This is a genomic window from Hymenobacter cellulosivorans, from assembly GCF_022919135.1.
GTDB classification, from domain to species: domain Bacteria; phylum Bacteroidota; class Bacteroidia; order Cytophagales; family Hymenobacteraceae; genus Hymenobacter; species Hymenobacter cellulosivorans.
In genome coordinates this window covers 4,963,257-5,424,629 of sequence record NZ_CP095049.1, presented here as the reverse complement: position 1 = coordinate 5,424,629, position 461,373 = coordinate 4,963,257, and the positions used below count along the sequence as shown (strand labels likewise).

General features: G+C 59.4%; 388 protein-coding genes, 1 tRNA gene and 6 pseudogenes (1 of these 395 cut by a window edge). 188 read left to right on the top strand and 207 right to left on the bottom strand.

Annotated elements, in window-relative coordinates:
- Window positions 1–1,346, top strand: partial view of a DUF5686 and carboxypeptidase-like regulatory domain-containing protein gene (locus tag MUN80_RS22955; RefSeq protein ID WP_244716720.1) — the 3' portion only. It extends 1,177 nt beyond the left edge of the window; 1,346 of the gene's 2,523 nt are visible here — the last part of the coding sequence; its start codon lies beyond the left edge, outside the window; the stop codon is at window positions 1,344–1,346.
- 65 nt (window positions 1,347–1,411) lie between these two features.
- Here the strand turns inward: MUN80_RS22955 and MUN80_RS22950 are convergent, their stop codons facing one another.
- Complete coding sequence (locus MUN80_RS22950) at window positions 1,412–2,995, bottom strand: DEAD/DEAH box helicase (RefSeq protein WP_244724951.1); 1,584 nt, start codon at window positions 2,993–2,995, stop codon at window positions 1,412–1,414.
- Window positions 2,996–3,281: 286 nt separating this feature from the next.
- Between MUN80_RS22950 and MUN80_RS22945 the strand changes: the two genes are divergently transcribed.
- Both MUN80_RS22945 and MUN80_RS22940 read left to right on the top strand, forming a co-directional pair.
- Window positions 3,282–4,451 carry a CaiB/BaiF CoA transferase family protein gene (locus MUN80_RS22945; RefSeq protein ID WP_244716718.1) on the top strand — a complete coding sequence of 390 codons (1,170 nt, stop codon included), beginning with the start codon at window positions 3,282–3,284 and terminating at the stop codon, window positions 4,449–4,451.
- Between the two features lie 422 nt (window positions 4,452–4,873).
- Window positions 4,874–5,473 carry a hypothetical protein gene (locus tag MUN80_RS22940; protein ID WP_244716716.1) on the top strand — a complete coding sequence of 200 codons (600 nt, stop codon included), beginning with the start codon at window positions 4,874–4,876 and terminating at the stop codon, window positions 5,471–5,473.
- A gap of 232 nt (window positions 5,474–5,705) precedes the next feature.
- Here MUN80_RS22940 and trpS read toward each other — a convergent pair whose 3' ends face one another.
- The 8 genes from trpS to MUN80_RS22900 all read right to left on the bottom strand — a co-directional run bounded on the left by trpS (window position 5,706) and on the right by MUN80_RS22900 (window position 14,652).
- Entirely contained in the window at window positions 5,706–6,683 is a 978-nt protein-coding gene (gene trpS / locus MUN80_RS22935; RefSeq protein ID WP_244716713.1) for a tryptophan--tRNA ligase, read from the bottom strand.
- A 151-nt stretch (window positions 6,684–6,834) separates the two neighbouring features.
- On the bottom strand, window positions 6,835–7,446 hold the full coding sequence (locus MUN80_RS22930) for a hypothetical protein (protein ID WP_244716711.1): 612 nt from the start codon (window positions 7,444–7,446) through the stop codon (window positions 6,835–6,837).
- A gap of 35 nt (window positions 7,447–7,481) precedes the next feature.
- Window positions 7,482–8,228, bottom strand: coding sequence for a queuosine precursor transporter (locus MUN80_RS22925; RefSeq protein ID WP_244716709.1), 747 nt, complete (start codon window positions 8,226–8,228; stop codon window positions 7,482–7,484).
- Between the two features lie 125 nt (window positions 8,229–8,353).
- Window positions 8,354–9,271 carry a ribonuclease Z gene (locus MUN80_RS22920; protein WP_244716707.1) on the bottom strand — a complete coding sequence of 306 codons (918 nt, stop codon included), beginning with the start codon at window positions 9,269–9,271 and terminating at the stop codon, window positions 8,354–8,356.
- A gap of 131 nt (window positions 9,272–9,402) precedes the next feature.
- Complete coding sequence (locus tag MUN80_RS22915) at window positions 9,403–9,777, bottom strand: STAS domain-containing protein (RefSeq protein WP_044002696.1); 375 nt, start codon at window positions 9,775–9,777, stop codon at window positions 9,403–9,405.
- A 99-nt stretch (window positions 9,778–9,876) separates the two neighbouring features.
- Window positions 9,877–10,728 carry a DUF4198 domain-containing protein gene (locus tag MUN80_RS22910; RefSeq protein ID WP_244716705.1) on the bottom strand — a complete coding sequence of 284 codons (852 nt, stop codon included), beginning with the start codon at window positions 10,726–10,728 and terminating at the stop codon, window positions 9,877–9,879.
- 110 nt (window positions 10,729–10,838) lie between these two features.
- On the bottom strand, window positions 10,839–12,683 hold the full coding sequence (locus tag MUN80_RS22905; protein WP_244716703.1) for a glycosyltransferase: 1,845 nt from the start codon (window positions 12,681–12,683) through the stop codon (window positions 10,839–10,841).
- Between the two features lie 151 nt (window positions 12,684–12,834).
- The gene (locus tag MUN80_RS22900; protein WP_244716701.1) at window positions 12,835–14,652 is read right to left on the bottom strand and encodes an alpha-amylase family glycosyl hydrolase; all 1,818 of its coding nucleotides are present in this window, start codon (window positions 14,650–14,652) and stop codon (window positions 12,835–12,837) included.
- Between the two features lie 172 nt (window positions 14,653–14,824).
- On the opposite strand from MUN80_RS22900, the gene MUN80_RS22895 reads away from it, so the two are divergent.
- Window positions 14,825–15,517: a hypothetical protein gene (locus tag MUN80_RS22895; protein WP_244716699.1), complete on the top strand. Its 693-nt coding sequence runs from the start codon at window positions 14,825–14,827 to the stop codon at window positions 15,515–15,517.
- Window positions 15,518–15,571: 54 nt separating this feature from the next.
- Here the strand turns inward: MUN80_RS22895 and MUN80_RS22890 are convergent, their stop codons facing one another.
- The gene (locus MUN80_RS22890; protein ID WP_244716697.1) at window positions 15,572–16,267 is read right to left on the bottom strand and encodes a DUF421 domain-containing protein; all 696 of its coding nucleotides are present in this window, start codon (window positions 16,265–16,267) and stop codon (window positions 15,572–15,574) included.
- A 62-nt stretch (window positions 16,268–16,329) separates the two neighbouring features.
- Complete coding sequence (locus MUN80_RS22885) at window positions 16,330–17,052, bottom strand: DUF421 domain-containing protein (RefSeq protein ID WP_244716695.1); 723 nt, start codon at window positions 17,050–17,052, stop codon at window positions 16,330–16,332.
- A gap of 300 nt (window positions 17,053–17,352) precedes the next feature.
- On the opposite strand from MUN80_RS22885, the gene MUN80_RS22880 reads away from it, so the two are divergent.
- Window positions 17,353–17,754, top strand: coding sequence for a DUF6960 family protein (locus MUN80_RS22880; RefSeq protein ID WP_244716693.1), 402 nt, complete (start codon window positions 17,353–17,355; stop codon window positions 17,752–17,754).
- Window positions 17,755–17,942: 188 nt separating this feature from the next.
- Here the strand turns inward: MUN80_RS22880 and MUN80_RS22875 are convergent, their stop codons facing one another.
- Both MUN80_RS22875 and MUN80_RS22870 read right to left on the bottom strand, forming a co-directional pair.
- The gene (locus MUN80_RS22875; RefSeq protein WP_244716690.1) at window positions 17,943–18,800 is read right to left on the bottom strand and encodes a hypothetical protein; all 858 of its coding nucleotides are present in this window, start codon (window positions 18,798–18,800) and stop codon (window positions 17,943–17,945) included.
- Between the two features lie 35 nt (window positions 18,801–18,835).
- Complete coding sequence (locus MUN80_RS22870; RefSeq protein WP_244716688.1) at window positions 18,836–20,182, bottom strand: YfcC family protein; 1,347 nt, start codon at window positions 20,180–20,182, stop codon at window positions 18,836–18,838.
- Between the two features lie 133 nt (window positions 20,183–20,315).
- On the opposite strand from MUN80_RS22870, the gene MUN80_RS22865 reads away from it, so the two are divergent.
- Window positions 20,316–20,558: a hypothetical protein gene (locus MUN80_RS22865; RefSeq protein WP_244716686.1), complete on the top strand. Its 243-nt coding sequence runs from the start codon at window positions 20,316–20,318 to the stop codon at window positions 20,556–20,558.
- Between the two features lie 299 nt (window positions 20,559–20,857).
- On the opposite strand, the gene MUN80_RS22860 is transcribed toward MUN80_RS22865, so the two are convergent.
- Window positions 20,858–22,516 carry a M28 family peptidase gene (locus MUN80_RS22860; protein ID WP_244716684.1) on the bottom strand — a complete coding sequence of 553 codons (1,659 nt, stop codon included), beginning with the start codon at window positions 22,514–22,516 and terminating at the stop codon, window positions 20,858–20,860.
- A 311-nt stretch (window positions 22,517–22,827) separates the two neighbouring features.
- Here MUN80_RS22860 and MUN80_RS22855 point away from each other — a divergent pair, with 311 nt between their 5' ends.
- Window positions 22,828–23,397, top strand: coding sequence for a GNAT family N-acetyltransferase (locus MUN80_RS22855; protein ID WP_244716682.1), 570 nt, complete (start codon window positions 22,828–22,830; stop codon window positions 23,395–23,397).
- 6 nt (window positions 23,398–23,403) lie between these two features.
- On the opposite strand, the gene MUN80_RS22850 is transcribed toward MUN80_RS22855, so the two are convergent.
- From MUN80_RS22850 to MUN80_RS22830, 5 genes are all read right to left on the bottom strand, one after another.
- Entirely contained in the window at window positions 23,404–24,219 is an 816-nt protein-coding gene (locus MUN80_RS22850) for a hypothetical protein (RefSeq protein WP_244716680.1), read from the bottom strand.
- A gap of 113 nt (window positions 24,220–24,332) precedes the next feature.
- Entirely contained in the window at window positions 24,333–24,782 is a 450-nt protein-coding gene (locus MUN80_RS22845) for a GNAT family N-acetyltransferase (RefSeq protein ID WP_244716678.1), read from the bottom strand.
- 38 nt (window positions 24,783–24,820) lie between these two features.
- A complete protein-coding gene (locus MUN80_RS22840) occupies window positions 24,821–25,852 on the bottom strand; it encodes a S41 family peptidase (protein ID WP_244716677.1) in 1,032 nt (343 codons plus the stop codon).
- 160 nt (window positions 25,853–26,012) lie between these two features.
- The gene (locus MUN80_RS22835) at window positions 26,013–26,375 is read right to left on the bottom strand and encodes a hypothetical protein (protein ID WP_244716676.1); all 363 of its coding nucleotides are present in this window, start codon (window positions 26,373–26,375) and stop codon (window positions 26,013–26,015) included.
- Window positions 26,376–26,423: 48 nt separating this feature from the next.
- Window positions 26,424–27,731, bottom strand: coding sequence for a PAS domain-containing protein (locus MUN80_RS22830; RefSeq protein ID WP_244716675.1), 1,308 nt, complete (start codon window positions 27,729–27,731; stop codon window positions 26,424–26,426).
- A 337-nt stretch (window positions 27,732–28,068) separates the two neighbouring features.
- Here MUN80_RS22830 and MUN80_RS22825 point away from each other — a divergent pair, with 337 nt between their 5' ends.
- From MUN80_RS22825 to MUN80_RS22795, 7 genes are all read left to right on the top strand, one after another.
- On the top strand, window positions 28,069–29,880 hold the full coding sequence (locus tag MUN80_RS22825; protein WP_244716674.1) for a DUF885 domain-containing protein: 1,812 nt from the start codon (window positions 28,069–28,071) through the stop codon (window positions 29,878–29,880).
- A 220-nt stretch (window positions 29,881–30,100) separates the two neighbouring features.
- Window positions 30,101–32,068, top strand: coding sequence for a tetratricopeptide repeat-containing sensor histidine kinase (locus MUN80_RS22820; RefSeq protein ID WP_244716673.1), 1,968 nt, complete (start codon window positions 30,101–30,103; stop codon window positions 32,066–32,068).
- A gap of 256 nt (window positions 32,069–32,324) precedes the next feature.
- On the top strand, window positions 32,325–33,305 hold the full coding sequence (locus MUN80_RS22815; RefSeq protein WP_244716672.1) for an aldo/keto reductase: 981 nt from the start codon (window positions 32,325–32,327) through the stop codon (window positions 33,303–33,305).
- 37 nt (window positions 33,306–33,342) lie between these two features.
- Window positions 33,343–33,882, top strand: a complete 540-nt coding sequence (locus MUN80_RS22810) for a DUF4136 domain-containing protein (protein WP_244716671.1) — start codon at window positions 33,343–33,345, stop codon at window positions 33,880–33,882.
- A gap of 123 nt (window positions 33,883–34,005) precedes the next feature.
- A complete protein-coding gene (locus MUN80_RS22805; RefSeq protein WP_244716670.1) occupies window positions 34,006–34,287 on the top strand; it encodes a hypothetical protein in 282 nt (93 codons plus the stop codon).
- Window positions 34,288–34,381: 94 nt separating this feature from the next.
- Window positions 34,382–34,831: a hypothetical protein gene (locus MUN80_RS22800; RefSeq protein WP_244716669.1), complete on the top strand. Its 450-nt coding sequence runs from the start codon at window positions 34,382–34,384 to the stop codon at window positions 34,829–34,831.
- A 290-nt stretch (window positions 34,832–35,121) separates the two neighbouring features.
- Window positions 35,122–36,243 carry a glycoside hydrolase family 43 protein gene (locus MUN80_RS22795; protein WP_244716668.1) on the top strand — a complete coding sequence of 374 codons (1,122 nt, stop codon included), beginning with the start codon at window positions 35,122–35,124 and terminating at the stop codon, window positions 36,241–36,243.
- 299 nt (window positions 36,244–36,542) lie between these two features.
- Here the strand turns inward: MUN80_RS22795 and MUN80_RS22790 are convergent, their stop codons facing one another.
- From MUN80_RS22790 to MUN80_RS22750, 9 genes and pseudogenes are all read right to left on the bottom strand, one after another.
- Window positions 36,543–37,745: a Gfo/Idh/MocA family protein gene (locus MUN80_RS22790; RefSeq protein WP_244716667.1), complete on the bottom strand. Its 1,203-nt coding sequence runs from the start codon at window positions 37,743–37,745 to the stop codon at window positions 36,543–36,545.
- A gap of 270 nt (window positions 37,746–38,015) precedes the next feature.
- Complete coding sequence (locus MUN80_RS22785; protein ID WP_244716666.1) at window positions 38,016–38,195, bottom strand: hypothetical protein; 180 nt, start codon at window positions 38,193–38,195, stop codon at window positions 38,016–38,018.
- Window positions 38,165–38,679, bottom strand: a pseudogene (locus MUN80_RS22780) (SDR family NAD(P)-dependent oxidoreductase). Before MUN80_RS22780 ends, MUN80_RS22785 begins: the two are co-directional and overlap by 31 nt.
- Window positions 38,680–38,802: 123 nt before the next feature.
- On the bottom strand, window positions 38,803–39,624 hold the full coding sequence (locus MUN80_RS22775; protein ID WP_244716665.1) for an aldo/keto reductase: 822 nt from the start codon (window positions 39,622–39,624) through the stop codon (window positions 38,803–38,805).
- A 54-nt stretch (window positions 39,625–39,678) separates the two neighbouring features.
- Window positions 39,679–41,412, bottom strand: a complete 1,734-nt coding sequence (locus tag MUN80_RS22770) for a PQQ-dependent sugar dehydrogenase (RefSeq protein ID WP_244716664.1) — start codon at window positions 41,410–41,412, stop codon at window positions 39,679–39,681.
- A gap of 143 nt (window positions 41,413–41,555) precedes the next feature.
- On the bottom strand, window positions 41,556–42,434 hold the full coding sequence (locus tag MUN80_RS22765) for a pirin family protein (RefSeq protein WP_244716663.1): 879 nt from the start codon (window positions 42,432–42,434) through the stop codon (window positions 41,556–41,558).
- A 288-nt stretch (window positions 42,435–42,722) separates the two neighbouring features.
- Window positions 42,723–43,088, bottom strand: a complete 366-nt coding sequence (locus MUN80_RS22760; RefSeq protein WP_244716662.1) for a hypothetical protein — start codon at window positions 43,086–43,088, stop codon at window positions 42,723–42,725.
- Between the two features lie 44 nt (window positions 43,089–43,132).
- Window positions 43,133–43,456, bottom strand: coding sequence for a hypothetical protein (locus tag MUN80_RS22755; RefSeq protein ID WP_244716661.1), 324 nt, complete (start codon window positions 43,454–43,456; stop codon window positions 43,133–43,135).
- 173 nt (window positions 43,457–43,629) lie between these two features.
- Complete coding sequence (locus tag MUN80_RS22750) at window positions 43,630–44,739, bottom strand: acyltransferase family protein (RefSeq protein WP_244716659.1); 1,110 nt, start codon at window positions 44,737–44,739, stop codon at window positions 43,630–43,632.
- A 180-nt stretch (window positions 44,740–44,919) separates the two neighbouring features.
- Here MUN80_RS22750 and MUN80_RS22745 point away from each other — a divergent pair, with 180 nt between their 5' ends.
- From MUN80_RS22745 to MUN80_RS22720, 6 genes are all read left to right on the top strand, one after another.
- Window positions 44,920–47,118, top strand: coding sequence for a TonB-dependent receptor (locus tag MUN80_RS22745; RefSeq protein ID WP_244716657.1), 2,199 nt, complete (start codon window positions 44,920–44,922; stop codon window positions 47,116–47,118).
- Between the two features lie 191 nt (window positions 47,119–47,309).
- Complete coding sequence (locus MUN80_RS22740) at window positions 47,310–48,029, top strand: hypothetical protein (protein WP_244716655.1); 720 nt, start codon at window positions 47,310–47,312, stop codon at window positions 48,027–48,029.
- A gap of 155 nt (window positions 48,030–48,184) precedes the next feature.
- Window positions 48,185–49,249, top strand: a complete 1,065-nt coding sequence (locus MUN80_RS22735) for a sensor histidine kinase (protein ID WP_244716653.1) — start codon at window positions 48,185–48,187, stop codon at window positions 49,247–49,249.
- Between the two features lie 54 nt (window positions 49,250–49,303).
- Window positions 49,304–49,705, top strand: coding sequence for a protein kinase family protein (locus MUN80_RS22730; protein WP_244716651.1), 402 nt, complete (start codon window positions 49,304–49,306; stop codon window positions 49,703–49,705).
- A 97-nt stretch (window positions 49,706–49,802) separates the two neighbouring features.
- Window positions 49,803–50,174 (top strand): DUF6463 family protein, encoded by a 372-nt coding sequence (locus tag MUN80_RS22725; RefSeq protein WP_244716649.1) that lies wholly within the window; start codon window positions 49,803–49,805, stop codon window positions 50,172–50,174.
- Window positions 50,175–50,340: 166 nt separating this feature from the next.
- Complete coding sequence (locus MUN80_RS22720; protein WP_244716647.1) at window positions 50,341–51,120, top strand: LytR/AlgR family response regulator transcription factor; 780 nt, start codon at window positions 50,341–50,343, stop codon at window positions 51,118–51,120.
- A 228-nt stretch (window positions 51,121–51,348) separates the two neighbouring features.
- Here MUN80_RS22720 and MUN80_RS22715 read toward each other — a convergent pair whose 3' ends face one another.
- The 6 genes from MUN80_RS22715 to MUN80_RS22690 are packed head-to-tail and all read right to left on the bottom strand — an operon-like array spanning window position 51,349 to window position 55,618.
- On the bottom strand, window positions 51,349–52,107 hold the full coding sequence (locus tag MUN80_RS22715; protein ID WP_244716646.1) for a LytR/AlgR family response regulator transcription factor: 759 nt from the start codon (window positions 52,105–52,107) through the stop codon (window positions 51,349–51,351).
- 54 nt (window positions 52,108–52,161) lie between these two features.
- The gene (locus MUN80_RS22710) at window positions 52,162–52,617 is read right to left on the bottom strand and encodes a DoxX family protein (protein ID WP_244716644.1); all 456 of its coding nucleotides are present in this window, start codon (window positions 52,615–52,617) and stop codon (window positions 52,162–52,164) included.
- 32 nt (window positions 52,618–52,649) lie between these two features.
- Entirely contained in the window at window positions 52,650–53,675 is a 1,026-nt protein-coding gene (locus MUN80_RS22705) for a sensor histidine kinase (protein WP_244716642.1), read from the bottom strand.
- Between the two features lie 43 nt (window positions 53,676–53,718).
- Window positions 53,719–54,228 carry a DUF2867 domain-containing protein gene (locus MUN80_RS22700; protein WP_244716640.1) on the bottom strand — a complete coding sequence of 170 codons (510 nt, stop codon included), beginning with the start codon at window positions 54,226–54,228 and terminating at the stop codon, window positions 53,719–53,721.
- A gap of 21 nt (window positions 54,229–54,249) precedes the next feature.
- On the bottom strand, window positions 54,250–55,116 hold the full coding sequence (locus MUN80_RS22695; RefSeq protein WP_244716638.1) for a hypothetical protein: 867 nt from the start codon (window positions 55,114–55,116) through the stop codon (window positions 54,250–54,252).
- A 46-nt stretch (window positions 55,117–55,162) separates the two neighbouring features.
- Window positions 55,163–55,618, bottom strand: coding sequence for an ABA4-like family protein (locus tag MUN80_RS22690; protein WP_244716636.1), 456 nt, complete (start codon window positions 55,616–55,618; stop codon window positions 55,163–55,165).
- Window positions 55,619–55,794: 176 nt separating this feature from the next.
- Here MUN80_RS22690 and MUN80_RS22685 point away from each other — a divergent pair, with 176 nt between their 5' ends.
- Window positions 55,795–56,475, top strand: coding sequence for a hypothetical protein (locus MUN80_RS22685; protein WP_244716634.1), 681 nt, complete (start codon window positions 55,795–55,797; stop codon window positions 56,473–56,475).
- 126 nt (window positions 56,476–56,601) lie between these two features.
- On the opposite strand, the gene MUN80_RS22680 is transcribed toward MUN80_RS22685, so the two are convergent.
- The 5 genes from MUN80_RS22680 to MUN80_RS22660 form a co-directional block, all read right to left on the bottom strand.
- On the bottom strand, window positions 56,602–56,988 hold the full coding sequence (locus MUN80_RS22680; protein WP_244716632.1) for a hypothetical protein: 387 nt from the start codon (window positions 56,986–56,988) through the stop codon (window positions 56,602–56,604).
- A gap of 24 nt (window positions 56,989–57,012) precedes the next feature.
- Window positions 57,013–59,202, bottom strand: a complete 2,190-nt coding sequence (locus MUN80_RS22675; RefSeq protein WP_244716630.1) for a dipeptidyl-peptidase 3 family protein — start codon at window positions 59,200–59,202, stop codon at window positions 57,013–57,015.
- A gap of 207 nt (window positions 59,203–59,409) precedes the next feature.
- Window positions 59,410–60,549, bottom strand: a complete 1,140-nt coding sequence (locus MUN80_RS22670) for an AMP-binding protein (RefSeq protein ID WP_244716628.1) — start codon at window positions 60,547–60,549, stop codon at window positions 59,410–59,412.
- 135 nt (window positions 60,550–60,684) lie between these two features.
- Window positions 60,685–61,392: a M949_RS01915 family surface polysaccharide biosynthesis protein gene (locus tag MUN80_RS22665; protein WP_244716626.1), complete on the bottom strand. Its 708-nt coding sequence runs from the start codon at window positions 61,390–61,392 to the stop codon at window positions 60,685–60,687.
- 75 nt (window positions 61,393–61,467) lie between these two features.
- Window positions 61,468–62,184: a DUF1266 domain-containing protein gene (locus MUN80_RS22660; protein WP_244716624.1), complete on the bottom strand. Its 717-nt coding sequence runs from the start codon at window positions 62,182–62,184 to the stop codon at window positions 61,468–61,470.
- A gap of 195 nt (window positions 62,185–62,379) precedes the next feature.
- Between MUN80_RS22660 and MUN80_RS22655 the strand changes: the two genes are divergently transcribed.
- Window positions 62,380–62,595 carry a hypothetical protein gene (locus MUN80_RS22655; RefSeq protein ID WP_244716622.1) on the top strand — a complete coding sequence of 72 codons (216 nt, stop codon included), beginning with the start codon at window positions 62,380–62,382 and terminating at the stop codon, window positions 62,593–62,595.
- Window positions 62,596–62,817: 222 nt separating this feature from the next.
- Here the strand turns inward: MUN80_RS22655 and MUN80_RS22650 are convergent, their stop codons facing one another.
- From MUN80_RS22650 to MUN80_RS22615, 8 genes are all read right to left on the bottom strand, one after another.
- A complete protein-coding gene (locus MUN80_RS22650; protein ID WP_244716620.1) occupies window positions 62,818–64,236 on the bottom strand; it encodes an eCIS core domain-containing protein in 1,419 nt (472 codons plus the stop codon).
- 151 nt (window positions 64,237–64,387) lie between these two features.
- Window positions 64,388–65,443: a hypothetical protein gene (locus tag MUN80_RS22645; protein ID WP_244716618.1), complete on the bottom strand. Its 1,056-nt coding sequence runs from the start codon at window positions 65,441–65,443 to the stop codon at window positions 64,388–64,390.
- A gap of 5 nt (window positions 65,444–65,448) precedes the next feature.
- Window positions 65,449–65,961, bottom strand: coding sequence for a hypothetical protein (locus tag MUN80_RS22640; protein ID WP_244716616.1), 513 nt, complete (start codon window positions 65,959–65,961; stop codon window positions 65,449–65,451).
- A 79-nt stretch (window positions 65,962–66,040) separates the two neighbouring features.
- Window positions 66,041–66,406 (bottom strand): DUF6370 family protein, encoded by a 366-nt coding sequence (locus MUN80_RS22635; RefSeq protein ID WP_244716614.1) that lies wholly within the window; start codon window positions 66,404–66,406, stop codon window positions 66,041–66,043.
- Between the two features lie 124 nt (window positions 66,407–66,530).
- Window positions 66,531–67,355 (bottom strand): 1,4-dihydroxy-2-naphthoyl-CoA synthase, encoded by an 825-nt coding sequence (menB, locus tag MUN80_RS22630; RefSeq protein WP_244716612.1) that lies wholly within the window; start codon window positions 67,353–67,355, stop codon window positions 66,531–66,533.
- Between the two features lie 119 nt (window positions 67,356–67,474).
- Window positions 67,475–69,373: a 2-succinyl-5-enolpyruvyl-6-hydroxy-3-cyclohexene-1-carboxylic-acid synthase gene (menD, locus tag MUN80_RS22625; protein ID WP_244716610.1), complete on the bottom strand. Its 1,899-nt coding sequence runs from the start codon at window positions 69,371–69,373 to the stop codon at window positions 67,475–67,477.
- Window positions 69,374–69,488: 115 nt separating this feature from the next.
- A complete protein-coding gene (locus MUN80_RS22620) occupies window positions 69,489–70,721 on the bottom strand; it encodes a chorismate-binding protein (protein ID WP_244716608.1) in 1,233 nt (410 codons plus the stop codon).
- Window positions 70,718–71,161, bottom strand: a complete 444-nt coding sequence (locus MUN80_RS22615) for a hotdog fold thioesterase (protein WP_244716606.1) — start codon at window positions 71,159–71,161, stop codon at window positions 70,718–70,720. The genes MUN80_RS22620 and MUN80_RS22615 overlap by 4 nt, the downstream gene beginning before the upstream one ends.
- 77 nt (window positions 71,162–71,238) lie before the next feature.
- On the opposite strand from MUN80_RS22615, the gene MUN80_RS22610 reads away from it, so the two are divergent.
- Window positions 71,239–71,865: a histidine phosphatase family protein gene (locus tag MUN80_RS22610; RefSeq protein ID WP_244716604.1), complete on the top strand. Its 627-nt coding sequence runs from the start codon at window positions 71,239–71,241 to the stop codon at window positions 71,863–71,865.
- A gap of 243 nt (window positions 71,866–72,108) precedes the next feature.
- A complete protein-coding gene (locus tag MUN80_RS22605) occupies window positions 72,109–73,839 on the top strand; it encodes a pyruvate dehydrogenase complex dihydrolipoamide acetyltransferase (RefSeq protein WP_244716602.1) in 1,731 nt (576 codons plus the stop codon).
- Window positions 73,840–74,007: 168 nt separating this feature from the next.
- Here the strand turns inward: MUN80_RS22605 and MUN80_RS22600 are convergent, their stop codons facing one another.
- A complete protein-coding gene (locus tag MUN80_RS22600) occupies window positions 74,008–76,359 on the bottom strand; it encodes a T9SS type A sorting domain-containing protein (RefSeq protein WP_244716600.1) in 2,352 nt (783 codons plus the stop codon).
- 227 nt (window positions 76,360–76,586) lie between these two features.
- Window positions 76,587–77,246, bottom strand: coding sequence for a hypothetical protein (locus MUN80_RS22595; RefSeq protein ID WP_244716598.1), 660 nt, complete (start codon window positions 77,244–77,246; stop codon window positions 76,587–76,589).
- A 678-nt stretch (window positions 77,247–77,924) separates the two neighbouring features.
- Between MUN80_RS22595 and MUN80_RS22590 the strand changes: the two genes are divergently transcribed.
- The 4 genes from MUN80_RS22590 (at window position 77,925) to MUN80_RS22575 (ending at window position 82,906) form a co-directional block, all read left to right on the top strand.
- On the top strand, window positions 77,925–80,564 hold the full coding sequence (locus MUN80_RS22590) for a TonB-dependent receptor (RefSeq protein ID WP_244716596.1): 2,640 nt from the start codon (window positions 77,925–77,927) through the stop codon (window positions 80,562–80,564).
- Window positions 80,565–80,716: 152 nt separating this feature from the next.
- Window positions 80,717–81,253 (top strand): ATP-dependent protease subunit HslV, encoded by a 537-nt coding sequence (gene hslV, locus MUN80_RS22585; RefSeq protein ID WP_100336811.1) that lies wholly within the window; start codon window positions 80,717–80,719, stop codon window positions 81,251–81,253.
- Window positions 81,254–81,291: 38 nt separating this feature from the next.
- The gene (locus tag MUN80_RS22580; RefSeq protein ID WP_244716594.1) at window positions 81,292–81,786 is read left to right on the top strand and encodes a hypothetical protein; all 495 of its coding nucleotides are present in this window, start codon (window positions 81,292–81,294) and stop codon (window positions 81,784–81,786) included.
- A 148-nt stretch (window positions 81,787–81,934) separates the two neighbouring features.
- Complete coding sequence (locus tag MUN80_RS22575; protein WP_171589638.1) at window positions 81,935–82,906, top strand: deoxyhypusine synthase family protein; 972 nt, start codon at window positions 81,935–81,937, stop codon at window positions 82,904–82,906.
- Window positions 82,907–82,988: 82 nt separating this feature from the next.
- Here MUN80_RS22575 and MUN80_RS22570 read toward each other — a convergent pair whose 3' ends face one another.
- The 14 genes from MUN80_RS22570 to MUN80_RS26145 all read right to left on the bottom strand — a co-directional run bounded on the left by MUN80_RS22570 (window position 82,989) and on the right by MUN80_RS26145 (window position 94,274).
- Window positions 82,989–83,753: a hypothetical protein gene (locus MUN80_RS22570; protein WP_244716592.1), complete on the bottom strand. Its 765-nt coding sequence runs from the start codon at window positions 83,751–83,753 to the stop codon at window positions 82,989–82,991.
- Between the two features lie 157 nt (window positions 83,754–83,910).
- Window positions 83,911–84,336 (bottom strand): DUF7878 domain-containing protein, encoded by a 426-nt coding sequence (locus tag MUN80_RS22565; RefSeq protein ID WP_244716590.1) that lies wholly within the window; start codon window positions 84,334–84,336, stop codon window positions 83,911–83,913.
- A 70-nt stretch (window positions 84,337–84,406) separates the two neighbouring features.
- Entirely contained in the window at window positions 84,407–84,964 is a 558-nt protein-coding gene (locus MUN80_RS22560) for a hypothetical protein (RefSeq protein ID WP_244716588.1), read from the bottom strand.
- Window positions 84,965–85,178: 214 nt separating this feature from the next.
- Window positions 85,179–86,105 (bottom strand): DUF3667 domain-containing protein, encoded by a 927-nt coding sequence (locus MUN80_RS22555; protein ID WP_244716586.1) that lies wholly within the window; start codon window positions 86,103–86,105, stop codon window positions 85,179–85,181.
- 115 nt (window positions 86,106–86,220) lie between these two features.
- Entirely contained in the window at window positions 86,221–86,934 is a 714-nt protein-coding gene (locus MUN80_RS22550; RefSeq protein ID WP_244716584.1) for a DUF6843 domain-containing protein, read from the bottom strand.
- Between the two features lie 114 nt (window positions 86,935–87,048).
- Window positions 87,049–88,359 (bottom strand): cystathionine gamma-synthase family protein, encoded by a 1,311-nt coding sequence (locus MUN80_RS22545; protein WP_244716582.1) that lies wholly within the window; start codon window positions 88,357–88,359, stop codon window positions 87,049–87,051.
- Window positions 88,360–88,487: 128 nt separating this feature from the next.
- Window positions 88,488–89,066 carry a hypothetical protein gene (locus MUN80_RS22540; RefSeq protein ID WP_244716580.1) on the bottom strand — a complete coding sequence of 193 codons (579 nt, stop codon included), beginning with the start codon at window positions 89,064–89,066 and terminating at the stop codon, window positions 88,488–88,490.
- 20 nt (window positions 89,067–89,086) lie between these two features.
- Window positions 89,087–89,821 carry an ATP-grasp domain-containing protein gene (locus MUN80_RS22535; RefSeq protein ID WP_244716578.1) on the bottom strand — a complete coding sequence of 245 codons (735 nt, stop codon included), beginning with the start codon at window positions 89,819–89,821 and terminating at the stop codon, window positions 89,087–89,089.
- 74 nt (window positions 89,822–89,895) lie between these two features.
- The gene (locus tag MUN80_RS22530; protein ID WP_244716576.1) at window positions 89,896–90,345 is read right to left on the bottom strand and encodes a hypothetical protein; all 450 of its coding nucleotides are present in this window, start codon (window positions 90,343–90,345) and stop codon (window positions 89,896–89,898) included.
- A 329-nt stretch (window positions 90,346–90,674) separates the two neighbouring features.
- Entirely contained in the window at window positions 90,675–91,685 is a 1,011-nt protein-coding gene (locus tag MUN80_RS22525; RefSeq protein ID WP_244716574.1) for an N-acetylmuramoyl-L-alanine amidase family protein, read from the bottom strand.
- Window positions 91,686–92,135: 450 nt separating this feature from the next.
- On the bottom strand, window positions 92,136–92,978 hold the full coding sequence (locus MUN80_RS22520) for an SDR family oxidoreductase (protein WP_244716572.1): 843 nt from the start codon (window positions 92,976–92,978) through the stop codon (window positions 92,136–92,138).
- 169 nt (window positions 92,979–93,147) lie between these two features.
- The gene (locus MUN80_RS22515) at window positions 93,148–93,288 is read right to left on the bottom strand and encodes a hypothetical protein (RefSeq protein WP_244716570.1); all 141 of its coding nucleotides are present in this window, start codon (window positions 93,286–93,288) and stop codon (window positions 93,148–93,150) included.
- An 81-nt stretch (window positions 93,289–93,369) separates the two neighbouring features.
- Window positions 93,370–93,834 carry a helix-turn-helix domain-containing protein gene (locus MUN80_RS26150; RefSeq protein ID WP_311136254.1) on the bottom strand — a complete coding sequence of 155 codons (465 nt, stop codon included), beginning with the start codon at window positions 93,832–93,834 and terminating at the stop codon, window positions 93,370–93,372.
- Between the two features lie 41 nt (window positions 93,835–93,875).
- Entirely contained in the window at window positions 93,876–94,274 is a 399-nt protein-coding gene (locus MUN80_RS26145) for a hypothetical protein (protein ID WP_311136253.1), read from the bottom strand.
- Between the two features lie 169 nt (window positions 94,275–94,443).
- Between MUN80_RS26145 and MUN80_RS22505 the strand changes: the two genes are divergently transcribed.
- Complete coding sequence (locus MUN80_RS22505) at window positions 94,444–94,863, top strand: helix-turn-helix domain-containing protein (RefSeq protein ID WP_244716568.1); 420 nt, start codon at window positions 94,444–94,446, stop codon at window positions 94,861–94,863.
- A 77-nt stretch (window positions 94,864–94,940) separates the two neighbouring features.
- A complete protein-coding gene (locus MUN80_RS22500) occupies window positions 94,941–95,765 on the top strand; it encodes an SDR family NAD(P)-dependent oxidoreductase (RefSeq protein WP_244716566.1) in 825 nt (274 codons plus the stop codon).
- A gap of 77 nt (window positions 95,766–95,842) precedes the next feature.
- Here the strand turns inward: MUN80_RS22500 and MUN80_RS22495 are convergent, their stop codons facing one another.
- From MUN80_RS22495 to MUN80_RS22475, 5 genes are all read right to left on the bottom strand, one after another.
- Complete coding sequence (locus MUN80_RS22495) at window positions 95,843–96,019, bottom strand: hypothetical protein (protein WP_244716564.1); 177 nt, start codon at window positions 96,017–96,019, stop codon at window positions 95,843–95,845.
- Window positions 96,020–96,235: 216 nt separating this feature from the next.
- A complete protein-coding gene (locus MUN80_RS22490; protein ID WP_244716562.1) occupies window positions 96,236–96,700 on the bottom strand; it encodes a hypothetical protein in 465 nt (154 codons plus the stop codon).
- A gap of 93 nt (window positions 96,701–96,793) precedes the next feature.
- Window positions 96,794–97,408, bottom strand: coding sequence for a 2'-5' RNA ligase family protein (locus MUN80_RS22485; RefSeq protein WP_244716560.1), 615 nt, complete (start codon window positions 97,406–97,408; stop codon window positions 96,794–96,796).
- Window positions 97,409–97,414: 6 nt separating this feature from the next.
- Window positions 97,415–97,990, bottom strand: a complete 576-nt coding sequence (locus MUN80_RS22480; protein WP_244716558.1) for a DUF1572 family protein — start codon at window positions 97,988–97,990, stop codon at window positions 97,415–97,417.
- Between the two features lie 193 nt (window positions 97,991–98,183).
- Window positions 98,184–100,778 (bottom strand): TonB-dependent receptor, encoded by a 2,595-nt coding sequence (locus tag MUN80_RS22475; protein WP_244716556.1) that lies wholly within the window; start codon window positions 100,776–100,778, stop codon window positions 98,184–98,186.
- Window positions 100,779–101,356: 578 nt separating this feature from the next.
- Between MUN80_RS22475 and MUN80_RS22470 the strand changes: the two genes are divergently transcribed.
- From MUN80_RS22470 to MUN80_RS22460, 3 genes are all read left to right on the top strand, one after another.
- On the top strand, window positions 101,357–101,719 hold the full coding sequence (locus MUN80_RS22470) for a hypothetical protein (RefSeq protein WP_244716554.1): 363 nt from the start codon (window positions 101,357–101,359) through the stop codon (window positions 101,717–101,719).
- A 9-nt stretch (window positions 101,720–101,728) separates the two neighbouring features.
- On the top strand, window positions 101,729–102,274 hold the full coding sequence (locus tag MUN80_RS22465; RefSeq protein WP_244716552.1) for a PAS domain-containing protein: 546 nt from the start codon (window positions 101,729–101,731) through the stop codon (window positions 102,272–102,274).
- A gap of 170 nt (window positions 102,275–102,444) precedes the next feature.
- Entirely contained in the window at window positions 102,445–104,634 is a 2,190-nt protein-coding gene (locus MUN80_RS22460; protein ID WP_244716550.1) for a hypothetical protein, read from the top strand.
- Window positions 104,635–104,686: 52 nt separating this feature from the next.
- Here MUN80_RS22460 and MUN80_RS22455 read toward each other — a convergent pair whose 3' ends face one another.
- Window positions 104,687–105,706 carry a hypothetical protein gene (locus tag MUN80_RS22455; RefSeq protein ID WP_244716548.1) on the bottom strand — a complete coding sequence of 340 codons (1,020 nt, stop codon included), beginning with the start codon at window positions 105,704–105,706 and terminating at the stop codon, window positions 104,687–104,689.
- 115 nt (window positions 105,707–105,821) lie between these two features.
- Between MUN80_RS22455 and MUN80_RS22450 the strand changes: the two genes are divergently transcribed.
- Entirely contained in the window at window positions 105,822–106,001 is a 180-nt protein-coding gene (locus MUN80_RS22450; RefSeq protein WP_244716546.1) for a DUF2256 domain-containing protein, read from the top strand.
- 95 nt (window positions 106,002–106,096) lie between these two features.
- Entirely contained in the window at window positions 106,097–107,734 is a 1,638-nt protein-coding gene (locus MUN80_RS22445; protein WP_244716544.1) for an amidase, read from the top strand.
- Window positions 107,735–107,905: 171 nt separating this feature from the next.
- Here MUN80_RS22445 and MUN80_RS22440 read toward each other — a convergent pair whose 3' ends face one another.
- The 4 genes from MUN80_RS22440 to MUN80_RS22425 all read right to left on the bottom strand — a co-directional run bounded on the left by MUN80_RS22440 (window position 107,906) and on the right by MUN80_RS22425 (window position 110,639).
- Window positions 107,906–108,613, bottom strand: coding sequence for a GAF domain-containing protein (locus MUN80_RS22440; protein WP_244716542.1), 708 nt, complete (start codon window positions 108,611–108,613; stop codon window positions 107,906–107,908).
- A gap of 264 nt (window positions 108,614–108,877) precedes the next feature.
- Window positions 108,878–109,225 (bottom strand): hypothetical protein, encoded by a 348-nt coding sequence (locus MUN80_RS22435; RefSeq protein ID WP_244716540.1) that lies wholly within the window; start codon window positions 109,223–109,225, stop codon window positions 108,878–108,880.
- 15 nt (window positions 109,226–109,240) lie between these two features.
- Entirely contained in the window at window positions 109,241–109,897 is a 657-nt protein-coding gene (locus MUN80_RS22430; protein ID WP_244716538.1) for a DUF4279 domain-containing protein, read from the bottom strand.
- A 148-nt stretch (window positions 109,898–110,045) separates the two neighbouring features.
- The gene (locus MUN80_RS22425; protein WP_244716536.1) at window positions 110,046–110,639 is read right to left on the bottom strand and encodes a UvrB/UvrC motif-containing protein; all 594 of its coding nucleotides are present in this window, start codon (window positions 110,637–110,639) and stop codon (window positions 110,046–110,048) included.
- Window positions 110,640–110,766: 127 nt separating this feature from the next.
- On the opposite strand from MUN80_RS22425, the gene MUN80_RS22420 reads away from it, so the two are divergent.
- A complete protein-coding gene (locus MUN80_RS22420) occupies window positions 110,767–112,698 on the top strand; it encodes an ABC-F family ATP-binding cassette domain-containing protein (RefSeq protein WP_244716534.1) in 1,932 nt (643 codons plus the stop codon).
- 135 nt (window positions 112,699–112,833) lie between these two features.
- Here MUN80_RS22420 and MUN80_RS22415 read toward each other — a convergent pair whose 3' ends face one another.
- The 9 genes from MUN80_RS22415 to arr all read right to left on the bottom strand — a co-directional run bounded on the left by MUN80_RS22415 (window position 112,834) and on the right by arr (window position 121,135).
- Window positions 112,834–113,781 carry an SRPBCC family protein gene (locus MUN80_RS22415; protein WP_244716532.1) on the bottom strand — a complete coding sequence of 316 codons (948 nt, stop codon included), beginning with the start codon at window positions 113,779–113,781 and terminating at the stop codon, window positions 112,834–112,836.
- A gap of 69 nt (window positions 113,782–113,850) precedes the next feature.
- Window positions 113,851–114,558, bottom strand: a complete 708-nt coding sequence (locus MUN80_RS22410; RefSeq protein WP_244716530.1) for a metallophosphoesterase — start codon at window positions 114,556–114,558, stop codon at window positions 113,851–113,853.
- Entirely contained in the window at window positions 114,530–115,066 is a 537-nt protein-coding gene (locus MUN80_RS22405) for a hypothetical protein (protein ID WP_244716528.1), read from the bottom strand. Before MUN80_RS22405 ends, MUN80_RS22410 begins: the two co-directional genes overlap by 29 nt.
- A complete protein-coding gene (locus MUN80_RS22400; RefSeq protein ID WP_244716526.1) occupies window positions 115,063–115,572 on the bottom strand; it encodes a hypothetical protein in 510 nt (169 codons plus the stop codon). Before MUN80_RS22400 ends, MUN80_RS22405 begins: the two co-directional genes overlap by 4 nt.
- A 448-nt stretch (window positions 115,573–116,020) precedes the next feature.
- Window positions 116,021–117,838, bottom strand: coding sequence for a cytochrome c peroxidase (locus MUN80_RS22395; protein WP_244716524.1), 1,818 nt, complete (start codon window positions 117,836–117,838; stop codon window positions 116,021–116,023).
- On the bottom strand, window positions 117,835–118,764 hold the full coding sequence (locus MUN80_RS22390; protein WP_244716522.1) for a leucine-rich repeat domain-containing protein: 930 nt from the start codon (window positions 118,762–118,764) through the stop codon (window positions 117,835–117,837). The genes MUN80_RS22395 and MUN80_RS22390 overlap by 4 nt, the downstream gene beginning before the upstream one ends.
- Window positions 118,764–119,345, bottom strand: a complete 582-nt coding sequence (locus MUN80_RS22385) for a T9SS type A sorting domain-containing protein (RefSeq protein WP_244724949.1) — start codon at window positions 119,343–119,345, stop codon at window positions 118,764–118,766. Before MUN80_RS22385 ends, MUN80_RS22390 begins: the two co-directional genes overlap by 1 nt.
- A 29-nt stretch (window positions 119,346–119,374) precedes the next feature.
- Window positions 119,375–120,433, bottom strand: a complete 1,059-nt coding sequence (locus MUN80_RS22380; RefSeq protein ID WP_244716520.1) for an alkaline phosphatase PhoX — start codon at window positions 120,431–120,433, stop codon at window positions 119,375–119,377.
- A 291-nt stretch (window positions 120,434–120,724) separates the two neighbouring features.
- On the bottom strand, window positions 120,725–121,135 hold the full coding sequence (gene arr / locus MUN80_RS22375) for an NAD(+)--rifampin ADP-ribosyltransferase (RefSeq protein WP_244716518.1): 411 nt from the start codon (window positions 121,133–121,135) through the stop codon (window positions 120,725–120,727).
- Between the two features lie 205 nt (window positions 121,136–121,340).
- Between arr and MUN80_RS22370 the strand changes: the two genes are divergently transcribed.
- Window positions 121,341–122,681: a type IX secretion system plug protein gene (locus tag MUN80_RS22370; protein ID WP_244716516.1), complete on the top strand. Its 1,341-nt coding sequence runs from the start codon at window positions 121,341–121,343 to the stop codon at window positions 122,679–122,681.
- 235 nt (window positions 122,682–122,916) lie between these two features.
- Here MUN80_RS22370 and MUN80_RS22365 read toward each other — a convergent pair whose 3' ends face one another.
- Window positions 122,917–124,143 (bottom strand): hypothetical protein, encoded by a 1,227-nt coding sequence (locus tag MUN80_RS22365; protein ID WP_244716514.1) that lies wholly within the window; start codon window positions 124,141–124,143, stop codon window positions 122,917–122,919.
- Complete coding sequence (locus MUN80_RS22360) at window positions 124,124–125,125, bottom strand: DUF2157 domain-containing protein (protein WP_244716512.1); 1,002 nt, start codon at window positions 125,123–125,125, stop codon at window positions 124,124–124,126. Before MUN80_RS22360 ends, MUN80_RS22365 begins: the two co-directional genes overlap by 20 nt.
- 259 nt (window positions 125,126–125,384) lie before the next feature.
- On the opposite strand from MUN80_RS22360, the gene MUN80_RS22355 reads away from it, so the two are divergent.
- From MUN80_RS22355 to MUN80_RS22330, 6 genes are all read left to right on the top strand, one after another.
- Window positions 125,385–126,839 carry a M48 family metalloprotease gene (locus MUN80_RS22355; RefSeq protein ID WP_244716510.1) on the top strand — a complete coding sequence of 485 codons (1,455 nt, stop codon included), beginning with the start codon at window positions 125,385–125,387 and terminating at the stop codon, window positions 126,837–126,839.
- Between the two features lie 285 nt (window positions 126,840–127,124).
- Window positions 127,125–128,582 carry a M48 family metalloprotease gene (locus MUN80_RS22350; protein WP_244716508.1) on the top strand — a complete coding sequence of 486 codons (1,458 nt, stop codon included), beginning with the start codon at window positions 127,125–127,127 and terminating at the stop codon, window positions 128,580–128,582.
- A 283-nt stretch (window positions 128,583–128,865) separates the two neighbouring features.
- Entirely contained in the window at window positions 128,866–130,104 is a 1,239-nt protein-coding gene (locus MUN80_RS22345; protein WP_244716506.1) for a sensor histidine kinase, read from the top strand.
- Between the two features lie 116 nt (window positions 130,105–130,220).
- Entirely contained in the window at window positions 130,221–131,000 is a 780-nt protein-coding gene (locus MUN80_RS22340; RefSeq protein ID WP_244716504.1) for a LytR/AlgR family response regulator transcription factor, read from the top strand.
- 618 nt (window positions 131,001–131,618) lie between these two features.
- Window positions 131,619–132,515, top strand: coding sequence for an ABC transporter ATP-binding protein (locus MUN80_RS22335; protein ID WP_244716502.1), 897 nt, complete (start codon window positions 131,619–131,621; stop codon window positions 132,513–132,515).
- 10 nt (window positions 132,516–132,525) lie between these two features.
- Window positions 132,526–136,089, top strand: coding sequence for an ABC transporter permease/M1 family aminopeptidase (locus tag MUN80_RS22330; RefSeq protein ID WP_244716500.1), 3,564 nt, complete (start codon window positions 132,526–132,528; stop codon window positions 136,087–136,089).
- Window positions 136,090–136,187: 98 nt separating this feature from the next.
- Here the strand turns inward: MUN80_RS22330 and MUN80_RS22325 are convergent, their stop codons facing one another.
- From MUN80_RS22325 to MUN80_RS22315, 3 genes are all read right to left on the bottom strand, one after another.
- A complete protein-coding gene (locus MUN80_RS22325; RefSeq protein WP_019947089.1) occupies window positions 136,188–136,397 on the bottom strand; it encodes a zinc ribbon domain-containing protein YjdM in 210 nt (69 codons plus the stop codon).
- A 75-nt stretch (window positions 136,398–136,472) separates the two neighbouring features.
- Window positions 136,473–137,573, bottom strand: coding sequence for a redox-regulated ATPase YchF (ychF, locus tag MUN80_RS22320; RefSeq protein ID WP_244716498.1), 1,101 nt, complete (start codon window positions 137,571–137,573; stop codon window positions 136,473–136,475).
- A gap of 516 nt (window positions 137,574–138,089) precedes the next feature.
- Window positions 138,090–138,443: a DUF3276 family protein gene (locus MUN80_RS22315; RefSeq protein WP_135391383.1), complete on the bottom strand. Its 354-nt coding sequence runs from the start codon at window positions 138,441–138,443 to the stop codon at window positions 138,090–138,092.
- Window positions 138,444–138,714: 271 nt separating this feature from the next.
- Here MUN80_RS22315 and MUN80_RS22310 point away from each other — a divergent pair, with 271 nt between their 5' ends.
- The 3 genes from MUN80_RS22310 to MUN80_RS22300 are packed head-to-tail and all read left to right on the top strand — an operon-like array spanning window position 138,715 to window position 140,134.
- Window positions 138,715–139,632 carry a DUF58 domain-containing protein gene (locus tag MUN80_RS22310; protein ID WP_244716496.1) on the top strand — a complete coding sequence of 306 codons (918 nt, stop codon included), beginning with the start codon at window positions 138,715–138,717 and terminating at the stop codon, window positions 139,630–139,632.
- On the top strand, window positions 139,632–139,889 hold the full coding sequence (locus MUN80_RS22305; RefSeq protein WP_244716494.1) for a hypothetical protein: 258 nt from the start codon (window positions 139,632–139,634) through the stop codon (window positions 139,887–139,889). Before MUN80_RS22310 ends, MUN80_RS22305 begins: the two co-directional genes overlap by 1 nt.
- Window positions 139,890–139,918: 29 nt before the next feature.
- Entirely contained in the window at window positions 139,919–140,134 is a 216-nt protein-coding gene (locus tag MUN80_RS22300; RefSeq protein WP_244716492.1) for a hypothetical protein, read from the top strand.
- A gap of 1 nt (window position 140,135) precedes the next feature.
- Here the strand turns inward: MUN80_RS22300 and MUN80_RS22295 are convergent, their stop codons facing one another.
- Complete coding sequence (locus MUN80_RS22295; RefSeq protein WP_244716490.1) at window positions 140,136–140,732, bottom strand: DNA-3-methyladenine glycosylase family protein; 597 nt, start codon at window positions 140,730–140,732, stop codon at window positions 140,136–140,138.
- A gap of 46 nt (window positions 140,733–140,778) precedes the next feature.
- A complete protein-coding gene (locus MUN80_RS22290; protein ID WP_244716488.1) occupies window positions 140,779–141,435 on the bottom strand; it encodes a metallophosphoesterase in 657 nt (218 codons plus the stop codon).
- A 185-nt stretch (window positions 141,436–141,620) separates the two neighbouring features.
- Here MUN80_RS22290 and nhaA point away from each other — a divergent pair, with 185 nt between their 5' ends.
- Window positions 141,621–142,808 (top strand): Na+/H+ antiporter NhaA, encoded by a 1,188-nt coding sequence (nhaA, locus tag MUN80_RS22285; protein ID WP_244716486.1) that lies wholly within the window; start codon window positions 141,621–141,623, stop codon window positions 142,806–142,808.
- Here the strand turns inward: nhaA and MUN80_RS22280 are convergent.
- Window positions 142,805–143,845: a threonine aldolase family protein gene (locus tag MUN80_RS22280; protein WP_244716484.1), complete on the bottom strand. Its 1,041-nt coding sequence runs from the start codon at window positions 143,843–143,845 to the stop codon at window positions 142,805–142,807. The genes nhaA and MUN80_RS22280 overlap by 4 nt on opposite strands.
- Before the next feature lie 115 nt (window positions 143,846–143,960).
- On the opposite strand from MUN80_RS22280, the gene MUN80_RS22275 reads away from it, so the two are divergent.
- Window positions 143,961–144,143 carry a hypothetical protein gene (locus tag MUN80_RS22275; RefSeq protein WP_244675122.1) on the top strand — a complete coding sequence of 61 codons (183 nt, stop codon included), beginning with the start codon at window positions 143,961–143,963 and terminating at the stop codon, window positions 144,141–144,143.
- A gap of 240 nt (window positions 144,144–144,383) precedes the next feature.
- Here the strand turns inward: MUN80_RS22275 and MUN80_RS22270 are convergent, their stop codons facing one another.
- Window positions 144,384–144,902, bottom strand: a complete 519-nt coding sequence (locus MUN80_RS22270; RefSeq protein ID WP_244716482.1) for a metallophosphoesterase family protein — start codon at window positions 144,900–144,902, stop codon at window positions 144,384–144,386.
- Between the two features lie 205 nt (window positions 144,903–145,107).
- Here MUN80_RS22270 and MUN80_RS22265 point away from each other — a divergent pair, with 205 nt between their 5' ends.
- Window positions 145,108–145,812 (top strand): NUDIX hydrolase, encoded by a 705-nt coding sequence (locus MUN80_RS22265; RefSeq protein ID WP_244716481.1) that lies wholly within the window; start codon window positions 145,108–145,110, stop codon window positions 145,810–145,812.
- 20 nt (window positions 145,813–145,832) lie between these two features.
- Window positions 145,833–146,315, top strand: a complete 483-nt coding sequence (locus MUN80_RS22260; RefSeq protein ID WP_244716479.1) for a hypothetical protein — start codon at window positions 145,833–145,835, stop codon at window positions 146,313–146,315.
- On the opposite strand, the gene coaD is transcribed toward MUN80_RS22260, so the two are convergent.
- The 4 genes from coaD to MUN80_RS22240 all read right to left on the bottom strand — a co-directional run bounded on the left by coaD (window position 146,312) and on the right by MUN80_RS22240 (window position 149,168).
- Entirely contained in the window at window positions 146,312–146,791 is a 480-nt protein-coding gene (coaD, locus tag MUN80_RS22255) for a pantetheine-phosphate adenylyltransferase (protein WP_244716477.1), read from the bottom strand. The genes MUN80_RS22260 and coaD overlap by 4 nt on opposite strands.
- Window positions 146,792–147,054: 263 nt before the next feature.
- Complete coding sequence (locus tag MUN80_RS22250) at window positions 147,055–147,954, bottom strand: DUF3822 family protein (RefSeq protein WP_244716475.1); 900 nt, start codon at window positions 147,952–147,954, stop codon at window positions 147,055–147,057.
- Window positions 147,955–148,047: 93 nt separating this feature from the next.
- On the bottom strand, window positions 148,048–148,563 hold the full coding sequence (locus MUN80_RS22245; protein ID WP_244716473.1) for an NUDIX domain-containing protein: 516 nt from the start codon (window positions 148,561–148,563) through the stop codon (window positions 148,048–148,050).
- A gap of 20 nt (window positions 148,564–148,583) precedes the next feature.
- Entirely contained in the window at window positions 148,584–149,168 is a 585-nt protein-coding gene (locus MUN80_RS22240) for a DUF4126 domain-containing protein (protein WP_244716471.1), read from the bottom strand.
- A 201-nt stretch (window positions 149,169–149,369) separates the two neighbouring features.
- On the opposite strand from MUN80_RS22240, the gene MUN80_RS22235 reads away from it, so the two are divergent.
- The 7 genes from MUN80_RS22235 (at window position 149,370) to MUN80_RS22205 (ending at window position 153,822) form a co-directional block, all read left to right on the top strand.
- Window positions 149,370–149,768: a spore germination protein GerW family protein gene (locus MUN80_RS22235; RefSeq protein WP_244716469.1), complete on the top strand. Its 399-nt coding sequence runs from the start codon at window positions 149,370–149,372 to the stop codon at window positions 149,766–149,768.
- Window positions 149,769–149,802: 34 nt separating this feature from the next.
- Window positions 149,803–150,243: a PaaI family thioesterase gene (locus tag MUN80_RS22230; protein WP_244716467.1), complete on the top strand. Its 441-nt coding sequence runs from the start codon at window positions 149,803–149,805 to the stop codon at window positions 150,241–150,243.
- A gap of 123 nt (window positions 150,244–150,366) precedes the next feature.
- Window positions 150,367–150,522, top strand: a complete 156-nt coding sequence (locus MUN80_RS22225; protein WP_244716465.1) for a hypothetical protein — start codon at window positions 150,367–150,369, stop codon at window positions 150,520–150,522.
- A 57-nt stretch (window positions 150,523–150,579) separates the two neighbouring features.
- Window positions 150,580–150,870: a hypothetical protein gene (locus MUN80_RS22220; RefSeq protein WP_244716463.1), complete on the top strand. Its 291-nt coding sequence runs from the start codon at window positions 150,580–150,582 to the stop codon at window positions 150,868–150,870.
- A gap of 36 nt (window positions 150,871–150,906) precedes the next feature.
- Window positions 150,907–152,337, top strand: a complete 1,431-nt coding sequence (locus tag MUN80_RS22215; RefSeq protein WP_244716461.1) for an ATP-dependent DNA helicase — start codon at window positions 150,907–150,909, stop codon at window positions 152,335–152,337.
- Between the two features lie 112 nt (window positions 152,338–152,449).
- A complete protein-coding gene (locus MUN80_RS22210) occupies window positions 152,450–153,112 on the top strand; it encodes a hypothetical protein (RefSeq protein WP_244716459.1) in 663 nt (220 codons plus the stop codon).
- A gap of 164 nt (window positions 153,113–153,276) precedes the next feature.
- Window positions 153,277–153,822 (top strand): DUF1573 domain-containing protein, encoded by a 546-nt coding sequence (locus tag MUN80_RS22205; RefSeq protein WP_311136252.1) that lies wholly within the window; start codon window positions 153,277–153,279, stop codon window positions 153,820–153,822.
- 255 nt (window positions 153,823–154,077) lie between these two features.
- Here MUN80_RS22205 and MUN80_RS22200 read toward each other — a convergent pair whose 3' ends face one another.
- The 5 genes from MUN80_RS22200 to MUN80_RS22180 form a co-directional block, all read right to left on the bottom strand.
- Entirely contained in the window at window positions 154,078–154,455 is a 378-nt protein-coding gene (locus MUN80_RS22200) for a DUF423 domain-containing protein (RefSeq protein WP_244716457.1), read from the bottom strand.
- 99 nt (window positions 154,456–154,554) lie between these two features.
- Window positions 154,555–155,235 carry a YggS family pyridoxal phosphate-dependent enzyme gene (locus tag MUN80_RS22195; RefSeq protein ID WP_244716455.1) on the bottom strand — a complete coding sequence of 227 codons (681 nt, stop codon included), beginning with the start codon at window positions 155,233–155,235 and terminating at the stop codon, window positions 154,555–154,557.
- A 263-nt stretch (window positions 155,236–155,498) separates the two neighbouring features.
- Window positions 155,499–156,548, bottom strand: a complete 1,050-nt coding sequence (locus MUN80_RS22190) for a vWA domain-containing protein (protein ID WP_244716453.1) — start codon at window positions 156,546–156,548, stop codon at window positions 155,499–155,501.
- Between the two features lie 33 nt (window positions 156,549–156,581).
- A complete protein-coding gene (locus tag MUN80_RS22185; RefSeq protein ID WP_244716451.1) occupies window positions 156,582–157,502 on the bottom strand; it encodes a hypothetical protein in 921 nt (306 codons plus the stop codon).
- Between the two features lies 1 nt (window position 157,503).
- On the bottom strand, window positions 157,504–158,406 hold the full coding sequence (locus tag MUN80_RS22180; protein ID WP_244716449.1) for a DUF58 domain-containing protein: 903 nt from the start codon (window positions 158,404–158,406) through the stop codon (window positions 157,504–157,506).
- Window positions 158,407–158,443: 37 nt separating this feature from the next.
- Between MUN80_RS22180 and MUN80_RS22175 the strand changes: the two genes are divergently transcribed.
- Window positions 158,444–158,800 carry a DUF4296 domain-containing protein gene (locus MUN80_RS22175; protein WP_244716447.1) on the top strand — a complete coding sequence of 119 codons (357 nt, stop codon included), beginning with the start codon at window positions 158,444–158,446 and terminating at the stop codon, window positions 158,798–158,800.
- 6 nt (window positions 158,801–158,806) lie between these two features.
- On the opposite strand, the gene MUN80_RS22170 is transcribed toward MUN80_RS22175, so the two are convergent.
- The 6 genes from MUN80_RS22170 to egtB all read right to left on the bottom strand — a co-directional run bounded on the left by MUN80_RS22170 (window position 158,807) and on the right by egtB (window position 164,802).
- Entirely contained in the window at window positions 158,807–159,154 is a 348-nt protein-coding gene (locus MUN80_RS22170; protein ID WP_244716445.1) for a tRNA-binding protein, read from the bottom strand.
- 24 nt (window positions 159,155–159,178) lie between these two features.
- Window positions 159,179–159,745: a DUF922 domain-containing protein gene (locus tag MUN80_RS22165; RefSeq protein WP_244716443.1), complete on the bottom strand. Its 567-nt coding sequence runs from the start codon at window positions 159,743–159,745 to the stop codon at window positions 159,179–159,181.
- Window positions 159,746–159,860: 115 nt separating this feature from the next.
- A complete protein-coding gene (locus tag MUN80_RS22160) occupies window positions 159,861–161,228 on the bottom strand; it encodes an MATE family efflux transporter (RefSeq protein ID WP_244716441.1) in 1,368 nt (455 codons plus the stop codon).
- A 75-nt stretch (window positions 161,229–161,303) separates the two neighbouring features.
- The gene (locus MUN80_RS22155; RefSeq protein ID WP_244716439.1) at window positions 161,304–162,404 is read right to left on the bottom strand and encodes a pyridoxal phosphate-dependent aminotransferase; all 1,101 of its coding nucleotides are present in this window, start codon (window positions 162,402–162,404) and stop codon (window positions 161,304–161,306) included.
- 50 nt (window positions 162,405–162,454) lie between these two features.
- Entirely contained in the window at window positions 162,455–163,444 is a 990-nt protein-coding gene (gene egtD / locus MUN80_RS22150) for an L-histidine N(alpha)-methyltransferase (protein ID WP_244716437.1), read from the bottom strand.
- A gap of 50 nt (window positions 163,445–163,494) precedes the next feature.
- Entirely contained in the window at window positions 163,495–164,802 is a 1,308-nt protein-coding gene (gene egtB / locus MUN80_RS22145) for an ergothioneine biosynthesis protein EgtB (RefSeq protein WP_244716435.1), read from the bottom strand.
- Window positions 164,803–165,100: 298 nt separating this feature from the next.
- Here egtB and MUN80_RS22140 point away from each other — a divergent pair, with 298 nt between their 5' ends.
- The 8 genes from MUN80_RS22140 (at window position 165,101) to MUN80_RS22105 (ending at window position 174,285) form a co-directional block, all read left to right on the top strand.
- Window positions 165,101–165,385, top strand: coding sequence for a KGG domain-containing protein (locus MUN80_RS22140; RefSeq protein WP_244716433.1), 285 nt, complete (start codon window positions 165,101–165,103; stop codon window positions 165,383–165,385).
- A gap of 164 nt (window positions 165,386–165,549) precedes the next feature.
- A complete protein-coding gene (gene menC / locus MUN80_RS22135) occupies window positions 165,550–166,620 on the top strand; it encodes an o-succinylbenzoate synthase (protein WP_244716432.1) in 1,071 nt (356 codons plus the stop codon).
- Between the two features lie 66 nt (window positions 166,621–166,686).
- Entirely contained in the window at window positions 166,687–167,976 is a 1,290-nt protein-coding gene (locus MUN80_RS22130) for an aspartyl protease family protein (RefSeq protein ID WP_244716430.1), read from the top strand.
- Window positions 167,977–168,118: 142 nt separating this feature from the next.
- Window positions 168,119–169,279: a lysophospholipid acyltransferase family protein gene (locus MUN80_RS22125; protein ID WP_244716428.1), complete on the top strand. Its 1,161-nt coding sequence runs from the start codon at window positions 168,119–168,121 to the stop codon at window positions 169,277–169,279.
- 203 nt (window positions 169,280–169,482) lie between these two features.
- Window positions 169,483–170,457, top strand: coding sequence for an alpha/beta hydrolase (locus MUN80_RS22120; RefSeq protein ID WP_244716426.1), 975 nt, complete (start codon window positions 169,483–169,485; stop codon window positions 170,455–170,457).
- Between the two features lie 204 nt (window positions 170,458–170,661).
- Window positions 170,662–171,198 (top strand): phasin family protein, encoded by a 537-nt coding sequence (locus tag MUN80_RS22115; RefSeq protein ID WP_244716424.1) that lies wholly within the window; start codon window positions 170,662–170,664, stop codon window positions 171,196–171,198.
- A gap of 149 nt (window positions 171,199–171,347) precedes the next feature.
- Complete coding sequence (locus MUN80_RS22110) at window positions 171,348–173,030, top strand: ABC1 kinase family protein (RefSeq protein ID WP_244716422.1); 1,683 nt, start codon at window positions 171,348–171,350, stop codon at window positions 173,028–173,030.
- 190 nt (window positions 173,031–173,220) lie between these two features.
- Window positions 173,221–174,285 (top strand): DUF4349 domain-containing protein, encoded by a 1,065-nt coding sequence (locus tag MUN80_RS22105; RefSeq protein WP_244716420.1) that lies wholly within the window; start codon window positions 173,221–173,223, stop codon window positions 174,283–174,285.
- Window positions 174,286–174,430: 145 nt separating this feature from the next.
- On the opposite strand, the gene MUN80_RS22100 is transcribed toward MUN80_RS22105, so the two are convergent.
- Window positions 174,431–176,167, bottom strand: coding sequence for a phospho-sugar mutase (locus tag MUN80_RS22100; RefSeq protein WP_244716418.1), 1,737 nt, complete (start codon window positions 176,165–176,167; stop codon window positions 174,431–174,433).
- 268 nt (window positions 176,168–176,435) lie between these two features.
- Window positions 176,436–177,569 carry a 4-hydroxyphenylpyruvate dioxygenase gene (gene hppD / locus MUN80_RS22095; protein ID WP_244716416.1) on the bottom strand — a complete coding sequence of 378 codons (1,134 nt, stop codon included), beginning with the start codon at window positions 177,567–177,569 and terminating at the stop codon, window positions 176,436–176,438.
- Window positions 177,570–177,781: 212 nt separating this feature from the next.
- Between hppD and MUN80_RS22090 the strand changes: the two genes are divergently transcribed.
- The 3 genes from MUN80_RS22090 to MUN80_RS22080 all read left to right on the top strand — a co-directional run bounded on the left by MUN80_RS22090 (window position 177,782) and on the right by MUN80_RS22080 (window position 179,765).
- On the top strand, window positions 177,782–178,180 hold the full coding sequence (locus MUN80_RS22090; RefSeq protein WP_244716414.1) for a hypothetical protein: 399 nt from the start codon (window positions 177,782–177,784) through the stop codon (window positions 178,178–178,180).
- A 171-nt stretch (window positions 178,181–178,351) separates the two neighbouring features.
- Complete coding sequence (locus MUN80_RS22085) at window positions 178,352–178,726, top strand: DUF952 domain-containing protein (RefSeq protein WP_244716412.1); 375 nt, start codon at window positions 178,352–178,354, stop codon at window positions 178,724–178,726.
- A gap of 142 nt (window positions 178,727–178,868) precedes the next feature.
- Window positions 178,869–179,765 carry a hypothetical protein gene (locus MUN80_RS22080; RefSeq protein ID WP_244716410.1) on the top strand — a complete coding sequence of 299 codons (897 nt, stop codon included), beginning with the start codon at window positions 178,869–178,871 and terminating at the stop codon, window positions 179,763–179,765.
- Between the two features lie 62 nt (window positions 179,766–179,827).
- Here MUN80_RS22080 and MUN80_RS22075 read toward each other — a convergent pair.
- Together MUN80_RS22075 and MUN80_RS22070 are read right to left on the bottom strand one after the other, a co-directional pair.
- Window positions 179,828–181,746, bottom strand: a pseudogene (locus MUN80_RS22075) (ABC-F family ATP-binding cassette domain-containing protein).
- 68 nt (window positions 181,747–181,814) lie between these two features.
- Window positions 181,815–182,048, bottom strand: coding sequence for a hypothetical protein (locus MUN80_RS22070; protein WP_135391428.1), 234 nt, complete (start codon window positions 182,046–182,048; stop codon window positions 181,815–181,817).
- A gap of 120 nt (window positions 182,049–182,168) precedes the next feature.
- Between MUN80_RS22070 and murI the strand changes: the two genes are divergently transcribed.
- The 8 genes from murI to MUN80_RS22030 all read left to right on the top strand — a co-directional run bounded on the left by murI (window position 182,169) and on the right by MUN80_RS22030 (window position 198,188).
- Complete coding sequence (gene murI / locus MUN80_RS22065) at window positions 182,169–183,005, top strand: glutamate racemase (protein ID WP_244716408.1); 837 nt, start codon at window positions 182,169–182,171, stop codon at window positions 183,003–183,005.
- 84 nt (window positions 183,006–183,089) lie between these two features.
- A complete protein-coding gene (locus MUN80_RS22060) occupies window positions 183,090–183,737 on the top strand; it encodes a hypothetical protein (protein ID WP_244716406.1) in 648 nt (215 codons plus the stop codon).
- A gap of 86 nt (window positions 183,738–183,823) precedes the next feature.
- Window positions 183,824–184,486: a deoxyribonuclease V gene (gene nfi, locus MUN80_RS22055; RefSeq protein WP_244716404.1), complete on the top strand. Its 663-nt coding sequence runs from the start codon at window positions 183,824–183,826 to the stop codon at window positions 184,484–184,486.
- Window positions 184,487–184,635: 149 nt separating this feature from the next.
- Complete coding sequence (locus MUN80_RS22050; RefSeq protein WP_244716402.1) at window positions 184,636–185,313, top strand: Cj0371 family chemotaxis-regulating polar lipoprotein; 678 nt, start codon at window positions 184,636–184,638, stop codon at window positions 185,311–185,313.
- Between the two features lie 18 nt (window positions 185,314–185,331).
- Window positions 185,332–186,510, top strand: coding sequence for a glutathionylspermidine synthase family protein (locus tag MUN80_RS22045; RefSeq protein WP_244716400.1), 1,179 nt, complete (start codon window positions 185,332–185,334; stop codon window positions 186,508–186,510).
- A gap of 1,264 nt (window positions 186,511–187,774) precedes the next feature.
- The gene (locus MUN80_RS22040; protein ID WP_244716398.1) at window positions 187,775–190,921 is read left to right on the top strand and encodes a T9SS type A sorting domain-containing protein; all 3,147 of its coding nucleotides are present in this window, start codon (window positions 187,775–187,777) and stop codon (window positions 190,919–190,921) included.
- Window positions 190,922–191,474: 553 nt separating this feature from the next.
- Window positions 191,475–196,697, top strand: coding sequence for a choice-of-anchor Z repeating domain-containing protein (locus MUN80_RS22035; RefSeq protein ID WP_244716396.1), 5,223 nt, complete (start codon window positions 191,475–191,477; stop codon window positions 196,695–196,697).
- Between the two features lie 243 nt (window positions 196,698–196,940).
- A complete protein-coding gene (locus MUN80_RS22030) occupies window positions 196,941–198,188 on the top strand; it encodes a T9SS type A sorting domain-containing protein (protein ID WP_244716394.1) in 1,248 nt (415 codons plus the stop codon).
- A 101-nt stretch (window positions 198,189–198,289) separates the two neighbouring features.
- Here the strand turns inward: MUN80_RS22030 and MUN80_RS22025 are convergent, their stop codons facing one another.
- The 4 genes from MUN80_RS22025 to MUN80_RS22010 all read right to left on the bottom strand — a co-directional run bounded on the left by MUN80_RS22025 (window position 198,290) and on the right by MUN80_RS22010 (window position 200,932).
- Window positions 198,290–198,616 (bottom strand): HesB/IscA family protein, encoded by a 327-nt coding sequence (locus tag MUN80_RS22025; protein ID WP_100336708.1) that lies wholly within the window; start codon window positions 198,614–198,616, stop codon window positions 198,290–198,292.
- A gap of 85 nt (window positions 198,617–198,701) precedes the next feature.
- Window positions 198,702–199,109: a hypothetical protein gene (locus MUN80_RS22020; RefSeq protein WP_244675061.1), complete on the bottom strand. Its 408-nt coding sequence runs from the start codon at window positions 199,107–199,109 to the stop codon at window positions 198,702–198,704.
- Between the two features lie 89 nt (window positions 199,110–199,198).
- The gene (gene iscU / locus MUN80_RS22015) at window positions 199,199–199,615 is read right to left on the bottom strand and encodes a Fe-S cluster assembly scaffold IscU (protein ID WP_100336707.1); all 417 of its coding nucleotides are present in this window, start codon (window positions 199,613–199,615) and stop codon (window positions 199,199–199,201) included.
- A 102-nt stretch (window positions 199,616–199,717) separates the two neighbouring features.
- A complete protein-coding gene (locus tag MUN80_RS22010) occupies window positions 199,718–200,932 on the bottom strand; it encodes an IscS subfamily cysteine desulfurase (RefSeq protein ID WP_244716392.1) in 1,215 nt (404 codons plus the stop codon).
- A gap of 163 nt (window positions 200,933–201,095) precedes the next feature.
- Between MUN80_RS22010 and mce the strand changes: the two genes are divergently transcribed.
- Both mce and MUN80_RS22000 read left to right on the top strand, forming a co-directional pair.
- Window positions 201,096–201,515, top strand: a complete 420-nt coding sequence (gene mce, locus MUN80_RS22005) for a methylmalonyl-CoA epimerase (RefSeq protein ID WP_244716390.1) — start codon at window positions 201,096–201,098, stop codon at window positions 201,513–201,515.
- Window positions 201,508–202,101 carry an L-threonylcarbamoyladenylate synthase gene (locus MUN80_RS22000; RefSeq protein WP_244716388.1) on the top strand — a complete coding sequence of 198 codons (594 nt, stop codon included), beginning with the start codon at window positions 201,508–201,510 and terminating at the stop codon, window positions 202,099–202,101. The genes mce and MUN80_RS22000 overlap by 8 nt, the downstream gene beginning before the upstream one ends.
- An 84-nt stretch (window positions 202,102–202,185) precedes the next feature.
- On the opposite strand, the gene MUN80_RS21995 is transcribed toward MUN80_RS22000, so the two are convergent.
- A complete protein-coding gene (locus MUN80_RS21995) occupies window positions 202,186–202,905 on the bottom strand; it encodes a DUF2306 domain-containing protein (RefSeq protein WP_244716386.1) in 720 nt (239 codons plus the stop codon).
- Window positions 202,906–203,093: 188 nt separating this feature from the next.
- Between MUN80_RS21995 and MUN80_RS21990 the strand changes: the two genes are divergently transcribed.
- The gene (locus MUN80_RS21990) at window positions 203,094–204,524 is read left to right on the top strand and encodes a CCA tRNA nucleotidyltransferase (protein WP_244716384.1); all 1,431 of its coding nucleotides are present in this window, start codon (window positions 203,094–203,096) and stop codon (window positions 204,522–204,524) included.
- A 171-nt stretch (window positions 204,525–204,695) separates the two neighbouring features.
- On the opposite strand, the gene MUN80_RS21985 is transcribed toward MUN80_RS21990, so the two are convergent.
- Together MUN80_RS21985 and MUN80_RS21980 are read right to left on the bottom strand one after the other, a co-directional pair.
- On the bottom strand, window positions 204,696–207,374 hold the full coding sequence (locus MUN80_RS21985) for a PspC domain-containing protein (protein WP_244716382.1): 2,679 nt from the start codon (window positions 207,372–207,374) through the stop codon (window positions 204,696–204,698).
- Between the two features lie 58 nt (window positions 207,375–207,432).
- Entirely contained in the window at window positions 207,433–207,792 is a 360-nt protein-coding gene (locus MUN80_RS21980; protein WP_135391453.1) for a PadR family transcriptional regulator, read from the bottom strand.
- Window positions 207,793–208,109: 317 nt separating this feature from the next.
- Here MUN80_RS21980 and MUN80_RS21975 point away from each other — a divergent pair, with 317 nt between their 5' ends.
- The 3 genes from MUN80_RS21975 (at window position 208,110) to porU2 (ending at window position 214,457) form a co-directional block, all read left to right on the top strand.
- On the top strand, window positions 208,110–209,222 hold the full coding sequence (locus tag MUN80_RS21975) for a putative type IX sorting system protein PorV2 (protein ID WP_244716380.1): 1,113 nt from the start codon (window positions 208,110–208,112) through the stop codon (window positions 209,220–209,222).
- A 67-nt stretch (window positions 209,223–209,289) separates the two neighbouring features.
- Window positions 209,290–210,090: a hypothetical protein gene (locus MUN80_RS21970; RefSeq protein WP_244716378.1), complete on the top strand. Its 801-nt coding sequence runs from the start codon at window positions 209,290–209,292 to the stop codon at window positions 210,088–210,090.
- Between the two features lie 35 nt (window positions 210,091–210,125).
- Window positions 210,126–214,457 (top strand): putative type IX secretion system sortase PorU2, encoded by a 4,332-nt coding sequence (gene porU2, locus MUN80_RS21965; protein ID WP_445991636.1) that lies wholly within the window; start codon window positions 210,126–210,128, stop codon window positions 214,455–214,457.
- A gap of 228 nt (window positions 214,458–214,685) precedes the next feature.
- Here the strand turns inward: porU2 and MUN80_RS21960 are convergent, their stop codons facing one another.
- From MUN80_RS21960 to MUN80_RS21950, 3 genes are all read right to left on the bottom strand, one after another.
- On the bottom strand, window positions 214,686–215,171 hold the full coding sequence (locus tag MUN80_RS21960; protein WP_244716374.1) for a dihydrofolate reductase: 486 nt from the start codon (window positions 215,169–215,171) through the stop codon (window positions 214,686–214,688).
- Window positions 215,168–216,106: a methionyl-tRNA formyltransferase gene (gene fmt / locus MUN80_RS21955; RefSeq protein ID WP_244716372.1), complete on the bottom strand. Its 939-nt coding sequence runs from the start codon at window positions 216,104–216,106 to the stop codon at window positions 215,168–215,170. The genes MUN80_RS21960 and fmt overlap by 4 nt, the downstream gene beginning before the upstream one ends.
- Window positions 216,107–216,207: 101 nt before the next feature.
- Window positions 216,208–217,443 (bottom strand): exo-beta-N-acetylmuramidase NamZ family protein, encoded by a 1,236-nt coding sequence (locus MUN80_RS21950; RefSeq protein WP_244716370.1) that lies wholly within the window; start codon window positions 217,441–217,443, stop codon window positions 216,208–216,210.
- A gap of 48 nt (window positions 217,444–217,491) precedes the next feature.
- On the opposite strand from MUN80_RS21950, the gene MUN80_RS21945 reads away from it, so the two are divergent.
- From MUN80_RS21945 to MUN80_RS21930, 4 genes are all read left to right on the top strand, one after another.
- Window positions 217,492–218,706 carry an ABC transporter permease gene (locus tag MUN80_RS21945; RefSeq protein WP_244716368.1) on the top strand — a complete coding sequence of 405 codons (1,215 nt, stop codon included), beginning with the start codon at window positions 217,492–217,494 and terminating at the stop codon, window positions 218,704–218,706.
- Window positions 218,707–218,981: 275 nt separating this feature from the next.
- Window positions 218,982–219,608: a (2Fe-2S)-binding protein gene (locus MUN80_RS21940; protein WP_375373969.1), complete on the top strand. Its 627-nt coding sequence runs from the start codon at window positions 218,982–218,984 to the stop codon at window positions 219,606–219,608.
- Window positions 219,605–220,588, top strand: a complete 984-nt coding sequence (locus MUN80_RS21935) for an FAD binding domain-containing protein (RefSeq protein ID WP_244716364.1) — start codon at window positions 219,605–219,607, stop codon at window positions 220,586–220,588. The genes MUN80_RS21940 and MUN80_RS21935 overlap by 4 nt, the downstream gene beginning before the upstream one ends.
- Window positions 220,589–220,601: 13 nt before the next feature.
- The gene (locus tag MUN80_RS21930) at window positions 220,602–222,836 is read left to right on the top strand and encodes a xanthine dehydrogenase family protein molybdopterin-binding subunit (RefSeq protein ID WP_244716362.1); all 2,235 of its coding nucleotides are present in this window, start codon (window positions 220,602–220,604) and stop codon (window positions 222,834–222,836) included.
- A 232-nt stretch (window positions 222,837–223,068) separates the two neighbouring features.
- Here the strand turns inward: MUN80_RS21930 and MUN80_RS21925 are convergent, their stop codons facing one another.
- Window positions 223,069–223,845, bottom strand: a complete 777-nt coding sequence (locus MUN80_RS21925) for an SDR family NAD(P)-dependent oxidoreductase (RefSeq protein WP_244716360.1) — start codon at window positions 223,843–223,845, stop codon at window positions 223,069–223,071.
- 211 nt (window positions 223,846–224,056) lie between these two features.
- On the opposite strand from MUN80_RS21925, the gene MUN80_RS21920 reads away from it, so the two are divergent.
- Together MUN80_RS21920 and MUN80_RS21915 are read left to right on the top strand one after the other, a co-directional pair.
- Window positions 224,057–225,148: a PAS domain-containing sensor histidine kinase gene (locus tag MUN80_RS21920; RefSeq protein WP_244716358.1), complete on the top strand. Its 1,092-nt coding sequence runs from the start codon at window positions 224,057–224,059 to the stop codon at window positions 225,146–225,148.
- Between the two features lie 136 nt (window positions 225,149–225,284).
- The gene (locus tag MUN80_RS21915) at window positions 225,285–226,988 is read left to right on the top strand and encodes a carboxylesterase/lipase family protein (RefSeq protein WP_244716356.1); all 1,704 of its coding nucleotides are present in this window, start codon (window positions 225,285–225,287) and stop codon (window positions 226,986–226,988) included.
- Window positions 226,989–227,345: 357 nt separating this feature from the next.
- Here MUN80_RS21915 and MUN80_RS21910 read toward each other — a convergent pair whose 3' ends face one another.
- A complete protein-coding gene (locus tag MUN80_RS21910) occupies window positions 227,346–228,065 on the bottom strand; it encodes a DUF92 domain-containing protein (protein WP_244716354.1) in 720 nt (239 codons plus the stop codon).
- Between the two features lie 354 nt (window positions 228,066–228,419).
- On the opposite strand from MUN80_RS21910, the gene MUN80_RS21905 reads away from it, so the two are divergent.
- On the top strand, window positions 228,420–229,751 hold the full coding sequence (locus MUN80_RS21905; RefSeq protein ID WP_244716352.1) for a Gfo/Idh/MocA family protein: 1,332 nt from the start codon (window positions 228,420–228,422) through the stop codon (window positions 229,749–229,751).
- Window positions 229,752–229,841: 90 nt separating this feature from the next.
- On the opposite strand, the gene MUN80_RS21900 is transcribed toward MUN80_RS21905, so the two are convergent.
- Together MUN80_RS21900 and MUN80_RS21895 are read right to left on the bottom strand one after the other, a co-directional pair.
- Window positions 229,842–230,324, bottom strand: a complete 483-nt coding sequence (locus MUN80_RS21900) for a hypothetical protein (protein WP_244716350.1) — start codon at window positions 230,322–230,324, stop codon at window positions 229,842–229,844.
- A gap of 68 nt (window positions 230,325–230,392) precedes the next feature.
- Window positions 230,393–231,094, bottom strand: a complete 702-nt coding sequence (locus MUN80_RS21895) for a peptidoglycan DD-metalloendopeptidase family protein (RefSeq protein ID WP_244716348.1) — start codon at window positions 231,092–231,094, stop codon at window positions 230,393–230,395.
- Window positions 231,095–231,275: 181 nt separating this feature from the next.
- Here MUN80_RS21895 and MUN80_RS21890 point away from each other — a divergent pair, with 181 nt between their 5' ends.
- Both MUN80_RS21890 and MUN80_RS21885 read left to right on the top strand, forming a co-directional pair.
- Complete coding sequence (locus tag MUN80_RS21890; protein WP_375373968.1) at window positions 231,276–232,364, top strand: 2Fe-2S iron-sulfur cluster-binding protein; 1,089 nt, start codon at window positions 231,276–231,278, stop codon at window positions 232,362–232,364.
- Window positions 232,365–232,824: 460 nt separating this feature from the next.
- Window positions 232,825–234,501 (top strand): M3 family oligoendopeptidase, encoded by a 1,677-nt coding sequence (locus tag MUN80_RS21885; RefSeq protein ID WP_244716344.1) that lies wholly within the window; start codon window positions 232,825–232,827, stop codon window positions 234,499–234,501.
- Window positions 234,502–234,730: 229 nt separating this feature from the next.
- Here MUN80_RS21885 and MUN80_RS21880 read toward each other — a convergent pair whose 3' ends face one another.
- Window positions 234,731–235,324 (bottom strand): hypothetical protein, encoded by a 594-nt coding sequence (locus MUN80_RS21880; RefSeq protein ID WP_244716342.1) that lies wholly within the window; start codon window positions 235,322–235,324, stop codon window positions 234,731–234,733.
- A 300-nt stretch (window positions 235,325–235,624) separates the two neighbouring features.
- Between MUN80_RS21880 and thiL the strand changes: the two genes are divergently transcribed.
- Both thiL and MUN80_RS21870 read left to right on the top strand, forming a co-directional pair.
- Window positions 235,625–236,653, top strand: coding sequence for a thiamine-phosphate kinase (thiL, locus tag MUN80_RS21875; RefSeq protein WP_244716340.1), 1,029 nt, complete (start codon window positions 235,625–235,627; stop codon window positions 236,651–236,653).
- 9 nt (window positions 236,654–236,662) lie between these two features.
- Window positions 236,663–237,055 carry a hypothetical protein gene (locus MUN80_RS21870; protein WP_244716338.1) on the top strand — a complete coding sequence of 131 codons (393 nt, stop codon included), beginning with the start codon at window positions 236,663–236,665 and terminating at the stop codon, window positions 237,053–237,055.
- A 63-nt stretch (window positions 237,056–237,118) separates the two neighbouring features.
- Here the strand turns inward: MUN80_RS21870 and MUN80_RS21865 are convergent, their stop codons facing one another.
- Both MUN80_RS21865 and MUN80_RS21860 read right to left on the bottom strand, forming a co-directional pair.
- Complete coding sequence (locus MUN80_RS21865; RefSeq protein WP_244716336.1) at window positions 237,119–238,057, bottom strand: hypothetical protein; 939 nt, start codon at window positions 238,055–238,057, stop codon at window positions 237,119–237,121.
- A 115-nt stretch (window positions 238,058–238,172) separates the two neighbouring features.
- A complete protein-coding gene (locus tag MUN80_RS21860; protein ID WP_244716334.1) occupies window positions 238,173–239,048 on the bottom strand; it encodes a LysR family transcriptional regulator in 876 nt (291 codons plus the stop codon).
- Window positions 239,049–239,244: 196 nt separating this feature from the next.
- Here MUN80_RS21860 and MUN80_RS21855 point away from each other — a divergent pair, with 196 nt between their 5' ends.
- The gene (locus MUN80_RS21855; protein ID WP_244716332.1) at window positions 239,245–240,237 is read left to right on the top strand and encodes a ketopantoate reductase family protein; all 993 of its coding nucleotides are present in this window, start codon (window positions 239,245–239,247) and stop codon (window positions 240,235–240,237) included.
- 56 nt (window positions 240,238–240,293) lie between these two features.
- On the opposite strand, the gene MUN80_RS21850 is transcribed toward MUN80_RS21855, so the two are convergent.
- From MUN80_RS21850 to MUN80_RS26140, 5 genes are all read right to left on the bottom strand, one after another.
- On the bottom strand, window positions 240,294–240,674 hold the full coding sequence (locus MUN80_RS21850) for a hypothetical protein (RefSeq protein ID WP_244716330.1): 381 nt from the start codon (window positions 240,672–240,674) through the stop codon (window positions 240,294–240,296).
- Window positions 240,675–240,696: 22 nt separating this feature from the next.
- Entirely contained in the window at window positions 240,697–241,077 is a 381-nt protein-coding gene (locus MUN80_RS21845) for a hypothetical protein (protein ID WP_244716328.1), read from the bottom strand.
- 22 nt (window positions 241,078–241,099) lie between these two features.
- Complete coding sequence (gene rlmD / locus MUN80_RS21840; RefSeq protein WP_262922025.1) at window positions 241,100–242,506, bottom strand: 23S rRNA (uracil(1939)-C(5))-methyltransferase RlmD; 1,407 nt, start codon at window positions 242,504–242,506, stop codon at window positions 241,100–241,102.
- A gap of 443 nt (window positions 242,507–242,949) precedes the next feature.
- Window positions 242,950–248,208, bottom strand: coding sequence for a PKD-like domain-containing protein (locus tag MUN80_RS21835; protein ID WP_244716326.1), 5,259 nt, complete (start codon window positions 248,206–248,208; stop codon window positions 242,950–242,952).
- A gap of 79 nt (window positions 248,209–248,287) precedes the next feature.
- A complete protein-coding gene (locus tag MUN80_RS26140) occupies window positions 248,288–250,516 on the bottom strand; it encodes a GEVED domain-containing protein (RefSeq protein WP_311136251.1) in 2,229 nt (742 codons plus the stop codon).
- A gap of 192 nt (window positions 250,517–250,708) precedes the next feature.
- Between MUN80_RS26140 and MUN80_RS21815 the strand changes: the two genes are divergently transcribed.
- A complete protein-coding gene (locus tag MUN80_RS21815; protein WP_244716324.1) occupies window positions 250,709–251,515 on the top strand; it encodes an SDR family oxidoreductase in 807 nt (268 codons plus the stop codon).
- Window positions 251,516–251,591: 76 nt separating this feature from the next.
- Here MUN80_RS21815 and MUN80_RS21810 read toward each other — a convergent pair whose 3' ends face one another.
- A complete protein-coding gene (locus tag MUN80_RS21810) occupies window positions 251,592–252,167 on the bottom strand; it encodes a hypothetical protein (protein ID WP_244716322.1) in 576 nt (191 codons plus the stop codon).
- Window positions 252,168–252,379: 212 nt separating this feature from the next.
- Here MUN80_RS21810 and MUN80_RS21805 point away from each other — a divergent pair.
- Window positions 252,380–252,455 (top strand) — tRNA-Lys (locus MUN80_RS21805).
- A gap of 852 nt (window positions 252,456–253,307) precedes the next feature.
- A complete protein-coding gene (locus MUN80_RS21800; RefSeq protein ID WP_244716320.1) occupies window positions 253,308–253,454 on the top strand; it encodes a hypothetical protein in 147 nt (48 codons plus the stop codon).
- A 112-nt stretch (window positions 253,455–253,566) separates the two neighbouring features.
- Here MUN80_RS21800 and MUN80_RS26055 read toward each other — a convergent pair whose 3' ends face one another.
- The gene (locus MUN80_RS26055) at window positions 253,567–253,701 is read right to left on the bottom strand and encodes a Tn3 family transposase (protein ID WP_262922087.1); all 135 of its coding nucleotides are present in this window, start codon (window positions 253,699–253,701) and stop codon (window positions 253,567–253,569) included.
- A gap of 34 nt (window positions 253,702–253,735) precedes the next feature.
- A pseudogene (locus tag MUN80_RS21795) lies at window positions 253,736–254,215 on the bottom strand (Tn3 family transposase); the annotation flags it as partial.
- A gap of 1,112 nt (window positions 254,216–255,327) precedes the next feature.
- Here MUN80_RS21795 and MUN80_RS21790 point away from each other — a divergent pair.
- The 10 genes and pseudogenes from MUN80_RS21790 to MUN80_RS21750 all read left to right on the top strand — a co-directional run.
- Complete coding sequence (locus tag MUN80_RS21790) at window positions 255,328–256,647, top strand: alpha/beta fold hydrolase (protein WP_244716318.1); 1,320 nt, start codon at window positions 255,328–255,330, stop codon at window positions 256,645–256,647.
- 12 nt (window positions 256,648–256,659) lie between these two features.
- Window positions 256,660–258,804: a lantibiotic dehydratase family protein gene (locus MUN80_RS21785; RefSeq protein WP_244716316.1), complete on the top strand. Its 2,145-nt coding sequence runs from the start codon at window positions 256,660–256,662 to the stop codon at window positions 258,802–258,804.
- A 6-nt stretch (window positions 258,805–258,810) separates the two neighbouring features.
- Window positions 258,811–259,719 (top strand): thiopeptide-type bacteriocin biosynthesis protein, encoded by a 909-nt coding sequence (locus MUN80_RS21780; RefSeq protein ID WP_244716314.1) that lies wholly within the window; start codon window positions 258,811–258,813, stop codon window positions 259,717–259,719.
- On the top strand, window positions 259,703–260,611 hold the full coding sequence (locus MUN80_RS21775; RefSeq protein ID WP_244716312.1) for an LLM class flavin-dependent oxidoreductase: 909 nt from the start codon (window positions 259,703–259,705) through the stop codon (window positions 260,609–260,611). The genes MUN80_RS21780 and MUN80_RS21775 overlap by 17 nt, the downstream gene beginning before the upstream one ends.
- A gap of 151 nt (window positions 260,612–260,762) precedes the next feature.
- The gene (locus tag MUN80_RS21770; protein WP_244716310.1) at window positions 260,763–260,942 is read left to right on the top strand and encodes a class I lanthipeptide; all 180 of its coding nucleotides are present in this window, start codon (window positions 260,763–260,765) and stop codon (window positions 260,940–260,942) included.
- A 48-nt stretch (window positions 260,943–260,990) separates the two neighbouring features.
- Window positions 260,991–261,170, top strand: a complete 180-nt coding sequence (locus MUN80_RS21765) for a class I lanthipeptide (RefSeq protein ID WP_244716310.1) — start codon at window positions 260,991–260,993, stop codon at window positions 261,168–261,170.
- Window positions 261,171–261,218: 48 nt separating this feature from the next.
- A complete protein-coding gene (locus MUN80_RS21760; protein WP_244716308.1) occupies window positions 261,219–261,404 on the top strand; it encodes a class I lanthipeptide in 186 nt (61 codons plus the stop codon).
- A 42-nt stretch (window positions 261,405–261,446) separates the two neighbouring features.
- Window positions 261,447–261,599 (top strand): annotated as a pseudogene (locus MUN80_RS26250) (class I lanthipeptide); the annotation flags it as partial.
- A gap of 184 nt (window positions 261,600–261,783) precedes the next feature.
- The gene (locus MUN80_RS21755) at window positions 261,784–262,941 is read left to right on the top strand and encodes a lanthionine synthetase LanC family protein (protein WP_244716306.1); all 1,158 of its coding nucleotides are present in this window, start codon (window positions 261,784–261,786) and stop codon (window positions 262,939–262,941) included.
- Between the two features lie 1,051 nt (window positions 262,942–263,992).
- A pseudogene (locus MUN80_RS21750) lies at window positions 263,993–264,881 on the top strand (integrase core domain-containing protein); the annotation flags it as partial.
- Window positions 264,882–265,128: 247 nt separating this feature from the next.
- On the opposite strand, the gene MUN80_RS26245 reads toward MUN80_RS21750, so the two are convergent.
- Complete coding sequence (locus MUN80_RS26245; protein WP_375373995.1) at window positions 265,129–265,671, bottom strand: transposase; 543 nt, start codon at window positions 265,669–265,671, stop codon at window positions 265,129–265,131.
- A 1,695-nt stretch (window positions 265,672–267,366) separates the two neighbouring features.
- Here MUN80_RS26245 and MUN80_RS21745 point away from each other — a divergent pair.
- The gene (locus MUN80_RS21745) at window positions 267,367–269,559 is read left to right on the top strand and encodes a peptidase domain-containing ABC transporter (RefSeq protein ID WP_244716304.1); all 2,193 of its coding nucleotides are present in this window, start codon (window positions 267,367–267,369) and stop codon (window positions 269,557–269,559) included.
- 200 nt (window positions 269,560–269,759) lie between these two features.
- Window positions 269,760–271,091, top strand: a complete 1,332-nt coding sequence (locus MUN80_RS21740; RefSeq protein ID WP_244716302.1) for an HlyD family secretion protein — start codon at window positions 269,760–269,762, stop codon at window positions 271,089–271,091.
- A gap of 722 nt (window positions 271,092–271,813) precedes the next feature.
- Here the strand turns inward: MUN80_RS21740 and MUN80_RS21730 are convergent.
- Window positions 271,814–272,065, bottom strand: a complete 252-nt coding sequence (locus MUN80_RS21730; protein WP_244716300.1) for a hypothetical protein — start codon at window positions 272,063–272,065, stop codon at window positions 271,814–271,816.
- Between the two features lie 687 nt (window positions 272,066–272,752).
- Here MUN80_RS21730 and MUN80_RS21725 point away from each other — a divergent pair.
- The 12 genes from MUN80_RS21725 (at window position 272,753) to MUN80_RS21670 (ending at window position 294,213) form a co-directional block, all read left to right on the top strand.
- Complete coding sequence (locus MUN80_RS21725; RefSeq protein WP_244716298.1) at window positions 272,753–275,458, top strand: right-handed parallel beta-helix repeat-containing protein; 2,706 nt, start codon at window positions 272,753–272,755, stop codon at window positions 275,456–275,458.
- A 508-nt stretch (window positions 275,459–275,966) separates the two neighbouring features.
- On the top strand, window positions 275,967–276,566 hold the full coding sequence (locus MUN80_RS21720; RefSeq protein ID WP_244716296.1) for an RNA polymerase sigma factor: 600 nt from the start codon (window positions 275,967–275,969) through the stop codon (window positions 276,564–276,566).
- 142 nt (window positions 276,567–276,708) lie between these two features.
- Complete coding sequence (locus MUN80_RS21715; protein ID WP_244716294.1) at window positions 276,709–277,749, top strand: FecR family protein; 1,041 nt, start codon at window positions 276,709–276,711, stop codon at window positions 277,747–277,749.
- A 279-nt stretch (window positions 277,750–278,028) separates the two neighbouring features.
- Window positions 278,029–281,322, top strand: coding sequence for a TonB-dependent receptor (locus MUN80_RS21710; RefSeq protein ID WP_244716292.1), 3,294 nt, complete (start codon window positions 278,029–278,031; stop codon window positions 281,320–281,322).
- Between the two features lie 24 nt (window positions 281,323–281,346).
- Complete coding sequence (locus tag MUN80_RS21705) at window positions 281,347–282,960, top strand: RagB/SusD family nutrient uptake outer membrane protein (RefSeq protein ID WP_244716290.1); 1,614 nt, start codon at window positions 281,347–281,349, stop codon at window positions 282,958–282,960.
- A 253-nt stretch (window positions 282,961–283,213) separates the two neighbouring features.
- Window positions 283,214–284,884 (top strand): glycoside hydrolase family 43 protein, encoded by a 1,671-nt coding sequence (locus MUN80_RS21700; RefSeq protein ID WP_244716288.1) that lies wholly within the window; start codon window positions 283,214–283,216, stop codon window positions 284,882–284,884.
- Between the two features lie 66 nt (window positions 284,885–284,950).
- Complete coding sequence (locus MUN80_RS21695) at window positions 284,951–286,849, top strand: glycoside hydrolase family 97 protein (RefSeq protein ID WP_244716285.1); 1,899 nt, start codon at window positions 284,951–284,953, stop codon at window positions 286,847–286,849.
- 48 nt (window positions 286,850–286,897) lie between these two features.
- On the top strand, window positions 286,898–288,205 hold the full coding sequence (locus tag MUN80_RS21690) for a family 8 glycosyl hydrolase (RefSeq protein ID WP_244716283.1): 1,308 nt from the start codon (window positions 286,898–286,900) through the stop codon (window positions 288,203–288,205).
- Between the two features lie 25 nt (window positions 288,206–288,230).
- Window positions 288,231–289,823 (top strand): glycoside hydrolase family 43 protein, encoded by a 1,593-nt coding sequence (locus MUN80_RS21685; protein ID WP_375373967.1) that lies wholly within the window; start codon window positions 288,231–288,233, stop codon window positions 289,821–289,823.
- Between the two features lie 12 nt (window positions 289,824–289,835).
- On the top strand, window positions 289,836–291,182 hold the full coding sequence (locus tag MUN80_RS21680) for a family 43 glycosylhydrolase (RefSeq protein WP_244716279.1): 1,347 nt from the start codon (window positions 289,836–289,838) through the stop codon (window positions 291,180–291,182).
- Window positions 291,183–291,260: 78 nt separating this feature from the next.
- On the top strand, window positions 291,261–293,189 hold the full coding sequence (locus tag MUN80_RS21675) for an alpha/beta hydrolase-fold protein (RefSeq protein WP_244716277.1): 1,929 nt from the start codon (window positions 291,261–291,263) through the stop codon (window positions 293,187–293,189).
- A gap of 67 nt (window positions 293,190–293,256) precedes the next feature.
- Complete coding sequence (locus MUN80_RS21670; protein ID WP_244716275.1) at window positions 293,257–294,213, top strand: glycoside hydrolase family 43 protein; 957 nt, start codon at window positions 293,257–293,259, stop codon at window positions 294,211–294,213.
- Between the two features lie 312 nt (window positions 294,214–294,525).
- Here MUN80_RS21670 and MUN80_RS21665 read toward each other — a convergent pair whose 3' ends face one another.
- The 3 genes from MUN80_RS21665 to MUN80_RS21655 form a co-directional block, all read right to left on the bottom strand.
- A complete protein-coding gene (locus MUN80_RS21665; protein ID WP_244716273.1) occupies window positions 294,526–294,888 on the bottom strand; it encodes a hypothetical protein in 363 nt (120 codons plus the stop codon).
- A 126-nt stretch (window positions 294,889–295,014) separates the two neighbouring features.
- Window positions 295,015–295,716 (bottom strand): carboxypeptidase-like regulatory domain-containing protein, encoded by a 702-nt coding sequence (locus MUN80_RS21660; RefSeq protein ID WP_244716271.1) that lies wholly within the window; start codon window positions 295,714–295,716, stop codon window positions 295,015–295,017.
- 217 nt (window positions 295,717–295,933) lie between these two features.
- Window positions 295,934–296,311, bottom strand: coding sequence for a LytTR family transcriptional regulator DNA-binding domain-containing protein (locus tag MUN80_RS21655; RefSeq protein WP_244716269.1), 378 nt, complete (start codon window positions 296,309–296,311; stop codon window positions 295,934–295,936).
- A 137-nt stretch (window positions 296,312–296,448) separates the two neighbouring features.
- On the opposite strand from MUN80_RS21655, the pseudogene MUN80_RS21650 reads away from it, so the two are divergent.
- Window positions 296,449–297,024 (top strand): annotated as a pseudogene (locus MUN80_RS21650) (M1 family aminopeptidase); the annotation flags it as partial.
- Window positions 297,025–297,485: 461 nt separating this feature from the next.
- Here the strand turns inward: MUN80_RS21650 and MUN80_RS21645 are convergent.
- On the bottom strand, window positions 297,486–298,121 hold the full coding sequence (locus tag MUN80_RS21645; protein ID WP_244716267.1) for an FMN-dependent NADH-azoreductase: 636 nt from the start codon (window positions 298,119–298,121) through the stop codon (window positions 297,486–297,488).
- A gap of 237 nt (window positions 298,122–298,358) precedes the next feature.
- On the opposite strand from MUN80_RS21645, the gene MUN80_RS21640 reads away from it, so the two are divergent.
- The 3 genes from MUN80_RS21640 (at window position 298,359) to MUN80_RS21630 (ending at window position 299,891) form a co-directional block, all read left to right on the top strand.
- On the top strand, window positions 298,359–298,745 hold the full coding sequence (locus MUN80_RS21640; RefSeq protein ID WP_244716265.1) for a winged helix-turn-helix transcriptional regulator: 387 nt from the start codon (window positions 298,359–298,361) through the stop codon (window positions 298,743–298,745).
- Between the two features lie 25 nt (window positions 298,746–298,770).
- Window positions 298,771–299,367, top strand: a complete 597-nt coding sequence (locus tag MUN80_RS21635; protein ID WP_244716263.1) for a Crp/Fnr family transcriptional regulator — start codon at window positions 298,771–298,773, stop codon at window positions 299,365–299,367.
- Between the two features lie 122 nt (window positions 299,368–299,489).
- The gene (locus MUN80_RS21630) at window positions 299,490–299,891 is read left to right on the top strand and encodes a DUF4260 domain-containing protein (protein ID WP_244716261.1); all 402 of its coding nucleotides are present in this window, start codon (window positions 299,490–299,492) and stop codon (window positions 299,889–299,891) included.
- 67 nt (window positions 299,892–299,958) lie between these two features.
- Here the strand turns inward: MUN80_RS21630 and MUN80_RS21625 are convergent, their stop codons facing one another.
- The 4 genes from MUN80_RS21625 to MUN80_RS21610 form a co-directional block, all read right to left on the bottom strand.
- Entirely contained in the window at window positions 299,959–300,900 is a 942-nt protein-coding gene (locus tag MUN80_RS21625; protein ID WP_244716259.1) for an alpha/beta fold hydrolase, read from the bottom strand.
- Window positions 300,901–300,904: 4 nt separating this feature from the next.
- Entirely contained in the window at window positions 300,905–301,789 is an 885-nt protein-coding gene (locus tag MUN80_RS21620) for an NmrA family NAD(P)-binding protein (RefSeq protein ID WP_244716257.1), read from the bottom strand.
- 141 nt (window positions 301,790–301,930) lie between these two features.
- On the bottom strand, window positions 301,931–302,806 hold the full coding sequence (locus MUN80_RS21615; RefSeq protein ID WP_244716255.1) for a helix-turn-helix transcriptional regulator: 876 nt from the start codon (window positions 302,804–302,806) through the stop codon (window positions 301,931–301,933).
- A 142-nt stretch (window positions 302,807–302,948) separates the two neighbouring features.
- Window positions 302,949–303,485, bottom strand: coding sequence for a GNAT family N-acetyltransferase (locus MUN80_RS21610; protein WP_244716253.1), 537 nt, complete (start codon window positions 303,483–303,485; stop codon window positions 302,949–302,951).
- A gap of 170 nt (window positions 303,486–303,655) precedes the next feature.
- Here MUN80_RS21610 and MUN80_RS21605 point away from each other — a divergent pair, with 170 nt between their 5' ends.
- From MUN80_RS21605 to asnA, 9 genes are all read left to right on the top strand, one after another.
- Window positions 303,656–304,186 (top strand): GAF domain-containing protein, encoded by a 531-nt coding sequence (locus MUN80_RS21605; RefSeq protein WP_244716251.1) that lies wholly within the window; start codon window positions 303,656–303,658, stop codon window positions 304,184–304,186.
- 172 nt (window positions 304,187–304,358) lie between these two features.
- The gene (locus MUN80_RS21600; protein WP_244716249.1) at window positions 304,359–304,670 is read left to right on the top strand and encodes a hypothetical protein; all 312 of its coding nucleotides are present in this window, start codon (window positions 304,359–304,361) and stop codon (window positions 304,668–304,670) included.
- A 27-nt stretch (window positions 304,671–304,697) separates the two neighbouring features.
- Window positions 304,698–304,832: a hypothetical protein gene (locus MUN80_RS26050; RefSeq protein WP_262922024.1), complete on the top strand. Its 135-nt coding sequence runs from the start codon at window positions 304,698–304,700 to the stop codon at window positions 304,830–304,832.
- Between the two features lie 116 nt (window positions 304,833–304,948).
- On the top strand, window positions 304,949–307,378 hold the full coding sequence (locus MUN80_RS21595) for a TonB-dependent receptor (protein ID WP_244716247.1): 2,430 nt from the start codon (window positions 304,949–304,951) through the stop codon (window positions 307,376–307,378).
- A 32-nt stretch (window positions 307,379–307,410) separates the two neighbouring features.
- Window positions 307,411–308,118: an ABC transporter ATP-binding protein gene (locus MUN80_RS21590; protein WP_311136250.1), complete on the top strand. Its 708-nt coding sequence runs from the start codon at window positions 307,411–307,413 to the stop codon at window positions 308,116–308,118.
- Window positions 308,119–308,121: 3 nt separating this feature from the next.
- Window positions 308,122–309,540, top strand: coding sequence for an ABC transporter permease (locus MUN80_RS21585; RefSeq protein ID WP_244716246.1), 1,419 nt, complete (start codon window positions 308,122–308,124; stop codon window positions 309,538–309,540).
- A 4-nt stretch (window positions 309,541–309,544) separates the two neighbouring features.
- A complete protein-coding gene (locus MUN80_RS21580) occupies window positions 309,545–310,927 on the top strand; it encodes an ABC transporter permease (protein WP_244716244.1) in 1,383 nt (460 codons plus the stop codon).
- A 126-nt stretch (window positions 310,928–311,053) separates the two neighbouring features.
- Window positions 311,054–311,764 carry a PD-(D/E)XK nuclease-like domain-containing protein gene (locus tag MUN80_RS21575; RefSeq protein ID WP_244716242.1) on the top strand — a complete coding sequence of 237 codons (711 nt, stop codon included), beginning with the start codon at window positions 311,054–311,056 and terminating at the stop codon, window positions 311,762–311,764.
- Window positions 311,765–312,159: 395 nt separating this feature from the next.
- A complete protein-coding gene (gene asnA / locus MUN80_RS21570) occupies window positions 312,160–313,200 on the top strand; it encodes an aspartate--ammonia ligase (protein WP_244716240.1) in 1,041 nt (346 codons plus the stop codon).
- A gap of 145 nt (window positions 313,201–313,345) precedes the next feature.
- Here asnA and MUN80_RS21565 read toward each other — a convergent pair whose 3' ends face one another.
- From MUN80_RS21565 to MUN80_RS21535, 7 genes are all read right to left on the bottom strand, one after another.
- Window positions 313,346–315,190 carry an endo-1,4-beta-xylanase gene (locus tag MUN80_RS21565; RefSeq protein ID WP_244716238.1) on the bottom strand — a complete coding sequence of 615 codons (1,845 nt, stop codon included), beginning with the start codon at window positions 315,188–315,190 and terminating at the stop codon, window positions 313,346–313,348.
- Between the two features lie 510 nt (window positions 315,191–315,700).
- Complete coding sequence (locus MUN80_RS21560) at window positions 315,701–316,711, bottom strand: zinc dependent phospholipase C family protein (RefSeq protein ID WP_244716236.1); 1,011 nt, start codon at window positions 316,709–316,711, stop codon at window positions 315,701–315,703.
- Window positions 316,712–316,868: 157 nt separating this feature from the next.
- Entirely contained in the window at window positions 316,869–317,864 is a 996-nt protein-coding gene (lgt, locus tag MUN80_RS21555) for a prolipoprotein diacylglyceryl transferase (protein ID WP_244716234.1), read from the bottom strand.
- Window positions 317,865–318,016: 152 nt separating this feature from the next.
- Entirely contained in the window at window positions 318,017–318,211 is a 195-nt protein-coding gene (locus MUN80_RS21550) for a hypothetical protein (protein WP_244716232.1), read from the bottom strand.
- Window positions 318,208–318,714 carry an RNA polymerase sigma factor gene (locus MUN80_RS21545; protein WP_244716231.1) on the bottom strand — a complete coding sequence of 169 codons (507 nt, stop codon included), beginning with the start codon at window positions 318,712–318,714 and terminating at the stop codon, window positions 318,208–318,210. The genes MUN80_RS21550 and MUN80_RS21545 overlap by 4 nt, the downstream gene beginning before the upstream one ends.
- Window positions 318,715–318,941: 227 nt before the next feature.
- Window positions 318,942–320,252, bottom strand: a complete 1,311-nt coding sequence (locus MUN80_RS21540; RefSeq protein WP_244716229.1) for a flavin monoamine oxidase family protein — start codon at window positions 320,250–320,252, stop codon at window positions 318,942–318,944.
- A gap of 20 nt (window positions 320,253–320,272) precedes the next feature.
- Complete coding sequence (locus tag MUN80_RS21535) at window positions 320,273–323,518, bottom strand: AsmA-like C-terminal region-containing protein (RefSeq protein WP_244716227.1); 3,246 nt, start codon at window positions 323,516–323,518, stop codon at window positions 320,273–320,275.
- A gap of 352 nt (window positions 323,519–323,870) precedes the next feature.
- On the opposite strand from MUN80_RS21535, the gene MUN80_RS21530 reads away from it, so the two are divergent.
- From MUN80_RS21530 to MUN80_RS21510, 5 genes are all read left to right on the top strand, one after another.
- On the top strand, window positions 323,871–324,086 hold the full coding sequence (locus MUN80_RS21530) for a hypothetical protein (protein WP_244724970.1): 216 nt from the start codon (window positions 323,871–323,873) through the stop codon (window positions 324,084–324,086).
- Between the two features lie 158 nt (window positions 324,087–324,244).
- The gene (locus MUN80_RS21525) at window positions 324,245–324,835 is read left to right on the top strand and encodes a hypothetical protein (protein ID WP_244716223.1); all 591 of its coding nucleotides are present in this window, start codon (window positions 324,245–324,247) and stop codon (window positions 324,833–324,835) included.
- 212 nt (window positions 324,836–325,047) lie between these two features.
- Complete coding sequence (locus MUN80_RS21520) at window positions 325,048–325,851, top strand: SDR family NAD(P)-dependent oxidoreductase (protein ID WP_244716221.1); 804 nt, start codon at window positions 325,048–325,050, stop codon at window positions 325,849–325,851.
- 134 nt (window positions 325,852–325,985) lie between these two features.
- Complete coding sequence (locus MUN80_RS21515; protein ID WP_244716191.1) at window positions 325,986–326,414, top strand: molybdopterin-binding domain-containing protein; 429 nt, start codon at window positions 325,986–325,988, stop codon at window positions 326,412–326,414.
- 160 nt (window positions 326,415–326,574) lie between these two features.
- Complete coding sequence (locus MUN80_RS21510; RefSeq protein ID WP_244716189.1) at window positions 326,575–326,973, top strand: cupin domain-containing protein; 399 nt, start codon at window positions 326,575–326,577, stop codon at window positions 326,971–326,973.
- Between the two features lie 93 nt (window positions 326,974–327,066).
- On the opposite strand, the gene MUN80_RS21505 is transcribed toward MUN80_RS21510, so the two are convergent.
- Entirely contained in the window at window positions 327,067–327,594 is a 528-nt protein-coding gene (locus tag MUN80_RS21505) for a DinB family protein (protein ID WP_244716187.1), read from the bottom strand.
- 64 nt (window positions 327,595–327,658) lie between these two features.
- Window positions 327,659–328,630, bottom strand: coding sequence for a helix-turn-helix transcriptional regulator (locus tag MUN80_RS21500; RefSeq protein ID WP_244716185.1), 972 nt, complete (start codon window positions 328,628–328,630; stop codon window positions 327,659–327,661).
- Between the two features lie 300 nt (window positions 328,631–328,930).
- On the opposite strand from MUN80_RS21500, the gene MUN80_RS21495 reads away from it, so the two are divergent.
- The 3 genes from MUN80_RS21495 to MUN80_RS21485 all read left to right on the top strand — a co-directional run bounded on the left by MUN80_RS21495 (window position 328,931) and on the right by MUN80_RS21485 (window position 335,703).
- Window positions 328,931–330,535 (top strand): protein adenylyltransferase SelO, encoded by a 1,605-nt coding sequence (locus MUN80_RS21495; protein ID WP_244716183.1) that lies wholly within the window; start codon window positions 328,931–328,933, stop codon window positions 330,533–330,535.
- A gap of 546 nt (window positions 330,536–331,081) precedes the next feature.
- Window positions 331,082–335,140: a glycosyl hydrolase gene (locus tag MUN80_RS21490; protein ID WP_244716181.1), complete on the top strand. Its 4,059-nt coding sequence runs from the start codon at window positions 331,082–331,084 to the stop codon at window positions 335,138–335,140.
- Window positions 335,137–335,703 (top strand): T9SS type A sorting domain-containing protein, encoded by a 567-nt coding sequence (locus MUN80_RS21485; protein ID WP_244716179.1) that lies wholly within the window; start codon window positions 335,137–335,139, stop codon window positions 335,701–335,703. Before MUN80_RS21490 ends, MUN80_RS21485 begins: the two co-directional genes overlap by 4 nt.
- 207 nt (window positions 335,704–335,910) lie before the next feature.
- Here MUN80_RS21485 and MUN80_RS21480 read toward each other — a convergent pair whose 3' ends face one another.
- The 3 genes from MUN80_RS21480 to MUN80_RS21470 form a co-directional block, all read right to left on the bottom strand.
- Window positions 335,911–336,645, bottom strand: coding sequence for a ThuA domain-containing protein (locus MUN80_RS21480; protein ID WP_244716177.1), 735 nt, complete (start codon window positions 336,643–336,645; stop codon window positions 335,911–335,913).
- A gap of 163 nt (window positions 336,646–336,808) precedes the next feature.
- A complete protein-coding gene (locus MUN80_RS21475; protein WP_244716175.1) occupies window positions 336,809–341,845 on the bottom strand; it encodes an FG-GAP-like repeat-containing protein in 5,037 nt (1,678 codons plus the stop codon).
- A gap of 214 nt (window positions 341,846–342,059) precedes the next feature.
- Window positions 342,060–342,545: a DinB family protein gene (locus tag MUN80_RS21470; RefSeq protein ID WP_244716173.1), complete on the bottom strand. Its 486-nt coding sequence runs from the start codon at window positions 342,543–342,545 to the stop codon at window positions 342,060–342,062.
- Window positions 342,546–342,794: 249 nt separating this feature from the next.
- Between MUN80_RS21470 and MUN80_RS21465 the strand changes: the two genes are divergently transcribed.
- A complete protein-coding gene (locus tag MUN80_RS21465) occupies window positions 342,795–343,520 on the top strand; it encodes a hypothetical protein (protein ID WP_244716171.1) in 726 nt (241 codons plus the stop codon).
- A gap of 422 nt (window positions 343,521–343,942) precedes the next feature.
- On the opposite strand, the gene MUN80_RS21460 is transcribed toward MUN80_RS21465, so the two are convergent.
- The gene (locus MUN80_RS21460) at window positions 343,943–345,163 is read right to left on the bottom strand and encodes a Kelch repeat-containing protein (protein WP_244716169.1); all 1,221 of its coding nucleotides are present in this window, start codon (window positions 345,161–345,163) and stop codon (window positions 343,943–343,945) included.
- A 267-nt stretch (window positions 345,164–345,430) separates the two neighbouring features.
- On the opposite strand from MUN80_RS21460, the gene MUN80_RS21455 reads away from it, so the two are divergent.
- A complete protein-coding gene (locus MUN80_RS21455) occupies window positions 345,431–346,951 on the top strand; it encodes a serine hydrolase domain-containing protein (RefSeq protein WP_244716167.1) in 1,521 nt (506 codons plus the stop codon).
- A 247-nt stretch (window positions 346,952–347,198) separates the two neighbouring features.
- On the opposite strand, the gene MUN80_RS21450 is transcribed toward MUN80_RS21455, so the two are convergent.
- Window positions 347,199–348,179 carry an SDR family oxidoreductase gene (locus tag MUN80_RS21450; protein ID WP_244716165.1) on the bottom strand — a complete coding sequence of 327 codons (981 nt, stop codon included), beginning with the start codon at window positions 348,177–348,179 and terminating at the stop codon, window positions 347,199–347,201.
- 402 nt (window positions 348,180–348,581) lie between these two features.
- Between MUN80_RS21450 and MUN80_RS21445 the strand changes: the two genes are divergently transcribed.
- Window positions 348,582–351,512: an endo-beta-N-acetylglucosaminidase gene (locus MUN80_RS21445; protein ID WP_244724942.1), complete on the top strand. Its 2,931-nt coding sequence runs from the start codon at window positions 348,582–348,584 to the stop codon at window positions 351,510–351,512.
- Window positions 351,513–351,613: 101 nt separating this feature from the next.
- On the opposite strand, the gene MUN80_RS21440 is transcribed toward MUN80_RS21445, so the two are convergent.
- The 3 genes from MUN80_RS21440 to MUN80_RS21430 form a co-directional block, all read right to left on the bottom strand.
- Window positions 351,614–354,157: an alpha-amylase family glycosyl hydrolase gene (locus MUN80_RS21440; protein ID WP_244716163.1), complete on the bottom strand. Its 2,544-nt coding sequence runs from the start codon at window positions 354,155–354,157 to the stop codon at window positions 351,614–351,616.
- Window positions 354,158–354,515: 358 nt separating this feature from the next.
- Complete coding sequence (locus MUN80_RS21435; protein WP_244716161.1) at window positions 354,516–356,345, bottom strand: T9SS type B sorting domain-containing protein; 1,830 nt, start codon at window positions 356,343–356,345, stop codon at window positions 354,516–354,518.
- 68 nt (window positions 356,346–356,413) lie between these two features.
- The gene (locus MUN80_RS21430; RefSeq protein ID WP_244716159.1) at window positions 356,414–357,256 is read right to left on the bottom strand and encodes an NHL repeat-containing protein; all 843 of its coding nucleotides are present in this window, start codon (window positions 357,254–357,256) and stop codon (window positions 356,414–356,416) included.
- A gap of 294 nt (window positions 357,257–357,550) precedes the next feature.
- On the opposite strand from MUN80_RS21430, the gene MUN80_RS21425 reads away from it, so the two are divergent.
- Entirely contained in the window at window positions 357,551–358,558 is a 1,008-nt protein-coding gene (locus MUN80_RS21425; RefSeq protein ID WP_244716157.1) for an SDR family oxidoreductase, read from the top strand.
- A 111-nt stretch (window positions 358,559–358,669) separates the two neighbouring features.
- On the opposite strand, the gene MUN80_RS21420 is transcribed toward MUN80_RS21425, so the two are convergent.
- Window positions 358,670–360,433 carry an FG-GAP-like repeat-containing protein gene (locus tag MUN80_RS21420; protein WP_244716155.1) on the bottom strand — a complete coding sequence of 588 codons (1,764 nt, stop codon included), beginning with the start codon at window positions 360,431–360,433 and terminating at the stop codon, window positions 358,670–358,672.
- Window positions 360,434–360,714: 281 nt separating this feature from the next.
- On the opposite strand from MUN80_RS21420, the gene MUN80_RS21415 reads away from it, so the two are divergent.
- Window positions 360,715–360,918: an ATP-binding protein gene (locus MUN80_RS21415; RefSeq protein ID WP_244716153.1), complete on the top strand. Its 204-nt coding sequence runs from the start codon at window positions 360,715–360,717 to the stop codon at window positions 360,916–360,918.
- 41 nt (window positions 360,919–360,959) lie between these two features.
- Here MUN80_RS21415 and MUN80_RS21410 read toward each other — a convergent pair whose 3' ends face one another.
- Window positions 360,960–361,766 carry an alpha/beta fold hydrolase gene (locus tag MUN80_RS21410; RefSeq protein WP_244716151.1) on the bottom strand — a complete coding sequence of 269 codons (807 nt, stop codon included), beginning with the start codon at window positions 361,764–361,766 and terminating at the stop codon, window positions 360,960–360,962.
- A gap of 270 nt (window positions 361,767–362,036) precedes the next feature.
- Between MUN80_RS21410 and map the strand changes: the two genes are divergently transcribed.
- Window positions 362,037–362,801, top strand: a complete 765-nt coding sequence (gene map / locus MUN80_RS21405; protein ID WP_244716149.1) for a type I methionyl aminopeptidase — start codon at window positions 362,037–362,039, stop codon at window positions 362,799–362,801.
- Window positions 362,802–363,021: 220 nt separating this feature from the next.
- On the opposite strand, the gene MUN80_RS21400 is transcribed toward map, so the two are convergent.
- From MUN80_RS21400 to MUN80_RS21390, 3 genes are all read right to left on the bottom strand, one after another.
- Window positions 363,022–364,569, bottom strand: a complete 1,548-nt coding sequence (locus tag MUN80_RS21400; protein WP_244716147.1) for a T9SS type A sorting domain-containing protein — start codon at window positions 364,567–364,569, stop codon at window positions 363,022–363,024.
- Window positions 364,570–364,809: 240 nt separating this feature from the next.
- Complete coding sequence (locus MUN80_RS21395; RefSeq protein ID WP_244716145.1) at window positions 364,810–364,962, bottom strand: hypothetical protein; 153 nt, start codon at window positions 364,960–364,962, stop codon at window positions 364,810–364,812.
- Window positions 364,963–365,141: 179 nt separating this feature from the next.
- Window positions 365,142–365,450, bottom strand: coding sequence for a hypothetical protein (locus MUN80_RS21390; RefSeq protein ID WP_244716143.1), 309 nt, complete (start codon window positions 365,448–365,450; stop codon window positions 365,142–365,144).
- Between the two features lie 158 nt (window positions 365,451–365,608).
- Between MUN80_RS21390 and MUN80_RS21385 the strand changes: the two genes are divergently transcribed.
- Complete coding sequence (locus MUN80_RS21385) at window positions 365,609–365,824, top strand: hypothetical protein (RefSeq protein ID WP_244716141.1); 216 nt, start codon at window positions 365,609–365,611, stop codon at window positions 365,822–365,824.
- Between the two features lie 77 nt (window positions 365,825–365,901).
- Here the strand turns inward: MUN80_RS21385 and MUN80_RS21380 are convergent, their stop codons facing one another.
- Window positions 365,902–366,324: a DUF3592 domain-containing protein gene (locus MUN80_RS21380; RefSeq protein ID WP_244716139.1), complete on the bottom strand. Its 423-nt coding sequence runs from the start codon at window positions 366,322–366,324 to the stop codon at window positions 365,902–365,904.
- Between the two features lie 325 nt (window positions 366,325–366,649).
- On the opposite strand from MUN80_RS21380, the gene MUN80_RS21375 reads away from it, so the two are divergent.
- Window positions 366,650–367,870: an alpha/beta hydrolase-fold protein gene (locus MUN80_RS21375; protein ID WP_244716137.1), complete on the top strand. Its 1,221-nt coding sequence runs from the start codon at window positions 366,650–366,652 to the stop codon at window positions 367,868–367,870.
- A 360-nt stretch (window positions 367,871–368,230) separates the two neighbouring features.
- Here MUN80_RS21375 and MUN80_RS21370 read toward each other — a convergent pair whose 3' ends face one another.
- The 6 genes from MUN80_RS21370 to MUN80_RS21345 form a co-directional block, all read right to left on the bottom strand.
- On the bottom strand, window positions 368,231–368,857 hold the full coding sequence (locus MUN80_RS21370; protein WP_244716135.1) for a DUF4241 domain-containing protein: 627 nt from the start codon (window positions 368,855–368,857) through the stop codon (window positions 368,231–368,233).
- A gap of 133 nt (window positions 368,858–368,990) precedes the next feature.
- The gene (locus tag MUN80_RS21365) at window positions 368,991–369,527 is read right to left on the bottom strand and encodes a pyridoxamine 5'-phosphate oxidase family protein (protein WP_244716133.1); all 537 of its coding nucleotides are present in this window, start codon (window positions 369,525–369,527) and stop codon (window positions 368,991–368,993) included.
- Between the two features lie 260 nt (window positions 369,528–369,787).
- Window positions 369,788–370,603 carry a T9SS type A sorting domain-containing protein gene (locus MUN80_RS21360; protein WP_244716131.1) on the bottom strand — a complete coding sequence of 272 codons (816 nt, stop codon included), beginning with the start codon at window positions 370,601–370,603 and terminating at the stop codon, window positions 369,788–369,790.
- A gap of 105 nt (window positions 370,604–370,708) precedes the next feature.
- Window positions 370,709–371,131 carry a hypothetical protein gene (locus MUN80_RS21355; RefSeq protein WP_244716129.1) on the bottom strand — a complete coding sequence of 141 codons (423 nt, stop codon included), beginning with the start codon at window positions 371,129–371,131 and terminating at the stop codon, window positions 370,709–370,711.
- Between the two features lie 79 nt (window positions 371,132–371,210).
- Window positions 371,211–371,630 (bottom strand): hypothetical protein, encoded by a 420-nt coding sequence (locus MUN80_RS21350; protein ID WP_244716127.1) that lies wholly within the window; start codon window positions 371,628–371,630, stop codon window positions 371,211–371,213.
- An 85-nt stretch (window positions 371,631–371,715) separates the two neighbouring features.
- Window positions 371,716–372,366, bottom strand: a complete 651-nt coding sequence (locus tag MUN80_RS21345) for a hypothetical protein (RefSeq protein ID WP_244716125.1) — start codon at window positions 372,364–372,366, stop codon at window positions 371,716–371,718.
- A 251-nt stretch (window positions 372,367–372,617) separates the two neighbouring features.
- Between MUN80_RS21345 and MUN80_RS21340 the strand changes: the two genes are divergently transcribed.
- Entirely contained in the window at window positions 372,618–376,304 is a 3,687-nt protein-coding gene (locus tag MUN80_RS21340; protein WP_244716123.1) for an SIR2 family protein, read from the top strand.
- An 812-nt stretch (window positions 376,305–377,116) separates the two neighbouring features.
- Here MUN80_RS21340 and MUN80_RS21335 read toward each other — a convergent pair.
- The 7 genes from MUN80_RS21335 to MUN80_RS21305 all read right to left on the bottom strand — a co-directional run bounded on the left by MUN80_RS21335 (window position 377,117) and on the right by MUN80_RS21305 (window position 387,131).
- Complete coding sequence (locus tag MUN80_RS21335; RefSeq protein ID WP_244716121.1) at window positions 377,117–377,488, bottom strand: DUF3592 domain-containing protein; 372 nt, start codon at window positions 377,486–377,488, stop codon at window positions 377,117–377,119.
- Window positions 377,489–377,532: 44 nt separating this feature from the next.
- Complete coding sequence (locus tag MUN80_RS21330; RefSeq protein ID WP_244716119.1) at window positions 377,533–382,440, bottom strand: DNA repair ATPase; 4,908 nt, start codon at window positions 382,438–382,440, stop codon at window positions 377,533–377,535.
- Window positions 382,441–382,485: 45 nt separating this feature from the next.
- Entirely contained in the window at window positions 382,486–382,860 is a 375-nt protein-coding gene (locus MUN80_RS21325; RefSeq protein WP_244716117.1) for a hypothetical protein, read from the bottom strand.
- 82 nt (window positions 382,861–382,942) lie between these two features.
- Window positions 382,943–385,111 (bottom strand): flotillin family protein, encoded by a 2,169-nt coding sequence (locus MUN80_RS21320; RefSeq protein WP_244716115.1) that lies wholly within the window; start codon window positions 385,109–385,111, stop codon window positions 382,943–382,945.
- Window positions 385,112–385,257: 146 nt separating this feature from the next.
- Window positions 385,258–385,902 (bottom strand): hypothetical protein, encoded by a 645-nt coding sequence (locus MUN80_RS21315; RefSeq protein WP_244716113.1) that lies wholly within the window; start codon window positions 385,900–385,902, stop codon window positions 385,258–385,260.
- 93 nt (window positions 385,903–385,995) lie between these two features.
- A complete protein-coding gene (locus tag MUN80_RS21310; protein ID WP_244716111.1) occupies window positions 385,996–386,712 on the bottom strand; it encodes a PspA/IM30 family protein in 717 nt (238 codons plus the stop codon).
- A gap of 20 nt (window positions 386,713–386,732) precedes the next feature.
- Window positions 386,733–387,131: a type III secretion system chaperone family protein gene (locus MUN80_RS21305; RefSeq protein ID WP_244716109.1), complete on the bottom strand. Its 399-nt coding sequence runs from the start codon at window positions 387,129–387,131 to the stop codon at window positions 386,733–386,735.
- 203 nt (window positions 387,132–387,334) lie between these two features.
- On the opposite strand from MUN80_RS21305, the gene MUN80_RS21300 reads away from it, so the two are divergent.
- Together MUN80_RS21300 and MUN80_RS21295 are read left to right on the top strand one after the other, a co-directional pair.
- Window positions 387,335–388,126: an XRE family transcriptional regulator gene (locus tag MUN80_RS21300; RefSeq protein WP_244716107.1), complete on the top strand. Its 792-nt coding sequence runs from the start codon at window positions 387,335–387,337 to the stop codon at window positions 388,124–388,126.
- 45 nt (window positions 388,127–388,171) lie between these two features.
- Window positions 388,172–389,053 (top strand): alpha/beta fold hydrolase, encoded by an 882-nt coding sequence (locus tag MUN80_RS21295; RefSeq protein ID WP_244716105.1) that lies wholly within the window; start codon window positions 388,172–388,174, stop codon window positions 389,051–389,053.
- Window positions 389,054–389,300: 247 nt separating this feature from the next.
- Here MUN80_RS21295 and MUN80_RS21290 read toward each other — a convergent pair whose 3' ends face one another.
- Together MUN80_RS21290 and MUN80_RS21285 are read right to left on the bottom strand one after the other, a co-directional pair.
- The gene (locus MUN80_RS21290; RefSeq protein ID WP_244716103.1) at window positions 389,301–390,278 is read right to left on the bottom strand and encodes a J domain-containing protein; all 978 of its coding nucleotides are present in this window, start codon (window positions 390,276–390,278) and stop codon (window positions 389,301–389,303) included.
- A gap of 82 nt (window positions 390,279–390,360) precedes the next feature.
- Window positions 390,361–391,263 (bottom strand): histone deacetylase family protein, encoded by a 903-nt coding sequence (locus MUN80_RS21285; protein WP_244716101.1) that lies wholly within the window; start codon window positions 391,261–391,263, stop codon window positions 390,361–390,363.
- Between the two features lie 306 nt (window positions 391,264–391,569).
- Here MUN80_RS21285 and MUN80_RS21280 point away from each other — a divergent pair, with 306 nt between their 5' ends.
- Window positions 391,570–391,833 (top strand): hypothetical protein, encoded by a 264-nt coding sequence (locus MUN80_RS21280; protein WP_244716099.1) that lies wholly within the window; start codon window positions 391,570–391,572, stop codon window positions 391,831–391,833.
- Window positions 391,834–391,919: 86 nt separating this feature from the next.
- Here MUN80_RS21280 and MUN80_RS21275 read toward each other — a convergent pair whose 3' ends face one another.
- From MUN80_RS21275 to MUN80_RS21250, 6 genes are all read right to left on the bottom strand, one after another.
- Window positions 391,920–392,936 (bottom strand): hypothetical protein, encoded by a 1,017-nt coding sequence (locus tag MUN80_RS21275; protein WP_244716097.1) that lies wholly within the window; start codon window positions 392,934–392,936, stop codon window positions 391,920–391,922.
- A gap of 32 nt (window positions 392,937–392,968) precedes the next feature.
- A complete protein-coding gene (locus MUN80_RS21270; protein WP_244716095.1) occupies window positions 392,969–394,570 on the bottom strand; it encodes a RagB/SusD family nutrient uptake outer membrane protein in 1,602 nt (533 codons plus the stop codon).
- Between the two features lie 106 nt (window positions 394,571–394,676).
- The gene (locus MUN80_RS21265; protein ID WP_244716093.1) at window positions 394,677–397,976 is read right to left on the bottom strand and encodes a SusC/RagA family TonB-linked outer membrane protein; all 3,300 of its coding nucleotides are present in this window, start codon (window positions 397,974–397,976) and stop codon (window positions 394,677–394,679) included.
- An 86-nt stretch (window positions 397,977–398,062) separates the two neighbouring features.
- Window positions 398,063–399,022, bottom strand: a complete 960-nt coding sequence (locus MUN80_RS21260) for a FecR family protein (RefSeq protein ID WP_244716091.1) — start codon at window positions 399,020–399,022, stop codon at window positions 398,063–398,065.
- A gap of 77 nt (window positions 399,023–399,099) precedes the next feature.
- The gene (locus MUN80_RS21255; protein WP_244716089.1) at window positions 399,100–400,758 is read right to left on the bottom strand and encodes an alkaline phosphatase family protein; all 1,659 of its coding nucleotides are present in this window, start codon (window positions 400,756–400,758) and stop codon (window positions 399,100–399,102) included.
- Window positions 400,759–400,971: 213 nt separating this feature from the next.
- On the bottom strand, window positions 400,972–401,520 hold the full coding sequence (locus MUN80_RS21250) for an RNA polymerase sigma factor (RefSeq protein WP_244716087.1): 549 nt from the start codon (window positions 401,518–401,520) through the stop codon (window positions 400,972–400,974).
- Between the two features lie 968 nt (window positions 401,521–402,488).
- On the opposite strand from MUN80_RS21250, the gene MUN80_RS21245 reads away from it, so the two are divergent.
- From MUN80_RS21245 to MUN80_RS21235, 3 genes are all read left to right on the top strand, one after another.
- Window positions 402,489–403,769, top strand: coding sequence for a PcfJ domain-containing protein (locus tag MUN80_RS21245; RefSeq protein ID WP_244716085.1), 1,281 nt, complete (start codon window positions 402,489–402,491; stop codon window positions 403,767–403,769).
- Window positions 403,770–403,830: 61 nt separating this feature from the next.
- Window positions 403,831–405,354 (top strand): TROVE domain-containing protein, encoded by a 1,524-nt coding sequence (locus MUN80_RS21240; RefSeq protein WP_244716083.1) that lies wholly within the window; start codon window positions 403,831–403,833, stop codon window positions 405,352–405,354.
- A 193-nt stretch (window positions 405,355–405,547) separates the two neighbouring features.
- Window positions 405,548–406,387, top strand: coding sequence for a TIGR02452 family protein (locus tag MUN80_RS21235; protein ID WP_244716081.1), 840 nt, complete (start codon window positions 405,548–405,550; stop codon window positions 406,385–406,387).
- 91 nt (window positions 406,388–406,478) lie between these two features.
- On the opposite strand, the gene MUN80_RS21230 is transcribed toward MUN80_RS21235, so the two are convergent.
- Entirely contained in the window at window positions 406,479–406,766 is a 288-nt protein-coding gene (locus MUN80_RS21230; protein ID WP_244716079.1) for a hypothetical protein, read from the bottom strand.
- Window positions 406,767–407,656: 890 nt separating this feature from the next.
- Here MUN80_RS21230 and MUN80_RS21225 point away from each other — a divergent pair.
- From MUN80_RS21225 to MUN80_RS21185, 9 genes are all read left to right on the top strand, one after another.
- Window positions 407,657–409,057 (top strand): RtcB family protein, encoded by a 1,401-nt coding sequence (locus MUN80_RS21225; protein ID WP_244716077.1) that lies wholly within the window; start codon window positions 407,657–407,659, stop codon window positions 409,055–409,057.
- Between the two features lie 9 nt (window positions 409,058–409,066).
- Complete coding sequence (locus MUN80_RS21220) at window positions 409,067–409,465, top strand: 2OG-Fe(II) oxygenase (RefSeq protein ID WP_311136297.1); 399 nt, start codon at window positions 409,067–409,069, stop codon at window positions 409,463–409,465.
- Window positions 409,466–409,574: 109 nt separating this feature from the next.
- Window positions 409,575–409,904 (top strand): ArsR/SmtB family transcription factor, encoded by a 330-nt coding sequence (locus MUN80_RS21215; RefSeq protein ID WP_244716075.1) that lies wholly within the window; start codon window positions 409,575–409,577, stop codon window positions 409,902–409,904.
- Between the two features lie 2 nt (window positions 409,905–409,906).
- Window positions 409,907–410,374 carry an SRPBCC family protein gene (locus MUN80_RS21210; RefSeq protein WP_244724940.1) on the top strand — a complete coding sequence of 156 codons (468 nt, stop codon included), beginning with the start codon at window positions 409,907–409,909 and terminating at the stop codon, window positions 410,372–410,374.
- 7 nt (window positions 410,375–410,381) lie between these two features.
- Window positions 410,382–410,765 (top strand): DoxX family protein, encoded by a 384-nt coding sequence (locus MUN80_RS21205; protein ID WP_244716073.1) that lies wholly within the window; start codon window positions 410,382–410,384, stop codon window positions 410,763–410,765.
- A gap of 5 nt (window positions 410,766–410,770) precedes the next feature.
- Window positions 410,771–411,391, top strand: coding sequence for a YdeI/OmpD-associated family protein (locus MUN80_RS21200; protein ID WP_244716071.1), 621 nt, complete (start codon window positions 410,771–410,773; stop codon window positions 411,389–411,391).
- 129 nt (window positions 411,392–411,520) lie between these two features.
- Window positions 411,521–412,417 carry a carbohydrate kinase family protein gene (locus MUN80_RS21195; protein ID WP_244716069.1) on the top strand — a complete coding sequence of 299 codons (897 nt, stop codon included), beginning with the start codon at window positions 411,521–411,523 and terminating at the stop codon, window positions 412,415–412,417.
- Between the two features lie 112 nt (window positions 412,418–412,529).
- Window positions 412,530–413,180, top strand: coding sequence for a zinc ribbon domain-containing protein (locus MUN80_RS21190; RefSeq protein ID WP_244716067.1), 651 nt, complete (start codon window positions 412,530–412,532; stop codon window positions 413,178–413,180).
- A gap of 327 nt (window positions 413,181–413,507) precedes the next feature.
- Entirely contained in the window at window positions 413,508–414,935 is a 1,428-nt protein-coding gene (locus MUN80_RS21185; RefSeq protein WP_311136249.1) for an RtcB family protein, read from the top strand.
- An 11-nt stretch (window positions 414,936–414,946) separates the two neighbouring features.
- Here MUN80_RS21185 and MUN80_RS21180 read toward each other — a convergent pair whose 3' ends face one another.
- The 3 genes from MUN80_RS21180 to MUN80_RS21170 form a co-directional block, all read right to left on the bottom strand.
- The gene (locus MUN80_RS21180; protein ID WP_244716065.1) at window positions 414,947–416,107 is read right to left on the bottom strand and encodes an efflux RND transporter periplasmic adaptor subunit; all 1,161 of its coding nucleotides are present in this window, start codon (window positions 416,105–416,107) and stop codon (window positions 414,947–414,949) included.
- 27 nt (window positions 416,108–416,134) lie between these two features.
- Window positions 416,135–420,562: a CusA/CzcA family heavy metal efflux RND transporter gene (locus MUN80_RS21175; protein WP_244716063.1), complete on the bottom strand. Its 4,428-nt coding sequence runs from the start codon at window positions 420,560–420,562 to the stop codon at window positions 416,135–416,137.
- 116 nt (window positions 420,563–420,678) lie between these two features.
- Entirely contained in the window at window positions 420,679–421,128 is a 450-nt protein-coding gene (locus tag MUN80_RS21170) for a hypothetical protein (RefSeq protein ID WP_244716061.1), read from the bottom strand.
- A 217-nt stretch (window positions 421,129–421,345) separates the two neighbouring features.
- On the opposite strand from MUN80_RS21170, the gene MUN80_RS21165 reads away from it, so the two are divergent.
- The 3 genes from MUN80_RS21165 (at window position 421,346) to MUN80_RS21155 (ending at window position 423,210) form a co-directional block, all read left to right on the top strand.
- Window positions 421,346–422,011: a DUF2461 domain-containing protein gene (locus MUN80_RS21165; protein WP_244716059.1), complete on the top strand. Its 666-nt coding sequence runs from the start codon at window positions 421,346–421,348 to the stop codon at window positions 422,009–422,011.
- A gap of 85 nt (window positions 422,012–422,096) precedes the next feature.
- Window positions 422,097–422,630, top strand: a complete 534-nt coding sequence (locus MUN80_RS21160; protein ID WP_244716057.1) for a GNAT family N-acetyltransferase — start codon at window positions 422,097–422,099, stop codon at window positions 422,628–422,630.
- Between the two features lie 103 nt (window positions 422,631–422,733).
- Window positions 422,734–423,210: an META domain-containing protein gene (locus MUN80_RS21155; protein ID WP_244716055.1), complete on the top strand. Its 477-nt coding sequence runs from the start codon at window positions 422,734–422,736 to the stop codon at window positions 423,208–423,210.
- A 120-nt stretch (window positions 423,211–423,330) separates the two neighbouring features.
- Here MUN80_RS21155 and MUN80_RS21150 read toward each other — a convergent pair whose 3' ends face one another.
- The 3 genes from MUN80_RS21150 to MUN80_RS21140 all read right to left on the bottom strand — a co-directional run bounded on the left by MUN80_RS21150 (window position 423,331) and on the right by MUN80_RS21140 (window position 425,501).
- Window positions 423,331–423,837 carry a Dps family protein gene (locus MUN80_RS21150; RefSeq protein ID WP_244716053.1) on the bottom strand — a complete coding sequence of 169 codons (507 nt, stop codon included), beginning with the start codon at window positions 423,835–423,837 and terminating at the stop codon, window positions 423,331–423,333.
- 35 nt (window positions 423,838–423,872) lie between these two features.
- Window positions 423,873–424,808 (bottom strand): ring-cleaving dioxygenase, encoded by a 936-nt coding sequence (locus MUN80_RS21145; protein ID WP_244716051.1) that lies wholly within the window; start codon window positions 424,806–424,808, stop codon window positions 423,873–423,875.
- A 66-nt stretch (window positions 424,809–424,874) separates the two neighbouring features.
- Window positions 424,875–425,501: an alpha/beta hydrolase gene (locus tag MUN80_RS21140; protein WP_244716049.1), complete on the bottom strand. Its 627-nt coding sequence runs from the start codon at window positions 425,499–425,501 to the stop codon at window positions 424,875–424,877.
- 421 nt (window positions 425,502–425,922) lie between these two features.
- Between MUN80_RS21140 and MUN80_RS21135 the strand changes: the two genes are divergently transcribed.
- The 8 genes from MUN80_RS21135 (at window position 425,923) to MUN80_RS21100 (ending at window position 433,411) form a co-directional block, all read left to right on the top strand.
- Window positions 425,923–426,573, top strand: a complete 651-nt coding sequence (locus tag MUN80_RS21135) for a hydrolase (RefSeq protein WP_244716047.1) — start codon at window positions 425,923–425,925, stop codon at window positions 426,571–426,573.
- A 2-nt stretch (window positions 426,574–426,575) separates the two neighbouring features.
- Window positions 426,576–428,486 (top strand): amidohydrolase, encoded by a 1,911-nt coding sequence (locus MUN80_RS21130; protein WP_244716045.1) that lies wholly within the window; start codon window positions 426,576–426,578, stop codon window positions 428,484–428,486.
- A 21-nt stretch (window positions 428,487–428,507) separates the two neighbouring features.
- A complete protein-coding gene (locus MUN80_RS21125; protein WP_244716043.1) occupies window positions 428,508–428,945 on the top strand; it encodes a DoxX family protein in 438 nt (145 codons plus the stop codon).
- Between the two features lie 9 nt (window positions 428,946–428,954).
- Window positions 428,955–429,635: a YoaK family protein gene (locus MUN80_RS21120; RefSeq protein WP_244716041.1), complete on the top strand. Its 681-nt coding sequence runs from the start codon at window positions 428,955–428,957 to the stop codon at window positions 429,633–429,635.
- Between the two features lie 39 nt (window positions 429,636–429,674).
- Window positions 429,675–430,760, top strand: coding sequence for an NADH:flavin oxidoreductase/NADH oxidase (locus MUN80_RS21115; RefSeq protein WP_244716039.1), 1,086 nt, complete (start codon window positions 429,675–429,677; stop codon window positions 430,758–430,760).
- 146 nt (window positions 430,761–430,906) lie between these two features.
- Complete coding sequence (locus tag MUN80_RS21110; protein ID WP_244716037.1) at window positions 430,907–431,221, top strand: phosphoribosylpyrophosphate synthetase; 315 nt, start codon at window positions 430,907–430,909, stop codon at window positions 431,219–431,221.
- 18 nt (window positions 431,222–431,239) lie between these two features.
- Complete coding sequence (locus MUN80_RS21105) at window positions 431,240–432,652, top strand: alginate export family protein (RefSeq protein WP_244716035.1); 1,413 nt, start codon at window positions 431,240–431,242, stop codon at window positions 432,650–432,652.
- A gap of 45 nt (window positions 432,653–432,697) precedes the next feature.
- On the top strand, window positions 432,698–433,411 hold the full coding sequence (locus tag MUN80_RS21100) for an alpha/beta fold hydrolase (protein ID WP_244716033.1): 714 nt from the start codon (window positions 432,698–432,700) through the stop codon (window positions 433,409–433,411).
- Between the two features lie 243 nt (window positions 433,412–433,654).
- Here the strand turns inward: MUN80_RS21100 and MUN80_RS21095 are convergent, their stop codons facing one another.
- Complete coding sequence (locus tag MUN80_RS21095; protein ID WP_244716031.1) at window positions 433,655–434,536, bottom strand: helix-turn-helix domain-containing protein; 882 nt, start codon at window positions 434,534–434,536, stop codon at window positions 433,655–433,657.
- A complete protein-coding gene (locus tag MUN80_RS21090) occupies window positions 434,533–435,411 on the bottom strand; it encodes an AraC family transcriptional regulator (RefSeq protein ID WP_244716029.1) in 879 nt (292 codons plus the stop codon). The genes MUN80_RS21095 and MUN80_RS21090 overlap by 4 nt, the downstream gene beginning before the upstream one ends.
- 271 nt (window positions 435,412–435,682) lie before the next feature.
- Between MUN80_RS21090 and MUN80_RS21085 the strand changes: the two genes are divergently transcribed.
- Window positions 435,683–438,211 (top strand): sigma 54-interacting transcriptional regulator, encoded by a 2,529-nt coding sequence (locus MUN80_RS21085; RefSeq protein WP_244716027.1) that lies wholly within the window; start codon window positions 435,683–435,685, stop codon window positions 438,209–438,211.
- A gap of 12 nt (window positions 438,212–438,223) precedes the next feature.
- On the opposite strand, the gene MUN80_RS21080 is transcribed toward MUN80_RS21085, so the two are convergent.
- Complete coding sequence (locus tag MUN80_RS21080) at window positions 438,224–440,521, bottom strand: histidine kinase dimerization/phosphoacceptor domain -containing protein (RefSeq protein WP_244716025.1); 2,298 nt, start codon at window positions 440,519–440,521, stop codon at window positions 438,224–438,226.
- A gap of 194 nt (window positions 440,522–440,715) precedes the next feature.
- On the opposite strand from MUN80_RS21080, the gene MUN80_RS21075 reads away from it, so the two are divergent.
- Complete coding sequence (locus tag MUN80_RS21075) at window positions 440,716–441,711, top strand: alpha/beta hydrolase (protein WP_244716023.1); 996 nt, start codon at window positions 440,716–440,718, stop codon at window positions 441,709–441,711.
- Between the two features lie 63 nt (window positions 441,712–441,774).
- Window positions 441,775–442,503: an alpha/beta fold hydrolase gene (locus tag MUN80_RS21070; RefSeq protein WP_244716022.1), complete on the top strand. Its 729-nt coding sequence runs from the start codon at window positions 441,775–441,777 to the stop codon at window positions 442,501–442,503.
- 263 nt (window positions 442,504–442,766) lie between these two features.
- Here the strand turns inward: MUN80_RS21070 and MUN80_RS21065 are convergent, their stop codons facing one another.
- From MUN80_RS21065 to MUN80_RS21060, 3 genes are all read right to left on the bottom strand, one after another.
- Window positions 442,767–443,921, bottom strand: a complete 1,155-nt coding sequence (locus MUN80_RS21065; protein WP_244716020.1) for a sterol desaturase family protein — start codon at window positions 443,919–443,921, stop codon at window positions 442,767–442,769.
- A gap of 217 nt (window positions 443,922–444,138) precedes the next feature.
- Window positions 444,139–444,393: a T9SS type A sorting domain-containing protein gene (locus MUN80_RS26235; protein ID WP_375373994.1), complete on the bottom strand. Its 255-nt coding sequence runs from the start codon at window positions 444,391–444,393 to the stop codon at window positions 444,139–444,141.
- A 503-nt stretch (window positions 444,394–444,896) separates the two neighbouring features.
- Window positions 444,897–445,796, bottom strand: coding sequence for an NHL repeat-containing protein (locus MUN80_RS21060; RefSeq protein ID WP_244716018.1), 900 nt, complete (start codon window positions 445,794–445,796; stop codon window positions 444,897–444,899).
- Between the two features lie 217 nt (window positions 445,797–446,013).
- Between MUN80_RS21060 and MUN80_RS21055 the strand changes: the two genes are divergently transcribed.
- The 3 genes from MUN80_RS21055 to MUN80_RS21045 all read left to right on the top strand — a co-directional run bounded on the left by MUN80_RS21055 (window position 446,014) and on the right by MUN80_RS21045 (window position 448,682).
- On the top strand, window positions 446,014–446,778 hold the full coding sequence (locus MUN80_RS21055) for a hypothetical protein (RefSeq protein ID WP_244716016.1): 765 nt from the start codon (window positions 446,014–446,016) through the stop codon (window positions 446,776–446,778).
- A gap of 150 nt (window positions 446,779–446,928) precedes the next feature.
- On the top strand, window positions 446,929–447,744 hold the full coding sequence (locus MUN80_RS21050) for a helix-turn-helix transcriptional regulator (RefSeq protein ID WP_244716014.1): 816 nt from the start codon (window positions 446,929–446,931) through the stop codon (window positions 447,742–447,744).
- Between the two features lie 227 nt (window positions 447,745–447,971).
- Window positions 447,972–448,682 (top strand): SDR family oxidoreductase, encoded by a 711-nt coding sequence (locus MUN80_RS21045; protein WP_244716012.1) that lies wholly within the window; start codon window positions 447,972–447,974, stop codon window positions 448,680–448,682.
- Between the two features lie 130 nt (window positions 448,683–448,812).
- Here MUN80_RS21045 and MUN80_RS21040 read toward each other — a convergent pair whose 3' ends face one another.
- Window positions 448,813–449,952 (bottom strand): hypothetical protein, encoded by a 1,140-nt coding sequence (locus tag MUN80_RS21040; protein WP_244716010.1) that lies wholly within the window; start codon window positions 449,950–449,952, stop codon window positions 448,813–448,815.
- Window positions 449,953–450,120: 168 nt separating this feature from the next.
- Between MUN80_RS21040 and MUN80_RS21035 the strand changes: the two genes are divergently transcribed.
- A complete protein-coding gene (locus MUN80_RS21035) occupies window positions 450,121–450,405 on the top strand; it encodes a hypothetical protein (protein WP_244716008.1) in 285 nt (94 codons plus the stop codon).
- A gap of 247 nt (window positions 450,406–450,652) precedes the next feature.
- Window positions 450,653–451,090, top strand: a complete 438-nt coding sequence (locus tag MUN80_RS21030; protein ID WP_244716006.1) for a VOC family protein — start codon at window positions 450,653–450,655, stop codon at window positions 451,088–451,090.
- Window positions 451,091–451,372: 282 nt separating this feature from the next.
- On the opposite strand, the gene MUN80_RS21025 is transcribed toward MUN80_RS21030, so the two are convergent.
- From MUN80_RS21025 to MUN80_RS21015, 3 genes are all read right to left on the bottom strand, one after another.
- Window positions 451,373–453,061, bottom strand: coding sequence for a T9SS type A sorting domain-containing protein (locus MUN80_RS21025; RefSeq protein ID WP_244716004.1), 1,689 nt, complete (start codon window positions 453,059–453,061; stop codon window positions 451,373–451,375).
- Window positions 453,062–453,244: 183 nt separating this feature from the next.
- Window positions 453,245–454,450, bottom strand: a complete 1,206-nt coding sequence (locus MUN80_RS21020; RefSeq protein ID WP_244716002.1) for a tail fiber domain-containing protein — start codon at window positions 454,448–454,450, stop codon at window positions 453,245–453,247.
- A 235-nt stretch (window positions 454,451–454,685) separates the two neighbouring features.
- Window positions 454,686–456,374, bottom strand: coding sequence for a T9SS type A sorting domain-containing protein (locus MUN80_RS21015; protein WP_244716000.1), 1,689 nt, complete (start codon window positions 456,372–456,374; stop codon window positions 454,686–454,688).
- 264 nt (window positions 456,375–456,638) lie between these two features.
- Between MUN80_RS21015 and MUN80_RS21010 the strand changes: the two genes are divergently transcribed.
- Together MUN80_RS21010 and MUN80_RS21005 are read left to right on the top strand one after the other, a co-directional pair.
- Window positions 456,639–459,224, top strand: coding sequence for a zinc-dependent metalloprotease (locus MUN80_RS21010; RefSeq protein WP_244715998.1), 2,586 nt, complete (start codon window positions 456,639–456,641; stop codon window positions 459,222–459,224).
- 425 nt (window positions 459,225–459,649) lie between these two features.
- Window positions 459,650–460,219 carry a hypothetical protein gene (locus tag MUN80_RS21005; RefSeq protein WP_244715996.1) on the top strand — a complete coding sequence of 190 codons (570 nt, stop codon included), beginning with the start codon at window positions 459,650–459,652 and terminating at the stop codon, window positions 460,217–460,219.
- Between the two features lie 131 nt (window positions 460,220–460,350).
- Here the strand turns inward: MUN80_RS21005 and MUN80_RS21000 are convergent, their stop codons facing one another.
- Window positions 460,351–460,992 (bottom strand): hypothetical protein, encoded by a 642-nt coding sequence (locus MUN80_RS21000; protein ID WP_244715994.1) that lies wholly within the window; start codon window positions 460,990–460,992, stop codon window positions 460,351–460,353.
- Window positions 460,993–461,373 lie beyond the last annotated feature (381 nt).

Sequence of the window (461,373 nt, the reverse complement as noted above, 5' to 3'; positions counted from 1 at the left end):
ACGCGCTGAAGGTACCAGTTGGTTTCTGGGAGCAGCACCGCCCCGATACGCTTTCGGCCCAGGAGGCCCGTACCCTCACCGTGCTCGACTCGGTCGGCAAGCTGCCCTCGGTCCGCACCTTCCTGGAAATAGCCGACCTGGTCGTGAACGGCTACCAGCCCCTGGGCAAGCGGGAATTGGTAGAGTTTGGGCCCGTGGCTTACAGCTACAACTGGAACAACGTGGAAGGTAACCGTCTGCGCGCCGGCCTGCGCACTACACCCAACCTGAGCCCCAACTGGTTGGCCCAGGGCTACCTGGCCTACGGTACCCGCGACGGGGAATTCAAGTACGGCCTCTCCGCTGACCGCATCGTGAACCGGCCCAACTGGACCGTGCTCAGCCTCAAGCACAGCCGCGACGTGGACTTGGTGGCCCTGCTCGACAACGATATTGCCCTGGAAAGTCCCCTGTTTGAGGTGGCCGCCCGCTTCGGCAACATCAAGCCCCTTCTGCCCTTATGGCGGGAAGTCACCAGCGTAGGGGCCCAAACTGACCTGTTTCACAACTTCACCCAGAAGGTAACGCTACGCCACCAGCGCTTCGACCCGCTCTACAGCTTCGCCTACTATACCAGCCCGGCCCAAACGCCGGATGCGCCCACGGCTCACCGCTTCGAGCTCTCGGAGGTGATTATGGAGTCGCGCTACGCCCCGGGTGAAGTGCTGGTGCAAAACCAGAACCACCGCACAGCCGTGGGGCTGATGAAGTGGCCGGTCTTCACCTTCCGCTATACTGCCGGGCTGAACAACGTGCTGGGCAGCGACTTTGCCTACCACAAGTTTAATCTGGCCGTGACCCAGAGCCTGCCCCTGGGCCAGCTCGGCCGCACCGAATACGTGGTAGATGCGGGCTATATCCCCAGCACGGTGCCTTACCCGGTACTCAAAGCCCACCTCGGCAACGAGTCGCCTATCTACACCTCCAATGCCTACAACCTGATGGGCTACTTCGAATTCGTCAGTGACCGGTACGTGTCTTTACACGCCGAGCACTACTTCGAAGGGTTGCTCATCAACACCGTGCCTTTGCTTAAAAAGCTGGACTGGCGCCTCGTGGCCACTGGCAACGTGCTGCAAGGCGGACTGCGCGAAGCTAACCGCAACACTACGCCCCTGACCGACGCCAGCGGCATTCCTACGCCCACCTTCCGGGCCCTGGGTGCCACGCCCTATGTGGAGGTCGGTTACGGCGTCGAAAACGTCCTCAAGTTCATCCGCGTCGACTTCCTGCACCGCCTCACCTACCGCGACCTGCCCGACGTGCGCACCTTCGGCGTGAAAGTCTGCGCCCAGTTCAAGCTGTAGTGACTGAATTACAAAAGAAAAAGCTCCTGATAAGTCAGGAGCTTTTTCTTTTGTAATTCAGTCAGCTATTCGGCGCTGGGAGTGGTCTGTGGAGCCGTTTCGGTCGAGCCTTCCGGGCGCGGGCCCCGGCCGCTGCGGTTGCGGCCGCCACGCTTGCGGCGCTTGGGCTTGTCACCAGCTTCGCCTTCTGCGCGGGGAGGCCGAGCTTCACCTTCCGGCCGTGGAGCACGCGGCTCCCGTGGTGGGCGGGCTTCGCCTTCGGGCCGGGGCGCGCGGGGCTCCCGCGGCGGCCGAGCTTCACCCTCCGGGCGCGGCGGGCGCTGATAAGGAACGGCCGGAGCACCACCAGCATCAATAGCAGCCAGGGCCGCTTGGGCGTTGGCTATGCGCTCCTTGTGGCGCGGATCTTTCGAATCGGCGTCGCGGCGGGGTGGGCGGCCACCTTCGCCCCGAGGTGCGCCTTCGGGGCGCGAGCCGCGGCTACCACCGCCGGAGCGGCCACCCCGCTCGGGCCGCCCCCCGACTTTGCCACCCAGGCCGCTGAAGCGCTTAGGGTCAAATTCAGGGGCTGGGCCCAGACCCAGTTCCTCGGTAATGCTTTGCTTGTCGACTTCCCGCTCAATGAGCTTTTCGATCTTGAGCACGCGGTCCTGGTCTTGGTCGGCAATGAAGGTGATGGCCGTTCCCTTGGTGGCAGCGCGGGCCGTGCGCCCAATGCGGTGTACGTAGTCTTCGGCGGCACGCGGGATGTCGTAGTTCACCACGTGGCTCAGCGAGTCTATGTCGATGCCGCGGCTGAGCACGTCGGTAGCCACCAGAATCGGGAACTGCTTGTTTTTGAACTCGCGCATGATCTGCTCCCGCTCTTCCTGGGTGCGGTCCGAGCTGATGCCCTGGGCCACGTAGCCCAGCTTGTTGATGGCCCGCACGATGCCGGCCACGGCCGCTTTCTGGCTTGTAAAGAGCACCATGCTCTGCACTTCCTGGGTTTTGAGCAGGTGTTCGAGCAGGTAAATCTTCTGCCGGTCGAAAGCCATGTAGAACTGCTGGTCGATACCGGCGGCAGGCTTGGATACGGCCAGGCGGATTTCTTCGGGCTCGTTGAGAATCTGCTTTGAGAAGTCCCGGATTTTATTGGGCATCGTGGCCGAGAACAGCAGGGTCTGCCGGTCCTTGGGCAGCTGGCGTACGATGTTCAGAATATCGTCCGAGAAGCCCATGTCCATCATCTTGTCGGCCTCGTCGAGCACTAGGTACTTGATCTGGTCAAACTTGACATAGCCCATCTGCAAGTGAGCAATTAGGCGGCCGGGCGTGGCAATGATGATGTCGGCCCCGCTGGTCAGGGCGCGCTTTTGCTGCTCCCAGTTCTCGCTTTTGCCGCCGCCGTAGATGGCGATGCTGCTGGCCTCGACGAAGTAGCCGAAGCCCGTTACCTGCTCGTCAATCTGGGTGGCCAGCTCGCGCGTGGGCACCAGAATCAGGGTGGAGGTAGTGCCGTGCTTGGCGTGGGAAATCTTATCAAGCAGGGGCAACAGGTAGGCGGCAGTTTTGCCAGTGCCCGTTTGGGCGCAGGCAATCAGGTCTTTACCGTCAATAATTTTGGGAATGGCCTGCTCCTGGATGGGCGTGGCATTCTCGTAGTTCATGGCGTCGACGCCGGCCAATAGGTCGTCGTGGAGGTTAAAATCGGAAAACTTCAAGGTTCAGCTAAGTAATTGTGAGAAAAGGCTGACCCTGTTTTTCGGCCAGCGAACCGCTTGATTTGGGAGTAAATATACAGGATTTCCTAGGCCTGCTGCTGAGTTCAGCCGCCGGGGCCTCCAACGGACAAAACCCGGTAGATTTGCCATTGGGCCGTCGTAAGGCCGGCAGTAAGAAGCTGCCGCCCGCGGCCAAAGTCCACCCAGTCAGTTATACCTAGCCCAACACCCAATGTCGTTTTCCAGTTCGGCCGCTCCCGCTGCTACTCCATTACCCTTTGCCGACCTACTGGTGCTGGAACTGGCCTCTGTATTGGCTGGGCCGCAGGTGGGGCAGTTTTTCGCCGAGCTGGGCGCCACCGTGCTCAAAGTAGAAGCCCCAGCCGGCGACGTGACCCGCACCTGGAAAACCCGCGCCGAGGCCGCCAACACCGACGTGTCGGCCTATTTCAGCTGCGCCAACTGGGGTAAACACTCGGTAATAGTAGATCTGACCACCGAAGCTGGCAAAGCGCAGGTGCAGCAGCTGGCCGTCCGCGCCGACGTAGTGCTGGCCAGCTACAAACCCGGCGACGCCGAGAAGCTGGGCGTCGACTACGACACGCTCCGGGCCCTGAACCCCCGGCTGATTTACGCCCACCTCACCGGCTACGGCCCCACGGTGGCGCGGGCCGGCTACGATGCCGTGCTGCAGGCCGAGGCGGGCTTTATGTTCCTCAACGCCCAGCCCGGGCAGGAACCCCAGAAAATGCCCGTCGCCATGATTGACCTGCTGGCCGCCCACCAGCTCAAGGAAGGTTTGCTCACGGCCCTCTACCACCGCTGCCGCACCGGCGAGGGCAGCCGGGTGCAGGTGGCCTTGCTCGACAGCGCCCTGGCTTCGTTGGCCAACCAGGCTGCCACCTGGCTCGTCACGGGCCACGACCCGCAGCCCATGGGCTCAGGCCACCCCAGCATCGTGCCCTACGGCACGGTGTACCGGGCCGGCAACGGCCGTAGCCTGGTGCTGGCTGTGGGTGCCGACCGGCAGTTTCGTCACCTCTGCCAGGCCCTTAACCGGCCAGAGTGGGCCCAGGAGGCTCGGTTTCAGACCAATGAGGCCCGGGTAGCTAACCGCGCGGCGCTGGAAACTATGCTGCAGACCCGAATAGCGGAAGTAGATGGCGACCAGCTGCTGGCGGCGCTGGAACAGCTCGGGGTGCCGGCCGGGGCGGTGCGCACGGTGGGGGAGGCTCTGGCCCTGGAGTCGGGGCAGGCGATGCTGCTGCCCGTGGGGGAAGCGGATTTTCAGGGGCTGCGCACGGTGGCTTTTCAGAGCAGCAGCTGGCCGCGGGCTGCCGCTTTGGCTTCGCCGCCGCGTCTGGGCCAACATACCGCCGGGGTAATTGCAGAGCAGGAATAAGAAGTTGGATACAACTGCGAAACCGTCTATTTGCGTAGGTAAAAGCAGCCAATAGCCTTGCAACTACGGGTTGCGGGTTGTTAAATTCCCATTTGGACGCCTCAGAATCAGGCTGCTGCCGGTATTCTGGGTGGTCTTTTTGTTCATCGTACTGCTCTGCCCATGCCCCATACGACCCCGCCAACTGTAACGTCCCTGGTTGAAAATCCGGCCGCTGCGCCCGCCACGCCCGCCCCGAGCCCACCATCGAGAAAGCGCCGGAGGCATCGGCTGGGGCCACGGCCACCAATAATCTGCCTACCTCAGCGCCTGGCTCGCCCGCGGAAGCCCCCGCCGACCGCCTCGACCAAATTTTCGAAGGCCTGCAACAGAAGTCCATTGCTAAGCAGGCCATTTTCCGCAATACCCGCGCCGCCTTCGATATGCTCCGCCTCGTGTCGCAGGAGCTGGTGGTGGAGCTGAGCCGCAAGATTACGCCCGTCGACTCGAACGTACTGATTGAGTACCGGCCCGTGAATGACATGGAGTTCCACATCAAGTTCTCGGGCGACCTGCTCATCTTCGTGATGCACTCCAACATCGTCACTTTCCCCGAAGACTACGGCCCGATGGCCTCCAAATACGTGGAAGAAGACTTCCGGCGGCGGTTTTTCGGCCACATCATGGCGTATAACTTCATGGCTGACAGCATCAAGTACCAGCGCATGAACGACCCAGGCTACTTGGTAGGCCGCCTGCTGATCAACATCGAAAACCACTACTTCCTCGAAGGCGTGCAGCAGCTGGAATTGCCCGACAACGACATGGCCGACAACCTAGTCACGCCCGACATGATGCGCCTGTTCGTGGAAAGCGCCATGATTGCCGCCGTTAACAACGACCTGATTGCCCCGCCCATGCAGGACATCCAGAAAATCACCGTTAAGCAGAAAGTGGAAAACCAGCAGGTCAGCCGCGGCAGCAAAGTCGGCTTCAGCTTCTCCAGCGAGCAGCACCAGTCCGTGGATGGGCTGGTGTATTAATGTGTCAATTGTGAATGTGCTGCTGTGAGGGAATGTGAGAAGTGTGTCCTTGCGAGCAGCGTGAAACCATCCGTCTTCTGAAATGGACTGATTGTCCTTAACTGAAAAGCCCCTTACTACATGCGGTAGTAAGGGGCTTTTGGGTAAAAGACAGTGACTACTTCTGCAGAGGACGGACTGCTTCGGATCCGCCTCGCAAGGATACACTTCTCACATTCTCCCCATCAGCACATTATCGCTTGCTGTAGCCTACTTTTTCCCGGACTTTATTCAGCACCTCGCTGCCGTAGGCCTGGGCTTTGCGGGCACCTTCGGCCAGGCGCTTGTCGACCTCGGGCAGGTTGTTGATGTAGAAGTTGAACTGCTCCCGCTCGGTGGCGAAACGCGTGCGGATAACTTCGTAAAGGGCTGTTTTGGCGTGGCCGTAGCCATAGCCGCCACCCAGGTAGTTCTGGCGCATTTCCTCAACTTCGGCCGGGGAGGCCAACAGGGAAAACAGCTTGAACGTGATGTCGGTATCGGGGTTTTTGGGGGCTTCCAGCGGGGTACTGTCCGAAATGATGCTGCGGATAGTCTTGAGCAGGGCTTTGTCGTCCTGGAAGATGTCGATGATGTTGCCGTAGCTCTTGCTCATCTTCTGCCCATCGAGGCCGGGAACGGTCATCAGCTGCTCATCGGTGCGGGCCTGGGGCAGCACAAAGGTTTCGCCGTAGCGGTTGTTGAACGTGCTGGCAATGTCGCGGGTGATTTCCAGGTGCTGAATCTGGTCCTTACCCACGGGCACGATGTCGGCGTCGTAGAGCAGGATGTCAGCCGCCATGAGCACGGGGTAGGTAAACAAGCCCGCATTCACGTCGGAAAGCCGGTCCGACTTATCCTTGAACGAGTGGGCATTAGCCAGCATCGGGTAGGGCGTGAAACACGACAGATACCAGGTCAGCTCCGTCACCTGCGGCACATCGGACTGGCGGTAGAACAGGTTTTTCTCCGTGTCGAAGCCGCAGGCCAGCCAGGCGGCGGCCACCGCGTAGGTGTTCTGGCGCAGCAGCTCGGCGTCGCGCACGGTGGTCAGGGAGTGCAGGTCGGCAATGAAGTACAGCGACTCATTGGCCGAGTTCTTCGACAGCTCAATGGCGGGCAGGATGGCGCCGAGCAGGTTGCCCAGGTGGGGGCGGCCAGTGCTCTGAATGCCGGTCAGGATACGGGACATAGTAGTAAAGTTGCTTTTCGCCGCGGTAATGAGCCTGGGGCGTAGGCCTGAAGATTCTCAAAGGTAATGCTGCCGCTCAGAAAGCGCCGCTGTAATTCAGGGCGGCGGGCGAAACAAAGCGCGCTGCCAGCCCTGCCCGGTTTCTGCGCTTTTACTGAGTCGGTGCCCCGGCGTTGAGGGCATGAATGAGCTTGGGCAGGTTTTCGGTGGTAATCAGCTTATCGGCGACCAGCTTAGCCAAGTCGGGGCGGGCCGTAAGGTAGGGGAGCAGGGCTTCCCGAAACCGTTTACTGCTGGCCGGCAGCGGCGTAATCGTGTCTTCACCGGCCCGGCGTAGCAGGTACAGCACGTACGACTTACTACTGCCCATGGGCAAGCCGCTGGTCCCGACCAGCGTAGGGCCGGCCGTAATAAAGTGCAGCCGCATCAGCACTACCCGTCCACTATCGACCTGCTCCACAAACGCTTGATCGATAGTGTCGCCGTCGAGGCCTTGCTCTACGGGGAAGCCGCCGGCCTTGATAAACTGCTGCTGGCCCAGGCGAAACGATTGGACATCAGCCAGTCCCAGCGTGGCGCTGTATCCCCCAGGGTTTTTCACCAGCAGCTCGGTGCAGCCCCGCAGCTTCAGGTTGCCCTGTACGCGCTGTGTGGGGTTGTTGACCAGCACGTAGGAGCCCGGCTCGAAGGTGTTGAACAAGGATTGGGCCCGTAACAGCTGCGGCATTAGCAGGCTGATCAGGCATAAAACAACGAAGCGCATCGGTCGCCAGATTAAGACAATAAGAGGGAATGAAATCAGACGCTCACGTCGGCGGCGGCTTCCTGCTGCAGCTCCACAGTTTCCTCCACGCCCAGATACCGGTCAATCAGGAAGTGGGCCAGATACAGCACCGGGGTAAGCAAGATGGCCGCAGCGAATTTGTACCAGTAGTTCGTATTGGCTACATCCAGTACCTGGTCGAAGCTCCAGTTGCCGAACACGTAAAAGGCCACGAACAAGACCACGAAGCTGTCGACGAGCTGGGACACGAGCGTGGAGCCAGTGGCGCGCAGCCACACGTAGCGGCCCTTGGTAGCCCGGCGAAGAGCCTGAAACACAGTGGCGTCCAGCACCTGTCCAATGGCAAAGGCCGTCAGGGAGCCGGCAATAATGCCCAGACCCTGACGGAAAATCATCTGGTAGGCAAAGTCGATGTTGATGGGCTGGCCCTGCGGGTCCTTGCTGTTTACATCGAGCCAGAAAGCGGCTGGTGGCAGCTTGGTGGTAGCGTAGATAACCAGGAAGGCAAACAGAATTAGGGCGGCCGTGAGGTAGCTCACCCGCAGCACGCCTTCCTTGCCGAAGTACTCATTGATGATGTCCGTCGTGACGAACACCACGGGCCAGATCAGCACGCCCGCCGTCAGGTTGTCGGGCCGGCCGATAAGAGGCTCCAGGGAAAAAATCTTGACGCCAATAATTTCGGCCAGTAGGGCATTGACAATGAAAATGCCACTGAGCACCAGGTACAGTTGGTTTTTCTTGTGGGCGAATGTTTTCAAGGGAAGGACTTTGGAAGTAGAACTTGGAGTTGAGAACTCAGCGCTGAGCAGAAAATAAGCCGATTAGCGAAGGGTACAAAACGAATTCAAACGCTGGGTTCCCGGCTCTGAGCTCTACCAGTCAATTACTCCGGAATGCTGACCGTTTTGCCTTCGGTGGCCAGCTCGACGGGCTCAAAAACGGCTTCGGCTTCGCGCAGCAAGGGTTCTAGGTCGCGGTAGCGCGACGAGAAGTGGCCGATAAGCAACTGGCGTACCTGGGCTTTCTTGGCCAGCAAAGCGGCCTGCCGGGCCGTGGAGTGGTGGGTGGTAGCAGCCCGGTCACGCATTTCTTCCAAAAAGGTGGCCTCGTGATACAGCAGATCGACGCCGCGCACCAGGTCAGCAGTGCTTTCGGTGTAGAGCGTATCGGAGCAGTAGGCGTAGCTGCGCGAATGATTGGGCGCCGTCGTTACAGCGTCGTTACTGATCAGCAGAGTGCCGGCTTCATCGTGTAGGTCTTCGCCCTGGGCCAGCCGGCTGAGCTGGGCGGCCGTCAGGCCTTCGGGCAGGCGGCCTTTATCGAGGTGGCGGCGCTTGGGCTTTTCCCGGAACAGGTAGCCGCAGCACGGAATTCGGTGGCGCATGGGCAGCGTGTGCACCGTCAGGTGGCGGTCCTCATACACCAGGGCGTGTTGGTCGGGCTCGACGGCGGTAAACTGCAGGTCGAACGAGAGCTGGGTATGGGAGTAGCGAAACTGAGTGGTCAGAATCTCATCCAGGCCGGCGGGGCCAAAGAGCTGTACCGGCTCGGTGCGGCCCTGCAGGTGCATGGTAGAAAGCAGCCCGAACAGCCCGAAGAAATGGTCGCCGTGCAGGTGGGAAATAAAAATGGTGCGCAGGCGCTGGTGCCGCACTTTATACTCCACCAGGCGGCGCTGGGTGCCTTCCCCACAATCAATCAGGTAGGACTGGTTGCCCACCGTGAGCACCTGGGCCGTGTGGTGCCGATTCAGAAAGGGTGTGGCCGAGGCACTACCCAGGATTTTCAACTCAAACTCCAAAATAAGCTGGTAGCTAGTAGCGGAGGGCCATTCGCTTTTTTAAAGATGAGAAAAAGAAAAAGCTGCTGGCCGTTAGTCGCTAGTCTGAACAACTAACAGCTAACCGCCAACAGCTTACAGCTTCTAATAAACTATTCTTTGCTGGTCAGGTCGCGCTCGATGGCGTGCAGGAAGATGCGGTCAATGCCTTCTTCCACGGTGGGCAGAATGTGCAGTACCGACTCCAGCTTGGAGATGGTGATGAGCTTCATAACGTGGTCCTGCAGGCCGGTGAGCACGAGCAGGCCGCCGGTCGAGTTGCACAGGCGGTTGGCAATAAGGATAGAGCTGAGGCCCGACGAGTCCGTGTACTTCACGTTGCTCAAGTCCAGAATCAGGTTGTTGATGCCTTCAGCATTCAGCTTCACGAATTCCGATTTCAGGTCGGGAGCTACGGTAGTGTCGAGCTTCTTCTCGTCAATGGTGATAATCGTGTAAGTTTCCTTTTTATCAATCGAGTACTTCATGCCGTCGGTGGTTCGAGTTTAATAGAGTTGCGAAGGTAAGAAAAAAATGTTCCAGTACAGAAGGCCTCCGGGGCATTCAAGGTAGACAAAAAATAGAAATTATTTAGTGTTCCGTCCGGCCATTCCAAACGTCAGCGTGGCCCAGGTACTTTGCCAGTCGGCCGCTTTCCGGTCGGTGGCTGTTTCCATGTACACAGAACTAACCATGTAGTTGCCTGGGCTGTTAAGGCGAAACAGCACGCGGCCGTTTTTGTTGGTGTACAATTTAATTACTTGGGATTGGCCACCGGTGCGCTGCCACACCTGCACCAGCGTGGCGGGCAGGGGCTGACCCTTGTACAGCACCAGGCAGGTCAGGGAGGCACCAGGCCTGAGGGCATAAGGGTTTTGCTCGGGAATAATTTCCAGAGGCTGGCCCGTTACCCAGCGATGCACGCGGCTAGTGTCGAGGCCGGCCGGGCCCACCTGTACCAGGCTTTTGGCGCAGCGCCGGTACAGCTCCCGGCCGGGCTTAGTGGTTTCGCCGCGCTGCTGGCGCAGGTAGCTAACTCGCTCTAAGCCATTCTCTTTCAGGTATGCGTTAAACTGCTCCGCGTCGAGCTCGGTGAAGGCACTGTTGGTACTGAAAGCCAGCAGGTGCACGCCCAACTGAATGACTTCGACCGAGGTGCTGAGTGTGTCTTGCTCGGTGGCAGTTTTGGTCAGGTCCACTGTATCGGTGGGAGCGTAGTGCACGAAGCTGGTAAGCCGGCTGGATTTACCAGGCCAGCGGCTGCCAATAAAATTGTCTCCCACAAATACATGCAGATTAATTCGGGTGCCGGGCACCACAAAAAAATGTGGCGGTAGCAGCCAGAATTCACGGGCCAGGGTGGTGGTAGCACCTACCAGAAAAAGCAGCGCGGTAATTCGCAGACGGCCCAGCACTGGGTAAAGGGAAAAGGTAAACATTAAGAAATAACGAAGCCCCACTAATTGAATTAAAGGAATTTTCCTCAAATTAATTAGCGGGGCTTCCGGTAGTTAATACGGAGGCATAAATCCGTATTAGTTGGTCATATTTACTGTCTTTCCAGGGCCAGCGTGTAGGCGCGGTCATAGTGCACGCGCAGGTTTTTCCAGTCGTAGAGCTCAGCGGAGCTTTCCACGTTGTTGCGCTGCATGATTCGTTCCCGGCGGTTGAGCTGCACGAAGTTCCAGAGCATGTCGGTCAGCTCCTCAGCCGATTCGTCGAAACTTTTCTCCTGCCGCTTCACCACATAGATGCCCTTGGCCTCGTGGTCGGGCACGGTTTCCATGACGTAGTCGCCGAAGCCCGACAAGTCGGAAGTAATGGCTGGTACGCCGCGGGCCACGCACTCAAGCGGGGTGTAGCCCCAGGGTTCATAGTAGCTGGGGAAAATACCCAGGTGGCAGCCGCGCACAAACTGCCCGTACTCCATGCCAAACAGGGGTGAGGTGGGCGACACGAAATCGGGGTGGTACACGATTTTAACCCGGTCGTGCTGGTTGTTGACCAAGTTGGCCCGACGCAGAAAGTTCAGGATGTCGTCGCCCGCATCGTCCACGAGATTGTGGGTGATAACCGGGGGCAAGTTGGTGGTTTTCCAGCTTTGCAGGGTGCGGCGGTAGCGCAGCTTCCAGTAGTCGTCGACCATGCTACTCAAATCGGGCAGGCGGTGGTCGGTGCTGGCGGCGGCGGCGTAGAAGAGCCGCTCGCCCACCTGCCGCTCAATGGCTTCGCAGGTTTCGTGTACTTCTTCCAGGATGGCCCGGCTTTGCAGCACCTGCGGGTTGATGCTATGGAAGGGCCTTTTGGTAATGAAGAACATAACCACCTGGCCTTCCAGTCCGCTTTGCTGGATACGGTAGTTGAGCCGGGCCAGGGCTTCCAGGGTCAAATCAAAACCCTTGTTGTGGTACTCGTAGCGGCCCGAGGTGAAGAGGTAGAGCGTGTTGTCCAGATCAAACGAGTAGCTCTGGAAAAAATGCGCCATCACGAACTCGTGAATCTTGGACTTGTAGAGCTGGTGCAGGTTCTGAAACTCGTGCAGGGCTACAAACCGCTCAATATTGAGGCCATTGGGCAGCACCGCGTCCGGAATCCGGTCGAGCAGGTAGATGCACTCGCGCACAGTCAGCTCACTGACGGTCGTGAAGACGTGGGACCCGTGGGCGGCGGCCCGCTCGATGCGCACGGCGGTTTCGATGTTGAAATGCACGGCTTCCGCGGCCCAGTTCACCTGCATCAGGTGGTCGTAGAAGTTGGGGTCGTTCATGGCCAGGTAGCGGCCCAGCAGCGTGGCGTGCGTGGTAAAGACGATGTGCAGCGGCACCTGCTCGCGCCGCAGATCGGGAATGGCCACGCCGGTCATCCACTCGTGGAAGTGGGCAATGACGCGCTTGGGCGGCACTACGGCTTCCGCCAGCAGTTTTAGAAAGTGCTTGGCCTGGTTGCCGAAAGCTTCGACCTGGTGGAGTAAATCGTCGTTATCGGGCGTCGGAATGCCATGGTGGTTCCACAGGTCAGCCTTGATCTGACCGAGCCGGTCGTAGGCCTGGTAGGGGTTGATGAGCACCACGCGGGGTTTGCCGGTTACGAGCCAGTGGCCGTAGTGCACCTCGTAGCCCTGGGCGCGCATCTGGCGCACGGCCGCGGCAAATGGGTCGTCGGCGGGCAATTTTTCGAAAGCGTAATCTTCCAGGGGCTCAAACTCGCTCTGGGCCTGGCTGGCGAAGTAAGGGCCGAGCAGGCAGTACCGGTCCTCCCAACCGAGCACCGTCGCCGGCACTTTCGAGCGAATCACGGTGTAGATGCCACCGACCTGATTACAGACTTCCCAGGCAACTTCCACGAGCAGAGCGTCGGGCGAAATGGCTTCGGGGGTGGGGAGCGGGACTTGCATGCGGTGGGGTTTGGCGTGGACTGGCAAGATAGGTTTCTAACGGAGTTTTGACGTGAAAAAAACGCAGGGTTTGGCGGAAACCGGGCTTTTTACCGCCGGTTTTCGCCAAACCCTGCGCTAAGGTGGTACGCAGCGGGGCGTAAAAGTGTCGTTAAAAAGCCTCCTGCGAAATAATCAGCACCGAATACGGCGCCAACCCGAAGCTCGCTTGGAAGGGCAGCCCGTCGTATTCGCCTTCCGTAGCCTCGGAGTCCACGCTTTCGAAGTTGCCGAACTCCTCATCGTAGCCTTCCCAGTCGCTGTTGAAGCGCACCCGCCACTGGCCCCCGGCCGGCAAACCAATGGTATAGGCCGGGTGAGTCTGGTCGGCGAAGTTGGCCAGGATGATGGTTTCGTCGCCGGGCCCGCCCTGGTCCCAGCGGCGGAACGCCAGGATTTTGTCCGCGTCGTTGAGGTGGGTTATGGCGGTGTGCTGGCCCAGCAGGCCGCGGGTTTGGCCGTCGAGGTTGCGCCGCAGCCGGATCAGGTCCCGGTACAAGTGCACCAGGCCGGCGTGCTGGTCGGCATGCTGCCACTCCAGGGGCTGGTCGTCGGAAAAGTAGCCGTCGGCCAGCATTTCCTGCCCCTGAAACATCATCGGGATGCCGGGCGCGGTAAACACCAGGGCCGCTCCGAGCGTGGCGCGCTTCTTCGGGAACCAGCTGTGGGCATCACCGGGCATGATTTCCTCCGTTACCCGCGACTTGCCGTTGGCCACCTCATCGTGCGACTCGGTGTAGGCAATGCGCTGAAAGGCGTCACCGTTGTAGGTATGGCCGATAATTTCGGCTACGGCCGTCAGGTTGCGGTCCGCGTCGTGGGGCGTGGTCAGGGCCTCGCGCAGGATGTTGACAAAGGCGGCATCCCACTGGGCTGAAAAGCCCTGACCCTCGTCGGTAGTGGCCCGGGTGATATAGGGGTTGCCCTGCAAATCCTCGGCAATGGTGATTTTCCAGGGCATTTTGGCCTGAATCTCCTCATTGATCCACTTCATCAGGCTCCAGCCCTCGGGCAGGTCGCGGGTGGGGTCGTTGGAGCCGTCCACGTTGCGGATGTGAGAAATAGAGTCGCAGCGCAGGCCATCCACGCGGTAATCTTCGAGCCACATCAAGGCATTGTCGCGGATGTAGCGGCGCACTTCGGGCCGGCCGTAGTCGGGGCGGTTGTGGCCCCAGGGCGTTTCGGCCCGCCAGTCGTTGTAGAAGTAGATGCCGCCGCCCTCGTTTTCATGCCAGCCGTCGAACTGCCACAAATCCAGGTCGCCGGGCCCAAAATGGTTGTAGACCACGTCCAGAATCACGGCAATGCCGTGGCGGTGGGCTTGCTTTACCAACTCCTTGAACGCCAACGGCCCGCCGTAGTCGGTTTCCAACGCAAACGGGTGCGCCGGGTTATAGCCCCAGCTCCGGCCCCCGGGAAACTCGGTGGGCGGCATAATCTCAATAGCGTTGATGCCCAGCTCGCGCAGGTAATCCAGTTTCTCAACCACGTCGAGAAAGGTACCGGGGCGGGCAGGGTCGGGGGCGTGGAAGGTGCCCACGTGCAGCTCGTAGATAACCAGCTCATTCCAGGCTGGCATCTGAAACTTGTCGTCTTCCCAGTCGAACTCGTGGGTGGGCACCACCGAGTTGCCGGCCGAGTGAGTCACTTCGCGGGCGTAGGGGTCGTTGCGGGTCAGCTCGGCGTCGCCGCTTCGCAGCCAGAACTTGTACTCGGTACCGGGCCCAAGGTCGGCTATGTCGGCGGCCCAGTAGCCGTCGGCTTCGTGGGCGAGGGGATGGGCAGTGGAGTCCCAGTCGTTAAAAGGACCGACGACGGAAACGGCGTCGGCATTGGGGGCCCACACGCGGAAGGTGGTACCCAGGGCATGCGGCAAAGCACCCATGCCGGCTTGCAGCGTGGGAGTGGGGGATATGGCAGAAACAGGCATCGGAAGCAGCAGTAAGGCGGCCCGTACAGCTGGGCGCTACCGGCTTCTAACTGATTATCTAGTGTCGAGGTTGTAGAGCAGCAGCAAACTGCTTGAAGCTGAGCTATAAAACCCAATGGGGCGGCTTGTGCTTCTGGTTGCGGGACTGAGGAAAAATTCCGTGCTTGGCCGTATGAATGCTGCTCCCTCTGCTGGTTCTGACCGGGTTACTCTCTACACGCACCGCCACGCCCGGCAGCAGCGGGGCAAAGCCCTGTCGCACATCGTGCCGGCGTTGATTCTGCTCAGCACGGCCACGGCGACCATCATGGGGCAGGAGCCGCTGACCGGGGTGACGATTCTGGAGTTTGTGGTAGGCGCGGCCTACCTGATTCTGATGGTCCGGGAGCTGCTTCACCTCAGGCGCCACGCCCACCACCACGAGCGGGTGGCATGGCTGGAACTGGCCGCAGCCGGTATTCTGGCCCTGGAAGGCTACCACATCCTGCACCGCCACCACGCCGCCGACCTGGCCCGCGGTACTCACAGCTTCCACGTCTTGCCCTACCTGTATTTCGCGCTGGCCGTGGTTTTTGTGGTCATGGCTTTCAACCTGTACCGGGCTATTGAGCGCCGCCACCTGCATCTGCACGCTGCGGGCTTTGGCGGCCGGGTAGGTTTGTTGCAGCCGGCGTTTCAGTTTAACTGGGCCGACGTAACCTCAGTCGAAGCCGTGGGTGCGGCCGACGTGCTGGTGCGCGGCACCGACGGTCGGGAGCAGCAGATTTCCTTTGCCCACCTGCACGACGGCTCCGCCCACCGTGACCGGCTCATTGCTCATGCCCAGCAGCTGCCCCGGCAGCAAGCAGAAGGCCAGCAAGCCTAGAATTTCCTAGACTCGCCGGCCTTGCACAGGTTTTACGTTCGATTGTAAGTCGACCTACGCGGCTACTACCGCCGGCGACCATTCCTGGTGCTGGCAGTTGGAGCAAGTCCCGGGCTGCTGTTGGTGCGAATGCTGTACGTTGCCGCAGTGACAGCAGGCGTAGGTGTCGGGGGCTTTGTGCTGGTCGCGCAGAAAGTCTTCGTCCCAGCTCGGAATCAGCGTCAGGCCGGGGCGGGGCGGGCTCTGGGGTACAATGGTGAAGGCCCCGCTAGCTTCCATGTACATGCGCCGGACCTTGCCCAGGTTGTCGTAGCCCTTCTGGCGCAGTTCGGCAAACACCCGCTCCTGCGACAAGACCGATTCCCGCATGGCATCGTACTGCAGGCAGCCATCCTCGACCATCGCCGATACCTGGCCTTGAGTGACCGTCTCGAATTTTCTGTTCCGATACGACTCCCAGAAAACCAGGCGCTGCACGGCTATAATAACTGCCGCAATAAGCAAGGCCGGCAGCAGACCCCGGTCGGGGGCCTGAATGGGAACCCCGATGGCGGCGGCAATGGACGAAATGGCGGCCAACTCGTGCCGGCTCAGCTGCGACGACATCCGCTTGCCCATCAGGCGCATCGACACCACAATCAGGGCGTAGAGAAAGATGGCGCGAATGGCTACTTCCAGCAAAAAGCTCCAGGGCACCTGCCCCAGAAGTATGCGCATATAGTCGGTGAGGTGAATTTCTTCGGGTTTCATGCAAAAGAAGATAAGCCCCGCCCAGTGAGCGGGGGCGTTTTCAATAGAATAGAATACTTGCTTTAGCGGGCTTCGGCTTCTTGCTCCACCAGGCTCTGGGGCTGCACGGCGTAGGTCCACTGCTGGTGGCCGCAGTTGGTGCACTGGGTTTTGGCCGACACCTGGTGCTGCACGTTGCCGCAGTAGAGGCAAGCGCTCAGGCCGGACTCCTGCTGCTGCTCGTCGCGCAGGCGCTCATCCCAATCGGGCAGCACGCTCAGGCCGGGCTGCGGCTCCGGGTAGCGAAATACGCTGAAGTGCCCACCCGATTCGAGGTACACCCGGCAAAGCTGGCCTAAGTGCAGCACGTCTTTGGAGCGCAGGTGGGCAAATACCTGCTCGTGGGAAATGTCCATCTTCTTCATTTCAGCAGTATTCAGCACCCCGTTTTTCAGCAGCAAACTCACGTCGCTCTGCACCACCACTTCCACTTTGCGGTTTTTCAGGGCCAGCCAGTTTACCCCTCGCTGCAGCAGCAGTACGGTGCCCAGCAGCACGAAGGCCGGCAGCAGGCCCCGGTCGGGTATCTGGGCCGGCACGGCGATAATAGCCCCCAGCGTGAGCATCACGGCCATTTCGGTAATGGTAAGCTGGGCCCCCATGCGCTTGCCTAGCAGCCGGATGAATACCAGTAGCACGACGTAGATAATCAGCGTCCGCAGGACCACTTCGAGCATGTACTCGCCCGGGGCATTGCCCAGGACAATGCGTTGCCAGTCACCTAAGTGAATTTCCTCTTTTTTCATTGTTTCCCCGCTCTGTTTATATGGTGTAGTCTGCTGGGACCCCTCCCTGGGCCAAAGCAGAAATACTTGAACGGCAAGGGTATGGCGGGGAGTTATAGGGAAAAAGGCGGATTTTCCTCCGTAGAAAAACGGGTTGTACTCCGGCGGGAATCTGGGAAAAAACCGGCTGAAGTATTAGTCATAAAATTGCCGGGCGGGAATAAATAGCGGAGTTTTGCTGTTATAATCAGCTGCTGGCTGCCCCGGCCAAATCGGCCACTCGGGGCCCGGTACGCTGTTTTTTATCTTTACTCCGCACTCATGGCTCGTCCTAAACCAGTCACCTACGGCCTTTATTCCTGGACGCCCGATTTCGGCTTCCGCTACATTCACCCCGCCAACCGCCGCACCTTCGAGTGGCTGGAGCCCATGGGCAAGCTGTTCGAGAAAATCGATGAAACCGAAGACTGGATTCTGCTGCGCTACGACGAGCAGCAGTTCAAAGTCAGCGGGGAGCTGTTCCAGGAGCTCCACGACAAGCCCCCGTTCAGCTTCGGCGACCTGGTGGAAGAAGCCAACCCGGAGCCCGGCCGCCCGGCCCACCGCGGCCTAATTTCGGACGTGTACTGGAACGAAGCCCAGCACCGGGCCAGCTTTCAGCTCGTGGAAAAAAAGCGTAAGGTGAAGCGTGTATTCGAGGCCGACGAGCTGCGGCTGAGCTGATTTTAGTGTGCTGCTGTACCTTGACGTGCTAATGCTCAGCTCATGTCCTTGCGAGCGAAGCAATCCGCCTATGAAATGTGCTGCGCTTCCTGATGTGAAAAGTCTTTTCTCGTTGTTACGGGAAAGGGCTTTCTAGTAAAATAATCAAAGGCTATATAACGGTTATTGAAAAAAACTGACTAATAAGTCTACATGGGAGGACGGAATTCCATTAAATAGCAAGTAGCAGGTAAGTAACTTTCCAGCTCTTTCATTCTGTCCCTGTTTTTAAGTATGGGCGTTTCAAACATGCCAAAATTCTCCAACTTGGTCAGCTTGCGTACACGCTTGTCCGGATACGAATAATTAGACCATTGTAAAGAAAGTACTTTTAGATTTTTGAATTTGTAGAGATTGGGATTCAGGGTGGAATCCGAATAGCGCGTTAACGACATTACTTCGAGATGTCTGTTAATAGGGATGTCCTGGTAGAAGGTAAAGGAACTGTCTTCAATTATTTCAAATTCCTTGAGTTTTGCGTTTTCAAAAAATGTCAAAGGAACTCTGGTAAACTGGTTTCTCTCTAATGATACTTTGTTGAGGCCGTTTATACTATAGAGAAATTTGAAATCACTGACAGTGCATTCGTTAATAGCAATATCTTTTATTGTTGTACTGTCCCTTATGTACTGCAAATCATTTTTGAAATCGAGCTGCTGTTGATCAGATATAATCAAGCCCTGTAGATTCTTATGATTTCTTAGCAGAGGAATTATTGATTTGAACTGGACGGAACCACCTATCATCAAATGATCTGCTGCAATGAAGGCATAGCCAGTTGGTAAGGCTTCTGCTATGGTTAGCGTTGTATTAAACTGGTTATAACTTTCTTGTTTGTCTGCTGAACAGCCCCACGCCGAAGCACCCAGTAGTAAGATGAGGTATTTATTCATTGATCCGCGTGAAATAGTAGCATGAGATTTTGAGAGCATCTTCTTTTCTGAGTGCTTTGCGTATTTATCTGGTAAAATAACTATTCGGCGGCAGCAATGATGCTTTGTCTTCACATGGCTTAACATTACTCCCAGTATTAAAGAAGATTCTACGTCAACCCAATAGCTACACCAATAACGACGGCAGTAGCGGCTAGCGCCAGCAACGCCAGATACAGCGGCAGCACGAATTTCCACCACTGGTCGAAGCGGACTCCGCAGGCCGCGACGATAGCGACCAGCGCGCCGTTGGTGGGGGTGATGAGCTCACAAAGCCCGGCCCCGTACTGGTAGGCCAGCACCGTGACCTGGCGTGGGAGGCCCAGCAAATCGGAGAGGGGTGTGAGGATGGGCATGGTCAGCACGGCCTGCCCGCTCACGCTGGGCACGGGCAGGTGCAGGGCCGTATGCACCCCAATCATGCTCAGGGCCGAGAGCGTGACGGGCAGCTGAGCCAGCGGCGCCGACAAGCCGTTGACGATGGTATCCACAATATGGCCTTGCTCCAGCACCACGAAAATAGCCCGGGCAAAACCGATGAGCAGGGCGGAAAAAGCCAGGTCGCGGAATCCCACGATAAAGGCATCGGCCGTGCCGTTGAGTCCCAGGCCGCCGATGAGGCCGGCCAGCACGCCCAGCACGAAAAACAATGCGCCCATCTGCTCAAACTCCCAGCCCAGGTTCAGCACGCCGTAGGTAAACACGGCGAAAGTCAGCAACAGGAGCAGCAGCACGATGCCGTGCCGGCCGGCCCCGGCGGCAGTACCTTCGTCTTCAGTGCCCAGCTCGGGAATTACCCGGTTTTTAGCCGCGTAGCGCATCGTGCCCCCAATCCAAACCACCAACGCCAGGCCCAGAAATACCAGCCGGAACCCTGCGCCGGAGAGCAGCGGCAACTGGGCCAGCTTCTGGGCAATGCCAACCTGAAAGGGGTTCAGGGGGCTAAATGAAGCGCCCACAGCAGCGGCCCCGATGCTGACGGCCGCAGCCGTAATAACCGGGTAACCCAGCCGGCGCATCAGTACCAGCAGCACCGGCACCAGCGGAATAATCTCTTCCTGCATGTTTTCCAACGCCCCCATCGTGGCAAAGAGTAGGGAGATAATGGGGATGACCAGCATTTCCTGGCCCCGCAGCCGACCCAGCAGCCAGTCGACGCCCCGGCGCAGGGCCCCGGTCTGGTCGATGACGGTGAAGGCCCCACCAGTCAGGAATACGAAGAAGATGACGGCGGCGGCATCGGCCATGCCCTTGGGGATGTCGACCATGGCATCCAGCGGGGAAACCGGCGTGGCGGGCACGTGGTGGTAGGAGCCGGGCACCACCACGTCGCGGCCGGTAGCGGCGTCGGCGTGGCGGGCAAACTCGCCGGCGGGCAGCACGTAGCTCAGCAGCGTGGCCAGCAAGATAAATCCAACCAGCAGCACGAGCGGGTGGGGAAAGCGGAGGGTCTTCATCAAGGAAGCTAAGGGTGAGAAAGGAGCAATTACTGGCGAAAAATAGAAGTTATCCGCGAGCTGCTGCCGAACTTTCCGGGGAAGTGCCCCGGCCCGGAACCCACGCCGGGGCCGGCCGGTTGTGTCTGCTCGTATGCGTTTAGTTTCCTTCAAACAGTTGCCCATGGGCCAGCAAGCCGACGTTCTGCGCCGGAGCGGGCACTTCTTGTCCGACCGGCGGCAGGACAGCTTCGAGCTGCAGCTCTACGCCCTGGGCGACTTTTACGCCGAGGTCTGGCGGGGCAAGGGCGAGGAGCACATCCTGTTTATTCACCTCTTCCAGGATTCGCACAACCTGATGCCCTACCTGGAAAGCATCCGCCTGCCGGAGGTGTGAAAATGCTGGAGCGGGGTCGCTTGCCCCCGCTGGGTGGTGGCGTGGGCTGTGGTAGACGACCCAGGTAAATGTTGGAGGGTCATCTACGTACTCTGATAGACGACCTGGATAATTTTTGGAGGGTCGTATACGTACCTTGGTAGACGACCCGGGCAATTCTTGGTGGGTCGTCTACTAAGGCATGGAAGGAAGTGCTGGCGGGTTTGTGTGAGTCGGAGGCAAGGCGCGGTGGGGCGCAAGGTTCCTGGCAGGCTCACGATGAGAGCGTAAACCACGAAGCAGGCAACCCGACAACCTGGCTATTTGCGCCCGAACCGAGTGCCGAAAAAGTCGCCGGGGTTCCAAGTGGGGCGCTGTTCGGCCTGGGCTACCTGGTAGCCGATGAGAAAGTTGAGCTGCACGTACTTTTTGCCCGCCTCGAAGTCGAAGGTGCCGTTGAGGTCGTCCTGGGGCTTGTGGTAGGTGGCGGCGCGCCAGGCTTGCACGGTTTGATTCAGGTTGTTTTTGCCGTCGGCAGTTTTGTTGCCGTACTTGATGTGCAAGGCCGGAATGCCCTGGAGCACGAAGCTGTACTGGTCGGAGCGGATAAAGCGGTTCTGTTCGGGCTCGGGGTCAGCTTCTACCGTCAGCTTGAGGTACTCCGCCGCCTTATTGACGGGCTCGGCCAGCGTCGAGTGCTGGGCGCCCAGCGGCACTACCGACAGCAGCGGGGCAATGATGGTCGGCATATCGGTGTTAATGTCGGCCACGATTTGCTCCCGGGGCACCGTGGGCCGGGCCGCGAAATAGGCCGAGCCCAGCAGGCCCAGTTCCTCCCCGGTTTGGAGCACCAGCAGCACCGAGCGTTTGGGCTTCTCTTTCTCAGGTAGGTGGGAATAAATCCGGGCAATTTCCAGCACGCTGGCCACACCCGAGGCGTTGTCGTGGGCCCCGTTGTAAATAGAGTCACCCTTCACCGGCACGCCCACGCCCAGGTGGTCGAGGTGGGCACTGTGTACCACGTACTCGTCGCGCAGCCGGGCGTCGGAGCCGGTTATTTTGCCCACTACGTTGTAGCTGTCCAGGTCCTGGTACGTGGAAATATTGGTGGCTTTCATCGAGCTGCGCAACGCCACGGACGCGGGCCGGCCGGCCCGCAGGGCCGCGTAAGCGGCGCTGGTATCGGAGGCGGCCGTGCGCAGCAGGGTTTGCAGCGTGCCGGCACTCACGGCTCCGAGCAGCTGCACGCCCGGCACAAAGGAGCGGGAGGCCGCCACTTTCCCTTCGGCATCGAGCACGCTGAACACGCCTTGCTTAAAGTTGGGCAAGGCTGCCTTCGGGCTTTGCGAAGCTACCAGCACCCCTACCGCGCCGTGCCGCACGGCATTCTGCAGAATCGCCAGCACATCCTGACTGGCGGCGGCCACCGTGGACGGAAACGCCTTGGGGGCCCCGCGCAACACGACCACCACCTTACCGCGCGCGTCGAGGCCGGCGTAGTCGTCGTAGCCTAGTTCGGGGGCGCTGATGCCGTAGCCGGCAAAGGCCAGCGGGGCATTTACCGATACGCTCGGTGCGTCGGGGTTGGGGTAGAGCACAAATTCCTGGGCCGGGGCCAGGGGCATGGGGGCATCGGGGCCGTTGCTGAGAAGCAGCTTGGTCTGGGCCGGGTTGCTGAAGGCCTTGCGCAGCCGCACCCGCTGCACGAAGGTACCCGCGTCGCCGGCGGGCTGCACGCCCAGGCTTTGCAGCTGCTGGGTCACGTAGTCGACGGCCATCTGGTAGCCGGGCGTGCCGGGGCGCCGGCCCAGCAGCTTATCATCGGCCAGGTACTGAATGTGGGCCTTCAGGTCGCCGGGCTGCACTTTCTGCAACGCCTTGGCTACTTTTTTATCGGGGTGCAGGGCCTGAGCGGCGGCCGAAACGGACATCAAGCTGCTGAAGGCCAGCAACAGAAGACGGGAAGAGGTGGAAAGCATAAGCGGGTAAACCGGGCGAAAAGCAGGAGTGCCGCAGCCCCACGACTGCCGGCCACGCCCGCAAAAGGTGTATTAAACGGCAAAAAACGGCCCGCGTCGGAAATTTTATCGGCCAGCCCGGAGTTAGCTAAATATAGGTGGTCGTTACGCTTCAGCTTCGGCTCGGATTTGTGTAACTTGCTGCCGCGTGGGCCCGGCCCGGATTACGCTCCCGATTCTTCTGTTTTCACAGCTTCTGTACGGCTACCGTCGTGCTGGCCGGGCCGAGCTTGCTTCGAGTTTTTTTAACCATTTCAAGAAAAGTACTATTTATGATTAGACTGGAACAGTTCACCCAAGCCGATTTCAAACAGCTAATTGAGTGGATTACCGACGAGGAATTGTTGATGAATTGGTCCGGGTCGCTGTTCTCATTTCCTTTGACTGAGGAAAGCCTGGCCTGGTACATCGAGGATACCAACGACCCGCACACTTCCGACGCCTTCGTCTATAAGGCCGTTGATACCGAAACCAACGAGGTGGTGGGGCATATTTCCCTGGGCGGTATCAGCCGCAAAAACCGTTCGGGCCGCATCAGCCGGGTGCTGGTCGGCAACACCGGGCAGCGGGGGCGCGGCGTGTGCCAGGAGATGATACGGGCGGTGCTCAAAGTTGGCTTCGAGCAGCTCGGCCTGCACCGCATTGCCCTGGGCGTGTACGATTTCAACCAGGGCGCCATCGGCTGCTACACCAAGGCCGGCATGGTACTCGAGGGCACTTCCCGCGACAGTCTCTACTTCAACGGCTCGTACTGGAGCCTAACGGAAATGAGCATGCTGGAAGCCGAATGGGAGCAGCGCTTCGGCCAGCGCAAGGCCGTGCCGGCTCAGGTTACGACCTAAGCCACTTTACGTCGTTTTGAACAGGTACCAGCCGTGGCCCAGGGGCTTGACTACAATCAAAGACCCAGGGTGCATGGCTGGTACTTTGCTTTCGTCGGGCTCGTAGAGCAGGCCCACGGTGTTGTCAATCAGCCCCCCGATGACAAAGGCAAAGCAGGCGTCGCAGTCGGTGCTTTTGCGCGTAACGCGGCTGATATATAATGATTTGAGTAGCGCATCAATGGCCGGATCGGCGTTGGCGGCGGCTTCGTCGGCCGGCTCGGAGCGGAAGTAGGAGCCCGCCTGGAGCAGGCGCACAGTTTTCTCAAAATCGGCCTGGTGCTGAGTAAAATGGGCTTCGATGTCGGCATCGGAGCCAATCCAGAGGCGAATGTTGCCTACTGTGAAATCGTACTCAGCTTTGGGATGGGTCTGGTTGTAGCGGGCCCGCTCATCGGCCGGCAGGCCTTCGAGCACGGTGAGCATCTGCCGGCCAAAGTTGGTCATGCCCAGCCCGCGCACGGCCTGCAGCTTCCAGGTGTTCTGCCGCACAAAATGCAGGTAGAAGTCGTTGCCGCCGGTGGAGTCGCGCAGCTCTACGGCCACCACGGCGGTGCTGTCGGTTTGCTGCACTACCTCGCAGGTGCGCTGCAGGTGGGCCGGAATCTGCTGCCCCAGGGTTTGGCGCCGGGCCTGCTGCTGCACTTCGCAGCACACGTAGCGCGCAAAACCGGACCAGCCTTCCCGGGCCACAAAGTGCTGGGCAATGCTAAGCGGGGCCAACTGCTGGGCGCGGCCGCAAAGGGCCGAAAGCAGCAGCACAAACAGGTACAGATATTTCATTAGGAAGGAGCCAAACCTACGTGCCGCCAGCTTGCGTAGCGCCCCGTGTACCTCCTAAACTTACCGGAAACCAGAAACATTCCGGGTAGCGGCGGCCCGGAAAAATATGGGAGTTAGGCCCGCTCCATATAAATGTGCGGAATGCCGTCTTCCAGGTACATTTCCCCGCGCTGCTCGAAGCCGAAGCCCTGGTAAAACTTAGTCAGGTACTGCTGGGCCCCGATTTTAATGGGCTGGGGACCAAACAGCTGTGCGCAGTGCGCAATGGCCTGGCGCATCAGCTCCTGGCCCAGGCCGTAGCGCCGGAAGGCCGGCGCCACCACCACCCGCCCGATGCTGACCTGCGCGTAGCACTGGCCCGCGTCGAAGAGGCGGGCGTAGGCGGCCAGCTGGCCCTCGGGCGTGTAACCCAGCAGGTGGTAAGCCACCTGGTCCTGACCGTCGATATCCTGAAACGGACAGTTTTGCTCCACAATAAAAACCTCGGTGCGCAGCTGCAGCACGGCGTAGAGCTCGGGCAGGGTTAGGTCGGCGAATGGTTTGCTGGTCCAGGTCAGGGTCATGATGGCAGGAGGGAAGAAGGCAGCAGCTGAAAAAGCGATTAGCGCACTTTCTTCAGCCATTTCAGGGCCGCCTGAATTTTTTGGTCGGCCGCAAAAGTAGCAAAGTTGTCCCCACCGATAATCTCCACGTCGGGCCGGAGCTGGTCGGTGTACGCTTTGCCGTTGCGGTCTACCTCGTACGATTCGGCGATGGTGAGGCCTGCGCCGCCGGGCAGCTTGTGGCCGTCGTTGGCGGTGGTATAGCCGGCCGAGGGCTCCCCGAAGCTGCGGGTGTTGGGCCGGCCTACCAGGCTGATGGCCACCACTTCGCCGGCACTGGCCGTGCGCCCGCTCAGCAGCACCGCAATGGGCACGTTCGGGCGCGGGCTGCGGCACTTATCCTGGACCTTGGATACTCGGGTGGTATCCAGAAACAGATTGCCCTGGCGGATAATCCACATCGGGCCGGGGGCGGCACTGCCTTCCACGAAGCCGCCCAGCGTACCATCGCCGAGCAGGGTGCCCAGCCCGGCCAGCATCGGGTACATATTGCCGCCGGTGTTCAGGCGCAGATCAATAATCCAGCTTTTGACGGGCTTGCCCGGCAGGGCGCAAATGGAGTCCCGGATAGCCTGGGCGTTTTCATTGAGGCGGCTCATGCCGAAGTCTGAATTGCCCGGTAGCAGGATATAGCCCACGTTTTTGCCGACGCGCCGCACCCGCACCCCGGGTTTCTTCTTGAGCTCGTCGAGCACGGCCGTGTTGGTGTAGGCCGCGGCCGGTTTCTGCCAGCCGTACTTTTTGCCCTTGAAGCTGTACCAGCCGTGGTGGTCGTCAATTTGCTCGAACAGAAAGGGGTACACCGGCGTCAGGGCCTCGTAGGTAGTGGCCCCGGCCGCGCGGGTGTACGCCGCCTCGCGCAGCTTGGGCCAGTCGACTCGGGCCCGGTGCAGGGCGTGCTGCTGCAGCAAGTCCAGACTCTTATCGAGGTAGACCTTCACGCTGTCGGTGATGTTATAGGAATTGTGCTGAGCCGCGGCGGAGTGGCCCGCCAACAAAAAAAAGAGGCCGGCTAGTACGTTACGCTGCATAAATACAAGGAATACGAAAACTGTTAGGGGGCGCAAGCTACACGAATATCTTCGCTTAAAAACCGGTAGGTGGGCCGTTGTGCCAGCCCGAACCGCAGTAAAAAAGCCCGGCGCTCAGTTAGAGCCCCGGGCTTTTTCAAAACCGAGCCAACAGGCGTACCTATGCCGCCGTAGCCGACGACCGTTCAATTTTCTGCAGCAGCTTCTCGATTTGGTCGGCGTAGATGTCGACTTGCTCCAGGCCGGCGCGCGACTCTTCGATGTGGCCGCGCTGGTACTGGGTTACGAGTTTCTGGCTGGCGTTGAGCATGTTCTGAATGGCGCGCTCAATCTCCAGCACCTCGGGCCGGGTGCTGTACTTGGGCTTTACCACGGCCGTCAGCCACTGGGCCAGCGGATTGTCGCGCAGGGAGAAAAGGGACGGGTCGGCTTCGCGCACCCCGTAGAGCACGGAGCGCAGCCGCGACTTAAACAGGACCTGCTTGATACGGGCCTGTTGGAAATCCAGAGCGGTTATATCCATGGCTGTGGGGAAATGGGGCCCGAGGGCAGAGAAACTAGAGCCATGGAATTAGGAAGCATGCGTCGCACCCCCCTCACTTCTTTCAATCGACTTGCGGGCCTGCACCAGGTCGGTAACGTCGTAGGCAAACACGGTGATGCCGGCTTTTTGGCCGTGCTCGGAGAACTGCTGGTAGGTAAAGTTCAGGAACAGCTGCCGGGCCGCGGTGCCCTCGGGGCCTTCTACCATGATGGAAATTTCGTCGCCATAGAAAGTTTCGCCGGTAGTATATACGTTGTTGAGCAGGTCTACGAAACCTTGCTCTACTACCTCTGGCAGGGCCTCCACCACGGTTTTGCCCACCAGCTGCCGACCCCGGAACAGCTCCTGATAGCGCGGATTTACAAACTCGAACAGGTGCTCGGGGCCACGCAGGATGCAGATTAGCGCCGGAGCCTGCTCAAACAGGTTGTGGAACGTTTCCTTCTGGCTCTGGGCCAGCTGATATGCCTGGTACGCCTGGTCTGACAGCGCCGACTGCTGCTCATTGGCCTCCAGGAGCTCCTGCACCAGCTGTTTCTGGTCGTGAATGTCGGTGCCGCAGCCCACCCACATAGTGATGTTGCCTTCGGCGTTGCGGCGGGGCGTGGCCCGCACCAGCACCCAGCGGTACTGTCCGTCGTGGCGGCGCAGGCGGTATTCCACCTGGTACACGGTACCCTTGATAACCGACTCGTGCCAGGTACGGGCCACGGTGGGACGGTCCTCGGGGTGCACCGAGTCGAGCCACTGCTCGCCCAGGGCTTCGGCGCTCTCCTTGCCTGTAAACGTGAGCCAGCGCTGGTTGAAAAAGTCGCGCAGGCCATCAGGGGTTGCCGTCCAGATCAGCACCGGCAAGGACTCCAGGATAAAGCGGGTGCGGTCCTGAGCTTCGGCCAGCTCTTTCTGGGCCGCCAGCCGCAGCTGCTCGGCCCGGTACTGCTCGGTTACGTTTTGGGTGCGCTGCAGAATGTAGAGCAGCTCCCCGCTCTCGTCCAGAATCGGGTAGTGCGTGGCCTGCCAGTATAGTTCCTCAAAGCCGCCGCCGCGCTCGGCCGGTACCGCCAGATCGTAGCGAATCACGGGCATGGCATGCGGCTCGCGGAAACGGCGCACGTGGTCCTGCGACTGAAAGATAATGTCGCCCTGGTTCTGGTCGACCGACGGAAAGGCGTCAAAGAAGTCGCGCCCGATAATCTCCTCCCGCTTTTTGAGCGACACCTGCTCGTGGCCGTCGGTATTGTCGATGATGGTGACGTCGGGCGTCATCAGCATCAGGTTTTCGGGCAACGACCGGAACAGCTTTTGGTAGTCGACAGCGGGGGTAGGGGCAGGCATACTGAAAGGTCGGTAGAAATGAATAACAGCCGGGAGCTTGGGCAAAGTTACGACCCAGCCGTGGAACAACCGGCCCAAACGGCAAATAATGTAGCAACATTATTTGCCGTTCGTCAGCAACTTCGCCTAGTGCTTTTCGTAGCCGGGCGGAGGCTTGCTGCGAATTGATGCTCAATTATTTGTAAATGTGGGCTTGGGCACCCGGGCAGGCTGAAAGCTCGGCAGTAGGCAAAGGCTAAGGCTCTTGCAGCGCTTGCGTAAGCTCAACTGTACCCTGGCGCGTCAGTAGCCGGGGTGAGGCGGTTGTAAACCTGTCGGCGGATGCCTTTCTTTAGGCATGAAGAAAATTATACTGGGCTTCCTGGGGGCCGTGCTACTGGTCGTGGCCGCGCTAGCCATTAATACCATCTGGTTTAAGCCTGTGTTTATCCGGCTGTTTTATGAAAAAGTGTTTGCCCAGGTCGCCTTCGACTCCCCCGAGCTGCTTTCTAGCCTGCGCCTAGTGGAAGGACTGGGAATTCAGGGTCACAACCGCAAGCTCAACGACGCCTCCGAGGCCGAGGCGACCCGCGTCCAGGAACGGCTGCGCACCGACTTGGCCACCCTGCACCGCTACGACACCACTGGCATGCGCGGCCAGGACCGGCTCAACTACCAAGTACTCGACTGGTTTATGACCAACGCGGCGGCGGCCTCGTCCTTCCGCTACCACAATTACCCGGTCAATCAGCTGTTTGGGGTGCAAAACGATTTTCCCGCTTTCATGGCCAACGTGCACCAGGTGCACAACCGCCGCGACGCGGAATACTACAACGAGCGGCTGGCGGCCGTGGGCCGTAAGTTTGGGCAGGTGCTCGAAGGCCTCCGGGTGCGGGAGCAGCGCGGCGTGGTGCCGCCCACTTTCGTTATCGACAAAGTACTGGCCGAAATGCAGGCCCTGGTGGCGCAAGAGCCCGAGCAGAACATTCTGTACACGTCGTTGGCCGAAAAGCTCAAAAAGGCCGACGGCGTCGATGCCACAGCCCAGGCCGAATTGCTGGCCGAGGCCAAGCGCCAGATCAAAACCTCGGTGTATCCGGCCTACCAGCAGCTGATTACCTACTTTACCGGGCTGCGCCCGCGCTCCACGAACGACGCGGGCGTGTGGAAATTCCCCAACGGGGCCGCTTACTACGCCCACTGCCTGCGCTCCAGTACTACCACCAACCTGAGTGCCGCCCAGATTCACGCCCTGGGGTTGCGCGAGGTGGCCCGCATTACGGCCGAAATGCAGAAGATTCTGCGGGCTCAGCAGGTGCCCGGCGCCGACAGCGTGGGCCCCACCCTGGCCCGCCTCGGCGAGGAGCCCCGCTTCCTGTACGCCGACTCCGACAGCGGCCGGGCCCAGATTCTGGCTGACTACCGCCGCATTCTGACCGAAGTCGACAAGGGCCTGGATAACGCCTTCCGCATCCGGCCCAAGGCCTCGCTGGAAGTGCGCCGGGTGCCGGTGTTCAAGGAGAAAACTTCGGCCGGCGCCTACTACGAGCGGGGCGCCCTCGACGGTTCCCGACCCGGCGTGTTCTATGCCAGTCTCTACGACGTAAAGGCCACGCCCAAGTTTGGCATGCACACGCTGGCCTACCACGAAGGAATTCCGGGCCACCACTTTCAGATTGGCATTCAGCAGGAGCTCCAGGGCTTGCCTACCTTTCGGAAGCTGGTGCCCTTTACGGCCTACACCGAAGGCTGGGCCCTGTACGCCGAGCGGGTAGCCTCGGAGCTGGGCTTTGAGCAGGACCCCTACGACAACCTGGGCCGCCTGCGCGCCGAGCTCTTCCGGGCCGCCCGTCTCGTAGTGGACACGGGCCTGCACGACCAGCGCTGGACCCGGGAGCAGGCCATCAAGTACATGCGCCAGACCACGGGCATGGCCGAGTCGGATGTGGTGGCCGAAGTGGAGCGCTACATCGTGATGCCCGGGCAGGCCTGCGCTTACAAGATTGGCATGCTCAAGATTCTGGAGCTGCGCGAACTGGCCAAAGAGCAGCTCGGCCCCCGCTTCGACCTGCGCGACTTCCACGACGTGGTGCTGCAAAACGGGGCCCTGCCGTTGGAAATCCTTGAACAGGTGGTGCAGGACTACATTCGCAGCAAAAAAGCGGCTTAGCCAGCCCAGCGGTAGAGCTAATTCTTATCAGCTCTACCGCTGCTTAATACTGCTGGGCTGGCTGGCGTGGCGCTTCCTGCCAGAAGCCATTGTTACCATATAGTGTGCATAGCGAGTATTACGCTATTTAACCAGATATTCGCCGGCGCAACCGTGGCGCTTAGCCGTCGGTGGCTGGCTTGCCGCGCTATATTGCCTGGTCTCTGTTTTTACCCGTTACATGCTTTCTTGCTTCCGCAGCCTGCGGACCCTTTGCCTCTTTTTCTTCTTGTGTGCGGCGAGCAGCCATTCGGCCCTGGGCCAAAGCCCGGCCCTGGACAGCCTGCGCCGCTTAGTCCGGCAGCCCCAGCCCGATACGAGCCGGGTGCTGCTGTTCTGTGCCATCAGTGACCAATATTGGGTGCAGCGCACCGATTCGGCTGAGGCGTATGCCCACCGGGCCCTGGCCCTGGCCCGCCGCGCCCGCTACGTACACGGGGAAGGCGAGGCGCTGAACCGCCTGGGCGCTGCCCTGCGCGAACGAAACCTGGCCCGGGCTCTGGAGTTGTTTCAGGCTTCGCTGCGCCTGGCCGAAACCCACCACGACCTGCGCCTGCAGGCCCAGAACCTGCGCAGTATCGGCATTATCTACGTGTATCTGCGCGACCGGCAGCAGGGTCTCTCGTACTATTTCCAGGCCTTGCGTATTGGAGAAAAGCTCCGCGACGAGCGGCGCATGGTCATCGAACTCAGCAACATTGGCCTGGCCTACGACCTGTATAATCAGCTCGACTCGGCCAGCTACTATCAGGAGCAAGCTTACGCCCTGGCCCGGCGCCTGCACTCGTCCACCAACTACATCCTCTACGGCCTGGGCCAAGTGGCGCGCAAGCAGGGCCGGTGGGCCCAGGCCCGCGACTATTACCAGCGCAGCATTGTAGAGTCGGCGGCCCTGGGGCACCAGCGCAGCAGCAACTTTGCCTACGTGGGGCTGGCCACGCTCTATCAGCAGCAGGGCCGCCTCGATTCCAGCATTTACTACGCCCGTCTGGGCTGCCAGGCGGCCCAGCGCAACGGCTTTCTGCGGGGTGTGCTCAATGCCAGTACCCTGCTGACCCAGGACTTCAAAACCCGCGGTTCGGCCGACAGTGCGCTAAAATACCAGACCTTGCTGCTGGCCATGAAAGACACGCTCTTCGGGCAGGAGAAGGTGATGCGCCTGCAAAATATCAACTACCAGGCCCGGCAACGGGAACAGAAGGCTGCCGCCGAACAGACTGCCCTTAAAGCTCACTACCGCACCTATGGGTTGGTGGGGCTGCTGGTGGGGCTGTTGGTGCTGGTGGCCCTGCTGGTGCGGCACTACCGGGTGCAGCAACGGGCCAACGCGGCGCTGCAGGCGTCGTTGGCGGAGCTCAAAACCGCGCAGTTTCAGCTGGTGCAGCGCGAAAAAATGGCTTTTCTGGGCGAGCTGACGGCCGGGGTGGCCCACGAGCTCCAGAATCCGCTGAGCTTCGTCAAGAAGTTTGCCGAGGTCAGTACCGATTTGGTAGACGAAATCAACGGGGCCCAGCGCCTGGCCCGCGACGGGAAGCTGGAGCGCGAAATTCTGGATGGGCTCAAGCAGAACATCATGAACATCAGCACCCATGGGCAGCGGGCCACGGCTATCATTAAGGGCATGCTGGAACACGCCCGCACCGGCAGCGCCCCACGCGAGGCCACCGACCTGAATCAGCTCATCGAGGAACAGCTGCTGTTGGCTTACCAGTCGGCCCAACACCAGCACCCCGGCTTTGCGGCCACGCTCACCCGGCAGCTCGACCCAGCTTTGCCCCCCGTGGCCGTAGTAGCTCCCGATTTGGGCCGGGTGCTGCTTAATCTGTGCACCAATGCCCTTTACGCCGTGCGTCAGCGCCAGCAGCAGCTGCCCGTCGGCCAGTACCAGCCCGCCGTGACCGTGAGCAGCCGCCAGCTGGCCGGAAGCGTGGAAATCTGCGTCAGCGACAATGGGACGGGGATTTCCGCTGAGGTACGGGCCAAGATTTTTCAGCCGTTTTTCACGACCAAGCCCGTGGGCGAAGGCACTGGCCTGGGCTTGTCGTTGAGTCATGATATTATCAGCACGGGCCACGGCGGCACGCTGGCCGTGGAGTCAGAAGAGGGCCGGGGCACCACATTCCGCATCACCTTACCGGTACGAGCATAGCAAGCTAAGCCCCAGCCTGTAACGCATGATGCCCACCTCAGTCCGAGGCGGACATCATGCGTTACAAGCGGTGTGGTAGCCCCTGTTCAAGGCTGAGTCAGCCGTTCAGCTAACTAGGTTAAAAGTTTGGCTGAGAGGCAGGTTTAGCGTTCAGCTAGCAGGGTAGGGAGTTGGCTTTAGGGTCGCCAAAGGCGTATACCCCGAGGCGTTAGCGCTATAACGCCACTCCTGCAACCATTCTACCTCTACACTACCTATGGACTACGTGCGCTTAGGGGCCTCAGGCCTTACGGTTTCCAGAATCTGCCTCGGCACCATGACCTACGGGCGCCCTACCGACCGGTGGCCCTGGGCCCTGGACGAGGAGCAAAGCCGGCCCTTTATCCAGAAAGCTTTGGAGTTGGGTATCAATTTTTTCGACACGGCCGACGTGTATTCCAACGGGGCCAGCGAGGAAGTCGTGGGCCGGGCCCTGCGCGACTTTGCCCGGCGCGACGAGGTGGTGCTGGCTACCAAAGTGTACAACCCAATGGGCCCGGGGCCCAACCAGAAAGGCCTTTCGCGCAAGCATATCATGAGCGCCATTGATGCCAGCCTGCAGCGCCTGGGCACCGATTACGTGGATCTGTACCAGATTCACCGCTGGGACTACGACACGCCCATCGAAGAAACCCTGGAAGCGCTGCACGACGTGGTAAAGGCCGGCAAGGCCCGCTACATCGGGGCTTCGTCGATGTTTGCCTGGCAGTTTGCCCAGGCGCTCTACCTGGCCGACAAGCACAACTGGACCCGCTTTATCAGCATGCAGCCGCATTACAACCTGGTGTACCGGGAGGAAGAGCGCGAAATGCTGCCCTTGTGCCAGGACCAGAACATCGGCGTGATTCCCTGGTCGCCGCTGGCGCGGGGGCTGCTCACGGGCGGGCGCAGCAAGGAGCGCAACGAAACCGAGCGGGCCCGTACCGATGCCTTCGGCAAAAGCCTCTACGGCCGTGACGACGACTTCACGGTGGCCGACCGGGTAACGGAAATAGCGCAGGAGCGGGGCTTGCCCAACGCTCAGGTGGCCCTGGCCTGGATGCTGGCCAAGCCCGTCATTACGGCTCCCATCGTGGGGGCCAGCAAGCCCGGGCACCTGGAAGATGCCGTGGCGGCTGTAGATGTAAAGCTCACGGCCGAGGAAATTCAGCGCCTGGAAGAGCCGTATCAGCCCCACCCGGTGCTGGGCTTCTCGTAAATGCACTTTCGCCCGGTCCCTTCTTCACTTTCTAGCTATGAAAACGCTTCTTATTCTTTTGCTGCTCAGTGTAGTGGCGTGTTCCCCGGTGCGGGTCGAGTCGACCAGCCAGAAGTCGGGCGTAGACTTTACGGCCTACAAAACCTACAATTTTATGGATGTGACGGCCCGCAATGAAGCGGCCTTCAGCGGTGGTAGCGGCCTGAGCATCGACCACCTCAAGCAGGCTGTAGCGCGCGAAATGGAGCGCCGTGGCTACCAGCGCGCCGATTCCCCCGACCTGTGGGTAAACATCGGGGTGATGAGTGAGCAGAAGATGCAAACCCGGGAAACTACCGTTCGGGATGCGCCCCGCTACATCGGGCAGCGCCGCTACCACTGGGAAAGTGAGCAGATACCCGTCCGGGAGTACACCGAAGGCACGGCGACGGTCGACGTCGTGGATGCGGCCCGCAACGAGCGAATCTGGCAGGGAGTGGCCGCCAGCGCCATTGGCAAGGATGCCGAAAAACTGGCGCAGCGCATCAATGAAGGAATTACGGCCATGTTTGCCGAATACCCCGTGCAGCCCCAGTAAACCGGGAAAATGGTAGGGCCGAGTCACCAAAGGCCCCGGAGCTCCGTACTACTGCTGGCGGCTGCTAGCCCGTGGCCGCCCTGCACGCTAACATTTCTACTGCCCTTTAAACTACCTCTGACGATGACCAAGAAAAAGAAATCCAACAACGCCGTTCTGATCGGGACGTCCATTGCCGCCGTGGCGGGTGCAGCGGCTTACCTGAGCTACTCCCAGGGCAGCTGGCCGTTCAAAGGCCGGGCGGCTGGCTCTGGTAGCACGCCGGGCGGCAAAATCAGCAACTCCGGTAAGGGCCAGGCCAACGTCGATGTGGCTCTGACCAACGAGGTAGCCAGCTACACCGAGCACAACCCTAACAACGCCACCGACTTCACCGACGACGGTGCTACCGGTAACGCCGACTAGGGCCCTTGCCACAAGTAGGTTCTGTTGTGCACGGCGGAAGTGAACTGAGCTAACGGGACTTTTGTATCATTGCAGACACTTTTTGCTGGCTTCTATGACTACAAGATTCTTTGCTACCTTTTTACTGGCGGCCGCCCTGCTGAGCAGCTGCGAGGACGAAACCGTAACGCCCACCACTACTACGACGGACACCGAATCTTCTATAACCGTGAACGTTTCGGAGAATGGAGCCGCTCCGTATCTGCTCAAATCAGCGCAGGTTGTTAGTGCCAACTACAAGTCGGCCGCTACTTCCCTGACGCTAAGCGGCAAGCTCAGCAACGGGCAGAGTATCCGGCTCGAATTCAGCCGGACGCCAAGCAGTACTGCTCCGGCCAATTCGACCAACGAGCTGAGAGCTGTGCTGGGTTCAACGGTAGGTACCGACGCAACGGGCACGACCTCCTATGACGCCCAAAAGAAACAAGCTTCCGGTTCTTTCTCGGCTACCTTCCCCACTATCGGCCCAATTACGGGTTCGTTTGCCGGAGTGCCGGTTCCATAAGCTGGTCTGGCAACCAGATAATCTTATAAAAAAAGCCCTGGCGCATGCGCCAGGGCTTTTTTTATGATCTGCCCCAGGCCTTACTCCAGCTTGTTCGCTGGTTTACTATCACAAACGATTACGGTAGATTATTTAGCTCAAAATGGCTTTTGACCTGCTTTAGCTGGTCCGGTGGCACTCTATATTTGAGAAATGGGTCAGCCCGTTGCCGCCACGTTCCAGAGTCCGGAAAGGCCCTGTGACCCGGTAAGCAGCCCACTCCTTAACCGCCAACAACCCCCGCTCAGCGTATGCCTGCCCACCCCCCGAAAAACCTGGCTTCCCTAGTCCTGCTAGCTTCCTGCACCTTGCTGGGTGCCTGCCAGAGCGAAACAGCCAAAACCGACGCCGCCAGCACCGAAGCAGCCCCCACGGCTGCCGCCCAGCCCGATTCCGCAGGCAAAAAGTACCTGGCCCAGCCCTTAGTAAAAGACATCTATACGGCTGACCCCTCGGCCCACGTTTTCAACGGCCGGATCTACATCTACCCGTCGCACGACATTGAAACCGGCATGCCGGAGAATGACAACGGTGACCATTTCGCCATGCGCGACTACCACATTCTGTCCATGGACAGCATTGGCGGTAAAGTCACCGACCACGGCGTAGCCCTCGATATCAAAGACATTCCCTGGGCCGGCCGTCAGCTCTGGGCCCCGGATGCCGCCTTCAAAGACGGTACGTATTATTTGTACTTCCCCGTGAAGGACAAGCAGGATATCTTCCGCATCGGGGTGGCCACCAGCAAGTCGCCCACGGGCCCGTTTAAGGCCGAGCCCAAGCCCATGGAAAACAGCCTGAGCATCGACCCAGCCGTATTCACCGACACCGATGGGCAAACCTACATGTACATGGGCGGCATCTGGGGCGGTCAGCTGCAGCGCTGGCGCACCGGCAAATACGACGGCAGCAAGCCCAAAGAGCAGGAGCCAGCCGCCAGTGAGCCTTCCGTGGGCCCGCGCGTAGCCCGCCTCGGCGCCGATATGAAGCAGTTTGCCGAGCCCGTGCGCGAAGTCAAAATTCTGGACAAGGAAGGCAAGGTGCTGCTTTCGGGCGACAACAACCGCCGCTTTTTCGAAGGCGCCTGGATGCACAAGTACCAGGACAAGTACTACCTCACGTATTCCACCGGCGACACGCACTTCCTGGCCTACGCCACGGGCACTTCGCCCTATGGCCCCTTCACCTACCAGGGTACCTTCATGAATCCCGTGCAAGGCTGGACCACCCACCACTCCATCGTGGAAGTAAAGGGTAAGTGGTACATTTTCTACCACGACACCCAGCTCTCGGACAAAACCTGGCTGCGCAACGTGAAAGTCACCGAACTCAAGCGCGGCACCGACGGCAGCATAGCCTTGCTTAACCCGTAATCATTGCTCTACTACCCCGGAAAAAGCCGCCTGGACGTTGATTCAGGCAGCTTTTTCCTGTGGTAATAAGTTATACTCCCCCGTGTCCTTGCGAGGAACGAAGCCATCCGGCCTGGGCGCAGGTAGTCATGCTCTTTTAGCAGAAAGCCCCTTACTCCACGTGGTAGTAAGGGGCTTTTCACGTTAGAGCACTCGGCCCATTTCAGAGGGCGGATGCCTGCCGCTTGATGTGTGGAATGCCCTCCGTCCTCGCAAGGACATACAGAAATGAGTGCAGTACTGTGCTAGGTCAGCTTGCGCTACCGGCTGTTGGTTTTATCCAGAACCTGCTGCACGTCTTTGGTGGAAACTTTTTGGCCGGTTTCGGCGGCGCGGTAAATGGCTTGCAGTAGCTGGATGTCGCGCAGGCCCATTTCGCCGGGCACCCGGGTGGGTTTGTTGTTGAGGATGCAGTCGGCGAAGTCGTCCATTTGGCGAGCTTGCTGGGGCACATTCTGGATATTCATCGGGCCCTGGCTGGTGCGGCCCTCGATGCCCCCATAGCCGAAGGCGGGCTGCAGCTCCAGAAAGCCCTTGGCCGTTTCGGCCCGCAGGCGGCTGTTCATGTTTTCGGCGTACGAAGTGCGGCAGTCGGCCACCGAGCCGTCGGCAAACTGCATTTGCCAATTCACGCCCGCCTCTACTTCCTTGAACAGGCCTTTGGGGTCGGGGTTCGGCGCCAGCTTGGCCGTGACGGACACCGGAATTTCGCCCTTGGTATATATCACGCCCTGCAGGCAGTAAATACCCATATCCATCAGCGGTCCGCCGCCCGAAAGCTCCTTGTCCACGCGCCAGGGCGTGTCATTGTTGAAGCGGAAGCCGTTGTCGGCTACCAGGCCTTTGATGGGCCCCAGCACCTGTTTCTGGCCCAGGCGCATCATTTCCTGGTGGTGGGGTTCGAAGTGCAGGCGGTAGCCGATGCTGAATTTTTTGCCCGCTTTCTGCATGGCCGAAATCATCCGGCGGCAGTCTTCGGCCGTGGGTGCCATCGGCTTTTCGCAGATAACGTGCTTGCCAGCCTTGGCGGCCCGCTCCACGTACTCGGCGTGCAAAGCCACGGGTAGCACCACATACACAATATCGATGTCAGGGTTGTCGACGATTCGGTCGAAGGTCTTGTAGTCGTAAACGTTCTTATCCGGAAGGCTGTACTGCTTTTTCCACTGCGCAGCCTTGGCTGGCGTGCCCGTCACGATGCCGGCCAGTTTGCAGAGCTTGGTTTGCTGCAAGGCCGGGGCCAGCTGGCCAGTACTGTATTTGCCCAGGCCCACCAGGGCCACGCCCAGCTGCCGCCCGGTTTGCAGGGCTTCCAGGCTGGCCGGGCCGTAGCTTATTTCCTCCAGCCAGCTCAGGGGCCCGCCCAGGGCCGAGGAGCCCACCAGCGTAGCGCCCAGGCCCAGGGACAAGGTGCGGACAAACTCGCGGCGGGAAGAGGACGATACAGAATCAAGGGGTTTCATAGCGCAGTAGCTTAGTTCCCAGATACGTACCCCGGGAAGCTGCGGCAGGTTACGAAAACCCTGACTCTGCTCCGCCTCGGCCTACTGGTTAGCGCCGCCAGCACCATGTTATTCGGGTTGCTCAAGCTGTCGGGCACCAGAGTTATATTCTTCGGTCCGGGCCGCCTTGCGCTGCCCCAACTGGCTCAGCAGCCAGGCCGCGGCCCCAAGCCCGGCTATGGCTGTGGCGGCCAGCACCGGGTTTTTCTCGGCCTTCACGTAGAGGCTGCCCTAGCGGAACCAGCCCTCGTCGGAGCTTCGCTCGTGCAGGTCCGAGGTTTCGGGGTTGCGCGAGGGACGCTTGGGGTCTAGCTGGCTGGGGTAAATCAGCTTTTCCATCACCTTGTCTATAATCCGTGGGGCGAGGTGGCCGGCCACAGTCAGGGCCTTGGCCTGGAAACCCACGCACATGTCGCGCTTGGAGTGGGCAGTAAACAGGATGGCTTCGGGCGGGTATACCATGCCGCCTGCTGGGGAAAGTAGTTCTCAGCGTGCTCGTTGGAGGGCATGCCGATGCGGCCGGGGTGAATCAGCATCACCGAAACGGGGGCTTTTCCCACTTCCAGCTCCATGCGCAGGGCGTTGATCCAGCCGTGCAGGGCGTGCTTGGAAGCGCAGTACGTCGACTGTACCGGCGTGGCCCGGTCGCCGAAGAAGCTGCCGATGTTGATGAGGGAGCCGGGTACGCCGCGCTGCTTGTAGTGCGCCACAGCCCGGCGCGAGCCATACATCTGCCCCAAAAGTTGGTGTCGAACATGCGCTTCAGGTCCGGAATGCTCCCCTCGTCGCAGTGCCCAAATATCGAAACGCCAGCATTATTCACCCGGGTATCGAAGCCGCCAAACTCCACCAGCGCCGCTTCGGCCAGGCGCTGCGTATCTTCCTCGCTGCCCACGTCGGTGGGCACGGCCAGCACCTGGCCGTAACTCGGCCAATGCCGCTGGAAGCCCCTGTGATAACGATAACCTGTTGGTCGAGAGGGTTGAGTTTGAGCGCCTTCTTGGGCAGTTGGTTTTAGCTACAGATTTCGTACAAAAGCCGCCATTTTCTCCCGTAGGGCGGTATCTGGCAGGGGGCCGGTGGCGGCAGCCAGGTTGTCGGTGAGGTGCTCGGGGCTGCTCGTGCCGGGAATGACGCAGGTGACGGCCGGGTGGGAAATTATAAACTTCAGAAAATAACTGGCCCAGCTGGTGATGCCCAGCTCCGTGGCCCAGGGCGGCAGGGCCTTGCTGCGCACGTGGGCCAGCAAACTGCCTTCCGTAAAGGGGCGGTTAATCAGCGTCGCCACGCCCAGGTCCGCGGCGGCGGGCAGCAGGCGCTGCTCGGCGTGCCGGTCGAGGATGGAGTAGTTGAACTGCACGAAGTCGAATGACTCGCGCCGCAGCACCCGTTCCAGCTCTTCGTGTCGGGAGTCGGTGTAGTGCGTGATGCCCAGGTAGCGCACTTTGCCGCTGGCTTTCCAGGCACGCAGCAGGGGCAAGTGAGTTTGCCAGTCGAGTAGGTTGTGAATCTGCATCAGGTCAACCTGCTGGCGGCCCAGCTTGCGCAGCGAATCCTGCATCTGCCGCCGCCCCGCTTCCTGGCCCTGGGTCCAGACTTTCGTCGCGTAGAAGAAGGCATTCGGGTCGGGCAGCCGGGTTGTAATAGCACCCACTACTTCCTCGGCCCGCCCGTACATCGGCGACGAGTCGATGACCGTAGCACCGGCGGCCTGCAGCGTTTTCAGGGTCTGCACCAGGCGGGGCGGTGGAGTTTCATCGGCCACGTCGAAGGTTTGCCAGGTGCCCAGCCCTATCACGGGCAAGGCTTCCTGACTGGACGGAATAAGGCGGGTCAGCATACAGCAGGGGCTTAAGGACAAAAGACGAAATGCAGGTTGCTGCAAGTGCGGCGGTTACCGCTGGCGCAGCGCCGAGAGCAGCTCGGGAGCGTAGCGCTGGGCCTGGGTTTGCTCCTGACTTGTGCGCCTGGGCTTCAGCAGCAAATCGAAGATGGACCGTTGCTCGGCGGGTAGGCTTGCGCGCTTTGCCCGTCGGTCCTGAGGGGTAAGCTGCTGCACCAGGGCGGTGGCTTCCTGTAGGGCCCGAGCTGGCGTCGGAGCTGGCGCAGCAGCCCCGGTTGATTTGCCGCTGGAGCCGCCATCGAGGTAGGTTAGCTCCAGCAGGCAGCCTTTGCAAGCCGTACCCTGGGGCGACTCCTGCGACGGGCCCGAGGTGACTGACGTGCTGTCGGTGGCCAGGTACAGCTGCCGGCCGTTGGGGGCCAGGGCCAGGTCGCGGTAGCGCACCGGAGCCCGGAAGTACATCAGCGTGTCCGAAACGATGCTGGCCCCGTTGTCGGCGAGCTTGAGGCGAATGAGGCGGCCTTTTTTGAGGCCGGGTAGCAACAGGGAGTTTTGCCAGCCGGGAATGGCCGAGCTGGTATACACGGCCAGGCTGCTGGGCGCCTCCGAGTTCCAGGCGGGTGCCTCGGTGCCGGCGCGGGTGCGGCTGAGTACCAAAGTTAGGAATTGGTTGCTCAAGGGGTAGAGCGAGAAAATGGGGCCCCGGTAGCTGAGCCCAATCAAAGCCGCATTGGCCTTTTCACTGCTGATGGTAGGATACGTGGTGTGCCAGCGGCCAGGCAGCTCGGCGTGGTCGGAGGCGGCGGCCGCCAAGCCGTTATAGTTGCCGTCGGCCGGCCCGATTACCAGCGGGTGCCCGTAGTTTTTGCCTTTGTCGAGCACGTTGATTTCGTCATCCGAAAATGGGCCGTGTTCCGACGAATACAGCCGGCCGGTGCCACCCACCACGGCGTAGGCCAGGCCCTGGGGGTTGCGGTGGCCCAGCGTCCAGACGGCGTTTTGCTGCTTTTTGCGGTTGAAGGGGTTGTCGTTTGGAATCCACTGCTCGTACTCCTTGCCATCCGTGTCGGGCTCCAGGTTGAAGCGCAGTATTTTGCCTTCGTAGGCGTCATTTTGCTGGGCGTGGTTGGCCCGGCCCCCGTTCTCGAATTGCCCCGCGCCCAGGTCGCCGGCGGCGTAAAAGAGGTAGTCGCCGCCCCCAACGGGCGCAATGAGCAGCCGGCCCCCGTTATGGTCGTTGCTGCCCGGAATCGTGTCGCACAAAACCTGGGGCCGGGTTAGGGTTTGGGCCGCGGCGTCGTACTCGTAGCGGACCAGGCGGGTCGTGAAAAAGTGGCCACCGTAGTGCGGGAGTCCGCCTTTGCCCGGCTGCTGGGCCCCGGCGTAGCGGTAGAGGTAGGCCAGGTACACGTAGGGCTTGCCGCTGAGCAGCTGCGGGTGCAAAGCCAGGCCCATCAACCCACCCTGGGGCCAGGGCTTGCCGCCGTCTACGGCATCGGGTACCTTGTCGTAGCGCGGGAACTGCCGTTCCCGGCTCAGATCCAGCAACTGTTGCTTTTCCCCGGTAGCGGGATTAATACGGCTGACGCGGTAGCCCCGGGCCTCGGTCACCCACAGAAAATTATCGGGCCCGTAGGTTACTTCCCACGGGTCGCTGAGCTGCCGGGACACCACGCGCAGGGCAAACCGCTCGCCCAATGGGCCCGTGACTACCGTTTGGGCCGCAACCCGTAAACTAAGCAGCAGAGCACCCAGGCTCCAGAGCAGCAAAAAACGGTAGCGCATCGGCGTAGAAGTTCAGGGGTGAGGATTCGGGTGAAACCCGCGCCCTAGGTACTGCTTCCCGCCAGCTTATGTTATGCTTGACCTTGGCTTACCGGCCCGACAACCCGGCTAGTGCCGACCGGTGCCGGCGCCGCGTGCCGCCGTTATTCGTCTTCGGGGAAAGTGCCCATGCCGCCGCTTTCGAAGTCGGCAATGGCTTGGATTAGCTCTTGGTTGGTGTTCATCACAAAGGGACCGTAAGTGGCCAGCGGCTCCTCAATCGGCTCCCCGGCCAGCACCAGCAGCACCGTATCTTCGGTGGCGGTGAGGCGCAGAGCAGGCGAGTCCCAGCCAAACACGACGAGCTGCTTGGTGCTGGCTGGGCGGTTATCGTGCAGCCGTACGCTGCCGCGCACCACGTAAATGCCCACGTTAAAGTCGGCGGGCAGGCGCAGCTCGGTTTCGGCCCCGGCTGCCAGGTGTACGTCGAGCAGGGTGATGGGCGAAAAGGTTTCGGCGGGCCCTACGGCGTCGGCGTAGCTACCGGCAATAACCCGAATCTGGCCCTGGCCTTCGCCCACCGGCACGCTGGGAATGGCGGCGGCCCGGATGTTCTGGTAGCGGGGCGGGGCCATTTTGTCGCGCTTGGGCACATTTACCCACAATTGCAGCAGCTCCAGGGTGCCGCCCTGGCGGGCAAACTCGGGCTCGTGGCGCTCCTCGTGCAGCAGGCCCGCGCCGGCCGTCATCCACTGCACGTCGCCGGCCCCGAGCGTGCCGCTGTGCCCGGCTGTGTCGCGGTGGGCCAGGGCGCCTTCGTAGACCACTGTCACGGTTTCGAAGCCGCGGTGGGGGTGGGGCGGTGTGCCCAGGGGCTGCTCGGTAGGTGCCACGGGCATTGGCCCGGTGTGGTCGAGGAGCAGGTAGGGGCTGAGCTGGCGGATGCGCGGCCCGGGCATGGGGCTGGTCACGTCGAAGCCGTCGCCGACCTGCTTCTTGTTGCCGTCAATGATCTGAAAGATTCTGCGAAAAGTAGTTTGCATAGGAAGGCCGGAGCGGAGCTAGGGGGTAAGCGGATACGTGTCTTACGAAGAAATTGGGAACAGGAAATGTTTTTCAATGTGCTGACGTGCTAATGCCCGCGTGTCCTTACGAGGCAGAGCCGAAGCCATCCGTCCTGCGAGCTGTGCGGAGCACTCTAATATGAAAAGCCCCTTCCTACAGCGTGTAGCAAGGGGCTTTCTGGCAAAAGGTCAGGGCGTACTGCGTAGAAGGCGGCTTAATGCGCGGAATGTCGCGCCTTCTCACAAGGACAGGCCGCGAGGGGGAACTTAGGCGGCAACCCGGGCCGGACTGTGGGCCAGCTTGTTGAGCAGGTCCGTAATCTGGTCGGAGTAGTGGTTGATTTGCTCCAGGCCGGTGCGGGCTTCCTCAATGTGGCCGCGCTGGTACTGGCGCACGAGGTCCTGGCCGGCGCTGAGCATGCGTTGCAAGACCCGCTCAATCTCGAATACCTCGGCTGAAGTGCCGTACTTGGGCCGCACCACAGTGTGTAGCCACTGGGCCAGCGGGTTGAGCAGGGGCGAAAACAGGTCGGCGTCAGCCTCGCGCACCCCGTAGAGCACGGAGCGCAGGCGCGACTTGAACAACACCTGCTTGATGCTGGCTTGTTGGAAATCCAGGTTGGTAATATCCATAGAAGAGGGCGAAGCGGGGAACTCGGCGGGGTACAGCCGGCCGATTAGCGAGTGGCGGGTTCCTCGTTGTCGCGTGGGACTTCCAGCCCATTGCGGGCCAGAACCAGGTCAGTTACGTCGAAAGCAAATACGGTGATGCCGGCTTTCTGGTCACCTTCCTCGAAAAGTTGGTAGGTGAAGTTGAAGTGCGCATCGGTTAGCTCGCCGTTACCGTGCGGGTCAAGACGAACGAACAATTTCTTGCCCCGAAAGGGTTCCCCGGTGGCGTATACCCGGTCGAGCAACTCAACAAAACCCTGGTCGGCCACTTCGGGCAAGGACTCGGCCACGGCGTGGCCCACCAGACCTTGCCCAGGGGCAGCCGGCACCGGTAAGGTCTGGCGTGGGGCTTGGGCGAAGGCGCGCTAGATCCACGCCGAGTTTGCGCCGTATGCCATCGACGACGCCGAGTTTGAATGGGTATGGGCTACCGCCGAGCACTACACGGCTTAGAATTTACTGGCTGACGCTGTAGTGGGACAGCTAGACCTGGTATGAGAGCTCAGGCGCCCCGTCGGAGCAACCGGTTCAGGGGCGCTTCCACGTACTGATAAAGCGCCCCTGAGAGGCCGAGCAACAATCCAAAGCGCAGGCCCTGATGGGTAGTGACGTAGCGCTCCAGGGCCAGGTTAAAGATGCCCAGATGCACCAGGTAAAAGGCATACGAGGCTTTGCCCAGCAACTGGACGGCCGGGGTAGCCAGCAGGCGGGCCAGCCCGGTACGCTCGGTCAGTAAGCCATAGAATAAACCCACGATGCCCAGAGGTAGCACCAGGTTGTTGAGGGCAATACCGTACCACCGGTTCCAGCTAAAGGTCTGCTCCGACGATAAAAAGCTCAACCCCAGCATACTGGCGCCGATCCACAACAGGCCGGCGCTGGTAAAGCGCGCCCCCGGCCGGGCCGCTCCGTGCTGCCGCCAAAAAATGGCCAGCGCGGTGCCCGCCATAAACTCGAAGGCCCGCCCAAAAAACGTGCGGTAGGCCATAAAACGATACGTGTCGAGGAAGCCGTAGGGGCCGGCCGGGGCGAGGTACACCAAGGCAGCGCCCAGCGCGGCTAAGGTGCCCGCCGTGAGCAAGAGCAGGCGGTAGGGGCCCCGGCTGCGCGCCAGGGCCAACAGTAGCAGCGGGGCCAGGATGTAAAACGACTCTTCCACCGTTAGCGTCCAGCCTTGCATGATGCCCGAGCTAAACAGCTGGGCGAAAAAGCCGCGCAGCAGCGTCACGTTGGCCAGCACCGCTACGGCCTTGTCGCACCCCGAGTACACCGCCCAGGCCCCCGTTACGTCGAAGGAAGGGTCGAGCTGGAACACCAGAAACGTGAGAACCGTCAGGAGCAGATACAGCGGGTAGATGCGGGCCAGCCGGTTACGGAAATAGCGCCCGGCCCAGGCCCGGGTGATAGTAGGTAGGCCGAAATTGCGGGTCGTAATCAGAAAGCCGCTCAGCACGAAGAAAATGGTAACGCCGATGTGACCCTCGTTGGCGAGCCGCCACAGCCCACTCCAGGGGCGGAAGGGGTTGACGTGATGGAGATACACCAAATAAGCCGCCAGGGCCCGGATTCCGGTAAGGGCCGGGTAGTACTCAGAATCTTGACGCTGGGGCATGGATGGAAAGAAGAGGCTAGGGGGAAGGCAACGTAGCGAAACCAGCGGATAAGTTGGGCCGGCCCGGCGGTTCGGGCCGGTATTCGACACTTCATCCCCCTGATCCGACGCTTCAGTAACCTTTAGTTTCAGCCGAGCCGGCCGCCGCTCACCTTTGAGCATCACTTCGCCGCTAGCCCCATGAAACGTTTGTTCCCCCTGCTACTGCTATTCCTGACTACCGCCTTTACCACGCTAGGCCAAACCACTTCTACCACGCTTAGCGGTACCGTCCGCGACGCCAGCGGCCAGCCCTTGCCCGGCGCCAACGTCTTTCTGAAAACCACCTTCGACGGGGCCAGCACCGATTCGCTGGGCCGCTTCACGTTCAGCACCCGCAGCACCGGTACCCTGCCGCTGGTCATCACGCTGCTTGGCTACCAGCTCCAGGAGCAGCCCGTAGCCCTGAGCGGCACGGCCCAGCGCTTTACCATCACCCTCAAGGCCGTACGCAACCAGCTCGGCGACGTGGTCATTACCTCCGGCACCTTCGAGGCCAGCGACACCAAGCGCAACACCACCTTCTCGGCCCGCGACGTAGTCACCACCGCTGGGGCCTCGGCCGACGTGGCCGGCGCCCTCAATACCATGCCCGGCACTACCCGCAACGGGGAAGAAGGCAAGCTGTTTGTGCGCGGCGGCGGGGCCGGCGAAACCCGGCAGTACCTGGATGGGGTGCCCCTGCAAAGCCCCTACAATGCGGCCGTATCGGGGATGCCGGCCCGGGGGCGCTTCTCGCCCATGCTCTTCAAGGGCATGGCCTTCAGCACCGGCGGCTACTCGGCCGAGTACGGACAGGCCCTGTCGGCAGTAGTTGCCCTGACCTCGGAAGATCTGGCCCCGGAAACTCAGACCGGCATTTCCTTGCTGTCGTTGGGCAGCCTGAGCCTCTCGCACCAGCACCGCTTCGAGCGGGCCTCGGTGGCCGTCACGGGGGATTATATGAACATGCGGCCCTACTTCGGCCTGGTGCCCCAGCGCATGCTCACGGCCTATGAGTCGGGGGGCGGCTCGGTGGCTTTGCGGCAGAAAACCGGCGAAATGGGCATGCTTAAACTGTACGGGGCCTACAACCAGCAGCGCATCGGGGCCCGGCAGCCCAACGCCGAGTGGGAAGGCGGTCAGCCGGTCAACCTGAGCTCGAACAACACCTACCTGAATACCACGTTCCGCAGCCCGCTGGTGCGGGGCTGGTCGGTGCAAACCGGCGTGGCTGCCACCCGCGACAACCAAACTTCGGCCATCACCACCCGCGACGCCGCCTCGCAGCAACACCGGGAGCAGAGCATGCAGGAGCTGGAGCAGAGCCTGGTGGGCCGGCTGATGCTCACCAACGACTCGGCCAGCGCCTACTGGAACCTGAAAGTGGGTTTGGAAGGCCTGGTGCAGCGCAACGAGCAGCGCTTCGTGGCCGAGCCCTATAGCAAAACCCTGGGCCAGAGCGAGCAGCGCCTGGCCGGCTTTGCCGAGTCCGACATTGCCCTCAGCAACAAGATCGTGGGCCGTGTGGGTGGTCGGGGCGAGTACTCGGCCGTGCTGGGCCGCTGGAACGCTGCGCCCCGCCTGGCCTTGGCCTACCAGCTCAACGAGAAAAGCCAGCTTTCCGGTGCCTGGGGCTACTTCTTCCAGAACCCCGGATCTGATTTGCTGCTGCGCGCCGCCGACCCCGCGGCCCTGCGCTTTGAGCGGGCCCAGCACCTGCAAATGACTTACCTGCGCAGCCACGACAACCGTACCCTGCGCCTGGAAGCCTACTCCAAAACCTACGCCCACCTTGTGCGCTACGACCTGCAGGGCGTGTATAACCCTCAGCAGGTGACCTACGCCGACCCGGCCAGTTACCGCAGCACCGGCACCGGCTACGCCCGTGGCCTAGACCTGCTCTGGCGCGACAAAAAGACCGTGAAAAATGCCGATTACTGGATCAGCTACGGCTTTATCGACACCCGCCGGCAGCAGCGCTTCGACCCGGTGCTGGCCGTGCCCACCTTTGCCGCCCGCCACAACCTGGCCGTGGTCGGCAAGTACTGGGTCGGTAAGATGCACACGCAGTTTGGGGCCACCTACAGCTACAGCAGTCCCCGGGCCTACTACAACCCCAACCGCCTCGACGGCTACAACCAGGACCGCCTGCCCAGCTTCCAGGACCTGAGCCTCAGCGCCAGCTACCTGACCAAGCTCTGGAACAACTTCACCATCGTGCACGTGAGCTGCACCAACGTGCTGGGCCGGCAGAACGTGTTTGGCTACCGCTACAGCTCCACCAAGGACGCCAGCGGGCAGTACGCCAGCACCGCCGTGCTGCCCTCGGCCCCCGCATGCTGTTCGTGGCCCTGCTGATTTCCATCAACAAGAAAAACCCCGGCGACACTACCGTGGCCCCCGACTAACTCAGTCCCGTCCCACGCCGCTTCATCCGCCTGATTTGACGCTTCGGCAACCTTTAGTTTCAGTCCCGCTCGCCACCGGCCACCTTTGGACCATACTCCTTCACCTCACCAGAAATCCTTCATCCTTATCCCTCTTTCGCCATGAAAAACACGCTCCTCATCCTCGCCCTCACCGCCGCTTGCTTCTCTGCCGCCGCCCAGCAGCCCGCCGCCAAAACGGCCGCCACTGCCGCTACTGCCGCTCCGGCCGGCTACGCCGACATGATGGCCGCCACCATTACGGAGCTGCACAGCACCGGCGACCCAGCCCAACTCCAGCAAATCGTCAGCAAGTTTGAGCGGGCCGCCGCCGCCGTGCCCACCGACTGGCTGCCCCAGTACTACCAGGCCTACGGCCGCCTGATTATCAGCTTCCAGAGCAAGGAAGACGGCGACGTGAAAGACAAATACCTCGACCAGGCCGAAGCCGCCCTAGCCCAGGCCCGCAAGCTCGGCGGCGACGAATCGGAGCTGCTGGTACTGCAGGCCTACATTCATCAGTCGCGCCTGGGAATCTCGCCCATGGCCCGCTCCATGAAGTACTCGGGAATGGTGCGTGACGCGCTGGCCCAGGCCAAAAAGCTGAATCCGGCTAACCCCCGCATCTACCTGGTGGAAGGCAACAACCTATACTTCACGCCCAAGATGTTCGGCGGCGGGCCCGATGTGGCCAAGCCCGTGTTTGAGGAAGCCCAGGCCCGCTACGCCGCCTTCAAGCCCGCTACGCCGCTGATGCCCAACTGGGGCGAGCGGCAGCTGCAGGGCCGCCTGAAGTCCTATGCTGCCCAGCCGGCTGGCACTCCTGCGCAGGCCGCTAAGTAAGGCGCTGCCACCCGTTACCCTGCCCCGCCTGGCTTAGCAGTTAGCCGGCGGGGCAGTGCCTTGCCTGGCCCACCCGTATTCCTGCTGCTTGCTTCGCCGTCAGCCCGTATCTTGCCATGCTTTCTTCGTTGTTTCCGCTTGCTGCCGCTTTTCGTATGTCCGACCACGCCCCGACTATGCCGCCGCTGCGGGCCCCGCGCCCCTGGCTGCGCCTCCTGCTACGGCTGCTGGCCATATCGATTATCATCAGCTTTTTCACGAGCCTGGAGCACCTGCATAGCCCCCAGGATCTGCTGGTCAACTTCGGGTTCACCTCCATGTATACCCTGGGGCTGTGGCTGACCAATGGCTATGCCGTCGACTGGCTGGATAAGTACGTGGGCTGGAAACAGGCGCCCGGCAAGCGCCTGACCTATACCGTTCTGGTGTCATTGGGTGGTTCGTTCGTGGTGATTGTGCTGGTCCAGACGCTGATTCTGCTTTATCAGCACCGTAGTCTGACTGAGCTATGGGCACTGCGGCGGGCCGGGGCTTACTTTTTTCCGCTGGCCACTACGGCCATGATTTCGCTGTTTTTGCACAGCCGCTCGTTTTTGCTGGGGTGGCGCGAGGCCCTGGTGCGCAACGAGCGGCTGCAGAAGGAAATGGCCCAGGCCGAAGCTGAGTCCCTGCGCCAGCAGCTCGACCCGCACTTCATGTTCAACGCCCTGAACGCCTTGACGTCTCTGGTAGAGGAGGAGCCCAAACTGGCCGTGCGCTTTATCCGCCAACTCTCGCAAGTATACCGCTACGTACTCGATGCCCGGCAGCGTGAAGTAGTGCCCCTGGCCGACGAGCTGGATTTTGCCAAGTCCTACCTGTTCCTGCAAAACATCCGCTACGGCGAGGCCCTGCACGTGGAGCTGCCCGAGCTGCGCGAAGTGCCTAGCAACGTCGTAGTGCCGCCCCTGAGCCTGCAGTTGCTGCTGGAAAATGCCCTCAAGCACAATGCCGCCAGCGTCAGTCAGCCCCTGTACCTGCGCATCACCCTGGACGAGGCCGGCAAGCACCTGACGGTTAGCAACACGCTGCGCCCGCGCCGCCTCGCGCCCGGCGAGTCAATGGGCATCGGCCTGCCCAACCTGACAGCCCGCTACGCCCACCTGACCGCCGAACCCGTGCGCATAGAGCGCACCGAGCAGGAGTTTGTTGTAACCTTGCCAGTGCTGAGTTTGATGTGATTATTGATGTGCTGATGAGCTACTTATAGCTTCCGTTTGATAAAGTGTCGCAATATGAAAGAATACGTGTGGGTAGCTGTACTGCTGGTTTTTCTTAGCTGCAGCCGTGCTTTTGGGCAAACGCCAGATTCCAAGGAGCAAGAGGTTGTGCGTGCCTGGTACGCGCTACTGACTCAGATGGAAACCGGACCGCTGTCGGCGACAAAGGCGCTGATGAGCGAAACCGCCTTTGCTTCCTTGGTGGGCGAAGCCAAGACAACAGAGCACGCTGAGAAGCTTCGATGTTGGGCGGAAATAACAAGGCATTCCCCATTGACTCTACATCTTACCGGCCCGACGGAGGCATACCTGGAAGTGGGCCGGCTCGATCCTGAAGCCGGATGTTACCCATCGGGCTTTGAGCTTCACTACCAGGAAGGAAAGTGGCGGCTGGAGGGCTTCTACCCCTCTAAATAAAATACATACTCTTGTTTTGATTTCCTGATGGCTATAGGGAACAAGAACAGAGGAATAGGCGAGTATATTTGACCGAATATTCCAAATTTCAGATACTATGAAGCGTTGGATTGGTCGGACCCTGATAGGCATCGGGCTGCTGCATACGGTTTTTGCAATAATGGTTTTTAGCCCGATTTGGGCGGCGCTTGTTCGGGAAGGCCTGTTGAATACCGTAAATCGACAGCTTCAGCGCGAAGCCGCTTACTGGTTTCTTTTCTTTGGATTTGTGGTCTTGTTGTTGGGCGCCTTGATTGACTGGTGCGAGGCGCAGGGGAGCCGGCTACCAGCATTTTTAGGCTGGGGGCTATTGGCCATGACCGTGGTCGGGGTGGCCGTGATGCCCGTCAGTGGCATGTGGCTAGCTCTTATTCCTGCTATCGGACTTATCCGCCAGCAGACGGCACCGGCACTGAAAGAGTTAGCATAAGCGCTGGAGTGCTGGCGCTAATATAGTCCACCACTTACCATGCTGTGATGTTTGTTGGCTGCGTTGTAACCAGAATAGAGCCGATAGCAGTGCAGTGAGCCCTGCTGTGTATGCCTGCACTGTTCCCCTGTCAGTTCATCTGCTTCTCATTAGCACATTAAAAAGTATGAATGCCTTCGTCATTGAAGATGAGCCGCTGGCAGCCAAGCGCCTGACGGACCTGCTGCGCCGCCAGAACCCGCCGGTGGAGGTGCGCGCCACTGCCGACTCGGTGGAAGCCGCCGTGGTGCTGCTCCAAACGGCCGCCACGCCGCCCGACGTGTTGTTTCTGGACATTCACCTCTCCGATGGCCTGAGCTTCGAGCTGTTTGAAAAAGCCGAGGTACGCTGCCCGGTTATCTTCACCACGGCCTACGATGCCTACGCCCTGCGCGCTTTCAAGGTCAACAGCATCGACTACCTGCTCAAGCCCATTGACGAGGACGAGCTGCAGGCCGCTTTGCACAAGCTTCAGAGTCTGCAGCGGGCAACGGCTGCGCCGGCTCCAACGTTCGACGCGGGCCTGCTGAACCAGGTACTGCAGCAGCTACAGCCTCAGAATCAGTACAAAAAGCAGTTCGTGGTCAAAGTTGGGGAGCACCTGAAGGTGATTCCGGTAGAAAGCATCAGCTACTTTTTCAGCCTGGAAAAGGCCACCTTCCTGCAAACCCGCGAAAACCGCCGCTTCGTGGTGGACCAGACCCTGGAGCAGCTGGAAAAACTCCTGGACCCGCGGCAGTTTTTCCGCCTCAACCGGGCCTACTACGTGCAGCACGACGCTATCCAGGACATTATTCACTACACCAACAGCCGCCTGAAAACCGTGCTCACCCCCGCTGCCCCCGAAGGCGACGTACTTATCAGCCGGGAAAGAGTTCCTGCCTTTCGCGCCTGGCTGGAGCGGTAAGGGTAGTGGGCTGAGGTGCTCATGTGAGGAATGTGTCCTTGCCAGGAGGCACGACTTTCCGCACATCAAGCGTCGTTCATCCGTCCTCTGCGCAGTACAAAATGAGCTTTGACTAGAAAGCCCCTTGCTACCGGGTGTAGGAAGGGGTTTTTCACATTAGAACCCTCCGTACAGCTCACAGGACGGATGGCTTCGCTACGCTCGTAAGGCCACAGGGAGCATTACCCCTCATCCCTCCAGCCAATTTTTAAACGCGCCGGCCTTCTCCTTGCTGACCATAACTTCCTCACTGGGAGCGGGGGAGAGGTCGAGCTTGAGCTTGCCGTTGAAGTGGGGGTGAAGGCGCTGCACGGCTTGCAAATGCGCAAGGTATTGGCGGTTGAGGCGGAAAAAGTGGCTAGGGTCGAGCAGGCTTTCCAACTGCTCCAGCGTGTAATCAACCACGTAGCGGCGGCCGTCAGTTGCTACCAGCGTCGTGACTTCGTGGCGGCTTTGGAACCAGGCCACCGCCCCAGCGGGCAGGGGCAGAAGCTGTTCGCCGCTGCGCACCAGAAAGCGGGTTTTGTACTGCCGCTCAGCCCGGGGCAAACTGTCGCGCAGGCTTTCCAGCTGCCGGGCCGGGGCGGCGGGCTGCTGCCAGTCGCGCAGCTTGTCCAGGGCCGCCCGCAGCTCGGTTAGCTTAATGGGCTTGAGCAGGTAATCAATGCTGTTGGCCTTGAAAGCGCGCAGGGCATACGCGTCATAGGCCGTGGCAAAAATGACCGGGCTGCGCACCACCAGCTGGTCGAACACGTCGAGACTGAGGCCGTCGGCTAGCTGAATATCGGAGATGATAAGCTCGGGGGCAGGGTTGGCAGTGAGCCAGGCTACGGCCCCGGCTACGGTGTCGAGTACGGCCGCTACCTGGGCTTCGGGTGCGGCCTGGAGCAGCAGGCGCTGGAGCCGCTCGGCGGCCGGGTACTCGTCTTCGAGCAGCAGAACAGTCATATGGAAAGCAAAAAAGAGGGCCCGGCCAGCAAGCTAGGCTAATTGTCGCTGGGCTCAGCGAAGGTAGATGGCAAAGTACCAGACCCAGTCAATAAAGAGCAGCTGCAGCGGAATGCGGAACCACAGATACGCCGGGCCCGGACCGTCTTGCGTTCCGGTTTGGTAGTTGAGCCGGTGCCGGGCCGCGTGAATATTAGCTGGCAAAATCAACACGAAAAACCCGATGAGCAGCCAGCCCGTGGTAGGGCGCAAAGCCGGCACCAGCAAAGCAATGGCTGCCACCATTTCCAGAACTCCGGTGAGCCAAACTACCGCTTTGCGGGCCGGAACAAAACTCGGCAGCATCTGCATCATGCCCTGGGTAAAGGCAAAGTGCCCGGCCCCGGTGAAGAGCAGCATGGCGGCCATGGCCCCGTTGCCGGCCAGGGCGGCGTGTCCGCGGCCGGTAAGCAGATACGCGCCCAGCACCAAGACGCCGAAAACGGTCAGCAGGACAACTAAGGGTTTCATAGCGGAACAGGCAAAGCGAATGACGGAAAAGGCTAAGCCGACAGCAGAGGCAGATACACCGTAAAGGCCGCGTCGGTGGCTTCGATGCGCACCGGCCGCGGGGCTTGCAGCAGCTCGTAGCGGTGCCGGGTGTTTTGCAACCCCAGGCCGGTACTGGGGCCCAGCCCGGCGGCGCGGGGCCGGAACGTGTTCTGCACCACAAGATAGCCGCTGGCTTCGTCGGCCGAAATATGGATGTCTAGCGGGTGCTCCCGACTCACGACGTTGTGCTTCAGCGCGTTTTCGACCAGCAGCTGCACGCTGAGCGGGGCTACCTGCCGGGCCAGCAGCGGGGCCGGAATCTGCTGGTTGACCTGTAGATTGTCGCGGAAGCGGGTTTTTTGCAGGGCCACGTAGGTTTCCACAAAGGCCAGCTCCTCGCCGAGCGGGACGGTGGCTTTTTCCCGGCTCAGCAGCACGTAGCGGTACACGTCGGCCAGCTGCTCCACAAACTCCTGAGCGGGCCGGTTGGCTTCGTCGATGAGGGCGGCCAGGGTGTTGAGGCTGTTGAAGAGAAAGTGCGGGTCGAGCTGGTTTTGCAGGGCTTCGAGCTGGCTTTGCACCCCGGCCTGGGTGAGCTGCTCGGCCCGGCGCACGTTGTGTTCCCACTGCTCAAAGAAGTGGATGCTTTCGTAGAGCATCATCACTAGCACCGTCGGAATCAGGTTGAAGGTAATCTGGGTGAACAGGTCCGGGACCGTCAGGAAAAAGTAAGCCGGTAGCAGCAGGTGCAGAAAGGACATCAGCGCCGCGCTGGCTGCGGCCGTGTAGAGCACGCCCAGAAGGGTGAGCAGCCAGAGCCGCCGCCGCGTCTGGTCGACGTGGGGAAAGCGGCGTAGCAGCCGGTTCCAGATGGTGCTGGTGCCTAGCCAAAGCGTAGCCGTAAAGAGCAGAGACACGGCCAGGTGCACCAGCACCATAACCAAGTTCGGCCGGGTGGGCAGTTCGCGCAGGTTGAGCAGGGCAATAAGCACGGCCAGCACCGGAATGCCCAGCAGCCGCAGACGACGGTCGTTCATAGGCGTAAAGATGCCACGGCGGCTGGTAAACCAAATCAAGCCGTTATGGGCGGGGCGAATAACGCAGGGCGTAGCGCAGTAAAGCTGGGACCACCAGATGGTGGAACGGCCGGATCAGGGTGAAATAGGCCCGGCCAAACCCGTTGTGAAACCACACCACCGTGGTGACGACAACCGCCGGCCCGGTTACCAACACCGATACCCGGAAGTCGAGGTGCGCGTCGTCCTGGCCCAGGATGACTTCCTGCGCAGTTACGCCAAACACCCGGAAAGGTCCGACATGGGCGCCAACGGTCAGCGGGATGGGCGGATCTGCAGGAGCGGGGGCGGGCAAAGTGGCCAGGCCGAAAGGGCGCACGAGCCAGTCGCGCAACTGCATCAGGCGCCGCACCCAGGCCGGTCCCTGGCCGAATAGCAGCTCGGCTATGGCCGAAGCATCCCGGGGCGCGTGGGCGGGCAAGCTCACCCGGTAGGCATCGGTATGGTCGGCCGCCGTAGCCGCCAGGGCGCTGAGGTGAGGCAAAGGCACGAGGTTAACCGCAATTTTGGTCATGGCAGCAGGGGCTAATTCAGACTAGCTGAGTTTCCAGAAAGGCAGGCCCTGCAGGGCGTGCAGGTACAGCCAAACAATGGCAGCGGTGTAAAGCAGCGAGAAGCCCAGCATTCCGAGCAGCTGCCCGCGGTTTTGCAGCTGGGGAAAGTAGCGGGCCAGCAGCCAGCCGAACAGGGGTAGGGCCTGCAAGGCGTGTAAGCCCAGGAAGTGCGCGGCCCGCAGGTCGCCGTGCCGGGTGCTCCAGCCCAGGCCGGGCAAGCCCGGACCACCATCGGTGCCGCCAACTGTGTGGCCCAGGTGGTGAATCATGGCCCCGCCCACGGCGCTGCCCACCAGAAACAGCCCCAGCCCCAGGCGCATTCCCCACACGTAGGCCGTGGGCCCAAACGGCCGGTAGCGTAGCGTGAGTACCAACGCCCAGAGCAGCAGGCCGGTATTGAGCATGATGAAAATGCCCATCAGGCTAAACAGCAGCCCATCCAGCGGAGAAGCCACGTTGAAGTGAGACGTCGTGCCGCGGGCCGCCTGCAGGAAAATTACAACGATTTCGACCAGAATGCTGATGGCCACGCCCCAACTAATGCGGCGCACGGCGCGCTGCGCCCCGGCCGGCAAATCGGCCAGCAGCCAGCCCAGCGTCCAGAGGTAGATGATGTCGGAGAGGGCAAACTTCAGGGGCTTCAGCCACACATTCAGGCCCAGTACCACCCGCTCATCGAAGGGCAGCAGCACCAGGGCCAACACCACCAGCGGCACGTGGAGCCACCCGGCCCCCGACAACACCGGGTTGGAGCGGTGCAGCACTGTGAGCCACTGCCGCACCGGCCCCATGCTTTCGGGACTAGTAGTAGCGGGAGAAAGTTGGGCAGAAAGAGTGAGCATTTTCATAGCCAAAAGGGTTATTGGGAACGGAAAAAGCAGAAAGCGGCAGAAGTCAGGCGAGGGTCGGAGCCGCCGGAGTTGCCCGCGGGTAGAAGCGGCGCAGCAGGTGATACAGCAGAAAGCCGACGGGACCGAGCAGGAACGTCAGCACCAGTGTGGGTACCAGCAGCAGGTGGGGCACGCCCCGGCGCTGGGCGTCGCGGCTGACCCAGGCACCCACGACCAAATCGAAGCAGAGGTAGTGTACCCAGCCGGCCAGCAGGGCCCACGGGTCCTGAAACAGCGCGGCTACTTCGGGTAAGGAGCTAAAGCCGCCCTGCTGGGCTGCCCCGCTGAAGTAGTGCCAGCCGATGCAGGCGGCATAGATGACAGCCAACACCAGCGGCAGCGCCCCGCTGCCCACCACCCAGCGCGTCACGCGCCAGCGCGGGGCAACAATCAGTAGCAGCCAGCCCGGCAGCACCAGGTTGCTGGCCAGCAGGAACAGGGATTCGGGAGATACGGTCATGGCAGTAGCGGGAAGAGGATGGTCAAACTTCTGGAAAGGGTGGCGGTTATCCAGCCAAAAAATGGGTGAAGCAGCCCGTTGCGGGGGTGAACCGGCGCCAGGGCGCGGGTGAGCAACTCGCCCCAAATTGCCTTGTTGTGCACAATTCCCCCGCTTGCCTTTCGTACTTTGCGCCCGTGAAACACGCGCTGAAGAGTTGGCTGCTCCTGGGAGCCCTAGCCGGGGCCCTGCCTCTGGCAGCCCAGGACGCCGATTCCACCTCCTCGATAAAGAAGCAGGCGCACCGCCGCATTGTGTTCCAGTTCGATAACCGCTATTCCATTATCGACGGTAAGCTAGTGGGCATCAACGGGCTCAAGCTGGCCGTGGAGTGGCGGGGCCGGCTGCGGGCCGGAGCCGGGGGCTACTTGCTCAGTAACGGCATTCCGTCCCAGGAGGAAGTACCGGCCCACTACCCCAGTGGCACCCGCTCCGAGCTGCGGTTTCGTTACGTGGCCGCCTACGCCGAGTACCTGTTTATTCGCTCTAACCGCTGGGAGCTGAGCGCTCCGCTCCAACTGGGTGTAGGCCGCTTTTTTACCAATTTTACGGAGCCTGGCGGGGCCCAGAGCAAGGATGCCAAATCCACGGTGTGGCTGATGGAGCCTTCCGTATCGAGCCACTTCCGGGTGTTTCCCTGGTTCGGCATCGGGGTGGGTGCGGGCTGGCGCGAAACCCTGTTCGTGGAGCGCAACCTCGACGAAACCCTCGATGGACCCATCTTCTATGGCCGGGTCAAGCTGTTTCTGGGGGATTTATACAAAACGGCCCGCTTCAGGCGCAAGCTCTTTTCCCAGCAGCACTTCCGCTACCAGTAGTGAGTTGGTGAACTAGTGAAATGGAGAGCTGTCGTTCCAAGGGCTTCCCGCTTGCTGATAGGCATAAAAAAGCCGGCCTCCCGTACGGAAGGTCGGCTTTTTTAGTGAATCATAGGAAACCGAAATCTACTTCGGGCCCGAGGAGGTAGTCAGGCGGCGGAGCAGAATGTGGGTGGCCTGCTGGTTTTTCTGGCCGTTGGGCAAGGAGTATACCTGCACCACTTCCCAGCCTCGCTTGCCCATGTAGTTGAGCGTGCTCAGCGGGGTCGAAAACACTTCAATGTCGCCTACTTCGCGCTTGGCCATGTCACTGTCGCCGAGCTTTTCGTAGCCAAAGCCGAAGTCCACGAAAATGTCGCCGCCTTTAGTCTTGGTGGGCTCGTTCAGGAACTCAGTTTTGAGCAGCTCGCAGTACTCGTAGCGGGCCGCGTTGATGTTGGTGGTCTGGGCGTGAGCGGCTGGTGCGGCCAGGGCACCGGCCAGCAGCAGGGCTGGAAATAGCAGTTTTTTCATGGAGTCAGGGTTCGGCCCGAAGCCTTAGTTGTAATTAGGTAAAAACTTGTACTTGCGGCTGTACTCCAGCATCTGCTGGGCAAAATCGGTAGGGTATTCGACCTTCACGTCCACGATTTTGCCGCCCTGCTCCACGGGTACCAGTTTGGGCTGGATAAAGCCGGCGTAGGGCGCAATATTGAGCTTGGCGTAGCGGGCCAGCACTTCCTTGTGCAGCACGGGGTCTACTTTCACGCCGTAGGTTTCAATCAGGTTTTTGGCCGCCGCGTAGTCGCCCTCACTGGTCAGGCGCTGCAGCTCGCGCAAGAGCTGCCCAAACAGGCCGCGCAGCTTCTGGTAGTCGTTGACCTTGAAGTAGGTTTTGCCATCCTTGGTTACCTTTTCAATGACGTTAGCCTTCTTGCCTTTCTCGTAGGCCCATTTGGCTACCATCTGGCGGTTGCGCATGTGGGCTTCCTCCACGGTTTCGCCCAGGGGCAGGCGCACGAGCTGGCCCATCAGGCCGTTGCGGATGTAGTTGTCGTACTCGGCCTTGCCCACTTCCAGGCTCGGCACCACGCCCAGCTGCACCAGCTTGGGGTCCATCAGGTAATACAGGGCCACTAGGTCGGCGCGGCCTTCCTCAATGGCCGAGGCGTAGCTTTTCAGGGTCTCCTTGGGCGTGCCCACGCCGGGGTTAATCTGGCCCGAGGCGTGGCCGATTACCTCGTGCATGTCGGTGTGAAGCTTACCGGCCAGGCCGGCGTACTTGCGGGCCCGGGCTTTTTCCTCGTCGTTGTAGGCAAACTCGTCGAGCGAGCCGCCGGCATCGGCCTGCCCGTAGGCGTCCACGATATTGCCCAGGTTTACCGACTTCGAGCCGTGCTCCTTACGAATCCAGGTGGCGTTGGGCAGGTTGATGCCGATGGGCGTGGCCGGGGCCGCGTCGCCGCTTTCTACTACGGTCGTAATTACCTTGGCCGTGATGCCCACCACGTTCTTTTTCTTGTGCTTGGGCAGAATCGGGGAGTTGTCTTCAAACCACTGGGCCTGGTCGCCGATGGCCTTGATGCGCTTGGTGGCCTCCAAATCCTTGAACGATACCACCGACTCGTAGGAGGCGCGGTAGCCCAGCGGGTCGCCGTACACCTCGATAAAGCCGTTCACCACGTCGGTGCGGCTCTTGGTGTCGCGCACCCAGGCAATGTTGTAGTCGTCCCAGGTTTTCAGGTCGCCGGTGGTGTAGTAGTTTACCAGGCGTTGCAGGGCCAGCTTCTGCTCGGGGTTTTCGGCTATTTCGGCCGCCTTGCCCAGCCAGTAGGCTACCTGGGTCAGGGCCTCGCCGTACATGCCGCCCACTTTCCAGGTACGCTCCACAATCTGGCCCTTCTCGTCCTTCATCAGCTTGGAGTTCAGGCCGTAGGAAACGGGGCGCGGGTCTTTCTTGTCAATCTTCCGGGCGTAGAAAGCCTCGGCTTCCTGCTGGGTTACGCCCTCGTAGAAATTGTTGGCCGAAGTAGCCACCAGGTCGGCGTCCTTTTCCTGGTTTACCCGCTTGGCCGACACGTTCGGGTCGAAGATGATGGGCGTCAGGGTAGCCAGATGCTGGTCTACGGATTCGCCTTTTTCCAGCGGCAACGTCGAGGGGTCTACGCTTTTCACCAGCTGGGCAAAATACGCCGGGCTGCACTCGGGCACGAACTTGCGGGTGGAATAGTGGTGGTGCACGCCGTTGCTGAACCACACCCGCTTGGTGTAGATGTTGAGCTTGTTGGCCTCATCTACACGCTGAGTGTTGGAGGTAGCCGAAATCTGCTGCTGGTTGGCGGGCCAGATGGCCTCCAGCGTGCGGCGCACCCGCAGGTTGTGCTTGAAGTTTTGGTCGTAAGAAATGTCGCGCCCGCACAAGGCGGCTTCGTAGAGGTAGTAAAGCAGCTCCTTCTGCTGGGCCGACAACGTTTCGAAACCAGGCACCTGGTAGCGCAGCACGCGCAGGTCGGCAAACTGCTCACTGACCACCTGGAAGGCGGCCGCGTCGGTCATTGTCTCGGGTGCCGTAGTAGTCAGGGCAGCCCCGCCCTGGGGCTGCCGGGTGGCTTTGGCTTCGGTGGCAGGCGCAGCCTCCGTAGCCGCGGGAGCAGTAGAGGCAGTCGTGGTGGCGGTAGTGCTGGCGCAGCCGCCCCCGAACTGGGCGGCCAGCAGCAGCGCGGCTACCGAAATATAGGTACGCTTCATTATAGAAAATGCGGTGGAAAGTTGTACAAATCAACGTCTTTTTTCACATAAGTAAGACGTTGATTTGCGTTAACCGCACCGCTATAGTTCCTCTGGCTGCGTTTCCTGCGGTGCCCGACAGCCAGCTAGGACCCCGGAAAACCGTTTTTTACTTCTGCCAGGTCTCTACCCACCTCGGTTAGCCTTTTTCGCCGCTGCGGGCTGGGCCTACCGGTGGGGCGTGTCGGGGTGGGTGGTGGCGGTGGCCCGGAGCGTATTCAGCCTATCGAGCTTGCCCGAGGCCGTGGTACGAAACTGCGACACGTAGACCAGCTCCCGAGGCCGCTCGTAGCGCTCCAGGCGCTCCGTGAGCAGGGCCATAAGCTGCTGGGCCTGAGTCTCAGAAAGGGGCGCACCTTCCAGAAAGGCTGTTACCTGCTCACCTAGGCGGGCGTCGGGGCGGCCGGCCACGAAGGTGCGGCGGTTGGGCAGGTTCAGCTCCACCAGAGCTACTTCCAGCACTTTTTCCACCTTCTCGGCCTGCACTTTTACCCCACCCGAGTTGATGACGAAGTCAGCGCGACCCAGCCACTCGAAGGTGTGCTCGTCGAGCAGGTTTACCCGGTCATTGGTCGTAATCAGCCGGTCGTCGGTCACGTCGGCGCGCACGGTGAGGCAGCCGCGCGGGTCCTGGTCGATGTGGATGCCGGGCAGGGCGCGGTAAGTAGCTGTGGCATCGGGGCCGTTGAGGCGGCGCAGGGCAATGTGGGAGGCCGTTTCGGTCATGCCATAGGTCAGGTACACTGGCACTTTGAGGGTTTGCAGCGCCTTTTCCAGGCTGCTTTCCACTGTGGCCCCACCCACCAGAATGGCCTTCATCCGGTTCAAACGGGGCAAATTGGCCGACGTGAGCACCTCGCGCATCTGCAGCGGCACGAAGGAGGCAAAGTCGAACTCGGCCGTGGGTGGCACCAACGCCAGCGGGTCGGCCTGGGGCTCCACGATGGTCATATGCAGGTTCAGCTCCAGGCCGCGCACCAGCATCATCATGCCGCCCACAAACTCGCAGTTCAAACACACCAGCATCCGGTCGCCGGGACCCAGGTCGAAGTAGTCGCCGGTGCGGCGGGCCGAAGCCACCAGCTGCCGCCGCCGCATCGTCACCGACTGCGGCTTACCGGTAGAGCCCGAAGTGCGCAGCCCAAATTCCAAGGCCCCATTAAGCCACTGCCGGCAGAAATCCAGCACCTTGGCCTCATAGCCGTTCAGGTCCACGGGGCTGTTGGCGGGATATTGCTTGATGTCGGAGTAGCGGAATTCGCGGCCGTTAAGCAGCAGGGAGTCGGGGAGCAGGGGCGTAGCAGGCATAGGAAAAGCGAAAAGGTCGGCGGCAAAGATTCACGTAATACAACCACAACTGCATACGAAGCTCCCGCCGGAAAGCTTCCCCAATGTGGCACGGGTTGAAAATCAGCAGTCTGGAGTTGCCCGGCGCGCCATCGGCTACTTGCTGCTGTAAAACGAATCGTTGATGAAGGTGGCCTTCTTGGCCATGGCCTGCTGCCAGCCGTTGGGCAGCAGGGTCAGGTTGTTCTTTTCAATCAGGGCCAGCTTCTGCCGCACGGCCGCCTGCAAGGGAGCCGGCAGGCCGTAAAAAGCCTTGTCTACCTGAATGTTGCGTTGAACGTCCAAGTCGCCGTTCTGATGGCGCAAGACTATTTTCTGTCCCCGGTAATAGATGATGATTTTGATGCGGCCGTCGTCGGCTCCCCGGGCCGCGGTGCCATACACCAAAATGGGGTCAATTACCGCATCGTGGTCGTAGTCCTGGAAACTGGCAAACTTGGTCCAGAACCAGATGGACTGCTCCTTTTTCTCGGCCACCAGATAGTCGTTTACTTTCCAGCTTTTACTTAGCTGGCTGCCGTTTTGGCGCAGCGTCACAGCTTTGATGCGGCTGCTGATGGGCTCTTTTTCCTCGTCGAGCCGGTCCCGGCTTTCCATCAGCACGCAGTAGCTTACCCCGGTTTTATCCGTGTTCTTGTACACCCTGAAAATGGGGTAGATCAGGCTCAGCGCCGGCCTACTGGCGTCGGGCAACAGAGCCGCTACTGCGGCTGGCGAGAGGATAACGCTGGTCACGGGCGGGGTTTGGGCGTGGCCCGAGCTCCCGGGCCACATGGCCAGCAGTAACAGAGTACGAAGGTTCATGTGGAGAAAATCGGAAAAAGTGCCGCCTGCCCGGCGGCCGGGCAGGTAGCGGAACAAGAAGCCCAGCTCGGGGGCCTATTCCACCGGGTAAAGTTGCCAGGGAATGTCGCGCCACAAACTCACGTTGGACTCTATCAGGTAGCGCGCTATTTCGGCAATGTCGGCGTGGCTGTCGTTCTGCACGTCCCACATGAGGCGGCCTGCCACGAAGCCGGCAGCAAAACTGTCCCAGGAGTCGTAGTCGCGCAAGGCTAGGCGGGTGCCGGCATCGATAAACGGCCAGGCCTGCTCCCAGCTCAAGTAGCCGTAGTCGTAGCACCAGCGGGCTACGTTTACCATGCGGGCATAGTCCCAGGCGCCCACGTTGGTCACCGTCCGCGACTTCAGAAACGGGTTGGTAGCAAACAGGTTATACCAGTGCAGCGACTCATGTTTGAGCTGATTTTGAAAGTCTTGTCGGTGGCCTCCCTTACGTAGGTTCTGCAGGGCTGTTAAGGCATCCTCGGTGTCGTAAATGCCCCACCATTGGGCCGTGGCGGCCTTGCGCTCTACCAACTCGTCGGGCTTGAGCTGGGGCAGGATTTTGATGGGGTTGTCGCCGTAGAAAAACAGAATGCCGCCAGTAGCCAGCCCCCGGATTTCGGTAGGCGTGGGCTGCCGCACGGGTTTCGTGAGGTCGAAGCCGGCCAGGTCCCGGGCCCCGTAGAGCCGCAGGTTCTCGTTTTCCAGTTTAATGGCGGCAATTTTCTTATTACTCAGAAAAATGGACACGGAGCGGAGCCATTCCCACATAAGCTAGCTGTTGGATAAAGTGGATAAAAGCTATGACAAGCCTGTTTTGCCGCCGCTAAATAGCCAAACTCCCGCAATTACCCCGCACCGTGCTTCTAGAGCCCCCCTGGGCTGGGCCGTGATAAAGGGGGCTTGCGCTTGACAGTGAGCCGGATAAAGTTGTATCTTAGGTAACGTCACCAACTTTCAAACGCCATGCCTGCCACCAGCCCCACCCCGTTTGCCTTGGTTCGTACCTTCGTTTTTCGCCGTTACCTCACGCTGCGCAGTATCGCCGCACCCATCCCGGACCGTGCCGCCGAAGCGGCTCGCAAAGCCCGTAAGCGCCTCAAGAAACAGGCGAAGCATGAGCGGCTACGCAACTTCTTCGGCTGGTGCGAAGGCTGTGCGGCCTACGGGTCGATATTTTAGGGGCGGAATTAGTTTCTAATATACCTGATGAGGCTTGTCCTCACCCAAAACTCAAAAGTGCTGACCCTCCGGTTAGCGCTTTTTTTTATTCACAGAAGGTAGCTTGCGGGCAGGCATGTTTTTAAGAGTTTTGGCGAGGTGTCGCAATGGACGTAAACGCGTTTTGAAGACGTCTGCCTGTTTCAACAAGATCGCCAGTTAGCTGCTGAAAACTAATTGTTCCTACTTCTCCTGAAATGGATATCCCTCAATATGACGGTAATCTGTTACGGGTGGTTGTATTTCGGTTGATTCTACCATGTTATCGTAGTAATTGGCCCCCGTTGCGGTAATCTCCATCGTTGCGGAGTTGCTGTTTACCAGCTTCATGTGGGCCCCGCTCTCGGCTAATATATTCCTCATATTAATTAGTAGATTCTGTTCCTTTAGCTTGGCACTGCGCACAAGTGTTAACTTGTTTTTCGTAGATTCTCTTTCAAAATCACTCCATCTAATTTCTTTCCTCAAATGTTCGCCCAAGGCGTTCAGCATAATAGTAAGCTGGTTTTTAATCTCCGTCTCGTCATCTTCAATGTGACCATTCACATGCGCTACCAGATAGCCTTTATCCGTTTCAGTGTGGCATTCAATCATTACTTCCACGCAGTTAACTAACCCACTTGTCCCCACGAATTGGTAACGGCCATCATTAATGACGATAATAGCTCTGTCAATTGGTGCAAACAGTGTGCGTACGTCAGGATATTCCGTAGTTCTCTTATCTAATTTTATTTCCTCCGTATTGGCTTCGCCTTGCTCGTTTCTTATTTCCTGCTCCGTTTTTACTCGTTCCACGGTAGCTACTTCGAAGCTGTTGTTAGCGTCGTAAACAGTATTCTCGCCAGCCATCCTGTTTATGTCACCCATTCTCAAACTGCCTTTCAGCTCCATGACTTTATCAAATACTTCTTTATTATCCTTGCTGAATAACTCAGGTTTGTTGTATTGTTTTCCGTTATATAAAATAACGCGTTGTAAGGGTTGTGCGCTTCCTAGTGGAGTGCTTTTCAATTGGTGAGCTGGCTCTGCCTGCTGTTCTTTTGGCAGTATGGAAGGAGCTTGGGTTGCCGCTTTGGCGCCCATCACATCGGCTTCCTGCTCCAGCCCCGCGTCATCATTGACTGGCACCCCGGCCTTGAGCTGCATAGTGGGCTGCACGCGGCCCTGCTTCTGCTGCACTACGTGCCAGGCCTCATGGGGCAAGTGCTGCTCCTGGCCCGGCGCCACGTGAATGTCGGTGCCCTGGGCGTAGGCGTGGGCCTGCAGTTGGGCGGGCTTGCTGGAGTTGTAATGCACCCGTACGTCGTCCAGGGAGTGGCCCGAGAGGTTTTCTACTCCGCTTTTGAGCTGGTCGGGTAGGCCCGTCCGGTTTTCCTGGCGCTGCACCGGTGACTCAGTCAGGCTTCCGGTATCGGCCCGGGCTTGGAGTTGGGCCGCGTATTGTACTTGCGGACTGTTATCGGCTTGGGCCTGCAGGCGGCGCTGGGCTACGGCCGCCGGGCGGTTGTCCACGAAGCCTGGCGCCGTACCAGAGGCCTTTAGCGGCTGAGAAGCCGCGTTTACGCTTTTCGGTTCTTTGGTTTTGGCAGAGCGGCTAGCCATACATTCACACTTAAGCAGATAAGATAAAACGGGATAGCCGAGCCGGCTGCTTTTTGGCAAGTAAGCTAGAGAAAAGTACCGGCTCAGGCATTCTACTCGAAAGATAAAGTCCTTCAGGTCAGCTTGGTTGTCAGGGCTGCCAAGCCTAGCTTCAGCGCCGCGCGGGTTGCACAAACAGCAGCGTTGAGCGGTAGGGCTTCTGGGGGGTATACTTGTCGTTGATGACAAAATAGCCCCGCTTGTAGGCCGCAATTCCTTCCCAGTTATAGGTCATATACTCGGCCGGAAACTCGGCCAGGGGCTGCCAGTGGTAGGTGTTGCCACGGTAGCGTAGCTCGATAAGCCGGCAGTAGCTGCGGTAAGCGTCGCCAGGCTTGACGAGGGCGGTATTTGGGTCGGTTTGGGCGGGGCGGTAGGCTTGGTCGTCGTCGCCCCGGAAGAAGTAGTTGAGGGCCGTAAAACGGTTTTTTCGGGTTGCCGTGACGTCCGTAATGCGGAAGGGCAGGGGCTGAATCCCAACCGGCTTGCCCGGACTGATAGAGCCGGCGCGCAGCTTGTCAAAAGGATAAGCAAAATTGCCGGCCGGAAAGGAGTTGTATTCGAAAAGAGCGGTAAGGCTGCGCTTGTTCTGCAACAGGGCCTCAAAGCCGGCGTTGTAAATGCGGCTGCCATCAGCAGCGGTAGGCTTGGCAAGGCTCACCAGAAAGTCGGGGTTCATCACCACGGCCGAGTCTTGCAGCTGGCCTTGCAGCAGGTAGCAGTTGGGCGAGGCCGTGGCCGTTTCCACCGCGAAATACACCATCGAGTCGTCCACCAGCATGGCCTCCAGTCCTTCGTATACCTGTCCGGCGGCCGTAATCTTGTCCTTGAGCAACTCCAGACCGGCCAGGTGGTACTTGCGGTAGGGCAGTACATAGGCCGTATCCGTCAGCTTGCGGTCCAGGTCGGGCAAGCTGATGGTATAGAGCTTGCCCTCCGGCTTGTCCGGGTCTAGCAGGCGGCTTTCCGACAGCAGAAACAGCCTTTTCTGACTGACAAACAGGCCCGAAAACTGATTGTCGGGACTGGCTAATTCCCGGGGCAGAGTCAGGGGCTGCACCCGCAGCTGGGCCGGCTGCTGAGCCTGACTATTCAAGGCCAGCAACGTGAGCAAGGCAGCCGCAATGCTCGATTTCAGCCCACGGCGGTACGAATGGAAAGAAGGCAAAACGGCTAAATAATAGTTGTCGTAATAATGGTGCTTGCCATCGTCATGTAGTAGTTGGCGCAGTGAATGGCCGTCAGCACCAAAGCCTCTTTGGCGGCGTAGGTATCGAACTGCTCGGAGCTGACCACCGCGTAGTCGTGGTTGGCTTTGTTCCACTTGAAATCGGGCTGTATCGTCAGCAGCTCCTGACCTTCCTTATCAAGCAGCACGTAGCCACCTTGCAGGCCCCGGTTTTTGAGCACAACGGCGCGGTTTGTGCCACCCAGCCGGGACTTGAGCACGATGTTGCCGTCCCAGTTCATCTTGAAGCTGAGGTGCACGGTTTGCGCCTCATCCTTTACCTCGATGGTAGTGCCCCAGAATCCTCTGGGCTCGATGCGGAACGAGGTGCCATCGGTCAGGGCCAGGATGGCCTTGAAGGAAAACCACTCGGTGTATTTTAGCTCGCCCAGCACAGCAGCCCCGGCCAGCAGGGTGAACGTGCGCTTGTCAGTGGATTTTATTAAGTAGTCGGCCATTGGTTGAGAGGAATGACAGGGAACGCCGTCGGCGGCAGCCGGCAGCCGTATGCAAGAGCAGCGTGGCAACAGTGCCGCGCTATTTGCCCTTGGGCGCGGCGGGCAGCAGCTGAAAGGAAGTGGCCTTAAACCGGTTATCAACGATTTCGCCCTGCACCTGCGCCTGCCGGATGGTCTGGCAAAAGCCGTCCTTGGCGTGGGCATCGCCGTGGGAATCGATGGTGGTGCCGTCCACGAAATAGGCTTTACCATCGAGGCGGATAGCCAAGTCACAGCTTTTGCCCGGCAGCCCGAGCCGGCATTGTCCGCAGGCGGCCTCCACTACGCGTACTTCCCGGGTTTTGTCGGGCCCGGCCGGAGCCGCCGCTACTGCAGGGGCCGACTGGGCACGCGCCGCCACCGCCGAGAAGCCGAGCAGCAGCAGCAGAAATAGCAATGGTTTCATAAGCCAGGAAGTAAGAAGTAAGACCCAGGCAGCAATATAGCGAAGGCGCGGCCCAGCGTAAAAAGAAAACTGCCGGCCTCTGGTAAGGGCCGGCAGTTTGGGGTAAACAGAAGAAGCCGCTCGGTTACGGGAACTTCGGGAATTTCGAAAAGTCGGGCTTGCGCTTCTCAATAAAGGCGTTTTTGCCTTCCTTGGCTTCCTCCGACAGGTAGTAGAGCAGCGTGGCGTTGCCGGCCAGCTCCTGAATTCCGGCCTGCCCGTCGAGCTCGGCGTTGAACGAGGATTTGAGCATGCGCAAGGCCAGGGGGCTTTTTTCCAGAATTTTCTTGCACCAGGCCACAGTGGTTTCCTCCAGCTGCTCCAGCGGCACCACCTTGTTTACTAGGCCCATATCCAGGGCTTCCTGGGCGTTGTACTGGTCGCAGAGAAACCAGATTTCACGGGCTTTCTTCTGACCAACCACGCGGGCCAGGTAGGAAGCGCCAAAGCCGCCGTCGAACGAACCCACGTTCGGACCGGTCTGGCCGAAGCGGGCATTTTCAGCGGCAATGCTCAGGTCGCAGACCACATGCAGCACGTGCCCGCCGCCGATGGCCCAGCCGGCTACCATGGCTACCACGGGCTTGGGAATTGAGCGGATCATTTTTTGCAGATCCAGCACATTCAGGCGTGGTACGGTGTCTTCGCCCACGTAGCCGCCGTGGCCCCGTACGCTCTGGTCGCCGCCCGAGCAGAAGGCCTTGCCGCCCTCGCCGGTCAGAACCACCACGCCGATGTCGGTGCGGTTGCGGCAGATGTCCATGGCCTCAATCATTTCCTGCACCGTGAGCGGGGTGAAGGCATTGTGGACCTGCGGACGGTTGATGCTGATTTTGGCGATGCCCTCGTGGAAGGTGAAGAGGATTTCGCGGAACTCCTTAATCGGGGTCCAGGTGATTTGTTCGGCCATAGTTGGTCAGGTTTTCTTCAGCGTCTTCAGCGTTTTCTTCTGCGCCTTCTGCGGGCTAAATCGTTGAACGATGGTTCCCGCCGAGGACGCAGAAGAAAACGCTGAAGACGCCGAGTTGTTCAGGAGAAGGAAGTGCGGACTGCTTTGCGGTATTCTTCGAAGAAAGCGGCGTTGGTGGCGCTGTCGGTGGTGATTTCCAGCAGGGCCGCGCCGCTTACCGGTGCAAAGAAAGCGGATAGCGCCAACTTCAGCTCGGCGAAGGTGCTGGCCGTGAAGTAGCGCAGGCCAAAGTCGCGGCAGGTGTTTTCGGCCGTCAGGGGTTGGTGAGTTTCGAAGAACTCCTCCAACTCGGGCTGCTGCCGCGGCCCGTCGATAAGGCGGAAAATGCCCCCGGCGTGGTTGTTAAACAAAATTACCCGCAGGTTGGGCGTGGGGTAATTTTGCCAGAAGGCGTTGCGGTCGTAGAAAAAGGCCACGTCGCCGGTCATCAACACCACGGGTCGCTCGGGCTGGGCCAGGGCCGCGCCCACGGCCGTGCTGGTGCAGCCGTCGATGCCGCTGGTGCCGCGGTTGGCAAATACCTCCACGCTGCGGTTTTCCGGAATTCCCAGAATGTTGGCGTAGCGCACGGCCATGCTGTTGGCCAGGTGCAGGGCCGTACCGTCGGTGAGGTGGCGCAGGGCCTGGTGAAAGGCGGTGAATTCGTTGAAGGGCTGGTCGGGCTGGGCCAGGAACCCGGCCAGAAACTCCTTGGCCCAGCTTTCGGCCTTGTACCAGGGCGTGAGGTAGGCTGTTTTGGCCGCCGCGTCTTTTTCCGTCAAAGCCCAGCCACTCGTCGGCCACGTCAGGCGGGGCGGATTCGCGACGGGAATCGAACCCATATCAGGATTTCCAGAGGCTTGTATCTTATCCGTCCCACTAGCTTCTTTGGCCGCGGCGGTGTCTTCGGCCGAGGTCAGGCCGCCGAACAGGGAGTAGTCGGTAGCAACCAGCAGCTCGAAGAACGTGGTCGGCTCCAGCCGGATGACGTGGGTCAGGGACTTGAACGTGTCGGCCACGGGGCCGGCGGCCTGCACGTGCCAGTGCTGGGCCGGCTGAGACTCGCGCAGGTAGAGCTTCAGGGCCTTGGAAATCAATGACTGCCCGAAGGTAATCAGTAGGTCGGGCCGCAGGGCTTCCTTCAGGCCCCGCTCGGGCACGGCCATAAACACGTCTTGCTTGCTCAGCGGGGCCGTGCGCAAGTCGTAGTTGGCCCCCACGGGCTGGTGCAGGTTGGAAATAACGTCGCCCACGACTGGAATCTGGTAGGCGGCTGTGAACTGGCGCAAGGCCAGCAACAGGGCATCGGTGTGGTGGTGCTGCCCGGCCACGACCAGCACCCGGGGCGTTTGGCGCAGGGCATGGCGCAAGGCCACCAGCTCGGGGCCCGGCAGCATCGGCAGGCTGGCCGTTTCCTGAATCACCCGCACCGTTTCGAACGTCAGTTCCTCGCCGGCTTTGGGGTAAAACGGCTCCCGCAGCGGCACGTTTACCTGCACCGGTCCGGCCGGAAACTCCTGAGCCAGGTTGATGGCCTCCGACACAATCCGGGCCGAGTGCCACTTAGCGTCGGCGTGCGAGGTATCGGCCGGAAACGTGAACGTGCCCTTGGCGTGCGCCCCGTAGAGGTCGGTTTGCCGGATGGTTTGCCCGTCGAGCTGGTCTATCCATTCCGGTGGCCGGTCGGCGGTAAATACCACCAGCGGAATCTGCTGGAAATAGGCTTCGGCCACGGCCGGGGCGTAGTTCAGCCCCGCCGTGCCCGAGGTGCAAACCAGGGCCACCGCCCGCCGCTGACTTTGCGCCAGTCCCAGCCCGATAAAGGCCGCGGCCCGCTCATCAGGCACGGTGCGCACCTTGATGCGGGGGTGGCGGGCAAAGGAAATCGTCAGGGGTGCGCACCGGGAGCCCGGCGACAACACTACGTCGGTAATGCCCATCTGCGCGCAGATTTCCGCAATGTTATAAACAGCCTGCATAGGTGAATTAGTGAAATAGTGAGATGGTGAACTGGTGAACTGGTGAGTTGTCGTTGCGGCGGCGCGGTTCTGCGCGGATTGAACATAAAACTCACCAATTCACTAGTTCACCATCTCACCGCAAGATGGCCCCAATCGTGCTTAGTTTCATTTCGGTTTCCTGCCATTCGCGCTCGGGGTCGGAGTCGGCGGTGAGGCCGGTGCCTGCGTACAGAACCGCTTCGGCGGGGTGAAGTTGCAGGCAGCGCAAGTTTACGAATAGCCGCGAAACACCGGCCTGGGGCACGTTTACCGGGCCCAGAAAGCCGCTGTAGTAGGCTCGGTCGTAGCCTTCGTGGGCCTGCAGAAAGTCCAGGGCTGCCTGCTTGGGCATACCGCCCACAGCCGAAGTCGGGTGGAGCAGGCGCAGCATGTCAGTGCCCAACGTGGGGAAGGGCACCTGGCGCAGGTTCACGGCAAAGTCGGTGCGCAGGTGCAGCAGCTGGCCCGCTACCACCGTGCGCGGACCGGTTTCCTCGTATTCGCGCAGGCGCAGTTGCTTGAAGCAGCTCACGATGTAGCGTGCCACCAGGGCCTGCTCCTCAATTTCCTTTTGTCGCCAGATGGCGTGCTGGGGCAGCGCACCCGGAGCCAACGCTTGGGTGCCGGCTAGCGCCATGGTCCGGAACACGCCCTGCTCATCCACTTCCACCAGCACTTCCGGCGAAGCGCCCAGCCAGGTGCCCGCGCCCGGTGCACTCACCAACGACACAAACGCCCGCGGGTAACGGGAGCACAGCTCCCGAAAGGCCCGCAGCGCGTCGAAGCCCGCCGGTAGGGGCCGCCGCGCCGCCCGCGACGACACCACTTTCACCACCTGCCCGCTTTTAATAGCCTGCACGCCGGTTTCGACGAGTTGATAATACTCGGCTTGACTAGCTGTGTGCGGCACGGGCTGGGTGCTGAGGTGCCAGGGCAGGGGTGTGGGGTCGGGGGCGTGCTCGGTGGCCAGAAAGGCCAGCAGCTGACTGGCTCGGCTGTCGGTGGAGTCGAGCTGAAGCTGGGCGGGTGTTTCGGCGTGCCAGTAGATGTCGGCCGGCAGAAACAAAGCCGGATTGTGGTCGGAGTCGCGGAAGGGGAAAAACGCGAAGCCCGCCGGGGCTTCGGGTGAGAGGGCCGGGGGCAAACCCGTTAGGGCCGCGTCGGCCGACAAGCTCAAGCACAACTGCACGTGCTCGGTGCCGGGCAGGCGCCAGGCCGCCACTGGCAGCTGTTGTTGCAGGGCAAAAGTGAGCAACTGCTGAAGCTGCTCCGGCGGGGTGGGCACCCGGCCTGGCCAGGTTACCGTCCGCGGCTGCGGCTGGCTCATGCCTTGGGCTCGGCGCTGGCCGGCAGGTCGATGACGGCCATGGTGATGCGGCTCACGCAGACCAGCACGCCGGTTTCCTCGTGGGTAATGCGGATCTCCCAGACCTGGGTGCTGCGGCCTACGTGCAAAGCAGTGGCCCGGCCTACCACCCAGCCCGAGTGCACCCCTTTGAGATGATTCGCGTTGATTTCCAGCCCTACGCAGGCTTTTTTGCGTACATCTACCTGCAGGGCCGCGCCGATGCTGCCCAGCGTTTCGGCCAACGCTACCGAGGCCCCGCCGTGCAGCAACCCCATGGGCTGGTGAGTGCGGCGGTCCACCGGCATGCGGCCGACCAGCAGCCGGTCGCCGACTTCAGTGATTTCAATACCAAGGTGTTCGCCCAGCGTATTGCGGCACCAAGCGTTGAGCTGGGCCAGGTCGGCGGTAGGATGTGCCATGCGGTAAGTGCGGAATTAAACGGATTCAGGGCCCAAAAGCAGTACTTTCGGGGCCAAACAACAAAGCTAGCGGGAAAGTGAGCGTCAAAAAAATATACCTCATCCGGCACGGACAGACCGACTTTAACGTGGCCGGCATCGTGCAGGGTTCGGGCGTCGATTCGGACCTGAACGCGGCCGGACGCCAGCAGGCGGCCCGCTTTTTTGCGGCCTACCAGCACCTGCCCTTCGATAAGGTGTATACTTCTACGCTGAAGCGCACTCACCAGTCGGTGCAGGGCTTTCTGGATCTGGGTTTGCCCCACGAACAACACAGCGGCCTGAACGAGATTAGCTGGGGCGTGCGTGAGGGAATGCGCATCACACCCGAGGAAGACGAGGAATACAACGGAGTGCTGCAGCAGTGGCGGCGGGGCGAATCGCACGCCCGCCTACTCGGGGGCGAAAGTCCGGACGAAGTGGCGGCCCGGCAGCGGCCCTTTATTGAGCTCCTACGCAACCGGCCCGAGGAAGAAACCGTGCTGGTATGCATGCACGGCCGGGCCATGCGGGTGCTGCTCTGCCAACTGCTCAACTACCCGCTCAGCGCCATGGACAGCTTCGAACACCGCAACCTGTGCCTATATAAGGTGCACTACACCGGCAGCATGTTTTCGGTGAACAGCTTTCTGGACGTAGCCCATCTGCAGGATTGCCCCAGCTGAGGTAGTATGGCATAGGAAAGCCAGGTTGCAGACTCACTAAGCTGGCGGAAGTCGTTGGGTTAAAAGCTTCTAAAGCAGATCGCCGCCCGGTTGACCAGCAAATAGCAATATGCCAATACTACCGTAGCTGCTGAGAAGGCGAAAATTCGCTGTTGCGCCTATCCAGCCGAACGCTACGTTATTGTTTGCACCCGAAGATTTTCGGGCTAATTTTGACCCTACACAACACACTCGAAGACGCAGATGGCCGAAATCATAAAAATGCCCAAAATGAGCGACACTATGACCGAAGGGGTCATTGCGGCGTGGCTCAAAAAGGTGGGTGATAAAGTCAAATCCGGGGATATCCTGGCCGAAGTAGAAACCGACAAGGCCACGATGGAGCTGGAGAACTACGAAGACGGTACCCTGCTCTATATCGGCCCCAAAGAAACCGAATCGGTACCCGTGGATGGCGTGTTGGCCATTGTAGGCAAAGAGGGTGAGGATATTTCCGCGCTGCTAAGCCAGATTCAGGGTGGCGCTCCGGCTCCCGCGGCGGCAGAAGCACCCGCAACAGCTCCTGCTCCGGTTGCAGAGGCTCCGGCAGCACCCGCCGCTGCTCCGGCTCCGGCTCCAGTAGCTGCTGCCCCGGCCGCTGCTCCCGCCGGCAATGGCAAAAAAGCTACTGTCATCCGGATGCCCAAGATGAGCGACACGATGACGGAAGGCACTATTGCCTCCTGGCAGAAAAAAGTAGGTGACAAAGTGAAGTCCGGCGACGTGCTGGCCGAAGTAGAAACCGACAAGGCCACGATGGAGCTGGAAAACTATGACGATGGTACCCTGCTCTATATTGGCCCCAAAGAAGGCGAAGCCGTAGCCGTGGATGGCATTCTGGCCATCATCGGGGAAGAAGGCGCCGACATTCAGGCCCTGCTCGGTGGTCAGTCGGGTGGTGCAGCTACGCCGGCCGAAACTGCCCCCCAGGATGCTGCTCCCGCCTCGGCCACCGCTCCGGCTGCCGCGGCAGCTCCCCAGGCTGCTACCACAGCTAGTGGCCGCTTGTTTGCCTCCCCGCTGGCCAAAAGCATTGCCCGCGAGAAAGGCATTGACCTGAACACCATCAAAGGCTCGGGCGAAAACGGCCGTATCGTATCGCGCGACCTGGAAAGCGCCCAGCCCAGCGCCACTGCCGCTACGCAGCCTGCTGCTGCCCCGGCTGCCGCTCCCCAAGCCGCTCCAACCCCCGCTGCCGCACCTCAGGCCGCGGCTCCGGCTCCGGCTGCCGCCCCGGCCGCTCAGCCCGCCGAAGGTACCTACACCGACACGCCCGTGTCGCAGATGCGCAAGGTTATTGCCCGTCGCCTCTCGGAAAGCCTCTTCACGGCCCCGCATTTCTATCTGACGATGGAAATCCTGATGGACCGAGCCATGGAAGTGCGTACCCAGCTCAACACCCTGTCGCCAGTGAAGCTCAGCTTCAACGACTTGGTTATCAAGGCTGCCGCTGTAGCCCTGAAGCAGCACCCGGCCGTCAACTCCTCTTGGCTCGGCGACAAAATCCGCCAGAACAAGGTGGTTAACATCGGCGTGGCCGTAGCCGTGGACGAAGGTTTGCTGGTGCCCGTCGTGCGCAACGCCGACGGCAAAGGCCTGGCCGCTATTGCTACCGAAGTGAAAGAGCTGGCCGGCAAAGCCAAGAGCAAGAAGCTGCAGCCCGCCGAGTGGGAGGGCAGCACCTTTACCATCTCCAACCTGGGCATGTTCGGCATCGACGAGTTCACCGCCATTATCAACCCCCCGGATGCCTGCATCCTGGCTGTGGGTGGCATCAAGCAGACGGCCGTGGTAAAAGACGGCGCCCTGGCCATCGGCAACATCATGAAGGTAACGCTTTCGTGCGACCACCGCGTGGTAGACGGCGCTACCGGCGCGGCCTTCCTGCAAACGCTGAAAGCCCTGCTGGAAGACCCGATGAAGATGCTGATCTGATAAAGGCCATTAGCCCAAGGATACAAAAAAACCAGCCTGTGCGGGCTGGTTTTTTTGTATCCTTGGGCTAATGGCTAGGCTAACAAACAAGGAGACTAAAGGAGCCAAACCTTGTAGGTTTGGCTCCTTTAGATCGGAATAAAAAAGCTGTTAGGAACCTGTCGGGGGTTACTGCAGCAGCAGCTTTTGGCTAACCGTAGTTTGTCCGGTACGCATTCTCACAATATACAGCCCGGGAGCGTGGCCGGTTAAATTCACCCGGTAGGTATGCTCACCCAGGAAGGAAAGGTCAATCTTTTCTACTTGCTTGCCTAAGCCATCATAGATAGTCAGCGTGCCGCCTACATAACTCTTGGCAGTGATGGAGAACTCACCCTGGGTCGGGTTAGGATAGATAGCCAGTCCAGTTAATGCTTGCTGTAGCGGGGCGGCAGCCAGGATTCGGTAAGCGTCCGGGTTGTAAGGGCATTGATTCGGCCCGTTGCTTTCTACCAGCGCTTGCCCTCCTTGCTTCCACCCTTGCAGCGGAGTCGTAGCAACGAAGTTGGTGCCAGCCCGCACGGAGAATCCTTCTCCCAGGCTTATACCGGTGTTGGATAGCAAGTATGACGTGCCATTGCCGGGGTGGTCGAACGTGGCGGAACTGCCCGCGGGGTTTGTGCCGGGAAAAAGAATATCCTTCGCCGCTGAGACGACTAAAGGCGAACTGTAAGTACCCGCTGGGAGCGTGTAGTCTGACAAGAACTGCCCCGGAGCATTTTGAGCCAATCCTGACAATAGATTGCTAAAGGCAGGCTCGATGGGGTTACCAGTCCAGAATGGCGTGTTATTTACTCTGGGATTGTAAACTCCGGCACTGGGGCCTTGATCAGTAATGGCATAGTCTTGCACATAATAGATGGGAGCTTCATCCAATGTTGCATTCTTTCTTTGTAGGATGGCTTTAATCCGTACACTTACCTTGTAAGGAGAAGTGTAGTAGTTTGGCTTATAAGACAGCTCGGATAAAGCATAGTTAGAAGCCACAGTTATAGCCTGGTTGCGGAAATTTCCCAGGTCGATAAAAGGCGTTTGATACATCACCGTCGTGTCATTATCAACGTCGATTACGATTTCGCCCGACGCAATCTGCTGACGCATGTAGGGGTCTGCGTATACGTCCTCTCGTTTCTGCTCAACCACAATTGCTGCTTGGGCAGAAACCAGCTTAAGCCCGGCCGCTTCATTGTACGTGGCCACTAGATTGTTCGCCACTTGCAATGACGTGCGGTCATAGAATAGCTCAACGTAGTAATCTTCGTATGGAGCCGTGTCGTAGGTGTAGCGCCAAGTAGCGCTATTTACCCGCGGGGTGTTCTTAATACTGAAAAGGCCAAGGGCACAATTATAGTAAGTCTGGCTTTTTCCATCATTGAAGTGCTGGGCACCCGGCGTCTGGACCGTTATACTGTACAGCGGGTAAGTCGTCGTGATAGAGCCGGTCAGAATGATGGAGCCATTAGAAACAGTGGGCGTAAAGGGCGGGGCAACGGCCGGGGCTTTTTCCTCCGGCCATAGCAACCCCACTACGTTACCAATAATACCAAGTGCTGTACCCGTGGCGCCGAGCACGTTCAGTACTTTCTTAAATACGCTGGGGCTCGTTTTGTCCGCAGTTGCTATTGCCGCAATTTTAGACGCCGCATCACTGGCGCTCGGACTGACGGCCGCCGTGTTTTTTGCCGTCTTGGTGGCCTTGGCCGCAAACTTGTCAACAAACTTGGTGATGTCATCGACGACACCAAAAACCTTCTTGCTGTTGGCCAAGAACTTCCGCTCTGATGCTGTAGGACCGCTACCGGTTTTTTGGGTCTGAGAATCCTTGCCGGCAAAACTTATTCCGTCGTCCTGCGAAGTTTTAAAATTAAATTCTCCCTTCAGGTTTATGTTGTTAGTTACCACGCCCTGCACTTTGAACTGCAAGGCCGTACCGTAGTAAGCAGACGAACCAATGTTAGGATCAAAACCGATAGTAAAGTCGGCAACAATCCACCCTTCCTGGTCCGTCATCTTTGTCACATACGTCACAATTTCATCATTGGCGTCCGTAGCGGCAGTATACGCTTCGGGCGTAAGCAGTGTCTCCCTGGACATGGCCAATACACCCGGATTTCTAGAACCATTGGCACTGCTGTGCCCCATGGTCACGGTGGCCCCGGTAGTATAAGTGCCGCCCTGGTTGTTCAGGTAAAAAAAAGTTCGGAGCGTGCCGGTGTACTTGTTATAGAGAATAAAGTAAGGCATTGGGTTGGCCGTAACACCCCCAAAGTCCATCCGCAATAGCTCCCAGCCTTTGGCTTTGGTGTAATCTTGGTTTCGAGCAATCAGGGCTAAGATGCCGTTTCGTGGGCCTACCCACGGCGACTCAATAACCACCGCATCACTTCTGCCATCGTTTGGTCGTCGAATTGCCCATGTCTTGCAATAGTTAGGATCAGACCGGGGTATTTCCCAATTCCAGTTGGCAAACTGGTAAATCATATCCCTATAGGGAACTGAGGGGCATTGGCTCTGTGCAAAAACGCTTGGACTCCTGCCGGCTAACAAGCAGCAGAGCAACAGTAGTAGCTGTAACTTCTTCATGCTAAGATGGGCTTTTAAAGGAATGATATAGGAGCGACACCCTGGGCTGAAAAAGCCAGGTCCTGCTTCCTGTCAAATAGCTAACGACGCTGAACCGGCCGCCAATGGCGGGCAGCGAGGCACTGTTAGCGGCCCACCTTGGATGCTGATAAGGCCTTTTCCAGCTCGGCCGTGCGGGCTTGGAGCTGCTGGTTCTGCTTATTGAGCTCAATGACGTACAGGGTCAGCTCCTCCACGGACTGCAGCAGCTTTGCGTCCATTTCGCTTACATTGTATCCTTTGCGTTCTACCTCGGCGGCTGCCGGAATAGCTGGCAAGTGCTTATTTTGTAGTAGGTAGGCTTCCAAGTCCGCCAGAGGCATACGCCGGTAAGTTGGCGCAAATACATAGTCGGCCCAGGTGCTGGGGTTTGTGATGTAGAGCGACTGGGCCACGAGCTTGCCATCGACTGCCAAGCGGTAATCATTGTGCGGAGCAGCCGGCTGCCGCTGGCCAATCTGGATTTGGCCGTTCTGCAAAACCCGCATGTGTGAAACCCAACTGCCCCCGGCAGTACGCGAATAAAACGTGTGCGAAATGCCAGCGGGATTCGCCGCGTTAAAACCGGCAATGTAGCCGATGCTGCCAGCCCGTTCCGGGTTAGCCGAGGAGTTGTTAACCATCTCCACATAAGGACCTTCCCCGTTTGCTGGAGCCGCCGTAATATAAAACGGAGAGGTAGTCTGATTCCCAGTAAGGCTGTTGCCGTTTAGGGTAGGGGTTGTCTGGGCAGCAGCAGATTGCATGGCCACCGTGCTGACAAAAAGAATAGAAGCTAGCTTACGCAACATAGGAGGGTATATAAGAAATTAGGTGAAGGATGAAGTGCCCAAAAATTGGATCCAGGTAAAGCTGTTGAGTAAACGACCATCCTCCAAGGACAGAACAGCTCGAATCGGGACGGCGGAGCCAGTTATAATTGATTGTGAATATCATATATATAACATCATTCATTCTACCTCTGCTGCCACTTTATGCTTTCTGGGGAAGAGTATTTGTTGTGTAATTGCTTGAATCAAAGATAATTATAGTCAGCGTGCCATGTGTAGCGGAGAAAGCAGCTGAGCGGCGAAAAAGTGACGTCACCAGCCATGGAGCAGCAGTAAAGTACAGCGGTCGGCGGTGCTTCGTTTTGGCAGCCTCGCTTTCCAGGCTGGTATTAGGATGGCAGCCTGCTCGGAACCGTGGCGCAAAACAGATGGCGAGCTGCTGCTGGTATAAGACAGGGAATGAAACGGTGGCAGTGCAGTGCTTTCGGAACTCAAACAGGTCTTTGTCGTCCTGCATCAGCGGTACTTAGGGCTTATCCAAAGACGAGAATCAACCGCCGCTTCTGGTTTAAATTACTTTATTGCAATTAATCTATGTTCTGCGGGCATAGCCATTTCTCATCCTGCTTAACTCACCTCACCATCTACTCTGCTATGAAACAACTTGTCTTTATGTGCCTGCTCTGGCTGGCGAGTATGGCCGCCTGGGCCCAAAATCAGGAGCTAACCGGCCAAGTTCTGGACGAAAACGGCCGCCCGATTATTGGGGCTACTGTGGTGGAAAAGGGAACCAACAACGGCACCGCCACCGGCAACGATGGCCGGTTTTCGCTACGCGCCCGCACGGCCCAGCCCCGGCTGGCCATTTCCTCTATCGGCTACACGACGCAGGAAGTAACGCCGGGCCAAGGAGCCACGAGTGTGCGCCTGGCCGTGGCTACCACCAGCCTCAACGCCGTGCAGGTGGTCGGCTCGCGCAGCCAGAACCGCTCGGTAACGGATACTCCTTCGCCGGTCGACATCATCGACGTGCGGGAGGTGACGGCCAAAACCGGCCAGCTCGACGTGAACCAGCTGTTGCAGTTTGTGGCGCCTTCGTTTAACTCTAACCGTCAGACCGGGGCCGACGGGGCCGACCACGTAGACCCCGCCTCCCTGCGCGGCCTGGGTCCCGACCAAACCCTGGTGCTGGTAAATGGCAAGCGTTGGCACCAGTCGGCGCTGGTAAACCTGTTTGGCTCGCGCGGCCGCGGCAATACCGGCACCGACCTGAACACGATTCCAGCCGCCTCCATTGAGCGAATTGAGATTCTGCGCGACGGGGCCTCGGCCCAGTACGGCTCCGATGCCATTGCCGGCGTCATTAACATCGTACTCAAAACCAGCACCAAGGAGCTGACGGCCAACCTGAACTACGGCGCGTACGATGCCCGCTACCGCTTCGACGACCAGAAATTCGACGGCGGGAACTTCAATGCCAACCTCAACTACGGCGTGCCCATTGGGGAAGGCGGCTTCGTGAATGCCACTGTCGACTACAACCAGCGCCAGCACACCCAGCGGGCCAACGTGCCCAACACCGAAGGCATCCAGCGCCGGCAATACGGCGACCCCAAAGCCAGCAACACCTCGGCTTACCTGAACAGCAAGCTGCCGCTCAGTGAGCGTGTGTACGCCTACGTGTTTGGGGGCCTGAACTTGCGCAAGGGCGAGGCCTACGCCTATACCCGGTTTCCCTTTTCGGATAGCACCTACATTCAGGGCGACGATACTATCACGGTGAGCGTGCCCAACCCGCGCAGCAACATCCAGATTTACCCCAACGGCTTTGACCCCATCATTACCAGTACCCTCACCGATGGGCACGGCGTGGCCGGGCTACGCGGTACCTTCGGCGGCTGGGATGTGGACCTGAGCAACGGCTTCGGCTCCAACCGCTTTGAATACGGCGTAGAGAATACGCTCAACGCAACGCTGGGGGCCAAGTCGCCGACGAGCTTCGATGCCGGCGGGTTTCAACTACAGCAAAACGTGGTGAACCTGAGCCTGAGCCGCAATTATAAGGGTGTGTTGCAGGGCCTGAACCTGGCACTGGGCAGCGAGTACCGCCGCGAGTGGTACCAGATTTTTGCTGGGGAAGTGGGCGCCTATGAAAACTACAACCGAAACCTCGTTTTGCAGCCCGGGGAGCCGGAGCCAAACCGGCCGGCTGGCTCGCAGGGCTTTCCCGGCTTCCAGCCCCGCAACGAGGTGAAGGCCAGCCGCAGCAACATCGGCGTGTATGCCGATGCCGAACTGGACGTTACCAAGGCGCTGTTGCTGGCCGGCGCCGTGCGCTTTGAGAACTACTCCGATTTCGGCAGCACCGTTACCGGCAAGCTGGCCACGCGCGTGAAAGTGAGCGAAACCTTCTCGCTGCGGGCTACGGCCAGCACGGGCTTCCGGGCCCCATCGCTGGCGCAGATAAACTTCAACACGGTGTTTACCAACGTGGTGAAAGGCCAGGCTATCGACATTCTGCTCGACCGCAACGACGGCCCGGTATCGCGGGCGCTGGGTATCCCGGCCCTGAAGCAGGAACGCTCGCAGTCGGCCAGTGTGGGCTTTACCGGCCGGGCTGGCTCGCTGCTGAGCTTCACCGTGGACGGCTACTTTATCCGCATCAAAGACCGTATCGTGCTTACCGGCACCTTCGACGCGGAGGAAGATACCGTGGTACTGCGCCCGATTTTGCAGCCCCGCGGCGTAGGGCAGGCCCAGTTTTTCGCCAATGCCGTGTCGACCGACACCTGGGGCATCGACGTGGTGCTGGCCAATACGACGGGCGTAGGCGCCGGCCGCCTCACCACCACGCTGGCCGCCAACCTGAACCGACTGCTCGTAGTGGGAGCCGCCAAAACCACTCCGCTGCTGCAAGGCAAGGAGGATATATTCTTCGGTACGCGCGAGCAGGCATTTGTGAAGGCTTCGGCCCCTCCGTATAAAGTTAACCTGACCTTCGACTACAACATCGGCCGCTTCGGAGCCTTGCTACGCTTTGTGCAGTTTGGCGGCGTGCGGCTCTATGACTACGACGACCAGATCAACGACTACTACGCCCGCCTGACCACCGATCTGGCGCTGTCGTATGCGCTGACCAACAAGCTGCGCCTGTCGGTGGGCAGCTCCAATCTGTTTGACGTGTACCCCAAGTTCTTCAATCCGCAGCTCACGGAAAACGGTGGCGCCTGGGACGCAGTGCAGATGGGTTCGAACGGCCGGTTTTTGTTTGCTAAATTGCAGGCCCGTTTCTGATACGAGTTGTCAGTTGTTCGTTGCTAGTTGTCAGCTGATGCCTGGTTGCTAGCGTAGAATTGGGAGTCAGCCGTAGGTGCGTAGCGTGCCAGCGGCTGACTTCTTTGTTATCCACCACTCTGACAACTGACGACCACCAACCGACAACAACAATGAGAATCCGCTCCACTACCGTGCTCGGCATCCGCCACAACGGCGAAATTGCCCTCGGCGCCGACGGCCAGGCTACCATGGATAAGCACGTGGCCAAGAGCAACGTGCGCAAGGTGCGCAAGCTCCAGGACGGCAAAGTGGTAACCGGCTTTGCCGGCTCCACGGCCGATGCCTTCATGCTGCTCGACAAGTTCGAAGAAAAGCTCAACGGCTACGGCGGACAGCTGCGCCGGGCCGCCATTGAGCTGGCCAAGGAGTGGCGCAAAGACCAGTACCTGCGTAAGCTCGAAGCCATGATGGTAGTAGCCGACAAAGACGAACTGCTCATTATTGCCGGCACCGGCGACGTACTGGAGCCCGACTCCGACGTAGCCGCCATCGGCTCGGGGGCTATGTACGCCCAGGCCGCGGCCCTGGCCCTGAAGAAGCACGCCCCCCACCTCACGGCCCGCCAGATGGTGGAAGATGCCCTGCACATTGCCGCCGACATCTGCATCTACACCAACCACAACCTGATGATTGAGCAGCCCAGCTAAGGGGTGATCTTCATTAAGAGCTGCCAAACGCCTTGACCGTGTCGAAAAAGAAAAAGTTTGATTTTCAGGCCTTGGGCGAATCAGTACGGGCCGATACCCAGGCGTTTCTGGATTCGTACGGGACCCAGTACCCCGAGGACGGACCCATTGTGGCGTTTTGCCTGTACTTCGATTCGCAGGGCTCCATCAATAGCCTCGTGCTGCCCCACAAGGGACTGGCTCAGCAAATTGACGTGAATGACCCGGCGGCCTGGTACCAGTATGCCGACCACGTCGAGGCCCCGCAGTCGGAGCGCACCGAAGAGTTGCTGAGCGACTACGAAGAGGTGTTTTGGAACGAAGACGAGGACGACAACGAAGCGGTAATCCAGCAGTTCCACGAGACGATAACCGCCATCATGCCGCGCCTGTCATTCGACAAGCTGCCCCGCACCGACGACTTCGTTTTCTACGCCACTGGCATGGACGAGGACTACGACGCCTGGAATGTCACCATTCCTGCGGCCCTATTGAAAAAGCATTTCGACCAGTAAGCCGCCCTACACTGCCTTTTTTGTGAGCAACCCAGCCGCAATGGTACGCTATTCAGATTCTTCGATATAGCGCCCCGCCATTGAACGATTCCCGGTTGTAATTTGATTGTAAACCGCACACCCACTACATACAGAACCCACGATTTCGATGAACGTAACGAACTTCCTCAAGCACCACTACCGCCACTTCAACGCCGCTGCCCTGATTGATGCCGCCGAAGGCTACAACAAGCACCTGGCCGAAGGCGGCAAGATGATGATTACCCTGGCCGGTGCCATGAGCACCGCCGAAATGGGCATCCAGCTGGCCGAACTGATTCGCCAGGACAAGGTGCAAATCATCAGCTGCACCGGTGCCAACCTGGAAGAGGATATCTTCAACTTGGTAGCCCACGACTTCTACGAGCGGGTGCCCAACTACCGCGACCTGACGGCCGCCGACGAGCAGGCTCTGCTCGAGCGCCACATGAACCGCGTCACCGACACCTGTATTCCCGAAGAGGAAGCCATGCGCCGCCTGGAGCACTCGGTTCTGAAGTTCTGGGAGCAGGCCGACAAAGCCGGGGAGCGGTACTTCCCCCACGAGTTCTTCTACCAGATCCTGAAGTCGGGTGAGCTGGAGCAGTACTACCAGATTGACCCCAAGGACTCCTGGATGCTGGCTGCCGCCGAGAAAAACCTGCCCATCATCTGCCCCGGTTGGGAAGACTCCACGCTGGGTAACATCTTCGCTGGCCACGTTATCAGCGGCGACATCCAGAACGTGCACACCGTGCGCACGGGCATTGAGTACATGATTTACCTGGCCGACTGGTACACCCAGCAGGCTACCGAGGAAAGCAAAGTCGGCTTCTTCCAGATTGGCGGCGGCATTGCCGGCGACTTCCCCATCTGCGTGGTACCGATGCTGCACCAGGACCTGGGCCGCACCAGCGTGCCGCTGTGGGGCTATTTCTGCCAGATTTCGGACTCCACCACCTCGTACGGCTCGTACTCCGGTGCCGTGCCCAACGAGAAAATCACCTGGGGCAAGCTGGGCCAGGACACGCCCAAGTTCATCATCGAGTCGGACGCTACCATCGTCGCGCCGCTGGTGTTTGCCATGGTGCTGGGCCAGTAATTGCCGGCTTAACATAAAACAAGAAAGCCTCCCCACATGGGGAGGCTTTCTTGTTTTAACCCATCGGTGTAGCGCCGGGCGTTTATTGTGCGGAGGTATTCAGGTGCAGGTTTAGGCCCGGAGTGGCGGCATTCCTGCGGCGCACGAAGGCCTGAATGCGTTCCGGAGAGCCTGAGTAAGTTGCCAGGAATAAAAGTGCCCGGTACCCATTCGGTACCACTGGGGGCTGGAGCAGGCCGTTGGCGGCAATGGTGAACCGCGTGTAAGTGCCCGGGGGCAGGGTGGTGGGGGTAGCCCCAAGTTGCTGCAGGGAGTCGCGCAGCACCTCGCCGGAGGCTTGGTCGGCCGGCAGACCCGTGGTAGCGTCGCCCCACACGAGGTTGGGCGGCATCAGCCGTAGTTCGGGCTGAGTGACCTGCACCAGGTTGGGGTTATCGGTCTGCAGGCGGACGTAAGAGCTCTGCAATTCGAGAACCCCGGTGGTGGTGCGGCTGCCTACTTGCAGGCGCAGCGGGTAGGTGCCCTGCGGCAAGTTGGTGATGTCGACCTGGGCGCGGGCCGTGCCAGTGGCCGTCAGGCAGATACCGGTGGGCTCCGCTACGCCGCTAAAAACGAAGCTGAGCTGGGAGCCGGAGCGCTGGTAGTCAGTAATCAGACCGTAGTTGGAACAGGGATATAAGCCTTCATCATGAAAAGTCAGAAACAAGGCGCGGCCTTGTACCCCGCGGCTTTCCAAGGCCTGCACCTGAATGCGCCCAGTGATGGGCAGGCCGGGCTCCGGAGTTGTTTCGGAGTCACAGCTGCTGAGAAGAGTCAGCAAAACAAACGCGGAGTACAGAGTACGCATATACAGGTAGCTTAAAGTGGCGGATAGGGGCACTATTTGCCTCCGAAATAGGAGCTTCTGGCCGCGCCAAAAGTTGCATGTCCGTTTTGCCGGACTGAATACACAAAAGCCCGCCGCTAAATATTAGCGGCGGGCTTTTCTTGTCGAAATACAGTACTTATTGGCCTAGGTACAAACGGGTAGTATATTTCAAATCACTCTCGATTCGATGTATGACGTCATTCCTGTACCGAATAATAAAAGCAATTAGTGCCTCGCGGGTCAAGGCGTTGAACGTGTTGTTCGAAGCCCACTCAGAGAAAAACTGAAAACCAGCCCCCTCATGCCTGAAGGTGAACAAATCTTGTTCTTCCGCATCCATACACTGATAGTGGAAGTCGCCTTGTAGCCCTGACCTATGCCACTCCGCTAGTTGTACCGCCAACTCACCAATATTCCAATGTGGCTCTTGGAAGACCTGTTCAGCATCAATCCAAAACTCAAAATCGGCCTCAATACTACAGAAGGCAGCATATTGATTTTTGCGCTCCAGAAGCCAAGGTGCACCCAAAACCAGGTTCTCTATTTTATGATGCAGTTCCATGCGGGTCAAAAACTGAAAAAACAGCTACTCCTACGAATCACTCGGCCCAGCCACAAGGATGCACGACGCATTAAGAGGCAGAAGCTGTGTCAGGCTCCAGCTCCGCCGCCAACATCTCGGCTTCGCACCGCAACCCCGCCAGGCGGGCTTCCAGCAGCCGTTTGGTCGTAGCCCCGCAGGTGGTGCGCAGCTGCTTGCGGGCTTGCAGTTCAAAGAGGGTAATCCAGTCCTGGTCGTCTTCCACATTGTCGACGGGGCCCGGGTAGGCCCGCAGGGCCGGCACGGCCACCAGCCGCGCCTTGAGTGGGTCGGCCCGGCGGCGTAGGATTTCGAGCTCCAGCTCCAGGCCTTGAATACTGAACTGGCACACGCGCAGGCGGTACCGCAGCTTGTCCTCGTTGGGTTCGGGCTCAGGCAGCGGTGGCGGGGCCGGGAAAGTGCCGCCCTCCCCATCGTACACGAGGCCCTGAGCTGCCAGCTCCAGGCGCACCTGCTGCGCCCCCCGCGACGAGGTAGTGAATTGGTAGCCCCGCTCCGTCAGGGCCAAACTCGACCGGGCCACGCCCAGCCAGTCGGCCAGCATATCCTGGCTAAGCCCAAAGTGGGCGCGTAATGCACGAGTATCCATAGGGGTAGTTTTTAACTGCGGTGAGGAAGCTAAACAATTCTGGCCTAAACATTTTGAAATTGTTTAGGCCAGAATTGTTTAGGGTAATAGCCACCAGATCAGGCAAGGAATACAAGCTGCTTACCAGAGCAAATAACTCACGCTTATTAACACACATCCCGCCGCTGAGCATCAGCGGCGGGATGTGGTGGTTGGTTGATTCGGCGGTATATCCTTAGTGAGCGGGGGCCGCTAGGCGGGCCGGCGCGGGCATTGACTTGGCCTGCTGCTGAAGCCGCTGCTGTTCCTGCATACTCTTTTTGATGGTATCCCAGTTGAGTGCCACCCCAATTGCTACGGCCAGCAGGGACGGGAGGATGATGCCCAGTACGAAGGGAAAGAAGCCTCGCAGCAGCCGGCCAGCCAGGCTAAGGCCGGTGTGAGCCAGCATGGAGCTGTAAGCCCAGGTGGCGTAGCCTATGCTTACGGCCGATACGACGGCGCCCACTTGTTGAATCTGGGGAGTGCCGGAGAAAAAATACGTCAGGGGCAGGGCGAGCAACGTCAGGAAATTGCAAATGGCCGTGATGAAGGCCACGATCACCAGGCACTCGGCGTAGTTGTAGCCGCCGCGGCGCAGAAACAGGCGGGCAAAGGCGGCAATGATGGGCACCAGCGCCACGTAGTACCAGCTCATATATTTGGCCAGAAGGTCGGTGGCCATCTTTTGCGTCTGCCACACGGCCTCGGGCATAGCCGGGTCGCGGGGCGGCATGATGTCGATGTGCAGCACGGCGGAAATAAAGGCGTAGGCCCCGGTTACAATTAGCAGCAAGGACAGGGGCGGGAAGTGGTACTTACGCTGCCCGGCCAGGTAGCTGCGGATAGTAGTGCCGGGGCGGCGCAGAATGTTCCAAAGGGAGTGCTGAATGCCCTTATCCACGTGCCAGATGCTGTGCGGAATCTCGTGCAGCATGTGGGCCAGGTTGAGGCGGTGGGTGTGGTGGGCATCCTGCCCGCAGTGCCCGCAGAACCGCTCGGGCACCAGCGTGCCGCAGTTGAGGCAGGTGGTGGGGCCGTGCCCGGAGGCATGGCCCGCCGCTGTCCCGTGCTCGGGTTGGGCTAGGGCTAGGTCGATAGCGAAGGTAGAGGTGGCTTCCATATAAAGCAGAGTGGATATTTTTGAAAGAAAGCCACTTATTCCAGGAATTGCAAGCAAAAAAGCCCGCCACTGACGGACAGCGGCGAGCTTTTAGCGCAGCCAATAGACGGTTGGCTTAATAAGGCAGGCTAGCAGGCACTTTGCTAGTGCAGGGAATCAGTAAGCTGTCAACTAGGGTATCGGCTAGCTCATTTTCGCGGCGGCGTAAACTATCGTAGCTCATCACGTGTAGCGTCTCAAAGTCGTAGCGGCTGATTTTCGTTGTGCTGCCACTGCCGCTACCGGTCATGAAGAGACCCACTACATGCCGGGGCGGCTCGTGCGGGTTCTTTTCCAGCGTGTAGTCCTCATTAAAATCTTGCTGAATAAAGTGGGGTACCGAGCTGGTTTTACGGCCTTGACTGTCCACAAAATAGTACTCACGGTTGAGGACGCCTTCTTCCATCGGCGCTTGCAGCAGCAGAATTCCACTGGCTGGAATCCGGTAAACAAGCCGGTTGTTTTCGGTGCGGAGTGTTTCGCCGCAGGGCTGGTTGTAGAACAGCGTGATTTGGCCTCGGAAGTCTTGCGGAATCAGAAAAGTGGCTGGCCTAGCCTGAGGGCTGCCAAAGTACAGCAGGCCCCAAACGCCCGGCAGCCAGAGCAGCAGGGGAGCGGCAGTCAGCCAGGATTTAGTTGCCAGCGACTTTGCCGACAGCCAAATGAGCACTAAGCCCAGCACCACCACGGGCGCGGCAAACAGCAGAACGTAGTAGTTCAGCGAAACTATCCAGCCGACCACAAGCAGGGCCAGGCCACTATAAAACCGAAAATCTTTTGGTGAAGCCATGGCTACCCGAGGCCCGGAGTCAAGCTGAAAGTAAAAATAGACTGGTTGAGCACATGGCCGCTGCAACCATCTGCTCAACCAGTCTGCGCCGTTGTGCTCGGCTACGCGGTTGCCCTACGCCAGTTCGGCCACTGCCACTTCCTGCGGCACGCCCACGGCCTCGAAGGCCTGGCTTAGGTCCAGCATCAGGTCCTGCGGGTCTTCCACGCCGATGCTGAGGCGAATCATTTGGGCAGTAATGCCCATTTCGAGCTGGTCGGCGACGGTGATGTCGGAGTGGGTCATGGTGGCCGGGTGCTCGGCCAGGCTTTCGGTACCGCCCAAACTCACGGCCAGCTTGATCAGCTTCAGCGCGTTGAGGAAGCGGAAGGCCTCGGCCTCGCCCCCGCGGATATCGAAGGAAATCATGGAGCCGGGTGAGAGGCAGTGGCGCTGGTAGATGTCCTGCTGCACGGGGCAGTGCTCCAGGTGGGTTAGGTAGTAGGTGCGCGCTACCAGGGGGTGAGCCCGGAGCCAGTCGGCAATTACCTGGGCCGAGGTGGCGGCGCGCTCCATGCGCAGCTTCAGGGTTTCGAGGCTTCGCATCAGCATCCAGCCGGTGTTCGGGTCGCACATAGTACCCATAAACGTGCGCATGGCCTTGATTTCCTTCATCAGGGCCTTGGAGCTGAGCGCGGCACCGGCAATGAGGTCAGAGTGGCCGCCCAGAAACTTAGTGGCTGAGTACAAGACCACGTCGGCGCCGTGCTTCAGGGGGTGCTGAAACACGGGGCCCAGGAAGGTATTATCCACCACGAGGCGCACGGGCTTTTCCGCCGAGCCATACTTGCGGGCCAACGTGGCGCAGGCTTCCAGGTCCACGAGGTGGTTGGTGGGGTTGGCGGGCGTCTCCACGAAAATCATGGCCAGGCGGCCGGGGTCAATAGCCGCGGCCTGGGCTTCGAGCTGCTCGGGCGTAGCAGTAGGCAAAAAGCCCTGGGCCTCAATGCCGAATTTGCGCAGCACGTTTTTGAGGAAGAAGTCGGAGCCGCCGTACACGGGCTCGGAGTGCAGTACCACGTCGCCGGGCTGCAGCAGGGCCAGCAGGGTGGTGCTGATGGCGGCCATGCCCGAGGCGAAACTCGCGGCTTCCTCAGCGCCGTCCCAGAGCGTGAGGCGGTGCTCCAGGATTTCGAGGCTGGGGTTGTTGAGGCGGGAGTAAATCAAACCCATTTCCTCGTCGGGGTTGGCCTGGCGCAGACCATAAGCCAGCTCGAAGAAAGCCTTGCCTTCTTCGGCGCTGGTAAAGACGAAGGTGGAGGTCTGAAAAATGGGTGGTTTGATGGCGCCTTCGCTCCAGGCCGGCGTGTAGCCGTAGCTCATCATCAAACTCTCGGGGCGCAGCTGCTGGCCGCCGATGTGGGCGTGGTCATGGGGGTTAGTCATGAGAAAAAAGTTGGGTGGGAGAGAGGATTGGGTCCCACGAAGGTAACTTTTCTCGGGAAGTAGAGCGGGACAGAGGCGGGTTGACGGCAGCTTAGCCCTACTGCAGATGCCCAGCGGTGACGCGGAAATTATTCAGGGCCGGTTAGCTCATCGACAAAGGACTGAATCAGCAGGGCATCCAGGGCAGTTGCCGCCGTGGCACTGGTTTCGTCGAGGTTGTTCAGGCGGTTCCAGTCCGGCCGGAGGTGTTCCCACTGCTGCCGAATAGCGTGGCGCTGGTCTGGGGAGCAGGTAAAGCGCTGGGTTTCCAACACGGTCAGAATGTGCATCTGCACTTGCCAATTATTGCCCGCGGCGCTGAACAGTACCGTGAATAAGTCGCCCAGGTGCCGGCGGCACTTCAGCTTTTCCAGGGCATAGGCCAAGGTGCCCCGGTGTTGGGCATTGGCGGGGTTTAGCAACGCCCGCAACAGTGACGAAACAGCCCAATGGCCCTTGTTTTTCCGAAAGGCCAGGGCTGCCGCATTGCGTACCAGGGCGTCGTCCTGGGTGAGCAGACCCAGCAGAAACCGGCGACTTTTGCGTTGGGCTGTTGTATTAAATCCGCCCCCAAAGCGCAAAAGCTGGTCGCACGCCCGGGTAGCCTCAGTCCAGTTGCCTGAAAAAACAGCGGCTTGCAGATGTTCGAACCGGGCTTTTTTACGCATGAGTTGGGCGCAGAATAAACTTACAAGTCGCAAGCGTCGACAGTGCCCGTCAGCTCGGCCCAGCGGGCACTCAGAAACTTGGCGTAGCGCAACGGCGGCAGGCCATAGCTCCCCACGGAGTAGCCTTCGTTGACTTCAATAACCAGCGTGGCTCCGGCATTGGTAATCCCAACGTCGAGGGCGTAGGCCTTGGGCGCCTCGGTGTAGGCGGCCACGGCGGCTTCCACTACGCGTGGGTCGAAGTGGGCGCGCCAGTCGCCGCGGTAGGGCTGGGCGGCCAGCACCTGGCCGTAGCGCACGAAGCAGCGCCACTCGGCTACAAAGTGTACCGGCTCGGCGCACCACACGGGCGTATTTTCGGCCTGGTCGCCGCAGCCGGCCAAGTCGCGAAAATGGCGCACCAGCACGCCGGTAAACTTCTTGCGGGCCAGCATAGGCTTTACAAATACCGGCCACTGTGCCGGGTCGGCGGCTACTTCGTTGATAGTGGACTGCCACATCCGCCGCCCCAGAAACGGCTGTAGCTGCTCGGGGTAGTCTAGGGCCGGCGGCACGGTGCAACCCAGGGTCCGCAGGGCGCCTTCCACATGGTCGATGTGGCTGACGACAATATCCTCGGGCTCCGTATTCGGCAGCTCCCGGAAATGGTGGAAGGGGACAATTTCCCAGCCCATCTGCCGGAATCCGTCGGCGGCGGCAAAGCAGTTGGTGTTGGCCCATTCACGGGCGGCGTCCTGGTTGATGTAAGCGCGCATAACAGATGCTGTAATTATATAGTATACAAGGAGTGTGCAGATAAAATAAGTTTAGCGGTCATCTAATTGTGCTTTTATGGAGTTGTATCAATGATAATGACGCCATGCACCATTTTAATTCCCAACATTTTGTATGCGGCGAATCCTCTAAGTATTTCAATTTTGCAATGATCCTTATTAAGGGTTTTTAGCTTTTTTTGCAGAGCATTATTGGCTTTGGGGGTTCTTTTTACTAGGCCATAGCCATCTGTTATTGCTATATGTTGTCGATAAGTCTTGCCGTCAATGATGTAGATAGTGTATGGCTTCTTAGGAAAGTCCTTTGCCCTTATATAAATGATTGACCTATCATCGTCTATGAAGCCTCCGTCAATCTTTGTCAGCGTCAACGTTGACATAAACTCAGGTTGCTGTGCATAAATACCAGCTGGTGGAGTGCCTTGGGGTATAGGTTGATTTACTAGGATTTTAAGTGTGGTGTCGGTTGACTGGTATGTATAAACTGCTTTTGAAGATGGACTCATGTGTCGTGGTATGGTACTCATTTCCACGGTTGTGTCGCTAAGCAATTTGAGCCTGTTAGGCTGGGTATTGTCCATAGTAATAGAAACGTAGTAATCACCCAACTCCTGGCCATGCGAGGCTGTCTGTGAGAAGAATATAAGAAGAGGAAGAAGATATCTCGCCATGGCTTTTAATAGCAGGATGCCGCAGTAACTGTAATTGCATAAGGAATCCAGAAAATTACTGTTAACGGCACGACTTGTCAGCCCACCTGCCAGAATCAGTTGGCTGCAGCTTGGTTGAGATAAGCGCGCATGAGCAAGAGGGAGTTATTGGCGAAAAGCAGAGCTTACTTCTTGCCCCGGTAATCGGCGATGATGCCCTCGGCTATCCAGTTGGCCAGGGCCTGGCGGTTGTCGGCCACCACGAAGCGGCGCTGGTCTTTCTGGTTGCGGATGTTGCCCAGCTCCATGAACACGGCCGGGGCGTGGCTGTTGCGCACCTCATAGAGCGTGCCGCGCTCCGACACGTTACCGGAGTAGGGGCGGTTGGGCTGGGCGCGCTTGTAGCGGCTGGTAAAGACCCGGTGAATATTCTTAGCCAGGCGCAGGCCAGTGGCACTGTTGGGGTGGTGGTAAAAGAACACGTCGATGTTCTGACCCTCGCTGCGGCTATCCACGTGCAGGGCCAGCAGCCGCTGGTAGGCGCCCTTGTGGCGGGCATACAGGGCATTGACCTGGGCAATACGCTGGCGCAGGCGCTGCACCTGGCTCAGTGGAATCGGGCGGTTGGGGTAGTGCACCTCGTCGTAGTCCATGGGCAGCACGTTTTCGTCGCGGATACCGTCGTTGGGGTCCTGCACCATCACGTAGACGGTAGCCCCATTTTCAATCAGCACCCGGGCCAGGCGCACGGTCACGTCGTAGGCGTACTCGTCTTCGGCCAGCTTAAAGGAGCCGTACTTGCCGATGGCGCCGGGGTCGGGGCCGCCGTGACCGGAGGACAGATAGAAGACTGCGCCGCGCAGGGTACCGTTCTGGGCCCGGGGCGTGCCGATGCGGGGGCCAAATAGCTGGGTGCCGGATAGGGGAGCCTTGCTGACCGGCAGGCGGGTAACCACCGCCGCGGTAGTACGCTTGCGGGTAGAGGCCTTGCGCGCCGTGCTTCGGGCCGCATTTCGGGTGGTGGCTTTGCGAGCCGTGGCGGCCTTGGGCAGCACATACGTGCGGCCGGTAATCAGGCCGTTGCCGCGCCGCAGGTTTTTCTGGTTGAGCTGCTTAAACTGCCGGCTATACAAGCGTGGGTTCAAGCCGTAGCGGATGAGCAGGGTTTCCACCCCGTCGCCATTTCGGGCCTTCACACGCCGGTAGGAAGACTGGGCCAGGGCCTGAACCGAGAGCAGGCAGCAAAGAACGAGTAGATAGACTGTGCGCAAAAGCAAAAATTGTAGGAGGGCTCCGCAAAACCCATGGAAAGGCAACCAAAGCAGCATCAGTTGCTGCCGACGACGCGCAAAAGCCTTGCGTACGTGGTTCGGCTGGTTATTGCCTATACGAACCTACAAAAGAGGCGGTAAATCTTCGGAATATTGAATATAAAAAGGTCCGCGCCAAGGCGAAACTCTCCTGTGTCCTTGCGAGGCGGGAGCCGTGGCCATCCGTCCGCTGCGTAATACGACACTGCCTTTTACCAGAAAGCCCTTTACCACCTAGCGCGGTAAAGGGCTTTTTACATAGGGCAACTGAGCACATTTCAGCGGACGGATGGCTTCATCCTTCGTCCTTGCAATGACACGGGCCTGATAGGCTTACTATGCGAAGCCCGTAGCCGTAGCCTGGGCTTGCCACTGCTGCATATCCTGCTGCACGGCTTCGATTTTCAGGGTTGCCATCTGGTAGGCATCTTCGCCCAGAAACAGGTGCAGGGGCTGGGTTTCGGCCTCACTGACCTCAATCAGCAGGGCGGCGGCTTTGGCCGGGTCGCCGGGCTGGTTGCCGTTTAGCTGCTCGGCGTGCAGGGTCTGGGAGTCGCGCACCGATTGGTAGGCTTCGATAGGCGCCTGGGGCTGGCCCATCGAGCCCGCCGACAAAAAGCCGGTGCGGAAGTAGCCGGGCTTTACCGTGGTGGCCTGAATGCCGAAGGGCTGCACCTCGGCCGCATACGACTCGGTGAGACCATCGACGGCGAATTTGGTGGCGCAGTAGATACCCCAGCCGGGAAAGCTGCCGAAAAAGCCACCCACTGAGGAAATATTAAACACCCGGCCCGCGCCCTGGGCCCGCAGGTGGGGCGTGGCGGCCCGCAGCACGTTGAGCAGGCCAAAGACGTTGACCTCAAAATTCTGCCGGGCTTCCTGGTCGCTGAGCTCCTCCAGGGCACCCACCTGCCCGTAGCCCGCATTATTGACGACCACATCGAGGCGGCCGAATGTGTGGATGGTGGCGGCAATGGCCTGCTGCACGCTGGCTTCGTCGCCCAAATCCATGTGCAGAGGCAAAAACTGGGGATTGTTATGCGGCCCGGCTTGCTGAAGCTCGGTCAGGTTGCGGGAAGTGGCTGCTACGCGGTAACCCTGGCTGAGCAGCATCTGTACTAAGATCAGGCCCAGGCCCTTGGAGGCTCCGGTTACAAACCATACGTTGTTGGGATTCATCTTCTGGATAATGGAATTCTGGATCAGAAAAAAGCGGGGTGCTCAGGGCCAGACTGGCGAATAGGTACAGCATAGGAAAAGCGGGTAAGGCTAGGTAGACAATCAACTCAAGAGACGGACAAAGCCGCCAGATATTGTAACCGGCCACCAAATAATCCGACTTGCTCGCCTAGGCGCACGACGTGCCGTTACGGCCCGGAGCCGGCGGAAAGGTCAGGGGTGGGGCCCGGTAGCTGGTTTGCAGGGGTAGCCGCGCCCGGCCCGGCTCCTGAATGGTGCCGGCGCTAAACGCAAGGATAAGAGGGTGCATACTCGCTCAGTTGGTACAGTACAAAAGTAGAGTACCCACTAGGCGAAGAGCTTGCCGGAATCAAACCAATGCTTGCGAAAATCAAACAGCGCGTACGGCAGTAGGTGTGGCCCCGGCCTGTTTCTTGAAAAAGTTGTTGAAGTGGGCCGGCTCCTCGAAGCCCAGGCAGTAGCTGATTTCCGCCACGTTCCAGTTGGTGTGGCGCAGCAGTGCGTGGGCTTCCTGGGTGAGGCGGGCGGCAATGAGCTGGGTGGTGGTTTTGCCCGTCACTTCCTTCAGGGCCCGGTTCAGGTGGTTCACGTGCACGGCCAGTTGCCCGGCAAAGGCGTGGGCGTTGCGCAGGCGCACCTGCTGCCCCGGCGTTTCAATCGGGAACTGCCGCTCCAGCAGCTCCGTAAACAGCGACGCAATACGGGTGGCGGCATTGCTGTCCTTATATAACGTCGTAGCCGGCTGCAGCTTCAGGGCGCTGTGTACGAGTTCAAACACGTAGTTGCGCAGCAGGTCGTACTTATACGCATAGTCCGAGTCGATTTCCACGAACATCTTTTCGAACAGCTGCTTAGCTGCCGCCAGCTGCTCATCGGTCAGGGAGTAGAGCGGCTGCCCCCGGGCCGGAACATGGGCAGCTCCAGGGGGCCGGCGGTTTGCAGGTAGCGCTGCAAAAAGGCCTCGGTGAAGATGCAGAAATAACCCGATTGATGGTCGTCGAGCGGCTCCCAGTCGTAGGGCACCATGGGGTTGGCAAACAGCAGCGCGTTACCACGGATTTCGATGGTCTTATCGGCGAAATGATAGTTGCTGCGGCCCGAAACCAGCGTTATTTTGTAGAAATCCTTGCGGCTGTAGGGCAGGTGACAGGCATTGGGTCCCACGAAGTCGTCGAGGCGGAAGACGTTGAAATGGCCGATGTCCTGCTTGAGGTTGTCGGGCAGCCAATGAATTTTCTGCTGGTAGAAATCTTCGAGGGTCAGGGGCTTGCTCATGGGGTGAAGTTACGTAAATCAAACTATCGGGCTTACCTGCCGGTTGCCGATACACAATCCCGCGGCAGAATAGCATCTTTGGCTTCGCGTCGTATCCACGCGTTTACTTACCCGTCTGGCCGCCCTTCGTCAGGCACGGGTTGTTGCTGTACTACCTTATTTTCCGCTTATGCCTACGACCCCCATCCCGAAGAAGCTGCTGGCCCGGCAGCACGAAATAACCGCCGACTTCCTGCGCGCCCTCGACCGGCACCTGGCCGATATTGCCTCCGGCGAAGCCACCGAAATGCTCGAAATCCGGGATTTTGCCGACCAGCTCCACATTCATCCCACCCACCTGAGCAATACTATTAAACTTACCACCGGACACGCGCCCTGCTACTTTTTCGAGGCCCGCATCCTCGACCTGGCCCGGCTGCTCTTGCTGGACTCCAGCCGCTCGGTGGCCGACGTGGCCCAGAGCCTGACCTACGACCCGTCGAACTTTACCAAGTTCTTCAAGCGCTTCGCCGGTGTCACGCCCAAACAGTACCGGGAGCAGGCCTGGGAAGCGCAGCGGCTGGCAAAATCGGAAACTGTCACCATTTAAACTGAAGCTCTCACCATACCCGGGGTCAGGCAGTGCCGCACCTTTGTCTTGTTCAAACTTCATAACCAAGACAAGCCATGAGCACTCCTAAAATTGCCCTCGTCACGGGCGGCAGCCGCGGGCTGGGCCGCAACAGCGCCCTGCACCTGGCCCAGGCCGGCCACGACCTGATTATAACCTACCGTACCCAGCAGGCCGAAGCCCAGGCCGCCGTAGCTGAGATTGAGGCCCTGGGCCGCAAAGCCGTGGCTCTGCCCCTGGATGTGGGCCTGGTCAGCAGCTTTCCGGCCTTTGTGGCGGCCGTTACCGAGCAGCTGCAGCAGCACTGGCAGCGCCCCTCGTTCGACTTTCTGATTAACAACGCCGGTATCGATGCCCGCTCACTCTTCCTTGAAACCACCGAGGAAGATTTTGATAACCTGCTCAACGTCCACTTCAAAGGCGTCTACTTCCTGACCCAGCAGCTATTGCCGCTGCTGGCTGATGGGGGCGGAATCGTGAACTTCTCCACGGGCTTGGCCCGCTTCACCACGCCCGGTTACGCGGCCTACGCGTCGATGAAGGGCGCCATCGAAACCCTGACCAAGTACATGGCCAAGGAACTAGGCGGGCGCGGCATCCGGGCCAATATTGTGGCTCCGGGCATTATCAAAACTGATTTTACGGCCCCGGTGCGGGATGCCCACCCCGAACTGGAGCAGTACATGAGCAGCAATACGGCCCTGGGCCGCATCGGGGAGCCCGATGATGTTGGGCCCGTAGTGGCCTTCCTCTGCTCCGACGCGGCCCGCTGGGTAAATGCCCAGCGCCTAGAAGCTTCGGGGGCTATTCGCTGTAGTTACTTCAAATTTAACACTGAAAGCCCGGCTGACCTGCAGTCGGGCCTTTGGTGTTGGCGCTAGTTGTGGGTTGATCTTAAAACAAAAACTGCCATTCCTGGCAAGGAGTGGCAGCTACCGGAGGGCATACTGGCTAGGTGCTATGCCTGGCGCAGGCGGGACTTCTGAAAGGCCTCAAAACTGGTGCGCAGGGCGGCCAGTACCGCCGCGTACTGCCGCCGGGCGTCCTGACTGGACTCCAGCTGCTGCAGATGCGTGTCAATCAACTCGCAGAACTCATCCCGCGAAAACCGGGAGCTCGAAGGGTTCTTTTGCACGGGACAAGAGGAGAAAAAATGCGGCAAGTAGGTGGGGTGTAAAGTACAATAATAGCATTTTATTCTACGCAAGATGGCAAGAAGAGTCGGTGTATCTCAAGCTGAACCGTGGCAAAAGGCGCCGGACATGCCCCAGAGCCCGTTAAACAAAAACGGCTCCCGGATAAACCCGGAAGCCGTGGTATGCAGTTTGGTACGCTACGGTTGAGCTACACCCTAAAAGCGGAACAGTGGACGGGCCGGATTCCAGATGCCCCACGGAATCATGAGCAGCACCAGAATCAGGGCTACGGTGAACCATACGAAGGCCCGCTTGTGCTTGAGTACCGGGTCGGTAGCTTTCTTGGACAGGGTGCGGCCGACTTGGGCGGCAATAACAGCCAGAATCATTGTGGCAATGTGCTCGACGCCCCAGAAGCGGCCAATCGGGTCTTTCATCACGGTGCTCCCGGCGGTTTCGAAGGCTTTCACCCCGAACGGACTCAGGCCGAAATACAGAATCAGGCCCAGCAGCAGCTGCAGGTGCATGGAGCCCACGAAGGCAGCGCCCATGCCGTTGTCGGCGCCCAGGTAGGGCTTGCGGCCTTGCCAGCCGCCCAAGGCGCGGAAAATGGCAATCAAACCAAAAATCACCACCAGCCAGCGGCTCCAGGAGTGTAACGTGAGTACGGCGTTGTACATAAGCAGAAAGGAAGAGTGAAGCGGTAAAGGTCGGGTGCAGAAGCCAGAATGCCGCGCCCGGACCGCAAAAAGTGGCCGCCACGCCCGCCGGGCCTATTTCTTGGTTACGGTTACCTGAATCTGCTGCCTTACCACCGTGACGGGGATAGGGGCCGGCGGGGGCGGGAGTGGGGCGCCTTCGAAGGGAAACAGCTCCTCGCACAGAAACAAGTCGCCTTCCTGCCGCAGAATGGCCAGGTTGTCGAGCGTAAGCTTGAGGTTGAAGGTTTGCTGGTTGAGGTATTGCAGCACGGGGCCCAGCAGCTCGGGCGTGGTATCGTGCAGGGCCAGGGAAATATGCGGCAGCCAGCATTCGGGGCCGCTAAACTTATCGGTGCGCAAACACAGCGGCGCCGTGGCCGTGATGATGCGCTGGTGCAGGTGGTTGAGCTCATTGGTGCGCAGCACCGGAATGTAAATCACCGGATTGGGCCCCGGAAATACGCCCAGCCCGGTGGTGTGCACCTCGAAGGGCGTGGTCGTAGCAGCCACGTCGCGCAGCACATCTTTCAGGGCCGAAAGTTTGCGCACGCCGGCCAGCTGGTAGGTGATGTGCGGATCGGGCGTGGCCTGCACGTCATCCAGGCCAAATTCCATTTCCAGCCCCTTGATGATGCGGTTGATGCGGGCCGCGTACTGCGGCGTAAGCAAAGTGGTAATGGCGAGCATACTTCGCTAAACTCCGGAAGGGGCCGTTGGGTTGAGGCGGGCCCGCATTTGTTGGTTGAATTGCTCACTCTGCCCACGGGGCACACTCAGCGTGGTCCAACTCTCGCCGCGCAGCTGCTTGGCCAGCTGCACCACCTGCCCGCAGTGGTAGGCGTAGTGCGTGACTTGCCGCTCCAGGGCCGCCAGGGCCGTGTGTCCCTCGCCCCGAATGGTAACCATCCGCAGCAGATCGGTGGGCTGCAGCGTGTCGAGCAGGGTGAAGAGGATGGGCCAGGCGGTTTCCCAGCGCTGCTGCAGGCCGGGCACCTCGGCCTCGGTGGCGGGCTGGTCAAATTCCTGGTCGCGCTGCCGGTCGGGCTTTTCGCCGTCGGTGGTCAGGAAATCGGTGAAGCGGGAGCGGAGGTTACCCGTCATGTGTTGCACGATGACGGCCACGCTGTTGGCGCCCGGTGCGGGTTCGGCCAGCCACTCGGCGGCTGAAAGCTGGGCCAGGGCCCGGTCGGTGAGGGTTTTGTAGGTTGTGAAGTTGTGGCGCAGGGTGGCCAGCACGGCCTGGCCTAGGGCCTCGTCAGGAGTCGACATAGCAAGCGGTGTTTAGCAAGAAAGCAGAGCGGGAAAGGAAGGCAAAAACCCACAGTTATGCACTCCTGCACCAAATTCTTAACGGCAACTGCACTTCTGCCCGCTCCGCTGCTCCCGAACTGGCATGACGGGGCATAAAAAAGAGCTGTTCCGGAGCAGGAAGCAGCTCTTTTGCTGATTATGAGCTTTAAAATCAACCGTTGCCGCCTTCCTTCTGGTCGTCGTTGCGGATGCTCTTTTTGGGGCGGGCAGGTCGGTTTTCGATCTTGCCAAACTGGTAGTTGAAGCTCAGCCGCAGGTTACGGTTCAGGAAGTAAGAATTGTCGGTGTAGGTGAACCGGTCGGTGGCCAGGTCGTTGCGGAATACCAGTTGGCGGTTGAAGGGGTTGATGATGGCCAGCGTCAGGCTACCCTTTTTTTGGAATAGGTCCTTCTTCACGGCCAGGTTGTAGCTGCGGTAACCCGAGGAGCGGCCCTGCAGCTGAATCCGACGCGAGTTGAACAACCCCGTAAACTGGGCGCTCCAGCCCTTGTCAAACTGCCAGGACGAGGTGAGGTTGGCGTTATGCATTGTGCCGCCGTTTTCCAGGCCCAGCGCCGGACTTTGCACCCGCATGTAGTAGTAGTTCACGTTGCCGCTGATGGTCCACTTGGCCGTGAGCTTGGTCGAGCCCGACACGCTCAGGCCGTAGGTAGCATTGCGGGCCACGTTCTGAAAGGTGGTGAGCAGCAGCTGGGCCGAGTCGGTGGTGGCTATAACGTCGCGGGCCGCCACCGTGCGCGACACGGCTTCAATGGCATTGTTGGTCTGGCGGGAGTAGGCCGAGAAGGTAAACGAGCTTTTGTTGAGGTAGGTGTTGTAGCCCAGCTCGTAGGCGTCGGTCAGTTCGGCGTCGAGGGCAGGGTTGCCTACCAGCACGTTGCGTGGGTTGCTGGTGTTGAGGTAGGGGTTCAGGTAAAAAATGCTGGGCCGCTGAATCCGGCGGGTGTAGCTGAGCTTGAGCTTCTGGTCCTTGGTTACGTCCCAGGCGGCCTGCACGCTGGGCACCAGGTTGGTGTAGCTCGTGCGCAAGGTCGTGTTGTCGCTGCGGAAGTCGCCGTCGATGCGGGTGTGTTCCAGGCGGCCGCCTACCTTGAAGGTCAGAGTTTTGCCCACGGCAAAGCCGTAGCTCAGGTAGCTGGCGTACACATTCTGGTCGTAGCGGAAGTTGTTGGAGCGCGAGGGCACCAGCACGAAGCTACGGCCGTCGAGGCTGTCGGCTTCCACGCGGTAGTCGCTGCTCACGTTGCGCAGAATCGTTTTTACCCCGATTTCCAGGGTTTGGGTGCTGTCCAGGGGCTGTACGTAGTCGGTCTGGAAGGTGGCTTCGCGGTTGCGGCTGGCGTTGTAGCTGTTTTCGAGGTAGTCCACATAGGCGCGCCCATCGGCCCAGCGCTGCTGCTCCAGGTTGTAGTCGGTGTCCCCGGTATTGACGGTGTAGAGGGCCAGAAAGCTCAGCTCCTGCCGGGGCCGGGGCAGGGTCTTGACGTAGCCGAAGTTCAGGTCAAGGTTGCGGCTGTCGTTGTGGGTGTCGATGTCGCGGTTGTACTCGTCCAGCGGGGCCGTGGGCAGACGAAAACGCGTGAACTGGGAGCGGGCGTTGGTATAGCCAAACACGTTGCCCCGCACGCTCAGGTTTAGCGCGTCCTTGGGCGTCAGGTCGTAGTCGAGGCCCAGCTGCCCGTAGCCGCCACCGCCGAGGTTGGTGAAGTCGCCGCGCTGCTCAAGCAGGCTCTGCTGGCCTTCGGGCAGAAAATCGGTGCGCCGGCTGTCGTTGCGGGCAATATTGTAGAAGAGGTTGGCCCCAACGTTGGCGTTGAGGCCCAGCTTGCCCCGGCGGCTGTTCAGCGTCAGGCTGTGAAACGAGCCCCGGGTACCCACGGCCGAATTTTCGGAGCCATTGAGGCCTTCCAGGTTGTTCTTCTTCAGAATGATGTTGACGATGCCCGCCGAGCCTTCCGCGTCGTACTTGGCCGAGGGCGAAGTAATAACCTCTACGCTCTTGATCTGGTCGGCCGGAATCTGGCGCAGGGCGTCGGCCAGGTTGGTGGCCATGATGGCCGAAGGCTTGCCGTTCACCAGTACCCGGATATTGGATGAGCCCCGCAGCTGCAGATTGCCGTTGAGGTCCACTGTGAGCAGGGGCACTTTCTGTAGTACATCGGTGGCCGAGCCGCCCGCGTTGGTGATGTCCTTTTCGGCGTTGTAGACGATACGGTCCACCTTATTCTCGACCAATTCCCGCTCCCCGGTAACCTTCACCTCGCCTAGCTGCTGCACCGTTGGCGTCAGCCTGATCGGGCCCAGGTCCACTACCGCGGCATTTGCTTCCACCACGACGCCCGCCACCGTGCGCGGCTGAAAGCCCACGAAGCTGACCACCACCCGGTAGCGGCCCGCCCCGATTTTGGCGAGGGCAAACCGGCCCTGATCGTCGCAGGCGGCCCCGTCCAGGGTTTTGCCGCTGGCCTCGTCCAGCAGAGCCACAGTGGCAAATTCCACGGGCTGACCGGTTTTCTCGTTCACCACCTGGCCCGTCAGCCGGCCGGCGGCAGCGGCTGCCACGCTGCTGGCCGCGCCGGCTGGCGCCTGGGCCCGCACGGCTGTGTTCGTGACCTGAGCCAGCAATAAGGCCCCGGAGAGCAGCCACAGCCCACGCGCCCAGCCTGAGGGCAGGGGCCGTAGCTGGCGGGGAACACTGAGTAAAGCGGTAGCTACACTGCGGGTGGGGTAGAGGGTTGGGGTCATGGCGCAGTCGGGAAGTGTTTTACGAAATATTTCGTACTGCAAACATATACGAATCAATTCGTATATTGAAAGAATATATACGATATTTTTCGTATGTATATTATTCCAACAAAGGCAGCAGGAGGGAAGGGAGTAAGGTAAAGACTCGAGCTTCTCTATATAGGATGCTTAGAGTAGGCAGATATTTTTAAATATCGATTTCAGGGTCTTCTGGTCATGACCATGGTCCTATTGTATTAAGCAGTTCGGCTAACTCGTAGTCGTACGCCCATCTCAGCTTGAGGCTCGGTATTGCAATTGTAATATGACTATTCCGGTGTAGGTTCCCAGCTGATTCTTCGTAGTAGGTATGATCTGGCCCAGTGGTGGCACTTAGCCGGGTACAAAATATATCCGAGTGAAAATCAATAGGAACTGAATATTCCCTAATAAGCTCGACAGGTAGGTGAACTTTTGCGGTTCCCTGACGTTGGGTCCAGTAGTATATTTGTAAGAATCAACTTCATTCCTGGGTCTGTTACTGTTGGGCTCGTTTGGTGCCCTGGCCAAAGCTGAAGCTGATAGACTCTTGTTTACGCATGGACGAAACCTTATTCGACGTCAATCTGCAGCAGCTTCCCGATGAGTACCTCACTGGGGAGTGGTGCGTGGCTGAACGGGTGCTCAACCGCAATAGCCCGGACAGTGCCCTGGCCCAGGCCACCCGGCTGCTGCTGACGCCCGGCATGGTGCAGGTACACGCTCCCGCCCTGCACGATTCCGGCCAGTGGTCGGTGCAGCGTGACTCGCTGCTCAACCGCCCCTACCTGGAGCTGCAACTGCTACAGGAGGAAACCAAGGCTCTTATTACCCGGCTCCGGCGCTCCGCCGACGGGTTGCAGAGCCAGCTTAACTTATATTTCCAGTCGGGCATGGAGTTGCAGCTCGCCCAGCCTTGTTGATTACGTTTCATGGTCAATTCTGAATTTGTCTCGAACGAGGAGCTTACCCGTCGGCAGGCCGAGGAGCAGTTCCGCCTTTTCGCTGATTTTATCCCCCAGCTGGTCTGGTTCACAGACCCCACCGGTTTTCATACCTATTTCAATCAGCGCTGGATCGACTACACTGGCTACTCGCTCAAGGACAGCGTAGGGCCCGATATGTGGAACAACCTGCTCCACCCCGACGACCAGCAGCGCGCCCGGCAGGTGTGGGGCCATTCGCTAGCCACCGGCGACTTCTACGAAATAGAATACCGCTTCAAAGGAAAAAACGGCGAATTCCGTTGGTTTTTGGGCCAAGCTCAGCCTCAGTATGATGAAGCCGGCAACATCCGGCAGTGGTTTGGCACCTGTACCGATATTCACGACCAGAAGCTTACCGAGCTGGCCCTGCGCCGCCGTGAGCAGGAACTGGAGCGGGCCTACGCCGACCTCGAAGTAAAAGTAACTTTCCGCAACCTGGAGCTAGAGCGGCAGGTCCAGGACTTGCGTCGGCGCTTGGGCGAAGAAGCCTGAGCCCCTGAGTTCGAACACAAAAAAAGGTCTCCCTTGCCGGGAGACCTTTTTTTGTGTTCGAACAAAGCAGCGCGTTAAGCGGTAAGCATTCCCGGACGCTGAGTCCCGAAGCCGAACAACCTCGGCCGTAAGCTTCTGCGGTAAAGTCATCTTCTCATTCTTTCATTCCGGTGAATCCAACTTCCCCTGCCTCTTTCCCGCACGAGTCGTTGGCTTCGGCCGGGCCGCCCAGGCGTCGCTGGCCCTACTGGGTTGGGGGTGTATTCCTGTTGCTGGTGCTGCTAGTGAGTCTGGCCCTGCTGCTGCTCGACCCATGGCTGCGCACTACCCTGGAAAAGCAGGTGGCCACCCAAACCCAGGGGCGCTACCGCCTGCAAATCGGGGAGCTGCATACCAGCCTCTGGTACCGCTCGGTGCAGTTGCGCAACATCCGGCTCCGGCCTGCCCAGGCCGGCTCCCAATGGAGCCAAGCCAAGCTGCCCCGCCTACTGGCCGATGTACCTGTCCTGCGCATCACCGGTATCGGCCTGGGGGCCCTGCTGCGTGGCTCCGTCGTGCCCATCGACTCGGTGGTGCTGGCCGGCGCCCGGCTGCGGGTGCTCGAACTGCCCGGCAAACAGCCGGCCGGGCAGCCCCTGCACGAGCAGCTACCCAAGCATCTGGACGGGCTGCGCATTGGATATTTGGGTTTGCTGGGCTGGCAAGTGGCGTATGGGCCCGAGCGGCTGCCGCTGGCTAGTGTGCGTCAGGCCAGCTTCACGGCCCAGGATATGCTGCTGACGGCCGCCGGTGCGGCCGACTCGCAGCGGGTCGGCTACGCGGCGGCCGTAGCGGGGCAGCTGACCGGCGCCGTCGGTACCGTGGCCGAGCACCGGATACGAGTGGGGCACGCCGCCTATTGTACCCGCCGGCAGCAGGTTGCCCTCGACTCTGTGCGCGTGTGGTCGTTGCAGAATATCCAGCAGCAGGGGGCTGCTATCCGGGTGCAGCTGGTGCTGCCGCGGCTGCTAGTGAGTGGGGTGAGCAGCGCCGAGCTGCGGCGCCGGCACCTGCGCCTCGACTCCGTAACGCTAACCCGGCCTTGGGTAACGGCGGCCCTGCCCTTGCAGCCCCCGCCGCCTCTGCACGAAGTGGTGGCTCCCGTGCTCAACTACCTGGAAATAGCTCACCTGCGGGTAGAGCAAGGCCAGCTCCGGCTAACGGCCATCAAACCCAAGCCCCGGATTCAGGATATTCAACTGCAGGCTGAAAACATATTGCTGACGGCGGCTGGTGCCGGGCAGGCCCGGCGGATATGGTATGCCCGCAGCTGGACGGTGCGTACGGGCCGGGTCCAAAGCATGGTGTCGGCGCCGGTGTACTGGCTGGGTATCCGGAGCACCGAGCTGCGTACCAGTACGGGCCTGCTGCGGGCCAATGGCATCACGATTCGGCCTACAATGAGCCCGGCGGCCCTGGCCCGCTACAAAGGCCACCAGACGCCCCACATAACGGTGCAGGCCCCGGGCGTGCAGATTTCGGGGTTCGACTTCGCCGCTTTTAGTCACCACAATGCCCTGCTGGCCCAGACCGTGGAACTGAGCAAGCTGCGCGTACTGGTAGCCGGCGACGGCCGTTTCCCACTGAACCCGGAGCCTTCGATGGTTACCCAGGAGTCGTTGGCCAAGCTGCCTATGCAGCTTAACCTGCGGCGTATTATGCTTACCAACGGCTACGTGGCTACGTCCTACGTAGGTCCTAAAACCGGTGAAAGCGGCCACGTAACCTTCAACCGCATCGGCCTAACGCTGCGCAACGTGACCAACAACCCGCGCCTGATGACTCGCGCCACGCCCTTGCTAGTAGAGGCCAGCGGCTGGCTGCAAAACAGCTGGTACGCCCGGGCCACCTTCCGCATCCCGGTGCTCGACCCCAGCGGCGCCCACAGCGGGGAAGGGTCGTTTGGCCCCGGTTCCATCACCCTGCTCAACCCCGTAACCGAGCCCAGCCGCCTGGTGCGCTTCGCCAGCGGCGACGTGCGCCGGGCCACGGTGCAGCTGCGCGGCAACCGCCAGGGTATTACCGGCACCATGCGGGCCGAGTATTCCAACCTGAAACTGACGCTGCTCAGCCAGCAGGGCGGCGCCGATCAAAAAACGCTGACAACCAAAATCGGCTCCAAGCTGCTCAACGGCATCCTCATCCGCGACGAGAACCCGCGGGGGCTGGGACCCGACCGGCTCAAGGTTGGCTCGATGCAAAGCCGCCGCGACCTGCGGGTGTCGGTGTTGTCACTGTGGCGGCAAGGGCTGGTCAGTGGTTTGCTCAATAGTATCGGGGTGCCCAAAAAACTAGCGCAAAGCATTAGTGAAAAGCCTTAACGGCCTGACACGGCGGCTTTGCGCTAGTGGCTTGAGACGGACGAAGGTACTGTTAGAATTTCAGCTTGACGATGCTGTAATTCGCTGTCGGCGGGGTCGTCTGGGCCTGCAGCGCGTTGAGGTTGGAGTAAAGCACGTAGGTTTCCTTCTCGTTGCGGCGAGCCAGTGTGGTTGGGTACTGCGGCAGGGTTTCAAAGGTGCCCGTCACGGCCGCATCGGCGAAGGCGTTGGTGGTAGCCAGCCGGTATACTTTGGCCTGCGAATTAGTTACGGCATAAACCGTGGAAACATCCTGAAAGGCCAAGCCATCGAGGCCGACCAGGTTTTGGCTGACGGTGACCTTGGTGAAGGTCGTGGGGGCGTCGAGGGGCACTTTGAACAAACTGCCGTCGTCGGATTTGGCGACTAGCAAATAGCCGTCGGGGTGCAACTCGATGCCGTTCAGACCAAACTTGCCGGCGGGAGCCCGCAGGCGCTCATCTTCCAGAAAGACGGAAGCTACGCCCGTTTCATCGACTTTGTAGATGATAGGCGCGAAACTGTCGGTGATGTAGGCGTTGCCATTCTGGTCAACAGCTACGTCGTTGGCGAAATGATTTTCGTCGGGGCGTAGTCTACCCAGATCTACGAAGCTGAGCGTACGGCCGAAGCTGTCGAAGCTGGCCAGGGCGGCGAGCTTGTTCTTGGTGGCCGCGCTGGTACGGGTTGTATTGTAGCCCGGGTCGGAGACGGCTACCAGCAGGCGGTTGCGTAGCTCATCGATTTGCAGCCCTACCGTCGAAATCAGCCGGGGGTCGGTGGCAAAGACGCTGTAAGTGTTGTTGCGGACCTGGCCCACGGTGCCATTGGTTTGGGAGCTTACCAGAAACCGGCCGTTGTTGGTATCCAGCTCCACGCCCTCGGGATAGAGGTTGTTTTGGGTGAAAGGCACCACGTCGGGGCCGTCCGGCACCACTACGGTGTCCGGGTCCACGGGGTCGTTCAGGCAGGCCGACAGGCTCAGGGTACTGATCAGCAGGGCAGCCCGGGTGAGCGAGCTGCGCTGCCGGAGAAGGGAAGGAATAGAACTCATGCTAACTAGCGGGTGGGTTGAAGTTACAAGTAGGAGCGGTGGCCGGGAAATGACGGTCGAGGTCAAAACCTTCTGCCCCTGCTTAAAGTTGCCAGGGCAGCTACTCTTGGTTTGTATGGCCCCGTCATCATCGTCTCTGCCCCGTAAGCTGGTCAAAGGTAATCTGCCGACCAAAATATGCCTCACTTGCGGCCGGCCGTTTGAGTACCGCAAGAAGTGGCGCAACTGCTGGGATGAGGTGCGCTACTGCGGCGAAAAGTGCCAGCGCAACAAGGCTGGAGCATCCACGGCCTGAGCGGCTCGCCTAGCGCCGCAGGGTACTAACTGTCGCTGTCGGCTCCGTATTGCCTATAACCATGCGGCGGGTGTATATTGACCGCAAAAATCCCCATGAACCGACGTCTTTTTCTGCGCAACAGCGGCCTGGCCAGCGTGGCCCTTTCCACCTGGACGCTGAGCGGCTGCACCGCCGAATCCAAAGAGCCGGCCGCGGCCCTGGCCGTCGACCCCGACCAAGCCGCCGCTACCAACAGCTTCGAGCTCCAGGAAGCCACCATCAGCGACCTGCAGGCCAAGCTCAAGAGTGGGGAATACACGGCCCGCCGCCTGACCGAGCTGTACTTGCAGCGCATTGAAGCCATCGACCAGAACGGGCCCCGCCTGCGCGCCGTCATCGAAGTAAACCCCGACGCCCTGAAGCTGGCCGACGCCCTGGACCAGGAACGCAAAAACGGCAAAGTGCGCGGGCCTTTACACGGCATTCCGGTGCTGATCAAAGACAACATCGATACGGCCGACCAAATGCAAACCACGGCCGGAGCGTTGGCCTTGGCCGGCCACAAAGCCAAGCAGGATGCCTTTATCGTGCAGCGCCTGCGGGCTGCTGGGGCCGTGCTGCTGGGCAAAACTAACCTGAGCGAGTGGGCCAACTTCCGCTCCACGCGCTCCACCAGCGGCTGGAGCAGCCGGGGCGGCCAAACCAAAAACGCCTACATCCTCGACCGGACACCCAGCGGCTCCAGCTCAGGCTCGGGCGTGGCCGTGGCCGCCAACCTCTGCGCCGTGGCCATCGGCACCGAAACCGACGGCTCGGTGGTGTCGCCGGCCTCGTGCTCGGGCATTGTGGGCATCAAGCCCACCGTGGGTCTGCTCAGCCGCTCAGGCATCATCCCGATTTCGGCCACCCAGGACACGGCCGGTCCCATGGCCCGCACCGTGCGCGACGCGGCCCTGCTGCTGGGCGCCCTCACCGGCGTCGATACCGCCGATGCCGTAACTCAGGAGAGCACCGGTAAAAATGTTGCCGATTACACCACTTTTCTCAAGCCCGACGGGCTGAAGGGCAAGCGGCTGGGGGTGGAGAAAAACCACCTGAAAGGCAATTCCGACGCTATTCCGTTGCTGCAGGCGGCCCTGGAAGTACTCAAAGCGCAGGGTGCAACCATCGTGGAGGTGGAAGTCGAAAAGCTGACCGACCCGCTGGGCGAAGCCGAGTACGACGTGCTGCTCTACGAGTTCAAGGATGGCGTGAATAAGTACCTGAGCACGGCCGGCGCCTCGGTGAAAACCGTGGCCGACGTTATGGCTTTCAACCTGCAGAACAAGGCCAAGGCCATGCCCTTCTTCCAGCAGGAAATTTTGGAAGCGGCCAACAAAACCGACGGCCTGAGCAGTGCCAAATACCAGGCGGCCCGCAAAAAAAGCCAGGGCGGGGCCCGGCAGGCCCTCGACACGGTGCTGCGCGACAACCGCCTCGATGCGCTGGTAGCCGTCACCAACGGCCCCGCGCCCTGCCTCGACCTAATCAACGGCGACTCTTGGAAGGGCCCGGGCTTTTCGTCGCCGGCGGCTATGGCGGGCTACCCGCACATTACCGTGCCCATGGGCCAGGCCCACGGCTTACCGGTGGGGTTGTCGTTCGTGGCTGGGACCTACCAGGAAGGCCCACTGCTGGGCCTGGCCTATGCCTACGAACAAGCCTCGAAAAAGCGCGTGATTCCACAGTTCGGAGCCCCATTCGTGGGCTAAGGCATTGGTAGCAACCTGGGTAATGCCGCAGTAGCCTGTTACTAGGCTGCTGCGGCGTGCGCCATTGCTATGGTGAGCAGAAAGGTGAGCCCGCCGACCAGAACGAGGAAGCCGGTCCATTTCTACGGTTCGATAAGCCTGATCTTAAACCGGCCATGCTTATCCTACAGCCTATTGTACCAACGTTTCGGTGAGTAGGCCGTTGAGCAAGGCGGTGAGCTGGCTAGCTTCGTGGTGAATAGCCAGCGTATCTACCGGGTTGCCGGCCACATCCACGGCGGCTCCGGTACTGCCAATTTCGGCCAGCATCGTCAGGCTGTGAACCAGGGAAGGCACGGTCAGGTAGGGTTGTCCGGCAACGGCCAGTAGCGTAGCCCCCACGCGGCGCAGCTCCAGCAGCAGCATTACCGTTGTGGCCAGCTGTCGGAGCAATTCCTGCTCGTCGGCAGAAAAATCCCGGACCTGATGGTCGATAACGCAGAGAGAACCGATGTTGAAGCCGTCGGCGGTTTGCAACGGGTGACCGGCGTAAAATTCCAGGCGCAGGGCCTGCTGCACGGTGGGCTCAATCAGGGTGCAGGGGTTGGCGCTCAGGCTCTCAAACACCGTAACCTCATCGTGCAGCACGGCTACCGAGCACAGGCTTTCCGAGCGGTGCACCCGTCCGGCATCGGGCAGGCCGAAATTGGCTTTAAACCATACGCTGTCTTCCTCCACCAACGACACCAGGGCAATGGGCGCCCGGAAGAGTTTGGCTGTCAGAGCGGCCAAGTCGTCAAAAAGGCTTTCTGGAGCCGTGCCCACCACCTGATAACGGCTCAGCGCCAATAGTCGGTCCTCTTCGTTGCTGGGAATCAAGGACGAGGGCGAAAACGGCATGGAAAACTACGTAGAAGGCAATACGGGTTTGTACGGGTAGAAAAGTTATTCGATGAATAGGATTTGTTGAATGTTTTGTGGATAGAGCAGAGCCAGCTCACCTGAACCTTCTCTTTATCAGTAAAGCACGCTGCTTTTCCGTCTCGGGCAAGGTGGCCGCTCCTGCCAGCACGGCAAGTTTTGTACGCCGAGCGCTATTCCGGTGACCGGGCTGCTGGAACTGCGGCTGGAGTAGGCAGAAACGGTTAAGGAGGTGTTGTTATTCTACGGCAACTGAGCTTCAATAATCCGCTTTTCTACGTCTAAGCTGATCAACGTAATGGCGGGTAAATGACTGCCTAACTCATTCTTGCTTAAATAGCTGTTAAGTGAAACTGCGCCTAAGTGCACAACCAGCTTATACAGTTTCTGACTGGAATTTCCGCCCTTAGTGCGGCCTTCATCCAGCCAAGCCCGCAAAGTAATCCGTCGGCTTTTCGCTACGTGTTCGGGCCGATAGTCTTCCGCCCACTCGGGGCCCAGGATTCCGTCACACCAATAGCCCTTGATAGTGACAAGCAAGGCTTCGGACAACTGCCATTCGAGGTGCTTAAGAAAATCCTGGTCTATCATATAGCGGAAAGGAGGCTACCCCCTAAGGGGTTTGCCGTGGACGTACTGATCGAATGTTACGGACAAGCCGAGCCGTGCAAGCCGCACAATATGGCTCTTGGCGAGATATAGCTGAGTAAATATCCCGGTGGATATGTGGTAACGCAGGGTAATAAAAATATCATTGTCGCCAGTGTGCTCGGCAAGGGCGCTTATGCCAGGAATATCCTGTTCCAGATAGGTGAGGAATTCGTCCAGTTTCTCTTCGAACGTACCGGGCGTATCGGCTGACTCGAACGACAAGCCGCTGTAAGTGTACTCCCCTGCCTTGTTGGTAAATAAGTCGCCCTTGCGGATAATTTCACTTGGCGTAAGCTGCGTCAGGCCCAGCAGAAACTCGCTGTTTTGCTCCTCTAAGGTAGCTAAGTAGTATAAGTGAATGCGCGGCTCTGCATCTACTCCATTAAGCTCAATAGATCCTTCTATATCAAAACTAACCCCAATATAGAACGGCTCATCCTTCACGGCAACGTATCCGGTGGCCCGGCCAATATCCTGCCGGATAACAATGCCTTCTATCTTGGGCTGCTCGTCGGCCAGCTCTACCTCCATGCAAGTCAGTAACTGCTTGGTCATTTCCCACGATGGCGTAAGCAGTTCCTGATGGATGAGTTTGGTAATGGTGTCAGTCATAGATTTTGTGGCCGAGCGGTAAGCAGAAATGGCTTCTAAAAAGAAGATGTTCAGTCTTTGGAAGAAAGCAAGTAAATCAGCTCCTGCTCAACCCGTACCTTTGCGGCTTCAAAGTCGCACAAAGCAGGTGCTAGTATAGAAGGTAGCCTTATTTTTTAGGTCGATTATACCACCTATAGTCCTTCCACTGCTTCAACTTGCTCCACTGTTTGGGAGGGTTCTGGGGTGTTTTGCTGGTGAAGCCTAGATATTCACCGCCTAAATCAACCAGCACTTTAAGCAAAGAGTTAACGGCGTATTCCTGGTCAAGATACTGATACACCGTAACGGCGTCAGGTCTCGCTGTGAATTCTATTGAGTAAAAAGGCCCGTACCATGAACCCGCGGGAGAACACACTTCAAGCTCCATATTCTGGATATGGTTGTAGGCTAGCTTACCGTGCTTAATTCTGTCCCTGATGGCAGCGGCTTGTTCGTACTGCTGCGCTGATAGGTAAGCTTCCTTGTCTATGGCATACTTAGATTCCAAGTTCTGAACAGCGGCTGCATCTGCAATGAGCAAAGGCAGGATTTGAGAAGGTTTCGTTTGTAATTCATATATGTCAGCTAAGTCTGCGTAGGCAACGTGAACCTTGGCTGTAAGGAAAATGTCTAGCCCGGTCTGCACCTCATATTGCCTCTTGATGACTGAAAAGCTAGGTAGGCCTTGTGGAAAGCGGATGGTGGTAGTGCTTAAGCCCATAGTAATCGGAGTATGCCACCAGAAAGTCGGATCCAGTGGATAGGTATTGTAATTGATTGTAAATCTATAGGCTATAGTAGCCCGCAGAAACCCGTACCTTTGCGGCTTCAAAGCCCCGCAAAGTAGGATGATTTCTATTACTGACCTCGATTTTCACTTCGGCTCGCGCACCCTCTACGACAAGGCCAGCCTTCATATCAAACCCAAGGATAAGATTGGCCTGATCGGGCTCAACGGCCGGGGCAAATCCACGCTGCTGCGCATTCTGGTGGGCGAGTACAAGCCCGACGGCGGCAGCATCTCCATGAGCAAGGACGTGAGCCTGGGCTTCCTGAACCAGGATTTGCTCAGCTACGACTCCCACGAGCCCATCCTGATTGTGGCCATGCAGGCCTTTGGCGAGGCGTTGGAAGTGCAGAAGAAAATCGACGAGGTGCTGCTGGAGTTCGAAACCAACTACACCGATGACCTGGTCGAGAAGCTGGCCGACCTGCAGGAGCGCTTCGAGGCCCTGGGCGGCTACACCATGCAGGCCCGCACCGAGGAAATTCTGGAAGGTCTGGGCTTTACTACTGAGGAGCTACAGAAGCCGCTGAAGCAGTTTTCGGGCGGCTGGCGCATGCGCGTAATGCTGGCCAAAATCCTCTTGCAGCAACCCTCTCTGCTGCTGCTGGACGAACCAACCAACCACTTGGACTTGCCCTCCATCAAGTGGATTGAAAACTACCTGGCTGGCTACGAAGGCGCCGTTATTATCGTGAGTCACGACCGGGAATTCCTGGACCGCACCACCAATACCACCGTGGAGGTTACCGGCGGCAAGCTGGTGCCTTACGCGGGCAACTACTCCTTCTACCTCGAAGAGAAAGAGGAGCGCAACGCCATTCAGAAGGGCGCTTTCGAAAACCAGCAGGCCCAGATTCGCCAGGCCGAGCGCTTTATTGAGCGGTTTAAGGCCAAGGCCTCGAAAGCCAAGCAGGCCCAGAGCCGGGTCAAGGCCCTCGACAAGCTAGAGCGCATCGAGGACGTAGCTGCCGACGACGCCAAGGTGAACATCAAGTTCAACTTCACCGTGACGCCCGGCCGCCACATTTTGCGCATGGAGCACGTGGGCAAGAAGTACGGCGAGAAGCTCATCTTCCGCGACACCCACGTCCACATCGAGCGGGGCGACAAAATCGCCCTTATTGGGGCCAACGGTAAGGGCAAGTCCACGCTGATGCGCCTGGTGGCGGGTCAGGAGGCGCCCACGACCGGCAACCACCAGCTGGGCCACAACGTCATCATGTCGTTCTACGCTCAGCACCAGCTCGAAAGCCTGCGCATCGACAACGAGATTCTGCAGGAAATGGTGGAGGCCGGCTCCAAGCGCTCCGAAATGGAGCTGCGCTCGGTGCTGGGTTCCTTCCTGTTCACCGGCGACGAGGTTTACAAGAAAATCAAGGTGCTCTCGGGCGGTGAGAAAAGCCGGGTGGCGCTGGCTAAAACCCTGATTTCGGAGGCCAATTTCCTGCTGCTCGACGAACCGACCAACCACTTGGACATGCAGTCGGTGAACATCCTGATTCAGGCCCTGGACCAGTACGAAGGCACCTACATCGTGATTAGCCACGACCGGTTCTTCGTGGAAAACGTGGCCAACAAAATCTGGTACATTGAGGACTACCAGCTCAAGGAGTACCCTGGCACCTACGCCGAGTATGAGCAGTGGCAGGAAGACCGGGACAAGGCGGCCAAGAAGGCTGGCCTGCCCTCGCCTTCGGCTCCGAAGCCTTTGCCTAAGGAGGAGAAGAAGCCGGTTTCCAGCTCCGAGCGCGAAGCCAATCAGCAGGAGCTCAAGAAGGTAAACAAGGAGCTCAAGGAAATCGAAGGCAAAATCAGCACCCTGGAGAAGGAGCTGGCCGTGTACGAAAAGCAACTGGCCGACCCCAATATCTACAACAACACCGCCCAGCTCAAAGACGCCACGGTGAAGTTTGAACAGGTGAAAAAAGAGCTCAACCGCACCAACGACCAGTGGGAAAAGCTGGCTGAGCGCGTCGAAGTGCTGGAGAAGTAAAGCGCGGCCCCTAGTAAAAGCCCCGCCCGAAGCACATAGCTTCGGGCGGGGCTTTTTATGTTGCAATGGTTTCGGCTTTGGGTTCGGGTGAGTTGCGGAGCAATGCGCTTTCCCTGCCTGCAGGATTGGTAGGGCTTATTCCGCAAGCACGTTCAGTTCACTTGCTAAGATGTCGGTCATCAGGTAATGCGCCCAGATACCAGCATACCAATTGAAAGGCGTGTTGATGTAAAACCGGCTTGAAAGCACCAGCCGGGTACGGCCTCCAGGTAGGGAGTGCAATTCATAGACATCTTCCAAGATGTCGAGGTGTTTGCCCCCAATCAGGATGTGTTCGTCCATAACAGCCGCCGGAGTGGCGTTGGGGTTTGCATCGACGCGGAGCACCAGTAAGCGTTCCGACTCGTATTTGGTTACGGTTTCCTGGAAGTACAGGCCCTTTTCGTAATAGGCCATTCGGGTGCCGCCAACACGTAGCGTATCCAGGGTAGTACTCACGTGCTTAGGAAATCCGAGCAGCGCTGCAAAAGACGTTTCATCGGCGTGCTGGCGTAGCTGCTTGTTGCTGAGTAGCTTCTTCCATACGTCGGCAGCGGGGGCATTCAGTATGACGGCTTTTTCAATTACCATTTGCTTGGGTGTCAAGGCTTTTTCTCCTTCGATGGAACCCAGCAGTAGCGGCACAATGAAGACCAAGGACACATTCAGGGTGTTGGGTTTTTGCCAGTTGTCTACGCCTTTCGTTTTGGGCTTGCGCAGCCAATAGGCGACTACGCCCCCAATGCCAGCAGCTACCGCGAAAATAGGGAAAGCCATCAACCAGCAGATAGTCCCCTCCATATTCAGACAAATAGTGACTACCAGCAATACTAGGCTGGTAAGCCAGGGCGTGAAGAATGCCGCGGCGCCAGTAGCTATTTTTCGGGCCGGCATCAGTATCACAGTTAGAAACCCGATGAGCGACGGCACAAAAAACAGGAAGGTGACACTCATAATTTCCAGCAAGCCACTCGCGGAGCCAAACAACAGCCGAATCAGTAACCCATGCGCAGCGGCCAGGGCAATAGCAAACAAGGATTTCATGGGCTTCTGAGATAGGGGTGAAAGGCTTTAAATGCTTGGATAGCAGGCGCTGGCTGCTGGCTGTTTGCTTCAGATTAAGCGCTTGACGGTCACGAAAACAACGTCTTTCTTGCAGTTGTACCGTATCGGGAGCGTATCGCCCAAGCCCTTGCTGATGAGGTAGAGGCAACGGCCAACCGTTGTTTTTAGAATATTCCACCGGTAGAATAATCTGCCGGGGAAAAGGCCCTTGGCGGACTGCCAAAACACGAACTGGCTGCCGTGCAAATGACCGGCAAATGCCAAATCGGGGAGGCTGCGCAGTTTAGTGATGTTGATGGGCTTGTGCAGACACAGAATGCTGAAGTCTACGTCCTCGGTCAGCTTGGTGGGGTCGGCGGAAATCCGAACCTGATAGCCATCGAGTGTGATGTGAGCTGCCGTATCGGTCAGCCACACCAGCTTGTTGCGTTCGGCCAGCTGCCGAAGCCGCTCCACGCCAAAGAAAACGTCATGATTACCCGCTACGGCAAAAACCAGCTCCCGATCTGCCAGAAACTCCAGTAGCCGAGCGAAGTGCCGCAGGCCTTTGGCGCAATCCACATAGTCGCCGCCGAGCAGCAGTATCCGAGGATTCAAGCGGGCAATAGTCTGTTCGAGTTGGTGGATGGTAGGGCCGCTCCAAGAGGTCAGGTGCAGATCGGAAAGATAGAGCACAGTGAAGCTGGGCCCAGTGGCGGTCAGGTAGGTTTCTTCTCGCACCTCGAAGTCATGATTGTACCCTATTTCTAACCTCATATCTGTACCAGAGAACAATCGACAAACAACCAATATGCCATTTGCGCCACGGATTTCGACGATCCAGCAGCCCGGACAGCATGTAAATGGCAATGATAAATACCCACAGCAGGGCCTTGCCGAAACCGATTCGGTAGGTTTGTTTGATGCTGGCTTGAATGGGATTCTCGACCCCATCAATCAGCAAGGGAAACAGGAATAGAAAATGCACTTCGAACACGTAAAAAACCAGGACTGCCATCGGCGTCAGCAGCAAGTGTATCTTCCCCAAGGCGAAACAAGACGTTAGGAAGGCTAGTAGGCTAAGACCATATTTCAAATAGCCGTAGTAACTGAAATTGGTGGATGCTCTAAACACTGCTGCGGACTCCGGCTCATCTACATGCAACTTTTCGAACATCCAGCGTGCCCCCGCGTCGAAAATAGTGCTGGGAAAGACCTGCTGCACCTGCGCGGGCCGTTTATTGAACTGCCTTTCACTCTCGCTAAGTAGGCGTCCGACTGTCATTGGCAGAAGATAAAATGAAACCAGGCCAGCCAGGCAGCTCCGTTGCCGAATACCAGCATTCGATGGTAGAGGGTTTCCCGGGGTCCACACCGTTTGATGTGAAAAACGAACTCATCATAGCTAATGGCTACTACAGTGTAAATCAGCACTAGCAAGATGGGAATAAGCCAAATGGTGGGGTTGGAGTGCATCATGGCCAGCCACATCAGAACAAACATCGGCACGCCTCCCAGGCCCAGCGCTGCTGCTTCGGCATCCCGCTCTTTCTTTGGAATTTTCATATTGAGCGGATTGCGGTGGTAGCGCCAGTCCAGCACGCCGCCAACCGTAGCAATGCCCCCCGCAACACCCATAATCAGGAATTGCCACGGCAGGTAAGGCAGGTCAGGAGTAAGCCCCAACTTGTCGTTGCCTTGGAATAGCAGCAGTAAAAGTCCGAATAAAATGGGCGGAACAAAGAGCAGGACCAGGGAAGCATAGGGTCGATACGGCTTGAGGTAGAGCATTTTATAGAGCTGCGCGGGTTAGCAGGGTTGACAGGCGGTCGAGGTTGTGCCGGTAGACGCCTGATTTTGGGCTTTGTATGGGAAGAGTACGTAGGGTCGCTTTAGTAGTAAAAGAACTTTGTATTTCAAAGTAAATGTATTCTCAGGTAATTACCAAGCGAGTCGTTGAAAAACCGGTTGCGACAGCCAATCCGGGTTTTTCAACGACTCGCAGTGGCCGCTAAGACTTTTGGTAGCTAGTAAGTTAGCTTGGGTGGGGGTGTAGCTGCGGCAAGTTTGTAGCTCTAAGAGTTGCTAAAAGCCACGCGCCGCGTGGTGATGCCAGTCTTTCTTTACGGTCTTCGGCACCGCCACGCCGCTTTTTAGTTTATTGACCGTACTTCTCTACGAGCTTGCTGCCACGCGGCTTCTCAGTCACTGGAGGTAGCCAAAACTCTCCGCATCAAAATCAATACGCCGTTTCCCGCGCATCGTTCAGCGCTTTGAGGAAGGCAATGACGGCCTGCTGCTCGGCGTCAGTTAGGCCCAGCGGGTCGGCGGCCAGGGTTTGGGTGGGCACGTCGAGGCCCAAGCCTTGGCCGCCGCCGCGGTTGTAGAAGTCGAGCACCTGTTCCAGAGTTTGGTAGGCGCCGTTGTGCATGTAGGGCGGCGTGAGGGCCACGTTGCGCATGGTCGGCGTTTTGAAAGCGTGCTTCTGGTGAGCAATACCGTAGAGCAGAAACTTGCCCTGGTCGGCATCCAGGGCCGCCGCCGTGGCTGTGGCGGGCACGCCCAGTACTTCACTTTCGGTTTTGTCGTAGAGTGGGGGCACGCTGCCGTTGAACAGGGGCATGTAGTGGCAGGTGCCGCACTGGGCCTTTCCCATAAACAGGTTGAAGCCCAGTACTTCCTGCGAGTTGAGCACGGCCGTGTCGCCGCGCATGTATTGGTCGAAGCGGCTGTTGAGGCGCACTAGGCTGCGCACGTAGGCGGCTACGGCCCGGCGGATATTGGGCTCCGAAATAGGTTGCTTATCCGTGGCAAAGGCCTGGGCGAAGAGTTTTTGGTAGGTAGGCTTTTTACGTAGCAGGGCCGGGGTTTCGCTCAGCTGCCCGCCCATTTCGGCCTTATTCGAGACGACGGCGTGCACCTGGTCTTCCAGAAAATGCACCCGGCCATCGGCAAACTGCTCGGTCTGCAGCCCCGCGTTGAACAAAGTGGGCGTGTTGCGGGGCAACTCGGCACCAGCTTGCAGGGAGCGGTTAACCCGCAGGCCGTCGGTGTAGGCGCGGCTTGCCACGTGGCAGCTGCTGCAGGAGCGGCCCCCCCGCCCCGACAGCAGCGGCTCCCGAAACAGCGCTTCGCCCAGGGCCAGCACGGCCGGCGTGGGTGCGGCAGCATCGGTAGGAGCAAAGTAGGCTGGGTCAAAGGCGTCGGCGGCGAAGTAGCTGACGGCTTCGGGCCGGACAGCCCGCCGTGCCGCCACGTACGGCACCTTGAGCTGGTGCTGAGCCTGCTGCAGGGCGGTCAGGGCGGGGTTGAAGCAGCGCACCAGAAACCGCGCCCGGTCAAATTGGTTGAATGTCAGGCCGGGGGCTGTTACTGCCGCCTCGCAGCGGGCCAGCTGCGTGAGCAGAGCCGGGGGCACGCTGAACATAGCCAGCACCTGACGAGTGGCCTGCAGCGTAACGGCAGCCTCGGGCAGGGAAGCGTGGGCGGCGGGGGAATCGAAGCCGGAGATGCCCTTCGAGGCCAGGCGGTAGAGGTTCAGGCGCAACGCATCGAACACCTCCGCGTCGGTGAAAGCCAGCATGGGGACCTGCTGCTCCAGGTGGCGTACCTGATACAGCATATTGTCGATTTCCTGGTGCACCAGGTCCCGGTTGGCCCGGTCGTCGGGGGAGGCGGCAAACACGTACTCTTCCAGCACCTGAAAGCCGGTGGGCGGAATAACCTCGTCGGGGTCCCCGGCCTCGGTTTCGGGCAGATTGGCTCCGTTCAGGCGCTGGGCCGCGTGGGGGTAGTAGTATTCCACAGCAAACTCTAACTGCTTGTACTCGGCGCGGCAGGCGGCAAACTGCCGGCGCAGGGCGGTGGTATCGGCCGAGTAGGCCACTTCCTGAAAGCGGGTCAGCTGGGTGTGGAGCTGGCGCAGGTGGAGCGTGTAGTAGTCGTGCGCCTGCTCGACGGGCGTTTTGAGCAGGACGGCAAAGGAAAACAACAGCCCGGCCAGGCCCAGCAGCAGGGCCCGGACCGGGCCGGAAAAGCGGAACAAGGGGCGGTTCATTGGAAGTAGATGTGGGCCTGGGGCAACTGAGCCTGGGCGCGTTGGCGGGCCGCCGGGTCGAAGGCGTTGCCCTTCACAATGATGGTTTTGAGCTTCGGAAGCCGGCTTAAAGAGCGAGGTAGGGCCCGAAGCTGGTTGTCGTTGGCAATCAGGATTTCCAGGTTTTGCAGCTCGCCCAGGCTGTTGGGCAAGGCCTTCAGCTGGTTGCCCGACACAATGAGCACTTTGAGCTCTTGGCAGCTGCCCAGGCTTTTGGGCAGGGCTTCGAGCTGGTTGTTGGCCAGATTCAGCTCCTGCAAACGGCCGAGCTGCCCAAGCTGTTCGGGCAGGCGCTGGAGCTTATTATCGTTCAGGTACACGTAGCGCAGGCCGCGCAGGCGGGGCAGGGTGGCGGGCAGAAACAGCAGCTGGTTGTGGGAGCCGTCGAAGTACTCAAGCTGGCTGAGCTGGCCCAGCTGCTCGGGCAGCGAGGTGAAGTTGTTCCAGGCCGTAAGCAGGAAACGCAGACTGTCGAGCCCGCCGATGCTGGGCGGCAGCTCGGTCAGCTGGTTCTGGTCGATTTGCAGTTGCTGCAGGCGGTGCAGGCGGCCCAGGTCGGCGGGTAGGTCCAGCAGGCCGTTCTTGTTGAGAAACAGCACCTGCAGGCTGTCGAGCTGGGTAAGGCTGGCGGGCAGGTGACGCAGATGGTTTTCGTGGGCGTAGAGACGGCGCAGGCTCCCGAGCTGGGCCACGCTGGCCGGCAGCAGCTCCAGGCTTTGGCCCCGCACGTTGAGCTCCCGCACGCAGGCGGGTCTGCTCAGGGCCTCCGTCAGGGTGAAGGCAGCCGGATTAGCGCAGGGTGGTGCCGATTGGGCCAAACAAGTGTTGCCCTGCAGAGCCTGCAGGGCAACACCGAGTAGTGAGAAGAGAAGCTTGCCGAGGCGCACTATTGCTTGATAAAGGGGCGAGTCGTGGAAGTAGTGGCAGTTTTCACAACCAGCGTGTAGTGGCCACTGCGCAGCTTGCTCACCGGTACGCGCAGGCTGTTAACACCCTGGTTCAGCACCGTGGTTTGCTCCAGCACCCGGGCACCGAGGCTGTTGAATACCTGCAGCGTGGCGGCTTCCTTGCGGTTGTTGGTCAGCTCCACGGTCAGCTCAGCACCGGTAGCGGGGTTGGGGAATACATCGGCTTTGGCCAGCTCAGGCTGAGCTTTTTCCGTGGCCAGGGTCGTGCCCAGCACGCCTTTGCGGCTGATAACCAGAGTCGTCGACTTGTTGAATACTACGGCCTGACCGGCGGCATCTGTCGTAGCCAGCGTGTTGGTCGGGTCAGGGTTCTGAATGGAGATGAACATGAATTTCTCGTCGGGCGAGAAGGTCATGCCGGTGGGCTCACAGCCGTTGGGCGTCACGGCAAACAGCTCCACGGCCGGGTTGGCCTGGGTGTGGCAGGGGCGCACCACCCACACGTGGTTGCGGCCGCCATCCTGCAGAATGTAGAGGTTGCCCTGGGAGTCGAAGGTCAGGTTGTCGTTGCCGGTACCCCAGGCCTCGTTTACGGTAGCTGTACCGTAGTTGATGGGGTAGGTGCGGTTGGTAACCCGGGCGAGTTGCCCACAAAGATTTCAAAGTTGCTGACCGTCGTGGCGCCGTCGGTGAAGCGGTAGGTGGTACCGGGGCCTTTAGCCGCGAAGTAAATCTGGCCGGTCACGGGGCTGATGTCCACGTCTTCCACGCCGTTGAAGCTCGTCGCGCCTAGGGCCAGGGCCGTAGCGGCGGTGTTGTTGCACTCGGCCGGGGTGGTGTTGGGCACCTGAATCCAGGTGCCGGTGGTAGCCGTACCGATGGCCCCATCGAGCTTGAGCACGTAGAGGTTGCCGTTGCGCAGGTTGCCGGCCACGTCGGCCACGTACTTATACACGAAGCTCAGCGTGGAGCCTTCGTCGGCACCTTCGTACACGGTTTTCCGGTCGGGGGCCACTACTACGTTTTCGTGCTTGAAGCGGCCCATACGCCAGAGCTTGTCGGGGGTGCCGTTGCCGTCCTGGTCTTTCACGGTGCGGGTGGCCGGGTCCATTTCCACGTTCCAGCCGAAGTCGAGGTAACCGTCGTTGTTGCTATCGGTGGGAGCCGTGGGCGTGTTTTCCTCGCAGGTAACCACAGTGTTCCAGGGCGTCACGCCGCCCGAGCAGTTGTTGAACGTGCCTACGATGGGTGCGAAGTTCACGGGGTTTTTGGCCGTTACGCTCCACAGCTTGGTGGCAGCGTTAAAGCTCAAATCCAGCATGCTCACGCCCGAAGTGGCGGTCGATGAGCCTTCGTGGTTGATGGACAGATAGCCGTTGGTGCTGCTACCGTTGATGGGCACGTAACCGGTGAAGTCGAAGGATTCCTTTACGTTGCCGTCGGCAGCGGTAGAGTAGGCTGCTCCGCCCTGCACCAGCATTTGGAAGGTGTGGGTGCTAGGAATGCGCAGGTCCTGGGGCTGGGTGGAGGGCAGTACCGAGGTGAAGCGGCTGATGTGGTCGGCGGGCAGGGTAGGGCAGGGGCTCTGGGCGCGAGCGGCCAGGCTGGCCAGCAGCGCCGTGGAGAAGAGGGTAAGGGTCGGTTTCATAGGAAACTGGTGAGGGGTTGAATTCGGCCGCAAGTACGAATTCCACTATTGCGCCTAGTTTACGCACGAATTAAGCCTTGGTAAAGCTCCTGTGAAGTTAAGGTTATCCAGCCGCCCCGGGAAATAGTGCGTTGAGCGGGTGAACCTGGCCGGTAAGTCCTTCCCAAACCACGTTGCATAGGTACAAGGCAGACCAGCTACATAGTAGCCGTCGGGCTTCCTGTTGCCTAACCCGGAAGGGACAGGCCAGGAGTTGACCAACGGAAGCAGCAGCTGGTGCTCGGGTTTGGCTTAGTCCTCAATGGCCTCAATGCCGAGCTGCTTCAGTCGCGCAAGGTTGTCGTGCATGGCTTTGAGCTGTTCGGGGGAGTGGCCCGGCCAACCAGTGACCTCCCCGCATACCCGCAGCGGGTGCCGGGAGCGGTACGATTTGGTTGGGTTGCCGGGAAACTTTTTGTCCGTCAGGTTGGGGTCGTCTTCTAGCGGACCGGTTGGCTCTACATGGTAGATTCGGCCGGGTCCTGCACCCTGGGCCAGCTCGGCTCCCCAGGTAGCCGCGTCCAGGGTGGCGGTCAGGTACACATAGGTAGCCTTTTTCCGCTGGCCATAGTTTGAATTGAAGCCCGGTTCAATCAGGTCGCCGGGCTGCAGATCGGCCTTCGTGCCATGATAAAGCGGCTGCTCATTCTCAGTGGGTATCATTGTCAGGTGGGGTAGGGTGGGGTACTCAAAAATACCGGATTTTTGCCGTGACTTGGGCCTGGGAAGAGTAATGCGCCGCCGGGGGCACGAGTGGGTTGCGAAACGTAGCCAGCCGGATGCGCGGTAAGCCGCCGGGAAATATTGCGGACCTCCGGGCGTTGGGTCCGTAGTATAGAAACTCCCAGTTCGCGCTACCTTCGCTCTTATGCTCCGTTATTCCCTGCCCGCCCTGCTGCTGCTGGCTACTGCCTGTGTCCCGCTGGGTACGCCCATCACCGACCCTAACGCCCCGCGCGGCAGCCAGCCGCGGCCCGCAGAATACTACGCCGACAAAACCCTGCGCTACGAGGACTATACCTATAGTCCCGATGTGCGCTCGGTGCAGTGCTACGTCGCTACGGGCCAGAACACCGAGATTTTTCAGCCCCCGGTGGTGCCCATCAGCCAGCAGCAGCCTATCGTGCTGGAGTTTGATCTTCTGGGCAACGGCTCCCAGCGCCTTACCGCCAAGCTCGTACACTGCGACGTGGACTGGAAACCCTCGGTACTGACGGATTTGCAGTTTCTGAGCGAAATCAACGAGTTCCTCATTACCGATTACCGCACCGGCGTCAACGTGAAGGTGCCCTACTACCACTACCGGATGCAGGTGCCCCGGGTCAAGCTCAGCGGCAACTACCTGCTCGTGGTCAGCAGCGGGGGCGGCGTGCCGGTACTCACGCGCCGGTTGCTGGTTTATGAAAACGGGGTGGAAGTAGGCATCCGGCAGGGTATTCCGGTGGCCGGGCAGGAGCGCTATACCATGCAGCAAGTCGATTTTTCCATCAGCTACAACGGCCTGAACCTGGTCAATCCGAGCCAGGAAGTGAAGGTGATGCTGCGCCAAAACTTCCGCTGGGACAACGCCAAAACCAATCTGCGCCCCACCTTCGTGCGCGACGCCGAGCGGCGGCTCGACTACCAGTACTTCAACTTCGAAAACGCTTTCCCGGCCAGCAGCGAGTTCCGTTACTTCGACATGCGTTCGGTGCGCACCATGGGCGCGGGCATAGCCCAGCTGGACCCCACTACTTCGCCCCGCACCGTGGTGCTCAGCCCCGAAGCTACCCGCAACGGGCAGAGCTATACCCAGTTCGACGACATCAACGGGCAGCGCCTGTTTGAAAGCCGGGAGTACGGCGACGGCGACACCAACGGCGACTACGCCAACGTCACGTTTCAGCTGCGCGCGGCCCAGCCCGCGCCGGGCCCGGTCTACGTCTTCGGCGCCCTCACCGACTGGAAGCTCCAGGACGAGTTTAAGCTCACCTACAATACCGAGCAGCAGCAGTACACCGGCACAGCCCTACTCAAGCAGGGCTACTACAACTACTATTACGTAGTGGGCAAATCCACCGGCGCCCCCGACGACGTGTACTTCGAAGGCAGCCACCAGGAAACCGAAAACCAGTACGACCTGCTCGTCTATTACCGCCCCCGGGCACCCGCGCCGACCTGCTTATCGGCTACCAGAGCATCGCCGTCAACAGCCGCAGGCCGTAGGTGAAATGGTGAACTAGTGAACTAGTGAGTTCGACGTTCTGGCGGCGCCAATAACCCCTCTATTATTGCGAAGCTGAAGGCCGAAGCCATCCATTCTCTGCTGGTGACCAATGACCTTTTACCAGAAAGCCCTTTCTCGTTGCTACGGGAAAGGGCTTTTCACTTTAGAAGGCTGAGCACATCTCAGAGGCCGGATGGCCACGCTTCACTCGCCATAACACGCGTCGTTGAACGTCAACTCACCACTTTCCCTCCGCGCCGCCGCCACCCGACTGGCCGCCACCGAACTGGAAGCCGGGCTCGTGGGGCTGCATCGTGGTTTCGGTAACGTGCGACATCACCAACGACTCCAGGTTGAGCTGGCTGAACTCGGAGGGACTGTCGGCAGGCTCGGAGGTGAGACCGTGCCGGGCGGGGCGCAGGTAGCGCAGGGCCCAGCCGGAGAGCAGAATCAGGAAGGCGCCGCCCAGGGTGAGGGCCCATTCCGGAGGCAGCACCGAGCGGTAAAAGCGGTAGGTGTAGATAGAAAAGACCAGGCTCAGCAGACCGGCGTAGAGAAAAATCCGGTCGGCGCGGCGCAGTCCCTGGTAGAGGTAGAGCAGCGGGATACCCACCGTAAACAGGTAAAACAGGGGGGCAAAGCGTATTTGCTCCGATACTAGCAGGTCGTGGAGCAGGGCATTGGCCTCGCGCACCACCAGGTAATTGCCGGCCAGATAAAAGCAGGCCAGCGTCAGGGCTTTTACCGTGCGCACGGCCGGGCGGTAGTAGAGGTAGTCGGAGCGGCGAGTAAGCTGCTGCACCAGCCAGTAGCTGCCGGCGCAGGCCAGCATCAGGGCAAAGGGCAATAGGGCCTTGCCCAGCGGCAGCCGCAGCACCACCGCGCCCACGATGCCCAGGTAAAGCAGCAGCGTGAGGGCAGCGGCCAGCGGATCGGCGTAGCGGATGATGGCCGTGAGCATCACCACGGCCAGTAGGGCCAGCAGGGGCCAGAGCAGCCCGAGCTCCTGCAAGTCGTCGAGGTCAACGGAGTGGGGCATCAGCAGGCTGTAGCTGATAGCCACGGCTACCGCGAAGTAACCCACGCTCAGGTACAGCAAGGCATTGTCGACGCCGGAGCGAAAGAGGTGATTGGAGGAAATCAGCAGCTCGAGCAGCAGCAAGGAGCCACCGCCGCAAAGTAGGCAGCCCAGCAAAATGCGTACTTCCTCCGAGCCGCTTCGGTATTCGCCCACGCCCATAACGGCCAGAAACACCAGCCCGGCTGCCGTGGTATTGGCAATACAGGTGAAGATGAATAAGGCAATGCGGACGAAGAGGTGGGGCTGGTAAAACTCACTGGGAAACGCTGCCCCAATGGCCCTGACCTGCTCGGGAAGTAGCAACTTGCTTTTGCCCCAGCGCCGGGCCGTGTCCTGCACCTCCCGGTTGAAAACCCACTCCTCGTTATAGGCCTTTTTGCTCATGGCTTCCCACAATTTTTTTCAGATTCAACAGCAGCAATATCACGGCCACCGTCGAGGCCGGAAAGTACAGGAAGCCCGTCAGTTCAAAATCCCGGATCAAATCGGAGAACCGGAAGTAGAGGTAGGTCACGGCAATGTAGCCATACAGGGCCCCCAGCAGCACAAACACGTAAGAATGCGTGCGGCGGGCGTACCAATATAGGGCCGCACTGAGCCCGATAATGAGCAGGGCGGCCAGCACGGGCGGCAGGAAGCTCGCCGCCTCGTAGCTGCCCCGAAACATGGCGGTCAGCAGGGCTACCAGGGCCAGATTGCTGCCCAGCAGCATGTAAGTGTAGCCAAAGTGCTTTTTCCGGTCCAGATACTCCGCGGCCAGGCCCGCGCTGGCCAGCAACAAGCCTAGCCCAATGGCTACCGCGTCGAGGTGGGGCAGGGAATAGTTGTTCTGGGTAAAGACCGAAGCCGGGGCTATGGACACGCCCACCCAGGCCGCCAGCCCGGTCAGGGCCATGGATAACACCCCGCGGTGGTCAAATCGGTAAGCGCAATAGAAGAACACCAGCGTGGGCAGGAGCACCAGCAGGCCGTAGCGCTGCCCAAAGATGCCGTACTGGTATTGCAGGTAGCCCACCAGGGTAAGCAGCGTCAGGCAGGCTAGCAGCAGGGCGTAGTCGGCGCTGTTGGAGGGCTTGGGGTTGGCTTGCCAGGAAAACGGCTGCCGTTGCCGGTACGCATACGTGAAGCCCGCCGCCGAAAGCAGGGCAATGAGCGCCACAATCACGCCGTGCCCCAGCGTATCGATGTTCTTGTAAATGAGCAGGCCCAGCCCGGTGCTCAGTAGCGTGACGCCCAACGAGAGCAACGTGCGCAACTCGTAATACAACGAAAAGGGCTTTTCCCGCTCGTAGGTGGCAATACCATCGGCCTGCTCGGCCGACAATAACCCGGCACCCCGCAGGGCCGCCAGTATTTTGTCTATCATAGAATAGGTGGGTAAGAAGGCAGTGCGGGTCGGCAAAGCAGCGCCGGACCAGGTAAACATAGCGCTTTCCGTATTATCAGCTCTGAATCGGTAGTAGGGTGGGTTATCTAGACACCGGGTGTGGCTTAGCCAAGGGCACCCAAAGACGGTTATTTATAGGCCTACAGCTATATTCGGCCCCACCCAAGCTGGGCTGTAACCAAACCACGACGCTGGCGTTGCAGGAACACCTTCCCGTTGATCTACTCTCTCCCTGCCTATGAAACCCACCCTGCCGCTTGCAACCATGCTGTTCCTGGCTTCGGCCTGCTCTGTTAACCCCGTCACTGGTAAAAAGGAGGTGATGCTCGTTTCCAAAGGCCAGGAATTGGCCATGGGCCAGCAATCCGACCCGGCCGTGGCAGCCCAGTTTGGCATCTACCCCGACCAGAAGCTCCAGAACTTCATCAACGAGAAGGGCAAGGCCATGGGCGCCATTTCCCACCGGCCCGAGCTGACCTACACCTTCCGCGTCGTCGACTCGCCGGTTATCAACGCCTTTGCTGTGCCCGGCGGCTACGTGTATTTCACCCGCGGCATTATGGCCCACTTCAACAACGAGGCGCAGTTTGCCGGCGTGCTGGGCCACGAAATCGGCCACGTGACGGCCCGGCACTCGGCCAAGCAGCAAACCAACGCCATTATCGGGCAGGTGGGCCTGATGGGAGCCATGATTGCCTCGCCCCGGTTGGCGCAGTTTGGCGAACAGGCCGCCCAGGGTATGCAGCTGCTCTTCCTCAAGTTCGGGCGCGACGACGAAAGCCAGTCCGATGAGCTGGGCGTGCAGTACTCCAGCAAAATTGGCTACGACGCTTCCCTGATGGCCGACTTCTTCCAGACCCTGCAACGGGAACAGGAGAAAAGCCAGACCGAAGCCGTACCCGACTTCCTCTCGACCCACCCCAACCCGGCCGACCGCTACAACCGCGTGCATCAGCTGGCTGACCAGTGGAAGCAGCAGAACGGCAACCCTACGAACCTGAAAGTCAACCGGGACCAGTACCTGCGCATGATTGATGGTATTGTGTACGGGGAGGACCCGCGCCAGGGCTTCGTGGAAAACAACGCCTTTTACCACCCCGAGCTCAAGTTTCGCTTTCCTGTGCCTACGGGCTGGAAGCACCAGAATACGCCCCAGCAGTTTCAGATGGCCGACCCCGCCGGCAAGGCCCTGATGATGCTGGCCCTAGCCCCGGGCGCCTCCCTCGACGAAGCCGCCCAGGCCCTGGTCAAGCAGTTTAGCCTCCAGCCCACCGACTCGCGCCGCACGACGGTCAACAGCTTTCCGGCCCTGGCCTTCGTGGCCGACCAGGTGCAGCAGGACCCCCAGACCGGCCAATCGGTAGCCGGCATCCGTGCCCAGGTCTACCTGATTCAGGACGGCAAAACCATCTACGCCCTGCTTGGGGCCGCCGCTCCAGCTGACTTTCCGGCCTACCAGCCCACGTTCAGCAGCACCATGGAAGGCTTTGCCCGTCTCACCGACCCCGACAAGCTCAACCGGCAGCCCGAGCACGTGCGCGTCAAAACCCTGAAGCTGCGCAGCTCCCTGAGCCAGGCCCTGAAAACCAACGGCGTGCCCGAAAACCGCCTGGAGGAAATGGCCATTCTCAACGGCATGCAGCTCAACGAGCAGGTAAACGCCGGTTCGTTGATCAAAGTGGTGGGCAAGTAGTTCGGATAGGCTTTACCAGAACGTCAGTTGGAGCGAAGTCGAGAAATTTGGCGGGCTGATGCTGGCGTACTACTCCTATAGCATTGCACCCGGGATGTCTGGCGGGGCTCGCCATGACGCGCAGTATAAAGCAGCTTGGCAAGTTTTTTGGCTTACTGCTCCTAACCACCCATTTTGCGGCGGTCAGGGTGACGGTTCACCCGGCTTGCAACCCTGCCCGCGGGCGGGCCGTTGCAAGCTCATCCTTCCCCACTCCACGCGGCTTCGGGCCGCTTCTCTACCTATATGAAACCTTCCCTGTTGCGCGGCCTTTCCACCGGCGCTTTACTGCTGGCCCTGCTGCCCCTGAGCAGCTCCACTACCTCGGCTCCCACCGAAAAGCCTTTTAGCTACTACCTGGCTCCCTTGCAAGGGCCTAAGCCCGACCCGGCCGTGCTGGCTCAGTTTGGCCTCTACAGCAATGCCACGCTGCAAAAGCTCATCGATACCAAGGGCCAGCAGATGAACAAAGTATCCGACCGGCCCGGCGACTACGGCTTCACCATCGTCGATTCGCCGGTGATTAACGCCTTTGCCACGCCCGACGGCCACGTGTATTTCACCCGCGGCATTATGGCGTACTTCAACAACGAGGCGCAGTTTGCCGGCGTGCTAGGCCACGAGCTGGGCCACATCACGGCCCGCCACGGCCAGAAACAGCAAACCCGCAGCACCATCAGCAGTATTCTGCTGGGTGTGGGTTCGGTGGTGTCGCCGGGCCTGGTGGGGCGCTTTGCCCAGCCTTTGTCGCAGGTAGTGGGCCTGGGTTTGCTTAAGTATGGCCGCGACGCCGAGAATGAGGCCGACGTGCTGGGGGTGAAATACTCCACCAAAATCGGCTACGACGCGGCGAACATGGCCGACTTCTTCCAGACCCTGCAGCGCACCGAGGCCCAGAGCGGAGCCGGCGGCATTCCCACCTTCCTCTCGACTCACCCCAACTCCGCCGACCGCTACACCCGCGTGAAAGGGCTGGCTGCCCAGGCCAAGCAGCAAACCGGCTCGGCCAAGCTGGCCGTAAACCGCGACTCTTACCTGCGCTCCATCGAGGGGCTGCCCTTCGGCGAAGACCCGCGCCAGGGCTTCGTGGAAGGGGGCGTGTTCTACCATCCCGACCTGAAATTCCGCTTCCCGGTGCCCTCGGGCTGGAAAACCCAGAACTCACCCGAGCAGTTTCAGATGGCCGAGCCCAACGGCAAAGCCCTAATTGCGCTGCTACCCGCCCCCGGCAATTCCCTCGATGCCGCCGCTGAGGCGTTGGTTACCCAACTCAAGCTGCAGTCGGCCCAGGCCAGCCGCACCACCATCAACGGCTTCCCCGCCGTGGCCATTCAGGCCGACCAGGTAGGGCAGGACCAGAGCGGGCAGCAGGGCGTTACGGCCCGCACGCTCACCTACCTGATTCAGGACGGCCAGAGCATCTTCGCCCTCATCGGCTTGACTTCGCCCTCGGCTTTCGGCACGTATTCCGGCACGTTTAGCAGCGTTGCCCAGGGCTTCAGCCGCCTCACCGATGCCAGCAAGCTGAACCGCCAGCCCGAGAAAATCCGCATCAAAACGGTGAAAACGGCGACGACGCTCGGCGCGGCGTTGGCTGCCAACGGTATTCCGACTTCGCGCCGCGAGGATATGGCTATCCTGAACGGCATGCAGCTCACCACGAAGCTGCCCGCCGGGACCCTGTTTAAGGTGGTCGGGAAGTAAATACATCTTGATTCAAGTGCAAAAGCTCCGCCGGACGAGGTTCCGGCGGAGCTTTTGCGCTTCGGGATATGAACAGCAGAAGTAGGTAGGTGGGCCGGGCAAAGTTTGCCCAAACAGCCCAGAGCTTATTCTGAATTACCACCGCCTGAAATAAAATTGACACCTTGCGGCCCCGATGAGGCCCCCCGAAACTACCCCGTTTTCTCAGTCTACTGTGAGTGCTACAACCCAGGAAAGGCCGCTGCCCAGGCTTCGCCAGCTGCTACTTTATGCCTCGCTAGGTTTGGTTCTGCTACCACCACCGGTGGCGGTAGCGCAGGCGCCAGGACCAACGACGGACCACCCAGTTCGCCTGGTTGACCAGCAGGGCCGGTTGTGGGAAGCTGTGGTGCCCGGCCTACGGCTACTGGAAGCCCAGCGCAGTACTTATTTCACGATCCGCAACGGCTTGAGCAACGACACCATCACGGCTCTGGCTCAGGACGCTGCCGGGCAGGTGTGGATTGGCACCCGGGAAGGGCTGCTGGTGTACGAGGGCAGTGGCTTTCGGGAAATTACCTTTCAGGAGGGGTTGCCCAGCAAGCAGATAAATGCCCTCTACCAAGCACTTGAAGGTCCGCTCTGGATTGGCACCCGGGCCGGGGCCGTGCGCTACGAAGACCGGCATTTCGAGCCCGTAGCCGAGCTACGGGGGCTAGAGGTGCAGTTTATTGGGGAAGATGCGCACAACTGGGTGTTCGTGACCAGCCAAGGCATTCGGCACCTGCCCAAAGAGCAGTCCTTTGGGTGGCAGTGGCTGGGTGGGGTAGCGGCCGGGGTATTGCTGCTGGGCGGCGTGGTGTGGAGCCGGCGCCGCAGTCGGCAGGGGCAGCACGTGGCGCTCCGCCTGGCCCAAACCGAGCAGCAGGCGCTGTTGGCGCAGATGAGCCCGCACTTCATCTTCAACTCCCTGCAGTCCATTCAGAAGTATATTCTGCGCCACGAGGCGGAGGCTGCCCAGCACTACCTCACCCGCTTCGGCGGCCTGATGCGGCTGATTCTGGAACAGTCGCGCCAGCCCCTGCTGACGGTGCGCACCGAATTGAACCTGCTACGCACCTACCTGGAGCTGGAAGCCCTGCGCTTCGAGCAGCAGTTTGCCTCCGACGTGCAAGCCGACGATGCCCTGCTGGACGAGGAAATTCCGGCCATGCTGCTGCACCCTTTCGTCGAAAATGCCGTGTGGCACGGGCTGGCTCACCACACTGGACAGGGCCGCGTGATGGTGCGCATCAGCGGAGAGGCAGAGTATCTGGTAGCCGTGGTGGAGGATAATGGCATTGGCCGGCAGCGGGCCGCGGGGCAGAGCGGTACGCACGCCGGCTACCCGTCCCGCGGTATGGCCATCGTGCAGGAGCGCGTGGCCCTGCTCAATCGGCAGGCCCGCTTGCCTATTACCATCGACATTACCGACCTGGGCAGCCCGGGCAGTACAACCCAGGGCACCCGCGTAGTCGTGCGCATTCCGCGGCTGCACGCTTGAGTAGAAGCCTATTCCATAAAATTCGGAGCGTCATGTCGACCATTCTGCTTGAGGCGCGGAATAGTTGACACGACCGGTTTTGCTTCTATTGGCATTCCGCGCGAGTCTACCTTACCTTGCTGTCTACTCTGCTGCATATCGAACTACCGACGCCCGTGACCCGCACTATTCTTATCGACGACGAAACCAATACCCGCGAAGCCCTGCGCGCCTTGTTAGAGCATTATTGCCCCGAGGTAACCATCATCGGGGAGGCGGCTTCGGCCGAGGAAGGCTTGCAGCTGCTGCGCCGGGAAACGCCCGATTTGCTGTTTCTGGACGTGGAGATGCCCCTGGGCTCGGGCTTCGATTTGCTCGACATGCTGGGTCGCGCCTCCTTCGACATCATCTTCACCACCGCCCACGACCGGTACGCGCTGCGCGCCATCAAGTTCTGCGCCCTCGACTACCTGCTTAAGCCCGTGGGCGTGGCCGATTTGCGCGAAGCCGTGGCCAAAACTCAGCGGCAAAAAGCCCCGGTAGCCTCTCAGCTCCACACGCTCTACGACAACCTGCGCGAGCGGACCGGCCTGGCTGGCAAGGTCGTATTGCCCACCATGCAGGGCTTCGAAGTGGTGGAAGTGGCCCATGTGGTGCGCTGCCAGTCCGATGACAACTATACGCTGTTTGTGCTCGAAGGCAAAGAGAAAATCCTGGTCAGCCGCACGCTCAAGGAATACGAGGAGCTGTTCGCCGACTACGGCTTTATCCGCGTCCACCAGTCCCACCTCGTCAACGCGGCCCACGTGAAGCGCTACATCAAAGGCAGCGGGGGCTACGTGCAGCTCACCGACGACTCCATTATCGAAGTTTCGCGCCGCAAGAAGGACGAGCTGATGAAGCGGTTCCAGGTCTGAGCCGGCTGCCCGCTACAGCTGCCCCGGCGGAAGAGGGCCTGGTTTACCCATTCAACTTACCGCTTGCCGTATGATGCCACCCGTACTCGTTGCGACTACCCCGCATTTCAAGAAATTTGTCGGCCACCGGTTACAATTGGACGCCAAAACCGGCGGCTGGTTGCTGGTTATTTTCAGCGTGGTGCGGTTTGGGCTAGTGCTGCATGGCCTCGTGTATTCAGGTCAGGGCTGGCATTTCTGTTGTGGCCGAGTGTGTTGTGGGTCGTTTCGCTCTTTGTCAGCTGCCTGCTTTTCTCGCTTGGCCAGGTCAGGAGTGGGTCCATCGTGGGGGCCATGGTTGCGCACGCCTCGTTCAATGTAACCATGAGATACTTTGTTTTCTACCACATCTTTTGATGCATCGTCGGTGCTGTCTCGCACTGCGCTGAAGGGGAAACCCATTGGTCGTCGGGCAGTAGCTAGGGGCGGGGTGGGGAAGCCTAAGCCAACCCTGCCGGATTCCTGCCGGCGGCTACCACTTACTCATTCTGTGTTGCCGAGGCGGGTGAAGCAGTGCATGTTTGGTCCATAAAACCGCGTGGCAGGTGCCACGACACCGCTCCTAAACTCCTTTCAAGCATGGACCTAATCATCAAAAACCTGTCGAAAACCTACCCCAACGGGGTCAAGGCCCTCGACAATGTGAGCCTGACCATTCCGCAGGGTATGTTCGGCCTGCTCGGCCCCAACGGTGCCGGCAAAAGCTCCCTGATGCGCACCATTGCCACCCTGCAGGAACCCGACAGCGGCAGTATCCACCTCGACGCCATCGACGCCCTGCACGACAAAATGGCTTTGCGCCGGGTATTGGGCTACCTGCCCCAGGAGTTTGGGGTCTACCCGCGCGTGTCGGCCGAGGATTTGCTCGACCATATGGCCGTCGTCAAAGGCATCGTGAACCGCAGTGAGCGGCGCGAAACGGTAAAGGCCCTGCTGGAGCAAACCAACCTCTACGAAGTACGCAAGCGCAGCATCAGCACCTTTTCGGGCGGCATGAAGCAGCGCTTCGGCATTGCCCAGGCCCTGATTGGTCAGCCCCTGCTCATTATCGTCGATGAGCCCACGGCCGGCCTCGACCCGGGGGAGCGGAACCGGTTTTACAACCTACTGAGCGAAATCGGGGAGAACATCATCGTCATCCTGAGTACCCACATCGTGGACGACGTGCGGGAGCTGTGCCGCAACATGGCCATTATCAACCAGGGCCGGGTGCTCTACGCCGGCCAGCCCCAGGCCGCCATGCACGAGCTCAAAGGCCGCATCTGGGAGCGGACCATCGAGAAGGCCGAGCTGGCCGAGTACCAGCAGCAGTACAGCGTGATTTCGACCAAGCTGCTGGCCGGGCAGCCCCTGCTGCACGTGGAGGGCGAGGATCTGGAGCCGGCCGGGTTCCAGGCCGTGGAACCCAGCCTGGAAGACGTGTTTTTCTCTGCTATTCAGGGGAAAGCCGTGCAGTCAACTCTTCTCCACGCCTAAGCTCGCCGCCATGTTTACTGCCTTTCTTCGCTTTGAGCTGGCTACTTGGCGCAAGCAGCCGCTTACGTATATTTTCCTGGCCGTCACCTTCGGCCTGACGTTTCTGGCCATGCTCTGGCCTAGCCTGCAAATGGGCCAGGACCTGCGCAACCTGCACGTCAACGCGCCTTATGCCATCCTGAGCCGGGCCGGGGCCATGACCATGCTCTGCCTGTTGTTCATCACGGCCATCATGGCCAGCACTGCCACCCGCGACTCGGGCTCGGGCTACGCCCAGGTGCTATATGCCGCGCCCCTGGAAAAAGCCGGCTACCTCTGGGGCCGCTTTGCCGGCGGGGTGCTGGTAGCGGTGCTGGCCTTGCTGGGTGTGCTGCTGGCCATTGTGCTGGGTACTCCGCTCAATGAGCCGGCCAGGGTCGGGGCGTTTCAGCTGACTCCTTACCTACAGGCAGTGGGCCTTTTCATCGTGCCCAACGTGGTGCTGGCCGGGGCCATTATTTACTGCCTCACGGTCCTGACCCGAAACACGGTTTACGCCTTTATTGCCACCCTGGGCCTGATGGTGGGCTTTTTGCTGGTGGGTTTGCTGACGCCTAACCTGGATACGCCGACTAGCGTGCTGCTGCTCGACCCGTTCGGTCTGCGCACGCTCCATTCCCTGACCAAGTACTGGACCGTCTCGGAGAAAAACAACGCCGTGCTGGACTTCGCCGGCCCGCTGCTTACCAACCGCCTGGTGTGGCTGGGCATTGCCGGCCTCCTGATAGGCCTGACCCACGGGGTATTTTCCTTCACTACCTCCACCGGCAAAGTCAAAAAGCAACGCCTCTCCGACGCTCCGGCCCCGGTGCGCGCAGCAGCTCCCACGCCCCGGCCCCAGGTACAGCCCCGTCACGACCGGAGTGCCGCCCTGGTGCAGCTGGTGCAGCAGGCCCGCCTCGATTTGCTGGGCATTCTGAAAAGCGTACCGTTCTGGATTCTGCTCGGCCTGGGCATGCTCAACCTGCTCAGCATTGCGGCCACGGCCTCGGAGCGGGAGGGAGGGCACTTCTTCCCGGTGACCTACACCATGCTCGACCTGATTAATGGCACCTACGGATTGTTTGTCATTGCCGTGCTGGTCTACTACGGCGGTACGCTGGTATGGAAAGAGCAGGATGCCCGCCTCGACGGTATCCTGGATGCTTCGCCCCGTCCGTCGTGGGTGCCCTACACGGCCAAGATGCTGACCCTGGTCTTCATTGCCGCCTTCCTGACGAGTATGGGCGTGCTAGTGTGCGTGGCGGCCCAGGCCCTGCAAGGCTATACCAACTTCGAGTGGAGCTTGTATGGACAGGCCGTGTTCGGCATCGAGTTTACCCGCTACGTGATGGTGGCCATAGGAACGGTGTTTCTGCACGTGCTGCTGCGCAATAAATTCCTGGCTTATGGTCTGACGGTGGCCATTATCTTGCTGCAGGCCATCAGCGGCGCGGCCCTCGACTGGAACAATAACCTGCTGCGTTTCGCCGATACGCCCGCCTTCACCTACTCCGACATGAACGGTTTCGGGCCTTTTACGGAGAGCATCGTCTGGTTTAAGCTGTACTGGACGGCCTTCAGCGTGCTGCTGGTGGCCCTCACAGCAGGGCTGTGGGTGCGGGGCCGGGCCGTAGGCGGCACGTTCAGTGCCACTCAATTGCGGCAGTCGTTTACGCCCACGCTGCGGGCGGTGGCTGCCACGGGCCTGCTAAGCTGGCTCGGCCTGGGGGCCTGGATTTACTACAACATCGAGGTGCGCAACGACTATACCACCAAAGCCGAAGATCAGGGCTTGCAGGCCGACTACGAAAAGCGCTACAAGCGCTACGAACACGCCCCGCAGCCCCGCGTGACGGCCGTAAATTTGCAGGTCGACCTCACGCCCAAGGCCCGGGCCGCTCAGGTGCGGGGCCAACTCACGCTCACCAACAAAACGGGGCGGCCGCTCGATACCCTGCGCCTCTCGTACGGCAGCTACCTGGAAGACTTCAAATTCAACATTCCCGGCGGCCGGTCCGTACTCAACGACCAGCGCCTGCACTTTAGCAGCTTCGTGCTGCAGCCCGCCCTAGCGCCCGGCGACTCGCTGGTGCTCGGCTACTCGGCCCAGTACCAAGCCCGGGGCTTCGAAAACAAGGTTTCCCGGCCCCTGATTAACGGCAACGGCACCTTCCTCAACAACTTCGACCTAGCGCCCTTCATCGGTTACAGCCGCAACCTGGAACTGGAAGACGCTACCGACCGCGCCAAGTTCGACCTGCCCGAGCGGCCCCGCATGGCCCCGCAGTCCGATTCGGCTGCCTACGCCAATACCTACATCTCCACCGATGCCGACCGGCTGCGCTTCCAGGCCACGGTTAGCACCAGCCCCGACCAGATTGCCGTGGCCCCGGGTGCCTTGCTGAAGGAGTGGCAGCAAAACGGCCGCCGCTATTTTCACTACCGCCCGGCTGCGCCAATAATTAACTTCTATTCCATTACCTCGGCCCGCTACAAGGTGCGGCGCGAGCGGCAGAACGGTGTCGACCTGGAAATCTACTACCACCCCGCCCACCCCTACAACCTGGACCGGATGATGCGCTCCATGCGCGCCTCGCTGGCTTATTACGGCGAGCAGTTCGGAGCCTATCCGCAGCAGCAGGCCCGCATCATCGAGTTTCCCCGCTACCAGAAGTTTGCCCAGGCATTCCCCGGCACCATGCCTTACTCGGAAGGCCTCGGCTTCATTGCCCAAACCAGCCCCGACGACCACGACGTGGACCGCACTTACCGGGTAGTGGCTCACGAAATGGCTCACCAGTGGTGGGGGCACCAAGTAACCGGCGCGGCCGTGCAAGGCGCTACGTTCATGTCGGAATCGGTGTCGGAATACCTGTCGACGCTGATGCTGGAGCGCCACTACGGCCCCAAACGGGTGCTGAAACTGCGCCGCTACGCCCTTGACTACTACCTGCGAGGCCGGGCTAGTGAAAAGGTGCGGGAGCTGCCTTTGCTCACCAACGAAGACCAGCCCCATATCCACTACGCCAAAGGCTCCCTGGCTTTGTACTCGTTGCGAAATTACCTGGGCGAAAAACGCCTCCACGGTGCCCTCGGCCAGTTTATCCGGGATTACCAAAACCGTCCCGCCCCGTACCCCACCTCCGACGACCTCTACGGCTACATCCTGCGGGCCACCCCCGATTCGCTGCAGTACCTAGTCACCGACCAGCTCAAGCGCATCACCCTCTACGACAACCAGGTGCGGGAAGTGGCTTACCAGCGCCTGCCCGATGGCCACTACCAGGTCACGGTGCAGGTGGAGGCCCACAAGCGCTACGCCGACGAGTTGGGCAAGGAAACCGAGGCCCCGCTGCACGACTACATCGACCTGGCTCTGTACGGCGCCGAGGACAAGGTGCTGACTCGCCAGCGGCTGCTAGTTACCAACTCTCGCAAAGTAGTGCGCTTCACTGTAGCTGCCGCCCCTGCGAAAGCCATCATCGACCCGGACAACCTGCTCATCGACCGCAAGCCGGAAGACAACACCCAGGCCGCTTTTGCCCTGAAGTGAGCTGAAAAGCCGGGCTTGCAGTGTACAAAAAACGCCCCGGCCAGAATTGGTCGGGGCGTTTCTCGTTTTATGCGTTCTATAGCCAGAGCCAGGTCAGTCTAAGCCTTTTTCAGAAACTCGGTTTTGAGCACCATCGTCGAGCCGCCGGCGCGGCCCTCGATTTCGGCGGGGCTGTTGGTCAGACGAATATTCTTCACCACCGTGCCGCGCTTTAGCGTCAGCGACGAGCCTTTCACCTTCAAATCCTTAATCAGCGTCACCGAGTCGCCCTCGGCAAGCAGGTTGCCGTTGCTGTCTTTTACGTCCATCAGTTCTTCAGTTCAGAGAATAGAAAAAGAACGACATGTCGAGCCCTAGCGAGACATGTCGTTCTAAGTAACTATCTAGACGTTGAAACGGAAGTGCATGATGTCGCCGTCTTGCACCACGTAGTCCTTGCCTTCCACGGCCATTTTGCCGGCTTCCTTGATTTTTACCTCGGTCTTGTACTCCTGGTAATCGGCCAGCTTGATAACCTCGGCGCGGATGAAGCCTTTTTCGAAGTCGGAATGGATAACGCCGGCGGCCTGCGGAGCTTTGTCGCCGCGGTGAATGGTCCAGGCCCGTACTTCCTGCACACCGGCGGTGAAATAGGTAATCAGGTTCAGCAGTTCGTAAGAAGCGCGAATCAGCTTGTTCAGGCCCGACTCGGTCAGACCATATTCGGCCAGGAACATTTCCTTTTCCTCGGGGTCTTCCATGTCGGCAATCTGCTCCTCAATGGCGGCTGATACCAGCACCACCTGGGCTCCCTCGGCCTTCACATGCTCGCGCAGGGCGGCTACGTGCTTGTTGCCATCGGTGGCAATGCTGGCCTCGTCCACGTTGGCCACGTAAATCACGGGCTTAATGGTGAGCAGCTGCAAATCGGCTACGGCTTCAAGTTCTACTTCGTCGGCCTGCACGGCGCGGGCGTTCTGCCCGGCTTCCAGAGCGGCTTTGAAGCGCTGCAACACGGCCACTTCTTTCTTAGCGGCCGCGTCGCCGGCCTTGGCCGAGCGCTCCGACTTCTGCAGCTTCTTGTCGATGCTTTCCAGGTCCTTGAGCTGCAACTCGGTGTCAATCACGTCCTTGTCGAACACGGGGTCAACGCCGCCGGCGACGTGCACGATGTTGGGATCTTCGAAGCAGCGCACCACGTGAATAATGGCGTCGACCTCGCGGATGTTGGCCAGGAATTTATTGCCCAGACCTTCGCCCTTGGAAGCACCTTTTACCAGGCCGGCAATGTCCACAAACTCGATAATGGTGGGCAGCACGCGCTTGGGGTTCACCAGCGCCTCCAGAATCTGGAGCCGCTCGTCGGGCACGGTAATCACGCCCACGTTGGGCTCGATGGTGCAGAAAGGATAGTTGGCCGATTCGGCCTTGGCGTTCGAAAGGGCGTTGAACAGCGTGGACTTACCCACGTTCGGCAAGCCGACGATTCCGCAGCGGAGACCCATAATAGTGAAATGGTGAGTTGGTGAAATAGTGAGCTACACCCTGGTGGGCGCAATTCGAGGGGCAAAGGTACGGCTGTTTTTCAAGGAATCCTTGGTGGAAGTGAAGGCCGCGTGCCGAGCGCCAAGTAGAACGCATTCCGAGCTTGCCGAGGTATCTCGCTCGGCTGTCGTTGGCTGGAGAACCAAACGTCATATCGACCAGCGGGAGACATCTCGCGTGCAATGCTAACTTCTTCATCTCTCATCCTGAGCAGAGCTAAGTATCTTCCTCACCTATACCTCTGCGGTTCATTCAAGGTGAAAAGCTATTCGCTGTGCCGGTAACAGGGCTTGGTCACGTTGGAACTACTGGTGGTGGGCTAGGCGAGGAAGGGCCTTGGGCTGCACCTCAGGATGACAAGAATACTTGGTATAGCTCACAAAAAACGGCGCGCTTCGACCAAGTAAGTCAAAGCGCGCCGCGCGAAGGGCTGAATACAAATGAATAGTAAAGCAGTGTTTCGCTAAGCTTCGGGGCTAGTAGTTGTCGTCGGAGCGGTTGGGGTTGAAGCCGTTGTCGCCTTCGTAGTTGTCGTAGGCGGGGCGGGGTCGGTCGAGTTCGGCTACTTCCTCTTCGGTGAGCAGCTCTTCACGCACGTAGTCCACGGCGTCCTGCAGGGCATCGACAAACTTGGCAAAGTCTTCTTTGTAGAGGAAGATTTTGTGTTTCTCGTAGGAAAACGTGTCATCATCCCGCAGCTTGCGCTTGCTTTCGGTGATAGTGAGGTAGTAGTCCTGACCGCGCGTTGCTTTTACATCGAAAAAGTACGTGCGTTTGCCAGCTTTAATGCGTTGGGAGTAGATTTCTTCCTGATCGTGACGGTCTTCCACGGTGCCTTCAAATAGGTTGATTTATTCCAAGATGATTGAATTGCCATCCAAAGTAAAGTGTTCCAGCCGTATATAAAAATATTGAGGTCAACTTTTTTCCACAAAATGCCGGGTATCTTTGTTTTAGGGCTTTCCGCGTTTGCAGACGGTTTTTTTGGACGAGGGCGGGAAATACTATTGCAATTACTAAAAGCTGGATTATATCCGGCCCAAACAATGTATTGCAGTAGCCGAGTCCGGTTTACTATTTCACCATCTCATTACTTCCCCGATGTCCCAACCGCTTGATCTGGCTGCTGTCCGCTCGTTTGAGAACCTGGAATTTCTGGCCCGGCAGCTCGTGGAGGGCTTTATTACCGGCCTGCACCAGTCGCCCTACCACGGCTTTTCGGTGGAGTTTTCGGAGCACCGCCTCTACAACCCCGGCGAAAGTACCCGCCACATCGACTGGAAGGTGCTGGCCCGCACCGATAAGCTGTTTGTGAAGCGCTACGAGGAAGAAACCAACCTGCGCTGTCACATCCTGCTCGACGTGAGCCCGAGCATGTACTACCCGGCCCCGAGCCATGACAAACTACGCTTTGCCGTGCTCTGCACCGCCGCCCTCACCACACTGTTGCAAAAGCAGCGCGACGCAGTAGGCCTCGTCACATTTGCCGACCAGATTGAGCTCCAGACGCCGGTGCGCTCCACCTCGTCTCACCGCCACACCCTGCTGCTCACGCTCCAGCAGCTGCTGGAGCGCCCCGCTACCCAGCGCCGGGCCACCGACGTATCGGGCGTGATTCACCAGATTGCCCAGCAGATTCCCAAACGCTCATTGGTGGTGTTGTTTTCCGACATGCTGGGCCGCAACCCCGAGGAGCAAACGGCCAGCCTGGCCGCCCTGCAGCACCTGCGGCACGCCCAGCACGAGGTACTGCTGTTCCACATCATGGACCGGACTACGGAAGCCGAATTTGCTTTTGCTGAGCGGCCTTACCTGTTCGAGGATGTCGAAACCGGGGAGCAGGTGAAGCTACAGCCGGCCCAGGTGCGGGAGCAGTACCGCGCCGCCATGCAGCACTACGAGCAGGAACTGGCCCTGCGCTGCGGGCAGTACCGTATTGATTTCGTGCCGGTCGACATCCGGGAGCCGTTCGACAAGGTGCTGTACGCCTACCTCGTGAAGCGGGGCAAGGTCCGGTAATGGCGCTCTGGTACTGCCGCGTCTGCGGCCTCGATTACGACGTGTCGCCCTGGGGACCGAATGATGACACGCCCGATTATGGCACCTGTGAGTGCTGTGGTGCCCAGTTCGGTGTTGATGACTACTCGGTGCTGAGCAGCCGCGGCTTCCGGCAGCAGTGGCTGGCCGATGATGCGGCCTGGTTTTACGCCAACCTCAAACCCGCTGACTGGGACCTGGAAGCCCAGCTAGCCCAGATTCCGGAGAAATACCGCTAACGGTTTACCCCATTTTAAGCACCCCCGTTTTGATTGATTACATTTTTTTGCTGGTCTTCGTGTGCCTGCCCTCGGCCCTGATTACGGGCTACATTGCCCACATGAACAACCGTTCTTTGTGGCGCTGGATGCTGTTCGGGTTGTGTGTGCCTTTTGTGGCCATCTTCGTGACAATGGTCGTCACGTACTTCGACCAGAAACGGGCCGCCGAAAACAACCCCGATTCGGATTCTGACATGCGGTAGGCTACTCCGCGTCGGGCGTATTGTCCAACGACTGCCACAAATACTTGCTGGCCAGCGTGCGGTAAGGCCGCCAGGGCTCGGCCAGTTCGGTCATGCGGCGCAGCAGAGCCCGGCCGGTTTCCTGGAGGCCGTAGTGCTTGCGCATGGCGTTCTGAATGCCCAAATCTCCTTCGGGAAACACGTCGGGCTGGTCCAGGGCAAACATTTGCAGCATCTGAGCCGTCCAGCGGCCGACGCCCTTTATCTGGGTCAGGTGCTGGGTGAAGGCGTCGGCGTCGAGCTGGCTGAGGTGGGCGTGGTCGAGTTGGTCTTGCTGGGCAAAGTCGGCTATGGCGCGCAAATACCCCGCTTTCTGGCGCGAAATGCCGGCCGCCCGCAGCTCTTCGTCGCTGAGCAGGAGCAGGGCGGCAGGCTCGGGGTAGCCGTCGGGCGGAAACAGGGCCTGCACCTTTTTCCAGATGGCCGCCGCGGCCTTGGTTGAAATCTGCTGGCTGACAATAGCCTTCAGCAGAGCCAGGTACAAATCTTCGTGGGGCCGGGGCTCGATGGTGCGGCCCCGGGCAATAAGCGCAGCCAGCACCGGGTCGGCTTGGCTCAAATGATGCCGGGCTGCTTCTGCTGAAGGAATGGGGGCGGGATTCAACTCAGACTCGGTCACTGTCGAGAGGATTAGTAGGCACGGAAATCACCCGGAGCACGTCGCCATTGGCCTTAATTTTAACCCCAGTCAGGGCCTGGCCATACACGGCACCGGTGTCAATATTAAGCACGTAGTGAATCGGGTCAAAATCGGGGCTGCCGTCGGTGGGTGTGTGGCCGATAACCTGAAGCTTGCCAATGTTGCGCAGCGGTCCGCGCCGCCACAGAATACCGTCCGGATTGTCTTCGTCGAGCGGGTTGGGTGTGTCGGCCAGGCCGGCGTGGCTGACGAAGACAGCGTCACTTTCCCAGAACAGCGGCCGTTGCTGCAGCCAGGGGAGGTGGCTGGCTAGCAAATCTTTGTGCTGGCTGTACTGCGCCAGAGTGTAGCGTCCGCCCCACTGCAGCCAGTTGGGGTAGGGGCCCTGGGGGCCGTAGTGGCGCGTCATGCCGACCTCATGGTTGCCTTTGAGAAAAACGGTTTGCTGCGGGTGTTTTTCGCTCAGACTCATGGCCAGTCCCACGGTATCGGGGGCAAAGTTGCCGCGGTCCATCAGGTCGCCCACCTGGATTAGTAGTTCCTGCTCGGGCTGCCAGTGCTGGAGCAGTTCCAAAAAGGTGTGGTAGCAGCCGTGCACGTCGCCGATAACAAACAGATTCATAGAGGAGGGCTGGGGCTGCCTGTAGGCGGCATCCCGATGGTCATTCGTTCGTACTAGATTTACGGCCCTACCAGTTTGATGGGTGCCTGATTTACCCGATTGCAGGTGCAAGCCCTACGTTACGGTTAGCTTTACTCTGCCCTGTGCGTAAGCCGCGCTGGGTTTCTGCCACCAAATCTACGCTGATGCTTCACCGAATAGTCATTGTTCCAATCCGGGAACTGTCCGAAAGTGGCAAGCTCTCGGGCCTGCTGCTGCTGCTGACCACCATTATTTCTCTGCTGATCAGCAACTCGGCCTGGGGCAATGCCTACCTGCATTTCTGGGAAACCCCCGTGGGTTGGGAGCCGCTGCAGAAAACGCTGGCTCACTGGGTTGATGATGGCCTGATGGTCGTCTTCTTTTTTACCGTCGGACTAGAAATCAAGCGGGAAGTGCTTTATGGTGAGCTGACCGACGTGCGCCAGGCCCTGCTGCCCACGCTGGCGGCAGTTGGTGGAGTAGCTGTGCCGGCTGCTATTTATCTGGCTTTCAATGCCGGCAACGACACCAGTCACGGCTGGGCTGTGCCCACAGCCACCGACATTGCCTTTTCCCTGGGAATTCTGTCGTTGCTGGGCGACAAAGTGCCGCCCGGCCTGCGGGTTTTCCTCACCGCCCTGGCTATCATCGATGACCTGATTGCGGTGCTTATCATTGCCTTGTTCTACACGGCCGGCCTGGACCTGACGTATCTGCTGGCCGCCGGGGGAATTTTCGCCGCGTTGATCGTGCTCAATCGCCTTAAAGTTACCTGGCTGCCATTATACTTTTTGCTGGGTCTGGGATTATGGTTTTTCGTGCTCAAATCAGGAATACACGCCACCATTGCCGGCGTGCTGTTGGCCCTGACCATTCCCACCGATGCCATTGAAAAGCTGGAAGCCGGCCTGCACAAACCCATCAGCTACCTGATTTTGCCCATTTTCGCGCTGGCCAATACGGCTATTGTCGTATCTGGGGAGTCAGTAAGTGAGCTGCTGAGTCCGTTGGGGCTGGGTATTGGGCTGGGGCTGCTGGTAGGCAAGCCGTTGGGTATTTTCGGGGCCACCTGGCTGACGGTGAAAGCCGGTATTTCCACCTTGCCCGAGCGGGTCACTTGGTTTAAGATGCTGGGCTTGGGCCTGACAGCGGGCATCGGCTTCACCATGGCCATCTTCATTGCCAACCTCTCGTTCGACAATCCGGCCTGGATTGACCTGGCCAAGCTGGCCGTAATTGCTGGCTCCCTACTGGCCGCCGTGGCAGGCCTGATTGTGCTGCACTTCGCCGATAAGGCCGACGAAAGCGAAGCTCCCGCCGGCCTCATACTCGAAGCAGAACCGCCGGCTTAAACCGGTACGTTCAGGCTTTGCAGCGCCTGGTTTACCCGCTCTATCATCGTGTCGTCCACGTCGAGGTGAGTCACGAAGCGAATCATCTGGGGGCCGAATGACGAGGCTCTGATTCCTTGCTGCTCCAGCTGGGCCAGGAAGGCTTCAGGTGACATTTCATCTTGGAGGCGGAAGATGACCAAGTTGGTTTCAATCGGCAGTACTTCGGCTACGTAGGGCTGGGCTGTAAGCGTAGCGCCCAGTTCCCGGGCCCGGCGGTGGTCATCGGCTAGGCGCGCCACGTTGTGCTCCAGGGCATACAAACCTGCCGCGGCCAGAATCCCGGCCTGCCGCATGCCGCCGCCCATCACCTTGCGAATCCGGCGGCACTTGTGAATAAACGCCTTCGAGCCCAGCAGCACCGAGCCTACCGGCGTGCCCAGACCTTTCGACAAGCAGACCGAAATCGAGTCGAAATACTTGCCGTACTCGGCCGCGTCCTGGCCCGTAGCTACCAGGGCGTTGAAGATGCGGGCTCCGTCGAGGTGCAACGCCAGGCCGCGGCGCTGAGCTACTTCGGCAATGCTGGCAATGGCTTCCATGGAGTAGCAGCTGCCGCCACCCCGGTTGCTGGTGTTTTCCAGGCAAATCAGGTTGGAGGTGGGGTAGTGCACGTTGTTGGCCGGCCGGATGGCAGCCTCTACCTGGGCGGCCGTCACGCGGCCCCGGTCGCCGGGCAGCAGGGCTACCGAGGCACCTGAGTGGAACGCAATGCCGCCCACTTCCCACAGGTACACGTGGGCTGTCTGCTCGCAGATTACTTCCGACAACGGCTCGGTGTGGGCCTTAATGGCAATCTGGTTGGTCATGGTGCCGGAGGGGCAAAACAAACCAGCCTCCAGGCCGAAGCGGGCCGCCGAGGTTTCTTCCAGCTCCCGTACCGTGGGGTCCTCCTCGTACACGTCGTCGCCGACGGGGGCGTGGAGCATGGCCTGCAGCATCTCGGGCGTGGGCCGGGTGACGGTATCGGAGCGTAAATCGATAATGGGTTCAGACATAGCTGGGAGCAAAACGAAAGGATGAAGACAAGGAAGAAGGAACAACTGTTTCCCGATTCAAAAATAAGACTTACTTTTGCCCCTCCTTTACAAAAAGACTTTAACCGACCCGGATATGAGCGTCACCCGACTGAAGCGTAAGCACCGCAAGAACATTGCGCGTGCCAACAACAAGCAGCGTATCATCAAGCAACTGCTGTTGACCCCCGTTCTGAAGAACGTGGACCTGGATGAACTGAAGTCCCGTTTCAACGGTGGCTCGGCTTCCGCTGCTCCTGCTACCACGACTGAAGCCTAAGCCGTTGCATCCGTCAGGATGCTGACAGCCCGTACGCCAGGCCGATGAGCAGGGCATAGTTTCCAGGTCGGAAAGCGCCCGTTCAGCGGCCCGCTCTCCGCATCGGCGGGTTTCGTACAGACTTCACAAAAGCGCCTTTTTCTCCGGAAGAAGGCGCTTTTTGTTTATCTCAACTCTAGTGTTAATAATTCTGTCCTTGCAAGGACGAAGGACAAAGCAAGGACAGAATTATTAAGCCACTCACTCACCGCCTCCTCGCAGGGCGGCACGCAGGCCTAGCTCTATGGCCTGCAGTTGCTGCACTTTGCCATTGGCTACCTCGAAGCGCAGCATCGTCCGGACTTTGTGAAAACCGTGCAGGCCGGCCGCGCCGGGGTTGAGGTGGAGCAGGCCTAGCTTGGGGTCGGGCATGACCTTGAGAATGTGAGAATGGCCGGAAATAAACAGTCCGGGCCGCTGCTGGGCCACCAGCGGGCGGGCGGCGGGGGAGTAGTGGCCGGGGTAGCCACCAATATGGGTCATAAGTACCCGCAGGCCTTCGATTTCGAAATTCTGCACCAGCGGCTGGGTCTGGCGTACGTCTTGCCCGTCGATGTTGCCGTAAACGCCCCGCAGTGGTGCTACCGTTTCCAGGGCCTCGATGACGGCCGCATTGCCGAAGTCGCCGGCGTGCCAGATTTCGTCGCAGCCGGTGAGGTGGTGCAGGATGCGCTCATCCCAGTAGCTGTGGGTGTCAGAAAGTAAACCGATTTTTTTCATAGCTGCGTAAAAGTAAGGCCTGCTGAAGGCTTACGACGACTCTTGGTTTTTGAAAAGCACCGTTGCGTTGCGGGCCGGCAACAGAACCGGCTGCATCCCGTATCTTGCCCAGCTTTCCCCGATTTCCGTTTGCCGATTTTTATGCTGTGTTTTGCAATGGACCTCGGCGCCACTTCCTCATTTTCTGCCCTCTGATTACCCTGCGATGAACGTCTTCATCAACGATATCCCGCTGATCATCAAAAAGAACAGCGAGAAAATATACAAGCACCGCTACGACCTGATTCTGAACGCGGAGGATGAGTTCAGCTCCAAAGATCTGATCGGCGATGTGCTCGTGCGCGACGTGACGGACCCCTTCATCGACCGGATTCTGCGGCTGATGGAAGTCAAGAAGCTCAAGAAGCTCAAGTCGCTGACGCTGCTGGCCCGCAAGAAAAAACGGCTGATTCTGCACCTGAAAGACCAGTTCCGCATCGTAAAGGCCGCTGGCGGACTGGTGGTGAAGGACGGCATGGTGCTGATGATTTACCGCCTTGGCAAGTGGGATTTGCCCAAGGGCAAGCTCAAGAAAGAGGAAGATCCTGAACTGGGAGCCCTGCGCGAAGTGGAGGAAGAGTGTAACATTAAGGTGGAAATGGGCGAAAAACTGCCCAGCACCTGGCACTCGTATGCCTACAATGGCAACAAAATCCTGAAAAAGACGAATTGGTATATAATGAGCTGCTCCGACGACTCCTTGATGAAGCCTCAGGCCGAGGAATACATCGAAGAAGTGCGCTGGATGACCCCTCAGGAGGCTTTGGGCGTGCTGGATGAAGCCTACGCCTCCATTGCCCTGGTCGTGCGGCATTACCTGGGCGAAACGTCCGGTAAGGAGTCGGCCAAAGAACCTGCTAAGGAAAAATAATTTACCCTCAAACTCTGCTTATGCGCCCGTTCCGCTACTTGCCCTTCGTATTGTTGCTGAGCGGAGTTGCCGCTTGCACCGGCAGCCAAAATGCTTCTGAAAACAGTGCCCCCCGCACCGAGCAGGGCACGGCAGCCAACCCGAGTCAGCTGGATATGCCCTCCTTGGTCGGTAAAAACATCGACCAGGTGCGACGGGCCCTGGGTAAGCCCCAGGAAAGCAAGGACGAGGCTATTGGCATGGAGCCGAACGCCGAGCAGATGAAGTCTACGAAGGGAGCCGACTGGATCAACACCTTCGAGAAGAACGGTTCTACCATCGTGGTAACGTTCAATGCCAAGTCGCGCAAGGTCCTGGACATGGTGCTTATTGGCTCGGATGAGGACGAGCTCATGCGCCGCGGCAACCTGGTGATGACTGCGCCCGAGTACATTGTGCTGCCCGTGCCCGACCCCAAGCGGCCCCAGGCCATTTCGGGCGTGCGCATGGTGTCGCGCCGCTAGCTGGCAGCCGGCGCCTGATAAGCTGGTAGCGGGAAGGGTACGAACGTATCTACGTTGCCGCCGAAGCGGTGAATCTCGCGGATGATGGTGCTGCTGATGGCCGCCAGGGCCGGGGACGTAATCAGGAAAACCGTTTCCAGCTCGGGGTTCATGTGGCGGTTGGCCTGGGCAATCGTGTTTTCGTACTCGAAGTCGGTGGTATTGCGCAGGCCGCGAAGCAGAAATTTCGCGCCCACTTCCCGGGCAAACGTGGCCGTCAGGCCCTTATAGGACTGTACCCGCACGCGCGGCTCATCGGCAAATACGTCCTCAATCATGCCCACCATTTGTTCTACCGGCAGGTAGCGCGACTTGCTGCTGTTATTGCCGATGGCAATAATGACCTCGTCGAACAGGTGGGTGCCCCGCCGCACTACGTCGAGGTGGCCATTGGTAAAGGGGTCGAAGGAGCCGGGGAAAAGAGCAATGCGCTTCATGCGTCGCAGATTTGAGAGTTAGTAGTGCGAAGGTGGTAATTAATGTGCGAATGTGGTTGAACGTGGGTAATGTGCTAATGCTTAAGACGTCTCCTTGCGAGGCGTGAGCCAAAGCCATCCGCCCTCTGAAATGTGTCGAGTGCTCTTTTACCAGAACGCCCTTTACTCCAACTAGAATAAAGGGCGTTCTGGTAAAAGAGCATGACTACCTGCGCCGAGGACGGATAGCTTCGGCCTTCAGCTTCGCAAGGGCATCACTTCACTCATTCACATAAGTGCAGGCTGTAGAGCTCAAAATAGCGGTATTCGAACAGGTCGTTGAGGCGGTAGCTATAGGCCAGGTCAAAGGGGCGGTTGCCGAAGCGGATATTGCGGATGTACTTGCGCAGGATGGTAAACAGCTCGGAGTCGTGCATCAGGTCGCCCCAGACGACTACGCCATCCTGGTCGGGGTTGAGCTGTAGCTCCTGCATTACCAGGATGGTGTAGTAAATCAGGTCCTCGGCCGTGGCAAAGGCGAAAACGTTGCAGAATTCCAGGCGCTTGTCGCGCACGGCTATGATGGTGACTTCCTGCTGGCCCAGGCTCAGGTAGAGCCGGCGTGGGGCACCCACTTCGCTCTGGTGAATGATGCCTTCAAGCAGCGCGCTGGTTTGGTGCAGCATCTTGCCGGTAGAGTACGTGGCGCTAAACCAGCTGGTCAGGGCCTTTTCGGCGGCAAATACACTTACCATTTCCAGGCTGGAATGGGCATAGCGGCCCACCGTTTCGTGCTCTGGCTCGAGGGCGTGGTGCAGCCGCAGGTAAGCCGCCTCGTCACCGGGGCGCAGCAAGGGCGCGGGCAGCAAGGTAAAGGAGCGGTTTTGCACGGCCAGCCGGACCTGATTCCAGTTGGTTTCACCTAGCAGGTCGCTTTCCTGGGCCAGGGCCCGAAATTGCTCGGCCCAGGAGGCCTGCGGGTTCAGAGCGTAATCTTCCAGGGCTACAAACTTGTTGCGCCGGATATCGGCCACGCCCAGCCGCAGACCGTTGGCTCCGGCGGTCAGATAGAGGTTGCAGCCGGCCGGCGACGCTGTTTCCAGCGTTTCGTCGCGCAGGGACTGCAAAGCAACAGGCGGGGCGGGGAGGGGCAAGGTGGCGGCAGACAAAGTGTTAAAAGACACGGCAGAACGAACAAGTAGCGGCAAACGGGCCGTTAAAGGTACGAAAGGCCCGCAAACCGTTTTTACTCCCGCCGTAGCTAGCTAGCCGGAGCCCTACTGAAACAGGATGTGGGGAATGAACACATCGTCGGGGCTGATGACGTGCCGCATGATGGGATGCACCTGGATAGGGAGTAGCTCGCCCAGCTGCCGGGGCGTGAGAAACGCCAGCTCAGTGAGCAGTTGGGTATCGGGGCCGTGTTCGGGGTCGGAGCCCAGACGCGGGGTGGCGGTTTCATCCACCAACTTCACTTCGAAAAACAGCTCCAGGGCCTGTAGGGTGTCGGTTTTGAACTCGTGCAGGTGCAGGAAGCGGCCCACAGTTACTTCCAGGCCGGTTTCTTCCTGGTACTCACGGCGCAGACATTCCTGGATGGTTTCCCCAAACTGCCAGCCCCCACCCGGCGGCGACCAGAACGGCAGACCCGCGGCCAGCAGGCCCCGGTGGGCGGCCAGCAGCATGGCGCCGTGGTGAATAAGCATCCCGCAGGCCCGCACCCGCACCTGCCCGGTGTAGGCTTGCAGCAGGGAGTCGGCAGCGGTGTCGGAAGCAGCAGAAGAAGGTAACATACGCAGGCAGCAATAGGTAATCAGGGAGTAGTCGGCGGGGAACGGCGGAAAATTAGCCGCCGGAACCGGCCAACCAGGTACAGCAGCAGCACGATGACCAGCCCGGCCACAACCAGCGGCAGCAGCAGGCCCAATACAGAACCGACAATGGCCAGAAAGTTTTCCACGGTGGCCAGAATTGGGTTGCCAAAGCCGGCCGTAGTGGCCGTGGAGCCGACTCGAAGCAAGGCGGTGCCGCTCTGCACCATGCCCGCCGTGCCACCGCCTACCAGGATGCCCAGGCCCCAGCGCACCATTGGGTCGAGGTCGGGCAGGGCTGAGGTCATGAGCAGAGTGCCAGCAATAAACGAGGCCGGCGTGGTAATCGTATCCAGCAGGTTATCAATTACGGGCACGTAGTAAGCCAGCATTTCGGCCAGAGTGGCCGTTGCCAATACCCCGAAAGCAGGCCAGGTGCCCAGCCATTCGAAGCCCGCCGAAGGAGCCATGAAGCCCAGGAGGTAAGCTACGTTGGCGGCCAGCAACGGCACAAAGACCCGAAAGCCACTGCTGGCCGCCAGCGCCAGGCCCAGGGCCCCGGCTACCAAATAGTCTAGGTGTTCCATGTTCTTGCCATTTCAATGATGCTAGGCCCATACGAGAATTGCTATCAAAAAAGCGCATTTTCCCGGTAACTAGGCCGACCGAAGGTGTTTTGCCCGGCGCAACCGTACCGGTAAGGTGGTTTTCGAAACCTTGTTGCCTAACCTTTGCCAGCGCCCAATACGTAGGAAACGGCATCTGCTTCACCTTCATTGTTCTGACCCATGAGTTCTTCGCCTGCTTCTTCCTCCGGTGCCGTTACCGCATCATCCGCTTTGTCTACGGTTGAGCAATTAGCCAAGCAGCTCAGCTCGACGGTAAGTGCCCAGGCCATCTACGGCACGCCGGTAGAGCGGGAGGGAGTTACGGTTATTCCGGTGGCCCGGGCGCGTTACGGGTTCGGGGGCGGTGGGGGAGGCGGCGACGCTGAGGATAAAGCCGGAGCCGGCTCTGGCGGCGGGGGCGGGGTTCTGCTGACGCCCGTAGGCTACATTGAAATCCGGGAAGGCCGCACCCGGTACCGGCGTATTTCGTCGTCGGCCGTGCCGCTGGTGGCCGTCAGTGGCCTGGTCGCGCTGCTCTTACTGCGAAGCGTACCCAAGCTGCTGAACAAGCGCGGCTAACTGCGGCTGCTGGCTCTGTGCGTACCTTTGGGCTATGAGTACTTCTGCCCAACCTGAGTTGAACATCGACAGTCTCGAAGTTCGCATCCGCCGCAAGCTTCAGCGCCAGCACTTTATGCACCTCATCGGCGCCGACCTGACCAGTATTGAGTCGGGTCGCGTCGTGTTTGAGCTGCCGCTTGAACAGCGCCACCACCAGAATCTGGGTTTCGCCCACGGCGGCCTGGTGGCTACGATGGCTGATCTGGCCGCCGGCTTTGCTGCCGTGACGCTCGTGCCCGACGGCACCGGCGTAGTCACAGCCGAGCTGAAAACAACCTATCTGCGCCCCGGCAAGGGCCACACACTACGGGCCGTGGGCTGGGTGCTCAAGCCCGGCCGCCGACTGCACTTCTGCGAGGCCGAGGTGTGGTGCGACGACGTGCTGATTGCTAAAGCCTCGGCCACGATGGCCGTCGTAGAGCCTAAGGAATAGTTGGCGGTGCCGAGTAGAACCTGTACTTCACGTCGCTAAACTGCCGCCGGACTTTACGCCGCGGGTGTAGCTTGCGTGGGGCAAATTCGGTAGGTTGGTTATCATTGCTTTCGGGCCATAGTTATGATAAGAAATATCTCCCTCGTTTGGCTTGCCGCGCTGCTGAGCTGTAACCACGATAACCCAACGCAAGCCAGTCCCCCAACTACCGTCGAGCCAGCGGTAGCCCCCGTGCCCGACGACGACAAAGTCCTGCAATACCTCGACAGCTTGGAGTAGGCCGTCGTACGGCGTCAGTCGCTGCCGGCCCTGCGGCAACTTGACTCCGTGGCCTGCGTGAGCGACGGATACGTGGGCGAAGCGCTGAGTGCGGCCACTGCAGAAATCTGGCAGCAGCAGTTTACTCTCCTACTGAAGCACCTGCAGCAGCACCCCCAATCGTGTTTGCGACAGCACCTTATTTGGAGCACCAGCGCCGATATGAGCACCGCCGACAACCGGGCACAGGCTCTGGCCGATTTTCGTAATACCGCACTAGATAGTGCGCGTCGGGCGGGACTTTCTAGCGCCGAAATGGTGTTCTTGCAGAAGATTCTGCGCGAGGTCAATCCGGCCTTGCTCGATTAAACGGTCCAGTTGGCCCGCTTTCCTTTTTACCCTTCTATGCTCTCTGTTCGCACCCCGTCCGTTCGCGACTTTTTCCCCTTCGACCCCACCCAGGACCAGGCCACACTGTTTTATAAGCTCGACGAGTTTCTGAAGGACGATCTGCCCGGCCGCAAGGTGTTCGTGCTGCGCGGCTACGCCGGTACGGGTAAAACTACCGTGGTCAGTGCCCTGGTGCAATGGCTGCACCGTATGCAGCGCAAATACACCCTGATGGCCCCCACCGGCCGCGCCGCCAAGGTAATGAGTGCCTACTCGGGCGTGGCGGCCAGTACTATTCACAAGAAAATCTACCGGCAGACGTCCAGCACGCCGTCCGACAGCCTCTCGTTTCAGCGCCAGCCCAACCGTACCACCGACACGCTCTACATCGTAGACGAGGCCTCGATGATTTCGGACGAGAAGTCGTTCGGCGAAAACGGCCTGCTCGACGACCTGCTGGGCTTCGTCTTTGAAAAGCCCAGCAACAAGCTGCTCGTTATCGGCGACACGGCCCAGCTGCCGCCGGTGGGCCAGCTGCTCTCGCCCGCCCTCGACCCCGAGCTGCTGGCTCACCGCTTCCGGGCCAAAGTCGACGGCGTGGAGCTGCGCCAGGTAATGCGTCAGGCCGAGGAGTCGGGCATTCTGATGAACGCTACGGCGCTGCGCGAGGAATTGCGGCAGGAGCACCCCAGTATCCAGTTTTTCACCAAAGGCTACCCCGATATTTTCCGCGTCGGTGGCGACAAGCTCGAAGACGGCCTACGCTGGGCGTACAAGAACTTCGGCCACGAAAACACGACCATCATCTGCCGCTCCAACAAGAACGCCAACCTCTACAATCAGATGATCCGGCGCACCTTGTTCGACGCCGAGGAGGAAATTGAGGCCGGCGACTACCTGATGGTGGTGCGCAACAACTATTTCTGGCTGCCCAAGGATTCGGAAATGGGCTTTCTGGCCAACGGCGACTTTGTGCAGGTCACCAAAATTGTGCGGCGGCAGGAGGAATTTGGCTTCCGCTTCGCCGATGCCCGCGTGCGGTTCGTGGACTACCCCGACGAGGAAGAGCAGGAAATCAAGCTCCTGCTCGACACGCTGCACACCGAAAGCCCGGCCTTACCCGCCGACCGCAGCAACGAGCTTTACAAAACCATTTCCGAGGATTACGCCCACCTCACCACCAAGAAAGACAAGAGCGCGGCCCTGCGCAAAGACCCGTACCTGAACGCTTTGCAGGTAAAATTTGCCTACGCCCTGACTTGCCACAAAGCCCAGGGCGGACAGTGGCAGGCCGTTTTCGTCGACCACGGATTCTTAAAAGACGAAATGGTTAACAGCGAGTTTGCCCGCTGGCTCTACACGGCCATCACCCGGGCTTCCGACCGTCTGTTTCTATTGAACTTCAATCAGAAACTCGTCGGCGACGCGCCGGTAGAACGAGATTAACCGAGAGTTATATAGCATGTAAATGTGATTTTATATCACATAAAGTGGGCATGTGTGGAGGTGAATGCGGCTGCAACTTGCGGCCATATTCACTTCCACACGTTTGCCTGCTATGAAAAGCTTACTTCTATTTGCCCTGTGCGCTCTACTGACCGCATCGGGAGCCTTCGCTCAAACCCGCGAAATCTACACCAGCCCCAAATTTGGAGCGCTGGCCAAAGGCCACAAGTCGCTGGCCGTACTGCCCTTTGCCGTAACGCTGCAGTTGAGGCCCAATGAAGTAGCCAAAAATGGCGGGCCCGATGGCGTGGCCAAGCTGGAGCAGCGCGAAGGACTGGATGTGCAAAGCGCGTTGCACTCGTACTTTCTGAAGCGCAAGGCCGAAAACGACATGAGCGTGGACGTGCAGGACCCCGCTCGCACCAACGCCCTGCTAACGCAAAACGGCGTGACGGCCATCAACGCTGCTACCTTTACTCCCGAGCAGCTGGCCAAGTTTCTGGGCGTCGACGGAGTCATTTCCGGTACGTTCAGCAGCACTCAGCCCCTGTCGGCCGGCGCGGCGGTGGCTATGTCGGTGCTCGTAGGTGTGAGCGGTCCTACCAACACGGGCAAGCTGATGATTACTATCAACGACGGCGCCACGGGTGAGTTGCTCTGGAAGTACGACAAATCCTTGTCGCGCGGCTTTGGCAGCGACACCAATACCATCGTCACCACCATTATGCGCAAGGCTTCCCGTCAATTTCCTTATTCTAAGGAGTATAAGGGGTAACGGTGCCGCTGCTTTGGTTTTGGAGCTTTGTCTGAACCTCACGCGGCCCGAGCAAGTTGCGGTTAAAAAGTTGGTGGCCGACCCGCTGAAAACTGGCAGGATAGTTGGCTCGCACCTTGAAACTGTTAAATTTGTTAACCTCAACTTCCTAACGAAATTACCTCATGAAAAAAGCACTCATTCTGGCTTTGTCGCTCTCGCTGACGGGCTTGGCCGCGCAGGCGCAGTCGGCTGCCGTAAAGCCGGCCAATGCGCAGGAGAAAGTAGCTGGCCCCCAGATTCAGTTCGATGAAATGAAGTACGACTTCGGTTCCATCAAGCAGGGCGACGTGGTAGACCATACTTTCAAGTTCAAGAATGTAGGCACCCAGCCGCTGGTCATTTCCAACATTGGCGTCAGCTGCGGCTGCACCACCCCGGACTGGACCAAGGACCCCATCATGCCGGGCAAAACCGGTACCATCTCGGCCAAGTTTAACAGCGCCGGCAAGATGGGCATGCAGAACAAAGTGCTGACCATTGAGTCGAACTCGGCCGGTGGCAATGCTATGGTTTCGTTGGTAGGCGAAGTGAAAGACGCTGCCTCCGCCAACGCCTCGCCCACGATGAGCGTGGAGTCGAAATCGAACGGCATCATGGATGAGAAAGACGCCAAGCAAAAGACCAAGATTGGCGACAACAAAATCAAAGCCAAGCGCAAGTCGTCGTAGTCTTGTTCGCTTGAATACAGAAAAAGGGCGTTTCGCAGCTGCGAAACGCCCTTTTTTTATGTGTCATTGGGAGCGAAGTCTCCCGTTCTGTGAAATGCGTTGAGCCCGCTAGGTGAAAAGCCCTTTACTCCCACTGGAGTAAAGGGCTTTCTGTACAAGAGCGTTTCTACCTGCGCCGAGGACGGATGGCTTCTGCCTTCAGCCTCGCAAGGACAGGAGGAGCATTAGCTCATCAGCACATTCTCCACAGTAAGCCTACACCTGCCGGGCGGCGAGCAGCAGACTGATCCAGCCGGCAATGAGCAGCAGACCGCCGAGGGGTGCTACGGCGCCAAGCTTGGTAATACCCGTGAAGCAGAGCGTGTAAAGGGAGCCACTGAAGATCAGCACGCCGCCCAGCCACAGCCAGGCCGTGGTGCCCAGGCCTTTCAAATCGGGGCGCAGGGCCAGCAGGATGCCCACGGCCAACAAGGCCAGCGCGTGGTAGAACTGGTAGCGGACGGCAGTTTCGAACGTGTCGAAGCGGCCGGAGGCTTCCAGCATCTTGCGCAACCCGTGGGCCCCGAAGGCGCCAATAGCCACGCCCAGTCCGCCCAGTAGGGCCGCGAGTTGAATAATGAGTCGAGCAGTCATGTTTTAGTTATTGGTTGTTCGTTTTTAGTCTTCTGTTGCTAGTTGTCAGTTGTCAGGTCGTGCTGATGGCTGTTCTTAACAACTGACAACGACCAACTATCAACTACTGACCCCATAGTTGCGGGCGCCAAAAATAGCGCTGCCGACGCGAATCAGCGTGCTACCTTCTGCCAGGGCCAGGCGGAAGTCGGAACTCATGCCCATGGAAATTTCCCGGAAAGTGGCCTGCTGGGCGAAATAGCGGGCCTGCAACTGCTCAAAGTAGCTGCGCAGCTCCCGAAATTCGCGACGCAGCTGGGCCTCATCGTCGGTGTTGGTGGCTACGCCCATCACGCCCGCAATCTGCACGTGGCGCATGGCCTGGTAGGCCCCCGACTGCAGGATTTGGTCGGCTTCGGCCAAGGACAGGCCAAACTTGGATTCTTCTTCGGCAATGTGAAACTGGAGCAGGCACTGAATCACGCGGCCGTGCTTGGCGGCCTGCTTCTCGATTTCCTGGAGTAGCTTGAGGCTGTCGACGCTCTGAATGGTGTGCACGAAGGGCGCCACGTACTTCACCTTGTTGGTTTGCAGATGCCCAATGAGGTGCCACTCGATATCCTGGGGTAGCTCGGGCTGCTTGGCTACCATTTCCTGCACTTTGTTTTCCCCAAACAGCCGGGCTCCCGCGTCGTAGGCTTCCTGCAGTCGCTCTACCGGGTGGGTTTTGGTCACGGCCACCAGCCGGGCCTTGCTGCCCTGCAGCTGTTGTTCGAAGTAGCGGAGGTTATCGGCAATCATTAGTTAGTGTGGGAAATGTGCTGATGTGGGAGAATGTGAGAAATGAGGTTCTGTCCTTGCGAAGCCAAAGGCTGAAGCCATCCGTCCTCTGAAATGTGCTCAGCCCTCTTTTGTGACCAGCCTTTGGTTATAACAACGCAAGAGGGCTTAGTGGTGAAAGGGTAAGGCTACCTGCGCAGAGGACGGATGGCTCCGCGCTGCTCAAGGGCACGCGTTGTGCATGAGCACCTCAATAGCTGCCTGCACATTCGCCCATTCAGAACTTAGTCTTCCAGGGAGTTAGTGAGGAACGTGTTTTTTAGACCGAGCCAGAGCAGCCACAGGCCTACGCACCAGAACAGGTAAATGCGGTAATAGTCTTTGGTGTTGCGGTAGCGGGTCTGCTTGATTTCGGACTTTTCGTACTGGTCAATGCGGCGGAATACGTTGCGCAGGGTGTTGTTATCGGAAGCCCGGAAGAACTGGCCCTCGGCGGCCTGAGCTAATTGGCGCATGGCGGTTTCATCGAGGCGGGTTTCTACATAGCGGGGGCGGCCGTTTTCGTCCTGGCCGTAGGGCACGTAGCCATCCTTCCCCAGCCCGATGGTGTAGATTTTAACCCCAAACGCGTGGGCTAGCTGGGCAGCGGTGAGCGGGTCGAGGCTGCCGGCGGTATTTTCACCATCCGAGATGAGGATGCAGACCTTGGTGCGGCTGCGGGAGTCGCGCAGGCGGTTGGTGGCCACGCCCAGGGCCGTCCCGATGGCCGTGCCGTCGTTCTGAATCATCCCCAGCTTGAGGCTTTGCAGATTTTCGCGTAGCAGCTCGTAGTCGGTGGTGAGCGGGGCCAGGGAGTAAGCATCGCCGGCAAATACGACCAGGCCGATTCGGTCCCCGCTGCGGCCGTCTACAAACTCCCGGGCTACGCGCTTGGCGGCTTCCAGGCGGTTGGGCCGCAAGTCCTGCAGCTCCATCGACGAGGACACATCTACCAGCAGCAGAATATCAATGCCCTGCCCCGTTTGTACCACCCGCTCGTCGGTGCGCTGGGGCCGGGCCAGGGCCACGATGCCAAAAGCCAGACTCAGGCCCAGGACAATATCGGGTACGAAGCGCAGGGCAGCGCTGTAATCACGGCGCAGCTGCCCGGCCACAAAGGCTACGCCCAGCCGCGGCTGGCGGCGGTGTACTAGCAGCCAACGAACCAGAAACAGCACCGGAATCAGCAGGATCAGCAGCAGCAGGCGAGGCTGTTGCCAGGTGTAGCTCGTGAGCGTGGCATAGCGCAGTCCATCTACCACGGGGGCCAGGAAGCGTTGCCAAAGCTGATTCATGCCGGAAAGGTACGGGAAAAACCAGAGGACCGGCTAGGCCCGCAGCCGGGCCGATACCAATTCGTAGCGCCGCTCAGCAAAGTCGCGCAGCAGCACGAAGGCCATATCCGTTTCGGCTTCCTCTTCCGAAAACTGGTTGCCGTAAATCACCCGGTCGGTGATGCGCAGAGCCGTATTTACGTCGTGGTCGTTCTGGTAGTGGGCTACTATTTCCCTGGTGGTAAGGCTGTTGATGGTGTTGTCTTCGAGGCCCGTGAGGTAGTTTTTCCAAAGCGTAATGGCCCGTTCCATGTTGGTCAGGGAACGGGACAGAGTAAACCGCTCGATGTGGCGGGCGTACTGAGCCAGAAAGTAGACGTGGTTTTTTCGCAGGCGGTAGCGTTGATAGCGCAGGCGCAGGGTCCGACGAAAACCCACAAAAAAGCCGCCCAGCACCAGGGCCAAGGCTCCGGTGCCCGCCAGCCAATACGGGTAGTTGAACTGCGTCGGCACCGGTAGCGGCGTGGTGTTCTGCTGCAGCACCGGCGCTTCGCTGCTGGCTCCCAGGACAGTAGCCGTGCGCAACAGCCGAACCGCCGTTCCGGTGCTAGTCACCGTTACCGTGTCGTTGCCGCGCAGAATAGTAACCGGCAAACTCAGGCGCTGCACTGAATCCAGGGCGAAAGTGCGTAGGTGGTAAACAGTCCGGTCGATGCTCTGCCCACGCTGGGTATGGGTGGGATAGAAGGTCTTGCCCACGTACTCAAAGGGCTTGAACTCGGCCGTGGAGTCGGGGAAAATTACTTCCAGACTCGGGGCGTGGGCATAGCTCAGCTCGTAGTCGATAAGTTCGCCCACCCGCGTACTGGGACGCATAAAGCGGCTGCGCGGCGGGTCCTCGTCGGTGGTGGAGGCTGCCGCGGCAGGGCTGAGCAGCACCGCCAGGCCCAGAAGCAGGGAGGAGAAGCGCCGCATATCAGGCCCGGCCGCCCCGCTGGTTACGCCGCCGAAACAGCCGCACCAGCTGGGGCACGAAGTCGATGTCGGTGGCAATAGAGAGGTATTCGGTGCGGTGGCGGCGGCAGATTTGCCCGATTTGCTCCCGGTTCTGCTCGTAGGTGGCCCGGTAGCGTTTCCGAAATGCTTGGGCCGAGGTATTGACCCACACTGTGCGGCCGGTTTCCTGGTCGAGCAGGGGCACAATGCCCAGGGGCGGAAATTCCTGCTCGCGCTTATCGAGCAGCTGCACCACCACCAAGTCGTGCTTGCGGGCCAGCATGGTCAGTTCCCGCTCGTAGTTGGTATCGATAAAGTCGGAAATAAGCAGGATGATGCTGCGGCGCTTGAGCAAGCCCAGGGCCTGCTTGATGCCGCTGCCCACGGCCGTTTGGCGGGACTTGGGCTCGAGCTCAAACAGCCGTTTGATAAGGGAATAGGCGTGGCGAATCCCTTTGCCCGGGGCCAGATACATTTCTTTCTGGTCGGAAAAGGCCAGAATGCCGAGCTGGGCGTCCTGCCGAGCCGCGGCCAGGGCCAGAATTCCACAAATTTCCCTGCCTACGTCGAGCTTGCGCCGCCCTTCGGCCCCGACCTGCTGGGAGGCGCTGACATCGAGCAGCAACAGAACTGATTGCTCCCGTTCTTCCTTATAGGTTTTAACGAAGGTTCCGTGGCCTTTGCTGGATACCGCCCAATCGATGGCCCGTACCTCGTCGCCGTACTGGTAGAGGCGCACGTCGTCGAATTCCAGGCCGGTGCCTTTGAAAACGGAATGAAAATCGCCTTGCAGCTGGGCATCCGCCGCCTTCAGGATGCGGATTTCCATCTGCCGAAGCTTCCGGACGAGTTGTTGAAAGGGAGTGGCGGCCGGTGAATTCATTTCAGCTAAACTACGGGTTCCTCCTAACTTTGCGAGCGTGAAAAAGCTACCTGTCTGCCTGGCCCTGATTCTGAGCGGTTTGTTGACGTGCTGTCAGCGGCCCGAAGAAGCCGTGCCGCCCTCGTCCCTGCTGCCCAAAGAGAAAATGGTGCAACTACTGGTGGAGCTACACCTGAACGAGAGTCGGGTGGAAGCCGCGCGCCTGCGCGCCGACTCATCCCAGGCCTTGTTTAACCAGCTGCAGAAAAACATGTTCTGGCGCCACGAGGTAACTGATTCGGCCTTCTGGCAGAGTTACCGCTATTATGCAGTGCACAACAAAGACCTCGACGAACTGTACGGCATTGTGCTCGACAGCTTGGCTATGCGCAAGGCCCAGCTGCACACGCCCTAGTCGGGGCTACACCAGTCGGCTGCCGTTGGGCACGGGCCCGGCCAGGGCGGCCAGCACAATGTGACCTTCGGCATCGGCAGCCCCCGTCACGAGGACCTCGGAGCGGAAGGGCCCAATCTGCTTAACCGGAAAATTGACCACGCACAACACCTGCCGGCCCACCAGATTTTCGAGTGTATAGTGCTTCGTAATCTGAGCGCTGGAGCGTTTGGTGCCAATTTCGGGGCCCAAATCAATCAGGAGCTGGTAGGCGGGCTTGCGGGCTTCAGGAAACTCGCGGGCCTCCAGAATAGTGCCCACCCGCAGGTCGACGCGCTCAAAGTCGGCCCAGGTGATGGTGTTTGCAGGGTTCATGGCCGCAACTTAGCAAACCCGGCGCTAAGGCTGCACGGCAAATTTGTCGAGCAGGGCCAGGCGCTGCTGCACCTGCGTTTCCCAGTAGGTTTGCTTAGCTGTATTCAGGCCGTGGTTGGTTTCCTGGTCGTAGCGGGCCATTTCCCGCTTCCAGCCCGAGTACATGGCGTTAGACAAGTTCTGAAAAGCCGGGTTGAGGTGCTCACAGTCAAACTTGGCGATGCTCAGCTTCTGGCGCATCATGCGGGCATGCAGCTCGGTCAGGTCGAAGTGCAGCTGCTCGTGGCGCAGCAGGGCCGGGCTGGCCTTGGCCGGGTCGCGCACCCACGACTCGTTCGGAATAAAAACGGCAATGACCCGGGACGAAAACACGTAGTCCTTGCAGCCGATTTCGGTATCAATCGAAGCCGAAGTCAGGGCCGCCATCTGCTCAATGGGTTGGGGCTTGCTCTTAAAATCGGCCCAGGTAAGCGGCCGGGAAGCCGACCACGTAATTTTCTCCGCGGGAGGCGGGGCCACTGCTCCAGTGGTAGGCTGCAAGGGCGAAACCAACAAAGGCAAAAACGAGAGAATATAAGACAGAAACGGCATTCTATATAACGAAAAAGTGCAATTAAAGGAGCGCAGCTTACCGGTTAGCAAGAAAACTGATTTTGCTGCATTTCAATTCCGCACCACCGAAATTCTCCGTCTTTTCTGCTTGGCGCTAGTAGCTGGCTACTGGCACCGGCTCGGGCGTAACCAGGGAAGCGCTGTGCTGGCGAAAGCGCCACAGCAACAGACCCGCCACCAGCGTCAGGCCCGTTAGGAGCCCAATCCAGACGCCGGTAGCCCCCATCTGCAAGGGGAAGCCCAGCCAGTAGCCGAAGGGTAGGGCTATGGCCCAATACGCCAGCAAGGCCACGACAGACGGGATTTTTACGTCCTGCAAGCCCCGTAATGCCCCCAGGCCCACCACTTGCAGCCCGTCCGAAATCTGGAACAGGGCCGCAATCAGCAGCAAGGTAGCGGCTTGAGCCAGCACCTGCGGGTCATTGTTATACAAATGCGGAATTAGCTCGCGGCCCCCAATCAGCAGTAGGGCCATGACGCTCATAAATACAAACGTAATCAGGTAGGCCGCGAAGCCCGCCTGCCGGGCCCCTTGCGCATCGCCGAGTCCTCGGAAATTACCAACCCGAATGGTCACGGCTGCCCCGATGCCGCTGGCCGCCATATACGTTACGGAAGCAATGTTGATGGCAATCTGGTGGGCAGCCAGGGAAGTGGCGCCCAGCCAGCCAATCATGATGGCCGAAAAGCTGAAAGCACCCATTTCAAACATCATCTGCACGCCAATCGGGGCGCCCAGGCTTAGCAGGCGCCGAATGGTGGCCCCGTCGGGGCGGAGCCACTGAGTAGCGGCCCGGTACTGGGCCAGGCGCTTGGCCCTTAGCACGTAGGCAGCCATAAACGCGGCCATCAGAATGCGGGCCACGAGCGTAGCCCAGGCGGCACCCATCATGCCTAACTTAGGCGCGCCGAAGTTGCCGAAAATGAGCATGTAGCACAGCAGGGCATTCACCAGATTCGCCATCAAGGACAGCAGCATCGACTGGAACGTGAGGCCCAGGCCCTCGGCGTACTGCTTGAAGCCTTGGAAAACCATCAGCGGCAGGAACGACACGAACATCACCCGCACCCAGGGCGCCGCCAGGGCTACGACCTCGGCGGGCTGGTCCAGATACTTCAGCAGCGGGGCTACCCCGAAGCCCATTCCGGCCAGTATCAGCCCCGCGACGGTGCTGAGCCATACGCCGCTGCTCAGCAGACGGCCCAGGGCCGCTACGTCGCCTTTGCCGTTGGCCGTGGCTACCAGGGAGGTAATGGCAAAGGTGAGGCCCTGGCCCAGAATCATGACCACGGTGCTCACGCTGATACCCAACGAAACGGCCGCCAGCGGAATCTTCCCGAGCTGGCCTACCATCACACTGTCGCACACGCCCACGGCAATGTGGCCCAGCTGGCTGCAAACGACGGGCAACGCCAGTAGCAGGGTGGGAGCAATGTGGGGACGAATCTGGGCAAGTGACATAAACAAGGCGGAAAAACGAGGCGCAAAGGTACGACAACGCCGCCGCCCGGCCGGCGCTAAAGGGAAATAAGGCGCTTAGCTAGGCCTCAGCACCGCCTCGATTCGCCGCAGGGCTTCGCGCAGCAGCGGCTCCGGCACGGCATAGGAAAGCCGGAAAAAGCCCTGCGCGCCGCAACTGGCTCCGTCCACCACCTCCACGCCACCAGCTTGCAGCCGCGCCGCCAGCTCGGTCGACGCTTGCGCTGGCGGCAATTCGGGCCGCAGAAAGACCCGCCAATCGGGGAAGGCGTAATAGGTGCCCAGCGGAAATGGCGCGGTCTGAGGCGGCAGCACAGCCAGCCACTGCCGCATAATTTCCCGATTGGTCAGCAGGCCGGCGCACAGGGTATGGCTGATGGCCGTGGCCTGCTCGGTAGCCGCCTGCGCCGCCACTTGCGACAAAGCCGCTACCGCCGCGCTGATGCTGAATTGCCAGGCTGTGGCGGGTTCCAGCAATGCCGCCGGGGCCACCAAATAGCCTACACTCCAGCCAAGGAGTCCCAGGGACTTCGAATAGCCACTGACTACTACGTGCTGCTGAAGTGGGTCGGGCAGGGCCAGCAGCGAGGTAACCGGTCCGGTACCGAAGTGGATACCATCGTAGATTTCGTCGGAAACGACCAGCAGCCGGGGCCACTGCCGGGTGATGTGCAGCAGGGCTTCCCACTCGGCGCGGCTGTACACCCGGCCGGTGGGGTTGTTGGGGTTGCTCAGCAGCAGAATCCGGGTTTGGGGGCCAATAGCCGCTTGCAGCTGGTCAGAGTTCCAGGCATAATCGGTGGCTGGGTCCAGGGGCAGGGTGCGCAGCGTGCCGCCGGCCTTTTCCACCAGCCCTCGGAAGCCAAACCAATTGGGCGTCGGTAGCAGCACTTCGTCGCCGGGCTGCAGGGCGGCCTTGAACAAGGCAAACAGCGCCGGCTTGGCCCCGGGCGTCACCAACACCTGCTCGGGCATTACTACAGCGCCCTGCTGCTGGTAGTGTGCCGCAATGGCCGCCCGCAGACTGGGCATTCCTTCAATAGGGCTACTGGGCAATGGGCCGGCCTGCAGCAGCGCGGCAGCCTGGGCTACGGCCGTTGCGGGCGGCGCAAAGTTGCCGTAGCCCGAGGCCAGACTGATTATGTCGGGAAAGTTCATGCCCAAAGCTAGAGGCCGCGCCCGTATTCTGATGCAGTACTACGAATAAACTAGGCCTGGGGCGCCAGCACTACGTCGGCAAAGTAGTCATGCTCGTCGGTGAAAAAGTGCTGCACCTGCAGGCCCGCGTCGGCAGCCAACTGCTCGATGAGGGAGCGGGTAAACTTGTAGGAATTTTCGGTGTGAATAACTTCCCAGGCTTCAAAGTCAACGCGTTGCTGCAATGCCCCAAACTGCACCTGCTGGCGCTGGGTACTAACCAGAAACGAGCGGACGGCTCCGCTCAGCGGGTCGTAATCGGTGTAGTGCTGCCAGTGGGCCAGATCGAAATCCGCGTCCAGCTCCCGGTTCAGGCGGGTGAGCAAATTCAGGTTGAAAGCGGCCGTTACGCCCTGGGAATCATCGTAGGCGGCCCGGATCCGGCGCGGGTCTTTCTGCAAATCGAAGCCAACCAGCAGCCGGTCATTAGCCGACAGGGGTTGGGCCAGCTTGTGCAGAAACTCGTGGCGGTCGGCAGGGAGGAAGTTGCCGATGTTGGAGCCCAGAAACAGCACGGCTTTGCGGCCCGGCCGGGCGGCCATCAGCGTCAGAGCCGAGGTGTAGTCCGACACCTGGGGCTCGACCTGCAGCGCCGGCAGTTCCAGCTGCAGGCTGCTGACCAGCCCGTCGAGGGCAGCGGCCGAAATATCTACCGGAACGTAGGTAAAGCTGGCCCCAGTTTCGAGCAGATGGCGCAGTAAAATCTTGGTTTTAAGCCCGTCGCCGGCACCCAGCTCCAGCAGGAAAAACGGCTCGGCCGGATCGGCGGGCCGCAGGGCCTGGCCAATGGCGACTTGATGAGCTGTCAATAAGCCAAACTCGGTGCGGGTCGGGTAGTATTCGGGCAAGGCCATAATCTGCTGAAACAGCTCACTGCCCGCGTCGTCGTAGAAGTACATCGACGACAGGGTTTTGGGTGAGCGGCGCAGGCCTTCGGTAACGTGGCGGGCCAAATCGGAAGAAGCTACCGAGGAAACGGTAGGAGCAGGGGAGGCGGACATGAAAAGGGGGCAGTGAGAGAGGAAACAGGACGAAACTGGCCGCGTCGGGCTTAGCGGGCCAGGCGGATACCGGTGAACTGCCAGCGCTTGTCGGCGTGGAAGAAGTTGCGGTACGTGAGGCGGATGTGGCTTTCGGGCGTGGCACAGGAGCCGCCGCGCAGTACCAGCTGGTTGAGCATAAACTTGCCGTTGTACTCGCCCAGCGCACCCGGGGCCCGCTCGTAGCCCGGGTACGGATGATAGGCTGAGTAGGTCCATTCCCAGGTGTCGCCGAGCAGCTGGTGGCACTGGTCGGGGTCGGCGTCGGCAGGCAAGGGTTGCGGGTCGAAGCTGCGGCTTTCCAGGAAGGTGCCCGCGGCAGCTTCGGGCCGGAAGCGGCGGGCGGCTACTTCCCATTCCTGCTCGGTGGGCAGGCGAGCCCCCTGCCAGTGGGCGTAGGCGTCGGCTTCGTAAAAGCTGACGTGGGTTACCGGGGCATTCAGGTCGAGGGGGCGCAGGCCGTGGTGGGTAAACCGAAACCAACCCTCGGGCCGCTGCACCCAGTAAAGCGGGGCCTGCCACTGCTGCTGTTGCACCAGTTCCCAGCCTTCGCCCAGCCAGTAGCGGAAATCGGTGTAGCCGCCCGCTTGCATAAATTCCAGATACTCGCCGTTGGTCACCAAGCGGTTTTGCAGCACGAAGTCGGGCACGAGCACCTCGTGGGCGGCCTGCTCGTTATCAAAGCAGAACCCCGGGCCCTCGTAGCCGATGCGGTACACGCCGCCCGGGATAGGCAGCCAGTGGGCTGCCGGCAAAGGTGCCCCCGAGGGAGCCGGTGCATCGGCCGAAGCGGGCAGGTAAGCCGGAGCCAGCGGACTAGTGCTCAGAATGTACTTGATGTCGGTAACCAGCAGTTCCTGATGCTGCTGCTCGTGCTGCAAACCCAGCTCCATTACCTCCCGGAAGGCGGCCGGCAGCTCCGGCGCGCTTTGCAGCAGCTCTTCCATGCAGGCATCGACGTGGGCGCGGTAGGCGTACACTTCGTGCAGGGCCGGGCGCGACAAGGTACCCCGGTCGGCGCGGTTCACGCGGCTGCCTAGCGAGTTATAGTAGGAGTTGAACAGAAAGGCGTAGTCGGGGTGAAACACCTGGTAGCCGGGCTGGTACTGGCTCAGCAGAAACGTTTCGAAAAACCAGGTGGTGTGGGCCAGGTGCCACTTCGGCGGACTCACATCAATGACGGGCTGCACCACCGTGTCTTCCGGCAGCAGCGGGCGGCACAGCGCTTCGGTCTGGTGGCGCACGGTCCTGAAGCGGACCAGAAACGTATCGGTAGCCGGAGCTACTGCCGCGGAGGTGAGCAGGAAGGAAGGAGTCATAGGAAAGGAGAGAGGCGCGGAAAGGTAACCGGAAATTGGGGAATGAGTTTTCGTGAAATCTGGCTTAAGATGGTACTTATACGTTATTTCCCACGATGAAAGGCTGGCCTATAATTCATTGGTAAGCTCAAGTGGGTACTTATCGCGCAGCTTGCTATTAAGTACGCATAGCTCATCAGTAGTAGTTGGTATTTTGGGGTTTAGAGGCGGTTTTTGGGGGTGAGATGCCTATCCTTGTTACAGGTCACTCCGTTAGAAGGAGCAAGTCACTCATCCGTTCTCCAAACCCTACAAAACTATGATTACGAACAACTCAACCCGCAACGGCTCTTCGCAGTCGAGCGCGGCCGGCCGTCAGGGCGCCCGCAGCACCAACAGCAAAACTTCGCCAAATGGTAAGAGCCTCCGTGGCTTTGCCGCTATGGACCCCGCCGAACAGCGCCGCATTGCCAGTGAGGGCGGTAAAGCCTCTCACGAAAGTGGCCGCGGTCACCGTTTTACTTCAGAGGAAGCCCGTGAAGCTGGCCGTAAGGGGGGCCAAGCTAGTCGCGGACGGAGCAACCAGGGCGGTGCCACCCGATAGTTTCCGTCTGAAGTATCGACGACGTTGATTCGTCGTCATTTAAGCCGACAAGCCTCCGTGTTCTGCACGGGGGCTTGTTCTTTTTTTCGCAATTTGGGCCGGACCCAAGCAAAATCGGACAGTTGCCTGTTGCTTAGCTGCCCATCTGCTTTCCCTGTGCCCTCATGCTGCACCTTTCCTATTCCCGGCGCGTGCTGCGCTTCAACTTCCCGGCCCGCACTTCCCGCGGTGCCCTGACCGAGCATTACGTTTATTACCTCCAGCTCACCGACTCTGCCCAGCCCGGCCGGATAGGCTTGGGTGAAGCCGCCCCGCTGGCTGGCCTCAGCCCTGACTACGGCCCCGACACCGAGGCCCAGATTGCCGACTTCTGCCGCAGTTTCAACCAGCAGAATCAGACTGAAATCAGTCCTGAAGCGGCGGCTCAGCTTGTGAGTCCGGAGCTGCCTGCCTTGCGCTTCGCCCTGGAAACGGCCCTGCTCGACTATCAGCAAGGCGGGCAGCGGCAATTGTACGATACGCCCTTTAGCCGCGGGCAGGCGGGTATTTCCATCAACGGCTTGGTCTGGATGGGCGACGCGGCCTTTATGCGGGAGCAAATCCAGAAAAAGCTGGCCGAGGGCTATTCCTGCCTCAAGCTCAAAATCGGGGGCATCGACTTTGCCACCGAGCTGAGGCTACTGGCCGAAATCCGGGCCGTAGCGTCGCCCGAGCAACTCACCCTGCGTGTGGATGCCAACGGCGCTTTCCCGCCCGAGGAGGCTCTGAGCAAGCTTCAGCAGTTGGCCCGCTTCGACCTGCATTCCATCGAACAGCCCATCCGGGCCGGGCAGTGGGCGGCCATGGCCGCCGTGTGCCGGGAGTCGCCTATTCCAGTGGCCCTCGACGAGGAGCTGATTGGTGTCACCGAAGCCCGGCAGCAGGAAGAATTGCTCGACCAGATCCGGCCCGCCTACCTCATTCTCAAACCCACCCTGGTAGGCGGCCTGGCAGCTTCTCAGCACTGGATAAGGTTGGCCCAGGCCCGCGGCATTGCCTGGTGGCTGACCTCAGCGCTGGAGTCCAACGTGGGGTTGAACGCCATCAGTCAGTTCGCCGCCCAGGTTGCCCCGCCCGAATTCCCGCAGGGCCTGGGTACCGGACAGCTCTATACCAACAACATAACGGCCCCGCTCACCATCCGGCGCGGCCACCTGTACTACGAGCCGGGCGGCTCCTGGGGCGACTTGGAATAACCATACCGACGGGTGTAGACAGCGGCGAAAAATTTGCTATATTACCAGTCCGCCACCTTCCCACCAATGACCCGCCCCCGCGTACACAAGTCGAGTTGCTGTAGCCTGCTCGGGCTAGGCTGGCGGCTTTTGCTGCTAGTACTGGCCTTAGGGCTAACCGCCGGGCCAGCCGTGGCCCAGGGTAAGGTGCCGTTCCAGTTTGTGAAGCCCAAGACTCACAAAGTGAAATTTCACTTTGAGATGGAGCGCAACCTGATTGTGGTTAATGCCCGGCTCAATGGGCAAGGACCTTTCAACTTCCTGCTGGATACGGGCGTAGGCACTTCGCTTATCACGGATCCTGGCCTGCGCTCGGCCTTGAAGCTGCGCATTGGCCGCAGCTTCAGGGTGGCGGGAGCTGGCAACGAGGCCCCACTGGAAGCTTCCGAAACCGACAACGTGCGGGTCGAATTGCCGGGAGTGGAAGCTAAGTCCATGCTGTTTCTGATTTTGTCGGAGGATATTCTCAACCTCTCGGGCTACGTGGGCATGCCCATTCACGGCATTCTGGGCTCCGACGTGTTTCGCAGCTTCGTGGTGGAAGTGCGGCCCTCCGAAAGTCTGCTGGTGCTGCACGACCCGCACCAGTACCGCAAGCCCCGCGGCCGGCGCTGGACCACGGTGCCCCTGGATCTGGAAGGCAATAAACCTTATCTCACGGCCCAGGTCCAGGTTACCGACTCGCTGAACTTGCCCCTCAAGCTGGTTCTCGACACGGGCGCGGGCCATGCTCTGTCGCTCGAAACCACCTCCAATCAGCAGCTGCAGCTTCCGCCCAAGCGGCTTCGGTCCCAGCTCGGGAAGGGCCTCAACGGCTTTATCAACGGCTACCTGGGCCGGGTGTCGGGCATGAAGCTGGGGCGCTACCAACTCAACTCCCTGCTCACGTCCTTTCCCGACTCTACCGACGTGGCCATGCGCGCCGACGTGCCCCGCAACGGCAATATCGGCTTCGAACTGCTCAAGCGCTTCGACGTTATCATCGACTATACCCATAATTACTTGCTGCTGCGGCCCAACATGCTGTACCGGGAGCCGTTCGAGCACGACATGTGCGGCATGGACCTGGTAGCGGCCGGCCCCGACTACCGGCGCTATGTGATAACGCAAATAGTGCCCGGCTCTCCCGCCGCCAAAGCAGGGCTGAAAGTGGATGATGAGATTATGTATATCAACCTGATACCAGCCGGGGCCTTTTCTCTAACTCAGATCAGCCGCCTGCTGCACTCGGCCGATGGGCGCAAGATTCTGCTCATTGTGCGGCGCCCCAACGGCGAACTGACTACCGCACAAGTGCAGCTCAAGCGGGAGATTTAGGCGGCCGTTGTGGGCTGTTGACCAGTAAGATTTGGGTAAAATGTTGGGTCCAACGCCGGTTGGGGGCTGCCGACCGTATATTTTTCTACCTTAGAAGCCCGTCCTTTCCTTCGCCACCCACCTTCTCGCCCGCTTTTGCCTGATGCCCACGGCCCCTTCGCCCGCGCTGCCGACCCCGCCGCCCGAAATCCGGGCCAATCAGCATATCTACTCCGATTACTTCGACGAGGAGTTCGTCTGGGAGCTCGATAAGAACATTCTGCAGCTGCTCGACCGGGTCTGGTTTCGCTCCGAGCTGGTGGGCTTCGAGAATTACCCCCAGCGCAACAACCCCGGCACGCCCCTGATTTTTGCCTCCAATCATTCGGGTATGGCCTTTCCCTGGGATGCTATGGTGGCTTTGTCGCACCTGTGGCGCAAGCTGGCCAGCCTGAGCGACTTGCCCCGGCCGCTGTCGGCGCCCATGTTGTCGCAGTCGGCGCTGATGAACCCGTTTCTGGTGCGCGACTTCTGGAAGCGCTGCGGCTGCGTGGATGCCACCACGCTGAACTTCGAGACGATGATGTACTACCAGGAGCACAACCTGATGCTGTACCCGGAGGGTGTGCCGGGCATCGGCAAGGGCTTTAACCGCAAGTACCAGCTGCAGCGCCTAGCTACGAGCATGATTCGGCTGGGCATTCAGCACCGCACCGACATCATTCCGTTTTACACCATCAACGGCGAATACCTCAATCCCTACGCCTACAGCTGGGACTGGCTCAACAACCTGAGCAAGAAAATTGGTATTCCCTTTATTCCCGTGGGCCCCATTGTGCTGATGGTACTGCTGCAACCCTGGTTTTTCTACATGGCATTTCCGGCCAAGCTCACCTTCGTGCTGGGCTCCCGCATCAAGCCCTACGAGCTAACCGATAAAGCCCACGACGAGCTCAGCCGCGAAGAATATCAGGAATTGTCCAGTCAGGTGCGGACCCGTATGCAGGCCGAAATGGACGCCGCCGTGCAGCAATACGGCCAAAAGCCCTACCGCTGGGGCGAAATGTGGCAGCGCATCCGCGAGAACTGGCGCTATTTTCCGTTTTTCCTGCCTTTCGCCTGGCCCGCTATGTTTACTGAGTTTGAAAAGCAGTACACCAAGAAAGGCAAGCGCGGCATCCGCCTCAACCTGACCAGTCCCGGGGCCTGGCTGCGCATGATTTGGCGCAACCCATTTACCCTCAGCTTCTTTATTCCAATTTTAGGCTGGATTCCCATTGCTATTCGGGGGTATAAGGGCCACAAGCTGGGTCAGAAAATGTAACGCGGCAGGTATAAAGTATAAATCGGGCGCGAATCTCGAAACCTGTTCTGCCTCAGTCAGTAAAAGACAATATCTTACCTGGGTGCTGCCCGTGTGGCAGCTGTCTTGCTTCCCAAAATACCATGCTCCGGCGCGTGGTACCGCTGCCCCGATTCCGATTTTCCGCTCCTAATTTCCGCCTTCAAATGCCTTCCCCCCAGCATTTGCTCCTCAAACAATTCCTAACGGCGGCCACTACGCCGCTGGCCCGGCGCCGACCTAGCATTCCGGCCATGCGCCTGAGCCTGGAAATCGGCAGCCTGTTTCAGTTCCTGCCCTGGGGCGTTCATCTCGACTGCTTCTCGCTCGAAGGCATGGCTGCCGAGTGGATTAAGCCTGAAAAGGCCAATCCGCGCCGCGTGCTGCTATACCTGCATGGCGGCGGCTACGTGCTGGGTTCCCTCAACACCCACCGGAGCGCTGTGGGGGCACTGGCCCAGCGCTGCCAGATGCACGCCCTGACCATTGCCTACCGCAAAGCTCCCGACTTTCCCTTTCCTGCCGCCCTCGACGATGCACTGCTGGCCTACCGCTGGCTGCTGAAGCAAGGCTACCGGCCCCACGACATCATCGTAGCCGGCGACTCGGCTGGTGGGGGGCTAGCCCTGGCATTGCTGCTGGCCCTGCGCGACAACAAGGAGCCGTTGCCCGCGGCCGGCATTGGCCTCTCACCCTGGACCGATCTGGAGCTGCCCACGGCCACCATCCGGCGCGTGGCCAATGAAGAGCTGCAACTGCTCGAAGCCCTGGCCATCCGGGGCTGGGGCGGGCTCTACGCCGCCGCCGCGCCCCTCACGGCCCCGCTCGTTTCGCCGGTGCAGGCCAGCTTGCACGAGCTGCCCCCGCTGCTGCTCCAGACCTCGGACTCGGAAGTGCTCTACGACGACGTGCTGACCTTTGCTGCCAAAGCCCGGTGTGCCGGTGTTCCCGTAACGCTGCAAACCTTCGAGGGCCTGGTCCACTGGTGGCACCTGTTCTGGCGTTTCGTGCCCGAAGCCCGGCAAGCCCTTGACCAAGTCGCGGCCTTTACCAACGGTGTTTGGGCGGCCCAGGAAGAGGCAGCCCGGGTGTTGCAAAGCCTGCGCCCATCGGCGAGCCACAAGCAGAGAAACAGCCCACGGCTGCGGGCCCGGCTCTGATTCGCCAACCGTTTTTTCGCTCCCAAACCCCAACGCTGCACCCGATGGACAAGTCGCCGGAAAAATTCTTCCCTCAGCACCAACTATATAGCGGTGTTTTTGTAGGTTTGTCGAAAATACTCGGCTTGCATACTACTTTTCTGGCCTAACATCATTCCAGCGTTGTTTTCCCATTCCCTTCAACCTTTTTAACCGTTTAGCACCATGGAAGATTTGTTTAAGAAATTCATCAATGCCGGCGTGGGCTTCGTGTCGCTGACCAGCGACCGGGTGCAAACCACCATTGACGCGCTGGTAAAGGAGAGCAAGCTGTCCGAGGAAGAAGGGAAGAAGATTATGGACGACTTGAAAAAGAACTCCGAAACCAAGCGTAAGGAACTAGAGCAGCAGTTCAGCAGCATTGCTACCAAGCTGATGAAGAGCGTGGGAGTAGCTTCCAACTCCGACGTGGAAGAGCTCAAACGCAGCGTAAAAGGCACTTCCAAATCGTCGGCCGCTACGGCTTCGACTGCTGCAGGCAGCAAAAGTGGCGGCGCTAAAACCGCTTCGAGCACGACGGCTAAAGCCGCTGGTGCTACCAAGAAAGCTGCTGACAAAGTAAGCTCGGCCGCCGGTACGGCCCAGAAATCGTCGGCCGCCAAGGCTGGTGCGGCCAAGTCGTCGGGGGGCAGTAAGTCGGGCGCCAAGAAGGAAACGCCCGCCGCTCCGGCTGCCGGCGGTACCGACACGGCCGGCGCCTAATTGCGCATATTGCCCAGCTGAAAAAGCCAGCGCCTGCCGCCAGCGGGGCGCTGGCTTTTTTGTACCCTATTTATTACCCAAACCGGTTTTGCTCGGGTGCAGCGCTTATTTTGCATTCCTAAACTCGTCCTTTTCCCGCCTCTGCCCGCATGTTTAAAAACACGATTTCCAATCTGAGCCGCATCCGGCAGGTAGTGGAGGTGCTGGTGCGCTATGGGTTCGAGGACGTGGTTACTTCCACGGCTTTGCGCCGCCTCATCACCCAGAAGCGCCGGCTGTCGTGGCAGCACGCCGAGCGGGCGGTGTTCGAAACCAGCCGCTGGGAGCGGGTTCGGATGGTCATTGAGGATCTGGGACCCACGTTTATTAAGCTGGCCCAGGCCATGAGCAACCGGCCCGATTTGCTGCCCGAGGCCCTGATTGACGAGTTTCAGAAGCTGCAGAGCGACGTGCCGCCCTTCGACGTGCGCGTGGCCCGCGAGATTATCGAGCGGGAGCTAGGCCGGCCCATTACGGAGGTTTTCAGCGAGTTTGATGAAAAGCCCTTGGGCTCGGCCAGCATCGGGCAGGTGCACAAGGCCCGGCTACTCACCGGCGAAGACGTAGTAGTGAAAGTGCAGCGCCCCGACGTGCAGGAAAAGGTGCGCACCGATTTGAGCCTGTTGCACGAGTTGGTGCGCCTGACGGCGGGCTTTCTGCGCAACCATGGCCTGAGCAATCCCCAGGATATCGTGGATGCCTTCGAGCGGAGCATGATGAAGGAGCTGGATTACACCTCCGAGGCCCGCAGCATGGAACAGTTTCGCAAGCTCTACGAAAGCTACGAGACGTTCTACATCCCGAAGCCGTACCGGGAGCTTTCCACGGCCAAAGTCCTGGTTATTGAGTTTGTAAGCGGCTGTAAGATTACCGATAAAGCCCAACTGCTGGAGTGGAAGCTAAGCCCGGAAAAGGTGGCCGAAACCGGCATGGATATTTACCTGACCCAGATTTTCGAGTTCGGGATTTTCCACGCCGACCCCCACCCGGGCAACGTGCTGGTGCGGCCCGACGGCACCATCGTGCTTATCGACTTTGGGATGGTGGGCAAGCTCAGCAAGCAGCAGAAGTACGCGTTTGCCGGCGTGTTCATCGGCATGGCCCGGCAGGATGCACGCAGTATGGCGTTGAACTTCCGGCGCCTGGCTCTCACGGCCGATATACCGGACATGCGCACGTTCGAAGCCGACCTCAACGATTTGATTGAGGACTTCACCATGCTCGACGTAAAGGAAATGAGCATGAGCGACCTAGCCGACCGGCTCCAGGTCATCATCTACGACTACAAGCTGCAAGTGCCCGGGGCCGTGTTCCTGATTCTGCGGGCCCTGGTGATATTGGAGGGCATTGGCAAGGTGCTGCACCCGCGCTTTAACACGTTCGAGTTTGTGCGCCCTTACGGGGCCCGCATCATCGCCGAGCAGTACTCAACCGAGAATATCCTGAGTGAGGCGCAGTATACCGGCACCCAGCTACTGGCCCTGATCCAGACCCTGCCGGCCGATGTGCGCCAGATCATGCGTAAGATTTCGCGCGGCGACCTGCGCCTGAAAGTCGAGCTCAGCGGCTACCAAGCTCTGATGCGCACGGCCGACCAGCTCGTGTCGCGCACCATCATTGCCCTCATTACGGTAGCCTTTCTGCTGTTCTCGGGCCTGAGCTTACTGGGGCGCTACTCACCCGACATGCGTTACCTGCACGGCATACCGGTCATTACCTGGTGGAGCCTGGGCATTACGGGTTTTCTGTTCCTGATTCTGCTGATTTTGGGCACGAAGAAGCGCCGCTATTAACTTTTCTGAGGTCTGAAAAGTGTAGTAGTAACGTTATGATTATCAGAGCATAGTTATTGTTTATTAGTGTTTTTGAAAAGTCTGAAAACCTTGGTTTTTACCAGCGCAAAGTATATAGCTATTGGTGAATGTCGCTCAACTTGCCCCCGTCTACCGCTGATTGGTAGAGCGCATTTAGTTGACAAACCCCATGTATTTCCCGAATTTTCTTGCCGTTCGCCGTTGGGTTGCCACGCTGCTGTTGAGCGGTAGTGTGCTGCCCGCCCTGGCGCAGTCGGGCCACGACCAGGAGCTGTTTGAAACCCAGAAGCGCCTGACGGTGGGCGTGACCAAGTTTGCCGAGGCCCGCACCTCGCTCAAAGCCTTTATCGGCCGCCGGGCTGTGTGGGTGCAGAAGCAGGAGGAAACGCCCGACCAGCTGACGGCCGAGTTTGCCCTGCCTACCCGCGCCTTGGACAGCCTCGACTCCTTGGCGACGGGCCTGGGCTTCGTGCTGGAAAACAACCTGAACGCCCAGAACCTGACTTCGCGCCTGCAGGACCTCGGAGCGGAGGAAAAGGTAGAGGCGGCCCAACTGGCCCGGGTAGAAAAAGAGCTGCAGGCTGGCCGCCTGGGCGAAACAGAGCGGCAGCGCCTGGAAGCAGAGCTGGAGCGGCACACCAGCAGCCTAACCCGGCTGCGGCAGCGGCAGCAAAGTATCCAAAGCCACGCCGGCCAGGCCTACGTGACTCTGCGCCTCTACGATGAGGTGAGTTTCCCAACTGGCAACCGTAAGGTGAGCTTCGTGAACATGCCCGGCGTGGAATACAGCTACCTGCGCCTCGACAACCCCAAGCCGGGCCTGACCAGCCGCGCCTACCAGGGCTACGCCATCAAGTACATGTTTACCCGGGGCAAGAGCTACTTCAACCTGGGTGTGTATAAGCCGGTAGAGAAAGCCGACGAGCCCGAATTCGTCAATGAGCTGTTTGTCATTAACTTCGGCCAGGATTTCTACCCGCGCAATTTTGGCCGGGGGCGGCGCAAGTTTCTCAACCTCTACACCAGCTACCAAATCGGCGGCTTTATCCTGAACCGCAACAACGACGAGCAGAACGAGTTTATCCCTAATCTGAATCTGGGCCTGGGCGTGGAGCTCATCAAGACCCGCCACATTCTGCTCGATACCAAAGCCAGTTACTTCGTGCCGCTCTATGACCACAGCCGCGACCTGCGCGGCATCCTAGGCCAGGCTTCGTTCAACTTTGTGTTCTAAACTCCTGGTTCCCGCCGCTTCGCAGCTTACAGCCGACTTTTCTACGGCCGTTTCCGCTGCTTAGTGCCTCATTACCAGTGGCGGTAACAACAAAAAAAGCCCGGATGAGCCGGGCTTTTTTTGTTGAATGGAAGCGTATGGTGACTTACTTCAGTTGCATGTCCTCGATGATGAGGTTGATGTAGTCGGTTAGCTTCTGGTTGACCTGGTCGTAATCTACGGCCGACTGCAGGGGGTGCTTCACGCTGAAGTAGAACTTGATTTTGGGCTCGGTGCCCGAGGGGCGGGCCGAAATCTTGCTTCTGTCAGCGAGGATGAACTGCAATACGTTGGAGCTTTCCAGACCGGTGGCGCGCTCTTCGCCGGTTTGCAGGTTCCTGATAACACCGGTTTTGTAGTCGCGTAGCTCTACCACGGGGGAACCGGCTATGGTCTGGGGCGGGTTGGCCCGCAGGCCGGCCATCATTTCCTGGATTTCCTCGGCCCCGCGCTGTCCCTTCTTGGTCAGTGAAATCAGGTCTTCCTTGTACATACCGTAGGTGGCGTACATTTCCACCATGGCCTGGTACAGGGTCTGCCCCTTGTCCTTGGCCACGGCAGCCATTTCGGCTATCAGGGCGCAGGCCGACACGGCGTCTTTGTCGCGCACGAAGGAGCCAATCATGTAGCCGTAGCTTTCCTCGCCGCCGCCAATGTAGTTTTCCTGGCCTTCCAAGTCGCGGATGATGCCGGCAATGTACTTGAAGCCGGTCAGCGTCTGGTAGGCCTTCACGCCATGGGCTTTAGCTACGTCGCCGAGCACGTCGCTGGTCACGATGGTATAGACGATAAAGTCGTTGGGCTGCATCTTGCCGGCCTGCTTGCGGGCCGAGAGCAGGTAGTGGGTCAGCAAAGCGGCCGTTTGGTTGCCATTCACCAGCAGCCACTCGCCCTGGTTGTTTTTCACGGCTATGCCTACGCGGTCCGCGTCGGGGTCGGTGGCAATAACCAGGTCGGCATCCTGAGCTTTGGCCTGGTCGAGGGCCATCTGCATAGCTACTTTTTCCTCCGGGTTCGGCGACTGGACCGTGGGGAAGTTGCCGTCGGGGGTGGCCTGGGCCTCGACGATGCTCACGTTGGTAAAGCCCAACTGAGCCAAGGCCTTGGGCACGAGCGTGATGCCAGTACCGTGCAGGGGCGTGTACACGATTTTCAGGTCGTGCTGGCGCTGAATGGCAGCGGGGTTGATGCTCAGGGCCTTCACCTGCTCCAAGTATGCGGCGTCGAGCTCCTCACCCAGCCAGTGAATGCGGGACTCGTCGCCCTGGAACTTCACCTGGTCGGGGCTCTGAATGGCGTTGACTTCCTGGATGATGTTCTTATCGTGGGGGGCTACTACCTGGGAGCCGTCCTGCCAGTACACTTTGTAGCCGTTGTATTCCTTGGGGTTGTGCGAGGCCGTGATGACGCAGCCGCTCTGGCAGCCCAGGTGGCGAATGGCAAACGACAGCTCGGGCGTGGGGCGCAGGTCGGAGAAGAGGAAGGCGTGAATGCCGTTGGCCGAGAAGATATTGGCGGCAATGCGAGCAAACTCCCGGCTGTTGTTGCGCGAGTCGTGGGCCAGAGCCACCTTGATTTCCTGGCCGGGGAACGACTTGAGCAGGTAGTTGCACAGGCCCTGGGTAGCCATACCCAGCGTGTAGCGGTTCATGCGGTTCGAGCCGTTGCCCATGATGCCGCGCAACCCGCCGGTGCCGAATTCCAGGTCGCGGTAAAACGCGTCGTTAAGAGTTTCCTCGTCGCCCGAGTCGAGTAGCTGCTGGATGTTAGCTTTGGTGTCGGTGTCGTAGTTGCCGGTCAGCCAGGTATTGATTTTGGCTTGGATGTCGGAGGTCAGGGCCATGAATGGGAATAGTAAGTTGTGCGGGTAACAGAACGAGCGTAAAGAAAAGAGGTTTTTTTTATGTCCTTGCCAGGCCCGAAACAATCGGTCTTTGCGGCTGGTGCAGCATGTACTGCGAAGTTCCACTTCGCGAGTAGGACGCGCCGCTTCACTGATAGTCATTCAATGCCTCGCCAAGTAGAACCTCGCGATACAGCAGAAAGCCCTTTCCCGTGCGAAACGAGAAAGGGCTTTTGTGGTAAAAGAGTGGATCTACCTTCGCAAAGGCTTACAGGTTGCCGCGCAGGGCTTGTTCCCGCTCAATGCTTTCGAACAGAGCTTTGAAGTTGCCTTTGCCGAAGCTTTTAGCGCCCTTGCGCTGAATGATTTCGAAGAACACCGTGGGGCGGTCCTCCACGGGCTTGGTGAAAATCTGGAGCAGGTAGCCTTCCTCGTCGCGGTCCACGAGCAGGTTCAGCTCCTTCAGCGAATCAATTTCCTCGTCGATGCTGCCGATACGCTCCACCAGGTCTTCGTAGTAGGAGGCCGGCACGCTCAGGAACTCCACGCCGCGGCGGCGCAGCTCGGCCACGGTGGTGCGGATGTCGTTGGTGGCAATGGCAATGTGCTGCACGCCGGGCGAGTGGTAGAAGTCAAGGTATTCCTCAATCTGGGACTTTTTCTTGCCCTCGGCCGGCTCGTTGATGGGGAACTTCACGTAGCCGTTGCCGTTGCTCATCACCTTGCTCATCAAGGCCGAATACTCGGTGCTGATGTCCTCGTCGTCAAAGGTGAGCAGGAGCTTAAAGCCCATTACTTCCTCGTAGAACTTCACCCAGGTGTTCATTTCGCCCCAGCCCACGTTGCCGACGCAGTGGTCGACGTGGAGCAGGCCCACGGGGTTAGTTTGGGGCACCAGGCCGGTTTTGGCCACGAAGCCCGGCATAAAGGCGCCGGTGTAGTTGGTGCGCTCCACGAAGGTGTGCACGGTTTCGCCGTAGGTATAGATGCCCGAAAGCGTCACGCTGCCGAACTCATCCTCGATGGTAAGGGGCTCGAAGGCCGAGCGGGCGCCGCGCTTGGTGGTTTCCTCCCACGACTTGCGGGCGTCGTCCACCCACAGGGCCATTACCTTCACCCCGTCGCCGTGCTGGGCTACGTGGCGGGTGATGTCGGAGTCGGGCAGCAGGGAAGTGGTGAGCACAAAGCGGATTTTGCCTTGCTGCAGTACGTAGCTGGCCCGGTCGCGCAGGCCGGTTTCGGGACCGGCGTAAGCCACCAGCTCGAAGCCGAAAGCGGCCTGGTAATAATAGGCGCTCTGCTTGGCATTGCCGACGTAAAACTCCACGTAATCGGTGCCTTTCAGGGGCAGGAAGTCGTGGGCGGGGTGGGCCTGCACCTCAGGCGAAGTCATTGTTTGCATGGCTGGATAGAAGTAAGGATTCGGGTGGAAACGAGGGGTTGTGTGGGTAAAAATACGGGTTTGCCGTAATTCGTTCCTATTCACTGCTGAGTAGGCCGCTGCTGCTAAAGTTTGCGCTTCGGTAAATAGCCGGTCTGGTGTTTGCGGGTTTTGCTGCGTACAATTGCAGAATCCTACGCACCTTTGCGCATTAACCCTTTTGTCCCGTAGCTATGAATAAGGAGGAACTCAACCAGGCCCTCGTTGCGCTGATCGAAAAAAAGCAGGAATTGCACAAGCTAACCTACGACGATGCCCGCTACGACGACGTGGAAGAAGAACTGCACGATCTGGAAGATGATTTCAATGACCAGTATGGCCAGTACTTGGAGGAGGTATTAGAGAAAGTGCACGAGCAGCTCTGCCCCGATACCGACGTGCTGCTGCCCACGGCCTACTTGCCCAATGACATCAAGGGCGACACCGGCTACCTGCCCTCCCATAAGGAAGGCGTTTGGGTGGATTCCGACGAATTTCCCGGCAAGGAAGCCCGCCTCGTACTGGTGCCCAACCCCACGCGCCTGATCTTGTCGGTCGGCAAAAGCGTGCGCAAGGAGGTCTGGAAGGCCTAAGAAATGGTAAATGTTAAGGGCCGCTTGCTGAACGGTAAACGTTCCGGCTTGCCGCTTAACGGGTGAGGCTTCCGCCTGATAGAGTTGCTTGGAAAGTGCCAGTAGGCGCTGCCAACGCACTGCTACCGGGCGGAAGCCTCACTGTTTTCCTTCTATTCTATCCGTCAACCGATGCCCAACGTTCCCGGCGCCCCGGCTACCTTCATCTACCGCTTGGCCGAGCCCGCCGATTGGCAACAGGCCCAGCGCACCGGCTTTTTCGCCAGCGCCGACCTGGCGGCTGAGGGCTTTATCCACGCTTCCGACAAGTCTCAGATTCTGGAAACGGCGCGACGTTATTACGCCGGGCACCTTGACTTGGTGCTGCTGGAAATTGATGAGGTACGCCTGGCCGAGGCCGGGGTGCGGGTAGAGCGGGAATGGGTAGTGGCACGGGGCGAAGCCTTTGCCCACGTGTTTGGGCCTATTCCGCGGGCAGCTATTACCCGGCAGTGGACTTTTCAGCCGGATGCAGCCGGAAACTTTACGCTGCCCGCCGATTTATAACCCTATATCAATGTGCCTATATCCGGCCGAGTGCTTATGTTTGGCTGGCGCGGCCGAGAGGGAAGAAAATAATGCTCCGGGCATGCCACCTTTTTACTTGGTCCGGACTCTGACCACTATATCCACTATGTACCGTTAGCCTATGAACCACCGGTATTCTTTACGCCCTGGGGCGCTGGCCGCCGTGCTGGCGCTGGGTTTCCTTGCTAGCTGCGGACCGTCGCACTACCTGACGGTGAAACCCCAGCAGCCCGACAGTGAATGGCCAGACGGCCGCCCGTCGTTGAGCACCAACTTCGACAAAGTGGAAGTGCAGGTGTGCTATTCCCATTTGCGGGACAAGCAGCACCTATTTGAGGTCGAAATCCGCAATGGCTCGGCCGAGGAGGTGGCCATCAATCCGGGTGCTTTCTACTATATGCCCGTCATGATGGATAAGAAAATGGCCAAGCGCAACGCCGTCAAGATGAACGCCAACGTGACCTACGTGCCGGCACAGGTGTACGCCATTGACCCCGAGCACCGCATTCAGGCACTGAGTGCCAAAATAGATTTCGAGGCCCGCAAAGCCAATGGCATCAGTTTCATAGAATGGATGGATATGGCTTCCTCTATTACCGAGGCGGTAGCGCCACCCAAAGGCACCGAGCAGGAAAAGCAGGCTGAGCTGGTGCGGCGCGAAGACCAGCACATCAATAATGCTATAATAGCCGAAAGCCAGCACATGGACCACGCTGTGAAAGCCGACCGGGCCGTGCTGGAAAAGCAGTACTGGGAGGTGAAAATGCTGCGCAAACACATCCTCAAGTCTGGCGAGCTGGTCCACGGCTACGTTACTTTTCCCAGCTACGACCAAACCCTGCTACTGCGCGTGGCCATGCCCATTGGGGAACGGACGCTGGTATTCGACTTCGATCAGGAACGCAAAAAGGTGCAGTATGAGCCCACCACGCCGCCCAAACCCTTGGTGCTAGCAAGGCCGCTGCCGCCCGCCGGGGAAGTGCCTATTCCTCCGGCAACTCCCGCAACCCGCGATTAACTCCCACCAAAAAGCCCCGCCAGCATGCTGGCGGGGCTTTTTGGTGGGAGTAGCAACAGGGGCTAGACGAAGTCAGCCAGCTCCAGCCACCGTTCACCCTTGGTGTCCAGGTCCTTATCGGTTTGCTTGAGTTCGGCAGCCCAGTCGGCCAGCTCCTTATGGGAGCCGGAGCCGGCATTGAGCTTTTCGATAAGCTCCTGCTTGCGGATTTCAAGCTTTTCGATGTCCTTTTCCAGGGTTTCGTACTCCTTCTTCTCCGCAAAAGTAGCCTTGCGCTTGGGGGCGGCACCAGCCGTTGAGGCGGCCGGGGGGCTACCGGGGTAGCCGAAGGGGCAATACCAGCCGCCGCCTTGGCACTCTGAGCCTTTTCGCGGGCATATTCCTCGGCCTGGTGTTCCTTCTGCCACTCGCGGTAGTCAGTGTAGTTGCCGGGGAATTGGCGGATGTGGCCGCCGGGTTCCAGCACGAATACATGCTCCACCAAGGCGTCCATGAAGTATCGGTCGTGCGAGACGATGAGGATGCAGCCGGCAAAATTCAGCAGGAAATCCTCCAGAATGTTGAGCGTGATGATGTCCAGGTCGTTCGTGGGCTCGTCCAGAATCAGGAAGTTCGGATTCTTGATCAGCACGCGTAGCAGCTGTAAACGGCGCTTTTCGCCCCCGCTGAGCTTGCTGACCATGGTGTACTGCTGGGCCGGCGGAAACTGGAAGTGCTGCAAAAACTGCGACGCCGTCACGACTTCGCCGTTGGCCATTTCCACCACCTCGGCCACTTCCTTCACGATGTCAATTACGCGCTGGGTTTCGTCGAACTCCAGCTCGGTCTGGGTGTAGTAGCCGAATACGGTGGTCTGGCCCGCGTCCACGGTGCCGGAGTCGGGCTGGAGCTTGCCGGTGAGCATATTGAGCAGCGTCGACTTGCCCGCCCCGTTAGGCCCAATCAAGCCAATCCGGTCCTTCTTCTTGAAGACGTAGCTAAAGTCGTCGAGCACGACATGGTCGCCAAACTGCTTATGCAGGTGCTCCACCTCGATGATTTTGCCGCCCTGGCGCGTGGTTTTCACACTCAGCTCCATCTGCGGGCCGCTGATTTTGGTCTTGGCCTTTTCCTGGGTTTCGTAGAAGGCGTCGATGCGGGCTTTCTGCTTGGTGCCGCGGGCCTGAGGCTGGCGGCGCATCCAGTCGAGCTCCTTGCGCAGCAGGTTGCGGGCCTTTTCGACTTCGGCCACTTCAATCTGCTCCCGCTCGGCCTTTTTCTCCACGAAGTAGGAGTAGTTGCCCTGGTAGCGGTACACGCGGCCTTGGTCCATCTCCACGATTTCGTTGGCAACCTTATCCAGAAAATACCGGTCGTGGGTCACCATCAGCAGCGTCAGGGAAGGGGAGGCCAGGCGGCCTTCCAGCCACTCGATGGTGTCGAGGTCCAGATGGTTGGTGGGCTCGTCGAGAATCAGTACTTCGGGCTCCTCAATCAGCACCCGGGCCAGGGCTACGCGCTTGCGCTGCCCGCCCGAGAGCATGCTCACCTTGCGTTCCAGCAACTCACCCAGAATGCCCAGGCGGCCCAGAATCTGCTTGACCTGGGCTTCGTAGTCCCAGGCGTTGAGCGAGTCCATCAGCTCCATTACCCGCTGCAAGTCGTCGGGCTTGTGGTTGGGGTCGTTGACGACGTGCTCGTAGTCGCGGATGGCGGCCAGCGTATCGTTTTGCGAAGCGAAGATGGTAGCTTCCACCGTCATGTTCTCGTCGAACACCGGCTGCTGCCCCAGAAAGGCCACCCGAATGCCCTTGCGCACGCTCACCGAGCCAGTGTCGGGCTGCTCCAGGCCGGCCAGGATTTTGAGCAACGTGGTTTTGCCGGTACCGTTGATACCAACCAGCGCCACGCGCTGCCCTTGATTCAGACCAAAGCCCAGCTCACGGAAGAGCCAGCGGTCCGCGTAGTTTTTTGAGAGGTTTTCTCCGGAAAGCAGATTCATGGTGCAAAGATAGCCCAATGCAGCTTCCGGATTTTGCCTAAGCTCCGGTTTCCATCCGAATCAGTGGTTTAGATAACCCGAATCCGGTCCACGTTCCGCTCGTCGCGCAGGATTTCCAGGCCCCGGTAGGCTAGGGGGCGGCCGGTGTTGGTGGTTAAGTCGCCGCCGGCACTGTGACGGTCGGCTACGTCGAGCACGAGTTGGGTGTACTTTCGCTCCCCGAGCTCAATGGCAACCGGGCGGCCGTGGCTGGAATCGAAGGCACCCAGGGCGCGGTCAATTTCTTCCAGTATTTTACTCATGGGTGGGATTGTGGGCGTGCGTACTGCCCGTAAGATATAATTTTGGCAACAAAATTTGTACTACGCGGCATTTATTTCCCGATGGGCTCACCTTCCGAAAAGGCCTTACCTTCGCCCCGTATGGCACCTTCTTCCTCTTCTCCCGACCTCAGCAGCCGCCCCATCGGTGTGTTCGACAGCGGCATTGGCGGCCTGACCGTGGCCCGGGCCGTCAACCGCGTCTTGCCCCACGAGCAACTCGTGTATTTCGGCGACACGGCCCACTTGCCCTACGGCGACAAATCCACGGCTGCCATCCAGGCCTACAGCGTCAAAATCTGCGACTTGCTGCTGCGGCAGCACTGCAAAGTCATTCTGATTGCCTGCAATTCGGCTTCGGCGGCGGCTTACGAGCTGGTGCGTGAATACGTGGGCTCCAAGGCCCGGGTGCTCAACGTCATTGACCCGATTGTGGCCCACGTGGGCGCCACCTACGCCGAGCGGACCGTGGGGTTGATTGGCACCAAGCAGACGGTCAACTCCAACGTGTATAAAAAGAAAATTGACGACCTGGACCGGGGCGTGGAGCTTCGGTCGTTGGCCACGCCGCTACTGGCCCCGATGGTGGAGGAAGGCTTTTTCAACAATACCATCAGCGAAAATATCATCAGCTCCTATCTGGCCCAGCCCGTGCTCGACGACATCGAAGCCCTGGTGCTGGCCTGCACCCACTACCCGCTGATTCAGGACCAGATCAAGGCCTATTATAAAGGAGACGTGGCCGTACTCGATGCTTCTGATGTGGTGGCTAGTCACGTAAAGGAGTACTTAGAGCAAAACGGCTTGGCGGCCAAAGCGCAGAAGACGCCGCCCCGGCACCAGTTCTACGTTTCCGACTTCACCCGCTCGTTTGAGGAAAGCACCCGCATTTTCTTCGGACAGGAAGTGCACCTGGAGCATTACCCGCTGTGGGAGTAAGGCAGCTGGTACGCTGGGCTTCGGACGGGGCCAAGCAGGATGCCGACCTATGCGCGCGAAAGTAGTAGTCTAATGGACCCTGCCATGAACCCCTCACACTATCCGCCGGCGGTGTATACCTTATTGTATGCAGATGAAACCGGCGAGATTATCGGCCTGGATGAGGTGCAGCTGCTGGAACCGGTACCCGCCGGGCGTATTCCTCCTTTGGTAGGCTTACTGACTAGTGCTGACCAGTATCTGGCCTACCAGAGCGGCCTTATTCTAGCGGCTTGGGGCGTAAAGGAAGGCGTGACGTACCTGCGGCAACTGGTTGAAACCCGCGTCGACAAAACCGCTGTGCTGGAGCCCCACCGATTATGGGGCGAAGACAACGTCTACGACGTTATAGCGGAGGCGCTTTCGATGGCTTGGCGCTATTCGGAATATGACAAGGCGGAAGTTGCAGCCATTCTGGCCCAAATTCTGACGCTGTATGGGGAGTGCTACTTTGAAAGCAAGCTCAAGCAGGTGTTGCTCACCAGCGACCTTATGGAACTCGTTCCGGCCGTGAAACAGGCCCTGCAACTGGCGCTGGCCCATCAGCGCTACTATCAGGCCAGCCAGTTGCTGCCCGTGCTGGCCAAGTATGACAAGGCTTACGCCTTGCTCCTTGTTGCTCAATTCGAACAGCTGCTGGGGCAGGATAAGCGGATTCAGTATAATCTAGAGGAAGCCCGGAGCTACTTATAAATCGGGCTGTCTTTCCGACTTCATGCTTTACAGTAACCTCCCTGGCATTACCTACGGCCACAAAGCCCGACCTACTTTACCTCTCTATGTTAACCGAGTCTGAGGCTGTGGCCCTGCAAGAGGCGCTTCGCCAACGCGTTGTTTCCGAGGATGTTTTTACGGCTCCAGTACGTTTTATTGCCGGGGCCGACGTGGAGTACGATAAGCATCGGGACCTGATTGCCGGCGCCATTGTGCTGCTCGATGCCAAAACGAAGGCAGTGGTAGAAGTGGCTACCCACGTAATGCCCGCTCCGTTTCCTTATGTTCCGGGGCTGTTTTCCTTTCGGGAAATGCCGCCGCTGCTGGCTGCCTACCGCCAGTTGCGCCAAACGCCCGACGTACTGATCTGCGACGGACATGGCCTGGCGCACCCGCGCCGGTTTGGCCTGGCGTGTCATATCGGGGTGGAGCTGAATATCCCTACCATTGGGTGCGGCAAAACCCGTCTGACGGGATACTACCAAGACCTAGCCCCGGAACGAGGCGCCACTACGCCCCTGACTGACGAGGCCACCGGGGAAATATTAGGGCAGGTGGTGCGTACCCAAACCGGCATTAACCCGGTATTTGTTTCCGTAGGGCACCGGATTGGGCTGGCTTCGGCGGTTGAGCTGGTACTGGCTATGAGCGAATCGGTGCGCCTGCCCGAAACTACCCGCCAAGCCGATGCCTATGCCCGGCAAGCGTGGTTGGCCGCAATAGGGTAGGGGAGCCCCGGCCGATATACTTTGTGGGGCGCTGTGGAATAGGCAGCTGGGAGGTGCAATCTACATAGTCTGGCGCCGGACTTTTATATTGCCGGGCATGGCGGCCTTTTTTACCCAAATGCCGTAACGCTCCGAAACTGCCCACTGCTATGAAAAAGAACTATTACCGCCTCGGCGACTGGCGCCGCAACGTGCTACTGGCCGCTGCTGCTACCAGCCTCGGACTGGGCGTGCTGCCCGCCTGTTCATCCGACTCCAACCGCAACGAAAACCCGCAGGAATGGGGGAGCGGCAATGAGGGCAGCTATTCCGAAGGCGTCATTACCGAAATGACGGAAACCTCGCCGGGCCAATGGAAAATTACCGCCGAGCGGCCCGCCGGTAAGGAAGAAGTAGCGGCCATCATGCGTCACTACGACGGCAAGGTAGACACCCTGCAGGGTGCAGCTTTGCAACGGCAGATGCAGGACTACAGCCGGCAATACCCCGAAAACCGTGTGGGCGGCACCAGCATGATGGACGTACTAATGTGGAGTGGCATCGGTTACATGGCCGGCCGCTTCCTGACGCCCAACCCAGGGTATTACGCTAATCCCGGTATCATGCAGAACAACGGCGGGTGGCGGCAGCGCGTGAATCAGGAGCGGAACCAGGGTCGGGGTTTCTTCGGGCGCGGCTTCAGCAGCAATACCGCGGGCCGCAGCTCGGGTATTCGGCCCAGCACATCGGTGTACCGTTCGGCAGTGCGTAGCAGCAGCGGGCCGCGTTACGGCCGGAGCAGCGGCTTTGGCAGCCGTGGGGGCATGCGGGGCGGCTTTGGCGGGTAATCTTCTCAAGCAACCGCTATGAATACGATTCAGCTTATGCCCCTGCCTGGCAATGTGGGACCCGCCGTGCGCAGCCTGGGCTGGGACTGGGCCGTGGAGGAGGCCTGTGAAAACTACGTAGCCCAGGAAGCCGTGGTGCTGCCCGAAGCCGAAGCGGATGCCTTGCTGGCCGCCGCCGACACGCTCTATGATATGACGGTGCAGTCTATTCCGGACCCCGTCCCCGACGATTTGCTACAACTGCTGGCTATTCCGGCCAACCTCTGGGCCGCTGTGCGCCACTCCTGGAACGACGACCGGCACTGGCATTTGTACGGCCGTTTCGACCTGGCCAGCACCGCCGACGGTCCCAAGCTTATTGAGTTCAACGCCGACACGGCCACCAGTATTCCCGAAACAGCCGTGGTGCAGTGGGCCAGCCTGGTAGCGGCTCAGCAGGACGAAGACGACCGGCAGGCTAACGGCCTTTTCGAAGGTTTGGAAGCCCAACTAAGGCAGTGGCTCAGCCTCAACTCTGACCTCGATGCGGCCCTGTTGCTCGTGTATCTGCCCGATAGTGCCGAAGACGAGGCCAACTGTGCTGTCGTGGCCGAAGCTGCCCGGGCCGCGGGTTTTCCCCAGGTGCACGTGTGCCCCGTGGATGCTATGCAGGTGTCGGTAACTGGAGCGGAGCGGGGGGTATGGGCCGAGGTAGAGCCGGGGGAGTGGGTCCGGTTTGGTTTCGTGTTTAAGCTGGTACCCTGGGAAATCATGGCTGAGGAAGAGCCCGAGCTTACGGCTGATCTAACCCAGCTGCTATTAAGCCGGGATGTCATCATTGCCAACCCTGCCTATGCCCTGCTATTCCAGAGCAAGGGACTGTTGGCGTGGTTGTGGCAGACGTACCCACAGCATCCGCTGCTGCTGGAAGCCGCGTTTGAAGACCTCACGGGGCATTTTGTGCGTAAGCCACTGTTGGGGCGAGAAGGACAGAACGTGGCAGAAATAGATGGTGCAACTCTGCGCGGGGAGCAGCCCGGCGAGTTTGCCCATCAGCCTCAGGTGCGGCAGCGCTGGGCCCACCTGCCCCAGGATGCTCAGGGCAGGCAGTATCAGGCCGGGGTATTCTGGGCTGGTGAGGCTTGCGCTGTCAGCTTCCGGCGCGAAACAGGAGTTATTACCAACTTGTCAGAGTTTGTGCCTCATGTGCTGGGGTAGTAGGGCAGTACGTAAGCAACCGTGATAGGTATTACTTCTGTCGCTAGGTTGCTTGTATTGTAACTACCTGATGAACCGATGTTTATAAAGCATCTGCTTAGTATTGTGACGGGTTCATGTAACTGTTTTTACAAACAGTTAGAGCAAAAAGCTTTTAATGTTTGTATTATTCTGTTAAATAATTAAGTTTATTGGTCAAGTAAGCTTCCGTTGTGCTGCGGTTCTTACCTGTTTCATTATCAATGAAGTATAGTGAGCCATGACTACTCGTGTATCTACTACAAAGCACACTGGTTCCTCTGCCTCTCCAGCTTCAGCCCTGGGCGTAATGGCCCTGTGGTGGCGCCCTTGGATGATGGGGCTGGGGTGCTGGCTGCTGTTTTTCCAGAGCATATCATTGGCCTAAGCTCGACAAGCAAGGCCTTCTCTTATATATAAGGGCCTTCGAGTAAATTTAGGAGGGTACCTTGGTAGTCTCTTCAATTACTTAGTCTATCCTATGTTGGTCCTAACCCAACCCGGATTTCACTGGGAGGGAGCTCCAACAGTAGCCACTTATCTCTTTTCTACTACTCATGGTAATAGCGTGTAAACCATCTACTACATAGGCCTCGTAAATGCGAATAGTAAGTAGACATCAACGTCTCAGCCGAGTAGCTTGGATTAGCCTTATTGAATATTAATTATAATATATAAAATTTATCTGCCTCTGCAGCAGGATACTATGGTTGAGTTCAGCGTAAATATGCTTTAACGCTGAACTAGTTGCCTTGCTTGCTTGTATCAAGCCGGCCATAAACCTTTTCTGTTTATGTGGCAGAGTAAGCGTACTGGCATGGGGAAACATGCTCCAGATAACAAAATGGTCACTAATATTTCTCCGGAAAGTAAATTTTGCCGGATTTATGATGCCCCGTATGTAGGGAAAATGATGCAACTTTGCACCGCCAGCCGGAATATAATGCCAAATGCATATTTAATGGAATACTATAATTTAACTATAAAGTTAAATTTGAATACTCCAGTAAAAACTGCTTGGAATAGTGCATGTATTCGATAAGTAACGCGTTTGGCACGAATTGTGGTCGTAATGCGCAGCCTTTCAAAAACCTTTGGTCCTTTTTAATCACGAAAAAATACCATCTAACCTGTGAAATTTAGTAATCTATTCACTGAGTTTCCGCGTAATGACGTTGAGTTTCGACCATAGGTCTTACTTGTTCCCTTTTCCTTTTTTCTTTTGTAACCTTTACCTGAACATACTATGAAAAACTCTTACAAGAGTGCCCAGCAGTGGGTGCGAAAGCCGCACTGGCGGTTTTTGTTGCTGCTCCTGCTGGCCCTGCCATTTGTGGGGCAAGCACAGACTTTTAGCGTAACTCCTTCTGACCCCGCCAATCCTCAGAACTTCGGTTCCGTGGCCGTAGGTTCATTCTCGGGCGCGAAGTCTTACACCGTTTCCGGCTCGGGCCTGTCCATGCCTGTTACAGTAGCGCTGAGCGGCACTGGCTACGAAATCAGCCGTGACAACATTACCTTCAGCGGTAGTGCTTTCGACCTGAATCCAGCTGCCGACGGCCAAATCAACACCGTAGTATATGCTCGCTTCCGCCCGACGCCTGGAACGGCTGGTACGGTTATCAATCGTACGCTGAATTTTACCTCGGATGAAGCTAACCCCGTTTCTTTCAACCTGACTGGGACCCGTGCCGCTGGTACGCCTACCGTAATGGCTGATCCTACCTCGCGTAGCTTTGGTACTCAGGTTGTAAACACTCCTTCGGCTCCGCAGACGACGGTAGTATCGGGTACGTCTTTGAATGGCCCTATCACCGTAACGGCTCCTACGGGCTTCCAAGTGAGCGTAGGCAATGGAACGTACGGTTCATCGGTTGTCCTGCCCGCAGTGAGCGGCACGGTTAGCTCGACGACTGTTAACATCCGCTTTCTACCTACGGCCGCTCAGAGCTATGTAGACAATGTAACAGTAACCAGTCCTGGTGCCAACACGGTTAACGTTGGGGTTTCGGGTTCAGGTGTACTGCCCACGCCGGTGCTGACCGCTGCGCCTAGCTCCCTAGGCGACTTTGGACAGGTAACAGTTGGCTCTACTAGCTCTATTGTCCGCACGTTCAATGTAAGCGGCCAGGACCTGCAAAGCCCTGTCACCATTACGCCTCCCGCTGGCTTCCGCATCCGTACCGGTACGAATTTCTTCTCGACCAACGCTATTACCCTGACGCCAACGAATGGTACCCTGGCAAGCACGGCTATCGACGTGGTTTTCAGCCCTACGATCGTTCAGACCTATGCCAATGATATCACGGTAACTTCGACCAACGCTACCACTCAGTTGGTACGCGTAACGGGCGAAGGTACCCCAAGCTCGGGCGTTGCGGTAGTGTCCGTGAACCCCGGTGCTCTGAACTTTGGCACGGTAACCAGCAGCGGTGGCACAAGCACCCGCAGCTTCGAAGTAAGCGGCACCGACCTGTCGGCCGGTATCGTGTTGTCTCCTAGCAGCCCTAACATTGAAATCCGCAATGCTTCGGCTGGTGGTAGCTTCACCAAGGGCCCGCTGACCATCAACCCAGTTGGCAGCACGGTTTCGGCGCAGATTATTGAGGTTCGTTTGGTAGCTCTTGTAGCCGCCGGCAATTTTAATGAGCGTATCGATGTAAAGAGCACGGGCGCTGAAGACCGACTGGTTTCTATCACCGCTACCAACACCAGCGGCGCTATTTCAGACATCTCGGTTTCGAACCCTAACGGCAACGAATTTACCTTCGTAACCCGTCCTACTACGCAGTCGGCTTCGCAGTCGTATTTGCTGGCTGGTACCAACCTGATTGATCCACTGATCGTGCAGCCTATTGGCCCGAACGCTGGTTACTTCCAGGTTTCGTCTGACAACGTGAACTTCGTATCGCAGCTGTCTTTCACTCCTGATGCGCAAGGCAACGTAACGCAGCGCGAAATTTTCGTACGCTTCGTGCCGGGTGTAAATGCTGTTACAGTAACGGCTGACATTCGGAACTCCAGTGCTCCAGCTCCGAACTTCGACGTATCGGTAACTGGTATCAGTGAGCCGACCATTCGTCTGGACCGCGCTATTGGTAGCTTCCCCGACAACATCGTGAAAGGCACCACTTCGGCACCCACGACTGTTCGTTTGGATGGCTTCCTGCTGGCTGGTGATGTAACGGTACAGTTCCCCAACGAAAACAACCCCCGTAACCCTACCGGCATTCCTCAGTTTGAGTTCTCGCTGGACAACGGTGCTACGTATGTGAAGAGTGCTTCTATCACTCCCGATAACCAAGGCAACTTCACCCGTAATGTGCTGGTTCGTTTTGCTCCGACCCGCGTGGGTAACGCCGCTCAAGAGTTGCTGTTTACCAATGCTAGCTTCTTCGGCGGTAGTGCTTTCGCCTTGACCAGCGGCTTCGGCCGGACCACGGGCTTCTCTATTGCCACGGAGCCCACGGTACAGTCGACGGCTACCATCGTACGTAACGGTAGCTCGGCTACGATTACCTTCAACTTGTCGAACCCGCCAGCTGGTACTAGCTACGGTCAGAACCGCTTGGTAATTGCCAGCAGCACTTACCAGCAGCTGCCTACCAGCTTGTTCCCCCGCGACAAGCAAAACTTCAACCCCGGTACGACGGTAAATGGTGCCTATGTATTCGGTAGCGGTACGGCTATCGAAGCTTCTACCAACACCTACGTGGTATTCAGCGCAGCTTCGGACAACTTCACCGTAAGCGGCCTGGATCCCAACTTGAGCTATAACTTCTTCGCTTTCGAATTCAACAACGACGGCGTTCTGAACGCGGAAAACTACCGTGTGCCCAACAACGAGCCGCAGAACCCACTGCCCGTGGAGCTGGTTGCGTTCACGGCTCAAGTTCGTGACAACAGCGTAGTGCTGAACTGGGCTACGGCCAGCGAAACCAACAACCGTGGTTTCGAAGTGCAGCGCAGCTCGGATGCCAAAACCTTCACGACGATTGACTTCAAGAAAGGTGCTGGCACGGCTACCACCCGCACGAAGTACGAAGCAGTTGATACCAAGCCTCTGGCCGGTGTATCGTACTACCGTCTGAAGCAGATCGACGAGGACGGCACGGCTTCTTTCTCGAAGACAGTGGTAGTTACGACTAAGCTGACTGAAGTTAGCGTGTACCCCAACCCGACGCAGGGTGCTGATGTAGTAACTGTAGCACTGCCTGCCGGTACCACGGAAGGTCTGCTGGTTCGCATCACCGACCTGTCGGGCCGTGAGATTCGCCAGGCTCGTTTGAGCAACCAAGGCGAACTGAACACGCAGGATCTGAAGCCCGGCACCTACATCATTGTGGTGGGCGAAGGCGAATCGAAAGTGAGCCGCAAACTGATCAAGAACTAGTCTTACTGGTTCACCAAATAGAAAAGGCCTCCCGGTTCGGGAGGCCTTTTTTTATGGGTCATTACAGTGGTAACTATTGCTTAACAAGGACTATAGTAATTATCAATGGTATAATATCTACTTTTAATGAATATATTGCTCTTTCCACATCTTTTCTTTATCTGTCGTTTGCATGATTAAAAGCAGTACTCGAAACGAACTGAGAAAACGAGCTAGGCTGGGGCCTAGCGGGTTTTTCTTATTGCTAATGCTGCTCTTTCCTCTGTTGGGACGGGGGCAGACATACTATCCACTAAGTAGCGGAAATTACTCAGAGACCTTTGCGGATATAGCTACCTGGACTACTATCGCAAACTCAGGCCGAGCGGCCAACTACTTTAGCAGTGTTGGGGTAAACAATACAACCGGTACTATTCCGAATGGTACCAGAACGACGGTTAGCTCGGCCACATTTAGCTCGGGTACGAGCGGTGGTGTACAGAAAGGAACACAGGCTTTGTTATTCCTGACCACTGGGAGCGACCTTACCTCTGCTGTAGCAGTAGACCTCAACTTGAATTTCTCAGGTCGAACTGCCGGTACCCTGGCCTTTGACTATGCCCAGGTAAGTAACTCGACGGGCAGCCGACCCGGTGGACTGAAAGTGTATTATAGCACCGATGGAACGGCTTACACCGAAATTTCTGCCGCAGCCATCACCGTTATTAACAACGTTGCAAGCTCGGGGACAATCAGTGTTGCGTTGCCCAAAGCGCTGGACAACGTTAGTACGGCCCGGATTCGTTTTTACAATTATCCTGCTAGTGGCGGTGGTTCTAATAACCGGCCAAAAATAGCCGTAGATAATATCAGCGTGACAAGCACGGCAACTGATGTTGCCTCTATCATCTCACTCGACCCGAGCACAACTGTGGCTGGCAGTAGCGGTTTCACGCTGACCTTGACAGGAACAGGCTTCGCCAGCAATGCCATTGCGTATTTCAACGGCGCGGCCCTGACAACGACCTACGTATCGGCTACTCAGTTGACGGCCAGCGTACCGGCTAGTGCCGTGGCTACAACGGGCACCTTTCCGGTAACAGTTAAGAATGGCAGTACCGGTACCGACTCAAACGTGCTGAACTTTACGGTGACGGCCGTAGCCAGCAATACGGTCACTACTACAGCTATTGCGGCTACGACCTATTGCGTGGGCAGCACAGGAGCGGCGGTTTCGGTGCCATTCACTTCCTCGGGTACTTTCAGCGGCAACACCTATACGGCTTACCTTGGTACGACCAGTATTGGCAGCGTGATTAGTGATGCCAATGCCGGGACCATCAATGCCGTGATTCCGGCCTCGGTAGCCTCGGGTGCCGCGTACCGCATCCGGGTAGATGCCAGCAGCCCGGCCACTACCGGCTCCGATAACGGGGCCAACCTGACGGTCGTGAATTATCAGACTAATGAGGTAACCAGCTTTACAGCTACGGCCGGTAATGCCCAGGCTGGCCTCAGTTGGAGTGTGCCGGCTTCCTGCTTTACCCAAACGGTTATTGTAGCCAGCCCGGCCAGCATCACGGCCACGCCTTCGGGGGCCTTTACGGCCAATGCGGCGTATGGAACGGGCTCTGACCTGGGGAATGGGCAATTTGTGGTATATGCTGGCGCCGGAACGAGTGCTACGGTCATGGGCCTAACGAATGGCACCGCCTACTTTTTCAAGGCTTTCACTACTAATGGGGATGGCTACAGCACTGGCGTGCAGACCTCCGCTACGCCATTTGTTCCGCAGCCAGCTCCCACCACCTTTACCCCACCTGTTGGCCCGGTAGGAACGGTGATAACGATTTCCGGCGCTAATCTGAGCACTATCACCGGCGTAACAGTAGGGGGAACCCCTGCTACCAACGTGTCGGCTACGGCCACGGCGGTAACGGCCACGGTGGCCGCAGGCTCGGCAAGCGGGGCCGTGGTCTTGTCTGATGGCACCACGACGTACTCGGCTACGGGCTCCTTTACTGTGACAACGGCTCCCGTGGTAACCACTGCTGCCGTCACCAACATCTCGTTCAGCTCGGCTACTTCGGGTGGCAGCGTGACCTCACCGGGAGCGACTGTTACGGCCCGCGGCGTAGTGTATAGCACCTCGCCCAACCCCCGTATCGGTGGCAGCGGTGTAACCCAGGTAACGTCCTCGGCCAACACGGGCAATTTCACAAGCACCCTCACTGGTCTTACGGGCACTACAACATATTACGTAGCCGCCTATGCTACCAACAACGTGGGCATCAGCTACGGGGCCGACGAAGCGTTTACTACCGCAGCGGGGCCGTTGTTGGGGTACAACTTCCAGGCGGCGACCAACCCGGAAAATCCCTCTACGGTAGGGTCCAACGTGAGTGGTAGTGCTTTCAAGCGCAGCCCTGGTTTGAGTGACACTTCCAACGATGATTTCCGTGCTTCAAACTTCCCTTTTACTGCCCCGCTGGCCGACACAACTAAGGGTTACTTCGAGTTTCGCCTGACCGTCGCCACCGGTTTTGAGGCAGTGCCCACTACGCTGACCCTACAGGACCGCGCCTCGGGCACCGGTCCTCAAACCTGGGAACTGCGCACCAGCCTCAATAATTTCAACGCGACGGTAGGCGCCATCCAGAATTCGAGCAGTGCTTACGGAACTACCAAAACGGTTTCGTTGACCAGCCTAGGAGCCTTCTCCGGTACAGTCGTGTTCCGCATTTACGCGTATGGAGCATCGGGCAGCGGCGGTACGTTTGGGGTAGATAATGTTAGCCTGTTCGGCACGACGCAAATCGTGGGCAATACCATTTCGGCGCCGGCTGTTACGGGTTCGGCATTCTGTGCGGGGGCTACGTTCAACGCTACGTTTACGCCGACCGGTTCGTTTGGGGCGGCTAATAGCTTCATTGCCCAGCTTTCGGACGCCAGTGGAGTTTTCAGTGCCACGCCCACCGAGGTGGGCCGCCTCGATAACAACAGTGGCACAACTGCGCAAACCATTGCCATTACTGTTCCCGGCGCTACGACCAGCGGCACGGGGTATAAGCTGCGTATTATTTCCACCGACCCTCGCATCACGGGGCTGGCTTCGGGGGCTTTTGCCGTGGTAAACAACCCAATGGTGAGCGTGACGCCCGCGGCCGACCAGTCTATTGGTATCGGGGTAAACGGGACCACGCTGACGGCCACCGAAACGCCGGCTGCTACGTCGCGGCAATGGTATTTCGCCTTGTCACCGGGTGGTGCGGCCACGGCTATCAATGGCGCTACCGGCCTGACCTATACTCCAAATTTTGCATCCGCTGGAGAGTATTACGTGAAGGCAGTTTCTACTTTCGCCGCCTGCGGCCTAGTGACCAGCAACGAAGTGAAAATAACGGTGGCTGCGGCTACGCCCACGCTGACTGCGGCTACGTCGCCGGCCACCTCGCCCACGGCTATCAGCGGCCTTGCCACGGCAGAAGGTACGCCGTCAACCGCCAAGACCTACACGCTGACCGGCTCTAACCTCGATGCCACGCCAGTTACGGTTACGGCCCCGGCGGGCTTCCAGGTGTCGACGACGGCAGCCTTCACCGGTATTACCACGGATGCCAATACACTCAATCTGACGCCTGCGGGGGGCAGCCTCAATCAGGTCGTCTACGTGCGCCTGACCGGCACCACGGCCGGCTCGTTCAGCGGTAGCGTTACCAACTCCAACGGCTCACTCTCGGCCCCGGTGCTGGTGTCGGGTGCTGTATCGGGCGTGGTGGTGAGCCGCTGGGACGGCGGCGGCGACGGAACCAGCTTTGCCGATGCCCGGAACTGGACTACTGACCAAGTGCCGACTACGGGAGAAGACGTTCTGCTCGACCACTCCTTCGTGAGCGGCGCCTATACCATGACGCTGCCCGCCGTAACCTCGGGTACGCTTTCATTGGGCTCATTGACGATTAATCCTAATGGTGGAGCCAGCATCACGGCCCTGTTGCCGAACTCTAACACGGCGCAAGACTACCTCCGCTTTACCAAGGCTACCAATGCCCTGGTTATTTACAACGGTGGCGTCTTTATCAATAACTCCGGGGCTTCATCCGGCGGCTCGGGCAACTCGGTAGACGTTACGCCCAATGGCCAGAACTTTATCATCTACAACGGCGGCACTTACGTGCATCGCACTCCGCGCGGGGTAGGAGCCCTGCTGGATAACCTTTCCACGGTCAGCGGCACCGAAACCGGCCTGGTGCAGTTTGACGTGCCCTCGGGCAGCAGCTACAGCATCCCCTCAACGGGGCGCACCTACGGCAGCTTGTCGCTGAGCTACCCGGCTACTAGTACACCGCCCGCTTCCGGTTTCTTTCCTTACCTGACCAGCGGTACTAGCCCCTTCGTTGTGCGTGGCAACCTGACGATGGCCGCCAACGTGAGCTTCACCGTGGAGCTCAACAGCGACATGAGCGTGCGGGGCAACCTGCTCAACGCGGGCCGCTTTAAATTCGCGCCTGCCAACCTGACCAACGCCCGCCGCCTGATCCTGAACGGGACCACTCCGCAAACCATCAGCGGCACTCCCCTAACGCAAAGCAATACAGGCACCTCCTTCCTGGGGCTGAACGTTATTCTGCAGATCAACAATCCGGCCGGCGTGACCCTGGCCACGGGTGTCGTTCTCAACTCACTGGGTAACGCCAACAGCGGTGGTCTGGAGCTGCTCAACGGCGTGCTCTCAACTTCTGGTTCGGCGATGCTCAAGCTGGCCGCTGATGCCGTGCTGCTGCCCGCCCAACCCAGCGCGGCTAGTTACGTGAACGGCCCGTTGCAGCGCGAGATTCAGCCCACACCCACCACGGCTGTCGTGGCCGATTACCTGTTCCCGATTGGGCAGAATGGCAAGTACCGGCCCCTGACCCTGAACGTAGCCTCTTTGGATGCTCTGACCACGTTTACGGCCACTCAAAACGACGCAGCCTTCCCCGACCGGCGCCTGACCGGCGACCTGGCCCGGGTGTCGCGGGTGCGCTACTTTAGCGTGGTGCCCACGGTGGTGCCCGCTACCTTCAGCGGAACGATTACCCTGAGCTTCGGGGCCGACGATGAGGTAACCAATCCGGCCCTGTCTTCTTTTGTCATTGGCAAAAACAGCGGCAATGGCTGGGAAAATATCGGGCGGAGTGCCAATACCAGCACCACGCTTACGTCGGGCACTTTCACCTCCTTCAGTGATTTTGCCCTGGCCAGCACCGACCCCTCGATGGCCGACAACCCGTTGCCGGTGTCACTGACCAGCTTCACCGCCCAGCGGCAACCGGCCGGAATAGTTATCCGCTGGACCACAGCCTCGGAACTCAATAATGCCCGCTTCGAAGTGCAGCGCAGCCTCAATGGCCGCGAGTTTGCTACTATCGCCGTCGTAGCGGGGCAGGGGCAGAGCAGCCGCTGGCGGCAGTACTCTGTGCTGGATCAACAGCCGGCCCCGGGCCTGGCTTACTACCGCCTGCGCCAGGTCGACCTCGATGGCAAAACCTCGTACTCTGCCGTAGCCGTGGTAGATGGGCTGGCTGAGCTTCAGCTATATCCTAATCCCGTGCGTCACACGCTCACTATTCAGGGAGCAACGGCTAGCCAGCCCCTGCAGGTCAGCATCACTGATCTGACCGGACGGCCCGTATGGTCGGGCGCGTGCGCTCCGGGTGGTTCCATCGATATGCAGCGTTTCCCGCAGGGTACGTATCTGGTCAGAATCCTCGAAAATGGTCGGGCAAGCACGCATAAGATTACCCGCGCCGACTAACTGAAGTATCATTTTTCTATAAAAAGGCCCCTTTTACGAAGGGGCCTTTTTTTATGTTTTCAATTTTATGCTAAGTTGCACATGGAAGAGTGCTAATATGAGCCATAGATGCACCTAGTCAGTGAACAGGCTAATATGCAAGCGGCAAGTATTAGTACTATTTGAAGCTCTTTGATAACCGGCATTTAGTTCGGTTGCTGCTTTAGTCAATACAAACCTTTTGCACAATTTACCTGCACGCCCATGAAATCTACAGCGACGTTTTTACTGCTCACGGCATTACTGACCGGTTCCTTGGTCAGCCAAGCTCAATCGTATCGACTGCAGCAAGGATTCGAAACCGTGGAAGGTCAGGATGAATTGCTCTACACGCGGGGTGCCACCGACCCGGGAGTAATGGCCACCGGTACCCTGGGCGCGGCCACTACAACCAATACCAATGCTGCGCCCAAGGCGAGCAACGTCTTTAGCGAGGGCAGCCAAGCCTTGGGGGTAGTCAACAACACAGGAGGCGGTACTACCACTTCGGTGCTGACGTTCAATAACACCGTGTTTGCTTCGGGCTCGTCGTCTAACTTTTTCAGCTTCCGTCTGGCTTCGTATCAGACCAACAACAACGGTGGTATCGACAACGGCTCGGCTGGAGTTCAAGTAAGCATTGCCTACAATGGCTCAACGACTTTTGTACCAACTCTGCAAATCAACGGTCAGGCCAACGGGTCGGTATTCAGCTATACCGGAACCGGAGTTGCCAGTGCCACGGTCAATACGATTAACCCAACACTGGCCACTGTTACTTCACCCAATGATCTGACGGGTAGTGGGCAAAGCACCGCTCTAACGGGTACCAGCGGCTACTCCACGGCTAATATTAGCTTTGGCTCAAACATCACGCAAATACAGGTACGGATTACTCTTATTGCTAACGGTAAAACGGCTTTGTACATCGATGACGTAGTCATTGGTAGCAACCGGCCTTTGCCAGTAGAACTGACCTCCTTCAGTGCCGCCCGGCAGGCAGGGGCTGTGCTACTGAAATGGGCAACGGCCAGCGAAAAGAACAACGACCGGTTTGAGGTGCAGCGCAGCGCCGATGGGCAGCAGTACGCCACCATCAGCACGGTGCAAGGGGCCGGCACTACCAGCCAGGGCACTTCCTACGCTACCCGCGACACTGAGCCTTTGTCGGGCGTAAGCTATTACCGGCTGCGCCAGGTAGACCGGGATGGCACAAGCTCCTTTTCCCCAGTACGGGTGGTGGGAGCAGTGCTGGCCATGGCTTACCCCAGCCCCACCTACGACGTGCTGAACCTGCCCGCTACCATGGTTGGCACACCTTACCGGGTATTTAATCCCTTAGGACAAACTTTGCTCGAAGGTAAGGTGCCTGCTACGGGTGCTGTCAACGTTCAGGGGCTGCGTTCGGGTGGCTACTTCCTCGAAGTCGGGGCAGGTGTCAACCGGGTCACTCAGCGCTTCGCCCGGGAATAGCCGCTTGGGTTGAGTCACTAAAAAAAGGCCCCCTTCTGTGCGGAAGGGGGCCTTTTTATGCAGTAACAAAATCGGGTGCAGCTGCGCGCAGACAGAAAGATTTAAACCGAAAAACTCTCGCCGCAACCGCAGGTGCGCGAGGCGTTGGGGTTATCGAAATAGAAGCCTTTCCCATTTAGCCCGTCGGAAAAGTCGAGCTGGGTGCCGGCCAGGTAGAGGAAGCTTTTCATGTCTACTACCACCCGGACTCCTTTATCCTCAAACTCCTGGTCCATGGGCTTTACTTCGTTATCGAAATCAAGCTTGTAGGACAGGCCGGAGCAGCCGCCCCCAGCCACGGAAGCGCGCAGGCGGTAAGTTTCGTCAAGCTGGGCGTCGGACATTAAACGCTCTACTTTCTCCTTGGCTTTGTCAGAAACGGTAATCATGGCTTGCGGGTACTTGGTATGTAGGGCTTAGTAGAAAGACAAAATATATGGGAAAAAAGTGTCCCAGTAGATATTCTGCCGGTTGCTACGAAGAAGGATTGAGCACAACACTAAACACCGTAATAGTGTTTAGGTCGCGCCCGTAATAAAGCTTGTCGAGTGCTTCATAGGCGTTGTGGGCCCGGAAGTAAGAAGTCTGCAACTCTTTGTCGCCGCGGGCCCGCCACTGAATCGTGTAGGAGCTTTCCGTGTCGCGCAGGCGCTGCACGTAGGTCAGCATCTTGCGCAGGGCATCGAGCTTGTCGTAGCCTTCCTCGTAGCGAAACAGGAAGCTCTGGTGGTGCCGTGGATTAACGGTAATCAAATCCAGGCGTACCAGATTATCCAGCTGGCGGTACTCAAACAGCAGATTGCCCGGACCCATGCCCAGATAATCCTCAATCTGTTTTTGAATGCGGCTACTTTCGACGTGAATGTCGGGCGAAACTTCCATGGATTAGAAGGGTAGAGGTAAGAACTCAGAAGTGAGAAGTCAGCCCTAATAAAATAGGCCGGCTTCTCACTTCTCTGTACTTCGTTCTACTAGTGGTGAGCCTTAGACTCTTCCAGGGCAGGCATGCCGTTTTTCACGCGGTAGTCATTGATGGCCGACTTGATAGCGTCTTCGGCCAGCACCGAGCAGTGAATCTTAACGGGCGGCAAGGCCAGCTCTTCCACGATTTCCATGTTGTCGATGGCCAGAGCCTCGTCTACGGTTTTACCTTTCAGCCACTCAGTAGCCAAAGAAGAGGAAGCAATAGCCGAGCCGCAACCGAACGTCTTGAACTTGGCGTCGGTGATGGTGTTGGTGGTTTCGTCAACCTCAATCTGCAGGCGCATTACGTCGCCGCACTCAGGAGCGCCCACCAGACCGGTGCCGACGTTCTTTTTGCTTTTGTCCAGCGTACCCACGTTGCGGGGATTGCTGTAATGGTCGATTACTTTATCGGAGTAAGCCATGGCTTTGTGTGATTAGTTGTCAGTTGATAGTTGTCAGTTGTCAGTACAGGGCGTGTTCGTTGTTACCTAACAACAAACAACTACCAACTGACAACTACGATTCTAGTGCTCAGCCCACTCAATCTTGCTCAGGTCGATGCCTTCCTTAAACATCTCCCACAGGGGAGACATTTCGCGGAGCTTGGTCACGGCTTCTTTTACGTGGCCAATGGCATAGTCGATCTGCTCTTCGGTGGTGAAGCGGCTCAGGCCAAAGCGCAAGGAGCTGTGAGCCAGGTCGTCGCTCAGGCCCAGGGCCTTGAGTACGTAGGAAGGTTCCAAGGAAGCCGAAGTACAGGCCGAGCCCGACGAAACGGCCAGGTCTTTCACGCCCATCATCAGGCCTTCGCCTTCCACGTACTTAAAGGAAATGTTGGTTACGTGGGGCAGGCGGTGTTCGCGCGAGCCGTTCACGTAACTTTCTTCCAGGGTCAGCAACTCGCGCTCCAGCTTGTCGCGCAGGGCCGAGAGGCGGGCCGTGTCGGCCGCCATTTCCAGGCGGGACAGCTCACAGGCTTTGCCCAGACCCACGATACCAGGCACGTTCAGGGTACCGGAACGCATGCCGCGCTCGTGACCACCACCGTCCATCTGGGCGGTAACCTTCACCCGGGGGTTCTTCCGACGCACATACAGCGCGCCGACACCTTTCGGACCGTACATTTTGTGGGCCGTGAAAGCCATGATGTCGATGCCGTCGGCAATAACATCTACGGGAATTTTACCAACCGCCTGCGTGCCGTCGGTCATGAATAGGGCGCCGTGCTTGTGGGCAATGGCAGCAATTTCACGAATCGGCTGAATGGTGCCGGTTTCGTTGTTGCCATACATGATGGTTACCAGAATGGTCTGGGGCGTCATGGCGGCTTCGAGTTCTTCGAGGCTGATGAGACCTTCCGAGTTGACGGGCAAGTAGGTTACCCGGCCGCCCAGCTTCTCAATGTGCTTGCAGGTATCGAGTACAGCCTTGTGCTCGGTGGTAGCAGTGATGATGTGGTTCCCCTTCTGGGCGTACATCTCAAACACCCCCTTGATGCCCAGGTTGTCCGACTCGGTGGCACCCGAGGTGAAGATGATTTCCTTGGAGTCGCAGTTGATGAGCGAAGCAATCTGCTCACGCGCATAATCGACGGCTTCCTCAGCAGCCCAGCCAAACGGGTGGTTACGGGAAGCGGCGTTGCCGAACACCTCAGTCAGGTAGGGCATCATGGCCTCCAACACGCGTGGGTCCAGCGGAGTGGTAGCGTTGTTGTCGAGGTAAATAGGTAGCTTGAGCATGGCTCGGAGTATGTAAATCAGCGAAAAACCAGAGTAAGCAGGCGAATCCTAGTGGAGAATGATTCGCAGGTAGAACACCAAAACCAGGGAACAGGTTTAGATTTGCTCCCACAAAAGTAGATATATTCCAAATAGCCTCCACCAGCTTCCCACCCCAACTTTCATGTTTACCAATCTGGAACACCTTGGCCTGGCCGTGCACGACCTCGAAGCAGCCACAGCATTATATACAACTCTGCTTGGGGAGCCTCCTTACAAGAAAGAGCACGTGGCCAGTGAAGCCGTGGATACGGTGTTTTTTCAGGTTGGCGGCTCCAAAATCGAGCTGCTGGCCGGCACCTCGCCCGATAGTGCCATTACGAAGTACCTGACCAAAAAGCCCGAGGGTATTCATCATGTGGCGTTTGAGGTCGACGATATCCGGGCCGAAATGGCGCGGCTGCGGCAGGAGGGCTTCGTGCTGCTTAACGAGGAACCCAAGCGTGGGGCCGACAACAAGCTCGTCTGCTTCGTGCACCCGAAAAGCGCCGCCGGCGTATTGGTAGAGCTTTGCCAATCCATTAGCCCCACCGACCATGAGTAACAATACCAACAGCAATTTCTTCCGCCAGGAAGTAGACGCCGCCGTAGATGCCCTGCTGCTACAGCAGGTAATTCTATACCCTACTGATACGGTCTGGGGCCTGGGGTGCGACGCGGAAGTGCCGCCGGCCGTGGAAAAGGTGTATAAGATCAAGAACCGGCCGGCCGAGAAGGGCTTTATTGTGCTGGTAGCCGATGAGGCCATGTTTGCCAAATACGCCGCCGTGGTACCACCTAACCTGACTGAGCTGCTGGCAGCCCAGGAGCGACCTACTACCTATATAGTGCAAGGCAGCCGCCATCTGGCCCCCAACCTGCTGGCTCCCGACGGCACCGTGGGGCTGCGCGTGACCCTACAGGACGAGTTTACTCAGAAAGTGGTGCGCCGTCTGGGCCATGGCCTGGTGTCGACTTCGGCCAACATCAGCGGGGAGCCAACCGCCGCCATTTACTCCGAAATCAGCCCTGCCGTCGTGCGGGCTGCCGACTATGTGGTAAGCTGGCGCCAGAACGACGAAACCCGCGCCCAACCGTCCCGCATCGTGCGGGTGCTGCCGGATGGCGGGTTGGAAGTGCTGCGGGATTAATGCTGCCGTTGTAGGTAGCGGCATGGGCTAGGCCACGGCCTGTTAGGGCGGAGCCTAGCTCATGCTGCCCCGCAATAAAACCAATTACGAGAGGGGCCCTACGGTGGTGGTAGCCCGCTGAGCATGGTACCGACGCACGGTTCGGGAAATAAGCCAGGTACCGATAACGGTAGGCACTATCCAACCTACCAACGACGACCAGGCCGGGGCCCCATCGGGTAGCCAGCGGCCCAGGTTCACGACGATAAAAGCCGTGGCAGCCGAAATATAGGAGCCTCCCAGGCGGGTAAAATGCCGGAGCAGCCAGGGAGTAGGAGCTAAGGAAGGGCGCAGAAAATCCTTGGTGTCGCGGCCGGCAAAGAGGCAGAGCAGTCCCCCGAAAAAGGCAAATAGAATGGCTTGTAGCCAGAGGCCCATCACCAGCATAAATAGCCCGACGAGCACGGCGGCTACGGCCAGCAGCCGGTCGGGGAAAGGCAGCCGACTGCTGTGGCGCCGGGCGGCCCGCCAGCCGCTGAAGCTCAAGTAGAAGCTCAGCACTGCGACACCCGTCAGAAACAAGCGGCTCAGGGCCAGCGGCTGCAATACGCAGAGCAGCACGGCCGTAAGCGCCACTGCCATCATGGCGTAGATGTAGACCCGACCGGCCCGGATGTGCAGCAGGCCGCCTTTGCGGCCGAGCATGGGTACTAGGCCCGCCAGTAAGGCAATGGTGCCCACGGCAATGTGAATGCCTAGTAACAGACGAATCGGAAGGGCCGTGGCTGGCAGCGCGAAGAAGGCGGGGAAGGCGGGGAAGGACATAATAGGCTACCGGTTAGGGAAGAAATCTGAACCGGATGCTCAAACTTCGCCTGGCCCTGACTGCCAATCCATTATTTGCTGCTGAACCCTTGGATAAAGCGGATGAACCGTAGTTCCTAACAGCTTACCCGCACAGCCTTCCGGCAGTTGGGCATGGTTGCTAGCTGGCAGTTGCCGAACTTTGCCGCATGAAAACTCCGCAGCTTCCCGACCTTCCCTTGTTTCGCACCATTGCCGAGGCCGCCGGTGAACTGGGCTACCCAGCCTACATCATTGGGGGGTTTGTGCGGGATTTGGCCCTGAGCCGGGAAAGTAAGGATGTGGACGTGGTGTGCGTGGGCGACGGAATTAAGCTGGCCCAGACCGTGGGGCGCAAGCTGCCGGGCAAGCCCCGGGTTACCGTGTTCAAGAACTTCGGGACGGCCATGCTGCCCACGCCTGAAATCGAGGTTGAGTTTGTGGGGGCTCGTAAGGAAAGCTACCGGGCCGAAAGCCGCAAACCCGAAGTGGAAGCCGGCACGCTGGAGGAAGATCTGGCCCGTCGCGACTTTACCATCAATGCCTTGGGCCTGAGTTTGAACCCCCAGGACTTCGGCACGCTCGTTGACCGTTACGACGGCATGGGCGACTTACAGCGCCGCATCATCCGCACGCCCCTCGACCCGGATATTACCTTCTCCGACGACCCACTGCGTATGCTCCGGGCCGTGCGCTTTGCCACCCAGCTCGATTTCGACATTGAGCCGGATACGTTCGACGCGCTTGCCCGCAACAAGGACCGTATCAAGATTGTGTCCCAGGAGCGGATTACCACCGAGCTGAATAAGATTATCCTGGCGCCCAAGCCCAGTTACGGCTTTAAGCTGCTGTTCCAGTGTGGGTTGTTGCAACTCATCTTCCCGAAGATGGCCCAGCTCTACGGCGTCGAGAAAGTGGGTCAGCACGCGCACAAGGATAATTTCTACCACACCCTGCAGGTACTCGATAACGTGGTGGCCGCCGGTGGCGACCTGTGGCTGCGCTGGGCGGCCATTTTGCATGATATTGCCAAGCCCGCCACCAAGCGCTACGACAAGAAAGTGGGTTGGACCTTCCACGGCCACGAAGACAAGGGTGCCCGCTGGGTGCCCGGCATTTTTACCGACCTCAAATTGCCCCAGGGCGAGGAGATGCGCATGGTGCAGAAGCTCGTACGCCTGCACCTGCGTCCCATTGCCCTGGTCAAGGAAACCGTGACCGACTCGGCCGTGCGCCGCCTGCTGTTCGAGGCCGGCGACGATATCGACCGGCTGATGCTCCTGTGCCGGGCCGATATTACAAGCAAAGACCACCAGCGCAAAGAGCGCTACTTGCGCAACTTCGGGCTGGTGGAAGAAAAGCTAAGGGAAGTAGAAGCCAAAGACCATCTGCGCAACTTCAAGCCCGTCATTACCGGGGAAGTCATCATGGAAACCTTTGGGTTGAAGCCCTCCCGTGAGGTCGGGGAGCTCAAAGAGGCCGTATTAGAGGCTATTCTCGACGGTAAAGTCCGCAACGAGTTTGAGGAAGCCTTTGCCTACCTGTTGCAGCTCGGCCAGGCAAAAGGACTTCCTCCGGGTCACCTTTTCACTCACCAGTAAGTAAACCCATTTTCTCGTGTCATTGCGGGTAAGATGCCGGCCGGGCCCCAAGGGTTGCCTGGCCGGCATTTCTACATTCGATTATTATGCCAAATCTGTGCGCGCCTCAATGAGGACCGCATGAAGCCTGGGCATTGTTATGAAGACAGCGTAGTGGATCAGGCCATGCGCTTACTCGTTGCCGGAAGTGCGCAGGCGGGTCACGCGTGAGGAGCCCGACAGGTCTTTCTGCACCCGCTCAGGTGAGCCGGCATACTCCACGCGGCTGGCACCGCTGAGCTCAGCCCGTAGGCGGCTGGCTACCCGGACCCGGGCCTTGCTCATACCCGACAGGTCAAAGTCAGCCGTTTGGGTGTTCATGCGCAGGCCTTCCACCTTGCAGGCGCCGGAGCCTTCCACGTTCAGGTCGTTGGCCGTGCCGCGCAGGTCGGCGCGGGAGGCGCCGGTCAGGTCCAGGTCGAGGCGGGGCACGTTCACGTCGAGCACCGCGTAGCAAGCTCCCGACTGCTGCACCTGCAAGGACTGGTCTTTGAAGCCGGCTACGTTGGCCTTGGAGATGCCGCTTATATCAAGCGACGTCAGCTCGGGCATCTGCACCCGAATCAGGACGGGCTTGTGGTTGCCCTTCATGCCCGAGAAGAAAGAATTGCGGTTACGGTCCCGAATCAGCAGCTCGTCGCCGTCGGTTTCTACCCGCAGGTTGCGCAGGTCGCGCTCATCACCGGCGGCTTCCACTTTGAATTCGGGGCCCTGGCGCACATACACTCGGTAGATGCCCCCGGCCTCAATGGTGCGGAAGCCCTTCAGGTCGAAGGTGCGGCGGGCCGAGCCGTAGCGGCTGGGGTCGGAGGAGAAGCCTTTGTCGTCGATGTCGATGTCAACGCCCACGCCACCGTCTTCGTCCTCATCGGTGTTGACCCGAATCCGGAAGTTTTCGTCGCCCGAGTTGATATCTACCGTCGTGTCGGTGCTGTCGTTGTCGGCCGTTTCCACATCTTCCTCGTCATCGAAGTTGCCGAAGCTGTCCTGCAGGTCTTCGCCGGTGCAGTTGAGGCATTCCAGCTTATTGCCGGTGAGGCGGTAGGCGTGCTTGTAGGCATCGTTAGGGCGCTGCTCGTTCAGGAAGTCGTCGTCGTCGAGCATGGAGGCAAAGCTCTGGCTCATGCGGAACGTCTTATTGCGGGGCAGATGCACCAGCAGGCTCACGTCCTGGTCGCGGAAGGCGGCACCGGGGCGGTAGGTGAAATGGTCATCGAAGACCAGGGTCGTGTCGTTGCTTTGGCGCACGGTGTAGCTTACCGAGCTGACGGCCATTTGCCGGGCGTTTTCCTGGGTGGGGCCACTGGCCGAGAAGTTCTTGTCAACCCGGACAGCAGCACCGCTGTCGGCGGCGGCCAGCTCTACATCTACCCATTGCGAGGAAGACCGGTCCATGCGGCGGGCATCGAGGAAGAGGCGGGGAGTAGCGGCCAGGGCCGGGAAGTTCTGATTCTGCACCACTTCGGCTTCTTCTTCGAAGTTGCGGGCAACCTGGGCAATGGCCACGGAAGAACCCACCAAGCCCAGCAGCCAGAGGCCGAACATCGTCAGATTAGCGGTGCGGCTCAACACTGAGCGGCGCAGCAGCAAGCCCAGGCCAGCCAGCATCATAGCCAGGGGCGGAATGGCCGTGACCAGGAAGAAAGGCAGCAACGACCAGGAAGGAATGGCATTGAGTGCCACGTATGCCGGCGTGTCGAAGAGCATGATGTTCTGACTTTCCGGAATCATACCCAAACCCACGCCCAGCGCGATGACCAGACCCAGCAGGATACCGAAGCCCGTGATGGTCATCAGCACCCCGATGAAGATGCGCAGGGCCGAGCCGATGAAGTTAAAGAGAGGCCGCACGTTGTGGAAGAAGTTTTCCAGAAAGGCACCCACGGGGCGGTTGTTGCCCGCGCCGTCGAGGCCGGCTTCGGAGTTACTGCGCAGGTTGCTGTCGAGGCTGGAGAGGGTCAGCGCGTCGCCCCGCATCCGCATCCGGTCGGACACGGTTTTGGCTTCGGGCAGCAGAATCCAGAGCACGATGTAAAGTGGGATGGCAAAGCCGCCGGCAAAGACGAAGGCCACGAACAAGACCCGAATCAGCACGACGTCCACTTTAAAGTAGGCCGAGAGACCGGCCGAAACCCCGCCGACTTTCCCGGTGTCGGTGTCGCGGTAGAGCTTCTTGAAAGTAGGGTCCTCGTCGGCCGACGTCGCGTCGTACTTCTTGGGCAGCGCAATCCAGAGGATGATGTAGGCAATCAGGGAGAAGCCGGCCAGGTTCTCGCCAAAGTCATTGCCGTGATTGTCAAAGGCAATGGGCGGGAAAATCAGCAGGCCTATGAAAGCCAGCCGGATCCAGAGCGGATTGACGGCGAAGTAGTGGGCAATACCGGCCGCAACGCCCGCAATCTTGCGGTTGGCCATGTCGCGGTACAGGCGCTTAGGCTCCGTGTCGGCAGCCGTAGCGGCCGAAGCAGCGGCATTGCCGGCCTTGGCGTAGTTGGTGTACACCTCGGGGCCGCCGGCCAGGGCAGCTTCCTCTTCCTCGGCATCATCGGCCGACTGAAAGTCGCTGACGCGGCCCATCTTGCCGACCATTTCCTGCACGTCTTCCAGGGTAATTACCTGCTTGATAGACGAGGTGCGAGCGGCAAACAGCTCGGCAATCCGGCCTTCAATGTCGGCCACGATTTCCTCGTGACCCCGGTAGCCGGAAAAGTGGGCCCGTACTTCGGCCAGGTAGCGACTCAGTACGTCGTAGCCATCTTCTTCGATGTGGAAGATGAGGCCTTGGAGGTTAATGCTGATATTCTTTTTCATCTCAGTGCTGCAAATCAAGAGTAACTCGAAAGGAATGGACCGGGCCAACTAAGTGCCGCTACGGCGTTGGGGTTGCGGCGCCATTGAGGTGAGGTTTTTGGCGGATGATGCGAATCGAATCCTGTACTTCTTCCCAGGTCAGGCGCAGCTGGTGCAGGAATTCCTGGCCGTCCTGGGTGAGGGTGTAGTACTTGCGGGGCGGTCCGGAGGTGGACTCTTTCCAGGTATAATCAAGCAAGCCGGCATTTTTGAGGCGGGTCAGCAGTGGATAGAGCGTGCCTTCCACTACGATCATGCGGGCGGAGGTCAGCTCCTCCAGCATGTCGGACGCATACACCTCGCCGCGGGCAATGATTTCCAGGATGCAGAACTCCAGGATGCCCTTCCGCATCTGCACTTGGGTGTTCTCTACTTTCATGGGCTGTGGCAGAAATCGGTGAAGAATGAAACAAAGATAATGGAAGGTACTATGCGACGCAAGGTACTAGCTGAATTTATTTTTAGTACTTGGTAATACATAGTTCCGATGGCATTGCTGGCGAGTCTTTTTTTCGCGGAAATCAGGGCCCCAAACCCAGCGCCGGTTGAGCTATAATCTGCCTTTCAGCGCGTTAAAGCAGGGTTTCGCTGCTGGGCTGTCGGGCTTCGGGTAGCAGCCGAGTTCCGCAGCGCACTATTAATAAGTATCTTGCGTTGCTGCTGCGGACCAACCGCATTTTTATTCACTACACCTCTATGCTGCACTTCTCCCGAATTGCCCCCGCACTGCTTGGGGCGGGCCTGACCCTGGCACTTGCCACGGGCGCCCACGCTCAGTCCAACGACCTGACGCCCAAGTACAGCAACGACTTTCTCAACATCGGGGTAGGGGGCCGGGCCCTGGGCATGGGCAACGTGCAGGTGAGCCTGGTCGGCGACGCTACGGCCGGCTACTGGAATCCGGCGGGTTTGCTCAACCAGAAAGCCAAGTACGACGCGGTGCTGATGCATTCGGAGCTGTTTTCGGGCATCGTCAAGAATGACTACGCGGCCTTCTCCATGCCCCTGGATGATAAAAGTGCCATCGGGGCCAGCCTGATCCGCGTCGGCGTCGACAACATCGCCGACACTAGGGCCCTGGTTAATGAGTACGGGCAGATTTCCTACGACCGGATCAACTACTTCTCGGTGGCCGACTATGCGCTGCTGCTCTCCTATGCCCGCAAAATCGGGAATGTGGAGGGCCTGAAGCTGGCCGGCAACGGCAAGATCATCTACCGCAACGTGGGCAAGTTTGCCAATGCCTGGGGCTTCGGCATTGATGCCGGCCTGCAGTACGACTACAAGAACTGGCGCCTGGGCTTGATGGCCCGCGACATTACCACCACGTTCAACGCCTGGTCTATCAACTCTGACGAGTTTCAGGGGGTAGCCGCGCAGAACGACTCGATTCCGACCAACAGCACCGAAATTACCCTGCCCCGCTTTATTCTGGGCGTGGGCCGCAGCGTGAAGCTGCCCGGCCAGATTACGGCCCTGGTAGCCGTCGACCTGGAACTGACCACCGACGGCAAACGCAACACGCTCGTATCGAGCGACGCAGTGAGCATCGACCCCAAGGCCGGTGTGGAAATCGGCTACAAAGACCTGATTTATCTGCGCGGCGGGGTGAGCAACTTTCAAAAGATTGACGCCGCCAAGTCTTTTGATGGCAAGGGTGGCTGGCGGCCCCAGCCTTCCCTGGGCGTGGGCGTAGCCTTCAGCGGCCTGCGCCTGGACCTGGCCTTGTCGCGCCTGGCCGTCGAGAAAATAAGCGGCCAGAATGCCACCAACTCGGTTATCGTGTCGCTGGGCTACGGTTTCAAATAAGCTTCTTTACGATATAACGGAGCCGCAGCACACCTGCGCGGCTCCGCCCGCTCTTCACTTCGTTTCTATGACACACCCTTACCGAGTTCAACGTCTGCTGCGCTGGTGCCTGCTGTTCGTGGCCGGCCTGCTGCTGCCTTCCCTTGCTATGGCCCAGTCGGGCCCCTACGGCAATGAGTGGATTGTACCCAACCAGCAGTACTACAAAATCAAGATCAGTAAGAATGGTATTTACCACCTGGATTACAACTACCTGACCCGGGCCGGTATCAGCGGCGTAAATCCGCAGCGGTTTCAGCTCTGGCGCCGGGGAAAGGAAGTTGCCATTTACGTGGGCCCCAACAACCCGACTACGCTTACCACTGCCACGTTTATCGAGTTCTACGGGCAGCGCAACGACGGCGCCCTGGACGTAGGCATGTATAAGAACGCTCGGGACCACCACCAAAAGTTCTACAGCCTGTACACCGATACGGCTTCGTATTTCCTAACCTGGTCGGCCACGACCAACGGCAAGCGTATCACGCCTTCTAACCTGGCCCCGGTGGGAGGCAGCCATCCGTACTGGCTTAATGATAGTGTGCACGTGCGGACTGATGTATATACTGCTGGCAATGAGTTGGTAACAACTTACCAGCCCTGGGGCGAAGCGGGTGAGGGTTTCTTATCTCCGGCTCACGGGCAGCAAAGTGCGGGTGGTAACCCTATGCCTTACCGTCGGGACTTACTCCCAGTTACAAGTAGCCTCGGCCCTGACCTTCAGGTAGAACTGATTTTGACCGGTGCCACTGCCAACACGCACGAGCTTACCGTAACGGTAGAAGAACCCGGAACCGCAGTTAAACGCCCCCTGGGTCCCCCGTCGTAATCGAGGGGTTTGGCCGCCGCAAGGTCCGCTACTCGGTGCCCCGCTCGTATATTAATTATAACGTTGCTGATGCTCCTAGCGGTAGGGTTCAGTTCCACGTTACGGTAAACGGGGCACTGACTCCAGGCGCGCGCAACTGGTTTCGGATGGTGTCGGCCCGGGTTATTCATCCCGTGGCAAGTGCCTGGCCTACCGGCCAGCGGGACGTACGCTTCTTGAATGACTCGACGCTGGGCTCGGCCCCGGCCTTTTACCAGCTCAGCAACCTGCCCGCCGCCGTGCGTGGCTACGATATTACGGACCCCTACAACGTGCAGCGGGTAGAGGGGGTAGCAAGCGGTACTGGGCGCGGCTTTGTGTTTCCGAGTGCCGTGCCCGGGGCCACTACCCGCTCCCTGCTGCTTTCGGATACTGATAAAGCTCTGGTGCCGCCGTTGCCCGCTAAGCGGGTGCAGTTTCGCACGATCAATCCGGCTTCTTACAACTTCTTGATTGTAAGCAATGCCTTCCTGATGACACCGACCGGCACCTCTCAAAATCCGGTGCGCGACTATGCCATCTACCGCTCTACCCGCTTCGATACCCTGCTCGTAACCAGTGAGCAGCTCTACGACCAGTTTCACTACGGAGAGAAGTCGGCGCTGGCCATCCGGCAGTTTGCTCAGTACATGCTTACCAACACCCGCCCGAAATATCTGCTGTTGCTGGGGCAGGGCCTCGGGGCGGGCGAGTTTGGGGACGGGGGGTACTACCGCCAGAACCCGAACGGGTTTAGGGAAACCAGCACCAGCCCGTTGGTGCGGGACTTGGTGCCGACCAGCACCCGCAGCGCTTCGGACCTCTTTTTCACGGCCGACTGGGCCCGTAATGACTACGCCGGCCGCATGGGTACGGGAAGAATTGCGGCTAGTACCCCGGCTGAAGTACTGGCTTACCTCGACAAGCTCAAGCAGTACGAGCAGAACCTGGATGCCTCTACCGAAAACCAGCCCTGGCGCAAAAACACGCTCAACCTGCTCGGCGCCAAGGAAGATTATGAGTTTCCGGAATTCTCACGCTATCTGAACCACTACAAGACCAAGCACATTGAGCGACCGTTCTTTGCTGGTAAGGTGGTCAATACCTATTCCAGCATTGGAATAGCTACTTCCAAGAACATTTCAGCCGATCTGAACGCCGGGCTTTCCCTGATAACCTATTTCGGCCACGGTGACCCCGCTCAGCTGCAGCTCGACCTGGGCGACATCAACGACCCCACGCTGGGCTATAACAACGTGGGCAAGTACCCCATTATGTTTATCAATGGATGCGCGGCTGGTAATGCCTTCCGGGCCCCGCGGGCCCGCTACGCCCAGGACTGGGTACTGGCCCCGCAGAAAGGTGCTATTGGGTTATTGAGCGAAACCGGCTTTGGGTATTCCGGCGAGCTGGATGCCTACCAGGATTCTATCTTTCAGGTGCTGCTCAACGACCCGGTATGGTACAGCCGCCCGGTGGCCGACGTGCAGAACGAAGCCATTCGCCGCTTGCAGAAAACGGCCTTTATATCAGAATCGGCCATCAGCTCCTGGATGGGCACCGTGTGGCACGCCGATCCGGCCCTACGCATGTATTCCCCCCTGCAGCCTGACTACACCTTCGGGTCTCCGGCCCTGGAAATTCGGCCCGTAGGTTCGGAACCGGTGCGGGCCAAATCCGAAAGCTTTAAACTGCTGGTACGGGTGAAAAATACGGGCAAGGTCATCCGGAATCAGTTGGACTTCCTGATTGAACGCAAGTACGATTCCGGTCAGGCAACGGAGACAACAACCCGGAGCGAGAGGCCCCCAGTTCTGCTGGGTGATACCACGTATGTCTTCATCCTGAACAACCCACCAAGCCCCGCAAAGGTCTTCGGTAACAGCACCTTTACGGTAACTCTGGACCACCAGAATAAGATTGCCGAGCTCAGCGAAACCAACAACCAGGCAAAATACGACTTCGTGTTCCTGCAAGAAGGCGTAACGCTGCTGAATCCGCCGGAATTTGCCCTGGTAGCTCCCAACAACGTGCGTCTGGTGGGCCAAACCAACGACCCGGCTGGGCCCGTCCGGGGCTTTGAGCTGGAGCTGGATACCGTACCGACTTTCAATAGCGCGGTTATTATGCGCACCAAAATCAACGCGGCGCTGCTGGCCGACTGGCGGCCCAAGCTGCCTACCCTGGCCGGCCGCGACAGTGTGGTGTGGTACTGGCGGATGCGCTTCGAAACGCCCTCCGCCGGCGAAAACAAAGAGTGGAGCACCAGCTCCTTCCGGGTGGTGCGTGGCACTACCGGCGGCTGGTCGCAAAGCCACCACGGTCAGTACAAGCGCGACGAACTAACGGGCCTGAACGTGGCGGCGCCCTCGGGCAAGTGGAGCTTCGACCCGATTACGCAAGCCATAAATCTGCAAACCAAGGGGGGAGGCGACGGCTCGGCCGTGACGTACCAGCCAGGTTACGGTATTCAGCTGGGTGCCGAGCCGGTAAACAACGTGGATTGCGGCGTGAACTCGCCCAACATTCTCGTTGCGGTATACGACGGAATTACGCTCAAGCCCCTGCGCAACATCGGCGGTGGCCCCTACGATTCCTGCGGGCAGGCGCCCAATCCGTACTACCACTTTGCCAGCAAAGACGCAGACAATATCAATGCCTCGGCGCGCCAGGCCCAGCTGCTGAGCCTGCTGACCAACATTCCGCAGGGAGCCTACGTGGCCCTGGTTTCAGTGAATAAAGTCAACTTCAGCTCGTTTTCACCCGCGCTGAAGGCGGCTTTCACGGCCCTGGGTGCTCAGCGCATCAACTCCTTGCAGGACAGTGACCCCTACGCGCTCTTCAGCCGCAAAGGCGTAGGCACTGCCCAGGAAGCTACGGCCTCTACCAGCAGTACGGTGCCGCGCAACAGCCAAGTTGTTACGCTCAGCGGCGCGCTGAACACCTTCGGAACCACCGGCACGCTGGCTTCGGTCCGCATCGGTCCGGCCCAGGAGTGGACCACGCTGCACCACACCATCCGGACCGAGCCTTCGGACAGCTACAAGCTGCAGCTGGTCGGTATCGATACGCTGGGCGTGAGCCGGGTGTTTGATACCAATGTGACAAACCGGGCGTACTCGCTGGCGAATATTAATGCCAAGACCTATCCGTATCTGCAGTTGGCACTCACCGCCACGGATGCCGTCAACCGCACGGCCCCGCAGATCAAGCAGCTGCTGGTAACCTACCGGGGCTACCCCGAAGGCATTGTGCGGCGCGACTCGGTGCTGGCTAAAACGCCCAAGGCCTACGACCCTGCTACCCTGGCCGAGCAGGCCAAAGGTGACGGCATCATTCGAGTGCCGGTTATCTTCCAGAACGTATCGGCTCTGCCCTTTGGCACCCCGCTGAAGGCTACTTTCAGGCTGCGCAGCGCCACGAAGGAAATCTCCAAGGAAATCCCGCTGAATGCTCTGAACGCCAACGGTACTATTGCCTTCGACGCCGAGCTAAGCATCCTTGATGGACTCTACGGGGACATTACCGGTTCCATTACGCTCAACATTAATGAGAAGGGCCGCCGCCTGCCCGAGCTGTTCTATTTCAACAACGACCTGTCGATTCCCTCCTTCCAGATAGAGGACCGCAGCGTGCCGCCCGTACTGGACGTAGCCTTCGATGGGCAGCGCATCCTCAACGGCGACATCGTTTCGCCGCGGCCCGTTATTTCGGTGGTACTGACCGACGAGGACCTTCGACGGCCCATCACCGACCGCAACGCCTTCGACTTGGTGCTGACGCCGCGCAATGGTATGCCGAAAAAGGTCGACCTGATGGCCTCAAACGTGACCTTCACCACCGACCCCGCCAAGGGTACCGCCCGCATTGACTACGAGCCGGGCCAGGCCGAGCCACTGACCGATGGGCAGTACACGCTGGAAGTGCAGGGCCGCGACGCTACCGGCCGCTCGGCCGGCACGGAAAACTACAAGGTGCAGTTTGAAGTCGTCAACGCCTCTTCCATTACTAACATCTTCCCGTACCCCAACCCAATTACCCACAAGGCCAAGTTCGTCTTTACCCTGACCGGGGCCGAGCTGCCGCGCAACATGAAAATCCAGATCATGACGCTGACGGGTAAGGTGGTACGCGAAATTATGATGCAGGAAATGGGCATCGTGCGCATCGGTAACAACATCACCGACTATGCCTGGGATGGCACCGACGAGTACGGCGACCGGCTGGCCAACGGTACTTACCTATACCGCGTGGTCATGGACGACCCGCAGAATCAGTTTGAGCGCCGCAACACCGTAGCCGACAAGGCCTTCAAGAACGGGTGGGGCAAGCTTGTTCTGCTGCGTTAAGCGGTAGGGTTAAGGGTTTATTGCAAAAGAGGCAGCCGATCCGGCTGCCTCTTTTGTGTTAGTAAAGCCAGAGCCCGTACTAATCAGTTACCCAAGTATCCTTGCTGGCCTAGATCATTCGTTCCGAAACCGTGAGGCTGCTTCAGCGCTTCTCAAAGCCTCTACGACCGGTATGTCTGGCCGGCCCCGAGCCTCAGCAGGCAGATCTGGCTTCAACGGCCACTGCGCCTACCGCCGCCGAAGCGTCACGAAGCTGAAGGCGTAGGCGTGCTTGTCGTCGGGCTCGTGCCGCTCCCGGGTTTCCTCGCGCCACTCCAGCGGCGAGAGGTCCGGAAACACCGTGTCACCTTCGAAGTCGTGGTGCACTTCAGTCAGGAACACGGTGTCGGCGGCGGGCAGGGCCTGGCGGTAAATTTCGCCCCCGCCAATAACAAAGATGTCCTCGTCGGTGGTGTGGGCCGTTTCCAGCGCGTCGGGCACGGAGTAGGCCGTTTCGCAGCCCTCAACCTGCCAGTCGGCCTGCCGGGTTACCACGATGTTGCGCCGCTTGGGCAAGGGCCGGCCAATGGCTTCGAAGGTGCGCCGCCCCATGATAATGGGGTGGTTCAGCGTGAGATTTTTGAAGTGCTTTAAATCGTCCGGCAAGTGCCAGATCAGCTGGTTATCCCGCCCGATAACGCCGTTATCGGCCACGGCTACAACTAAGGCTATCATACGGCAGGGGAGGTAAGAACGGCACTGTTGAAGCCCCGCAGAAATTCTACGACGGGCATTCGCTTCTTGCCTTCGAGCTGCACGTCGAGCAACTCGAGCTGGCCCTGGCCGGTGTGCAGGCGCAGGTACGTGCGGCCGTCGGTGGTCCAGGTGCCGGGCGCTTCGGCGGCTTCCGTCAGAGCTTTAGCGCGGAAAATCTTGAGGGTGCGGCCGTCGGGTAGCTGGGTGAAAGCGGTGGGAATGGGGCAGAGGCCCCGCACCAGGTTGACCAGCGCAGCGGCGGGCTGCTGCACCTCGAGGCGGCCGGTTTCTTTCTGGATTTTGGGTGCCGAGCGTAATTCCTGCCCCATAGCCTGCGGAATACTGGGCGCGGTGCCCTCGGCAATGGCCTGCACGGTGCGTAGGGCTAGCTGAGCCCCGGCGGCTTTTAGCTTCTCGTATAGCGCCCCGAAGTCGTCCTCGTCGGCAATGGGCACGACGTCCTGAAAAATCAGGTTGCCGGTATCAATTTCGTGCTGCAGGAAAAAGGAGGTGACGCCGGTTTCCTTCTCGCCGTGAATCAAAGCCCAGTTGATGGGCGCCGCCCCGCGGTACTGGGGCAGGAGCGAAGCATGGATATTGATGGAGCCCAACCGGGGCATATTCCACACCGCCTCGGGCAGCATGCGGAACGCCACTACCACCTGCAAATCGGCTGCATAGCTGCGCAGCTCCTGCTGAAACTCCGGCGACTTCAGATTGGTGGGCTGCAGTACTGGGATGCCGTAGGTCACGGCCGCCTGCTTCACCGCTGACTCGGCCAGCTGCCGACCCCGACCCGCGGGTTTATCGGGCGCCGTAATGACGGCCACGACCTCGCAGCCGGGCCAAGCTTGCAGGGTTTCGAGCGTAGGCACGGCAAATTCGGGCGTGCCCATGAAGATGATTCTTAGCATATGTAGTATTTCACGCAGTGTCTCGCAGTGGATTACGCAGTGGCCCGCTGGGACGACACTGCGAGACACTGCGCCGTCCACTGCGAGACACTGCGTGAGTTTTACTTGAAGTCCGGATACAGCAGGTACTTCTTGCGCATAGCCTTGTACTGGCTCAGCTTTGGCTCCCAGGCTTTGCGAATTTCCTTTTCTGACTTGCCCGCCACCACCATTTCCCTGAGCGAGTTGGTGCCGGTCAGCTGCTCGAAGTACTTGCCGAAAAACTTGTCCTTGGCCGTGCTCTGCTTATAGAAGTCAATCAGGTAGCGCAGCGTGAAGCCACCGGACTCGGTCATGGGGAGCTTGCGCAAATCCTGGCCGTAGCACTTCTGCCCGTTCAGTGGCGGCTGGGGCGAGCCGGTGGTGGGCCGGGGCGTGAAGCTGAACGGGCGGGAAGTAGGCTGGGTAGGGGCGCCGATGAACTCGAACGGCGCTTCCGTACCCCGGCCCACGCTGACGTTAGTGCCCTCAAACAAGCAAATCGTGGGGTAGAGCAGCACGGCGTGGGCGTTGGGCAGGTTGGGCGAAGGCCGCACCGGCAGCTCGTAGCGGGTATTGTGGGTGTAGCCTGCTACGGGTACCACTGTCAGCGGGCATTGCTTGCCGCCGGCCAGCCACTTTTCGCCGTTTATCATCTGGGCCAGCTCCCCCACCGTCAGCCCATGGACTATTGGAATGGGGTGCATGCCCACGAAGGACTTGTGCTGGGGCTCCAGCACCGGTCCGTCCACGTAAAAACCGTTGGGGTTGGGCCGGTCCAGCACGATGACGCTTTTGCCCTGCTCGGCGGCAGCTTCCATCACGTAGTGCATCGTGCTGATAAAGGTGTAAAACCGCACTCCCACGTCCTGAATGTCGAAGATCAGTACGTCGATGTCGGCCAGCATTTCGGCCGAAGGCTTCTTGCTCTTGCCGTAGAGCGACTTTACCGGCAGGCCGCTGCGCGTGTCGCGCCCGTCCTTGATAGTTGCCCCGTCGGCCTCTTCACCCCGAAAACCGTGTTCGGGCGCAAAAATGACTTTTACCTGTACGCCCTGGGCCAGCAGCGTGTCCACCAGGTGGGAGCGGCCGACCAGAGAAGTTTGGTTTACGACCAGTCCCACGCGTTTGCCCTGGAGCTGGGGCAGATACTTGCCGAATTGGGCCGCGCCCATCTGCAGACCAGCCGCAGACGCTGGGGCAGCCTGGGCTGGTGTTTCGGGCGTTATACCGTGCTTGGCCAGGCGGGTGGGTGAGGGGCTACAGTCGCCCACGAAGAGCGTCAGGCCGAGGAGGCCGCAGAAGATTGAAGAAGGCATCAGGAAACGAAGCTAGGAAACTGAACGTAGACACGTAGCTTTACGCCAGTGAACATCTCGCGGTACATATCCAATAAGATTGACGGAGCCGACACCGGGTCTTTTACCTCGTCGGTGACAAAAATAGCCATTATCAGCATTGCGCTGGGGGTGGCCGTCATGATTGTGTCGTTTGCCATCCTGGAAGGATTCCGCAATGAGATTCAAAGCAAGATCTTTTCCTTCGGCGCCCACCTGCAGGTCAGCAAGTACGATACCAACAACTCCCTGGAGGTTGAGCCCATTGGTGGCCCGCGGCTAATCAAGGACTTACACCGCTTCAAGCAGGTGAAGTCGACCCAGTCGTTTGCCCGCAAAACGGCTATCATCAAAACCAAGGAAGAAGTGCTGGGCGTGGTGCTCAAGGGCATCGATGAACAAGATGGTCCTTCACCCATGCGCACCAACTTGGTGGCCGGCAAATTTCTGTCGTTTCCGGATTCGGCGGCCAGCACCGACGTGCTGCTCAGCCGCAAAGTGGCCGACAAGCTGCGTCTGAAAGTCGGCGACGAAGCCTTGTTCTACTTCATTCAGAATCCGCCGCGGGTGCGCAAATTCAACGTCAAGGGCATCTACCAGACCGGCCTCGACGAGTTTGACGAGGTCTACATCATCGGCGACATTCGCCAGATCCGGGAGCTCAACGCCTGGCCCGATTCCCTAGTAGGCGGCGTGGAAGTCGTGCTCAAGGATTTCAACCAGCTCGACCCAGTTTCGGACCACATGTACGAAAACCTGCGCTACGACCTCAAGCTCGACAAAATCACCGACCAATACGCCCAGCTCTTCGACTGGCTCAAGCTGCTGAACCGCAACGTGGTCATCTTCCTGATCCTGATCATCTTCGTGGCGACTTTTAATATGGTAGCCACCATTTTTATCATGATTCTGGAGCGTACCAACATGATTGGGGTGCTCAAGGCCCTGGGGGCCACCGACAACCAGATTCGCAGCATGTTCTTCTACCGGGGCCTGAGCCTGACGCTGCGGGGCATGGTCTACGGCAACCTGATCGGGCTGGGCTTCTGTGCTATTCAGTACTATTTCCATCCCATTCCGCTCGACCCCGAAAATTACTACATGGACCGGGTGCCGATTTTCTGGGACCCCACGATGGTCGTTATTCTCAACGTGGCTACCTTCCTAACGTCTTTGCTGGCCGTGCTGATTCCGACTTACCTGATTTCCCGAATTCGCCCCGTGGCAGCTATCAAGTTCGACTAGCCGGCCCGGCAGCCACGCAACATTTCTCAAAGCCCTTGGTCATTTGTTGACCGAGGGCTTTTGCTTTTTCGACCCTCACGCCGCGGTAAATAAGATTGGCTAAAGCGTTGCCGGGCGTTTGATTGGCGCTAAACCGTTTTAATCCGGCCAAATTTTCTTCAGCTCAGCCTTAACCCGACGGCCTGTTCCGTAGTTACAAGAACTGGGGCGAAGCGCGGTAGCGTGGCCGCCCCACTGTTCTGGGCCTTTCCTCCGACTTTTCTTTCCTCATGTCTATGTCTTCCCCATCTGATCAGCCGACGCCCCGCGACGAGGGCCGACGCACCTTTCTCAAGCAGTCGTCGCTGCTGACGGCCTTCACCCTGGTACCTGGTCCGGTAATTCAGGCGGCCAGCTTCGAGCTGGATGAAAAAGTAGCCGGGGCTTTCGAAAAAGTGCCGCTGAAGCTGGAAGTAAACGGCAAGAAGTACAAGCTCTCGGTGGAGCCCCGCACGACACTGCTGGATTTGCTCCGCGAAAACCTCAACCTGACCGGCACCAAAAAGGGCTGCGACTACGGGCAGTGCGGGGCCTGTACCGTGCACGTCGACGGGCAGCGCGTCAACAGCTGCCTGAGCTTTGCCGTGATGCACGACGGTAAAAAAATAACCACTATCGAGGGCCTTTCGGATGGTGACAAGCTGCACCCTATGCAGGAGGCCTTCGTTAAGCACGACGGATTCCAGTGCGGCTACTGCACGCCCGGCCAGATTATGTCGGCCGTGGCCTGCGTGCGCGAAGGCCACGCTGGTTCGGAAACTGAAATCCGGGAATATATGAGCGGCAACATTTGCCGGTGCGGAGCCTACTCCAATATTGTGGCGGCCATTCAGGAAGTGAAAAACGGAGGACAGAAGGTATGAACCAGTTTCAGTACGTGCGGCCGACCAAGCAGCAGGCCGCCATCGACGCGGTAACCAAGGACCCGAACGCCACCTTTATTGCCGGCGGCACCAACCTGGTGGATTTGATGAAGCGCGGTATTGCCACGCCCCAGAAGCTGGTAGATATCAACCGCCTGCCCCTAACCCGGATTGACCACGACCCGGGCAAGCTGCGCATCGGGGCCCTGGCCCTAAACTCGGCCGTGGCCGACGATAAGCAGGTACGGGAGCGGCAGCCGCTGCTGGCCCAGGCTCTGAACGCTGGCGCTTCGGCCCAGCTGCGCAACATGGCTACCGTAGGCGGCAATATGCTGCAGCGCACCCGCTGTTCCTACTTCTACGATTTGGCCATGCCCTGCAACAAGCGGGAGCCGGGCACGGGCTGTGGGGCCCTGGAGGGCATCAACCGGATGCACGCCATTTTTGGCTTTTCCGACAAGTGCATTGCCGTGCACCCGTCCGACATGAGTGTAGCCCTGGTTGCCCTCGATGCGACGGTGCTGGTGAGCGGACCGAAAGGTGACCGGAGCATTCCCTTTGCCGACTTTCACCGCTTGCCCGGCGACACGCCCGAAAAGGATACCAACCTGGAAAAAGGGGAGCTGATAACAGCCGTGGAGGTGCCCGACGGACCTTTCACAAAGTACGTGCACTACCAGAAAGTGCGGGAGCGGGCTTCTTATGCCTTTGCCCTGCTGTCGGTAGCGGCGGCCCTCGATATTGAAAACAACACCATTAAGGCAGCGCGGCTGGCTATGGGCGGCGTGGCCCACAAGCCCTGGCGCCTGACGGCCGCCGAGCAGATGCTGGTCGGCAAGCCCGCTACCGAGGCCTCGTTCCGGCAGGCTGCGGAAGTAGCCATGCAGGGGGCCAAGGCCTTCAAGCACAACGCCTACAAGCTCAAGCTGGGTCCCAACGCTATTGTGCAAGCCCTGCGCACCGCTGCTTCGGCCGCTTAAGAATTGACATCCAATGAAAGACCAAGCGCAAAACAAGCAGATAGGGGCCGGAATGGACCGGGTGGATGGCCACCTGAAAGTAACCGGCGGCGCCAAATATTCGGCCGAGTATGAGCTGCCCAACATGACCTACGCCGTGCTCGTGGGCAGCACCGTGGCTAAGGGCCGCCTGACCAGCATCGACACCAAGGCCGCCGAGCGGGCTCCGGGCGTGCTGGCCGTTATTACCCACTTCAACTCGCCCAAAGTGCCCGGCTACGAAACGGCTGGCAAGGACCCCAGCCAGCCGGCGACGGTGGGCGGCCCGCTGAAGATTTTCAAGGACGACAAGATCCACTACAATGACCAGATCATTGCCGTAGTTGTGGCCGACAGTTGGGAGCGGGCCCGGTTTGCTGCGCGGCTGGTGAAAGGTCAATACGCCCAGGAAAAGCACAAAACCAACCTGGAAGCCAGTGTGGGGGATGCCTTCTTGCCGACTGCTGCCAAGAAGAACCCCAAGCACCCGATGAACGACTACCAGCGCGGGCAAACGGATGCGTATAAAACGGGCGCTATCAAGCTGGAAAGTGAGTACGTCATTCCGACGGAGGTGCACCACCCGATGGAATTGCAGGCTATTACGGCCCACTGGGAAGCTCCCGACCGCCTGACGATTTACGACAAAACCCAGGGCACCCTGGCCACCCGCCGCGACTTCGCTAAGGAGTGGAACTTGCCCGAGGAAAACGTGAAAGTCATTGCCACCTTCGTGGGTGGAGCTTTCGGCAACGCCCTGCACAGCTGGCCCCATGAGTCGGCCGCCATTATTGCCGCCAAAGTGGTGAATCGGCCCGTGAAGCTGATGCTGACCCGGGAGCAGATGTTTACCAACGTGGGCTACCGGCCCTACACCTGGCAGAAGCTGGGCATGAGTGCTACCCCCGACGGCAAAATTACGGCCATCACCCACGAGTCCATCGGGCAGACTTCCAACTACGAGGAGTTTACCGAATCGACCCTGGCCCAGACGCGGATGATGTATCAGTCGCCCAACGTGACGACGCGCTACCGCCTGGCTTCCCTCGACGTGTGCTCACCTATCTGGATGCGGGGCCCGGGTGAGGCTACTGGTGCCTTTGCGCTGGAGTCGGCTATGGATGAAATGGCCCATATGTTGAATCTCGACCCACTGGAGTTCCGCCTGCGCAACTACACCGAGCAGGACCCGGAGAAAAACAAGCCCTGGAGCACCAAGTTTCTGAAGGAATGTTACCAGCTCGGGGCCGAGCGGATTGGCTGGAATAAGCGCCAGCTTAAGCCCGGCTCCCTGCGCGACGGCGAATGGCTAATTGGCTACGGCATGGGCGTGGGTACGTTTGGCGCCCACCGCGGCGCGGCTACTGTGGGCGCTCAGCTGCGGCCCGATGGCACCGTGTTGCTGCAGTGCGCCACTACCGACATTGGCCCCGGCACCGGTACCGTCATGACCCAGATTGCGGCTGATACGTTGGGCCTGGACGCCAAGAAAATCCGCTTTGAACTCGGCAACTCGTCCTTTCCCAAAGCCGGCACGCAAGGCGGCTCGTCCACGGTGAACAGTGTGGGGCCGGCTACCCAGGAAGCCTGCCTGGCATTGAAAGAAAAACTGCGCACTTTAGCCGGAGCAGCCTTTGCCTCGGCCAAAAAAGAGGACGTCACGTTGACCGACGGCTACCTGGCGCTGAGCAGCAACCCGGGCACCCGCGTGGCTTACGCCGACCTGATAAAACAGGGCGGCGACAAAGCCGTAACCGTAGAAGCCAAGCCCGGTGGAGAAGGGCAGCAATACTCCATGTATTCCTTCTCGGTGCACTTTGCCGAGGTACGGGTGCACGAGCTGACGGGGGAAGTACGCGTGAGCAAGCTGGTTTCCTGCGCCGATGCAGGTACTATTATCAACGAGAAAACCGCCGGCAACCAGATGAAGGGCGGCGCCGTGGGCGGCATCGGCATGGCTTTGATGGAAGCGGCTCACATGGATGACCGGTTTGGCCGCTACGTTACCAAGGACTTTGCCGACTACCACGTGCCTGTCCACGCTGACTCCCCGGACGTGCAGGTGGCTTTCGTCAACCAGCCCGACCCGCACGTGAATGCCTTGGGCACGAAAGGTATCGGCGAAATTGCCATCATCGGCGTAGCTCCTGCCATTGCCAACGCCGTTTTCAACGCCACCGGCAAACGCATCCGCGAATTGCCTATCACCCCGGATAAGCTGATTTCGTAGTGTGCTGATGTGTTGATATCTCGTGTCATGGCGAGGAAGAATGACGAAGCCATCCGTCCTCTGCACAGGTAGTCACACTCTTTTACCAGAAAGCCCTAACGTCTACTCAGGCGTTAGGGCTTTTCATGTAAAATAGCTCCGCCCATTTCAGAGGACGGATGGCCGCGCTTCGCACGCTATGACACGTTGCGTATCAGTATATTCAACCACATTAGCACCTGAGCACATTAACTCATGCTCCCTGGGCCATCATGCGCATGAAGCCGCCATCCATGACGTAGGTGGAGCCCGTGACGTAATCGGAATCGGCAGAGGCCAGGAACAGGGCCAGCTTGGCAATTTCCTCGGGCTGCCCGGCGCGCTTCATCGGGATGCGCTGTTCCTTTTCCTTGCGCTCCTCAGGGTTATCCATGGCCGACTGGTTCATGGGCGTCATAATCATGCCCGGGGCAATGTTGTTGACGTTGATACCCGCCTCGGCCAGCTCCAGGGCCAGGGTCCGCATCAGGTTACGCAGCCCGCCTTTGGAGGCGCAGTAGTCGGCCGTGCCGGCCGAAACGACTTCCTCGTGAATCGACGACACGTTGATAATCTTGCCTTTGCCGCCCTGTTGCTGCCGGTGCTGAATAAACAGCCGCGCGAAATAAAACGGCCCCATCAGGTTGGTTCGAATGGTTTTTTCGAAGTCCTCGGGCGCCATTTCGGCCACTGGTTTTTTAGCTCCGGGCGCGGCGGCGTTGTTTACCAGAATATGGAGCTGGGGAAACTCCTGCAAGGCCTGAGTAAACAGCTCGGCTACTTGCCCGGCCTCGCTCACGTCGACGGGCAGCACCAGGCCACGGCGGCCGGCTTGCTCTACTGCCTGCCGGGTTTCTTCGGCTCCTTGCTGGTCAGTGTGGTAGCAAATTACAACGTCGGCCCCGGCCTGGGCAAAGGCAATGGCGGTGGCCCGGCCAATACCGGAATCGGCCCCGGTTACCAGGGCCACCTGATTGAGAAGTTGTGTCATCGTGTCGTTATTCGGTTTGGAAAGGCAGCCCGAAAGGCTACCTTAGACGGCTGATTACGTTACGTCGGCCGGTCGTTGGAGGATACTGCTCCCGTTGAGGAAGGTTATGTTGAGCTGTAGTAGGCTGCCGCGGTAGGCCGTAACTGCCGAGCTCAACAACCAAGCGGCTTCTGGCGTAGTGTAGACTTCAGGATTACTTCCGCCCCGCCCTATGACCGATTATCATGCCCTCTTTCGTCCGTTGCTGGAACTGGGGCGTACTGCCTACTTCGTGTATCACCCCGCTGAGCACCGCATCGTGTACGTGAGTGAGGCTGCCCAACTGATAACCGGCGACCCGGCCGAGCACGCCAACGACGACCTGCCGCACTTGCTCCGGCGCCTGCACCCCGACGACGAGCAGTACCTGACTCACCGCCTGGAACAAGCCGGGCTCGAAGAAGTGCTGGAAGGACTGGAAGTGCGATTGGCCCGCCCAGATGGGGGCACGCAGTGGCTGTCGGTCAACCTATGCCGCGTGCTGGGTCCCGACGACGGGCAGGAATACTTGGTCGGTAGTGCTGTGGACGTCACTGCTGCCAAGGAGAATACCATCAATATCCAGAAGTTCGGCACCAAGAAGAATGCCGTGCTGGAAATTCTGTCGCACGATTTGGCCGGGCCGCTCCTGATGCTGCAGCAGCTCACCGAGCAGCTTGAACTCGAAACCCAGGGCAACCTGTCGGCCCCCGCCCAGAAAATGCTGAGCCTCATGCAGCGCACCTGCCGCGACAGTGTCAACCTGATTCACGACTTCGTGGATGCCGAGTTTATGGAGTCGGCCAGCGTGGAGCTGAATCTGTCGCGCACCGATTTGGTAGTGTGGATGAAAACCCTGGTGGAAGAGTATCAGCGCACCGAAAGCCTGCTCCACCTGCACTTCACCCTGGAGGCCCCCGCCCATCCGGTGTATGCCAACGTGGACATCGATAAGTTTCATCAGGTTGTCAACAATCTGATTTCCAACTCGGTCAAATTTACTCCCGATGGTGGGCACATCACCGTGCGCGTCGAGGCCGAGAGTGACAAGGTCCGGGTAGTTGTGGCTGATACCGGCGTGGGTATTCCGGCCAAGTACCAGCCCGTGTTGTTCGATAAGTTCACCAAGGCCCGGCGCCCCGGGCTGCGCGGGGAGAAAACCACCGGCCTGGGCATGTCCGTCATTCAAACCATCGTGGAGCTGCACCGCGGCCTGATTACCTTTACCAGTACCGAAGGCGAAGGCACCACCTTCGTCGTCGATTTGCCGGCCGCTACTGTATAGGCCGCGGCTTCAGGCCTCTTTTCCTGGTACCGTCCTAAGGCAACCGCCTAGTCCTGACTCCACTTCAGCTTTGCGGAGGAAAGCCAGTGGCTGCCAACTGGTTAAATTACCCTTTGCTGATTCTTATTCACTGTTTATGAAGAAGATACTACGTACTGGAGTGGCTTGGCGCCCTGCTTACACGTGGCTCAAAGCCAGCACGAAGCTATTGACTGGGCTGCTGCTGCTTGGGTCGGCCGACCCGTCGGCAGCTTCAGCTCAGGCAAAAAAGGCCGTGAACCTGGCTTCAAGTCAAGTACAAGTGGCCGAGGGCTTGCTGGAAGGTAATGTCACGGCGGCGGGCATCCGGGAGTTTAAGGGCGTGCCGTTTGGGGCGCCGCCGGTAGGGGAGTTGCGCTGGAAAGAGCCCCAGCCAGTGCCGAAATGGACCGGCGTGCGGGCCGCTAAGCAGTTTGGGCCCCGGGCCATGCAGCTGCCCCTCTACGGCGACATGAACTTTCGCTCCAACGGGGTGAGTGAGGATTGCCTCTACCTGAACATCTGGACGCCGGCTAAAACGGCCGGGGAGCGGCATCCGGTACTGGTGTATTTCTACGGCGGCGGTTTTCAGGCCGGCGACGGTTCCGAGCTGCGCTACGACGGCGAAAGCATGGCCCGGCGCGGCATTGTGACCGTCACGGTGAATTACCGCCTGGGCGTATTCGGCTTTCTGGCCCACCCCGAGCTAAGCAAGGAGTCGGCCCACCACGCCTCCGGCAACTACGGCTTCATGGACCAGAGTGCGGCCCTGCGTTGGGTGCAGCAGAATATTGCCGCCTTTGGCGGCGACCCGCGGCAGGTAACCATCGGCGGCGAATCGGCCGGCTCCATGTCGGTGAGTGCCCAGATGGTGACGCCGCTGGCCAAAAATACCTTTGCCCGTGCCATCGGGGAGAGTGGCTCGATGCTGAACACCGGCTTTGGGCCCGTACCCTTGGCTGAAGGTGAGCAGGCCGGGGTGGCGTTTGCCACCAGCGTCGGGGCCACCTCCTTGGCAGCGCTGCGGGCGTTACCGGCTCAGCAGTTGCTCGAGGCGGCTGGTAAGCCCGGTGCAGCCCGGTTTGCCCCTACCATCGACGGCTACTTTTTCCTGCGCAAGCCTACCGAAACCTTTGCCGCCGGTGAGCAGGCCCGCGTACCGCTGCTGGTAGGCTGGAATTCCCAGGAAATGAGCCCCGGCTTTTTGCTGGATCCGCAGCCGCCCACGGCCGAAAACTTCCGGGCCGTGGTCCAGAAGCTCTACGGCAGCCGCGCCGACGAAGCCCTGAAACTATATCCAGCCGCTACCGATGCCCAAGCCGAGCAGTCGGCCACGGACCTGGCCGGCGACCGGTTTATTGCCTACAGCACCTGGAAATGGGCCGACGCGCATTTGCAAACCGGTGGGCAGCCCGTGTACCGCTACCTGTTTGCCCGCCCCCGGCCGGCCATGACGGCCGCCATGGGCAACGCCACCGCCGGTCTGGCGGGGGGCGTCATCAAAAACTCAGGCTCCGCGCCCAAGGCCCCACCAGCCAAGGGTGCCGTGCATTCGGCCGAAATTGAGTACGCCCTGGGCAACCTGGCTACTAACAAAGTCTACGACTGGACCCCGGACGACTATAAGGTGTCAGAAACCCTGCAGAGCTACTTTGTCAACTTTATCAAAACCGGTAACCCCAACGGTAAAGGCTTGGCCAACTGGCCTGTAGCCCAGGGCAATGGCCCCGTGCCAGTGCTGCGGGTAGACGTAACGACCAAAGCCGAAACCGAAACCCAACGGGCCCGCTACCTTTTCCTAGACCAGACGACCAGTAAGTAAGTCCGGGTTGCTACCGGTAATCGGCAGGGCCAGCCGCCGGTACTTTTTCCGGTGCGAGTGGGTACTCACCCCAGCTTTACTTGCACAAAGTGAGTATGCCCGGGGTACGTTTTTCGACTTTGGCGGTAGGGCATTGATGGTTCAGATGGAATTAACCCCGATTCACCTAGAATTTGCTATTACTCAGCGACAACACTCGTGGTGAAAAAGGCAGAATGCTGAACTTGCACCCGATAGTTTTTTCAAGGGTGAGTGAGGTTTTCCTCCGGGTGCTGCCTCTGCAAGGGCAGCACCTAGGCCTAGCAAGTAGCGGCTTTCGGCCCCATTTACTATCCTAACTTTTCCGGGGCGCTGGAGTTAAAACAGCCAGTGCAACAGGGCTGCCGTAAGGGCGCCCACGGCGGTATTCAGCGTATTCACGGCGTTGTTGTTCAGGTACGCCCGGCGCTCTACCGTAGCACCCAGCAGCGAATCGGCCAGGTTGCCTACTGCCCCGGCTACTACCACCCACAGCAAGCCTCGGTTCCAGCCCGTTCCCAAGCCATATACCACGGCAATCAGCAGGCTGCCGCCCAGGCCCAGCAAAGTGCCTTCCAGGCTCACGACGCCGTTTAGGCCGCGGGTATCGGGCCGCCAGGTCCAGGCATTGTAGTAACGCCGCCCGTATACATTTCCCAACTCCGAGGACAAGGTATCGGCGGTAGCAGCGGCAAAGCTGCCCGCCAGCATCAGTTGAAACACTATCTGGTGGGCGGGCCAAACCCAGGCCAGCAGGCCCGCCAACGCCGCCACGCCCGCATTGGCCAGCGCCTGGCCCGCCGTGCGCCGCCCCTTATTTTCCTCGGCCAGGCCCAGGCGCCGCTTCTCAGCTACTTTCCAGGCCGAAGCGCCTGTGCCCAGCACAAAAAACAGACCCAGCGCCCCGACGCCCCAAAACCCCGCGCCCAGAAAAATCAGCACGCCGAGCACTACGCCAGTTATGCCCGCCGATACGGTCAGCTTGCCCGCCCACACGCTCAGGGCCATACCGGGAAGCAGAATGGCCAGCAGCAGGGCCCATTGGAGCGCTAAAGTCATACGCGGAAATAGTCAGCGGTAGGGGTAAGGCCAACGAGGAAGCTGCGGGCCGCCGCGAAAGTACAGCTCCGTTTGGTTTTGCCCAGCGGGTCAATTAGCTGCCAGCCAAGGCGGGAAGTGCTGTCAGTGGTTGCGCGCTCCGGGTTTTGCCAGTAGCTCCGTTGCGGCTGACAACGTTGCCGGGAACGTTTGCGCAGATAAAAACGCGGTTTTGCTTCAAACTCAGGGGGAATCCTGCCAGCTTAAGAAGGTCAACCCGCCACCGGCTAAACGGCTGACTACCTGCGGCGCGGGTAGGTGAAAAGCTGCTGGGCTGACGCCCGTTTGCTCGTCCTTTCTAACCCTTCAATTCCCATGCATCGCAGAACCTTTATTCAAACTACCGGCACAGCCCTGGCCGGTACCTTGCTTACCGACAACGTGCTGGCCTCGGCCCTGGCTGGCCCCCGCAAACGCGTGGCTATGGTGGGCACCGGCCACCGCGGCCTGGGCATGTGGGGCACGTCGGTGCTCAAGGAGTTTGGTGACCAGATTGAATTCGTGGGGTTGTGCGACATCAACCCCGGCCGCTTGGCCACCGGCAAGAAAATGTTGGGCGTCAATTGCCCCACCTTCACCAACTTCGACCAGATGATGAAGCAGACCAAGCCCGAGCTGCTCATCGTAACCACTGTGGATTCTACCCACGACGAGTTCATTATCAAAGGCATGGAGTACGGGGCCAATATCGTCACGGAGAAGCCCATGACTACCGACGAGAAGAAGTGCCAGGCTATTCTGGATGCCGAGCGCCGCACCGGCAAAACCGTCATGGTGACCTTCAACTACCGCTACTCACCCCACCGCCAGAAAATCTATGAGCTGCTGCGTAGCGGCGTTATCGGTACCGTCACCTCGGCCGACTTTCACTGGTACCTCGATGTGTACCACGGGGCCGACTACTTCCGGCGCTGGCACCGCCGCCGCGAAAACAGCGGCTCCTTGCTCGTGCACAAGGCCTCCCACCATTTCGACTTGCTCAACTGGTGGCTCGACTCCGACCCGGAATCGGTATACGGCAACGGGCAGCTGAATTTCTACGGCAAAAACAACAGCTTCCGCCACACCCACTGCCGGCCCTGCCCACACAAGGATAAGTGCCAGTTTTACTGGGACATCACCAAGGATGAGCGCCTGACCAAACTCTACGTCGATAACGAAAAGTACGACGGTTACCACCGCGACGGCTGCGTATGGCGCGAAGACGTCGACATCTTCGACAAGATGGCCGTGCAAATCAAGTACGCCAACAACGTGCAGGTCAGCTACTCGCTTACCACGTACTCGCCCTACGAGGGCTACCGGATTTCCTTTAATGGTACCAAGGGCAAAATCGACGCCTGGATCAAGGAAAAGCAGCCCTGGGAAGCCGAGCGGTTCGATGAGATTCAGCTCACGACCAACTTCGGCAAGCGCGAGCTAATCCAGATTCCGAATACGGAGGAAGGCCACGGCGGCGGCGATGTGCGCCTGCGCAAGCAGATTTTCAGCCCCACCGGCCAGGATCCGTTCCGCCAGGCCGCCCGCAGCCGCGACGGTGCCCTGGCCGTGCTCGTCGGTATTGCCGCCCGCAAGAGCATCGACAGCGGGCAGCCCGTGCGCATTGCCGACCTGACCTCGCTCAAGCCCCAGGTGCAGCGGGCATAAAACGGTTAAAACCGCGCCGCCTGCTGGTCCAAAAGACGGGCAGGCGGCGCGGTTTTTTAGGCTGGCTGGTTGGCCGAAATAGGGTGGGCTTTATTGACTGCCGGTGGAGCTGGGTTGAAAGCTGCGAATGGTATGTAGAATGACAGCATCCATCGCCTCTTTCCGGGCTGCCGGGTATTGCCACACGAACGTGGTCAGGGTGCCAGCTCGCAACACCGTTTTCTCGTAGAAAATGTCCCGGCCCAGCCTCCCGGACAAGACGAAACCGGTAGTCAGCTTCTGGTCGAGTGCCAGAGTCGCCTTTTTCTCTTGCCAATGCCGCCGCGCCAGCTGCCGGTATTGCGCGAGGCCCCCATCCAGCACGTCATAGCCCGCGTAAGCCGCAAGGCTGGTCTGCCCATCGGCAGAGACGAAGCGCCGCCCGTCGCCGTTGTCGGCTTCGGGCTGGGGCTGTAGCGTAACCGGGTAGTCGATGCTGAAGCCAAAGCGGGCGTTGTGGTACGTTTTATAAGCCGGTGCATCGGCCATGAAGCGGCCTAGCACCAGGATAGCCGACAGAACAAGGTGAATCATGCGTGCAAGAGGCAAATTTAGGTCGGGCACCCGCCTAGCCTAGCGTTATTGATGGGATGCGCGGCGGGCTACTGCAATACCGACGCTTGCAGAATCAGGTTCGGGTCGGGGCAAAGCTGGGCCCACTGTTCCCGCTCCCCGGGCAATGCCACGCCGGGAAAGTCGCCTTCCCGGCCCAGCATATTGGCAATAACCTGGAAATGGAGGTGGGGCGGCCAGTCGCCGTTTTCAGGATGGGGGCCAACTTCGGCAAACTTCTCACCTTTTTCCAGCGTCATGCCGGCTCGTAGCAGGGCCACTTCGGCCCGACCTAGATGGCCGTAGAGCGTGTAGAACGTAGTGCCTTCAAGTTCATGCTGCAAAATGACGGTGGGCCCGTAATCGCCGAAGTTGTCGTTGTCGGCCACGCTGTGCACCACCGCTTCCAGCGGAGCCAGCACCGGTGTCCCGGCCCGCAGCCACACATCGACGCCCAGGTGCAGGGAGCGGGCAGGCACGGCCGGGTCGCCGAACAAGCCGGGGCTGCGGCGGTAGATAACACGGTTTTCGAGGTAGCCACCCACGCCAATCAAGGCGTTTTGCTCTTCCAGCAGCTGGGCCACTAACCTTTCGAAAGCCTCGGTGTCGCGCAGGTCGGCGGTGGCTAGGGTGGGGTTGGCTGCCGTAAAATCGAGACGGGCCACTTCCGGGGCGTTCAGGTCGACGGGCAGCACGGGGCCGAACTCGTGCTGGTGGCGTTCGAGCAGGGCGGCGAGGTCAAAACCAGACATAAGCAAAATCGTTAATTCAGAAAGAGGAGGTAGGACGGGCGCAAGCTAAACCCTTCGCGCATGCCGACCAAGCCGCCCCATTTACCGTACTTTGCACGCCCGTGGCCGAAAAGCCCCGGTTTATCCTGGTTTTTCCTCTCCAATCCCCGAAGCAGTACCCCCGATGAGCAGCCCGTACCTGATGCTTAACGTCGTGGAAATCACCCACGAGACCCCCGATGCCGCTACCATTCACCTCGAACGGCCCGACCGCCAGCCCGTGGCGTGTGAGCCCGGCCAGTTCCTGACTTTGATTCTGCCCTGCGGCCCCGGCGGTAAAAAAGAGCGCCGGGCCTACTCGCTCAGCAGCACGCCCTCGGAGGCTCCGCGCCTCTCGGTGACCGTAAAACGGGTAACCGGCGGCCTGGTCAGCAACTACCTGCTCGATACGGTGAAGGTGGGCCAGCAGCTCGAGGTAATGGCCCCGCTGGGCAACTTTACCCTGAAAACCAGTCCCCAGGCCGCCCGCAGCATCGTGCTGGTGGGGGCCGGCAGCGGCATCACCCCGCTCATGTCCATCCTCAAAGCCGTCGTGCGCGACGAGCCCCGGAGCCACGTACTGCTCGTGTACGGCAACCGAAACGAGGAATCGGTGATTTTCCGCCAGCAGCTCCAGCAACTCGAAGTCCAGGCCGGCGGCCGATTGCAAGTGGAGCACGTGTTCAGCCAGCCCACTAGCCCTACTTCGGGCCACCGCCACACCGGCCGCCTCAACCGCACCATGCTGCTGCGCATTCTCGAGCAGCGCCACCAGTTTCCGGCCCAGCAGGCCGAATACTACCTCTGTGGCCCCGAAGGCCTGATGACCGAAGCCCGCGCCGCCCTCGACTTGCTCGGCGTGCCCGCAGCCCGTATTCAGCGCGAGAGTTTCGTGGCTGCCGCCGAAACCATCGAAGCCGCGGCCGGCCAGCCCTCCGGACACGGCGACGTATCGGATGCGGCCGACGATAAAATCACGGCCCGCACCGTCACAATTCACTACGAGGGCGCCGAGTACGAAATCGAGGTAAAGCCCAGCCAGACTATTCTGGAAGCCGCCCTCGACCAGGACATCGACCTGCCCTACAGCTGCCAAGCCGGCCTCTGCACCGCCTGCCGCGGTAAGTGCCTCTCGGGCAAAGTGCATCTGGATGAGCGCGAAGGCCTGTCGGATTCGGAAATGAAGCAGGGGTACGTGCTAATCTGCGTCGGCCACCCCGTCACCGACGACGTGGTCATCGAAGTCGATTAGGCTAAGTAGTACTGGTCATCCCAAACTTTGTGAAGGACCTTATCACGCGAGAACTAAGTCGTTCAGCGGTGGTAAGGTCCTTCACTGCGTGTGTGCCAAATAAAAAATGACCCATAGGGTAGCATCGGCCGGCTGCCGAATACTTCGGTCAGCTCAACAGGGCGTTGTATTCCGGGCTTGGGTAGCGTCCTAACATTTCTTGAACGGCCCGGTTAAACTTTACCGCATTTTGTGGTCGAAACAAGTCAACGACTTGCCCGAACCTACCGTAGAAACAAGGTTGCGCACCGGGCCGGGAATTCAGACGCTGATTTTTCGGGCCAGCTGCCCTGGCTAAAGCTGTTTAAAGTTTAGCTTACATTCGTTTCGTCTACCGACGTATCTTGCTATTCATGATGAATACCGCCCCGAACCAGCCCTCGCTTCGGCCACTGATACGCAGCGCCCGCCGCGTCAGTATTTGCCCGAGTCTTTCTCCGTAACCGACTGGGAATCACTTGAGCCGTATTTTTTAGAACTACGCGACCGGCCGATTAGCTCGGCCCCGGAGCTGGAGCGCTGGCTGCTCGACCGCAGCGAGCTGGAAAGCGTACTGAGCGAAGACCTCGCCTGGCGCTACATCCGCATGACCTGCGACACCCAAGACCAGGAGCGGGCCGACTCGTTTCAGTACTTTGTCAGCGAGATTGAGCCTAACGTGGCGCCCTACGACCACGCTCTCAACGAGAAAATGATAAGCTCGGAGTTTCTCGACGGCCTCGACCCGCAGCGCTACCGCATTTTTGTGCGCTCGGTGCGGCAGGCCCTGGAAATCTACCGGCCCGAAAATATTCCGCTCAAAACCGAAATCAGCACCAAGCAGCAGCAGTATGCCGCCACCGTGGGTGCGATGACCGTCACGCTCGATGGGGAAGAAATGACCTTGCCCCGGGCCTCCGACCGGCTCAAGAACCCCGACCGGGCCGTGCGCGAAGACGCCTACCGGGCCGTGCAGCAGCGCCGCCTTCAGGATTCTAAACCCCTGGACAAGCTCTTTACGGAGCTTGTAACGCTACGCCACCGCATGGCTCGCAACGCGGACTTTGCCAACTTCCGCGACTATATGTTTGCCGCCCTGGGCCGCTTCGACTATACCGCCGAGGACTGCTTTGCCTTCCACCGCGCTATTCGCGAAACTGTGGTGCCCCTGATTGACGACCTCGATTTGGAGCGGCGGCAGGATCTGGGTCTGCCCGAGCTGCGCCCCTGGGACCTCGACGTAGACGTGACCGGCAAAGCCCCGCTGCGCCCCTTCGAAACCGGTGCCGAGCTGCTCGATAAGACCATCACCGTTTTCGAGCGCCTCGACCCCTACTTGGGCGACTGCCTGAAAACCATGCGCCAGATGGGCCACCTCGATTTGGAGTCGCGCAAGGGCAAGGCGCCGGGCGGCTACAACTACCCGCTGGACGAAACCGGTGTGCCCTTTATCTTTATGAATGCCACGTCCTCGTTGCGCGACGTCATTACGATGCTGCACGAGGGCGGCCACGCAGTCCATTCCTTTTTGACCCGCTCCCTGCCGCTGTCGGCTGACAAGCACCCGCCGTCCGAGGTAGCTGAGCTGGCGTCGATGAGCATGGAACTGATTTCGATGGACCAGTGGGACTTGTTCTTCCCCGATGCCGACGAGCTGCGCCGGGCCAAGCAAACCCACCTGGAAAGCGTACTGGAAACCTTCCCCTGGGTGGCCACCATCGACAAGTTCCAGCACTGGGTGTACGAACATCCCGAGCACACCGAGGCCGAGCGCCACGCCCAGTGGACCAAGACGTTCGATGAGTTCAACCAGCGCACCGTGAGCTGGAAGGGCCTGGAAAACTACAAGCCCTACCTGTGGCAGAAGCAGCTGCACCTCTACGAAGTGCCGTTCTACTACATTGAGTATGCCATGGCTCAGCTCGGGGCCATTGCCGTGTGGCGCAACTTCCGCCAAAACCCGCAGCAAGGCCTCGAAGCTTACAAGCGCGCTCTGGCCTTGGGCTACACCGCGCCCATCGGCGAAATCTACGCCGCCGCCGGTATCCGCTTCGACTTCAGCACCGAATACCTGCGCACCCTGGCCGACTTTGTACGCGAGGAAATGGCTAAGCTGTAGAGTTAGAGCGACTTTTTTACGGCTGTCATCCTAAGCGGAATGACGCGGAATGAGGAACCTTCCTTCTTTCAGGCACAAGGTTGAGTAAACGTAAAAAGCCCTTTACCACCAGCGTGGTAAAGGGCTTTTTACGTTGGCAGGAGCTGTAATGGGCTAGACGAGGAAAGTCCTTCACTCCGCGTCACGCCGCTTAGGATGACAGATCTAAAAACTAACAACCAATAATTAACTACTCTTTCAGCTCAAACAGCGGCAGGGGTTGCAGCTTGCTGTACTTGCCGCCGAGCTTGCCCAGGGCCTCCTGGTGCAGCTGCAGGTAGTTGTTGAACTGCTTGGCGGCCCGGTCGTAGTTGACGCGGTAGCCGACCACCTGCCCGTCGGCGGTTTGGATGTCGTTGGTGAGTTGCTGCACAGTGGTATCGGGTTGGCCGGCGGCGGGCTGGGCGAAGTTATAGAGGGCGTGCAGCACCGAGTCCTGCGCGGTATCGTAGGCATCAATTTGCGCGGAAACGCTCATGGTTTGCTGGTCGTAGCGGCGGCTGCGGAGCCGGTCGTTGGCCCGGGCCAGAGCCTTAAGCTGGGCCTTATCGGCGCCGGGCTGCTTTTCCAGGGCTTGCAGTACCTGGCCAGTGGCCTTCATCTTGGCATCGTCGCTGGCTGTCATGCGGCTCCAGCGGGCCTGCACCGAGTCCTGGAGCACGTCGAGCTGGGCCTTGGCCGCGGCGGGCGAAGTAGGGTCCACGGTTTTGTTGGAACGGTCGGTTTTGCAGGAGTTCAGGTTGCTCAGCAGCACGAGCAACGCCATGGGGAGATAGAGTTTCATAGCGGCAAAAACGTTAAAATCCGCCAAAATATTCCGTGGGTGGCGAAATAGAATCTGGAGTCTGCCGTGAGCTGGTTTGCAGACTTGCTTTACCTTTTTGGCTTCTTGTAAAAAGGTAAAGCAAAGTGATGCTGCTTTTGCTCTGCTTTTTCGGCATCGTCAAAATCGTAGTGCAAAGTCGGCAAAACTTCGGGGGGCAGATTAGGTTGCTACTGCCAAAAGCGGGTTCTCGGCGCGGCCCGTGGCAAATCCGTACCAGGAGCAGCATTCTATCCATTCGCCGCCGTACTTTTGCCCGCTATGAGTGACATCACCCCCCTGGAAAACCTTGGAGAATTTGGCCTGATTCGCCGGATTCAGGAAACCGTGACCCTGCGCCAGCCCAGCACCAGCCTCGGCATCGGCGACGACGCGGCCATTCTGGCCCCCGAAGCCGGCCACGACCTCGTGGTCAGCACCGATCTGCTGGTCGAAGGCGTGCATTTTGACTTAACGTTCTGCCCGCTCAAGCACGTGGGCTACAAGGCCGTGGCCGTCAACGTGTCGGACATTGCCGCCATGAACGCTACGCCCACCCAAATTGTGGTGGGGCTGGCCATCGGCAGCCGCTACTCGGTAGAGGCCATTGATGAGCTCTACGAAGGCATGCGCCTGGCCTGCGAGGCGTATAACGTGGACTTGGTGGGCGGCGACACCACCGCCAGCCGCGGCGGCTTAACCATCAGTATCACCGCCATGGGGCAGGTAGCCCACGGCCAAGCCGTGCGCCGCAGCGGGGCCCAGCCCAACGACCTGATTTGCGTAACCGGCGACCTGGGCGGAGCGTTTCTGGGCCTACAGGTGCTGGAGCGCGAAAAAGCCGCCTGGACCGCCGACCCCGACATGCAGCCCGAGTTGAGCAGATACCCTTACGTGTTGCAGCGGCAGTTGCGCCCCGAGGCTCGCATGGACGTGGTACACGAACTGCGCGACCTGGGCGTGGTGCCCACCAGTATGATTGACGTATCGGACGGGCTGGCCTCGGAAGTGCTGCACCTATGTAAAGCCTCGGGCACCGGGGCGCGGGTGTTTTCCGAAAATCTGCCCGCCGCCAATCCTATGCTGGAAGTGGCCGACGAGTTCCAGCTCGACCCCATCATGTGCATGCTCAACGGCGGCGAGGACTATGAACTGCTCTTCACCATTTCGCTCAAGGACCACGACAAAATCAAGAACCATCCCGACATCACCATCCTCGGGCACATGACCGAAGCCAGTGACGGGGTAAACCTGGTCACCAAGCAGGGCCAGCCGATTCCGTTGCGCGCCCAGGGCTGGCAGCATTTCTAAGCCTGATGCGTGAAGACGTTCGGGTTAGTGCTGGCCCTGCTGTTTTTTCTGGGCTTGAGTATCAGTGGCGCCGAAGAAGTCGAATACGTTGAGCAGCTACTGAAAAACGGGCAGACACTTCAGGTCCCGGTTGCCAAGCTGGAGTCCGGTCGTAAGCGGCGCGCGGTTGGATTCTTGCTGAACGGCAACCTGAAGTTCCTGCCAGTTTCCGGAGCCGAGTACACTAGTATTACTCCGGGCGACACTATGTTGGTTGTGTATGACCCCCGTACGGGCCATATCATGTGGCCTGAGGAGGTTACCATTACTAAGCTGCGGCAGAAGCGCCAGCAAAAATCAGCTTCTCTGCTTGTAGTGGCCGTTTGCGCCGGGTGGCTGTTGTGGCGGATAAAGCCCGCGTAACTCTCCTGCCACCTAAACCCGCTCCCGAAAAAGGCCACCCGTGCAGGGTGGCCTTTTTTCGTTTTAACGGCTTAAGCCCAGCGAGTCGCGCCAGCGCAGGTCGGCGTTGCTGTGGGTGCGCCAGTAGTCGAGCAGGATGGTTTTGCGGCGGGTGGCCCGGGTCGTCAGGCGCACGGGTTGGGTGGTGCCGGCCCGGTCGGGGTAGGTTTCTTCCCAACCCAGGATGGTGTGCGGGAAGGCTGGGGTGAAGTAAATAACCAGCGTGCGGTCCAGCGGGGCGGGGTAGGTGATGGTATAGGCCCGGGCCGGAACCGAGCCAAACCGGCCGGCCGGTGCGTCGGTCAGGCTAAGCGTGGCGGCGGTGGGGCGTAAGGGCTGGTGTTGCAGGCGGCAGTAGATGGTGCTCGGAATCAGCTGCTGCTTGCCCACCGGCAAGGCCACCGGGTGCAGGCGAATCTGGTTCCAGAGGCCGTCTTCCAGCAGGGCCGGACCCAGCTTGCTTTCCACGTCGCCCTCCGATTCAAAGTAGGACTTCTGCGACAAAGCGTAACCCGAGCCGCGTTGGTTGAGCTGGGTAAAAGCGTTGCCGCACCATTCCTGTACTGAGGTGCTTACCTTGACGGTACTCAGCTTCGGGTCAAGCGGGGTGAAAGCCGAGGTGAGGATAGAGTAGGGGTAGATGCCGGTCAGGAACTTCTCGCTCAGATTCAGCTTGAGCACCGGCAGGGCGTCCTTAGGCGTGGCTGAGGGGTTGTCCAGCTTCACCTGCTTGGCCCGCGACAAATCTTCCGTGACAAACACCAGCACGGCCTCACCTGGGCGCATTTCGCCGTAGCGGGCCTGCTCCAGGGTGTAGCTGGTTAGCTCGGCCTTGCCTTGCTGCCAGTACCGGCTAAACTCCGGAGTGGGCGAGAAGCGGCTGGTTTCTTCGGCGGTGGAAGGCGCCGAGGAACAGCTTAAGAGCAACACGGGTAGAACAGCGGGCAGGTGGGCGAGGCGCATGAGCAGGAAGGGGAAAGGCGCGTGGAAGGTGGTGAATAACAGCGGAAAGTTAAAGTTACGCCAAGCGCTGCTACCGTGAATTGTGCCGGGTTGGCGGTCCTTACTAGGCCAATTGCTATTCCAGCGCCAAGGCCCGGGCCTGAGCCAGCAGGTGCCTAAGCACGGCGGAGCCGTCTGCGCGCCGCCACACCGAATACACAGCCGACTGATGAGGTAGCTCGATAAAGCGCAACCCCGGCAGCGGGCTGCTGGCGTACGACAGCGGCAGCACCGAAACGCCCAAGCCGGCCGCCACCAAGTGCAGCATCGTGGAGCCAAAGTCGGACGTGACGGTGCCCCGGGGCTGAAACCCGTACTGGTCAAACAGCTCCCGCAGCGTCCGGACGTAGGCTGAGGGGCCCGTTAGCGCCGGCAGCACGAAGAACTCCTCGCGCAGGGCGGCTAGGGACGTAAACGTTTCGGCCCGCGCCCAGTGCTGCTGGGGCACTACTAAGGCCAGCTGCTCGGCAAAAACGGGCTCCGAGACGAGGGCAGGATTGGTAGCCGGCTCGCGCCAGAAGCCCACGTCGACCTGATACGTTAGCAGCGGGTGCTCCGACTCGGTGGCGCTGACTTCGAGCAAGTCGAGCTGAACCAAGGGGTACTGTGCCGTGAAGCGGGCCAGCAGCCGCGGCAGCCACCCGTAAGCTGCCGCCCCAATATGACCAATGCGCAGACTGCCCACCTCCCCGGTGCTGACCTGCCGGGCGTGGCGGTGCACGGCGTCGAGCTCCCCGAGCAAGCGCCCCCACTCGGTGCGCAGCAGCTGCCCAGCTGCCGTGAGACGCACCTGCCGCGGGGTGCGCTCAAACAGACTGAAGCCCAGCTCTGCCTCCAGACGCTGAATATGCCGGCTCAACGCCGACTGACTAAGCTCAAGCTGCTCGGCGGTCTGCCAGAAATGCTGCTTGTCGGCCAGGAGTAAAAAGTAGCGTATCTGGTCCAGGTTCATTGATGCAAGAAACGCATCAGTCGCCGCATTATGGGCATTGGACTGCATCAATACCCGCTCTAGCTTTGTGCACTCACTCCACGGAGTGCCTTCTACCAAGTGGCTTGCCGCAGCATGCTGGTGAATGAATGGGAGTAATTACGAGCTGCTCTACTGGCTTCAAAGCCAATTTTCTTCCCCCTTTTTCAGTGTCCCTATGACCTTTCAGCAGAAAACAACCGAACTCGCCGTCGTCGGGCTCGGTGGAGTCGGCGGCTATTTTGGCTTTAAGCTGGCCCAGCATTACGCTGCCTCGGCTGCCGCTCGTGTCACGTTCGTGGCCCGGGGCGCCACCTTTGCCGCCGTGCAGGCGCGGGGCCTGATGCTGCTTTCCCCCGAGCATCCGGATGCTGTGGCCCACCCGGCGCGGGTGGTCGAAACCGTGGCCGAATTGGGCGCTGTGGATTTGCTGCTCTTGTGCGTAAAGGAGTACGACCTGGAGGCGTTGTGCCGGCAGCTGCAAACGGCCCTGCCCACCGGGGCAGTAATTCTGCCCCTGATGAATGGAGTCGACATTTATGACCGGATTCGTTGCCCCCTGCCGCAGGCTATTGTTTTGCCCGCCTGCGTGTACGTGGCTTCCCACCTGCACGACGTCGGCGTGGTAGAGCACCGCGGCAACCCGGGCCGTATCATCGTGGGCCAAGACCCCCAGCACCCCGGCCTTGACCCCCGGCCGCTGCTGCGGATTCTGACCGGGGCCGGCATCAACCTGGAGTACCAGGCCGATGCCTTCCCGGCCATCTGGATCAAGTTCTTCTTTATTGCCAGCTTTGGGCTGGTGTCGGCCCGCTACAACCGCTCGATTGGACAAGTTCTTGAAGATCCGGCCCTGCGCGCCCGGGCCCAAAGTCTGATGCTGGAAATCCAGGCCATTGCCCAGGCCAAAGGCATTGCTCTGCCCGCGGACCTCATCGAGCAAACTTTTCAAAAAGCTGCCACCTTTCCCTACCATACCCCCACTTCCCTGCAGCTAGATGTACAGTCGGGCAAGTCCCGCACGGAGTTGGAGCTGTTTGCCGGGGCCATTCTTACCTATGGAGAGTCCCTGGGGCTATCCGTGTCGGAAACCCGGCAGATATACCAGGAGATTCAGGCTTTGGACATACCTGGCCAACAGCAAGCCCAAGCAGAACAGGAGAGGCCATAAAAAAGAAGGTCATGCCAAGCCTTGCTCAACATGACCTTCTGCCACTGCAGGGGTGACTACTGCTTAATCTTCGGGTAGGGAATGAAGACGAAGTTGGTAAAGTCTTCGTCGAGCACGAAGAGGCAGCAGTACTCGTTGGGGTCTTTGTAGGTCTGCTCGAAGGCTTCGATGCCCTCCTGGCCCACGATGCCCTGCTGCACGAACAGCTCCAGGTAGGAGGCAAACACGTGCCACTCCAGGTTGGCCTCGTCGGCATTGACCAACAGGCTGCCCAGGGGAATTTCGCGCTTGGCGAAGATGAAAATCGGGTATTTCGAAATGTCCATCTTCCGCACCTGGGAAGAAGCTTCCATAATGGTGTCGGAAACCATGGCAAAATCCTTGGAGATGGTACCGAGGTATTTGCCGTTCAGTTCGGGGTCGTTGGCGTAGTCCATTGAATAAAGAGGTATGCTGGTTCTACATCCGGCCCATCAGGGCCGCAATGTGCAGGTATTCGGGGGATTCGACAAAGGCAATTCGCTCCTGTATTATCTCCTGCTCGCTTATGTCCCTTTGGCTAAGGTCCATTTTCTTTAAAGCAGCTAAGAGGGTTGCTTCAGCAGCCGAGCGAATAGCAACCTCCTGCCCATCCAGCGTGAAGCTGCCAGGGGTGTTGTTATGGGCACGCTTCTCCAGAAATACCGTCTGCCAGAAATAAATGCTGAACAGCTTCGAGCTACCGTCGCGGAGCGCAAGTGCTACAGTGCCACCATCCCCAGCAAACATTATGTTCTGCAGCACGGGCGGTTCTGTAAAGTCCAGGGCAGCCAGGGTATCAGTCGTGGTGTGTTTATTCACTTTGCTCGGGGTAACACATAGCTTACTTCAACTCTAGCAGCACCACATTTTCCACGTGGTGGGTGTGGGGGAACATGTCCACCGGCCGCACGCGGGTTACCGAATACGCCTCGTCGAGCATTTCCAGGTCCCGGGCCTGGGTGGCGGGGTTGCAGCTGACGTAGACGATGCGGGGGGCGCGCATTTCGAGCAGGCGGGCTACCACGTCGGGGTGCATGCCGGCCCGGGGCGGGTCGGTGATGACCACGTCGGGGCGGCCGTGCTTCTGGATGAACTCGGCGTTGAGCACGTCCTTCATGTCGCCGGCGTAGAACTCGGTGTTGGTTACGCCGTTGATTTCGGAGTTGATGTAGGCGTCTTTTACCGCCGACTCCACGTACTCCACGCCCACCACGTGCCGGGCCTGGCGGGCTACGAAGTTGGCAATGGTGCCGGCGCCGGTGTAGAGGTCGTACACCAGCTCGGAGCCGGTGAGCTGGGCAAACTCGCGGGTGAGCTTATACAGGTTATAGGCCCCCTCGGAGTTGGTCTGGTAGAACGACTTGGGCCCCACCCGGAAGCGCAAATCCTCCATCTGCTCGTGAATATGGGGCTCGCCCTTGTAGCAGACCACGTCCAGGTCGTGGAAGGTTTCGTTGCCCTTGTTGTTGAGCACGTAGTTGAGCGAGGTGATTTCGGGAAACTTCTCCTGCACGAAATCCAGCAGCGGGAACAGGGCCTCGTGGGCGTAGTAGCACTGCAGAATCACCATCAGGTCGCCGGTGTTGGCCGTGCGGATGATGAGGTTGCGCAGGAAGCCTTCCTGGGTTACGAGGTTGTTGAAGGGCAAGTCGTGCTCCAGGGCGTAGTTGCGGATGGCCAGCCGGATCTGGTTCGAGGGGTTGGGTTGCAGCCAGCAGTGCTGCACGTCGATGATTTTGTCGAAGCGGGCCGGGGTGTGGAAGCCCAGCACCCGCCGCTCGATCTGCTCGCCGGCCTGAATCTGCTCGTTGGTTAGCCAGCCGTTGTGGCTGAAGGTGTATTCGAGCTTGTTGCGGTAGTACTGCAGGGCCGGGGAGTGCTGAATGGGCTCCAACTCGGGCAGGGCCACCTTGCCGATGCGCTGCAGGTTGTCCTGCACCTGCTGCTGCTTGAACTTGAGCTGGGTGTCGTAGCCCAGGTGCTGCCACTTGCAGCCCCCGCAGGTGCCGAAGTGCTGGCAGAAGGGCTCCACGCGCAGGTCGGAGTACTTATGGAAGTGGGTGGGTACGGCTTCCAGGAAGCTCTTTTTGGCGCGGGTGATGCGCAAATCCACCACGTCGCCGGGGGCCACGCCCGTCACGAAGATGACTAAGTTGTTGTGCCGCACCAGGCATTTGCCCTCGGCCACCATGTCGGTGATTTCAATTTCGCGGAGCGTTTCCGCCGGGTATTTTTTCGATTTCCTCACGAGGGCAAAGGTAACCACGGATTAGGACGGATTTTGCGGATTAGTCGGATTTTGTGGACGGCCCCGGGGCGGGGCCAAATCGGGCCGCCTTCCCTAAATCGACGGGACGATTTTAAAACTGTTGGGCAAGAGTGTCGATCATCGGTCAATAGCGCGAACTGTGTAGTTCGCGTACCAGAACAACTCCTAACGGCGCGGAGCACGCGAACTACACAGTTTGCGCTACTGTCATGCCAAGCTCGGCAACGTGACATACCTATGTCACGGCTGTGACATAGGTATGTCACACCCTAAACCCCGGCATGTCATAAGCCGGACATAGTAATGTCCGGGGGCGGACATCACTATGTCCGCAGCAAGGCGTAGGCGGACCGGTGCGTGATAAACGCAAAAAAGGCCGCCCAACCGGGCAGCCTTTTGCGAAGGTGGCATAGGCTGTTGCCTTACTTGACCACCTCAAACCAGCCCTTGTACGACTTGCCGTTTTCCAGCTTAAGCAGGTAGTAGTACACGCCGGCGGGCTGCTGCTCGGCCTTCCAGTCGTTGGTGTAGCTCGTGGACTTGTACACTTCCTTACCCCAGCGGTTGAAAAAGCTCATCGAGTAGCCCGCGTACAGGCCCAGGTTGCGCACGAAGAAGGCATCGTTCACACCATCATTGTTGGGAGTAATGACGTTGTAGAATACCAGGTCGTTGGTGAAGTTGACGCAGGCATCGTTGGAGGAGGACGTCAGGGCGGCCGAGTTGTCGGCACTCACGGCCAGTACCCGGAAGCACTGGTCGAAGCCGGCCGAGCTGCTGGGGAATTCATATTCCAGCGTAGTGCCCGGTACGGTGGCTACCACTTGGGCAGCGCCGGTACCGGCGGCACGCAGCAGCTGGTATTCCTTAACCGCGAAGCCCTTGTAGGCTGTCCAGCTCACCTTCACGCGGCCTTCCTGGCGGCCGTCCTTACTGCCCTCGGTAGCGGTGGCGGTCGTGAAGATGGTGGTGTGCTCCTGACTGGCCAGCAGGGCGCCGCAGTTGTTGAGCAGTTCCACGCGGTAGTCGTAGGCCCGGGCGTCGGCGTCGGCGCTGGGGTCGGTGAAGCCGGTGGAAGTATTGGGAACCGCCGTGCTTACCGTGGTAAAGGCCCCGGCGGAGCCGGCGTCGCGCCGCAGCACCCGGATCTGGTTGGCGTTGCCCGCGTTGTTGGGCACGGCCAAGCTCAGGCTCACGGACCGGTCGCCGGGCAATACCGAAGCCGAGCGCAGGGCGATGCTCACGTTATCAGGGCGCACGGTGAGCGTCGTGCGGGGCCCTTCGCAGCCGAAGCTGCTGACTTCAGTCAGGGCGATGGTGCGGGCCTGGCTGCCAGCCGGGAAGCGGACGGTAACCGTGTTGGTGCCGTTGCCGCTCACGATGCTGCCGTCGGTTACAACCCAGTTGAAGGTCGAGCCCGGCGAATTTGGCACCGAGTACTGCTGATCGGCAAAGCCCGTGGGGCCGGGGCAGATGCTGGTGGGGCCGGTAATGGCTTTGGCTACGGGCAGCGGGTCGACAATGAACTGCTTGGTGTAAATGGGGCCGGCGCAGCCGCTGGTATTGGTTTCCTGAGCCGTGAGAGTATACGTGCCGGGCGGGCTCACAGAAATAGTTACCGTGTTGTTGGGGCTGACTACTGGTGCCCCATCCACGGTAAAGACATAGGAGGAAGTAGGCGCCCCCGGCAGCGTGAAGGTGCCGCTCAAACAGAAACGGTCGGGGCCGGCAATAGCCAGGTTGGCGGCGGGCGAAGGCAGAATGGTCACGCTTAGAGCCTGGCTCTGACCGAAGCAGGTGATGGGGCCGCCCTGGGGGTTGCTGGTTTCTGTTACTGTGATAGTGCCGGTACCCGGACCGTTCCACTGCACCTGCACCGTGCCGGGGCCGGTGCTGATCTGGGTGCCCCCGGTAATCTGCCAGGCGTAGATAGAGCCCGTGGTAGGAGCCACCGAGTAGGTGTACGGGCCGTCAGCTAAGCACACGCTGGTGGGGCCCTGGGGCGTTTCAGTATCCAGGCGCTGATTGATAACCACCGGGAAGGTCACCGGGTCGGAGTCGCACTGAAACTGGTTGCGGGCAAAGGCCCGCACGCTGGCATTGGCGTTGGCCGCGCCCCAGTTGACGGTAATGCTGGCCGTCCCGTCGCCGCTGGTGATAGTGCCGCCCACCACGGTCCAGCGGTACTCGGTGCTGCGTGGGTTCTGGATGCTATACACCACGCCCTGAATGGTAGGGCAGACGGAGGCCGCGCCCCGGATGTTGTCGATGAGCGGGCGGGGATTAACGGTTACCACTACCTGGTCGGTCTGGGTGCAGCCGGCCGCCGTCGTAGCCGTGACGGTGTAGGTCAGGGTAATCGGGCTCTGGGTTGTATTGACGGCCGTCAGCTCGGGGCGGGCCGCTGCGGCATTGCTCAGGCCGGTAGCCGGGGCCCACTGGTAGGTATAGCCCGCCAGCGCCGGGGTGCCCAGCGTTACTTTCTGCCCGTCGCAGCGTGCGGCATCAGCACCGGCATTGGCCACGGCGGCCGGATTCAGAGTCACAACTACTATGTCGGTAGCGGTGCAGCCCTGGGCCGTGGTAGCGGTGAGGGTATAGGTCAGCTGCTGGGCCGTAGTACCAGTGTTGGGGAGTTGAAATGTGGGCTGGGCGGCGGTAGCGCTGCTTAGCCCGGTAGCCGGGTTCCACTGGTAGGTATAGCCCGTCAAGGCCGCCGAGCCCAGCGTCTTGGCCTCGCCCGAGCAAGCGGCCACGTCGGCACCGGCGTTGGCCACGGCTGCCGGGTTTACCGTCACCGTTACGGTTTTGGTATCGGTACAACCCTGGTTGGTGGTCACGCGCAGGGTGTAGGTCGTGGTAATAGGAGCCGAAGTCGTGTTGGTCAGCGTGACAGTGGGCGCCACGGCCGAGGTGCTACTCAGGCCGGTGGCCGGGCTCCACAGATACGTGCTGCCAGCGACGGCGCTGGCCGCATTGCCGAGTATTGCCGAGCCGCCCGAGCAGAAGGTTTTGTTGGTACCGGCGTCAGCTACGGCCGCCGGGTTCAGCGTTACCACTACCACATCGGTGGCCGTGCAGCCTTCGGCCGTGGTAGCGGTGAGCGTATAGGTCAGCTGCTGGGCCGTGGTGCCGGGGTTGGGGAGTTGGAATGTAGGCTGGGCGGCGGTAGTGGTGCTTAGGCCGGTAGCCGGGCTCCACTGGTAAGTATAGCCCGTCAAGGCCGCCGAGCCCAGCGTCTTGGCCTCGCCCGAGCAAGCGGCCACGTCGGCGCCGGCGTTGGCCACGGCCGCCGGGTTTACCGTCACATCCACAAAAGCCGAGGTTGAGCACAGCTGATTGGTCGTAACCGTCAGGGTGTAGCGTATAGTCTGCGGTGCAGTTCCGGTGTTGGTTAGCGTAACCGTGGGCGACAAAGAAGTTGGGTTGTCCAGCCCGGTAACCGGACTCCACTGGTAGGTCCGGCCCGACAAACCGTCGGCCGCGGACCCAAGCACCGCCGAGCCGCCCGAGCAGATGGTTTTGTTGGTGCCCGCATTGGCCACGGCCGCCGGATTCAAGGTCACGACTACCACGTCGGTAGCGGTGCAGCCCTGGGCCGTAGTGGCGGTGAGGGTATAGGTCAGCTGCTGGGCCGTAGTACCAGTGTTGGGGAGTTGAAATGTGGGCTGGGCGGCGGTAGCGCTGCTTAGCCCGGTAGCCGGGCTCCACTGGTAGGTATAGCCCGTCAAGGCCGCCGAGCCCAGCGTCTTGGCCTCGCCCGAGCAAGCGGCCACGTCGGCGCCGGCGTTGGCCACCGCCGCTGGGTTTACCGTCACCGTTACCTGCCGCGCGGTGGTACACACGCCGTCGGTGCTGGTCACGGTGTAGGTCGTGGTTTGGGTGGGCGCCACGGTGATGGTAGGCCCGGTAGCGGACTGGTTGCCGCCGGTCCAGGTATAGGAAGAGGCGCCGCTGGCCGTTAGCGTAGTCGAGGAGCCCGGGCAGATAGCGGCGCTGGTGGGCGTCACGGCCAGGGCGCTGCCCGGCCGGATGTCGACTTGCCGGAACACCGAGTCGGTGGCGCAGCCCAGGGCCGAAACGCCTTGCAGGGTAATCCGGCCGGCGCCGGTGGTATTCCAGCGCACCTGCACCGAGCGGCCGGAGTTGGAACCCTGAATAGCGCCGCCCCGCACTTTCCACAGGTAGGAAGCCGGCGTGGGCCCCGAAGCGGTATAGGTACTGGCCTGGCCTTGGTCACAAATGGTGATGTCGCCCTCAATGCCGGTAGGGCCGGCGGCGCGGTTTACCCGAATCTGAAAAACGTCGGCCACGCTTTTGGCTCCGCAGGCCTGGTCGGTGGCCGTCACCACCACGTCGTAGAGCGTACTCCGGCTGTTGCCGCAGCGGGAGTTGAAGCTGAACAGGCCGCTGACGCTGCCGCCGTTGCCCGTCACCGTCGCGCTGCCGGTAGGGTTACCCGGTTGCACTACGCCCTGGTTCCCGTTAAAGCTAGCGTCGAAGGCCCCGGCGCCGTCCAGCAGCACGCTGTTTACTTTCAGGTTGATGGGGTTGCCATCGGGGTCGGTGGCGGCCAGGGTAAAGTTCAGGGTTTCGCCTTCCTCAATGGTAAAGACCTTGTTGGCCAGCGTGGCCGCCGTAAACTGCGGGGCCTGGTTGGGTTGGCAGGTTCGGGAAACCAGCTGGATTTCGCGCCTGGTAGAGCCAATCAACACCTCGTTGCCGTTGATTCGGCGGAATTCCTTGACTTCGACGGCCACCACGAAACGGCCCTGCTGGGCAGTGGCGTAGCGGCTCAGGCCGTTGCTGGCGTTGAGAAAGGCGTAATTGCCCGCCCCAGGTCCAAACGGCGCCGTGGCCGAATAGCCCGAAATGTAGGTCACGCTGGGTGGTGGAGGGGTAAAAGTGGTAGTAGGTGGCCCGCCGATGGCACCCGTAATGTTGTAGGGCGTGCTAAAGCTGTAAATGAGCCGGTCCCCATCCAGGTCTACCGCGTTGTTGACCACAATGCTGGTGTCTCCCTGGCAGATAACCACCACGGCCGTATCCGAGAAAGTCGGCGAGTTGTTGGGCAGCAGCGCGGGCGCCATGTCCACGTAAATGGTCTGGTTCTGGTTGTCGGGCTGCAGCAGGTTGTTGATGGAGCGGTTGCGCGTGCCATCAGTATACACCACGTAGTAGCCGCTGGCGGACGTGGGCAGTTCCACAATGGCTTCGTAGCGGCACAGGCGCACGGGCGGCGGCGGGCCGCCGGGCAGGGTGCAGCCCCCGGGTAGGGGAGGGGTAATGGAGGGGTTTGAGATGCGCGGCAGCCGGAACGAGCCCTGGGGCTGGTTATCGACCTGGGCGGGCCGGCCGGCGCAGGTCACCTGGTTGCAGTTGAAGCCCTGCGCGGCCTGCCCGCTGTTGATGCGGCTGCTGTTCTGCTTGTTATAGATGTTGACGAAGATATTGCAACGCCCGTCCGGCACGTTGGAAAGGTCCGTCGAGTTGGTACACTCCCAGTTGATATAGAGCAGCACCGTAATCCGGTAGCGGAAGGGCGTGGCCGCCGAGCCATTGGCATCCAGATATTTATAATTCATTTCCCCGCCCACCAGGTGGGATGCCGCCGCCGGGGCCGCGGCCAGCCCGACCAGAAAAAGCAGTAGTAGGAAGCTGCGTAGTAAAGTTGTTCGCATATAGAAGGTGTGGGAAAAGAGAGTAGCCCGCTACTGGGTAGCAGGCTACTAGAGAGTAGGACGGGCAGAAAAAAACTCGTTATTGGCGCTCCACGCGCCGCACGGCCGTGTGGCCCGCCGCGTCGGTCAGGCGGATCAGGTACAGCCCCCGGGGCAGCGCCGTCAGGTCCAGATTTGTATCGGCGGCCGGGTGCAGGCGCAGGGTGGCAGTCAGCAGCTGGGCTCCTAGCACGTTATGCACCGTGGCTTCGTAGGTGCCCGCCGCCGCCGCATCGGCCAGGCGTAGGTGCACGAGCCCGCTGGGCGTCGGGTTCGGAAAAATGCTGAGCGAAGGCAGCTGCCGGGCCTCAGCCGTGCTGCTGACCAAGTCGATGCGCACCGAGTAGTCCTCGGTTTCGGAATTCATCTGGTTGGTTACGCAGGGCTGGGCCTGGTTGCCGTTGGCCCGGGTCTGGATCCGCATGCGGGTAAAGCCCAGCACGCTGGCCGTATTCGGAATCGTAAACACCGCCGACGAATTCTGGGGCGAGCTACCATTGACCAACAACTCGTTGGTGTCGAATATACCGTTGCGGTTCAGATCCAGCCACATGGAGGTCGTCCGCTGGAAGTTGATGTTCGTCGTGGTGGCCAGCGTGTAGGTCTGGCCCTGGCGCAGTCCGATAGTCTGGTTAATGTAGTTGCCGTACCCCCCGGCATCGGCCCCGGAAGGGTTGCTGAAGGCCACGCCCGTACCGGTCACGGCCACGCTGGTCAGCCAAACGTTGTTGTTCAGGCCCGTCGACGCGCAGTAGGTCAGGCACGGTACCGATACGGTCAGGTAATTCGTGCGCGTCACGGTGTTCTGGCCATAAGCATTGGTAGCCCGCAGCGTCACGGTGTAGGTGCCCGAAGTGGAATACTGGTGCGAAGGGTTTTGGGCAGTGCTGGTGGTGTTGTCGCCGAAGTTCCACAGCCAGGAGGTAGGGGCATTCTGGCTTTGATCCGTAAACTGCACCGGGTTCACGCAGGTGCCCGGCACATAGGTAGAGGTGAAATTGGCCACTGGCGGGGTGGTATTCGCCAAAACCGTCACGGTGTAGTCCTCGGCCTGGCCCAACTGGGGCTCGGCGCAGGGGCCGGCGGGGGCCCCTACGTAATCCGAAATCACGCGCAGGCGCAGCGGCTGGCCTTTCACGGCCGAGGCGGGAATGGTTATGCTGCCGCTGGGATTGGTGCGGTTCAGGGCCTGGTAAAGCAGCTCGGTGGCGCTAAAGCTACCGTCGTTGTTCAAATCCAGCCATACACGGGTGTCCTGGGGGTTGCTCGGGCCGGTCGTCACGCTCAGGGCGTAGGCATTGCCCTCGGTAAGCTGCACCCGGCTGCCGCAGGTGAAATCCTCATAGCCGGCCTCGCCGTTGGCGGAAGCCTTGCTCAGTGTGCCCAGCGTAAAGCGGGTGATGCCGTAGCCGCAGCAATAGGCCGAGGTGTTGGGCGTGCAGCTGGCCGCTACCGGCACAGCCGCATCGTACACGATATAGTTGGAACGGGTCCGCACGTTGGAGCCGGCCGCGTTGGTCACAGTCAGCGTCACGGTGTAGGTGCCGGCCGTGGCGTAGCAGTGTCGCGGGCTCTGGACGGTGCTGGTGGTGTTGTCGCCGAAGTTCCACAGCCAGGAAGAAGGCGAGTTCTGGCTCTGGTCGGTAAACTGCACGCAGCCCGAGCAGGTCAGGGTTTGGTCGGCCACAAATTCGGCTACCGGCGGGGCGCTGTTGGCCCCGGCCGTTACGGCGTAGTCCTCGGTCTGCGAGTAGAGCGGGGTCGAGCAGGGCTCGGGTAGAGGAGAGTTACTATAATCGGCCGCTACCCGCATGCGCAGGCGGGTGTTGAGCGTGGTGCCCACGGGCAGGCGCACGGTGCCGGTATGCACTTTCTTAGCGTCGGAGCTGAACACGAGTTCGGTAGTACCGTTCAGCGTGCCATCGTTGTTGAGGTCAATCCAGACCCGCACGTTCTCGTCGGTGCCGTTATTGGTCCGAATGCTGATGGGGTAGTTGGTACCCACGGTCAGAGCCGCATTTTGGGAGCAGGCATAATCTCGGTATCCATCCTGCACACCCGTGGAGTTGTTGTTGATACTGCCCAGCGTTACGTTCAGAATTCCCATTCCAAACGAGTAGCTGCTGCTCGGGGCCGCACCCGGCGTGCAGGCGGAGGCCGCCGCCGGGCACTGCGCTTGGGCACTAGTGCCGGGCAACAGCAACGCTGCCAGCACTACATATCCCCCAAAAAACGGCGTCCAGCGCCCCAACCGTAGAAGTCTCGTCATATAGTCCACCAGGAATGAAAGCGGATTCCCGTTCCTAAATGTAACGACTAAATCCAATTTTGGAAATAGCTGATGTCGAGCTTATAAGGCACAAGCAGCCGGTAAAAAACTCCGGTAAACCCTACAAAAAGCCGTAGTTTTGGCCCACGCCGGCCGCTGAGTTGCGGCGGCAATCATCCAATTTATAGCGTTATGAAAGGAAAAGTGGTGCTCATTACGGGTGCTACCTCGGGCATCGGCCGGTCCTGCGCCCTGGTATTTGGCCAGGCCGGAGCCCAGGTCGTCATCACGGGCCGCGACGAAGTCCGTCTGGCCGCCACCCGCCAGGAGCTTCAACAGCAGGGCATTGCCTGCCATGCTGTGCGCGCCGACGTGGGCGTGGAGGCCGATTCAGCCCGGGCCGTAGCCGAAACCATCACCGCATTCGGGCGCCTCGACGTGCTGATCAACAACGCCGGTATTTCCATGCGGGCCATGTTCCAGGATGCCGACCTGGGCGTGATTGAGCGGCTAATGCAAACCAACTTTTTCGGGACGGTATACACCACCAAGTTTGCCTTGCCTCATATTCTGGCCACCAAAGGCTCCATTGTGGGTATTTCCAGCATTGCCGGCTACCGCGGCCTGCCGGGTCGCACCGGCTACTCGGCTTCCAAATTTGCCATGCATGGCTTTCTGGAGGCCCTGCGCACCGAGTTGCTGCCCCAGGGGGTACACGTACTGGTTGCTTGCCCGGGCTTCACGGCGTCTAACATCCGGCAGACCGCCCTAGCCGCCGACGGCTCGGCTCAGGGCGAATCGCCGCGCGACGAAGGCAAAATGATGACCAGTGAGGAAGTGGCCCACCACCTGCTGCGCGCTGTGCAGCAGCGCCGCCGCGACCTGGTGCTTACCGCCCAGGGTAAGTTGACGGTCTTCCTCAACAAGTGGCTGCCAGGGTTGGCCGATCGGCTGGTGCTCAATCACTTTCGTAAAGAAGAAGGCTCGCCGGTGAAATAAGCCGATAGAGTAATTTTACAAAAAAGCCCTGCTTCTACTGTAGAGGCAGGGCTTTTTTGTGCCAATGCAGTACAGCTTAGTCAACCAACAGCAGGTCGTTGCGACGAATGTAGGCGTCGCGGTTACGCCACTCTACCCGGTACCAGATATCCTGTTGGTCGCGTACTAGTAGCCGGTCGCCAGCTCGGGCCGTGGTCAGCCACGCCGCTCCGGCGCTGGGTCCGCTCATCAGAGCGGAGTGGGGACGGGCTACCAGTCCCACCGTGCTGGGCCGCAGGAAGTTCAGGTAAAAGCCTACGCCCAGCACGTATAGCCCATAACTCAGCCACAAGGACCGGCTAGCCCGGTGACGCACCAGTAGAAACACGCCCACTAGTACTGCACCAATCAGCAGGGCCTGCAAAACCGTATAGTAATAGCGACGAAAAGTAATTAATAGCTTGGTTTTCCAAGTGTCCGGGTAGCCAGCCAGGCGGTAGCTTTGCGCCAGTTCCGTCATTTTGCGCCACGTAGCATACGTCGGCTTGCGGCGATGGGCCAAGCTCAGGTAATACAGCGCCGCCGGATAATGCCCCAGCCCTTCCTGAATGTAGGCCATGCGCAGCAGTACCCGGGGCGAGGTCAGCCCGCGCCGCAACTCCTGACGATACAATGGGTAAGCGGCCTCATACTGCGCCCGCGCAAATAAGGAGTCTGCCTTGGCTACGTTCGGACTAGTAGTCTGACTGCGAGCTTCTTGAGCTCCAAGTAGCGTAGCGAATAAAAAAAATAGGACGTTTTTGAGCAAAGCGTTTGGAAGTTTAAAGGGACGCCTCTACTTTTGCATCCGCAATCAGGGAACAGAGTTTCCGAATGCAAATAAACGATTCTGTAGCTCAGCTGGTAGAGCAGTACACTTTTAATGTACGGGTCCTGGGTTCGAATCCCAGCGGGATCACCAAAAACCCTCATTGCGTAATGCAGTGAGGGTTTTTTTGTTACTAGGGCCGAGCGGGCCGAGTTAGCCCGGTTCTGACCGCTCGTTCCTATAGTTCTCATTTTAACTCTCATGCACAGTCGTCGTTTCCTGGTGGGTGGCATTGCTACGTCGACCTGCTTACTGGCGGCCAGCAGGGCTACTACTAACACAGTTCCCCCATGCCCGCTTCCTTCGTTTTCAATCCAAATTCAGCTGGTAAGCGACTAATAAAGGGCTAGCGAAAGGATAGAAATGGTAAGCTAACCCACCTGCCATATGCTAAAAGGATAGAAATAGTAAGCGTTTCCAGCCCATGAGAGCACTATTCCTCTACACCCAGAGCTAAGTGAGGCACAGTACCTCCTGATCCAACTTACTATTTCTATCCTTTTGGCTACCCTTCCATGCTATGGAAGTACCTTGAGAGTTGTTTCAGTCAGCTGTAAAGGGCCATTTAATGCATAAACTCTGCGCTTGGTACAGCCAGACCAAGCCAAGAACTCGCGGAGAAGTCAGACTCAAAAGCCGGAAGATTGTCTTACAAAAACTATCCTTTCGCTACTCAGCAACTATCCTTTTGCCACCTGCCCACTAGCTACGCATACCGGCTACCAGACGGGGGCGAACGGCTCTTACGCGAATTACCCAACGCCTGCTGCCAAGCAGCCTTTACCCGGGAACGAAGATGCCCCTTGAAAAACCACTTTCTATAAGCGGGAACCAGAGGGAGACGAAAGTGCCCGTGGCCTGCCGCTCGATGGCGGAGCTGATCCACTCGCTGGGTACCCGCAAAGAAGTGTTAGAGGCCTGGAAAGTAGTGTCCTGGCGCTGCGCATGCAGAAGTCCGAAACGGCCACCCTGGAAGGGCTGCAGCGCCTAGCTGAGCTGGACCTGCCCACCGTATTCGAGCTGGCCTACTATCAAATGCAGCACCCGGTGGTCATATCCTCCCCGCAGCTAGGCCGGCTCAAGCAACATTAGCCCCGCTGGTAGTGGCCCGTTCGCGTTGGTCTGGTGCAGTTCATCACCAACTTTTTACCACTCGTCCTTTTTTCTGCTGAAGCTTACCTAGGCTTAGTAGTTTTGTCATGTATCATCCGGCGCAATAGCACCCCCGGATGATTAAACCGTAAAACACGTCTCGGGCGAAGGTATGCGTGCTTTCGAGCTTGTCCAGCTGGTCGTCGATGCGCTTGCGCAGGCTTTGGTCGTCCATGTAGCGGAGCAGAAACTCCCTGCAGCACCCCGTCTACCCGGCCCAGCTCGCGCAGGGCCAGGTAGACGGGGTGCTGCAGGGAGTAGGAGTTGAACCGGCGCAGCAGCGTGGGAGCCGTCACGTGCTTTTGCTTGAGGCTCACCACCAACCGCAGCAGCGTATCTCACTGGGCCTCGATAAGGGTGTGGTCGAGGTACTTGACTGGGACTAGACCGTAAGCCGTCAGGTCGGGCGCGTCCATGCCGGCGAAGGCGTAAAGCTGCTGGTCCTGAAAGGATTGGATGTGCGGCGCGAATTCAATCCCCAGCAAGGCAGTAAGGGCAAAATTGACCTCCGTGAAGCCGTGGGTATCGGTGCTGTGGATGGTGGACTCAACGACGTTGTTGTGCAGCAGGTCATCGACCAAATAGGCGGCTTCGCGCTCGGACGAACTAAACGTGGTTGAGTAGAAGAGCCGGTGGCGGCCGTCGAGAAAGCCGTAGGAAACGATGCCTTTCGCCTGCCCGAAGTATTTAGGATAGCACAATAGTAGGAACAGAAATTCCCGCTAAGAGTATAGATTTTGTTTTATACTTGAAAGAAGTGTTCAAACAAGTCGTCGGAAGCAGTTTGAATTTTACATTGATAATCAGCTAAAGTGATTGTGCTAATCGACGGCAAATGCTCTGGTAAAATACTGAAAATGAACCATATATGAATACAAAGCAGTAGGTTGACGTATTTGCATATTAATGGGCATAGAGAGACTGATGTACCCAAACGAACCCGGAAAGAAATATCTGTTTTTGTCTATAAAGATTTTGTCATGTATAATTGTCCACTCAAGCAGCCCAACTGTTCGCTAACATGACGGGTTGTATGTATAAGTGAGATAGTTGGTTACAAAAGAAATAGAAGAGGATTCAAGTATTTAAACCTTACTTCCTGACGGGCCTATTACAGAATAGATTATGGCAATATGTTACTTTAACGAGAGGTTACTCCATTATACCCGCCGTATCTGGGTTCGCCTGACTGAGTGCTTCTGCTTGTTTGAAGTACAGGTGCCGTCAACTGAAGTAATCGCTCCTCGCTACTTTAGGAGCAATTTGGTGCTAAACCAACGCTATGTGGAGCAGCAGAATAACAAGCCTTTTTCGATACGTTGATGGACCCGCTTGTGACTTTCTCTTGTGGGCATTCATATAGTCACCTGCTTGCATAGCCCCACTGCGCTAACTCTCTTTCCTTCCGGTATGCCACGACATAATCATCAAACGCTACAAAGTACTGAGTTTAAGCGCTACTCCGCATGGTACGCCTGCAACAGGAGTTGGTTCCACAGTTACAGGCCTAGGTCTTAACGACTCGCGAGGGGTTTTGTGTTGGGTATTACGTCCATGCCGGCACCAAGGTAGCTTGTTCTGTACCGATACACATTACACGGGTGAGATTTGGAAAGATTCACGAAAAGACCCCATGTGGTCCGTGGCAGCAGGCACTAAAAACCAAGGGCGGCCAAGCTAATCAATCAGCTTGCGTCTAGTGGAAATGACTCTTTTGCAAAACATTGAGGCCTAACCTGATCAACTCACAGCTCGCTTTCAACTAGAAGGCTGGAATAAGTAAAATATAATTATCAGCTAAAGAGACATTAACATGCTAGAGACATTTAAAAAAATAATATATTCTTTAATCCTATTAGGATCACGTGAAACGCAGGGACAAAATAACAATGTGCCGTATGTATCACAATCTCTTGATATATCAAAATATAAAGGCGAGTATAGTAAATTTCAATTTGAGGGGTATATCTATGGGAGCAATGATATCATTGGCAATTCTGGAGCCGCTTTTGTGCTCTCTCAACATCAATTAAATAAAAAATTCATAAAATCTTATAACACTGGCACTGCAGATGCATATATTAAGAATAAATGGAATAAATACACCATAATTGAAAATTTGGATCCCAAAACTTCGATTTTATTCTTAGGAATCTTTTTCAATGGTAATAATACTTTGTTTTTCGATGACTTTAGCCTCTGTCTCATCGATAGAAATAATAATAAAATAAGAATACCATTAAGAAATGCCGATTTTGAAAATAATAATTTGAATGATTGGGGCCTGAATAGAGTTTCCAATGATCAGTATGCTAAGTTATCGTTAGACGAGAGTGTATTTCTGAGTGGAACACATTCATTAAAATTGGAAAGTGTTCAAAAAGATTTAGAATCAAAATCAAGTAAGAAGTACGGCGAAAATGTTAATGCGGGAAAATATGTAGAAGTTAATGGTGTTAAAATTTATTATGAAGTGTACGGCAATGGCGAACCGCTGCTATTGCTACATGGGAACGGTGAATCTATAAATTCTTTTAGAAATCAAATAAGTGAACTAGCCAATCATTTTTTTGTAATAGCATTGGACACAAGGGGACAAGGCAAATCAACAGAAAATGGAGATAAATTTAATTATGACTTATTTGCACAAGATGTAAACGAATTTTTGAAAAGCTTAAATATAAAAAAGGCTAATATACTAGGATGGAGCGATGGCGGGAACACAGCGTTGACGTTAGCTTTAAGATTTCCTGAAAAAATTAACAAACTGGCTGTTTTTGGGGCTAACCTATTCAATAACGAAACATCGATTGAAAAAGAGGTTAATCTTCAACTCATGTCACAGGTTAGAGCCATGGAAAGCGATGAAATTTCTAAAAATAGCGTTAAGTATAGGCTTAAGAAATTATTACTAGAAGAGCCGAATTTAGACCCGAAAGAATTAAGTAGCATTCATATTCCTGTGCTGGTTATGGCAGGAGAAAAAGACGTGATCAAAAAAAATCACACAGAGTTGATAGCCAAAAGCATTCCTAATAGCAAGTTAAAAATTTTCAAAAATGCAGGTCATTATGTGCCCCAAGAGGATTATAAGCAGTTCAATCAAATTGTAATTGATTTTTTCAAGAACTAGCTCACGTTTATAATGGAACTCAATTATTTCAAACAGTGCCTTGTCAGAACACCTTTATTGCCTTTTAACCCAGGTAAGGAATACACGCTTCAAAAAAAGGAGTTCAGAGAGGCTCTATACATAGCTTCAAGGGATCTGTATTTTGAAATGCTGAGGTACGAAAAGGGGGAAATTAAGAAAGAAAAGGAAATAGAAAGCCTAGAGAAAACCCTTTTGAAGTATTGGCTTAGAATGCAAAGCAGGACAACTCCGTTTGGAAAGTTCTCTGGAATTTCAATGGTCAATATTGGTGATAAAAACAATATCGTCTACTCTGATAATAACCCTTCCACCAGGCTAGATATGGCAGCCCTTTGCCTTATCATAGATCATTTTGAAAGAAATGAAATTTTAAAAGATCATATATTATACTATCCGAATGATAGTATGTATCTTATTGGTGACAAGATCCGGTATATAGAATACACATCAAAATTAAACACGTATGAATACCAAATATCAACAGTAGACAGATCAACTTATTTAGAAAATGTGATCAAAGAAAGTAGGAAAGGTGCTAGTAGAACAGAGTTGCATAAGGCACTTGCTCGCCTTGACGAAACTTTGGAGAATGAGGATATCACTGCTTTTTTGACCGAATTAGTTGATTCTAAAATACTTGTTAGCGAATTAACTCCGTGTCTGACCGAACCAGATAACTTATCTAGAATTCTGGATATATTAAAAGCCAAGAGCGTACATTCACCTTTGGTAGAAAACTTGAATGAAATAAATACAATAATTCAAGCTATAAACTATCCTAATGCGAATCGTGATTTGATTGCATTGTATGAAGACATAATACGGAAAATTAAATTATTTAACTTGTCATTTGATTATAATAAAATATTTCAAGTTGATACTAAAACTATTTTTTCAAATGCTGAATTAGACAAATCTATAGTAGATGAAGTTGTTGAAGCAGTGAATTTTTGTGTTAAAATAAATCCTTTCCCAAGCAAATCACCTGAATTAGAAACTTTCAAAAATAAGTTCATTGAAAGATATGAAAGCCAGATGGTTAACCTGCTAAAGGTTATGGACTCTGATGCGGGTATAGGTTATCCTGCATACGAAAGCAATTACAGCAATAGCTTAATTGAATCATTGGCTCTTCCTGTCAAAGGCAATAAAATTGTAACTAAACGCTGGAGCACTAATTTTGAAAAGATTATCCTGGAAAAAATTATTGATTCACAAAAGAATAATAAGAAAGAAGTTGACCTAAGTGAGAGTGATTTCAATGTGGTTGGATCTAATAGGACATATAATACCTTCGGGTGCTTATTTGAAGTTTTGAATAATGATGGATTAATTTTACTCAATTCGTTCGGTGATAACTCTGGTGCTAAATTAATGAGCAGATTCTCCTATTTAGACAGAAACATTGTTACTCTTATCAAACAAATTACAGACAAAGACAATAGCGTTAATGACAATATCATCGATGCTGAACTGCTCTATCTGCCAAATCCAAGACATGGAAATATTATAGGTCGCCCTCAAGGTGTTAGAGAGTATGATATAACGTGTTTATCCGCATCAGATAACGATGAAAATCTGTGCCTTCCAATATCTGATTTGCTCGTGGGTGTTGTAAATAATAGAATTGTCTTAAAGTCAAGTAGACTTAATAAAGAATTAAATGTGTATCACACAAACGCATTTAATTATTCATTTACTGATTTACCGGTATTCAAGTTCTTAGGAGACTTACAGTATCAGCGTAATTATGTATCCGGGTTTTCTTTTTCAAACATTGGTCTGGATCACATGCCAAGAATAAAATACAAAAATGTAATCTTGTCATTGGCCACTTGGACTATAAATACAAAGTTAATAAGAAAAAAAATTCTAAATAAGAGCGTTGAAGAGTCAGCTAATATGATTGTTGATGAGTTCAGTTTGCCAGAAAAAATTTTACACTGTCAAAGCGATAACGAACTTTATATAGATCTCAACGACATAAGTTGCTGTCGACTTTTCATTGAAATAATAATGAAGAATGAAACTGTAATTATCAAAGAATTTTTATTTGATAGCAAGTGCTCTTTGATTACAGACTCTGACAACAACAATTATCGCAACCAATTTAATATTTCACTATTTAAAAATTAGCATATCATGTTTGAAGTTCAAAGAAATTTTCCTCCTGGCTCAAAGTGCGGGTATTTTAAAGTATATATAAATTCTTCTCACGCAGATGAGTTTTTAATAAATAGTTTATTGCCTTTTAGTGAAAGGCTTATTAAAGACAAGAAAATAGTAAAGTTCTTTTTCATCAGGTACCAAGACACAAGCTTTCATATAAGAATTAGATTTTTTCTTTCTGATGAAAGTAATTTAGGTGAAGTTATAGACAGGTTTTATAAAGAAATAAAAAAATTTATAGAACAAGGAACAGTGTGGAAATATGACATCTCCACCTACTCACGAGAAATAGAAAGATATGAGTTAGCACTTGTTGAAGAAGTGGAAACGCTATTCAGTGTAGATAGCTTAACAGTCTTGAAAGTAATAGATGAGATTCGCAATCAAGACGACGAAGAATATAGATGGAAACTGGCAATCAAATACATAGATTATTATTTAGAGCTATTTCATCCATCTTCGTTGGAAAAGAAATACAATGCCATTCTTAGGATGAGTAATAATTTTCTAAATGAGTTTGAGTACAATAAAGATAATTTGTTTCAATTGAATGATATTTTTAGAGCCAGACGTAAAGATCTTTATGAGATTTTAAATGAGTCAGGGGATGAAGTATTATTGAGTATGTATAAAGTATTATACGAGCAGGATTCTGAGTTTCGATCTGCAGTATACAATATAAAAGATTTATGTAATACGCATAAATTAATAGCCGAAGATTATCTTGGTAGTTACATACATATGATGATTAATAGGCTTTTTCCTGAAAAAAATAGAGTATTTGAACTCGTATTATACTATCTTCTTGCTAAACACTATCAGAGCGAAATCGCAAGGAGAAAAAAAGTTTTAATACCTCAGCAAGATGAAGTCAAAAATTAAAATTGGCCTACTTGAATTTGGAATCCGTAGCAATAAAAGCAATAATCCTATTCAATCTATTTATGAGGTTATTGATTATGCAGTTGCAGCTGATAATCTTGGGTTCAGTCGATTCTGGCTAACAGAAAATTATATTAAAAACAGAAAAGATATGGCATGGTCTACGCCAGAAATGTTACTTCCCATAATATTAGGTATGACCGACAATATTAATGTTGGCATTGCGGGCCTTATCATAAATACACACAATCCATTTAGAATCGCTCATAATTACAAATTATTGAGCAATATATATACAGGCAGGGTTGATATTGGAATTGTTAAAGGGTCTTTAGAAGATTCGATTCTTAATAGGTTTGATATTGATTTGAAATCGAATAGATCAAGTTTTAAAGGCAAGATAAATCAACTACTGGATTATTTGAGATGCGAAGATGATTTACTTAGTGAAGGTATAGTTGTACCACCATTTTTGGGAGGTATACCAGATGTATGGTATTTAGGGTCCTCATATCAAAACTTTAATTATATTATTGAGAATAAGTTAAACTTTGGCAGAACAATTTTTCATGAAAATGCAAATAAGGATCATAAATTGAAAGAGTTTAAATTCTTTCAATCACAATATTTTTCTGCCAACGGAGTGAAGCCCAAGACCGTTTTAACGTTTTCTGGATATTGTCATTCCTCACGTAGGAAAATAAGCTTAAACGAGAGCGAGTCCAAAATCCCGATTGATGCGATAAATATTATTGGACCCCCTGATTTATTTTACGAAAAATTACTAGAGTATCAGGAATTTTACGGATACGATGAATTTATTTTTAATAATGTATCAGTCAATCAAAAGCAGTCATTAGCAACTTTGGAAAATATAGCAAAATATATGTAGTTTGAGTGTCTTAAATAATAACTCTACGGCTATATGCAGGCCGTGTACTGCTACCTGTACCTCCAACGCCACGAATACGTGTCACATTGAGGTAGCAGTTTAATTCTCTTACCCTTTACCCTTTACCTTTCACTTTTTACCAACTCACATTATGAAAAACAAAAAACTCTCCCTCAACAAAAAGGCGGTTACCAAGCTCAGCAACGAGCAGATGAAGGCCGTGGCCGGTGGGTTCACCAGCATCTTTCACTGCTCAGCTGGTGGGTTCACCTGCGCCGATACTTGCACCTCCAACGCCACGAATACGTGTCACATTGAGGTAGCAGTTTAATTCTCTTACCCTTTACCCTTTACCTTTCACTTTTTACCAACTCACATTATGAAAAACAAAAAACTCTCCCTCAACAAAAAGGCGGTTACCAAGCTCAGCAACGAGCAGATGAAGGCCGTGGCCGGTGGGTTCACCAGCATCTTTCACTGCTCAGCTGGTGGGTTCACCTGCGCCGATACTTGCACCTCCAACGCCACGAATACGTGTCACATTGAGGTAGCAGTTTAATTCTCTTACCCTTTACCCTTTACCTTTCACTTTTTACCAACTCACATTATGAAAAACAAAAAACTCTCCCTCAACAAAAAGGCGGTTACCAAGCTCAGCAACGAGCAGATGAAGGCCGTGGCCGGTGGGTTCACCAGCATCTTTCACTGCTCAGCTGGTGGGTTCACCTGCGCCGATACTTGCACCTCCAACGCCACGAATGGGTGCCACATTGAAGTTTCGGTAGCAGTTTAATTCTCTTTACCCTTTACCAACCCGCGCCATGAGGAGCAAAAACTCTCCCTCAACAAAAAGGCGGTTACCAAGCTCAGCAACGAGCAGATGAAGGCCGTGGCCGGTGGGTTCACCAGCGTCTTTCATTGTTTCACTAACTATGGCATGCAATGCACCTACGACTGCAAACTGCCTCCAGCTAAACTGATTCAATGACCGACTGCCGCGAAACGCTAGAGATGCTTCAATAAGCTGGCTTTTGGGCTCTTTACGCTATTTCGTATTCTAAATGTATAAAGACAATTCAAGCAATATATTATTGCTTGAATTGTCTTTATACATTTTATACTTAAATTTTGCTGATTATAATTGCTCTTTCTCCAAAATTATCAAAAATAAAATGAATAACCTTTTTGTAAAACAGTTTGAATTTAATCAGACTGTTATAGAGTCACGTTCTCCAGAACATGATAGTCTGCTAGATGGCAATTTAAGCCTTTGCTATTACTATGCTTTTTTATACAAGATGACGAATGTAGAAAAATATAGAGATGCCGCCTTTAGACTAATTGAAGAAGTCTTCAATGCCATTAACAAAAATGAAGCTCGATTATACGGGTCATCTTATGCAAGCGGAATAGCTGGTTTCGCTTATACAACTACTATAGTGAATGAAATATTAGATCTGGGCATTGATCTTCACGATGAACTTTTCGATCTTGATGGATATTTGATGGAGAGTTTAATGTTAGATCTCAAAAGCGATAAATTAGATTGCTTGCATAGTGGATTTGGTATTGTGCATTATTTTATAACAAGAACGAATAAAAATTCAAATGATGTTATTAAAGCCATTTGTAATAAAGCTAAGATAACTTCTGAAGGACTGTGGTTTGAGAATATAGTTGAAAGCGAAAGCAAAGATAGAAACGTAGCTAACTTAAGTACTGCACATGGCTTAACCGGAATGCTCTTAATACTTCTTAATAGTTTAGAATATACCGAACACAAACTTTTAGTCGAGGAAACCATAAAGGAGGGGGTTAGATTTATATTAAACAATAGCATTGCTAATAAACCTTCTAATGAGAGGGGTAATTTTTATTCCAAAATAAATTTCAATAATAATACGTTTGAAATGTATCCAAGGCTAGCGTGGTGCTATGGAGATTTGGGTGTAATTGTTCTATTATATAAGTGTCATGCATATTTTAACAATGCTGATTACAAGACTATTGCAGATAGAGCAGGCTTAAGCACGATTAATAATCGCAGCAAAGAATTGTCATGGGTAGATGATCCATTCTTCTGTCACGGGTCATCTGGAGTTTCAATGATGTACAAAGTTCTCTATAAATACAGTAATATTCCTCAATACAAGGAATCTCAACAATTCTGGATAAATAAAACTTTGGACTTCTTTAAAAACATAAATACCAGCCATGATATCTACCAAAAAAAGCATAGCACGATTGATGGTTTATTAGGGGTAAACCTAAGTATTGCATCTAACCTGAACGATAGCAATGATGATTGGTTAAGTATGTTTTTCTTATAGAATTTATATCGCCTAGGCGCAGCCGTGAATCCACAATATGGACTATATAATGGGCCAAGCTACAGTGATTGAGCGCCCCACTAACAATCGCACCCATGCAGTCTTCATACTGACACCGCCCCAGTTGAGGTCATCGAGTGGCCCCAATGCAAGCAAACACTAGTCACGCGCCACCCACTCTGGGTTCATCTATAGTGTCGGCTTGGGTTTAAGCACAACCCTGTTTCGTCGAGGAAATTAAAGCGGTGCTCATCGGCACGTGCCGCCACCGTAGCGCGTACATTCGCTCACTGCAGCACTCTATAGTACGTCGACATTTTTTCGCCGAGAATTCTGCTCATCAAATACTCAAATGAAGCAGGCTCGACTTATTGGTTTACTAAATTTGGTTTGCCAGGCCACGTCTAATTTGGCCAGTGTGGCATCCGGCTGTAGGCAGGGGTGGACCACGAGGAGGGCTTTTTCGTCAGCTGAGAAGGCCTGTACCGCCTCCCACTCATCATATTGGAAAACAGCAAACTAAAGCCCCGCAGTCAGAGCCGCAATTCTTATAGAAAGTACGATCACGCCGGAGCGCTTAGCGACCATTAATTGACGCAAACCGAATTTATGACAAGCAGCGGCCACGCAGGTGCATGAACGAAGCTATTCCGATTTTGTAGCTTAGAGTGACGGAGCGAAAATACAAGACTGTATCATCTTTAAAAGCACTACAGGAATAGGGGGGGTATAAAAAATGTGTAGGAAGCTCGTTTTAGATTCGAAGTAGGTTAGCGCTTGGCACGAGAACTAGTACTCACGGGCGACTCTCGTGCGTTTTAGACACACAGGCTCAACACCAACTTGCATACGGTGCACAGAGTGCGCGGTGCTTAGGTGAGGCAGCAGCAGCTATGCTCAAGCCAGATGGGACCCTTGTGCTGGTGGTTTTCAATGCCCTGGTAGCCGCAACCATAATGTACCATCTCTCCACCGTATCGACTAGGTATTTAATTCCGCAGTGTTGTGGTATATTTTTTGACACCAATTTTCGTAACAATTTGTGGGATAAGTACTCCACGGCAGCGCCCGCTCTGGCGCCGGCAATCCGAGCCGCTATCCAGCGTAGTTAGAAAAGCCTACAAAGCCTAGCGCGGCGCCACGGCATCAACCCCAAAACCGTGACCAAGTGGCGCAAGCGCACGACCACGCAGGATGCGGCGATGGGCCCCACGCCGGCCTCGACGGTGCTTAGCCCGGAAGAAGAGGCCATTACTGTAGCCCTCCGCCAGCACACGCAGCTGCAGCTGGATGATTGCCTCTACGCGCTGCAGGCCACCACTCCGCGGCTCACTCGCTCGGCCCTGCACCGCTTGTTCCAGCGTCACGGTATTAGTAGCCTGCCGTTGGCTGCAGATAGCAAAAGCGCCCCGAAGAAGAAATTAAAGGCCTATGCCGAAACACAACCGCAGTTGACTAAGATGCTGGCGGCCGAGTTTCTGCGCCGGGTGTTGGCCGCGCTGCCCTATAAAATGCACAAGATGCTGACCGACAACGGCACACAGTTTGGTAACATGCCCCACCAGCCTTACGTCGGCCGCCACATTTTCGGGCGCGCCTGCGACGAGCACGGCATCGAGCACCGCTTCACCAAGCCGGCCCATCCGTAGACCAACGACCAGGTCGAACACATGAACCGCACCCTCACAGAAGCGACGGTACTACGCTACCACTACGACACGACCGAGCAACTCAGCGAGTACTTGCAGACATTCTTGCCAGCCTACAACCACGTCAAGTGTATGAAGACCTTGCGTGGCCTGACCCCGCACGAATTCGTTTGCGCCCAGCACCAAAAAACCACGCTACCTTCATTCGCGACCCAACTCAGCTCACCCTGGGACTATACACCTATTAAGAGCGTTGATAGCTTATGTCCGTACTGCCAGGGCATAGTATAAACACAGGGCACTTTGCGCAGGCCTGACTGGGCAGTGTCTGAAAAGTGTCTCTGTAGGATACGCCGGATACAGGCCAGTTGAGCCATACTGAGAAAGTGTTGGTCGTGTTAGTCGTAGCGGATGGCCACGCGGCGGTGTTTTTTGAGCGAGCCAAAGAACCGCTCGATGAAGTTGCGCCGAGCTTCGATGCGCGGCGGGCGGCCACGTCGGCGCCAGCACTGACCTGGCGCTGGTCAGCGCCGCGGAATTACGGGGCGGATGCGGCGCCGACGCACCCAGCGGCGGATGTGCTGCGCGTCGTAGCCGCGGTCGGCGATGAGCTGGCGGCCGCCGACGCACCCACATCTACCGACACACGGACTCGAACTGCGGCGCGTCGTGGCGCTTCCCGGCCGAGAGCAGCAAGGCCAGCGGCGTGCCCGCCCCGTCGCAGACTGCCTGTAGCTTCGTGGTCAGTCCACCGCGACTGCGCCCGAGGCATTGGGCTTTTTTTCGCCCCGCCCGCCGCGCTTTTCGTGGCGCACATAGTGGTTGAGTCCACCAGCCAGGTGTCCAGGTCGAGTTGGCCGTCTTGGTCCAAGCGTAGGTGCAAGGCGGCCAGCACCCTCTCGAAGGTGCCATTGGCCGACCAGCACCGGAACCGCTCGTAAGCCGTTTGCCACGGGCCGTAGCGCGCCGGCAAATCCCGCCATGCTGCACCCATGCACAACATCCACAGCAGCGCGTTCCACAGCGCCCAATCGTCGCGTCGCGGCCGACCCATGCGCTGCGGCGGCAACTCGGACGCCACCACGGCCCACTACGCATCTGTTAATTCGTATCGTGCTGCCATGACCTAATTTAAAGCATCAGCACTTTTCAGACACTGCCTAGTCGTCTGCCTTGTTAAATTAGCAGTGAGCAACCGCGCGAACTGCTGAGCTAGAGCGCGCTGTTTGCCCCAGCCATGGTGCTGCTCGCACGTTAGACCGCGAGGAAGCGACAAGATGAATTATGCCTGCATCTGGCCAAGCAACTTCCACTGGTTCGATTTGAAGTCAGTACCTAATCAACTATTCGACTTCACGTTCAAGTAAAGGTATGGCCAGCACAAGTTGCTTTCCTAGCACGTCTAGGCTCACTAGGCTGCGTGTTGCCACCAACTCGAGCACCTGCAGATGGACCCATCCTCGCTACGTTTTGCGGCCACCGGCGTGTGGGTAACCAAGCACCGACGCTGCTTGGTTACCCACACGCTTACCAGTTGCACCGGCGCATAATGCCGCCCTACCGTAGTGGTTTGCAAAGCTGCTTGCCTTACATGACAAAGTGGCAGCCGATTAGCTGCGTAACGGTGGTCGCTTAGTATCGCGTCGGACAAGCACGGATCGGGGGCAGAGCTCATGATTACGCGTCTCGCGAAAGGGAGTACAGGTTGGCAGTGGATCTTTTCGTGGTTCTCCGCTATATCAACGGAAGTATGGCCTCACGCCTTCACAAAGCTCACTAAATATGCGTTTTACACAGTGAGCATATATAGCAAATATGATTATTGATTTCCCGTATCAAATATCTACTTTCGTTCTGACGAAATAGCAGGCGTCTGGAAATGATAAAAGGAGGATAAGATCCCGAATAATTCTACATCCTATCCATTCCAAAATATTGAGCTTCGGGGGACATAGGTAGACTTTCTTGATATCTTCGCTGTAAAGCTTTCCAGAAGTTTCTTTTAATAGTACAACTATCTGTATTACACCACTATAGCGATACGGAAAGCTGGCGCTGCCTAACATGGCTGTATACTGTCGGGTGGGTTGATTCTAGCGGGTGGATAGCACCAAAGTTCTAATACTAGACTGATATAGGGCATACAGGCCGCCATCTTAGTTTTGCTTTAACTCTTTACGCGCAAGCATGCCCACTAACAGTGCAATGAGTTAGTACTTTAAACCATGTAGACTGTCCCTACCCAACGATGCCCAAGGACTTCTTTTCGCTTTCAACCAAGTGCAATTCTTACGAACTGCAGATATCCAGTGATTGGCCTAGTGCGATGGAAACTTGGAATATAGCTTAATCCTGTTGTTAATTTGGATATCTTTTCAACCCAACCAATATGTGATAAAGGCTCACAAGTGGCAAGGTTTACTGTATGATTTGACTACATCTAATATGAAACTCGTGTGAGGTGCCAACTACCTCAACTAGAGGTTTTATTATGGCATATCTGATACAGGCTATATGCTTTGCCAGCCACAATACCTTAAACAAAAGGAAGGTTTCGGTGGTGACCTTAAAATTGATTGTTTAATACTTTGGATAATTTACTTGTACTTATAATGGCTATCAGCAAGTTCATTGCTAAAATAATCAAATAAAGGTTTAATTAGTAAACTTAATATGAACTCTCATAATACATCACAGGAATGGGGCATCCTTAAAGGGTATAAGACCAATTGAGTTGGTTTTATACCCTTTAAGGAGTAAATCTTAATTTCATAAGATGCGAAAATTTAAAGTATATATTCAACTGGACATGATGGATTGCGGTCCTTCTTGTTTACGGATGGTTTCAAAGCATTACGGAAAATCATTTAGCCTACAGACCCTGCGTTTGGCTAGTGGAATAAGTCGTGAAGGAGTATCTCTGTTAGGAATAAGTCAGGCTGCAGAGAAGATAGGTTTTCATACGCGAGGGGTTCAACTTTCCTTCGATGACCTTGCTGAAAACTCGCCACTACCCTGTATAGTTCACTGGAAACAGAAGCACTTTGTTGTAGTGTATAAGATAAAAAAAGGGCATGTCCATGTTGCTGACCCAACGCTCGGTCTGGTGACATATTCCAAAAATGAGTTTTGCGAAAGTTGGAATAGTATTCTATCACCTTCTGGTGAGTCTACTGGTATTGCCCTTTTATTAGAACCAACAAATGCGTTTTATGAAGAACAAGGAGAAGTCGGCGGGCAATACGGATTCAAACAATTATTTGCTTATTTATTCTCGTATAAGAAACTACTTGCTCAACTTTTCGTCGGTTTAGTAGCAGGCAGCATCATACAACTAATTCTCCCTTTTTTAACACAATCAATTGTAGATATTGGTATAAATACACAAAATATAAGTTTTATTTATATAATTCTCGCAGCACAAATAGCGCTTTTCACTGGTCGTACATCTATTGAGTTTATTCGTAGTTGGATTTTACTTCATATCAGTGTAAGGATTAATATTTCTATTCTTACTGACTTTTTAATTAAACTAATGAGACTTCCGTTGTCATTCTTCGATGTGAAATTATTTGGTGATATCATGCAGCGCATGAGTGATCAGCAGCGAATAGAAACTTTCTTAACTGGCTCCTCCTTAGATATTGTTTTCTCTTTATTTAACTTGGTTATTTTTGGAGGAGTCTTAATGTATTTCAATAATACAATATTTATGGTTTTTTTATTTAGCAGCATATTATATACAGTCTGGGTTATTCTATTTTTGAATACACGTCGTAAACTTGATTTTAAACGGTTTGAGTTACAGTCGAAAGAACAAAGTGCGCTGGTGGAGCTAATAAACGGAATGCAGGAAATCAAGTTGGCAAACGCAGAAACGCAAAAACGCTGGCGTTGGGAGGGATTTCGTTCTCGATTATTTAAGTTAAATACTAAATCCTTATCACTGAATCAAATTCAGCAAACAGGTGCTCATTTTATCAATGAGGGTAAAAATATACTTACCACGTTTTTGGCCGCCAAAGCAGTCATATCGGGCGATATGACATTAGGGACTATGTTGTCTGTGCAGTATATCATTGGGCAGCTAAATAGTCCAGTAGAGCAACTCGTCACATTTGTACAATCATTTCAGCAAGCCAAAATTAGTTTGGAACGTCTGAGTGAAATTCATGAAATGGAAAATGAAGAGTCGCAAAATCATGTACCATCGAATGCAAAAAGCCGCGAACAGGATATTACAGTTAATAACTTGTCGTTTAACTATGGCACGGCAGGTGGCACTAATGTCCTAGAGAATGTAAGCATTAAGATTCCCGCCGGAAAAACAACTGCTATTGTTGGCATGAGTGGGAGCGGCAAGACCACGTTATTAAAGCTTTTATTGAAATTTTATAATCCTACATCTGGAAATATTCAATTAGGAAGGTCCAATTTGAAGGATGTGAGCCACTATTTCTGGAGAGAAAGTTGTGGCGTCGTGGGGCAAGATGGATTTATCTTTTCCGATACTATATCAAGTAATATTGCAGTTGGGCAGGACGTGATAGATCCTGATCGACTCCGTCATGCCGTTAAAATGGCAAATATTGAAAGCTTCATTGATTCGTTGCCACTTGGTTATAACACCAAGATTGGGGCGGAGGGCAATGGTATAAGTCAAGGACAAAAACAGCGGATCCTTATTGCCAGAGCCGTGTACAAAGACCCAGACTATATATTCTTCGATGAAGCAACTAACGCGCTTGACGCAAATAACGAAATCACAATTATGAACAATTTGGAAAAATTCTTCCAAGGTAGAACCGTTGTTGTAGTTGCTCATCGATTAAGTACTGTCAAGAATGCGGATCAAATCATTGTCTTGCAGAACGGCCACGTGGTGGAACAAGGAAATCATTTTGAACTAGTTCGACAGAAAGGTAAATACTATGAGTTGGTAAAAAATCAACTAGAATTAGGGGCCTAGTTTTGTGCTTATTGTTGTATAGAAAGATGGCCACCTTTATCGTAACTAAATTCGGCAGAGAAGCCGGATACAAGTTGAATATGATCTATACTCAACTTTGGCTGACTATGAATCAACTTTCTACATTTATATGAATCAACTTTCTACATTTAAAGACAGCTGATTTTATAAAAACTCTAGTAACCTTTCGCATAGCGATTATGCAACTGACATCTATGGATACTCATCGGCCCCCCGTTCAATATTCCGAAAATACTGCAACAAACAACCTTCGGACTCGAAGTGAAGAAATGCAGGATATAATCGAAAAAATACCTGCTTGGATTACTCGCTGGGGAATTAGCTTAATTTTTATTTTATTATTATTGGTTATTTGGGGTAGCTATGAAATCAAGTACCCTGATATACTTAAGGCTTCTTTGCGTCTTACTACACAAAATTTTCCTAAGGTAGTTAACAGCCGTATAGAAGGAAAGCTGATTAAGCTGTTAGTAAAAAATCAACAAAGTGTTGAAAGCGGAGTTCCCGTTGCTTATTTGGAAAGCACGGCTGAACATGAAGAGGTTCAGCGGCTGGAAACGTGGTTGGAGGCACAAGAGCAGGCGTTACAGTCTAGTCAAAACATATCGCGCAATGTCGGCTTTGATTATAATCAATTAGGTGAATTACAAAACGACTTTCAGATTTTTGACCGCGCGAAAATGCAATATGAAGCCTTTGCTGTGGGTGGCTATTATCAACATAAGCGGCTTTTACTGCAAAGTGACTTAGTTAACCTAAAAAAGCAACAAATTAGCTTGTTAGCACAGAAGGAGCTTTATAAGCAGGATATTATTTTGGCTCAACAAGAGTTTGAAGCTCAGAAAAAACTCTTTGCACAAAAAGTTATTGCATCCCTCGATTACAACCAACAGCAAAGTAAATTTTTAAATAGACAGTTTCCCCTCAAGCAAATTGAATTGAGTGCTATTGCTAATTTGGCACAGCAATCGTCTAAGCAGAGTGAATTACTGGATTTGGATGACCTGGCTTCAAAGCAACAGGGAATTTACATACAGGCACTGCGTAGTTTGAAAAGTGCAGTAGCAGGCTGGAAAAGTAAATATATATTATCTTCTCCTATTGCTGGTTCAGTGATTTTTACCTCGTTTTTACAGGAAAAGCAGATAGTGCAAAGCGGGCAGGAACTATTTTTCGTGATCCCGCATTCTGACAAAATTTTTGGCGAGATAAAAATCCCTCAGTATAATTTAGGTAAAGTGCGTACCGGTCAACGGGTTCTTTTGAAGTTTAGCAGTTACCCATTTCAGGAGTTTGGTGCCGTCCGTGGTACGATTGATTATATCTCGGATATTCCTGCGAAGGATGGTTCATTTCTGGCCCGTGTTGTTCTGCCAGAAGGGTTAACGACTACGTACCATCGTCAAATCGTCTATCGTGCTGGCATGGAAGCTTCGGCAGAAATTATTACTGATGATCTGAGGCTGTTAGCCAGGATATTCTATAATTTTCGTAAAATAATGAGCAGATAGAAGTACGTATTCTTCTCCGAAAGTTAAACAAATGGATCGGACTAGTGCTTCTCCAGCTTAATTCTTAGACGCAGGTTGTGGTCCGTTGGCGGAATTGACTTTGGCATACTAGTGGCGCAGTTTGTCTTCAGCAGCTTTGATCGTAAAGCTCCAGTGGTTTTATTCACAGTTAGCTAATCACAAACCTAATTTTTGAGCTGCGTTTTGCTGTCGTATATTATCTAGTCGGGTATAACGGCGAATCATCTCGCTAGTCTTATGTTTGGTCTGATTCATTACTTCCGCATCGTCAGCACCTGCCAGCTTAGCCACTGTTACAAATGATGCCCGTAGCGAGTGGGCAGAAATGAAGAGCATTGTACCAGCAACTGCGCAGCTGCTTTGGTCTCACGCTTCACTTCTTTCACCCATGAAAGTTATTACCCTCAACTTGGAGAACCTCCACTAGGAGCTGGACGCGCGCTTTGCTCACCTGCTGCACCACTTGCGCGCTACGCAGCCGAGTGAAGCACAATACCTGACTACCCAGGAGACCTTGGCGTTGCTGCACCTGAGCCGTAAAGGTGGTCAACTGCACAGGCAAAAGAGCCGGTACCTGCTGCCGAACGACGGCAAAGGCGGAGAAAATGGCTTCCTGCTGGAACTAGAGGGGTGCCGTAAACCAAGTTGGGCAAAACGACTTGCGCTACACACAGGTCCCGAAACCTAGAACTCGATCCTGCTTACTGTTCTAAGTTATCAAGTGTAACAGAGGCGGCATAGGCCTCCAGGTTCTGTGGACTCGTAAAGGCCCGGATGCGTAGTTGCTTCTGGCTTAGGTCGCAACACACCTCGGCAAAAAAGGTGCTCATGTGGTAGAGATATACGCGGTCTGACCCCGCCCAGCGCGCCGCTAAAAAGGTGCCTTTCCTCCAAAGAGCCTGAAGCTGTTCTTCGGTGGAGAGTGCGCAAAAGGTGCATTCGTAAAGCGTCATGAGGGAAGAGAATACAGGATACCTGGTAAAAGAAAAGTCCGCTTTAATATGGCTACTGGAGTAGCTGCACGGCTAGTTAGGTAGCCTGGATGATGCGAAAATGAGCATAGCGCTAAGGCCCCGCCTCTAGGCCGCTAGGTGCTTTGGCAAATAGCCCGCTCCCTGAGCAAGAATCCGCAGCAGTGTAGATACTCTGCGCCTGCGCCCCATACCTTATAGCAAATAGGCTACAGCTGACCAGCACGCATTCGTATCAGGCAAAAAGCTTCCCCTGTGCTAACCCTTCACCAGCTTTGCTGCCTCCTATACCTTCGTCTAGGGTACTCTACCTCTGAACAAATTTGAACAGTGGCTGGAAGAACGTATGAGTGGTCAGGAGAATCGCTTTCGACCGGGTTCTACTCCCGCCGCCCCAGCTAACACGTTCAGATGAACGAGAAAACTAGGAAAAGGGGCCAGCTGTAACTGCAACGAGCTGCCAGGGTATTGACGAGCGTCATCCTCGCGTAAGCAAGTGCAAGGCTATTGCGACCGGCTAAGCTTGCAAGCGACTAAATAAAAAGGCGCCTACCTGAAAAAGGATTGTCTAGATTAGAATGCTACTATATATCATCCGTAGATTTGTCGGACGTGTCGTCACGTTCCTAGTGCCAAAAAATCTTTTTGCACCCGACCCTTTCTTACCTTATGAAGCATACACTCCGCTTGCTAGGGCTGCTTGTGCCCCTTAGTTTTTGTGCCGTCTCCGCAGCGGCTGGTACCCTTTCCGGCCGCGTCTTTGAGGATGTCAACTACGGGGGCGGCAGTGGGGAGCCTTACGCTACCACTGGCGGCTTCGTGGGACGCCCGGCTCGGGTCGAAATTTATCGGGGCGGGACGTTCGTTACGGCCATTACGGCTGCAACCGATGGTACCTGGAGCTATTCTTACTCATCGGGAAACAATACGTTCGTGGTACGAGTGGTCAGCGGTTCGGTAACTTCCAGCCGGGGCACGGCTACCAACTTGATGCCCGTCGTCACGTTCCGGAAGCGCTACACGGGCAATAATCCGAACAGCCAGGTGAACGACCTAAATTACGTGGGCGGCGAGGACCCCACGCAGGCTGATGTTGGTAACACCACTTCCGGTAGTTTAAGCGCCGGTGCCCAGGTGCAAACGACCGTGAACGACGCCGACGATAACGAGACCTTTACGGGCATCGACTTTGGCTTCAGCTTCGACGTGGTGACAAATACCAATGATGCGGGTCAGGGCTCGTTGCGCCAGTTTATACTCAATGCCAATGCTTTGTCGAATACCTCCATCGACCAGCGCCAGTTCAACAACGCGGGCACGGCCACGGGCACCAACTTCCCGGCTGGGCAGGAAACCAGCATCTTCATGATTCCGGACGGGACGGCCCGGCCCGGATTACGGGCGGGCCTCGACAACCAGCTCACCAATGCCAGCGGCTCAGCCGCCACGACTAACAGCCGCGCCCTGATTACGCTGGCTTCTATCCTGCCGACCCTCACGGACCCTGGTACTGCCATCGATGGCACAACCCAGACGACTCTCTCGAACTCCAATTCGATTCAGCTGGGAACCGGCGGGGTTGTGGGCACGGAAAGCAAGCCCCTGGCCCGGGTGGCGGGTCCGGAAGTGGAGTTGGCCGTGCTGGGTGGCACCATTGGCCTAACCCTGAATGGCAATAGCATGGTGGTACGGGGCTTGTCGATTCACGGCGGCACCTACGGCGTGCAGGCCGACTCGGGTACCAACCTGCTGATCGAAGGCAATGCCTTTGGTACCACGGCTTTCTCTATTGCGGCCCCCGCGGCTAATCTTACCAGCAATATCCTGCTGTATCTGCGTAATCCGTCGGGTACGGTCCGCAACAACATATTCGCCCACGCCGGCTCGTCCAACCTGAATTACTCGGGTGGCTTCAACGATGCCAACAGCGGTTATACCATCACCCAGAACGAGTTTTTGCAGGCCGGCCGCACCACGGCGGGCGGCGACAACATCTCAGTGGGCGACCAGGCGGCCTCGGGTCCGCTGACCATTACCGAGAACCTGATCCGGGACAGCAACAGCAGCGGCATTCAGTTCGAGATTAGTGCCATCAAAAACAACCTGGTCAGCAATAACACGATTCAGGGGAACGGCAAAGGGGGCACCAGCAGCCGCCTGGAGGGCTCCGGCATCCATTATCTGCTGCGCGCCGACGGCCGCCAGAGCTCCAACACCGACGTTATTAGCAAGAACATTATCAGCGGTAACCAGTCGTCGGCCGTGGTGATCAACTATGGTCAGCGCAACGTGCAGATTACCCAAAACGCTATTTATGGCAACGGTGACGGCACCACAGGCGGTCAGGGCCTGATTGCCATCGACTACACGCCGGCCACCTACCGCGTGGGCGGTAACAGTGCTTATGGCCAGGGCGACGGGGTAACGCCAAACGATGGCACCCTGGATTTGAACAAGGCCAACGGGGGCATGAATTACCCCATTATCACGAAGAAAAACGTGACCACCGTCGGGACCAACACTGTGCTGCACGTGGAAGGGTTTGTGGGGCGCACGGCCGGCCAAACCCTGTTTGCCGGTACGGTAGTGGAATTTTACCGGGGCGACAACACCACGGACACCAACCAGAATGGGGAAGTCTTCGCCGGGGACGGGCAGAGCTTTCCCCATGGTGAGCCCAGCGCCTACATTGGCTCCCTGACCACGGGCGCCAACGGCTCGTTCAACACGGACATTACCTTCCCGACAAGCGCCATGTCGCCGGCCCTGCAAACTTCTGACCCGATTAACGCCACGGCCTTCAAGAGCGGCTACGGCACTTCGGAAGCGGGCATCAACCTTATTCCCAACACCATTCCAGCCGGAACTCTCCCCGTTTCACTGGTTGGCTTCCAGGCGGCCTGCGCCCCGGCCGGTGTCCGCCTGACCTGGCAGACGGCTTCCGAGGTAAACAATGCCGGCTTTGAAGTGCAACGCAGCCTGGATGCCCACTTATTCACCAAAATCAGCTTTGTGCCCGGCGGCGGCTCTACCTCCCAGCGCCGGAGCTACAGCCTGCTGACGGAGGTACCGGCGGCCACCACGGCTTACTACCGGCTTCGCCAGTTGGATCTGGACGGTAAGGAAAGCTTCTCGCCCGTGGCCGTGCTAGCCTGCGACCCTGCGGCCCCGGCTACCTTGCGCCTGCAGCCCAACCCCGCCCGGGACGCGGTGCAGGTGCAGAATGCTACAGGTCCGGTGCAAGTTCTCGACCTGACCGGCCGCGTGGTGCGGGAGCAAGCCCATACCACGCAGCCCCTCGATCTGGTCGGGCTGCACCCGGGCCTTTACCTGGTGCGCGTGGGTAAGATGAGCGTCAAGCTGGTGGTGGAATAGAAAAACTGTCGCAACGCTGTCCTGACAAGGCCTCAACCCGTGCTGGTTGGGGCCTTGCTCGTTTTGGTCCGGCCTCAGGCCGAGCCCTGTTACCCTGGGACCACGGTACTAGGTGGCGCCCCACGTGGGCGCAAGCTCAAAAGGTTATTTCGACCGGATGGGCTTGCAAGCGTCTAAGCACAATAGCTCTTCTTGGGTAAGCGGCGCCGTTGTACGAACGATTTATCTGTTAGGCATGTCTCATGCATGCTGATAGGAGCCATTGGTAGCACGCCCCGCAAGGAGGCCATCAGGCCTACTGCAGGAGAACATACTACCTTACCTGACTTTGGATCAAGGCATGTGTAGTAGCACTAGGCAAAACATTTGCTTATAAAGCAGTATTACTGCTACAAGTTGCAGCAGCCCCGACAGGTGCTAGGGGAGCGGAAGAGCTTAATGGTGGAATTAATTGGTATTCAATTGTATATTCGCTATTACTTGTAGTATCTGCTAAATTTTAATTTTCGTGAAGTCTGCTGCTCTACTAAATCATGCTTCCCGGCCGGATGCGGCCTTGCTTGAGGCCATGCAGGCAGGCGATGAAACAGCTTTCGCCGAGCTGTATAAGCGCTACAGTTACCAGCTGTTCAACGTGGCGTACGGGAAGCTGAAGAACCGCGAGGTAGCCGAAGAGCTGGTGCAGGATTTATTTGAAACCCTGTGGAGCAAACGCAGTACCGCTCAGGTTCAGCAAGTAGGCAATTATTTATTTGCGGCCCTTCGCTACCGCATCATCAACTATATCAAATCCGAGAAGGTCCGGACCAGTTATGAGTTTTTCTGCCACCTCAACCAGTCCGAGGCCGATAGGGGCACGGAAGCGACTGTGGCACTCAACGACCTGAACGAGGCGCTGGCCGCGGGCATGCAGCACTTGTCCGAAAAAACCCAGGAGGTCTTCCGCCTGAGCCGGCTGGAACAGTACACTATCCCCGAAATCTCGTTACGCGTGAACTTGTCCGAGAAAACTGTGGAATATCACCTGCGCAAGTCGCTTAAACTAATGCGGCTCTATCTGCGCCATTTCCTTATGTTGATCTGGCCCTTGTTATTTTTTATCAAATAGGTAATGCTATGTTAATTAGATAATTACTGGTGTTAAAGGTTGGAATTGGGATGAGCGGGTAAAAAATAAATGGGGGTTGGCTTGAGGGTAATCGGCGACTTGGGTGACTTCCTTGTCAGCAACCCGCCAAACCCTTCGCCCCGTGACGGAACCCGAATTTCACAAGCTCCTGCAGCGCTACCTTGCCGGCCAGTGTACGACTGAGGAACAGGCGTTGGTCGAGCACTGGTACGACCGGCTCGAACAAGCGGATGGACAAGTCCTGCCCGCCCAAAATCAGGCAGAAGTAGAACAGGCCATCTGGGCACGCTTGCTGCAAAACCGCCGCCCGGTCAAACCGGCACCCCGGGTGGTAGCAATGTGGCCCTCGACGCCCTGGCGCTGGGCCGCGGCCTTGGCACTGCTGGCCGTCAGCCTGGGCTTGCTGATGCTTGCTACCAGCCGTTTGCGGACGCCTGCCCAACTCAACCAGGTTGCTTCTGCCAATGGGTGGTTGCTGCGAACCAACCCGACCCAACAGGTGCAATACTTCCGGCTGCCCGACAGTAGCCGTATCAGCTTGCATCCGGGCAGTAGCCTGCGCTACCGCACGGCCCTGGCCGGTCCCCGTCGGGAAGTGCACCTGGAAGGCGAGGCCTTTTTCCAGGTGAGCAAAAACCCCGAAAGGCCCTTTCTGGTGTTCACGAAGCAAGTGGTTACTACTGTACTTGGCACCAGTTTCCGGGTGAAAGCCTACGCGGCCGGTAAAGATGCCTCGGTGGCGGTGCGGGAAGGCAAGGTAGCCGTTCAGGCCCGGGAAGGGGCGCAGCTAGATGCCTCGCCCGCGCACCCGGCGGCCCTGGGAGTACTGCTGCTGCCCAACCAGCAAGTGGTGTACTCGGCGGCGCAGCGGCGTCTGAAAAAGGAATTGGTAGACCGCCCTGTGGTGCTGGCGCCCCAGCCGTTTGAATTTGAGGCGAGGCCCGTGGCCGAGGTGCTAGGGGCACTGGAAAAGGCGTACGGGGTCGACATCGTCTACGATAAGGCCAAACTGGCCAACTGCACCGTCAGCATTACCTTCTACGACGAGCCCCTGTTTGAAAAGCTGGGCTTGCTGTGCAAGTCCTTGGGCGCCCACTACACGCTCTCCGACGCCACCATCCTCATTCATAGCGAAGGTTGCCAGAGCCATTTAGGTGGCTAGGCCTCCCCAAAAGTTGAACCCCTAAGTCGAACAACTTGCTGCTGAACAGTCTGTAACTACCGACAACTACTTACTCAATCGATTGCGAAAGCACCGATCGGTTTCTCTCTTTTTCAAATTCCCACAACCTACTACTCTATGAAAAAAACTGTACAGTTCTCACCGCCTGCCCGGTCTGCGGTGAGGGGGCTTCTGTTGCAAACAGCAATAGTTTGCTTGCCGGTACTAGCAACGGGCGCGCATTCCGCTGCTGCGGGCGCTGCAGCCTCCCGTCTGGCCTTGGCCCAGGGAGTACTTGAGCAAAAGATTACGCTGCAGGTAGAAGCACAAACGATAAAGGAAACCCTCAGTCAGATTGCGCGGCAGGCTAATATTCGGTTTGTCTATAGCCAGCAGCTAGTTGGCGCCGACCGCAAAGTGACTATCAACGCCCAGGACGCGCCTTTACTGGCCGTGCTAGACGAAGTATTGGCACCACTCAAAGTTCAATATGAGGTAGCCAACAAGCGTGTAGTCTTGCGCGCGTCTTCCGAGTCTGGCTCCGCAAACGATTCCGGTAGGCCGGATGTCACCATCTCCGGGCGGGTAGTCGACGCCAAAGGCGAAGGTATACCGGGCGTAACGGTCGTCGTGAAAGGCACGGCCATTGGTACTGGTACCGGCCCGGATGGTAGTTTTACGCTGCAAGCTCCCGAAAACAGCGTGCTCGTGTTCAGCTTTGTGGGTTACGCCCGCCAGGAGGTGCCCGTGACCGGGGCCACTACTGGCCTGCGCGTGGCACTTACGGAAGATGCACAGGCCCTGAGCGAAGTGGTGGTTATTGGCTACGGCACGGCCCGCAAAAGCGACCTGACCGGTGCAGTAACTTCCGTAAGTGGGGCCCAGCTGACGCAGGTAGCCACCTCCGACCCCGTGCAATCCTTGCAAGGCCGCGCGGCCGGCGTGGAAGTAACCTCCAACAGCGGGCAACCCGGCTCGGGCACCCGCATTCGGGTACGGGGCGTGGGGACCATTAACAACAGCGACCCGCTGTACGTGGTGGACGGCATCCAGACCAGCGACATCGGCTTTTTGCTGCCCGCCGACATCGAGTCGACGGAAATTTTGAAGGATGCGTCGGCTACGGCCATCTATGGCTCGCGCGGGGCCAACGGCGTGGTGCTTATTACCACCAAGCACGGCAAGGCCGGCGCCACGCAGTTCAACCTGTCGGGCTACACGGGCTTCCAGCAGATCCGGCGCACGCTCCCTCTGACCACCGCCGCCCAGTACTCGACGCTCGTGCTAGAAGCCTTTACCAACGCCGGTAAAGCGCTGCCCGACTACGCTCCGCTGCTGCAGAACGCCATTGCCACCAATGCCGAAGGTATTGATTACCAGGACCTGGTGACGCAGAAGGGCTTGATTACCAACTATAGTCTGTCGGCCTCGGGCGGTACTGAGCAAAACCGCTATTTGGTGAGTGGTAGCTACTTTCAGCAAGACGGCATCATCAAGAATTCGGGCTTCAAGAAGTTCGTGATTCGGGTGAATGACGACTTCGTACTCACCAAGCGCATCAAGGCGGGCGTGGCGGCCACGTTCACCAACAACAAACAGACGGGCAGCGGCGATGGCCAGGGGGGCTCACAACCCTATCTGGTGCTGCAGTACGCCCTGCAAACCAACCCGGTCCTCAATCCGTTTGGCCCCAACGGGACCTACAACGAGGACAACATCACGCGCAATGCGCTGAACGTGCCGCGCTACCTCGACGAGCAGCAGTACAACAAGGTGCAGAATAACAATCTGTTCAGCAGCAGCTACCTCGACATTGAGTTGTTCAAGGGCCTGTCGTTCCGCTCCACTTTTGGCATCAATTACTTTAACAACCACCCCAAAGTATACCAGCCGCAGTACTACATCGGCCCGGTAGACCAGCGGGCCCAGAGCGCACTGATTGAGACGCGCAACGAGAACGTTTCGTGGGTGTGGTCGAACTACGCTAACTACACCAAGACTTTCGACGACAATAGCTCCTTTTCGGCTACCCTGGGCCAGGAAGCCCAACGCGGCTACGGCAACGGCATTTCCATCACGGCCTTCAATGTGCCGGCCGATGCCTCGCTGCAATACGCGTCGGCCTCGCGCAGCACCGGCAACGTGGTGCGCAGCAGTCAGTACGACGGGAGTTTAGCCTCGTACTTCGGCCGTGCCAACTATAATTTCCGGGACCGTTACCTTGTGACGGGTACGTTGCGTCTGGACCAGACCTCGAAGTTCCTGGGGCCCGTACGTAAGGGCTACTTCCCATCGGTAGGCGCCGCTTGGAACATCTCCAACGAGCAATTTCTCAAGGGCCTCAGCTATCTGTCGGTGCTGAAGCTGCGGGCCAGCTACGGCCAGGTGGGCAACCAGAATGCGGCTCCCAACTACGGCTATGCCTCGGTGGCCAGCAACAACCAGACGTACTCTTTCAACGGCGTACCTGCTCCCGGCCTGGCCATCAGCCAGATTAACAACCCCGACCTGAAGTGGGAGACGGCCATTACCACCGACGTGGGCCTGGATGCCGAGCTGTTTGAGAGCCGCCTGACGCTGACGGCCGACTATTTTGAGCGGCGCACCCGCGACATGATTGCCCTGCTGCCCTTGCCCGACTACGTGGGCCAGGCTCCGGCCAGCGCCAACGTGGGTGCCCTGCGCAACCGCGGCCTGGAACTGGCCCTGAACTACCGCAACGAGCTAGGCAAGCTCCAGTACAACGTAGGGTTGAACTTCACCAAAATCAACAACGAAGTAACCAGCCTGGGCGGTGCCAGCCCCATTGCCAGCGGCAACGTGCTTACGCAAATCAACAACACCACCCTGACCGACGTGGGCCGCGAAATAGCGTTTTTCTACGGCTTGCAGGCCGAGGGCGTATTTCACAATCAGGGGGAGATTGACGCCTATAGAAACGCCAACGGGCTGTTGGTGCAGCCTGGGGCTCAACCCGGCGACGTACGCTACCAGGACACCAACGGCGACGGTGTAATTACGGCCGCCGACTACACGTATTTGGGCAGCGCGACCCCCGACTTTACCTACGGCGGCTCACTGGGCCTGAACTACTCGGGCCTCGATTTCAAGGTGCTGCTCTACGGCGTGCAGGGTGCCGAAGCCCTGAACGGCGCGGCTTTTAACCTGAATAAGTCGGCCGACTTTGTGGGCGTGTGGAGCAACTTCTACGCCAGCCGCATGGACCGCTGGACCCCCAGCAACCCCAACAGCAACCAGCCCCGCGTAACCTCGACCGACACCAACGGCAATGACCGTATGAGCAGCCGCTACGTGGAAGATGCTAGTTACCTGCGCGCCCGCAACATGGAGCTGGGCTACACGCTGCCCCAATCGTTGCTGGGCAAGGTGAAGGTGAACGGAGCCCGGGTGTTCGTCTCGGTGGATAACGTGTTTACCCTCACCAAGTACACGGGCTACGACCCCGAGATATCGACCGCGGCGTTCTACAACAACCCCCTGGCCTACGGCGTGGACTACGGCAACTACCCACAGGCCCGTACCTACCGCCTGGGCTTCAACCTGCAGTTCTAACCACGTATGTCCTACCTACCTTCTATGAAACCCACCCGCGCCGCCGTCTTGCTCGGCCTGCTCATAACTACCGCCATAGCTCCGGGCTGCCAGGATTTTCTGGACAAGGAGCCCCTGGGCACTACGACCCAGGATAACCTTTTCCGGGATCCGACCAATGCTGTACAGGCCGTTAATGCCGTGTACGACGTGGCCGCCTGGGACCAGGGCCCCAAGTGGGGCGACCCTACCGGCCAGTACGTGGCCCAAACCTACGAGTGGATGTTTGGGGACCTGATGACCGATGATGCCGAAAAAGGCGGCAGCTCACCCAGCGACTTCCTGTCCCTGATTGAGCTCAAAACCTGGAACATTCCGCCGTCCAACCCGCCCGTGACGACGCTGTGGGTACATAGCTTTACGGGCATTGCCCGGGCCAATACGGTGATTAACAACATCGACGCGGGTACCATTGACGCGGCCCTGAAAGCGCGCCTGAAGGGCGAAGCCCTGTTTCTGCGGGCGTATTTCTATTTCAACCTGGTAAAGGGCTTCGGGGGCGTGCCGCTGTTTGAAAAAAACGTGACGCCCGCCGAGGCGCCCAACGCGACCCGCGCCACCATTGCCCAGACCTACGCCTTCATCGAAAAAGACCTACGGGCCGCCGCCGCCCTGCTGCCCGAAAAGAGCGCCTACGCCGCCGCCGACAACGGCCGGGCCACCAAGGGCGCGGCCAACGGCTACCTGGCCCGCGTCATTATGTACCAGCTGGGCACCGTGAACGGCAACAACCACACCTGGCAGGAAGTGTACGATCTGACGAGCACGGTCATCACCTCCGGCCAGTATAGCCTGCTGGCCAACTACGCGGCCATTCACCAGGAGATTGGCGAGAATAGCAGCGAGTCGCTGTTTGAAATCCAGTTTGCTACCTCCAACGACGGCTACGGCCCGATTTCGGTGGGTACCACCAGCAATATCTTTCAGAACAACCGCAAAACGTTTGGCTACGGCTTCAACAACCCCACGCAGAGCCTGGTCGATGAATTTGAACCCAACGACCCGCGCCGCGAAGTCACCATTATTAAGAACAACGACATCGTGCTGGGCATTCTCAACCCCGTCGACCTGACGCAGAATGCCACAGGCTATTTCAACCGGAAGGCGGCCATCCTTGCACCTAATGCTCCGGAGTCCGGCCCGCAAAACATCCGTAAGCTGCGCTACGCCGACATCCTACTGATGAAAGCCGAAGCCGCCGCCCAGCTTAACAAGCCCACCGAAGCGGTGGCACTGGTAAACCAGGTGCGGCAGCGGGCCCGTAACTCCACCCGGCCGCCGGGCACCACGCTGGGCTCGCTGGCCTACGAACCGGCCAACACCCCGCCCGGTACCTTGCCTGATTTGGCCGCCGGCTTGTCGGGTCAGGCCCTGCTGAACGCCATCTGGCACGAGCGCCGGGTGGAATTCGGGGAAGAGTCGCTGCGACTGTGGGATTTGATTCGAACGGGCCGCTACCTGAGCATTTTGCCGGCTGATGTCCGGGCGCGCGCCCTGTCGCACGTCGCCACCGAGCCGTCCGTGAATCCGACGCCCTTGCTGCCCATCTCCCTCAACGACGCCCAAACCTGGAAGCTGGCGCAAAACCCAGGATATTGATTTCTAGCCGCTTCGACAAAAGCCGGCCCGCTGCCTTCTGCAAGGTGGCGAGCCGGCTTTCTTTCGAGTGCCCGATCCAAAGCCCCACCGCATAACCGCGTAGGTTTCAGAGCCTAGTGGCTGGCGCACCTGCGCCGACTTACCCTGGCTGCGGATGGGCCTGGGGAACAGGATCCAGAATCCGATAATTTTTTTAGCTAAAGCGCTTAAACTGTACCTTCACCCGGCAAGTGTACACGTGAAAATCAAGAGTATGAAAAAACGTCTGGCCACTTTGGCCGCCCTGTTGCTGCAAACTGCGGGCTTGTTTGCACAATCGATTGACTTGGTTAATCCTATCCTGGCCGGCTTTTACCCGGACCCCAGCATTGTGAAGGTGGGTAAGGATTACTATCTGGTCAACTCCACTTTCTCGTACTTCCCCGGCATCCCGGTAATGCATAGCCGGGACCTCAAGAACTGGAAGCAGGTGGGTAATGTAATTGACCGGCCTTCGCAAATGACCTTTATGGGTGACCGAATGACCCGTGGGTTATTTGCGCCGGCTATTGAGTACTACAACGGCACGTACTACGTCACGTGCACGCTGATTGACCACAAGGGCAACTTTGTAGTGACGGCCAAGAACCCCGCTGGGCCCTGGAGCAACCCGGTGTTTTTGCCCGAAGTGAAGGGCATCGACCCCTCGCTGTACTTTGAGGGCGACAAAGCCTACGTCATCTACAACAGCGACCCGCCCGACAATAAGCCGCTTTACGATGGTCACCGCTCCATCAAGATCATCGAGCTGAACCCGAAAACGCTGCAAACCGTGGGCGAGGCTAAAATCGTGGTCAACGGTGGGGTAGACCTAAGCAAAAAGCCGGTCTGGATTGAGGGGCCGCACCTGATGAAGCGCAATGACTGGTACTACCTCTATGCGGCCGAGGGCGGTACGTCGGTTAACCACACGGAGGTGGTATTTCGCAGCAAGGCGCCGCTAGGGCCGTTTGTGCCCTACGAGAAAAACCCTATTCTCTCGCAGCGCGAGCTGCCCAAAGACCGCAAAGACCCCATCACTTCGGCGGGGCACGCGCAGTTCGTGGAAGGGCCCGATGGCAAGACCTACGCTATTTTCCTGGCCGTGCGGCCCTACGAAGACAACTTCTACAATACGGGCCGCGAAACCTTCATTGTGCCCGTGGTGTGGAAAGACGAGTGGCCGGTGATGGACCCGGGTCCTAACGGCGTGCAATATTCTTACAAGGCCAACTTCCCGGAGGTAAAGCAGCCCGGTGTGCTGCCGCAGAGCGGCAACTTTGGCTACACGCTCACCTTTGAGAAGCAACTCGACCCGGCGCTGCTGTTCCTGCGCACGGTAGACAGCACCAATTTCTCCCTGAGCAAGGCAAAAGGCCTTACTCTGAAGCTGAAGCCCGAAACCTGTGCCGAAATGGGCAACCCAGCCTTCATCGGCAAGCGGCAACAGCACATGGTTGGCAGCGCCGAAACTGAACTGACCTTTGCGGCCAAGGCGGCGAATGAAACAGCAGGCCTGGTGGCTTTCCAAGATGAGAAGCACTTCTACTACCTCTGCAAATCAGTAGAGAATGGTAAGCCTGTTGTTCAGCTATTCAAGAGCACGACCGATGCGAAAAGCCCGGAGCTGCTGGCCAAAGCCCCTCTTAAATCGGCAGCCGGTAAGGTGCAGCTGCGCATCAATGCCGACGGCGACACCTACAGCTTCCGTTTTTCGGAGGATGGCAAGAACTATACGGTGCTGAAAGACAAGGTAGATGCGCGCTTTTTGAGCACGCAGGTAGCGGGGGGCTTTATCGGCTGCCTGTACGGTATGTATGGCACATCGGCCGGGCAGCCTACTACCAACACCGCCTCCTTTAAGTGGCTGAAATACGAGGGGCACGACCCCATGTATAAGAAGTAATCCACGGTCTGCCAACGACGCTTTCATGTTCCATTTATGCGCTTAACCCCACTTATTTGCCTGCTCGTGCTACCACTCGCCGCGGCTCAGGCGGCCAACCCTGTCCGCATTACCAGTCCTGATGGGGCCGTGCAGGTGACCGTAGACGTAACGCCCCAGGGCCAGCCAACCTACGCCGTGCGCTACCGGCAGGCGGAGCTGCTGCGCCCCTCGCGGCTGGGGCTGCAACTGGCCAGCGCCGACCTCACACAGGGCCTTAAGCTGACGAAAGCCGACAAACAAACTACCATAACCGACAACTACCAGCTCACCACCGACAAGCGGGCCAACTGCCGCTACCGAGCCAACCGGCGCGTGGTGCACTTCCAGGGCCAGGCTAATGGGCCGCAGTTGAGCGTGGTGTTTCAGGTATCCGACGATGGGGTAGCGTTTCAGTATGTGGTAGAAGGCAACAGCCAGGAAGTGCAGCGCATTTCAGCGGAAGCTACCACCTTCCACTTGCCGACCAGTGCCAAAGGCTGGCTGCACCCGCACGCCAAAGCCCAGACTGGGTTTGCCAATACGCAGCCCTCGTATGAGGAGTACTACCAGCGGGGTATTGCAGCCGGCACGCCTTCTACAATAGGGCAGGGGTGGTCGTTTCCGGCGCTGTTTGAGGTGAGCGGGCACTGGGTGCTGCTCACGGAGGCCGGCATGGGGCGTACCTATAGCGGCACCCACCTAGGCCACGCCGCGCCCGATGCGGAATACAGCATCGCCTTTCCGCAGGCCCCGGAGCGCACTACGCCCGAGGCTGCGCTGCTGCCCGAAAGCCGGCTGCCGTGGCGCACGCCCTGGCGCGTGCTGGTGGTGGGCAACTCCTTGCGGCCAATTGTGGAGTCGACGCTGACCACTGACGTAAGTCCGGCTGCCCAATCGACAGCTTTGCCTGCTGCACCGGGTAAGTCGTCGTGGTCGTGGGTGTTGCTTGGCGACGAGAAGACCACCTACGACGTGCAGCGTCGCTTCATCGACTATTCGGCTGGCATGGGCTGGGGCTACTGCCTGGTCGATGCCCTCTGGGACAAGCAAATTGGCTACGACAAAATGCAGGAGCTGGCCCAGTATGCCCGCAGCAAGAACGTAGGCCTGTTGGTGTGGTATAACTCCAATGGCCATTGGAACGAGGCTCCGCAAACTCCCACCAATGTATTATTCGAGGCCGAAAGCCGCCGCAAGGAATTTGCCCGCATCAAGCAAATGGGAGTTGCAGGGGTGAAAATCGACTTTTTCGGTGGGGATGGGCAGTCGTTTATGAACTACTACCAAGACCTGCTGACCGATGCCGCCCAGGCCGGGCTGCTGGTGAACTTTCACGGCACCACTATTCCCAGGGGCTGGAACCGCACCTACCCCAACCTGATGACCATGGAAGCCGTGCGCGGGTTCGAGTTCCTGACCTTCGACCAGGCCAACACCGACCAGGAGCCCACGCACTGCGCCGTGCTGCCCTTCACCCGCAACGCGGTAGGGGCCATGGACTTCACGCCCATGGCATTTTCCGAAATCAGGGGTAAGCAGCGCCGCACCTCCAATGCGTTTGAGCTTGCCCTGTCGGTGCTGTTTCAGTCGGGCATTCAACACTATGCGGAGGTGCCCGAGGGCATGGCTGCGCAGCCAGCCTACGTGCGGGAATTTGTGCAAAAGCTGCCGCCGCGCTGGGCCGATGTGAAATTTCTGGATGGCTACCCCGGTCAGTATGCCGTGCTGGCCCGCCAGGCCCCCGGCGGCGCGTGGTACGTGGCCGGCATCAACGGCACCGACGTCCCTAAAACCATCCAACTCGACCTCAGCCAGCTAGGCCTGCAAAAGGGTACCCTCATCACCGATGGCGCTACCAACCGCAGCTTCAGTACCCAGGCCGTGGCCGGGGCCACCATCAGCGTGACGCTGCCGGCGCGGGGCGGCTTTGTAGTCCAGCCCTAGCCCTAGGCCTAGCCATAGAACACGCAGTTACATCCAGCGGATTAGTCGATGAACCACTATCTCCAATTTCTTCAACGCAGTAAGGGCATCTGTCTGCTGCTGTGTGTGCTGAGCCTAGGCCTCGGGAGCAGTACGGCGCAACGCCTGCCCAAACAGGCCAAGCCAACCCGGAAAGGAGCGTTTTACACGGGGCAGTACCCTAATCTGCTGCGGGAAACGGGCTATAGCCAGGCCGATATAGACCAGAAGGTGAAGCAGGCCTACCACGACGTTTTTGAGGGGCCTAACCGGGTGTACTTCGAAGTGGGCGACTCCATGGCCTACGTGTCGGATTTGAAGAACCACGACGTCCGGACCGAAGGGGTTTCGTATGGGTTGATGGTGGCGGTACAGCTGAACAAGAAGGAGGTGTTTGACCGAATCTGGCGCTGGTCGAAGAAGTACCTGCAGCACCAGGAAGGTCCTTTAAAAAGCTATTTCGCCTGGAGTTTCAGCACCACCACCATGAAGCTCAACTCCGAAGGGCCGGCCTCCGATGGCGAGCTGTATTTCGTGACCAGTCTGTTGTTTGCTTCCAACCGCTGGGGAAACACTACCGGCATCAACTACTATAAAGAGGCGCGCAACATCCTGGATGCCATGTGGAAAAAGGATGGCACCGGCGGCGTCTATAACCTCATCAACACCCAGCACAAGCAGATATCCTTTGTGCCGGTCGGGGACATGTATAACTGGACTGACCCCTCGTACCACCTGCCGGCTTTTCTGGAAGTATGGGCCGAGTATGCCAAGGATGGGCACGAGCAGTTTTACCGGGCCTGCGCCGATACGTCGCGGGCGTTTCTGCACCGCGCCTGTAACCCCGTAACCGGCCTCAACTACGATTACACCGAGTTTAGCGGGAAACCACACGCTACCAAATGGGCGCCGCCCGCCTTCCGCTATGATTCCTGGCGCGTACCCATGAACATCGCCATGGACTACGTGTGGTTTGGCAAGGACAAAGCGTGGCAGGAGCAGTACGCCCAACGTTTCCAAAGCTTTCTGCGCAGCAAGGGCCTCAACACCTTCGAAGACCAGTTCAACGTGGATGGCTCGCGGCCCGATTTCATTCTGCAGGCCGGCGAGGTCAAGAAGCTCCGACATTCGCTAGGCCTGGTAGCCACCTCAGCGGCGGCCTCCCTGGCAAGTCAGGACAAGCAGAAACTGGACTTCGTGCACGCGCTCTGGAATGCCAAGCTGGCGCCCTACGAAGACGGCTACTTCGACCCGTATTATGACGGCCTGCTATACTTATTCAGCCTGATGCACCTCAGCGGCAACTACCAGGCTATCAAGCCGGCGTCTCACTACTAACCCACTTGCCCCGGTATTTTCTGCCATGCCTTACTCCCTAAAGCGAAGTGCTTTCGTCCTCGGATTAGTCCTTGCCACAGCTTCTGTTTTGCCGCTCGCTGCGCAAGTGAGGCCGGCGCAAAACCCGGTCATCTTCGCCGATGTGCCGGACCTGTCCATGATTCGGGTGGGCAAGACGTACTACATGAGCAGCACCACCATGCACATGAGTCCGGGCGTGCCCATTATGAAGTCTACGGACTTGGTGAACTGGCAGCTGGTCAGCTACGCCTCTGACACGCTGGGGAGCCAGGATGAATTGACGCTGACCAACGGTAAGAGCACCTACGGCCGGGGCTCGTGGGCAAGCAGCCTGCGGTTTCACCAAGGCACGTATTACGTCTCGACCTTTGCCCAGACGACCGGCAAAACCTACGTGTATTCCACCAAGAATATCGAAAAGGGCCCCTGGAAAGTCGCGTCGTTTAAGCCCAGCTACCACGACCATTCCTTGTTTTTTGACGATGATGGCCGCGTGTACCTGGTGTATGGTGCCGGCAAGCTGCGACTGATTGAGCTGACGGCCGATGCCTCCGGCGTGAAGCCCGGCACCACGGAGCAGGTACTTATTGAAAATGCCAGCGCTCCGTCCGGCCCCAATATCAATCTGCAAGCGGAAGGCTCCCAGCTGTTTAAGATCAAGGGCAAGTACTACCTCTTCAATATAGTGTGGCCCAGGGACGGTATGCGTACCGTGGTGGTGCACCGCGCCGACAAACTCACCGGCCCCTACGAAGGGCGGGTGGCGCTGCAAGACCTGGGCGTGGCCCAGGGTGGTCTCATCGACACACCCGATGGCCGGTGGTTTTCCTACCTGTTCCGCGACTACGGCGCCGTGGGCCGCATTCCATACCTGGTGCCCGTGACGTGGACCGATGGCTGGCCGGTGCTGGGAAGCCCGGCCGGCAAGGTGCCCCAAACGTTGCCCTTACCGCCCAGCAAAGGCCTGATACCTGGCCTAGTGGCCTCGGATGAGTTTAACCGGCGCAAGGGTGAGCCCACCCTGCCGCTGGTGTGGCAGTGGAATCACAATCCCGAAAATTCCCTCTGGTCACTTACCGACCGCGCGGGCTACCTGCGCCTGAAAACCGGCCGCGTAGACACCACGTTTCTGCTAGCCCGCAACACGCTAACCCAACGCACCATCGGGCCCACCTGTGCTGGCACGACTGCCCTGGAGGTGTCGCACCTCAAGGAAGGTGACTTTGCTGGCCTAGCCCTGCTGCAAAAACGGTATGGCCTAGTGGGGGTAGATTACCGCAACGGCGCAAAATCCATCGTCATGATTAGCGCCGAGTCGGAAAAGCCCGTGGAGCTGCAACGCCTGCCGCTCAAGCAAAATACCGTCTATTTCAAAGCGGAATGCGACTTTACGGAGCGCAAGGACGTGGCCACGTTCTACTATAGCCTCGACGGGAAAGCCTGGAAAGCCATTGGCGCGCCGCTCAAGATGGCCTACACGCTGCCGCATTTTATGGGCTACCGGTTTGGGCTCTTTACCTACGCCACTAAGACGGCTGGCGGCTACGCCGACTTCGACTATTTCCGCATTGCGGATACCACTACCGGAACCAAGTAACCCCTTAGCCCCATGCTACATAATAAGCTGCCGTATCTGTTGAGCGGGCTGGTTCTCCTGCTGGGAGGTGCTGCGCAGGCCCAGAACCCGTTTATTACCAGCCAGTTTACGGCCGACCCCACGGCGCGGGTGTTCAACGGGCGGGTGTACGTGTACCCCTCGCACGATATTCCGGCCGCGCCCGGCCGGGGGCGGGCCGGCTGGTTTGTGATGGAAGACTACCACGTGTTTTCATCGGCTAACCTCACCGACTGGACCGACCACGGCGTCATCGTGACCCAGAATAAGGTGCCTTGGGTGAAGCCCGACAGCTACAGCATGTGGGCGCCCGACTGCATTGCCCGCAACGGCAAATACTACTTCTACTTTCCCACTACCCCCAAGGATACCACCATCAACAAGGGCTTTACGGTGGGGGTGGCCGTGGCGGATAAGCCCACCGGCCCCTTCGTGCCGGAGCCCCAGCCCATCAAGGGCGTGCGCGGCATCGACCCCAACGTGCTGATTGACAAGGACGGACAGGCTTACCTATACTGGTCGGAGGGCAACATCTACGCCGCTAAACTCAAGCCGAACATGCTGGAGCTGGCTTCGGAGCCCGTTACGCTGGGCGAGCTGCCCACCAAAGGCCTGAAAGAAGGCCCGTTTGTGTTTGAGCGCAAGGGCATCTACTACCTCACGTATCCGCACGTGGAGAACAAGACGGAGCGCCTCGAATACGCTACCAGCATCAGCCCGCTGGGCCCGTTCACGGTGAAGGGTGTCATCATGGACGAGTCGCCGACGGGCTGCTGGACCAATCACCACTCCCTGCTGGAGCTCAACAACCAGTGGTACCTGTTCTACCACCACAACGACTTGTCGCCGGCCTTCGACAAGAACCGCTCGGTTCGAATGGACAGCTTGTTTTTCGAGCCCAACGGGGCCATCCGCAAAGTGGTGCCTACCCTGCGCGGCGTAGGCCTGACTGATGCCCGCCAGAAAATCCAACTAGACCGCTACAGCCGCCTGAGCAGCCGCGGCGCTTCCATTGCCTTTCTGGACCCGGCCAACGCCTTCCAAGGCTGGAAAACCGTGTTTGCCGATAACCAAGGCTGGGTGCAGTACAACGGCGTAGCCTTTGGCAAACTGGCCCTTAAAACAGTAACCCTACGTGTGCAGGCCGCCGCCGGCGCCACAGTCCAGCTGCGCACCGACGGGGCCACGGGCCCCATGCTAGCCCAGGTAGCCGTGCCGAAGGGCGACCAGTGGCAGGAGGTAAAAGCACCTGTAGCAGCCTTCAAGCCCGGCACCCATGCACTGGTCGTTTCTTCCAAAACCAACACGCCCGTGGCCATTGACTGGGTCAAGTTTGAGTAAGAAGTCAAGAAGCCGTGCGCTTGCAAACCGTCTGATATTCCCACCACTTATCTGGCCGGCTAGGCCTCTATCCAAGGTATGAGAAACATAGTCCCCGCCATCCTGAGTGTTGTGGTGCTGAGCGTGAGCAGCGCATTTGCCCAAAAAATGGCCATGGAAGCTCCCAAGGGCTTCGACCAGCCCACGGCCGGTATTGCCGCTGGCAGAATAGACAGCATCAGCTACACCTCGAAAACCGTGGGAACAGTGCGCAAGGCCCTGGTATACACGCCGCCGGGGTACTCCAAACGGAAGGAGTACCCGGTGCTCTACCTGCTGCACGGCATAGGCGGCGACGAAAAAGAGTGGCTGAAAGGAGGGCGCCCGCAGGTGATTCTGGATAATCTGTACGCGGCGGGCAAACTCAAGCCCATGCTGGTGGTGATGCCCAACGGCCGGGCCATGAAGGACGACCGGCCCATTGGCAATATCTACGGGCCGGATAAGGTAGCCGCGTTTGCCAACTTTGAGAAGGACCTGCTGACCGACCTCATTCCCTACATCGAGAAGACGTATCCGGCGCTTAAGAGCCGCGAGAACCGGGCCGTGGCTGGCCTGTCGATGGGAGGGGGGCAGTCGTTGAATTTTGGGCTGGGTAACCTGGATAAATTTGCCTGGGTAGGCGGCTTTTCGTCGGCCCCCAACACCAAACTACCCGAGCAGCTGGTGCCCGACCCCGCCAAAGCCACCAAGCAGCTCAAGCTCCTCTGGGTTTCCTGCGGCGACCAGGACGGCCTGCTGCCCATCAGCCAGCGCACCCACGACTACCTCTACGAGCACAAGGTGCCACATGTGTACTACCTGGAAGCTGGCGGGCACGACTTTAAAGTCTGGAAAAACGGGCTGTACATGTTCTCGCAGTTCCTATTTAAGCCCGTCGATGTGGCCGCGCTGCCTACCTACACCGTGCTGGGCGCACCGGCCGCCACCAACGTGCGCAACGCCAAGTACCCCCAGATACTTCCCGATAACCGCGCCGTGTTTCGCCTGAAAGCGCCCGGCGTGCAGCAAGCCCAACTAGACATGGGCCGCAAGTACGACATGGTGAAGGACAGCAGCGGTACCTGGACTGTGACCACCGATACGCTGAGCCTGGGCCTACACTATTATTCCCTGGTGCTCGACGGCCTGCCCATCGCCGACCCCGCCAGCGACACCTTCTACGGTATGGGCCGCATGGCCAGCGGCATCGAGATTCCGGGCCGCGGCACCAGCTTTTACGCCCTGAAAGATGTGCCCCACGGCGAGATGCGGATGAAGCGGTATTATTCGAAAGTCACCAATTCGTGGCGGCAGTTGTACGTGTATACGCCAGCCGGCTACGATGCCAATACGGCCGCCAAATACCCCGTGCTCTACCTGCTGCACGGCGGGGGCGAAGACGAAACTGGTTGGGCCCGGCAAGGCAAAGCCGATCTGATTCTGGACAACCTGATTGCCGAGAAAAAGGCCAAACCCATGCTCGTGGTGATGCTAGACGGCAATATGGGTGGTCCTGGTGGCCTAGCAGGCTTCAACGAGGGTACGCTGAAGCGCTTTGAAGACGAGCTAAAGCAAACCGTGCTGCCGGTAGTGGAAAGCAACTACCGGGTGGCGGCGGGAGCCAATAACCGGGCGCTGGCAGGCCTATCGATGGGTGGCCTACAAACACTTTATGCCGGCATCAAGAACACAGACATGTTTGCTCACCTGGGCGTGTTCAGCTCGGGCTTTTTTGCCAATAATACGGCCTTGTCTGACCCGCAGTACGCGTTTATGAAAGCCAATGCGGGCACCATCAATACCAACCTGAAGCAGCTGTGGCTCTCAATGGGCGGGCCCGAAGATATTGCCTACGCCAACAACAAGGTGATGCGGGCCAAAATGGATGAGCTAGGCATTAAGTACATGTACAGCGAGTACCCCGGCGGCCACACTTGGCCCGTGTGGCGCCACGATTTGTACCTGTTTGCGCAAGGGCTGTTTTAAGTCACCTGGCCAGTACAGGCTTCTTCGCCCCAGGCTGGGCAAACGTTCTATCCTTTACTCTGGCTTTATGAAAAATACCTTCCTCGTCGCCCTGCTAGGCTTTGGGGCCTCCCTGGCCGTGCGGGCGCAAAACCCCATTATCAAAGACGTATTTACGGCCGACCCAGCGCCGCTGGTGTACCGCGACACGCTATTTCTGTATACCGGCCACGATACGGCTTCGGTGCAGGAAACCAACTACAAGATGCCCGACTGGCGCATCTATTCCACCACCGACATGGTGCACTGGAAAGACTACGGCACGCGCCTCTCGCCCAAAACTTTCTCCTGGGCCACCGGCGATGCCTACGCGGCGCAGTGCGTGTATCACAAGGGCAAGTTTTACTGGTTTGTGTCGACGTTTCACAAGAAAGACGACAACAGCCAGGGTGGCGCGGCCATTGGGGTAGCCGTATCGGACCGGCCCACCGGCCCGTTCAAGGATGCTATTGGCAAGGCGCTCATCGTGAATGAAATGACTAAGGACAAGCCCCACGCCTGGGACGATATAGACCCCACGGTTTTCGTGGACGACGACCAGCAGGTGTACCTGTACTGGGGCAACTTAAGCTGCCGCTGGGTGAAGCTCAAGGACAACATGACCGAGCTGGCCGGCCCCATCAACGTCATTACGCCCAAGAACTACATCGAAGGCCCTTGGGTGTACAAGCGTCAGAAACTGTACTACCTCGTGTACGCCGGCGCCGGTACCAAGCCCGAAATGATAGAGTACTGTACTGCTCCCAGCGCCGCCGGGCCCTGGACGTACCGGGGCATCATCCAGGAAAACGTGCCCAACAGCTTCACGACCCATCCTGGTATTATCGACTACAAGGGCAAGAGCTATTTCTTCTATCACAACGGCTCCCTGCCCACCGGCGGCAGCTACCGGCGCTCCATCTGCGTGGACGACCTGCGCTATAACCCCGACGGCACCATTCAGCCCATCGTGCAAACCGTCAAGGGTGTAGCGCCCGCCAAATAGGAACTTGCTGACGTTCTGGTCTACCGCAGCGCTAGTGAAACCAGGCCAGGTACAGGGCCCGGGGCGGGCGTTCCTGTTGCCGATTGGCCAGCTTCAAGCAGTGGCCTTTGCTAAGGCCGGCTAGCTACATGGGCAGTGGGGCGCGGCAGCCCGCCCCGCCCGTCACTTAGGGCACCGCAATTTGAGCCCAATCAGCGCGGCCACCGTAGCTTGTTGGCAGAGGTAAGCTACAAGAACTTCGGGGTGAAGTAAGCCCAAGAGCCCGTCGGTACATTACCGACGGGCTCTTGGGCTTGTGGGGATAAAGTCAGGCTAGCTCAACACCGCCGAGTGGGCCTTCAGGATCTGACGGGCCTGGGCCAGGTTGGTATCCCGGGCGTTGACGGCCAAATAGATGAACATGTCCCCGTCGCTCGACAGCTTCAGCAGGTGCAGCTGGTCGGTCAGGGTCAGCAGGATGTCCTGCACTTTCTGGTTGAGCTTCAGGGCCTGGATGGCTTTGAGCTTAGCCTTCACTACCTCCGTGTTGTAGGCAGCCGCCGTTTCGATGTCGAAGTCGGCAATGTTAGCGTGCGAAGCCAGCGGCATGCCGGTTTCAGTTTCTACAACGGCTACAGCCAGTAGGGTGGGCAGTTCGGACAAGATATCTTGAACGGTTTGTTTGGGGGTTGCCATGGGAAGCAATACGTAGTAAAGTGTTGAGAAAAGTTAAGTTGAGTGCGGGCGCACCGGCAGCAAGTACTTGGCCGTGCGCAGTCCGCGTTTTGCCATTCTAAAACCCGGCAGTGAGTAGCCGCCTTTCTAGAACTGCCACCAGTGGCGTTTCTTGGTGGTCGTTTCCGTATCGTTCATGCGCGGCAGCAAGGTTACGTTCTGGGTGCTGCTTCCTTTTACCCGTACTTCGTCTTCGGTGTAGCCGCCGTAGCCAAACTGCAGCTCCGAGGCCTGGTTTGGCGCTACAAACATCGAATAATCACCCTGCGCGTTGGTCGTGACACCGCGGCCGCTGATTTTGTCCAGCACCGTGGCGCCTACCAGTGGGCGACCATTCTCGTCCAGAATCCGACCCTTCACCACCGCCATCTTCTTAGTGGCGGTAGCCTCAGCGGCCACGCTCACCATTTCTGCGCTGGCCGCAGCAATAGTCGTGGTGGGTACGGCAATGCGGCCGGCGGACGGCAGGTTGGTACCGGCCAGCACGGCTCCACTCAGCAGAGCGCCCACCAGCACGATAGAGCCCGCGCGCCGACGGAACCGAACCGGCTCGGTGCGCATCAGGTGAAACTGGTGCTGCAGCCAGCCGACGGGGCGCACATTGTGACCCTTCTCGCGCAGGGCGTAAAAACGTTTTAGCGCCTCATCACCCTCGTTGGGGTTGGCTTTGAGGTAGGCGTCTACCAAATCAGCATTTTTACCGGACAAGTCGCCCCGCAGGTAGGCGTCGCGGTAGGTGGGCAGCAGTTCTCCCGTAGTCGGATGGAACGGGTGTGCAGTTAAAGCCATTGTTGTGCAAGTAGTGTGTAGAAAAAGGGAGCGGTTGCTGGGTATTGCTAAACAGCGAGGCAATATCTACCGGCCACGATTCTTAACGCAGCAGTACTTGCCGAAGGGCTTATATCCGTATCTGAACAAGTCGAATTGGTCTGTGAAAGGCTGAGCCATTTTTCAGCAGAAATACCCAAGAGCCGCTGTCCGGCTTTGGCATAGACCGGTCTGGCCCCTACCCGCTGCTACTCAAATACCTCGGCCTATGGTGCCTACTGCAGCCTTTTAGCATGTTGTAGAAGGCCTCGGCGTAGGTATCGCTGATAGGAATGAGGTGGTCGGCAATCTGAATCCGGTTTTTCTCGATATGGTCAATTTTGTCAATGGCAACTAGGAACGACCGGTGCACGCGGGCAAAATGCTGGGCGGGCAGCAGCTCTTCCAGCTTGGCAAAGCTCCCGCACTTGCAGGGCGCCCGGTTCCAAGCGGGCAGGGCTGTGTTTGTAGGCGTTTCCTCCGTTATCTGCAGGTCTACCACCGGAGTGCTTTTGTAGCGGAGCTGCTGCAAACTCACGTAGTCCCGCAAATAGTCCAGTTCCCGGGCCAGCGGCACCGTAGCTGCGTTGGACTCCCTTCTTCTCGGCGGATTACGCGGTGCAGGAAGGCAAATGGCGCAGCTCGGTGGGGCCGCAGACGGAGGTTGCCATCCAGATTTACTACCCGCCGGGGCCGACGGAAAACCCGGTGCGCATGGTCCGGAGTGCCCAGGCTTCGCTCGACTATTACACCCGGCAGTTTGGCCCTTACCCGCACCGGCAGCTGCACTTTGTGGCTCATCCCAGCTACGGCTTCGGCCACCACGCGGCACCCATCAACATCACGGCCGAGGAGGGCTTTTTTCTGCTGAACCCCAAAGCTGATGAGCGGGGCTTTGACCTGGTAACGGCCGCGGTGGCGCACGAGGTAGCGCACCAGTGGTGGGGCAATCAACTCAAGCAGGCCTACGTGGAGGGCGCCGGCCTGATTACCGAAAGCCTGGCGTGGTACTCGGCTATGGGCGTGCTGGAGGACCACTACGGAACCGAGCACCTGCAGCGGCTGCTGAGTTTTCTGCGGGAAGAAAACGAGACCCCGCGTACCCGGGCCGCCCTGCCGCTGCTGCAAGCCAATGGCTGGTACCAGAGCTACCGCAAAGGCCCCCTGGCGCTGTACGCCCTGAGTCAGTATATAGGCCGCGACCGGGTAAACGGGGCGCTCCGGCAGTTGCTGGCTCACCACCGCCCCGGCACGCTGCCCCGGCCCACCTCGCTGGACCTGTACCAGGAGTTGCAGACCGTCACGCCCGACTCGCTCCAACCGTTGCTGCACGACCTGTTCAAGGCCAATACCTTCTGGGAGCTGGCGACGGAAACGGCCACCGCCAAACCGCTCAACGGCGGCGCCTGGCAGGTCACGCTCACCTTGCAGGCCAGCAAGCTGGTCGTAGACAGCATCGGCACGGAAATCAAACAACCGATGAAGGAGTGGGTAGAAATCGGCGTCTTTGCCCCAACCAAGGATGGAAAGGAGCCGGGCCAGCCGCTCTACCGGCAAAAGCATCTAATCCGATCCGGCCGGCAGACTGTTGTATTGACCGTACCTGGCCGGCCGGCGAAAGTGGGGTTTGATCCGCAAAATCTGCTGATTGATTGGGAGTTGACGGACAACTACAAAGCAGTGAGGTTCGAAAAATTGGGGATAATCCCAGCCGTTGCTGTGCCCAAGCCACAGCAACGGCTGGGGTATGCCTATAAGGAAGCCGCCGGGGCCGCCGCAACTCGCCTGGTTGCGGCGCTTACGCTCTCCAGGCCCTTTTGCAAGGCACTGGGTTCAAATTCCGGCAGCTTGACTCCTTCCGCCCGGGCTACGGTTACATCCGTCATCCCCAGAAAGCCGAGCATCCAGCGCAGATACGGCGTGGCAAAATCGTAGGGCTGCATGGGACCTTCGGAGTAGATGCCGCCGCTGGCCACGGCCAGGTACACTTTTTTGCCCGTAATAAGGCCTTCCGGGCCGGTGGATGTATAGCGGAACGTGAGGTTGGCCCGGGTGAGGTGGTCGAGCCAGGACTTGAGCGAGGAAGGAATGCTGAAGTTGTAGAACGGCACCCCGATGACGAGCACATCGGCCGCCATGACCTGGGCAATGGCTTCGTCGGAATGGCGCACGGCCTGCTGCTGCTCGGGCGAGCGGCCCTCGGCCGGCGTGAAGTAGGCCTGCAGGTGAGCTTCTTCGAGGTGCGGAAACGGCTGGGTGGCCACGTCGCGCACCACCACAGTGCTAGCAGGCTCGGCAGCCCGCAGCTGGTCGATGATGCCCTGGCTGAGGCGGGTGCTGTAGGACTCGGCGCCCCGGGCGCTGGAAATGATTTGCAGGATCTGCATAAAAAAAAGGAGGTAAAAAAGGTGATGAACTGCGTGCTGGCCACCGGTGGCCCACCGGCCGTGGATGACTGCCCGCCCACTTGAGTAGCCCAGTCAGGTAGTGGGTACTCAGCTTACCTCAAGTAATCAGCTGTTCCTTTGTTTGTACCTTGCCGCCACTTCAGATTACGTGCCGGTAGCCTGATTACCAGCAGGTAATCAGGCTACGTAACCGCTTTTGTCCTATGTTCTACTGCCATGACTACTCCCGAAAGCTCTGAATGCGTGCACACGATGCAGGCCTTGCGCAACGCCTTGCTGGTGGTTAATGGCAAGTGGAAGCTTCAGATTATCGTGGCCCTCAACGCCGGCACCCGGCATTTTCGTGGGCTGGAGCGCAGCGTGCCGGGCATCTCCACCAAAGTGCTGGCCAAGGAGTTGAAGGATCTGGAAGCCCATCAGTTCATTGCCCGCACGGTGCATCCCGGGCCGCCCGTGCTGGTCGAATACCACGCCCTGCCCTATGCACGCACCCTCGACCCCGTGATTGAGGTCCTGAAAGCGTGGGGCACCCAGCATCAGCAGCGCCTCGACGCGGGCAACGCAGTAGCGGGGCCGGCAACCACCCCGCCGGATACTTACTAGACTCCCAGCTGACTACTTCCTGCTTATGCACCCGCTTCGTGCCTACCTGCACCGCTTTATTCCCGCGCTGACGGATGCCGACTGGCAGCCGCTGGCCGAGGCCCTGCGTCCGCGCCACCTAGCCCGCGGGGAACATTTTGTGCAAGTCGGCGAGCACCGGCCCGAGTTGGCTCTGGTGCTCAGCGGCAACTGCCGACTCTACTATTCCCGCCCCAATGGGGATGAGCGCACCACGTACTTTTTCTTCGAAAACCACCTGCTGGGCGATTACCCGAGTTGCCTGACGGGCCAGCCCAGCCAACTCAGCATCCAGGCCCTCACCGACACCGAGCTCGTTGTATTTGATTACGCCGTGCTGCGCCAGCTCTGCGATGAGCGCCCGGTGTACGAGCGGTTTGCGCGCCTGGTAGCCGAATACCACCTGCTCGGCACCGACGCCCGCTTGGTCGAGCAACTGCTGCTTTCGCCGGAGGAGCGCTACCAGGCGCTGCTGTCCAGTGGAAAAACCAAGATTCTGGAGCGCATTCCCCAGCATCTGGTGGCCAACTACTTGGGTGTTACACCGGTTTCATTAAGCCGCATTCGGGCGCGGGTGGCGCGAAAACCGGGCAAGAAGCCGTAAGCAGAAGCCGGACCCATTTGGGCCCGGCTCTGTTATTTCTTAGCTTTTGTTATCGTTGGGTGTGGCCGCGCGAGAGGACCTTTGGGTATTCAATTTTATCTAAGCACTCTTACTTCTCGCATATGAAAAACCTGCTGAAACTCGAAGAACTGGCTCAAGCACTGCTGGCCCTGGCAATCTTCAACCACCTGCCCTACGCGTGGTGGGTGCTGCCAGCCACCTTCCTGCTCCCCGACCTGAGCATGATCGGCTACCTGGCCGGCCCCCGGGTAGGCGCCATTTGCTATAATCTTGCTCACCACAAGGCCTTGGCCGTGGCCGTGGGCCTGGCCGGCTGGTGGTTGGCCCAGCCTGTGCTGCTGCTGGCAGGCACGGTACTCCTCTTTCACAGCGCCTTCGACCGGCTGCTGGGCTACGGCCTCAAGCACGCTACCGGCTTCCAGGATACGCACCTGGGCCGGGTAGGAAAAGCGCAGCCCGAGCCAGCCCCCGCTCACTTCATTCATCAGCCAACCCTAGGGTAGGGCGCTACCACTACACAATAGCAACGTTGGCCGGGAACCCTGCGCAACCAGCCCCCGGCCAAGGTTGCTACTGCGCGGCGGGCTCTTGCAAAAAGTCCAGAACGGCTTCCAGCACGCGGGCCGGCTTTTCCTCGAACATATAGTGGCCGCTATCCATCAGGCCCACAACCCGCACATCGTCAGCCAGGTAGGGTAGGCTCATTTGCAGGTAGTTGTAGGAGACATAACTCCCGATACCCAAAACCGGCATCGACAGGCGGGCGTACTGCTGAGCATCGGCAATATCTTGCTCGAAGGCTTGGTACCAGGCATTGGAGGCCCGGATGTTCTCCGGCTCATTGTAGACGGCAGCGTACAGCGCCCGGTCGAAAGCCGACATTCGGGTCTCATCCAGCATTACGTAGCCGAAGAGGTAGTCCAGCAGAAGGTGAAACCGCCCGGCCAGCAACTGCTCGGGTAGCTCCTTCACCTGGTTGAAGGCCATCCACCAGGGGTAGGGGTGTTGGTCGTCCATTTTCTGGGTAAAGGAGCCGGCCGCGGGCAGTAGCGGCATGTGCCGCATGCCTTCACTGGGGTGCGCCCCGTCGGCGATGATAAGCTTTTCAGTTGCCTGCGGGTAATTAAACGCAAAGCTGCTGGCTACCATGCCGCCGATGTCGTGGCCCAGCAGCGAGGCTTTGGCTAGGCCCAGGTAGCGTAGCAACTCATAAATATCCTGGGCCATCGTCTTCTTGTCGTAGCCGGTGGCGGGCTTGTCGGAGCTGCCCATTCCGCGAATATCGACCAGAATAACCCGGTAGTGCCGGGCCAGTTCGGTGGCAATAGGGTGGAACGAGTACCAGGTTTGGGGCCAGCCCGGCAGGCACACCAAGGCCGGGCCGTGGCCACCTTCCACGTAGTGCAGCCGCACGCCATTGACGGTGGCATAATGGTTGGTGAAGCCGGGCAGGCGCTTAACGAGCTCCTCATCGGCGTAGATTCCCAGGGAAGCAGAAGGCAGAGGTTGCATAAGACTAAGCCGTAAGAAAGGAGAGAAAAGGAGTCCAGGTCAGGTCGGGGTAGCGGGCATTGTCGAGCGGCTGGTTTTGCACGCTGAACATGCTTAGCAGGTATTGCATCTGCTGCCAGTCGGCGTAAAGCTGCTGTTCCCCCGCCGGGTTGGCCGCCCGGACCTGTTGCACGCGGGTGGCCAGCTCGTGGCGGGAGCCGAGCCGGACTAGCTCAAACCGGCCCCGGCCCGCCGCCTCGGCCAGCATGACCAGCTCCCGCGGGCTGGGCTGAAAGCTGGCAATACGCAGGAAGCGCGGGGTGTCTGGGTCCAGCGCGGCGGCGGCGGTGTAGGCGGCCGTATCATCCTTGGTTGTGAAGTCGATTTTCCAGTCGGCATCTTCCCAGTATCCGACCTGCTGCTGCTTGAAATCGAGCAGCGGAATGTTGTAGGTCAATACCTCGGCAAAGGCCCCGTTGAGAATAGAAGTAGCGGCAACTGGGGTTTGCTCCAGCTGGGTTTGAAATTCCCGGCGCAGGTCGAAGTTGCGGTTGGTGCCCGGGAGCTGCTGGGTGTAGTCGCTACAAAAATCGGAGGGAATAAAGCGTGGTACGCCCGCCGCGACGGCCGCCGCCAGCAACCGGGCCTGGGTATCCACGATGACCTCGCGCAGCCCGGCCAGCGCCGATACCACGCAGCTGCCGCCCTCGCAGGCGCGGGTCAGGGCGGCTGGGTCGGTGAATTCAACGGGTTGTACCTGCGCGCCGTGCTGGCTCAGGCTGGTTAAGATGGCGGAGTCGGTGCCGGGGCGCACCAGGGCCCGAACGGAAGCGCCGCGCTGGCACAGGGCCGCCACGATACGGCCGCCTAAGTCGCCGGTTGCGCCGGCCACTATGATAAGAGGTTTCATGCTGGGGAAACTAGGGTAAGAAACGATACCACTGCCGGTTGGCAGCAGAATTAAGTACCCCAAAGGTCCGGCACCTACCCCCGGCTCAAGAACTGATTCTTGCTCTCTTCTTACACATTCTTGCGCTTCCGACGCACCCCCTTAACTCTGCTGGTACGCCCGGGGGCTCTGGCCCACGGCCCGCTTGAAAGCGGCCGCAAAATGAGCCGGCGAGGCAAAGCCCAGCGCGTCGCCAATAGCGGCCACCGGCAACTCGCCGGCGCGTAGCAACGTGCGGGCCCGCCGGATTTTCCAGTCCAGCACATACTGGTACGGCGAGCGGCCGGTGGTGCGCTTGAAGCGGCGGGAAAAGTGGAACACGCTCAGATTGGCCAGGCCCGCCAGGGCCTCCAGCGTAATGGGCTGCTCGGCCGAGGCTTCCAGGTACGCGTCTAGGCGGGCCAGCACCACAGCCGGCAATTGCCCACCCGCTTCAGCAGACGCCAAGCGGCGCTCAAACGTGGCGTGGTGCTCAATAAGATGGTAGCTCAGCGTTGTGGCCAGCGACTCGGCGTACAACTGCCCAAGCGTATGGGCCCGATTTGTGGCTGCCAGCAGCTGGGCAGCCACCTGGGCGAGCAGGCCATCCTCACAGCGAAACCGTTCGTGCAAGGCGAAGTGCGCCAGGTCCAGGTCGCGGCGGGCCCGGGTTTCGAGCACCTGCGCATCGAGGTGGACCTGAATAATATCGACGGCCCCGTCCCAGGCAAACGGGCCATACTCGCCCCCGGGATACAATCCCACGTCCCCGGCCCGGAATTGGTCGGCTTCCACGCGCCGCCCGGTTTGCCGGCTCGCCACCACGGGCTGCTGCCCCTGATGCACGAGCAGCAGATGCTGCTCGTGGGCGTGCGCCGGCAGCGACATGGCTTCCATCTGATAATGCTCTACCCGCACCCCGGGCCAGGGCAGGGCAGCACTGCTGGTCAGCGCCGGGTGGTTGTAGAGCTCGGAAGTATACGTATAAGAAGCTGCCATTGTGCTGCACTAACACGGCAAGCCCGGATTGGTTAGGAAACAACCTTTGCCAACTGGTCGGCCTGCCTCCTGGGCCTAGTCAAAGTACTTGCCTACTTGGCAGCTATAGCGCTGGTTGGATTTGCCGTTTGCTGGCGGCCGGTCAGGCGCGTGCCAGCCACTGCTCTTTGGTAACGCGGTACACGAAGTTGAGCTTGGGCGCTTCACCAAAGTAAGCTATTTCCTCTTCGGCAATCTTTTCGGCCCCCAGCCGACCGATGGCAATTTGCGACCGGATATTGCCCGCGCCGATGTGAAAGTAGACCTGCGAGACGAAGGCAAAGATGTAGTCGAGCATCATCGTCTTCACCAACTGGTTCAGGCCTTTGCCCCAGTAGCGCGTGGCGTAGAAAGTATAGCCAATCAGGATGCTGTCGTCCGCCGCGTCGTAGCCGTAGAAACGCGTGCTGCCCGCCACTTCGCCCGTGGCCTTATCGATGATTTTAAACGCTCCGCCACTTTGCAGGGCACCTGCGAAAAACGTCCGGAATACCTCGGGCTGCCAGCGGTCCTTGTTGGGGTGTTGCGCCCAGACGTTGGGGTCGGAGGCGGCAGCATACAGGGCGGCAAAATCTTCTTCCTGCAAGGGCAGAAGCAAAACCTGCTGATTTTCCAGCGTGGGTTGAATGGAAAATGACATAGGACAAATAGGAGGAAGTAGGCGGTAAATGTAGAGTTTTGCCCTCGATTCAGGGGGCCATGACTAAGGGGTAATGTGGTCTGGTCGCAGCCCTTTCCGGGCGGTTGCGTATGCCAAAAGGATAAGTGCCTTGTCTTCATCCCGCCCCCAAACCTGTACCCAGTCCCGCCATGAACAGCCCCGCCCTGACCGATCTGCACGCCGTGCTGACCAGCCCCGCACCGCCCGCCGATACGCTGCAGCACGCCCTGGACCTGGTGGGCCCGCACCTAGCGGTAGACCGGTGCTTTCTCTACGTGCGCGACCCCAAGCAGGGGCGGGGACGTATTGCCTTCGTCTGGCGGCTGCATGAGGCCGTGCCCGACCCGCGCCACGACTGGCAGGACGACACCACCGAACTGCCCAAGCAGGACCCGCTGTTTCGGGCTGCCCTGGCCGCCCAGCCCTCGGTGTTTGTGGACGACGTACACGCCGCGGGCCCCGAGGTGCTCAACCGGGAGTTTGAACGCACCACCTTTGGTCATCGGGCCTTAGTGCATGCGCATATTACCGAGCAGGGGCAGCTTTGGGGCATTCTTCAGCCCTGCGTCTTTGGGCACCCGCGCCACTGGACGGCTGCTGAGCGCGACTACCTGACGGCCGCTGCGCCACTATTTGTGCCTGTGATACAGGAGTATATGCACGGGCTAGGCCAGGTTTGATGATTCGTCGGCCCACCTTCGGCCCATGCCGCCCGCTGGTCTTTCTGCTGAACGGTCGAGCTTTAATTTGATGCAGCAATGTTGCATGAGTAAAATGCGTGGTTACCTTTGTGGTTCATTGCAAAGGCGAAACGTGCAGAATTGGCGCAGAAACATAGCTTGGCTGCTTATCGTGCTGCTCGCCCGGGTGCTGACGCCCGAGGCAGCCTTGCTGCGCCTGCATCAGCACCAGCACACCGAAGATGCGCCGGTTGTAGTCCGCACCGCAAAGCTTGGCCCCCAGGCCATGCTGTCGGCCAAGCACCAGCACTGCCACGTTGATAATCTCTACAATGCGCCGTTTGCGCCGGCCGCGCCCGTACGCCTGGCCGAGCCGGTGCGCCTGCTGTTCTTTGCCGAATACCGGCCCCAGGCCCCCGTATGCCGGGCCAGCCACCTGCTGGAAGGGGCTAGTCTGCGCGGCCCGCCCACTGCCCGGGCTTAGTCACTAATTTTCCTGGCAGCAGCCCGTATGGCTGCCTCGTATGACTCCGTGCCTTTCGGGGCCGGGTCGGCCGTTGCCTTGCTTTGCGGCTTCCGGAATTTCCTGGCCCACTCTTCGTTGCTGCCCGGCCCGCTGGCCCGGGCTCTTTCCCGCGGCCGGTAGCTCCGGCACTTTGGTCCCACTGCGTGTGCGCGGTTTGGCGGCCCATTCCCTTTTTCTTCTCGACTTCATCCCGCCCTGGTGCCACTGGCAGTTGTGGCCGGGCTTGCCCATTTTTTATGCAACGACTTTTCCTGTTTCTGCTGCTGCTCTGGCCCGGGCTGGCAGCGGCCCAAACGGCTATGGGCCACCTCGACGGCCATATCACCGGCCCCGATGGTCACGGCCTGGAAGGTGTTTCTATCCTGGACCAGTCGGGACGGTTTTCCGCCTTGAGTGCCGCCGATGGGCACTTTTCCCTGGCCTTGCCTTTCGGTGAGCATACCCTGATTACCCGCAGCCTAAGCTTTCAGGAAGCCCGGCGCACGGTGGTACTCAGCGCCGAAACGCCCGATTTGACCGTTGACTTTCTGTTGCAGCCCACCACCACGGCCCTGCAGGAAGTGGAAGTGCTGGGTCGCAAGGAAACCACGTACAAGAGCGACTACAGCTTTGTAGGCACCAAAACGGCCACGGCCGTCATCGACGTGCCCCAGTCTATTTCGACCGTGACCAAGGAGCTGATGGAAGACCGGCAGGCGTTGCGGCTCACGGAGGTAGTAAAGAACGTGGCCGGCGTCACACAGTATTCGCACTACGACGACCTGACGATTCGGGGGTTCCGCAACGGCTACGAAAGCGGCTTCCGCCTGCTAAACGGGCTACGCTCGGGCTTCAGCTACGGCAACTCGTTTACCCAGGCCCCGCTGACGATTAACCTGGAGCGGGTGGAAGTGCTGAAAGGGCCCGGGGCAGCTTTGTACGGCGACATCAACCCCGGCGGCACGGTAAACATGGTCACTAAAAAGCCCCTGGATGTGGCCCGACAGGCCCTCACGTTCTCGACCGGCAGCTTTAATACGATGCGGGCCACGGCCGACCTGACCGGCCCGCTCAACGAGCAGAAAAACGTGCTCTACCGTCTCAACGCGGGCTTCGAAAAGACGAATACGTTTCGGGACGTGAACGATACCCGCTCGGTGATGGTGGCGCCCACGGTTACCTTCCGGCCCACCGACAAAACCACCGTCAACGCCGAGCTGGTGTATACCCACATCGACGGCTACCTGGACCGGGGGCTGGTTATTCGCGGCGGCGACCTGTACGCGCTGCCCCGCTCGTTTACCCTAAGCCAGCCCAGCGACTATTTCCGCACCAGTACCTACTACCTCAATGCCTCGCTCAACCAAAAATTCACGGATTGGCTGTCGTTTAATGCCTCTTACCTCGACTTCACCTATCACGAGGACCTGAGTGAGCACCGCACCCTGAACACCTACGCCGACGCGCCGGCCAATACGGTGATGAACCTGCGCTACTTCGACCGGCGCGCCGAGGAGTACACTAAGAACCTGGCCGCCTACTTCGTGCTCAACCGCGCTACCGGCCCGGTGCAGCACAAAGTGGTAGCGGGCGTCGACTACATCCGCTACACCACCGACCCGCAGAGCACCATGTTTGAAGCCCGGCAAAAGCTGGTCAACGGGGTGGCAACGCCGCTGACGTTTGATTTGAAGAAGCCGCTGTACGAAATTCAGGACCCGACCAAGTACGTGCGCCGGCCGCTGCCCCAGTTTTTCGTCGACTACATCAACTCGGTCTACCACACCACGGGCCTGTACGTGCAGGACCAGCTCGACGTGACCGAGCGCCTGGCCCTGCTGCTGGGCGTGCGCTACGAGCTCTTTGCCGACGAGCGGGACTACGGCGACGGCAGCCAGAACATCCAGCAGCGCCAGCTGCTGCCCCGCGCCGGCCTGACCTACGCCCTGCGGGATAACCTGAATTACTTTGCTTCCTACAGCGCTGGGTTTCGGCCGCTCAAGCCCGAGTACATCCGCTTTCCGGAGCGCTACGGCCGCAGCACGCCCTTCGATACCGAAACCAGCTACCAGCTCGAAACCGGCCTGAAGGGCGAGTTCTTCAACAAAGGCCTGCTGGGCACGGTGGCCGTGTACCAGATTGTGAAGCGCAACCAGCTGGTGCCGACTAATGCGCTGATGCCCGATGGAACGACAATATACCGCCAGAACGACCTGGTCCGCTCGCGCGGAGCGGAGCTGGAACTAACCGGCAACCTGCTGCCCAACCTGAACCTGAACGCCACTTACGCCTTCAACCACTCCGCGGTGCTGAATGCAGCTTTGCCGGTGGAGGAAGGCCAACCACTGGCCAATGCCCCCCGCCACTCGGCTGGCCTTTGGACCAAGTACACCTTCGTAACGCCGGCCCTGCGCGGGCTGGGCGTGGCCGTGGGCGGCAACTACGTAAGCCAGCGCCGCACCGAAAACCAGGTGGTCAATACCAGCACCGGTGAGCTGTACTGGGCCTACTGGCCGAGCTACACGGTGCTCGACGCAGCCCTGTTCTACACCACCGGCAAGTTCAACTTCCACCTCAACGTGAATAACCTGCTCGACAAGTACTACTTCGTCGGCGGCTACGACTTTTTCCGGGTCAGCCCCGGTGCCCCCCGCAATTTCATGGCCACGGTGGGCTACACTTTCTGAGGCGCAATGCCTGGCCACTTAGCTGTTTTTCTATGACTTACATTCTCGAAGCCCGGGAGCTGCGCAAGCAGTACGCCGACAAGCTGGCCCTGCGCGGGCTAAACCTGCAAATTGCCCCGGGCGAAATTTTCTGTCTGCTGGGCCAGAACGGCGCGGGCAAGTCCACGACTATCAACCTGTTCCTGGGCTTTGTGCAGCCCACGTCCGGGGCGGCCTTCGTGGGCGGGCTGGAAGTAGCAGCCAATCCGCTTAAAATCAAGGAATACCTGGCCTACATTCCCGAGCAGGTGATGCTGTACCCACACCTGACGGGCCTGGAAAACCTGGCCTTGTTCAGCAGCCTGGCCGGCTACAACTACCCACCGGCTGAGCTGCTCGACTACCTCACCGAAGCCGGTTTGCCGGCGGAAGCGGCCCGGCGGCGGGTGGGCACCTACTCCAAGGGCATGCGTCAGAAAGTGGGTATTGCCATTGCCGTGGCCAAGCACGCCAAAGTACTGCTGCTCGACGAGCCCACCTCCGGCCTCGACCCCAAGGCGTCCAACGAGTTTTCGGAGCTGCTGCGCCGCCTCAGCGGGCAGGGTACGGCCGTGCTCATGGCCACCCACGACATCTTCCGGGCCAAGGAAGTCGGTACCCGGGTGGGCATCATGCGCGAGGGGGAGCTGGTAGACGTGCGCCCCACCGACGCCCTCAACGCCCAGGAGCTGGAGCAGCTGTACCTCACCTACATGAACTAGCCGATGATACATAGCATTGCCCAAAAAGAATTCATCAGCACCCTGCGCGACACCCGGTTTGTGGTCTTGAGCGCGCTGGTGCTGGCCTTGCTGCTGGCCGCCACGCTGGTGGGCCGCGCCTCCTACCGCACCCTGCAGCAGGAGCGGCAGCTGGCCCAGGGCACGGTGAATGAGCAGTTTCGGAACCAGCCGGCCCGGCACCCGCACCGGGTAGCCCACTACGGCTCCTTCGCTTTCCGGCCCAAGTCGGGCCTGAGCCTGCTCGATTCCGGCGTCGACTCGTTTACGGGTAGCGCCGTGTACCTGGAAGCCCACCAGCAGAACAGCGTCAACTTCAGCGCGGCCCAGCAGTCGGGCTCGTTGCTGCGGTTTGGGGAGATGACCGTGGCCTTCGTGCTGCAATTGCTGGTGCCGCTGCTCATCATCTTCCTGTGTTTCGGAGCCTTCACCCAGGAGCGCGAAACCGGCACCCTGAAGCTGCTGCTCAGCCAGGGCTTGACCATGCGGCAAGTGGCCTGGGGCAAGATTCGGGGCTATGGACAGGCCGTGGCGTTGGTCGTGGCCCCGACGTTGCTGCTGGCGGCGGCCCTGCTATTTGCCGGGGAGGAGTTTGCCTCCGACCTCGATCTGGCGGCACGTTTGGGACTGTTCGTGGTGAGCTACGCGGTGTACTTTTTCCTGTTCGTGGTGGGCGCTGTAGTGGTGTCGGCCCGGCAAACCAGCTCCCGGGCGGCCCTGGTTACGCTGCTGGGTTTCTGGATTCTGAGCGGCATTATTCTGCCCAAGGCTACGGCCAACCTGGGTGCCTCGCTCTTTCCGGCCAGCACCAAGGCCCAGATGGATGCCGACGTGCACGAAGAGGCGCAGCACGGCCTCAACGGCCACGACCCGCAGGATAAGCGGGCCGCCGCGCTGAAGGCCGATTTGCTGAAAAAATACGGCGTCGACTCCGAGGAAAAGCTGCCGGTGAGTGTGGCCGGCCTGCAGATGGCGGCGGGGGAGGAGTACTCCAGCAAGGTGTACCAGCAGCATTTTGCGGCCCTGAATGCCACCTACGAGCGGCAAAATCGCCTCTCCGACTGGGCCGGACTGCTCAATCCGTACCAGGCCATTCGGCCGCTGTCCATGGGGCTAGCCGGCTCCGACTTTGCTCATTACGTGCACTTTCAGCAGGCTGCCGAAGCCTACCGCTACAGCCTGGTACAGCGCCTCAACGGCTTGCAGGCCAGCATGGGCTACGGCGACAAGGAACGCCGCCTCGATGCCAGCACCTGGCGCGAGCTGCCGGTTTTTGCCTACCAAACGCCCGGGCTGGGCTGGGCTTTGCCCCAACTGCTGCTGCCCATTGTGGCCCTGCTGCTCTGGGCGGGCCTGCTGAGCTGGCTGGGCCTGCGGCTGATTGCTAAAACTTCTGTTGCTTAAGCTGATGCGTATTTTTTGGATTCTGTTTTCCTACGAGTGGCGCCACTTTCGCGCTGCCAAAGGCCTGGTGCTGCTGTGCGGGTTGCTGTTACTTACCGGCCTCTACGGCATCTACTACGGCACTACCGAAATCGAGCGGCAGCGCCAGCACCTGGCGGCCCTGCCCGAACTCACGCGCCGCAATGTGGCCGAGCTGCAGGAGAAGTTTCCCGGCCCCGCCGACGCCGGCGACATCGGCTACTATCACTCCCGCTTCGCCGTGCACCACCCCGATGCCTGGGCCGCCCTGTCGCTGGGTCTGCGCGACGTGAACCCGAGCTACGTGAAGCTGCGCCTGCTAGGTTTGCAAAACCAGCTCTACGCCGCCGACAATACCAACCCCATGAAAATGCTCAGCGGCAACTTCGACCTGGCCTTCGTGCTGGTCTACTTGCTGCCGCTGCTCATTATTGCTCTGAGCTTCAACCTGCTGTCCAGTGAGCGGGAGGAGGGTATTCTGGTGTTGCTGCTGGCTCAGCCGGTACGGCCGGCGGACGTGGTGGGCGCCAAGCTGATCTTTCGGATGAGCCTGGTGCTGGGCCTGGCCCTGCTGCTGTCGGTGGTCGGGATGCTGTGGGCCGGGGTGCCGGCCGATGGCCGCGTACTGACCTGGCTGCTGCTGACGGTACTCTACTGCCTGTTCTGGTTTGGGGTGGCCCTGGTCGTCACGGCGTTGCAGCGCCCCTCGGCCGTCAATGCCGTGGCCCTGCTCGGGGTGTGGCTGCTGCTGGTGATGCTGGTGCCCAGCCTGCTAAACCTGGCCGTGGCCGCCGCCCGGCCCGTGCCCCAGGGTATCGAGCTGACCATCAAGCAGCGTGAGGAAATTCATGCGGGCTGGGACCGGCCAAAAACCGAAACCATGAACCGCTTTTTCGCCCTCTACCCGCAGTGGCGCGACACGGCTACCATCCGGGAGCGGTTTGTGTGGCGCTGGTACTACGCCTTTCAGCACCTCGGCGACCTGGCCGTAGCTCCGCAGGCCGCCGCCTACGCCCGCGGCCTGCAGCAGCGCTACGATTTGGTGGAGCAGCTCAACCTGCTTTCCCCGGCCATCAACGCCCAAAGCAGCCTCAACGCCCTGGCCGGCACCGACCTGCCCACCCACCTGGCGTTTCAGCGCAGCGCCACCCGCTACCACGACTCCTTGCGCGCCTTTTATTACCCGTTTCTGTTTCGCAAAGTCGAGTTCACTCACGACGATTACGCCCGGGAGCCGACGCACACGTTTACCAGCCGGCCCGAGCTGGCCACCACCTATCGGGGCCTGACTAAACTGCTGCTGAGCGTGGCGGCCGTGTACGGGCTGGGCATGGTGCTACTGCGCGCCCGACCCATCAATCCGCGCTAAGAAGTACGTGCCTTTGAGGAAAGCCCCGCTCTGCTACCGGCAGGGCGGGGCTTTTTACGCTGTCTATGGCAAAATATCGTAGGAATACCGGGACATTGTCCCGCTTCCCGCTGTTATCTATTCTCTATGCCAATAACCGACTCCTTCCGCCGCCCCGATCTGCTGCGCCTGCCTTACGACGATTATCGCGCTCTGCCCGCCATTGCCAACTCCGACCTCTCGCGCCTGCGCGACGCCCTGAACGGCCGCTACCAAAAGCCGTCCTCGATGAACGGGGCCCTGGGCCTGGGCACGGCCTTTCACACGGCCCTGCTGGAGCCCGAGCTTTACCAGGCCGGGCAGCCCGGTATCAACGACTCGCTGATCTGGTGGATGGTGGAAGGCGTGAAGCTGGACCCCTATCTGAACGATTTGCTGCAGCGCGGCACGCCCGAGCCCAGCTGCATTTTCACCGAGCCCACCACCGATACCGTCTGCAAGCTGCGCGCCGACCTGGTGGCCCCCGACACCGACCGGGGCTATACCATCATCGACTTCAAAACCACCATGGCCCGCGACTACAGCCACTTTCTGTCCCAGTGCAGCGGCTACGACTACGACCGGCAGGCCGCCTTCTACCTCGACGCCCTGCGCGCCGACCGGTTTCTGCTCGTCGGGGTGCAGAAGGCGGAGCCTTTCAGCTTGTTCACGGTGGAAGTGCCAACCTACATGCTGGAAGAGGGGCGGGCCAAGTACCTGCGGCTACTGCAGTTTCTGCAGCCCGGGGCCGAGGTGCCCAGCTACCTCACCGAAGCCGTGCGCGACGTGCGTGAAGGCCGCACGAACGACTCGGAATAAGCTTTTTTTTTATTAACTAACGCACGTTTGTAAGCAATTGAGTGTGAAAAAAATTGTGCTGTTTTTTGGGTAATGTTTGGAAGTTTAAAATATTGTTTCCTATTTGGCAATGCAAAGACAATAGCGCAAGCCATGCAATTCTTCAATAACGTGCTCTTCAATAATAACTCGAACAATAATTGTTTCGGGACTGGAAGGCCGTTGTTCATATAAAGGAAAAAGAACAATTCATTTAATAAGCCTTCCGGATAACGGAAGGCTTATTTTTTTGCCTTTACCACCCGTCAGGGAATTTCTTGGATTCAAAAAACTGCCTTCGGGGCGGGCGGCTCCTTAGTGCCTTTTCCGTCCTGGTTCAATTCGTCAAACCTTCACATCATAACCCTTCTACCCGTATGGAAACCGTTCTGCAAACCCCCGTCCGTGCCCTGGCACCCGTCGACCTGCTCAAAACCGAAGAGGCCATCAGCTTTGTTAAAGACACCTTTGCCCGGGAGCTGAGCCGGCAGCTACGCCTAGTGAAAGTGTCCTCGCCCATTGCCGTGCTCGATGGCACCGGCATCAACGATGACTTGAACGGTACGGAGCGACCCGTACACTTCCCCATCAAGGCCCTGGATGAGCGCCGCGCGGTGGTGGTGCACTCCCTGGCCAAGTGGAAGCGCCTGCGCCTGCAGGAGCTGGGCATCGAGGCCGGCCGGGGTTTGCTGACCGACATGCGCGCCCTGCGCCCCGACGAAGACTACTCGCCCATCCATTCGATTTACGTGGACCAGTGGGACTGGGAAAAGCACATTACGCCCGAGCAGCGCACGATTTCCTACTTGAAAGAAACCGTCGAGAAAATCTACGGGGCCCTGAAAGCCGTGGAGCAGCAGGTAAGTGAGCAGTATCCTGAGATTGAGCCGGTGCTGCCTGAGGCTATTACCTTCCTGTACGCCGAGGAACTGCTGCAGCGCTACCCCGACCTGACGCCCAAGCAGCGGGAGCACGAAGCCGCTAAGGAGTACGGCGCCATCTTCCTGATGGGTATTGGTGGAGAACTGAGCCACGGCGAAATCCACGACGGCCGCGCCCCCGACTACGACGACTGGAGCACCCCAAACGAAGCCGGCCACTACGGCCTCAACGGCGACATCCTGCTCTGGCACCCAGTCCTGGAAACGGCTTTTGAAGTGTCGTCGATGGGTATTCGGGTGGATAAGGCGGCCCTCACGCGGCAGTTGGAACTGCGCGGCTGCCCCGAGCGCAAGGACCTGCACTTCCACAGCCTGCTGCTCCAGGACGCGCTGCCCCAGAGCATCGGCGGCGGTATTGGTCAGTCGCGGGTGTGCATGTTTATGCTGCGTAAAGCCCACATCGGGGAAGTACAAGTAAGCATCTGGCCCGAAGCCGTACGTCAGGAGTTAGCTGCCAGCGGGGTTGAACTGTTATAAGTAACTAGTTAATTAAAAAAGAGTAGCCGTGTAAATTATTTACACGGCTACTCCTATTACTGTTTAATTAAAAATGATATTTACGTATTTGCAACAAAAGTTAAATTAATAGTTAGTCAAAATTAATTTAATAAACTCGTCGCTGTTATTGCACCAGCAGCTTCTTCGAGGTTATTGTTTGCCCATTAATTAGCTGCACCACGTACAGCCCAGGCCGCACGTTCAGCTGCACCTGCACCGTGGGCTGCTGGCGGAGCGTTACTTGCTGCACCAGCTGTCCGCGCACGTCGAGCACGCGCACGGCGCTTAGGTGTTCGGTGCCCCGCAGCGTAAACTGCCCGGTAACAGTGGGGTTGGGCGAAAGGCTTACCGTCGCGTCGTCGGTCTTCGAAACGCCCAGCACGGTGGTCCTCACGTAGTTTTTGAGCCACACCATAGCCGAGCGTTCCGAATTGTCGTCGTTTACCAGAAAGGCACCCTGGGCCGTGCGCCAGTGGCCGGGCCGGTAGCCCCACATGGTTACACCCTTCACGGCCGGGTGCAGCCAGAACACGGGAAACACGCGCTGGTATTCGGCCAGCTGCACGGCATCGTCCAGCTGATTTTGCGCATTTACGCCGTCAATATCGAGCTCTGTGATGTAGAGCGGCAGGCCGGCCGAGGCCAAGGTGTTGAGGTTGGTAGTCAAATCGGCGGCGGGCAGGCCGCGGGTCGAGAAGGCGTGGCCCTGAATGCCCACTGCGTCAATCAGGTTGCGGGCCTTGAGCAGGTTCACAATGCCCAGGTAGCGCTGGGCGCTGGTAGCCGTATTTTCCACGCTGTAGTCATTGAGCATCAGCTTGGTGGTCGGGAAATACTGGCGGGCCAGCTGGAAGGAAGTTATTACCCAGTCCCAGCCCGTAGCGCCGCTGCCGCCCAGGGCTTCGAGGTAGTTGCCCCCGCCGCTGTTGGGTCCCGGGGGCTGGTGCAGGGGCTCGTTTACTACTTCCAGGAAGTCGATGGCGGGGTAGCGCTGGGCCACGGCGGCATACCACTGCCTGATTTCGGCCAGCTGCTCGGCGGCCGGCAACGTGGCAATCCAGGTGGGCTGCTGGCTGCCCCAGGTCAGCACGTGCATGCGGAAGGGGTAGCCGTTGTCCTTGGCCAGCTTGTAGGCCGCGTCCAGCTCGGTCCAGTTCATCACGTCCCGGGTGGCTTCCACGCTGCCCCATTTGCCGGCATTTTCGGGCACTACCTGGTTCCAGTAGGCCGTGAAGTTGGCCAGTTGCGGGGCGCTGTGCACGCCGCCCAGAAACTTGGATTTACCCGTAGCCATGGGCGGACCCACCGGTGTGAAGGGCGGGGGCGGCGGGTTGACCGAGCCCTGCTGCCCGTTGTCAAGGTTGTTGACGGTGAAGTACAAGCCCGTCTGGCCAAACACGACTCTGTCAATGTCGAAGCCATCTTCCCGGGCCCCGATCTGGAAAGTTTGGGTGAGGTTGCCGGCTGCCACGGTAAAGGAAATCGGGGTTTCGGCGCCGCCAATCTTGGACATGTTCACCCATTTCCAGACGTTGTTCTGGGCCGAGCCGGCCCCGTCCACAACCTGGGTGCCGGTGGTGTAACCCACGCCGGCCACCTGGTTGATGGTAATCCAATCGTTGTCGTCGGTGGGCGACTTGGTGCCGAAGCCGTTGCCGTAGTAGAAGCTGTCGTCGTTGGCGGTAGCGGTGCCCACCCGCACCCGAGCGTAGAGGTCGTAGGTGCCGGGGCCAGGGAAGGTGACGCTGTAGGTAATCACGCGGGCGGCCGTGCCGGGGTTCTGGCTGGCAATAGTAGCCGTGGGCACTACCGTGACGTAGGTGACGCCCGCAGTGGTGGGGCTGGTCCAGTCGGCACCCAGCGTGCCGGCTTCGGCCTGCAGCTGTACCGGCGCATTCTGGGCCGATGCGCCAGTGAGTCCCGCCAGCAACAATGCCGCCGAAAGTAGATAGGGTCGGGGTGTACTCATACAAGGAATGGGAATTGGTGAGAGGGAATCAGGTCGGGAGAATCGTAAAAAGTGCTATTTAACCACTCTCCGATGCTAAAAATAGGCTAGGCTAGAGCTCCGGCAATGAGCCGAAAAGCCCCGGATTAGCAGAAAAACTATGCAACCGTTTGTGATAGTGCATCGGGAACGGTTGTGATAGTTGAAACCAGGGAAATATTTTTTACTACAATAGTAAGTGCACACTCACTATGGAATATCAGCTGAAATCCAATCGTCATATCGAGCACAGCGGGACATCTTGCGTGGGGCGTGGTCAGGAAAAGGCCATTATGCTGAGTGCAGCTGGGGCATGTTTACCGCAGTGCTGTTCATGTGGTATTGCAACGAAGCGGTAAAATGCTTCAGCAATCGGACGCCAGATCAGGTATGACATTTATTATTCTACAAGGCTCTGGACGCAAAAAAGCCTGTTCCCGCCGGCAGGTTGCGGCAGAAACAGGCTTGCTTAGGTGAGAAAACCCCCGGGGCTTAGAACTCCATGAAGGAGGAGAAATCTACCAGTTTGCCCGATTGGAGCAGTTTGAGTTCTTCCTTCAGGTTGCTTTGGCTGCTCTTGGTGGTGTACTCGGTGTCGAGCTTGGTCAGGTCGGGCTTGCCGGCGTTTACCCAGGCCGTATACCAGAAGTTGGCCGCGGCCTGTGCAGCCGTGCGCAACTGCCGCTCTTCCATGCGCTTGAGTGAGTTGTGGAAGCTTTCGGTGTAGGCAGCCGTGCGCACGTTGCTGTTGAACACGTTCTTTTTCGGCTGGCCCTGGGCGTCCAGTTCGTACATGTTGGTAGCGCCCACCTCGGTCTGCAGCTTTTTCTCGATGCTGAGCAGCGTATCAGCTGCGGCGTGACTCTGGGCGATGATGCGCCAGGTTTCAGCCACCGGGTCCTGAATCAGTTGGGGCTCCCGGAGCTTGAAGTTGTAGGTTTTGCCAAACTTCTCCACCATCTGGGACTCGTAAAAGGCGTGGATGCCCTTCTGACCGGTGAGCTGGCCGTCGTGGTTGGAGGAGGTGTGCAGGGGCTGGGTGGCGTCGCCGAGGTAGTGGCCCAGGTCGGCGGCAATGAAGAGTATGTCTTCCTTGCGGCCGTTTTTCATGGCCTGGGTCAGCTTGCCCAGCATGTCCTGAATAAACCAGGGCAGGCGGCCATTTTTATCCAGAAACGCGGGCTCATACTTGGCGTAGGCTTCCTGGGAGGTGCGCGGCACCTGGCTTACGTCGCCGTAGTGTTCCAGATCCACGAAGTGACGCGGGCCCTCGGCTTTGTCGCTGAGCGTATACTTGCGCAAGTCTGGCACCACCGACTCCTGCACCATGAAATCGACATGGTTGTAGAAGAAAGTGCGCATGGCCGGCGGCAAAGCCAGCACGGCGGCGCGGTTGATACGCTCATGCCCCCACGTACCCCAGGCAAAGAGGATGGAGGGCGTAATCAGGAACAGGGCCGTGACGGAAAGCCAGCGGCGGGCACGACGATAAACGTGTTGCATTGCGGTGGAAGTGAGAACAGACAAGACGGCAAATGTGCGGGCTTTGCGGGCAGGAAAAAAGCCCCGTCCCGGGAAATGTCGCCGTGCGCCAGAAGACGTTTTAATTGTCCTACTGCGGCTTTCCTGACTACCATTGCAGCCTTGTTTGGGCAAGCACTCAGGCCGGACTTGATTCCGGGCTGAGCACGACGGCTACGGACGAATCCGCTTCTCGCGGGGTCGGGCCGGAGGGGTTGGCCGCCCGCTTGCCGGCCCGCAGCAGCACCCACACGCCCAGCCCGATCAGGGGCAGACTCAGCAGCTGGCCCATGTTGAGCACGAGGCCTTGCTCAAACGCTACCTGGTCTTCCTTGAGAAATTCCACGGCAAAGCGAAACGAGAACAGCAGCGTTACAAACAGGCCAAACAGCAGGCCCCGCGGCGTTTTCTCCCGGTATTTCTGCCAGAGCCGGTAGAGCAGCACGAACAGCAAAACGCAGAACAGCGCCTCATAGACTTGCGTGGGGTGGCGAGGAACAGCCATCAGGGCCCCGGCGGGGGCGGGCTTATCCGCTGGGAGCAGTTCCAGCTTTTGCCAGCGGGGGCCGTGGCCGGGCTGCACCAGCACCGCGCCGGCCGGCACCGGGAACGTGGGCGCCTGGAGGTGGTCCTGGTCGCGGGGAAATACCAGAGCCCAGGGCACCTGCGCCGGGCGACCCACAATTTCCGAGTTCAGCAGATTGCCCAGCCGGATGCAGGCCCCGCCCACGGCCACGACCAGCACGATGCGGTCCAGCACCCAGAGGTAATCGAAGCGGTGGCGGCGACTAAACAGCCAGGTGGCCAGCAGAATCCCCAGGGTAGCGCCGTGACTGGCCAGGCCGGCCCAGGGAAAAACGAAGAAGATTTCCAGCGGATGCTGCGAGTAGTAGTCCCAATCGTAGAACAGGCAGTGGCCCAGGCGCGCGCCCAGCACCGTACCTCCCAACATGTACAAGGTGATGACGTCGACCCACTTAGGCGCCACCTGTTCGGCTTGGTAAATGCGAGTCAGAATAAAGCTGCCCAGCACGAAGCCCGAGGCAAAGAGCAGCCCATACCAGGTAAGCTGGAAGAAACCAAAATCGTAGATCAGGGGGCTGACCGTCCACGTCAATGCTGCCAATAAGCTCATGTGGGAAAGAAGTAAAATGAGGGTGAAAAGCATTGTAAAAGACCGAAGTATGACCCGCTAAGCCGTTTTTTCGGCAACGAAGCACCGTCCCGGCTCTTTTGAGCCGGAGGAATGGTAGTGGATAAGCAGAGAAAGAAAAGGGCTGCGCCTTTTTAGCAGCTACTAAAACCGAAGGACAGCAACGCGAGGCCTAGCTGCAGCAGCACCCGGCGGGGGCGTAGCGCCCAGCGGGGCTTTGGGTGGGGTGCCGGAAGCAGGGCGGCGAGCTGGGCTGCGCTCCACAGATCCTGCTGCTCTACCTGTTGCTTGTGAGCTTCCCATAAGGGCTTGAGTTCTTCCAGGCTCATAACAACTGCATCTTTAGGTATTTGCCCAGCTTGCCTTTGATGCGGTGCAGCCGGGTGCTGACGTTCGTAGTGCTCATGTCCAACAGCGGGGCTATTTCTTGATAGGAGTAGCCTTCCAGGTGCAGTAAAACCAAGGCTTTGTCCTCGGCCGAAAGCTGGTGAATGGCTTCTTCCAACACCTGGCCGGCCGCGGCCGGGTTCACGAGGTCTTCGGGGTTTGGGAGCTGCTGCAACTCCTCGGTCCAGCGCACCCATTCCGGCTGGGCCTTCTCCCGACGCAGGCGCGAAAAGATGGTGTTGAGTGCCACCCGGTACATCCAGGTCGAGACGTGGGCGGTACCCTGAAACCCGGAATAAGACTTCCAGAGCTGCAGCACGATTTCCTGAAAGGCATCCTGCCGGTCTTCCACCCGCACGTAGTAGAAGCGGCACAGGCTATGCAAGCGCCGTTGCTGCGTCGATAAAAGGCGAAGGAATTCCTGCTGGAGCGCGGCGGACGACACGGGAAATGAGGGGAAGGCGGACAGAAATATTAGTCGCAGAGAGCCGGCAAAAAATCACACCCGGGCAAAATTTATTTTCACCCGGGTGAAAAATGGGGCTTCGGGTACCCCAAGCATACTACATAGAGTATCAGAAAGCGGCCATAAGCCCACCCCGTCCATGTCCGGCTCATGGAGTGTCACCTACTGCCGATGAAAAATAAAGATTGTGACAACAAAATTGAGTGCTAAGCTAGGGACTCCAACAGGCGGCGAGCTACCTGCTGACCGCTGCTGAAGGCGGCCTCCACCGTGCCCATGGCCGGCCCCGAGTACAGCCCTTCACCGGCAAAAAATAACGTCTCTTCTACCGGCACGGCCAGCACCTGGAGCGCCGCCGCCGAGGCTACCGTGGCGTAGGCGTAGGCCCCGCGGGCAAACGGGTCGGCACCCCAGTTGACGACGCGCTGGGCCACCAGCTGGTCGCGCAAAAACGTGGGCGAAGTGCCCAGTAGGTAAGCCAAGGAGTTCAGGCTTTGCGCCAGCACCTCGGAGTCGGGGGCATGCCGGAGCTGGTCGGCGGCCGGGCCAGCCAGCCAGCCCGTGAGCAAGGGGCGCGGGTCGGGGAGCTGACTCCACCAGGTGGGCACCGGCGCATCCGAAAACAGAAATTCCAGCTCCGGCATGGCGTGGCTCGCCTCGGCCGATTCCTGCGCCCAGAAGGCGGTGCGGAATTCAAGCAGGATCTTGATGACGGGTCCGAAACCCAGCGCAGCCACAGCCTGGCGCTGAGCGGCCGGCAGCTCGGGTACAAACGCTACGTGACCCGGCATATCGGGAGCTGCCTGCAGCACGCCCAGAGGCAAAGTGAGGAGGAGGCGGGGAGCCTGGTAGTGGCGGTTCTGGTCGCAGATTACCGTCACTTGCCCGTGCTGCCACTGGATGGTTTGTACAATGGTAGCCAGCTGAATAACTCCGCCGGCAGCTCTCACTTCTCCGGCCAGGTGGTCGAGCAGCGGGCCGTAGCCCCCGGCGGGACGCGGCGAGTCTTCGGCCCCGCCGCCCGACCACTCCTCACGCAGGGCAAAGGCGCTGGCCCGGCGGGCGTCGGCAGCATCGTAGCCCTCGGCAAAGCTGATAACCATGCTGCGTAGTGCCTGGTGCTCGTCGCCGGGGAAGTACTGGGTCAGGAACTCGGCCAAGGGCAAATCGTGGGGCAGCTGGTGCAGCCTTTCCAGCAGCAGGGGCATGTCTGCCAGGAAATTTTCAGCGGTGGAAACCTGGCCCTGGCGCACTTCATAGGTAGTGCCTTCGGTATCGTGGCTGGCGGTGTTGGTGGCTTCCAGCAGTTGTTGGGTCAGGGCTACCTCACCGTGCAGAAATTCGGCCCCGGCCTCGGTGGGGCCACTGAATCCGTCCTCGGTGAATGTATGGATGCGGCCCCCGATGCGGTTACGGGCTTCTAATACGAGGACGCGGCGGCCGGCCTGCGCCAGTTCCCGGGCGGCCAGCAGCCCGGCCGCACCCGCGCCGATGATGATAATTTCAGGAGTAGTCATGGTGGGAGTACTAACCCGTTTTACCGCTGCAGGTTCACGGTGCTGTCGAGGCGCTGGGTGATAAGCAGCTGGCGGAACTGCTGGCGCAGCAGGGCCTGGTGCTGGCGCTGCTCGTTGCCCTTGAACAGGCGCACCGAGTAGCGGCTGGCAGGCGTCAGGCGCTGCAGATTCACGTAGGTGAGGCGGTGGTTGGGGCGGCGCAGGGGCTCACTCTGCTTGATCCGCTCAATACGCTTTTCGTTGTCGCCGAAGAGAGCCTGCATGGGGTTCAGGCCGATATACAGATTGGCCCGCCCGTTGAGAAAATAGCTGCCGCTGATTTGCATGTTGCTCAGGTTGCTGTTCAAATCTAGGCTGGGAATCAAAAGCTGGCCGCGGTTGAGGATAAACTCACTGCTGAAGGGCTCAAAATACAAGTGGCGGGTACGCTCTTCCCGCATGAATTTCAGCGCCTGGCTCAGGGCCTCGATGTTGAGCAGCTCCAGGTTGCGCATGTCGGCCCGCACATAGCCCACCGTGTGACTTAGGCGGGGCAGGAAGGTCGAGTCCAGGTCGGTGCGCACGTCGGCCACGCAGCGCATACTGCCCCGGATGTTGTCTTCATCGGGCAGCGTAAGGCCGATAGCCAGACCGGCGGCAAACAGGTCGGGCAGTTCCACATCCTGCAGACGCATCTGTACCTGCAGCGGGTGGTGCCGGCGGTTGACGTTGAGCAGCATGTGGCCCTGCAAGTCGATGCGGCCCCGGAACGCGTGCAACGAGCATTTATCTACCCGGGCCATTCCGTCGCGCAGGTGCGACACCAACTCGAAGCTGCGGCCTCGCACGGCGCTGTAGTTTACCTGGTCGGCCTGCACGTGCACCACGGCCTGCAGTACGCCGTTGGTCAGAATGGAGCCCGGGGCTAGCTGCTGGCGCCTGGCCCGCCGCTCGGCTCGCCGGGCCAGGCGCAACACCGGCAAAGGCACGGATTTATCTTCGGGGTTGAGGCTGGCCAGCAGCAGCAGCAGGCGCTGCACATCCAGGTCCTGGTAGTGCAGGTTCAGGTCCACGTCGGCGTTGGTCACGTGCACGCCCTGGATGCGCACCACGGCCGAGGCGTGCCCCGAGCCGCCGCGGGTAGTTGAAAAATCCAGGGTCGGCAGGCGGAGCTCCGGGCCCGTCTTGACCAGCTGCAGGTGCAGGTTGCGCAGGTTTTCTCCCGCTTCGAGCTGTACCGTAGTCATGTCGCAGGTCAGCGTGCCGTTGGCCGCCAGCAGTAGTTCGCGCAGGGCCGGACTGGCCGGGGCCTTGGCCGAGCGGCGGGGCGGGCGGGACATGCGGGCCATCAGCCGCCGGTAGTTAACCGTGTCGTAGTGCATGTTGAGGGCAAACTGAATGGGCGCCACCTGCTGCAGCGTATCGGTAGGCCACGAAACCTGCCCGCGCATCTGGGCGCCCCACACCCGGGCCGCCAGGTTTTGCAGCTCCACCCGCTGCCCGTCGTGGAGCACCGTGACGCCCACCTGCTCCAGGGTATCGGCCGGCAGCACCAGGCGGCCGCAGCGCAGGCCCACGTGCAGGCGTACGCCGGGCGGAATCAGGCTGCCGCCCAGCGTGGCCAGCTGGGTGGAAGAGGCCGCCGCCCGCTGCCGGGCCAGCAGCCGCGTAGCCGCGGCCGGGGGGCGCAGCAACTCCCGCAGCCGCTGCACCCGGAGCTCATCCACGGCAAAGTTTCCCGTCACCTGCATGTTGAGCTCCTGACCAGTCAGGTAATCAAAGAGGTGAGTGGTAGTGGCGCTGGCCTGGAACCGCATGTGGTCCAGCACCCCCGAGGCATGGGAAAGCGTCCAGATACTGTCCTGTAAACCCAGGCGTACGTTGAGCTCCGAAAAATCGGCGCGGCGGTCCAGCACCACGAAAGAGGCGTTTTGCAGCGTTACCCGGCCCCGCACCGACATGCTGGGCTGGCCTTCCATAGCGGCGGCACTGCCGTCGTCGGTGGGGGGGAGCAGGCCGTGTAGGCGTACGTCCATTTCGGCCGTCCCGTGCCGGGCCCGCCACTGCCCCGGTGCCACCAGTACCGCCAGCTGGGGCAATTCCGTCCGGCCCCGAAACCGCCCACTCACGAAAGGCTGGGTGAAATCGCGCAGGGTGAGGGCCACGTTGAGCTGGCCGGCCGACGAGTACACGCGGCAGTGCTGGACCGTGAGCGAAGTGGTTTTCTGATTGTGGGCCGGGCCGTTGTCGTAGGTCGCCTGCAAATCCCAGCTGTTGATGCGCCGCCGCGGGTCGGGCCAGAGCAGGCGGGCGCGCCGCAGCCCGAACGTCAGCACGTTGCGGGGCCGCACGGTGGGGCCGGTCAGGCCAGAAATAGTGTATTGGATGTGGGCTTTGCTCGGGCTGGTGGCTCCGGCAATGAAAGGCTCCAGGTTGGCCGGCAAAGCCGCATGCAGCACTTCCATGAGTGGCTGCTCGCCTTCAAAGCGGAAATACAGGCGGGTGCCGGGCTGGTTGGGCACCGTCACATGGGTGCCCCGCACGCGGATGGTATCGCCGTTGAGCGTGGCCCGGGTGTGGTGCAACGTGCCCTGGCGCTTTTTGAATTCAAACTGGTAATTAACCGAAGCCCACACCGGCTCGTTTCGAAACCGGGTGCCGCGACTGTTGCGCAGCTCCCTGAGCTCACCGAGCAGCGTGCCGCGAGCCCGCAGCATTCCCCGACGGATGGACGCCGTCAACCGGGCCCGCTGCACCTCGGCCCCAAAGGCGCTGTGGGCAAAGTCGTTGCGGGTTTGGATGCGGAAATTGTAGACCAGCAACGAGTCCAGGGCCAGCTCCAGGGGCGGGCCGGCGCCGGTGCTGGTGTGGCGGCGCTTACCGTGCAGGCCCCAGCTGCGGCCCAAGGAGTCGACCCGCTCCCGGAAGGCCACGTCGTGCACCGTGAGGCGGGTTATTTCCAGCTGCTTGTGCCAGAGGCTGCGCAAATCCAGGCGCATATCGGCCCGCCCGATGCGCAGTACTTCGTGCGGCTGCTGAAAGGACGTGTCGGTCAGGCTGACGTGGTGCACCGAGGCCGTCAGGTGGGGAAAGTCGTGCCACAGCGAGAAGGTGACTTCAAAGGGGGCTAGCACCAGCTCGGAGCGGTGGGTAACCTGCTCCCGGATCCAGGCCTCCAGCTGCCGCCGACCATAGCCCGTGCCCAGCAGCCACACCAGCACGCCCAGGGCCACGAGTACAAGAAGGAAGACGGCCAGCAGCACGCGCCGGAAAAGCAACAATTTCATAAAGCAGGCCGCTAATTCCGGGAGCCGGGCCGCATCCCGCGGCAGGCCAGCGGGCCGGAACCATCGGCTATACGCAAACCTGGACCGGTTAGCTGCTTGCGCGCCCCGGGGCCGGGGCCAAGGTCATACGTGGTGGTCATGGGGCGGAGCTAATCAAGGCGTGGGAATGGAAATTACGGGCTCGGCGGCACTTTTCGCAAGCGGGGCGCTGCAAAAACCGGCACCGGCTTCGGACCCGATTGGCCTGGAAGCGGCTTACTGGCTGACAGCCGGGAAGTTGAGAACCTAAACCCGCTAAAGCAGCTTACGTTCAAAGCTGAACAATTTGGCAGTTACTGTTTTCGTGTTTCCAATGAAAAATCTCCCCCAGCCTTCCGCCCCAACTCCGGCCGACCCGAAGCAAAAGCCTACTGCTACGCCCGCCCCGGCCGAAACTGCCGAAACCCCGCCCCCGGCTCCGGTGGCCGACGAAATCACCGCCGACCCCGCGCCCGACAACGAGCAGGCCGTCCCCGATGAGCTCACCGACCCCGGCGCCAGCCGCAACGACGACGCCCACCCGCTGTAAGAGCCAGGCCTTCGGAGCCGGATGAGGTAAATAAGAAATCAGGGCCAAAACCAAAAAATACAACTTGGTGAACTACCAGCCGGTATAGGAGCGGGCAATAATGCGTATTTTTACCGGCCCAAAACAATTTCTCGTTTCCTGCCTATTTCCTCTGCCTGATGAAGTTTTCCTACCTGACACTGGCCGCCGCCCTGGTTTTGCTGGCCGGCTGCAACCAAACCCCGCCCGCTACCGAGCAGTCGACTCCCGAAGCAACTGCTACTACGCCAGCTGCCCCCGACGCCGCTCCGGCTGCTACCACGGCCGCCCCCGATACGGTGGCTGCCACTCCCGAAGCCGCTCCGGCTGCAGCGCCAGCGGCCAGTGCCACCCAGAATCTGACGGTCAGCTTCTCCTTCAAGCCCGGGCCGGCCGGTCCCGACCGTAAAACGGCCGCCCACCTCGTGGTTAAGGGCGGAAAGGGCCAGGATATTGACCTGGGGCAGTTCAGCGGTAAGCCCGACGTGGTAAACAAGGAAAAAGCCAAGCTGGCCGGCTTCCCCAACGACATGCTCATGGGCTTCCGCAGCTACGACCCCGGCTCGGGCACCAGCTACGACCTGGCCGTGATGAACGTGGGCGGCAATACCCTGCGCATCGTGCAGCGCAAGGTGGAAGAGTCGGCTGACAAGGCTCCCGAATTCCAGACCTCGCGCGAAATTCCGCTGCCCGCCAACTCGGTAGTACAAGCGGCGCCCGCCAAAAAATAAGCTCTGTTCGGCCAGTTGTAGGCCAGCCCATAAAAAAGCCCTGACTACTGCGGTAGTCAGGGCTTTTTTATGGGCTGGCTACTGTTGAAAATAACAATAGTAAGCTGATCTGTAGTGGGTTGTAATGGCGAAAATGTGAGTTGGACTGGAAACGCCGCTGCCGAAAGGGCGTAAAGAAAACCCTGTCTACTACCAACCTAACCTAAAACACTATGGCTAACGAACAGAAATTCGCCCTCATTACGGGGGCTACCAGCGGTATTGGCTACGAACTGGCCAAGCTGCTGGCGCAGGATAAATACAACCTGGTACTAGTGGCCCGCCACCAGCAGGAGCTGGACCGCACAGCCGCCGAGTTCCAGCAGCAATACGGCGTGCAGGTCGTGCCCCTGGCTAAGGATTTGTTTCAGCGGGAAGCTCCCTTCGAGCTCTACGAGGCCGTGCGGGCCCAGGGCATCGAGGTGGAAGTGCTGGTCAATGACGCCGGCCAGGGCCAGTACGGCGAGTTTATCGAAACCGACATCAACCGGGAGCTCGACATCATTCAGCTCAACATCGGGGCCTACGTGGTGCTGACTAAGTGCTTCCTGAAGGAAATGGTGGCCCGGGGCTCGGGCAAAATCCTGCAGGTGTCGTCTATCGGTGGGGAACTGCCGGGGCCGTTGCAATCGGTGTACCACGGCACTAAGGCCTTTGTCACCTCGTTCACCGAGGCTATCCGCGAGGAAACCAAAGATTCGGGCGTGACCATCACGGCCCTGCTGCCCGGCGTGACGGACACGGATTTCTTCCGCAAGGCCGACATGGAGCAGTCCAAACTGGTGGCCGAAGGCAGCAAGGCCGACCCGGCCGACGTGGCCAAGGACGGCTACGAGGCGCTATTGGCCGGCAAGGACAAGATTGTGTCGGGCTTTAAGAACAAGGTGCAGGTAGCCATCAGCAACGTCCTTCCCGACGACCTGGTAGCGGCCAACATGCACCAGCAGGGCAAGCCCGTCGACGACGACAGCAAATAGGCGCGAGTAGCAATATCAAAAAAGCCGGACCTGGACAGGTTCGGCTTTTTTGTTGGGCCTTTGGGAAGTGGGTGAGCCAGCGGTATTTTCCGAGTAAGCTCAACCGTAGCAAACGCCGCCGTATCTTGCAAGCCATGAGAAGAGAGCTGAGCAATGCCTTTGGGAAAACATACCTGACCATCAACTACGACGCGGTGAATAACTGGGTCTACAACAACTGGATTGGCTACCAAACGCACGCCGGCATTCTGGTGGGTGCCGAAGCTGGACTGGAAGTGCTGATGAAGCGCCAGTGCCCCTACCTGCTGAACGACAATTCCCTGGTGGTCGGGCCCTGGGATCATGCCGTGGAGTGGATTGCCCAGGACTGGACGCCGCGGGCTATTGCCGGCGGCCTCACGCACTTTGCCCACGTCGTCGACCCCGGCTCGTTGGCAGCCCTCTCGGCCGAGGCCATGCACACCAGTATCGGCGACTATTTCCAGATGCGCACCTTCGGCAGCCTGGCCGAGGCTCAGACCTGGCTGCGACATGCCCAAAGCCCCGGCCGGGTGCTGCGGTAAGTTGTGGGTAGTAGCTAGCCGGGCACAGGTTGGGACTACTATAATTCGGGCAATAGCTGGTAGGTTAGCTGAAAAGTCCTAAATTACTCTTGTTGTGAGGGAGTTAGACTGAGATGCTTACTCCGCCAGTTCAATTTGTTCTACTTCAAGTCCTACGCTCATGCCTACTCCAAATTCCTTGTTTGGCCCGATGAAGGGCGCCTCCCGCCGCGAAGTTGGCGGAGTTCAGGTCGACGTAGTTCAGACCGGGGCCGCCCGGGTTAAGCGCATCGTGTATCCGGTGGGGTTTCGGTGGTCCAAGAACCTAAAGGATATTATGGGCACACCGCTGTGCATGCACGCCCACGTAGGGTTTCTGGCGGCCGGCCAGATCAGTATTCAGTATGCCGATGGCGTGACCGAAACCTTTGTGGCACCCCAGGCCGTAGCCATCGAGCCAGGGCACGACGGCTGGGTAGTGGGGGAGGAGCCGGCCGTGCTCATCGAGTTCGACTTTGAAAAACAAACCGTGGAGCGCCTGGAATTGCCCTTGCTGCACAGCCCCAGCGCCATTTCCTAGCGGCTACGCCGCCGGTAAACTGTCCAAAGACCAGCAAACCCCGACCAACTTAGCTGGTCGGGGTTTGCGGCGTTCAGGGGGCTACTGGTAAGCTTACTCGGGCTGGGCGGAGTCGTCGGCGGAGGGGCCGTAGATGTAAGGCACCGGTACGTCGAGCAGGCGTAGGTACACGCTCAGCTGCCCACGGTGGTGAATCATGTGGCTGATGAGGTGACGTACTACCTCGGCCCGGGGTTGCGCCACAATCACATAGTCGCCGCTGCGCATGGTCCACTGCTGTTCCAGGTCTTCGGGCGTGGCCTGCAGCAAGCCGGTGTTAGCGGCCTCCACGCGCTGGTTAAAGTAGGCCAGCAATTCCTCGGTGCTAGTGATGGGCATTACCGGAGCATCGTCGAAGACGGCCACGTCGATTTCAGTTGTATCGAGCGTGTCCTTGATCCAGCCGATAAGGTCGGCGGTGTGGCGGGCGAGCTGGCCGAGCTTCATCGACTTGACGTGGGGCTGCCAGTCGAACTGCGCGACGGGCACGCGCTCCAGCACGCGTCGGGTGAGCTTGGCTTCGTCGAGCAGCTCGATGCTGAAGGCTTGGGCGAGGGGGGAGGCTGCGAGGGTAGTTTCCATGAGCTTAAAGGAGTTTGGGTTGATTGATAGTCCAAACTTCGGCACGCCCAGTGACAGCCCTATGTCAGTAGGTTTCGGCGGGTACGCAAAAAAAATCGTGGGCGGCCCGGGCCAGTTCCTGCACCTTGGTCTGCAAGTCGGCGGGGGCCTGCACCTGTACTTGGCCGGCGAAGAGCAGCAGCCACCGGGCCAAGTGCTCCAGGCAGCCGGGCACCAGGGTCATTTCCACCCAGCCGGCCGCATCCGGGGCCTGCTCGTGCTTCCAGCCGAAGTAGTGCTTGTTTTCGTGTACCTGCCCGAGTACCTGCGGCCCGAAGCGCACTACGGCCACCTGGGTCTGGCGTTCCTTAGCCAGCTCGGCCCAGTACGACTGCAGCGTGTCGGGGCGGGGCTCGTAGGCTTCGTCGAGCACCTGCAGGCCCGCTATCCGGTCGAGGCGGAAGTTCCGAAACTCCTGGCGCAGGCGGCAGAAGGCCACCACGTGCCAATGCTGCCCGAAATACACCCCGATGGGCTCCACGTCGCGGCGGGAGGGCGTGCCCTGGTGGCCGGCGCGGTACTCCAGGCGTACCACCCGCTGGCGGGCAATGGCATCGAGCAGGGGCTGTTGGGTACCGGCCGCGGGCGCCGGGACGGTGGGGCGCCGGGCCCCACCAAATACGCGGATGCGCGAACCTAAATCTTCCAGATAGTCGCGGTCAGGGCGGCGCAGTACGGCGCGCAGCTTGTCCATAGCCGTTTGGCTGAGCTGGGCGGTATGGGCGTCGGTGAGCTGGGCAGCGAGCTTTTCGGCCGTAAGCAGGGCCGTGGCTTCTTCCCGGTTAAACATGACCGGCGGCAGCCGATACCCTTCGGCTAGGGAATAGCCCACGCCCGCCTCCCCGCATAGGGGCACCCCGGCTTCTTCCAGGGTACGCAGGTCGCGGTAAATAGTGCGCAAACTCACGCCGAAGCGGGCAGCCAAGTCAGGGCCGCGTACCACGCGCTTGGCCTGGAGCTGAATCAGCAGGGCAGTAATTCGGTCGAAGCGGTTCATAGCGCCGGAAATGTACCGATTCCTACGCGGGCTTGGCGGCTTATTCTGCAGTTTTCGGCAAGCTGAGCCAGAACTTCACGACCGGCTTCAGACGTAAAACCAGCGCTTGGCTCAGGCTGCGGCCTTAGGGCGCTCCACGTACCCGGGGCCGTAAAACATGCGTGGCCCTGGCTGGTTGGCGAACTTGCCACCTGGGTTTGCCTGTTTGTATCAAATGCCTTGCGGGCCTGCTATGCCTGTAGAGCCCCGTTTTCACCAGTGACACAACGCAAGGTTCTTTGTGTCGTTCCTTTCTTAACTATGTCTTCTACCACCCCAACTATAGATCAAGCCCCGTTTCAGAATTCCTTTGTGGATGAAATGCGCGGTGAGGCTTCTTTCGACCAGCGCCCGCGCCAAGTGCCTGGCTATCTGTACTCCCGCGTGAAGCCCACGCCCGTGCGCGACCCAAAGCTGCTGGCTTGGTCCGACGAGCTGGCCGCCTTCTTGGGCCTGGCCCGGCCCGCTGAGCGCGGCCCGGCCGTGGAGGCCCTGGCCGGCAACTTGGTTACCGATACAATGAAGCCCTTTGCCGCCCGCTACGGTGGCCACCAGTTCGGTAACTGGGCCGGGCAGCTCGGCGACGGTCGGGCCATTTCCCTGGGTGAAGTCACGGCTACCGATGGCCGGCCCTGGGAAATTCAGCTCAAAGGAGCCGGCCCCACACCTTACTCGCGCCGGGCCGATGGCCGGGCCGTGCTGCGCTCCTCGTTGCGCGAGTTTCTGTGCAGCGAGGCCATGCACTACCTGGGCGTGCCCACGACCCGGGCCCTGAGCCTGGTCAGCACCGGCGACCTGGTGGTGCGCGACATGTTCTACAACGGCAACCCCCAGGCCGAGCCCGGCGCCATTGTGGCCCGGGTGGCGCCCACGTTCGTGCGCTTCGGCAACTTCCAGATGATGGCCTCGGCCGCCGAGCTGGATAACCTGCGCGACCTGGCCAACTACGTGATTCGGCGTTACTACCCCGAACTGGGCGAGCCCACGGGGCCGGAAGTGTACGTGCGCTGGTTTGAGGAAATCTGCCGCCGCACCGCTGTCATGCTGGCGCACTGGATGTCGGTGGGCTTTGTGCACGGGGTGATGAATACCGACAACATGAGCATCCTGGGCCTCACCATCGACTACGGTCCCTACGGCTGGCTGGAGCCCTACGACCCCGACTGGACGCCCAACACCACCGACTTCGGCGGGCGCCGCTACGCCTACGGGCAGCAGCCCAACGTAGGCCTCTGGAACCTGTGGCAGCTGGCCCGGGCCCTGGCCTACCTCGTGCCCGACCCCGAGATGTTCCGCCCCGGCCTGGACTTATACTCGGCTACCTTCGAGGCAACCCGCCACGACATGATGCGGCGCAAGCTGGGTCTGACCAGCCAGGATGAGGCCGAAGACAAGGCCCTGTTCGAAGCCCTGCACGAAGCGTTGGCCGAGTCGGAAGTGGATATGACCCTGTTCTTCCGCCACCTCTCGCACGCCGCCCCGGCCGTACTGCAGAACCCAGCCTCGGCCGAAACTGCGTGGCAGGAGCTGCTAGCGGCGGCCACGTATTCAACCTCGCCCGAGGAAGAAAACAAGCTGCTGAGCTGGTTGGGCCACTATCAGCGTCGCTTGCAGCAGGAAACAGCCGCCCCGGATGCTATTCGGGAGCTAATGCTCAGCGCCAACCCCAAGTACGTGCTGCGCAACTACCTGGCCCAGCAGGCTATTGAGGCCGCCGAAGCCGGTGACACGTCGGTGCTGGAGCGGCTGATGACCGTGCTTAAAACCCCGTTTGCCGAGCAGCCCGAGCACGAGGAGCTGGCCGCCAAGCGCCCCGATTGGGCCCGTGAGAAACCCGGCTGCGCTACACTCTCGTGCAGCTCGTAATTTTTGGGAGTGTGCCGTAAGCGTTATGCGTGCTGGCACAAGGGACTAGGGCAAAGGCCGTGCGTAATACAGGTATTGCGCACGGCCTTTTTGTATAATACCCTGATAGAAGGCAATGGCGCAGGTAGGACGAGTGATTTAAGTAAGGCAGCTATACGCTTGCGTGACACGATAAGAATGGGGGGTATGTAGCCTGGTATGACCTCGTTGTTTGGGGTGAATTGTGTATAAAGAGTTTATTTTCAACGGATAGTAGGGCTGAAATGATAAAAAATTAGCTTTGTGATACTCCGTTTTACCGCGAAGTCAGCTACGGCACATGCTTGCGTAAGCGCCGGTTTGGAGAAGAGTAAGGTAAGTGCAGAGGTAGAATAGGATTACTTAAAAGAGTTAGTCGAAATCCAGTGCCGCTTTGGCTGGATTCAAGCCCCTATAGTTTCCCGCCACCCCCACGCCCGGCGTGGTGAGTGGCCTTGCTGCCGCTGCCGGCAGCCCCGTAGTCGCCGCTCCATTCTTTTCATAAAATCCCACCAAACCTTTCTGACTATGGGTATATCCCTACCTAACCGCCTGCCCGGTAGTTTGCCGGCGCAGCTGGCTCCGCCGCGCAAGCCCTGGCTCCGCCGCCTGAAAGCCCTGGCCCTGGCTGGTTTGAGTCTGGCCCTGAGTGCCGCGCCAGCCCTGAGCCAAATCGTGCCCGTGGGCGCGGGCAGCTACACCACTGTATTTCCGGGTACCGACCAGGCTGGCCGCAACGCCGTGCCACCCGGCTCCCCGCTGGTGAGTGGAGTAGCTGCTACCAAGCCGGTGCCGACCAACGAGTTCTGGTCGGCTAAGCTGCAAAAGGACCACGTCAACAACATCTTCAACTACCCACTGGCCCTGCGCACCCACGAAACCGGGTTGGTGGTGAACTACATCATCCCGCCCTCGGGCCCCAAGGAATACCGGCAGCCGAACAGCGACGTGATGGCCGTAACCGTGGGCGTGCAGAGCCTCAGTGCCGTGCGTGCTACCGTCTCGGACTTCTCCGACTGGACCGTGACCATGAACTGGCACAGCGGCTCCAATGACTTCAACGCTACCGTGGGCATGGGCATGCCCTTCCTGTACTTCACCAAAGGCGCTGCCGACGTGGCCGTGGTGAAAGTAACGGTGGGCACGGTGACCATCAATAACGAGATGCTGCTGATCCGGGACTCCTATAACGGGGGCGACTACGCCGTGTACGCTCCGGTGGGCTCGACCTGGACCAACAACGCGGGCACCTACACTTCCACGTTGAACGGCAAGACCTATTGGTCGATGGCCTTTCTGAACCCGACGGCTGCCGACGCGCTGGCCGCCGCCAACGATTACAAGAAGTACGCCTACGTATTCCCGGCCAGCACCGCGGTGAGCTGGCAGTACACGGAAAGTACCAGCGTGGTCAAAACCACCTTCACCGTGACGCCTTCGGTAAAAGAAGGCACCGGCACGACAGTGCTGCAAGGGCTGCTGCCCCACCAGTGGGGCTATTTGGCCAGCGGCTCGGCCCAGCCCGCGGGGCAGGTGTATCCGTCGGTGCGGGGGCAGTTGAAAATGCTGGCCTCCAACACCTTCTCGACGGCCTACACCTTCCACGGCGTGCTGCCCACGCTGCCCTACCTGGATAACTACAGCGCCGGTTTCAGCCCCGTCAAGCTCAACGACAAGGTGAAAGCCCTGCAAAACAACGGCCTGGCTGAGTGGACCGACTCCTACAACGAGGGCCAGGAAATGAACAAGCTGATCCAAACGGCCCGCATTGCCGATGAGGCCGGCAACGTGGAAGCCCGCAACAAGATTCTGGCCACCATCAAGACCCGGCTGGAAGACTGGCTGTCGGTGGAAGGCGGCGAAAAGGCGTTTCTGTTTTACTACGACACGAAGTGGTCGGCGCTGCTGGGCTACCCGGCCGGCCACCATCAGGACGACAACCTGAACGACCACCACTTCCACTGGGGCTACTTTATTCACGCCGCCGCCTTCGTGGAACAGTACCAGCCCGGCTGGGCCAGCCAGTGGAGCGAGATGGTGAACATGCTCATCCGCGACGCCGCCAACCCCAGCCGGACCGACACCAAGTTTCCCTTCCTGCGCAACTTCGACCCCTACGCGGGTCACGCCTGGGCCGACGGCTTCGCCAGCTTCCCGCAGGGCAACAACCAGGAGTCGACTTCCGAGAGTATGCAATTCAACTCGTCGCTGATTCACTGGGGCGCTATTACCAATAACAAGGCCACCCGCGACCTGGGCATCTACCTCTACGCCACCGAGCAGGCCGCCATTGAGGAGTACTGGTTCGACGTGAATGACCGCACCTTCCAGCCCGACTACGCCTACAGCGTCACGGGCCGGGTGTGGGGCGCGGGCTACGACGCGGGCACTTTCTGGACCCCCGACATCCGCGCCGTCTACGGTATTCAGCTCTACCCCATGCACGGGGGCTCCTTGTACCTGGGGCTGAACAAACCCTACGTGCAGAAGCTCTGGACCGAAATTACCCAGAACACCGGCATTCTGCAGAACGAGGCTAACCCCAACACCTGGCACGATTTGCTGTGGGAATACCTGGCCTTTATTGACCCCGTGAAGGCCATTCAACTCTACGATTCCTACCCCGACCGCGCCATCAAGTTCGGTGTTTCGGATGCCCAGACCTACTACTGGCTGCACGCCATGAATGCCCTGGGCCAGCTCGACGCCACCGTGACGGCCAACAACCCCGAAGCGGCGGTGTTCATCAAAAATGGCCAGAAAACCTACGTGGCCCAGAACTACAGCAGTTCGCCCATCACCGTTACCTTCTCCGACGGTTACGTGCTGAACGTACCGGCCCGCAAGCTGGCTACCAGCAAAGATGTAGCCGTAGCCGGCACTATTACGGCCAACGCTACGGAAGTAGCCGCCAACGGCAGCGTGACCCTGAGCGTGGCTACTACTGGCAGCGGCGTGACGGGCGTGGAGTTCTTCGACGGCAGCACTTCCCTGGGCACCGTGACCAGCACGCCCTACACCAAAACGGCTGCCAACCTGCCCGTAGCCATTCATAATTTCTACGCCAAGGTGTACGCCGGCTCATTGTTTAAAGTCACCAACATTGCCACCGTGCAGGTGGGTAAGCAGGTTTCCTTCACTGGCTCACCCCAGGCCGTGCCCGGCACCATCGAGGCCGGCAAGTATGACTCGTACCCGGGCGGTAAGGGCCAGGGCATTGCTTACAACGACGCCTCAGAGGGCAACCAGGCCACGTTTGAGCCCGCGCCGACCGTAGCGTTCCGCACCAACGAAAACGTGGACGCCGTATCGGATGCGGCCGAAGGCGCTACCGTGGGCTGGGTGGATGCCGGCGAATGGCTGGAGTACACCGTCAACGTGTCGGCGGCCGGCACCCACACGCTGGCCATGCGCTATGCGGCTGGCAACGCCACCGGCGGCGGGCCCTTCTTCCTCTCGGTAGATGGCACCCAAGTAGGCGGCGACCAGACCGTGACGACAACCAGCAACTGGGGAACCTGGGCCACCAAAACCATTACCGGCCTCAACCTGCCGGCTGGGGAGCATGTGCTGCGCCTGACCTTCACCCAGGGCGGCTTGAACGTAGGCCGCCTGACCTTTACTTACACCGGTACGGGCACCAGCAACACCCCGCCGACGGTAAGTTTGACCTCACCCACGGCCAACGCCAGCTTCGCGGCCCCGGCCAGCATTAACATCACGGCCAACGCGGCTGACGCCAACGGGACAGTCAGCAAAGTCGAGTTCTTCCAAGGGGCCACCAAACTAGGCGAGGACCTGACAGCTCCTTATAGCTTCAGCTGGACGGGCGTAGCCGCGGGCACCTATTCGCTCACGGCCAAGGCCACCGACAACGCCAATGCCAGCACGGTTTCCAGCGCGGTGAGCGTGGTCGTAACGGGTGGCACTACCGGCGGAACCTGCACCGGTGGGCCCACCAACGGCGACTATACCTTCTCGGTATCCGGAGCCAGCAGCAACCCCACGCTGACTTTCGTGCCCGGCCGCAGCGGTGTCGGCAGTCCCACGCTGCTGCTCTACTACGGCACCAGTCCTAACGGTCCCTTCCCAGGCTACACGGCCCAGCCCAACACGCCCTTTACCCTCGCGGCCAACGCGGGTCAAACGGTGTATTTCTACTACACTTACAGCGTACCCGAAGGCGGGGAGCGCAACACCAGCGCCACGCCCCACAGCGTAACCGTAGGCAACTGCGGCACGGGCACGACCAACACGCCGCCCACGGTCAGCCTGACTTCACCGGCCACCAACGCCAGCTTCGCGGCTCCGGCCAGCATTACCATTACTGCCAACGCGGCGGATGCTAACGGCACGGTGAGCAAAGTCGAGTTCTTCCGGGGCACCACCAAGCTGGGTGAAGACCTCACGGCCCCGTATAGCTACTCCTGGACGGGCGTAGCGGCCGGCACCTATTCGCTCACGGCCAAGGCCACCGACAACGCTGGCGCCACCACAACTTCGGCCGCGGTAAGCGTAACGGTAACCGGCGGCACCAGCTCGGGGGCTACTGCGCTACTACTGCCGATTTCAGCTACGGCGCCGTGACAAGTGGGGGCAACGTCACGTTCACCTTCCACCCGCTCGGGGCTACGGCCGGCGGCAATCTGGCTATTCTCTACCTGCGCGAAGGCTCGGCCGGGGGCTACCCGGGCTACGCCATGACGAAGAATGGTGCCGGGGATTTCACCTTCACCAAGGCTATTGCCAACGGCACCGTGACCAGCCTGTACTTCACCTACCAGGTTGGCGCGGGCGGACCCGAGCGTAACACGGCCGCTACGCCCTTCAGCTACACCGTGGGCACGAGCTGCACCCCGGCCCTGATGGCGCTGGCTACCACGTCGGCTTCCAAAGTCAGTGAGCTGCTGGTGACGCCTAACCCCAGCGCGGGCAAGTTGGCCGTTCAGTTCACCCTGAACCAGTCGGAAACGTACGCGCTGGCACTGTATGACTTGCAGGGGCGTCTGGTCAAGACGGTGGCTACCGGTACGGCGGCCGGGGCCCAGGTGATTCCCGTGCAGGCCAGTGAATACCCGGCCGGCGTCTACCTGCTACGCCTGACGACGGGCAAGCAGGTGCTCACCCAGCGCCTCGTGCTCAGCCGCTAAGTGTAGAGGTAACACCCGCTAGTAAAAAGCCCCAGCCTTGTATGGCTGGGGCTTTTTTGTGGGCAGTTAGTACGGTAGCGGAAGACGGCACCTGGCACGTCTACTACCCCTGATGCCTTACGCTGGGGTGCCCAGAAAGGAACTGCTACCCGACTCGCGCTTGAGCAGCACCCGCCGCAGAAAAAGCTGAGCTAAATCGGCGGGCCGCTACTGGCCCATTGCGTAGCGGATGCCGCCCAGCAGGTGCTGCAGAAACAGGGGGTCCTGGTAGCTTTCCGGGGTGTGGCCGCCGGCGGTGTAAAAGGCCCGGCCGCCGTCGTAGCTGTGGTACCAGGCGAAGGGATGGGCCGGACCGTTGGTGCCGCCGGAGTACGTGGTTTCGTCGATGGTGGCCAGGATGGTGAGGCCAGGCGTAATGCTGCGGAAGTTGTACCATTCGTCGGTGCGGGGCCACTCGGCAGGCAGGTGGGCCGTAGCGGGGTGCTCGTGGTTGATGACGCGCACGGTGGCGGGCTGGACTTTGGGATGATTCACGAAGTAGGCGCCCACCAGACCGTTGAACCAGGGCCAGTCGAATTCAGTATCGGTGGCGGCGTGGACGCCTACGAAGCCGTGGCCGGCCTGGATGTAGCGCTCAAAGGCGGTTTGTTGGGGCGCGGTCAGCACGTCGGCCGTGGTGTTGAGGAAGACCACGGCGCGGTAGGCGTTGAGCTGCCGAACCGTAAAGCGGGTGTTGTCGGCGGTGGTATCGACACGAAAGTGGTGTTGCTGGCCAAGCTGGAGCAGGGCCTGCAGGCCGTCGGGAATGGATTTGTGGTGAAAGCCGGCCGTGCGGTAGAAGACCAGGATGGCGGGCTGGCGGCCGGGCGGCGGGGGAAGTAGGCGTTCCGAAAAGCAGCCCAGGCTAATGGTGGCCAGCAGAGCAGAGAGAAGCAGTTTCATGGGGTGGGCAGCCAGTAAGTTTTGGGGGTCTTCCACCCTAAAGATAAAGGGTCGGCGCAAGCGTGCGGCTTGCCGTAGAGCCTGATTTTAGTGGCCGGCAGAAATTAAAAAAGCCCGGATGGTGAATCCGGGCTTTTTTGTAGTCAGCGGCAAGAGCAGAGTATTATTGCAGAACCACTTTTTTCGTGAAGCTCTCCTCGCCAGCCTGCCCGTGGAGGGTGTATAAGCCAGGGGCCAGCCCCGCAGTGTTAAACTCAAGCGTGGCCGCCGCACCCACCAGACGTACCACCTGGCTGCGGACGGTTTGCCCCAGGCTGTTGCGCATCTGTAGGGTAAGGGGCGCCGCCACGGCCGGAACGTCCAGCGAGAAGCTGCCGTGGGCGGGGTTGGGATACAAGGCAACGCGTGCGTTCAGATTGGAGACGCGAACCGGGGTCGGGGTACCCGGATTCAGGCTAATGCTGACGTCACTGTCGGTATAATGGGCCATGGCCAAATCCAGGTCCGTATCGCCATCCAGATCGGCCAGTGCTGCTACAAAGGGGTTTTGCCGGGTACTGATAGAGGTGGTACCACTAAACTGCCCGCTGCCATTATTGACGCGAACCGAGAGAGCATACCCGTCGACATTGGCCGTTACGAGGTCTATATCACCGTCGCCGTCGATGTCACCGGTGACCATTGAGCGTGGATACAAGCCTACGCTTATGCTGGACCCGCTGGTGAAAAGCTCCCCGCCGGTTCCGTACAGGGTCTGTACGTGAGTGGAAAAGCCGACCAGCGCATCCAGCAAATTGTCCCCGTTCACGTCGACAATACACATGTTGGAGGCGGAGCTGGTGAGGGAAGTGCTGAGCGAGCCGCTGAACACCCCGTTGCCATTGTTGAGGCGTACAACCAGCTGCCCCGGGTTACCGTTGAGCACAACGCAGTCTAGGTCGCCGTCCCGGTCTACGTCGGCCAGCACCATCTTGCCGGGATAAGCCATGCCGGGCTGGCCGGTGCCTACCATGATAGTGCCGCCACTGGTAAAGCTGCCGGCCTGGTTGTTTCGCAGGATAAGAATAGCGCTGTTGGCCACATCCGGTATCAACACATCCACAAACCCATCGGCATTAACGTCGCCCGTTTCCAGGTAGTAACTACCGTCAGAAGAAGCCGTGGTAAACGCTACGTTGGTCGCGGCAGAGAAAGTACCCGTACCCGTGTTGCGCAGAATAGCAAGCCGGGCATTATTGGTTGCCAGCACATCCAGGTCGCCATCATTGTCCACGTCGGCTATTGCAAAGGCATTGGCTCCCGTGGGTACGGATAGGGAGGTAGTGCCGCTAAAAATTCCCTGCCCATTGTTGAAACGGATAGAGATGGAGCCGGGATGGGCGTTGAGGGTGATAAGATCCAGATACCCATCCCCGTTCATATCGGCGCTGGTAGCCGCAAACGGGTTAGTTCCGACACTGGCGGCTACGGTTAAGGGTGGGAAGTTTCCGGAGCTGGCGCCCACGCCCGTCGTAAACTGGAAGACCTGTCCGGCGGGTAGGTTGCGGCCGTCTAGGCTCTGTACCGCCGTCGTGAGTGTCGCCGTTAGGGTTTCGCCGGGCTTAAAGGGAGTAGTAGGAGAGAAGGTGAGCGTATTGCCTGCTACCGTAGCCGTTCCGGCTTTGCGGCCACCGGCTTGCCGGCTTAAAACGCGCAGTGCGCCCAGCGTGGCCGCATTGCTACTGAGCGGCTGGTCGAAGCTGACGCTGACGGCCGTGGCAAGTGGCGCACTCACCCGGTTACGGACCGGCAGCACTGAGCTGACGACAAAGGTGTTCGATACCGTAAACGGCTGGGCACTGGTGCTCGTGCCGCTGGGGCCCGTTACGGTAACCAGGCCCGTGGTGGCCGTCGTGGGTACGGTAGCCGTAATCTGGGTGGCCGACACGACCGTGAAGGCCGCTGCAACGCCGTTAAAGGTCACGCCCGTGGCCCCTGTAAAGCCCGTGCCAGTGATGGTCACAACCGTGCCTGCGGCGCCACTGGCCGGCGAAAAGCTGAGCAAGGCCAGGGCCGGGGGCTGGTTGAGGCGCACACTGACCTTGGCTGCGGTGGTGTTGCCGGAGTTGGCCGATACAAAGTCGATGTCACCGTCGTCGTCGACGTCGCCGGTGGCAATGCTAAACGAGCCCCGGCCGGTGAAGGTGTTCGTGTCCACAGTCGGGTCGGAGCCCCCGCTGAAAGTGCCGTTGCCCGCATTCAAGCGAATACTGACGGTGTTGGTGCCGTAGTTAGCGGTAAGCAGGTCCAGGTCGCCATCCGCATCGAGGTCGGCGGTGGTTACCCAGCTGGGCCCGGTTCCGACGGCTACTTCCGTGCCGGCCGCAAAGTTGCCCTGCCCGTCATTAAGGCGTACGGATACGGTGTTGCCCGCTCCGGTGGCGCCATTGTTGGCCGTGAGCAGGTCCACATCCCCGTCGGCATCGACGTCGGCGGCCGTTACGCAAAACGGTCCTGCGCCTACGGCCACGGAGCCGCTACCAGTGAAAGTGCCATCGCCGGCATTGAGCCGTACGGCTACACTGTTGCTATTAAAAAGCGAAACCAGCACATCCAGGTCGCCGTCATTATCGACGTCGGCCGCCACAACGCGGGAAATGCCCTGTCCCAATATCAATTCCGAACCAGTCAGGAAGATGCCGCGGCCGTCGTTGAAGCGAATCGACACGGTGTTTACCTGGCTGGTGGAGCGGGAGTGGGCCGCCAGCAGGTCCAGGTCGCCGTCCCCGTCGAGGTCGGCAAAGGATATGCGACGCGGAGAGCCCCCTAGGTTGCAGATGGTATGCGTTGCAAAATGGCCCCGACCATCATTAAGGAGCACGGTAGCAGTGTTCGTATTAGCATTGGCGGTAATCATGTCCAGGTCCCCATCATTGTCCACGTCAGCCGCTGTCACGCCGATAACCCCGGCGGGAGAGCCAAACGTACCGATGTCATAATAGGAGCTGCGGTTAAAGGTGCCGTCGCCGGAGTTGAGCAGCACGCCCGCTCCGTTGCCATTGCCACTTCCGTAATCGGCTGTCAGCAGGTCCAGGTCGCCGTCGCCGTCCACGTCGGCCAGCGTTATTTCGTGGGGCGTATCGTTGACTACCGGGTCGGTGCCGGGCTGGAAGTTGGCCCGGCCACTGCCCTCGGCTACCGTTGTAAACTGAAATACCCGACTGGATGCCCCAATACCGCCCGCACTCAGAACCGTGGGAGGAACGCTCACGCTAAGTACCTCGCCCGGCTTGAAGCCGCTGTTCGGCGCAAAGGTCAGGACCGAGCCCGCAGTTGTAGCGGCGCCACTCTTGCGGCCGCTGCTTTGGCTTGCCAGCAGACGGATGTTTGAAGCGGAAGCTGTCGTGACCGGTTCGCTGAACGTGACCTGCACCTGGGCCCCGCTGCGCGGCACGTTGCGGCCGTTGCTGGTCGGGGTGGTTGCGGTGGCGCGAAACAGTACGGTGAATGCCGTTGTGCTGGTGCTACCGTAAGCATTGGTAACCACTAGCGGCGCGGGGCTGGCTCCGCTGGGCACGATGAAAGTAAGGCTCGTGCTGGTGTTGGATTGCACTGGTACTGCCAAGCCGCCCACGGTAAGGGTTGCGCCCGATAAGTACGCGCCGGTCAGGGTGACGGTGCTGCCCGCAGCGGCGGCGCTGGGCGAGAAGGCCGTAATGGCGGGTGGCGGCGGTTGGTTTAGTCGCACACTTACGGAGTTGCTGCCGGTATTGCTCGTTAGCAGATCTACATCCTGGTCCCCGTCCACGTCGCCGAGCGTAAGAGCGGCCGGGGTGCGGCCCACGCTGGCCACGAAGCCATTGGCGAACTGCCCCGTATTGGAACCGGCCGCACTGCCGCCGTTCAGCCGCACAACTACGGTGCCTGTGGTGCCTGCCGCGCTGCTAGCGTCGGCACAAATCAGGTCTAGGTCGCTGTCGGCGTCCACGTCGGCCAGGGCCAGGGCACCGGGCGTAGCGCCTACGGGCACGGTTTGGCTAAGCGAGAAGAAGCCGCCGCTGCTGTTGATCGAGACGCTGACTGAGCTGCTCCCCGAGTTGGAAGTCAGCAGATCCAGGTCGCCGTCGCCATCAATATCACCCAGGGCCAGCCCGGCGGGGTAGCGACCTACCTCAACGTTTTGCCGGAACGTGTAGGTGCCCGTGTTAATGCCCGTATTGAGGCTTACGATTACGGTGTTGCCGTTGGCGCTGTTAGCCAGCAGGTCCAGGTCGCCGTCGGCGTCGATATCGCCTAGGGCCAGGGCCGAAATCTCGGCTGCTACAATGATATCCCGCATGCCGCTGAAAATGCCGGTATTGGAGCCCGTATTGCTGCCGCCGTTGAGGCGGATGCTGACTGTGCCGTTTGTACGGCTGCCGGTGAGCAGGTCCAGGTCACCGTCGCCATCTATGTCGCCCACGGCAAGGGACTGGGGCGAGGCGCCGACGGTTACGGTTTGGCTGCCACTAAAGATACCGGTATTAGAGCCACTGTTATTGCCCCCATTAAGGCGGACGCTGACAGTATTGCTGCCCGCGTTAGCAACGAGCAAGTCCAGGTCGGCGTCGCCATCGACGTCGGCCAGGGCCAGGGCACCGGGGGTAATACCGACCGGGATGCTGCGTAGCGTGCCAAATACGGCTGTGTTGGTCCCCGTATTCAAGCGGGTTTCTACGGTGCCAAAGGTAGGGTTGCTCGTAACCAGGTCCAGGTCGCCGTCGCCGTCGAGGTCACCGGTGGCAATGCCGGTGCCGACGCCGCTCGGGGTCAGAGTGGAGCCGGCCGAGAAATTGCCGCTGCCGTCCCCGTTTACCGCCGTCGTGAACTGGTAGACGTGTGGCTGTGCCGCCGTGCCGCCCGCACTCTGTAAGGAGGCCGGCACCGTAACCGACAAGGTTTCCCCCGGCTTGAAATCAGTGGTAGGGTCGAAGGTGACTACTGAGTTGGCCGTAACCGTAGTACCGGCTTTTTTTCCGCCTTGCTGGGCTGAATAAACTGCCAGATTGCCGGCCGTCGCGGCGGCCACGGCTTGTGAAAAGGTCAGGCTAACCGAGGCCGCGCGCGCCGCCGCGCGGGCATTGGCCGCCGGCTGGCGTGCGGTTACGGTAAGAGCCTGAGCCCAGGTGCTGCCGGTAGAGCCCGTGAGCAGCAAAGCCAGCAGCAGACAAGACTTTCGCAACGGAGGCGTTGCGGAATTGGGAGTAAAAAGAGGCACAAATGACGGGATGGAGGTGATAACTAACGACGTGCTGCAGCCAGCGGCCAGCATTGCCGTAGCAAGCGGGTAATGCTGCTGGGTAAGCCTGCAAAGATGCAAAAAAGAGGCTGCGTATCAGCTGGGTTCGGGGCTTGCAAGCTTAGTGGCCAGCAACTCCAGGAAGAAAATAACAGCTCTATTCTTCCCAGATGCCGAGCAGGCGGCGCAGCAGAATGAGCTGGCCGAGGTGGTAGCTGTTGTGGTCGGCGATGAGCATGGCTTCGCGCAGCAGGCTTTGGCCGGTGCCGTGGGGGAAGGGGGCGAGCAGGTCGAGGGCGGGGTCCTGAAGCAGGCGCAGGAACTCTTCCCGGTCGTGGGTGATCTGCTGCACGGTGCGTTGGAAGGTGGCTTCGTCGACGGGTTGGGCGCGGTCGGGCCAGTAGGCGGCGGGCCAGTCCAGGGTTTGGTAGGCGGGGTTGCGGCTGAAGTCAAGGATGTCGTACTGGGCAATGCGGATGTGCTCGACAAGCTCCCAGATGGTGTAGGGTACCTGGGGCACGCGCTGGTTGAGCTTGTCGGCGGGAATGCCCGCGCAGGCGTCTTCAAGAGCCCCGTGGGCAAAGCCTTTTTCGAGCAGGCTAGCCAGTTCGGCCACAAGAATCTTTCGGGTGTTGGCGTCCATAGACGGGAAAGAAAAGGATGAATAACGGAAAGCGGAAGGGGCGCAGGCCGGCCCGAAGCAGGTACCGGCGGCAGGTAATATAAGGCCCGGCCACGGAATCACCAGCGGCCGGAGCGGCAGGTTGGGGCCCGAAGTAAGGCGGTTCCGGCAAACAGGATTAACTTGCTTCCGCCTGCGGGCCGTAGCTCTTGCCGATTGATACCTGGGCCGCGACTATATCTATTATTTCTTCTTCCTAATTCCATTGGTATGAGACAGTATACCTTACTGCTGTTAGCCGGGCTGCTGGCGGCCAGCTGTCAAAAGCAGGATGCCGTAGCACCTGCTGAAGCTCCCGACCCAGATTGGCTGAGGCTCGAAATTCCGACGTCGCTCTCGGGTGACGAAGCCTACTCTATTGCCGGCGACCTGAGCCAGACGCTGCTGGTAGCGGCCCGGCAAAAGGTGTATTCCTCGGCCGACCAGGGTAAGACCTGGCAAGAGTCGTACAACTTTTTCGGCCCGGTAGATCTGCTGGAGCGCAACGACACCGTGTTTGCTCTGAAGTTTTTTCCCTCCTCCCTGCAGGGTGAGCCCGTGGCCGGCTTTGCCGATATGTATACTGCCGACCAAGGCAAAAGCTGGCACTATACCGCCGACGTCTATCCCTACGAGGAGTACCGTGCCGTGCGGCAGCGCGTAGGCTGGGCACAGGCGGCGGGCATAACGTACCAGACCCGGGAAAACACCCGGGCAATACCCAACTCAAGCTCCCGGCTGGTACTGGCCTCCGACCTGCTGCGGGAGGAAGGCGGCCGGCAGACCTCCCTGCGTCTGCCGGCGCGGCACTACCTCAAAAATCTGCGCCTCGACGGCCAAAATCGGCTCTACGTGGCCGCCTCCAGCCTCCGCTTCGATGAACAAACCGGGGAGGCCATTCTCCCGATTGCTAATAACTCGGCCGTGGTGTACGTGTCGCGGAAACCCTTGCCGTAAATTCAAGGCAGATGAGCCGCAGGCACCCCAAACCCCAAAGTATTCGAGCAGTACTTTGGGGGGCCAGAGCAAGCGCTGTATCTGCTGGAGCAGGTGGATGGGCAGGGGCGGTGGGTGGTGTGGTAACCTTACCCTCAGCCCTCTTCTCTCTGGGGGAGGAGGAGCCTGACGCGTTGGGTCGAAGTAGCTTCTTCGCAGGTTCTGGATGACAGGTGTAAGAAGATGCCGCGACGAAGGAGTTAGATAGCAGCGGTTTGATGAATATTGGTGAATACATGCAGAAAGCCCTTTCCTACTTGCGTGGGAAAGGGCTTTCTGGGTAAAGGCTATTTGTCACTAGTAGAGGACGGATTGCTTCGTCGTCCCTTCTCGCAATGACGTGTTCCTTATGTCCCACATTCTTGGAACGGACACACTATGGCTTACTGGCGCACGAGCTGACAAGCGGAAGACAGGCCTTGGTCAGAGCGGACGCGGGCGGAGTAGACGCCCGTGGGCTGCTGAGAGAGGGGCAGGGTATAGCGCTCGGCTTGCGGGGCGGGGGCGGCGGTGTGGATGAGGCGGCCCAGGGCGTCGCGCACCTCGACGACGCGGTGGGTGCCGGCGGGCAGGTCGAGGGTAAACTCGCCGCTGGTGCTGGGGTTGGGATAAGCCGAAAGCTGGGGCCGGGCGCTGTTGGGAGTAGCGGTAGGCAATATGTCGCCTATGTTGGCCTGCCACATATCGGCCAGCGTGGAGGCGTTGGAAGCGGCCGTGTTGCCACCCCACACATAGAGCTGGTTATTGCGAATGGCGGCAGCGGCGTTGCGGCGACCGGGCAGGTTGGAGGTAAAGGTGCGGAGCTGGCCAGTGCGGGTATTATAGGCAGCCAGGTAGGTTTGGGCCGTGAAGTCGCCAATCATCCAGAGCCACTCGCCCTGTACTACCAGGGCCTGGTTGGAAACAGTAGTGGGCAGTGGAGCCAGGGTTTGCCATTGGTTGGTGGCAATGTCGTAGGTGTCGATACGGTTGGAGTTGACGGCACCATCGAAGCCGCCGATAACGTAAATCTTGCCGTTGATGGCCGCACCCTGAGCCGATTTGGCTTCGGGCATGCCCGGCAGGTAGGTCCAGACGCCGGTGGCGGGGTTGTAGCTGCGCAGCTCGTTAGTAAAGGCTCCGTTCGGCAATTGGCCGCCAAAGCAGTAGATCAGGCCGTTCCAGGTTGTCATTCCGCCGTTGGCGGTTGGGGAGCCGCTGGTGGGAGCCGCAATCAGCTGGCCGGAGGCGGCGTTTAGCACGGGCATATTGCTCAGGGGGCCGGAGGCAGTGGTGGCCTGGCCCACGAAGATGCGGGCCGGAGTGATGCCATCGGCCGGCAGGAGCACCGCCTTGCCGAGGCGGTGCTGCGGGACCTGGCCGGTGCTCAGGGCGCCGGAGCCCCAGCTATTGGCGGCGGGGTCGTAGCGAAATACCTGGTCGGTAAAGGCCGTGAGGGGGCTACCGCCGCCCACCATGTAGAAGTACGACTGATCCTGGCAGTAACCCATGGCGTAGCGGCCGCCGTCGGGCAGTGGGGCACGGGCGGTGAACGTCAGGGCCGTTTGGGCCTGGGTGGTTCCGACGCAGGCCAGCGCCAGGAAAAACGAGTAGAGATGCTTCATGGAGGCAAATATATAGTTTATTAAAGCTATATATTTCGCTGATAAGCAATCTGATGTTCGCCTTGTAATTGCCGAAACCGGGGCCTGAGGGCAGTCCTCTAATCAATAAAGAAGCTGGGTGGGCGTTGGTAGCTTCGGCCGATGGCAGCGGCAGGATCAGTAAGGAGTGGGACCAGAATGGTTGATTCCGTAGCTTGCCGTTACCGTGCCGCCGGGACCACTGCTGGTGGTTCAGGTAGGCTGGTTTCACTTTTAACTTATCCTGTTATGCTGCATTATTACCGGGCCGCTGGGTCCTTGTTGACGGTTTGGGCCTTGCTGGGTAGTGCGGACGCGCGGGCCCAAGCGCCGCGGTTTGCGTCCTATGCCCAGTTCAATGACACGCTGGTGGCGCAGTTCAACCGGGGCGACTTCAAGGCTATGGAGGCCTTTGGGAGCGAGGCGCTGCGGAAGATAGAGCCGCTGGGAAGCATGGCAACCCTGCTAGAGAAGCAAAAGGCCATGACCGGGCGCATCGTGAGCAGCCGGGTGCTGCCCGAGCGCAAGACCCGGCACGAGTTTGCCTGGCAGGGCGAGCAGCAGAACCTGCGGGTGAATCTGGTATCGTCGGCGCCCGGCGTGATTGACGACTACTTTATTTCCGACTTCATTGCCCAGCCCAACGCCCGCAAGACCCCGCTGGCGACGGATAACCGCAAGCGCACCCCGCTCGACCAGGCCGTGGATCGGGCCGCCACGCTGTATATGCAGCATCCCGACGCGGCGGGAATGTCCATTGGGGTGTACTGGCAGGGCCAGCGCTACTTCTACAACTACGGGGAAGTAGCCAAGGGCTCGGGCCGGCTGCCCACGGCCAGCACCTACTACAACCTGGGCTCGGTGGCCAAAACCTTCGTGACAACCTTGCTGGCTCAGGCCGTGCTGGATAAGAAAGTGCAGCTCACCGACGACGTCCGCAAGTACCTGCCGGGACAATACCCCAACCTGGAGTTCGAGGGGCAGCCGGTGCGGCTGGTAGACCTGGCCACCCACACCTCGGGCCTGCCCGGCGCGGCGCGGCAGTACAGCAGGGAAAAGAGGGCTCAGCTCGAAAAGGAGTACGCCGACCTGGGTGTGCGCATCGCGCACTACAACCGCTACACGGCCGATAGTCTGCTCCACGACATGCACGCCTTTACGCTCAGCACCAAACCCGGGGCCACCTACCGCTACCAGAACCTGGACGTGCTGATCTTGCAGTTGGCGCTGGAGCGGGCCTACCAGCAGCCCTACGAGCAGCTCATTACCCAGTACGTGCAGCGCCGCTTCGGGATGAAGGACACCAAGCGGGTGCTGTCGGCCCCGGAGAAGGCCCGCTTTGCCACCGGCTACGACGAAAACCTACGGGCCCAGACCCACGCCAACTACACCGGCTACTGGGGTGGCTCCACGATGTGCTCCACGCCCGCCGACCTGCTGACCTACGTGCAGGCCAACTTAGCCGAAAAGGAGCCCGCCGTGAAACTGGCCCACCAGCCGGCCTGGGGCACCAGCATCGGGCTGGGCTGGATGCTGGATCAGGACCCCGACGGGCAGCGGCGTATCTTCCACAACGGGCATTCCATTGGTTTCAACACCCGCTGCGTCATGTATCCGGCGGAGCAGACGGGCGTGGTCGTGTTTGTAAATGAAAGCATCAGTCAGACCCGGGTGACGGAAATGGAAGAGTACCTGAAGCAGGAACTGAGCCGGATGGCCACTCCGGCCGCCAAGCCCACGAAAGCAGGCAAGGCGGTGGGGCAGCGGTAGGAGCCGGTTTTGTTGGGTGCTAGTTATTTCGGCTGTCATGCTGAGCTTTGCAAAGGATCTTCCCCACCCAAGTGACACCTTTTATTCAACACACAAAAGCCCTTTCCTACTGCGGGTAGGAAAGGGCTTTTTCACAATGGTATCAGCGGCGGTGGGGTAGGTAAGGAAGGTCCTTCGCAAAGCTCAGCATAACAGCCGAAATGGCGCAGTTTGGAATGCAGGAGCCTTTGCCTGGCTACCAAGCTGACTAATGGGTTTTGCGGGGCCAGAGCAGCAACCCCGCGGCTAGGCCGGCAGCCAGGGCGACTCCCAGCCACTGTCCGTTGCGGGGCTTGGTAGGCTGGCGCCAGCCGCCGGAGGTATCGGTGCCGTGCGGGGCGGGGTTGGGGGCAAACAGGCTGTTTTCGCCGACGGGAGCGGGGCGGGCCTGCTGGAAATACGTGTCGAACAGGCGGCGGCTGGCCCGCCCCATCAGCCCCGGAGCCAGGGCATACGACCAGCGCAGCACCGGAGCCGGCCAGCCCACCATCGTCGTGGGCCGCGGACGGCACGCTACGGCCACGATGGTATCGGCTACTTTCTGGGCGGGAAACACCGGCGGGGCGGGCTTAATGACCTTGCCCATGTAGTTGGCCCCGTGCTGGAAGCCAGGCGTGTCGATGTAGGACGGGTGCACGTCGCAGACGTGGATAGCGGGCTCGTTGCTGAGCTCGGCCCGCAGCGTGTCCATCAGGCCCCGGGCCCCGTATTTGCTGGCGCTGTAGGAGGCCGTGTAGGGCTCGGGCAGCCAGGCCCCTAGGGATATAACGTTGATAAGCGTGCCGTGGCCCTGCTCCCGGAAGTAGGGCAGCACAGCGTGGGCCCCGTAGAGGTAACCCAGCAGGTTGAGCTTGATAACCTGCTCGTGGGCGGCCAGCGGCACTTCCTCGAAGCGGCCTACAGCCCCGCTGCCGGCGTTGTTGACCCAGATATCAATGCCGCCGAAGTGCTGGGCGGTCCGGGCCAGGCGGGCCACGGCTTGGGCGTCGGTAACGTCGGTGGGGATGGCCAGCACCGAGCTACCCAGCCGCTCGCACTCGGTGGCGACGTCGACCAACACGTCGGAGCGGCGGGCGGCCAAAATCAGCTTGGCGCCGTGGCGGGCAAAGGTAAGGGCCGTGGCGCGGCCAATGCCGCTGCTGGCGCCGGTAATAACCACGACGGCACCGTGGAGAGAGGAAGTTTTCATAGTGGAGGCAGATTAGCAGATCAGATAGGTAAGCCTGTTCTAACGCTCGGCGCGGGGTGGGGTTTAGGTTAATTCATACTGTGCGAATGTGCTGAGGTGGAGGAATGTGAGAAAAGAAAAACTGTGTCCTTGCGAGGCGGGAGCCGTGGCCATCCGTCTTCTGCTGGTGACAAACGCTCTTTTATCAAAAAGCCCTTTCCTGCCCGCAGTAGGAAAGGGCTTTTCACCTTAGAGAGCTTCGCACATTTCAGAGGACGGATGGCCACGGCTCCCGCCCCGCAAGGACAAGGGGCGCTGTACGGGCTTTACCAATGCTAGGTGCTAAAAGGATATAGCAGAATCCGAATTCAGTTGTACCTTGACCGGCGAGTGAATTTATTTTCTACTAAACCCCTAAGTGTGATGCTGCTACGCTACGCTCGTTTTGCTTTACCCAATGTGCTGCGCCGCCTGGGCTGGCTGTGGCTTTTGCTGCTGAGCAGCGCCGGCCCGGCCTTGGCCCAACTGGAACCCGCCGCCCAGTACACCAAGCTTTCGGTAGCCCAGCTGCTGGCCTGGACGCCCACTGGGCCTACGGCCGTGCCCGAGAATGTAAGTCGGGTGGCCCTGGCCCCACGGCAGAACACGCTAGCCACCCAGCTCAACCCCAATCAGAGCTTCAGCCACAAGGTCAACTACATTCCCGACGGTATGACGGGCTTTGCGGGCTACCTCAACGAGCAGAACCGCTTCAACCTCTACAACTTCACCCACTGGCAGTACATCGACGTGCTGACCTGGTTCGACGGGCCCGTGGCGCTGCCAACCCGGCCCTGGGTGGAGGCTGCCCACCGCAACGGCGTGAAAGTCATCGGCTCAGTCTTCAGCTCGGCCGCCGACGTGAACCTATTGATCCAGAAGGACGCCAGCGGCGAGTACACCGCCGCCCAGAAGCTGGTGGAAGTGGCCAACTACTACGGCTTCGACGGGTGGTTTTTCAACCAGGAATCGACGGTGCCCGCGGCTACGGCCACCGAGCTGCGCAACCTGCTCAAGCGCCTGCAGCAGCTCCGGCCCGCGGGCATGGAAATTCACTGGTACGACGCCATGCTGCCCAGCGGCACCGTTTCCTACCAGAACGCGCTGAACGCCAACAACCAGCTCCTGCTTCAGGACGGCGCGGCCCGCGTCAGCGACGCTATGTTTACCAACTACTTCTGGAGCGGGGCTACCAATATCAATACCTCGGTAACCACGGCCACGGCCCTGGGCCGCAGCCCGTTCGACGTGTACATGGGCGCCGACCTCTGGCCCAACCGCAACCCCCAGGCCCTGTTTACCCGCCCCGACTGGATCAACAACTACTTCACCGGCGGCGACCTGACCAAGCCCCTGTTGTCGCTGGGTTTGTTTGCCACCAACCTGACCTACAACGGCGGCTTCAATTCCTTCAATAGCTCGGCGGCCGACTACGCGGGCTTCTACCAAACCGAGCAGCGCCTCTTTGCCGGCAACGACCTGGACGTAACCACCGAGGATGCTACCGGCTGGAAGGGTTTTGGCAGCTACGTGCCGGTGCGCAGCGTGGTTAATACGCTGCCGTTTGAAACCTACTTTTCGGTGGGCCAGGGCAAGATTTTCGCCAACAACGGCGAGCAGCTGGTGAAGGGCTGGACCGACATGGGCAAGCAAAGCCTGCTGCCGAGCTGGCAGTGGAACAAAACCGGCACCGCCCCCATCACCGTGGGCTACGACTTCAGCCGGGCCTACTACGCGGGTACTTCCGTGAAGCTGCAGGGCAGTCTGAGCGGCAGCGGAAGCAGCGCTACCGTGAAGCTGTTTCAAACCAAGCTGAGCCTGCCCGCTGCCACGCCCACCACCCTGGACGTGACCTTCAAAACGCCTGCCGCCGGAGCCGCCAACGCCCGCCTGCTGCTCTATTTCACAGACGACCTGACCAACCCCGCTTCTTTCGACCTGGGCTCGGCCCCGGATACGCTCTGGACCACGCGCACTATTAGCCTGGGCAACTACGCCGGGCGGGAGCTGGCCGTCATCGGGGTGCAGGCTACGGCCGCGGCGGCAGTGGCCAACTACCGGCTCAACCTGGGCCGGCTCAAGCTCTACACCGGGACCGCCGTAGCGGCCAAGCCCACAGTTGGCTTCTCGGCCAGTGCTACGGTGGTCGTGCCGGGCCAACCCGTCACGTTTTCCAACGCCTCGACCAACGCCAGCAGCTACCAGTGGACGTTTGAGGGCGGCACGCCGGCCACCAGCAGCGCCGTATTTCCGGTGGTGCAGTACGCCGCGCCCGGCACCTACAGCGTGAAGCTGCGGGCCACCAACGCCGCTGGCCGCGACTCCCTACTCCGCACCGGCTACATCACCGTGGTGGCGCCCGGCAGCTCCGGCGGCAACACCAGCCTGACCTTCGACGGGGCCACCAAGTACGTGGATGCAGGCCCTATCAACCTGACCGGCTCGGCGCTGAGCATGGAGTGCTGGCTCAAGCCCAATGGGTTTAAAGCCAGCTCCCCGTTTATTTCCAGCGTGATGGGCATGGAAGACGGCGCCAATACGGCCCTGGTCCGCCTCGGCGACGCGGGGCTGGCCGCCAACCGCCTGCAGTTCGTAATGCAGGTAAACGGGACTAGCCGCAAGGTCAACTCGCCCACCAGCCTCAGTGCCGGCACCTGGTACCACGTGGCCGCCACCTTCGACGGCAGCGTAATGCGCCTCTACCTCAACGGGCAGCTCAACGCCTCGCTCAACGTGACGGGCTCCTTCGTGGCCAACAGCAACTTCTTCCTGGGGCGCAACTTCGACAACAGCCGGGTCCTCAACGGCACCCTTGATGAGGTGCGGGTGTGGACCCGGGCGCTGACGCCGGCTGAAATTCAAGCCAACCAGTGCGGTGTGCCCACCAACGCGGCAGGCCTGGAAGCTTACTGGACTTTCAACGAAGGCAGCGGCCTGGTCACCGTCGACCAGAGCGGCCATGGCCACCAGGGCGCCCTGGTCAACATGACGCCGGCTGATTGGTCGAGCGACGTGCCAGCAGCCTGCGTCGTGACAAGCACCCAGCGCGGCCGGACTCCGGCGTCCCTGGCCGTAGTAGCCGTGGTCAACCCCGTGCTGGGCAATCAGGCCGAAGTGGAAATCCGCGGGGCGCAAGGACAGCCGACAGTGGTACAGCTGGTAAACCTGCTGGGCGCGGTGGTGTGGCAGCAGCAGGTGCGGCCGGGCAGCGCGGCCCAGCGCCTGACAGTGCCCGTGCCTCAGGCGGCAGGCCTGTACGTAGTGCGCGTCAGCACCGGCGCGGGCACCGCCACCACGAAGCTGCTCAAGCAGTAGCAAACCGGGTATCAATATGACTAACAACAAGGCCCGGCGCTAGAGCAGCGACGGGCCTTGTTGTGTTCGGGGTGTAAGGGCTTAGCTTTTGACCTTGCAGGTTAGTGGGCAATCAGCAGGCGCTGGGTGGAAAAGCTGGCTCCGGCCTGCACCCGCAGAAAGTACACGCCCTCGGCCCAGGCGCTGGTGTTCAAGGTAGTGCGGCGGCCCGAAAACGACGTGCTGTGCAGCAGGCGGCCCTGCAAATCGTACACCTGCACGCGGGCCTCGGCGGCCGGTTGGCTCAGCTCCACACTCACCTGGTGGGCAGCAGGGTTAGGATACAGCTGGGGCACAAAGCGGGCCTGGGCGCCGGTCGTGGCCAGGGGCTGGGTGGGCGCAAGGCGCAAAAGCCAGGTTTGATTGGCTGCCAACAAACCCAAGCCCGGCGACCAGCCACTAACGCCGCCCTGGGCGTTGAGCGCGACGGTGCCGGCCGTTTGACCCGAGAGCAGCTCCGTGACCTGGTAACTACCCGCCGGCAGCGTCGAAACGCCCACCGACAGCACCGGGGTAGTGGCCGCACCGCTGCTCATGTTGGTCACTGTCACCACGGCTTCCTGGTTATACACCCGGGCATAGCCGAATAGCGACGAGACCGTGGCCGTGACGGGCAGCACGTAGCCTTTGCGCAGGGCTTCATGGGTCATGCGCAGGCCGATGAGCTTCTTGTAGTGGTTGAGCAGCGAAGCCGGGTCGGCCTGCTGGGTAGCTACGTTGAACTGGGGGTAGTTGCTGTTCAGGCTGCGCCAGGGCGTGCCAGTGGTAAAGCCCGCGTTAGTGCCGGCCGTCCACTGCATAGGCTTGCGCTTTTCTTCGTCGGCGCCGGTACCGAGCATGCCGACTTCCTCGCCGTAGTAAATAAAGGGCACGCCGGGCATGGTCAGGTAAAGGGCAGCGGCCTGCTTCATCAGGGCCTGGTTGCCGCCGAGCAGCCCCAGCACCCGGTTCTGGTCGTGGTTGGTGAGCATCGTGGCGTACTGCAGCTTGGGGTAGGAGCGGTCTACCAGTTCGAGCTGGGTGCGCAGGGCGGCCGGGTTGCCCGCCGTCAGGCTGTTAATCACGGCCGTAGCCAGGTCGAATTCAAAGCAGGCGTCGAGGCGCTGGTTGAGCACGTAGGGCACCACGTTTGGGGTGTTCGACCAGGCTTCACCCACGGTGAAGGCGTTGGGATTCGCGGCCCGGACCACATCGTGAAACTCCTCCAGCACGCCCAGCGTCTCGGGGGTGTTTTCGTTCACGGTGCCGTTTTCGACCAGGAATTTCACCGCGTCGAGGCGGTAGCCGTCCACGCCTTTTTCCAGCCAGAAACGGGTGGCGTCCCACATGGCGGCTTTCATCTGCGCATTGCGCCAGTTCAAATCGGGCATGCCGCTCCAGAAGTAGCCGTAGTAGTAGCTGCCGTTGCGCTGGTACCAGCCCAGCCCCGGGTTGGTGGCCGACCACCGGTACCAGTCGCGGTAGGAATTCGTAGCCCCGCTGGCCGACTGCTGAAACCAAGGGTGCTGGTCGGAAGTGTGGTTGAGCACCAAGTCGATGATAACCTTGATGCCCCGGGCGTGGGCCGCGGCCAGAAAGGCTTCGAACTGGGCCATGGTACCGTAGTCGGGCTCGGTGGCCTGGTAGTTGGTGATATCGTAGCCGTGGTAGCTCGGCGACTCCATCATGGGCATCAGCCAGATGCCGGTGATGCCCAGGTCGGTGGTGGTGGCGGGGTTGCCGTCGTTGAGATAGTCGAGCTTCTGGGTGAGGCCGGCAAAGTCGCCCTGCCCGTCGCCGTTGCTGTCGTAGAAGCTGCGCACGAAGATTTCGTAGAACACCGCGTCGTTCCACCAGTGGGTGGCGTAGCCGGTCAGGGAAGGAGCGCAGGTCTGGCAGGTGCTGAAGCACACAGCTGGGGCCGTATTCACGGCCGCTGTGGCGTCGAATACCCGGTTGAGCGTGCCGTTGGCGTCGGGCGTGCCGCAGCCGGCGGGCACGGTTTCGGCCTCGGCCAGGGTGGTGCCGTTCACAAAGCGGTACAGAAACCGAATGGGCCCGGGCAACGCAATCTGCACCTCGTAGATACCGTCGCCGTTGTCGTCGGTCAGGGGCAGAGCCGTGGCGTCGCCCTCCAGGCCGTAGCCGGCCAGGGGCTGGAAGTTACCCACCACGTGCACCCCGGCGCGTGACACGGTCTGGCCACGCATGTTCACGGCGAAGCGCACCTGGGTGTTGCAGTCGCCGAAAGCGGGAGCGGGCAAGCGCACGGCGCTACCGGCTACCAGTGCCTGGCGGTTCACGTTGCCGCTGCCGTCGGTCACGCCGCAGGTAGCGGGCGGCAACTCGGCCCCGGCCCAGGCGTTGCCGTTCACGAACTTGTAGAGGTAGGTACCCGACGGCACGTTCACCGTCACCTCGTAAATCCGGTCATTATCGGCGTCGGTGAGCAGGGTGGTGGCCGGGTTCCAGTCGGCCCCGAAACCGGCAGCGGCCTGGAAGTTGCCGGCCACGTGTACGCCACTGGCGGCCACCGTCTGCTGCCGCATATCGACCCGGAAAGTGAGCTGCACGGCCCGGGCACCCAGGCTCCCAAACAGCAAAAAGAGTAGTAAAAGGTGTTTCATCAACAGGTGGGAAAAACGAAAAAAACTACGCAAGAAATATCTGCTAAAGGTAGCCGGAATTCGTTGAAAACGACTGCTAAAATATTTTAGCGAAAATCGGCTGATGGAGCTGCCAAGCGCTGTGCGCAAGTAGTGGTGGCGGGCTCGTTACAAGTCAAAATTCTCCCTAAGCAGTGTGTCGGGCAAGCACTGCCAGGGCCGGATTATAGTAAAGCAGTGAAGTCCACGCCGCTTACTTTGCCGACCCGGTTGTAGTCGATAAATACTTCGGTAAATGCCTTGTTGAGGCGGTGGTGCTGACCGTAAAATTGCAGTTGGCCGGCACTTGTAAAGAGTTGTCGGCGACTAGGCTTATCAGCTAGCGGACAACTTCCAAATGCCCTTTGTACACAGTGCTGCCCTGCCGGAGTAGGTAGTAGTAAACGCCGGCCGCGGCATCAGCACCCCAGTCGTGGTGGTAGGCGCTGGTGTGGTACACCTGGCGGCCCCAGCGGTTAAAAAGCGTCAGTGCCCAGTCCCCGCGGGTCAGGTTCTTGATGACGAAGGTGTCGTTGCGCTGGTCGTCGTTGGGCGTAATGACGTTGGGAATAAACAGGCAGCTGGTGTAGCCCACCCGGACGCTGGCCGTGCGCGTGTCGCAGAGCGTGTTGACTTGCAGGGAATACGTGCCCGCATCCTGCACCAGCAAAGTAGGGCCGCGGCTGCCATCCGACCACCGGAAGGCAACGCCGGGACCACTCAGCGTCGGGGCACGCAACAGCAGCGGCCGCTCCAGGCACAGGGTGGTATCGGGGCCCAGGGTAAAGGCCGGGGCTACGGGCGCGGGCAGCACCCGCAGGGAGTCGCGGCTGGTGCAGCCGCCGGTGTAGGTCAGCAGCGCCGTGTAGAGGCCGGGCTGGGTAGCGGTGATGGTGGGCGTAGTGGCCCCGGTATTCCACTGATAGCTGATAGCGTCGGGATTCATGGCGCTGAGCAATAGACTGTTGCCAGGGCACAGCAGCGTGTCGCCGCTCACCGAGGCTACTTTGGCCGTGGGCGGCCCCACCGTGTGGGTGGCCGTTTGGGTGCAGCCGTCGGCAAACGTAGCCGTGACGGAATACGTGCCGGCCTGGCCTACCAGCAGCGCCGGGGTGAGGGCCCCGGTATTCCAGCGGTAGCCCGTCACGGCGCTGCCGGTGGCGGCGGCCGTGAGCGTGGTGCTCTGACCCGGACACAGCTGCTGCCGGCCGCTGATACCGACGCGGTTGGCGGCTACCACTACCTGGGTCGTGAGCGAGCAGGCCGGGCTGAAAGTCGCCGTGACCGAGTAGATGCCCGGCTCCGTGACGCTGATGGTGGCCGTCGTAGCCCCGGTGCTCCAGCGCACTGCCTGCGCGCCGGGAGCCACGGCCGAGAGCTGGCGCGGCGTACTGGGGCAAAGCGCGCCCGTATTGCCCGTCAGCTGCAGGGTGGGCGTAAGGCCGCGCACCCGAAATTGCTCGGTAAGGGTATACCCACCCTGGAATGTCGCCGTGACGGAGTACAGGCCGGGCTGCGTCACGCGGATGGTCGCCGTGGTGTCGCCGGTGTTCCAGCGGTAGCGAATCGAGTGGCCCAGGGCCAGCGTCGATGCCGTCAGCTGCACGGCGGCACCGTTGCACACCAGCGAGTCGCCCTGGATGGCCAGCTCGTTGGGATGCATGCGGGCCACGTAGGTAGAGGGAAAGGGTCTGGGGTTGCCAGACAGCCGGATGGGGCCCAAGTCCATGGTCGGACTCTCGTATTCGCCGATGATGTAGGGCGTGGCGTAGGGGCCTAACACCAGTTTCATACTAAAGTCGACCCGCTCGCCGCCGGCCGGCACGGCCCACAGCCAGTTGCCGGCGGCGTCGAGTTTGGCCACGTACACGTCGCTGAGAGCCAGGGTTGGGTTGCGGGGAAACAGAGTCACGGCACCGAAGCGGCTACCTTGAGCGCCTTGAAAGGAGCCGGAGATGTAGGCATTACCGCGCCGGTCGAGAGCAATAGCACTGCTACCATCGTCGGAAACCCCGCCGGCGGTAGCTGCCCACTGCCATTGCCCATTGACCCCGAGCTTGGCCACGTACACATCCCCATTGCCGACGCTAGTAAGCGTATGGCTACCGAAATTGATGCGCCCCACGTAGCCACCCGTAAGGTAGCAGTTGCCAGCAGCGTCGGCCTTCATACTCACATACGCAGCCATATTGGAAAAGCTGATGTTGGTTATCCGCAGGCAGTCACCGGTAGCTGCATCTAGTTGGGCAATGAATGACCTAGCAGCTGGCACGCTGAACGGGCCGAGCTGGCCCCTTCTACCATATAACCTACTAGGTAGGCGTGGCCCTGGGCATCCAGACTGATGTTGTTAGCAACATCGTCGCTCGTACCTCCCCCGCTTACGGCCCAGCGCCACGTGTTATTGGCAGCAAGACAGGCGACAAAGAAGTCGGAACGCCCGCTGAAAGGCAACGTGGTGGTACCGAAGGTTATAGGAAGGCTATACTGGCCGGTAATGTAGGCGTTGCCGCCAGCATCTAGGGTAATGCTCGAGGGCGCCGCATCCCCTACTGTAAAGGCCGAAAGCCACTTGCCGTTCGGACTAAGCCGGGCCACAAACATATTACCAAATACCTCGGTCTTGGTTAGCTTAATGCTGCCCAGGGTAAGAGTGGGACTGGTAAAGTGATTAACCACCAGAATGTTGCCATTAGCGTCAACCGCCAGACTGGTCTGGTGAAGTTCTCTGCTATTGTTATTATTATAGTTGTCATTAACGGTGTTCAACACCACAATCCAGTCGTGGCTGCCCCGGACCCCGATGCGGGCAATGTAGACTTGGCCCGACGACACGGCCCCGATGATAGTGTCCCCGAATTGTATGGTACCATGAATGAAGCCAGCGACGTAGCTGTTACCGGCCGCATCGACGGCTACTGCCTGGGGGCGCGGAAGTGTACCCTCCGTCAGGTGCATCACGCGCGCAGCCATGTCGAAGGTAGGTGGTATCTGGGCCTGTAGGAGCCGGGGCAGCAGGCCGGCACACACGAACAGGAACAAGCCGATAAGCCGTGGCAGGGGGAGTAGAAGTTGTAGCAAGAGGCAGTAGGAATAAAGGCGGAGTAGTAAAAATCTGGTAGCCAAGATAATAAGCCGGGCTGGTTATATCCTGGGTCGGGGGTGTTATTATAGCTGCCCACAAAAAACTGCTGCCTTCCATTTGGCGGTTATAAAAGCATGACTGCCGGTAATGGCGCGAACGGGCAGCAGCCGACTTTTGCCGAGCGTCAGGCCACCCCGAACGAATACATAAGGCCCGCGGCAAAGCTTAGAGTAACTGTGAGGCCCGCCCGGTGCGTAAAGGAAGGCTTGAACCTAACCTTCCTGATTGCTATGAAAGAAGATACCAAACTTAGCCGCCGCAAGGTCATCAGCGGGCTGGGCGCCAGCCTGGCCGTCGCCGCCGTAAGCCCCGTGCTGGGCGCCGATGACTTCAGCCCCCTGGCCGAAACCGCCGCCGACCCGCTACGCGACCCGACTACAGCCTACCCCAAGCCACCATTCAAGAGCCAGTCGCAACCCTGGCCCGGGCTGGCCTCGCAGATGGAGCCCCGGCCCGACCACGGCGAAAAAAGCTACAAAGGCTCCGGCCGCCTCAAGGGCCGCAAAGCCCTGATTACGGGCGGCGACTCGGGCATGGGCCGGGCCGCGGCCATTGCCTACGCCCGCGAAGGGGCCGACGTGGCCATCAACTACCTACCCGCCGAGGAAGCCGATGCCAAGGAAGTAATTGCCCTCATTAAAGCTGAGGGCCGCAAGGCCGTAGCCATTCCCGGGGATTTGCGCGAGGAGGCCTTCTGCAAGCGCATGGTCGAAGAGGCCGTGCGCCAGCTGGGCGGCTTGGATATTCTGGTCAACAACGCGGCCCGGCAGCAGCAGCGCCAGTCGATTCTGGAGCTGACCACCGAGGACTTCGACGCGACGATGAAAACCAACATCTACGCCCCGTTCTGGACCATCAAGGCGGCTTTGCCCCACCTCAAGCCCGGCTCGGCCATCATCGGCACCACCTCCGAGCAGGCCACCGACCCCTCGGAAAACCTCTACGACTACGCCCAGACCAAGGCTGCTACCTCGAACTACGTGCGGTCCTTGGCCAAGCAGCTGGCCCCGAGAGGAATTCGGGTCAACGGCGTGGCGCCGGGCCCCATCTGGACGCCCCTGCAGGTAAGCGGCGGCGCGACGCAGGAGAAGCTGGTGAAGTTTGGCGGCGACACGCCCATGAAGCGCCCCGGCCAACCCGCCGAGCTGGCCTCTATCTACGTGCAACTGGCCGACCCGCTGGCCAGCTACGCCACGGGCCAAGTCTACGGCTCGACGGGTGGCGCCGGCATGCCGTAGCCAGTACTACCCATCCTGAATTTGATACAAAAGCCCCGGCAAACTGCCGGGGCTTTTGTATGAATTGATGAATCGAAGATTTTGCCCGCAGCACGCGGGCGAACTTGATACCTATTCCTTGATCAGGCGTTTGGTGATGCTGCCGGCTTCGGTGCTGATAAGGAGCGTGTAGATTCCCGGTGCCAGATCGGCTACGTCCAGCGTCGTCGAATGAGCAGCTGCTGATGTGGCCAGCGGAAAGGCTTTGACCGACTGTCCCAGTGTATTGACTACAGTGGCAGTGGTAGCCCGGCAGCCAGCCGGCAGGGCCAGGGTGCATTGCTGGCCGGCTACCGGGTTGGGATAGAGTCCTACCTGTTCAGCCAGGGCGCTTGTGGTGCCGAGTAGCACTGGGCGCGTGGCTTGGTTGAAGCAAGTAATGACGGAGTACGCCGGCGCAGCCCCGGTATAGCCCGCAACAATATCCAGGTCGCTGTCGCCGTCAACATCGCCCAGAGCAAACGTGCCGTGGGGTATGATGTAGTAGTTCGGGAAGGAGCCCTGGCCGTTATTAAGATGTACTGACAGCATAGGCGCCTTATTGCTAACTAACAGATCCAGGTCGCCGTCGCCGTCCACGTCGCCCAGAGCCATTTTGCCGGGGTTGCTGATCATGCGGATGGAGGTAGCTCTGGTGAAGGTGCCCGTACCGTTGTTGATGAACGTAACCACCCGCCCAGAGCCGTTTTCGTCCAGCGCCAGCAAGTCCAGGTCGCCATCGGCATCCAAGTCGCCCAAGGCCAAGTCGGAGCCGCTGATATTATCATTCAGGCCCAAGCTTTGGGTGAATACTCCGCTGCCGTTATTCAGACGAAAAGACAGGTTTGAGTTGCCCCCGCCTACAATAATCAGGTCCAGGTCGCCGTCGCCGTCAATGTCGCCGGTAGTCAGGCGGCCGTAGCTGCTGGAGCCCAGAACGGTATCGTAGCCGCCGCTAAACTGGCCGGTGCCATCGTTGAGGCGCAGACTCAGCTGGCCGGTATAGTAGGGCTGCATCAGGGTAAAAGCCAACAGGTCCAGGTCGCCGTCGCCATCCACGTCGGCCAGGGTCAGGTCATTGGGGCGCACCGAGTTGGGGTTTATACTCACATTATAGCCCCTGGGGTAGGTGCCCGTCCCGGAGTTGAAGCGCACATGAACCGAATCCTTGGAGTTAGTCGTCAGAATATCAATGTCGCCGTCGCCGTCGATATCGCCTAGGGCCAGGTGGTCGGCCCCATTGGGCACCCTAGTTACGCGTACATCGGAGCCACCGGCGAAACTGCCCTGGCCGTTGTTGAGGCGGATACTGAGCGGAAACAGGGCGTAGTTGAGATAGGTGGAGTTGGCCGTAACAAGGTCCAGGTCGCCGTCGCCGTCTACGTCGGCCATCTGCATCTGGTGCGCACTGCTGGAAAGGGTGCCAGAGGGGGCGGCAGCGGGTACGAGCGACCCTAGGCCGGTGCCTCCGACGGCGGCCGTAAACTCAAAAATATGCGCCTTGGCCAAGGACTGGCCCGCTAGGTTCTGAGCGGCGGTGGTAATGGTGGTCCGAACCGTTTCGCCGGGCTTCCAGCCGCCGACCGGAGTAAAGGAAAGAAGGTTGCCGCTCAGGGCGGTAGTGCCGCTGTGGCCGCTGCGTAGGCCCCCATATTGAGAGCTGAATACGCGCAGGGCGGTAGTGCTGCTGGCCTGTAGGGGCTCGCTAAACAAGGCGTTGATGGCACTGTTGGGCGCGGCGTTTTGTCGGTTGGGAGCAGGCAAAATGGTGGTGATGCTAGGCTGGGCCCAGGCGGTGGCTGATTCGGCCAGCAGGGCTAGCAGGCCCAGTAATCGGGAAGGGTAATAATGTTGCATGGGGTCGGGATAAATGCGCTTAAACCAGGAAGTACTAGCAAAGTAGAGAAATAAACCTCAACCTTATAACTGGGATAGGTTATGCTTCTGCTCCTACGCTTGCCGTGGTTGCGGCAGCAGGTCGGGGTAAGATGGGTCTGGTTAAAAGGCCCTACTGCGGAAGCTGAAGCTCAATCGGTAAAAAGGGAAAGGCCGAAGAGCAGACCACTAAGGAGTAGAAAGCCGCCAGCCAGTAGCGGTATGATTTCTTTATTCGGGCCTACCCCTTCGATAAGCGCCTTTTGCTGAAGGCAGCGTGGGTCGTAGTAAAGGCGCAGGTAGGCACCAACAACGCAATCCGCTTCCACGACCATGTAGAGGGCTCGGGGCTGGGCCTGTATACAGTCAAGAAGACGGTGGAAAACCTGGGTGGGCGGGTAGAGGTGCAGAGCGAGCTGGGCGTAGGCTCTACCTTCTCGGTCTACATTCCAAACCGGGTGGAGTAACTCCACGTCTTTATGAGCCAATCATTTGGGTCCGGGTGCGTTCAGCGCGCTGCGTTACCGATAGCGCGCAGAAAGCGCCCGACGACGGCCGCAAACTGGTTGGGCTGGTCGAACTGCAGGGCGTGGCCGGCTTCCCGAATCTGTTCGGCTTGTAAATTCGGATTGAGACGTTGCAGCTCTTCGGCAACCGCCGCTGAAACAAGGCCTTTGTCGCCGACGAGGAGCAGGCTAGGAACAGGTATCTGCCGCACCAGCGCCCGGTAGTCGGGGTTGGGGGGCGTGAGCACCTCGAAGGCCTTCAGGCTGGTTTGCAGGCGGGCCCGGGCAAGGAGCTCCAGGGTTTCCGCCGAGCGGTGCGGGTGGCGGACCCGCGCATCGGCCAGTACTTCCGCCAAAGACAGCCGCAGCATCCGGCGGTGCTGCTCGGCTACGTCGCTCTCCTGCACCTGGCGCTGCATTTCCGGGCTCAGAAAGGTAGGGTCGGCCAGCACGAGGCCCCGAAGAAGCATGGGGCTGCGGCTGGCTACTACGGCGGCTGTCATCCCGCCCATAGAGTGGCCTAGCAGAACGACGGGTGGCAACTGCAAAGCCTGAATCAGCCCGATGATATCGGCGGCGTGGTCTTCGTAGCGGTAGCCGTGGTCGGGCGCGCCCGACTGGCCGTGGCCCCGGGCATCGGGCAGGATGACGTCGTATTCCGGCTCCAAAGCCCGGGCCAGGTGGGTCCAGCACAGGCCGTTGGTCATCAGGCCGTGGAGCAGGATTACCGGTGGTTTGCCGCCGCCGGTGCGGGTGTAGTGGAGACTGATGCCGTTGGTAGCGCAAAAGGCGGCGGGCCAGGTGGTCATGGGGCGTTTTCTCCGGGGATAAAGGTCAGGGAAGCAAAGTAACCCACGTTGCGGAGTAAGAGCTGGGTGTACACCACCCTTCCGCCTTGTGCCCGTTCCCTCATTGAATGAAAGCAGTTGCAGGGGCGGCTACTGGGCCGAAAGTCACTGGGGATGCCGTAATTTGCCCCGGCCGTTTCGGGTCTTGAGCAGACTTTTGTAAACCGGCGCCGCCTCCGGCTTGTTTATCCGCAACCCCGTACCTCATCAGGGAGCCAGATCCTCCGTTCTATGTCCATCACCTCGCAAGAAGAATTAGCCGGTTTGCAGCGCATCAGCGCGGCCGTGGGTACTACCCTGAAACAGATGCGCCACTATGCCCGGCCGGGCATGACGACCAAGGAGCTAGACGAATACGGGGGCAGCATCCTGGCGGCGCTGGGGGCCAAGTCGGCGCCGCGGCTAACTTACGGCTTTCCGGGCTGGACCTGCATCAGCGTCAACAACGAGGTGGCCCATGGCATCCCGTCGGCGGGCAAGGTGCTGCAGGAAGGCGACCTGGTAAATGTGGACGTATCGGCGGAGCTGGACGGCTTCTGGGCCGACAACGGCGGCTCCTTCGTGCTGGGCCAGGATGTGCACAACCACCAGCCCCTGGTAGACGCTTCCCGGCAGATTCTGCGCACGGCCCTAAGCCGGATTCGGGGCGGGGTGCGCATTGCCGACATCGGCGGGCTGATTGAGCAGGAGGCGCGCAAGGCCGGCTACCGGGTTATCAAAAACCTGGTGGGCCACGGCATCGGGCGCAGCCTGCACGAGGAGCCTAAGGAAATTCCCTGCTACTACGACCGCCACAACCTGAAGCGCTTCAAGAAGAACTCGGTGGTGGCCGTGGAAACCTTTATTTCGACCCGCGCCTCCATTGCCCACCAGCTCGGCGACGGCTGGACGCTGGCCACCCGCGACGGCTCCTTCGTGGCCCAGCACGAGCATACCATCGTCATCACCGATGGGCAGCCGATTATCCTGACCGAGGCCAACGGCATCTGGGAGTAATAAGCCGCTCCAATTGGTCTTGTCGAAGCTGTGCATGCTCCAGGAAGCCACGTCCGCCGTGGTAATCCTGGGGCATTTACTTTTCTGGCTGAATCCAGGTCTTGTCGAGGGGCTTTCGGGCCGCGCCAGATATGGAGGACCGGCGTGCGGCAACCGGTGTGAGCATGAAAAAGTCCCGGCCGGCAGGGCACGAGGCTATTCCCATTGGCCTATTCTCTGTTTACTCAAGCACTACCTGCTGCGTGGTTACATAACCCTGGGCCCCTACTACCCGAAGCAAGTACAGCCCCGCAGGATGTGGACCTATTTCAATCGGCAGGTCTGGGCTCGTAGCCTGCAGTAGCTGCGCGTATACTTCGCGGCCAGTGGCGTCGAGCAGCGACAACCGGAGCTCCGTGCGCGGGGCCGTTTCAGCTAGGTGCAAGGTCAGGTGGGTACGAGCGGGGTTGGGATAGACCATAAGCTGCTGGGATAGAGCCGGGCGGACGCTGGTTGTGGTGCCACCCTGCAGCTTCACAATCCAGTAATCGGAGTCTCCCCAAGAGGCCTGCGTTTTATTGCCGGTATTACCCGAGTAGGAATAGCCAGCTACCAGGTAGCCGTCAGTGGCTGGAAGCAACGTTGTTAGCTGATCATTCTCATTCCCTCCCAAAGAGAGGTCCCATACTTTGTTGCCAAGAACATCGGTTTTCACCAGCCAATAATCGAGGTTTCCTTGCGTCGGCTGGGTTTTGTCGCCGGTACTGCCCGAAGCCGAGTACCCGGCTAGCATGTAGCCGCCATCGGTGGTCTGGTGCAGTGCCGAGAGGTAATCCTCGCCGGTGCCACCAAAACTGTGGTCCCACTGTTTCGTGCCGGTAGCCCCTAGCTTGATGATCCAGTAATCGGATGCGCCTTGTCCAAATTGCGTTTTGTCGCTGCTCAGGCTTGTTTGTGCCAGCCCTCCCAGGATGTAGCCCCCATCACTGGTTTGTTGCACCGCGAATAGAAAGTCCCACGAGCTAGTGCCAAAGGTTTGATCCCACTGCTTGGTACCGCCGGCATCTACCTTGATGACCCAATAATCGGCCAGCCCACGGTGCGCTTGGGTTTTGTCGCCACTAGGCTGAGAATAGGTAACGCCGCCCAGAATATAGCCCCCGTCACGGGTTGGTTGCAGGCATGTGAGCTGGTCATCATCGTCTCCCCCATAGGCGCGGTCCCATTGCTTTGTGCCCTGGGCATCAATCTTGACCAGCCAGTAGTCAGCGGTAAAGCTTGGGCCGTGAGTTGGCTGCGTTTTGTCGCCGCTGGCCTCGGAATGGGACTCCCCGCCGAGGATAAAGCCGCCATCACTGGTGGGGTGAAGAGAGCGAAGGTAGTCCCGGCCATTGCCACCGAAGGTTTTATCCCACTGGCGGTTGCCCGCGGCATCAATTTTTATAATCCAGTAATCTGTCTGTCCTTGGCTGGGCTGGGTTTTGTCGCTGTTGGGGTCGGAGTCGGAGTAACCACCAAGCAGGTAACCGCCATCAGCAGTTGGTTGCAGGGCCCGAAGATGATCTTCCTGCGCTCCGCCATAGGAGTGGTCCCATTGCTTGTTGCCGCTGGCATCAACCTTAACTACCCAGTAATCTTGGTTACCCTTACCGGGCTGGGTTTTGTCGCCGCTGGGGCCGGAGCTGGATTCGCCTCCTAGGATATACCCCCCATCAGACGTTTGCTGGACTACGTGCAGCTCTTCGTGACCAGTGCCACCAAAAGATTTATCCCATTGCTTAGGCAGCATTTGGGCAATTGCTTGTGGGGGGAAGAAAGAAGCGGCCAGAAGCAATGCTCCAGCCAGAACGGCGGGTAAAGGTTTGGGCATAGAGAAGAAAATATGAGCTGCAAAGCACGAAAGCCTTGGCAGCAGATGCTGCTAAAGGTATGCATTGCCGCACAGCAGTAATCTACTTTATGTACTGCTTGCGCCTTACAGAAAAACCAATCCAGCATGCACCCCATCCAGCGCAGCAGGCGATGGTACTTATTCAAGTGTCGTGGGTTGCCACAGGGCAAGTTCGGTGCGCAGAGGCAGGGTGGTGGTGAAGTCCTGGGGCCGCACGTTGTCGAGGGAGGCGGGCGGGTAGTGCAGCTCGGCGTAGAAGCCTGCATCGGGGGTGGGGTAGAAAAGCAGCACCGCGCCCGCAGCAGGCTGGCAGCAACCCAGATATACGCCCCAGGCTTGGGTCAGGGGCTGGGGCTGGCCGGGGGCAGGGCAAAAAAATCGACCAGAGCCACAGCCCCGAACAAACGCAAAAGCCGGGGCTCTGCATAGGCATCTTAGGTTGTGCCACGAGCGGGTTTTACCCTAAAGCTCTAGGCACAGGCCTCTTTCATGACATCCTGGCGCGGGTGTCGGCAGCAGCCCCGGGCCCCCATCTGCCCGGGGCTGCCATACGCATAGTTGAAGCAAACCTCCGCCGACAAGAGCAGGCGCATGCCCCCCGGGGTGCAGGGGGTGTCGTAGACCAGATGCTGGCAGCACCGGGCAAATTGCCGTTGTTGCGGAATAGTCAGCAGGGTGGTCGGGTGCTGCTCCTGGACGAGCGAACAGAGAAGGTGGGCGGCCAAGGGCATGTTCTGGTCCCGGTGGGCTGCTTGCAAGTGCTGGAGCGAGGTCTTCATAAGCGCAGGGGCTGGTAGGACTATTCCATACGTTATGGCTCAGGCTAGCGGTTTTTTTATCGGCTCTAAATAGGAGTTTAACTAGGTAAAGTCTGGGTTGGTCCTAATGCTCAAGTTGTTGAGCTTGCGGGTGGCCTTTGGGAAGCTGACTTTTGTCTATGCAATTCTTACTTCTATTGTGGCTAAGCCAGCAGCCCTCGTTGCTGAGTACCGAACAAGGGTTTCACCAACTCACCATAGAAGCCCTACTCCTGACCCAGGACACCCAACGGGTGCTGCTTCCTTACGAGCGAAGCCTGCTGACGCGCATTGCCCGGGGCCACATGACGCTCGGGCACGTACTGGCGTATCTGCGGGAGCACGACCAGGCCTAGGACCGCCCGGCCGGGGGCATATCTGCTCCTAAAAGACCCGGTGGACCAAGAAGGGTACGGGGTGCCCAGTAGGGGGCTCAGGTGGTAAACAGGGAGAGGGCATAGAGCAAGCCGCCGACAAAGAGAAAACCGCCAACCAGGAGGGGAATGAGCTCTTTGTGCGGGGCTACGTCTTCGGCCAGGGATACCTGGGTAGGCCGTTGGGGGTCATAATAGAGGCGCATATAGGCTCCCTCGAAGCAGTCGGCGTCAACGAACAGGGTGGTGGTTTGGGGGGTGGCCGCTTCGGGCGGGTGGTAGCTGATCTGGGCTCGGTAAGCAGTGCCGCGCTGGCCCTGGCTGGCGTTGATGCTGGTGACGCGGCCAGTGATTTGGCGGCCGTGGACCAGGAAATACTGGTTTTGTCGCCGCAAGCGCAGGCTGCCAATCAACACCCAGGTGCCGGGTAGCAGGGCCAGCAGGGCTTTCAGGTAAGGCAGCAGGGCCAAGGCAAGCTTCATGCGGAATGGGAACGATATACGGCAGGACCGGGATGGGACACAAGCAGTAGCCTACGTGGAAAGTGACCTAGGCGGTAGCCTCGTCGCACTCGGCCCAGGTGGTAAGCCAACCGTAATCAGGATTCATGGTAATGAGGGCGAATCCGTCCGCGCCGCTTGCCCGTTGAGGTGCGCGAATGGTGCCAGACGCTCGCGGCATAGCCGCCCCGGCGTAGGTGGCACTCGGCCCAGCCGGGCGACTGTGGGGAGTAATGCTCCTCTGGCTTTTATTCCTACCTTCGCCGCTGTTAATTGGTTTGTTTACAGTTTTAGATTGTATAATCCTGTGAAGTTTTTCCTTTGTTTTTGCGCATTTATATTAACTTATTTCTGTGCGAATGCGCAAGGAGGTAACCCCTTAACTGTTGGGTTTGAGGAGACTATTTCCTCGAAGATCTTAGGACAAAAACGCACGGTGTTGATTCATATTCCTACAAGCAATGGAGGAAGTAAAATCAAAGACCGGGGGCGTTATCCAGTGGTTTATTTACTGGATGGAAGTGATAATTTCAACTCCGTCGTAAGTATCATAGAGCATATGGAGGAGTCAAGCCTTTGCCCTCCCACGATTGTAGTTGGAATTGTACAGGCTGATAGGCTGAGTGAGCTCACAACTGGCACTGAAAAGGAGTTTCCTAATTTTGTTGGCAAGGGTGAGAAGTTCATGTCTTTTGTCGAAAAGGAATTAATCCCTTACGTCGATGCAGCTTACCCCACTACACCATATAGGACACTTATTGGTCACTCGGTCGGAGGCCTGACGGTTGTGAACACGCTGCTTCACAATCCAAACTTATTTAACTCGTATGTTTCTCTTGACGGGGCGTTGTGGTGGAGCGACCAGAAGGTGGTAAAAGAAGCCAAGACACTTTTGCCTGCTCATACCTACAAGGGGAAAAAACTATTCCTGGCGATGGCCAATCGTTTGGAAAGAGGAGTTGATACGCTAAGTGTTCAAAAAGATACAAGTAGTACTACGTCTCTTATTCGTAGCAATATCACGTTCATTAAAGAGCTTGCTAAAAACAGAGAAAACGGATTGCGCTTTAAATACAAATTCTACGAAAACGATGACCATTCTTCCGTAAGGCTGATTGGAGAATATGATGCCCTTCGTTTTGTATACGATTTTTATAAGTTAAAAATTTATGACAGTGAATTGAAGGATCCTAATTTTAATCTGGAATCATTATTGGTGGCCCATTACAAAAGAGTATCGGAACAAATGGGGTATATTATCAAGCCAAGTGAAAGCCAGGTTAACAACCTTGGTTATCAAATGATGAGAACCAAACAGTATAAAAAATCCGAGCCTTTATTTAAGCTTAACGTAGCCAATAATCCAAATAGCGCCAATTGCTATGATTCTTTAGGTGACTTTTATCTTGAAACAGGGGCTAAAACCAAAGCCATTGAGAGTTTCAAAAAAGCATTAACTCTACAAGCTATTCCGGAAACCAAGGATAAGTTGGAAGCATTGTTAAATGATAAGAAAGCGAGCAAATAAGTATCAATAATACCTGCAATGTATTATTTTATCTTACTGGCGCGAGATTAGTGCAGCGTAGCTCGTGACCAAGTATGCGGGCGGCTAAGCCTACACTCCGCTAGAACGAATACGCTGCCCGGATTTCTCCAGGTGGCACGGTATAAGTTTACCGTTGGTTCCGTATCGAATAGAACAAGCAACGCATAGTGGCCTTGGAATAAGTAACCTGAATATGAGTCTTCAGCGGTATGCAAAGGTAACTCATCATACGCGTCATCAGATAAGGATAAGACCGGTGCCAGGGGCCGAACAAAGCGGTGAAAGTGCGGGGAGTTTTAGCCGGAGCCCCCACCCCGCGGCCGGCTGGGGCCCCGGGGCTTAGCTAACGCCGGCGTCGATAAACTGGGTGACGTACTTTACGGGCTGGTCGTGGGCATCGAACCCGACGTAGGTAGCGTAGAATCCGTCGCCGTAGCCCGACTGAAACACGGCCACGTTGTTCTCCTGATCGGGGTAGGGCTGCAGGGTACAATACTGCTGGTCGCCGGCCGCCGGGTAGAGCAAGTAGTCGACGTAGTCATCGTAATAGCTGACGTAGTCGTCGCCGAGTTCGGCTTGCAGGTCGGCATCGTGCTGTTCGACCAGGGCCAGGGTGGCATAGTCCATGAAGCAGCCCAGGCCCGCCGAGACGGGGTAGCCGAATATCTCATCGGGCCCCAACGAGGCCGGGTCCTGTTGGGCTGTAACGGCCAGCTCCCAGCGGGCTACCGGGGCTTCGCGCAGGCGCACTTCGGCATAGGCAATGCACGAGTCCTGGGGCAGCAGGTGGATATAAACCGGGTAGCGGCCGGCCGGGCAGGCCTGGCGGAACGGTTGCGGGTTGGAGTAAGCCACCGGGTCGCAGGCAATGAGCTGGCCGGTCGGCAGAAACAGCTCGGTAACCAGGAGCGGCTGTAAGCCAGTGGGAGGGGTAGAGTCGGAAAAGAGGCGGGCTAACGTGGTCATGCAATAGGAAATAGGAACAGGTAATCTGCCAGCAATATACTGGTAATACGCTGCCTGCTCCCGCCTACCTCATGGGCCAGGTTTCCCACGGAAGCGGGGAGGCACGGTAGCCCGCGCAGCCTTGGGGCCCACCTCAGATACCGGTGGGCTTGCCGTCGATGCTGCGGGTGTTGCGGTTGTGCCAGTATTGCTCGACCTGCTCGGGGCCGCGCTTGTCCATGTAGTCGTTTAGCTCGTCGCGCTCGGCCATATAATCGAAGAACGGCACGGCCATGCCGCAGGAAGTCTGCACCAGGTCCACGTCGACCACCAGAATCTGCCGGGCCCCGGGCAAAGACGGAAACAGCGGCAGCAACTCGGCCCATTCCGGGTCGCGGGGGTGGTAGACGGCGGCGGTGCCGTAGAGGCGCAGAATGTTGGGCGGGCCCTCAAAGGCACACCACATCAGCGTAATGCGGTTTACTTCCCGCAAGTGGGCGGCGGTTTCGTTGCCACTGCCGGTCAGGTTGAGCCAGGCCACGCGGTTGGGGCCCAGCACGCGCAAGGTATCCTGGCCCTTGGGCGAGATATTGACGCGCCCATCTGCGGCGGCCGTGCCCACGAAGAACACGTGCTGCCGCTCGATAAAGGCCTGGGTGTCGGCGCTGATGGCCGGGTATTGCTTGCCCATGAGGAAAAGGGGGTTGGCGGGAGGGCAAGGTAGGGCCGGGGCGAATTGGTGCCAAGGCCATTGCCAAAAAAGGCGGCGCCTGGCTGGGGCAGCAGCGGTAATTCCGCTACACCAGCCTTTCAGACGGATTCGGCAAGCCTAAGAATGTTAAAAACAGCTGCTGCAAACCCGAGTGCTGGCGGCGCGAATAAAAGAGAACAGCCACCACCCGGGCGGGTAGTGGCTGTTCTGTAGATTAAGTACAGCAGGATGCGGTGCCTTTAGTGGCTTACGACAAACCGCCGGGCCGACGAAGCAGCGCCATCGGCTCCAATTACCTGATAGAAGTAGACCCCGGAGTGCAGCTTGCGGACGTCCAGGGCCAAGTGGTCGAAGGTCGAATCGACTTGGTACGTGTTGACCTGGCGGCCAGCGGCATCCGTGATGCGGAGCGTCGCAGTAGTGCCCGCCTTTACCGAATAAGGCAAGCGCATGCTTTCGGTAGCAGGGTTCGGGTACGGCATGGCCAGCGCATCGTTCTGGCCTTTCTGAGCCTTCAGTGTGGTATACGTACCTGGTAAGGCAAATACCAAAACTTTGGTGCGTCTGCCGCTCGACGTGCTGGTAGACTGCTTCTCCACGAGCATTTTGGTGCCCGTTGAAGTATTGATGATGTCGGTGACATACGACGAATCACTTCGGGCTAGTAAGGCTCCCGTCTCGGAGTAGACATACTCGGAATTTACCGTCGTGCCGGAGGTATTGTCCTCTATTGTATAAGAGGCCACATATTCGAGTGCCCCATCCTGATTGAAGAGCTTATCACTCACATAATCGATATAGGTACTGGTATACCCGGCGGGCGGTACGGGGGGCGTAAACTGCTTAAACTGGCTATGATTGGCATTGTAGACCGTAATCAAGCGCGTTGACTTGTTGTACTTGACGTATTTCGTCTCCCCCGTGGAAAGTTTGATTGGGTTCAGGGACTCAAACGAATTGAGTGGGGAATTCAGCACATAGGTATTTTCGAGCGTAACCTGGGCCGAAGCCGCAGTGCTAGCCAGGATGCAGGCCGCGAGTAGTACTTTTTTCATTTACTTGGGTAAAGTGAAGTTGGGGAAGGGTTAAACAAATCAAATTCGTCGCCGAGCGTGGGCTGGTTTTCCTCGCCCCAGCAGGTGTTTAGGCTGCCGTGGGTGCTACCCCGGAGTGAGGAAAAACAGGTCCTTCTGCTCATCGTCTTCTGAGCCTACTACGTTCTCGTTGTAAAGCGCATGAGTCGCTCCGTAAACGCCTATGCCGCTATTGGCGTGCGTTCTTCTGCGTGCCGGGGCTACGGTGTAAAGCTGGTTCTTGAGCGAAGGTCCCACAAAAGTAATGGGTAAGTGCGCTTCGTTACGGCTGAATGTAGACTTCCAGCAATGTTTTTTGCTGATCGGGGTGGGAGAAGCAAGAAAGCACTTAGCCTTCTTCGGAAAAGAGCCCACCCAGAAGAAAGACAATACCCATAAGTATGGTTGGCTGGGCAGCAAGGAAAGGCCGGCGCGGGTTGGTGCCAAGACCATTTCCAGTAACAGGTGCTCCTCATGGGCAACGGCAGACGGCAGCCGGAGGGCAGCCACAAAAAAAGCGACTCTGGCCTTATAGACCAGGGTCGCTTGGGAAGCTATGCTGCCGGCTCCGTACCGGGGCCGAAACCGCTTAGGCGCTGAGCGTGTCCCGGTGGGCGGCAATACCAGCCAGCACCGTGTTCAAATAATCAACCTGCGTCTGGACCTGCCCCGCATCCACGCTGCCCAAAAATCGTTCGGTGCCGACGTTGGCGCGGTTGTTCTTGACAATCTTTTTGCGCTGGAGGCGCAGCAGATCCAGGGCGTCGTCGGCGTCTTCCTGCTCCTCGGGGGTGAGGCCGGGGGCGGCGGCATCCCGCTCGGCGGCCGCTATTTCCTTGTCTTTCTTGGCCAGGGCTGCCGCGGCGCTGGCCTGGCTGCGGGCGGCCCGGTCGTCGGCCAAATCCAGGCCGGAGTCGGCGTGGGTGAAGGTTTTGAGCTCGAAGGTCACGTCGGCGGTGGCGGCGTCGCACTGAGCCCAGGTGGTGAGCAAACTGTAATCGGGATTCATGGTAATGAAGGATAAAATGGGTGAAAAGTGAAATAATAAGATGTTTGAATATAAAGAAGTAACTATCAGATTTACAAGGGTGAGGCTATAAATAAGTTGCCAAGGCTTCGGCTTCGGCCAGTAGGCCGGCGGCCTGGGCCCGGAGACGGTGCAGGCGGGTGGCCTCTTGCGGGGTAAGGGGCCGGGCGCGGCGGTGCAGCCAGCCCCGCAGCCACCGGGCATGGTCGAGGGCAAAGGTGGGGTCGTCGGGGTCGGTAGCTTGTTCCAGGGCCGCCGTCAGGGCCTGCTGGGCCGGGGTCGGCGGCTCGGCGGACACTGGCACAGGGCTGGGCTCGGCATCGGGGTCGGGGGGAAGCAGGGCGGGCAAGGCCGCCGCCCAGCGGGCCGCTACGTGGGCCCGATGAGCCAGCACGTCGGCCTGAGCCAGCAGCCCCTGGGCCCGGCGCAGGCACTCCCGCCGCCGCAAGTCCAGGTCGGCCGCCTCGGGCGCGGGTGTAGCCGGGGGCAGCGAGGCATCGGCGGCCGGAGAGGCCGGCACCTCCGGCGGGGGCAGCTGAAGCCGCAGCGGCAGCAGGGCCACCCGCACGGGGTGGGTGAGGCCGCGCTGTTTGGTTTCAATGGCGTGCGTCAGGCTCGTGCTCACGCCCAGGTAAAGAGCCAGATCGGCGAGGTTGAGGCCAAACCAAGCCCGCACCCGGCTCAGTATAGAATCGGAAGGAGCAGGCCGGCGGGGCATAAGCGGAAGATAGAAGGATGTGGAATATTTTTGTAATGTGTAAAAATATTCCACACACACTGCCTCGCACGGTGTGGAATGTATTTCCAAAACATAAAAATATTCCACACTGCCGCAGTCGCTCGGCTATGCCGAGTGACTGGTACGCTTAAGCAACTCTGCTGCGAATTGGTGCCCATCGAGGTGCGCCCCAATAGCGCAGGACGCTCACGGCATATCCGCTTAAGCGTAGATGTCACTCGGCACAGCTCGTGGCCACGAAAAGTATACCTTTTGTTTGTTGGGAAGCCTGTGCTATTCAAATTAAAGGTGCTAAGGGGTGTATACAAAACCTTTATGGTGGAATGAAGTCATTTTTATACTTAAAAATATTATTGAGAATCATTAAGTTTGATAAAAATTTTCAACGAAATAATCTTTGCTCCATGGCCTTGTCTGTTCCCAATGGTATTCTAGATGCAATAAGAAATAATTCATTAATAGTATTCGTGGGTTCTGGAATGTCAAGGCGGTTCAATCTCCCTGATTGGAAAGGTATGGTTGTAGATATAATAAATTTATCGGATGATATAAAATTCAAGAGCTTTATTCCTGTTGTTCAGGATGATCTTATGCAGCCAATCGAAGTATTAGATAAAATGATTTTTGAAAAACATAATATTTATAGCTATATAGAAGATAATTATATTTTAAAAAAAGATTCTAATTTAGATACTCACAGAAAGATCTTATCCTTAACAGGGAAAGTCATTACAACCAATTATGACAATGCTTTTGAGGTTGCCGATACTACTATGTATAAGGTGGTATATGATTCTGCATTCCGTATTAGTAAATTAAAAGATAAAAGTAATTACATATTCAAGATTCATGGAAGTAGCGATGTTGACCCGTCAGAGTGTATTATATTTTCAAGTGATTATGAACGTTTGTATTCAAAAGAAAATGCTGCTATTATTAAGATGAAGGATTTGTTTATTAACAATACTATTTTGTTCATTGGCTTTAGTTTCAATGATCCTTATGTAAACAAAATGTTTGGTCAAATTGATGAGCTGTTTGATGGAAATATTAGTCATTATATATTAACAAATACACCTGATAAATTTGAGAATTTAAGGTATATTAGAAGTATAAAAATAGATGATTATGGTCAGATTGATGAGTTTATTGATTTGTGTATTGATAGCGCAAAGACTAGTAATGTTTCTGAAATTTCAACGAACGTTTTTGATAAAAAACAAGAATTTATTAAACCGAAATTGTGTATTTTATATCCTGATCCTGTAGATATTAACTTGTGTTTAGAATTTAAGCAGATAGCATCTTGTTTTGAAAATTTGAATGTTGATATTTATATTGGTTATTTGAATGTATCAACTTTGCAGTTGGCAGATGATTATGATATTTTGATTATAATAACAAAAATCTTTAAAGGTAAATTGTATGTTGAAGATGAGAATATATCATCTCAATTGATGTCAGCTGAAGAGTTAAGTAATTATTTTATTAATGAAGGAATGGTTAAGATTTTTATAACAAATGAATCTATTGATCTTGATTATATTGACTCATGTGTAAGTATATCTACTTATAAAAGTAATGTAATAAATAAATTTATTTTCAAAGCCTTGAGAAATTCCGATCTGAATTTTAAAGAGGCTGAAATAAAAATTAAAGGTGATTTTGGTTTTAAATATAATAAGGGAAAAGCAAAATACCTATCAATATATCAGGCCGAATATAGTATTCCATATGGTTTTAAATTGTCTGATAATTTAGTTGGCCGTAGCGAAGAGCGCATTACTATTTCGCGAAAGCTGTTAAATATAAAAATATCAAACAAGCTCCTTAATATAAAAGGTGCAGGTGGGACTGGTAAGACGACATTGATTAAAACAGTTGCGCATGATTTGTATAAAAGGGGAGTTTTCAAAGATGGGATAATGTTCGTTTCCTGTGAGCAAATATATAATTACAATGACTTTGAATTAGCATTAATTAAAGGTTTTGGTTTGAATAATATTGTCAACTTCAAGGAGTATTTGCGGGAAAATATAATCAAAGCTGAGAAATTAATTATTTTAGATAATTTCGAAAGTGTTTTAAGTATTAATTCGTCAACCGATTATGAACAAGTGCTTTTATTGTTGAATTTTGTAATTGATTATTCGAACATAGTGCTGACGTCACGAGAAATATTAGATATAGATTTTGAAGATGTATTTAGTCTTTCATCAATGGTGACAGATGATGCTGTTAAGTTGTTTGAACTGAACTATGGTGCTGTAGATGCTAAGGATAGACAAGTACTACGAGTTGAGATTTTAGAGAACCTATTGAATAATAACCCTTTGGCAATTAAGCTGGTTACTAAGAATACTATAAGGCAAAAAAGTATCGAATACCTAAAAAATCAGCTTACTAATTTTTTCTTCGAATCTACAGGTTCTGAACACGAACAAATTTATAGTAGCGATGCTGATTTGAATATAGAGAAAACAAAATCCATTTACCAGTCTATAAATTACTCATATAGTAAGTTGCTGTATAAGGAAAAATTAGCTTTTGAGATATTGCATCTATTTCCAGATGGTATTTCTTTTTCGCAGTTTAAAAAGTGGTTTAGTAAAGAGAAGTCATTAAATAGAATATCTGATATAGATTTGAAGGCGCTTTGCAATAAAAGTTTGGTTGAAAATCATGAAGGTATTCTTCAGTTGCAACCTATAATTAGAAAGTTTTCCGAGTTTCAATTTTTGAAAAGGGATGAAGATGTTAAGATAAAATATTATGGCGATGCATTTAAGATTAATAGTTTTATGATGAGTAATATTAGGTTTATGTATGCTTATGGAGATCTTAGTACATCTCTCAAGATGCACGATCAAATAAAAAATAATACTTTAATGAGTCTTGGTTACATTGATAAGATAGAGGCGCTGTATGAAGATAAAGCTCCTTTGCTGAGGTATGTTCGTTCGCAAACTAACTACATTATGCAGGAGAATCAAGCTTTGCAGTTTAAAGATAAGATCATGAATCTAAAAGGATTCTTTTCTGATATTAAATATTCGGGCGAGTATATTGATACATGTGTGAACGTTATGATGTATTATTGTAAAAGCTTTGATTCATACTCTGATTTGTGTGAAATATTTCCTCCTGAGCTAATGGAGGATAGAGTAATGGCTGAAGAAGAAAGCTTTGAGGGTGATTATAAAGATAATATATCGTTAATTCATGCGATGGAAGGACATACTATGGCATTTTTAAATTCATATGTAAAGAATAATAATGTCAATACGGATATTGTTTTTGATGATTATATATTTTACTTGGGTATACATATAAATATTAATGAGTTGGTAAAAAGATTTTATTCTTACGAACGTGATTATATCTACAAAATACTAAATACAAGTGAATTAAAATCTTATCTAAAATCCTTGTATAGCGAACATCATATTGAAATCATGCAGTGTACTTATGTCCTGGCTAAATTGGAGCCTATATCTCGGGATAAAATCAGTAAGTTGGTTGTTACAAATCCGTATACTAGAGGCTTAAAAGAGCTGATGTTTGCTTTTAATGAGAATGTTTCTAGTAAAAAACATGAGTATTTTATAAGAGCTATGAAGTTTTTGTTTCATATAAAATATTATTATCTAGAGGCGCTTTATTATTATTGCAAGTTTCTATACAAGGAGGGTCACCCCGATTTTGAAAAAAATTATTCAGATGGATTATATATGTCAAAAAAATACTACTATCAATATATGGAATATAGGTTCGTGAGTATTAAAGATAGTAGCGTGACTGTGTATCAATGTGATTTTAATTATTATCAATTAAAGGAGATAAAAAAATTTGTTCAAGATTATGTAGAGAAGTGTAACATTGAATTCAATGAAATGCTAAAAAACAACAAATCATAATTATGTAAAGATGTGCTGCTTTGGGCTTTTCTGGATGCTTCATTCAAGATGCACCGGCAACTGCTAGGCGGATGCACACATGTGTGGAGCAGATAAGGTGGGCCAGATTATAACTACTGTTGCAACCTCAGCATGCGAGATACTTCGGCTGCGCCTCGACATGACCTGCCGGGTTGAGAAGCTATTCCCGCTTCAGCGCCTCCCGAATCCCGCTCAGCCCACCGGCAATGTTTTCCAGCTTATCCAGCATCTGCAGGAGCTGGCCGGTGCCGGAGTTGCGGAGGTTGTTGGGGTAGGTGGCTATTCGAGGTTATTGCAATAGGAAATCGAAGCCGGAGACTACGATAAAGTGCTTAGGGAAATCCGGTAAAAACCGAACCTCTACTTTCTGGCCCTTCTTAAAGCCCGGTCCTTTAGTGCTTTCCAGACAGGTCAAGGTAAGCCACTGCCCTTGGGGCGTTCTGAATCGTACGATCGGAAACTCATCGAAGAAGCGCAGCCCTTCGGTTTCCACACCTACGATAGTCCCCTCTACCGAAATACCCTGCCATAATACCGAGATTCTATTCGGAGGTTTAAGGGAAGGCTTCTCTTGCTTTTGGACGTATAGGAAAACGAGTAGCAGAACGATACACATGCTGCCGCAGAATAGCTCAAGCAAGGTGGTATTAGGATTAAGGTGAAATTTACTCCCGCTTCAGGGCCTCCCGAATCCCGCTCAGCCCCCCAGCAATGTTTTCCAGCTTATCGAGCATCTGCAGGAGCTGGCTGGTGCTGGAGTTACATCGGGAGAAATAAGGAGCGGGAGATACTTAGGTATTTAGGTACTGTATCACACCAAAGATGGAAAGGCCCGCCCCAATAAATGCGAAGAGCCAGAGCAGTGGGCCGGAGCTGTCGGACATGATGATAAAGCAGGTGGGGTCGGCCGGGTCGAAACGCAGTTGAACCGAGTCGCCCTCCGCGAAGCTGGCGGGATTGGTGCCTATATCGTAGCGGGCCGTTATCCATTCCTGTTCAGGCGTCAGGAAGCGGACTACCGGATAATACGTAAGGTTTCGGTACCCCGTATCCTGCTCCAGCCGAATAACCATGCCTTCGGTGGCAATACCAGTTCGATAGAGCCTAGCTCGTTGCTGGAGCTTGAATAGCGCAAAGAGCAAAAATCCCAAGCCCAGGGCCATTAGAACAAGGAATTCCTTGTCAGCATGATTTAGTCCGAACATACTTACTCCCGCTTCAGCGCCTCCCGAATTCCGCTCAACCCGTCGGCAATGTTTTCCAGCTTATCCAGCATCTGCAGGAGCTGGCCGGCGCCGGAGTTGCGCAGGTTGTCGAGGTAGGTTTGCTTGATTTGCTGCCAGCGGGCGGCTTGCTCGGGGGTGAGCCAGTTGAGCAGCTCGCGCAGCTTGAGCAGGTTGGCTTCGGTGGCGCTGGTCAGGGTTTGGGCTTCGCTTTCGTAGTGGGCGGCCAGGAGCTGCTCGATTTCCTGGTCGTTCATCACGGGGCGCACTTTCTCGGCCAGCTTGTTCATGTTGCGGTAGGAGCCCTGCAGCTTGAACGGGGGCTCGGTGCGGTAGGCGTCGGCCTGGGCGGCGCTGGCAATGTAGGCGGCATTCACGCGAGCCACCACGTCGCGCAGGCGCAGCAGCTTTTGCAGCACGGCCACGTACTCGTTGAGCTCCTCGGGCGTGTGGTTGCCCTCGAAGCTGAGGCCGTCCTGCTGCCCGGTTTCGGCGAGGCGGATGAGGGCGGGCACGTCCTGGGGGCTTTGGGTGGCGAGGCGGGCCAGGGCCGCGTTGCTGGTGAGGGCGTTTTCGAGGTAGGAGAGGCGGAAGGCGTCTTCGGAGCCGGCCGCCAGGATGTCGCCGAGGTTGTAGATGTCGGCGCGGTTGGCCAGCATGTCGGGCAGCTGGAACACGTCGCCGCTTTCGGTGTAGGGGTTGCCGGCCATCACCACGCACACCTTGCGGCCGCGGAAGTCGTAGGTGCGGGGGCGGCCCTGGTAGACGCCCTCAATCTTGCGCTGGGCGTCGCAGAGCGAGATGAACTTCTGCAGAAACTCGGGGTTGCAGTGCTGAATGTCATCCACGTAGATCATCACGTTGTCGCCCATCTCGAAGGCCAGGTTCAGCTTCTCCAGCTCCTGCCGCGCCCCGGCGTTGGGGGCCTGGGCGGGGTCCACGCTGGTCACGGCGTGCCCGATGGCCGGTCCGTTGATCTTCATAAAGATGAGGCCCAGGCGGTTGGCCACGTACTCCATGAGGGTGGTTTTGCCGTAGCCGGGCGGCGAAATCAGCAGGAGCAAGCCCATCAGGTCGGTGCGCTTGCCCTCACCCGCCGTCCCGATCTGCTTGGCTAGGTTGGCCCCGATGATGGGCAAATACACCTGGTCGATGAGGCGGTTGCGCACGAAGGACGTGAGCACGCGGGGCCGGAAATCTTCCAGGCGCATGTCCTCGGCGGCCCGGGCCAGCAGCTGCTTTTTCACCTCCTGAAACGCCTCGTACTGGGCCACCGTGGCGCGGTCGTAGTGCAGCAAGCGGCGGCGGAAGTCGGGGAAGTTGAGCTGATAGGTCCGGTCGTCGGCGAGGCGGGCGTGAGTGCCCTGGAAGTCGGCCAGCGTCTCACGTAAAGGCGTGTGCACCACCCGTGCGGAATCGTAGGTGCCGGTGAGCAACAGCACGGCGCACTCGTTGCAGAAATCGGAGAGAGTAGCGGCGGCCGGGGCCTGGCGCAGGTAGGCCTGTAGCCACTGCCGAATCAGGGGGAGCTGGGCGGCGGGCTGGTCCTGCAGGCCCGTCACCGACTGCTGAAACAGCTCCGTGGCCTGGCGCTCCTGCAGCTGCTTCTGGAACTGCTGGTACAGCTCGGCGGCTTCGGCGGCAATGATGAAGGTGCCGGTGTGGGTTAGCTCGTGGAACAGGTAGTCGCCGGCTTCCGCCACCTGAGCGGGGGTGAACAGGCCGGTTTGCTCGGCGAAGTGGTCTACTGCCGTTTGCAGCTCGGTTTTGAGCTCATCGAACTCCTGCGAATCGGGGAAGACCTGGAGCAGCACCCCGATGCCCTGGAGCTGCCGCTCCCAGTGGGCGCGCTGGTCGGGGTTGGCGAAGCGCAGCCAGTAGAGGGCCGCGGCGGCGCGGGTGTCGGCCGGGTAGCGGAGCAGGTCGGCGGTACGGGTGAGGCGCACCAGGGCCGTGAGCAGCAGGGCCGCGTCGTGGTCGTGCACCCCTTTGAGGTAGCCTTCCTGGTAGCGCGCGGCCATAAACTGCTGCACGTAGGTTAGCAGCTCGGCAGGGCTGAGGTGGCCCAACTCCGTAACGGACAGCACGGCGGCGCGGCCGGCTTCGGGGCTGGCGGGCGCGGGGTGCTGGGCGGCTTGCAGGATGCGCCAGGCCAGAAACTCGGCCCGGTACACGTCCTGGTTTTCCGACAGCACGGTTTGCTCCCAGACGGGCCTAGAAGCCAGTAGGGCGGGGTCGGTTATCTTCTGGAAGAAGTTGGTGCCGGTGAGGTGGTAGTGCAAATCACCGTCGCGCAGCACCACGGTCAGCTCCAGGGGCTGGGTGTTCACCGTGAAGGCGTGGGGACCGAACTTGAGAGTCTGGCCGCCGTCGGCGTAGAGGTCGGCCCGGTCGCGGAGTTGGCGCACGGCGTCTTCGCGCAGGGTTTTCAGCCGACTCTGCACGTCGTCCGACTTCACCGAGTCGCCGAGGTTGAGCAGCTCCTGAGCCGTTTGGCGTACCTTCTCCACCATCACGTCGGCGGCAAAGTACCCGTTGATATCCGCTACCGATTCCAGGCGGGTGAGGCGGCTTTGCACCGCCTTCAGCAGCCGCTCGGCGCTTTGCAGCAGGGCCGTGGCGCGCTGGTTGCGGGCGGCCACCAGCGCGGTTTTCTTCGACTCGAAGGCTTCTACTACCTGCTCGCGTCGGGTGGTGAGCTGCTCGATAAACTGGTCGAAGTCGGGAAACTTGCCTTCCAACTCCTCTAGCTGCACCATGAGCTTAGTCAGGTACTCGTCGCACTTGGCGGGCGTGTCGGCCAGGTCGAGGTAGTTGGTCAGGGCCTGCTCCAGCAGCTTGAGCTGGGCGGTAAACTCGGCCTGGGCCTCGGTGCCGGCCAGGGCCTGCCGCCGCCGCTTCAGGGCCGCCCGGATCTGGTTGAAGCGGGCGTACACCGTCGAGATGTTGTCGATGATGGCCGTGGTCTGGGTGGGGTCGGGGATGGGCAGGTTGCTCACTACCTCAATCAGCAGCTCCAGCTCCTGGGCCACGGCGGCGGTTTCCTGCTCGCGCTGGTCGGCTTCGATGGTTTTCTGCACCTGCTCCACGCCGTCGGCAATGGCCTGCACGCACTGAGAGTAGGGGGTCAGGGCATCGGGCTTGAGCAGGAAGTCCACGGTTTGCAGGGCCACTTCCTTGCTCAGGGCTTCCAAATCAGCCGCGTGTTTTTCCACGGCCGGCAGCTCCACGTAGCGCAGTTCCTTCAGCGAAATAACTTCGCCCCGCACCCCGCGCAGCTCACCGAGCATTTGCACAAACTCCGTGACGGAATCGGGGGCCGAGCGGCGGATGCGGCCGGTCAGCTCATCGGCTTTCTGGAACACGGCCTGAGTTTGCTGAGCGGTGTTCTTGCGGATACTCTGCACCTTCTCAAACTCCTCCACGGCCGCCGTAGCCGTCTGGCGGATTTCCCCCAGGGGTTCGGCCAGGGCCTGGGCCGCCGGCTCGCGCAGCCAGTGGTAGGCGTCGGTGAGGGCGGTGGTCTGGCGAATCAGGTCGAGGTAAAGGCCGGCGTAGGAGTCGTCCTTGCTGGTCAGCGTCAACACTTCCTGCACCTCACTCATGGCCCGCACAATCTCCTTATTGCCCAGCTTGTAGAGGTAGGAATCGGAGGTGACGGGTAGCTGGAAATCGGGCGCGGTATAGGGCGTTTGCCAGATCTGCACGGCGTGGTGCTTCTTGGGCTCGTCGTCGGCCCGGAAGTAGCACAGCTCCCCATTTTCGAACAGGGCGTAGCCGTGGCACACGATGGGGTTATCGACGCGCTGGGCAATGCGGTTGTAGCTCAGCAGCAGGTAGGTGCCGTGGTCCTTGTTGAAGAACACGTACAGAAAATCCTCCCCGTTGGGCGACACCACCCGCTTCTCAAACAGCATCTCGCGCAGGCCGTTGTCGAAGAGCTTGTTGTCGCCGGTTTGCAGGTAGAAGCCGTGGGGAAAAATCAGGCCCTGCCCGTCGGGCAGCAGCACGCAGGCATCGGCCAGGGCGTCGAGGCGCTGGGCAGTTTTGAGCTTGTGGTTGAAGATGAAGTAGCGGTACTGCTGTTCCTGGTAGGGCCGGATCTTGAGCAGAATCAGGTTGCCCACCACCGCGTAGTAGATTTCCGAGTCGTCCAGGGTCTGGTCCTTGTCGTCGACCGGCTCGCTCAGAATGCCCTGCCCGGTGCTGGTGTTGTCCTCGATTTTAATGGTCAGGTCGCCGCCCACGGTTTCCACGAACACCTTGTCTTCGATGCTGATGTGGGGGTGCTTGCCGCCGCGCTGCATGTCGCGGGTGGCGCGCTTCCAGCTGAACTCGTGCTGGGGTGGGAAGGTGTACTCGTGGTCGGAGCGGTTGTCGGCGTACGTGAGCGTGTCGCCCTGAATCAGCCACTTGAACGTCTTCACATCGGAAGCACTCTTGCCCACCCGAAACACCATGAACAGGTGCACGCCAATGACGGCGAACTTTACGAACTGGGTGTTCTTGTAGTAGCGGTACAGGTTGCGGAATTCCTCCAGAAACTGCGGGTTCTGCAGCATCTCCAGGCCCAGCGGCCGGAAGTCGTGCTCCGCATATTCGTACACTCCAAACACGTCGGCCAGGTCCGGCTCCGCCTTGAGCCCCAGCACCACGTTATACCCAAAGATGAACCGCTGCCCCACCGGCACCATGTCCCAGGGCACGCAGTTGTTTTCGGTGGTAATGCGGCCGGTGCCAATCAGGCGGGTATCCACGGCCCCGAAGACCTGCTTACGCTCGGCATTGAGCAGGTCGAGGCGCTGGCGCAGGTCGGTGCTGCTCTTTTGCAGGCGGTTGCGCAGGATTTCGTAGGTGCCGGTTTCGAGTTGGGTAGGGGCTTGAGCTTCCATAGGAGGGCAAGGCACAGACCCTTGCAGGGAGAAAAGAACTGCTAGTTAGTTTGTTGAAGGCTGCAACTTGACCTTCAGGATAGCGTTGGCTGGATCTGTTGTAGCATAGATGACAGCGGTAGTATCGCCTTTTTCGTGAGTGCGTACAAAGCTTCTGGGCACCCTGGTTTTAAGGGAGTATTTCACTCCGCCAACGGTGTACTGCACGGATACCCGCTTCGCCTTGTGGGTTCTTATCCGGGTAATGATGCCCGTGGCATATCCCGGATTCTTTAGGATCAATGCCCGCTTTTCGGCCCTATCCGCTTTGACGAAGTAGACGATGCCGGCAAAGAGGGCAACACCGACAACCATCCCAAGGACAAGATTGACTACTTGCCGGGTCATGGTGGGTGAATTGTTAGAATCGGGTGCTTGCATGGATAGGTAGCCAGAGCCAGCTCCCCTTCTTAGCTGAAGAGGGGAGCTGGTTGTTCGTCTTGGTTTAAAGAATAGTCGGGTATTACTTCAGCTCCAGCATCTTGGCTGGCTTGTCGCCAATGCCCAGGGCTGCGGCCGTGCTGGCCAGCTGGGTAATCGTGGCGCGGGTGGCGTCGTCGCCGGCCTGGTTCATCATCTTCAGCAGCAGGGCCGAGACGCTGAGGTTCTTCATATCGTCGGAGCTCAGGCCGAACTGATCCACGAAGCGGCGCAGGTTGGTTTTGAAGTCGCCGCCCCCATCCAGCGAGAAGAAGGCGTCTTTCACCGTGCCCAGCACTTCGCTGTTGTGCACGGCGCGGTCCACCATCTTGCCTTTGGTAATCGAGCCGATGATCTGGTCGAAGAACATGGTTTCCCCGCCCACGATGTCGATTTTGGCGGCTTTGAGGGCTTCGCCGATAACGTCGGCCTGGGAGGCAGCAATGTCCTTCTGAATGCTGATCTGGGCCAGCTCCACCGACTTCTCTTTGTCCAGGCGCAGCTTGAACTCCTCGTGGTCTTTGCCCACGCCGTCGAGCTTTTTCATGGCATCGGCCTTGGCTTCGATACCCTTGGCTTCTACCGCAAATTTCTGCTCCGAAACGGCCGCTTCGGCCAGACCTTTCTTCTGGTCGGCATCGGCGCGGGCCTGAATGATGTCGGCGTCGGCGAGGCCTTTTTCGCGGTTGATTTTGGCGGCTACCAGGCCCAGCTTCTCGTCGGCCTCGGCCTGGGCCCCGGCTTTGGCCTGAATGGCCTGGGCCTCGGCGGCGGCGGTGAGCTGCAATACGTTGGCCTCGGTTTCGCCTTCTTTCTGGCGGGCAGTGGCTTTGGCCTGCATCACCTGGGCTTCGGCCAGACCCACGGCCGTGGCTTTGCTGGCTTCGGCTTCGGCCAGGGTGCGGATGGCCTGACCCTTGAACTCGGAAGCTGCTTTTTCAGCTTCAGCGTCAATTAGCATCTGCTTGGCGCGGAACTCGGCGGCCTGCCGCTCCATGTCGGCGTTGCCCACCAGGGCTACCGTGGCGGCTTCGGCCTGCTGCTTGGCGGCGGTAATGGCCACCAGCTTTTCGCGGTCGGCCTGGGCCTGGGCGCGGGTATCCTTGATTTTCTCCTCTTCCTGCACCGTGGCTTTTTCCACCACCACCCGCTCCCGGATAATGGTCTGGATGTTTTTGCGCTCTTCTTCCAGGGCCTTTTCCTTTTCAATCTGGGCCAGGGCCACGATTCGCTCCCGCTCGTTGGCTTCCAGGGCTTTGGCCTGGGCTACGCGCTCGGTTTCCACGGCGTCGGTGCGCTGCTTGTTGCGCTCGGCTACCAGCACCTGCCGGTCGCGGTTTTGCTCGGCAATGCGCACTTCTTCTTCCGTAGCAATGCGGGCTTTTTCGCCCTTGAGGCGCTCTTCCTGCATCACCTTCTCGGTTTCGGCCAGCTCCCGGGCCTTGATGTTAGCTACTTCCCGCTTCTGCTTTTCCTGGTTTTCAATCAGCTGCTTTTCGAGCTGCAGGATGGTTTCCTGGGCCTCGACGTCCTGCTTCTTGATGGTTTTCTGCTGCTCCCGCTGGATGGAGTTGGCCTGAATCTTCTGCTCCGAGGTCAGGGCAATGATTTTCTTGATGCCCTCGGCGTCCAGGATGTTGTCCTGATTCAGGGCCGTCAGTGGGGTTTGCTCCAGGTAGTCAATGGCGCAGTCGTCGAGCACGTAGCCGTTGAGGTCGGTGCCGATGATGGTCAGAATTTGCTGCTTAAACTGCTCCCGGGAGTTGTAGAGCTCAATGAAGTCGAAGTGCTTGCCCACGGTTTTGAGGGCTTCCGAAAACTTGGCGTCGAAGAGGTTTTCCAGGGCCAGCGGGTCGGAGGCGCGGTGGGCGCCGATGCTCTGGGCCACGTTGAGCACGTCGTCGTGGGTCTTGTTGACGCGCACAAAGAAGTTGACCTTCACGTCGGCCCGCAGGTTGTCTTTGCAGACGAGACCCTCAGAGCCGGCCCGCTGAATGATGATGGTCTTGAGCTTGATGTCCATTACCTCCATCTTGTGGAGCACGGGCACGATGAAAATACCGGTAAACGACACTTTTGTGTCGCCCATGCCGGTGCGCACCAGGGCCTCGCCCTGCACGGCTTTCTTGTACATGCGCGCCACCACGGCAATGATGCCGAGCAGGAATACACCGAGCAACACCAGCACGGCGAGGGAAAGTTGACCAATCATAGAGGGGAGGGGTAAAGTAGAATCAGTAGAAGAGGAAAAAGCAGGGAGATATTCCGGCAAGTATCAGTCAAGCAAGTTGTTGGGCAGCGAATCCAGCCACTCGGCAGCAAAGTTCATAAGCCCGCGCTGCCAGAAGGGTTTTCGGCTCAGGAGGCGTCGTCATAAGGCTCAATCAGGTAGCAGCGGCTGCGGGCACTGTAGTCAATAATCAGGGCCGTGTCGCCCTTGTTCAGCTCAGTGGCGGCCGAGGCCGCTTTCACGTTGAGCATCAGCGTGTCGCCGTTGGCCTTCACCACGGCCTGGCCCAGGTGCTCGTGCGAGGTTGGCAGTAGCACAGTGCAGACTTTGCCGATGGGGTTGGTGCCCGACTGGTTTTTCTCCAGCGTGGCGAAAAGATGCACGAACGGCGTGGTCAGTACTTTAGCTACCAGTAGGCTGCCGATAAGCAACGGCAGGCAAAAGGCCAGGCCGAGCGCCCAGGAGGTATTGTGAGCGTAATAGTTGGTCAGGATACTGCCCACCCACAGCGGCAGAGCCACGAAGCTCAGAAACACCATCAGCGGCACCCGGCCCAGGTTGAAAAACGCCAGAGCGCTGTTGAGCCAGGCTACGCTCAGATGCGGGTCGTGGGGCGCTTCGGTCAGGCCGCCGTCGGCGTCGAGGTGCAGGTCGAGGGTTTTAAAGTCAAGCACCCCGAGGATAACCGTAAGCCAGTAGAGCAGCACGAAAATCAGCAAGCCCGTGGCCACTAGATTAGGCGGAGAAAGCGCGGCTTGTACTAATTCGGTCATGGGCATAAACAGGGCAGCTTAAAGGTAGGAAAAATGCTGCGCGGGCCTACCGGGTAGCCAAGAACCTCAACCATATTTATTCCAGCAGCCGGCCTATTCGGCCGGAGTGTTCAGCCCCAGCTTTTCTTTCAGCGCCTGCACGTCGGTGGCGGCCTGGCTGGCCCCGCTCTGCTGCAGGGCCTTGTCGATTTCCTGGTCGACGGAGCGGCTTTCCTGGGCAATCTGCCCGTAGGATTCGGCCAGGGCTTCCTCGGCGGCCACCCGCTCCTTCATGCGCTCCAGCAAGCTCACCGTGCCGGAGGAGTCAATCTGGGCCAGCTGCTGGTTGATGGTCTTGGTAGCGGTGCTCACCGTGACGCGCGCCTTGAGCGTTTTGAGCTCGTTTTCCCACTGGCTAATGGTTTGCTTGAGCTGCTGCACGTTCTGGTCGAGCTGGGCGGCCGAGGCAGCAAACTTCTCCTGGTCGGCGGTACTGCGGGTAGCGTGGGCGTCATTTTCGGCTTTTTTCAGCAGCGCTTCCCCGGCGAGGCGGTCAGCTTCGGCGGTAGGCAAATCACCCTTGTGGGCGCGCTGTAGCAAGAGGACGGCCTTGTTTTCGTAGTCCAGGGCCTTGGCGCGGAAGTCCTCGGCCTCGTTGCGGGCCCGAATCACCATGGCCTTCACTTCGGCCAGGGCATGTAGGCTCTTATCGAGGTCCTGGCGCAGGTCGCGCAGGCCCTGCTCGGTCATTTTGATGGGGTCTTCGAGCTGGTTGACGGCGGAATGGGCTTCTGACTGCCCGATTTTGAAGAGGCGGCTGAAAATGTTCATGGCGGTTGTGGGCTACGGGGTTAGGCTTTCGAAAAGGCAATCAGCTCGTCGCTGAATTCGCTCAGCAGCAGGGCCAGGGAGTTGAACACGGCTTCCAGCTCGGGCCGGTCGAGGTGTTCGAGCTGCAGCGTGTCGCGGAAGATGACCTTGCGGCCCGAGTCGTCGAGCACGAAGGCGCCGTGGATGATGTCGCGGTTTTTCTGGAGCAGGCGCTGGTATACTTCGCAGCTCGGGCCGGGCAGATCTAGCAGATGCTGCTCCATAATCAGCAGCGGCTCGCCGCAGCCCAGCACAAGGTGCTCGATGCCCAACTCGGGCCGGCTCACGACCAGAATATTGGCGGTCGAATCCTGGTGGTGAATGTCGAAGCCGAGCTCCAGTAAGTAGCGGTGGATCTTGGTGAAGTAGGCGTCGGCCATAGAACGGGATGAGGTGAAAGAATAAGCAGAAGGTAGTGAAAGCGGAGCAGGGGACGAAGAGGGCAAAATAAATAGCTTAGCTAATGGCTCAAAAAAGTAGCTGAGCTTTACGGCTAGTAGCAGGTAATATGGTAGCTTTACGGTGCAAGAGTACTCAAAGTTTTAGATGTGCTCAAGCTTTGAGCGAAATATTTTTCCCCGCTATGTCCTACGTTGGCAAGAACATCCGCAAGATCAGAACGGTTAAAAAGCTGAGCCAGGCGGCTTTCGCAGAGTTATTTGGTCTGGCCCGGCCCAGTGTTGGAGCGTATGAAGAAGGCCGGTCGGAGCCTAAAATGGAGACGCTGATTCAAATTGCTCAGCATTTTGGCTTATCCGTCGACTTGCTACTAACGAAAGAATTGACGGTAAACGAGCTTTATCATTTCGACATTTACCAGAAGGAAGCAGCCCCCGCGCCGGCTGCGGCCCCCGCCGCCCAGGCCGACCAGCAAGCCACGGTCACGCCTTTCGTGCCGGCCAGCCGCCTGCTCGAGTACATTGTGCAGCACCACAGCGCCGCCTTTCTCGATGCGCTGCCCCCGCTCACGTTTCCGCACAAGCTGGGGCCGGCTACTCGGGCATTCGAAATAGTAGGGGCCGAAATGCAGCACCAGCAGCAGGGGCTGCGCCACCAGGACGTAATTCTCTGCCGCCGCATCGATTTGGCCGCGCCCAATCTGCGGGTGCAGCGCATTTACGCCTTTGTAACCCAGAGCAAGCTGCTGGTGCGCCGCCTGGCCGAGCGCCTTTCCGACACTCACCTCAAGCTGCGGGCCGACAATCCCGATTACGGCTCCGAGGAATTTGCCCTCGATCAAGCCCTGGAAATCTGGGAAGTGAAGGCTGTGTTTACGACCCATCTGCGGCCCCCCTCCACCATGGAAGAGCGCCTCACACGCCTGGAGCGGCAGGTGGAAGAGCTGCTGGCCCGCCTCAGTGAGCAGGAAGACTAAGCCCGGCCGGGGCCTGAGTCGGCGGGAGTGCGGATATTTGCCCCGATGACTACCCCAACTACGCTCGCGCCGCCCGTGCCCACTGCCCTGAAACTGCTGCGGCTGAAGTTTCAAGTGCTGGCGGCATTTTCCACCACGGCTGCTTTCCAATCGGCCTGGCGGCTGTTTACCACGCCACGCCGGCTGCCGGTGAAAGCATGGGAAGCCGCGGCGCTGGCCGAAGCCCGGCGATTTGAGGTGCCGTTTGAGCAAGGTCAGCTGGTGGCATACGAGTGGAACCCTACCGGGGCGCGCACCGTGCTGCTGGTGCACGGCTGGGAGCACCGGGCCAGCTTTTGGGGCGCCTTTGCCCAGGGCTTGGTAGCGGCCGGCTACCGCGTGGTGGCCTTCGATGGCCCGGCGCACGGGGCTTCCACTGGACGGCGCACCACGCTGCCCCTGTTTGGCGCCGCCATTCAGGCCGTAGCCGACCACGCTGGTACTATCTGGGGCGTAGTGGCGCATTCCTTTGGGGCCGCAGCCACGGCGGGGCTGCCAGTACATTTCAATGAGCAGCAATTATTGCCGCGCCTGGTGCTGCTGAGCGTGCCGGGCAGTACGCCGGCCGTGTTTCAACGCTTTGCCGACCTGCTGCACCTGCCGGCCAAGGTGGCGGCCCGCATGGTAGAATTTGCCGAAGCCCGGCACGGCCGCCGCTCCGAAAGCTACAGCCTGACCCAAGTAGGCCACCAGGTGCCGGCCGAGCGCGCCCTGCTACTCCACGACCGGGCCGACGAAACCATTCCCTTTAGCGAAGCCGAGGATATTGCCCGCAGCTGGCCTGCCCTCGACTTCCGCCCCACCGAAGGCCTGGGTCACAACCGCATCATGCGCGACCCTGGGGTAATTCAGCAGGTAGTAGGGTTTTTGCGGGAAAAAGGAAGTTAATATGCTAATTCATAATATGCTGAAGTGCGAATGTGGTTGAATGGGAGAAATGAGAGTTGTCATTTCGAGCAACGCGAAGTCCTTCGTCTTCTGAAATGTGCTGAGTCTTCTGAAGTAAAAAGCCCTCAATCGTTGCTACGGTTGAGGGCTTTTTGGTACAAGAATGGGGCGTACTGCGTAGCGGACGGATGGCTTCGCGTTGCTCGCAAGGATAGAAGGAGCATTAGCACATCAACACACTAGTACATTAAATCTCGGTGGAGAGCTGGCGGAGCAGGTCGCGTAGGTCTTCGGGAGCCTGCATCAACTGCTCTATGTGCTGCAGGTAGTCGGCTTCGGCGCGGAGATGGCGCTTTACCTGGCGCAGCTCGGCTTCCTGTTTTTTGCCGGTGGCTGCAAAGGCGCTGGTGGTGCCGTATTTGAGCTCGTTCATGCGCTGCTTGAGTTCATCCTGCTGCTGGCGCAGGGCCTGGGTGTAGCGGGCCAGCAAATCCTCCGACTCCGAATCGGTGCTGCCCGGGGCGTGTTCCGACAGCAGCTGGAGCAGGGTGTAGAGGTCGTTGGCTTCGTAGGCGCGGGTGATACGCTGCATGCGCTCCGTCTTTTCCTGGGCCAGGGCCGGGTCGCGCTCCAGGTCGGGGTGGTTGGCGCGGGCCAGTTGCCGGTAGAGGTTTTTGGTGTTACCTAGCAGCTTCTGCTGCTCTTCCAAAGCCGCCTTTTCAGCTTCCCGGGCCTTTTTGCCCTTCGGTTTGCGCTTGGCGTGACCCGGCGCGGCCTCCGTCTCGGGCTGCGGGTTCGAACCCGAACTCTCTGCGGCTCCTGGAGTAGGCTCTTTCGCCGTGGGGGCGTGGCGCTGCAGAATATCGGCCACGTCTTCCCCAAACCGGTCCCGCAAGGACCTGGCGTTATTCAGAATTAGTTCTTCGAGTTGCCGGTGCTCGGCCCGGCTGAAATAGGGCAGGAGCAGGGCCTCTTCCAGCGGGGCAAATAAGCGGCGGCGGGCCGCCACTACCGTTTGAGCCAGCGGCCCGACCTGCTGCCAGTAGCGCCGCCGGGCTTCCGATTGGCCCTCTTCCAGTTCTCGCAGTCGGTCCCGCAGGTTTTCCACGTCCTGAATAGCCTGCCGAAACGCCTGTTGCGCGGGCGTACCCGGCGCGGCTTCCGGCACCCGGACGGGCAGAGAATTGGCGGCAGGCAGGTCGGTGGCGGGGTTATGCAGATTCATGAAGTAAAGGTAAGGCCGTGGCGTATGAAGTAGCGCCAAGCTGCCATCGCCAAGCGTGGGGTATGGTTTGTAACGTCAGGCTTTACCCAAACAGCTCATACGCCACCCGAAACGTGTTGCAGTGCGCGTCCACGATGTCGCCGATTCGCTCGGAGTAGCCCCCACCCATGCTCACGGCCACGGGCAGGCGGTGCTGCCGGCAGAGGCCCAGCACAAACTCGTCCCGGGTGCGGCAGCCGGCTTGGGTCAGGGCCAGCTTGCCGAGCTTATCGGTGGCCAGCACATCGACGCCGGCCTGAAAAAACACGAAGTCGGGCCGCACTTGTTCCAATAAGCCGGGCAAGGTCTGGGTGAGCTGCTGCAGATACCCCGCGTCGTCGAGGCCCAGGGGCAGGGCCACGTCCCAGTCCGACTGCTCTTTACGCAACGGGTAATTGGCTCCGGCGTGCATGCTGAAGGTGAAAACCCGGGGCTCGTCGCGGAAAATGCTGGCCGTGCCGTCGCCCTGGTGCACGTCCAGGTCCACGACCAATATCTGCCGCGCGAGGCTGTGGTGCAGCAGGTGAGCGGCGGCAATGGCAATGTCGTTGAGCACGCAAAACCCCTCGCCCCGGTCGGCAAAGGCGTGGTGGGTACCCCCGGCCAGGTTCAGGGCCACCCCGTCGTGCAGAGCCCGCCGCGCCGACTGCACCGTGCCGGCCGAGCTGCTCAGGGACCGAAGCACTAGCCGCTCACTCTGGGGCAAGCCCAGGCGGCGCACCTCGGCGGCTGAAAGCTGCTGGTCGCGCACTTTGTGCCAATATTCGGCGGTGTGCACGCGTAGCACGTCTTCCTCAGTGCACAGGCCCGGGTCGTAGAAGTCATGGAGCGGAGCAATGCCCTGCCAGAGCAGCTGCTCCCGGATCAGCTCGTACTTGGCAATAGGAAAGCGGTGGCCAGCGGGTAAGTCAAGCGTGTAGCGTTCGGAAGTGGCGAGGCAGGGCATGCAAAAGCAAAAAACGAGGCGGGTGAGCAGGCTCTACGAGAAGTAGGGCTAAACCGACAGTCGAGGTAGGTTAATGCCGGGTAGTCATCTTGCCCGAAAAGTGGAAGTGGTGGCCCGGCTGAACTCAGTTATACGGATGTAGAGCTTCCTAAAGCACAGCAAAAAGGCTGGCAAACCCCGTAAACCGGTGCAAACTGGCTATTGGGCCTGAACTGAGCCGCAACCAAAGCCCGCCGGCCTAGTACACCCTTAGGATAAACTCTATCCGCTGGATCCGAGCTTTCCACCCACCTTACTTTCTAGGCCATGTCCACTTCCTTTTCCGACCCCTCCGCCAACAACACCCAACTGGTCCGCTACAGCATTGAGGTGCCCGCCATGACCACCCCGGACAGCCTGGTAACGGTGCGTGAAATTCTGCAAAGCCACCACCTGCTGGTCGACCAGATAACCGACGGGCAGGCCCACGTAGCCTCCGCCACCGGTGCCGAGCCCGACTGGCCCACCATCAAGCAAGCCCTGGATGCCGCCGGCTACCCCGCCACGCACACCACCACGAGCGACGACTAAGCCCTTCTGCCGCGAATTTGTGCCAAACCAAAAAGAGCCTTCTGCACGTCGCAGAAGGCTCTTTTTGGTTTGGCAGTAGCCGGCGCTTAGCGGGCAATGATGCCTTTGTAAGGATTGTCGATGTAGTTTAGGTCGAACGTGCCCAGGTTTTTGAAGTAGCTATTCACCAGCTTGGCCGGGTCGGTGGCCAGCTCGCCGCGGCCGGGTACGTCGTTGCCGTCGTCCCAGGCCCAGGGGGCATTGGCGCCGCCGTTGCCCTTGCTCTTCACGAAGCCGCCGTCGGGGCTGGTAAACAGGGCGGTGTTGGTGCGCTGGGCCCACAGGCCGTTGGGCTCGAAGATGTCGACGAGCTTATACTGCACGTCCCGGTCGTCAGCGTTAGCTGGGGCTTCAGCCACCGTGGCTGAGGGGAAATACTTGATACCGTCGCCGTTGAGCTTGTAGTACGGGAAGGCTTTGAGGCCGTGGCCCTTGGCTTGCTGGGCCGTGACGGGGTGCAGGCCACCGTTGAACTGCTCCATGGTCAGCGTACCATCAATGTCCTCCTGGTTGGCCTGCAGCGGGCTGCCAGCGGGTACGAAGGAGTAGAAGTCGGAGTGGGCCACCGTGACGATGCCCTGCAGGTTGCCGTAGGTGCTGCCGTCCTTTTTGACCACGGCCAGCAGACCTTCCAGGTCGTTTTCGTGCTCGTCGATGTTGTAGGCGAAGACGATGTCGGTCCAGTCGCGGGGGTGGAAGAAGGCGTAGGTGATAAACCAGTGGGTGCCGGTTTCGACCACCGAGTAGTAGCCGTGGCCGGTGGCGGCGCGCGAGGCCAGGTTGTTCCAGTTGTTGGTGCCCGACCAGTCCCCGTCGAAGTTGATGGCCGTCAGGTAGTCGCCTTTGCCGCTCAGGCCATGGTCGCCGGTTACGTCGGTGTCCTGGTAGTGCACCGGGGCCCAGCGCAACGCCAGGCTGGCTTTGAAGGCGGCCGTGGCGTCGGCCGAGTGAGCGGCGGCCTGCGGGGCGGCTTCGTTCGGGTTGGGCGTCACGCTACAGCCCGTCAGGACCGAGAGGGTGAGGCCCGCGGCTAGCAGGGCCGCTTGGGTGAAGAATGGTTTCATAGGGTTTGGTAAGGGTTGAGGGTGAAAGAAGGCTAGTAGCTGGGGTTCTGCTGGAGGCGGGCGTTGAGGGTCAGCTCAGTCGTGGGGATGGGGTAGATGCGGCGGTAGAGGTCGGCATTGGTTTTCATGCCCTGGCCCCACACCGATTCCCACTTGCCGAAGCGGATGAGGTCGGTGCGACGCCAGCCTTCCCAGGCCATTTCGCGGCTGCGCTCCTCGAACAAGCTGTTCAGGTCCACGGTGGTGAGGGCCGGCACCTGGGCCCGGCTGCGGATCTGGTTCACGAGGTCTTTGGCATTGGCGGCGTCGGGGTCCTGGCCGCCGCGCAGCAGGGCCTCGGCCTTCATCAGCAGCACGTCGGCGTAGCGCAGCAGCACCAGGTCGTTGCCCTGGTCGCGGGACGTGGACGACTTGTCGGGGTAGTACTTGATGTTGCGCGTGCCCTGGGCCTTACCCAGTTCGTCGTTGCCCACGTCGAACTTTGGCGCGTCGCGGAAGGTGAGCTTGTCACTCAGCTCCAGGTGGTAGTTGATTTTGTCGTTGCCGTCGGCGCCGGTGTAGCGCGAGTCTAGGCCCTTTTTGGTAGTAGCAATGAGCACCGGCGTGCGGCCGTCGGCCAGGTACTGCTTGCCCGACAGCCACTGCTGGTTGCGCGTGTCGTTGGGCTCTTTGTAGAGGGCAAAAAACTCGGGCCAGGTCAGGCTGGCGTTGCTGGGCGTGAAGAGCAAGCCAAACTTGTCCTTCATCTGCTGGTGCAGGGCAAACCTGGACATCATGTTGCCCTGGGCCAGGTTGGCGTCGAAGGGCACGGCGAAGATGATTTCGTTGACCTGGGGGCCGTTTTCCACCGCAAACACGTCCATGTAGTTGGCGGCTAGGCTGTACTTCCGGCCCTTGATAATGGCGTTGCAGGCCGCAATGGCCTCGGTGTACTTCTTCTGCCCGGTGTAGACCTCGGCGTTCAAGTAGAGCTTGGCCAGCAAGGCCTGGGCCGTACCCTGGGTGGGCCGCCCGTAGGTCTGGGCCGACACGTCGGCCGACAGGTTGGGCAGGGACTCCTTCAGCTCCCGCTCGATGTAGTCGAACACCTGCTGGCGGCTGGCGTTGGCGGGCTGCTCGGTGGAGCCAAACTCCGGCACCAGCGGGATGTTGCCGTAGAGGTCCATCATCATATAGTAGTACAGGGCGCGCATGGTGCGCAGCTCAGCCGTAAACTGGGTTTTGAAGGCCCCGTCGGCGGTATTCTGGAACAGGGCCAGGGTGCGGTTGCAGGTGCTAATACCGCTGAAGCCCCATTCCCAGGCCACGCGCACAAATTCGTTCTGGGGGTTCCAGGTGTGCAAACTCAGCTGCTGGTAGCGGGCCCCGTCGTAGTAGTTGCCGTTGCGGGCTACAATCACGGCCTCGTCGGTGCTGAGCTCCTGCAGGTTCCAGTAGGCTTTGGCTACTTCCCCGCGCATCTGGCTGTACACCGGCCCGGAGGCGGCAATGAACTGCTCGGGCGTGGTCAGGAAGTTGCTGGGCGTATATTCCGATTCGATGGGCGCGTCCAAGTCGGTGCAGCCGGCGGCCGTGAGCAGGGCGGTCAGGGCCGTGGCTAGGGTCAGGAAACGGGAAGTATGGTTGGTAGGCATGGTTAGTTTGATTTTTTAGAGCTGAGAAGTGAGAACTCAGAGCTTAGATTTCTTTAGCCGAGTCCTGGCTTCTGTGCTCTGAGTTCTAAGCTCTGAGTTCTAGACCTTAAAAGTCCAGGTTCACGCCCAGCACGTAGGAGCGGGTTTTGGGGTAGAAGTTGTTGTTGTCGAGGCCGGGGGTGAGGCCGCCCAGGTTCATTTCCGGGTCGATGCCGCGGTATTTGGTAATGGTCAGCAGGTTCTGGCTGCTCAGATACACGCGGGCCCGCTTCACGTACTCGCTCTTCAGGGGCAGATTGTATCCCAGCGTCACGTTGTCGAGGCGCAGGTAGGAGCCGTCTTCGAGGTAGCGGTTGGAGTAATAATTGGCGCGGTTGTCGGCGTAGGGCTCATCCAGGGAAAAAGCCGGCAGGTTGTTGGCCGTCGACTGGGCCGGGATGTTGAGGTTGGCCAGCGTGGCGTTCAGGATCTTGTTGCCCTGCACCCCGCGCAGAAAGAAGTTCAGATCCAGGTTCTTCCAGCTCACCGTGTTGCTCAGGCCGTAGAGCAGCTTGGGCTGGGCGTTGCCCTGGTAGCGGTAGTCGGCCAGGGCGGGGGAGCCGGTGGTGGTGCCGTCGGCCTTGTAGAAAAGGGAGAGGCCGTTTTCGTCGCGCCCGGCGTATTCGGGCAGGAAGAATTGCCCGATGGGGTAGCCCGTTTTCACCACCTGGGTCGAAATGCCGCTCTGCCCCGAGCCGCCGGGGTAGGCCGTGTATACTTGGTCGAGGCGGAACTGCTCGTTGGCCAGCTTTTCCACCTTATTCACGTTGTGGGCCAAGGTGCCCGTCAGGTTCCACTGAAAGTCCCGGGTTTGTACCGGCGTGGCGTTCAGGGTCAGCTCCAGACCCTTGTTGCTGATTTCGCCCACGTTGGCGTAGAGCGTATTCACGAAATACTGCGTGGTCGACACCGGGTAGTTCCAGATCAGGTCCGAGGTGCGCTTGTCGTAGTATTCCACCGTGCCGCTGAGCCGGTTGTTGAACAGCCCAAAGTCCAGCCCCACATTCAGCATGGCCGTCGATTCCCACTTCAAATCCGGGTTGGGGTTCTGGGTCGGGCCGATGGCCTTGATAAAGGAGCCGTTGTAGTAGAAGGTGCCCACGCTGCTGTAGCGCTGGGTGGCAATCAGCGGGTCAAAACCCAGGGAATTGCCGGTTACGCCGTAGCCCACGCGCAGCTTGAGCTCATTGAGCTTAGCGTTGCCGGCCAGGAAATTTTCTCCGGCCAGGTTCCAGGCCAGGGAAGCGGCCGGAAACGTGCCCCAGCGGTTGTTCACCCCGAAGGCCGAGGACCCGTCGCGCCGCACCGACACTTGCAGGAAGTAGCGGTCCAGCAGGCCGTAGTTCAGGCGGGCGTAGACCGAAATCAAACGCAGCGTGCTGATGCCCAGGCTGTAGCCGGCAATGGCTGCGTCGTAGGTGGGCGTCACGCCGCCGGGGTTGCCCAGGCTCAGGTTGTTGTAGCCCAGCTGGTCCGACACGAAGCCCCGGGTATCAGTCTGAAACCCGTCGCCGTTTTTGTCTTCCTGCCAGGAGTAGCCCACCAGCACCTTCAGGTCGTGCGTATCGTTGTTGAGCGGGTTGTAGGTCAGGAAGTTCTCCAGGATTTTGCGGGTATTGTCCACGCTGTAGCGCCGGGCCAGGCCCTTGGCCGCCAGGCCGGTTACGTTGTTGCTGTTCGGCACCGGCGACTCCCGCCCCTGGTAGGCCCCGCCCTTCACCGACTCATTCTGCATCGAGAGGCTGAGCGTGTTGGTCAGGTTGGGCAGAATGCTGAGCTGGGCGCTGGCGTTGCCCAGCAGGGTGTTGATTTTGCGCTCCTCGCTGTTTTGCTCCAGCAAGGCCACCGGGTTGTAGTACTGGGTGCGGGTCAGGTTTTCCTTATAGGTGCCGTCGGGGTTTTGGATGTTGGTAGTGGGCAAATGCGTGAACATGTTGCGGTACACCAGGTCCGAAATCAAATGCTGCTTGAGCAGGGAGTTGGTCAGCGTAAAGCGCAGCTGGAGCTTGTCCTTGAGGGTTTTCTGGTCGAGGTTGATTTTGCCGATGAGCCGCTCACTGTCGGAGGTCTTCATCACGCCCTCGCGCTTGAAGTAGTTGACGCTGGCGTTGAAGGCCGACTTCTCCGAGCCCCCGCCGTAGCTGATGGTGTGGTTGTGGCTGAGGCCGGTGCGCATCACCTCTTTCTGCCAGTCGGTGTTGGTGCCTTCGTCGTTGTCGGCCGGACTCAGACTCTTGCCGTTCACCTCCAAATAGCGCCGCAGCTCGTCCCCGCTGAGCATGTCTATCGTATTGGAAACCTGCTCCACGCCCACGTACCCGCTATAACTCACGGCCGCGTTGGGCTTCTGCCGGCGGGTGGTAATAATGATAACCCCGTTGGCGGCCCGGGCCCCGTAAATGGCCGTAGCCGAGGCGTCCTTGAGCACGTCGATACTCACGATATCGTCGGGCGCCACCAGGTTGATACTGGCCGCCGGCACCCCGTCAATTACGTAGAACGGCTCCTGGGCCTGACCCGTGCGCAAAGACGAGGCCCCACGCAGCACCACCGAGGCCGTGGCGTTCGGGTCGCCGCTGCGGGTGATGTTCAGGCCGGCTACCTTGCCCTGCAGAATCTGGTCGGGAGTCGCCACCACGCCGCGGTTAAACTCCCTTGGATTCACGTTGGTAATCGAGCTGGTTACCTCGCCTTTTTTGGCCGAGCCGTAACCAATTACCACCACGTCATTCAGCACTTTGGTATCCACGGCCAGGGCCACGTCGATGCTGGCCTGGTTGCCAATAGCTACTTCCTGGGCCAGATAGCCTACGAAGGAAAAAACCAGCGTGGAGGCGTCTTCGGGCACTTCCAGGTTGAAAAAGCCCTCGGCATTGGTTACCGCGCCCACGGTGGTGCCTTTTACCAGCACCGTCACGCCGGGCAAAGAAGTACCGCTGCTGGCATCGGTCACCTTGCCCTTGATTTCCCGGGCGGCCCGGCGGCTGGGCGTAGGAGCGGGGGCCGACGTTGGTGCGCTGGGCTGCAGAATAATCACGCCCTGCTTTTCCTCGAAGTTCAGGGCCTGGCCCCGCAGCAGCTGGCGCAGAATCTCGCTGACCCGGGCGCTGCGAAACTCGGTGGCTTCCACCTTGGCCTGCTTCAGGTCGGTAGCCTCGTAAACGATGTTGACGCCAGCCTCGCGCTGCAGGCGCTGCAGGGCGGTAGTCAGCGGCCCGGATTGCACGGCGAAGTAGGCTACTTCGCTGCTGGCTTTCTGGGCCTGGCTGAGGTGCGGCATACTGATGGCCGACAACAGCACAGTGCTGGCCAGCAAGAGGTTGCGGCCGCGGGGGCGGGCGGCGTGTACGGAGTGAAGGTGCATCATACGGTGGTAAGGTTCGGGCAAGGCGCGGCCCGGCAGGCCGGAAGCCTGTTGAAAAAAGGTAGAATGGAGGGAGCCGAAGGGCGGGGTTACTGTACCTGGTAGGTCGAGGCCGAGCGTTTGGTAATGCGCAGATGGTGGCGCTGCAGGAGCACGTTGAGCACGTCCGTTATCTGGTCGGCCGACAGGCTCGGGTCCAGGGTGCCGGTCAGGGCCACGGTGGGGGCGTCGCGGCCTAGTTCGACGTGAATTGGGTAGTTATTCTCCAGCAAGAGCAGAATTTCGGGCAGAGAGGCCTGCTCGAAGGTTAGCAGCCGGCTGGTGGGCATGGCGTCGGCGTATTCGTTTTTGCTACGGGTAAGCTGCTGGGTACGGGTATTATAGAGAAGCTGGTCGTAGGGCCGGAGCACGCCCAGGATGCGCTGTTGGTGAGCCACTTGCACCCGGCCGGTGCGTACCAGGACCATCGTGGTGGGCAAGGGGGCGTAGGCTTTCACCAGGAAGGACGTGCCCAGTACTTGTACCGTTACCTTTCCCGTGTGCACCACAAAAGGATGCTTAGGGTCCTTGGTCACGTCGAAGAAAGCCTCGCCGCGCAGCTGCACGGTGCGCACCGTGCCAAATGTAGCCGCGCAGGTCAACTCCGAGCCGGGCCGGAGCCAGACGTGGCTGCGGTCGGGCAGCACTACTTCCCGGTGCTGACCTACGCCGGTAGCGTAACGCAGCATCGATGGGGCCGGCCGCAACCGGGGCCAGAGCAGGGCACCGGCCAGCAGCAACGGCACCAGTACGGCGGCTACCCGCAGCACCGGCCACAGCGGTAGCACGCGCGCCGAAGGCTGGGTGCGGGCCCGTATTCCCCCCAGAATCCGGGCCCGCCGCTCAGCCTCCCGCTCCCGGTTGATGAGCTCGTCATCGTCTGGGGTAGCAGCTGCCAGGTCGTCCAGCCATTGTTCCCGCTGCTGTTGCCGCTGCGAAGTAAGACGGCTCCGAAGGTAGCGTTGCAGGCGGGCGGGCAAGTGGTAGAACGGGGAATCAGAGGGCTTCATAACAGAGTTGCACAAGCCGGGCGGAGTAACCATCCCCGGGGCCCGATGTAACGAAAGCGTAATATGAACGGGCCGAACTACTTGCGCCGCTTCTTCGGATTAGCTCCTGTGCTGAGCACTTCCACGATGGGCTGACCGGTGCAGGCGCTGGGTAATTTGCTTTCGACCAGCATGGCGGCGGTGGGGGCAATGTCGGTAATGGCGTGGTACTCGTAGCTGATGCCGGGCGTAATGCCGGCCCCAAACCAGAGCAACGGCACGTGGCTGTCGTAAAGGTAGCCCGAGCCGTGGGTGGCGCCCACGCCCATTTCCCAGGTCCAGCCGGGCTCCAGCTCGAAGCGCACGTCGCCGAAGCGCTGGTAGTAAAGGCCGTTCTGGAGCTTGGTTTCCAGGAAAGCCCCAGTGCTGCTGGTCAGCAGTTGGGCGGTGGTATTGACCTGAGCAATGCCGGGCTGGCTGCGCAGGTAGTCGGCCAGCAGGTTTTGCACCCGAGCCAGCTCCAGCTTGCGGCTGGCAATGAGCGGCCGGTTGAGGTAGTACATGTTGTTGCGCTCGGTCTCCAGCCACTGCCCGGGCCCGAGCTGCTCGGTCAGGAAGTCGGCGGCGCCTTTGTTGAGCGTGGCGTGGGTTTGGGCTCCGCTGGGTGCCTGGTGCTGGGCCAGGTACCTGGGCACCTCGCTGGCGCCGTGGTCGGCCGTGAGGAAAATGGTGTAGTTGCCCTTGCCCACGGTTTTGTCCAGGGCCTGCAGCAGGCGGGCAATTTCCAGGTCCAGGCGCAGGTACAGGTCGTTTTCTTCCTTGGAAAGTGGTCCGAAGGTGTGGCCCACCGGGTCGGGGCTGGAGTAGCTGATGGCCAGCAAATCAGGCACGTCGTCGCGGCCCAGGTCGGTATTGGCCAGGGCAGCCAGGGCCAGGTCGGTGAGCAGGTTGTTGCCGAATGGCGAGATGTTGACCATCTCGTAGGGTGGCGGATTCTGGGACGCCAGCTTGCCTAGCTCATACGGAAAAGTAGCGGCCGTTTTGCCCTTGAAAATCCGCTCGAAGCTATTGGAATCAGCCACGCTGTTGAGGTAGGCCTCGGGCCCCCGCAGCGGCGTCCAGGTTTGCTGGCGGTAATAGTCGGCCTTTTTCTGGGCGTTGAAATCCGCCACCCATTTCGGCAGGGCCGGCATATAGTAGGTGCTCGAAATAAAGTCGCCGGTGTTCATGTCGAACCAAAACGCCCCATCGGCCATGTGGCCGGCGGGCAGCGCCGAAGCCCGGTCTTTCAGTGAGAGGGCCAGCACCTTGCTGCGGCCGTTGGACACCATCTTCATTTCGTCGCCCAGCGTGGTGCTCACCTGGTTGCGGGCCGATACGCCCATGCCTTTGGGGGTGCCTACCAGCCGCACCGTCGAGTCGTCGGTGCAGTACACGTCGCGGCGCAGGCGCCGGTCGTACCAGGAGTTGCCCACCACACCGTGGTAGCGGGGCGTCGTGCCGGTGTACACCGAGGAATGGCCGGGGCCCGTTACCGTCGGTACGTAGTTATAATGGGTGTTGCGGCACTGAAAACCCTCGCGCAACAGCCGTTTAAAGCCGTCATTACCCATCTGGTCGGCAAAGCGCGGCAGGTAGTCGGCCCGCATCTGGTCGACCATAATGCCGACCAGTAGTTTGGGTTTTGCGGTGCCTTGGGCAAACGAAGAACTGGCACTGCCCAGGAGCAGCGCGGAAAGCAGGATAGGTCGAATCATACGGTGGAAGCAGCCCCCGCACAGGGAGGCCGGGACGAAAGCAAGAAAGAGAGGACTGGGCCCAGGACTGCGGATGACAGTCGGGGCCGAGCATACAAGCAGCTGGGCCGGTAGCTAACCGGCCGAATGGCCATCTGCAGCAATAGTTGCGGATGAAGGCCCTTCTAACTATGCCCGTTGGTTGATTTAACCAAGACGTAACACTGGCCCGGCTTAGCTCAGCAGCTTGGTCAGGAAAGGGGAGAGCTTGTGCAGGGCGCTGTTGAGCTGGTTGCGCACGGTCTGCTCGGAGGTGGCAAACCGCTCGGCTATTTCCCTAACCGAAAAATCATCGACCATGCCCAGCAAAAACACCTCTTTCTCCCGGGGCGGCAGCACCTGGGCCTGGTGCTGAATGGCCCGCAGCGTATCCTGGCTGACCAGGCGCCGGAACGTCAGCTCGGCTCCAGGTTCCTGCTCCTTCCCAATCAGCTGGTGGTGCCGGGCCCGGATGTCGGCGTCACGGAAGCGGGTCAGAATTTTCTTGCGCAAGGCTCCCAGCAGGTAGCCCGGGGCATTGGTGTGCACTTGCAGCTGGCCGCGGTTGGCCCACAGGTCGCAAAACAGCTCCTGGGTGATGTCCTCCGCGTCGGGGGCGTCGCGCAATACCTTGTGGGCGTAGCGGTACAGGTCCCGCCACTGCGCCTCGAACAACAGTTCGAAAGCCTGGTAGTCGTCGTTGCGGATCCGCTCGAGCAGCCCGAGTAAGTTGTCAGTAACCACGGCGCATAGTTTGCGCCAAATGTAGCCGGCTCTGGTTGGGTTGTAAGGGGCCAGCCGCAGAGGTTATAGAATCTTCATCTGCCGATAATACAGCCGTAATGCGTCGCGGCCGTTTTTTGGTAATAGTTGTAACCTGTCGTAAGCAAGGTAACGTATGCGGCTAGCAAATTCAGGTAAGAGAATACTCTGATAATTTAGGCCGTATCTGCTTTAAGTATTCAAAACAAGCTATAGGGTAATTAAATAGCTTTTGCAAAGGCCTTGCTACTGCTGTGAATGGTTGAATTAATCTAAATAGAAAAATATTTAAATTATTTTTCGAACTAATTTGGTGGATACAAAAAGTCCCTTCATATTTGCATCACTCAACCACAGAAAAACAACTAAAACCATGCTCCGCCACTTTAACTACACCAGCAAGCAAGATCGGATGAAGCCAGAGGCTTCGGCCGTGGTTCGGTATAGCTAGAGTAACAGCAGGTTTTCTCCTGATACTTCCGCCGCCCGAACCCATAAGGTTCGGGCGGTTTGTTTTTCAACCCCTTATATCCTTCGGCCATGCACCTCTCGCAGGATTGCTTCCTACATCAACCTCAGCCCAAACGGTCAAGTAACCGGGACTGGCAGGGTTGCGGCCGGGATTTTTTGTCGAACATTTCTCGTAGGTAAATACTACGTGACTGATTCGTGAAAAAGGCCCGGCTTCTCCCAGAATTCGGGCCTTTTTCATACTATGTATTCGCTGAAAACTAATTTCAGGCGACCTGGAAGAGGTATGTATTTTTGGTAAACAATTAAATTAAATAGCTAACTGAATTTGCGTAAGCGCGAATTTATTTCTTCCACACTTTTAAGCTAAATATCATGTACGAAAGCTTCAGAATCTTGCTCGCTACGCCTCCTGTACAGGCTACGTCTTCGTCTGATTTTTCTATCGGTAATATCCCTCGCGCAGGGAATCCACCCGGATGTCTAACCGTCACAAACCCGTATCCCGCCAAGTCCGGGACACCCAACAAGCCCTCGTAGCCCTAGCCCGGCACGCCGACCGCCGCAAGTGGTCGGCAGGGCAACAAATAGAGTTTCTTTTTTCCTGCGCCACCTCTAAGGAGCTGTACGCCCAGGTCGAAGCCGACTCGCCGCTGGCTTTGCGCTACCGGCACTGGGTCAAGGGCCGCACCGTGCTGGAGCAGCGCCGCACCCGGCAGGTGCTGCTGACCCTGGCCGACAAGCGCATCGCCCTGCTGAACCGCCCCGAAGTGGTGCCGGCTCTGGGCCTGATCGGCAAGTACTACTGGAGCCGGCAGCGCGAGCTGGCCGACTGGCAGCCCCGCACCCGCAACGCGTACGGGCAGCTGGAAAGCCTAGTGCGTCACCTCTTCGATGGCTACGGCGACGTGCCCGGCTGGGTGCTCGAAGCCTGGGCCACCGGTGAAATGAACTGCGCCGGCGTCAACCTGGCCGAGCTGACCATTCACCTGGGTGCCGGCCGGTCGTTGCGCAGCTTTGCCGGCCTGCCCCGAACCCTGACCAAAAAGCAGGAGCACGAAATGCGGCAGGCCCCGGCCGGCTGTACCTTTATCGAAGCCCTGCGCTACGGGCAGCTGGCTTCCCGCGGCGCGCTGGACTGGCTCGGGCCGGTGCTGCAAACCGAATGGAGCCGTACCGTAGGGTCCGACGACGACTTCTGGCTCGGGGTAGTCGACTTCTTTGCCGCCGCATCCATGGTCGATCCGCAGCACTTTGGGCCGGTCTGCGACTGGATTCAGCAGAAACGCACCGTGGGTATCGGCGACGGGCCGCCCCAGCCGGGCTTTTCGCTGAAGGGCCGCAGCATGGCCAGCGTGCTGCTGCACACCGAGCAGTGGCACCGCCTGCTGGCCCGGGGCCCGCGCCACGGTGGCGAGCTGCTATCCACGACCTGGAGCCCGCTGCTGGTCAGCGACTTTAGCAGCGGCGAAGATCAGCGCGTACGCATCACCCAGCTTCGCACTTACGAGGAGTTGGTGGAAGAGGGCCGGGCCCTGCACCATTGCGTAGCCTCTTACCTGTACTCCTGTCAGAAGGGGCGCTGTGGCATCTTTTCCCTTAAAATGGACGGTGCCCGCAGCATTACCCTGGAAGTGCTCCGCAACCGCACCGTGGTGCAGGCCCGGGGCCGCTACAACCGCTCTATGCTCGCCAACGAGCGGCACTGGGTAACGCGCTGGGCCGCTGAAAATCAGCTAAGTCTCTCTAAGCACATCTGATAATCCCGACTGCCAAACCTCGGGTGAGCCCACTAGTTCACCATCTCACCATCTCACTACCATGCGCTTCAATCTACCCTTCCGCAAAGCTCAGCCCGTCCTCAACCACGAAGGCGCGGTAGCCTATACGCTCACGCCCCAGCTGGAGCTCTACGCCGCCGTAGCCACGGCTGCCCTGAGCGACCAGTTCTACGAAAAGGCCGACACCCGCTTGCAGCGCTTGCGGGACCTGGTAGCTCGCAACGACCCCGAGTTTGTGGCCCGTCTGGCGGTCTATGCCCGGGAGCAGCTCTACCTGCGCACCGTGCCTCTGGTCCTGACCGTGGAGCTGGCCCGCCTACACCAGGGCGACAGCCTGGTGAGCCGCCTGGTGGCCCGGGTGGTGCAGCGCGCCGACGAAATCACCGAACTGCTGGCTTACTACGCCCGAGCCAACGAGCGGGCAGGGGTGAAAACCCTTAACCGCCTCTCCAAGCAGGTGCAGAAAGGCCTGGCCCTGAGTTTCAACCGGTTCGACGGCTACCAGCTGGCCAAGTATGACCGGGCCGGGCAGGTGCGCCTGCGCGACGCCCTGTTCCTGGTGCACCCCACGGCCCGGGACGTCGAGCAGCAAGCCTTGTTCGACCAGCTCGTGCACGGTACCCTGCCCACGCCCTACACCTGGGAAACCGAACTGTCGGCATTGGGCCAGCAGGCCTTTGCTTCGCCGCAAGAACGAGCCGCGGCATTCCGCGCCACCTGGGAAACCCTGATTAGCAGCGGCAAGCTGGGCTACATGGCCTTGCTGCGCAACCTGCGCAACATCCTCGACGCCGACGTGTCGGCTGGGGCGGTAGAGCGGGTGTGCGCTACGCTAAGCAATGAGCAGGCCGTGGCCCGGGCCAAGCAGCTGCCCTTCCGCTTCCTGGCCGCCTACCGCGAGGTGCTGGTCTTGAAGTCGGGCTACGTACCGTTGGTGCTGGAAGCCTTGGAAACGGCCATTGCCCACAGCGTGGTCAACCTGCGCGGCTTCGCGGCCGACACCCGCGTGGTAGTCGCCTGCGACGTGTCGGGCTCGATGCAGCAGCCGGTGTCCCAGCGCAGCAAAGTGCTGCTCTACGACGTGGGCTTGGTGCTGGGCATGCTCCTGCAGAGCCGCTGCGGGCACGTAGTGACCGGCATGTTCGGCGACACCTGGAAGCGCATCAGCCTGCCCCGGGGCCGGACCCTGCAAAACGTGCAGGAGTTCTACCGCCGCGAAGGTGAGGTGGGCTACAGCACCAACGGGCACCTGGTCATCAAGGACCTGTTGCAGCACCGCGAGGTGGTAGATAAGGTGATGATTTTCACCGACTGCCAGCTCTGGAACAGCACCGGCGACGGCGGCACCCTGGCCCAGGCCTGGATAGACTACCGCCGCACGGTGGCCCCCCAGGCCCGGCTCTACCTCTTCGATTTGGCCGGCCACGGCTCGGCGCCCATCGAAGTGCGCGAAGGCCACGGCGTGGCGCTAATTGCCGGCTGGTCGGATAAAGTATTCGACGTGCTGCAGGCCCTGGAAAACGGGGGCTCGGCAGTAACCGAAATTGAAAAAATAGACCTGTAGGGGGAAGCCCTATTACCCTCAGCTTCTCTGTCCCTCTTAGTTGTTCGTTGTTCGTTGTTAGGAAAGAGGTTAAAACAACTGACAACGAACAACTGACAACTACTACCCTCTGCGACCCTAAAGCGGTACGGAGCGGCGGCAATTCGGCCGCTGCTCCCCGCCCTGCGGAAGTCCGACTAATTCCTGCCCCATTATGAACCGCGAACAACGTCAACAACTGGCCCGCCTCACCCTCGCCGCTCTCGAAACCGGCCGCTACCACACCGCGGAAGGAGCCGAAGTCAGCATCGGGGCCTGGCAACACGCTGCCGTGCAAGGCAGTCTGCTTTACCGGCCGGCGGACGCCGAAGCGGTGGGGCAGGAACCCGGACTCACCGACAAGGCGCCGGCCGAAGTACGGGTCTACCAGGCCACTACGCTCGAAGCCGCTGCTGAATTAAGCCAGAAATTTGCCCGTGTCGGGGTGCTCAATTTCGCCTCGGCCCGCAACCCCGGCGGTGGGTTTCTGGGCGGCAGCCAGGCCCAGGAAGAAAGCCTGGCCCGCTCCTCGGGGCTGTATCCGTGCCAGCTGCAGTTTCCGGAGATGTACCAGCACAACGCCCACCGCAACGGCCTCTACAGCGACTACGCCATCTACTCGCCCGGCGTGCCGGTGTTGCTCGATGACGCCGGCCGCTGGCTCCCGGAGCCCTACCGCATCGACATTATCACCTCGCCGGCCGTGAATGCCGGGGCCCTGCGGCGCAATACTTCGGAGCTGCTACCTGAGCTGGCGCCAACTATGCGCCGGCGTATCCGGCAGGTGCTGGGCATGGCCGCCCGCCACGGCTGCGAGGCCCTGGTGCTCGGGGCTTGGGGCTGCGGGGTCTTCGGCAACGACCCGGCCCAGGTAGCCCGGCTGTTTGCCGAAGCGCTGGCCCAGCCCGGCTGGCGCAACAGTTTCTCCCGCCTCGACTTTGCCATCTTCGACCCCAATGCTCCGCACCAAGTGCTGCGGGCCTTTGAAATCGAACTGGCAGGTCTTACCTCATAAGCCGTCTGACTGTCATGATGTATTCCACCATCTAAAGCCAACCTAGTCGGGGGCCTAAATGCCAGGCCAAACGGGCCGGGCCTGCCTCCGACTACTTGGTGCATACTTCCACCGGCCAGGTGCCGTAGCCGAGCGTTACTTCGTGGGTAGTTTTCAGGCTGTTCGGCAACGAATGGTTACGGGTTCGAATCCCGCTAGGGCCGCTTTGGTCGCCGTAGGAAAACATTCGCGGGCGACTGTTGCCCTGGCCTGTGGTTGAGTTCACTTGGTAAATTTCCCGCCGGGTGTCGTCGGGGAGCGTTCCATCGGGTAACAGGTTCGACTCCTGACTTTCGACGCCAGCAATGGCCGGCGAAAGTCGCTCAGTCTGGTAGAGCACGCGCTTCTCATTTTTTACCCCGGTGGGGTTGGTTGTAGCTATTCTTTTTTCGGGTGCCGTAGGGGCGCAATCCTTCGTTCCGAACTGAAAGCCGCAAGGCGTGCGGGTTCGACTCCCGCCCGGCGGCCGTGAGGCGGCCGGTGGCGAAATGTAGACGCACCAGTAGTTAGGGCGTCCCGCTTGTTGCCCCGGAATCAGAATAGCACTAGTACCTCGTTGGGTGCCGTAGCCTAGCCTTACTTCGCACTTTTAATGCCCGGGTCGGAGGTTCGAATCCTCCTCGTCAGTTCTTCGGATTGGCGGTAGCTCAGTTGGTTAGAGCAGGATCACGGGCTGAGCGCCCAGTTGCCCCAACGAGTTTAGTTTTTTGTTGTTAGTTGTCAGGAGTAGTCGTTAGCACGAACTGACAACTGACAACGAACGACACAGCATCCTGTCGTGGTGCCGTAGGGCAGCCATACTTCGTAGGGTTACTGAGGTCGAAGGTTCGAATCCTTCCTGCCAATTCTGGCAGTAGCCTAGCGGTCAGGGCGCAGTAATAGAGAGGCTGCCCGCCTTGTTGCCCATTACAGGAGCCGGGCCGGAAACGGTGTCGTCGGGTAGTATTCCTTCGTTCTGAAAATACGCACCGGACTACCCACCTTGTTACCCGTTTCCTAAGCCCGGCAAACTGCTTTTCCGGCCCGGATGCCGTACGTCCGCGCTCCTTCGACCTGTCCCGTCGGGTAGTACGCAAGTACCCCACTGCGACGCGGGCGGCCCGTTGCTCCGGGTCGGAGCAGCTTTTTTCACGCTCAACACGCGGCCCGGCAGCGGCACCGAAATGAGGGTGCCGCTGCCTCATTGCCAGCCGTTTTTTCTTCAACTTCACGTCTGCGGACTCCATTCTTATGGCCCACCAATTACGCGGCAACGACCTTCGGCAGCTTGGCTTCCCCGAAGGCCGCGCCATCGGCCTTGCCCTGGCCCAGCTCCAGCGCAAGCACCTCAAGAAAATTTCCCTCACCGACCAGCTGGCCCTGCTCCAGCATATCCTGGCCGCTCCCCACGAGTTTGCCACCCACCTCGACTGGAGCCACGTGGCCGCTGCCCTGCTGCCGCCCCCGTCGCGCCACATCGAGCTGGTAGCCCGCAAGCCTTATGCCCTCTACGGGGCCGAGCACATTGAGCCCGGCGCCCTGCACCAGATGGACACGGCCATGAAGCTGCCTGTGACCGTCGCCGGGGCCCTGATGCCCGATGCCCACCACGGCTACGGCCTACCCATTGGGGGCGTGCTGGCTACTGATAATGCCGTCATTCCCTACGCCGTGGGCGTTGACATCGGCTGCCGTATGGCCTTGTCGGTGTTTGCTCTGCCGCCCAAGTTTATCAGCCAGCGGGTGCAGGAATTGCAAAAGCTGCTGCTCGACAACACCCGCTTCGGCAACCGCACCGGCTTCGACCGGGGCAAGAAGCTAAGCCACGAAGTGCTGGACAGCGACACGTTCCGCGACGTGCCCTTCCTGCGCAACAAGCAGGCTACGGCCGCCGAGCAAATCGGCACCTCCGGCTCCGGCAACCACTTCGTAGAGTTCGGTATCGTCGATATCACCGACCCGACCAACGACATGGGCCTGGCCGTGGGGCAGTACGTGGGCCTGCTTTCCCACTCCGGCTCCCGCGGCCTGGGTGCTTCCGTCGCCAACCACTACACCAAGCTGGCCATGGAAAACTGCCAGCTGCCCAATGAAGCTAAGCATCTGGCCTGGCTGGGTCTCGATGGGGAGCTGGGCCAGGAATACTGGGCCGCCATGACTCTGGCCGGCGACTTTGCCTCGGCCTGCCACCACCAGATTCACCACCGCCTGGCCAAGGCCCTGGGGGAGCGGCCCCTGGCCAAAGTGGAAAACCACCACAACTTCGCCTGGAAAGAGCAGCTGGCCGATGGCCGCGAGGTAATCGTGCACCGCAAGGGCGCTACGCCGGCCGGCCAGGGCGTGCTGGGCATCATTCCCGGCTCCATGACGGCCCCCGGCTTTATCGTGCGCGGTCGGGGCGTGCCCGAATCCCTGGGCTCAGCTTCCCACGGCGCGGGCCGGCTCATGTCGCGCACCCGGGCCAAGCAGGAACTCGGCGAAGCCCAGGTCCGCCAATACCTGAAAGACCACGACGTGGTGCTGCAGGGTGGGGGAGTAGATGAGGCCCCGATGGCCTACAAGGACATTCACCAAGTGATGCAAAGCCAGCAGGAGCTGGTGGATGTGCTGGGCTCGTTCACGCCCAAAATCGTGCGCATGGACGGCGCCTGAGCCCATGATCTGCCAAAAGAGGCCCCTGCCGGGGCCTCTTTTTTTTCGAAAATCCAAAGCCTAGCCCCAGTCGTCCACTTCGTACCCGCCCAGCTAGGCGCTGGTCATGCCTGCGGCCTCAACGAGCTGTTCCGCTTCTACCGCTACCAGTGCGGCCACCAGTTCCGCGGCCACTACGACGGCAGCTACGTTCGCTCCGCCACCGAGGCCAGCCGGCTCACGTTTATGGTCTACCTCAACGACAACTTTCAGGGCGGCGACACCACCTTTCACGACCTGCGCATCCAACCCCGCCAGGGCATGGTCCTGCTTTTCCTCCACAGCCTCTCCCACGCCGGCCGCGAAGTAACCCAGGGCGTGAAATACGTCCTGCGCTCCGACGTAATGTATTGCGCGGCCAGTAGCTAAAGAGCGCCAGATGCTGTTTCGGGCCTAGGAATGCAGCTAACAAAAAACTCGTATTAAAACTTGTGTAGTTAAATGCCTACATGTATACTTGTAGTCATATAGCTACACGATGAACTTACGACGCGACGCCTTCCAGGCCATTGCCGACCCCACCCGCCGGGCCATTCTGCTGCTCTTGGCCGCCCAGTCCCTGACGGCCGGAGCCATAGCCGCCAGCTTCAACACGGCCCGGCCCACCGTGTCCAAGCACCTACAAATCCTGACCGAGTGCGAGCTGCTTACGCAAGAGCAGAAAGGCCGGGAAATGTACTACCACCTGAACCCGGTTGGCATGAGAGAAATAGCCGACTTCATCGAGCCGTTCCGCCAGATGTGGGACGAGCGATTCAACCAGCTGGAAAGTATTCTCCAGGCGCGCCAGGCCAAAGCAACGGAATAATGATGAAGCCCAAAACCCGAATCAGCGCCGCGGATGACCGGCAGGACCTGCTTATCACCCGGGACTTTGACCTGCCCGTGTCCTTGCTCTTCACGGCCTACACCGACCCGGAAATCATCGGGCAGTGGATGGGCACCAACGTGCTGAAGCTGGACAACCGAAAGCACGGCAGCTGGCAATTTGAAACCACCAATGCGCAGGGCCACGTGGTGTTCCGGGCCGGAGGCACCATCCACGAGTTTATCCCCGGCCAGAAAATCGTCCGAACCTTCGAAATGGAGAATGCGCCGTTTGGCCCCCAGCTCGAATTTTTAGAGTTCGAGAGCCTGCCCAACGATACCAGCCAGCTGCGCATGCACATCGTTTACCGCTCCGTGGCGCAGCGCAATCAGCAGCTGCAGCTGCCCTTCGCCCAGGGCCTGAATATGGCCCACAACCGCTTGCAGGAGATTGTCAGTAAACTGCAATAACAGGGCTATGAGCAAGCAGAAAAACCTCATGTACTGGATTTGCACGGCCTGGCTGGCGCTAGGCATGGTATCCACCGGGCTGGTACAGGTGCTCAACCCCCAGGCCGAAGCCGCTTCCATGGCCAGCCTGGGCTACCCGGCCTACTGCCTGCTGCTGCTCGGAATCTGGAAACTGCTGGGCGTCATTGCCCTGCTAATTCCACGGTTTGCCTTGCTGAAAGAATGGGCCTACGCCGGCTTTTTCTTCATGATGTCCGGAGCCGTATTTTCTCATCTGGCCGCTCACGACCCGGTAAAGGAACTGCTCCCCGCTCTGCTCCTGCTGGTTCTAACGGTCCTGTCGTGGTATTTCCGGCCCGCCGGTAGACGAATTACGACTCCTAGCTACTAACCGACATGGCTCCCTCCGTTGACTTTTATTTCACCGACGGCTGCGGCCGTTGCGCCCTGGTCAGTACGCCCGCCTGCAACGTCAACCGGTGGGGGCAGGAGCTGCGCGAATTGCGGGCCCTGCTACTCGGCTGCGGCCTCGCCGAAGAGCTCAAATGGGGTGTGCCCTGCTACACGCTGGCGCAAAAGAACATTGTGCTGATCCACGCCTTCAAGGACTATTGCGCCCTCAATTTTTTCAACGGCGCCTTGCTCTCTGACCCCAACGGCATTCTGGTCCAGCAAACCCAGAACGTGCAGGCCGCCCGTCAAATCCGGTTTACCGATGTTCGGGAAATAGCCAAGCTGGAGACCGTTCTGCAAGCCTACATCAAGGAGGCAATAGCAGTAGAAAAAGCGGGGCTGAAAGTCAGTTTCAAGCCAACTTCAGAATTTGCCATGCCCGAAGAGCTGCAAGACGCCCTGGCCCGTGATGCCGCGCTGAAAGCCGCGTTCCATACCCTGACCCCCGGCCGCCAGCGTGGCTACCTGCTGTATTTCTCGGCCCCCAAACAAGCCAAAACCCGCACGGCCAGAATTGAAAAATACACCCCGCACATTCTCAGGGGCAAAGGGTTACAGGACTGAGTTAATGGGGTGTTTTATTCTGGCTGTCATTCTAATGCACAGCCAAAGGATGACAGCCAGAATAACTGCCGTCCGCAAGGTTTCTTTGCCAGGCTTAACCTGCTGTTCTGGCTACTCTCTTGTTCGCGTATGTCTACCCCAAACATCGTCTGCTTCGGCGAAATCCTCTGGGACGTGCTGCCCACCGGCCAGCAGCCCGGCGGTGCTCCTGCTAACGTGGCCATCCACCTGCGTCAGCTCGGCGTTCCAACCCAGCTCATCAGCCGCATCGGCGACGATGACCCCGGTAACGAGCTGCTCGGCTTCCTGGCCGGCAAAGGCCTGAGCCCCGACTACCTCCAGCGCGACCAAACCCACCAAACTGGAATCGTAGCCGCCAACGTCGACGATGCCCATGAGGTAACCTACGACATCGTGCAGCCCGTCGCCTGGGACTTTGTGCAGCCCGAAGCGGCCCTGCATACGCTGGTAGCGCAGGCCGGCATGTTCGTGTATGGCAGCCTGGCCGCCCGTAGCCCCACTACTCGCGCCACGCTCTACGCCTTGCTGAAGCACGCTCGTTTTCGGGTGTTCGACGTGAATTTACGAGCCCCGCACTATACCCAGGAGGTGGTGGAATACCTGCTCAGTCAGGCTGATTTCGTAAAGATGAACCACAATGAGCTGGCCGAAATCATGGGTTGGCTAGGGGAAGAAGTTGACCCGGAAACCAGCCTGCCGATGCTGGCCCGCCGCTTCCACCTCCAGGCCGTGTGCGTCACCCGCGGGGCCGGCGGTGCCCTGCTCTGGACCAACGACCAGCTCTACCAAGCCCCTGGCGTGCCCGTCGAAGTGCAAGACACTATCGGCAGCGGCGACGCATTCTTGGCGGCCTTGCTCAGCGGCTGGCTGGCGGGGCAGGAGCCGCAAGAGCTTCTGCGCTTTGCCTGCGCCACCGGGGCGTTGGTAGCTATGCACCGCGGCGCCACGCCCAGCTTTACCGCCGCCGACGTGCAGAAGCTGCTGGCCCGGCCCCCGGCGTCGTAAGCTGCCACTGGCGGGTAAAAAGGCGCAGGTATTGCTTGATTGGGAACAGTAAGCGTATTCTAATCCTGGGATATCTGCTACTTTTAGGCAACCAACCACATGCCCTGCCACCATGAGCAACCTGATTCAGTTTGTCGCCAACCACGACGACCTGTCCACTGACAAAGGCTTCCAGTTTAAATTTTACTGCGACAAATGCCGCAACGGCCACATGTCGCGCTTCAGTCCCAACAGCATCGGCATTGCCGGGGAGCTGATGCGGGCCGCCGGCAGCCTCTTCGGCGGCCACTTCTCCGACGCCGGCAACGCGGCCTACCACGTGCAGCGCGCCATCGGGGGCAAGGCCCACGACGCGGCCCTGGAAAAGGCGGTGCAGGAAGGTAAGCAGTACTTCAAGCAGTGCACCCGCTGCGGCCACTGGGTGTGCCCCGACGTGTGCTGGAACCACAAAGCCGGCCTCTGCGAAGACTGCGCCCCCGACGAGCACGAGGAACTGGCCTCCCAGCAGCGCCAGGCCGCCAAAGAGCAGATCTACACCAAAACCCGGGAGCAGAACTACACCGGCAACCTGGACTTCCTCAACAAAGGCGGCGTGGTGCAGTGCAACAACTGCCAGGTCACGCTTGACGCCAATAAGAAGTTTTGCCCCGAGTGCGGTACGCCCAACGTGGCGGCCCAGACCAAGGAGAAATTCTGCGCCGACTGCGGGGCCAGCGTCAAGCCCGGCCAGCGCTTCTGCGCCGAGTGCGGCAAGCCGCAGTAGGTGAAATTGTGACCTAGTGAGATGGTGAGTTGACGTTCAACGCCGCTCGTCATTGCGAGGCGCAACCGAAGCAATCCGTCTTCTGCTAGTGATAAACTCTCTTCTACCAGAAAGCCCTTTATTCCACCTGGAGTAAAGGGCTTTTGCATTAGAAAGCTCCGCCCATTTCAGCGGACGGATGGCCAAGCTTCGTGCGCCATGACGCGCGGTTTATTGGTGCCGAAAGAACATCAAACTCGCCATTTCACCACTTCACCATCTCACCTCAACCATAACCCCGCAGCCGGAATCCGCGCTACAACCTAGCTCCACCCACTTCTCCCGGCTATGTCCAAGCAAACGGTGCGCGGCAACGACCTGCGCAAGATTGGTTTTCCCGAAGGCCCCGCCATTGGCCGCGCCCTCGACGTGCTGGCCGACCGCCAGTTCAAGAAGCTCGACAAAGGCAGCGCCCTAGCCTTGCTCCAGCAAATCCAGGCTGACCCTTACAAATACCTGCGCGACGAAACCTGGCGCGACGTGGCCAAGGAACTCGTGCCCCAGCCCAGCAAAAGCGTAGGGCTCAATCCCGAAATTAAGGACTACCGCCGCTACGGCGAGGAGTTCATCGAGGACGGGGCCCGCAAGCAGATGGACACTGCCATGCAGCTGCCCGTCACCATCGACGGGGCCCTGATGCCCGACGCCCACCAGGGCTACGGCCTGCCCATTGGCGGGGTGCTGGCCGTCGACAATGCCGTCATTCCCTACGGCGTGGGCATGGATATTGGCTGCCGCATGGCCTTGTCGGTGTTTCCGTTGCCCGAGCACGAGCTCTACCAGCGGGCCAAAGAGCTGCGCAACATCATTCTGGCCAATACCCGCTTTGGTAGCAAGTTTTCAGCCTTCGATAAGAAAATGGACGACGCCATTTTCGAGCGGCCCGAGTTCAAGGACATTGCCGTACTGCGCGGCAAGCGCCAAACCGCCGTTGAGCAAATCGGCACCTCGGGCTCGGGCAACCACTTCGTCGAGTTCGGCGTGGTCGACATCACCGACCCGGACAACGAGCTCGACGTGCCCGTGGGCAAATACGTAGGCCTGCTTAGCCACTCCGGCTCCCGCGGCATTGGGGCGGCTGTGGCCCAGCACTACACCAAGCTGGCCATGAACGCCTGCCCCTTGCCGCCCGAAGCCCGCCACCTGGCCTGGCTTAGCCTCGACTCCCAGGCCGGGCAGGAATACTGGGCCGCCATGAACCTGGCCGGCGACTACGCCTCAGCCTGCCACGACCAGATTCACCGCCGCATCAGCCGGGCCCTGGGTGAGAAGCCGCTAGCCAAGGTCGAAAACCACCACAACTTTGCCTGGCGCGAAACCCTATCCGACGGGCGCGAGGCCATTGTGCACCGCAAAGGCGCCACGCCGGCCGGTAAGGGCGTGCTGGGCGTCATTCCGGGCTCGATGACCGCGCCTGGCTTCATTGTGCGGGGCCGTGGCGAGCGGGACTCGCTGCAATCGGCTTCGCACGGGGCTGGGCGGCGCATGTCGCGGGGGCAGGCCATGAAAACCCTTAAGGAAGGCGACGTGCGCCGGGAGCTCAAAGACCACGGCATCGAACTCATGGGCGGCGGCCTCGACGAAGCGCCGATGGCCTACAAGGACATTCACCAAGTCATGGCCCACCAGCGCGACCTAGTCGACGTGCTGGGTTCATTCACGCCCAAAATTGTGCGCATGGATGCCGGCGGCAAGGGCGGCAAAGGTGGAGAGTAGGTCCCGGCGGCTTACTCTTCCTCTCCGGCGTTTTTAAGCTTACTCAGCAACGAGTACGCCCCGTCGGTGGCGTAGCGGGCCCCGGCGCGGGCGTCGGGCAGCAGTATGGCGCTGTAGCCATCGGCCTGCTCGCCGCGTCGCACTTCCAGCATCCGGAACACCTGCTGCTTGTCCGCGGACGACTCCAGCCGGAATACGTACTGCTTGCCCTCGTAGTCGACCACGGCCTTATCGGGCAGGGCGGGCACCCGGCGGGCCGAGGTTTCGACCACCGCCCGCACGAACATGCCGGGCAGCAGAGCCGGATCGTTTTCCTGGTCGAGGTGGCCGTGCACGCGCACCGTGCGTTGCTGGGCGTCCACGGTGCGCCCGATGAGGTAGACGCTGGCCGTCCGCTCGGCGCTACTGTCGTTGGGCAAGGTAAAACGGATGCGCTGGTCGGCACGCAGTTGGGGCACGTCCTTTTCAAACACGGTCAGCTCCACGTGCAGGTGGCGCGGGTCGACGAGTTCAAACAGCGTTTCGGTGGGCGTCACGCTCTGGCCCACCGTCACGTTCACGGCCTTCACATAGGCATCCTGCGGAGCCCGCAAGGTGGCTGTGGACACAATAGGTCGGCGGCCAGCGGGCAGTCCGGCCAAGCGCAGGCGGGCCAGTTGCCCAGCGGCCTGGGCCTGCAAAGCGCCATACTCAGCCTGGGCCCGCTGCAGATTTTTGGCCGGGGCCACTTCCTCCTTGACCAGCTCCTGCTGCCGCGCCAGCTCGGCCCGGGCGTAGGTGAGCTGGCTTTGAATTTCGAGGTAGCTCTGCTGCAACTGAATAAACTCCGGGTTGCGAATCACGGCCAAGACCTGACCCTTGCGCACCCGCGTGCCCTGCAATAAAGAGGTGCTTTCCACGATGCCGCCGAGCGGCGCACTGACGGCTACGAGCTGGTCGGGCGGCACATCCAGCACCCCGTTTACCTTGAGGCCTTCCCCCAGCACCCGCGGGGTCAGCAGGGTGGTTTGCACCCCGGCCAGCTGCAGTTCTTCAGCCGTCAGCGTAACCTGGTCCGTCGCCGTTTCAATGGCTTCTTTAGCAGCTGGGGCATCGGTTTCGGCGGGCTCAGGGTGACTTTGGCAGCCGGCCCCTAGTAGCATAAAGGAGAGAATAAAAGCAGTATTCTTCATGGAAAGGAAAGCAAAACGGCGGCCCGCTTACTCGGCGGGGCTGAGCAGGAAGTCGAGTTCAATAACGGTTTGATTGTGCTGGAGCAGGACGTCGAGGTAATCGGTGCGCAGGCGCAGGGCCCGGTCCAGGCTGAGCAGATACTCGGAGTAGTTCGTTTCCCCGGCCTTGAATGCCTTGGTGGCCAGGCGGGTAATGACGGCCGCCTGAGGTAGGCCGGTTTGCTCATAAAACGCCAAGCGTTGCTGCTGCTCGGTGCGCTGGGTGAGCAGGGTTGCGAGGCGGCCACCTAGCTCGGCCCGGTAGCGGCGCAAACCCGTAACGGCCACCTGCTCCTGCAAACGGGCCGCCTGCACCCGGGCCTTTTGCGGCCCTGCCACCAGGGGCACCGCTACCGTGGCCTGCACGCCCTGAAACCGGTCGGTGGCCCCGTAGTGGCGCGTGACGCCATCCACCACTTGCGGGCCAATCAGGGACTGATTGAAATAGCCTACGCTCAAACCGGGCTTGCCCTGGGCCTGCACGGCTCGGGTTTCGGCCTGGGCGCTGGCAATCTGCTGCTGCACGACCTGTAACAGCGGGCTGTGGGCTAAGGCAGTCGTGTCGCCGGGCGCGGCTAAAATCTTTGGTGCCAGCAAGATTAAGGTACTGTCGGCCAGAGCAACGGGTTCGGCTCGTTGGAGCAACGCTTGCAGCTGCCGGGTGGCCACTTGGTACTCGGTGCGGGCTTGCGCCAGGCGCAGGCGAGTTTCGCCCTGCTGCACCAGGGCTGAGGCTACTTCCAGCCGGGCTGTTTCGCCGGTGCGGAAACGCAGCTCGGCGGCCCGCACGAAGGCCGAGTACAGGCTGTCCTGGCTGCGCAGGGCCCGTAGGCGGTGGCGGGCGTGCACGGCCGTTTCGTACTGCTGGCGCACCTGCCGCGTCAGCTCGGCCCGGGCCAGGGTCAGCTGCTGCTGCTGAGTGCCTACCTGGGTTTGGGCCAACTCGGTAAGAGCCCGGTAGTAACCCGGCCAGGCCAGGGGCTGGCTAATAGTAAATTGGTTGTCGTTCTGGATAGAGTTGTACTGCCCGTAGCTGCCCTGAATAGTGGTGCGGCCAATGTCGCGGGCGGCCCGGACGGCGGCCTGCCGGGCTGCGAGCTGCTGCTGGGCCCCTAGCACCGTGCCGCTGGCAGCCAGGGCCGCCGTTATGGCCTGCGTGGCGTTCAGGGTTTCCCCACCCGAACGTGCCGGAGGTTGGCCCTGGACCCACGTAGGCAACAGCATGGCCAAGAGCACCATACCCGCCGGGCCGGCCGGCCCCAACCGGGAAGGCGCGGGCGGGGTAGAGCGGCGGTTGGCGGTCCAGGTTTCTTCCAGGTAATACAGCACCGGCAGCACCAGCAAAGTCAGCAGCGTGGCCGTAACTAGCCCGCCGATAACCACCGTGGCCAGGGGCTTTTGCACTTCGCCCCCGGCCGAGTTGGACAAGGCCATGGGCAGAAAGCCCAGGGAAGCCACGGTGGCCGTCATCAGCACCGGGCGCAGGCGCACGTGGGTGCCGGCCAGGATGCGGGTGCGCAAATCGGTGATGCCCTCGGCCCGGAGTTGGTTGAAGTAGCCGATGAGCACAATGCCGTTGAGTACGGCCACCCCGAACAAGGCAATAAAGCCTACCCCGGCCGAAATACTGAACGGCATGCCCCGCAACCACAAAGCCAGCACTCCGCCAATAGCCGAGAGCGGAATAGCAGTGAAGATCATAATGGCCTGACTAACGGAGTGAAACGTGGCGTAGAGCAACAAGAAGATGAGCAGCAACGCCACCGGCACGGCCAGCAGCAGCCGGGCCCGGGCCGACTGCAGATTCTCGAACTGCCCGCCGTAGGTGAGGTGGTAGCCCGGGGCCAGCTTCAGGCTTTTGTCGAGGCGCTGTTGCACCTGCTCGACCACGCTTTCCACGTCGCGGCCCCGCACGTTGAAGCCCACCACGATGCGGCGCTGGGCATCGTCGCGCTGAATCTGGCTCGGGCCCGATACCAGAGCCACGTCGGCCACCTGCTCCAGCGGGACCTGGCGGCCGTCGGGAGTGGCCACGAAGAGCTGGCGCAGGTTGCTGATGTCCTGCCGGGCGTTTTCGTGCAGGCGCACCACCAAATCAAAGCGGCGCTCCTGCTCGAATACCTGGCCGGCCGTCTGGCCGGCGAAGGCGGTTTGCACGGTACGGTTCACGTCGGCCACCGACAGGCCGTACTGGGCCAGCTGGTCACGCTTGAGGCGGACCACGAGCTGGGTCTGGCCCGTGGCCCGCTCCACGTACAGGTCGGTAGCCCCGGGCAGGCTGCCCACCAGGTGGCCTACTTGCTGGGCGTAGTCATCGAGCTGCTGCAAATCTTCCCCGAAAATCTTGATGACCACGTCCTGCTTGGCCCCCGAAATCAGCTCGTTGAAGCGCATCTGAATGGGCTGCTGAAACCCGAACGTGACGCCGGGAATCGTGCTCAGCCGCGCGGCCATCCGCTCGGCCAGCTCCTCGCGGTTGTCGGCCGAAGTCCAGTCCGCCCGGTCCTTGAGCACGATAATCAAGTCACAGGCTTCGGGCGGCATGGGGTCCGTGGGAATTTCCGAAGAGCCCACCTTGGCCACCACCTCCTTGACCTCAGGAAAGTGCTTGAGCAGTAAACCGGCCGCCTGCTGGGCTTTTTCGGCGGTGTAGCTGATGGAAGAGCCCGGCAGCACCCGGGTTTCAACGGCAAAGTCGCCTTCCTCCAGCGTCGGGATAAACTCGCCGCCCAAGGTGCGAAACAGCAGCCCGGCGCCAACCAGCAGCAGCAGGGCCGCGCCCAGAATCAGGGCTTTGGCCTCCAGGGCCCAGGCCACGACCCGCTGGTAGCGCCCGGCCAGCTGGTCCAGGATTCGGTCGGAGAAGCCGTGGCGGGCCGGTTGCCGGCTCAGCGCCAGAGCCGACATCATCGGCACGTAGGTCAGGCTCAGAATAAAGGCGCCCAGGATGGCGAAGCCCACGGTTTGGGCCATGGGCCGGAACATCTTGCCCTCAATGCCGCCCAAGGCCAGCAAGGGCAAATACACAATCAGAATGATGATTTCGCCAAAGGCGGCTGAGGAGCGGATGCCGCTGGCGGCCTGGTAGACCTCGGCGTCCATTTCGGGGCGGGTAAGTAGGGCGTTATCGGGCCGGGCCGGGCGGGTGGCAATGCGGTGCACAATGGCCTCCACGATAATCACGGCCCCGTCCACAATCAGCCCAAAGTCGATGGCGCCCAGGCTGAGCAGGTTGCCCGATACGCCAAAGAGCCGCATCAGGCCCAGGGCAAAAAACATGGCCAGCGGAATCACCGAGGCTACCACCAACCCGGCCCGCCAGTGGCCCAGAAACAAGACCAGCACGAAAATCACAATCAGTGCGCCCTCGGCCAGGTTCTTGGTCACGGTGCCAATGGCCTGGTCCACGAGCTTGGTGCGGTCCAGAAACGGCTCAATGACCACGCCCTCGGGCAGGGTTTTCTGGATGGTTGCCATGCGCTGCTTGACGGCCTGAATAACGGCCGAGGAGTTGGCGCCCTTGAGCATGAGCACCAGGCCGCCCACCACTTCGCCTTCCTGGTTGCGGGTCATCAGGCCGTAGCGCACGGCGTGCCCGAAGCCCACCTGGGCCACGTCGCGCACCAGAATAGGCACCGGTGTAGCTGGGCCGGGGGCCCGCACCACCATGCGGCCCACGTCGTCGAGGGAGGCGGCCAGGCCCTCGGTGCGGATAAAGTAGGCCGCCGGGTTCTTGTCGATGTAGGCCCCACCGGTATTCTGGTTGTTCTGCTCCAGGGCCTTATACACCTCGGCCACCGTCACGTTGAGGCTGCGCAGACGCTCGGGGTCGAGGGCTACTTCGTACTGCTTCACGTAGCCGCCGAAGCTGCTGACCTCGGCCACTCCGGGCGTGCCCAGCAGCTGGCGGCGCACGAGCCAGTCCTGCAACGTACGCAGCTCAGTGCGGGAGTATTTTCGCTCGAAGCCGGTCTTGGCGTGCAGCACGTACTGGTAAATTTCGCCCAGGCCCGTCGTAACCGGAGCCAGCTCGGGCGTGCCCGTGCCGGGCGGAATCTGGCGCTCGGCCTCGCGCAGCCGCTCACTCACCTGGGCCCGGGCCCAGTAAATGTCGGTGTCGTCGGGAAAGACGATGGTGACGACCGAAAGCCCGAAGCGGGAAAAGGAGCGGACCTCCTCCACGCCCGGCACGGTGGCAATGGCCTGCTCAATGGGAAACGTGACGAGCCGCTCCACGTCGGGCGCGCCCAAGGACGGCGTTTGGGTGATGACCTGCACCTGGTTGTTGGTGATGTCGGGCACGGCATCGATGGGCAGGTGCAGCACCGAGTAGCTGCCCCAGGCCACCAGGGCCAGGGTCAGCAGGCCGATGAGCAGCTTGTTGTGAATGGAAAAGTGAATAATTCGGTCGAGCATGGAGGCTGCGCGGAAGAGAAATCAACGAACAAAATCTGGGCGGACGGCACGCGCAAAAGGTCCGCCCCGGCCCCGGCATAGCCGGACCAGCACGGACCTTTAACGGGAACGAGGCGTCAAATCAGCAGGGAACCCAGAAAAATGCGCAGATCGGGAATCTTGGGCGGCAAGTGGCCCGGCGGCACCAGGGCTACCGTGGCGGACCGGGGCCAGGCCAGGGGCCGCACCGGCATAACGACCCCCAGATACGCCGTCGGCACTACGGCCACGCTGCCCACCAGCTTCTGCAGCAGGGGCGCTACGCTGGTCAGCTGCTGCTCGCCGCTGCCGGCGTGGGCGTGCTGGGCGGCGGCAGACCGCTTCACCGGCTGCCGGGCGCAGGCGTCGGCGCGGGTGTGGTCTTCCAGGTGGTGATGGTGGGCCTGGGGCATGCCCGGCAAGTGCAGGTGGTCCCGAGTAGATGCCAGGCGGGCCCAGGCCGCCAACGGGCCCAGCAGCGCGCTCAGGAACACGACCAGCAGGGTCGAGGCCATAACGCGGATGGTGGAGCGGGACAAAAGCAGCATAAGCGGGTCAGCGGGTCGGCAAAGGTAGAAACAGGGCGCTTACGTTGAAGTTTGGGCGACTAATCTAGCGGTACGGACCGTGAGAGAAGAACGGCATGCCGCGCCGTACTCGGTTACGGTTCATTTAGGCTGGGCAGTTGCGGGTTATTGGCCATATTTGGCGCCTGTTGCGCTTTCCTAAGCCGGAGCTTTGCGCCTGTATTTATCCTAACCGTCTATGCTGCACGCTGCCACCTTCACCTTTCTGGCCGACTTACGCGCCAATAACAACAAGGCCTGGCTCGACGCCAACCGGCCGGCCTACGAAGCCGCCAAAGCCGACTTTCTGGCGCTGGTAACCGAAGTACTGAGCCAGCTCGAAGCCCAGGACCCAGCCATTGCCGAGTCGCACCTGCAGCCCAAGAAGTGCGTATTTCGCCTTAACCGGGACATCCGCTTCTCGAATGACAAGACGCCCTACAAAACCAACTTTGGGGCCTGGTTTAACGCCGGGGGCAAGGCGGCGGCCTCGGCCGGCTACTACCTCAACCTGGAGCCCGGCGGCTCTTTCGTGGCGGGCGGCATGTACATGCCCGAGGCCAAAGTGCTGGCTACCCTGCGCCAGGAAATCGACTACAACCTGCCCGCCTTCGAGGCCCTGCTGCACGCCCCCGAATTCCGCCGCTACTTTTCCGGCCTGAGTCAGGAGCACACCCTGCAGCGCCCGCCCAAGGGCTACGACGCGGCCAACCCGGCCCTGGCCTACCTCAAGCTCAAAAGCTTTACCGCCTCCCATCCCTTGCCCGACGCGGCCCTGCAGCGCCCCGGCGTAAGTCAGCAGATTACGGCGGCCTTCGGTGCTTTGCAGCCGCTTATTTATTTCCTGAACCAGGGCCTGGACTAGCATGGGCCGAGGGTAGCCTCTACGGCAACTACCACGTCTTTCTACCTTATTACTTCCCCTAAGCCGGCTCCCGGCCGCTCCCTCAATGATCCAACTGCTGCCCTTGCACGATGACCAGGCCCCGGCTTTCCACCGCTGGATCAGTGACCCCGAAGTTGTCCTCTATTCCCTGTCGGCTTTTCAGGCTATGACTACCCTGGAGCAGGTAGCGGAATGGCTCCGCCTCACGCTGCAGGATACCAAAAGCCTTAATCTGGGCGTTTACCTGGCCCCAACCAACGAGTTGATTGGGTACGCGGGTATCTCCAATATTTCCCGGATTAACCGCGCCGGGGAGTACTTTATTCTGCTGGGCGAGAAGCGCTACTGGGGCCAGGGCATCGGCACGGCCGTTACGCGGCAGGTTGTCAGCCGGGGCTTTCAGGACCTGGGCTTGCAGCGCATCATGCTCACGGTGTCCGTACCGAACGAGGGTGGGGTAAAGGCCTATCAGCGGGCTGGCTTTCAGCTGGAAGGCCGCTTGCGCAAGGCCTGTTACCGCCACAATGCCTTTCACGACAAGTTGGTGATGTCCGTCTTGCGGGAAGAGTGGCTGGCCGAGTCGGAGGCCGCAGGGTAGGGCTGGCCCCGCGACTCACGTTGAGCGGTTTGCCCAGCCTGGGCGTCACCAAACCGGCGCGGGCACGTAGGTACAAGCATCAGCCATTGTTGCCCCTACCACTATGCTGTATTCTTCTACCATTCGCCCCGCGGCATTGACGCTGCTGCTGGGCCTGGGCGCCTGCAGCCTCGACCTCAACGAGCGGCCCAATGCCAACAACGACGCTACCGCCTCCACCGTGCCAGCTGCTACCCTGCAGGAAGTGCGCTGGGTGCTGGTAGAACTCGATGGACAACCGGCTACGGCCGCCGCCGAAACGCCCTACCTGGTGCTGCAGGGCGGCCGGGCCCGGGCCGAGGGCCGCGCCGGCTGCAACAAGTTTTCGGGCCCCTACAAGCTGGCCGAAGCCGGCCGCCTGCGCCTGGGGCCCCTGGTCACGACCCGCAGCATCTGCCCCGACCAAGCCACTGAAATCAGCTTTCTGCAGGCTCTCAACCAGGCCCAGCAGTACCGCATCAGCGGCAGCACCCTGCGCCTTTACGCCGCCGATACCCTGGGCACCCCGCTGGCCCGGCTCAAGGCTGTGGCCGCTGAATAGCCGCACTCCTAAACCGTAGAGACATACAAAAGCCCCACCTAGTCTACCAGGTGGGGCTTTCGTGCTTCGGAGTGGTTGCCTGGGCAATCGGGCGGTTTCGTACTGGGTCTACTTTCCTGCCTAGTCGATTTCCCGGGTCGTTTCAAACAAGAACCAGGTGCGGCGCTCGGCCTCGTCGATGTAGTTTTCCAGGATGCTGGCCGTGGCTACGTCGTTGGCCTCGTCGCAGCGGGCGTGCAGCTCCCGCATGCCCTGGGCCAGCACCTGATTGTCGGCGGCCAGCGTGGTCAGCATGTCGTGAGCCCGGACGCTGGGCGTGTCATCATCCGCAATGCGCTGGAGCTGGGCTATTTCGCCGACGGAGCGCAGCGTGGCAAAACCCAGGGCCCGGCCCCGCTCAGCTACGGGGTCAATGGCGGCCAGAATCTGCTGGCTTTGCTCGTCGAGTAGCAGGTGGTAGTCGCGGAAGTGCCGGCCGCTCATGTGCCAGTGGTAGTTCTTGGTCTTGACGTAGAGGGCAAACAGGTCGGCCACCAGGCGGCGCAGGCCCGCGGCGACGGTTTCGCGACCTGCTTCGTCGAGGTCGGAGGGCGTGGCCAGCAGGGAAGGTTGCGTATGCAGAGTCATGGAGGTTGAGTAGCAGCAAGTAAAGCGTCGATACCTTAAACAATTGGGGGCAGGCTGGCTTCCAGGCGGGCCCGCAGCGGCTCGTGCTGCTTGGGCAGCTTCAGGCCGGTGCCCAGCTCAGCCAGGGGCTCATCCACGGTGAAGCCCGGGTTTTCGGTGGCAATTTCGAACAGCACCCCGCCCGGCTCCCGGAAGTACACCGAGTGGAAATAGTCCCGGTCAATTTGCGGGGTGGGCTGCAGGCCTTTCTCGATGAGCTTTTGGCGGATGGCCAGCTCGGCCGCGTCGTCTTTTACCCGGAAGGCAATGTGGTGGACCGAGCCGCCGGCCGTTACGCTGCGGGCCTCGCCGGGCACTTCCACCAGGTCAATGAAGTTGGCCGTCGGCACGGCGTCGGTGGCGTAGCGGTAGCGGTTCACGTGCTGCTCCACGAGCTGGTAGCCAAACACGTCGGTCAGGATTTCGGCTGTGCGCTGCACGTTGGCCAGCGTGAGCGTAACGGTGTGAAAGCCGCGCGTGGCTACCTCGGCGCTTACTTCGGTCGTCGTCCAGGGCGTGCGGGCATCGGGGGTTTTGGGCACAATCAACTCCAGCTTCAGTCCGTCGGGGTCGAGGAACGTCAGATACGGCTCCCCGAATTTCTCGCTGGGCTTGTTGTAGGTCACCCCGTGCTGCTCGAAGCGCCGCATCCAGAAGTCGAAGCTGCCGGCGGGCACCGCGTAGCCGATTTCGGTGGCCTGCCCGGTGCCCCGCCGCCCGGGCGTGATATGCTCCCAGGGAAAGAAGGTGAGAATGGTGCCAGCCGAGCCGGTTTCGTCGCCAAAGTAGAAGTGGTAAGTGCCGGGGTCGTCGAAATTGACGGTTTTCTTCAGAAAGCGCAGGCCCAGTACTTTGGTGTAGAAGTCGTGGTTGCGTTGGGCCTGGCCGGCAATGGCCGTGACGTGGTGCAAACCCAGAATGCGGTGTTCCATAGAGTTGAGAAAAAGAAGAGTTGAGAGAAAAGCCACCCGGCACAGCGGCCCGGTACTGCCTGCCGGCTAGGAGGCCGCGCCGAACAGCAGCCGGTTGACCTCGCTGATTTCGGCCGGCGTGATGGTGTGGCCCATGTGGGGGTAAATCTGCTCGGTGACGGCGGCGCCCAGGCCGCGCAGCACCTGGGTGGAGGCCCGCACCCGCCCGGCCGGCACGTGGGGGTCCGGGTCGCTGCTGCCCAGGTAGATGGGCGTGCCGGCAAAGTCGCCGGCGTAGTTTTCGAGGTAGAGCTGGTCGCCGATGAGGCCGCCGGTAAAGGCTGCCACGCCCCCGTAGCGGGCCGCGTGGCGGGCCACGTATTCGAGCGTGAGGCAGGCGCCCTGGGAGAAGCCGAGCAGGTAGATGTTTTCCAGCGGAATGTCGTGCTGTCGGGCCTCGGCCACGGCCCGGCCCACGGCGCTCAGGGCCGCTGACAATCCCGGCTCATTGTGCGCGGGCGGGGCCAGGAAGGAGTAGGGGTACCAGGTGTGCTGGGTGGCCTGGGGCGCGAGCAGGGCAAAATCGGGCACGGCCAGGTGGCGGGCCAGGGAGAGAATGTCGGCCGCGCTGCCGCCGCGGCCGTGCAGCAGCACCAGGGCCTTGGTGGCCGTAGCCAGGGGCTGGCCAGCGGTGTGAATCGGTTCTTGATGCATGGGGTAGGGGCTGGCCGAAATTCCGCAGCACAAGCCGGGCGGGCCAGGGGCAAAGGACCGATACCGCCGGCCGCGGCGCGATGGTCAAACCCTGCAATCCGAGGTATATTTCACGGTTGCGGGCCGCCGCCGAGAAGCCGCAGCTGGTGAAGCCAGCGCGGCCGCCGGTTCTGGCGCGGCAGCGCGATGCGGTGCGCGGGCAGCTGCGCTGAGTTAATGAAGAGCCGGTTTTGGCCTGATTCAACCTGCTGGAATGCCGCATTGCCCGCCTGCCCCAGCCCGAATCCAGAAAATATACCTCCGATTGCAGGATACGGCTATGGAGCCGGACTGGGGCCGGCGGGACCTTTGAGCAGCTCGTCGCCGCGCCGTCCAGTACTGCGGCCGGGCCCCGGATTTTTCACTTATTCCTGCTGTACCTATGAAACCCTCGCCCCAGCTGCTTACGCCCACGAATCACGCCCTGGTTCTGATTGACTTTGAAGGGCAGATGGCCTTTGCCACCAAGAGCATCAGCCTCACCGAGCTGCGCACCAACACGGCCATTATTGCCGGTGCCTCGCGCATTTTCTCGGTGCCCACCATCGTCACTACCGTAGCCGAGGAGGCGTTCAGCGGGCCGGTGTTTCCCGAAATCGAGGAGTTCTACCCCCAGGCGACGTCCAACTACCTCGACCGCACCACGATGAACACCTGGGAAGACGAGCCCGCCTACCGCGCCATTACGGCCACGGGCAAGCCCAAAGTCGTGCTGGCCGGCCTCTGGACCGGCGTCTGCATCGTGGGCCCGGCCCTGTCGGCGTTGGCCGAGGGCTACGAGGTGTACGTGGTGGCCGATGCCTGCGGCGACGTATCGACGGAAGCCCACGAGCGGGCCATGCAGCGCATGATTCACGCCGGCGTGCGGCCCATTACGGCCGTGCAGTACCTGCTGGAGCTGCAGCGCGACTGGGCCCGGCAGGAAACCTACGCGGCCGTAACGGACCTGATGAAAAAGTACGGCGCCGGCTACGGCCTGGGCATTCAGTACGCCCACCGCATGCTCAAGCACGAAGCCGCCGTCAGCGAGTAGCCATGCCCGCCGAGCTGATTCTCTACAACGGCCGCTTCCACACCGTGGATGCCCGGCAGCCCGCGGCTACGGCCGTGGCCATCGAGGCGGGCCGCTTCGTGGCCGTCGGTGACGACGCGGCCGTGCTGGCCCTGGCCGGCCCCAACACGGTACAGATTGATGTGCAGCGCAAACGGGTCATTCCGGGCCTCAACGACTCCCACATTCACCTGATTCGGGGCGGGCTCAACTACAACCTGGAGCTGCGCTGGGATGGGGTGCCTTCCCTGGCCGATGCCCTGCGCCTGCTGGCCGCCCAGGTGGCCCGCACGCCTTCGCCCCAGTGGGTGCGGGTGGTGGGCGGCTGGACCGAGCAGCAGTTTGCCGAAAAGCGCATGCCCACGCTCGACGAGCTCAACGCCGTGGCCCCCGATACGCCGGTATTTATCCTGCACCTCTACGACCGGGCCCTGCTCAACCGCGCGGCGCTGCGGGCCGTGGGCTACACCCGCGACACGCCCGCCCCGCCCGGCGGCCAGATTCAGAAAGACGCCCATGGGGAGCCCACCGGCCTGCTGCTGGCCACGCCCAACGCCATGATTCTGTATTCGACCCTGGCCAAGGGACCCAAGCTCAGCCTGGAGTACCAGCTCAATTCCAGCCGGCACTTCATGCGCGAGTTGAACCGCTTCGGCATTACCAGCGTGATTGATGCGGGCGGCGGCTTTCAGAATTTCCCCGACGACTACGAGGTCATCAACCAGCTGCACGCCCAGGACCAGCTCACCGTGCGCATTGCCTACAACCTGTTTACCCAGCGCCCCAAGCAGGAATACGAGGACTTCGAGAGCTGGACTAAATCGGTGAAGCTCTACCAGGGCGACGATATGTACCGTCACAACGGGGCGGGGGAGATGCTCGTCTTTTCGGCTGCCGACTTCGAGGACTTCCTCCAGCCCCGGCCCGACTTGCCCGCCACCATGGACGCCGAGCTGGAGCGGGTGGTGCGCCTGCTGGTCGAGAACCGCTGGCCGTTTCGCCTGCACGCCACCTACAACGAGAGCATCGGCCGGTTTCTGGACGTGTTTGAGAAGGTCAACCGCGAGGTGCCTTTCGACGGGCTGCCCTGGCTGTTCGACCACGCCGAAACCATTGATGAGCGCAACATCGACCGGGTAAAAGCCCTGGGCGGCGGCCTGGCCATTCAGAGCCGCATGGCCTTCCAGGGCGAATATTTCGCCGAGCGCTACGGCATCGAAGCCGCCCAGCACACCCCGCCCGTGCAGCGCATGCTGGCCGCGGGCGTGCCCGTGGGCGCCGGCTCCGACGCTACCCGCGTGAGCAGCTACAACCCCTGGGTGGCTTTGTACTGGCTGACGGCCGGCCGCACCGTGGGCGGCATGCAGCTCTACCCCGAGCACAACCGCCTGAGCCGGGAAACGGCCCTGGAACTCTACACCCGCGGCAGCGCCTGGTTTTCCAACGAGCAGGACAAGAAAGGCAGCATCACGGTGGGCCAGCTCGCCGACCTCACCGTGCTCGACCAGGATTATTTCACCGTCGAGGAGGAAGTCATCAAGCAGATTGAGGCCGAGCTGACCATCGTGGGTGGCCGGATTGTGTACGCCAAGGGCGGCTTCGGCTCCTTCAGCCCCGAGCCTCTGCCCATCCTGCCTGACTGGTCGCCGACGGCTTTGCAGAACGGCTACTACCCGGCCAACCCTGCCTACCGCGTGACGGCCAACCGCCCACCCGCCGCCGATAGTCCGGAAGCCCGGGCCGCCCAGCACCAGCTGTTGAGCCGGGTACACCAGTGCGTGGGCAGCTGCGGCGTGCATGGCCACCGCCACGAGCAGGCCCGCCTGAGCCGGGTGCCGGTCAACAACTACACCGCTTTCTGGGGCGCGCTGGGCTGCTCCTGCTTTGCTTTTTAAGGTTAGAACCAACTTTCTCTTATGCTCGACCTGCTGAAAAACCTGCTCTACACCGACGTGGGCAGTAGCCTGAACAACTGGGCCCTGCTGGGCTTTCGGGTGTTGCTGGCCCTGGAGCTGTTTCGGGTGCACGGGCTGCGCAAGTTTCAGCCCCAGGCCGGGGAGGCGCCCGAAGTGGTGCCCAACCCGCTCGGGCTGCCGGCGGCCCTTAACCAGCTGGTTGCCACCTTCGCCGATACCGTCGTGCCAGCCCTGGTCATTCTGGGCGTGGGCACGCGGCTGGCCGTGCTGCCCACCATCGGCGTCACGGCCATCGGCTACTTCGTGGTGCACCGTCGCGACTCGGTGGCCGTGCGCGACGTGCCCTACGTGTACACCATCTGCTTTCTGCTGCTGCTGTTGCTGGGCCCCGGCACCCGCTCGGTCGACTATTACCTCTGGACGCTGCTTTCCCGCTAATTCTTCTGTATGGAGCTTCTGGCCAACCGTATCCAACTGCTGAGCGTGGTGCTGACCCTGGTGGCCGGCTTCTGCGACACGGTCACCTTCGTAGCTGCCGATTCGCTGTTTTCGGCCCACGTTACCGGCAACTTCATCGTCTTTGCCTACGACGCCGTGCACCAGGTCGAAAGCCACGCCTGGACCAAGCTCTGCAGCTTCCCGGTGTTTGTGGCCGCCGTGGCGGCGGGGCGCTGGGTGGGAGGGCGCAGCCAGAACCGCTACGCCCTGCTGCTCTGGGAAGGTGCCCTGCTGGTGCTGGCTGGGTTGCTGGCCTTGGGCCTGCAATGGTCGGGCCACGGCACGGCGGAGCTGCTGCAGGCGGCGGCCTTGCTGGTGGTGTTTGCCATGGGCCTGCAAAACGCCTTCGGCCGCCTGTTTGCCAAGGAAACCTATGGCCCCAGCACCGTGATGACCGGCAACGTGACCCAGGCTACGCTCGACGTGGTGGCCGTGCTGAGCGCCGCCGCTACTCCCGAACAAGCCGGCTCATTGCGCAAGCAGCTGCTGGTAATTGGGGCCTTTCTGCTGGGCTGTCTGCTGGGGGCCGTAGCCGCCAAAACCGCGGGCCTGGGCATAGTGGCCGGGGCCGGCCTGCCCTTGCTCGGGCTGGCGCTGGGCTGGCACCGGCAGGCCCGACGGGAAGCCTAACCAGCCTCGTTTTGACCTTTACTTCACCTTGTAGCTTTTATGGAGCCCCACCTGTTTTCGCCTCTGTCCATTCGTAGCGTACAGCTTAAAAACCGGCTGGTGATGTCGCCCATGCAACAGTACAGCAGCCCCGACGGGCTGGTGGGCGCCTGGCACCTGGTGCACCTGGGCAGCCGGGCCGTGGGCGGCATCGGGCTGATTATTACCGAGGCTACGGCTGTGTCGCCTGAAGGCCGCAACACGCCTTTCGACACGGGCCTGTGGAACGAGGCCCAGGTCGAAGCCTGGCGACCCGTCGTGAGGTTTGTGCAGGACCAGGGCGCCAAAATTGCCGTGCAGCTCTGGCACGCCGGCGGCAAGGGCAGCCACGCCCACCCGGCGGCCGGCTTTCATCACCTGCCCCCAGATCAAGGTGGCTGGATAACCAAGAGCGCCTCGGCCGTTTCCCTCGACCAGCAGCACACGCCCGAGGCCCTGACGGTAGCCGAAATCCAGACCCTGATTGCCGAGTTTGCCCAGGGCGCCCGGCGGGCCGTGCAGGCCGGCTTCGATGCCATTGAGCTGCACGCGGGCCACGGCTACCTGTTCCACCAGTTCTACTCGGCCCTGGCCAACCACCGCACCGACGACTACGGCGGCTCTTTCGACAATCGGGTGCAGCTGCTGCTGCAAACCGTGCAGGCCATCCGGGCCGTCATCCCTGAGGCCATGCCGCTGCTGGTGCGCCTCTCCGCCGTCGACTTTTCCGCCGAAGCTCACGCCTGGCACCTAGCCGATTCGGTCCGGCTCACCAGGCTGCTGCAGCAGCACGGCGTCGACGTGGTGACGGCCTCGGCCGGCGGCTTCAGCGCCCCCGAAAAGTCCCAGGTTGGCCCGCTGTACCAGGTGCCCTACGCCGAAAAAATCCGGGCGGAAACCGGGGTGCTGACCGGGGCCGTGGGCCTGATTACCACGCCCCAGCAAGCCAATGACCTGATTGCCAACGGCCAGGCCGACCTGGTGCTGCTGGCCCGGGAGCTGCTGCGCGACCCGTATTTCCCGCTGCGCGCCGCCGCGGTGCTCGGGGCCGCAACCGCGGCGCCCGTGCAATACGGCCGCGCCTTCCCCACTCACCGCCCGCACTAACGCGGCCTGGGCTCGGGGCCGCCTTAATTCCGGTAAGCTCCGCCGCAGAGGAATACCGGCGGGCGGGGCTTCCCCTTTTTCGACTTCAACTAACCCAACCATCGGCCAGCCAGCTTTTTGCGCCTGGCCTCTTCACCTGCTTGTTGATGAATACCTACGATACCCTGACCGAGGCCATTGCCGACCTGCGCAAGCGCGACTACGTGCTCGACTACAACCTGACCGGCGCCGGCGCCCAGTGCCAGCAGCTGCCCGAAATTCTGGGCCCCGAGGAGCTGGATATCCAGGAAGTGCACCGCTTCGAGGGCGACTCCAACCCCGATGATAACACGGTGCTCTACGCGGTTCAGTCGCGCAAGAATGCCGGCAACAAAGGCCTGCTCGTGGCGGCCTACGGGGCCGACGTGGACGCCCAGGCCGCCGACTTTATTCGTCGCCTCCAGCTGCCCTCGGCGCAGTAGCTCTGTGCGTTGTTGCCGATGAGCCCGCGCCGACTGCCCCGCCTGGGCCTGCTGCTGAGCTTGCTCGGCGGAACCAGCGCCGGCTACGCCCAGCACCAGCAGGCCCCGCCGGAGTACCGCATGGAGCGCGCCCAGGAAGACTACCGCTACCTGGCCGCCGATACCACTACCGTCCGCCCCGACCTGTTCGACCCCGTAAAGTTTATTGCGCTTAACCCAACCAAAACCAGCTACCTGAGCCTGGGCGGCGAAGTCCGGCTGCAGTACGTGCGGGTGCGGCACAACGACTGGGGCGCCGGCCCCGAGGACGACAACGGCTACCTGTTGCAGCGCTATATGCTGCACACCGACTGGCAGCTGGGGCCGCACGTGCGCGTGTTCGGGCAGCTGAAAAGCGGCTTGGTGGCGGGCAAAGCCTTCGAGCCCGAGTCCACCGAAAAAGACCAGCTCGACCTACACCAGGCCTTCGTGGACCTGCGCACCGCCGCGGGCCCCGGTCAGCTGACGCTGCGCCTGGGCCGGCAGGAAATGGCCTACGGCTCGTCGAGGCTGATTTCCTGGCGGGAAGCGCCCAACGTGCGCCAGACCTTCGACGGGGGCCGCCTGCTCTGGCACACGCCCGCGCTCCAGCTCGACGGTTTCGTGACCCGACCCGCTACCACCAAGCCCGGCGTCTTCGACGATGCGCCTAATCCAAACGTGTGGTTTTGGGGCGTGTATGGGGTCAAAACCATCCGGCCCCTGGGCGGTGGGCTCGACGTGTACTACCTCGGCTTCCGGAACACCCAGGCCCGCTACCAGCAGGGGCGGGCGGCTGAGCGGCGGCACTCGGTGGGGGCGCGGTGGTGGGGGGCGCCGGGTTCCTGGCGCTACAACGTGGAGGCCGTCTACCAGTTCGGGCAGTTTGGCCGTGGCGCCATCCGAGCCTGGACGGCCTCCGGGGAGTTTGGCTACGCCTTTGAGGCGCTGCCGTGGCGGCCCTTGCTGCAGCTGCGCACCGAGTACATCAGCGGCGACGAGAATCCGGAAAGCCCGGCCCTGCAAACCTTTAACCCGCTGTTTCCCAAGGGGGCGTACTTCGGGCAGGCGGCACTTATAGGGCCGGCCAACCTGCGCGACATTCACCCGGTGCTCACCCTGTACCCAACCCGCAGCAACGACTTCACTCTGAGCATCGACTGGGACTTTTTCTGGCGAGCCCGCCGCACCGACGGCCTCTACAGCGTGCCCTACGTGCTCAGCCGCCCCGGCACCGTGGCTCAATCAGCTTTTATCGGCGACCAGCTGACGGCGGAGCTGGACTGGCAGGTGCAGCGCCACTGGGAGCTGGAGCTATTTATGACCTACTTCCGGGCCGGCGCCTTCCTGCGCGAGTCGGGCCCCGGCCAAGACCAGACCTACCTGTCGCCCCGCGTGACCTTCCGCTTCTAAGCTTCTGCTGCTGCTGCCTGCCTTCCCACCCGCTATTCTTACTCTATGCCCTCGACTTTTATTCTCGTGCACGGCGCCTGGTCGGGCCGCTATGCCTGGGCCGTGGTGCAGCCCCTGCTGAAACAAGCCGGGCACCGGGTCGTCGCCTTTGACCTGCCCGCCCACGGCGACGACGTGACGCCCGCCGCCGGCCTCACGCTCAGCAGCTACGTGCAGGCCACCATCCGCCGTATCGAGGCCGAAGCCGGGCCGGTGGTGCTCGTCGGCCACAGCCTGGCCGGTATGATTATCTCGCAGGTCGCGGAGCTGATTTCCCACCGCATCAGCCGGCTGGTGTACCTCTGCGCCTACCTGCCGGCCGACGGGCAAAGCGCCTTCGACTTCCGCGACGCCGACAGCCTGCTGCCGCCCAACCTGGTAGTAGCTCCCGACCAGCAAACGGCCACCATCCAACCCGCGGCCATCGTGCCCATCTTCGCCGCCGACTGCCCGCTGGCCGTGCAAGAGCTAGTTGTGGCCCGGCACCGGCCCGAGCCCCTGGCCCCGTTTCAGCAGCGGGTAATGCTGACGGCCGCCAACTTCGGGCAAGTGCCGAAGTTCTACGTCGAAACCCAGCACGACGTGGGCATTAGCACCCGGCTGCAGCGGCAGATGCTGCTGGCCAACGGCTCCGTAGCTGACGTCGTAGCCCTAGACTGTGGCCACAGCCCTTTTTTCGCCCAGCCCGAAGCCTTGGTTTCGGTACTAACAGGCTTGTAGCAAAGGCCTTGGGTTTATAAAAACAGCTGTCATTGCGAGGAGGCACGACATTCCGCGAATCAAGCGGCGGCAATCCGTCCTCTGCGAAGGTAGTCTCATTCTTAACCCACAAAGCCCTTTACCGCGCCGGCAGTAAAGGGCTTTGCATCTTGAGAAATATGTAATAGATGAGGAAGGTCACGCCGCTTGATGCGCAGAATGCTTTGCTCAGGATGAAAAAGATAATGTGCCGTTAGCTACACCCTACGCCACGGCCAGCTGCAGCGGGTGGTACTGGGCTCGGGTTTGCTGCTTGAACTGGGAAAACGTGAGGCCGGTGCAGCGCTTGAAAAGCTTACTGAAATGGGCCACGTCCTCAAAGCCCAGCTGGTAGGCCACTTCTTTCAGGGGTACGTCGCTCAGCGTTATCAGCCGCTTGGCCTCCAGCACGATGCGCTGCCGGATATGCTCACTGGCCGGCTGGCCGGTTTCCTTCCGGATGCTCACGCTCAGGTGGTTGGCCGTCACGTGCAGGCGCTGGGCATACTCCGCCACCGATTTCCAGGTGGTGTAATTCGCTTCCAAAAGCTGCTGAAACCGGCCCAGCAACCCGGCCTGGAGCAGCGGCGTGGGCGGACTTTGCTGCTGGCGCAGGCGGCTGCAATACAAGAGTAGGGTTTTGAGGTAGGAGCGGAGCAGGTCTTCGCGCAACAGCGTGGCCCCGGCGGCCTGCCGCTGCATGCTGGTCAGCAGAAAGGCCATATCGGTGGCCTGCTCGGCGGGCACCTGCAGGGGCTCGGTGGCCGCTGGGTGAAACAGCTGAAACAGCAGCAACTCCCGCTCGTGACCGGCCAGGCCCACAAATTCGTCGGTGAAGCGCAGCACCTGCCCCTGGGCCCGGGCCGGCACGGTAGCCAGTGCGGGTTGCCCGGGCCGGCTCAGATATAATTCCCCACTCGCCTGCGCCGACAGGATGGCGGGCCCGGCACCCAGGCTTGGCTCGTCTACCAATATCAGGGTGTAGAGGGCCGACCCGGGACGCTGACTCTGGGGTGCGGCGGGCTGCTGCCGGAGCCAGGCCAGCGGGTGAATATCGAAGGGCGGCAGGGCAGCGGGGGCGGGGCGGAAGTCGATGGCCGTTTTCATGCGCTTACCAGGGCTTGGGTGGTTAGCAGCCGGCGGTAGTCGGTGGGCGTCGTGTCGTAGTGCTTTTTAAAGAGCTTGTTGAGGTGGCACACATCGGTAAAGGCCAGCTCGTCGGCAATCTGCGACACGGTGCGGGTGCTGCGCAGCAGCAGGGTTTCGGCCAGCTTGAGCTTGTAGCGCAGGATGTACTGCCGCAGCGACTCGCCCGTTTCCTGCTTGAACACCGCGCTCAGGTGCTTGGGCGAGTAGGCAAACTCCGAAGCCAGCCGCTCGACCCGTAGGCAGTCAGGCTGGCTGATGTGGCGCTGGATGTAGCGCAGCACCCGTTGCACCAGATTGCCCGCGTAGGTAGCCGCTGGCCAGGACCCGGGCAGGCAGTCGGGGAGGCGGCGGCCCACGAAGCTCAGCACGGCCCCGAGCAGCGACTCGGCCAGGGTGTCGTTGAAAGGCTGCCCGGGCTTGTCGTGCTCCGTAAACAGGATGGTGAGCAGGGCTTCCACCTGCTGCTGCTCGGCGGGCTCCAGGGTAATGCAGCCCGGCAGCCCCAGCGCGGCGTGCAGGGTATAGTCGCGCAGCAGCTGCCAGGCCCCGGTGTGCCGGCCGGAGGTGGTCAGCCCGGTCAGGTAGGCCTCCGTAAACCGCAGCACGCCAAAGCTGGTAGGCTGGTCGATGGCGAAGGAATAGCGGGCAGCGGGGGCCAGCAAGAACAGGTTGCCGGTGCGGTAGCGCAGGTGCTGGTCGTTGACGAGGTAGGCCCCGCTGCCCTGGCGGATGCTAATCAGCTCGAAGTGGTGGCGCAGGTGGCGCGGGCCGGGCCAGGCGCCCAGCTCAAACTCTTCTACCACCAGGGGCTCGGGTTGGATAGCGCTTTTCATAACGTACGGAAGTAGGCAGGAGCAAAGAATTGAGACGTTTCAGCTCGACCGTTACGAACGGGGTGCCAACTGCCCGCTACTACATATTATGTTATTTATATTGCTGATATACAGATAGTATATAGGTAAATATGCTTTGCTAAGCACAGCCGTGGAACCTCCGATACTGCGTAGCCTCCGATATTTCGGAGGCAAAACCGGCGGTGCGTCGGAGGCGTCGTACCTTGCCGCCGGGTTGCCTTGCGGCTCGCCACAGCTACTTCACTTTCTTATGCTAGCACCCAGCACAGAACTTTCGCCCGCGGCCAGCATCCTCATTGTCGAAGATGAGTTTGTGATTGCCAACAACCTGCGCCGCATCCTTACCCAGGCCGGCTACCAGGTCCCGAGCCTGGCCAAAACCGTGGCCGAAGCCCGGCAACTTATTGCCCAAAACACGCCCGACATCGTGCTGCTCGATATTTTTCTGCGGGGCGAAGAAACCGGCATCGACCTGGCCCAGGAGCTGCAAGAGGCCCACATTCCGTTCGTGTACCTGTCGGCCAACCTCTCCGACAGCGTCCTGGAAGCGGCCAAGGTGACCCAGCCCTTCGGGTTTCTAAACAAGCCGTTCCGGGCCAAGGACGTGCTGACTACTCTGGAAATAGCCCGCTACCGCCACGCCCACAGCGAGGAAGCCAAGCTGCGCCGGCAGCAGCAGATTCAGGTGGCCGTCAACAACGCCATTATCACCCTGCACGACCGGGACCAGCTCAGCCTGGCCATTGCCGCCCAGATTGATAAGCTCGTGCCGTTTTCCTTTCTCAACCTGCGCATTGCTCTGCCCGAGGAGCAGTCATTTTACTGGGTAATGCTGCGCAAAACGGCCCTAGGCACGTTTGAACGCATCCATTTGCCCGTCTTGCTGGGCCCCAACGCCTCCGATGAGCTGCTGGAAAAGCTGACCCAGGAAACCCCCGACCAGCTGGGTGAGCAGCCCGGCATCTTTACCGGGCCCGACTTTGAAGCCCTCTGCGCCGAGTACCTCACCGCCCGGGCCATCCGCGACACGTTTGGGGTGCAGTCGTTGCTGGTGTTGCCGGTGGTGCTCAAGCGCCGCTCCTTTACCAACCTGCAGCTGGCCCGCACCGATGCGGCCGGCTTCACGGCGGCCGAGTACGAGGCCGTTCGCCTGACCACTTCCCAGATTGCCCTGGCTCTGGATAACCTGCTGGCCTGCGAGGAAATCGACGAACGGCGCCGCCTCAAAACGGCCGAGCTGGCCGTAGCCAGTGCCTTTCAGAATGGCAAAAGCATGGCCGAAATTGTGCCTGCCGTGGCCGCTGCCCTCAACGAGTTGCTGCCCGGCATTGACTTGCTGAGCATCTATCGGGTGGGGCGGGCCGCGGGCAGCACCCCGTCCGACGCGGTAGCTCAGAAAAAGGACGGGCAGTTTAGGCTACTGCCCGCCGCAGAAATGATCCCGCCCGGCACCACGTCGCCGCTCGGCTGGCAGCAGATACTGGCCGATATGGAACCCTGGCTGTTGCAGCCGACGCTGAACGTGGGCCGGCAGGCGGCCCAGGTGCGCGACCGAAACCCCGTGACCCGGCTCTACGGCGACCAGCTGAGTTTGCAGTCGTCGATGTACGTGCCGGTCTTTATCAAGGGCGAGGCCGTAGCGGCGTTGGTGGTGGCCAGCAAGGCCGCTTACGCCTTTACACCCAAGGACCTGCAGACCCTGCAAAGCCTGGCTGCCGAGCTGGCCCTGGCCCTGGACAACCTGCTGGCCTTTGAGCGGATCAAGGCCCTGAGCGAGCAGTTGGAGCAGGAGAAAACCTACCTGAGTGAGGAAATCAAGACCAGTCACAACTTCGGGGAAATCGTCGGCAGCAGCCCGGCCCTGCAGAGCGTTTTTACCAGCATCAGCCAGGTAGCGCCCACCGACTACACCGTGCTGGTAACCGGCGAAACCGGCACCGGCAAAGAGCTGGTGGCCCGGGCCCTGCACAACCTCTCCAAGCGCCGCAGCCGCACCATGGTGAAGGTGAACTGTGCCGCGTTGCCGCCCCAGCTGATTGAGAGTGAGTTGTTCGGGCACGAGAAAGGCGCCTTCACGGGTGCCCACGACCGGCGCATCGGCAAGTTTGAGCTGGCCCACGGCAGCACCATCTTCCTCGACGAAATCGGGGAGCTGCCTCTGGAGCTACAAGCCAAGCTGCTGCGGGTGCTGCAGGAAAAGGAAATCGAGCGGCTGGGCGGCAAAGGCCCGATTCAGGTCGACGTGCGCATTGTGGCCGCCACCAACCGCCACCTGCAGCAGGAAGTAGCCGCCGGCCGCTTCCGCGCCGACTTGTACTACCGCCTCAATGTGTTTCCGCTGCTGGTGCCGCCCCTGCGCGAAAGGCCCGAGGACATCCTGCCGCTGACCATGCACTTCCTGCAGAAAATCAGCAAGCAGCTGGGCAAGCCGCTCACGGGCCTCTCCAACGCCATGCGGCGGCAGCTAGAGCAGTACAGCTGGCCCGGCAACGTGCGGGAGCTGGAACACGTGCTGGAGCGCGCCGCCATCATGGCCCGCACCACCACCTTAGAACTCCCCGAGCCCCTGGTAGCCGAGCCTGGGCCGTGCGCTGCGGCGGCGGCTCCCGCGGCCGTGAAGCCCATGCAGGACGCCATGCGCGAAACCATCCTGGCTGCCCTGGCCCAGGCCAACAACCGCATCCGGGGCCGGGGCGGAGCCGCCGAATTGCTCCACCTCAAGCCCACCACGCTGGAGTCGCGCATGAAAAAGCTGCAAATTAACCGGCCCGGGGAGTAGCGCGAACTTTGGCTACGCCGGTACGGCCGACACTACGGCTGCGGTGCCCGGCACCGGGACGGCGGCGAAACGCAGGCTGATGCAGACTCCCGGCGAGTGGGTAATGTGCAGGGTGCCGTCAATCTGGGCGCTGAGTCCGCGCATGATGGTCAGGCCCATCGTGTCATGCTCTTCCACGTCGAGGCCGGCGGGGAACCCCACGCCGTCGTCGGCAATGGTGAGCTCGTAGCGCTGGGGGCTGGGCTCGGTCAGGGCCACGGTGATGCGGCCGGGCTGGCCTGCCGGAAAGGCGTACTTCAGGGCATTGGTCAGAGCTTCGTTGAGAATCAGACCCAGGGGTGTGGCCAGCGTAACGTCCAGCTCCACGGGCGCCACCTGTAGTTCCATCTGCACGGTGTCCTGCTGGTCAAACGATTCGAGCAGGTGCTCGGTGATGTCCTGAATATAGGCGGCCATATTCACCACCGAGAGGCTGGCCGACTGGTAAAGCTTCTGGTGAATCAGGGCCATAGCGTGCACCCGGTTCTGGCCTTCGCGCAGGGCGGCCAGGGCCCCGGCATCGTGTAGGTAGTCCGACTGCGTAGCGAGCAGGCTGCTGATAACCTCCAGGTTGTTCTTGACGCGGTGGTGAATTTCCTTGAGCATCCAATCCTTTTCCCGCAGCAGGCGCTGCAATGCTTGATTCTGCTTGTCGATTTCCTGGCGCTGGGCTTCCAGCAGGCGGTTGCTGCGCTGCTTGAGGCGGTAGCGGTTGTAGCCCAACCCCAGCAGCCCGATGAGCAGCCCCCCGCCGACCAGAAAGGCATTGCGCTGAAACTCCTGCTGCCGGAGGCGGACCTGCTGCACCTGGGTTTGCTTGGTGAGCAGGGCAATGTTCTGCTCCTTCTTGTGCGTGTCGTACTGCACTTCCAGGCTGGCCAGCTGCTTGTTCTTGGATTCGTTGAAGATGGAGTCATTCAGGGCCTTATAGCGTTGGTAGTGCCCAATAGCCGCCTGGTAGTTGGTTTCGGCCGAGTCGACTTTAAACAGGAGCAGCTCCAGCTTGGCGGCTATGGCTACGTTGTTGGCCCAGGGCAGCGCGGCCTGGGCCCGGCGCAGAAAGTCCCGGGCTTTGGCGTACTGCCGGCTGGTCACACTCAGCTGCCCCAGCCGGTAGTAGGTGTCCAGCTGCTGGGGGTAATCGTCGGCATACATTTTCTTTACCTGCAGGGCCCGCACCAGCTGGTCTTTGTAGTGCTCGGCCCGGGCAAAGTCTCCGGTAGCGGTGTAGCACGTAGCCAGGGCCAGGGCGACAATGTAGCGCTGGTGCTCATTGGTGGGCGGGTAGGCCTGAATTTCCTGCTGGTAAAACTTCAGCGCCTGCTCGGGGTGGTGCTGGGCAATCAGCACGTAGATAATACCGCCGGCTATGTCGAGAATCTGCGAAACGTTTTTCTCCTGGTGGGCCTGTCGCAAAGCCAGGCGGTAGTAGGTCAGGGTTTGCTCCAGCTGGTTCAGGCCGGTATACACCGTGCCCACGGTGGTGTAGAAATACGGCAGCAGGGCCGTGTCCCGGGTGGCCCGGGCGCTTTCGACGGCGGCCAGCCCGTAACGCAGGGCTTCTTTGTAATTGCCGGTATTGCGGTGCACGGCCCGCAGCAAATCGTAGGTGTAGTGCAGGTGGCGGTAACCCGCGGCCCGGTACAGGGCCACTACCTGCAGCAGCTCGGTTCGGGCCTGGGCCGCGTTGCCCTGCAACAGGTGCATATCGGCAATGCTTTTGAGCACGTAGGCGTGCTGCGCCCGGTCGCCCAGGTTCTGATACAGCTGCATGGCCCGGGCAAAGCAGCGGATGCGCTCCGGCATTTCGTCGGGGTTGCGGGCGTAGGTGGTAGCCCAGTAGTACCAGCCGTCGGCCGCAAGGTGCCGGGCCCCGAGCTGCCGGCTCCGGGTCAGCCCTGGTTGCAACCATCCCCGGGCCGCGGCCGGCTGGCCCGTGCTGAGCAACAGCCGCCCCAGGGCGTATTGGCTGCTAATCTGCCCAGGGGCAAAGCCCAGGGCGTTACTCAGGCGCAGGGCTCGGCGGGCGTAGGCATCGGCACTGTCCAGGGGCAGGCCCAGCTCGTCGTGCCCCGAAATTAGGTCGTGGCTGAGCGTCAGCAGGGCTTTTACCCGGTTGGTGTCGGGCAGGCCCTGGCGCAGGCGGGCGCGCAGGCTGTCGGTGGCCGCACGGCTGAGTAGGGGGTAAAGCGGCTCGGCCTGACTGGCAAAGCCGGCAAGCAGGAAGAAAACGAGCAGCAGCCGGGGCAAGCGGCGGACGGGGTAGGGCATACAAGCAGGAAACTACGGGCAATTTCGCCCGCCGGAGGCGAGCAAACCGCACTGCCAGCATAAAGTACCGATTTATCCGGGTTTTCTACCGCGGGCCGGGCCGGGGCAGCGGCTACGTTTGTGGCGTCAGCAAGGTGCTGCCGGTCCCGCGCCCGTGGGGCCTCGACTCGTCACTTCTCTACCTGTTTTTTGCCATGAGCAACCTCACTTTCCCCGCCCCCGTGCCTGTTGCCGAAGATTCGGCCATTTCGCGGGAAGTAAAAACCTTTCTGGCCGCGCTGAACGGCGCCGGCGGTCCGCCCCTGGAAACCCTCTCGCCCGAAGCCGCCCGCCAGGTATTGGTTGGTGCCCAGGCTTCGGTCAACGTCGATTTGTCGGGCATCGAGGTCAGCCAGAAAACCATTACCCAGGACGGCTACACGGTGCCTCTGCACATCGTGCGCCCCACCGGCACTTCTGGTACGGTGCTGCCCGTGTTCATCTTCATTCACGGCGGCGGCTGGGTGCTGGGCGACTTCCCCACCCACCAGCGTCTGGTGCGCGACCTGGTCGTGGCCTCGGGCTTCGCGGCCGTATTTGTGAACTATACGCCCACACCCGACGCCAAGTACCCCCAGGCCATCCACGAAATCTACGCCGCCACGAAGTGGGTAGCTGAGAACGGGGCAGAACTCAACGTGGATGGCAAGAACCTGGCCGTGGTCGGCAACAGCGTCGGCGGCAACATGACGGCCGTAACTACGCTACTGGCCAAGGAAAAAGGCGGCCCCCACATCAAGCTGCAGATTCTGTTCTGGCCCATTGTGGCGGCCGACTTCGAAACCGAATCCTACCAGCAGTTTGGCCAGGACCGGTTCCTGACGACCTCGCTGATGAAGTGGATGTACGACCTCTACACCACCGACCCCGAGGAGCGCGCCCAGATCTATGCTTCCCCGCTGAACGCCACCACCGAGCAGCTGCAAGGCCTGCCGCCGGCCTTGATTCAGGTAGCCGAAGCCGACGTGCTCCGCGACGAGGGCGAAGCCTACGGCCGTAAGCTCGACGAGGCCGGCGTGCCCGTGACTACCGTGCGCTACAACGGCATGATCCACGACTTTGGCCTGCTCAACGGCCTGGCCGAGCTGCCCCAGGTACAGGCCCACATCCGGCAAGCCGCCACTGAATTGAAGAAATACCTCGGTGCCTAAGCTGACGGGAGTAGCCCCAAGCCTCTTGTTAGCGCCTTTTCCGGTATCCTAACCACACATTTTATGACCGAAAACACTGCGTCCGCTGCGCGCGTCAAGAATATCGTACTCGTACACGGCACCTGGGCCGACGGCTCCAGCTGGGCCAAAGTTATTCCGCTGCTCCAGGCCCAGGGCTACCACGTCACGGCGGTCCAGAACCCACTGACTTCGTTGGCCGACGACGTGGCCGCCACCCAGCGGGCTTTGGCCTTGCAGGATGGCCCCACGCTGCTCGTGGGCCACTCCTGGGGCGGGGTGGTCATCACCGAAGCCGGCAACGACCCCAAGGTGGCCGGCCTGGTGTACGTGGCCGCCGCGGCTCCCGACGAGGGCCAGTCGTTTCTGGAGCTGGTGCAAACAGCCCCGGCCACGCCCGGCAACGACGAAATCCGGCCCGATGCCCAGGGCTACGTGAGCATGACGCCCAAGGGCATCGTGGAGGACTTCGCCCAGGACTTGCCCCCGGCCGAGCAGCAGTTGCTGATTTCCACCCAGGGGCCCCAGGCGTTTTCGGCGTTGCAGGAGAAAATCACCAAGGCGGCCTGGAAAACCAAGCCTTCCTGGTACATCATTGCCGGCCAGGACCGCATGATTAACCCCGACCTGGAACGCACCCTGGCCAAAAAGCTCAACGCCACGACGACCACCGTGGAAGCCAGTCACGTGGTCATGCTTTCCCAGCCTGAGAAAGTAGCCGCCGTCATCATTGCCGCCGCCAACCACGTAGGCGTGAGTGTAGCCGCTTCCTAGAGGCTGACGAAAACCCAAAAGCCCACTCCCGGACCGGCTGGTCTAGGAGTGGGCTTTTGCGTGCGGAAGGGCCGCAGGTTGGCCGCGCCCTGAATTGTCGACTTTCGCGGCGTATCGGCCTCAACCCTAATGATTGGTTCACTTCTCAACGTTCCCAAAACGCTGATTTGCGGTGAGGTTCGTGAGCTCCTGGCTTTTCGGACAAATGGGACAAGGATAAGCCGGACAATGGCAGGGTTTTTTGGCTGACTCAGCGCCGAGGGCTAGCGGCTGCTCTGCTCTTCCATGTTCAGGTTGTTGTCGAAGGGGCTCTTGGTGAAAGGGTGCTTGAGCTGCTTCAAGTAGCCTTTGGGGTAGGAGCCTTCCCGCACCCCGGTAGCTTCCGGCCACTCGTTGCCGGGCAGGTAGTAAGTGCCAAAAAGGCGGTCGATGAGGGGAAAGTGGATGGCGAAGTTCTTACCGTAATGGGCCGGGTCTTCGCAGTGGTGCCAGTGGTGAAACTGGGGCGTGACGAGCAGGTATTTCAGCCAGCCGAAGTTGAGGCTGGTGTTGGCGTGAATCAGCACCGCGTGAATGGACACGAACAGGATGTAGGCGTTAAAGGTCAGCTCCGAAAACCCCAGCACGTAGAGCGGAATAAAGGAAATAGACCGGGTCACGAAGATGTCGATGAAGTGGGTGCGCGAGCCGGCCAGCCAGTCCATAGCCTGAGTGGAGTGATGCACCGAGTGGAAGCGCCATAAATACACGTGGGAGTGGAACAGGCGGTGGGCCGCGTACTGAAACAAATCGGTGACGAGCAAGGCCAGCAGAAAGCCCGCCACGAAGGGCAACGCCTGCACCCAGTGCTGCAGCGGAGCCAGGCCCATCCAGCCGAAAAGCAGCTTGGCCGGGGCCTGGGTAATGACGCCGAAAAACTGCACGAACAGGTGGCTGATGGCAAAGTACACTAGGTCGGTGCGCCACTCGGCGTGAAAGCGGGCCTGCTTTTCGTGCCGGGGCCAGGCCATTTCAATGGGTACGAAAATGACGGCCATCAGCAGCAAGTCGAGCAGAAGCCAGTCGAGGCCGATATGCCAGAAAGTTTTCTCCACGGGCCGGGGCTGCACCGAAAAGCCCCCAATAACCACGGCCATGGCCGACAGCACAATGCCCATGACGGCGTGCTGCTTGCGCTGGCTGAGCAGAAAGCTGAGCGTGGCAAAAAAGAAGGACGCCACGATGACGGCCACCAGCAGGGTTTTCATCAGCTCCCCGGTGTAGATTTCCCGAAACTCGGGCGTGGTCAGGTACTCAGGGTAGTGAAAGCACAGCACCGCGCACAGGGCCAGCATCGAAAGGAAAATCGAGATATAGCCACTGACGTAGCCCTGGCCAAAGTAAAAGCGTTGCTTAAGGGAAGTAGTGCGGGTCGGCATGCCGGAAGAATGGATTAGAAGCGTAAGATGCAAAAACTGCCGCGGCAAGTATAGAAGAATCTGCATAAACCAGTCCGCTTATTCGGCGCGGGCTGGCTTTGCTGCTGGGGCGGTGAGCCGAGAAAGGCCCGCCCGGCAAATAGCAACGGCCGCCCCGGATTCCGGGGCGGCCGTTAGAAAAGCCTGTGCCTTCGGTGCGGCACCCGCTGCCGGGAAATTACTCTACCAGCACGCGGCCACTGTAGGGGACGCCTTGTCCGTTGGTAGCCCGCAGAATATACAGCCCGGGGGCAAGGTCCCGTACTGATACTTCGCCACTAGTAGACACAGGCATCGTGCGCACGACGCGGCCTAGTCGATCAACTAACTCGGTTTGGGTGCCTGGCAGTAGAGCTGGCACGCGGATGCTAGTCGTAGCCGGGCTTGGGTAAAGGAGCAGTTGCCGCGACTGTTTGGGCTGTACACCCAGCACCGCGGGGGCTACACGAGCAATAAAAGCGGTTTCTACGCTAGCGTTTGACGGGAGAGTGAAGGGTGGGAAACTGATTGCGGTGCTCCCGATATTACCACCAACCCATGCATTGCCCTGGGCATCGACTGAAATACTTTTGCCGCTATCTATTCCCCTGCCGCCGCCACTTAGCGCGGTTTGCCATTGCTGGGCAGGATCAAGTACGGCCACGAAAACGTCGCTAAGATCCTGGTATGCTAACGGGATGATGCCAAACTGCACGGGCGCCTGATGGGCAGTAAAGGAGCCGGTCAGGAGTAGGTTGCCGTTCGGGGCCAGGGCTACCGAGTTTGGGGTGGCCGATCCGGCTCCGCCTGCGCGAAGGACCCACGTCCAGCTGCCGCCGGAGCTAAGCTTGCCAACAAACAGCGTTCCGTCAGCAGAAGAGGGGCTCAACGTGCCGAACGTGGCCGGTCTTGGCTCTAAATAGCCGGCAACGTAGCTATTGCCATCCGCATCCACTACTAGGTCAGAACCCCCATCTCTCCCATTGCCCCGCCCGCGCTAGCCCAGAGCCAGGAGCCGGCGGGGCTCATCTTCGCCACGTAAACGTCCGAGCTGTTGTTTTCAGGAGTCAGCGTAGTCTGCCCGAATCGGGTGCCGCTGCTAAAGCTGCCCGTAACGTAGGAGTTGCCCGCCTGGTCTACTGCCATACCCAGCAGTTGAACGGTGGCAGTAGTCACGCCCGTGGTAGCAGTAGCCCATTGCCAGCCGCCACCACTGGTCAGCTTCCCTACGAAGGCGTTCGACGTACCCGTATTGGTTAAGGTCGTACTCCCGAAAATGCCGGGGGTGCTGCCAACGAGGAGACCCGCTACGTAGACATTGCTCCTCGCGTCGACCTTAACACTGCGGCCAACCGAACCATTGTTGCCGGCTGCCACCGCCCAGGTCCAGTTGCCTTGCGGGTCGAGCCGGGCTATTACTACGCTGGCGGCCATGGAGTTGAGGGTAGTAGGGCCAAAGTTGGCGTCCGGGCTGAAAGAAGAGCCGGTTACGTAGACGTTGCCCGTCGCGTCCAGAGCCAGGGCCTGTGCTTTGTCGCTTCCGCTGCCGCCTCCCCGGACCGCCCAGAGCCAGCTGCCACTGGGGCTCATCTTCGCTACGTAGATATCAAAATCACCAGCGCTGGTCAGGGTCGTATTGCCAAAGCTGATGGTACCGCTAAAGTAGCCCGTTGTATATAGGCTGCCCGTGCCGTCGACCGCAGTGCCATAGCAGTAAGAATACCCGCCGGTGGGGGATGCCCCGCAGACGGCGGCGAAACTAAAGGCCGAAGTTTGTCCCCGCGCCGGGCAAACCATCAGGGTACTCAACAGGAAGGTGCTTAGGGCACCGAGAAAAAAGAATAAACGTTGGCTCATATCCAGGTACAGGAAAATAAAAAGAATGCAAATTATACCTATTTCCTATGACGAGAAAATAGACCACTGAATTTCAAATGTAGGGGTGACGCGACCTGCTTCTTCCTATTCTCGGGCCGCCGGCTTGCTTCCCGGCCCGAATTGTCGACTTTCGCGGCGCGGACTTGGGCACTGCCCTTTTTTATCCTCTCTAATGCGAAGTCTACTCTGTTTCGTTTTGCTGCTTTTGCCCGCTGCCTTGTTGGGCAAAGACCTCAAAACCATTGAGCGGGAGCTGGTGCGCGACGCCCGGCGCATCACCTACTGGGCCAACTACAACGACACGGCGGCAGCCGTCGGTGGCATCGACTCCCTGACCCGGGCCAACGAGCGGTTCCTGGCCCGCCTGCTGCGCTACACCGCCACCGAGCCCGCCACGCTGACCTACGCCTTCCCGGCCCTGCAGCAGGAGCATATTACCATCAGCACCGCCCCCGATGGCCGCCTGCGCATCTATTCCTGGGACACCGAGGAGGGTGGCACTATGCACTACTTCGAGAACGTGGTGCAGTACCGGGCCGGGGCCAAAGTGGCGTCCCGACGCCTGATTACCCCCAAGCCCGACGACAACCCCGACGCCGGCCACTTCTACTTCGATGTTTTCCCGGTGCTAAGCGGCACCCAGACCTATTACCTGGCTTACGGGCAGGGCATCTACTCCAGCAAGGACTGCTACCAGCACGTGAAGGCCTTTGCCATTGAAAATGGGCAGCTCAACACGGATGCCAAGCTGATTCGGACCCAGTCGGGCCTGAAAAATACCCTGGGCTTTGAATTCGACTTCTTCTCGGTCGTCGACCGTCCTGAGCGGCCCGTGCGCCTGATTACCTACGATGCCAAAACCCGGGTGCTGGAAATTCCGGTGGTCTGGGCCGAGGGCAAGGTCACTCCTAAGCGAATCCGTTACCAGTTCAATGGAACGGTGTTCGAGAAGGTAAAGTAGAACAGGGTTGATTTGTATAATTGCCCGCATGAAACCCAACTCCCTCGCCGCCTTTTACGACGCCTGCGCCCCTACTCCCGGGTCGGCCGTAGGTGGCGTCTTGCCGCCGCCTGAGTTGGGGCCGGGCGGGGGCATTTCAACGTGTTCCCCTTGGCCGACATCCCTCAGGGGCCGCCAATGGAGTTCAGCCGGCGGGACTACCACAAAATCACGCTCTGCCGGGGGCGCAGCCAGGTAGAGTACGCCGACCAAGCCGCGCACATCGGCACCAATACTTTGTTTCTGGTGACGCCGCGCGTGCCCTACCGCTGGCTGCCGCTCACCGAAGCCCCCGCCGGCTATTGCTGCCTTTTCGACGACGCCTTTCTGCTGCCCGCCCGGCCCGGGGTGGTGCTCTCGGAGCTGCCGATTTTTCAGCCCGGAGCCTACCCGGTGTGGGAAGTGGCCGAAGCCGAGTGCGCGGCAGTAGAAGCCATTTTCCAAAAGATGGCCCACGAGCTCCAGTCGGGCTACGCTTACAAGCAGGACCTGCTGCGCACCTACCTCTGGGAGCTGATTCACCTGGTGCAAAAGCTGCAGCCGGCCCCCGTCCAGCTGGCGACGCATAGCGCTGCCGAACGGGTAGCGGCCCAGTTCACGGAGCTGCTGGAGCGGCAGTTTCCGCGCCCGAGCCCTCAGCCGCCGCTGCGCCTGCGCACCGCCACCGACTACGCCGACCAACTCGCCGTGCACGTCAACCACCTCAACCGGGTGCTCAAGGAGACGACGGGCCACACCACCACTGCCCTTATCAGCCGCCGGCTGGCGCAGGAAGCCCGGCTCTTGCTCAAGCAAACCACCTGGAGCATCTCCGAAATTGCCGACAGCCTGGGCTTTGCCGATGTGGCCCACTTCTGCACCTTCTTCAAGCGCCACGCCGCCCAAACCCCGGGCGACTTCCGGCGGTTGGCTGGGAGTGGGAGCTAAGAAGGGGCGAGTGGGTGCCTCACCTCCGGCCCGCATCTGCTTTATGCGCAGAGTCTCCGAATAGGCGAGGGACTCTGGGGGTGAGGCCTTGCGTAAGGTCGGTTTATAAGGGGCTATAATCCACGCCAACCTGTTTGAAATCTAAAACAGATGGATTGATTGGCGAAGTCTATTGCCCGCCTGCCCGCCGGACCTTTGTGGAGTACTAACTCAAACCCACAGGCAACATGGCATACAAGAAAATTGCGCTGGTTTCTGGCGGCAACAAGGGCATCGGCTTCGAAATCGTGCGGGGGCTGCTGCAGGCGGGCTGCCGGGTGTATCTGGGAGCCCGCGAGGCCGCCAAAGGCCAGCAGGCCGTCGCCGCGCTGGCCGCCGAGGGCGACGTCCTGTTCCTGGAGCTAGACCTAGCTAATCAGGCAACCCTCGATGCGGCAGCGGCCCACTTGCAGCGTGAGGAAGGCCGCCTCGACATTTTGGTCAACAATGCGGGCATCAACGTGGCCGGCGACGGCGCCCCCAGCACGGCCGCCGTGCGCAGCGTGGAGCAAGTGCTCCAGACCAATTTCCTGGGTACGCTGGCCGTCACCCAAGCATTTTTACCGCTGGTAAGGCAGGCTGCGGCGGGGCGCATCGTCAACGTGTCCAGTCCGCTGGGCTCGCTCACCCTCAGCGGGCAGAACGACTGGGGCCTGCTGGGGTACTCGGCCTCGAAGGCCGCCCTGAACATGCTCACCGTGCAGCTGGCCTACGAGCTGCGGAATACGGCCATCAAGGTAAACGCAGCTGCCCCCGGCTACACGGCTACCGACCTGAATGGCTTTGCGGGCACCGATACGCCCGCGCAGGGAGCGGCCGAAGCCATCCGCCTGGCCCTGCTGCCTCCGGATGGTCCCACCGGCACAGCCTCTTCTGCCACCGGCTCCTTGCCCTGGTAAAGACCGGCCGATAAGTCAGCCGTTACGTATTCACTTGTTCAAAAGCCAGCCAGCCCCCTCTCGGGCGTGGTAGCTGCGGGAGGGGGCTGGCTGGGGTAGGCCGGGTTGCTTACCGGGCTCAGGCAGAAACTTAAAAGCGGATGCCCGCCTGGGCGCCCACCCAGGCGCGGGTATTGGTGCGGCCGTGGGTTTCGTTGAACAGCTCCAAGTGCTTACCGGCCAGGCGTGAGCCGTAGCCCGCCTTTTCTGGTGCTTGGTAGCGGGAAACCATGACGTTGAGCGTGGGGCCCAGCAGTAGGGTAGTCCGGCCGCCTGCCGACAAGCGCCAGCCGAACAGGGGGCGGAGCTGGTTCAGCAGGTTTAGTTCGTCGGTCCAGCCTTTCTTCTCGTTGACCTGGGTAGCCAGTGCATCCACGCTTAGCGTCAGGCGGCTGGAGAGCTCCAGCTCGCTGCCCACGCCGTAGCCAAAGCCCCAGCGGAAAGAGCTGCCGGGCTGCACGCCCACGGACAGGATGTTGTAGAACTTGCGCGAGCCGCCCAATTTGAGGGCCGCATTGGCCGGCAGCGCGTCGCTGGTCCAGACCTCGGCGCGGTGGTAGCCGTGGCGCACCAGGCTTAGCACCCCGATGCTGGCTCCCGATACCGAATCGGCAATGTTAAACGGGGCCAGCTGTAGCCCCCGCACGTGCTTGGCGACGTTGAGCAGGCCCGCTACCTGGGTGCCCCGCACAGTGCCGGGCACGACGTTGGCCAGGCCCGCCAGTTGCACGGTGCGGGTTTGGGCAGCTCCGCCCTGGTAGTTGACCATGCCGGCCAGCTGAGCGCCCTCCACGGGCCCAACCGCCACATTGGCCAGGCCCGCCATTTGCAGGCCCTGCCCACCGCCGGTCACCACATTGCTCAGGCCCGCCAGCTGGGTGCCCCGCACCGGACCTCCTACCACGTTGGCCAGGCCCGCGGCCTGCACGCCTTGCACGGCGTCTCGATCCACGTTGAGCAGGGTTCCGAGTTCCAGGCCCTGCACCCCGGCCGCATAACCGACCAGAAAGTTCAAGGACACGGTATTAATGGTACGGCCGCTGGCCAGGCCATTGGTGCCCAGGGGAGGAACCACGCTGAACTGAAACGCCTGGTGCTCCCGCTCAGAAGCTGGGGCGGCAGCGGAGGCCGCAGGGGCCACACTGGCCGCCGCCTGCGTTTGGGCGTGAAGCTGGAGGGCCGAGCCCAGATAGAGCAGGCCGGAAGTAAAGAGTAAGGATGCAAGTTTCATCGGAGAAAAGACAAGAAGTGGAAGCCCGCTGCCGAGCCGTTGGTAAGGGAAATGCCGCTGCCAAACCACCCTGCCGGGAGTTGCCTGCACCGGCAGCACCGGGCAGACGTTAGGCAGTGGAAAAGCTGGGCCGGCTGAAAGGAGGGCTGCCGCGTACAGCCGTCCGGTTTGAAACGTTTCGTCTATAAGAGCCCCAACCCGGCCCGTACCCCCACGCCGAAAAGAAAAAAATATCCCGGCCACCTGCGGGGTGCCCTGCCCGGGGCCTTATGTACAGTGCCGTGGCAGCGCTTGCCAGCCCCGATTGCCCACTTTTGCGCCCAGCCGGGGCTGAAAAACACCAGGGGCGTTGGCTCCGACTTCTTCTCTGTTGTCGACTGGCCCGAGCGGCCCGTGCACCTCGTCACTTACGACGCGCGCTCGGGTACTACTGATTCCCGTGGTCTGGGCTAGTGGCAAGGTCAGCGGTAAACAGGTGTGCTACCAGTTCAAGAGGGGCGTTTTTGCGAGGGTGAAGCCAACTGTTGGTCCGGAGGCGAGCACCCAGGCTGGGTTGGTCGTAGCAGCCCGCAAGCAAAAGGGCGCGCTCTGCATTGCTAAAAAACTTGTCGCAAATACCCCGCAAGTTGTCGCATTCTGCCGCCTGTTGGGGGTGATTTACTTGGTATTTTTGCCTTATATCCACTTAACCAATACTCACATGGTAGCTAATATTTTTGTCAACCTGCCCGTTAAGGACCTGAACGCTTCGGTGGCTTTCTTTACCCAACTCGGGTTTAGCTTCAATCCGCAGATGACCAACGAAGAGGGCACCTGTATGGTCGTCAGCGATACTATCTGCGTGATGCTGCTGGTGGAGCCGTTTTTCCAGACGTTCACTGCCCAGCCGCTGGTCAAGGCTCACCAGGCCAAAGAAGTTATTCTCTGTCTGGCGGTCGACAGCCGCGCCGAGGTGGACCGCCTCGCCGAAGCGGCCCTGGCCGCCGGGGGACAGCCGGTGCCGCAGCAGCCGCAAAATGAAATGGAATTCATGTACGACCGTAACTTCCAGGACCTCGACGGCCACCTCTGGAATGTGCTATACATGGACCCTGCCTTTGCCCAGCAGCCGGCTACTCCCGAAGCCGCCGCGCAGTAAGTGCGCCGAGCCTTCGGGCAGCTACTCTTTATGCTGCATCTGCTGACTGCTGGCCGGGCCATGACGGCCTCATACCCTTAAGCTAAACACCGATTGAGACCCAAGTAGGTGTCTCTACAGCGGCCCGGCGACCAGAAGAGGCAGCGTAAATAGCTGCTAAGCAGTAGGCAAGCGCCTGCTTCCCATAAAGCAGCAAGGGCCGCCCCGGAATCCGGAGCGGCCCTTGCCAGTTGGTTACTATTGCCGGGGAGCACTGTGGGTAGTGTTCCTCCGGCAGGTCCCTTACTCGACCGCCACCCGGCCCGCGAACTGCCGGCCTTCGACATCCGTGGCGCGCAGCGTGTAAAGGCCCGGCGCCAGGCCCCGCACCGAAACCTGGGCCGCTGCCGATACGGTAGTTTCCCGGGCCACCCGACCCAGCCGGTCGATAAACTGGATGTGGGTTCCGCCGGGCATGGTTGGCAGGCGTACTACCTCTGTAGCCGGATTAGGGTACAGACCCGCCAAGGCTTGTGGCTGCGCTGCTCTGGCGGCCAGCACCGGGTTTTGCAGCACGCCCACAAACAGCTCCCCGCTGGCCAGACTGCTGTTTAGGACTACGGAGCCGAAGGCGCTGCCATCGGTGAAGCTGCCCAGCACGCGCACGGCCCGCTCTTCCAGGCCTAGAAAGTAGGCGTGGTCGTTGCCGGGGCCACCGGCCCGCTGTGCCCAGCGTACCTGGCCCTGGGGCGAGTAGCAGGCCACGGCCACGTCGGAGCCCCCGGCCGACGTCAGGGAAGTACTGCCGATGGTAGCAGTGCTGGCAAAGCTGCCCGTAACGTAGGCATTGCCCTGGGCGTCCAGGCTCAGGTCCGACCACCGGTCGAGGCCGGTGCCGCCGCTGGTGCGCAGCCATTCCACCGCGCCCTGGGGCGAGTATTTCAGCAGGAAGGCATCATAATCGCCGCTGCTGACGATGGTAGTACCGCTGGCGTGGGCCGTACCGGAAAAGGTGCCGGCCAGGTAGAGGTTGCCGGCCGCATCGGTGCGGCCCCGGTAGTAGAAGTTGGCCTGCGGGTTGTTTCCAATGGCCAGGTGCTGGGCCCAGATTACCGTGCCCGCGGCACTGATGCGGGTGGCTACGGCATCACCAGTGCCCCCGGGCAGGAGCGTCGTCGAGCCCACTTCCAGGGTTTGGTCACCGGCCTGCTGGGTAAGCAGGTAGTAGTCGCCGGCTGGGGCCAGGGCCAGGTGGGGAAGATATAGACCTTCCTGCCCGGTCCGGCTGTACCAGAAGCCCGGCGCCAGCGTCAGCAGGGCCCCGGTGGCGCCGTTGAAGCGGGCCAGGAAGGCGCCGCCCTTTGCCGGGGCGGGTAGGGTAGCCGTCGTCGTGCCGATACTGATGCTGCCGTGGCATAGGCCCGTAACGGCCACTGTGCCGCCGGCATCCACCACCAGGCCTGAGCCGCCCACCAGGTTGTCGGGGGCGGGGGCACTTTGCCGGGCCCACTGGGCCAGGCCCTGGGGCGAGAAGCGGGCCACGAAAAGCTTGCCGATCTGCCCGCCGCCGGTCAGGGCCACGTCGTTGCCCAGGTCCAGGTCGTCGGTATAGGAGCCGGTCAGGTACACGTTGCCGGCCGCATCCAGGGCCACGTCGTGGGCTATATCCTGCGCCGCGGAACTCAGGTGCCGCACCCAGGCCAGGGTGCCGCTGGAAGTATATTTAGCCAGATACGCATCGGTGTCGGCGCTGCGGGCGGTAAGCACCGTGCCGCCCAGGTCCAGGGAGCCCGAGAAAGAGCCCACGCGGTACAGGTTGCCCGCCCCGTCGACGGCGGTACGGCCAAACTCATCATGGGTCGAGGAGCGGGTGCCTACCCGGGTAGCACTGCCCCAGGCCGGAGCTGTTTGGGCGGTAGCTACGGAAGCTGCGGCCAGCGCGGGGAGCAGCACGGCCGCCAGACGGGCCAGGCAGGAAGAAATACGCATCATAAAACGATAAGTGAAAAGGGAATAGGAAAGGACTGTAGCGGGAAGGCCAGTTATAGGGCCCAGCCTGCTGTTGCTGGGCCCATGACCAGCACCCCAGCACCGGGGTTGCGTTGGATGGGGAAATAAAAAAGCCGGCACGGTCGGGGACCGTGCCGGCAGGCAGTAAGAGGCAGTAAGAGGCGGCTAGCGGCGCCGGCGCAGCAGCGCGGCTCCGATGCCGCCACCGGCCAGCAGCCCGGCCACGGCCAGCGGCAGGCTCGCCGTGGCCGGGCTCTGCGGAGCCGCAGCAACGGTAGCAGCCAAGGCCCGGCGCTCCAGGGCATCGAGGCGGCTGCGCAGTTCCTGATTTTCGGCTTTCAACGCGCTGATCTGGGTAGCCTGGGCCTGGGTGCGGGCATCTAGGGCCTGAACGCCGGCCAGGGCTACCCCGTCGGCATCAATGGTGCCGATGCTGACACTGTCGGGGCCCAAGCCAAAGGCTTGGTGGAAGTCCTGGGCCATGGGGCCGAGATGGCGCACGTTGTTCTTATCGACCTTGTAGCTCCAGCGCGTCATGGGCACCCGGCGCAGGCGCGTCAGGACATCCTCGCCCGATACGGCCGCGAAACGGTGCTTCTTGTGGCGGTCCGACACGTTGGTCCACACGCCGCTGGCGCTCAGGTAGGCGCCCGTAGAGGTCGAAATTACCGCGTTAGACTGGTACCAGGAAGGCGTCGAGTTGGTGCCGGTAATGGGCGCACCCGACTGGAAGATAATGCCGCTGCTACGGTTGGCGGAGGTGTAGATGCGGAAACCGTTGGACACGCGCCAGGTGGCCGAGTGGTTGGTTTCGGCCCTAAAGGACTCGTCGGTAACGAAGTTACCGTCGTCGATTACCGAGCGGTCGGCGAAGACGAAGGTACCCTGGCGGGCGTTGGTGTGGGCGTAGTAGCCCAACGCCACCGAGGCTGCGCCCGTGGCGGTGCAGTACTCGCCGATGGCAGTGGAGCTGATCTGGGCGGCCACTACGTCTTTGCCGAAGGCCGTGCCGTAGTCGCCCGAAGCCCGGGCGTTATAGCCGCCCGCGGTAGAGTAAAGCCCAATGTTGGCCGCGTCCCACTGGGTGCCGTTTACGTAGCCGAACCGGAAGGCGGCCTTTTCGGGGTACCACATCAGCCGGGTGCCGCTGCCCTCGGCCGGCACATACGTGCCGCTTATGTCCTCATCGAACTTGCCGCCCAGCAGCAGTCCGCCGCCCTTGAAGACGGTCAGGCGGCTGACTTTGTGGCCGTCGGCCGCGCCGTGCACGACCATGAGCGAGTCGGTGTTCTGGGCCAGGGAGGCGAGGGGCAGCACGGCCAGGGCAAGCAAACCGGCACGCCGGGCAAAAGCAGTGGAAAAGTTGTCCATGTAGTAGGGGCGGGGCAAGCGTAAATTCCCAAATATATAGAAGAAAGCTCATGCAAGAGCTGCCGGCCCGCCAACCTCAGTCCCAGTCCGCGTCGGCCTCCCCGGCCCGGCTCAGGCCAGGCCTGCCTGGCGGCGGCAGAAAGCCCAAGGGCCGCCCCGGATTCCGAGGCGGCCCCTGCTGGCTGGTTACTATTGCCGGCGGAGCACGATGGGCCGTGCTCCGCCGGCAGGGCCCTTACTCGACCACCACCCGGCCCGCAAACTGCTGACCCTGAGCCGTGCTGGTGCGCAGAATATACAGGCCCGGCGCCAGGCCTCGTACCGATACCTGGGCTCCGGAGCCTACCGTGGCGTGGCGGGCCACCCGGCCCCGCGCATCGACAAACTGCACGGCCGTTCCGGCCGGCAGAGCGGGTACCTGCAGCACCGAAGTGGCCGGGTTGGGATACAAGCCCAGGGCCTGAGTGCGGGCCTCCTGCCTGGCTAGGGTGGTAGTGCTCAGGCGGGCCAGAAACCTGTTGTTCGCCGTCGAGGGCAGGCTAAGGCGCACCGGGCCAAACGTTGCTGCCGTGGTGAAGAATCCTGCCACGTACACGCTGCCTTGCGCATCCAGGCCGAGCGTGGTACCCATATCCACGTAGGTGCCGGCGCCGGCCTGGGCCCAGAGCGCCTGTCCTTGCGGCGTATAGGCCGCCACAACGGCATCGGTGCCGCCGGCACTGGTCAGCACGACCGGCGGGGTAGTGCCGTAGCGCGTTTCGCCCGAGAAGTAGCCGGTCACGTAGGGGGCACCCGTAGCATCCAGGGCCAGGTCCATCCAACGACTCAGGCTGGCTGAGCTGCCCGGTTGCACCCAGTCGGGCTGGCCCACGGCCGAATATTTGGCCAGAAAAGCGTTGGGCACGGCTGCCGCCGGCAGCGGGGTGGTGCCGAAAGAGGGTGAGCCTTCGTAGGAACCGGCCAGGTAGGTGTTGCCCGCCGCATCCGTTTTTACCTGGGACACCAGCTCATCCTGGGGGCCGCCAAACTGCTGCACCCACTGCAGGGTCCCGGTAGCCGAGTAGCGGGCCAGCAGCACGTCGTTGCGGCCCTGGCTGGTGAGGGTAACAGGCCCGAATACGGGGCGCCCCGAAAAGTATGTGGCCAGGGTGATGTCGCCGGCTGGGCTTACGGCAAGCTGGGGCGCCTGGTACAGGGCCGACGCGTTAGGAGCCGGCCGGGCGTAGTAATACGCGGGTATCGCCAGCAGCAACGCACCATTGGCGGCCGCAAACTTGGCCACAAAGGCTGCTTCCCCACTCGACTCGGCCGGGGCGTTGAGGATGGTGTTGCCAAAGCGGGCCTGTTGCTGAAAGCGCCCGGCCAGATACACCGCGCCCGCCGCATCCACGGCCAGACTGTTGCCGAGGACCGCGGTGCCGCTGGCCCCGGTAGCCGAGCTTTGCTGGGCCCAGCGCACGGTGCCATCCGGGGCGTAAGAGACGACGTAGGCCTTGGTAGAGGTCGTAGTGCTGGTCAGTTCCACGCCGTTGCCCAGCGTGATGGGCCCGGCAAAATAGCCGGCGACGTAACAGTTGCCCGCCGCATCGACCTCCACGTCGAAGCCACTGTCGGGGCCGGCGGAACTGAGCTGGCGCACCCAGAGCAGCACGCCCGCCGGCGAGTACTTGGCCAGCAGCGCGTCGGAGCTGGTCGTGCTGACCAGCGTCTGGTTGCCAATCTGGGCAGAGCCCAGAAAGGTGCGGGTTTCGTAGACGTTGCCGGCCGCGTCTACCGCAATGTTGCTCAGCGAGCCGGAGTTATAGTCGCCCACGACGGTGGCATTGGTCCAGGTAAGCGGAGTCTGGGCCGAAAGCGGGGCTGCTGTCAGCACCACACCCGCCAGCAGGGCCGCACCCCGCGCAATAGCAGTAGAAAAGAACATAGATTCGGCAGAAAAGTGGAGGATGAAACCGATGCAAAAGCACTACCGGATACCCGTTCCGGCCAGCTCTCTAAGGTACGGCTTCGCTGCTATAATAGGGCGCAGGAGTGGAGCGTTGTTGAAGTAGAAGTATAAAGTCGGGATGGAAAGGAAGAAGCAACTGGAGGTTTGCCGCTTCCAATTCACTAGACTAGCGCAAACATTCACCCAGTATATTCCAGGCTAGGGGTTTTCTTTATATTTGGAAATTTCTATCCTCTCTTGATGAAATACATATCTACCCGTCTATTCGTAGCCTCAAGGGCCCTTTCTGTTTCGTCTCGCACTAGTCTGCTCCTGGGCACCGGCCTTTTTTTCGGGGTTATAGTGGGGGCCCAGGCCCAGCAGAAACCCACACCCGTGCTGTTCCGCGACGACGCGGCGGCTCGCAGCGCCACCGCCGATACCCGCCTGGCGCAGGCCCTGCGGCATTCGCGCCCCGTCACGCTGGCCCTGGCCGACCTGCGCACGGCCCTGGCCCCGGCGCCCCGGGAAGTCGCGCCCGGCCTGAGCCGCCCCGGCCAAGCCCCGGTGCAAGTGGCCCTGCCGCTGCCCGACGGCACCACCGGGCGCTTCCAGGTCCTGGAAACGGCGGTGATGGAGCCGGCGCTGGCCGCGCAGTTTCCCGCCATCAAAACCTACTGCGGCGTGGGCCTCGACGACCCCACCGCTACCGTCCGCCTCGACCTGACGCCCCGCGGCTTCCACGCCCAGATTCTGTCGGCGGCCCATAGCACGGTCTACATCGACCCGGCCAGCGAAACCGACCACACCCACTACCTGAGCTTCTACCGGCGCGACATGCCCGGCGGGCAGATGCACTGCGCCGCTGGTCGGGCGGAGGCCGCGGCCGACGCCTCTGACCTGGATTCGGGGCCGGCCCGGCGCAGCGTGGCCCCCGAACTGCGCACCTACCGGCTGGCCGTGGCCGCTACGGGCGAGTACACGCAGTACCACGGCGGCACGGTGGCCCAGGGGCAAGCCGCCATTGTGACGGCCGTAAACCGCGTGGTGGGCGTCTACGAGCGGGAGCTGGCCGTGCGCCTGGTGCTGGTGGGCGGCAATGCGGCCCTGGTGTACACCAACGGCAGCACCGACCCGTACTCGAACGACGACGGCGTGGCCATGCTCGGCGAGAATCAGACGAATGTGACTACCCTTATCGGCCGGGATAACTACGATATCGGGCACGTGTTCAGCACCGGGGGCGGGGGCATTGCCGGCCTGGGCGTGGTGTGCCTCAACGGCAACAAAGCTCGGGGAGTAACCGGCCTGTTCCGGCCCGTCGGCGACGCGTTTTACATCGACTACGTGGCCCACGAAATGGGGCACCAGTTTGGGGCCGACCACACCTTCAACAGTGAGAATGATGCCTGCGACGGTAACCGCAATACCAGTACGGCCTACGAGCCGGGCTCAGGCTCCACGATAATGGCCTACGCCGGCATTTGCGCCCCCGACAACGTGCAGAATAACTCCGACGCCTACTTCCACGTCTCCAGCTACGAGGAAATTTACGCTTACCTGGCTACGACCACCTGCGGCATTATCTCGGCCACCGGCAACACGGCTCCGGTGGTGGCCTTGCCCGCCAGCAGCAAAGTGCTGCCCATCGGCACGCCTTTCAAGCTGACGGCCATTGGCACCGATGCCGAGGGCGACGCGCTGACCTACTGCTGGGAGGAATACGACCTGGGGCCCGCCGCCGACCTTACCACCGCGCAGGCCACCAATGTGACGGTGCCCTTGTTTCGCTCGTTTGCGCCCACCACTAGCCCCACGCGCTACTTTCCCCGCCTGACCGACCTCGTCGCCAACACCTCGACCAGCACGGAGCGGCTGCCAACCGTGACGCGCAACCTGCGCTTCCGGGTGACGGTGCGCGACCAGCATAGCGGTACCCAGGGCGTGGTGGGGGGCCTCAACAGCAGTCCCGTCGTGAGCCTGAGTACGACCAACTCCGCCGGCCCCTTCCTCGTGACGGCCCCCAACTCCGCGGTGACCTGGGCCAGCGGCTCCACCCAGACCGTGACCTGGAACGTGGCCGGCACCTCGGCCAACGGGGTGAACTGCGCCACCGTCAACCTGCGCCTGAGCACCGACGGCGGCCTGACTTACCCCACGCTGCTGCTAGCGAATACCCCCAACGACGGCTCCCAGGCCATTACGGTGCCCGGGGTAGGCACCACCGCCGCCCGGGTAATGGTGGAAGCGGCCGACAACTACTTCTTTGATATTTCGAATACTAACTTCACCATTTCGGCCCCGCTGCCGGTGGAGCTGGTGACCTTTGCGGCCGAGTGCCAGCGGGGGGCGGTGCAGCTCGACTGGCACACTGCCTCGGAGGAAAACAGTGCCCGCTTCGAGGTCGAGCGTAGCGTTGATGGCAGCCGCTTCGAGCACATCGGGACGGTGCCCGCCGCCGGCCACAGCACGAGCACCCGCACCTATACTTTCCGGGACCCGAACCAGGCCTCGGCGCTCAGCCAGCTTGGCACGCGCTACTACCGCCTGAGGCAGGTAGATCAGGAGGGGACGGCGGAATACTCGCCCGTGCGGACCGTGCAGGTAGTTTCTATCCCCGCGGGGCTGGCTCTTTTCCCCAACCCCACGACCCACGGAGCCACCCTTGCCGGGGCCGCGCCCGGAACCACGGTGCGCCTGATTGATAGCCTGGGCCGCGTGGTGCTTACCGCCGACGCCGACGCCACGGGGCAGGCCGTCCTGAGTTGGCCGGCCCAGGCCCTGGCCGCCGGCATGTACGTGGTGCAGGCCGGGCAACGAAGTGTGCGCCTGAGCATCGTGCCCTAGCAGACCCAACGTGCGCTACCAAACCTGAGGCGTAGGTGAAAGACGCTACGGAGCGTGAGCCCCGGCCTCGGGCAAAGCGGCAGCAGCGAAGGACAGCAGTTCAAAACGGCGGCCCGGGAGATTCCCGGGCCGCCGTTTTGGTAAACGCGCCGAAGCGTCTGGTTTCGCGGCAGTGAGGGTGAGGATGCGTCTGAGGGAGGGGCTGGCTATGGGAGCTTGCGGGTAGGCCCGAATCCCGCTGCAAAGACCTTTTAGGGGGCCTGGCAGGGGGTAGCTCGGCTTTAGTACCGGTATTCGGGGCGTAGGTACCGGGCATGGGCGGGAAGGTGTAAGGCGGAGCTTGGGGGTGGTGGTGATTTGAGGTAAAGGTCTAGCTTTGAGAAGGTTTAATCTATTATTCACCTTCTTTATTCCTTACAAGCCACATGGCACGCGTTAACAACAACATTATTACCCAAGGCCTGAGCGGTACGCTGGGCGGCACCCTGGTTTTCCGGCAGGTAGGCGGGCAAACCATCGTTTCGGCGGCTCCGCGGGAAACCGATAAGGCGCCCACGGCTAAACAGCTCGTGCATCAGGAGCGCTTTCAAATGGCCGCCCTCTACGCCAAGGCCCAGATTCGGGACGCGGCCAGCAAAGTCGAGTATGAGGCGGGCCGCAGCACCGACAGCACGGCTAATGCCTACGCCATTGCCGTGGCCGATTTCTTACAGGCGCCCGATATTCACCAGATAGACCTGAGCGCCTACGCCGGCAAAAAAGGCGAAGCTATCCGAGTGCGCGTCACCGACGACTTCAAGGTAACCGGCGTGCGGGTGCGCATCGAAAATGGCGACGGTACCCTGGTCGAAGAAGGCGCGGCCAAGGCCGAACCCAACGGCCTCGACTGGACCTACACCGCCACGGCGGCCAATGCTAGCCTGGATGGCGACAAAATCACCATCACGGCCACCGACAAGCCTGGCAACGTTACGACGGAGCAAAAGCAACTGTAGGCCATTGTCTTGGTTTAGTGCTATTCAGCGCCCTGATTGGCCTCAGCTGATCAGGGTGCTTTCCGTATACCCACCGTATACTCACTCCTTAGGCAGGGCTTAGGAGGCGTAGCGGGGAAATACAAAAATGCTTATTCCGGCGGTTGGCTTCCGGGGAGCAAAATCCGTTCGACCACAATCTGGGCCAATGCCTCATAGCTCTGGTGCAGGTGCAGGACCTGGGCAGCGTGGGTGCGCAGAAACCCAACTATCATGTAAATCAGGTGGTGGCGGGGGTAGTGGTGCAGTTGGGTGCGCAGGTCTTCCCCGGCTCCCTGAAGCCACCGCAGGCCTCCATCTGGTTCGATGTCGTTGGCCAGGTCGAGGGCCAAGCTCAGGACCAAGTCCAGGCCCTCGACCTCGTCGGGGCTCAGGGGCTCGGCGGAATCGAGCGGCATGGGTACCAGGCCTTCGCGCAGACCGCCCAGGGGCACATCGGGCACGAACAGGGGGCCACCCAGCTGCTTGATGGCCTGCGCCCACTGCCCAAACAAGGGGAGGGCGGCCTCGAAGGTGGGCACAAACTGCGACTCCCGGGCCGGCCGGACCGCCGGCGACGTGCTGACCAGGTAGAGCCCGTCCTCGATACGCTCGATGCTAAAGTGGCAGAAGGTATCGTCGGTGAGCACCATGCGAAATACCTGCGGCCGCGACTCCGATTGGAACAGCCCGGACGAGAGGCCCGCGTCGCGCAAGAGCTGGAAGAAAAGCTGGGCCTGGTGGGCGAAGAGCATGGCAGGAGTTGGGGAAGCTAGTGTAGAAACAGACCGCCAAACGCTGCTTTCACCAGCTTCAATACTTCCGCAGCCTGGATTGGATTGAGGGCTAAGGCCGTGATGCTACTAATAAAGCCGCCGATAATCCAGTTCTGCCAGTCCTTTTTAGTCAGGCTTTCGGCCTTGACAGAAGCGGTGTTAGTGAGTTCAATTAACTTCTGCCGAGCTGCTTCGGTAGGGCAGCGGCGGCGAAGCTCTGTTGCAAGAGCCGCAACTGGCCTTGTACTTCGGCTAGTTCCTGGCGAGTGAATTTATAGCTCTTGGAGTAGAAATCTATTGTCATGCTGAGCTTGCCGAAGCATCTCTACCGCAGCAGTAATTAGATTTTACCACTGCGGT

Coding starts and splice junctions, on each gene's coding strand:
- MUN80_RS22895 (WP_244716699.1), top strand. CDS start 14,825: ATGAATGCTGCTCCCTCTGCTGGTTCTGACCGGGTTACTCTCTACACG.
- MUN80_RS21815 (WP_244716324.1), top strand. CDS start 250,709: ATGAAAGGAAAAGTGGTGCTCATTACGGGTGCTACCTCGGGCATCGGC.
- MUN80_RS22430 (WP_244716538.1), bottom strand. CDS start 109,897: ATGACTGACACCATTACCAAACTCATCCATCAGGAACTGCTTACGCCA.
- MUN80_RS21305 (WP_244716109.1), bottom strand. CDS start 387,131: ATGGCCGACGCCTACTTCACCAAGATCCACCGCTACTTACTGGAGCTC.
- MUN80_RS22825 (WP_244716674.1), top strand. CDS start 28,069: ATGAAGAAAATTATACTGGGCTTCCTGGGGGCCGTGCTACTGGTCGTG.
- MUN80_RS21610 (WP_244716253.1), bottom strand. CDS start 303,485: ATGTCATTTTCCATTCAACCCACGCTGGAAAATCAGCAGGTTTTGCTT.
- MUN80_RS21620 (WP_244716257.1), bottom strand. CDS start 301,789: ATGAAACCTCTTATCATAGTGGCCGGCGCAACCGGCGACTTAGGCGGC.
- MUN80_RS21275 (WP_244716097.1), bottom strand. CDS start 392,936: ATGAAACCATTCTTCACCCAAGCGGCCCTGCTAGCCGCGGGCCTCACC.
- MUN80_RS22410 (WP_244716530.1), bottom strand. CDS start 114,558: ATGAGGTTAGAAATAGGGTACAATCATGACTTCGAGGTGCGAGAAGAA.
- MUN80_RS22245 (WP_244716473.1), bottom strand. CDS start 148,563: ATGTTACCTTCTTCTGCTGCTTCCGACACCGCTGCCGACTCCCTGCTG.
- MUN80_RS21075 (WP_244716023.1), top strand. CDS start 440,716: ATGAGCAACCTCACTTTCCCCGCCCCCGTGCCTGTTGCCGAAGATTCG.
- MUN80_RS21530 (WP_244724970.1), top strand. CDS start 323,871: ATGAAAAATCTCCCCCAGCCTTCCGCCCCAACTCCGGCCGACCCGAAG.
- MUN80_RS21905 (WP_244716352.1), top strand. CDS start 228,420: ATGCATCGCAGAACCTTTATTCAAACTACCGGCACAGCCCTGGCCGGT.
- MUN80_RS22440 (WP_244716542.1), bottom strand. CDS start 108,613: ATGCCGTTTTCGCCCTCGTCCTTGATTCCCAGCAACGAAGAGGACCGA.
- MUN80_RS22290 (WP_244716488.1), bottom strand. CDS start 141,435: ATGAATCTGTTTGTTATCGGCGACGTGCACGGCTGCTACCACACCTTT.
- MUN80_RS22200 (WP_244716457.1), bottom strand. CDS start 154,455: ATGACTGCTCGACTCATTATTCAACTCGCGGCCCTACTGGGCGGACTG.
- MUN80_RS21000 (WP_244715994.1), bottom strand. CDS start 460,992: ATGCTCTTCGCCCACCAGGCCCAGCTTTTCTTCCAGCTCTTGCGCGAC.
- MUN80_RS21580 (WP_244716244.1), top strand. CDS start 309,545: ATGCGTATTTTTTGGATTCTGTTTTCCTACGAGTGGCGCCACTTTCGC.
- MUN80_RS22840 (WP_244716677.1), bottom strand. CDS start 25,852: ATGCAGCGTAACGTACTAGCCGGCCTCTTTTTTTTGTTGGCGGGCCAC.
- MUN80_RS22500 (WP_244716566.1), top strand. CDS start 94,941: ATGAGCACTCCTAAAATTGCCCTCGTCACGGGCGGCAGCCGCGGGCTG.
- MUN80_RS21235 (WP_244716081.1), top strand. CDS start 405,548: ATGAACCGCGAACAACGTCAACAACTGGCCCGCCTCACCCTCGCCGCT.
- MUN80_RS22010 (WP_244716392.1), bottom strand. CDS start 200,932: ATGCTCAAGCTACCTATTTACCTCGACAACAACGCTACCACTCCGCTG.
- MUN80_RS21590 (WP_311136250.1), top strand. CDS start 307,411: ATGACTTACATTCTCGAAGCCCGGGAGCTGCGCAAGCAGTACGCCGAC.
- MUN80_RS21855 (WP_244716332.1), top strand. CDS start 239,245: ATGACCTTTCAGCAGAAAACAACCGAACTCGCCGTCGTCGGGCTCGGT.
- murI (WP_244716408.1), top strand. CDS start 182,169: ATGGCACCTTCTTCCTCTTCTCCCGACCTCAGCAGCCGCCCCATCGGT.
- MUN80_RS22890 (WP_244716697.1), bottom strand. CDS start 16,267: ATGAAACCCGAAGAAATTCACCTCACCGACTATATGCGCATACTTCTG.
- MUN80_RS21780 (WP_244716314.1), top strand. CDS start 258,811: ATGTTTGAAGTTCAAAGAAATTTTCCTCCTGGCTCAAAGTGCGGGTAT.
- MUN80_RS22790 (WP_244716667.1), bottom strand. CDS start 37,745: ATGAAACCCCTTGATTCTGTATCGTCCTCTTCCCGCCGCGAGTTTGTC.
- MUN80_RS22505 (WP_244716568.1), top strand. CDS start 94,444: ATGCCTACGACCCCCATCCCGAAGAAGCTGCTGGCCCGGCAGCACGAA.
- menC (WP_244716432.1), top strand. CDS start 165,550: ATGCTGCACCTTTCCTATTCCCGGCGCGTGCTGCGCTTCAACTTCCCG.
- MUN80_RS22765 (WP_244716663.1), bottom strand. CDS start 42,434: ATGCAAACTACTTTTCGCAGAATCTTTCAGATCATTGACGGCAACAAG.
- MUN80_RS21130 (WP_244716045.1), top strand. CDS start 426,576: ATGCCCGCCGAGCTGATTCTCTACAACGGCCGCTTCCACACCGTGGAT.
- MUN80_RS22265 (WP_244716481.1), top strand. CDS start 145,108: ATGAACGTCTTCATCAACGATATCCCGCTGATCATCAAAAAGAACAGC.
- MUN80_RS21225 (WP_244716077.1), top strand. CDS start 407,657: ATGGCCCACCAATTACGCGGCAACGACCTTCGGCAGCTTGGCTTCCCC.
- MUN80_RS22045 (WP_244716400.1), top strand. CDS start 185,332: ATGAATACGATTCAGCTTATGCCCCTGCCTGGCAATGTGGGACCCGCC.
- MUN80_RS22305 (WP_244716494.1), top strand. CDS start 139,632: ATGGCGCTCTGGTACTGCCGCGTCTGCGGCCTCGATTACGACGTGTCG.
- MUN80_RS21950 (WP_244716370.1), bottom strand. CDS start 217,443: ATGCCTTCTTCAATCTTCTGCGGCCTCCTCGGCCTGACGCTCTTCGTG.
- MUN80_RS22860 (WP_244716684.1), bottom strand. CDS start 22,516: ATGCTTTCCACCTCTTCCCGTCTTCTGTTGCTGGCCTTCAGCAGCTTG.
- MUN80_RS21670 (WP_244716275.1), top strand. CDS start 293,257: ATGAAAAATACCTTCCTCGTCGCCCTGCTAGGCTTTGGGGCCTCCCTG.
- MUN80_RS21730 (WP_244716300.1), bottom strand. CDS start 272,065: ATGACGCTTTACGAATGCACCTTTTGCGCACTCTCCACCGAAGAACAG.
- MUN80_RS21165 (WP_244716059.1), top strand. CDS start 421,346: ATGCTGCACGCTGCCACCTTCACCTTTCTGGCCGACTTACGCGCCAAT.
- MUN80_RS22400 (WP_244716526.1), bottom strand. CDS start 115,572: ATGCTCTACCTCAAGCCGTATCGACCCTATGCTTCCCTGGTCCTGCTC.
- MUN80_RS22445 (WP_244716544.1), top strand. CDS start 106,097: ATGAACCGACGTCTTTTTCTGCGCAACAGCGGCCTGGCCAGCGTGGCC.
- mce (WP_244716390.1), top strand. CDS start 201,096: ATGTTTACCAATCTGGAACACCTTGGCCTGGCCGTGCACGACCTCGAA.
- MUN80_RS22480 (WP_244716558.1), bottom strand. CDS start 97,990: ATGTCGACTCCTGACGAGGCCCTAGGCCAGGCCGTGCTGGCCACCCTG.
- MUN80_RS21325 (WP_244716117.1), bottom strand. CDS start 382,860: ATGCAAGCACCCGATTCTAACAATTCACCCACCATGACCCGGCAAGTA.
- MUN80_RS21010 (WP_244715998.1), top strand. CDS start 456,639: ATGAAATACATATCTACCCGTCTATTCGTAGCCTCAAGGGCCCTTTCT.
- MUN80_RS21420 (WP_244716155.1), bottom strand. CDS start 360,433: ATGCAACATTATTACCCTTCCCGATTACTGGGCCTGCTAGCCCTGCTG.
- MUN80_RS22845 (WP_244716678.1), bottom strand. CDS start 24,782: ATGACCCTGACCTGGACCAGCAAACCATTCGCCGACCTAACCCTGCCC.
- MUN80_RS21520 (WP_244716221.1), top strand. CDS start 325,048: ATGGCTAACGAACAGAAATTCGCCCTCATTACGGGGGCTACCAGCGGT.
- MUN80_RS21665 (WP_244716273.1), bottom strand. CDS start 294,888: ATGGCAACCCCCAAACAAACCGTTCAAGATATCTTGTCCGAACTGCCC.
- MUN80_RS21595 (WP_244716247.1), top strand. CDS start 304,949: ATGCAACGACTTTTCCTGTTTCTGCTGCTGCTCTGGCCCGGGCTGGCA.
- MUN80_RS22030 (WP_244716394.1), top strand. CDS start 196,941: ATGAAATCTACAGCGACGTTTTTACTGCTCACGGCATTACTGACCGGT.
- MUN80_RS22000 (WP_244716388.1), top strand. CDS start 201,508: ATGAGTAACAATACCAACAGCAATTTCTTCCGCCAGGAAGTAGACGCC.
- MUN80_RS21865 (WP_244716336.1), bottom strand. CDS start 238,057: ATGCGCCTCGCCCACCTGCCCGCTGTTCTACCCGTGTTGCTCTTAAGC.
- MUN80_RS21985 (WP_244716382.1), bottom strand. CDS start 207,374: ATGAAAAAGAATATCAGCATTAACCTCCAAGGCCTCATCTTCCACATC.
- MUN80_RS22155 (WP_244716439.1), bottom strand. CDS start 162,404: ATGAACTTTCCCGACATAATCAGTCTGGCCTCGGGCTACGGCAACTTT.
- hppD (WP_244716416.1), bottom strand. CDS start 177,569: ATGCAAACAATGACTTCGCCTGAGGTGCAGGCCCACCCCGCCCACGAC.
- MUN80_RS22515 (WP_244716570.1), bottom strand. CDS start 93,288: ATGCACCCTCTTATCCTTGCGTTTAGCGCCGGCACCATTCAGGAGCCG.
- MUN80_RS22210 (WP_244716459.1), top strand. CDS start 152,450: ATGAAAAGCTTACTTCTATTTGCCCTGTGCGCTCTACTGACCGCATCG.
- MUN80_RS21125 (WP_244716043.1), top strand. CDS start 428,508: ATGCTCGACCTGCTGAAAAACCTGCTCTACACCGACGTGGGCAGTAGC.
- MUN80_RS21465 (WP_244716171.1), top strand. CDS start 342,795: ATGAGACAGTATACCTTACTGCTGTTAGCCGGGCTGCTGGCGGCCAGC.
- MUN80_RS21240 (WP_244716083.1), top strand. CDS start 403,831: ATGCGCTTCAATCTACCCTTCCGCAAAGCTCAGCCCGTCCTCAACCAC.
- MUN80_RS21525 (WP_244716223.1), top strand. CDS start 324,245: ATGAAGTTTTCCTACCTGACACTGGCCGCCGCCCTGGTTTTGCTGGCC.
- MUN80_RS22160 (WP_244716441.1), bottom strand. CDS start 161,228: ATGTCACTTGCCCAGATTCGTCCCCACATTGCTCCCACCCTGCTACTG.
- MUN80_RS21210 (WP_244724940.1), top strand. CDS start 409,907: ATGAAGCCCAAAACCCGAATCAGCGCCGCGGATGACCGGCAGGACCTG.
- MUN80_RS21040 (WP_244716010.1), bottom strand. CDS start 449,952: ATGAAACTTGCATCCTTACTCTTTACTTCCGGCCTGCTCTATCTGGGC.
- MUN80_RS22540 (WP_244716580.1), bottom strand. CDS start 89,066: ATGCGTAAAAAAGCCCGGTTCGAACATCTGCAAGCCGCTGTTTTTTCA.
- MUN80_RS22115 (WP_244716424.1), top strand. CDS start 170,662: ATGGAAGATTTGTTTAAGAAATTCATCAATGCCGGCGTGGGCTTCGTG.
- MUN80_RS22715 (WP_244716646.1), bottom strand. CDS start 52,107: ATGACTGTTCTGCTGCTCGAAGACGAGTACCCGGCCGCCGAGCGGCTC.
- MUN80_RS21540 (WP_244716229.1), bottom strand. CDS start 320,252: ATGACTACTCCTGAAATTATCATCATCGGCGCGGGTGCGGCCGGGCTG.
- MUN80_RS21200 (WP_244716071.1), top strand. CDS start 410,771: ATGGCTCCCTCCGTTGACTTTTATTTCACCGACGGCTGCGGCCGTTGC.
- MUN80_RS21030 (WP_244716006.1), top strand. CDS start 450,653: ATGGTAGCTAATATTTTTGTCAACCTGCCCGTTAAGGACCTGAACGCT.
- MUN80_RS22185 (WP_244716451.1), bottom strand. CDS start 157,502: ATGCGGCGCTTCTCCTCCCTGCTTCTGGGCCTGGCGGTGCTGCTCAGC.
- MUN80_RS21425 (WP_244716157.1), top strand. CDS start 357,551: ATGAAAGAAGATACCAAACTTAGCCGCCGCAAGGTCATCAGCGGGCTG.
- MUN80_RS21115 (WP_244716039.1), top strand. CDS start 429,675: ATGGAGCCCCACCTGTTTTCGCCTCTGTCCATTCGTAGCGTACAGCTT.
- MUN80_RS22165 (WP_244716443.1), bottom strand. CDS start 159,745: ATGCCGTTTCTGTCTTATATTCTCTCGTTTTTGCCTTTGTTGGTTTCG.
- MUN80_RS21435 (WP_244716161.1), bottom strand. CDS start 356,345: ATGAAGGCCGACGCTGCTGGCAACTGCTACCTTACGGGTGGCTACGTG.
- MUN80_RS21410 (WP_244716151.1), bottom strand. CDS start 361,766: ATGACCACCTGGCCCGCCGCCTTTTGCGCTACCAACGGCATCAGTCTC.
- MUN80_RS21160 (WP_244716057.1), top strand. CDS start 422,097: ATGATCCAACTGCTGCCCTTGCACGATGACCAGGCCCCGGCTTTCCAC.
- MUN80_RS22070 (WP_135391428.1), bottom strand. CDS start 182,048: ATGAGTAAAATACTGGAAGAAATTGACCGCGCCCTGGGTGCCTTCGAT.
- MUN80_RS22560 (WP_244716588.1), bottom strand. CDS start 84,964: ATGGATACTCGTGCATTACGCGCCCACTTTGGGCTTAGCCAGGATATG.
- MUN80_RS22475 (WP_244716556.1), bottom strand. CDS start 100,778: ATGACCCCAACCCTCTACCCCACCCGCAGTGTAGCTACCGCTTTACTC.
- MUN80_RS21800 (WP_244716320.1), top strand. CDS start 253,308: ATGCAGAAGTCCGAAACGGCCACCCTGGAAGGGCTGCAGCGCCTAGCT.
- MUN80_RS22420 (WP_244716534.1), top strand. CDS start 110,767: ATGATTTCTATTACTGACCTCGATTTTCACTTCGGCTCGCGCACCCTC.
- iscU (WP_100336707.1), bottom strand. CDS start 199,615: ATGGCTTACTCCGATAAAGTAATCGACCATTACAGCAATCCCCGCAAC.
- MUN80_RS22360 (WP_244716512.1), bottom strand. CDS start 125,125: ATGATAGACAAAATACTGGCGGCCCTGCGGGGTGCCGGGTTATTGTCG.
- MUN80_RS22655 (WP_244716622.1), top strand. CDS start 62,380: ATGCCTGCCACCAGCCCCACCCCGTTTGCCTTGGTTCGTACCTTCGTT.
- MUN80_RS21085 (WP_244716027.1), top strand. CDS start 435,683: ATGCTAGCACCCAGCACAGAACTTTCGCCCGCGGCCAGCATCCTCATT.
- MUN80_RS22370 (WP_244716516.1), top strand. CDS start 121,341: ATGCTCCGTTATTCCCTGCCCGCCCTGCTGCTGCTGGCTACTGCCTGT.
- MUN80_RS22650 (WP_244716620.1), bottom strand. CDS start 64,236: ATGGCTAGCCGCTCTGCCAAAACCAAAGAACCGAAAAGCGTAAACGCG.
- MUN80_RS21215 (WP_244716075.1), top strand. CDS start 409,575: ATGAACTTACGACGCGACGCCTTCCAGGCCATTGCCGACCCCACCCGC.
- MUN80_RS22215 (WP_244716461.1), top strand. CDS start 150,907: ATGCTCTCTGTTCGCACCCCGTCCGTTCGCGACTTTTTCCCCTTCGAC.
- MUN80_RS21700 (WP_244716288.1), top strand. CDS start 283,214: ATGAAAAAACGTCTGGCCACTTTGGCCGCCCTGTTGCTGCAAACTGCG.
- MUN80_RS21350 (WP_244716127.1), bottom strand. CDS start 371,630: ATGAATCCCGATTACAGTTTGCTCACCACCTGGGCTCAGTGCGACGCC.
- MUN80_RS22275 (WP_244675122.1), top strand. CDS start 143,961: ATGAGCGTCACCCGACTGAAGCGTAAGCACCGCAAGAACATTGCGCGT.
- MUN80_RS21440 (WP_244716163.1), bottom strand. CDS start 354,157: ATGAAACACCTTTTACTACTCTTTTTGCTGTTTGGGAGCCTGGGTGCC.
- MUN80_RS21045 (WP_244716012.1), top strand. CDS start 447,972: ATGGCATACAAGAAAATTGCGCTGGTTTCTGGCGGCAACAAGGGCATC.
- MUN80_RS21535 (WP_244716227.1), bottom strand. CDS start 323,518: ATGAAATTGTTGCTTTTCCGGCGCGTGCTGCTGGCCGTCTTCCTTCTT.
- MUN80_RS22795 (WP_244716668.1), top strand. CDS start 35,122: ATGCCTGCCCACCCCCCGAAAAACCTGGCTTCCCTAGTCCTGCTAGCT.
- fmt (WP_244716372.1), bottom strand. CDS start 216,106: ATGCTAAGAATCATCTTCATGGGCACGCCCGAATTTGCCGTGCCTACG.
- MUN80_RS21470 (WP_244716173.1), bottom strand. CDS start 342,545: ATGGACGCCAACACCCGAAAGATTCTTGTGGCCGAACTGGCTAGCCTG.
- MUN80_RS21745 (WP_244716304.1), top strand. CDS start 267,367: ATGCGAAAATTTAAAGTATATATTCAACTGGACATGATGGATTGCGGT.
- MUN80_RS21915 (WP_244716356.1), top strand. CDS start 225,285: ATGAAGAAGATACTACGTACTGGAGTGGCTTGGCGCCCTGCTTACACG.
- MUN80_RS22820 (WP_244716673.1), top strand. CDS start 30,101: ATGCTTTCTTGCTTCCGCAGCCTGCGGACCCTTTGCCTCTTTTTCTTC.
- MUN80_RS22810 (WP_244716671.1), top strand. CDS start 33,343: ATGAAAACGCTTCTTATTCTTTTGCTGCTCAGTGTAGTGGCGTGTTCC.
- MUN80_RS22110 (WP_244716422.1), top strand. CDS start 171,348: ATGTTTAAAAACACGATTTCCAATCTGAGCCGCATCCGGCAGGTAGTG.
- MUN80_RS21095 (WP_244716031.1), bottom strand. CDS start 434,536: ATGAAAACGGCCATCGACTTCCGCCCCGCCCCCGCTGCCCTGCCGCCC.
- MUN80_RS22450 (WP_244716546.1), top strand. CDS start 105,822: ATGGCCCCGTCATCATCGTCTCTGCCCCGTAAGCTGGTCAAAGGTAAT.
- MUN80_RS21190 (WP_244716067.1), top strand. CDS start 412,530: ATGAGCAACCTGATTCAGTTTGTCGCCAACCACGACGACCTGTCCACT.
- MUN80_RS21690 (WP_244716283.1), top strand. CDS start 286,898: ATGAACCACTATCTCCAATTTCTTCAACGCAGTAAGGGCATCTGTCTG.
- MUN80_RS22530 (WP_244716576.1), bottom strand. CDS start 90,345: ATGAGTCCATCTTCAAAAGCAGTTTATACATACCAGTCAACCGACACC.
- MUN80_RS22570 (WP_244716592.1), bottom strand. CDS start 83,753: ATGCGTACTCTGTACTCCGCGTTTGTTTTGCTGACTCTTCTCAGCAGC.
- MUN80_RS21280 (WP_244716099.1), top strand. CDS start 391,570: ATGTCCACTTCCTTTTCCGACCCCTCCGCCAACAACACCCAACTGGTC.
- MUN80_RS22665 (WP_244716626.1), bottom strand. CDS start 61,392: ATGAACCTTCGTACTCTGTTACTGCTGGCCATGTGGCCCGGGAGCTCG.
- MUN80_RS21265 (WP_244716093.1), bottom strand. CDS start 397,976: ATGATGCACCTTCACTCCGTACACGCCGCCCGCCCCCGCGGCCGCAAC.
- MUN80_RS22740 (WP_244716655.1), top strand. CDS start 47,310: ATGAAAAACACGCTCCTCATCCTCGCCCTCACCGCCGCTTGCTTCTCT.
- MUN80_RS21255 (WP_244716089.1), bottom strand. CDS start 400,758: ATGATTCGACCTATCCTGCTTTCCGCGCTGCTCCTGGGCAGTGCCAGT.
- MUN80_RS21910 (WP_244716354.1), bottom strand. CDS start 228,065: ATGACTTTAGCGCTCCAATGGGCCCTGCTGCTGGCCATTCTGCTTCCC.
- MUN80_RS21775 (WP_244716312.1), top strand. CDS start 259,703: ATGAAGTCAAAAATTAAAATTGGCCTACTTGAATTTGGAATCCGTAGC.
- MUN80_RS21140 (WP_244716049.1), bottom strand. CDS start 425,501: ATGCATCAAGAACCGATTCACACCGCTGGCCAGCCCCTGGCTACGGCC.
- MUN80_RS21995 (WP_244716386.1), bottom strand. CDS start 202,905: ATGTCCTTCCCCGCCTTCCCCGCCTTCTTCGCGCTGCCAGCCACGGCC.
- MUN80_RS21015 (WP_244716000.1), bottom strand. CDS start 456,374: ATGTTCTTTTCTACTGCTATTGCGCGGGGTGCGGCCCTGCTGGCGGGT.
- MUN80_RS21760 (WP_244716308.1), top strand. CDS start 261,219: ATGAAAAACAAAAAACTCTCCCTCAACAAAAAGGCGGTTACCAAGCTC.
- MUN80_RS22350 (WP_244716508.1), top strand. CDS start 127,125: ATGAAACCTTCCCTGTTGCGCGGCCTTTCCACCGGCGCTTTACTGCTG.
- MUN80_RS21790 (WP_244716318.1), top strand. CDS start 255,328: ATGCTAGAGACATTTAAAAAAATAATATATTCTTTAATCCTATTAGGA.
- MUN80_RS21630 (WP_244716261.1), top strand. CDS start 299,490: ATGAAAAACCTGCTGAAACTCGAAGAACTGGCTCAAGCACTGCTGGCC.
- MUN80_RS22310 (WP_244716496.1), top strand. CDS start 138,715: ATGTCCCAACCGCTTGATCTGGCTGCTGTCCGCTCGTTTGAGAACCTG.
- MUN80_RS22485 (WP_244716560.1), bottom strand. CDS start 97,408: ATGCTCGCCATTACCACTTTGCTTACGCCGCAGTACGCGGCCCGCATC.
- MUN80_RS21685 (WP_375373967.1), top strand. CDS start 288,231: ATGCCTTACTCCCTAAAGCGAAGTGCTTTCGTCCTCGGATTAGTCCTT.
- MUN80_RS22575 (WP_171589638.1), top strand. CDS start 81,935: ATGAACGTAACGAACTTCCTCAAGCACCACTACCGCCACTTCAACGCC.
- MUN80_RS21895 (WP_244716348.1), bottom strand. CDS start 231,094: ATGTCTGGTTTTGACCTCGCCGCCCTGCTCGAACGCCACCAGCACGAG.
- MUN80_RS22225 (WP_244716465.1), top strand. CDS start 150,367: ATGATAAGAAATATCTCCCTCGTTTGGCTTGCCGCGCTGCTGAGCTGT.
- MUN80_RS22270 (WP_244716482.1), bottom strand. CDS start 144,902: ATGAAAAAAATCGGTTTACTTTCTGACACCCACAGCTACTGGGATGAG.
- MUN80_RS22170 (WP_244716445.1), bottom strand. CDS start 159,154: ATGAACCCTGCAAACACCATCACCTGGGCCGACTTTGAGCGCGTCGAC.
- MUN80_RS21495 (WP_244716183.1), top strand. CDS start 328,931: ATGTCTTCTACCACCCCAACTATAGATCAAGCCCCGTTTCAGAATTCC.
- MUN80_RS21445 (WP_244724942.1), top strand. CDS start 348,582: ATGCTGCTACGCTACGCTCGTTTTGCTTTACCCAATGTGCTGCGCCGC.
- MUN80_RS26050 (WP_262922024.1), top strand. CDS start 304,698: ATGGCTGCCTCGTATGACTCCGTGCCTTTCGGGGCCGGGTCGGCCGTT.
- MUN80_RS22230 (WP_244716467.1), top strand. CDS start 149,803: ATGAGTACTTCTGCCCAACCTGAGTTGAACATCGACAGTCTCGAAGTT.
- MUN80_RS22025 (WP_100336708.1), bottom strand. CDS start 198,616: ATGATTACCGTTTCTGACAAAGCCAAGGAGAAAGTAGAGCGTTTAATG.
- MUN80_RS22615 (WP_244716606.1), bottom strand. CDS start 71,161: ATGGCACATCCTACCGCCGACCTGGCCCAGCTCAACGCTTGGTGCCGC.
- MUN80_RS22355 (WP_244716510.1), top strand. CDS start 125,385: ATGAAACCCACCCTGCCGCTTGCAACCATGCTGTTCCTGGCTTCGGCC.
- MUN80_RS21330 (WP_244716119.1), bottom strand. CDS start 382,440: ATGGAAGCTCAAGCCCCTACCCAACTCGAAACCGGCACCTACGAAATC.
- MUN80_RS21605 (WP_244716251.1), top strand. CDS start 303,656: ATGAACAGCCCCGCCCTGACCGATCTGCACGCCGTGCTGACCAGCCCC.
- MUN80_RS26140 (WP_311136251.1), bottom strand. CDS start 250,516: ATGACGAGACTTCTACGGTTGGGGCGCTGGACGCCGTTTTTTGGGGGA.
- MUN80_RS22535 (WP_244716578.1), bottom strand. CDS start 89,821: ATGCGCGCTTACATCAACCAGGACGCCGCCCGTGAATGGGCCAACACC.
- MUN80_RS21725 (WP_244716298.1), top strand. CDS start 272,753: ATGAAGCATACACTCCGCTTGCTAGGGCTGCTTGTGCCCCTTAGTTTT.
- MUN80_RS21370 (WP_244716135.1), bottom strand. CDS start 368,857: ATGACCACGTTAGCCCGCCTCTTTTCCGACTCTACCCCTCCCACTGGC.
- MUN80_RS21290 (WP_244716103.1), bottom strand. CDS start 390,278: ATGAATCTGCATAACCCCGCCACCGACCTGCCTGCCGCCAATTCTCTG.
- MUN80_RS22545 (WP_244716582.1), bottom strand. CDS start 88,359: ATGACTAACCCCCATGACCACGCCCACATCGGCGGCCAGCAGCTGCGC.
- lgt (WP_244716234.1), bottom strand. CDS start 317,864: ATGAGCTTATTGGCAGCATTGACGTGGACGGTCAGCCCCCTGATCTAC.
- MUN80_RS21105 (WP_244716035.1), top strand. CDS start 431,240: ATGAGCCCGCGCCGACTGCCCCGCCTGGGCCTGCTGCTGAGCTTGCTC.
- MUN80_RS21560 (WP_244716236.1), bottom strand. CDS start 316,711: ATGCAACACGTTTATCGTCGTGCCCGCCGCTGGCTTTCCGTCACGGCC.
- MUN80_RS22880 (WP_244716693.1), top strand. CDS start 17,353: ATGGCTCGTCCTAAACCAGTCACCTACGGCCTTTATTCCTGGACGCCC.
- MUN80_RS22735 (WP_244716653.1), top strand. CDS start 48,185: ATGTCCGACCACGCCCCGACTATGCCGCCGCTGCGGGCCCCGCGCCCC.
- MUN80_RS22750 (WP_244716659.1), bottom strand. CDS start 44,739: ATGCCCCAGCGTCAAGATTCTGAGTACTACCCGGCCCTTACCGGAATC.
- MUN80_RS22395 (WP_244716524.1), bottom strand. CDS start 117,838: ATGAACCGCCCCTTGTTCCGCTTTTCCGGCCCGGTCCGGGCCCTGCTG.
- MUN80_RS21585 (WP_244716246.1), top strand. CDS start 308,122: ATGATACATAGCATTGCCCAAAAAGAATTCATCAGCACCCTGCGCGAC.
- MUN80_RS22760 (WP_244716662.1), bottom strand. CDS start 43,088: ATGGATATTACCAACCTGGATTTCCAACAAGCCAGCATCAAGCAGGTG.
- MUN80_RS22885 (WP_244716695.1), bottom strand. CDS start 17,052: ATGAAAAAAGAGGAAATTCACTTAGGTGACTGGCAACGCATTGTCCTG.
- MUN80_RS22105 (WP_244716420.1), top strand. CDS start 173,221: ATGTATTTCCCGAATTTTCTTGCCGTTCGCCGTTGGGTTGCCACGCTG.
- MUN80_RS21940 (WP_375373969.1), top strand. CDS start 218,982: ATGTCTTCCCCATCTGATCAGCCGACGCCCCGCGACGAGGGCCGACGC.
- MUN80_RS21500 (WP_244716185.1), bottom strand. CDS start 328,630: ATGAACCGCTTCGACCGAATTACTGCCCTGCTGATTCAGCTCCAGGCC.
- MUN80_RS21615 (WP_244716255.1), bottom strand. CDS start 302,806: ATGGCAGCTTCTTATACGTATACTTCCGAGCTCTACAACCACCCGGCG.
- MUN80_RS21460 (WP_244716169.1), bottom strand. CDS start 345,163: ATGAAGCATCTCTACTCGTTTTTCCTGGCGCTGGCCTGCGTCGGAACC.
- MUN80_RS22470 (WP_244716554.1), top strand. CDS start 101,357: ATGGACGAAACCTTATTCGACGTCAATCTGCAGCAGCTTCCCGATGAG.
- MUN80_RS22330 (WP_244716500.1), top strand. CDS start 132,526: ATGTTTACTGCCTTTCTTCGCTTTGAGCTGGCTACTTGGCGCAAGCAG.
- MUN80_RS21170 (WP_244716061.1), bottom strand. CDS start 421,128: ATGCTGCTTTTGTCCCGCTCCACCATCCGCGTTATGGCCTCGACCCTG.
- MUN80_RS21935 (WP_244716364.1), top strand. CDS start 219,605: ATGAACCAGTTTCAGTACGTGCGGCCGACCAAGCAGCAGGCCGCCATC.
- MUN80_RS21155 (WP_244716055.1), top strand. CDS start 422,734: ATGCTGTATTCTTCTACCATTCGCCCCGCGGCATTGACGCTGCTGCTG.
- MUN80_RS22040 (WP_244716398.1), top strand. CDS start 187,775: ATGAAAAACTCTTACAAGAGTGCCCAGCAGTGGGTGCGAAAGCCGCAC.
- MUN80_RS21970 (WP_244716378.1), top strand. CDS start 209,290: ATGACACACCCTTACCGAGTTCAACGTCTGCTGCGCTGGTGCCTGCTG.
- MUN80_RS21960 (WP_244716374.1), bottom strand. CDS start 215,171: ATGATAGCCTTAGTTGTAGCCGTGGCCGATAACGGCGTTATCGGGCGG.
- MUN80_RS21860 (WP_244716334.1), bottom strand. CDS start 239,048: ATGAACCTGGACCAGATACGCTACTTTTTACTCCTGGCCGACAAGCAG.
- MUN80_RS21400 (WP_244716147.1), bottom strand. CDS start 364,569: ATGCTGCCTAAGCAATGGGATAAATCTTTTGGTGGCACTGGTCACGAA.
- MUN80_RS21070 (WP_244716022.1), top strand. CDS start 441,775: ATGACCGAAAACACTGCGTCCGCTGCGCGCGTCAAGAATATCGTACTC.
- MUN80_RS22660 (WP_244716624.1), bottom strand. CDS start 62,184: ATGTGGGAATGGCTCCGCTCCGTGTCCATTTTTCTGAGTAATAAGAAA.
- MUN80_RS21315 (WP_244716113.1), bottom strand. CDS start 385,902: ATGACCGAATTAGTACAAGCCGCGCTTTCTCCGCCTAATCTAGTGGCC.
- MUN80_RS21660 (WP_244716271.1), bottom strand. CDS start 295,716: ATGGCTTTAACTGCACACCCGTTCCATCCGACTACGGGAGAACTGCTG.
- MUN80_RS21835 (WP_244716326.1), bottom strand. CDS start 248,208: ATGCGAACAACTTTACTACGCAGCTTCCTACTACTGCTTTTTCTGGTC.
- MUN80_RS22080 (WP_244716410.1), top strand. CDS start 178,869: ATGAACCACCGGTATTCTTTACGCCCTGGGGCGCTGGCCGCCGTGCTG.
- MUN80_RS22590 (WP_244716596.1), top strand. CDS start 77,925: ATGAAACAACTTGTCTTTATGTGCCTGCTCTGGCTGGCGAGTATGGCC.
- MUN80_RS22635 (WP_244716614.1), bottom strand. CDS start 66,406: ATGAAACCATTGCTATTTCTGCTGCTGCTGCTCGGCTTCTCGGCGGTG.
- MUN80_RS21335 (WP_244716121.1), bottom strand. CDS start 377,488: ATGGCCCTGGGCTTGGGATTTTTGCTCTTTGCGCTATTCAAGCTCCAG.
- MUN80_RS22930 (WP_244716711.1), bottom strand. CDS start 7,446: ATGCGCTTCGTTGTTTTATGCCTGATCAGCCTGCTAATGCCGCAGCTG.
- MUN80_RS22085 (WP_244716412.1), top strand. CDS start 178,352: ATGCCCAACGTTCCCGGCGCCCCGGCTACCTTCATCTACCGCTTGGCC.
- MUN80_RS21770 (WP_244716310.1), top strand. CDS start 260,763: ATGAAAAACAAAAAACTCTCCCTCAACAAAAAGGCGGTTACCAAGCTC.
- MUN80_RS21120 (WP_244716041.1), top strand. CDS start 428,955: ATGGAGCTTCTGGCCAACCGTATCCAACTGCTGAGCGTGGTGCTGACC.
- MUN80_RS21300 (WP_244716107.1), top strand. CDS start 387,335: ATGTCCTACGTTGGCAAGAACATCCGCAAGATCAGAACGGTTAAAAAG.
- MUN80_RS21740 (WP_244716302.1), top strand. CDS start 269,760: ATGCAACTGACATCTATGGATACTCATCGGCCCCCCGTTCAATATTCC.
- MUN80_RS22730 (WP_244716651.1), top strand. CDS start 49,304: ATGAAAGAATACGTGTGGGTAGCTGTACTGCTGGTTTTTCTTAGCTGC.
- MUN80_RS22720 (WP_244716647.1), top strand. CDS start 50,341: ATGAATGCCTTCGTCATTGAAGATGAGCCGCTGGCAGCCAAGCGCCTG.
- MUN80_RS22190 (WP_244716453.1), bottom strand. CDS start 156,548: ATGAATCAGCTTTGGCAACGCTTCCTGGCCCCCGTGGTAGATGGACTG.
- MUN80_RS21990 (WP_244716384.1), top strand. CDS start 203,094: ATGAAAACTCCGCAGCTTCCCGACCTTCCCTTGTTTCGCACCATTGCC.
- MUN80_RS21065 (WP_244716020.1), bottom strand. CDS start 443,921: ATGCCGACCCGCACTACTTCCCTTAAGCAACGCTTTTACTTTGGCCAG.
- MUN80_RS22235 (WP_244716469.1), top strand. CDS start 149,370: ATGAGTTCTTCGCCTGCTTCTTCCTCCGGTGCCGTTACCGCATCATCC.
- MUN80_RS21100 (WP_244716033.1), top strand. CDS start 432,698: ATGCCCTCGACTTTTATTCTCGTGCACGGCGCCTGGTCGGGCCGCTAT.
- MUN80_RS21360 (WP_244716131.1), bottom strand. CDS start 370,603: ATGAAAAAAGTACTACTCGCGGCCTGCATCCTGGCTAGCACTGCGGCT.
- MUN80_RS21195 (WP_244716069.1), top strand. CDS start 411,521: ATGTCTACCCCAAACATCGTCTGCTTCGGCGAAATCCTCTGGGACGTG.
- MUN80_RS22490 (WP_244716562.1), bottom strand. CDS start 96,700: ATGTACAACGCCGTACTCACGTTACACTCCTGGAGCCGCTGGCTGGTG.
- MUN80_RS21920 (WP_244716358.1), top strand. CDS start 224,057: ATGACCGATTATCATGCCCTCTTTCGTCCGTTGCTGGAACTGGGGCGT.
- MUN80_RS21625 (WP_244716259.1), bottom strand. CDS start 300,900: ATGCAACCTCTGCCTTCTGCTTCCCTGGGAATCTACGCCGATGAGGAG.
- MUN80_RS22205 (WP_311136252.1), top strand. CDS start 153,277: ATGAAAAAAGCACTCATTCTGGCTTTGTCGCTCTCGCTGACGGGCTTG.
- ychF (WP_244716498.1), bottom strand. CDS start 137,573: ATGGGTCTCCGCTGCGGAATCGTCGGCTTGCCGAACGTGGGTAAGTCC.
- hslV (WP_100336811.1), top strand. CDS start 80,717: ATGAGAATCCGCTCCACTACCGTGCTCGGCATCCGCCACAACGGCGAA.
- MUN80_RS22690 (WP_244716636.1), bottom strand. CDS start 55,618: ATGACCGTATCTCCCGAATCCCTGTTCCTGCTGGCCAGCAACCTGGTG.
- MUN80_RS22455 (WP_244716548.1), bottom strand. CDS start 105,706: ATGAGTTCTATTCCTTCCCTTCTCCGGCAGCGCAGCTCGCTCACCCGG.
- MUN80_RS22700 (WP_244716640.1), bottom strand. CDS start 54,228: ATGACCAAAATTGCGGTTAACCTCGTGCCTTTGCCTCACCTCAGCGCC.
- MUN80_RS21145 (WP_244716051.1), bottom strand. CDS start 424,808: ATGGAACACCGCATTCTGGGTTTGCACCACGTCACGGCCATTGCCGGC.
- MUN80_RS22680 (WP_244716632.1), bottom strand. CDS start 56,988: ATGAAAAAACTGCTATTTCCAGCCCTGCTGCTGGCCGGTGCCCTGGCC.
- MUN80_RS22835 (WP_244716676.1), bottom strand. CDS start 26,375: ATGGATATAACCGCTCTGGATTTCCAACAGGCCCGTATCAAGCAGGTC.
- MUN80_RS21320 (WP_244716115.1), bottom strand. CDS start 385,111: ATGATTGGTCAACTTTCCCTCGCCGTGCTGGTGTTGCTCGGTGTATTC.
- MUN80_RS21150 (WP_244716053.1), bottom strand. CDS start 423,837: ATGACTCTGCATACGCAACCTTCCCTGCTGGCCACGCCCTCCGACCTC.
- MUN80_RS21850 (WP_244716330.1), bottom strand. CDS start 240,674: ATGGACTACGCCAACGACCCCGAACTGAACGGCAAATACCTCGGTACC.
- coaD (WP_244716477.1), bottom strand. CDS start 146,791: ATGAAGCGCATTGCTCTTTTCCCCGGCTCCTTCGACCCCTTTACCAAT.
- MUN80_RS22425 (WP_244716536.1), bottom strand. CDS start 110,639: ATGGGCTTAAGCACTACCACCATCCGCTTTCCACAAGGCCTACCTAGC.
- arr (WP_244716518.1), bottom strand. CDS start 121,135: ATGATACCCACTGAGAATGAGCAGCCGCTTTATCATGGCACGAAGGCC.
- MUN80_RS21090 (WP_244716029.1), bottom strand. CDS start 435,411: ATGAAAAGCGCTATCCAACCCGAGCCCCTGGTGGTAGAAGAGTTTGAG.
- MUN80_RS26145 (WP_311136253.1), bottom strand. CDS start 94,274: ATGAGCAAGCCCCTGACCCTCGAAGATTTCTACCAGCAGAAAATTCAT.
- MUN80_RS22915 (WP_044002696.1), bottom strand. CDS start 9,777: ATGAAGTACTCGATTGATAAAAAGGAAACTTACACGATTATCACCATT.
- MUN80_RS22565 (WP_244716590.1), bottom strand. CDS start 84,336: ATGGAACTGCATCATAAAATAGAGAACCTGGTTTTGGGTGCACCTTGG.
- MUN80_RS21980 (WP_135391453.1), bottom strand. CDS start 207,792: ATGAAAGTAGAGAACACCCAAGTGCAGATGCGGAAGGGCATCCTGGAG.
- MUN80_RS21025 (WP_244716004.1), bottom strand. CDS start 453,061: ATGATGCGTATTTCTTCCTGCCTGGCCCGTCTGGCGGCCGTGCTGCTC.
- MUN80_RS22605 (WP_244716602.1), top strand. CDS start 72,109: ATGGCCGAAATCATAAAAATGCCCAAAATGAGCGACACTATGACCGAA.
- MUN80_RS22090 (WP_244716414.1), top strand. CDS start 177,782: ATGAATAAGGAGGAACTCAACCAGGCCCTCGTTGCGCTGATCGAAAAA.
- MUN80_RS22775 (WP_244716665.1), bottom strand. CDS start 39,624: ATGCTGACCCGCCTTATTCCGTCCAGTCAGGAAGCCTTGCCCGTGATA.
- MUN80_RS22745 (WP_244716657.1), top strand. CDS start 44,920: ATGAAACGTTTGTTCCCCCTGCTACTGCTATTCCTGACTACCGCCTTT.
- MUN80_RS21110 (WP_244716037.1), top strand. CDS start 430,907: ATGAATACCTACGATACCCTGACCGAGGCCATTGCCGACCTGCGCAAG.
- MUN80_RS22945 (WP_244716718.1), top strand. CDS start 3,282: ATGTCGTTTTCCAGTTCGGCCGCTCCCGCTGCTACTCCATTACCCTTT.
- MUN80_RS21345 (WP_244716125.1), bottom strand. CDS start 372,366: ATGCCCCGCCGGCCTGCTCCTTCCGATTCTATACTGAGCCGGGTGCGG.
- MUN80_RS22950 (WP_244724951.1), bottom strand. CDS start 2,995: ATGAACTACGAGAATGCCACGCCCATCCAGGAGCAGGCCATTCCCAAA.
- MUN80_RS22805 (WP_244716670.1), top strand. CDS start 34,006: ATGACCAAGAAAAAGAAATCCAACAACGCCGTTCTGATCGGGACGTCC.
- MUN80_RS22710 (WP_244716644.1), bottom strand. CDS start 52,617: ATGAAACCCTTAGTTGTCCTGCTGACCGTTTTCGGCGTCTTGGTGCTG.
- egtD (WP_244716437.1), bottom strand. CDS start 163,444: ATGTCCGCCTCCCCTGCTCCTACCGTTTCCTCGGTAGCTTCTTCCGAT.
- MUN80_RS22260 (WP_244716479.1), top strand. CDS start 145,833: ATGCGCCCGTTCCGCTACTTGCCCTTCGTATTGTTGCTGAGCGGAGTT.
- MUN80_RS21385 (WP_244716141.1), top strand. CDS start 365,609: ATGCAATTCTTACTTCTATTGTGGCTAAGCCAGCAGCCCTCGTTGCTG.
- MUN80_RS21975 (WP_244716380.1), top strand. CDS start 208,110: ATGCTGCACTTCTCCCGAATTGCCCCCGCACTGCTTGGGGCGGGCCTG.
- MUN80_RS22195 (WP_244716455.1), bottom strand. CDS start 155,235: ATGATTGCCGATAACCTCCGCTACTTCGAACAACAGCTGCAGGGCAGC.
- MUN80_RS22900 (WP_244716701.1), bottom strand. CDS start 14,652: ATGCCTGTTTCTGCCATATCCCCCACTCCCACGCTGCAAGCCGGCATG.
- MUN80_RS22550 (WP_244716584.1), bottom strand. CDS start 86,934: ATGGCTTCACCAAAAGATTTTCGGTTTTATAGTGGCCTGGCCCTGCTT.
- MUN80_RS22600 (WP_244716600.1), bottom strand. CDS start 76,359: ATGATTTACCAGTTTGCCAACTGGAATTGGGAAATACCCCGGTCTGAT.
- MUN80_RS22675 (WP_244716630.1), bottom strand. CDS start 59,202: ATGAAGCGTACCTATATTTCGGTAGCCGCGCTGCTGCTGGCCGCCCAG.
- MUN80_RS22910 (WP_244716705.1), bottom strand. CDS start 10,728: ATGTTTACCTTTTCCCTTTACCCAGTGCTGGGCCGTCTGCGAATTACC.
- MUN80_RS21480 (WP_244716177.1), bottom strand. CDS start 336,645: ATGAAACTGCTTCTCTCTGCTCTGCTGGCCACCATTAGCCTGGGCTGC.
- MUN80_RS22280 (WP_244716484.1), bottom strand. CDS start 143,845: ATGTCTGAACCCATTATCGATTTACGCTCCGATACCGTCACCCGGCCC.
- MUN80_RS21270 (WP_244716095.1), bottom strand. CDS start 394,570: ATGCCTACCAACCATACTTCCCGTTTCCTGACCCTAGCCACGGCCCTG.
- MUN80_RS22180 (WP_244716449.1), bottom strand. CDS start 158,406: ATGAATTCACCGGCCGCCACTCCCTTTCAACAACTCGTCCGGAAGCTT.
- MUN80_RS21245 (WP_244716085.1), top strand. CDS start 402,489: ATGTCTAACCGTCACAAACCCGTATCCCGCCAAGTCCGGGACACCCAA.
- MUN80_RS22850 (WP_244716680.1), bottom strand. CDS start 24,219: ATGAAATATCTGTACCTGTTTGTGCTGCTGCTTTCGGCCCTTTGCGGC.
- MUN80_RS21930 (WP_244716362.1), top strand. CDS start 220,602: ATGAAAGACCAAGCGCAAAACAAGCAGATAGGGGCCGGAATGGACCGG.
- MUN80_RS21180 (WP_244716065.1), bottom strand. CDS start 416,107: ATGAAGAATACTGCTTTTATTCTCTCCTTTATGCTACTAGGGGCCGGC.
- MUN80_RS21645 (WP_244716267.1), bottom strand. CDS start 298,121: ATGCAGATCCTGCAAATCATTTCCAGCGCCCGGGGCGCCGAGTCCTAC.
- MUN80_RS22335 (WP_244716502.1), top strand. CDS start 131,619: ATGGACCTAATCATCAAAAACCTGTCGAAAACCTACCCCAACGGGGTC.
- MUN80_RS21705 (WP_244716290.1), top strand. CDS start 281,347: ATGAAACCCACCCGCGCCGCCGTCTTGCTCGGCCTGCTCATAACTACC.
- map (WP_244716149.1), top strand. CDS start 362,037: ATGTCCATCACCTCGCAAGAAGAATTAGCCGGTTTGCAGCGCATCAGC.
- menB (WP_244716612.1), bottom strand. CDS start 67,355: ATGGCCGAACAAATCACCTGGACCCCGATTAAGGAGTTCCGCGAAATC.
- MUN80_RS21785 (WP_244716316.1), top strand. CDS start 256,660: ATGGAACTCAATTATTTCAAACAGTGCCTTGTCAGAACACCTTTATTG.
- MUN80_RS22465 (WP_244716552.1), top strand. CDS start 101,729: ATGGTCAATTCTGAATTTGTCTCGAACGAGGAGCTTACCCGTCGGCAG.
- MUN80_RS21365 (WP_244716133.1), bottom strand. CDS start 369,527: ATGGGCAAGCAATACCCGGCCATCAGCGCCGACACCCAGGCCTTTATC.
- MUN80_RS21005 (WP_244715996.1), top strand. CDS start 459,650: ATGGCACGCGTTAACAACAACATTATTACCCAAGGCCTGAGCGGTACG.
- MUN80_RS22365 (WP_244716514.1), bottom strand. CDS start 124,143: ATGAGCAAAAAGGCCTATAACGAGGAGTGGGTTTTCAACCGGGAGGTG.
- MUN80_RS22595 (WP_244716598.1), bottom strand. CDS start 77,246: ATGCAATCTGCTGCTGCCCAGACAACCCCTACCCTAAACGGCAACAGC.
- MUN80_RS22725 (WP_244716649.1), top strand. CDS start 49,803: ATGAAGCGTTGGATTGGTCGGACCCTGATAGGCATCGGGCTGCTGCAT.
- MUN80_RS21925 (WP_244716360.1), bottom strand. CDS start 223,845: ATGACACAACTTCTCAATCAGGTGGCCCTGGTAACCGGGGCCGATTCC.
- MUN80_RS22140 (WP_244716433.1), top strand. CDS start 165,101: ATGATTACGAACAACTCAACCCGCAACGGCTCTTCGCAGTCGAGCGCG.
- MUN80_RS21185 (WP_311136249.1), top strand. CDS start 413,508: ATGTCCAAGCAAACGGTGCGCGGCAACGACCTGCGCAAGATTGGTTTT.
- MUN80_RS21765 (WP_244716310.1), top strand. CDS start 260,991: ATGAAAAACAAAAAACTCTCCCTCAACAAAAAGGCGGTTACCAAGCTC.
- MUN80_RS22415 (WP_244716532.1), bottom strand. CDS start 113,781: ATGAAATCCTTGTTTGCTATTGCCCTGGCCGCTGCGCATGGGTTACTG.
- MUN80_RS21755 (WP_244716306.1), top strand. CDS start 261,784: ATGAATAACCTTTTTGTAAAACAGTTTGAATTTAATCAGACTGTTATA.
- MUN80_RS22380 (WP_244716520.1), bottom strand. CDS start 120,433: ATGAAACCGACCCTTACCCTCTTCTCCACGGCGCTGCTGGCCAGCCTG.
- MUN80_RS21575 (WP_244716242.1), top strand. CDS start 311,054: ATGCCAATAACCGACTCCTTCCGCCGCCCCGATCTGCTGCGCCTGCCT.
- MUN80_RS22435 (WP_244716540.1), bottom strand. CDS start 109,225: ATGATAGACCAGGATTTTCTTAAGCACCTCGAATGGCAGTTGTCCGAA.
- MUN80_RS21510 (WP_244716189.1), top strand. CDS start 326,575: ATGCCTACTCCAAATTCCTTGTTTGGCCCGATGAAGGGCGCCTCCCGC.
- menD (WP_244716610.1), bottom strand. CDS start 69,373: ATGCAGGCTGTTTATAACATTGCGGAAATCTGCGCGCAGATGGGCATT.
- MUN80_RS26150 (WP_311136254.1), bottom strand. CDS start 93,834: ATGTTCGTGGAAATCGACTCGGACTATGCGTATAAGTACGACCTGCTG.
- MUN80_RS22705 (WP_244716642.1), bottom strand. CDS start 53,675: ATGAACGACCGTCGTCTGCGGCTGCTGGGCATTCCGGTGCTGGCCGTG.
- MUN80_RS22060 (WP_244716406.1), top strand. CDS start 183,090: ATGAACCCCTCACACTATCCGCCGGCGGTGTATACCTTATTGTATGCA.
- MUN80_RS21675 (WP_244716277.1), top strand. CDS start 291,261: ATGAGAAACATAGTCCCCGCCATCCTGAGTGTTGTGGTGCTGAGCGTG.
- trpS (WP_244716713.1), bottom strand. CDS start 6,683: ATGTCCCGTATCCTGACCGGCATTCAGAGCACTGGCCGCCCCCACCTG.
- MUN80_RS22855 (WP_244716682.1), top strand. CDS start 22,828: ATGATTAGACTGGAACAGTTCACCCAAGCCGATTTCAAACAGCTAATT.
- MUN80_RS22670 (WP_244716628.1), bottom strand. CDS start 60,549: ATGCCTGCTACGCCCCTGCTCCCCGACTCCCTGCTGCTTAACGGCCGC.
- MUN80_RS22905 (WP_244716703.1), bottom strand. CDS start 12,683: ATGCAAGTCCCGCTCCCCACCCCCGAAGCCATTTCGCCCGACGCTCTG.
- MUN80_RS22640 (WP_244716616.1), bottom strand. CDS start 65,961: ATGGCCGACTACTTAATAAAATCCACTGACAAGCGCACGTTCACCCTG.
- MUN80_RS22815 (WP_244716672.1), top strand. CDS start 32,325: ATGGACTACGTGCGCTTAGGGGCCTCAGGCCTTACGGTTTCCAGAATC.
- MUN80_RS21900 (WP_244716350.1), bottom strand. CDS start 230,324: ATGATTCACCTTGTTCTGTCGGCTATCCTGGTGCTAGGCCGCTTCATG.
- MUN80_RS22695 (WP_244716638.1), bottom strand. CDS start 55,116: ATGAAAATGCTCACTCTTTCTGCCCAACTTTCTCCCGCTACTACTAGT.
- MUN80_RS21455 (WP_244716167.1), top strand. CDS start 345,431: ATGCTGCATTATTACCGGGCCGCTGGGTCCTTGTTGACGGTTTGGGCC.
- MUN80_RS21020 (WP_244716002.1), bottom strand. CDS start 454,450: ATGGACAACTTTTCCACTGCTTTTGCCCGGCGTGCCGGTTTGCTTGCC.
- MUN80_RS21490 (WP_244716181.1), top strand. CDS start 331,082: ATGGGTATATCCCTACCTAACCGCCTGCCCGGTAGTTTGCCGGCGCAG.
- MUN80_RS21890 (WP_375373968.1), top strand. CDS start 231,276: ATGCTTAACGTCGTGGAAATCACCCACGAGACCCCCGATGCCGCTACC.
- MUN80_RS21640 (WP_244716265.1), top strand. CDS start 298,359: ATGACTACTCCCGAAAGCTCTGAATGCGTGCACACGATGCAGGCCTTG.
- MUN80_RS22940 (WP_244716716.1), top strand. CDS start 4,874: ATGCTCCGCCTCGTGTCGCAGGAGCTGGTGGTGGAGCTGAGCCGCAAG.
- MUN80_RS21310 (WP_244716111.1), bottom strand. CDS start 386,712: ATGAACATTTTCAGCCGCCTCTTCAAAATCGGGCAGTCAGAAGCCCAT.
- MUN80_RS21205 (WP_244716073.1), top strand. CDS start 410,382: ATGAGCAAGCAGAAAAACCTCATGTACTGGATTTGCACGGCCTGGCTG.
- MUN80_RS21515 (WP_244716191.1), top strand. CDS start 325,986: ATGAGAAGAGAGCTGAGCAATGCCTTTGGGAAAACATACCTGACCATC.
- MUN80_RS22240 (WP_244716471.1), bottom strand. CDS start 149,168: ATGGAACACCTAGACTATTTGGTAGCCGGGGCCCTGGGCCTGGCGCTG.
- MUN80_RS22520 (WP_244716572.1), bottom strand. CDS start 92,978: ATGAATCCCAACAACGTATGGTTTGTAACCGGAGCCTCCAAGGGCCTG.
- MUN80_RS21175 (WP_244716063.1), bottom strand. CDS start 420,562: ATGCTCGACCGAATTATTCACTTTTCCATTCACAACAAGCTGCTCATC.
- nhaA (WP_244716486.1), top strand. CDS start 141,621: ATGCTTCACCGAATAGTCATTGTTCCAATCCGGGAACTGTCCGAAAGT.
- MUN80_RS21635 (WP_244716263.1), top strand. CDS start 298,771: ATGCACCCGCTTCGTGCCTACCTGCACCGCTTTATTCCCGCGCTGACG.
- egtB (WP_244716435.1), bottom strand. CDS start 164,802: ATGACTCCTTCCTTCCTGCTCACCTCCGCGGCAGTAGCTCCGGCTACC.
- MUN80_RS21565 (WP_244716238.1), bottom strand. CDS start 315,190: ATGAGTACACCCCGACCCTATCTACTTTCGGCGGCATTGTTGCTGGCG.
- MUN80_RS22620 (WP_244716608.1), bottom strand. CDS start 70,721: ATGAGCCAGCCGCAGCCGCGGACGGTAACCTGGCCAGGCCGGGTGCCC.
- MUN80_RS21505 (WP_244716187.1), bottom strand. CDS start 327,594: ATGGAAACTACCCTCGCAGCCTCCCCCCTCGCCCAAGCCTTCAGCATC.
- thiL (WP_244716340.1), top strand. CDS start 235,625: ATGAGTGACATCACCCCCCTGGAAAACCTTGGAGAATTTGGCCTGATT.
- MUN80_RS22050 (WP_244716402.1), top strand. CDS start 184,636: ATGAAAAAGAACTATTACCGCCTCGGCGACTGGCGCCGCAACGTGCTA.
- MUN80_RS21295 (WP_244716105.1), top strand. CDS start 388,172: ATGACTACCCCAACTACGCTCGCGCCGCCCGTGCCCACTGCCCTGAAA.
- MUN80_RS22830 (WP_244716675.1), bottom strand. CDS start 27,731: ATGCCTGCCCCTACCCCCGCTGTCGACTACCAAAAGCTGTTCCGGTCG.
- MUN80_RS22865 (WP_244716686.1), top strand. CDS start 20,316: ATGCGTTTAGTTTCCTTCAAACAGTTGCCCATGGGCCAGCAAGCCGAC.
- nfi (WP_244716404.1), top strand. CDS start 183,824: ATGTTAACCGAGTCTGAGGCTGTGGCCCTGCAAGAGGCGCTTCGCCAA.
- MUN80_RS21880 (WP_244716342.1), bottom strand. CDS start 235,324: ATGAAACTCTATCTCCCCATGGCGTTGCTCGTGCTGCTGAGCAACCTG.
- MUN80_RS22405 (WP_244716528.1), bottom strand. CDS start 115,066: ATGACAGTCGGACGCCTACTTAGCGAGAGTGAAAGGCAGTTCAATAAA.
- MUN80_RS22800 (WP_244716669.1), top strand. CDS start 34,382: ATGACTACAAGATTCTTTGCTACCTTTTTACTGGCGGCCGCCCTGCTG.
- MUN80_RS22555 (WP_244716586.1), bottom strand. CDS start 86,105: ATGGAAGCCACCTCTACCTTCGCTATCGACCTAGCCCTAGCCCAACCC.
- MUN80_RS22130 (WP_244716430.1), top strand. CDS start 166,687: ATGACCCGCCCCCGCGTACACAAGTCGAGTTGCTGTAGCCTGCTCGGG.
- MUN80_RS21060 (WP_244716018.1), bottom strand. CDS start 445,796: ATGAGCCAACGTTTATTCTTTTTTCTCGGTGCCCTAAGCACCTTCCTG.
- MUN80_RS22125 (WP_244716428.1), top strand. CDS start 168,119: ATGCCCACGGCCCCTTCGCCCGCGCTGCCGACCCCGCCGCCCGAAATC.
- MUN80_RS21135 (WP_244716047.1), top strand. CDS start 425,923: ATGAAACCCTCGCCCCAGCTGCTTACGCCCACGAATCACGCCCTGGTT.
- MUN80_RS22870 (WP_244716688.1), bottom strand. CDS start 20,182: ATGAAGACCCTCCGCTTTCCCCACCCGCTCGTGCTGCTGGTTGGATTT.
- MUN80_RS22325 (WP_019947089.1), bottom strand. CDS start 136,397: ATGGACGTAAAAGACAGCAACGGCAACCTGCTTGCCGAGGGCGACTCG.
- MUN80_RS21380 (WP_244716139.1), bottom strand. CDS start 366,324: ATGAAGCTTGCCTTGGCCCTGCTGCCTTACCTGAAAGCCCTGCTGGCC.
- MUN80_RS21390 (WP_244716143.1), bottom strand. CDS start 365,450: ATGAAGACCTCGCTCCAGCACTTGCAAGCAGCCCACCGGGACCAGAAC.
- MUN80_RS21550 (WP_244716232.1), bottom strand. CDS start 318,211: ATGAGCCTGGAAGAACTCAAGCCCTTATGGGAAGCTCACAAGCAACAG.
- asnA (WP_244716240.1), top strand. CDS start 312,160: ATGGAAACCGTTCTGCAAACCCCCGTCCGTGCCCTGGCACCCGTCGAC.
- MUN80_RS21260 (WP_244716091.1), bottom strand. CDS start 399,022: ATGAAGCCCTCTGATTCCCCGTTCTACCACTTGCCCGCCCGCCTGCAA.
- MUN80_RS21285 (WP_244716101.1), bottom strand. CDS start 391,263: ATGCCCTGCCTCGCCACTTCCGAACGCTACACGCTTGACTTACCCGCT.
- MUN80_RS22020 (WP_244675061.1), bottom strand. CDS start 199,109: ATGGAAGTTTCGCCCGACATTCACGTCGAAAGTAGCCGCATTCAAAAA.
- MUN80_RS22785 (WP_244716666.1), bottom strand. CDS start 38,195: ATGTGCGTGGGTTTCCAGGCCAAGGCCCTGACTGTGGCCGGCCACCTC.
- MUN80_RS22770 (WP_244716664.1), bottom strand. CDS start 41,412: ATGCGCTACCGTTTTTTGCTGCTCTGGAGCCTGGGTGCTCTGCTGCTT.
- MUN80_RS21080 (WP_244716025.1), bottom strand. CDS start 440,521: ATGCCCTACCCCGTCCGCCGCTTGCCCCGGCTGCTGCTCGTTTTCTTC.
- MUN80_RS21680 (WP_244716279.1), top strand. CDS start 289,836: ATGCTACATAATAAGCTGCCGTATCTGTTGAGCGGGCTGGTTCTCCTG.
- MUN80_RS21450 (WP_244716165.1), bottom strand. CDS start 348,179: ATGAAAACTTCCTCTCTCCACGGTGCCGTCGTGGTTATTACCGGCGCC.
- MUN80_RS22100 (WP_244716418.1), bottom strand. CDS start 176,167: ATGGCCCTGACCTCCGACATCCAAGCCAAAATCAATACCTGGCTGACC.